We start from the raw sequence: 370,883 nt of genomic DNA on the forward strand, positions 1-370,883 counted from the left end.
GCTACGCGGGCGACGACGGCCGGCTCGTCGAGTTCTACCGCGGCCAGGGCTTCGAGCCCACGGAACGCTTCACCGTCGGCGACTGGCCGGGCCAGTTGCTCGCCCAACGGGTCTGACACCACCCGGGCGTCTCGCCCGGCGGGCGAGACGCCCCGTGCCGTCCGCGCGACCCGGCGCGAACGTCAGCCCGCGCCCCCTCGACGTGAGCGGGGACCACCACCCCCCACGGGAGTGGCCCGCCGCGGGAGTGGGTCACGCCGTGGCGGTCAGTTCCTCAGGGTCGCGGGCGTCGCGAGGGACCAGCATCACGCCTCGGTGGCCGGCGCGCAGGCTGATCCGCACCCGCAGGCCGGCGATCCGGGCCAGCACCAGGGCCACCGCGACGGCCACGAGGACGCAGATGGCGCCGCCGGTCAGCATGCCGGTCCGGGGCCCGAACGTGTCGGTGACCCAGCCCAGCAGCGGGCTCCCGATGGGCGTGCCGCCCACGAAGACCATCATGTAGATGCTGATCACCCGCCCCCGCATCGCCGGCTCGCTGGCCATCTGCAGTCCGCTGTTGGCGGTGACCACGAAGGTCATGCCGGCGATCCCGATCGGCGCCATCAGCAGGGCGAACACCAGGAAGTTCGGGGCCAGCGCGGCGGCGAACAGCAGCACGCCGAAGAGCGCGCCGGTCAGCACCGTGAACCGCATCCGCCGCCCGCCGCGCCGCGCGGCGAGCAGCGCGCCGGCCACCGAGCCCGCGGCCATCAGGGTGTTCAGCAGGCCGTAGGTGTCGGCGTCGGCGTGGAAGACGTGGTCGGTGAACGCGATCACGAACACCGGGAAGTTGAAGCCGAAGGTGCCCACGAAGCCGAGCAGCACGATCGGCCACAGCAGGTCGGGCCGGCCGCCGACGTACCGCAGGCCCTCCATCAGCTGGCCCTTGCGACGCGGCGCCCGCTCGGCCGGCACCAGCTCGGCGGGGCGCATCAGCAGCAGCCCGATGATGGGCGCGATGAACGAGAGGCCGTTGCAGAGGAACGCCCAGCCGCTGCCGACCGTGGTGATGACGAAGCCGGCCACGGCCGGGCCGATCAGCCGGGCCGACTGGAAGTTCGCCGAGTTCAGGGAGACCGCGTTGCGCAGCAGGCGGGGACCGACGATGTCGGTGACGAAGACCTGCCGGGTGGGGTTGTCCACGACGGTGATCAGGCCGAGAACGAGCGCGAGCGCGTAGACGTGGTAGACGTTGACCTGGCCGCTGAGGGTCAGGGCGGCGAGTGCCAGGCCGGTGATGCCCATGGCCGCCTGGGTGCCGAGGAGCAGTCTGCGCTTGTTGACCCGGTCGGCGAGCACCCCGCCGTAGAGGCCGAAGAGGAGCATCGGCAGGAACTGCAGGGCCATCGTGATGCCGACGGCCGCGGCGGAGCCGGTGAGCGTGTGCACCAGCCAGTCCTGGGCGATGCGCTGCATCCAGGTCCCGATGTTGGATATCGAGGAGCCCAGGAAGTAGATCCGGTAGTTGCGGATCCGCAGGGAGCTGAAGGTGGTGATCAAGGTCGAGTCGTCGCTGGGTTTTCCGGTCGGGGCGGGGGCGGAGTCTCCTCCGTGTCCCGAGCTCAAGTGGAACACTCCTTCTCGAAGGACGCGCTGGGTGGTTCGGATCGGCTCGGTGGGGGCGATGGCGGCGAACGTCAGAGGTGCGCGAGCTTGTGCAGGACGGGGGCGGCGTCACGCAGCCGGGCCCACTCGTCCTCGTCCAGCTGGGCGGCCAACTGGCTGAGCCACTCGTTCCGCTGGGACCGGCTCGCCTGGAGGATGGCCTGGGCCTGGTCGGTGGCGGCGACCAACTTCTGCCGGCGGTCCTGCGGATGCGGTTCGAGGCGGACCAGCCCGCGGTCCTGGAGCACCGCGATGATGCGGGTCATCGAGGGCGGCTGGACGTGCTCCTTGCGGGCCAGCTCACCCAGCGGCATGGCGCCGCAGCGGACCAGCGTGCCGATCGCCGACATCTCGGCGAGGCTCATCGTCTGGTCCACGCGCAGGTGGCGAAGTCGACGGGAGAGTCGCAGCACACCCATCCGGAGAGCGTTGACCGCGGCGAGATCCTCCGCGCTGTCCAACGTGGCGTTCGGCATGGCAGTCAGACTATCTCATTAGCTTGGCTAACGAAATATGTGCGGCACCGCACCTCGTCGCCGGCCCCGGGAGGCCGCCTCGGTAAACTCCGGGTCAGGCGGTCAGTGCCTGATCAGGAGGGGCGTCCGGATGCGCGTGAGTGAGTGGACGAGCGGACAGCGCGAGTCCCCGGAGCCCTACGAGGGCAACGTGGTGGCCACGATCCTGGTCGGCACGGTGATCTGGGGCGTGCTCTTCGTCGCGCAGCTGCCGTTCTACGGTTGGTACCGCGACCATGACCACGACTGGTGGATCTGGTGCTGCCTCGCCGCCACCGGCGGCGGCCTGCTGGCGCTCTGGTACGTCAGCCGCCGCGAGGCCGCCATCCGGGCGGCGCGCGCTGCGCGCGACGCGCGCGAGAAGCCCGCCGCGGGCGGGGGTCCGTCGTCGAGTGCGGACCGCGAAGCGTCAGGACCGTGACGGCCGAGGACGACCCGGGGCCACGCCGGCGGGACGCCGGCGAGCGGACGTCGCGGCACGACCGCGACGAGGGGACCGAACCGGCAACGGCGGAGGCGGCCGCGTCGGACCCGCCTGGCCCTGGGGCCGGCCCCGGCGCCGGAGCGAAGCCCGTCACCGAGGCGCCGTCCGGGGCGGGGGCGGAACCCCCGAAGGAGGGTGGCGGGCGGGGGCTCACCTCCGCCGAGGTGGGCGAACGGGTGGCGCGGGGGGAGGTGAACGACGTTCCCGTGCGGTCGTCGCGGTCCGCCCGCGAGATCGTCAGGTCCAACGTCCTCACCCTGTTCAACGGCATCATGGGCACGCTGTTCGCCATCATCCTGGTGGTCGCGCCGATCCAGGACGGCCTCTTCGGCTTCGTCGTGGTCGGCAACTCGCTGATCGGCATCGTCCAGGAGCTGCGCGCCAAGCGCACCCTGGACAACCTCGCGGTGGTCGGCGAGGCCCGGCCGGTCGTCCGGCGGGACGGCGAGACCCGGCAGGTGGCCACGGCCGAGATCGTGCTCGACGACGTCATCGAGCTCGGCCCGGGCGACAAGATCGTGGTCGACGGCGCGGTGGTCGAGGCGGACGGCCTGGAGGTCGACGAGTCGCTGCTCACCGGCGAGGCGGAGCCGGTCGTCAAACAGCCGGGAGACCAGGTGATGTCCGGCAGCTTCGTCGTCTCGGGCGGCGGCGCGTTCACCGCGACCAGGGTCGGCCGGGAGGCGTACGCGGCGCGGCTCGCCGAGGAGGCGTCCCGGTTCACCCTGGTCAACTCCGAGCTGCGGAACGGCATCGGGCGGATCCTGAGGATCTGCATCGCGCTGATGGTGCCGGCCGCCGTCGGGCTGGTGCTCAGCCAGCTGCTGGTCGAGCACTCCGACACCTTCGAGGCCGTCCGGCGGATGGTCGCCGGCATCGTCGTCATGGTGCCCGAGGGCCTGGTGCTGATCACCTCGGTCGCCTTCGCCATCGGCGTGATCCGGCTCGGCGGCCAGCAGTGCCTGGTGCAGGAACTGCCCGCGATCGAGGGACTGGCCCGGGTGGACGTGGTCTGCCTGGACAAGACGGGCACGCTCACCGAGGGCGGCATGGACGTCTCCGAGCTCCGCCTGCTGGACCCGGCGGGCGGAGGCGGCGACGAGGACGGGGACGAGGAGCGGGCGCAGCAGGTGCTGGGCGCCCTCGGCGCGGCCGACCCGCGGCCCAACGCGAGCCTGCGGGCGGTGGTCCAGGCCTACCCGGAGCCGGCCGGCTGGCGCGCCACCGACACCCTGCCGTTCTCCTCGGCCCGCAAGTACGGCGGCGCGGCGCTCGCCGAACCGGACGGGACGGAGAGCGTCTGGCTGCTGGGCGCGCCCGACGTGCTGCTGCCGGAGGGCGACCCGCGGCTGTCCGCCGTGGACGAGCTCAACGCGCGAGGGCTCCGGGTGCTGCTGCTGGCCCGTTCGGAGCGGGACCTGGCGCACGTGGCGGTGGCGGACGCGGCGGCGATGGCGCCCACCGCCCTGGTGGTGCTGGAGCAGCGGCTGCGGCCCGAGGCGCCCGACACCCTGCGGTACTTCGCCGAGCAGTCGGTGGACGCGAAGGTCATCTCGGGAGACAACGCGGTGTCCGTCGGCGCGGTGGCGGCCAAGCTGGGCCTGCCGGGCGCCCAGGCGCCGGTGGACGCCCGCCGGCTGCCCCCGGAGCCCGACCCGATGGGCGAGGCGGTGGAGCGCGGCGCGGTGTTCGGCCGGGTGTCGCCGCGGCAGAAGCGGGAGATGGTCGGCGCGTTGCAGAGCCGCGGGCACACCGTGGCGATGACCGGCGACGGCGTCAACGACGTGCTGGCCCTGAAGGACGCGGACATCGGCGTGTCCATGGGCTCGGGCTCCGAGGCCACCCGGGCGGTCGCCCAGATCGTGCTGCTGAACAACAGCTTCGCCACCCTGCCGTCCGTGGTGGCGGAGGGCCGCCGGGTCATCGGCAACATCGAGCGGGTCGCGAACCTCTTCCTCACCAAGACGGTCTACTCGGTCGTCATGGCCTTCGCCGTCATCGTCACCACCGTGCCGTACCCGTTCCTGCCGCGGCATCTGACGCTGCTGTCCACGCTGACCATCGGCACCCCGGCGTTCTTCCTCGCGCTCGCGCCGAACCGGGAGCGGGCCAGGACGCACTTCGTGCGCCGGGTGCTGCGGCTCGCGGTGCCGTTCGGGCTGATCGCGGGCGCCGCCACGTTCGCCGTCTACCTGCTGGCGCGGGCGCACTACGGCGGCACGAGCGCGACCCGGGAGGCGGAGACCTCGGCGGCGACGCTGACGCTCTTCCTGATCGCGCTGTGGGTGCTGGCCATCGTGGCCCGGCCGCTGAGCTGGTGGCGGGTGCTGCTGATCGGCACCATGGCCGCCGGCTTCGCGCTGGCCATCACCGTGCCGGTCGCCCAGCGGTTCTTCGAGCTGGAGCTGACCGGGCGGCAGATGCCGTTGACCGCGGTGCTGGTCGCGGCCGCGGCCGGGGTGCTGCTGGAGGTCGCCTTCCGGCTGGCCCCACGCCGGGTCCCCGATCTGCCGGACCGGCCGCCCGGCGGGCGCCCCGCCGCCTGACGGGGCGCACGTCGGGTCGGGCGACGCGCGGAAACGCGAACGACCCCCACCGCCGTGAGGGTCGTTCGTCGGGTGTTTCGCACCGCCGGCCCGGAGGCCGCCGAGACCGGCGGTGCGCCAACCGCGCCGTCATGGCCGTGCGGCCACGCGACGTGCTTCGCACTGGCGGTCCGGAGGCCGCCGAGACCGCCAGTGCGAGCCTGGGGTGGCGGGACGGATCAGTCCTCGTGGACGTCGTCCGCGCCGGGGCCGCCGGACAGCTGGTCCGTCGCCGGGCCGCCGTGCAGCAGGTCGTCGCCGCTGTTGCCGTAGAGGACGTCGGCGTCGGGCCCGCCGTAGAGGTCGTCGTGGCCCTTGCCGCCGAGGATCAGGTCCTCGCCGCTGTTGCCGAAGATCGTGTCGGCGCCGCCGTTGCCGTGGATCTCGTCGTTCCCGCGGCCGCCGTAGAACGACGAGCTCCGGTCGTTGCCCCAGATGTAGTCGTCGCCGTCGTCGCCGTGGGCGCTGCTGGCGTTGTTGAGGCCGTCGTCGCCGGGCCCGCCGTACTGCATGCCGCCGGTGAGCCAGTCGTCGCCCTCCTCGCCCCAGATCATCGTCCCGCCGGTGGCGCGGATGTTGTCGCTCCCCGCCCCGCCGTGCACGGCGTTCTCGTCGCCGGCGTCGATCACCAGCGAGTCGTGGCCGTCGCCCAGGTCGACGATCACCCGGGTCCAGAAGTCCCCGAACTCGGTGAGCGTGCAGAGCACCCGGGTGGTGTCGGCCGCGTCCGGGTGGACGCAGCCGTCGCCCGCGGCGATCGGCACCACGTCGTCGATGACGAACTCCGTGCCCGGGTTGGGGCCCTCGGTGATGGTCGCGCTGCTGTGCACGTCGCCCGAGGTGTAGTAGACGGCGTGGCCGCCGTCGTCGGTGTAGGCCGTGCTCGTCGTGTCCGCGGCGGCCGTGCCCGCCGTCAGCCCCGCCCCCGTCAGAGCGACGGCGCCGAGCACCACCAGCGGTCGGCGGACGCGCGTCGCCGCTGATGCTCCTGTCGTACGCATGATTCCCTCCCCGTGACCCGCCCCTGCGGGTGTTGATGTGGGGTTAGACCCGCGACAGGGGGGACTGGTTGTGCGACGTCAGTCATCAAGCTGGGTGGCGAAGCCGGTGCGCCAGCTCGGCCGCTCCGGCGCCCAACCGCGGCCGCGGGCCAGGGCGTTGCTGGCGCCGCGCGGCCAGTCGGGCCCGTCGGTGGGCCGGGGCGCCCGGACCGGCTCGGGCGCGGGCACGTCCAGGGCCCGGGCCAGCGCCGGCAGCCAGTCGGCGGCCGCGGCCGGCTCGTCGTCCACCACGTTGACGGGTCCCGGGGGCCACGCCAGGGCGGCGACCGCGGCCCGCGCGGCGTCGTCCACGTGCACGAACGAGCTCACCGCCGAGTCGGGCCTGAGGCTGCCGAGGAAACGCGCCTCGGGATCGCCGGCCAGCGCCCTGGCGATCGCGCCTCCCGGCGCGTACCAGGTGCCGGGACCGTAGAAGAGGCCGTAGCGCAGGACCACGGCCTCGGGCAGCTCCGCCGCCGTCTCCTCCAGCGCGCGCACCGCGTCCACCATGCCGGCGCGCGGCTGCTGGCTGGTCGGGTCGAGCGGCACCGTCTCGTCGGCCGGCCCGTCGCCCGGCCGGTACGCCCAGGAGATCGACTGCGCCACGATCCGGCGGACGCCGGCCGCCCGCGCCGCGTCCACCAGATGGCGCGTGCCCACCCGGCGCAGCGTGCCGTTCGCCGCGCCGTCCGCGGCGCCGAGGTCGGTCATCTGGTGGATCACCACGTCGGGGGACGCCTCGACGACCACCCGGCGCAGATCGTCCGGGTCCAGGGCGTCGGCCCGCACGGCCGCCGCGCCCTGCTCCCGGATCCGGTCCAGCCCGGCCGGGGAGCGGGAGGCCCCGGTCACCTCGTGCCCGGCCGCCAGGAGCCTGCCCACGAGCGGCCGACCGATGGCGCCGGTGGCGCCGGTGACGAAAACGCGCATGTGGCCAGGCTAGTCCGCGGCCGAACGCCGCGGCGGAACCGCCCCGAGGGCCCGCCGCGGCTGCGACGGGCCCTCGGGTGGGGGGATTCTCTCGATGGTCAGATCAGCTCAGGTCACGTCACATTCGGTCAGGTCAGGACGCCACCAGGGTGAGGTTGAGGGTGCGGGCCTGGGAGACGTTGCCCGCCTGGTCCCACGCCCGGTAGCGGATCACGTGGTCGCCGAGGTCGTGGATCATGAACGGGTCGGCGTACCGGGTCCAGCCGCTGCCGTCCAGGTTGTACTGGATCCGGTCGACGCCGGAGCCGCCCTCGTCCGTCGCCGCGAACGACACCGTCGCCATGCCGACGTAGGCGCCGTCCGCGTTCCGCTCACCCTCGACCGTCGGGGTCACCCTCGGGGCCGTGGTGTCGTCCTCCGGCGGCGCGACCACCGTGACGGCGGTCGATCCCTCCTCCGAGACGTTGCCGGCCACGTCGGTGGCCCGGTAGGTCACCGTGTGCTCGCCCGGCGTGTCGAGCGGGACGGGGTCCGAGTACGCGGCGAACTCGCCGCCGTCCACGGCGTACTCGATGCTGTCGACGCCGGAGCCGCCCTCGTCCGTCGCCTCCAGCGAGACCGTGGCCGAGCCCACGTAGGCGCCGTCGGCGTTCTGCTCGCCGGCGACGCTGGCGGTCACCTCGGGCGGGGTGGTGTCGTCGCCACCACCGCCCTCCGTGACCACGAGCTCGCCCTCCATGTTGATGTGGCCCGGGATCGCGCAGAAGTAGCGGTAGGTGCCCGGGGTCAGCGTGACCGTGGTCTCCCACCGCCCGCCGTTGGCGTCGTTCGGGCCGGCCAGCAGGTTGACCGACACGTCGTTGTTGTAGTCCGAGTTGGAGACGTCGAACGTCAACGTGTGCGTCATGCCGGAGGTGTTGCCGGTGGCAGCGCTGTTCTCGAACACCAGCGTCGCCTCGCCCGCGACCGCCGTGGCCGGCGCGGTCTCGTAGCTGTTCAGGTCGTTGTCGGCGGTCCAGGTGAGCACCTGCTCGGCCGAGGCCGCGGGAGCGGTCTCGGTCCCGCCGTCCCGCTCTCCGGCCTGGGCGTTGGGTAGCGCCGCCAGGGCGAGTGCGGTGAGGGTTCCCACCACCCCGGCCACCAGGCGAGTGCCGTGCTTCATCAGTTGTGCCCCTTCTTCTGTGCGTGCTGCGGAGAAGTCACGAACGGGCCAGGTCGGCCGGTGCCGGGGTGGCCGGGCCGCCCTCGTAGGTGACCTGCCAGAGCGCGGACTCGTCGTCGAGGTTGAAGAAGCCGCGGCCGTAGTCCAGCACGTAGAGCGTGCCGTCGGGCGCAAACTTCCAGTCCATGAGGTTGCGGATGCCGCCCTCGCCGACCGGGATGATCTCCTTCAGGCTCTCGGCGTGCACCGGGAGCCCGCCGTTGCCGGCGGTCTCGGGGTCCATCACCACGGCGTGCCGCGGCTGCGTCTGGTCGTAGAAATCGCCGACGAACCACTTGCCGTCCCAGTACTCGGGCCAGGCGTTCTCGCCCGCGGTGTCCTCCTGGTAGCGGTAGAGCGGGCCGTTCATCGTGGCCTGGCCGCCGCCGGTGAGCCAGGGCAGCAGCAGGGACTGCTCCTCCAGCACGTAGCTGGGCAGGCCGTTCTCGTCGCGCGGATAGTCGGGCGCGCCGCCCTGCGGCGAGTACCAGATGTTGTTCGGGGTGACCGGCGGGAGCTCCACGAGGCCCGTGTTGTTCGGGGACTCGTTCCTGGGGTTCGCGCAGTCGTACCAGCCCTGCGGCTGGTCCGGATCGGGCAGGGCCCGGTCGCGGTACGGCTGGTTGTTGCCCATGCAGTACGGCCAACCCCGGTTGCCCGCCTCGGTGATGACGGCGAAGGTGTCGTACTTGGCCGGGCCCCAGGTGGTGCTGGGCTCGGGCGCGTCGGGTCCGACCCAGCCGGCGTACAGCCAGTCGGTTTCCGGATCGATCGCGATACGCGCCGGGTTGCGCACGCCCATCACGTAGATCTCGGGCCGCGCCTGGTCGCCGTTGCCCTCGTCACCCGTGAAGAGGTTGCCCTCGGGGATGGTGAACGTGCCGTCGGCCTCGGGGTGGATCCGGAGGATCTTGCCGTTGAGGTCGTTGGTGTTGCCCGCGGTGCGGCGGGCGTCGGCGAAGGACACGCCCTGGAAGTTGGGCTCCGGGTTGTTCCCCGAGTAACCGTCGCTGAAGCCGGAGGAGTTGCTGTCCCCGGTGGCGATGTAGAGGTTGCCCTGGGAGTCGAAGTCCATGCCGCCGCCGGCGTGGCAGCAGCTGTGGATCTGCACCGGCCAGTTCAGCAGCACCTGTTCGGAGGCCAGGTCGAGCTGGCCGCTCGCCGCGTCGTAGGTGAAGCGGGAGACCCGGCGCTCGCCCATGTGGGTCTCGCGGTTGATCTCGGAGTGCGGCGTCCAGTAGAGGTAGATCCACCCGTTCTCGGCGAAGTTCGGGTCGAGCGCGATGCCGAGCAGGCCCTCCTCGCTCTTGATCAGCTCGCCGCCCGCGCCCCTGTTGCCGAACACCTCCAGGGTCGCGGCGAGGGTGACGTCGCCGGTGGCCGGGTCGTAGACGTGCACGGTGCCCGCGCCGAGGCCCATGTTCGGGTCGGCCCAGTCGGTGACCACCGGGGCGCCGGACCACTGGCCGCCGCGGCCGATGTAGAACACCGTGCCGTCGTCGGCGATGTCCAGGCCGTGCGGTTCGCCGATCTGGTCGAGCTGCTCCGGCTGGTTGGGCACGGTCAGCCGTTCCGCCGCGTAGTTGGCGGTGATGGTGGCCTGGCAGTCGGCGCGCGCCAGCCGGCTGGTCCACAGCAGCGCGCCGCGCAGGTGGTCGCGGAACTGCGCCTCGGTGAAGCTCGCCTGGGTGCCGCCCATGCCGGTGTAGAACGAACGCCCGCCGTCGTAGTCGCGGCACCAGGAGATCGGGTGGTCCCAGCCCTCGGCGCCGGTGCCCGGCTGGTAGCTGCTCTCCCGCACCCGGGCGACGGTGTGCACGTCACCGCTGGGGTTGGTGTCCCAGTTGTACCAGACGTCCGAACGGTTCCATTCCAGCGGCAGGTCGGCGGTGGCGGGGTTGGTCCGGTCGCCGACCTCGACGACCGCCTCCTGGGCCTCGGTCGGGCCGCCCGACTCGGGGCGGGTGCCGATCAGGCCCGTGAACCACTCCGACTCGGGCTGCGCCAGCGCGGCGTCGTGCACCCCGAGGAACCCGCCGCCGGCCCGCACGTACTCCTGGAGCGCGGTCTCCTGGTTGGCGTTGAGCACCGCGCCGTCGGCGGACAGGAAGACCACGGCGTTGTAGGCGGCGAGTTCCGCCGGCTGGAACACGGTGGGGTCGCTGGACGCCACGACGTCGAACTGCTCCTCGACGGGTCCGGCCGCGCCGATCTCCTCGATGGCCGTGATCCCGGCCTGGGTTCTGCCCTCGGGGGCGTCGGAGGCGTGGAACACCAGCACCTGGACGTCCGCGCTGCCCGGCAACTCCGCGTAGGGCTGGCTGGAATCGTTGGGGTCGTCGTTACCTGTGGCGGCCGGGGCTGCGCCCAGCAACGCCAGTGTCATCACACCTGCGAGTGTCAGCACCTGTGGCTTGCGGCTCATGGCTCGCCCGCTTCTCCTTGGGGGGACTGCGACTTACTCCATTGAGGACTCCGACGCCCTAGGAAGCTAGACCACTTTCGCCGAGCCGCCAATGGCTTTGAACGGAGAACACCGGACTTTGTCCTGAGACTGGCTAAAGTCTTGTCGTGCTCATACCATATGGCGCCATCGAAGTCGTTGATGTACCCGCGAGGAAGGCGCACCACATGCGGCGACCAGGCTTCTCCCGGCGGTCCTTCGCCACCGGCGCGGCCGTGACCGCACTGACCCCGGCGGCCCTCACCGCGGCCGCGCCCCAAGCGTCGGCGGAACGCTCCGCGGACCGGGCCAGGGTCGCGCAGGTCCACCAGATCACCCTCTACGCCGAGAAGTTCCCCGACGGCCGGATGGGCTACGGCCTGGAACCCGGCAGCCCGCAGATCCCAGGGCCGCTCCTGGAGATGTACGAGGGCGACAGCTACGAGATCGAGCTCGTCAACAACATGGACGTCGAGGTGAGCCTGCACGTCCACGGCGTCGACTACACCATCGACAACGACGGCACCCCCATGACGAACAGCACCGTGGCCCCGGGAGCCAGTCGCGTCTACACCTGGACCAGCCACGCGCCGGGGGTACGCGACGACGGCACCCGGATCGCGGGCAGCGCCGGCTACTGGCACTACCACGACCACGTCGTCGGCACCGATCACGGCACCGGCGGGCTACAGAAGGGGCTGTACGGCGGGCTCGTGGTGCGCCGCGAGGGCGATCCGCTGCCGGACAAGCAGTTCACCATCGTCTTCAACGACATGACCATCAACAACCGGGCCGCCAACAACCCGTACGACTTCTCCGCGGTGCTCGGCGAGCGCGTCGAGATGATCGTGATCACGCACGGCGAGTTCTACCACACGTTCCACGTGCACGGTCACCGCTGGGCCGACAACCGCACCGGGATCCTCGCCGACGCCAACGACCCGAGCCAGATCGTCGACAACAAGCTCTGCGGCCCCGGCGACTCGTTCGGCTTCCAGGTGATCGCGGGCGAGAACGTCGGGCCCGGGATGTGGATGTACCACTGTCACGTGCAGAGCCATGCCGACATGGGCATGGTCGGCCACTTCACGGTCACCGACGCCGAGGGCAACGTTCCGGCCACCACGGGACGCGCCTCCGGCGCTACCGGACACGACCACGGCTGACGCCGTCCGCCCCACGGCGTCCCGCCGCTGAGCGTGTCCCCGGCCGCCCGGAGGGTTCCCCACGCCCCCTCCGGGCGGCCGCTCCGGCTACCGGGGAGATCCGCACGTGCCGAGGGAACGGCTCAGTCGAACCAGCGCGCCGTCTCCAGCTCCTCCTCGCGCGACGGGTCCTCCAGCAGCGCCGCGAGCTCGAAGCGGCGCGGCCACTGGCCCGTGGACCAGGCCAGGCCCGCCGCCAGGCCCTCAACCGTGGCCGCGTGCAGCGTGCCGTCGGCGGTGAGCCGCCAGTCCAGCTCGACCCCGTCGATCACCAGTTCCTCGTGCTCCACGTAGCCGGCCGGGGTGTCCTCGCCGAGCAGCAGCCGCGCCTCCGCGGGCACGTCCCGGGCCGTGCCGCCGTCCGGCGGAGCCGCCGGGAGCGCGGCGGACAGCGGGCGCGCCTCCAGAACGGCGGCCAGCGCCGGCGCCCGCTCCGGCGGCACCGGCAGCAGTGCCCGCCCGGCGGCCAGCGGCAGCAGGTCGGGCGCGTCGGCGACCAGCGCCTCCGCGGCGGGAACGACCCGCGACTCCCCGTCCACCACCGCCCGCAGCTCGTCCGGCAGCGTCACCTCCGCCGGGTCCAGATCGGCCAGCAGCCCGTAGAGCCCGTGCAGCTGAGCGCCCGTCACGTCACGCTCCGGGTCGGCCAGCCGCCCGAGCAGCTCGGCGGCGCCCCCCGGCTCGGCCAGCAGTGCGCGCGCGGTGGTGCGCACGCCCAAGGCGCGCAGCACCTCCTCGTCCGCGTCCGCCGTGTCCGCGTCGTCGTACAGGCCGGCCAGCAGCGGGTCGCCGTGCGCGGCGCGCAGCCCGGCCGGTCGGCGGCCGTCGAGCACCGGCGCGCCGCGCAGCCACCAGGCGGTGTACGACCGGGCGGTCCGCACCGAACCGTCGGGCATCCGCACCCGGACCTCGGTGGTCAGCGCCTCCCGGAACGGCGGCCGGGAGAGCAGCGACAACACCTCGGGCCACCGGTCGTCGTCGACCAGCTCCAGATCGCGCACGGCCACCAGCTCCGCGGCGACCGGCGGCAGCGGACTGTCCGGCAGCGCGTCCAGGGTGTCCTCGCACCACACGTCCACCGCGTCCAGCAGCCCCACGTCGTCCGGCTGGGCGAACCAGCCGGCGGTCCCCGGATCGCGCGGCTCCAGCTCGTCCGGGTCCAGCACCACGTCGCTGGCCCGTATCAGCGCGAGGTCGGCCTGCACGCCCACGGCGGTCAGCGGCTGCTCGCCCCAGCGCTCGGCCAGCTCCGGATCGCAGGCCGCCAGCTCGCCCTCCCGGATCACCCGCTGGAACGGGCTGTCCGGATAGACCAGGTCGCCGGCCGGGGTCAGCTCGCCGTCCTCGTCCGGCAGCGCCAGGGCGGACAGCCACGGCTCCTCGCCCGGCTCCAGGCCGGCGTCCCTGACCAGGGCCAGCACCGTCTCGGCCAGTTCGGCGGCGGGCATCGCGTCCTCGTCCCACACCTCCGCCTCGGCGACGTCCGCGGAGGCCGCGACCGCCGCCCGCACCTGCGGGGTGGCCAGCACGGCGCGCGGGGTCGCCGGATTGGCGCCGAGCTTCTCCAGGAGCGGGTGCGCCGCCTCCGGATGCGCGACCTTCAGGCCGAGCCGGCTCAGCTCGGCCGGCTCGGTCCCCGGCACGGGCAGCAGCACCCGGCGGGGCCCGATCGTGGTGCGCACCGGACGCGCCGCCTCCGGGGCCGCGCCGGCGTCCGGCTCGCCCGTCGGCTCCCCCGCCGCCTCCGCCGTTCTGGTCCTGGGCTCGGGCCGCCGGTCCCCGTCGTCGGCCAGTGGCACCGGCAGCCCGGTCAGCAGCTCGGGGTCCACCCCGGCCAGCGAGTCGTACAGCCGCCACCACCAGTGCGGCGGGCGCTCGACGCCGGCCAGCCGGTCGATGATCTCGCCCAGCGAGACCCGCGCGACCTCCAGCACCCGGAGCTCCGCGCGGCGTTCCAGGCCGGCGGGGAGCAGCGTCGGGAACAGCTCGGCGAGCACCGCGACCGTCTCCGCCCCGGCCCGCTCCAGCAACTCGGCGTCGACCGGGCGCAGCGCCACCGGCACCGCCGGCTCGTCGCCGTCCGCCTCCGTCCCCGCCCCCGCGGCCGACGAGGGAGACTGGGCGGCCGCCGCGGTCGGCAGGAACGCGGTGTGCGGCAGCCGGTCCAGCAGCCGGCCGCGGAGCGCGCCGTCCAGCTCGCCCCGGCCCAGCGGGCCGGGCACCAGGCCGAGGATGTCGCCGGTCACCGGCCGCCAGTCGGCCAGCAGGGAGGTGTAGGCGTCGGCGGCCCGGTCCAGCAGGTAGTCGGTCAACGGTCCTGGCGCGACGTGCCGGCGGGTGGGCTCCAGCGGGAACGAGGCGATCAGCAGCGCCGGGAGGCCCAGCGCGTCGTCGGTGGGGGTCGGCGCGTGCACCACGGCCGGGCTGGCCGGGGTGGCCGGCGCGCCCTCCGCGTCCACCGGCACGGCCCAGGTCACCGACCAGTGCCGGCGCTCCCGCTCCTCCAGCGGCCGGTCCGCCAGCAGCTCGGGCTCGGCCTCGCCGCCGAGGGTGGCCACCCGCCACCGGGTGGAGCGCACGGCGCTGCCCGCCGGTCCTGGCTCCTCGGTGATCTGCGTGTACGGGCCGAACTGGCGGCGGGCCAGGGTGCGCGTCCCGCCGCCCGGCGTCTCGACCGTGACCTCGACCAGTCCGGGCAGCGTGAGCAGCAGCGTGTCGTCCACGGCGTCGAGCAGCCGCGTCGCCAGATCCTCGGCGGCGGCGTCCCGCAACGGCAGCACCACCGCGGTGTCGTAACCCTCGGGAACGCCGTCGGGAACGCGGCCCGCACCGGCGCCGAGGTCGGCGTCCCGCGCGTCGGCCGGGCCCGGTTCGCCCGGCGAGGGCGAGGGCAGGGGCAGGGGCAGGCGGAGCAGCGGCACCGCGTGGCGCTGGCCGGCCCTGCGGTCCAGTTCGGTGAGCAGTCCCGGCGACTCCTCGCCCGCCGCGCGGGCCAGCTCCGTCGCCTCGGTCAGCGACCAGCGCACCCCGCCGGCCGCGCCCAGCACCCGCGGCTCGTCGCTGACCGTCAGCACCGCGGCGAAGCCCACCCCGAAGCGACCGACGCTCTCGCCCTCCGGATCGCGTTTGGCGGAGGCGCGGAGCGTGGAGAGCGACTCGACGCCCGCCGCGTCCAGCGGGGCACCGGTGTTCGCGACGACCAGCACGCCGTCCCGCAGCCCCAGCCGCAGCCGGCCCGGCTGGCCGGCACGGGCCGCGGCGTCGGCGGCGTTCTGTGCCAGCTCGACCACCAGCCGGTCCCGGTAGCCGCCGCGGGCCAGGTCCTCCTCGGCGTTCGCGTCCTCACGGAACCGGGCCGGGGACGCGCGCCAGGCGGCGAGCACGCCACTCCGGAGCCGCTCGGTGCCGAACGGGTCGGCGGCGCCGGGCGCGTCCGAGGCGGCGGCTTCGGCTTCTTCGGGCGCCGTCTCGGTGCTGTCGTCCTGGGGCTCGTCGGTGGTCACGACCTGACAGTACCGGGTCGCCCGTGGCGGGTGGCCGGCCCAGGGGTGCCTAGCCCTGTCTGACAAATCCCGCCTGGCCCGCGACGCCTGGTACGGCACCTCGCTGCGTTGTCGGGTGCACCCAAGTAGTCCACTACGAGGGCGACCCTCCGCCTTGCGATGCACCGCACCAGACGCCGCGGGCCTGACCGGCGCTATTTGTCAGACAGGGCCTTGGCGGGCGGCGCGTGGCCTGGTGCTAGCCTCGACCGCCGATGCCCGATATATCGCTCCTGCTCGTCGCCGGTCCCGCCGTTCTGCTGGGCTCGGTGGTGCAGAGCAGCGTGGGCCTGGGGCTCTCGCTGGTGGCCGCGCCGGCGTTGGTCATCGTGGATCCGGGAATGATGCCGGGCGCCCTGCTGATCGCGACCATGACGCTGCCGCTGCTGACCATGTTCGGCGACTGGAACGCCATCCACTGGCGCGGCCTGGTCTGGAGCCTGCCGGCCCGGGTGCCGGGCGCGCTGGCCGGCGCCTGGCTGGTGGGGGCGCTCACCCCCGAGGCGCTGGGCGCGGTGGTGGGCGTGATGGTGCTGCTCGCCGTCGCCGCCACGCTGTGGGCGGTGCGGATCCGCATCGGCCCCGCCTCGTTGCTGACGGCGGGGGCACTCGGCGGGGTCACCGGCACCGCGACCGCCATCGGCGGGCCGCCGCTGGCGCTGCTCTACCAGCACGAGTCCGCGCCCCGGGTGCGCGGCACGCTGGGCTGCTACTTCTCCCTCGGCGCGGTCATCTCGATGGGCGCGCTGCAGCTCAACGGCGAACTGGTGGCCAACCAGCTCGCCATGGGCCTGGCGCTGGTGCCGTTCGTGCTGGCCGGGTTCCTCGCCGGCCGCCCGCTGCGCGCCCGGCTCGGCACCGGGCCGGTCCGGACGGCGCTGCTGGTCGTGGTCTCCGTCTCCGGCGTCACCCTCGTCGCCCGCGCGCTCCTGGGCTAGGCCCTGTCCGGCGGACAGGACCTGGGCCCTGTCCGGCGGGCTCAGAGCGGGTCGGCGCCCAGATGGTCGATGACCGGCGGGGCCGGCGGCTCGGGCTTCGGGCTCTCGGCGGCCTCGGAATGCGCACCGCAGCCGTAGGCCAGCGAGACCACGCGCCCGTCGGCCGGCGAGAACTCGTTGGCGCACACGCCGAACGCCTGCCGCAGCGAACCGGCCATCGGCACCAGGAAGCCGCAGCTGACGCAGGACGCCGGGGCGGCCTGGGCCATCGGGGTCTGCGGCCCGTAGTGCTCGTCCCAGCGGTCGGCGGCGTCCTGCAGCCCGTACCAGGAGAGCACCCGGCGCCGGCCGAGCCCGAGCTGCCTGGCCACGTCGGCGATCGCGCCCCGGTCCGGCGGCGGCGTGACGGTGCGGCCGGCCGGTTCCTCGGCCTCGGGCTCCACGCCCTCGGCCGGCTCACCCGGCTCGCCCGGTGACGCCCACTGTCCCGTCGCGGCGGCCCATCCGGCCGGCGCGCCCGCCTCCGCGGCCTCCTCGGCCGTGGCCGCCGTCACCGTCGGCTCGGGCGGCTCGGCCGGGCCGCCCGGCTCCGTCGTTCCGGTCGGCTCCGTCGTTCCGGTCGGCTCCGTCGGCTCGGGGGCGCCCGCCCACACGGCCGGGTCGGCCGGTCCCGGTGTCTCCTCGGCGGGCGGCACCTCGCCGGCCGCCGGCAGATAACCCGGCTCCAGCCGGGCGTCGTCGAACTCCGCCGGCAGCAGATCGCCGGGACGCAGGTCGCCCGGGCGCAGCCGCTCGCTCCACGGCACCCACTCCGGCGCCAGCAGCGCGTCCGGACCCGGCGTCAGCGCCACCTCGTCCACGGTGACCTGCTTCGACCGGGACGCGCGGGTCAGCGTGACGCCCCAGCGCCACCCCGGATACCCGGGGTCCTCGCTGGCGAAGAAGTGGGTGACCAGCCGGTCGCCCTCGGCCTCGACACCCAGATACGCGCCGAGCCGCTGGGGACGGGCCGCCTGTTCCGCGACCTCTCTGGCCAGCGCCACCGCGTCGGCGCAGAGCCGGTCGGGGGTGCGGCTCCGGCCGCGGGCCGGCCCTGCCCCGCCACGGCCGCCGTCCTGGCTCGCGCCGTTGACCTCAGCGCTGGTGGCAGCACTCACAGGACACATACGAATCGCTCTCCTACGCCGTTGTCCGGTGCGGGCCCCTGCGGACGAACGGAGCCGACGGAGCGGCTGCCCAGACGGGGTCGGGGGCCGCTGCGACGTCGTGCTGTACGAAGGTGAGGCGCACCAGCCGACCACGCTACCGCACCCGCGCCGGACGTCCGCGACCAGAGAACGCGGGCGGCTCGTGGCGGGGTCCGCTCGGGGGTTGACGCGGGAGGCCCCGGGGTAACCGAAAGACGCTGAACGAACCCGAAAGGGATACGCAAGAACCCGTAAGAAGGGACGACGAATCCGGACCGATCCGGCAATTCGTCTCCACCGACCGCTTAGGCTGGCAGCCGTGGCAGCTGACAGTTCGTCCAGTACGTCTGGTACTGAGGGCCCGGGAGCCGACTCCCCGGCCCTCAGAGCCGTCCTGGCGACCGGCAGGGCACTGCACGCCGCCCCGCTCGCGGTCGGCCGCCGCATCCGCCGGGTGACGCACGCGCACGGCGCCGGCGAGACCGGACTCAGCAAGCTCATCGAGCTGCACGCGGTGCACTCCGCCGGTGACATGTTGATCACGATGGCGCTGGCCTCCACCATCTTCTTCTCCGTGCCCACCGACGAGGCCCGCGGCCGGGTGGCGCTCTACCTGGCCATCACCATGGCGCCGTTCGTGCTGCTCGCGCCCGTCATCGGCCCGCTGCTCGACCGGCTGCCGCACGGCCGGCGGGCGGCCATGTCCGCGGCGCTGCTGGCCCGCGGCCTGCTGGCGCTGGTGATCGCCGGCGCGGTGGCCAGCGGCGGCCTCTCGCTGTATCCGGCGGCGCTGGGCGTGCTGGTCTGCTCCAAGGCGTACAACATCGTGCGGGCCGCGGTGGTGCCACGACTGCTGCCGCCGCAGATCTCCCTGGTGAAGGCGAACGCGCGGATCACCCTGACCGGGCTCATCGCGGCCGGCGCGGCGGCGCCCATCGGCCTCGGGCTCAACGCGCTCGGCGAGCACTGGCCGCTGTACGCGGCGTGCGCGATCACCGTGATCGGCGCACTGCTCTGCTTCCGGCTGCCGGGCCAGGTGGACCTGGCGCGCGGCGAGAGCAAGCTGCACCTGGCCGAGCTGGCCGAGAGCCGGGCGGTGGCCAGGGATCACACCGGACGCCGGCGCGGCGCGGGGACGCTGCGCGGGGCCGGCTCGACGGCGGTCTTCAAGGCGCTGCTGGGGAACTCGGCGCTGCGCGCGCTCTCCGGTTTCCTCCTCTTCTTCCTGGCCTTCCTGCTGCGGAACGACCCGCTGCCGGGGCTGACCGCCGAGTTCTCGCTGGCGCTGGCGGGGGTCGCGGCCGGCACGGGGAACGCGCTCGGTAACGCCCTGGGGAACTGGCTGCGCGAGCGCGCGCCCGAGCTGCTGCTGCTCACCGTGCTGCTGATCGCGCTCGGGGCGGCCAGCGCGGCGGCGCTGGCGTACGGCACGGTGACGGTGGCCGCGATCTGCGCGGCCGCGGGCATCTGCCAGGCGCTGGGGAAGCTGTCGCTGGACGCGGTGATCCAGCGGGACGTGCCGGACGTGGTCCGCACGTCCGCCTTCGCCCGCTCCGAGACGACGCTCCAGCTGTCCTGGGTGGTCGGCGGCGCGATAGGGATCTCGCTGCCGCTGAACGGGACGGTCGGCATGGTCGTCGGCGTGACGATGGTCCTGATCGGCACGGTGCTGACGTTCCGCAGCCTGCTCGCGGCGGCCCGCCGCGGCACGAGCCGGTCGCTTCCGCGCGTGCGTTGACGCTTGCCGCTGCCGTCCCGAACACGACGGCCCGCGCCCACCCGTGTAACCGATGGCGCCAACCGGCACGGCGCTGACGCTCCGCAGCCTCCTCACCGCGGCCCGCCACGGCACGAGCCGCTCCCTCCCTCGGCGTCCACGGACGCTCGCCGCAGCCACCTGGCCACGCCGACCCGGGCCGGCCCGGGTAGCCTGCGCACGTGAACCCGACGCCCGCGCCGCCCCGCACCGGGTCCTCCCCCACCCGCCGGCCCCGGCCCGCCGCCGGGCGCCACATCGCCGGCACGGCTCCGGCCGCGACGCGCCTGCCGACCCCGGCTCGGCCGCCCCGCAGCGGCCGACCGCTTCCGCCGCCCCGACCGCCGGCGCCGGCACGCGACACCGTCTGCCCGCCGCTGGTTGACACGCGCGCGTCACGGCCGCCGAGGTCGGCGGGTGGACCGGTCGCGGGTCCAGCCCGACGACGATGCCGGCCGGCCGCCTCGCCGTCGGCCGCGGCCGACGCGACGAGCGCATCGGCGACGGGACTCCGTGCGAGGTCCGCTCGGCCGTGCCCTCAGGGGCAGGCTGCGGTCGGCACTGCATCCGGCCGCGTCGCCGGCTGGACGGCTGGGCGCGGACCGCGCGACGGAACGCGGACCGACGGCGGCGCGGCACGCCCGTGGCAGCTGCGGGTCGGCACCACACGCTCCACCAACCGGGCCTCGTCCTCCCGCCGATCCGGCGAGCGCGCGGCACGGCGTTCCGGAAGCGGGGCGAGCTGATCGTGCTGCGGGTTCTGGTGGTGACCGCCGTCGCGGCGGAGCGGGACGCCGTCGTCGCGGCGTTCGCGGACCCGGCGGACCCGGCGGTCGCGGTGACGCCGTTGGCCGGTACCTGGGAGTTGCATCACGTCGGGGCGCTGGCCGTGCTCGCCGCCGGCGTCGGCCCGGCGGCCGCGGCGGCCGGCACGGCGACGGCGCTGGCACTCGCCCCCGCCGCACCCCGCTTCGGCGCCCCCTTTCCGCCAGACCCCGGCGGCAAGCCGCCCGTGCCCGGCCTCCGTGGCGAGCTCGCCGAGCCCGGAGCCGCCACCCCCCACGACGCCGGAGAGCCAAGCCCCGGCGGCAGGCCGCCCGGTGCCATGCCCGGGCTGCGGGGCGAGGCCGCGGGACCGGAGCCTGGCGTCCCGCCGGCCTACGACCTGGTGGTGTCGGCCGGGATCGGCGGCGGGTTCGCCGGGGTGGCGGCGCTCGAAGGGCTCGTCGTCGCCTCGTCGATCGTCGCGGCCGACCTGGGGGTGCGCACCGCCGACGGGTTCACGGACGTGGCGGAGCTGGGCTTCGGGCGGGTGGCGCACGAGCCGCCCGCCGCGCTGGCCCGGGCCGCCGCCGACGCGGCCGGCGCCGCGCTGGGCCCGGTGCTGACCGTGGCCACCGTCACCGGCACCGCCGAACGCGCCGCCGAACTCGCCGCCCGACACCCGGGCGCCGCCGCCGAGGGCATGGAGGGCTTCGGCGTCGCCGAGGCCGCGGCCGCGCACGGCGTTCCGGTGCTGGAGGTGCGGGCGATCTCCAACCCCGTCGGCCCGCGCGACCGCGCGGCCTGGCGGATCCCCGCCGCGCTGCGCGCCCTCACCGGGGCGTTCGTCCGCATCGAGCCCGTCCTGCGAACCGTGTCCGGAGGAACCGACCATGGCACCGACCGCCGCTGAGTCACGTCCGCTGAGCGTCTCCTACTCCCCCTGCCCCAACGACACCTTCGTCTTCCACGCCTGGGCCCACGGGCAGGTGCCGGGCGCGCCGCCGATCGACGTCACCTTCGCGGACATCGACATCACCAACGACCTGGCCGAGCGCGGCGCGGGCGACGTGCTGAAGATCTCCTACGCCGCCCTGCCGTGGGTGCTCGACGAGTACGCGTTGCTGCCCTGCGGCGGCGCGCTGGGCCGCGGCTGCGGCCCGCTGGTGCTCACCCGGGAGCCCGCGGCCGCGGCGGACCTGGCCGGGCGGACCGTCGCCGTGCCGAGCGAGCGCTCCACCGCGTACCTGCTGTTCCGGCTGTGGGCGGCGGCCAACGTGCCGGACGGCGGGGTCGGCGAGGTGCGGGTGATGCCGTTCCACGCGATCATGCCGGCGGTCCGGGACGGGCAGGTGGACGCGGGCCTGGTGATCCACGAGGCGCGGTTCACGTTCCGCGACTATGGGCTGCACCAGCTCGCCGACATGGGCGAGCACTGGGAGAGCACCACCGGGCACCCGATCCCGCTGGGCGCGATCGTGGCCCGCCGCTCCCTCGGCGCGGAGCGCCTCGCGGCGGTCACCGACGCGATCCGCGCCTCCGTCCGCGCCGCCTGGGCCGACCCGTCGGCGAGCGAGGGGTACGTCATGGCGCACGCGCAGGAGCTGGACCCGGAGGTCGCGAAGTCCCATATCGCGCTGTACGTCAACGAGTTCACCGAGGACCTCGGCCCGGCCGGCCACGCGGCCGTGCACGACCTGCTCGGCCGAGCGGCGGCCGAGTCCCTGCTCCCCCCGATCCCCACCGACCGCCTGCGCGCCCCCTGAGTCGCGCCGGGACGCAGCGAGCTGACGAACCGTCAGACGTCGAGTTGGTCCGCGACGGCGCGGAGCATGCCGGCGATCTTGCGGCCGGACTGGCGGTCGGGGTAGCGGCCGCGCTCGAGTTGCTGGGAGACGCCGTCCAGCAGGGTGGTGAGGTCCTGGACGATGGAGGCCAGCTCGTCGGGCTTCCGGCGCTGGGCCGCGGCCACCGAGGGCATCGGGTCAAGGAGGGTGACCGACAGGGCCTGGTCTCCGCGCTGACCGGCGACGACACCGAACTCCACCCGCTGTCCCGGTCGCAACGCGTCCACTCCGTTGGGCAGTGCCGAGGAGTGCACGAACACATCGCCGCCGTCGTCGCGGGAGAGAAAGCCGAAGCCCTTCTCGCTGTTGAACCACTTGACCTTGCCGGTAGGCACGTGTCCTCGTCCTCGCACTCGTCCCTGGCCAGCCACCGGCCAGTGCCATTGCCATGAGCAACTCGGCGGGCCCCTCGGACCCGCCTGCTCCCAGGCTAACCGCCTCGGGCCCGGTGACAAGATGGCGCCGGGCGGTTTCGGAGGGAGACTGCCCCACGCTGATCGCAAGTATGCTCCCGCCCGCAACGATCAAGCCGAACCGCCGCGTGGACAAACGAAATCAGCCACGATCACCCGTCGATCAGGGACGAACGGCCAGGTGGTCGGCGAGCCACGCCGGGAAGTGCGTGAGGTCGGGCAGCACCACGTCCGCGCCGGCCGCCCTGAGCTCGTCCGCGTCGCACGGTCCGGTCGGCACCGCCACCGAGACCGCGCCGGCGGCCACCGCGCCGCGTACGTCGCCCACGTGGTCGCCGACGTAGACGCTCGCCTCGTGCGCCCGCAGCGCGCCCGCCTTGGCCTCGGCCCACAGCGAGCCGATGACGGCGTCCGGTTCCAGGCCCAGATGCGCCATGTGCAGCTTCGCGTTGGGCTGGTGCTTGGCCGTCACCACGATGGCCCGGCCGCCCTGCGCGTGCACCGCCGCGATGGACTGCCGGGCGCCGGGCATGGCCGGGGTCCGCTCGATGGCGTGCGCCACGTAGATCTCGCGGTAGCGGTCACCGACGACGCCCAGCGACTCCGCGGGGAACCAGTGTGCGAGCTCCACCTCCAGCGGCGGCCCGAGCCGGCTGATGGCCAGCTCCGCGTCGATGTGGGTGTCCGTCTCGGCCGCGAGGGCCTCGTAGGCCGCCTTGATGCCGGGACGCGAGTCGATCAGGGTCATGTCGAGGTCGAAGCCGACGGTCAGCGGAGGCGAGGAGACAGGCATGCGAACCATTGTGCCCATTGTGGCAGGCGGCAGACCGTACACTTAGGCTCGCCTTACCTAACCTGCCGCGATCGTTCGCCGCCGCACCGCCCGTCCGTGAGGAACGCATGCACCTCGTCAAGCCCCGTGCCGGGGAACGTGCCCCCGGGCCCGCGGGCCCCGGGCGGCACTCCCGTCGGCGGCGGCTCGGCTGGCTGGCCGCCGGCGTGGCGGCGGTGTGCCTGGCGGCGCTGCTGAGCCTCGCCTACGGCAGCCGCTCGCTGGGCCTGGGCGAGGTGGGCGACGCGCTGCTGCACGGCGGCGACGACCCGGCGGCCCGGGTGGTGCGCGAGCTGCGGCTGCCGCGCACGCTGGTCGGGCTGATGGTCGGCGCCGCGCTGGGCATGGCCGGCGCGGTGATGCAGGGCCTGACCCGCAACCCGATCGCCGAACCCGGCATCCTCGGCGTCAGCCAGGGCGCCTCGGTCGGGGTGGTGCTGGCCATCGCCTACGCCGGCGTGCACACGCTGACCGGATACGTGTGGTTCGCCTTCGCCGGGGCGGGGATCGCGGCCGTCGTGGTGTACGGCATCGCCGCGCGGGGCCGGGGCGGCGCGACCCCGGTGAAGCTCGCCCTCGCCGGCGCCGCGATCAACGCGCTGCTGGCGTCCGTGACCGCCGCCGTCCTGACCACCCAGGCCGCCACGCTGGACGAGTTCCGGTTCTGGCAGATCGGCTCGCTGTCCGGCAGGGAGGCCGAGATCGCCGCCCGCATCTGGCCGTTCCTGCTGGTCGGCGCCCTGCTGACGCTGGCCGTGGCGCGCGGCCTGGACGCCCTGGCGCTGGGCGAGGACGTGGCCAGGGGCCTCGGGCAGAACGTCGCCGCCGTCCGGATCACCGGCGGCCTCGGGGCGGCGGTGCTGACCGGTGCCGGCGTGGCCGCGGCCGGCCCGATCGCGTTCGTCGGCCTGGCCGTGCCGCACGTGGCGCGGGCCCTGGTGGGCGGCGGGTACCGCTGGTTGCTGCCGATGTGCGCGCTGCTCGGCCCGGTGCTGCTGCTGGTCGCGGACACCGTGGGACGGCTCGTGTTCCCGCCGTCCGAGGTGCCGGCCGGCGTGATGACGGCCCTGGTCGGCGTGCCGTTCCTGGTGGTCCTGGTCCGCCGCACGGGGGCGGTGTCATGAGGCGGCCCTCCCCCGCGCCGCCCGCCGCTCTCCCCCGGGCCCGCGCGAGCCGGGGCGGCGCCCGCGCCGGGGGTGCCGCCGCCCGGACCGGTCCGCCGACCGCCTCCACCGCGCGCCGGCGCGGTAGAGGCCGGGAGGTGGCCTCGTGACGACCGCACCGACCGCCGAACCGCCCGCGCGACCGCCCGTCAAGACCCGGCCGGAGGCCGGCCGCGGTGGCGCGGTTCCCGCCGGGTACGCCGTGCTGCGCAGGCACCCGCGCGCCTCGTTCCTGCTGCACCGCCGCGCGACCGTGGTCGCCGCCGTGTTGGCTGTCGCGCTCGCCGCGGCCTGTCTGGCCAGCCTCTGCCTGGGCGAGTCGACCGTGGCCCCGGGCGACGCGGTGCGCTCCGTCTTCGGGGCCGAGTCCGACGCGGACTTCGTGGTCGGCGTGCTGCGGCTGCCGCGACTCACCGTCGGCCTCCTGGTGGGCGCCGCGCTCGGCGTGGCCGGCGCGCTGATCCAGACCGTCGCCCGCAACCCGCTCGCCAGCCCGGACGTCATCGGCGTCACCCACGGGGCCGCCGCGGTGACCGTCTGGGCCCTGATGTACGGCGTGGGCTCGGCCGCCCTGCTGCCGTACCTGTCCGTGGCCGGCGGCCTGGCCGCCGCCGCCCTGGTCTACCTCTTCGCCTGGCGCGGCGGCCTGCACGCGGCCCGTTTCGTGCTCATCGGCATCGGGTGCGCCATCGCGCTGCGCTCGGTCACCCAGCTGTTCCTCACCAAGGGCGACTACCAGGAGGCGCAGCAGGCCCTGGTGTGGATGACCGGCTCGTTCAACGGCCGCGGCTACGACCAGGCGACGCCGCTCGCCTGGGTGCTGCTGGCCCTGCTGCCGGGACTGCTGTGGGCCGCCAGGGCGCAGCGCACCGTGGTGCTCGACGACGACACCGCCACCGCGCTCGGAACCCGCCTCGGCCGCACCCGGCTGGGCCTGGCCACCCTCGGGGTGCTGCTCGCCGCGGTGGCCACGGGCGCGGGCGGCCCGGTGGACTTCGTGGCGCTGCTGGCCCCGCAGATCGCCCGCCGGCTGACCAGGACCGCGCAGATCCCGCTGCTGTGCTCGGCGCTGGCCGGCGCGTTCCTCACGGTGTCCGCCGACGTGCTGGCCCGGCTGCTGTTCTCCCCCACCGAACTGCCGGTCGGCGTGGTGACGGCGGCGGTCGGCGCCCCGTACCTGCTCTGGCTGATCGTCAACAACCGCGCGGACGCCCGCGCCGGCAACCACCTCAGGGGCCCACGCATGAAAGGACGGGCATGAGCAACCGGCTGAGCGCCCGCGACCTGACCCTCGGCTACGACGAGGGCGCCGCCGTGGTGGAGGGGCTCGACCTGGACATCCCGGACGGCCGGGTCACGGTCGTCGTCGGGCCCAACGCCTGCGGCAAGTCCACGACGCTGCGCGCCCTCGGCCGGCTGCTGCGGCCACGGCGCGGGGCGGTGCTGCTGGACGGCGAGCAGCTGGCCCGGATCCCGACGCGGCGGATCGCGCAGGCCATCGGGCTGCTGCCGCAGTCCCCGGTGGCGCCCGAGGCGATCACCGTGGCCGATCTGGTGTCCCGGGGCCGGCAGCCGCACCAGCGCTGGTGGCAGCAGTGGTCGGGGGCCGACGAGCGGGCGGTGACCGAGGCGATGGCCCGCACCGACGTCGCGGGACTGGCCGACCGGCCGGTGGACGCGCTGTCCGGCGGGCAGCGGCAACGGGTCTGGCTGGCCATGGCACTGGCCCAGGAGACCGACCTGCTGCTGCTCGACGAGCCGACCACGTTCCTGGACATCGCGCACCAGGTGGAGGTGCTCAACCTGGTGCGGCAGCTGGTCACCGGGCCCGAGCCGCGCACCGTCGTGGTGGTGCTGCACGACCTGAACCAGGCCGCGCGCTACGCCGACCACCTGGTGGCGATGAAGGAGGGGCGGATCGTCGCGCAGGGGCCGCCGGGCGAGATCGTCACGGCCGAACTGGTGCAGGAGGTCTTCGGGCTGGCGGCCGTCGTCGTGCCCGACCCGGTCACCGGCTCGCCGCTCGTGGTCCCCGGCGTGCCCTTGCCCTTCGTTCCGAGTCAGAAGGAGACACCAGTCACATGAACCGCCTCGCCCGTCCCCGGGCCCTCCCCGCCGCGCGCCGGCTGCCGTTCGTGCTCGCCGCGCTGGCCGCCGCCTGTTCGTTGGCCGCGTGCGGCTCCGACGACTCCGCGGACGACGCCGGCGGCGACGCCACGCACACCGTCGAGACGGTCAACGGTCCGGTGGAGGTGCCGGACGATCCCGAGCGGGTCGTGGTCCTCGACACCGGCGAACTGGACACCGCGCTGACCCTCGGCATCACCCCGGTCGGCTCGGTGCACGCGCTGGAGGAGAACGACTTCCTCAGCTACCTGCCGGCCGAGGACCAGGAGGGCATCGAGGACGTCGGCGCCATCGCCGCGCCGAACCTGGAGCGGATCAACGAGCTGGACCCGGACGTCATCATCGGCAACATGTCGCGCGACGCCGAGCGTTACGACGAGCTGTCGCAGATCGCGCCGACCGTGATGGCCGAGACGACGGGCGTCACCTGGCGGGAGAACTTCCTGCTGCACGCCGACGCGCTGGGCCTGGCGGACGAGGGCGAGCGGATCGTCGCGGACTACGAGCAGCACGTGGCCGACGTGACCGCGGCGCTGGGCGGCGCGCAGGCGGCGGCCGATCTGGAGGTGAGCATCCTGCGCTTCGTGGACGGCGCCGACACCCGGCTCTACGGGCCTGACAGCTTCATCGGCACCATCCTGGCCGAGGTGGGCGTCGGCCGCCCGGCCATCCTGGACGAGGCGGAGGACGGCTTCGCCGTCGAGATCAGTTCGGAGCAGGTGGACCTCGCCGACGGCGACGCCGTCTTCTACTCCTCCTACGGCTCCACGGAGGGCTCGGGCGAGGACGCGGCGGTCGGCGGGCCGCTGTGGGACACGCTGCGGGCGGTCCAGGACGACCGCGCCTTCCGCGTCGACGACGACCTGTGGTTCCTGGGCATCGGATACTCCGCCGCCGACCAGATCCTGACCGAACTCCAGGAGAACCTGACCGCCTGACGATCGGGGCGGCGGCGCGCGGGTCAGGGTGGCTCCCGGTCCGGCGGTGCCGGGGACGCCTCCCAGGCCGCCTCGGCCCCCTCGGGGGCGGGCAGCCGGATGGTGAACTCCGAACCGCGGCCCGGGGTGCTGCGCGCCTCGACGCGCCCGTCGTGCGCCTCGACGAGGTGCCGGGTGATGGCCAGGCCGAGCCCGCTGCCGCCGGTGGCGCGGCTGCGCGACGGGTCGGCGCGGTAGAAGCGGTCGAAGACGTGCGGCAGGTGTTCCGGGGCGATGCCGCGCCCGGTGTCGCTCACCGTCAGCAGCACCGTGTCGCCGGAGCGGCGCACCGCCACCTCGACCCGGCCGCCGGCCGGGGTGTGGGTGACGGCGTTGGACACCAGGTTGCCCAGGGCCTGGCGCAGCCGGGCCGGGTCGGCCCACACCGGAACGGGGTCCGCCGGCGCGTCCACCCGCAGCGCCACGCCCGACGATTCGGCCCTGGCCCGGTGCGCGGCCGCCGCCTGGCCGGCCAGGTCGGCGGCGTCCCGCTCCTCGGGGTGGATGCGCAGCATGCCCGCGTCGGCCAGCGCGAGGTCCTGCAGGTCGCACACCAGCCGCTCCAGCAGCGCGGCCTCCTCCCGGAGCGAGCCGATGAGCTCGGCGTCCAGCGGCAGCACGCCGTCCTCGGCGGCCTCCAGATGGCTGCGGACGTTGGCCAGCGGGGTGCGCAGCTCGTGCGCCACGTCGCTGACCAGGGCCTTGCGCTCCCGGTCGTGGCTCTCGATGGAGGCGGCCATGGTGTTGAACGCCTGTGCGAGCCGGGTCACCTCGTCGTCGCCGCGCGGCGGCACCGGCACCCGCGCCGTGTGGTCGCCCGAGCCCATCCGCTGGGCGGCGCCGGTCAGCGCGCGGATCGGGCGCACCAGGCGGCTGCCGGCCAGCACGGTGACCACGGCGGCCGCCAGCAGCACGGCCGCCACGGTGGCGGCGGTGCGCCACCAGCCCTCCGGGGAGAACGGTGCGAACCGGTCGCTGGTGCCGAGGTAGAGGTCGGCGGGCGGCGCGACATGCGGCCGCAGCGCGGCGATCTGGGCGTCCTCCTCGCAGGCCCGCCAGGCGGCCGAACGGGGCGCCTGCCGGCCGTCGACCACCGGCGGCCGCACCTTCCGCAGGCCGTTGGCGTCCGTGCCCAGCTCGTAGACCAGGCCCCGGCCGTCGAGGCAGTCGGTGGCCAACTCGACGGCCCGCTCGTTGATCGCGCGGGCCGCCGCGCTCGGCGTGTAGAGGCCCTCGGGCAGGCAGGAGCCGAGCCGCTCCCTGGACAGCGGGATCGCGGACCCGTCGCCGTCGGACGCGGCGAAGAACTGGGCGTCGCCCAGCAGCAGGTCGGTCGGGAACGCGCCCCGCCGCCCCGCCTCGTCGTCCGGCACGATGTCGGCGTCCACGCCCTCCGCGGCCAGGCAGTCCGTGGCGCTGTCCGCCAGCTCCCGCCGCTGCCGCGCCTCCTGTTCGGTCAGCCGCCAGGCCGAGTAGGCGAGGACCATCTGCAGCGGCAGGTCGTCGCCCCGATCCCCCCGCCACCCGGCGTCGGGCGCGGTGGTGACGATCGGCTCCGGCGGGTCGGCGGCGTCCACCCGGGCGGCGGGCGTGGACGGCCGCTCGGCCGGGCCCTGGCCGAGCAGTTCCGCGGAGTCGGCGATGGTCTCGCCGTCGGGCGTGGTGAGCGCGATCCGGCGCCCGGTGCGCTCGGCCAACTCCCGCACCAGGGGCGCGACGCCGGCCCAGTCGCGGTGCTCGCGGGCGTGGTCGAGGAGCGCGTCGCGGATGGAGCTGTCGGTGTCCAGCTGCGAGGCGTCGCTCTCCAGCTGTTCGCGGAGCTGGGTGCCGGTGCCGTAGGTGGCGAGCAGCGCGGTGGCGACCACGGCCAGCGAGGCGACGGCCAGCGACACGCACAGCAGCCGGACCCGCAGGCTACGACGCATGCCGGGGCTCCGGGACGGCCGCGCGCGCCGCGTCGCCCTCGCCCAGGTCCTCGGGCGCCGCCTCGTCCCTGGGCTCCGCCAGCTTGTAGCCGATGCCGTAGACCGTGAGCAGATAGCGCGGGCGGGTCGGAACGGGCTCGACCTTCCGGCGCAGGTTCATCACGTGCACGTCGATGGTGCGGGCGGTGGCGTCGCGGCCGAAGCCCGAGACGTGTTCCAGCAGCAGCTGCCGGGTGAACGCCCGTCCTGGCGAGGCCGCCAGGCAGGCCAGGATGGTGAACTCGGCCCGCGTGGTCTCCACCGCCGCGCCGTCGGCCCACACCTCGTGCCGGGCCGTGTCGATGACCAGCCCGCCGACCTGGTACCGCTCGGGCGCCGCGGTGGCGGCGCGCGCCGTGCGCCGGAGCACGCTGCGGACCCGGGCCACCAGTTCGCGCGGGCTGTACGGCTTGGTGAGGTAGTCGTCGGCGCCCAGCGCCAGGCCGAGCAGCAGGTCGTCCTCGCCGGCCCGGGCGGTGAGCATGATGATCGGGACGTCGCCACCGGCCGGCGGTCCGGTGCGGAGCACCCGGCACACGTCGAGGCCGTCCATCCGCGGCAGCATCAGGTCCAGCACCAGCAGGTCGGGCCGGCAGCGCCGGGTCTCGTCCAGGGCCGCCCGTCCGTCGTGAACGATCGCCGTGACGTGGCCCTCGCGTTCCAGGAAACGGCGGACCAGATCCGCGTTCTTGCGGTCGTCCTCGGCTATCAGAATGCGTGCTGGCATGCGGGAAGTCTCATCCCGAAAACATAAGAGCCGCCTAAAAAACGTCGGTCTGACGGAGATCTAACAACTTCCTGACCGGTGGTCGGCACCCTCGGCCGCAGTCGTTGACCTTCGCTGGTTGAGGAGATGAGTTCCGTGCGAAAGATCCGTCTGGTCGTGCCCGTCGCGCTGCTGGTGGTGAGCCTGACCGCCTGCGGCGGTGACGGGGGTGAGGACTCCGCCGCCGGCACCGGCGCCGAGGGCGGCGGCGACTCGCAGATATCCGTCGAGGACACGCTGCCCTGGTACGACTGCATGCGGGAGAACGGCGTCGACGTGCCCGACCCCGACCCGGACATGCCCGGCATCCGGCTGCCCGAGGGCGGGGAGGACGACCCCGAGGTACAGGCCGCGGTGGAGGCCTGCCAGGAGCACATGCCCGGCGGCGGCCCCGGCGCCCAGGAGGTGGACGCCGAGGGCCTGGAGTCGCTGCGCGCCTTCACCGCGTGCATGCGGGAGAACGGCGTCGACATGGCCGACCCCGACTCCACGGGCGCGTTGAGCATGCCGGAGGGCGTCGATCCCAACGGGCCCGAGTTCCAGGACGCGATCGGCGAGTGCCAGGAGCTGCTGGCCGGCACGCCGGTGATGTTCGGCGGGGGCGGCCGGTGAGCACGGTGCCGCACTCCGGCGCGCCGCACGAGCACGGCGGCCGGGAACGCGAGGCGGAGCCGGCCGCCGACCCCTACGCGGACTTCGACGCCGGGCTCGACGCCGGCCTCGACCCGGACCCGGACCACGAGCCGGAGGGCGGCCGCCGGGGGCGCCGCCGGGCCCGGCGGGGCGGGCTGGCGCTCGGCCTTCTGGTGCTGGTAGCCGCCGGCACCGGGACCGGCTACTGGCTGACCGGCCAGGACGCCACCGCGGACGAGACGGAGGAGGCGGCCGGGCCCGCCGCCACCGCCGAGGTCACCAGGCAGACCCTCGCGGCCACCGAGAGCTTCGGGGGCACGCTCGGCCACGGGGAGCCGCACACGGTGTCCACCGCCGGACAGGGGACCATCACCGGGCTGCCCGAGGCGGACTCCGCGATCGGGCGCGGCGACGAGCTGTTCCGGCTCGACGAGGAGCCGGTCACGGCCCTGTTCGGCTCCGTCCCGATGTACCGCGACCTGGCCGTCGGCGACACCGGCGTGGACGTCCGGCAGTTGGAGAACAACCTGGTCGAGCTCGGCTACACCGGCTTCACCGCCGACGACGAGTTCACCGCCGAGACCGAGGACGCGGTGCGGGCGTGGCAGGAGGACGTCGGCGCGGCCGGGACCGGCACGGTACCCGGCTCGTCCGTCGTCTTCGTGCCCCGCGGCGCCCGGGTCGACGCGCTGCACGCCGAGGTCGGCGGCGCGGTGGCCCCGGGCACGCCGGTGCTGGACTTCACGGGCTCCGACCAGATCGTCAGCCTGGAGGTCGACATGGACGACCGGGACGTGCTGCCCATCGACGGCCCGGTCACCGTGGAACTGCCGGACGGTCAGGAGGTCGCGGGCGTGGTGGCCGCCGTCGACGTGGCCCCGGCCGAGGCCGACCCGGCCGCCGGCGGCGCGGCGGAGGCGGGCGCGGCGGACGCGGTCGCCGAGGTCGAGGTCCGGCTGGACCAGCCGGTCGACGAGTCGCTGCTCGGCGGCCCGGTGGACGTGGTGGCCGAGGTCGACGAGCGCGCGGACGTGCTGGTCGTTCCGGTGAGCGCGCTGCTGGCCAGGTCCGGCGGCGGCTACGGCGTCGAGGCGGTGGCCGCCGACGGCACCACCGAGGTGGTGCCGGTGGACACCGGACTCTTCGCGAACGGCTACGTCGAGATCGAGGGCGAGGGCGTCGACGTGGGCACCGTGGTGGGGGTGGCTGGCCGGTGAGCGCGGCCACGGACACCCGCGCACGCCCGGGCGTCGGCGGGCCGGCGGACGACGCCGCGGGCGACCGGCCCGTCGTGCACCTCCGGCGGGTCCGCCGGGTCTATCCGGGCAGCCCGCCGGTGCGCGCGCTGGACGGCGTGGACCTGCGCATCGAGGCCGGCGAGATGGTCGGCATCGTCGGCCCGTCGGGCTCCGGCAAGTCCACGATGCTCAACGTGCTCGGCACCCTGGACCGCGCCGACTCCGGCGAGGTGCGCATCGACGGCCACGACGTGCACCGGCTGTCCGACCGGCAGCTGTCCGCCCTGCGGGCCCGCCGCATCGGCTTCGTCTTCCAGCAGTTCTTCCTCTCCCCCGGGGTGACCGCGCTGGACAACGTGGCCGACGGCCTCCTCTACACCGGGATGTCGCTGGCCCGCCGCCGGCGGATGGCCCGGCGGACGCTGCACCGGGTCGGGCTCGCGGACCGGACCCGCCACCGGCCGCACGAACTGTCCGGCGGGCAGCGACAGCGGGTCGCGGTGGCCCGCGCGCTGGTCGGCAGGCCGTCGCTGCTGCTGGCCGACGAGCCGACCGGCGCGCTGGACTCGGCGTCCGGCGCGGCGGTGCTGCGGCTGCTGCACGAACTGCACGCGGTCGGCACGACGATCGTGGTCATCACCCACGACCACGACGTGGCCGCCGCGCTGCCCCGGCAGGTGCACATCAGGGACGGCCGCATCGAGTCCGACGAGCGTTCGGCCGACGCGGGGAGGGTGCGGCGATGAGCGCCACCGTCCCCGAACCGTCCCGGCTGCGGCCCCGGGACACCGTCCGGGTGGCCGCCTCGGGACTCCGGGCCCGGCCGCTGCGGGTGGTGCTCTCCGCCCTCGGCATCGCGGTCGGCATCGCCGCCATGGTGTCCGTGGTCGGCATCTCCGCCAGCAGCCGGGAGGAGGTCAACGAGCGGCTGCGCGAGTTCGGCACCAACCTGCTGACGGTCACCCCGGGGCAGTCCTTCGCCGGCGACCGGGCGGAACTGCCGGCCGAGAGCGTGGAGATGGTGCGACGCCTCGACGGGGTCCAGACCGTCAGCGCGGTCGGGACGCTGAGCGACGCGGCGGTCTACCGCAACGACGCGATCGACGAGGCCGAGACCAACGCGCTCGCCGTCAGCGCGGCCCGCGTCGACCTGCTGGACACCGTGGGCGGCAGCGTCGCCGCCGGGCGCTGGCTGGACGCCGCGCTGGCCGCGTACCCGACGGTGGTGCTCGGCGACACGGCGGCCGAACTGCTCGGCATCTCGCCCGAACAGGCCGACGGCGGCGTCAACGTGTGGCTCGGCGGCGAGTGGTTCACGGTGGTCGGGGTCCTCGACCCGGTGCCGCTCGCGCCCGAGTTGGACAGCGCGGCGCTGATCGGCTGGGAGGCGGCCAACGAGCTGGCCGGCGAGGAGGTGCCACCCTCCACCCTGTACGAGCGGTCGGACGAGTCCGCCGTCGAGGCGGTGGCGGAGCTGCTGCCGGCCACCGTCAACCCGGAGGTGCCGTCCGAGGTGTCGGTGTCCCGGCCGTCCGACGCGCTGGCCGCACAGGAGGCGGCCGACGAGACGCTGACCACCCTGCTGCTCGCGCTCGGCGGCGTCTCGTTGCTGGTGGGCGGCATCGGGGTGGCCAACACCATGGTCATCGCGGTGCTGGAACGGCGCTCCGAGATCGGCCTGCGCCGCGCCCTGGGCGCCACCCGGGCCCACGTCCGCCGGCAGTTCCTCGGCGAGTCGGTGCTGCTCGCCGGCCTCGGCGGGGTCGGCGGGGCGCTGCTCGGCGGCGCGGTGACGGCGGCGTTCGCGGCCAGCCGGGACTGGCCGTTCGCGCTGCCGACCTGGGTGTTGGGTGGTGCGGCCGGCGCAACCGTGCTGGTGGGCGCGCTCGCGGGTGCGTATCCCGCAACGCGCGCCGCCCGGATGCCTCCGACCGCCGCGCTGTCCACCGCCTAGCGCGGGACCGCCCCGTCGGGGCCCGCGGCGTGCGGGGGACGCCGTGACCGAGGACCCCTGCCGCCCCCTCGTGAACTCCGCGGCAGGGGTCCTCGACCGTGCCGACCCTCGGTCAGCTGACCTCCAGCCAGAGGGCGGCCGAGCCGAAGAGGACGGCGAGCGCGCTCAGCACCGTCATGGCGACGTGCAGCCACGCGTCTGCGGGATAATGCGCGGTCGGCCAGGGACCGGTCCCCGTTTCGGGGCCCTGACCGGTGCTTTCCTCCCCGGAGCCGAGGTCGTGCCCGGGCTCCGGCGGCAGGTCGATGACGGCCCCGGGAAAGCCGAGCGGGACCGGGTCGGGCAGCTCCGGCGACTCCGCGCCCGCCGGGCGGGGGTCGCGACGGTCGGTGGACGGGACGGGCGGAGACGGCGGGGCCGGCGGCTGCGGCACCCGCGGCGGAAGTGCGCGGGTGGCACGGATAAGCATCGACATCTGACGCTCCTTGGCAAGCGTTCCGAGCCTTCCCCACCATGGTTGGCCCCGCCGATGCTCACGCGGGAGTTGACCAGCGTTGACTACTCTGGGAAAGAAGGTCAACACCACGGGGGAACAGACGGGGGAACGTCATGACCGACCTGTCACGCATCCATGTGTCACGCCCTGCCCGCCCGCAGCCCATCAACCGACAGTTCACCGACCCGCAGCCCATCGATCCGCACGGCACCGACCCGCACGGCACCGCCGCGTTCGCGACGCTGGCCCGCCGCGCGCTGCACGAGGGCGGCTACTCCATGCGCGCCGCCGCCCGCGCCATCAACTACGACCCCGCCTACCTGTCCCGGGTGCTGAACGGCAAGCAGCCGCCCTCGCCCAAGCTCGCCGCCTCCCTCGACCGGCTGCTGGACACCGGCGGGGTGCTCGGCGAGGCCCTCCGCCGCGGCCGGCCGGAGGAAGCTCCCGTCGTCGCGGAGGACATCCGCGGACGGCTGGTCCGGATCTGCCTCCGCCTGATGCACGACCCCCGCACCCCGGCCGGGCTCGCCGAACTGGCGCACCAGACCGCGCGCACGGTCTGCCGGGAGTTCCGCCCCGACGCCCAGGCCGACGGCCAGGCCACCGAACCGGTCGCCGAGCCGCGGCGGTTGGGCGAGGGCGGCTGGAGCGCTGGCTGAACCCGTACCGCCCGGAATTCCTCCCCGATCGGGGAACGGTTGGGCGGCACCGATGAGTTTCCCCCGCGACCGCGGTCTACCGGTCATCTCACCTCGCACCAGCGGGGGGAACCATCGAACGGAGCAGATCATGAGCCAGCACTCCTACACCCTGACCCGCGAGCTGAACGCCTCGGCCGCCGACATATTCACCGCCTGGACCGACCCCGCCCAGTACGAGGCGTGGAGCGGCGCGGCGCCCGGCTCCGTGGAGCAGGACGTCACCCCCGGCGGAAAGTGGCAGGCCGTCATGGTCACCCCGGACGGCCAGAGTTTCCCGCTGAGCGGCAGCTATCCGGAGGTGGAGCAGGACCGGCGGCTGGTCATCGCGATGGACGTGCCGCACAAGCCCGACCCCGAGCTGATGACCATGACCCTGGACGAGGGCACCGCCCCCGGCACCACCCGGATCACGATCACCCAGGCCTGCGACACCGAGGCCGAGCGCGACATGTCCGAGCAGGGCACCGGCATGCTGCTCGACTGGCTGACCACCTTCCTGGACAAGCGCTGACGGCCCGGAGGACGCCGACTTCAGGTGCCGCCGGGGGCGGCGCCTGGGTGCCCGGCGACGGGCGAGGGGTGCGCGGATCGCCCGACCGGGCGCGCCTCCCCGGTCCCGAGGGACCGGGGGAGGCTGGTCCGGGCGCCCCTGCCGCGGGTCGCCGGGGGAGCGCGGCCGGCCGCGTCAGCTCAGCGACGCGGTGACCGTGGCCACCTGGTGGGCCAGCGCCGCCCGGGCGGCGTCCGAGACCCGCCCCGGCCAGGGCCGTTCCACGATGCCGGCGAAGCGTTCGAGCGCCGCCACGGCCCGGTCGGTCCGGCCCCGGTCCAGGTGGCGTTCGGCCTCCTCGGCGGCGGCGGTCAGCCGCAGCGCGGCCAGCCTGTCCACCTCGCCGTTCTCGTGGTGCTCCGCCACCGAGTCGGCGAGCGCGGCGACGGCGCCCGGCGCGTGGAAGTCGGGCACCGGAACCTGCGACCAGTCGGTGTCGGAGGCGAGGTAGAAGCTCGGATACGACGGCTGGTTGTAGGTGGTCTGCTGGCGCGCCACCTCAGCCCGGTACTGCGGGTCGTGCATCAGCGTGTACATCTTGTGGTCGGTGACCTCGGTGCTGACGTAGACCCGCATCGCGTCCTGGTCGAGGGTGGGCAGGAACAACTCCTCCCGCCAGTCGCCGAACACGTCGGCGACCAGCGAGGGGTTGCCCTTCCACCAGTTGTTGGTGGTGGTGCCCTCGGCGGTCAGCAGGGTGCCGCGGGTCCAGTCGTCGATGGTCGGCGTCGTGTACGTCTCGGTCGTCGCGCCGTTGATCTGCTGGGTCGTCAGGTCGGCGGCCCAGCGGATGCTCTGGTTGCGGCCCGGGATGGTGTCCCCGAGCCGCTCGCCGGTCGCGCTCCACCTGCCGACGACACCGTCCGTGCCGTCCTCGGGCCCCGCGGCCCAGGTCTCGTAGCCCGGCAGCGTGGGGTCGATGTCGCCGATCATGCTGCGCGCGGTGTCCACGCCGGTGTAGCCGCCGAACAGCACCTCGCCGGTGGCGGCGTCGCGCATGCTGTAGCCGTAGGGCGCGTACGTGCCGCCCTCGTGGGAGGCGAAGATCTCCAGGCCCTCGCGGTTCGGGTCGATGTCGGTGACGTGCATGGAGTCGCCGTGTCCGAGCCGGACCGTCGCGCCCGGGTCCGCGCTGCCCTCGGGCAGTTCGTCGAACGAGCTGTAGAGCAGGTCGCCGTCGTCGTCCAGCGTGGCGGAGCCGTAGACGATCTCCTGCCGGCCGTCGCCGTCCACGTCCGCGGCGCTGAGCGAGTGAAAGCCCTGCGTCGTCAGCGTGGCGTACTCGGGGTTGGTGCCGTCGACGCCGTGCGGGCTGTCGTTGAACGGGTTGCCCATCGGGGTCCAGCCGCTGTCCGCGTACCACTCCTCGCGCAGGTGGTGGCCGTCCCAGCGGTAGGCGATGACGGTGGAGCGGGTGTAGTAGCCGCGGGCGAAGATCGCCGAGGGGTGCTCGCCGTCCAGGTAGGCCACCCCGGAGAGGAAGCGGTCCACCCGGTTGCCCGGCTCGATGCGGCTCATGGCGTAGTCGCCCCACATCAGCCCGTCGTCGTGACTGGCCGGCTTGTAGCGGATGGTCTCCAGCTCCGCGCCGGTGGCGCCGTCGAACACGGTCAGGTACTCGGGGCTCTCCAGCACGAAGCCCTCGAACGCGCGGAGTTGGTTGCGGCTGCTCCGGCTGGGCGCGTACACGTCCACGAAGTAGTCCACGAGCGACTCGGCGTCGGCGCGGGAGAGCGGGTAGTCGTAGGGCTCCCGGTCGGTGATGCCGAGGGCCTCCTCGATGGTGGCCGGCCAGTTGCCCGCGACCACCTCGGGGTGCTCGTCCCAGCCCTGGAAGACCTCGACCAGATGGTCGTAGTAGCCCTCGGCGCTGAGCCGGTAGTCGTCCTGGTGGGTGTAGCCCGCGCGGACGTCGGCCCGGGGCATGGTGACGTACTCCTCCGACGCGACGTCGCCGTCCGCGTCGTACCGGGTGATGCTGGTGCCCGGCGCGGTCTTCATCATCAGCTCGGCCCGGCCGTCGCCGTCGAAGTCGTAGACGGGGAACTGCGTGTAGTGCGCGCCGGAGCGGATGTTGACGCCGAGGTCGATCCGGTACAGCAGCGTGCCGTCGAGCTCGTAGGCGTCGATGTAGGTGTTGCCGGTGTAGCCGACCTGGGAGACGTCCTTGGAGTTCGACGGGTACCACTTCACGAGGTACTCGTAGGCGCCGTCGCCGTCCACGTCGCCGACGCTCATGTCGTTGGCGGTGTAGGTGTAGTCCTCGCCGGCGGGGGTGACGCCGTCCGCGGGGCGGGTCAGCGGTATCTCGTAGTAGCCGTCCGACCAGGCCGAGACGGGGTCGCTGAGGTCCACCTCGACGCCGTCCACGACCGCGGCCACCCGGTACTCGCCGCCGGAAGTGGCGTCGGCGTCCAGGTAGTTGGTGCTGTCGGTGACGGTGGCGACGCGCTCGCCGTCCCGGTAGACGTGGAAGTCGGCGCCGGCCATGCCCGTTTCGGTCGCGCCCGTCACCTCGCTGCCCAGCAGCCGCCAGCTCAGGAACACCCCCTCGCCGGTCTCCACGGCCACCAGCCCCCGGTCGAGTCGCTCCAGCTGGACGGCGTCGGACCCGCCGCCGTTCCCGTTCCCGCCGTCGGACCCGGCGGCCCCGGCCGCCGGTGCCCCGCCGGTCGCCGCCAGGCTCCCCGCGAGCAGCGGCGCCAGCAGCGCGGCCCTCCAGCCTCCGTGTCTGGCTCCCCGGTGTGTTCGTACGTGGTGCACGTCCTCGCCCTCCGAGCGTGAGTCGGCGCCTCGTCATTCATTGAGTCGTTTCAATAACGCCGACAGCGCGGGACGCTACGTACTCACCCACCGGCCGTCAATACATCGCGCGCCGAACGGCGTCAGCCCACGGGGAGGGCGCGGAGCGGGGCGTCGAGTTCGCTGGCGCAGACGTCGAGGAAGCCGTCCGGGTCGGGGCCCGCGTTCTGCGGCACCAGGCGGTCGAAGCCGGCCTCGGCGAACGCCTCGGCCGCCGCCACGGTACGGGCCGGGCCGGGGCCGCAGGCGAACTGCCGGAGCACGTCCTCCTCGCGGACCGTCGTGGTGGCGGCGGCGATCCGCGCCGCGCGCGGCCCGCCGGCCGCCACGGCGATCGCCGGCGGCTCCTTCGGCAGGTCGAACAGCCGCGCGTCCTCGAGCCGCAGGGGCCCGCGCCCGACGACGTGGCCGGGCAGCGCCCGGCGCGTTTCCGGGACCGTGCGCGGGGCGTCCCGTTCACCGGGACGGAACGCGCACGATGTCACTTGGCGGGCCGGATCAGCGAGTGCCCGAGCCTAGGCCCTGTCCGGCGGATCTTCGCGGGCGCGCGCCGGGGCGGACGGGTCGGCGTGCAGCTGGATCGCCTGGTTCAGCACCAGGTAACCAGGTAAAGGGCCATCGGCTCGAACATCGCCTGCTCCGGATCGGCGTCCGCCGGCAGTTCGCCCGCCGCGACGGCGAGCCGGAGGTCCTGGACCGGGCGCCGGCGCCAGAGCAGCAGCCGGGCCGCCGCGCGCGTCGAACTCCACCGACACCGTGGTGAACAGGCAGCCGCCGGGGAACGCCTGGCCGCCGGCGTCGTCGCCCTCCCCCAGGCCCTCGGGGGCCTGGGAGGTGCCCCCATGGCGAACCTGCGGATCATCGAGTCCGTGGTGCGCCAGCTCGACCTGGCGCCGGACGCGGTCGTCGCCCGGGACGTCGTGGACTCGGGCAACACCTCCGCCGCGTGCGTTCCGCTCGCCCTGTCCAAGCTCGTCGAGCGCCGCGAACTCCCCGTCGGCGCGCTCGTGCTGCTGCTCAGCTTCGGCGGCGGCCTGTCCTGGGCCGGCCAGGTCGTCGCCTGCCCCTGACCGCCTTCCGCGCCGGGAGTAATCGCCGTGCGCGGACGAGCACGCCCCGACTACCGTCGGCCGGATGACGGACGACGCGACCGAGCTGACCCTGCAGGACGCCCCGCACCGCCGCGTCGTCCGGATCGGCGACACCGTGCGCCGGCCGTCCAGCCCTGGACGCCGGCGGTGCACGCCCTGCTCCGGCACCTGGAGTCGGTCGGCTTCCCGTACGCGCCGCGCGTCCTCGGCCTCGACGCCGAGGGCCGGGAGATCCTCAGCCACATCGACGGCGACGCGGGACCGCTGGGCTGGGCCCCGATCGTGCCCGACGACGGCCTGGCCGCGTTCGCCCGCCTGCTGCGCGACTACCACGACGCCGCCGCCGGCTTCACGCCGCCGGACGACGTCGCCTGGGCCGTCGGCACCGGCGGCGCCGGCGACGGCCAGGTGATCTGCCACGGCGACTTCGGCCCGTGGAACGTCGTCTGGCGCGACCACCGCCCGGTCGGCCTCATCGACTGGGACTTCGCCCACCCGGCGGCACCGCTGCACGACGTGGCGTACGCGCTGGAGTACGCGGCCCCGTTCCGGGACGACGCCGAAGCGTTGCGCTGGCTGCGCTACCCGGAGCCACCGAACCGCCGCCTGGGGGTACCTCCCAGGCCCCCAGGGCCTGGGGGAGGGTCGAACTCTTCTGCGCCGCCTACGGGCTGACCTCCACCGACGGCATCGTCGACGCGGTCGCCGATGCCCAGCGCGCCACCCGTGCCATCGCGGCCGACCTGGCGGCCCGAGGCCACGAACCCCAGGCCACCTGGGCCGCCAACGGCCACCTCGACGAACTCCGGACCCGCATCGACTGGACCCTGTCCCACCGCCACCTGGTCGAGTGACGGCGCGCTACCCACTTTTTTGTGGGTACTTGGCGGCGCGGGCCAGCGGGGAGACCCTGGTGGGGGCGGTCGAGGGGCCGGCCGGGAGACGGCGGAAGGGCAGGGTGACGGCGAGGTGACGCGTCAGGAGGCGGGCTCGGCCTCGGTGAGCATCTCCAGGCGGCGGTGGCCCCAGTCGGAGAGGGGGGCGAGCGCCTCGGAGAGGTCTCGACCGAACCCGGTCAGGGAGTAGACGGTCTTCAGCGGCAGCACGTCGTGCACCTCCCGGTGCACGAGCCCGTCGGTCTCCATCTCGCGGAGCGCCTGAGTCAGCACCTTCTCGCTGAGTCCCGGCAGCCGCCGGCGCAGTTCGCCGGGACGCTGCGGGCCCGATTCCAGCAGCCAGAGCAGCGCCGTCTTCCACTTGCCGTCGATCACGGCGATCGCGGCGGTCACTCCACAGACGTTCGGATCACGGGCACGTCCGCGCGTCATATGCGCCCCTTTTGTTGCTGTTCATACCGATTACCAAGGAGAGGGATCATGTCCTCGCACACCGAACACACCGACCAGTCTGCCGTCACCGTGCTCGGCCTCGGTCCGATGGGTCGGGCCCTGGCGGGCGCGTTCCTGGAGGCCGGCCTGCGCGTCGCGGTCTGGAACCGGACGCCGGGCCGGGACCGGGAGCTGGTCGAGCGCGGGGCGGTCGGCGCGGGATCGCCCGAGGAGGCGGTCGCCGCGAGCCCGCTGACCGTGGTCTGCGTGGTGAACTACGACGCCGCCGACGCCGTGCTGCGGCGCGCGGCGGTCGCCGACGCGCTGAAGGGCCGCACGGTGGTGAACCTCACCGCCGACACCCCCGACCGGGCCCGGGACGCCGCGACGTGGGCCGCCGCGCACGGCGTTCGTTACCTGGACGGCGCGATCATGACCCCGACCACCACCATCGGCACGCCGGCCGCGGTGTTCCTGCACAGCGGCCCGCGGGACCTCTACGCCGAGCACCGGCCGGTGTTGGACGCGCTGGGCGGCAGCCACACCCACCTCGGCGAGGAGATCGGCCGGGCGGCGGCGTACGACATCGCGCTGCTCGACATCTTCTGGACCGCGATGGCCGGCTACGCGCACGCCCTGGCCGTGGCGCGGGCGGAGGGCGTCACCGCGACGGAACTGGCGCCGTTCGCCAGGGGCATCGGCGAGATCATCCCGCCGTTCATCGAGGAGCTCGCCGAGGGCGTGGACCGGGGCGACTACTCCGGCGACGTCAACCCGATCACCTCGGCGGCCTCCTCCATGGCCCACATCGTGCACGCCTCCGAGGCGCACGGCATCGACGCGAGCGTGATGCGCGCCGCCGAGGGCCTGGCCCGCCGCGTCATCGGCCTCGGCCACGGCACGGACGGCTTCATCCGCGTCACGGAGCTCCTCAGCCGCCGCTAGGTCACGACCCAGCCTCGCTACCCCAGGCGGGCCGCGAGGATCGAGACGCGCACATCCTCCACGTACGGCGCGGGTGGCAGCGCCTCGCGGAGGCGGGTGGCGAAGGCCGGGCGGTCGGCGGCGGTCGGGAGTGCGTCGACGGGCATCGCGGAGTACACGCCGCCGACGAGATCGTCGAAGGTCAGCTCGTCGCGGTAGTCCACCGCGATCTCCCGCACCCCCTCGAAACCCGCGGCTTCCAGGGCGCCGGCGTACCGCTCGCGGTCCGCCGGGCCCGTCCCGCAGGTGGCCGTGAGCCGCTGGCCGAGGTGGTCCTCCAGGAACGATCGCAACGCGCGCGACCAGTCGGTGCCGTGCAGCCAGGCGGGTTCGCCGTTCGCGACCACGGCGACGCCGCCGCCGATCCGCGTCAACGACGCGAGCACGCGGAAGAGTTCGTCGTGGTCCATCCAGTGCAACGCCTGCCCGATGACCGTCGCGCCCAGCCCGCGCCGGTTGAGCAGCACACCGGCGGCGGGCACGTCGGTGTCGGCGCCCAGCACCCAGGTGATGTTCCGCACGCCCCGCGCGGCGGCCGTCTCCCGGGCCAGCCGGAGCATGTCCGCCTCGGGGTCCATCCCCACCACCGATCCGACCCGTTCGGCGAGCGGCACCGCGAGCTGCCCCGTGCCGCACCCGAGGTCCAGCACGACATCGTCACCGTCGAGCGCGAACGCGTCCTGGATCGCGTCGAGAACGGCCGGCGGATACCCCCGCCGAAACCGCGCGTAGTACTCGGCGACCTCGCCGCCAAATCCCAGAGCCATGCCCACCACCCTGGCAGGAGGGACGCCGATCAGCCCAGCCGTCCCGCGCGTTACTCGCTGACAGCAGATCCCGCTGGTGCCTCCTTGTGCCGGACTCCGGCAGACCGCCGCTATCCCAGACGTTCCTCGGCGAGGAAGTTGAGGAAAGGGGACCAGGCGGAGTCCCGGATGAGGAGGATCGACCCGGCGCGGTCCTTGGAGTCCCGCACCGGCACGAGGCCGGGAACCCCGTCCGCGACCTCGACGCAGTTCCCGCCGTTGCCGTTGCTGTGGCTGGATGTGCGCCAGGCTGCGGTGCCCACTTCGTTCTTCGTCATGGTTCGTCGTAGCCTCTCGCCACCGATTCGATCAGCTCAAGGGACGCCGCCGGCGGCAGCGCGGCGGACCTGAGCAGATCGTCGACGGGTTGACCGCTGTGCTCGACCTCGAAACACGCCACAGACGGCGCATGGGCCGACCGCCTTGAGGAGGTCAGAACTCGACGAGGCCGTGCAGGTCGATCTCGATCGGGAACGGCACGTCCGTCTTGAGGGTGCGCCTGTGCGTTGCGCGATCCGGAGCCGGGGCGAAGGTGCCAACCTCGTGGTGGCGCCAGAACTCGTGCACCACGGGGAAATGGTCGTCGCCGCGCTCGACGCGCCAGTAGTGCGGGACGCCGGCCTCGGCCAGGATGCCGGGCTTCTGGAAGCGGTCCTCCTGACGTGAACCGGGCGAAACCACCTCGATGACGAGCCGCACGTTCTCGACCGGGACGCACTCCAAGGTGAAGATGTCCAGACCGGTACTGTCGAACACGACGACGTCCGGCTTGAGAACCGTGTCCTCGGCGATCATGACGCAGTGCTCGGCCTCGACGGCCAGCGGGGTACGCCGTGCGTTGAACAGATGGCCGTAGAGCCGGTTACGCACCCGGTCGTGCCACAGCTTGGTCATTCCTCGAGGCCTGATCTTTCCCCACACCAGCTCCCAGTCGAACGGCAGGTCCAGGTCCTTGACCTGGTCGTATGTCCAGCCCTCTTCGGGAGGCAGCATCCAGTTCTCCGGAGTGGCCTGCACTGGACGCCGCTCTGTCATCAGCGCTCCCATGACGGTCAGGGTGGTCGAGCCATGCGGATCATGTCCTCGGTCTGACCGTATCCCCACCGGAAGTGATGAGCGAGCGGATCGCCGTTGACGCCGGGGGCGGGTCAGGTGAACGAGACGGCGGGGCCCGTGAACGCCGCGGTGGTGTCCGCCGCCCGCCGGGGCTCAGCCGTCGCGGCGGGGGCGGCGGGCGCGCCAGAGGAGGAAGGCCGCGCTGGTCAGGGCGGCCATGCGGAGCAGCATGCCCCAGTGGTCGGCGAGGGCGTCGCCGGCCGCGCCCTCCACGAGGGGCTCGCCCCAGTAGCCGTTGGCCCGGCCGAACAGCCACAGCCCGTACCCGCCGGCGACCAGTCCCGGCCCGCCGAACGTGGCCCACTGGGCCTCGCGCCGGCTGAGCCGCGGGGACCAGTAGGCGAGGGCCCAGCCGAGGCCGAGGGGGTAGATGGAGCCGGCGACCGCGCCGGCCACCAGCAGCACGACGCCGAGCAGCTCGAACGGGCCGCCGACCCGGCCGGTGGCGAACGCCTGCCGGGCGATGCGGCGCAACGGGCGAGGGCGGGGGCGGGTGGGGGCCGCCGCGGGCTCCGCCTCGCGGGGCGCCTCGTCGAAGTCGTCGTACTCGTACTCGTCGTAGTCGCCGTCGTCGTAGCGCTCGTCCCGGCCCCGGCCCCGGCCATCGTCCCGGTCCGAGTCCTTGTCCAGCGGAACGCGTCGCCGCGGCCGGCGCGCCGCCCGTTCGTCCTCGTCCGGCTCCTCGGACTCGGGGCGCAGCAGCTCGGGGATCACGCCGCCGAAGAAGCGGCCGACCTGGCCGTCCCGCCAGGTGTCCACCCGGGGCGCCTCCACCCGGCCCGGCGGCAGGTCGAGCGGCTGGTCGAGTGGCTGGTCGAGCTGGTCGAAGGGCTCCTCCGCCGACCCGCCGCGGTCGGCCGTACGGCGGTCCTCCTCCCGCGACCGCCCGGCCCGGTCCGACCGCTCCGACCTGGGCGCGGGCACCGGCCTCGGCGGCGTGGCGGGCGCGGATGCGGGGCCCCGCGAGGGCGCGGTGGGCGAGTCCGCCGCCGCGGCGACCACGTCCTCGGGCCGGCCGATCCGGCCGAGGATGCGCCGCACCTCCCGGTTGCTCTCCGCGCCGCCCGCCGCCGCCCGGCGCTGGCCGATCTCGTCGCGCAACCGGTTCACCAGGGCGGCGCGTTCGGCGGCGGACATGCTGGTGCCGTGCGCCAGGTCGCCGACCCGGCTCAGATAGTCGTAGACCAGCTTCTCGTCCTCGACGCCCATCCGACTCCCACGCTCCGCGCCCGGGTTCGCGGTCCGTCCCGCGCACCACCGCCACGATGCTAGCCAGTACCGACCGGCGCCCGCAGGCCCAGCGCGGGACCGAGGGAAAACCTGCGGGAACGCCGTTGTTCATCGGGGGTTCACCGATAGCCGTGCAACGCGCTACCCAGGGCTCGTTTGATGTGAACGTCCCTGCCGGACACCCCACACATGCCCCCAGGGAGTCGGACCATGGCGAGTGGCCCTTCGACATCCAGCACGGCCGTCGCGGCCCAGCGCCACGGCCTGGAAGCACGGGGAGCGCTGGGAGCGGGACGGCTGGCGGGACTCGAGGACGGTATGGACGACGCGATGGGCCCGGCCGCCGCCCGGATACCGCTCGGTTCGAACCCCGTGGTGCTGCTCGCCGACGCGGACGAGCGGATCAGGCAGGGACTCACCGCCCAACTCGCCAAGTACCAGGTGTCGGTGGTGCACTGCGCGGACGGCGCGGTGACGCTGCTGGAGGCCGGGCTGCGCAAGCCGGACGTGCTGCTGGTGTCGGCCGAGCTGCCGGTGGTGGACGGCACGACCGTGCTGCGGCTGGTGCGGCGGCGACTGTCGATCCCGGTGGTGCTGGGCGTGGGGCCCGAGGACACCGCCCAGGTCGGGCCGGCGCTGGCGGCGGGGGCGAGCGCCTGCGTGGCCCGCCCGTACCGGCCGCGCGAGGTGGCGCAGCTGCTGAGTCTGGCGGACCGGGGGAACCGGGGCTGGGACCAGCCGCTGGTGTGCGGGCCGCTGACGCTGGACCCGAGCACGTACGAGGTGCGGATGCACGGCGTGTCCACGGCGCGGCTGCCGTTGCGGGAGTTCCAGCTGCTGCACCTGCTGATGCTGCACGCGGAGAAGGTGATCACGCGTGACCGGATCCGTGCGGAGCTGTGGGGTGACGGGGCGCGGCGCTCGAACACCATCACCGTTCACATTCGCCGCCTCAGGGAACGGCTCGGCGACGACCCGCACCACCCGGAGATCATCCAGACGGTGCGCGGTGTGGGCTACCGGCTGGTGCCGCCGGGCAGCTGACCGGCGGGCCTCCGCCCTGGTCTCAGTCGGGTGACACCTTCCTTAACGATTCTGATTCTTTTTGTGAAACTACAGGTTCCGTTGAACCTATCTTTCTGTTCACCTTCTGGCCCTCACCGCTTCGCTGGCCGCTCCTACGTTGCCCAGGACGCTTCAAGTCATCCAACGCGTTCCAGCCGGCTGGCTGGCGTTCAGAAGGAGCAATGGCCATGCGCAAGTGGCGCGCCAAGTCCGCCGTGATCGTAGCGGTGTCCGCCCTGGCCCTGGCGGCCTGCAGCAGCGACAACGAGGAAGCAAACGGCGACGGCGGCACGGACGGCGGGTCCTCGGGCCTGTCCGGCACCCTCGACGGCGTGGGCGCCAGCTCGCAGCAGGCCGCGCAGGAGGCCTGGGTGGTCGGGTTCAACGGGACCAACCCCGACGTCCAGATCAACTACAGCCCCGACGGCTCCGGTGCCGGCCGCGAGCAGTTCGCCGCCGGCGGCAGCGACTTCGGTGCCACCGACTCGTACCTCACGGACGACGAGGGCGAGCTGTCCGCCGCGACCGAGCGCTGCACCGACGTGGTCGAGGTCCCGCTGTACGTCTCGCCGATCGCCGTGGTCTTCAACCTGGAGAACGTCGACTCGCTGAACCTCCAGCCGGCCACCATCGCGCAGATCTTCAACCAGGAGATCACCAACTGGAACGACCCGGCCATCGCCGAGGACAACCCGGACGTCGACCTGCCCGACCAGGCGATCACCCCGGTGAACCGCTCCGACGAGTCGGGCACCACCGAGAACTTCGTCGAGTACCTGTCGATCACCGCCCCCGACGACTGGACGCACGAGGTCAGCGGCGACTGGCCGGTGTCCGGCGGCGAGTCCGCGCAGGGCACGTCCGGTGTGGTGAGCGCCGTCGAGGGCGCCCAGGGCACCATCGGCTACGTGGACGCCAGCCAGGCCGGCGACCTGGGCACCGCCGCCATCGGCGTCGGTGAGGAGTTCGTCGAGTACTCGCCGGAGGCCGCGGCCGCCGTGCTGGAGGTCTCGGAGCGGGTCGAGGGCCGCGGCGAGCACGACTTCGCGTACGACCTGGCCCGGGACACCACCGAGGCCGGCGTCTACCCGATCGTCCTGGTCTCCTACGGCCTGGCCTGCACCACCTACGACGACGCGGACACCGGCGAGCTGGTGCGCGAGTACTTCTCGTACATCATCAGCGAGGAGGGCCAGGCGACGAGCGCGGACCGCGCCGGCTCCGCCCCCATCTCCGACGAGCTGCGGCAGCAGATCCAGCCCGCCGTGGACGCGATCGGCACCGGCTCCGGCTCCTGACCGTCGCGACGCCTCCCCAGGTCCGGGCGGTCCCCTTCGGGGCGACCGCCCGGACAGCGGCCGTCCAGACCTGAAATCCCCGCCCCACACACCACGATGCCCGCCCCACACACCACGATGAAAGGGAGCACGGTGGCGTCCACCAAGAACGGATACGCGCGCAGCCGGGGAGCGCCGCAGCGCGTGGGGGACCGGATATTCTCCGGGACCGCGACCGGAGCCGGCGTCCTCATCCTCGTCATCCTCGCCGGCGTCGCCGCGTTCCTGGTCACCGAGGCGTGGCCGGCGCTGTGGGCGCCCGCCGAGGACATCGGCGACGACGGCGACGGCATCATCCTCTATATGTGGCCGCTGCTGTTCGGCACGCTGCTGGCCGCGTTCCTGGCCCTGCTGATCGCCGCGCCGCTGGCCGTGGCGATCGCGCTGTTCATCACGCACTTCGCGCCCCGCCGGCTGGCCACCGGCCTCGGCTACCTCGTCGACCTGCTGGCCGCCGTGCCCAGCATCATCTTCGGCCTGTGGGGCAGCGCCGAACTGGCGCCGATGACGGTCGGGCCGACCGAGTGGCTGTCGGAGAACCTCGGGTTCATTCCGCTCTTCGACGGCCCGGCCTCGCAGACCGGCCGCACCATGCTGGTCGCGGCCATCGTGCTCGCCGTCATGATCCTGCCGATCGCCACCGCCATCATCCGCGAGGCGTTCCTGCAGACGCCGGCGCTGCACAAGGAGGCCTCGCTGGCGCTCGGCGCGACGCGCTGGGAGATGATCCGGATGTCGGTGCTGCCGTTCGGCCGCTCGGCGATCGTCGGCGGCCTGATGCTCGGGCTCGGCCGCGCGCTCGGCGAGACCATGGCCGTCGCGATCGTGCTGTCGGCGTCCGCGGGCGTCGTCACCTTCGACCTGATCAGCAACGGCAACCCGTCGACGATCGCGGCCAACATCGCGCTCGACTTCCCCGAGTCCTCCGGCATCGACATCAACACGCTGATCGCCTCCGGACTCGTCCTCTTCGTCGTCACGCTCGCCGTCAACATGGCGGCGCGCGCGGTGATCAACCGGCGTCGCGAATTCTCGGGGGCCAACTGATGTCCACCTCCCTGCAGAAGCACGAGCACGACGACGAGGCTGCCGACCTGCTGCTGGCGTCGGCCGTCCCGCTCACCCACGGCTCGCTGCCCCGCCGGGCCGCGCCCGCCACGCTGCTGGTCGTCGTGGCGCTCGCCGTCGCCGGCTTCCTGGCCGGCCTGGCGCCCGCGCTCTGCGCGGTCTTCGCCGCGGTCGGCTACACGGTGGTCGTCTACGCCTGGTCGCGGCGCGTCGAGGGCCCTCGTAAGGCCACCGACCGGCTGGTGACGGCGGTGGTCACCTCGGCGTTCCTGCTGGCGCTGCTGCCGCTGGTGTCGGTCGTCCTCACCGTGCTGGAGCGTGGCCTGGCGCGGCTCGACTCCGACTTCCTCAACAACTCGATGCTCGGCATCGTCGGCGAGGGCGGCGGCGCGCACCACGCCATCATGGGCACGCTGATCATCACCGGCATCGCCGCGGCGATCTCGGTGCCGGTGGGCCTGATGACCGCGATCTACCTGATCGAGTACGGGCGGGGGCGGCTGGCCAGGTCCATCACCTTCTTCGTCGACGTGATGACCGGCATCCCCTCCATCGTGGCCGGCCTGTTCGCGTACGCGCTGTTCGAGCTGTTCCTCGGCCCGGGCACCAAGATGGGCATCATCGGCTCGGTCGCGCTGAGCGTGCTGATGATCCCGGTGGTGGTGCGCTCCACCGAGGAGATGCTGAAGCTGGTGCCGAACGAGCTGCGCGAGGCGTCGTACGCGCTGGCGGTGCCGAAGTGGCGGACGATCACCAAGGTCGTGCTGCCCACCGCGATCGCGGGCATCGCGACCGGCGTCACCCTGGCCATCGCCCGGGTGATCGGCGAGACCGCGCCGCTGCTGATCACGGTCGGCAACCCGACGGGCGACAACTTCAACCCCTTCGACGGCCAGATGCAGACGCTGTCGGTGTTCGCCTACAACAGCTACGCGCACCCGGGCCTCGAGAAGGAGGCGTACCTCGACCGCGCGTGGGCGGCGGCCCTGCTGCTGATCATCATCGTCATGGCGCTGAACCTCGTCGCCCGCCTCATCTCCCGCTTCTTCGCCCCCAAGACCCGCGGCTAGCTAAGGACTCACTGTGGCCAAGCGCATCGAGGTCCAGGGCCTCGACATCTACTACGACAAGTTCCTCGCCGTGCAGGGCGTGACCATGACCATCGAGCCGCGGGCGGTGACCGCCCTGATCGGCCCGTCGGGCTGCGGCAAGTCCACGTTCCTGCGCACCCTGAACCGGATGCACGAGCTGGTGCCGAACGCCCGGGTCGAGGGCAAGGTGCTGATGGACAACGAGGACCTCTACGGGTCGAACGTCGACCCGGTGAACGTCCGCCGGCACATCGGCATGGTCTTCCAGCGGCCCAACCCGTTCCCCACGATGTCGATCTACGACAACGTGGCGGCCGGCCTGAAGCTGAACAGCAAGCGGATGAAGAAGTCCGCGCTGGACGACCTGGTGGAGAAGTCGCTGCGGTCCGCCAACCTCTGGGAGGAGGTCAAGGACCGGCTGGGCAAGCCGGGCTCCGGCCTGTCCGGCGGCCAGCAGCAGCGGCTGTGCATCGCCAGGGCCGTCGCCGTGGCGCCCGACGTGCTGCTGATGGACGAGCCCTGCTCGGCGCTCGACCCGATCTCCACCCAGGCCATCGAGGACCTGATCCTGGAGCTCAAGGCCGAGTACACGATCGTCATCGTCACGCACAACATGCAGCAGGCCGCCCGGGTCAGCGACACCACCGGCTTCTTCAACCTGCGCGCCATCGGCGAGCCGGGCGGCCTGGTGGAGGTCGACGACACCACGAAGATCTTCTCCAAGCCCAGCAACCGGGCCACCGAGGACTACATATCGGGCCGCTTCGGCTGAGCCAGGCACCACGCACGCCCCGCGGACCTCAAGCGCGTAAGGACGGAACGGGTCCATGCAGACGCGGCTCGTCAGGGCGGCATCCCGTGGCGGGATGGCCGCCCTGGCCCTCGGCACACTCGTCTCCCTGCTGTCCCTGACCACGCTGACCGGCTGCCGGCCCGGCGGCGACGGCGGCGACGGCGCCCTGACCCGGGGCTCCCTCTCCGGGCAGCTGTCCGGCTCGGGGGCGACGTTCCCCGACCCGGTGTTCCAGGAGTGGCTGGACCACTACACCGGCAGCGTCGAGACCGGCGTCGCGATCGACTACCGGGCGGTCGGCTCCGGCGGCGGGATCGAGCAGTTCCTCGCCCAGAGCGTGGACTTCGGCTCGTCCGAGCGCTACCTCCAGGCCAGCGAGCTGGCCGTCGCCCGGGACGTGCGCGGCTGCCCGGCGGTGCAGTTCCCCGTGCTCTTCGGCTCGGTGGTCATCGCGCTCAACGATCCGGCGCTGGACGACATGGTGCTCACCGCCGACGTGCTGGCTCGCATCTACGACCGGCAGATCACCCGCTACGACGATCCGGCGCTGGTCGCCCTCAACCCGGACCTCGACCTGCCGGACGAGGAGATCAGGCCCGTGCACCGCTCCGACGGCTCGGGCACCACCTACGTGCTCAGCCACTACCTGACCGAGGAGGTCCCGTTCTGGGCCGACGAGTACGCCGAGGGCACGGACATCGGCTGGCACGCCGGCACGCTGGAGGGCGAGGGCAACGAGGGCGTCGCGGGCACCGTGCTGGACAGCGCGGGCGGCCTCGGGTACGTCAACCAGTCCTACGCGCTGGAGCACGACCTGGCCACCGCGCGGGTGGTGAACGCCGACGGGCACGCGATCGAGCCGACCCTGGAGGCCACCACCATCGCCTCGGAGGAGGCGGAGGCGGACATCCCGGACAACTTCCAGTTCAACGTGGACGGCGTCGGCGGCCAGGGCTACCCGATCGTCGGCGCCACCTGGATCCTCGCCTACAGCTGCGGCTACGCCGAGGAGGTGGGCACGCTGCTCCGGGACTTCTGGGACTGGGCGGTCAACGACACGCGGGCCGCCGCGGTCGCGGAGGACCTCGGCTACGCCCGGATGGGCCCGGAACTGCGGGACCGGGTCACCGAGGAGATCCGGCGCGTCAACGCGGACTAGGCCCGGCGGGGCGCGGCCGGTCCAGCCGCCCGCCGCGGATCGCGGCGAGGAGCGCGGCCAGCCGCACCGCCGTGGTGCGCAGCATCGCCGTGGGAGGGGCGTCGCTCTCCCGCAGCAGCAGCCCTCGGCCGTCGCGCGCCAACTCCACGCAGCTCTCGCCGCCGCCACCGGAGTACGAGGAGCGCTGCCACTCCCACCGTCCGGCTCCGCTCGTGGCCCCGCCGTTCCTGGCCCCGCCGTTCCTGGCTCCGCCGCTCATGGCATCCCCGCTCCTGGCCCGCCGCTCATGGCGTCGGGCTCACAGTTCTCTGGCGATGTGGTGGATCAGCTGCCGGGACTCCTCGGGCCCCAGCGACACGTCGTCGGTCCGGCCCAGGAACGCCCGGTACCCGGCGAGCTGGGCATCCGCGTCGAGGTAACGGCCGCCCAGCGGGCCGTCGATCTGCACCGTGTCGAGCTGCGGCACCACGCCCGTCGCGTAGACGACCGGCTGCGTCATCTCGAAGAACTCCTCGTTCGTGAAGGGGACCACCCGGACCGTGACGTGCGCCAGCTGCGCCATCCGCATCAGGTGGTCCAGCTGCCCGCGCGCCACCCGCCGGCCGCCGAACCGCATGCGGAGCGCCGCCTCGTGGATCACCGCCTCCAGCCGGGGCGGGTCCTCCCGCTCCAGGATCGCCTGGCGCCGCATCCGGTGCTCGGTGCGCGCCTCGACCTCGTCCTCGGGCAGCTCGGGGCTGCCCCGGAACAGCGCGAGCGCGTACTCCCGGGTCTGCAGCAGGCCCGGCATGGAGACCGTCTGCACGGTCCGCAGCGAGAGCGAATGGTGCTCCAGCTCCGCGATGTCCAGGAAGCGAGGAGCAAGGATGTTCCGATACTCGTCCCACCAGTACTGCCCCCGCCGCTCCCGGGCGATGGCGCACAACGCGTCGAGCAGGGCCTGGTCGGCGCATTCGTAGAACGTCGCGAGCCGCAGAATGCGCTCCTCGCTGACGCCGATCCGTCCCGACTCTATGTGACTGATCTTCCCCTGGTCGGTGCCGAGCATCTCGGCGGCCTCCCGCGCTGTCCTGCCGGCACGCTCCCGCAGTTTCCGCAACTCCGCGCCGAGTCGGGTCTGTCGTACGGTGGGTTTCTCCCTCGGCGGCATCGTGCATCCGGTCCTTCCCTTGACTGGTCCCGAGTCTGCCGCCCCATCACCCCTTGCGTCCACTCACCTACATCGCCGTACATATGCCTCACTGCGCCCGAACCGCACCGGCGGGAACGAGCCACACACGTGAGCGGCGCGGATGGCCGGAAGTGATCAGGAGTAACTATGCCCCCTCGACGGCGGGTGCGCGGGGGACCGGCGGGCCGGGACGAGGCCGGCCGCCGCTCCATGCCGGATGTCCGCGGTTGCCGGTACCGTTGGGCGGATGACCCCAGGGACCGGCCGGACCGGGGACCGCCCCCACCCCCGCACCCTCGCCGACGAGCTCCGCGCCCGCACCGACGAGGAGTTGACCTGGCTGCTGCGGGCCAGGCCCGACCTGCTGTCGCCGCTGCCCGCGGACCTCTCCCAGCTGGCCACCAGGGCCGGCACCCGGGCGTCCGTGCTGCGCGCCCTGGAGCGCCTCGACACCTTCACCCTGCAGACCGCGGAGGCGCTCGGCGTCGCGCCGCAGCCCTGTCCGTACCCGGACGCGCTGGCCGCCCTGCTCCCCGGGCCCGAATGCGCGGCGCGGCTGCCGCACGCGATGGACACGCTGCGCCGGCACGCCCTGGTGTGGGGGCCGCGGGAGGCTCCCCGGCTGGTGCGCACCGCGCGGGAGCTGCTCGCCCCGACCCCGGAGCGGCCCAGCGCCACGGGCCTGGGCCCGACCCTCGGCGAGGCCGCCGGCCGGCTGTCCCCGAGCCGGATGCAGGCGCTGCTGGCCGCGGCCGGGCTGCCCTCGACCCACGACCCGGTCAGCGCGGTGGCCGCGCTGACCGAGCTGTTCGGCGACCGGAAGCGGATGACCGCGCTGCTCGACCAGGCGCCCGAGCGGTCCCTCGCGGTGCTGCACCGGCTGGTCTGGGGCCCGCCCTACGGCGCCGTTCCGGCCCGTCCCGGACCGCCCCTGCAGTGGCTGCTCGACCGCGGACTGCTGCTGCCGCACGCCCCCGGCACGGTGGTGCTGCCCCGGGAGGTGGCGCTGCACCTGCGCGGCCTGACCGGCGGCGGCGCGCACCGCGAGCCGCTCCCCCTCCCGCCCGAGCTGACGACACGCGTCCGGCCGGCCGGCGCGGGCTCCGACCTGGCCCTCGCCACCGACGTGGCGGCGGGCACCACCGCCTACACGGCGCTGACCGTCGTCGACACCCTGCTGACCGCCTGGGAGACCGACGGGCCGCCGGTGCTGCGCGCCGGCGGGCTCGGCGTCCGGGAGCTGAAGCGCACCGCCGTCGCGCTGGACGTGGCCGAGCCGGAGGCGACGTTCTGGATCGAGCTCGCCTACGGCGCCGGGCTGCTGGCCTCCGACGGCGAGGCGGACGAGCGGTACGCGCCCACCCCGCGGTACGACGAGTGGCTGGCCGAGCCGCCGCAGCGACGCTGGGTGCGGCTCGCCTCCTCGTGGCTCGCCGCCACCCGGGTGCCGGGGCTGGTCGGGAGCAGGGACGCCAAGGGACGGCTGCACGCCACGCTCGGCCCGGGACTCGACCGGGGCCCGACGGTGGAGCTGCGGCACCGGGTGCTGGCGCTGCTGGCCGAGCTCCCGCCGGGCGAGGCCCCCGAGCCCGGCGCGATCGCCGCGCGCATCGCGTGGGAGCTCCCCCGCCGGATGCCCGAGGACCTGCGCGACCAGCTGACCGCCGCGACGCTCGCCGAGGCCGAACAGCTCGGCGTCACCGGACACGGCGCGCTCGCCTCCTTCGCCCGCGCGCTCCTCCCGCCGGCCACCTCGGACACCGACGCCGAGGCCGACGCGGACCGCCGCACCGACCACCCGACGAAGGCGCCGGCCCTGCCCGACGGCGACGATCCGTTCCCGGACCACCGCCGCACCGGGCCCCCGGCAGGAGGACGGGGCCGGGCCGACGGAGGACTCGGCGCCGGGGACGTCGTTCCTGGCGATCCCGAGCGCCAGCCGGGCTCCGGCGCCACCACCGAGGCGTCCGGCGCTGCGGGCCCGGCAGGGGCACCGGGCCGCGCCGACGAAGCCACCCGCCAGGACAGCGTCCCGGGCGATCCAGAGGTCCCTCCGGGTTCCGACCCCACCGAGGCGTCCGGCGCAGGGACACGGAGCAGAGCCGACGAAGCCACCGGCCAGGAAAGCGTTCCGGGACATCCCGTGGGCCGCCCGGACCCCGCGGCCGCCGAGGCCCTCGACGCCCCGGGCCAGGCCGGTGGCGCGGCCGGCGGTTCCGCGGGAAGCGGACCGGCGGGGCCCGGGGCCGCCCAGGCCCCGGCGGGTGCGGGCCGGCCCGCATCCGCACCCGGACGGGACACCCCGGAATCGCGGGAAGCGGAATGCGCGCGGCTGCTCGCCGAGCGGCTGCCCGCCCTGCTCGACCACTTCCTCCTCCAGGCGGACCTCACCGCCGTCGCACCGGGACCGCTGGAGCGGGAGCTGGCCCAGGCCATGGCCGTGGTCGCGGAGGTGGAGTCGACCGGCGGTGCCACCGTCTTCCGGTTCACGCCGTTCTCCGTCCGCCGCGCCCTGGACGCCGGCTGGTCCCCCGCCGAGCTGCACGCGTTCCTCGCGAAGCGCTCCCGCACCCCTGTGCCGCAGCCCCTGACGTACCTCGTCGACGACGTGGCCAGGAAGCACGGCCGGATGCGGGTCGGCGCCGCCGCCAGCTACCTGCGGTGCGACGACGAGGCCACGCTCACCCAGCTGCTGGCGGACCGCCGCGCGGAGGCGTTGCGGCTGCGCCGGCTGGCCCCGACCGTGCTGGTCTCCGACGTCTCGCCCGACACCCTCCTGGACCGGCTGCGGGAGATGGGCCTCGCGCCGGCCGCCGAGACGGCCGAGGGCGCGGTGCTCACCCTCAGCCTCGCGTCGCACCGCACCCCGCCGCGCAGCGCCCCGCACCCGGCGCCCGAACTTTCCGGGGACGACGCGGACGACGCGCTGCTCTCCGCCGCGGTCCGCGCGCTGCGGGCCGGGGACCACGCGGCACCGGGACCGGACGGCGCGGCGGGCGCCGCCACGCCCCGGCTGCCGGAGCCCGAGGGCGGGGCGCCGCCGCGCACCTCCACGGCGGAGACCCTCGCCGTCCTCCAGGACGCGGTCCGGTCCGGCGATCCGGTCTGGATCGGCTACGTGGGCGCGGACGGCATCGCCGGACAGCGGGTGCTGTCCCCGGTCCGGGTGGAGGGCGGCTTCGTCACCGGTTTCGACCACACCGCCGAGGAGGTCCGCACCTACCCCCTGCACCGGATCACCGGCACCCACCAGCTCGCCCGTTGACCGCCTCGCCCGGTGACCGCGGCGGACCGGAGGCGGGGAAAACCGGAGGCCGCCGCATGACCCCGGCCCGTAGGGTGATCCGATGATCGTCGTTCCCGAGGCGCTGGCGGAGGCGCACGCCAAGTACGAGGGCGAGGCCGGCCGCGCCTGGATCGCGGCGCTGCCGGGGCTGGCCGCCACCATGCTGGAGCGCTGGGACCTGACGCCCACCGGGCCCGGCCGGCACGGCGTGGCCGCGCTGGTGCTCCCGGTCACCAGGGCCTCTGGCCCCGGGGCGGGCACCCGCGCCGCGTTGAAGCTGCAGCCCGCCACCGGGGAGAGCGTCGGGGAGCCGTCGGCGCTCCGCGCCTGGCGCGGCGACGGCGCGGTGCGGCTGCTGGAGCACGACCCCGCGTCCGGCACGATGCTGCTGGAGGCCCTGGACCCGAGCCGCTCGCTGGACGACGTGCCCGACGTCATGGAGGCGCTCGCCGTGCTCGCCGGGCTGATGGCCCGGCTCGTCGCCGCCCCACCCCCACCAGGGCTGCGGCGCCTGGGCGACATGACGGCCGGAATGCTGGACCGCGTCCGCGCCGCCGCCCCGCGGCTCGCCGACCCGGCGCACCGCCGGCTGCTCACCGACTGGGCGGCGGCCGTCCGCGAGGTCGCGGACGAGCCCGGCGGCGCGCTGCTGCACTGGGACCTGCACTACCAGAACGTGCTGGCCCCGCTGCCCGGGGCCCGCGCCGCCGGCCGCGAGCCGTGGCTCGCCATCGACCCCAAACCGCTGCTCGGCGACCCCTGCTTCGAGCTGCTGCCGGCGCTCTGGAACCGCTTCGTCCCCGACGCCGCCGACGTGCTGCGCCGCTTCGACCTGATGACCGAAACCGTCGCCCTGGACCGCCAACGCGCCGTCCGCTGGACGCTGGGCCGGATCCTGCAGAACAGCCTGTGGCTCGTCGAGGGCGGCGAGACCACCCTCCCCGCCGACCACACCTTCATCGCCGACTCCCTCCTCGCCCGCCGCTGACCCGGGCGGCGACGCGCGCCCAGCCCCAGGTGCGACACTGGACGCTTGGCCACGACCGACCAGCCGGCATCCGAGGAGGGGCGCATGGACAGCGGGCCGCTGATCGTGCAGAGCGACAAGACGCTGCTGCTTGAGGTGGACCACGAGCGGGCCGAGGCGTGCCGTCGGGCCATCGCGCCGTTCGCCGAGTTGGAGCGGGCGCCCGAGCACATCCACACCTACCGGGTCACCCCGCTCGGGCTGTGGAACGCCCGCGCCGCCGGGCACGACGCCGAGCAGGTCGTGGACGCGCTGGTGACGTACTCGCGCTATCCGGTGCCGCAGTCGCTGCTGGTGGACGTCGCCGAGACCATGGCGCGGTACGGGCGGCTCACCCTCACCAAGCACCCGACGCACGGCCTGGTGCTGGTCACCACCGACCGTCCGGTGCTGGAGGAGGTGCTGCGCACCAAGCGGATCAAGCCGCTGGTCGGCGCCCGCATCGACGCCGACACCGTGGTCGTGCACCCGTCGGAGCGCGGCCAGATCAAGCAGGCGCTGCTGAAGCTGGGCTGGCCGGCCGAGGACCTGGCCGGGTACGTGGACGGCGAGGCGCATCCGATCGAGCTGCGCGAGGACGGCTGGGCGCTGCGCCCGTACCAGCGGCACGCCGTGGAGGGCTTCTGGCACGGCGGCTCGGGCGTCGTGGTGCTGCCCTGCGGCGCCGGCAAGACGCTGGTCGGCGCGGGCGCGATGGCGCGGTCCAGCTCCACCACGCTGATCCTGGTGACGAACACGGTCGCGGCCCGGCAGTGGAAGGCCGAGCTGGTGCGCCGCACCTCGCTGACCGAGGACGAGATCGGCGAGTACAGCGGGGCGCGCAAGGAGATCCGGCCGGTCACCATCGCCACGTACCAGGTGCTGACGACCCGCAGGAAGGGCGTCTACCCGCACCTGGAGCTTTTCGACTCCCGGGACTGGGGCCTGATCCTCTACGACGAGGTGCACCTGCTGCCCGCGCCGGTGTTCAAGTTCACCGCCGACCTCCAGGCCAGGCGCCGGCTCGGGCTGACCGCGACGCTGGTGCGCGAGGACGGGCGGGAGTCCGACGTTTTCTCGCTGATCGGCCCGAAGCGGTACGACGCGCCGTGGAAGGAGATCGAGGCGCAGGGGTACATCGCGCCCGCCGACTGCGTGGAGGTCAGGGTGGACCTCACCGACGCCGAGCGGCTGGCGTACGCCACCGCCGAGCCCGAGGAGCGGTACCGCTTCTGCGCCACCACCGACGCGAAGCGCCGGATCACCGAGGCCCTGGTGCGCCGGCACGCGCGGCAGCAGACGCTGGTGATCGGTCAGTACATCGACCAGCTGGACGACCTGGGCGCGCGGCTCGGCGCCCCGGTGATCAAGGGCGAGACGACCAACGCGCAGCGGGAGAAGCTTTTCAACGCCTTCCGCTCGGGCGACATCGGCGTCCTGGTGGTGTCCAAGGTCGCCAACTTCTCCATCGACCTGCCGGAGGCGACGGTCGCCATCCAGGTGTCCGGCACCTTCGGCTCCCGGCAGGAGGAGGCGCAGCGGCTCGGCCGGGTGCTGCGGCCCAAGGCGGACGGGCACGAGGCCCGTTTCTACTCGGTCGTCGCCCGGGACACCATCGACCAGGACTTCGCGGCGCACCGCCAGCGGTTCCTGGCGGAACAGGGCTACGCCTACCGCATCGTCGACGCCAGCGAGCTGACCGCCGCGCCGGCCGCGGACGAGGAGGGCGAGGGCGAGACGACGCTGGACGGCGTCTAGGGTGCGCCTCCCGGGGCGGCGGCAACCTCCGGGCCGGGTGGTGGCGACTGCAGGGGTGAGTGAGCGTCCCCCCACACGCCCCGCCCCCGAAGGAGCACCACGTGAGCACCACCGTCACGAGGAGAGGCCGACGGCTTTCGTCGCCCACCCGCCGACCGAGGAACGCGCTGGTCACGGGCCTGGCCGGGCTGCTGTCCGGCGCCGCGGCGCTGCTGCTGTGGCCCGCCGGCGCGCAGGCCGAGCCGTTGCCCGTCACCGGTGACACCGGCATCCACGACCCGTCGATGGTGCGGACCGACGAGGGCTACGCGCTCTACGGCTCGAACAACCTGCTCGACGCGCGCACCTCGCCCGACCGGAGCGCCTGGAGCTCCGCCGGCTCCGCCTTCGCGGCGCCGGCGGACTGGTGGTCGGAGTACTCGCCCGAGCAGAGCCCGTGGGCGCCCGACGTGTCGGTCCACGACGGCACGTACTACATGTACTACGCGGTCTCCAGCTTCGGCTCCAACACCTCGGCCATCGGCCTGGCCACCAGCGACACCGGCCTGCCGGGCAGCTTCACCGACCGCGGCGAGGTCTACAGCACCAGCTCGGGATCCGACCACAACGCCATCGACCCGAACCTCTTCGTCGACGACGACGGCACGTGGTGGATGGCGTTCGGCTCGTGGTGGACCGGCATCAAGATGTTCGAGCTCGACCCGGCCACCGGCATGCGGTCCACGGAGAACGACGAGCTCCACAGCCTGGCCTCGGCCGACGGCGGCATCGAGGGCCCCGCCCTGGTGAAGGAGGGCGACTACTACTACCTCTTCGCCTCGTACGGCGTGTGCTGCCAGGGCACCGACAGCACGTACAGCATCCGGGTGGGCCGTTCGGAGAGCCCGACCGGTCCCTTCGTCGACCAGAACGGGACGGACCTGATGAGCGGCGGGGGCACCACCGTCCTCGCGTCCGAGGGCCGCTTCGTCGGCCCGGGTGGCCAGTCCGTGCTCAGCGACGACGACGGCGACGTGCTCGTCTACCACTACTACGACGGTGAGGACAACGGCGCCCCGAAGCTCGGCCTCAACGTCATCGACTGGGGCAGCGGATGGCCCGTGGTGGGCTGACCAGCGGGTGGTCAGGCCGCTGATCAGCCCGCCACGAACGAGCGGTAACCGGGCGGCTCGGGCCCGGTTACCGCTCCCCCTCGTGGGGAGCCGTGCCGGGCCGGGCGAGCCGCACCCCGGCACGCTGCTCGTCGACCCTCCCCAGGATCACGACCTCGAAGGCGGCGCCGGCGACGACGCGAACGGCGCGCAGCGCGTTGCCCAGCAGATGCCGGGAGTGGTCGCGCGCCTCACCAGCGGCCGTGGCCCCGGCGACGGCTGTGGTCGGTGTGACTGACAGTGCGCTCATGTCCTTCAGGGTGCTCCTGAGCACCCCGGAGCCACATCGACCCCAGGTCTGATTGTCGGATTCACCCGAGTCACCCGGATGGCCTAGTACCCCTGAGGCGGACCCCGGGTCCCGACCCGGAGAGCGCTCAGGGTGCGCCTCGGTGACAGGCGGTGGCCGGGGGCGGCTCGGGTGGTGTTCCGGCGCCACGGAGAAAACGGTTTGCGCTCGCCGCCGACCGCGGCCTAGGCTCCCGTGCTCTGCCTCCCGGGCCATCGCGCGCCCAGGGAGCCGACCGCACGGCAACCGGTCGGCAGCCGTCCGAATCCGCGCACCACCTCACCGGAGGCTTCCGCCGTGCCCGCCCGTCCTTCCGCACCCTCCCCAGCCACGCCCTCGCCCACCCCGCCCTCCTCCGACCAGGGCCCCCTCGACGCCGAACGCGCCCATCTGGCCGCGTCCCGGTCCGCGCTGCGCGCGATGCGGGCCGACGTCGAGTCGCTCGACATCCGGGACGTCGCCGCGAACTGGGTCAACGCCGAGGTACTGGCCTCGGAGATCGAGGTGCGGGTCAAGGCGCTCGCCGACCTCGCCGACACCCCGCTCTTCTTCGGCCGCCTCGACTACGAGCACGCCCTGCACGAGGACGCCTCGGGCGAGCAGGCTCACCGCTTCTACATCGGCCGCCGCCACGTGCACGACGCCGCCGGCGATCCGATGGTCATCGACTGGCGCGCCCCGGTCTCGCAGCCGTTCTACCGCGCCTCCAAACGCGACCCGCAGGACGTCGCGCTGCGCCGCCGCTTCGGCTACGACGGCGGCGAGCTCACCGCGTACGAGGACGAGCACCTCACCGACCGCACCGAGGCGGAACGATCCTCCGCGCTGCTCCAGCGCGAGATCGAACGCCCGCGCGTCGGCCCGATGCGGGACATCGTGGCCACCATCCAGCCCGAACAGGACGAGATCGTGCGCGCCGAGCTGTCCGGCACGGTCTGCGTACAGGGCGCGCCCGGCACCGGCAAGACGGCCGTCGGCCTGCACCGGGTGGCGTACCTGCTCTACGCGCACCGGGAGCGGCTGGCCCGCAGCGGCACGCTGGTCATCGGCCCGAACCGGTCCTTCCTGCGCTACATCGAGCAGGTGCTGCCGGCGCTGGGCGAGCTGGAGGTCCGGCAGTCGACCGTGGACGAGCTGGTGGCCAGGAGCGCGGGCGTCGAGGTGCGCGGCGCGGATCCCGCGAGCGCGGCGCTGGTCAAGGGCGATGAGCGGATGGCGGCGGTGCTGCGCCGGGCGGTGCGCGCCGGCGTGCGGATGCCGAGCGAGGGCGTGGTCGTGGTGCGCGGATCGCGTCACTGGCGCGTTCCGGTGTACGAGGTGGAGGAGCTGGTGCGGCAGCTGCTGGCGCGCGACATGCGCTACGGCGCCGCCCGCGACGCGCTGCCGCAGCGAATCGCGCACCACGTGCTGGTGCGGATGGAGGCGGCCGGCGAGGCGCCGGACGACCGGGTGCAGAACGCCGTGGCCCGCACGCCCGCGGTCAAGGCCGTGGTGCGGGACTGCTGGCCGCTGGTGGACCCGGCGAAGCTGGTGCTGCGGCTGCTGTCGGATCCGGAGTTCCTGGCCGAGCAGGCGGAGGGGATCCTGACCCCGGAGGAGCAGCGCGCGATCCTGTGGGAGAAGCCGCCCCGCGGCGTGAAGTCGGCCCGCTGGTCGGCGGCGGACGCGGTGCTGATCGACGAGGCGCGGGACCTGGTGGAGCGCACGCCGTCGCTCGGGCACGTGGTGCTGGACGAGGCGCAGGACCTCTCGCCGATGCAGTACCGGGCGGTGGGCCGCCGGTGCAGCACCGGTTCGGCCACGGTGCTCGGCGACATCGCGCAGGGCACGACGCCGTGGGCGACGCCCGACTGGGCGGCGGCGCTCGGCCACCTCGGGAAGCCGGAGGCGGCGGTCGAGGAGCTGACGCAGGGCTTCCGGGTGCCGCGCGAGGTGATCGCCTACGCCTCGCGGCTGCTACCCGCGATCGCGCCCGGGCTGGCCGAGGCGACCTCGATCCGCGAGTCGGCGGGCTCGCTGGCGGTCCGGCGGGTGGCCGCGGAGGACCTGACCCCGTCGGTGGTGGCCGCCTGCCGCGACGCGCTCGGCCACGAGGGTTCCATCGGCCTGATCGCCGCCGACCCGCGGGTCCCGGAGCTGGGCGCCGCGCTGGACGCGGCGGGGCTGCCGTTCCTGGCGCCCGGCGAGGAGACCTCGCGCACGTCCCGGCTGACGCTGGTCCCGGCGTCGCTGGCCAAGGGCCTGGAGTACGACCACGTGGTGCTGGACGAGCCGGCGGCGGTGGTGGCCGCGGAGCCCGACGAGCGCACCGGCCTGCGCCGCCTGTACGTGGCGCTGACCCGGGCGGTCTCCGGCCTCGCCGTGGTGCACGCGAAGCCGATGCCGGAATGGCTGGTCGCGGCGCCGGGCGGCCGCGCGGGATCCGACTGAGCCACCGGGCCGGTCGGGCCGCTCCCGCCCGCCGCGCGGCGGGCGCCCGTCGGGGGGACACTCGGATGATGACCGCCATGTCTGACGACGACGTCGAGAAGCGGCTGCTGGACCGGTTCACCGTGCTGGTCGGCCCCGAGGGGCGCCCGCTCGGCGCGGAGTTGCTGGCCCGATGGGCCGAACCGCAGCGGCGCTACCACACCACGACCCACCTGCGGGCCGTGCTGGACCGGCTGGGCACCCCGGAGTTGGCCGGGCACCCGACGGACCCGCTGGCGGTCGAGCTGGCCGCCTGGTTCCACGACGCGGTCTACGACCCGCGGGTGCCGGACGACGAGAACGTGGAGCGCAGCGCCCGGCTCGCCGAGCACCGGATGCCGCCGTCCGCCCGCCGCGCGGAGGTGGCCCGGCTGGTCCGGCTGACCGCGGGACACGACCCGGCGGAGGACGACGCCAACGGCGCCGCGCTGTGCGACGCCGACCTGGCGGTGCTGGCCGGCTCGCCCGAGGAGTACGCGGCGTACGCCGCGGAGATCCGGCAGGAGTTCGCGTTCGTCCCCGACGGCACGTTCCGCGAGGGCCGCGCCGCGGTGCTGCGCCGCCTCCTCGCGCTCCCCCGGCTTTTCCACACCCCGCACGCCGTCGCCCACTGGGAGCCCACGGCCCGCTTCAACCTCCAGGGCGAGCTTTCGCTCTTGACCGGCTGACCGCCGACTGACCGCCGACTGACCGAAGTGCCGCCGCCCGCGCGGAAAGTGTCAACCAAGGTGCAGGGCGGGTGACCCGACGACCGATGCCCGGGCACCCTCCGGCCCGGCGAGACTGCCCAGCGATCGTCGTCAGATCCGATCGAGGAGGCAGTCCGCATGAGGTCCACGGCGTCACGGCTCAGTCTGGTGGGGGTGGCCGCGGTCACCGCCGGGCTCCTGGCGGCCCTCGCCACCCCACTCACCGCGGCGCCGCGCGAGGGTCCCGAGCAGCTGTACGTCGCGCCCTGGGGCGACGACTCCTGGCCGGGCACGGCGGACCGCCCGTTCGCCACCCCGGAGGCCGCCCAGCGCGCGGTCCGCGAACGGACGGCGGACATGGACGCCGACGTCGTGGTCAACCTGCGCGGCGGCACGTACTCCCTGACCGAGCCCCTGGACTTCTCGGCCGCCGCGGGCGACGGCGGCACGGGCGGCCACGACGTCGTCTACCAGGCGTACGGCTACGGCACCCCGCAACAGGAGTCCGTCACCCTCAGCGGCGGCCGGGAGGTGACCGGCTGGCAACCCGCCACCGAGGTGGCGGGCGCCTGGCGGGCGGACGTCGGCGACCTGGAGACGCGCCAGCTGTTCGTCGACGGGCGGCGCGCGCCGCGTACCGCGCTCGGCGGCGGCCTGCCCGGCGAGGCGATCCGGATGCCGGAGGGCTACGCCGTCCAGAACACGGCGCCGCAGTCCTGGGAGCGGCCCGAGGACATGGAGCTGGTCTTCAACGGCGCGGCGGAGGGGCTGCCGTACTCGGAGGCCAGGTGCGGCGTCGCCGGCATCGCGGGAGACGCCGAATGGACCCTGATCACCGTGGACGAGCCGTGCTTCGGGGACCTGAAGGAGGCCTACGACAACGACGTCCCTGGCGCGGTGCCCGGCGCCCCGACGGACGTGGAGAACAGCCTCAGCCTGCTGACCGAGCCCGGCACCTGGTACCTGGACCGCTCGGAACCGGGGCAGCACGTGCTGTACTACCTGCCCCGCCGGGGCGAGGACCCGCGCCGGGTCCCGGTCGTCGCGCCGGTGCTGGAGACGCTGCTGACCGGCGCGGGAACGGCCGACGAGCCGCTCGGCGGCCTGGCCTTCCGCGGCCTGACGTTCGCGCACGCGACCTGGCTGGCGCCGGACGAGCCGACCGGCTTCCCGCAGATCATCGGGAGCTGGTACTGGACCGAGGGCGCGCTCGCCCGGATGCCGGGCCACGTCGCGTTCCGGGCCGCCGAGGGGATCACCCTGGAGGGCAACCGCTTCACCGCGCTGGGCGGGCAGGCGCTGACCCTGTCCGAGGTGGGCGCGGGCAACACGGTGCGCGGCAACGTCTTCGACGACCTCTCCGGCGGCGGCGTCGAGCTGCACGGCCCCGGCGGCGGCAACCGCGTCACCGACAACCGGGTGACGGACGTCGGCGTCGACTACCGCAGCTCCATCGGCATCGTGCTGGAGGGCGCGCCGGACTCGACGATCGCGCACAACCAGGTCAACGACGTGCCCTACTCGGGCATCTGGGGCGAGGCGCCGACCGGCCTGCGGGTCGAGAACAACCTGGTGTACGACGCGACGCGGGAGGTCCCCGACGGCGGCGGCATCTACCTGCCGTTCGCCCAGGGCACGTCGTTCGCGGACGGCGCCGTGGTGCGCGGCAACGTGGTGCACGACGCCGGCGGCGTCGGTCTCTACCCGGACGTCGGCGCCGACTGGGTCACCCTGGAGGGCAACGTGCTCTACGGCAGCGAGTACGCCGTGAGCGGCGTCGAGCCGGCCCGGATCCGGATCGCGGACAACTACTGGGACAACGACGTGCCCTACTGGTGGCCCGAGGACACGCCCACGGACGGCGTCACGCTCTCCGGCAACACGCTGCTGCCGCCCGAGGACCCGGCGGCGGCCTGCCGCGCCGACGCCGGCTGCGCGGACGTCCTGACCAACGCCGGCCCACGCCCGGGCCGCTGGGACACCGGCCGCTGACCGCCCGGACCCGCGAGGCCCGGGCGGCACCCCCCGGTCCACGCCGGCGCGCGGAGGCGTCGAACGCCGCCGGCCGCACGCCGGTCGGCACGTGCGACGGCCCTGGCCGGCCGGCGAGGCGGGAGGTGCCCGCGGGCCCGCAGGGCCCGGGGGGTCAGCGCCCCTCGCGGTCGTGGGTGACGGGCGCGGGAAGCGCCTCCTCGGCGGCACGGACCACCCGGGAACGGCTGGCGCCGCGGGCCTGGAGGGCGGTGGTGACGATGGCGCCGGCGACCAGCACGGCGCCGGCCCAGGCGGTCCACACGTAGCCGAGCCCGGTGTCGATCACCACGCCGCCGATCCACGGCCCGAGCGCGTTGCCGGTGTTGAACGCGGAGGTGACGGTGGCACCGGCCAGGGTGGGCGCGGTGCCGCCGGCGAGGTTGAACATCCGGGCGTTGAGGCCGGGCGAGGCGACGAACGCCGCCATGCCGAGCAGCGCCGAGCCCACGACGACCGCGGTCGGCGTGTGCACGGTCAGCGCGATCAGCACCAGGACCCCGGTGCCGGCGGTGAAGCCCGCGTACAGCGTGCCGAACAGGTGCGCGTCGGCCAGCCGCCCGCCGGTGATGGTGCCGACCAGCGCGCCGACCCCGTAGAGCACGAGCACCACCGGCACCCAGCGTTCGCCGAGCCCGGAGACGTCGGTGAGCAGCGGGGCGAGGTAGGAGAAGAAGCACATCGTGCCGGCGGCGAAGAGCGCGATGGTGACGATCGCCAGCCACACCTGCCGGTCCGTGAGGATCCGCGCCTCGGCGCGCAGCCGCGGCGGGCGCACGCTGGGTGTGTCGGTGGCGCGCGGCACGAGGAACACCACCCCGAGGAAGCCGACTGCGGTCAGCAGCGCGACCGCCCAGAACGCGGAGCGCCAGCCGAGGTGCTGGCCGAGCAGCGCGCCGCCGGGCACGCCCGCGATGTTGGCGATGCTGAGCCCGCCGAGCATCACGGCCATGGCCCGCGCCCTGGCGCCGCTCGGCACGAGCGAGATCGCGACGGCCGCGCCGACCGCCCAGAAGCCGGCGCACGCCAGGGCGCTCACCACCCGGCAGGCGAAGAGCACGCCGTAGCCGGGGGCGATCGCCCCCACCACGTGCCCGACGCCGAAGACGGCGAGCAGCCAGAGCAGCGTCTGCCGGCGCGGCAGCCGCTGGGTGGCGGCGGCCAGCAGCGGGGCGCCGATGATCATGCCGATGGCGAACGCCGAGATCAGCAGGCCCGCGGTGGGGATCGACACGTCCAGATCGTCGGAGACCTCGGGCAGCAGCCCGGCCAGCATGAACTCCGAGGTGCCGAGCGCGAAGACGGCGGCGCCGAGCACGTACACGGCGAGCGGCAGCCGCCGCCGCGCCGCGGGGGTCGGGCGGGTCACGCCGCACCACCCCCCTTCCGGGAGTCCGCCGAACCCGCCGAGTCCGCCGGCCGCGCCCCGCGTCCGCCGGCCCTCCGCCGCAGCCCGGCGGTGACCAGGCGGTGCACGAGTTCCTTGCTGCCGACCTCGATCGCGCCCAGCCGCACCGCGTCCGCGTAGCGCTCGGCGGGCAGGTCGTAGTGGTCACGGGAGAACGCGCGGCGCGGGGTGCCGAGCCGGGCGGCGAACGCGTGCAGTTCGGCGAACGAGTCGTCGCTGACCAGATGTGACCACATCCGGCCGTGCCCGGGCCAGGTGGGCGGGTCTATGTACACGGTCATCAGGCGTCGGCCAGTCCGCCCAACGGGGCCACGGTGCGCCCAGTGGCGCCGCACACCCAGCGCGGGTCCTCGCCCAACTCCGGCTGCATGTCCAGGGAGTGCGGCTCGCCGCCGGGCTCCGGGGCGCACAGCGGGCAGACCGGCCAGCGCCCGACCTGCTCCAGCATCGCGTCCTGGACGTCCTGGGCGAGCAGTCCCGGCACGAAGCCGGCGCCGGCCGGCCACTGGTCGGTCCACCAACGACGGTGCGCGACGGCCTGTTCCAGCAGGGAGACCTCCCGCGGTCCGGCCACCCCCTCGGCCGCCAGATCGGCCAGTACCAGGGCCCGACCCCGGTGTATGGCGGCTTCCGAAGGATTCGCCGAAGATCCCTGCTCCATGACCACCATTGGACCAGACTTGTACGAATTACTCCCCTGGGGGTTGACGAAGCAACGGACCGAAAATACGTTTCACCCGTGAGGAACGCGATGAAGGAAAATTTCGTGCGGCGAGGGGCCCGCGCCCGACCCGTGCCCGTGGCGCCCCGGCCCACGCCTCCCGAGCCCGGTGCGCTGGCCGCCAAGGTCCGCACCATGGCGCCCTCCATGACCCGTTCCATGCAGCGCGTGGCGGAGACCGTCGCCGGTGACCCGGCCGGCTGCGCCGCGCTCACCGTCACCGGCCTCGCCGAGCGCACCGGCACCAGCGAGGCCACCGTCGTCCGCACCGCCCGGCTGCTCGGCTACCCCGGCTACCGGGACCTCCGGCTCGCGCTGGCGGGGCTGGCGGCGCAGCAGGCGTCCGGCGCCGCACCCGCGGTGACCGCCGACATATCCGTGGACGATCCGCTGCGGGACGTCGTGGCCAAGCTGGCGCAGGACGAGCGCCAGACCCTGGCGGACACGGCGGGGGCCCTGGACCTGGCCCAGCTGGAGGCGGCGGTCAGCGCGCTGGCCAGCGCCCGGCGGGTGGACGTGTACGGCATCGGCGCCTCCTCCCTGGTGGCCCAGGACCTGGCCCAGAAGCTGCTGCGGATCGGCCTGATCGCGCACGCGCACTCCGACCCGCACCTGGCCGTGACGAACGCGGTGCAGCTGCGCGCGGGGGACGTCGCCATCGCCATCACCCACTCGGGACGCACGGTGGACGTCATCGAACCGCTCCAGGTCGCCTTCGACCACGGCGCCACCACCGTGGCCCTCACCGGCCGCCCGGACGGCGAGGTGACGCAGTACGCGGACCACGTGCTGACCACCTCCACCGCGCGGGAGAGCGAGCTGCGGCCGGCGGCGATGTCCAGCCGCACCAGCCAGCTGCTGGTGGTGGACTGCCTGTTCATCGGCGTGGCGCAGCGGACCTACGAGTCGGCGGCGCCCGCCCTGCACGCCAGCTACGAGGCCCTGGCGCACCGCCACACGCCCCGGGGGCGCTGACCCGCCCTCGGCGCGCCGGCGCCGCACGCTCCACCCACCTCATTCGAGTCACCCGAGCACTCGAGTGGCCCGAGCACCTGAGCCACCCCCGACACCGCCGTCCCCCACGGAGAGCCGCGCCACGATGTCCACCAGCCCTTACGGTGAGTTGCAGACCGAGCTCGACGCGCTGACCACCGAGGCGTACCGACCCGAGCTGGCCGAGATCGACCAGCGCTCCACGCTCGACATCGCGCGGGCGATGAACGAGGAGGACTCCGGGGTGCCGGCGGCCGTGACCCGGCAGCTGCCCCGGATCGCCGCCGCCATCGACGCGGCGGCGGAGCGGATGGCCCGCGGCGGACGGCTCCTCTACCTGGGCGCGGGCACCGCCGGGCGGCTCGGGGTGCTGGACGCCAGCGAGTGCCCGCCGACGTTCAACACCGATCCCAAGGAGGTCGTCGGGCTGATCGCCGGGGGTCCCGACGCCATGGTGACGGCCGTGGAGGGCGCCGAGGACAGCCGCGAGCTGGCCGCGGCCGACCTGGATCGGCAGGGCGTCGGCCCGGACGACGTGGTGGTCGGCATCTCGGCCTCGGGGCGCACGCCGTACGCGGTCGGCGCGGTGGAGCACGCGCGCGCCAGGGGCGCGTTGACGATCGGGCTGTCCTGCAACGCCGACTCGCCGCTGGCCGCCGCGGCGGAGCACGGCATCGAGATCGTGGTGGGGCCCGAGCTGATCACCGGCTCGACCCGACTGAAGGCCGGCACCGCGCAGAAGCTGGTGCTCAACATGATCTCCACCATCAGCATGATCAGGCTCGGCAAGACCTACGGGAACCTGATGGTGGACGTGCGCGCGTCGAACGAGAAGCTCCGCGCCCGGTCCCGCCGCATCGTGCAGCTCGCCACGGGCGCGTCCGACGACGCCATCGAGGGGGCGCTGGCCGCGACCGGCGGCGAGGTGAAGAACGCCATCCTCATCATCCTCGGCGACGTGAACGCGGCCACCGCCGACCGCCTGCTCGCGGAGTCCGGCGGCCACCTGCGCGCCGCGCTGACCGCGGCGCGCACCGCGTCCGCGAGCGGCTGACCGCCCTACCCGACCGGGTGAAACCGCTGCCCAGTTGCGGTTGAATTTTCCGATTTTATGCTTATTGCCGGCGCGGGAGGGTGAATCCTCCGGGTGTCTCGCACCCACGGTGCATCCACAGTGAAAGGAGACACTCATGCGCAAGGCACGCAGGATCGGGGCCCTGGCCGCCCTCGTCGGCGTGCGTACGGTCGTACGGTCGGCCGTGTGGCGTGGACTCAGAAGTCCATGCCACCGCCCATGCCGCCCGCCGCGTCGCCGGCACCGGCCGCGGCCTTCTCCGGCTTGTCGGCGATGACCGCCTCGGTGGTGAGGAACAGGGCCGCGATGGAGGCCGCGTTCTGCAGCGCGGAGCGGGTCACCTTGGCCGGGTCGATGATGCCTGAAGCCAGCATGTCCACGTACTCCCCGGTCGCGGCGTTCAGGCCCTGACCGGCCGGCAGGTTGCGCACCTTCTCCGCCACGACGCCGCCCTCGAGACCGGCGTTGACCGCGATCTGCTTCAGCGGGGCCTCGAGCGCCAGCTTGACGGCGGCGGCGCCGGTGGCCTCGTCGCCCTCCAGGTCCAGCTTCTCGAAGACGGTGGAGGCCTGCAGCAGGGCCACGCCACCACCGGCGACGATGCCCTCCTCGACGGCCGCCTTGGCGTTGCGCACGGCGTCCTCGATGCGGTGCTTGCGCTCCTTCAGCTCCACCTCGGTGGCGGCGCCGGCCTTGATGACGGCCACGCCGCCGGCCAGCTTGGCGAGCCGCTCCTGGAGCTTCTCCCGGTCGTAGTCCGAGTCGGAGTTCTCGATCTCGGCGCGGATCTGGTTGACCCGGCCCTGCACCTGCTCGCTGGAGCCGGCACCGTCGACGATGGTGGTCTCGTCCTTGGTGATGACCACCTTGCGGGCGCGGCCCAGCAGGTCGAGGGTGGCGTTCTCCAGCTTCAGGCCGACCTCCTCGGAGATGACCTGACCGCCGGTGAGGATGGCGATGTCGCCCAGCATGGCCTTGCGACGGTCACCGAAGCCCGGGGCCTTGACGGCGACGGACTTGAAGGTGCCGCGGATCTTGTTGACCACCAGGGTGGACAGGGCCTCGCCCTCGACGTCCTCGGCGATGATCAGCAGCGGCTTGCCGGACTGCATGACCTTCTCCAGCAGCGGCAGCAGGTCCTTCACCGCGCCGATCTTGGAGTTGACGATGAGGATGTAGGGGTCCTCGAGCTCCGCCTCCATGCGCTCCATGTCGGTGGCGAAGTAGGCCGAGATGTAGCCCTTGTCGAAGCGCATGCCCTCGGTGAGCTCAAGCTCCAGGCCGAAGGTCTGCGACTCCTCGACCGTGATGACGCCTTCCTTGCCGACCTTGTCCATGGCCTCGGCGATCAGCTCGCCGATCTGGGTGTCGCCCGCGGAGATGGAGGCGGTGGAGGCGATCTGCTCCTTGGTCTCGACCTCCTTGGCCTGCTGCAGCAGGGCCTCGGAGACGTGCTCCACGGCCGCCTCGATGCCGCGCTTCAGCGCCATCGGGTTGGCGCCGGCGGCGACGTTCCGCAGGCCCTCGCGGACCAGCGCCTGCGCCAGCACGGTCGCGGTGGTGGTGCCGTCACCCGCGACGTCGTCGGTCTTCTTCGCGACCTCCTTGACCAGCTCCGCGCCGATCTTCTCGTAGGAGTCCTCGAGCTCGATCTCCTTGGCGATGGACACGCCGTCGTTGGTGATCGTGGGGGCGCCCCACTTCTTCTCCAGCACGACGTTCCGGCCCTTGGGGCCCAGCGTGACCTTGACGGCGTCGGCGAGCTGGTTCATCCCGCGCTCAAGGCCCCGCCGCGCCTCCTCGTCGAACGCGATGATCTTGGCCATGTGAAGTGGTCCTCCCATATACGGGGGTGGATTGCTCCGGACCGCGATGGCGCCCGCGACGGACGGCCCACGCCCCGGCGGTACCCTGCACCGCCCGGCCACGGACCTCACCGAACCGGTCCTTGCTGTCACTCTCACCCTCAGAGTGCTAACGCCCATGATTAGCACTCGACCCCCATGAGTGCAAGCCCACCCGAAGGGTGGCCGATGAGGGGCGGTGGTCGGGGACGCGGAGGGCGCAAGCCCACCCGAAGGGTGGCCGATGAGGGGCGGTGGTCAGTTGGGGGCACCCCCAGGCGCAGCCGAGGGGGAGCGGAGGGCCCTACCGGCGGACTGGCACTGAGGGGTGGTCAGGGCGTGGTCAGGGCAGGGGGCGTCGCGGCGGACCTGCCCGGAGGGCGAAGCGCGCATGAGGCCCCGCGCCCGGTGGTGGGCCGGGTGCGGGGCCTGTGAAGGTTGCGGTGCGGTCGGCGTTAGGCGGTGACGCGGACCATGTCGGCCTGTGGACCCTTCTGTCCCTGCGAGATCTCGAACTCCACCCGCTGTCCCTCTTCCAGGGTGCGGTAGCCGTCCATCTGGATCGCGCTGTAGTGGACGAACACGTCCGCACCACCGTCGACCGCGATGAAGCCGTATCCCTTCTCCGCGTTGAACCACTTGACGGTGCCCTGAGCCATTTCCTAACTCCCCTATTGCCGGCCCTTTCACGAGACCGCACTTCGCGGACCCGGGTCACACTTCGCAGACCTCACCCCCGGGCGATTGGGGGTGTGCGCCGGAACGCTCGACCGCCGCTGAATGTATCTGGACGTACGCCCAGTGCAACAGGTCATACGGAGGAGAAATTGAGACGAGCCAGAACGGGCAAACGCCGCATAGTAGCTGAAAGTTGAACGTTTTTCCACGGCCCAACCGCGCCAATCAGACAATTGGTGCGACGATTTTCAGCCGCTTTCCAGCCCGATGTGTCGTGAATTCATATGCGAGTGGCGGCCATTGTCCGTGGGATCACTGTATCTCCCCGGGAACGTGGCTCCGCCCCGAGGTCGCGCCTCGGGGCGGAGCGGGCCAGGTGGAGGGGGCGGAGGTCAGCCGCCGGCGACCGCGGGGATGATCGACACGCCGACGCCGTCCGGCGTGGGGGTGTCCAGGCCCTGCTCGAACCGGACGTCGTCGTCGTTCACGTAGACGTTCACGAAACGGCGCAGCCGACCCTGGTCGTCCAGCACCCGGGCGCCGATGCCCTGGTGCTGCTTCTCGAGGTCGGCGAGCACCTCGCCGACCGTGCCGCCGGCGGCGGTCACCTCCGCCTGTCCGCCGGTGTAGCTGCGCAGGATGGTCGGGATACGGACGGTAACGCTCATGCGATCTTCACTCTCCGTGAGTCACTTGCCGTGAGCCACTTGCCGGGACGCGGTCAGGGGCGGGGTCAGCCGAGGCCCGCGGCGCGGAACGCGTCGAGGCTGGGCGGAATGGTGGCGGTCGGCCCGGCGACGGGGGCCACGGCGTCCAGGGTCTTCAGGCCGTCGCCGGTGTTCAGCACGACCGTGGTGAGGCTCGGGTCCAGCGTGCCCGCCTCGATGAGCTCCCTGGTGACGCCGAGCGTCACGCCGCCGGCGGTCTCGGCGAAGATGCCCTCGGTGCGGGCCAGCAGCGTGATGGCGTCCACGATCTGCTCGTCCGAGACGTCCTCCACGGCGCCCCCGGTGCGCCGCGCGATGTCCAGCACGTAGGGGCCGTCCGCCGGGTTCCCGATGGCCAGCGACTTGGCGATGGTGTCGGGACGGACCGGACGCACCACGTCGTAACCGGCGCGGAACGCCTGGGCGACCGGCGAGCAGCCGGTGGCCTGCGCGCCGAAGATCCGGTAGGGACGGTCCTCGACCAGTCCGACCGCGACCAGCTCCCTGAGTCCCTTGTCGATCTTCGTCAGCTGCGAGCCCGAGGCGATCGGGATGACCAGCTGGTCGGGCAGCCGCCAGCCGAGCTTCTCGCAGATCTCGAAGGCCAGGGTCTTGGAGCCCTCCGAGTAGTACGGGCGGAGGTTCACGTTCACGAAGCCCCAGCCCTCGCCCGCCGGGTCGCCGATCAGCTCGCTGCAGAAGCGGTTGACGTCGTCGTACGTGCCGTCGATCGCCACCACCTCGCCGCCGTAGACCGCGGCCATCACGACCTTGCCCTGCTCCAGGCCCTCCGGGATGAAGACGCAGGAGCGCAGTCCCGCGCGGGCGGCGGCGGCGCCCACCGCGCCGGCCAGGTTTCCGGTGGAGGAGCAGGACAGCGTGGTGAAGCCGAAGGCGCGGGCCGCCTCGACGGCGCAGGCCACGACGCGGTCCTTGAAGGAGTGGGTGGGGTTGGCCGAGTCGTCCTTGACGTACAGCTCGCCGGTCACGCCGAGCTCGGCCGCGAGCCGGTCGGCCCGCACCAGCGGGGTGCAGCCCGGGTTCAGGTTCGGTCGCTCGGCGACCGTGGCGGGCACGGGCAGCAGCGGGGCGTAACGCCAGATGCTCTGCGGCCCCGCCTCGATCCGGGCGCGCAGCGCCTCGGGGTCGCCGTCGGGGAGCTCGTAGGCGATCACCAGCGGCCCGAAACAGGACCGGCAGGCGAACTCGGGGCTGAGCGGAAAGCGCTCTCCACACTCTCGGCAGGAGAGCGCGACGGCGGGACCGAGGTCGACGGCCGTGGCCTGGGAGGCGGTGGTCTGGGTGTGCGTCGAAAGCACAGACATGGGTAGCGAGGCCCTTCTCCTCATCTTCCCTGTGACGGCTCTCGCCACAGGACGGAATTGGCACCTTCCCCACCGGGAGCCTCGCGGAGGTGTCACGAGAACCGGCGGAAGGGTTGCCGGGGCTTCAACGGGCCGTTCCCTCTGCCCCTCTGGATGAGCGGTATGCGGTTGTCGGCAGGGCCTGATATGCGGAGGACACCTGCACTGTCCGAGACTGTAACGGACGGCCCGCACAATGGCCCGGGCCGTCCGATCCGCGAGACGCGGCGGGGCTCTGGGGCGGGATCCGGGAAAAAAATGGAGCCGACGGGTTCGGACTCCGCCAGGAAGGGGCAGATACGGCCATACGGGTTAAAACATGGCCGAACGCGAACAGGAGCGACATTCGTGCTGGAAGAGGCTGAGGAGTGGCTACGTCGCCGGTCCTGGGACGCCGCTGACCGCTCACTGCCGCAGTTGCTGGCCGCGAAGCGGGCGGCGGGTTCGGCGGGCAGTGTCAGCGTGATCCTCCCCGCGCTGAACGAGGAGGCGACCGTCGGCGCCATCGTGGAAACGCTCCGGCGCGACCTGATGGAGCACGTGCCACTGATCGACGAACTGATGGTGGTGGACTCCGGCTCCACCGACCGCACCTCCGAGGTGGCCGCCGCGGCGGGCGCCAAGGTGGTCCACCGCGACGAGATCCTGCCACGGGTCCCCACGGTCCCCGGCAAGGGCGAGGTGCTCTGGCGCTCGCTGCTCGCCGCCAGCGGGGAGATCATCTGCTTCGTGGACGCGGACCTGAGGGAGTTCGACGCCCGGTTCGTCTCGGGCATCCTCGGGCCGCTGCTCACGGATCCGGACGTCCAGCTGGTCAAGGCGATGTACGACCGGCCGCTGGGCGACCAGCCGTCGGGCGCCGGGCAGGGCGGCCGGGTCACCGAGCTGGTCGCCCGCCCGCTGCTGAACCTGCACTGGCCACGGCTGGCCGGGGTGGTGCAGCCGCTGGGCGGCGAGTACGCGGCCCGGCGCACACTGCTGGAGCGGCTGCCGTTCCCCGTCGGGTACGGCGTGGAGCTCGGTCTGCTGATCGACACGCTGCACGTGGCGGGGCTGGAGGCACTGGCCCAGGTCGACGTGGGGGTGCGGAAGCACCGGCACCAGGACGGTCAGGCCCTGGGCCGGATGGCCGCCGCCATCATGCGGACCGCGCAGAGCCGGCTGCCGGGCGGCTCGATGCCCACCCGGCAGGGGATCACCCAGTTCGAGCGCACCGAGGCCGGCGGCTTCGCACCGCAGACCCACGAGATCGACACCGAGGAACGCCCGCCGATGGCCAGCGTGCCCGAGTACGCCGCCCGCCGGTTCGGATGACGGGCGGGTGTGTCGGCTGATGCTGGTGTGACGGGGCACACGTTTGGGCGCGCGCGGCCCTGGCTAGTCTCCGCGCGTGCCCAGTCCTTCACGGAAGGTCCCGCACGGAAGGTTGAGCCCTCACCATGAGCGCTGAAGTCCTCGTCGCCTCCAACCGCGGCCCGGTGAGCTACGCGGTGGCGGACGACGGCTCCCTCGTCGCGAAGCGCGGCGGCGGCGGGCTCGTCTCCGGCCTCAGCGCGCTCGGGCCCGACGCCGGGCTGTGGGTGTGCGCGGCGCTCGGTGACGGCGACCGCGAGGCGGCCCGCCGCGCCGGGGCCCGGCTGGACCCGGAGGGGACGGGCGGGCAGGCGGTGCGGATGCTGGACATCCCGCCCGAGACCTACGACGCGGCGTACAACGGCGTCGCCAACTCCGTGCTGTGGTTCGTGCACCACCTGCTGTACCAGACCCATCTCGAACCGGTGTTCGACGAGACGTTCGAGGCGCACTGGGCCGGCTTCGAGGCGTACAACGCGGCCTTCGCCGACGCGCTCGCCGAGGAGGCCGGCGACGGGACCGTCGCGCTGGTGCAGGACTACCACCTCTCGCTGGTGCCGGGGATGCTCAGGGAGCGCCGGCCCGGGCTGCGCGTCGGGCACTTCTCGCACACGCCGTGGGCGCCGCCCGAGCTGTTCCGGGTGCTGCCCGACCGGGTGGCCCGGCAGGTGCTGCTCGGCATCCTGGGCGCCGACCGCGCGGCGTTCCTCACCCGGCGCTGGGCCGACGCGTTCGCCGCCTGCTGCGCCGACGTGCTGGGCGCGGACGTCTCGGCGGACGGCACGGCGGTGACGTTCGAGGGACGCACCACCCGGCTCGGGGTGCACGGCCTCGGCGCGGACGCGGACTTCCTGCGGGAGCGGGCGCACCGAGCGGACGTGGACGAGCGGCTGGCCGAGCTGCGCGCGCAGGTCGGCGAGCGGCGCACGATCGTCCGGGTGGACCGCACCGAGCTGTCCAAGAACATCGTGCGCGGGCTGCTGGCCTACCGCCGGCTGCTCGCCGACCGCCCGGAGTGGCACGACCGCGTCGTGCACCTCGCCTTCGCCTACCCGTCCCGGCAGGACCTCGCGGTGTACCGCGACTACACGGCGGAGGTCTCCCGAATCGCCGAGGAGATCAACGCCGAGTTCGGCCGGGACGGCTGGACGCCCGTGCTGCTGCACGTGAAGGACGACTTCGCGCGGTCGCTGGCCGCCTACCGGATGGCGGACGTGGCGCTGGTCAACCCCATCAGGGACGGCATGAACCTGGTGGCCAAGGAGGTCCCGCTGGTCGCCGAGGGCGGCTGCGCGCTGGTGCTCTCCCGGGAGGCCGGGGCCAGCGCGGAGCTGGGCGAGGCCGCGCTGCTGGTCAACCCCTACGACCTCGCGGGCACGGCCGAGGCGCTGCACCGCGGCCTGACCATGCCGGCCGAGGAGCGCGCGCGGCGCACCAAGCAGTTGGCCGCGGGCGCCACCGCGCTGCCGCCGCGCGACTGGTTCCTGGCCCAACTCGCCGCGCTGCGCGACTAGGTCGCCCGCCGCCGCGGAAACCTCGGGCCCTTGCCCGCGCGTCCTTCAGGGCGGACAGTGGAGGGAATCCTGGTCGAGCGCGGGGAGGGCTGGGGATGTCTCTGGAGGGGTGGCGGCCGTACGGTCCGCCGCAGCCGTACGGGCCGCAACAGTCATGGGGGCAGCAGTCGATGATGCGCGCCTCGGACGCGGACCGGGACCGGGCGTGCGACGTGCTGAAGGCGGGCTTCGCCGAGGGTCGGCTGCGGCAGGAGGAGTTCGAGGCGCGGCTGGACCGGGTCCAGCGGGCCAGCACGTACGGGGAGTTGCACTCGCTGGTCGCCGACCTGCCGCAGGGCCCGGTGCAGGCCCAGCCCGCGCCGATGCCCGCGCCGATGCCGATGCCGCAGGCGCAGCCGCACTGGCCGCAGGCGCACTGGCCGCAGGCGCGGTACCTGCCGATGCCACCGCCCACCAACGGCAACGCCCTCGGGGCGCTGATCTGCGGACTGCTGAGCCCGGTCACCTGGGGCCTGACCTCGATCCCCTCGGTGGTGCTCGGCCACAAGGCCCGCGCCGAGTTGCGCCACACCCACGAGCGCGGCGACGGCTACGCCCTCACCGGCCTGATCCTCGGCTACCTCGGCATCGCCTTCTGGATCCTGCTCATCGTGATCCTGGTCATCCTCACGAACTGAACGCCCCGCTTCCCCGCTTCCCGCGGCGCCGGGGCGACGACACCGCCCCGCCGCCTCGGAAGCCCGTCGGAAAGGCCAACGCCGACGGCGCGGCCGGGACTCCGCCGGATCACGGCCCCGCGGCGCCGCCCGCACGTCGCGCCGCCCCGGCCCCACCCGCCGGATCACCCACCTCGGAACCCGTCGGGAAGGCCGAGGCCGACGGCCCGTCGGAGCTCCCGCCGGCCCACGGCACGGCCCGCACGCCGGGCTGCCACCGGCCCGCCCGCCGGCTCACGGCCGCCCGACCCCGTCCGGCACGGCGGGACGCGCCCGCGAGGCCGGGCCGGCCGGCAGGTGCCGGCGTGTCGTAACCCCCGCGGAGGCTGAGGCCGACGGCCCGCCAGGGAGGCACGACGCCGCCGACACCGTCCCGGGCCCACGACGGCCGGCGGGTGCCGGCGCCTCGTGCGGCCCGAGGGCCACGAGCGGCGCGCGGAGATCCCGCTGCGGGCCGGGCGGCCAGCTACCCGTGCGGCAGGCACTCCGCCAGGGTGGTGAGGAAGGCGGCGACGCCCGCGGGGCCGTCGACGGTGAGGTCGGTGGCGGCGGTGAGCTCGGCGACCTCCTCGCTGCCGCTGCACAGCCGCAGTCCGGGGATGCCGGACCCGCGCAGCGCGGCGACCGCCTCGAACGCGGCCAGGTCGCCGAGGTCGTCGCCGGCGTAGAGCACGGACCGGGCCCCGGTCTCGCGGACCAGGGCGGTCAGTGCCTCGCCCTTGTCCATGCCGGGCGGCCGCAGCTCCAGCACCATCCGTCCCGGCTCCAGGGCCAGGTCGAGGCGCGCGGCCAGCCCGGCCAGCGGCTCGCGCAGCTCCGCGAAGGCGCCCGCCGGGTCGGGGGCGCGCCGGGTGTGCACCGCCAGCGCGCCGCCCTTGTCCTCGACGCTCGCCCCGGTCCGCCCCAGGATCCCGGGCAGCTCCGCCCGGGCGGTGGCGATACCGGGGTGCGGTGGCGGCTTGTGCAGCTCCCCGGTGGCCGCGTCCCAGCGCTCCGCGCCGTAGGCGCCGAGCACGGTGAGCCCGGCGAGCTCCGGGTGGCCGTCGAGGCCGCCGAGCCGCACCACGACGTCCGCGGGTCGTCCGGTGACGACCGCCACCGTGCCCACCCGGCCGGCGAGCCGGCCGAGCGCGGGCACCGCGTCGGGATGGGCGCGGGCCTGTGCGGGGTCGGGCACGATCGGCGCCAGGGTGCCGTCGAAGTCGGCGGCCACCAGGGCGCGTTCCGGATCGGCGAGCAGCGCGGCCAGGCCCTCACGGCCGGCGGAGGTGCGCGGCACGGGAAGCTCGGCGGGGAGCGCGGCGGACGGGGGTGCGGGCGGTTCGGAGGGAGAGCCCATGCGGCGACTCTAACGTCCGTCGCACCGTCGCCGCGCCCCCACACATCCGGCGCGGCGGCAGCGCCGTCGGGCCGATCAGTGGTCGCCGCGGCGGCGGGCGTCCCGGCGGCGGCGGAGCCGGTTGACGGTGACCGGATCGTGCGCCAGCGCCGCCGGATCGTCGAGCAGCGCGTTGAGCAGCTGGTAGTAGCGGGTGGGGGAGATGCCGAGGCGCTCCCTGATGGCCCGCTCCTTGGCGCCCGCGCCCGGCCAGGAGCGGTGCTCGAAGTCGAGCACGGCCCGGTCGCGTTCGGACAGCCCGCGCTCGCCGGGGCCGGCCTCGGGCCGCCCCGGCGGTTCGGGTCGCTCGGGTCGCTCCGGCTGCCCGCCCGGCGGCCGCTCCTGCTCGTTCACTCCGGCAGTGTAGGCACGCCTCGCGGCGGCGCGGGAGGCGCCGCCGGCGGCGGTCAGCTGGTGCGCTCGTCGGCTGCCTGGGCCTCCTGCTGCAGCCTGCCGAGGATCTCCCCGACGTCGCTGTCGGGGCGCGTGGTCTCGCCGATGCCCCGGGAGAACGCGACCGCGACCTCGGCCCAGGACACCTTGCCCACCGGGTAGAACGTCGCGGCGGGCAACTCGTCGAGGAAGGGCACCAGGCGCTGCCGGTCCGGGGCGTCGCTCTCGTTCATCGCGTCGACCTCGGACGTGGTGACGGGCAGGAACTCGTAGCGCTCGGGGAAGCTCGCCACGGCCTTCGTGCTGAAGACGAAGTCGAGGAAGGTGCCGATCTCCTCGCGCCGCTGCGAGTCGTTGAACGCCACGACCCACGACGCCTGGCCGAGCGCGGTGGGCGTCGGCCCGTCGATGCCCGGCATCGACGCGGTGCCGTAGGACACGCCGCCGACGTCGGCCTGCCGCATCAGCAGGGTGTCGGCGATCGCCATGCCGACCTCGCCGGCAGCGAAGTCGGCGTACACGCTCTCGCGGGTGGTGCGGTCCGGGCTGCCCGGTCCGGTCAGCCCCTCGGCCACCCACTCGTCGCGCAGCCAGGTGAAGGTCTCGACGTTCGCGGGGAGGTCGATGGTGTAGCTGCCGAAGTCGTCGGTGAGTCCCCCACCGCCGCTGAGCATCCAGGTGACCGCCTCCACGTGGGCGTTGTCGTCGGCGAACGGCAGTCCGAACGGGGTGCCGACGCCGGCCGTGCGCAACGCGACGGCGGCCTCCCGCAGCTCGTCCCAGTCCCGCGGCGGGGTCTCCGGGTCCAGCCCCGCGGACGCGAACAGGTCCTTGTTGTAGTAGAAGCGGGTGATGCTGGCGGCGAACGGCATCGCGTACTGCACGCGGAGGCGCTCGCCCGCCTCGGCGATGCTGGGGACGAAGTCGGCCATCACGGGGAGCGAGAGCAGCTCGTCGGCCGGGTGGAGCCTGTCGTTCTCGGCGAAGTCGGCGAACGCCGAGATCTGCGCGATGTCGGGCGGGTCGCCGGCCTCGACCATCCTGGTGACCTCGGCGTTGGCGTCGTCGTACCTGATCACGGAGACGTCCACCAGGATCTGCGGGTGCCTGGTGCGGAACTCGGCCACCACCTCGTTCCAGTACCGTTCCGTGCTGCCGCTGTCCGACGCGTCGCCGTACTCGGCGGCCACCAGCCTGAGCACCACCTGGTCGTCTCCCGCGTCGCTGCCGCAGGCGGTGGTGGTGGCCGACAGACCGAGGGCACCGGCCAGACCGGCGCCCATCCCCATGAACCGCCGACGTCGCACGTTAGAACCCCTTTGTCGTAGACATCCCCTCATCGGCCCCTGAGGGCGACCCGAGTCTGCCGCGACCCGCGCCGATCATCACCGCCCGCGTGCATATCGCTTTCACAACAGCCATTCGACGGAGGTGGTTTGACCCCTTATCGCGCTGGGCAACCTGTTGATCTTTCCCTCATCGTCGCCACGCCACTCACAGAATGGACTAGACCTCTTTGCGGGATGTGGGTGAGACTGGGGACGCCCCTCGGGGCTCACCTGCCACTTTGCGGAGGTTCCAGCCATGACTCCCCCCAACGCGTCCGCGTCCGCCGGCTCCGCCGGACCCTCGGCCGCCGCGCCCCACCGAACCGTGCTGGCGGGCGCGCGGGTGGTGCGGCCGGCCGGGGTGGTCGAGGACGACCGGGTCGCCGTGGCGGGCGGCGTCTTCCTGGCCGGAGCCGAGCGGCCGGCGCCGCCCGGCGAGAGGTCCGAGGTCTTCGACCTCACCGGGCACTGGGTCGTCCCCGGTTTCGTCGACCTGCATGTGCACGGCGGCGGCGGGGCCTCGTTCTCCGCCGGGACCGCCGAGGAGGCGCTGACCGTCGTCGACACCCACCGCCGGCACGGCACCACCACGATGCTGGCGTCCACGGTCACCGGCGACCTCGCGGCGCTGGCCGCGCAGGCGGGGGCGCTGTCCGAGCTGGTCGAGCAGGGGGAGCTGGCCGGCATCCACTTCGAGGGCCCGTTCATCGCGGCCAACCGCTGCGGCGCCCACGACCCGGCGCTGCTGCGCGAGCCCGACCCGGCCGAGGTGGGCAAGCTGGTCGAGGCGGCGCGCGGCACGGCGCGGATGCTGACGCTGGCGCCGGAGCTTCCCGGCGGCATCGAGTCGGTGCGGCTGCTGCGGGACCGCGGCGTGATCGCCGCGGTCGGGCACACGGACGCCAGCTACGAGATCACCCGGCAGGCCATCGAGGCGGGCGCGGGCGTGGCCACCCACCTGTTCAACGCGATGCCGCCGCTGGCCCACCGGTCTCCGGGGCCGATCGCCGCGCTGCTGGAGGACGAGCGGGTCGCCATCGAGCTGGTCAACGACGGCACGCACCTGCACCCGTCGGTGCTCGGGCTGGCCTTCCGCACGGCGGGCGCGGCGCGGGTGGCGCTGATCACGGACGCCATGGGCGCGGCGGGGATGGGGGACGGCGTGTACCCGTTGGGGCCGCTGAAGGTGACCGTCGCGAACGGGGTGGCCCGGCTGGCCGAGGGCGAGGAGGGTGCCGGCGCGATCGCGGGTTCGACGCTGACCCTGGACCTGGCCTTCCGGCGGGCGGTGACGGTGGACGGCCTGTCGGTCCCCGAGGTGGTCCGGGCGATCTCGGCGACGCCGGCCCGGCTGCTGGGCATCGACGACCGGGTCGGCTCGATCGAGGCGGGCAAGGACGCGGACCTGGTGGTGCTGGACGAGGGCTACCGCGTGGCCGGGGTGATGCGCAGGGGCGCCTGGCTGGTCCGGCCCGCGGTCGCGCCCGAGGTCACGACGGAGCCGGGGCCTACAGCTCCTGGGCGTTGAGCTCCTCGTCGCTGAGCTCGTGGTCGCTGAGGTAGAGCTGGTCGACCAGCACGTCGCAGGAGCCGCCGCAGGTCAGCTGGATGGTGTTCTGCCCCTGCGTGACGTCGACCAGGTTCCACGTGCTGAACCAGCTCTCCTCCCACGCGTCGCTCGCGGGGTTGTAGTCCTGGGCGTCGATCGAGTCGTCGCGCTGCTCGCCGTTCACCGAGAAGCCGATCGACTGGCCGTCGGAGATCGTCGAGTAACCGGTGTAGAAGTAGTACTGGCCGGGCTCGCCCTGGAAGTCGAAGGACCAGGTGACCGAGGCGCCGGACGCGTTGAGCCCCGCCAGGTACGAGCCGTCGGACGACCTCGCGCCGGTGACCGTGGACTCCGCGTAGGGGCCGCCGGACAGTGTGAGCGACGCGACGTCGGCCGCGGGCAGCGCGTCGGGGTCCGCGGGGGTCGACTCCTCGCCGCTCGGGTCGGGGTCGTCGCCGTTGTCCCCGCCGCTCTCGCCGCCCGAAGTGTCGGTGGTGGCGCCCGGGTCGTCGCCCGCCGTGTCCTCCGTGTCACCGCCGCTGAAGAGTATGGCCGCGCCGACGCCGACCACCACGGCGAGCACCACCGCGATGGCGCCGATCAGCAGCCCGTTGCGCCGCGGCTCCACCGAGTGGCGACGCCGGTCCGCGGGACCGCCGTGCGGCGGCGCCCCGCCCGGCTGGGTCTCCGGCGCCGCGTAGTACGCGTCCGGCTGCGGCTGGCGCGCCTGGGTGCTGCCCACCGCGGGGCTGCGGTTCTGGCCGCCGTAGGTGCGCTCGCCGACCGGGCGAACCTGGTGGTAGGAGGACGGCGGGCGCGGCGGCGGCGTCGACTGGCCGCCGGCCGCCTGGCCGCCCTCCGGCCGGTAGAGATAGGCGAACGGGTCGTCGTCGTGGTCCGGCGGCATACCTCCGCCGTTGCTCCCCGCACTCATCGACTCGCTCCTTTGACAGCCTTACCGCGTGTGTCTCGCCCCGCCCTGCGTCTACGGCCGCGAGCCTACCGGGTCCCACGGACACACCCGACCCTCCGAGCGATGCCCGGCCACCCCGGCGCGTCAGCCCGCCCGGCGCTTGCCGTGCGAGCGGGACCGCTTGTCGACGTACATCCGCTGGTCGGCGGATTCCAGGATCTCCTCGGTGGTCATTCCGCAGGCCGCCCAGCTGATGCCGAAACTCGCCCCGACACGCACGGAGCGACCCTCCACCCGGATCGGCGGGATGATGCCGCTGCGTAGTCGGACGGCGAGGTCCGAGGCGTCGGCCGTGCCCAGTCCGTCGGCGAGCACCACGAACTCGTCGCCGCCGAGCCGGGCCACCGTGTCGTTGTCCCGGACGCCCTGCTCCAGCCGGCGGGCCACCTCGACCAGCACCGCGTCGCCGCAGACGTGGCCGAAGCGGTCGTTGATCGACTTGAAGCCGTCGAGGTCGCAGAAGAGCACCGCGAGCCCCTTGCCGTCGGAGCCCGGCGCGTCCGGCGGGCGGATGTGCTCGTGGTGGTCGTACGCCCTGGGCGGCGGGGTGCCCAGGCCCTGGAAGGCGTCGGGGGCGCCGGGCCCGGGGGCCCCGGGGGAGGCGTCGGCGGTCCGCCCGAGCTGGTCCAGCGGCACCTCGCACAGCCGGTTGCCCAGCCGGGCGCGCAGCTCCGCGCTGTTCGGCAGGCCGGTCAGCGAGTCGTGGCTGGCGCGGTGCGCCAGGGCCAGCTCGTGCCGCTTGCGCTCCTCGATGTCCTCGACGTGGGTGAGCAGCACCTGCGGGCCGTCCGTGGCGTCGGCCACCACGGAGTTCCGCAGGCTGACCCAGACGTAGGAGCCGTCCCGGCGCAGCAGCCGCAGCTCGGCCCGGCCGCCCTCGGCCGAGGTGCGCAGCAGCACGGCGGTGTCCTCGGGGTGCACCAGATCGGCGAAGCTGTAGCGGCGCAGCAGCGCGGCCGAGCGGCCCAGCAGCCGGCACAGGGCGTCGTTGACCCGGATCAGGTGGCCGTGGTTGTCGCCCCCGACCTCGGCGATGGCCATGCCGCTGGGCGCGTACTCGAACGCCTGCCGGAAGCTCTCCTCGCTGGCCCGCAGCGCCTGCTGCTCCTGCTCCAGCCGCACCAGGGCGCGCTGCATGTTGCCGCGCAGCCGGGCGTTGGAGATCGCTATCGCGGCCTGCGAGGCGTAGAGCTGGAGCGCCTCGCAGCCCCAGGGCCCCGGGCGCTTGCCGTTGCGCGGCTTGTCCACCTCCAGCACGGCCAGCAGCTCGCCGTCGGCGGCGTACATGGGCGCGTAGAGCCGGTCCATCGGATGCCACTCGTCCGGGGTGCGCGGCGCGGGCCCGGTGATGTGCCACTGCGGCACGTCGTCGTGCTCCAGCACCCAGCCCTCGGTGTAGGGGATGAAGCGCAGCTCCCCCCAGCGCTCCCCCATGGAGAGCCGGCGGTCCCAGGAGTCGCGGGAACCGGTGCGGCCGGCCATCGCCGCCTCGGCGCGCTCGTTGCCGGCGACGGCCGCGACCAGCAGGTCCCCGTCCGCTCTGACGAGGTTGACGGCGGCCAGTTCGAAGCCGAGGGCGGCGACGGCTCCGTCGGCGATGGTCTGCAGGGTGTCTGCCATGCTGCGGGCGGTGTTCAACCGACCCACGACCTGGTGTAGCTCGCGCAGCGAGGCGAGGCGCACGTAAGGCTCTGTATCCGTTTCCACCACTCCCCCGGCCGGATGCACGTGCAGATACCAAGGCCACTGAATCACAGGGAGCTGCCTGCTAGGTACACAGGGTCAGTAATTAATTGCCTACTGTGAGCTATGTCACACTGCGAAAGGGCTCGGTAGCGGGACGTAGGACGAATCCGCCGGACCGGGGGCCGAAGAGCCGGACCGAGACCGAAGCGGGGAGGGTCCTGGTCCCCTGGTCCGATGCGGAGTGCCGCCGTGCGCCGTTAGCTTACCCAGGTGTCGCTCTCCTCCCGGCAGACCGCCCGACCGTCCCCGACCCCCCGGCGCGACGGCCGCTCCGCCGTCCCCCAATCCCCGGAGACGGGGGAGATGGGGGAGCCTGAGGAGGTGAGCGAGGAGGAGTTCCGCGGCGCGATGGCCCGGCTGGCGGCGGGCGTGGTGCTGGTCACCGCGCACGACGACGAGGACGGCCCGCGCGGCGCCCCGGCCGGGATGACGGCCACGGCGTTCCTGTCCGTGTCCCTCGACCCGCCGCTGGTGATGGTCAGCGTGCGCACCGGGTCCCGGATGGACGAGCTGCTGGAGCGCCAGCCCTGCTGGGCGGCCTCGCTGCTGGCCGAGGGGCAGCGCACCATCGCCGGCCGGTTCGCGATGAAGGGGCGGCTCAGCGACCGACTGCTGTTCCAGGAGGTGCCGCACGAGCTCGGCGCGATCAGCGGGGCGCCGCTGATCACCGGATCGCTGGCGACCCTGGAGTGCCACACCGAACAGCGCGTCCCGGCCGGCGACCACACCCTGGTGGTGGCCCGGGTGCTCGCCGCCTCCCTGCCGCACGCCGACGCCGGCCCGCTCACGTACTACCGCGGGGCCTACCGCCGCCTGGGCTGAGGCGGACCCGACGGGCGGCACCCGGTCGGGGCGCCGCCGACGCCGGTGCCGGCTACCAGCCGTCGGCGGAGCCGCGGCCGGTCGAACGACCCCGCTTGAGGTCGGCGCGGTGCTTCTTGTCCCGCAGCCGCCGCTCCTTCGCCCCACGCGAGGTGCGGCGCGGCTTGCGCGGCGGGGGCGGCGGCGCGGTCGCCTCGGCCAGCAGCGCGGCCATCCGGGTGAGGGCCGCCTGGCGGTTGCGCCACTGCGACCGGTGCTCGGCGGCCCGGACCACGAGCACACCGTCGCTGAGCCTCCCCTCCAGCCGTTCCAGCGCCCGGCGCCGCCAGGCCTCGGGCAGCGCCCGGGTGGCGTCCAGGTCGAAGAGCAGCTCGACCTGGGTGTCGGTGGTGTTGACGTGCTGGCCGCCGGGTCCGGAGGAGCGGGAGAATCGCCAGCGCAGCTCGGATTCGGGCAGCCGGACGGAACCGCGGATCACGGGGGCGCGGTCGGCCCGTCGGGCGTCGCTGGGGTCTGGTCCGGACATGCGTTCCAGGATCCCCGGCCGATCGACGGAGCGCATCCAGGTTTTCCCCGGAGCTCCCCCGGAACCGGGCCACCCCCTGACATCGTTGGGGCGGGTAAGAGTAACGTCATCGCAAAGCGATCCTGAGCGAACCTGAGCAACGAAACAAGGGGATCTTCAATGGGTGTGAGCCTGAGCAAGGGCGGCAACGTCTCGCTGAGCAAGGAGGCGCCGGGTCTTACCGCCGTGACCGTCGGCCTCGGGTGGGACGTCCGCACCACCACGGGTGCCGACTTCGACCTGGACGCCAGCGCTCTGGGGGTGAACGCCACCGGAAAGATCGTCTCGGACCAGCACTTCATCTTCTACAACAACCTCAAGTCGCCGGACGGGACCATCGAGCACACCGGTGACAACCTCACGGGTGAGGGCGAGGGCGACGACGAGCAGATCAAGATCAACCTGGCCGGCCTGACGGCCGACGTGGACAAGATCGTCTTCCCGGTGTCCATCCACGACGCCGACGCCCGCAGCCAGAACTTCGGCCAGGTGCGGAACGCGTTCATCCGCGTGGTGAACCAGAACGGCGACACCGAGATCGCCCGTTACGACCTGACCGAGGACGCGTCCACCGAGACCGCGATGGTCTTCGGCGAGATCTACCGGTCCGGCGCGGAATGGAAGTTCCGCGCGGTCGGCCAGGGGTACGCCTCCGGCCTGGCCGGCATCGCCCAGGACTTCGGCGTCAACGTCTGAACGATCCGGCGTGTGGCCGTGGTGTGCCACGCGCGCGGACCCGTGGGCCGGCCGCGCCAGCGCGGCCGGCCCACACGCGCGTCGGGGCTCCCGCCGAGGCCGGCAGCCGGCCCCGCACCACCGGCTGCACCGCGCGGACGCATCCACGAGCGCGTCGTTGCTGGCCGCCTCCCCCGCCGCGGCCCGCGGGACACGGGTGACCACCCGGTCGACGGCCGCGCCACGGACCCGGCACCGGCAGCCGCCATCGCACCGGATCCGACCGCCCGCCGTGGCCCCACAACGCCGACGCCGTCAGGCGACCCCGCACCCCGGCCGCTCGCGCCGCCAGACGCGCCTGCGCTGGGCGGCCACGGGCCCGACGACTCCACCGCCACCGCCGGAGGCACCCGCGCCCGCACGCGGACACCTCAGCCACGCTCGGACCGCAGGCTCGACGATTCCGCCGCCTCCCGGCCTGCTTACGCCGTCAGGCGTGTCTGCGTTGGCGGGTCGTTTCGTAGAGGGCGATGGTCGCGGCGCTGGCCGCGTTGAGTGAGCTGGCCGTGCCGGTCATCGGGATGTGTGCGACGTGGTGGCACAGCTCGCGCCAGCCGGCGCTCAGGCCGCCCGTCTCGTTGCCCACCGCGAACAGCACGGGTCCGCTCAGGTCGAGGTCGGCGAGCTCCCGCTCGCCGTCCTCGTCGGTGCCGATCACCGTCACCGGTCGCTCGGCCGCGGCCAGCCAGTCCGCCACCTCCCGGTGGCCGGCGGCCCGCACCACCGGCAGCGCGAAGAGCGAGCCGGTGCTGGCCCGCACCGCCTTCGGGTCGTAGACGTCGGCCGCGTGTCCGGTCACCACCACGCCGTGCGCGCCGAAGGCGTCGGCCGACCGGATCAGCGTCCCGACGTTCCCGGGACTGACCGGCCGGTCGAAGGCCACGCCGAGGAAGTCGGGGCCCACCGGGATGCGGGTCAGGTCGTCCGGCGGCATCGCCACGACCGCCACCAGCTCCGCGGGGTCCTCCTTCTCGCCGAGCTCGGCGAGCAGGTCGGGCGCCATCGCGAAGGTCTCGTCCTGGTGGGTCCGGAGCAGCTCCTCGGCCCACCGCGACGGGGGGCGCTCGCCGTCGTGCAGCAGCGCGCGGACCGTCCAGCCGCACCGGACGGCCAGCGTGATCGGCCGCACCCCCTGGACCAGGAACTCCCCGAGACGCTGCCGCTTCGCCCGGTTGACCTGCAGCGCCTGCCACTGCTGGAACCGCGCGTTGCGCGTCGTCACCCTCCGAACCTTCACGTCGGCGAGCGTAGTTGACCACCGGGACGTTTGCCGTCCGGCTCCGCGACAAGATGTACCCCATGCACGAGGCCAGGTACACCGAGGACCGCGGGTGGTACGTCGTCGATCCCTGGGGCCACATGGTCCATGTCCATCAGAACGGGGAATTGCGCGCGGCGTTCTTCGGGGAGGAACGAGAGGCCGCCGAGGCGTTGGCAGCACGCCTCGACGAACAATCTCTCGAATAACTCCCCGGAAGGTGGCGAGGCCTAATACGCCTTCCACCGGTGATTGCAGTCCATGCAGTTCCAGTAGCCGTCACCTGCGCCGCTGGGCGTGACGTTGGTGCTTCCGCATGACGGACATTCCATGACGGCGCCCTCTTCCATCCGATTCCAGTGACGGACTCATTCTGCGCCGCGCGCCGCTCCGATAAACGGCGAAGAATTCCGGAGGACAATCCTTTGCCGTCCGACCCGGCGCGGTCGGTCCGGCGAGGTCAGTCCGGCTCCGCCAGGCGGATGCCGAGCTGGGCCGCCAGCTGCGGGGCCAGGTCGAGCAGCTGGGCGGCGGTGACCACCGCGCCCGCCAGACGGTCCACGCCCCTCGCTATCTCCAGCCGGGCCGCCGCGCGGAGGTCCACCTCGCGCAGCGTCGCCTGGGTGAGGTCCGCCCCGCGCAGCTCGCAGTCGTCGAAGGACACCCGCTCCAGGCTCGCGCCGGCGAAGTCCGGCTCGACCAGCACGCAGCCCTCGAAGGACACGTCGACCAGCCGCGACTGCCGCAGGTTCAGATAGTCGATCTTGCCGCCGCGCACCAGCACCCGGCGCAGCGTGGCGCCGCTCAGCTGGGTGCCGCCGAGCCGGGCGTCGCGCACCTCCACGTCCCGCAGCTCCGCCTCGGCCAGCGTCGTGCCCACCCCGCGCGGCTGGTCGACCAGGCAGTCCACGAACCGGGCGCGCTTCAGCCCCGTCTCGTCCAGCGCGCACCGCCGCAGCGCGCAGTCCAGGAAGTGCGCCCCCTGCGCCTCGCTGCCCGCCAGATCGAGGTCGGCGAACTCGATCCCGTCGTAGTCCCCCTCGATCTCCAACCCCGGCTCGTCGAACGCCCGCAGCTCCGGCAGGTCGTACTCCGGCAGCCGGGGCCGCCGCACCGGCTTCTGGCGATCCTTCGGCCGCTCCGCTCGTTCCACCATGTCGGCCATCCTGCCCGAGGCCTCTGACAACGGCCCCGCACCGAACCACCCCACCCGGGCTTGACCTCAAGCTCTCTTGAGGTTGCAGGCTGGCGGCGACGCGGAAAGCGAGGAACGCCACCATGCACGCCATCCGACTGCACGCCTTCGGCCCGCCCGAGAACCTCCGCCACGAGGAGCTCCCAGACCCCGAACCGGGCCCCGGACAGGTCCGGGTGGCCGTCGCCGCCGCCGGGGTCCACCTGATCGACACCGCGCTGCGCACCGGCCGCCACCCCGGGCCCATCCCGGCGCCCGAACTGCCCACCATCCCGGGCCGCGAGGTCGCCGGCACCGTGGAGGCGCTCGGCGAGGGCGTGGACGCCGGCTGGCTCGGCCGCCGGGTCGTCGCCCACCTCGGCATGGTGCCCGGCGGCTACGCCGAGCTCGCCGTGGTCGGCACCGAACGGCTGCACCCGCTCCCCGACGGGCTCCGCGAGGACCACGCGGTCGCCCTGGTCGGCACCGGCCGGATGACCATGGGCATCCTCCGCTTCGCCGACCTCTCCCCCCGCGACACGGTGCTGGTGCTGGCCGCCGCCGGCGGCATCGGCGCGCTGCTGACCCAGTACGCCAAGCACCGCGGCTCGGTCGTGATCGGCGCGGCCGGCGGCGCCGCCAAGACCGCCGCCGTCCGCGATCTGGGCGCCGACCTCGCCGTGGACTACGACCGGCCGGGGTGGGACGAGACCGTGCGCGAGGCGTTCGGCGACCGCCCGGCGACGTACCTCTTCGAAGGGGTGGCCGGCGAGCACGCCCGGCGGGCGCTCCGGCTCCTCGCGCCCGGCGGTCAGCACCTGAACTACGGCTACGCCTCGGCCGGCTTCGACGAGACGGCGTCGGCGCTCCCCTCCGCCGCCGAGACGGCGGAGCTCGGCGTCACCTCGCGTTCCGTGCTCGGCCAGGCGCTCTTCGACCGGATCGGCGGGCCGGAGAAGATGCGGGTCCTGGAGGACGAGGCGATGGCCCACGGCGCCGCCGGCACGTTGGTCCCGCTGGTCCACCACTTCCCGCTCGCCGAGGCCGCCCAGGCCCACCAGGCGTTGGAGTCCCGGGCGACCATCGGCAAGGTCGTGCTCATTCCGTGAGTCGTCTCGCGAGTCGGTCCGCGAGTCGGTCCGCGAGTCAGTCCGTGACGCGGACCGCCTCCAGCAGCACCAGCCGCTCCGGGTACTGGATCGGGGCGCGCACCCCGACCGTGCCCAGCGTCCGGCCCGACAGCGTCACCCCGCCGTCGAACCACACGGGCCCGCCGCGCGAGCCGCCGCGCGTCTGGTCACCCGGCGGGAGCGGCGCGATCCGGTACGCGGCCTCCGGGTCGAGCCCGGGCAGCCGCACCCGTCCGGGCGGGGAGACGACGCTGGTGGCCATCTGCACCAGTGCGTAGACGGCGCGCGAGCCGTCCTCGGCGACCACCCCGTGCACCCACAGCGCCGGGTCGGGGTGGTCGCCGCGGACCACGGCCCCGGTGTGCAGCAGCGGGCGCAGCTCCTTGTGCAGCACGATCCACTCGGCGAGCGCCGCCCGGTCCTTCTCGCTGGCGCGGGTCAGGTCCCATTCGATGCCGAAGTGGCCGAACAGCGCGGTGCCGGCCCGGAAGGCGAGCGGGTGGGTGCGGCCGGTGGTGTGCGCACGGTGCGCCCCGACGTGCGAGCCGAGCAGTTCGGGCGACAGCAGCAGCCCGGTGTAGCGCTGGATCTGCTGCCGCTCCAGCGCGTCGATGCAGTCGGACGTCCACACCCGGTCGGTGCGCTCCAGGATGCCGAGGTCCACCCGGCCGCCGCCGGAGGAGCAGGACTCGATCTCCAGATCGGGGAAGCGGGCCCGCAGCTCGTCGAGCAGCCGGTAGACGGCGGTGGTCTGGGCGTGCACCCCGGCCCGCCCGGTGGGGCTGTGTCCGGCCTCCACCAGGTCGCGGTTGTGGTCCCACTTCAGGTAGGTCAGCCGGTACTCCGCGACCAGCGCGCCGAGCCGTTCCAGCAGGTAGTCGTACGCCTCCGGGTGACCGAGGTCGAGGACCTGCTGGTGCCGCGACTCCGGCGGCAGCCGGTCGCCGGTCGCCATGATCCACTCGGGGTGGGCGCGGGCCAGGTCGGAGTTGGGGTTGACCATCTCCGGCTCCACCCACAGCCCGAACTCCAGGCCGAGCCCGCGCACGTGCTCGGCCAGCGGGTGCAGTCCTGATGGCCACACGTCCTCGTCCACGTACCAGTCGCCGAGGCCCGCGTGGTCGTCCCTGCGCCCCCGGAACCAGCCGTCGTCCAGCACGAAGCGCTCCGCGCCCACCTCGGCGGCGAGGTCGGCGAGCTCCTTGAGCTTGGCGAGGTCGTGATCGAAGTAGACGGCCTCCCAGACGTTCAGGGTCACCGGGCGGGGCGTGCGCGGGTGCCGTTCGCGGCCGCGCAGGTAGCCGTGGAAGCGCCCGGCGAGCTCGTCCAGGCCGTGCCGCCCGTAGCTGCCGTAGACCCACGGCGTCGTGTACGACTCGTCGGAGTCGAGCGTCACCTCGCCGGCCAGCAGCAGTTCGCCGCCGCCGAGCAGCGAGACGGCGCCGACGGTGCGCTCGGCCAGCGAGCGCTGGTTGCCGCTCCAGGCCACGTGCAGGCCCCAGACCTCGCCGCGGCGGAAGCCGAAGCCGGGCTCGCCCGCCACGTGCACGGTCACCGCGTCGGTTCCGGTGCGGCCCCTGCGGTTCTCCCGCAGGTGGCTGCCGATCGTGAACGCGTGCCGCTGCGGGGTGCGCTCGCGCAGGTGCCGCCCGGTCATGTCGAGAATCTCGGCCGCCTGTTCGGGCACCGGCAGGGTCAGCAGGACGCCGGACAGCGTGAACGGGGCGGTCGTGGGCTCGGCGAGGCTGGTGACCGTGGCGCGCTGGCGCACCAGGCCCGAGGCGGTCAGCTCCAGCTCGATCCGCAGTTCGAGCCCCGCGCGCACGTCCTCGGCGGTCACCTCCAGGGAGCGTTCGCCGGGCTCCAGGGCGGTGACGGCGAAGGAGGTGGAGAAGTCGGCGCCGGCCCGGTGGCCGGTCAGGCCCGGGGTGCCGAGCCAGCCCGCGGAATGCTCGGGCAGCAGGCTGACCGGCACCACGGTGTCGACCGTGTTGGAGGCGACCTGCGGCGTCTCCGCCCGGACGAGCGCGGCCAGCTCCGCCTCTGACAGTTCGCCCAGGTCCTCGCCCCAGTGCAGCACGCGGGGTAGCCGAGGTCCCGTGCAGTCCAGCACCAGGCTGGTCCCCGCGGAACGGAGGTGGAGGAGGGTCCCGTCACGCATGTGAGTCCTCTGATCGATCCTGTGCAGACTTGTGCGATCTTTCTATGTTCGTCCGTCCGGCCTCGTCAACAGCGCGACCGCACAAACGAGCGCCAGCCGCGCCTCGGCCACTCCCCCACGGCGAGCAACCCCACCGGGCTCTTCGCGCTCGCGCCGGCCGACGATACCCGACCGAACCGGGCGTGACCCGGCTCCCGCCGGGCGGACAGCCCGAGGTCGTGCAACGGCCCGTCGCCCCACTGGCCGCAGGTCCGCTTCGTCCTCCCGTGAACATCCGCCCGTGAACATCCGCCCAACGGCTCGGGTGCCATCCGCCGTGCTCGGTTCGGCGGAGAGGATGGATCCATGCCGTCGTTCGATCGGATCCGCTCCCGGCTGCCTCGTGGCGCCCGCGCCGACGCCGCGCTGGCCGCCGGGGTGTTCGTGGTGGTGGCGCTCGTCGGCGAGGGGCAGCGTCTCAGCCACGGTGGGGATTCGTTGCCCTCCCTGGTCCTGTCCTGGCTGTTGATCATGGCGGTGTGCGGGGCGCTGCTGTTCCGGCGGCGGTACCCGGTGGTGGTGGGTTGGTTCACGGTGGCGGGCACCGGCGTCTACTACCTGCTGAGCGACATCGATGGTCCGTTGGTCATCGTTCGGGCTCGGCCTCGCCGTGGCGATCCTGATGGACGCGTTGGTCATCCGCTGCCTGATCGTGCGGGCCGTCATGCAGTTGCTCGGCACGTGGGCCTGGTGGATGCCCGCCCCACTCGCCCGGCGACTCCCGAAGGTGACGCTCGAAGGGCCGGCGCCGGCCTCGTCGACGAGGACCGCCTCCGCCGGGTCCTCCGCCGCGACGGACGCTGGTCCGGACGCTGGTGCGACGCGTTCGACGTGGGCCTCCTCGCCGACGAACTCCGTTGACTCGCCGGACCGTTCCGGCGGGAACGTCGGAGATGACGAGCGCTCTCCCGTTGTGTGATGGGGCGATGACAACGCCGCTGGGCGGCGCGGCGCGCTGGTTCCGTGGGGCGCATGCAGACCGAACCGAGCCCGCGGGGCTCCCTCCTCCCCCGCCGCCGTCCCGCCGCCCTCGCCGGCCTCACGGTGGCCGCCGTCGCCGCCGTGAGCGTCGGCGTTCTCCTGACCGGCTGCGGCAGCGGTAGCGGCGACGCCGCCGAGCCGGACGCCGGGACGAGCCCGTCCTCGTCCTCGCCCGAACGGGAGGACGCCCGGATCCTGTGGCTGGGCGACTCCATCGCGGGCGTCGAGGGCGCCGCGCTGGAGGCGGCGTTGACGGCGAGCGGCGTGGAGTTCCTGGACGCCTCCTCCGACGGCGGCGGCACCGTCGTGGAGGGCGACGAGATGAGCCGCCAGATCGCGGAGTCGACCTGGTCGGACCTGACGGAGCACATCGCCTCCTTCCGGCCGACCGTGATCGCGTACCAGATCACCACCTACGACTGGGGCACTCCCCAGCGGCAACGCGCCTCGTACGAGCGGCTCGCCGAGACGGCGGGGGACGCCGACGCGGACCTCGTCATCGTCTCCGCCCCGCCCTTCCGGATCGACGACTTCTACCGGCCGCACGAGAGCGCGATCGACAGCGCGCCCGAGATGGCCGAGGAGGTCGCCGAAAGCGACGGCGACCAGGTGCACTTCCTCGACGCCGCGGCACTGTGGGGCACCGAGAGCGGCGCCGAGCAGGCGCAGCGCGCCCCCGACGGCATCCACTCGTGCCAGCAGGGCTCGGCCGCCTTCGCCGCCTGGTTCGGCGAGGAGTTGGGGGCACGCTACGGCTTCGCCCCGGCCGCGCCCGAGGAGTGGGCCACCGGCGCCTGGACCGGGGACGAACGGTTCGCCCAACTCGGCTGCGCCTGACGGGCACCGCGATGCCCGTCAGGTTCGCGATGTCCGCCTCCGTCGCCCGTCTCGTCGGCCGGTCCCGCCCCAACCCCCGCCACCCGGCCGCCGAGCGGTCCGCGGGACGCGGCCGGGGTCATCTCGCCGCGCTCGACGGCCTTCGCGGCTGCGCCGTCGTGGCCGTGCTGCTGTTCCACGCCGGGCATCTGGACGGCGGCTTCCTCGGCGTCGACCTGTTCTTCGTCCTGTCCGGCTTCCTGATCACGGGACTGCTGCTGCGGGAGGCGGCCGACCGGGGCCGGATCGACCTGGCCGCGTTCTGGGGCCGCCGGGCGCGACGGCTGCTGCCGGCGCTGGCCGTCATGGGCGTCGGAACGCTACTGCTGGCCTGGGCGTTCGGCCCGCCCGCACTGCTCCGCCTCGCGCTCGACGACGCGCCCTGGGTGGCCGCCCAGGGCGTCAACTGGCACTACGTCGCCGAGCGGGTCGGCTACTGGGACTCCTCCGACACCCGGCTGTTCGCCCATCTGTGGAGCATCGCCGTCGAGTGGCAGTTCTACGTGGTGTGGCCGCTGGTGGTCGTGGCCGCCGCCCGCGGCCGGGCAGGTGAGTGGCGCGTCGCCGTCCTCGCCGCCGCCGGCGCGCTCGGTTCCCTGCTGCTGATGGTGGATCTGGCGGATCTGACGGACGGGGTGGACACCACGCGGGCGTACGAGGGCACCGACACTCGGGCGTTCTCGCTGCTGCTCGGCGCGCTGGTCGCCACCGCGCCGGTGCGGCGGCTGTTCGGACGGGTGCCCCGGCCGGCCGCCGACCTGGCCGGCGCGCTGCTGGGGTGCGGGCTCGTCGGGTCCTGGCTGCTGACCGAGGGGCAGAACGCCCCCGGCCTGTTCCGGGGCGGGATGTTCGCGCATTCGCTGGCGTCGGCCGTGCTGATCGGACTGCTGGCCGGGGCACCGGACGGCCGCACCGGGCGGCTGCTGGGCGGCGCCGTTCCGCGCCGACTGGGCGAGCTGTCGTACAGCCTGTACCTGTGGCACTGGCCGGTGTATCTGCTGCTGCCCGAGGCGATCGGGATCGGCGGGGTCGCGATCGGCGGCTGGGGCCGTACCGCCGTGGCGATCGGCCTGTCGCTCGGGGCGGCCGTACTGTCGAGGATCTGGGTGGAGGATCCGGTACGGTTCCGTGCCCGGTGGGCGATCGGGTGGCGCGGGCTGGTGGCGCTGGCCACCGCGACCGCCGTGGCCGCCGTCGTGTGGGCCGCGATACCGCGGCCGCATCCCGGCGCCGGGACGGTGGACGTCGATCGACTGCTGGCACCGGGCGCAGCCGTCGCCGGAATCGGGACCGGGACCGGGATCGGGATCGGGATCGGGGAGGACTGAGGCACATGCGGGAGTGGCACACCACGGGACGAACGGCGCGGTCCTGGTCCGGGCGCTCGGCCCGTGCGTGCGCGGGGCTCGCCGCCGCGCTCGCCGCCGCCCCGGCGCTGGCCGGCTGCGGGATATCCGACACCGGGCCGGTGGCCGCGGGGCCTCCGGCCTCGGGCGGGCTGACCCTCGACGGATCGGAGGCGCTGCGGGTCTACTTCGTCACGGCGCAGGGCACCTGGCCCGCCACGCGGCCCGCGCCGCCCGACGCCGGACCGCAGCACGCGCTGAACGTCCTGTTGGACGGCCCCAACTCCACCGAGCGGGCGCGCGGCCTGGACACCGCGCTGCCGGCGGGATCGCACGAGGTCCGCGCGCGGCCGGCGGCGGGCACGGTCGACCTGTACCTGCCGTGGGCGGTGGCGGAGTTGGACAGCGTGGCGGTGAGCCAGCTGGTGTGCACGGCCGCCGCGGCGCCCGGCATCCCCGGCGGCAGGGACCCGGTGGACGTGGTGGTGCGGGTGCACGAGTCGGGCTTCGCGGGTGACCCCTGGGAGGTCACGTGCGACGAGACCGGCGCGGCCACCCCCCGGGGCCGCGCGCACTGACGAACCGAACGACCCGAACGACCCGAACGAAGTGAACCAACCGAACGAGGGACAGGAGGTCGTCGCCATGGCGCGGGTCCTGCTGATCGAGGACGATCCCGCCGTGCGGCGCGGCGTCGCGCTGGCGCTGCGCCGCCGCGGCCACGAGACCGAGGCGGTCGGCAGCGGCGAGGACGGCCTGGCGGCGCTGGCCGACACCGCCCCGGAGATCGTGCTGCTCGACCTGATGCTCCCCGGCATCAGCGGCCTGGAGGTGTGCCGGCGGATCCGCGAGACCAGCCAGGTGCCCCTCGTCATCCTCTCCGCCCGCGGTGACGACGTCGACGTCGTGGTGGGCTTGGAGGCCGGCGCCGACGACTACGTCGTCAAACCCGCCAGCGGCGAGGTCATCGAGGCCCGCATACGGGCGGTGCTGCGCCGCGTCGCGCCCGCGCAGCCCGACGCCGCCTCCCCCGCCGAGCACACCACCCACGGCGACCTGGAGATCGACCGGGCCGCGCTGCGCGTCGCCAAACGCGGCGAGGTTCTCGCGTTGGCCCCCTCGGAGCTCAAGCTGCTGCTGTTCCTCTCGGCCTCCCCCGAGCGGACCTTCAGCCGCCAGCAGCTGCTGGAACAGGTGTGGGAGCACAGCTACTACGGCGACGCCCGCCTGGTGGACGCGTGCGTGCTGCGGCTGCGCACGAAGACCGAGGACGACCCCCGCCGCCCCCGCTACGTGCAGACCGTGCGCGGCTTCGGCTACCGGTTCGGCCCGTTGTGAGGCCGCGCCCCCGCCTACGCCCGCCCCCGCACGTGCCTCGGCGCGTGTCCCTGCGCGGCCTGGGCACCCGGCTCGTCGCCGGCTTCCTGCTGGTCTCCGCCCTCAGCGCCTTCACCACCGCCGCCCTCACCTACCGTGAGGCGCGTTCGGCCATCCTGGACCGGGCGCGGGACGGCGCCGTGCACGAACTGCGCACCCGGGTCGGCTCGCTCGCACCCGACCTGCCCGCCCGCCCCACCGAGGCGGACCTGCGCGCCCTCACCCTGCAGCTGGACCGTTCGGCGGGAGCACGGGGCTGGCGCACCGCCGCCGCCTACCGCGACGGCCGGCTGGTCACCGCCGACGCCCCGACCACCCCGCCCGCCCTGCCCGACGGCCTGCCGGCCGCCGCCGCCTCGGCCACGACCGCCCTGACCCAACGCTTCCACCACGAAGGCCAGCCCTGGCTCGCCATCGCCCTGCCCGTCACCTCCGGCGACCGGCCCGCCGAGCCGTCAGGACTGGTGGTCTACGCCTCGTTCTCCCTCGCGTCCGAGGACCAGGACGTCGCCTCCCTCGTCGCCGCCGCCCGCGCCGGCGCCCTGCCCGTGGTGCTCGCCGCCGCCGTGCCCGCCCTGCTGGTCGCCCGCCGCGTGCTGCGCCCCGTACGCCACCTGCGCTCGGCCGCCGAGGACATGGCCGGCGGCGCCCTGGACACCCGCATCCGCGTCACCGGGGACGACGAACTCGCCGATCTCGGCCGCACCTTCAACACGATGGCCGCGACACTGCAGGCGGACGCCCGGGCGCGGCGGGAGATGGAGTCCAAGGCCCGCCGGTTCGCCGCGGACGTCTCCCACGAACTCCGCACCCCGCTCGCGGCGATGACCGCCGTGACCGGCGTCCTCGACGAGGACGCCGCCGGGGGCCGGCTGCCCGCGGAAACGTCGGAGGCGCTGACCCTGGTCGCCGACGAGACCCGCAAGCTGGCCCATCTGGTCGACGACCTGATGGAGATCTCCCGTTTCGACGCCGGCGCCGTCCGCCTGGACCCCGACGACATCGACGTCGACGAACTCCTCCGCAAGACCCTCGCCCTGCGCCACTGGCAGGACCGGGTCGTCACCGACGTGCCAGAACGAGGGCTGCGCGCCCGCCTCGATCCCCGCCGCGTCGACGTCACCCTCGCCAACCTCGTCGGCAACGCCCTGCACCACGGCGGGCCCGCGGTCCGGGTGCGCGTCCACGCCCGCGCCGACGCCGACGCGCTCACCATCACCGTCTCCGACGACGGCCCCGGCATCCCGCACCAGGTGCTGCCGCACGTCTTCGACCGTTTCACCAAGGGCGACGCGGCCCGCGCCCGCAGCGAGGGCAGCGGCCTGGGCCTGGCCATCGCCGCCGAGAACACCCGCCTGCACGGCGGCACCCTCACCGCCGCCAACGCACCGGAGGGCGGCGCGGTCTTCACCCTCACCCTGCCGCGCGATCCCGCCTGACCCACCCCGGCCCGGCGTCTCCGAACGGGTCCGCGGCGCGGTGAGGCCGACGTGACCTGATGGTTTCCACCGTGTCACGGGAAGGAAATCTCGTCTGCACACGCTCAACCGGATCACCCGGATCGAGGCTGGCCGCTCGTCTCACTCGTGCCCGTCCGGCGGTTCTCTGCGAAAGAGCGATACATGTCCTATGTGAACCCACCCGAGTTCGCCGCGAAGATGATCGACGCCGGCGAGTCGAAGATCTTCATGTCCACGCGCGACACGCTGATCCGCGCGTTCATGGCCGGTGCGATCCTCGCGCTGTCGGCGGCCTTCGCGGTGACGGTGGCCGTCGAGACGGGTCAACCGCTCGTCGGCGCCCTGCTGTTCCCGGTCGGGTTCTGCATGCTGTACCTGCTGGGCTTCGACCTGCTGACCGGCGTCTTCACCCTGGTCCCGCTCGCGCTGATCGACCGGCGCCCCGGCGTCACACCCCGTCTGGTGCTGCGCAACTGGGGCCTGGTCTTCGTCGGCAACTTCGCCGGAGCGCTCATGGTCGCGCTGATGATGGCGGTGATCGCCACCTACGCCTTCTCCGTCGACCCCAACGAGGTCGGCCAACGCCTCGGCACGATAGGCGAGAGCCGCACCGTGGGCTACGCCGACCACGGCGCCGCCGGCATGCTCACGCTCTTCATCCGCGGCGTGCTGTGCAACTGGATGGTCTCCACCGGCGTAGTCGGCGCGATGATGTCCTCATCCGTGTCAGGCAAGGTGATCGCCATGTGGATGCCGATCCTGGTCTTCTTCTACATGGGCTTCGAGCACTCCGTCGTCAACATGTTCCTCTTCCCCTCCGGCCTGATGCTCGGCGGCGACTTCTCGGTCGGGGACTACCTGGTGTGGAACGAGATCCCCACCGTCCTGGGCAACCTGGTCGGCGGCCTGACCTTCGTGGGGCTCGCGCTGTATGCAACCCACGCGCGCACCGCCGCGGTCCGCGCCCGCCCGACCGACCCGAAGGCGGAGCCGGAGGCTTCGGAGCTGAGGGAGGTCTGAGGCCGGTCGTCTCTCGGCCCGGCGCGCATACCGGAAGGACGTCCGCCCGACAGGGCCGACCGACAGGCCGACCGGCTGGCTCACCGGACGGCTCACTGGACGGCGGATGTCGGGGGCGCACCGCACGACGAGGCGGCGCGCCCGCCCGGTTTGCGCGAAGGGACCATCGGGCGCACGGTGGGCAGAGGGTGAACCGAATACCGGGGAGAAGAGTCCCACGCGGAGTTTCCGAGCGCGGACACCGCGTGAAGGCCGATGGGAGGAATCCCCCGAGCCAGGGAGCAGCGCGGTGATCTCTTTCCCACCATGTGTCGAGGAGCCGCGGCGGGCGCTCATCGCGAAGGTCTCCGGATTCGCCAAGGATGCGGAGACCGCCCGCGGGTTCGCCCTGGCCGCCCGCACCGGGACCGGCGCCCCGCTCCGTGACCCCCATCCCTACTGTCCCCACTGAGAAGTGAAGGAGAGACCGCCATGGCCGACGTCGAGTCGTTCCCCGGGAGGGAGCTCTTCCGCAAGGGCAGCCACAGTCCGATCATCACCGCGATGGGAAGGCGCCTCGTCGCCGCCGGCTGCGGAAAGTACGAGAACCGCCCGGGGCCCGAGTGGACCGACACCCACCGCCGGTCCTACGCCGCCTGGCAGCGCAAGCTCGGCTTCTCGGGCAGCGACGCCGACGGCATCCCGGGCAAGTCCTCCTGGGACCGGCTCCACGTCCCCGAGGTGGGCAAGAGCATCCCCTCCCCCGTGCCCGGATTCAAGGTGACGACCCGCTACCGCAAGAAAGGCCCGCACTGGAGCCTCGGCTACCACACCGGCGCGGACTACGCGGCTCCGACCGGCGCGAACTGCATCGCCGTGGACGGCGGCAAGGTCCGCGCCGGCGAGGACCCCAGCTTCGGCAAGTACCTGGTGCTGCGCTCCGGCGGATTCGACTACTGGTACGCCCACCTCTCCCGACGCTCCCTCACCAGCGGCACCGTCCGGGCCGGCCAGAAGATCGCCGAGGTCGGCGACACCGGCAACACCACGGGCCCCCACCTCCACTTCGAGAAGCGCCCGGCCGGCGGCGGCTTCGGCAACGACAGACGCCCCGACTGGTGACCCCGATCGGGCTGCTCACCGAGTGACAGCCCCGCACCCCGGCTCGCCGCCCCGCGGCGAGCCGGCTTCCCCGGCGTCATCCGGGCGACGCCCGCGGGACACCGGCCGCCCGCACGATGACGGGCATGACCGGTATCGACCGCAGACGATTCGCCGGCGCGCTGACCGGGCTCTCCGGGCTCGCCGCGCTGGCCCAGGTACCGCTGGCGCGCGGCGCGCTCGCCGACACGCCCCGCCGGGCGCACGCCGGCGGCGACCCGTTCTCCCTCGGCGTGGCCTCCGGCGACCCCTCCCCCGACGGGTTCGTGCTCTGGACTCGGCTGGCGCCGGACCCGCTGGCGCCGGGCGGCGGTGGCGGGATGCCGTCGCGGCCGGTGCCCGTCGAGTGGCGGGTGGCCACCGACGAGCGGATGCGGCACGTCGTCCGGCGCGGCACCGTCGCGGCGTTGCCGGAACTGGCGCACGCCGTGCACGTCGAGCCGTCCGGGCTGCGTCCCGACCGCACGTACTGGTACCAGTTCCGCCACGCCGGCGAGCTGTCGCCGGTCGGCCGCACCCGCACCACGCCCGCCCGCGGCGCCCGGCCGGGCCGGCTGTCGTTCGCCTTCGCCTCCTGCCAGGACTGGGCCAGCGGCTACTACTCGGCGTACCGCAACCTCGCCGAGGAGGACCTCGACCTCGTCGTCCACCTCGGCGACTACGTCTACGAGGGCGGCATCCCCGCCGACGGCGGCTACCGCGCGACCCCGGTGCCGGAGCAGCTGCGCGACGCGCCCCGCGACCTGGGCCGCTGGCGGCTCCAGTACGCGCTCTACCGCTCCGACCCGGACCTGCGGCGGGCGCACGCGCGTTTCCCGTGGGTGGTCACCTGGGACGACCACGAGGTGCAGAACGACTACGCCGCCGACGCCTCCCAGTACGAGGACGACATCCGCGCGCTGCGCCTCGCCGCGTACCAGGCGTACTACGAGCACCAGCCGCTGCGCCGCGCCGCCATTCCGCGCGGCGACGGCGAGATGCGGCTGTACCGGCGGCTGTCCTACGGCGACCTGGCCGAGTTCAACGTGCTCGACGGCCGCCAGTACCGCAGCGCCCCGCCCTGCGGCTGGGGCGAGGCGCCGGCGTGCGACGCGGCGTACGACCCGTCCGTCACGATGCTCGGCGACCGCCAGGAGCGGTGGCTGCTCGACGGCCTGGCCGGCTCCCGCGCCCGGTGGAACGTCCTGGCCAACAACGTCATGATGGGCCGCCTCGACCACGACGGCCCCTCGGGCGACGTGCTGTGGCACGACGCCTGGGACGGCTTCCCGGCGGCCCGCACCCGCGTCACCGACCACCTGGCGGTGGCGCGCGTGCGCAACCCGGTCGTCATCACCGGCGACTGGCACTCCACCTTCGTCAACGACATCAGGCGCGACTTCGACGACCCGGCGTCGCCCGTGGTGGCGACCGAGTTCGTCGGCACGTCGATCTCCAGCAACGGCGACGGCGAGGTCTACGGCCCGTACTACGGCCCGATGATCAGGCACAACCCGCACATCCGCTTCTTCGACGGCGACCGCCGCGGCTACGTGCGGTGCACGGTGGACCGTGCGGAGTGGCGGACCGACCTGCGGATGGTGCCGACGGTCAGCCGCCCCGACGTGGCGGCGTACACCTTCGCCTCCTTCGTCGTCGAGGACGGCCTGCCGGGCGCCCGACAGGCGTAGCGCGCCCGCGGCCCGGATCCGTGACCCGGATCCGCGCCGCGGATTTGCGGCCCGGCGCTCGGCGCCGGACGCTGGAGGAGTACGGGGTGTACGCAACCTGGCGGGAGGAGGCCGACCGCCGTGGCCAGCATCGCCCAGCGCATCGCCAATCTCTTCCGGGTCAGGGCGAACAAGGCCCTGGACCGCGCCGAGGACCCGCGCGAGGTGCTCGACTACTCCTACACCCAGCAGCAGGAGATGCTCCAGAAGGTGCGGCGCGGCGTCGCCGACGTGGCGACCAGCCGCAAGCGCGTCGAAACGCAGCTCGGCCAGCTCGGCCAGTCCAGCGAGCGCCTCAACACGCAGGCCCAGCAGGCACTCGGCACCGGCCGCGAGGACCTCGCCCGCGAGGCCCTGACCCGACGCGCGGCGGTGGCCTCGCAGATCGGCGATCTGGAGGGCCAGCGGGACACGCTGGTCGCCGAGGAGGAGAAGCTCACCCTCGCCGTGCAACGCCTCGAGGCGCGGGTGGAGACCTTCCGCACGCAGAAGGAGACGATCAAGGCCCGCTACACCGCCGCCGAGGCCCAGACCCGAGTCGGCGAGGCCGTCAGCGGGATCGGCGAGGAGATGGGCGACGTGGGCATGGCGATGCAGCGCGCCCAGGACAAGACCGACGAACTACAGGCGCGCGCCGGCGCGATCGACGAACTCCTCGCCTCCGGCGCCCTGGAGGACGCGGCCCTCCCCTCCGGCCGCGACGACATCCAGACCGAACTGGACGCCTCCGCCACCCGCGCCGACGTGGACCATCAGCTGGAGCAGCTGAAGGCCCAGCTCCCACCGGGCAGGCCGGCAGGCGAAAAACCGATCGACGAGCCCGGACCCGACGGACCATGATGCGTCTCCGTGATCAGGACCGCCGCCCGCGACAACGCCGAATGGTGCGCGACGATGTGCCGCTGCCACGGCGTGGCGAGCGAGTTCGGGCCGCAGGCCTGGACCGCGCCGACTCGTACCCCGCCGTTCTACCCCGACGCCGTGACCCTGGTGCCGGGCGCCGACCCTCTCGCGCTGACGGACCGCATCGACACCACCACGCCCGGCGCCTCGGTCAAGGACAGCTTCGCCGATCTCGACCTCACGAGCGCTGGTTTCCGGGTCCTCTTCGAGGCCGAGTGGATCCGCCGCCCGCCGGGTGCGCCCGCCACCGCCCCGGATCTCGCCTGGTCCGTGGCGGACGACGCGGACGCGCTGCGCGCCTGGGCCCTCGCCTGGGACGACGGCGACGGCAACGCGCGCCTCTTCCGTCCCGAACTGCTGGCCTCCCCTGACACGTTCGTGATCGCCGGACGGTCCCCCGACGGCCGCGTGGTCGCCGGCGCGGTCGCGACCCGCGGCGCCCACGCGATCGGCATCTCCAACGCCTTCACCCGCACCGGCGGCCCCGCGACCCCCTGGCCACTCGTCCTGGGCGCCGCCCACTCCCTCTTCCCCGCCACACCCCTGGTCGGCTACGAACACGGCGAGGCCCTGACCGCCGCCCGCCACCACGGCTTCGCCCCGATCGGCCCCCTGCGCGTCTGGATCCGCCCCTAGTGTCGAACGGGACCAACGGAGATCGCGGCGCGGGTCGTCGAGGCCTACCGGGCCCTCGGCGGACTCGCGATTGGGTACGGCCAGGGCTCGGTGCTCGCGGGATTCACCGCCGAATCCGACCTGGACACCGTCCTGGTCTGGGATCTTGAGAGGCCCCCGCCCCGGGCCGAGCGCCCCGCGCGGGCGCTGTGCGACGAAGGGCACTCGTTGACACAGCACGACCTCCCCGGCCTCGCCCTCGACAACCTCCGCGTCTCCGGATGTGGTGCCGGCAGGTGCGCAACGGCGAAGGCTGGCAGAAACAGGAATGGCCCCTGCCACCACGAGATCGCCGCCGCCGCCCGTGCCGACCTGGCGGTGTTCCCCGCCGCGCTCGCCACGTCCGCCCGCGCCGGACTCACCGACGCCCGCGACGCCTACGCCCCCGACCTGCGAGCCGCCGCCCGCGCGGACAACGGCTGGCTTTTCCACAGCCTGTTGACACCACTCCCGCGCACCGCCTACATCGCCTGGTTCGCCGCCGAGGGCCGGTACTGCCCGTTCCCGAAACACCTGCCGGCATGGGCCGAACGCCACACCCTCGCCCACGCCCTGGTCGACCGGATCCTCGCCCTGCCCACGGCCTGGTAACGCCGGGGAAACGGCGGTGGCTGTTGCATCGTCCTGCGAGGGCCGGCACCGCGTCGGCCTCGGACGAGAGGAAGCGGACATGAAGCGACACAGGAAGCTGATCGTGGCCGGTGTGCTCGCGGCGGCGCTGGCTGGCGGCGCCGGCGTGGCGATGGCCTCGGACGGCGGCGGCCAGGGTGGGACTGGTGACGCCAAGGAGACCGAGTCCTACAGCGTGCCGCACGAGCCGGGCAACGGGCCGGAGGAGAAGGGCCTGACCGAGTCCACGACGGACAACGGCGAGCCGGGCCACACCCAGGCCGGCACCGCGCCCGACCACGCCGGAGAGCCGGACACGCACTCCTACTCCACCCGCTGACCATCGCACCCGACACGGCCCCGGGACGCCCACGCGTGGCACGCCCCGGGGCCGTCGTCATCACGACAAGCGCGGCGACAAGGGCAGCGGCGATGTCAGGGGTCAGTGGCAGGTGCCGCAGCAACTGGCCGCCGGCTGCTCGTCCGCGGAGGTCGGAACCAGGTCGTATCCGGCCTCCGTGACGGCGTCGGCCACCGCGGACTCGTCCAGCGGCGCCTGGCTGGCGACCGTCACCGTGCCAGCCCGCAGATCGACGTCGACGTTGGCGACGCCGGGGATCCTGCCGACCTCGGCCGTGACGGAAGCGACGCAGTGGGCGCAGGTCATTCCGGTGACCGTGTAGGTCGACACGGTCTGCTCGCCAGCCCGGGGGGTGGTCGTGGTCATATCGAGTTCTCCTTGCCAGCGGCTAATCGGGTTCTGTGGCGGGCCGCTCGCGGCGGCTCCACCACAGAGACTATATACCCCCTAGGGGTATGATCAAGCAGCTCCTCCCTTTCCGCGACGGTTGCTGGACCGCGCTCGCGTTCATAGCCGTGGCACAGTTCATGGCGATCACGGACACGTCGATCACTGGCGTGGCCCTGCCCGAGATGCGGGAGGATCTCGGATTCACGCGGGGCAACCTGTCCTGGGTCTTCAACGCATACGTCGTCGCCTTCGGCGGTCTCCTGCTGCTCGGCGGCCGGCTCTCCGATCTCTTCCGGCGCCAGGCGGATGTTCGGCGTCGGCTGGGCGTGCTGGCCGGCGGCTCCCTGATGGCCGGACTGGCGAGGTCTGGGTCGAACTGGCCGGCCGAGCCGTGCAGGGCACGGGCTCCGCGCTGATCGCACCATCCGCGTTGACCCTGCTGATGACGCTCTTCGGGAACGACCCGAAGGAGCTGACCAAGGCGTTCGCCTTCTACGGTGCCGCCGCCCCGGCCGGCGGCACCGCGCGACGTACCGTCCATCAGGCTGCCGACCCGAGCCCTCCCCAGCGGCGCGGGCCGGCAGCCGCTCTGGGCACCCTGGTCGCCAGGTACCCCCCTGGGGAATCCCGTCCGGCGCCGCCTACGATGGTCACCATGCCGCGGCGGCGCACTCCGGTCACCGCCTTCTCCGTCGAGCGCCGAGACGCCTGGGGGAGAGGGTGGCTGTTGTTGGTGCTGCTGGGTGTGCTCGCTGGCCTGGTGGCCATGCACGGGTTGACCCCGGGTACCGCCGCCAGCGCGCCGCTCCCCCTCACGGGCGAGGCACATGAGGCGGCGCCCGAGGCGGCGGACGCCGAGCGCGACTGCGACTGCGATCACGCGCATTCCAACGGCGGCGCTCACGCCGAGCACGCCGACGCCACCTGCGCGGCCGGTGGTGTGAACAGCGGTCCGAACTCACCCCTGCCGCCCACCGCCGGTTCGGGTTCCGGTCCAGGAGATCCGGACGCCGCCGCTCATGACGGGACCCACGCCGCCCGGAGCGGGCGGGCTCCGCCCTCCCTGAGCGAACTGCAACTCCTCCGCATCTAGACGGGCCCACGCGGCGCCGGCCGTCACCAGCGCCGGTCGCCGTGTTCGCGCACGCCTGTCCAGTTCTTTCGCGCAGAGAGTTGCAAGATCATGACCACCCAAGGTTCTTTTCGCCCTGCCCGGCATCGGGCGGCCGTCGTGGCCGGTGCGGCGGTCGCCGCGCTGGTGTTGGCCGCCTGCGGGAGTGACCACGACGAACACAGCTCCACGTCCGAGGACACCGCCCCCTCCGCGTCCGCTGATCAGCGCAATGCCGCGGACGTCGACTTCGCCCAGCAGATGATTCCTCACCACGAGCAGGCCGTGGAGATGGCCGCGCTGGCCGCGGATCGCGCCGGTTCCCAGGAGGTGCGGACGCTCGCGGGGCAGATCCAGGAGGCGCAGGGCCCGGAGATCGAGACCCTCACCGGTTGGCTTGAGGACTGGGGCGAGGAGGTCCCGGGCGCGGGCATGGACCACTCGGGTCACGCCAGTGGTGGCATGGAGGCTGGTTCGGAAGGCGACGGGATGATGTCCCAGGAGCAGATGGAGGAGTTGGAGAACGCCTCCGGTGCCGCCTTCGACGTCGCTTTTCTCGAGATGATGATCGAGCATCATCAGGGCGCGATCGCGATGGCCGAGGTCGAGCGGGCCGAGGGCTCCTATCAGCCCGCCCTTGACATGGCGCAGGACATCGTCGCTTCCCAGGGCGCCGAGATCGATGAGATGAACGCCCTGCTCGAAGACGGCTGAGACCCACCCGGGGTGGGGCGACCCGCGTCGCCCCACCCTCCCCTCGTGGCGCGGACGGCCACTCAGGACGTTCGCGACAGCACCGGGCGGCGGGGGCGGCCCCGCCTCCCGGGTGATCGACGCGCGGAGCCGGGCGGCCGCGCCTGACGGGAGGCGGCATGCTCGCCGGGGTGCGCGCCATCCTGGCGCCTGGTCAGGGCCGGGAGCCAGGTTCCTGGCGCCCACGTGGCAGGATCAGCACCGCGGCGAGCCCTCCGGCGACCACGACCACACCACCGGCCAGCAGGGCGTTGACCATGCCGGACCCGAACGCCTCGCGGGCGGCGTGCGCGAGTTCGGCGCCGGGGCGCCCACCGATGTCCTCGGCGGCGCCGAGCGCGGCGGCGAGCGAGTCGCGTGGGCCGTCGGTCCGGGTGGCGTCGGCTATCTCGGCGCGGTACGTGGCGTTGAAGACGCTGCCGAGGACCGCGATGCCGAGCACGCCGCCGAGCTCACGGGTCACGTCGTTGAGGGCGGAGGCGATGCCCTGCTTGGCCTGAGGGAGCGCCGCGACGATGGCGTCGGTGGCCGGGGTCGCGGCGAAGGCGATGCCCGCGCCCAGCAGCGCCGTGCTCGTCAACACGGGCCAGTAGGCCGCACCGTCCGCGAAAACGGACATCAGAGCCAGGCCGCTGGCGATCACCGCCATGCCCGTGCCCATCACGGCGCGCATGCCGAACCGGTGGGCGAGCGGCGGTGCGGCGGGCGAGACGACGATGGCGGCCACCGCCATGGGAATCAGGGCCAACCCGGCGCGGAAGGGCGAGTAGCCCATGACCTGCTGCAGGTGCTGGAGAAGGAGGAAGAAGAGGCCGAACATGGCCAGGGTCTCGGCCGTGAGGACCAGGGCGCCCGCGGAGACGCCGCGCAGCCGGAACACCCGCGGGTCCAGCATGGGGCGCTGACGCTTGAGCTCCCACCAGACGAACGCGGCAAGTCCTGTCGCGCCCATGGCGAAGCCCGTCAGCACGGTGCCGTCATCCCAGCCACGCTCAGGGCCCTCGACGATTCCGTAGACCAGGGCTCCGAGCCCGACAACCGACAGCAACGAGCCGACCGGGTCCAGCGGCGCGGCGTCCGGATCCTTCGAGGCGGGTGTGATCGCCGCTGCCGCCACGAGGGCGAACGCGGCGATGGCGGCGTTGGCGACGAAGACCGAACGCCAGGAGAAGGCCTCCAGCAGGGAGCCCGCGAGCAGCACACCGAGCAACGCCGCGCCGAAGCTGATCCCCGACCACACCCCGACCGCGCGACCCCGCTCGGCTGGCGGGAAGACGTGCGTGATGACCGCCAGCGTCATCGGCATCACCAACGCGGCGCCCACGCCGGCAACCGCTCGTAGCGCGATGACCACCGCCACGTCGTCCACGGCGACGACCGCCGCCGAGGCCAGCCCGAACAGGGCCAGTCCGGCGAGCAGCACGTTCCTGCGGCCGTACCGGTCGCCCAGCGCGCCACCGGTCAGCAGCAGGCCGGCGAACGCGACGCCGTAGGCGTTCATGATCCACTGCAGCTCGGCCTCGCTGGCACCCAGGTCACCGGCCATGTCCGGAACGGCCACGAGTAGCGAGGCCAGCATGCCCACCACCACCGCGAGCGCGAGGCACATCACCGCCAGCACCGCGCCGCGCCGCCGTGCGCTGGTCAGCGGCTGGCCGGATGAGGGCTCGCTCTCCGTCGTGTGCACCACGACCACTCCTTCAATCAAACGATTGATTCAAACGATCGTTTCATAGAAGCAGGCAGCCTTGCTCGAATCAAGCGTTCGTTTTAATCTGCCGTCGATGCCCAGGTCAGCCCAGACGCCCGGAGCCGCCGACACCAAGACGCGCATCCTCGATGCCGCGGAGGAACTGTTCGGCGAGCATGGCTACGCAGCCACCTCGTTGCGGCACGTGACCCACGCCGCCGGAGTCAACGTCGCCGCGGTCAACTACCACTTCGGCTCCAAGGAAGGGCTGCTGCGCGCGGTGGTCCGGCGGGCCATGGCCTCGGTGAACGCCGATCGCGCCCGGCTTCTGGATGACCTCGAAGCCGCGGCGGCCCCTCCCGCGGCCGATGAGCTGATCCGCGCCTTCGTCGCCGCCGGAGCCGACATCGTGCGGCGGCACGGCGACCGCGGTCCGCATGTCGCCCGTCTCCTCGGCCGCGTGATCTGCGAGCCGGGCCCTGGGATTCGTCGCATCTTCGCCACGGAGGTCGCCCCCGTGGAAGGCCGCTATCTCGACGCGCTCACCGTGGCGCTCCCCGAGTTCCCCCCGTCCGAGGTCGCCTTCCGCTACCGCGCCATGATCGGACTGCTCGCCCTGTACCAGGCCGGCACGCTCGCGGACCTCCACCCCGGGGAAGAGACCACGGTGGCCCACGACCGGCGGGAGGACCCGGAGGCGCTCGTCGCCATGCTCACCGCCGCCTTCCACGCGCCGCCCGGCACGGCCAGCCCAACGAGGTCGGCCTGACCCACCCGCGCACCTCCTCGCCGGCCCCGCTGACCGGCTCCGACCGCTCGACGCCCCGCGAGGCAGCGCCAGCCGTGGACGAGCGGCCGCTCGGGCACCGGCCATACCGGCCATCGATAACCTGACCGAGTGATGACCGACCTGACCCTCCTGTCGCGCGTGGCCTACCGCGGCCGGGAGATCACCGCGCCGCGACTGCGCGGGCTGGTCGCGCTGCTCGCGGGCGAGCTGCGCTCCGGCTGCAGCACCGCGCGGCTGGTGGACGGGCTGTGGCAGGACGAGCCGCCGGCCAACCCGGCCAACGCGCTGCGGATCCTGGTCTCCCGGGCCCGCTCCCAGCTCGGGGCCGACGTCATCGTCAGCACCCCGACCGGCTACCGGCTGGCGCTGGATGAGGAGCAGGTCGACAGTTCGGCGGTGGTGCGGTGCGCCGAGGCGAGCGCCCGGCACGCCAGGGCCGGGGATCACGCCGCCGCCCTGGCGAGCGCGGAACAGGGCCTCGCCTGCTGGGACGCGGTCCCGGACGCCGACCCCGCGCCGGGCGACCCCGTGGCGGAGCTGCGGGCCGAGCGGGCACCGCTTCACGCGACGCTCGTGCGTTCCCGGGCGCTGGCGCTGGCCCGGCTGGGGCGACGGGCCGAGGCCCTGGCGCCGCTGACCGAGGTCTTCACCGGGGCCCCGCGCGACGAGGAGGTCCTGGCCGAGTTGCTGCGCGCCGAGGCGGCCACGGTCGGGCCGTCGGCGGGGCTCGCCCGCTACGACGCGTACCGGCGCGAGCTCCGCGACGACCTCGGCACCGACCCGGGAGCCGGGCTCAGGGCCGTGCACCAGGAACTGCTGCGGGTCGACTCGCCCGTGGTCCGGTACGGGGTGCCGCACGACCCGAATCCCCTGCTGGGGCGGGACGCGGATCTCGACGCGGTGGCCGGGCTGCTGCGCACCACGCGGCTGGCCTCCATCGTCGGCCCCGGCGGTCTGGGCAAGACGCGGCTCGCGCACGCCGTCAGCCGCCAGGCGGAGCAGCGGGTGGTGCACTTCGTCTCGCTGGCCGGAATCAGTACCGACGAGGACGTGGCCGGCGAGGTGGCCTCCGCCCTCGGCGGCGGGGAGGCGGCACACGGTGGCGTCGGGGCGTACGGCGGCGGGGCGGACGTGCCCGCCGGCATCGTCGCCGCTCTTGGCGCCGGCCCCGCGCTGCTGGTGCTGGACAACTGCGAGCAGGTCGTCCGGGGCGCCGCCGACCTGGTGCGGGAGCTGGTGGCGCGGTCCAGGGACCTGCGGGTGCTGGTCACCAGCAGGGCGCCGCTGGGGCTGAGCTCGGAGGCGGTGTACCAGCTGCCGCAGCTGAGCCTGACAACCTCGATCGCGCTCTTCGAGCAGCGGGCCCGGGCCGCGCGCCCCGGCGTCGAGCTGCCGCCCGACACGGTGGCGGAGCTGTGCCGTCATCTGGACGGGCTGCCGCTCGCCGTGGAGCTGGCGGCGGCGCGGGTGCGGGCGCTGTCCGTGCCCGAGATCGCCCGCCGCCTCGGTGACCGGTTCGCGCTGCTGCGCGGCGGGGCCCGGGACGCACCCGAGCGGCACCGCACCCTGCACGCGGTCGTGGAGTGGAGCTGGAACCTGCTGGAGGAGGACGCGCGGGCGGCGCTGCGGGCGTTGTCCGTCTTCCCCGGCGGCTTCACCGAGGAGGCGGCGGAGCACCTGCTGGGGGACGGCGGCGACGCGCTGTTCCTGCTGGAGCGGCTGGTGGACCAGTCGCTGCTGAGGGCCGCCGACACCGCGGCCGGAATCCGCTTCCACATGCTGGAGACCGTGCGGGAGTTCAGCGCCGACCGGCGGGCCGCGGCCGGGGAGGAGCAGGCGGTCACGGACCGGTTCCTGGGCTGGGCACGAGACTTCGGACTGGCCAACCACGAGCTGTTGTCCGGCCCCGAGCCACTGCGGCACTGGGCGCGGGTGCGCGCCGAGCAGGACAACCTCGTGCTCGCCCTGCGGTTCTCCCTGGCCCGCGGGGATCACCCCACCACCGCGGCGGCCGGCGCGGTGCTCGCCGGAGTCTGGGTCACCGACGCGACGAGCTTCCACCGGGTCTTCACCCTGGCCGACGACACCGCGGCGCCGCTGTCGCACTACCGCCCCGACGCCCGGCACACCGAGGTCACCCGCACCCTCAGCGTCCTCTGCACCGCCGCCCCGTTCATCGCGTACGATCCGCTCCGGCCGCGCCATCTCGTCACCCTGCGCCGACTGCCGCCCGCGGAGCCGGACACGCTGCCGCGGGCACTCTCCATCGTGCTGTGCGCTGTTCCGGACATGCGCCCACCCGGCTACGAGCCACTGCAGGAGCTCTGTGCGAGTGACGCGCCCCTGCTGGCGGGCGTCGCCGAATGCCTGGCCAGCTATCTCTGGGAGCGCGAGCACGAACCGGAGCGTGCGCTCGCCTCGGCCCGCCGGCTGCTCGCCGCGGTCGACGCCGCGCCCAACCCGTCGCTCATGCTGCTCGGCCGCTCCCGCTGCAGCGAGCTGTGCCTGGACGCCGGTCTCGGCGAGGAGGCGTACCGGCATCTGCTGGCGGCGCTGGACGCCTTGTCGCATCTGAGCGACCAGTCGCCCATGACGGGCCTGTTCCGGGGACTGGTGGCGGCCTGCCTGCAACGCGGCGAGACGGACGAGGCGGAGGAGTGGCTGCGGCGGCTGGAGCGGAACCAGTCGGGGGAGCGGGCCTCGGCCTTCGCGGCCGACCTGGCTGCCTGGGCGGAGATCGCGCTGGCCCGCGGGCTCACCGAGCTGGGTCTCAAGCGGTGGCGAATGGTCGTGGACCGACTGAGCACGAGGGGCACGCCGCCCGCCGACCCCACCGCGGCCGCGTGGGCCCCGTACCTGGAGGTCACCGCGGTGGCGGCGCACGCGTACGCCGGGCGGCTGGCGCCGGTCGCCGGCCTGGTGGTCGAGCTGGAGCGCCGGCTGCGGACGCGGCTCGCGGACGACTCCCTCCCGGACGGGGAGATCCTGGCGCACGGCACCGAGGTGCTGGCCCTCGGCCTGGCCCGGCTCGCCGAGGGCGACGACGCGTCGGGGGTGCGGCTGCTGGCGCTGGCGGAACGGCTCCGCGTGCCGCAGGCGTTTCAGCTCACGTTGTCCGCCGCCCGCGCCCGCCGGGCCGCCCAGGACGCCGACGGGGCGGCGTACGCCGACGCGGTGTCGGAGTACGCCGCCCTGGGGCGGGACGAGCTGCGGGACGCGGCCCGCGCGCTCATGTCGGCTACGCCGGATCGCGGTTGAACAACGCCCTCGACCACACGTAGCCGAGGACGGTCAGCCCCAGGCACCAGGCGATCGCCAGCCACCCGTGGTGGCCGATCCCGGTGCCGAGCAGCAGGCCGCGCAGGGTCTCGATGGCCGGGGTGAACGGCTGGTAGTCCGCGATCGGCTGGAACCAGCCCGGCATCGTGTCGGACGGGATGAAGGCGCTGGAGATCAGCGGCAGCAGGATCAGCGGCATGGCCATGTTGCTGGCCGCCTCGGGATTCGGGCTGGCCAGACCCATCCCGACCGCGATCCAGGTCAGCGCGAGGGCGAACAGCGCGAGCAGCCCGAAGGCCGCGAGCCATTCCAGAGGCGTGGCGTCCGTGGAACGGAAGCCGATGGCCACGGCGATGGCGCCGACGAGCACCAGGCTGCCGAGCACCTGCAGCACGCTGCCGACGACGTGCCCGACGAGCACCGACCCACGGTAGACCGCCATCGTGCGGAAGCGGGCCATGATGCCCGCGGTCATGTCCATGGAGACGGAGATCGCCGCGCCGATCACGGTGCTGCCGATGGTCATCAGCATCAGGCCCGGCACGAGGTAGGCGACGTACTCGGAGCGATCCGCGCCGCCGCCGCCGATGCCCGCGCTCATCACGTCGCCGAAGATGTAGACGAAGAGCAGCAACAGCATGATCGGCGTGAGCAGCAGGTTCAGGGTCATGGACGGGTAGCGCCGGGCGTGCAGCAGATTCCGCCGCAGCATCGTGTGCGAGTCACGGACGGCGAGGGACAGGGAACTCATCGGGCGGTCTCCTTCAGCTGGTTGGGCTGGTTGGGCTGGTGGGACTGGCGGGGAACGGTGCTGTCGGTGAGCGCGAAGAAGACGTCGTCGAGGTCGGGGGTGTGCACGGTCAGCTCGTCGGCCTCGATGCCGGTGGAGTCCAGCCAGTCGAGGATGGCGCGCAGTTCGCGTTGGCTGCCGTCGCTGGGGATCTGCAGGGTCAGTGCCTCGTCGTCCCGGGACGCCTCGCGCAACTCGGTGGCGGCGGACCGGTACGCGGCCGGGTCGGTGAAGCGCAGTCGGACGTGACCGCCGGGGATGAGCCGCTTGAGCTCCTCGGCGGTGCCCTCGGCGACGATCTTCCCGTTGTCCAGCACGGCGATGCGGTCGGCGAGCTCGTCGGCCTCGTCCAGGTACTGGGTGGTCAGGAAGACGGTGACGCCGTCGGCGACGAGCTCGCGGATGATGCCCCACATGGTGTGGCGGCTGCGCGGGTCCAGGCCGGTGGTCGGCTCGTCGAGGAAGATGATCCGCGGGTTGCCGACCAGGGTCATGGCGATGTCCAGGCGGCGCCGCATGCCGCCGGAGTAGGTGGCGGCGGGCTTCTTCGCGGCCTCGGTGAGGTCGAAGCGCTCCAGCAGTTCGGCGGTCACCCGCCGGCCCTCGTTCCGCGGCAGGTGGTGCAGGTCCGCCATGAGGAGCATGTTCTCCTCGCCGGTGATCAGCCCGTCCACCGCGGAGAACTGCCCGGTGACGCCGATCGCGGCGCGCACCGCCTGGGGGTCCGTGGCCAGGTCGTGGCCGCCGACGCGCAGGTCGCCGGCGTCGGCGCCGATCAGGGTGGAGAGGATCTTCACGACGGTCGTCTTGCCCGCGCCGTTCGGGCCCAGCAGGGAGAAGACCGTGCCCGCGGGCACGTGCAGGTCGATGCCGTCGAGGACCAGCTTGTCCCCGAAGGACTTGCGCAGCCCCGTGGCCGCGATGGCGGACGCCTGAGTCGTTGTCATCATGTCCCGGAGTGTGCGAGGCGCCGCGTTCAGCGACATGTCAGCGCCGTTTCATCGGCCACCGCCAACCGGTGCCCCGGTGAAACGGGCCGGTCAGTGCGTCGTCGGCGTCCGGCGGCCGGGGCACGCTCCGCCACCGGCGGTGCCACGGCCTCGGCGAAACCGCGGGCCCCGGCGAAACCGCGGCCGGACCTCATGCCGCCGCGTCGTACGCGGTCCACGACCGGACACCGCTGCCGCCGGCCCGCGGCCGCGGGGCACGCTCCGCGAACACCGCCAGACGCAGCACGAGATAACGGCCGATCCCCACGAGCGCCGTGGCCGACAGGTACACCGTCTGCTGCAGGACGAGCCCGGCATCGGGGCGCAGCACGGCCAACGCGCCGACCGCGGCGGACGTGACCAGCCAGCCGACGGCGATGGTGGCCGCGCTCTTCAGGTGAGCGGCCAGGCCGGGCCGGCCGTGGCCGAACGAGACCCGGGCATGCAACTCGGTGGCGGCCACGGTGGACGCGACGGTGGTCAGCACGTTCGCCGCCAGCCACGGGATCCACTGCGAGAACAGGACCAGGGCCGCCGAGGCCACCAGGGTGACCCCGCCGCCCAGCCCGGCGAAGCGCACGAAGACCGCCGCGTGACGCCGGACCACTCCCAGGCCGCGCATGGTGATCCCCTCTCGAGCCACTGCCGCTCGCGGCGTCGTCGTCTTCATGCCGCAGAGCGTGGCCGAGCCCCGACTCAGCGCCGTTTCAGAGCTCTTTCAGGGGATGCCGGCGGAGCTGAAACCGGCTCGGCGACACGCGGCCCGCTGCGCCCGGGCCCCAGCGGACCGACCACGTCCTCGACTTCGTCGCCGAGGACCGCCTCCACCTCCACCTCCACCGGCGACTGATCGCGGACCGCGCAGCCCTTGACCATCTGGTGCGAAGCCGCGGCTGCGACCTGGGGCGAAGACACCTGGAGGGCCGAAAAAACCGGTTGATCTGGGCCCTGGCGCGTGAATACTGGCTGTCGTCTCAGTTGCTGTCGTCTCAGTTGATCCGAGCTCCCGGCGTTTCGGACTGGACTAGTGGAAGGTCCTGCGAAGATGGCCATGCACGACGACCAGGTGGTCGTGACCACCGAAATCGTCGCGGCCTTGGTTGAAGAACAGTTCCCTCAGTGGGGTGGCAAGGCGATCCAACTCCTGTCGTCGACCGGGACGGTCAACGCCATCTTCCGCATCGGGAAAGACCTCTCCGCGCGATTCCCACTACGCCTGGCCGATGCTGCCGAGGCGCTGGCGGTTCTGGAACAGGAAGCCCAGGCGAGTGCGGAGTTGGCACAGGTGTCGCGATTCCCCGCCCCGGAACCCGTCGCCTTGGGAAAGCCTGGACCCGGCTACCCCATGCCGTGGTCGGTCCAGACATGGCTGCCGGGAACGGTCGCCTCCGATGCCGACCCGAGCGGGTCGGACGCGTTTGCCGAGGACCTTGCGGCCTTCATCGCATCCCTGCGGGGCGCCGAGACGCGGGGGCGGCTTTTCAGCGGCGAGAATCGTGGCGGCGTTCTCGCTCATCACGACGTTTGGATGGCGAAGTGCCTCAAGGAGAGTGAGGGGCTGCTCGACGTGCCCCGGCTGCGCCAGGTGTGGAGCCGCTTTCGGGAGTTGCCACGCACGAGTGCCGACGTGATGAGCCATGGCGACCTGATTCCCGGCAATGTACTGGTCGCGGGAGACCGGCTCAGCGGCGTACTCGACACCGGCGGCTTCGGCCCGGCCGACCCCGCGCTGGATCTGGTCAGCGCCTGGCACCTGTTGCGGCCGGGCCCGCGGGAGGTGCTCCGCCGGAAACTGGTCTGCGACGATCTGGAGTGGGAACGCGGCAAGGCATGGGCGTTCGAACAGGCGATGGGCGTTGTCTGGTACTACGTCGAGAGCAATCCGACGATGAGCAGAATGGGACGCCGGACGCTCGACCGCATTCTGGAGTCGATGGAGTGACGTCGCCCCGTCGCTTGCCGCCCTCCCGGACAATGATCTGGTCCGGTGTTGCGGCTGACGTGCGACGGCGACCAGTTCAGCTGCCCAAATGAGGGCAAGGCTCCTGCGCGCGCAGGTCACGTCGGCACGCGGCAACGATGGTGCGACCCCGACAACGCGCCGCTCGGCCGTTCTCCCTGCTCGGGCGAGCTTCTCCAGCCGCCGGAGGCCCTGGCGCGGAACCGGGTGGGCCCGGACAAGGTCATCGCACACTGGCCGGACATGCTGCGGGTGGCGGGTTCCCTGGCCCCCGGGCAGGTGCGGGCGCATGACCTGCCGCGGAGGTTGGGCCGCGAAGGGCGGCCAACACCGCTGAGGCAGGCGTTCGCCGAGTACGGGCGCATCGGCAAGTCCCCGCACCTGCTGCGGGCCGTCGACCTAGTCGACGACCCCCACCGCCGGCAGATGATCCGGCAGCTCACCGTGCGGGAGTCGCGGCACAAGCTCGCCCACGACCTCTGCCACGGCAAGCGCGGGCAGATCATGCGGGCGTACCGGGAGGGCCGGGAGGACCGGCTCGGCGCGCTCGGCGCGTCGCGGCGATCTGGCACAACTGGGCCACCGACGCACCAGTCGAACGATCCCTCATCGCCCACGACCGCTGGGGCCCAGGAATCGATCATCTAGGGTGACCGCATGTCGCTGATGGGAAGGAATGTCGAGCAAGCGCGGATTGAACGCCTGCTGACGAACGCGCGCGACGCGCGTAGCGGCATGCTGGCGCTCCGGGGCGCGGCGGGCATCGGGAAATCGGTCCTTCTCGACCACGCCGTGTCGATCGCCGAAGCCGAGGGCAGCATGCGCGTGGTCCGCGCGGCAGGGGTCGAGTCCGACTCCGAGCTGGCGTACGGCGGTCTGCACCAACTCCTGTTTCCACACCTGGATCGGTTGGACGCCCTGCCCACTCCCCAGGCCACGGCACTGCGGTGCGCTTTCGGCCTGGCCGAGGGAGACGAAGCCAATCGGTTCCTGATCTCCGCCGGCACCCTGTCGTTGCTCGCCGATCTGGCCGAGGACGTCCCTCTGCTGTGCGTGGTCGATGACCTGCAATGGCTCGACCAGGGTTCCGTGGAGGCGCTGTTGTTCGCGGCCCGCCGCTTCGTGGCCGACCCGATCGCGATGCTGTTCGCGGTGCGCGAGACGTCGGTGCCGTTCGACATCGCAGGCGTCGAGGTCGTGGATCTGTCCGGCCTCGCCGCGCCCGATGCCGCCCGGCTGCTGGACGACCACGCACCGGAACTCGTCGAACCGGTGCGGGCCCGGGTCCTCGCGGAGTCCGGCGGCAATCCCCTGGCGATCATCGAGCTTGGGTCGTCGCGGCTCGCGGCACGCGATGTCGACGAGGCCGACCCGGCCGAACAGGTCGGCCCGCTGCCGGTGACCCGCCGCGTGCAGGAGGCGTTCCGCCGCCAGATCGTCGAGCTTCCCGAACCCACCCAACGCGCGCTCCTGGCGGCGGCGGCTGACACGGCGGCGCCGCTTGCGACGATCCTGCACGTGATCGAAGCCCTCGGTGGCGCCCCCGGCGATCTGGCGCCCGCCGAACGCGACCGGCTGCTCCGGATCGACAGCCGGATCACGTTCCGCCACCCGCTGGTTCGGGCGGCCGCCTACCAGGACGCGCCGCTGCACCGGCGGATCGAGGTACATCGCGCGTACGCCGACGCGCTGGGTGCGGAGGCCGATGCGGACCGCCGGGCGTGGCACCTCGCCGCTGCCACCACCACCCCCGACGAGGCGGTGGCCGCCGAACTCGAAGGTGCGGCGGAGCGGGCCTGGCACCGAGGCGGCGCGATGGCGGTGTGCGCCGCCTACGACCGCGCCGGTCGACTCAGCGCCGATCGGGAACTGAAGGCCCGGCGTATCGCCCGGGCCAGCCAGGCCGCGTTCGATGCCGGCAAGACCGACCGCGCCGCCCGGCTGGCGGCCGAAGCGCTCTCCCTCACCACCGACCCCGGTATCCGGGCCGACGCCATCTATACGCGCGGCGCCGTGGAGTACGAACGAACCTCCCCGCGGGCCGATGCGGAGCTGACGATCGAGGCCGCCGCGTTGGTGCGCGACACCGATCCGGAGCGCGCCGCGCTCACGTTCTTCGAGACCGCGCACGCCGCCCGGCACGGAGCGGCGCACGACCTGCTGCGGCGCGCGACGGATCTGATGCGCGGGTTCACCCCGCCGGAGCACTGGGCACCGGTTGTCGCCGCCCTTCTCGGGTGGGCGGAGCTCTTCGCCGGACGCCCGGAGCTGGCCGTCGGCCCGATGCGCGATCTCTACACCGCCACCCGCAGCGGCGGGAACGACCTGATGCATCGCATCACGGCCGCGTTCGGCGGGCTCATGATCGCGGACGACGACGGCGTCGTCGCCGGGACCGAGGACATGCTGGCCGAGGTGCGGGCTACCGGGGCGTTGGGGTGGGTCCCGTACACCCTGAACGTGCTCGCCGTGGCGCGGCTGTTCCGCGGTGAGTTCGCGGACGCCCGCGCGTGTGTGGCGGAAGGCGCGTCCGTGAGCGCCGAACTCGGGAACACGACCGAGCGCCTGGCACACCGGTCGGTGGAGGTGTGGCTGCACGCCGTGTCGGGTGACGAGTCACGCTGCCGAGCCCTGGCCGAGGAGGTGCTCCCGCGAGCCCGAGCCCGGCACCAGGTCAATGCCGAGATCGCGGACTGGGGTCTCGGCATGCTCGACCTTTCCGCCCGGCGGTTCGGGGAGGCATGCGACCGGCTCGAGAGAGTGTCCCGGGGACCCGCGAGCCGCGACCTCCTGGTCCGGGCGGTGCCGGATCTGGTGGAGGCTGCCGTGCGCGGCGGCCAGCCGGATCGCGCCCACGGACCACTGGCAGCGTTCCGGCACTGGGCCGAGCACGTCGACCGCCCGGTCGCCACCGGCCTCGTACTGCGCTGCCGGGCCCTGCTGGCCGATGACGCCGACGCCGACGCGCTGTACGCCGAGGCGCTGCGGCTCCAGGAGCGGCACGGCGGCCCCTACGAGCGTGCCCGCACCCAGCTGGTCTACGGCGAGTGGCTGCGCCGCCAGCGCCGCCGTACCGAGGCCCGCGCCCATCTCGCGACGGCGGTGTCCGCGTTCGAGGGCCTCGGGGCGGAGCTCTGGGCCGAGCGTGCGCGCGGCGAGCTGGCCGCCTTCGGCGAGCGGGGCGACGAGCCTCGGCGCAGCGGCCCGCTCACCCTGCTGACCCCGCAGGAGCTGCAGGTCGTTCGGCTGGCCGCCACCGGTCACACGAACAAGGAGATCGCCGCGCAGCTCTTCCTCAGCCCGCGGACCGTCGGCCACCACCTCTACAAGGCGTATCCGAAACTCCGCGTCACCGGTCGCGCCGAGCTGGCTGACCTCGTCTGACGGCCGCCGCCAGTCATCGGTGCCCGGACACCAGTCACGATGACCGATCCGTCACTGGGGAGCCCTCGCCTAGCGTTTCGGGCATACGGACAGGCGGCCGTCGGCCGTACGACGAGGAGATGACCATGACGAAGTACTTCCTGAGCCTCCCGCACGACTCCGCCGAGGAGCCGACCATGGAGGACATGGACCCCGCGGAGCTGCAGGAGGTCATAGCCGCGGTCGGTGCGTTCAACACCGCCCTTGAGGAGGCGGGCTCGTTCGTGACGGCTGGAGGCCTGCAGCCACCGTCGAGCGCGACCACGGTGGACTACTCCGGTGACAGCCCCGTCCTCACCCCGGGCCCGTTCGTCGAGGCCAAGGAGTACCTCGGCGGCTTCTGGATCATCGAGGCCGAGAACGACGACGTCGCGATCGAATGGACCAAGCAGGCCTCGCGTGCGCTGCGCAGCAGGGTCGAGGTCCGTGCCCTCCAGGAGGAACCCGCTGCCTGACCGTCCGCCCGGCCGGGTTAGGCCCTGAAGCCAAGGAATACTGGGCGGCTTCTGGGGTGACGAGGCGATCGAGAGTGGACCAGGCGAGCATCAAAGGCGCTCGGTGGTCGTGTCGAGGTCCGCGCACCGCAGGAAGCACCGCAGGGTTGAATGGCAAGTCTTCGAGCCTTATGTGTTGGCGCGGATCGGTATAGGCCCCGCGCCAACACATCGGCTTTCCGTCGGCGACCGCGGAGCGACCCAGCTCCCCGCCCCCGCGGGCGCTGGGCGCCGGGGATCGACCGCTCGGCTTCACCGGTACCGGTGAGCGCGCGGACGCCGCCGTCAGCATCGAGCGCGGCTCAGCCCTTACCGACACCGCGGCCACCGGCCCTCGTAACTGGTGAGCCTGCGCCGGGGCGCGTCCTCTCCGACTCACCGGCGGCGGGCGCCTCCGGCATGGATGAAGGCGAGTATGTATGACCACGACACCTCACCCACGACCGCAGACCGCCGCCGGCAAGGTGCTCTGGCACTTCGCGATGTCGCTCGACGGCTTCATCGCCGGGCCGAACCACTCGTTCGACTGGCTGTCCGGGGTCTCCGGGCGACCGGGCCTGGAGGAGGAATACGGTACGACCTGCGGCGCCGTACTCAGCGGCCGGGACAGCTATGACGTGCTTCCCGACGCCCGCCCCTACAGCGACTCCTGGCAGGGCCGAGTCTTCATCCTCACCCACCACCCCGAGGACGCCGCGCCGGCCGACGACATCACCTTCCTGTCCTGCGACGTCGCCGAGGCCGTACGGATCGCGCTGGACGCCGCGGACGGAAAGAACGTCGAGGTGCAGTCGGCCAAGATCGGGGCACAGCTGCTCGCACGCGGCCTGATCGACGAGATCGACCTGCACATCGCGCTGGTCCTGCTCGGCGACGGCATCCGCCTGTTCGACAACCCCGGCGGCGCGCCGGTGCGCCTCACCCGCGAACACGACGGCGACCCGAACGCGGTACTCAGCGTGCGCTTCCACCCCGTGCGCTGAAGCAGGTCGCACCGGCCTGTGAACTGGGCGTTTGGCGCCCTCCCCAGGCAGCCGGCAGCCCTTCGGCCTGGGCACGGACGACGGGCCGGTCGATCAACCGCTGTTCCACCCCGGCCGTCGGCTGAGCCTCAGCGGCCTCGGCGGCGGGGCCGGTCTCGTTGGCGTTCTCACTGGTCACAGGCGCATCCTCCATGGTCGGGATACACCGCTCGCTCTACAGCACCGCAGGGGCGGAGAGTAGCTGCCGGACGCCGTCGTCAGGGCCGGTTCGGGTCGGAGTGCATCACCATGAAGAGCGACCAGGCGGGCGCGGCTGGGTCGTCCGGGCGGGCGGCGAACTCGTCCAACAGGTCCTTGAGTCGGGTGCGGAACTCCTCCATCTGCGGCGGTGGCAGGCGCAGCGCCATCCTGATGCCCTCGGCCTCGGCCGCGGGGACGAGGGCGAGTTCCTCCAGGAACGCGTCGAGCATCGACCGGTCCAGCGCGGGCGTTTCGACGTGCCAGCTCTTGCGCGTCGCCAGATACGGGATCTCTCGTGCGCCGCGCGCGCCGCGCCGTTCCTCCTGTGCCTCCAGGAACCCGGTGCGGACCAGCGTTCTGGTGTGGTGCAGCACGCTGGCCGGGTCTCGGCCGAGAGTCGCCGCGATCTCCTTGTTCGTGCGCGGCTCCCGCAGGCAGATGCGCAGGATGCGCAGGCGGAGGGCGGAGGCGAGCGCCTTCGCCTCCGCGTCGGTCGCTGGCCGGCGTTCGGTCATGACCGGCAGCCTACTGAAGAGCGGCCAGCCCGTTGAAGGGCCGAACCGCGAGTGATTGACAAAACTCAATCACTCGTCCAGGGTACCGCTGTGCCCCTTAGAGCCAGGGGATCCGTGGATCTCCCGCCACGCCCACCGTGGCCCGAACGAACGAGGTCGACCATGCCGAAGCGTCCAGGAACGACCGGCGGGACCGCCGCTCCCGAGAGCCCCGCAGAACAGGCGGAAGTTCCACCGAACCGGCAGATGGCGTCCTGGGTCAGTCCCGTCGAGGCTCCTCCAGGGCCCGGGGAGAGGGTGAACGACTACGACAGTTTCGCCGAGGCGTACGCGGCCGGGAACGAGACCAGCCTCCTCAACGCCTACTATGCGCGCCCCGCGATAGTGGACCTGGCCGGCGACGTGGCGGGCCGCCGCATCCTCGACGCCGGCTGCGGCGCCGGCCCCGTGGCCGCAGACCTGCGCGAGCGGGGCGCCGTCGTCGCCGGCTTCGACTCCAGCGCCGGGATGCTGGAGCTGGCCAGGCGGCGGCTCGGCGACGGCGTGGTGCTGGAACGCGCCGAACTGGGCGGCCCGCTGCCCTTCGCCGACGCCGGGTTCGACGACGTCGTCGCCTCCCTGGTCCTGCACTACCTGGAGGACTGGACGACGGCCCTGGCCGAACTGCGGCGCGTGCTGAAGCCCGGCGGCCGCCTCATCGGGTCCGTCCACCACCCCTTCGTCCAGCATATGACCGCACCGCCCGGAACCGACTACTTCGCGACCCGCTCCACCTCCCAGTGGTGGGAACTCGGCGGCACCAAGCACCTGATGACCTTCTGGGACCGGCCGCTGCACGCGATCACCGACGCGTTCACCGCGGCCGGCTTCCGGATCGACGTCATCAGCGAACCGGCCCCGGGACCCGGCGCCCGCGAACGGTTCCCCGAGGTCTTCGAGCGGAAGGAGTCGGGCAAGTTCCTGTGCTTCCTGTTCTTCGTCCTCACGAAGGCATGACCTCCACCCGCAGGCGCGGGCCGGTGTCGCCGGTGTCGCCGGTGTCGCCGGTGTCGAGGACCGTGACGCCGTCGATCTTCTCGATGCGGCCCTTTCCGAGGCGGACCCACAACGGGTAGGCACCGGCGTCCCGGGCGAAGGGGAGTTGCTGCGCGGAGTCCGGTGCGGGGTGGAGTCAATCATCCACCACCATGCCCGGACCGCCGGGCAGCCAGATCACCACGTCAAGCCGCCCGCAGCGGCCCTTGCCGTCCGGGACCACGGGCACCCGCCGCTCGCGGTAGGGGCGCAGGTGGCGAACACCTCATGGCCGGTCATGGACAGCACTGCCCGGGTGAGGCTTCGGGTGATCGCGGTCGTCGTGGGCCGGATGGCCGTTCGCCCGGTTCGCGGCCACGGCCTCAGCGGCCCTTTGCGAACAGTCGGCGATGACTTCCCCCAGCCGGAAGAGTTCGTCGGCCGCCGCTGGCTGCGGGCGGCGTCCGGTCAGCTGCTGGAGCCAGCCCGCGGCCCAGTGCGCCTGGTCGACCAGCACAGCCCGCCACCCGCCACCGCGGCACGGCCGGCCACTTCCTTCGTCGGCACCAGCGTCGCGGCGGCGGCCAGCTTGCCCCAGGTGCTGGCAACGGCGTCGTCAGCGGGCAGGACCGGCATGCCGGAGAGCCAGTCGGCAAGCTCCTGGCGGCGGCGCCCGCCCCACGCGCGGAGCTCGGTCCATTGAGTGAGCCCACCGAAGGTGACGAACGTGATCAGCGGCCTTCGCCCGACAAGGCGAGCGGCCAGCGAACCAGGAAGCTTTCCCTTGTGGATGAGCGAGGCGACGTCGGTGTCGAGAACGACGGGCTGCATGGAAGACGGTCCGACGGATCAGGCGACGTCGCGTCGGCGCTCGGCGCGGAGGAAGGCAAGGAACTCATCCAGTTCCTCGTCCGACTCGAAGGTGTCGGCCCTCAGGTCCTCCAGAGAGCGGATGGGCTGAATGTCCTTGGCGGCCAACAGCTCCTCTACGGAGAACCGAGGCCAGAGAGGATTGAACCGTTCCGGGTTGGGCGGAGTCGAACGCACGGGTCCCGCTGCCGAGTGCTTCGATGTCGATAACCGCGGCCACTCGTCCGGAACGAAGCAGGACGTTGTCCAGTCGGAAGTCGCCGTGAACGAGGTCGTCGCTCGGCAGCTCAGCCTGCCCGAACGATGCGACGAGCGCGTCGATGGCCTCGACGAATCGGCGTTCCCTCGCCCCCTGAACCGGCCACGGCCTGTCGCGCGTGGTCCCATTCGCCAGCCAACCGGTTGCGTGCGTACCGCGACCAGCAGTGCTCGGGATCGATGTCGAGGCCACGCTGGCGCTCCAGCACGGGCAGGAGCCGTTCGGCGACCTCGAGGTGAGCCGCCGAGCCGAAGACCCGCGAACGTGTTCCTGGATGTAGTAGGGGAACCGGACTCCGCGACTCCGACGGCGAGCCAGGCCGGAGTGGGGTAGCCAGCTGCTCTGGCGCGCTCGACAGCCCGCGCCGCGCGCAGGAACTGCGGCGCGGAAGCGCGGTTGGGATACCACTTGAAGACGGCGAGTTCGTTCTCGTTTCCGGTGTCACGAACGAGCCAGGTGCCCGCTTGGCAGCCTGCGCTCATCGGCTCCCCCAGGTGGTAGGAGGTGCCATGCGCGTTGTTGGCGTCGGCCAAGACCGAGCGTGCGATCCCCGGATCTGTGCGTTCGGGGATACGGGACAGCTCAGGGACGTCGTTGGAAGACATCAAAGGTGATCTCCAGGCGTGCGAAATCTTCGCCATCGACAATGGCGCTGATTTCTACGTTGCGGGCGCCATGCGCCTGGGGATCAAGGCACACGCGGATACCACCAAGGCGGCGGTCACACCAACTATCGTGCAAGCTCTGACCTGCGCCAATGCAGTTACTTAGCTTGTTCTTTAAGGCCTAACCGCTCCGCATCGTGCTTCCCCCGCCCGGGCCCATCCCGCTGAAGAACAAGCCCTGAGCAGATATTCGGTTGCTCGCCGGTGAGGGTGGTGGATGCAATGTCCGGCATGGTGACTGAGATCCGCCCGCCGCGACGAGACGAGATGGCTGCGTACTACCGTGCACTGCCGTTCGCGAACGGGTTGCCGATGTGGGAGCCCGCGGACGCCGCGTGGCATGGTGGCCCCGAGCCGTGGCCTCCACAGCGCACGCCCGCGAGCGCGGAGCAGCTCGAGAAGTGGGCGGCAGCCGACATCGAGGACGAGTCCTTCCACCCGATCGCGACGTTCGTCGACGGCAGGTGTGTCGGCGCATCGGCGACCATCTCCTTCGAGGTGACGGTCCCCGGTGGGGGAACGGGGAGGATGGCCGGCGTCACCGCTACCGGGGTGATCGCGACGCATCGCCGGCGCGGTTACCTGCGGCGGATGATGCAGGTCATGTTCGAGGCGGCCCTGGAGCGAGGCGAGCCGTTGGCGATGCTCAGCGCGAGCGAGGGCAGCATCTACGGACGGTTCGGCTACTCGCCCGCGACCTACCGCACCCGGTGGGAGCTGGCCCGGCACGAAGCGGCCCTCCTTCCGGCAGAGCCCGATCCCGGGTCGCTGGAACTGGTCGACGCCGCGCGGGCGAAGCAGGTCTGGCCCCGGGTGCATGCGGACGTGCGTGCACACCGCGTCGGGGAGCTCAGCCCTCGCCCCGGGCGCTGGGACGGGCTGTCCGACGAAGCAGACGGCACGAACGGACCACTGCGTTATCTCGCCCACCGCGACCAGCACGGCGATGTGGACGGCATCGCCAACTTCCGACTGCCGTGGTCCCCGACCACGGACCGTGCGGGAACGCTCGTGGTGGAAGCCCTGGAGGCGACGAACGAGGTGGCCTACCGCGCGTTGTGGGGACTGCTGATCGACTTCGACCTCACCAGGACCGTCGTGGCGCCCGGTCGTCCGCGCGACGAACCCCTGCGGTGGATGCTCACGAACCCGCGGGCGATGCGCGTCACTCGCCAGACGGACAACCTCTGGGCGCGCCTTCTCGACGTCCCCCGAGCCCTGACGCAACGCTCGTACCTCACGCCCGGAGAACTGAGGTTCACCATCGACGACGACCAGATGTGCCCGGCGAACAACAGGACATGGCAGCTGAGAGCGGACGACCCCGTGGTGACGTGTGTTCCGACCGACGAGACGGCAGACCTGACCATCACACTCTCAGCGCTCAGCTCGCTCTACTTCGGTGGCATGTCGGCGCACCACCTGGCGTACGCGGGCCACATCACTCCGCACACCGACGGCGCGATCGGACAGGTCGGCCGAATGTTCCGGACCGACCCGGAACCGCACAACTCGTTTGCCTTCTGACAAGGCGGAGCGCGACAGCAGGTGAGGCCGACAGCCTCAGGTGATTCTTTCGATCTTTGCACTGTTGTAGGGCGATAAGGATCTTCTCGCGTCGGACGTTCTGCCCATGTCAGAGCGGGGACTGGTCGAACTATGCGTGGGTCGTGCGGTTTGCACGCCCCATCACCCGATTCATAACACCAGTCCATGGTCGCGATGTTGGGCAGCTGGCGCCAGCCCTGCGTCGCTGACACTGGGCATGCCTCGCCATCGGGGGCCCACCGTGTGGCATCGGGGCGACGAGGACGGACCAAGCCGAGATCGAGCTGCCGCCTCGGAGCACACGTTTCCCGCTGTCCCGGCAAGTCCTCTAACGGGACAGCCCACAGAACCCGAACGGTGTTCCCCGGGAGTTGGTCGACCGGTCTGTTCTGCCAGCCGCTTGGCAGAGGCTTGGCCGTTTGCCGGATGGTTCTTAGGGCCTTTGGCGTAATGGAGGGCTTGGAGCCGTCTCCAGATGGCGGAACGAGCGCTACTGGCCCTTCACATGAGGTGGCGGGCAGGGCACCTTCCGTATCCACTCAGTGGGCCTGGTCGTACGCTTCCCGAACGTTGGCCGGCACCCGGCCGCGGTCATTGACTTCGAAGCCGTTCTCCTTCGCCCACGACCGGATGGCGGCGGTGTCAACATCCGAGGCCGGTGCTGGCCGCCGAGCTCCTCCAGACTTCTTCCGCCCCATCTTCCGGCCACTCTCCATGAAGGGCCTCAGCGCGTCCATCAGCTTGTCGAAACTGTCCGGAATCAGGTCGATCTCGTAGAAAACTCCATCGACGCAGAACGTGTGAGTCCCCACCTCGCTCGATTCTTCGCCGGTAAGGTCATCGGTATAGATGGTGACAACTTTCTGAGCCATGACGGGAGTATATGGGCTCCTCAGTGAGCCATTCCCAATCGCACCGGGTGCGCAGGGCAGTTGGGGGGACTCGGGCGCGGCAGAGGATGAAGCTCCTGTGCGTTGGCGATGGCCTCAACCAGTCTGCTGTGGTCGGCAGTTGCAGGAGAGACGGCGGCGCGGACGGTGGTGCGGCGTGCGGGTCGTCGACCGTGGCCTGGTCGCTCGCCTGGAGGGTCTTCAGGGCGAGCTTGCCGAGCTGTCTGCGCGGCTGAGGAAGCTCGGGAGAGATTGGAGCGGTTGCGGATCGCACGAGAGAAGGCGGCCGAGGTTCTGGCCGGCCACCGCCCTCCGCCGAACCGGCCGACACCACCAACGGCCCCGGCCCTCGGACTCGCCTGACGAACCCGGACACAAGATCACTTCTCAAAAGCCCTGGGTCGGACCCTGTCGGGAAGCCGTTCATCAACATCCTCACTGTCAGGCGGCGCCGATGATGTCCACGACGAACACCAGGGTCGAGTCGCCGGGGATGCCCTCGACGCCCTCCTCGCCGTAGGCCATGTCGGGCGGCACCACCAACAGCACCCGGTCACCGACGTGCCTGCCGACCAGGCCCTCGTCCCAGCCCTCCACCACCGATCCGGTGCCGATCTGGAAGGCGGAGGCGGTGTCCCGATCCCAGGAGGAGTCGAACCTCTCCCCGTCGGCCCAAGTGACGCCGGTGTACTGCACGGCCAGCGCCTGCCCGGCCGAGACCTCGGCACCGTCGCCCTCGATCAGAACCTGCTGCTTCAGCTCCTCCGGCGGATCCTGGTCCTCGGGGATGGTGATCGTGGCGGGCTCCTGGTCGCCGGCCTCGACCTCTGGCATGCCCTCCTCGACGGCGGCCTGCTCGCCCTCGGCCTCGGCCTCGGCGTCCACGCTGATGGCGCCGACGACGTCGATGACCCAGACCACGCCCTCGTCCCCGGCCATCTGGTACTGCTGGGCGGCGGACTCGCCGAAGAAATCGACAGCCCGGCCCTCGATCTGGACGCGGCTGCCGACGGCCTGACCGATCAGCGGCTCGGTGACCGAGGCCGGCAGGTACGACTCGACACCGGCCTGACTGACGATCTGCTGCCGAAGGCCTTCCCCCATGTCGTCGTCCTGTGAGGGGTCCCAGGTGTTGAGCAGTTCAGCCGCGTCCTGGGTGAACCGGGCCAGGATGTCCAAGCGCAGGAAGTCACCCTCAGCCACCCGAGTGCCGTAGCCCGCCTCCAGGACCTCGGAGGCCCTCTCCTCGCCGACATTAGCGTCCGCATCGATGTTGATCTCCGGCTTCTCGCCGGGCTCCCCCGAGACGGAGGCCACCACGGGCCCCGAGGAGGCGGAGTCGGAGGACCCGTCGTCGTCTTCGGCGCCGCCGGTGCTGGCACCGGACGTGACACCACCAGCAGCGTCGCCCTGAAGGCTGTTGAAAAGGAGGAGAGCAGCGAGGATGGCCACGGCGACCATTGCGCCGACAACGCTGAGGACAAGGCGTCGTCCTCCTATGACACGGGACACCCTAGGATTCCGCCGGTCAGCGGGATCCCGCGGCGGTCGGCGCTCGTCAGCCGCTCCCTCGTGGTAGTTGTCCTCCCCCGGCGGCTCCTGTTCGGGTGCTCCGGGCACGGGCACGGGCACGGCAGCGTTGCGAGCCAGTGCTAGACGTCCTGGCGAGTTGAAGACACGCCGGTGCGGCTGCGGATGGGACGCGGCGCGCAATTCCACGTCAAGGTGGCGGAAGATGGTGTCCAGGTCCAAGATGTCCGGGCCACCGTGGATGCCCTGACGCAGCACCCGCACGAGTGCGCCGGTGAAGACGGTGTGCCCGTGTCCGTCGTGCGAGAGGGCGAGCTGGTTGGGCCCGGCCGACGCGATGAGGTAGGTGCCCTCGATGACGGCCTGGTCGGCCAGGCTCGTCCCGGGGTCTGTCATGGCAGGAAAGGCACTGGCGGCGAAGCAGCAGTCAAGGAGAACGATCCGCCGCCGGGCGTTGGCATGGCGCAGCTCGGTGCGCAGCCAGTCGTAGTAAACCGCCGTGTAACCAGCGCCCGACCAGGAATCGACCAGCGCCAGGCACAGTTCGCCTCTATCGGGATCGCGGAAGCCGTGTCCTGCGAAGTAGACGAGGAGCGTATCGGACGCCTGGCGGGCGGCTTCAGCGACAGGTCCGACCACCTCTGCGTTGAGCCGCGGATTGGAGACGACTACGCAGTGTTCCTCCGGCAGCCCCCAGGACATGGGAGAGGTCAACACGCCGGAGAGAGATTCCAGGTTGTTGCGTACGGCAGGCAGATCGTTGAGGCGCGAATGGTCGCTGACACCGATGAGGACGGCCCGCGACCGGTCGGCGGCGGGGAACAACACGCGGCTACTCCTGAGTGAGCGCACGCGTGATGCGGGCGACGGTCTCGACATCGGCGTCGTGCACAGACAGCTCGACGCCGTTGTGTTCGATCCGCACCGTGGGGGCTAGGCGGCGAGTGCGACGCCACGCCTGGTAGGCCAACGCGAAACGGCCTCCCGGCGCCCGCCAAGCCGCGTACTTCGGCCTCAACACGGCCTTGAGGCAGGCGCGGAGCGGAGGGCCTGAGACCCGCGCTGCTCTTCGAGCCCGGCCGCGTTCCAGGTGCCTCCGGCGGTGGTGCGGATGGCCACGGCGCGGGCGCCGCCGGCAGGCCCCGCGAAGCGGGGTGCGCGCCACCTGTACCCGACACCCCCGGTCGGCCCCCACGGGCGGCGCAGTCCCCGCGCCCGGCTGGCAGGACGCCAACCACCCCACGGCCGGCCGATGGCCACGCCTCCCCCACCCGCCGGCCTCCCCTCGCAGCCAGCCCTCGCGGTGACTTACACGGACTCGCAGGGCGAGGGAGACGGGTGCGGGCGGTCACCTCGACCTCGCCACGGGCCGCGCGTAGCGGCCGCCACCCCGCCACCGTTCAGGTTGCATCCCCCCGACGCCGTTTTGTTCGGTTCCGACAACGGCGTCCGTGCCCTCCCACCACGCCACTGGCCGCCTCCCTGCACGCCTCATGCACGCTTGGACACTGGTTGGCCACTGACGACCGTCTCGTCACGTCGCTGCCGGCCGACAATCGGGATGCGGCACCCCGCCGGAATGGCGAAGGCCCAGGTCAGCGGGGTGTTGGCCTGGGCCTGGGCGGAGCCGCCTGTCGGATTCGAACCGACGACCTACGCATTACAAGTTCACCGTGGCCCACGCCAGCGGCTATCAGTCAGTGCCGTCTAGTGCTGTATTTCCTGGTCAGCCAAGGCGCTGCATCCGGAACGGTCTCGCCCCTCGCCGCACCGTCCAAAGGCGTCCGTCCACCGGCTGTCCAACGCTGTCCACCGATTGGCACGTCGCGGCGGCTTCGGGCCGTTGTGCCGAGCCGACAACGCGATGGCGTCGACGCACCTCCCTCGGGGCTGAAGCAAGGCCACTTCCGCCGGGTGGCGGGAGGGGACACAATCTACGATCACCGGCGTAACCGCACCGCGAGCAGCCCCAAGCAACGTGGGCGCCTCCTGGCACAGATAAATCTGCTGACCAGGCGCAGAGCGGCTGCGCCTTCGACCTGGTCCGGGAGGACGTGGCCGCTCTACCGAAGCCGGAGGGCGTGTGGGGAGTCACGGTCGACTCCGAGAACACCACCATCGTGATCAACGTGCACGCCTCGGAGAACGCCGCCAGGATGGACGCGTTCTGGCGCGCCCTGCACGCGGTCGGCATGGCCTACCACAGCGACTACCACGACGACAGAGAGGGCCTGTATCTGCTGCAGGTCCGGCAGGAGCCCCGGACTGGGGAGGAGATCGGGCAGGAGGAGGGGGCCACTGGCGCACCGCTCAGGCTCTCTATTACGACCGGCCATGATCGGCCGGATTGCCAGGCCCACCGCCGGCGCGGAGCTCACACCCGCCGCCCACGGCGCACGCCCGAACGTGCACGATCGGCATCGTGATCACGGCTGCTGGAGCATCGCTTCGACCTCTGCAATCCGGCTCTGGATCGATGGGTCCTCCGCGAACTCAGCAGGGAGAATCGTGTCCTGCGTGATATAGGCCGTGACCAACTGGTCAAGCTCTACCCTCGCATCGGTCAGGTCCGCATTCGTCAGTACGGCGTCGGTCAGGTCGGCGCGGGCCAGCACGGCACCGGTCAGGTCCGCACCAATCAGCCACGCGCCCGTCAGATCCGCACCGTCCAGTACGGCGCCGGTCAGGTCCGCACCATCCAGCATGGCACCGGTCAGGTCTGCGCTGTTAAGCGTGGCACGGACCAGGTCGGCGTCCGGCATCCAGACGTCGGTCAGGTCTGCACCGTCCAGCGACGCGTCAGTCAGGTCCGCGCCTTCGAGGGAGGCGCTCAGCTTCGCGCCTTCCAGCATGGCACCGGTCAGGTCAGCATCATCCAGCCAGACGTCAGTCAGATCCGTATGGTGCATCGAGGCACGAGTCAGGTCCGCACCCTGGAACGTGATGCCAGTCAAATTCTTGTGGTCCAGCTGGACACCGGACAAATACGTGTCGGAGAGATTGAGTGCGAAACCTCCGTCACGGTCGTGTTGGCGGTCTCGATTGTGCAGGGCAGTGAGCGCGGCCTGCACATCTTCGCCGATCGGCGCCTCTCCACTCGGATGGGGTGCGGTGCGAACGTAGGCGGCAAGGATGTCGGTGATGATGGGCTGGTTCTGGGGTGCGTCCTGCATGAGGAGTTGCAGGGCATAAACGCCACCCAGGCGAACGCTGATGGACTCGTCACCGAGGTTGGTCACGGCGGCGGTGTACCGATCAGTGATTAACCCTTCCTGGGCGGTGACCTGTCCTTCTTGGGCCGTGCGTAGTTGTTCGCGGTTGAGGGCGAGCTCTTCGCGGATCTGGTTGTTTGAGTACCACAGGCCGACGACAGCGGCCAGGGACGCCAGGAGAACCGAGCCCAGTTCCACGCGGCGGGCCCAGCCCAGGCCCGAACTCGGCTGGTCTCCACTGGCCGGCGCACCGTCGGGCGGGCTGGGCGTGGTGCGCTGGTTGCCGGCGGACCTTCTCGTCAGGGCTGCGCGGGGCCGGGGAAGACGAGCGGGTCGGGAACGTAACGGCAGTCGACGGTGAGCACTCATACGGACATTCCAGCGTCGCCTGCTCCAGCAGCGTCGCCGTTCTCTGAATCCGTTACCGAAACCGTATCGTTGATCGACCGGTCCGAGGCGCCAGCATGCGCCGAGCACCTTCTCTTCCTGCTCGGCCACGTTGGTGGGATCGGCTGCTCGGGATCGTCCAGCCTCGAAACCCTCGGCCACTCCGGCACTTCGAAACTCCTCCACGTGCGACGGTGGCAGGCGCAGCACCATCCTGGTGCCCTCGGCCTCGGCCGCGGAGGCGAGGTCGAGTTCCTCCAGGAACGCGTCGAGCATCGACCGGTCCAGCGCGGGCGTTCGATGTGCCAACTCTTGCGCGTCGCCAGATACGAGATCTCTCGGGCGCCGCGCGCCGCGCCGTTTTTCCTGCACCTTCAGGAACCCGGTGAGAACCAGCGTTCTGGTGTGGTGCAGTCCAGCGTCGATTACGCTAGAAGCTGTCAGGCCGTGCCGTCTTATACCGTTTCCGCTGGTCAGCACAGATTCGGCATCTCGCTCTGTGATGCCCCTTCCCGCACGTCCGAAGGTGTCCGTCCATTGGATGTCCACCGCCGTCCACCGACAAGCACCTCCAGGGAGCTTCGAGCGGCTTGTGCCAAGCCGACTACCCATCAACAGATGCGGCTTGACCCTGAGGTGTCCCTGTCGACGGGCTCCAGACACGTGCAGACTCGGCGAGGCCGCGCTGGCTGCCGACGCCACCACGCCTGTACGGCCGCGCATCGCGTTGATGCCAGCGTCCATTCCGCGTGGCGCTCTGCGAGGCTCACGTGCACCAGCACGGCAACCCGGTGGCCGCGCTCCCACACGACTGCCCCCTCCCTCGGCACCAAGTCACACGCGGCCTGTACCCGCGGCTACGCAATTCAGTCATCACCCCCCTCCAGTCCCTCGTGTGGGTATGATTGAACTACGAGCAGGCAACATCGACCGCGTGAGGATTTTGAATATCCGCAGCATGAGGACGCCGGTGCACTGATGAGCGTCGTCCGGGCGGCGCGTACGAGGTTATCGGAACGCTCCGTTGACAATGCACGCTGCCCGGGGTTGGCAATGGAAAGGGTTGCGCCCCGTATGCCGTCGGCTTCGATCAACTTGCTATTCGACTCACCGGCTAGTCTCATGGAGAAGGCTGCTTGGGATCACGACGTTCGGCGGGCGCGGATCGGCAAGGTCACCAGATGATGATCAGTACTCAGGGGATATGACTTCGGATCACTTCACCGCCCTGATCGGCCTCCTCGGTGTCGGTATCGGCGCTGGCGGAGCTCTCATCGCTGCGCACATGCAGGCTAGCGCGACAAAGTCGACGGCTGAGGCCGCGGCCGAGGCGGCACTTGACGGCATCAGAGTGCAAGTAGAGGCGACTCAACAGGCCCAGTTCCAAGCCGCCCGTCGGGCCGCGTACGCATCATGCCTAAGCGCTGCGCACGAATTGGCGCAGCTGCTCACTCAGGAAAGTCCTGACGCCGCAGCTGCGCGACTTGCCCGTGACAAAGTCGAGGTGGCCTGTGGTCTCGTGAATCTGGAAGGCCCCGATGAGGTCATCGAAGCTGCTTGGGACGTGTGGAACGTTGCGGGCGATGCTCTTCACGACTACGAGCGGACAGAGCCTCTTCGCATGGTCTGGCAGCGTCTCCTTTCCACTGAAGGCGGCCAAAATCTAGTAAGATCTTTGCAGCGCGTCCGGCGCTCCTTAAGCATGGTGGAACCTCGATGGCGCGCTACCACAAACCGGTGGGCATTTCGGGTACTTATTGGACCAGGGGACGAAGCCATTCTTCCTGACTTCCCCACGCATTCCGCATGGCGCCCGCACGACGGCAGTGTCCAACCATGGAATCAAGAAGAAGTCCTTGCTCATGGCAGAGCCTGGACAATGGCAACTCTGGGTTCTCCATCGGCAGTGGGTCGCCCCTCCACTCGAATCATCGAACAGATTCGCTCCGATATCGGAGCATATAGATTAGCCGCCGCTCTCCTGGTTGAAGATTTAAGTCATGTCATCGATGGAGGACAGGAAAGGGCCAGGGTCACAGCCGACGAGGCGAACGAGATTTTTGTCTATGCTGCCACTTCTGGCGCGGTCACTCCAATGCAGAATTACCACAGCATATCCGAGGATGCCGCCCAAAAGGTCCTGGACCTCGGCGCCGCCGCGCGCAATATTCTCTATCCCCACGGCGACGAATCCTAACCCTTCTACCCTGGCGTGTCGCGAGGTTCTTTTCCTCTGCCATCGCCGACACTTTCGTGCTATCAGTTGAGATATTGAGCTTTTTCCAACCTCGCGGTGACTAGGATAGCGTGTCACAAAAACTGCCACCGTCGTTTAGACGGCCGATACCTGCCCAACCGGCCGGTGTTACTCTGCGCCTGCTCGTCACTGCGAAGGCTGTTACTGATGATCCTGGTCTGGGGCGCGTTGGCGGACCAAGCTTAGGACATCGGGATCGAGTTCGGTGGCGTACTTCAGGCAAGTGAATGCCAGCCGGTGCAATTGTTCGCGGTGGGATTCCTCGTGGTCGCCTCGGTTCACGATGGTCCTCAGCAACTCGGCACGTTCGCGGGGCCGAGCATGACCGATGGCCATTCTGATCACGTTCTCCCAATAGTCCTGGGTAGCCATGGCACCGAGCAGTCCGAAGTCTGCAGCCTCCACCGCGGCTCGGGCGCCCAGGTAGTCCTGGAAGGGGCGGTGGATGAACTCCAACCGGTCGACAGCAGGTTCCCGCAGAAGTCCGCTCCGGATGAGCAAGTGCTGCAGGACCTGTCGAGAATCACTGCGGCCGGAGAGGGCCGGCATGGCCACCAGAACGGGCTGCAGGAGCCGCGCAGCAGTGGCGGCGCTGGTCTCGTTGCGGTTGTTGCGAAGCATCCAGTACGCCAGCGTTTGGAGTAACTGCACGCTCTCCTGCTGGGCGATCCGGATCCCCTCCACGGCGTGGATATGGCGCTCGGTATCCCGCCGCACGAGCAGCATGGACAGGGCTGCCTCGTACAGGCTCATCACCTCGTGCGGCAGCACGCCACGGCGGTCTCGGTTCACGGCACAGATCATGGAGCAGAGCAGGGGCGTGGTGGCCAGAGCTGCCAGGTTCTGGTCATGCCTCACTGCGTCGAGAACGGACTTCTCCAGACTGACCAGGGCCTGACGCTCGTGCTCGTCCGCCTCCGAGCGGGCGGCAGCATGCCACAAGGCGATGGAGCTCGTGGCGTCCTGCGCGCTCATCGGCCGCAGCACAAGGTGGCGGAAACCGACGCTATCCAGCCAGTCCAATGGGACGGCGGACCTGCGTGTGGTCACCACGTAGCTGCTGCGGGGATGGGCCGCCAGCGTCTCCTCCAGCCACCGCCGCGTCAGGGTGCGTTGCTCGGGGGCAATCTCGTCGACGCCGTCCACCAACACCAGCGCACGTCCATGCTTGAACACCCGAAGAGCCCATCCCTCGGGCTGCGCACCGGCCAGGGGACAGTCGACTGCGGCGAGCAGGTCCTCCGGGCGGGGAAAGGAGCTGTGGGACGCCAGGTGGCGCAGCGGCAAGACGAACGGCACGTTGCCGTTCAGGTGCTCAAGCAGGCTTGGCAGCGATCGCCGCGCGGTGTTGATCGCCAACCACTGCAGAAGTGTGGTCTTGCCGGAGCCCGCGTCTCCCATCACCACCGTGCGCTGCCGCCCGGCGAGGGCCTGTTCCACCCGTTCCGCCGGTCCTTTCGCGGCGCCGGTCACTTCCAGGCTGAGGTAGCTCAGGTCTAGGGACCAACGGGCGTGGCGACGGTCTCCGAAGTCCATACCGAAAATCGTCAGCTCCCCGTGGCGCTGGGTCAGGTACGCGCGGTAGCGGTCCTCGAACTTGGCTTCTTCGCTGGTCAGAGGGTTGTGCGGGGTTGTACGGGACAACGCCGTGCCGGGGATGACATTCCCGGGGTTTGGTGGCAGATCGGCGCTGGCTTCCGCGATGCGTTCCTCGGCCGCCTGGAGGGCATGGCTGCCGGTGTCCAACACGGCCTGGGCCTTGTGCAAAGCTTCGGCGTAGTCGTGCATGAACATCTCGTCCGGGTCGGGTGCGGCCGGGATGCCGGTGGTGTCGAGCCCGTCCGGCTCCTCGCTGGCCACGGCCGACGTGCCATTGGGTCCGTTGCGCCCGGCTCGCACCCGGTCGAGCTCGTCCTGGAGCCGGCGGGCCACACGGCGGGCCTCATCCGCCACGCGCAGCGCCTCGTCCCGCTCGTGTTCCGCACGGCGCAGGGCCTCCTGGGTAGAGGCGCGGTGCCCCTTGGCTTCCCGCAGCCGGTCTTCGACAGCGGTGAGCGCAGCGGCATCCGGGCCGAGTTCGGCGAGGAGCCGGTTCCGGTCCCGAGTGAGGTCACCAATCTTCGTGAAGAGCTGTCCCAGCATGCTCAGCAGCAGCGTCACGAGGTGCTCGGCCCGTACCCGGGCTTGATCGCTATCCGCCTGTGCCTGCCGCAGGCGATCGATCTGCTGATACGCCGCGATGACCCGGTCCTTGGCCTCAAGCAGTTCTCGGCCGGCTCCACCCGCCTCCTGTCCCACGGGGGTCGGGTTTACACGGGCGGCCTCCCACAGGGGCCTGACCTGCTCTAACTTCTGCCGTTGGGCGGGGGCGTCGTCCGGGGTGCAGACATCGGCTACGGCCTCGATGAACGCCCAGGTGAGATCTTTGCCCCCGCAGAAGTCGTACAGCTTGCGCTGGGCAGGGACGGCACTGTCCGGAAAATGGTCGGGGGTCAGCCGACCGTGCAGTACCGCAACGGTGATTCCGGCTTCGTCCAGCCAGGCGCGGAGCGCCGTGGCGATCTCGTTCAGCTCTTGACTGGCACCGCGCAGTGCAGCCCATGGCCGACCCGCACGACGCGGCTCCGGCAACTCACCCACTCGGCCCGCCTTCTGGTTAGTCCCGGAACAACCCGGTGTTGTCCGCGCGACAACATCCAACCTGTTCCGGGTGCGGAGCCGCAGCGAGATGGTCGAACTGCGCTCCCCTCAGGAGCAGTTCCTACACCTTCAGGAGGCCCGTCATGTCCGACCGCGAGACTCGCCGTCTCACCGTGCTCCGCGCCGCCGTCGCCGGGTTTCTCTCCGGCATCACCCGTGCGGTCAGCGCCTGGGTGATCTCCCATTTCCTCGGCCACTAGGCTGGTTCTGTCAGCCGTGATCCTAATCGAAGCTGGTGGTGCCGATTCGCGAGTTGGACAGTCCTGCGCAACGAGGAAGCTCCTGATAGCCGGGGTTCTCGACCAAGATTACCCCGTGCCCGGCAGGAGCTTCGCGTGCTTGGCTACCCGGACCCGATTGATCTGTCCAGCCGCAACTTGCGGTTCCTGACCGGGCAACTGACAACCAGGCGCCAGGAAATTGGGGACGCGGTGGCGGCGCCTCTACGCCGCACGCCAGGCCCTGCTCGCACTGGCCCGCCTGGGCGCGGTGACACCTGCGCCCAGCCCGCCGCCGGATTCGGCATCGGGATCGCGACTGTCTACCGCTACATACGTGAAGCCGCCCAGGCCCTGTCCGCCCTCTCTCCGTCTCTAGAGGGGGCGATGAGGACGATCTGCACGAAGGTGTTCGTCATCCTTGACGAACCCTGCTGCCAACCGAACGCGTCGCCGCCGACACCTCGTGTTACTCCCGGAACCACAAACGCCACGGCATGAACGTCCAGGTCCGCACCGACCCGTTCGGACGATAGCCCTGGGCCTCTCCAGCCCTGCCCGGCTCGACTCACGACCTGATCGCCGCGCGACAGCACGGCATCATCGACGCCCTGGGTGATTCGGGGATCAACTGCTAGGCGGACAAGGCGTATCAAGGCGCCGGCGAACCCGGCCGCCGCCTCAAGAGATGGAAGCGCCGCCACAACGCCACCGACGCCGAGGTCCGCTGCCTCGGCGAGCGGCCCGTGGCGACCCCCAAGGCTGGTGCCTACCGCGGAAGCTCCGCTGACCAACCGAATCACCGTCGTGATGAAGGCTGTCCTCGTCCTTCACCACGCGTCACCATGAGGTGGAAAACTCTTATTAATCAATCTCCCCGCCCTTTACTGATCCGGATTCGACTTTTTCCGACCAGCAGAGCCAGCAAAGCGGGGTTTGGTGCGGCCGGAAGTGCGGTCTACAGTCCCGCAGTGTCTCCGAGACAGGAAGCCGTCTCGGCTCATCGACCTCCACAGCGCATCCAAGTAAGAGGAGATGTTTTATGTATTTCCTGAGAATACGAATGCGGCTGACTGCCGCCCAGTAGCCCGAACCGGTGGCCGGCACGTGTGGGCCGATCTGACGTTAGAGCGACTCGGAGGTCAACATTTGCCCCGGCGGTGCTAGTGACTCGTGTGGAGCACCGGCACCGCGTCTCTCTCCCCCCACGGATGGAGCCACTGCGATGCAGAGTGCCACGCCGCCACCCGCTGGATGGTCGACCGTTCATGAGGGGCTGGCATGAAGAGGACCGTCGGAGCAGGCCTCGGTATTGCCGCGTTCGGTCTCTTGTTGAGTCCGTTGCTCTTCCTGGTGGTCGCCGGGAGTGCCGTGGCTTCCTGCGTCACCGGCGGCCCACAGCCTGTGGATGACGCGACGGTGGCCGAGGTAGCCGCGCGAGTGGAGCGGGCCCTGGGCAGTGCCGCCGAAGGGCTGGACGAACCGGCCGAGCAGGTACCCAACGCACAGGTCATCCAGGCGACCGGCGTCGCGATGGGCGTGCATGTCCGGGGCCAGGTCGTGGCGTTGGTGGCGGCCCTGCAGGAGAGTCGTCTGCGCAACCTGGGCTACGGCGACCGCGATTCGCTTGGTCTGTTCCAGCAGCGTCCGTCGCAGGGCTGGGGGACCGCTGAGGAGATCATGCAGCCGGCGTACGCCTCGACGAAGTTCTACGAGGCCCTGCGGGAGGTCCCTGGCTGGGAGTCGCTGACGATCGCCCAGGCGGCCCAAGCGGTGCAAAAGTCGGCCTTCCCCGACGCCTACGACGTGTGGGAGCCACTGGCCACAGCCCTCCAGGAGGCGATCGAGCCGCTGATAGCGGGTGCTGGAGAGGCGTCGTTCGCAGCCGCTGGTGTGGACGGGTGCGCGACCGTCCGCACGGCAGGTGCCGACGTGGGAGAGGGCATTCCAGCAGGGGTTCTGCCTGCTGGGTACCGGGTCCCGCAGGACGCGCCTCCCCAGGTGCAAACCGCGATTCGCTGGGCGCTCGGCCAGCTCGGTACGCCGTACCAGTGGGGCGGCACGTGCACCGACCCGCATGGGCCCGACCCGATGGGGCGTTGTGACTGCTCCTCGTTGATACAGCAGGCGTATAACGCCGCCGGGATCGACCTGCCCCGGACGACCTACACCCAGGTCACGGCGGGCGAACCCGTCTCGATCGACGACCTCCGTCCGGGAGACCTGTTGTTCACCGAGGGCAGCGCGGACGCGCCCAACCACGTCGGGATGCACATCGGCCAGGGCCTGGTCGTCCACGCGCCCGAGAGCGGCGATGTGGTCCGCGTCGCGTCCCTCGATTCCTGGCAGCCGCAGATCGTCGCCGCCCGCCGGGTCGTCTGACCGACCCGGGGCCCGCCATCCACTCCCCCGTCCGGGTGCGGCTCCGCACCCTCGCATCGAACCGGAAGAACTCGTGATGCCTCTCCCCGACCCAATTTTCCGACTCGCCTACGACCCAGGCATCCAACCCAACGAGGGCGGCCTGCCGGGCCTCTCGGTCCTCAAGCAGGTGGTCGGCTCCATGAATCTCTTCGCCATCGTCGCGGTCGTCGGTGCGCTGGCGATTAGCTCGTGCGTATGGGCCTGGGGCCACCACAGCGGCGGCCACCAGGCGGAGGCCAACGGCAAGAAGGGCGTGCTCGTCAGCCTCGGCTCGGCCCTCCTGCTGGGCGCGGCGAACGGCATGGTCGCCTTCTTCTCGACGCTGGGAAGCCAGGTCCACTGATGTTCAATCGTTCTGCATACCGCCGGGCACTCGTCGCGGCCGTCGTTCTGGTCACGCTCGTCTGCCTGGCCGGCCTGATCTCCTTCCTTGCCCGCGACGATGCGCCGCCCGCCGACTCTGAGACTCCAGCGGCACGTTCGGAGCAGCCGGCCGAGTCCTCCGCCTCGCCATCCAGCGCGCCCTCATCACCGGACGCCGCACGCCACGACGTGCTGCCGACTCCCCCGTCCACCCGCGACCCGCTCACGTTCGGGAAGGCCGCGGCGGAGGGGTTGTGGTCGTACGACACCCGCACGTACTCCCAGGAGGAGTTGCGGGACGCCCTGCTCGCGTGGCTGACCAGCGAGACGCAGTACGCCGACGTCGACTCAGTCGAGTCGTACATCCCGTCGCCGACGCTGTGGCGGCAGCTGTCCGACAACGGCCAGTACGCCACCGCCACCGCTGACGAGGCGCGCTTCCCGGTCTCCTTCACCGAGGCCCTCCAGGCCGACCCGGAAGCGCTCACCGAGGCGTACGTCTACGCCGTCACCGTCTCGGGCAGGCAGGAGATCGCATGGAACGGCTCCCCTCGCGGCGGTGCCGAGAACCGCTCCGTAACCCTCGCCGTCCAGTGCCGGCCCGAACAGCCGTGCGCGCTCAGCGGCGTCCTGCCCCATGTCGCGCCCTGATCCGCCAACAGCCCAAGCACCACCGCTAACGAACGAAGAAGGGAGGTAGGACGGTGGACGCATGCGAACTGCCCCTGGTGTCCGCCGTGTGCGACGCCGGCGGCGGCTTCATGGCGGATGCCAGCCGGATGGTCACCGACGGCATCGGCGAGTGGATCGCCGAGTCCGCGGGCGACCTGGCAGCCAGCGCGGCCGATCTGGCCGCACGGGCCGTTGACCAGACAACTGTCATCGACCTGAACGCGCCCTGGTTCCGGGACAACTACGAGTTGCTTGTGCCCATCGGCCTGATCCTGACCGTGGCCACCTTCTGCATGCAGCTCGTCCTCGCCGCGTGGCGCAGGGACGAACGCGCACTGGCTCAGGCGGCGTTCGGCACGATGACGGGCGTCCTGTTCGGCTTCTGCGCGCTCTCCTTCACGGCCGTCGCGATCACGGTGGTGGACGCGTTGTCCGGTGGCCTGTTCCAGGCGGCGAACATGAGCGTGGACGACGCGGTGCGGCGCCTGGTCATGGTGTCGCAGCTGGAGTCGATGAACACGCTCGGCTGGGCCGTGCCCGCCCTCGTCGCGCTCGGCTTCGCGATCGGCTCGTTCATGTACTGGGGCGTCATGGTGGCCCGCAAGGTCGGCATCCTCGTCCTGGTCTCCCTGGCGGTCTTCGCTGGCGCCGGGGGCGGCTGGGAGGTGGCGAAGCGGTGGCGCCGCGGCTGGATCGAGGCCACCGCCACCCTGGTCGTATCGAAGCTCCTGATGACCGTGGTGTTCCTCATCGGCGTCAGCGCCATGGGCAAGGCGGACGCGGACGACGGACTCACCGCGCTGTCGGACGCCCTGGCCGGCATCGTGATCCTGGCCATGGTCCTGCTCTGCCCGTACGCCACGTACAAGTTCGTCCACTGGGCATCGGACGGCGGCGGCCAGGACGACGCGCACCGCGCTGGCACGGCCGGGTTCGCTGCGATCGCGGGCACCGCCAAGACGGCCGCCACCCTCGCCGTGCAGATGCACACGGGCAGCCCTGCCCCACAGGGGCCGGCCAAGATCCCGGGCGCGGGAGAGGGCGGTGTCGTCTCGGGCATCGACCCGAGCGGCGGCACCAGGAACGAGGGCACCGACGTGGGAACGCCGAAGCCGCGGTCAACGTCCCACCACGGCGAGAACTCGGACGCCTCCAGCGACAAGAGCGGCGTCCTGACCCAGCCTCCTGGCGTGCCCGCCTTGGCCGTCAGGTCCCCGGATGTGGAGTCGGACGGCAACGACACGGGCGGCGGCCCGGAGTCGAGCGGAAGTACTGCCGCACGGCTCGCCGGCACCGTGGACCCCGCCGACGCCGTCGCGCATCCGGCGTCGGCCCCCTCCACGGACCCATCCGCCAGTCCGCCGCCCAGCACCGGCTCCACGGGAACGCCCCACTCGGACCCACCGCCCACAGGAGCCTGACGGCCTGCATCACCGAAACGGCGGCGACCCATCCCTGGAAGGCATCGCCCCATGCCCGGCAGAGCTCCGCACCTCCCGTCTCCCCCGCCCACCCCCGATGACCAGGAACCACCATGCCCCACCCCCCTGAGGCCCCCATGACGCCCACCGTGACCTTCCCGCACCGCCCCCGGCGCGGCATCCTGCTCGGCCTGACCGTTCCGCAGCTGATCGCCTCCGCCTTCACCAGCCTCCTCCTGATCGCCGTGCTCATCACCGGCGGAGTGGTTGGTGCGCTCCAGCTCACGCCGTTGTGGGGCGCCGCCGCGTTGCTCACCTTCGGGCGTCACCGTGGGCGTTCCCTCGCCGACTGGACGCCGATCCTCACCCGCTACGGCCTTCGCCGCCTCGGCGGGCAGCTCATCTGGCTCGCCTACCCGTCGCAGCGACCCGCTCGGGAAGGTCTGCTGCACCTGCCCGGCGTCAGCGCCAGTCTGCGCGTCGTCACCGCCCCCGACCGCCGGCACGGCGCCGTCCACGACCCCCACTCCGGCACGCTGACCGCCGTGGTGCGGGTGAACAGCCGCGCCTACGCCCTGCTCGACTCCGCCACCCAGGCCGCGAACGTCGCGGGCTGGGGCCGGACGCTCGCCGCGTTGGCCCGCACCGGCCACGTCGCCCGCATCCAGGTCGTCGAGCGCACCGTGCCCGACTCGGGCGACGCGCTGCGCCGGTACTGGGAACGGCACGGCCGGCCCCAGGCACCCCTCGCCGGCCCGCTGTACGGCGAGTTGCTCAAGAGCGCCGGGCCCACCGCCGCCCCGCACGAGGCGTACGTCGCGGTCTCGCTCGACTGCCGGGCCGCCCGGCGCCTGATCAACCAGGCGGGCGGCGGCCTGAGCGGGGCCTTCAGCGTCCTTGGCCAGGTGACCTCGACCTTCGAACGGGCTGCCCGCACCGCAGGGCTGAACCCGACCGGGTGGCTGAACGCCCGGGAGATCGCGGCCCTGGTGCGCACGGCCTACGATCCGGCCGCCCTCACGGCGCTCACCCGCTGGTCCCCCTCCGGGCGCCCGCAGGCGGACCCGGCCGCCGCCGGCCCGGTGGTGGTGGTCGAACATCCCGACCACATCGCCACCGACTCCGCCGTACACGCCACCTACTGGGTCGTTAACTGGCCCAGGACGGAGACCAGCCCGGGGTTCCTGCACCAGCTCGTCTTCGCCGCCGGCATCCGCCGCACGCTCTCGCTGTTCTACGAGCCGAAGCCGTTGGACGGGGCATTGCGCGACGTCCAGCGCAGGAAGTCGTCCGTGATCGCAGACGCGGCCGAACGCGCCCGACGCGGCCAGGTCGACAGCGAGTCGGACTCGATCGAGTACCAGGACATCAAGCAGCGCGAACGGCAGCTGATCGCCGGCCACGCCGATGTCGCGGTGACCGGCCTGCTGACCGTGAGCGCCGACTCCGAAGAAGAGCTGCGCTCCGCGTGCGCCGTCGTGGAGACCGCAGCCGTCGCCGCCCAGCTCGATCTGCGGTTGCTCACCTGGCAGCAGGCCCAGAGCTTCGCCGCCGCCAGCGTGCCCCTCGCCCTCGCTGTCTGACGTGGGCCCGTCTCCCACCACGCCTTCTCCCCGATGGAGCATCGCCATGCCGGGCGCCACGCCCCCGTCCACACTGGGCTTTCTGCCCTTCGCGACCGCCGCGCTCGACTTCCACCGCTCGCTCGACCTTCCCGGCGACGCGCTCGTCGTCTCCCGGACCGAGTTGGACACCGTGCACGCCCACCTGGTCGCGCTGCACGGCCTCCTGGATGCCCACGCCGTTCGCGCCGGCTCCCCGATGCCGAACGGGCGCAACCGGCTGCGCGCCGCCAGCATCCGCGTCTGGCAGGCGGCGGATCACCTCCATGCCACGTACCACGCGGCGCCCCGAACGGCAGGCAACGAAGGAAACGGGCTGCCCGAGGGCGCCCCGGAGCTGACCATCTGCCAGCGCCACCAGGCAGCCACCCGCCTGGTGCGCCGCCGCACCACCCCAGCCGACCTCCGCCTCTGACCCTCTGCTCGCCAGCGACAGGAGACCCCGCCATGCCCAGGATCCGAGCCAGCGCAACGCCGCTCTTCGTGCCGCGCCGCTCATCCCGCGCCGAACGGGAAGCACTCCGCGTCGACTGGGTCGAGGCCCGCCGTCAAGCTCGCCTCGCCCACGCACCGCCGAGGCGCGGCAAACGAGAAACCGTCGATCCCGAACTCCGCGCGAGCTACCCGCCGTCCGGGCGCCCCGGCCCCGCATCGGCCCGCGGGGGAAGGCTGCGCCTGCCCACCCAACGGATGACCACCGCGACCGTCAGCGGCGCCTACCCCTTCCTCGCGGAGGGCGGGCTCGGCGCGGAGGGCATCTTCATCGGGCGGGACGTGCACGCGGAGGCGGCGTTCTGCTACGACCCGTTCTCCCTCTACGCCTCCGGTCGGATCGAAGGATTCACCAACCCGAACGCGGTGCTCGCCGGCATCATCGGCATGGGCAAGTCGGCGTTGGCCAAATCCCTCGCCGTCAGGGCCATCGCCCACGACTACCGGGTCTACGTGCCGTGCGACCCGAAGGGCGAATGGACGGCCGTCGCCCGCGCACTCGGCGGGAGCATCGTCGCCCTCGGCCCTGGCCTCCCGGGCCGGGTGAACCCGCTCGACGCTCCGCCCCGACCCGCCTCGGTGCGCGAGCGGGACTGGGTGACCGAGATCCGCAAACGCCGCCTCCTGCTGGTCGCCGGCCTGGCGCGAACGGTGCTGGGGCGCGACCTCCTGCCGAGGGAACACACCGCGCTGGACCTCGCCCTGGACCTGGTCGTCGACGAGGCCGAGGCCCGCGGCACGGTGCCGCTCCTCGGCGAGATCGCGCACGCCCTCGGTTCACCCGACCGGCTCACCCAGGCCATGGGCGAGCGGGGGGTTGGAGGCTTCCGCGGGACCGGGGGCATGGGAGCCGCGGCCGAGGACCTGGGCCATGCCATGCGACGCCTGGTCCACGGAGACCTGTCCGGCATGTTCGACGCGGCGAGCACCGTCGCCTTCGACCCCACGACGCCGATGCAGTCGATCGACCTCTCCCGCCTGGGCGGCGTCGGCGACGACACCGCGATGGTGCTTGCGATGACGTGCGCGAGTGCCTGGATGGAGTCCGCTCTGGCCGACCCGGACGGCGGCAGGCGTTGGGTGATCTACGACGAGGCGTGGCGCGTCATGCGACATGTCGGCCTGCTGGAACGCATGCAGAGCCAGTGGAAGCTGTCCCGTGGGCTCGGCATCGCCAACCTCATGGTGATCCACCGGCTCTCCGACCTGTTGGCGGCCGGCGACTCCGGCTCACGCAGCCGCGTTCTCGCCGAGGGCCTGCTCGCCGACTGCAGCACCCGCATCATCTACCGTCAGGAAACCGACCAGTTGACGGCCGCCGCCTCACTTCTCGGCCTGACCGGCATCGAGACGCAGGCCGTCTCCGCCCTCACCAAGGGGCGCGGACTGTGGAAGGTCGCCGGCCGAAGCTTCATCACTCAGCACCTCCTCCACCCGACGGAACGCCGCCTGTTCGACACCGACGCCCGGATGCTCGACAAGCCCGCACCGCTCCAGCGGACGTCGTAACCGAACCAACCACGGCCGACCCCCGAGAACCCCTTCTTCTACCTCCAAGCCATCGGAGCCCTCATGCCTCGCACCAGAACGCAGCGCGCCCTACCCCCGTTGCCCCACCCGCCACCATGCCCTGGACAATGCCATGCCCGCACCGCGTGCCCGAACTCCCTCGATCACCACCGGCATCGACGCGCTCTTCTATATCTCCCTGTGCACCATCGGCGTCGCCATCGCCTTCGGCTCCGTCACCTGGGCCACCGGCACCCTCACCGCCGCCCTGACAGGCGCCGGCACCCGCGCACCGTTCGCGATCACGGACGCTCTCCTGCGTCCCGGCTCGCTGTGGCCGCGCCTGAGCCCGACCGCCCTGCTGATCGGCACACGGATCGCCCCCGCCCTGCTGACCCTCGGACTCGCCCTCACCGGGCTGACCTCGTACCGCCGGCTGGGCCTCGGCGGCACGCGGAAGGGCCTCGCCTGGAAGTCAGACCTGGCCCCGCTGCTCGACAGGGAGATCACCGCCAAGGCCAAGAGCCTGCGCCCGAGCCTCTCCCCCCTCGCGCCCAAGGCCATCGCCCCGGAGGACCGGGGCATCCTCCTCGGCACCCTCTCCCCCGGCCGAACCGCCATCCGCGCGTCCTGGGAAGACGTCCTCGTGGCGATCATGGCCCCGCGCAGCGGCAAGACCACCGGGCTGGCCGTTCCCGCCATGCTCGCCGCGCCCGGCGCGGTGATGCTCACCTCGAACAAGGCAGCCAACGACGCCTTCACGGCGACTATCGATGCCCGCACCGAGGTCGGCAGGGTCTGGACGCTCGACCCGCAGCAGATCGCGCACCACCCGCGGGAGATGTGGTGGGACATCCTCGCCGACGCCCGCGACCTCGCCGGCTCCAAGCGCCTCGCCCAGCACTTCGTTGCGGCGTCGGTCGACGAGTCCCACGGCGGTGACTTCTGGTCGACGGCAGCCTCGAACACCCTGGGTGCGCTCTTTCTCGCCGCCGCCTCCGCGCACCGCCCGATCACCGACGCACTCGCCTGGCTGGCCTCCCCGGCCGACCGGACCCCGGTGGACCTGCTCACCGACGCCGGCCACCACGCGGTCGCCGCCCAGCTCCAAGGCACGGTGAGCGGCGCGACCGAGACCCGCGACGGCATCTACGAGACGGCGCGGCAGTACGCGAGCTGCCTGCTCGACCCCGAGGTCGCCGCCTGGGTCACTCCAACCCCCAACGTTCCGCAGTTCAAGCCCACCGACTTCACCACGTCCCGCGACACGTTGTACCTGCTCAGCAAGGACGGCGGCGGCAGTGCGTCGGCGATCATCGCGGCGGCGGCCGACGCGGTGATGCGCGCGGCCGTCACCGTTGCCGAACGCTCCGGTGGCCGGCTCGACCCGCCGTGCCTGTGCGTCCTCGACGAGGCCGCCAACGTCTGCCGCATCTCCGATCTACCGGAGCTGTACAGCCACCTGGGCAGCCGGGGCGTCATCCCCATGACCATCCTGCAGAGCTACCGCCAGGGCCAGAAGTGCTGGGGCGAGGCCGGCATGGACGCCCTGTGGAGCGCCGCGACCATCAAGATCATCGGCAGCGGCATCGACGACAGCGACTTCGCCGACCGCCTCTCCCGACTCATCGGCGACCACGACGTGCAGACCACGTCCGTCACCGCCAGCGACGGCGGCAAGTCCACCTCCGTGTCGATGCGCACCGAGCGCATCCTCCCGCCGGACGCCCTCCGCGCGCTCCCGAAGGGAAAGGCGTTGCTCCTCGCGACCGGCATCCGGGCAGCGACGCTCACCCTCAAGCCCTGGTACAAGGAGCCCGCCGCCAAGGTCCTCGGCCCGGCCTCAGCCCGCGCCACGCAGGCGATCACCCAGCGCGCCATCGCCAAAACCGGCAAGCACGACGCCCTGGAGCTCGCACCATGAGCAACCCGACCCTGCGCGTGCTGTCGCTCGGCGCCGGAGTGCAGTCGACCACCCTCCTCCTCATGGCAGCCGACGGCCGCCTGCCCGGCCTGGACGCCGCGGTCTTCGCCGACACCGGCTGGGAGCCCCGCGCCGTCTACGAGCACCTCGACCGGATCGAACGAGAGATCGCCCAACCCGCCAGCATCCCGATCATGCGGGTCTCCTCCGGCAACATCCGCTCCGACGCCCTGAACCCGTCCAAGCGGTTCGCGTCGATGCCGCTCCACATCCTCAACCCGGACGGCCGACCCGGCATGGCCCGGCGCCAATGCACCGGTCAGTACAAGATCCGGCCGATCAAGGAGAAGGTCCGCGAGTTGCTCGGCTACCCCCATCCCCAGCGCGTCCCCGCCGGAGTCTTCGTCGAGCAGTGGATCGGCATCAGCGTCGACGAGTTCGACCGTGCGAAGGACGCCGACGTCGCCTACATGCGGAACCGCTTCCCCCTGATCGAGCACGGTCTCTCCCGCGCGGACTGCCTGCGTCTACTCCGCTCACGCGGCTTCGGCGGGACACCGAAGAGCGCGTGCCTGGGCTGCCCGTACCACGGCAACGCCCAGTGGCGGGCACTACGCGACGGCTCGCCGGAGGAGTGGCGGGACGTCGTGGAGTTCGACGCCGCGATCCGTACGGGCAACGCCCGAGCGACCGCCACGGGCACACCCCTGCTCGGCCGAGCTTTCCTCCACCGCAGCCGCCGTCCCCTGGACGAGGCACCCATCGACCGAGTCACCGCGCACGAGTGGTCCAGCCGCCAGGGCGACCTCTTCGACGCCGCCACGGACGCCGAACTCGAAGCCGGCGACCCACAGGGCTGCTCCCCTTGGTCCTGCCGTTCGGGTTCACCCGCCCAGAACGGCCTCGACCTCGCGGTCTGACCACACCCGGCAACCGCCGATCGGCATGCTGATAGTCGTCTCTGATCACGGCCAGCCTTGCTGTCCGCCTCACTCATTTCGACCTTCAGCGGCGTAGGAAGTTCGGTATTCGGATCCGAGCTCGTACCCCGTGGGGGCCAAGCAGGCGGCACATGGGCAGATCTCATCGTCGTACTTCTGCGGTCCGCCTTGTTCAGGAGGTTGAGTCGGTGCTGAGTCCCGGCCACGACCACGCCTGGGCTACTGAGCCGTTCGCCTCCAACCCGAACCGCAGCAGATGCTCCTTCCCCACGTCGTCGAGCATCTTCGCCAATTCCTGGAGGGCGTAGGGGTCTCCGGCGTCAGCAGCTGCTCGGGCGAGACGCTCAGCCCCCTCCCAATCCCCAGCCTCCCCCCGCATCTCCGCCAGCCGTCCCAGAGCGTAGGGAGCTCCGGCGTCGGCCGCTTCGCGGGCGAGACCCTCAGCCCCCTCCCAATCCCCAGCCTCCCCCCACATCTCCGCCAGCCGTCCCAGAGCTCGAGGGTCTCCAGCGTCAGCAGCTGCTCGGCCGAGACCCTCAGCCCCCTCCCAATCCCCAGCCTCCCCCCGCATCACCGCCAGCTCGCGCAGGGCGTAGGGAGCTCCGGCGTCGGCCGCTTCGCGGGCGAGACCCTCAGCCCTCTCCCAATCCCCAGCCCTCTCCCGCATCTCCGCCAGCCGTCCCAGAGCTCGAGGGTCTCCAGCGTCAGCAGCTTCGCGGGCGAGACCCTCAGCCCCCTCCCAATCCCCAGCCTCCCCCCGCATCTCCGCCAATGCCCTGAGGACGGAGGTGTTTCCGGTTTCGGTGGCCGCTCGGGCGAAACGTTCGGCCTCCTCCCAATCGCCAGCGTCCTCCTGCATCATCGCTAAGTCTCGTAGGGCGGATGTATTTCCGGCGCCGGCAGCTGCTCGGTAAAACCGCTCGGCTTCCTCTCGATTCCCGGCCGTCGCCGCCAACTGATACAGGGCATTGGAATTCCCGGTGTCGGCGGCGGCTCGGGCGAAACGTTCGGCCTCCTCCCAATCGCCAGCCTCCTTCTGCATCATCGCTAACTGGTATAGGGCAGAGGCGTTTCCCGCGTGGACGGCTGCGTAGTACAACCGCTCGGCCTCCTTCCGATCGCCGGCCTTCTCCCGCATTGCCCCCAATTGAAATAGGGCGTGGGAATTTCCGGTTTGGGAGGCTGCTTGGGCAAGGCGTTCGGCCCCCTCCCGATCCCCAGCCTCCTCGCGCACTGCCGCTAACTGATGTAGGGCGTGGGAATTTCCGGTTTGGGAGGCTGCTTGGGCAAGACGTTCGGCCCCCTCCCGATCCCCAGCCTCCTCGCACATCATCGCAAGGTCTCGTAGGGCGGATGTATTTCCGGCGCCGGCAGCTGCTCGGGCAAGACGTTCGGCCCCCTCCCAATCGCCAGCCTTCGCCCACATAATCGCTAGCTCGCTCAAGGCGTAAGGGTGTTTGGCCTCGGCGGCCGCACGGTGCAGCTCTGCGGCGTGGCGGTACCGGTGATGGCGCTTGGCGGCTTGGCTGAGAGCGTGAAGTTGGTCTGGGTTGGCTAGGTGGCTGGTGGCGGCGTCAAAGAAGGTGGCAGGCGGGCAGCGGCGTCGGCGGGTGGTGCGGCCATACTGCTGGAGGTAGTCCGCCAGGCGGGCGACGCCGGGCAGTGCGCCCATGCCCGAAGGCCGGGGGACGTCTTGTAGGGGTGCGGTGACCTGTTTGATGTCGGTGCGAGCGTAGGCGAGAGCGTGGGTGAACCAGATCTCAGGGTCAGCGGCGGCGCGCTGCTGTTCGGTGAGGTAGCCCGGGGCGGCAGCTTTGAGAAAGTCCAACGGGAGCCCGCCCGTGGCGCCGAGGCGGTGGGCGTCCATCGCCGCGGTGATCACGGCCCGGCCCGTCGCGCCGTGCTCGCCGACCGGGTTCTCGTAGTGGTCGACGAGATCGAAGGCGGCGGCGAGGGTCTGGGTGAGCGCCACACCGCCGGTGGTGACGGCAGCGTGCAGTGATGGGTCGTTTCTGGCGCTGGCGCGGGCGGCTGCCAGGTCCTCGGTGAAGTCATCGGGCACCTGGACGCGGTGAGCTTGAGCGAGCAACGTCCGCGCGTACCGGTGCGGATCATCGACAGGTGAAGTGGCAGGCCGGGTCAGGGCGTCGTCGTACTCGGGCCACAGCGTGGCCATCACGATCAGGGGCCCGTCGCCGTCCAGGCGGCGCAGCAGTGCGGCTGCGGCGGCTTCCCCAGACGGGCCGTGAAGAAAGTCTTGGGCCTCGTTGAGCCACAGCACGGTACGCGCGCCCAGAGCCTCCGCAGCCAAAGTGGCCAGCAGTGCGTCCGGGCCCAGCGGGGCGAGAAGGTTCCATTGCGGCACGGCGGCACGGATGGCCTCATACGCGCTGCGGGTCTTGCCCGTGCAGGACGTCCCGCGCACCATCACCAACACCGGCTGCGCGCCGCTGTCGGCAGCTGCCGTCAGGCGGGCACGCAGTCGTTCGTCGTGGCCGCGTGGCACGTACACCGGTAGCACATACGCGGGGTCATCCCCCGGGGCGCGGCGGCCGGCGATGGCGGGGTGGACCCCCAGCCGCTTCGGCGTCCAGCAGGCCACGGGGCGGGGACGGTCAGGCAACGCCGCCCACCGCACACGCCGCTCCTCCTCCGCCCGCGCGTTGTGGGCTTGCTGGCGCTGTGCGACTGCGCGGTCGGCCCGCGTGCGACGGTTCCGCTCGACGTCGAAAGAGGTACGCCAGCGCTCCTCATCCAGCAACTCCGCGACCGTCTCACCCGCAGCACCATCGACCGTCGTGTCAAGGATCCCGCGGGCAGCCGCCTCGGCACGGATCGACCCCAGCACAACCAACAGCGCGTCGATCGTTTGCGGAAACCGCTCGCCACGCAGCCACGCCCCCGGAGTACCCGGTGCCACTCCCGCCATCCTCGCCAGCGACCGGTCCGCCGGCTCGCCCGCCAGCCGAACCCGCTTCAACACCCCGACCCGGCGTAAGTCCTCAAAGACGTCCGGCGCTTGTCCCACCCGCACGCTCCCCGCAGCCAGCCTGTCTCGTGTGTCCGGGACGGACATCACCGGACACCCCGAGCGTAGGCCCGCCGCCAGCCACCCCGGGACACGTCGTGTCCAATCCGTATCAGAAGGTAGCCGGACACCGCACTCGACAGCCACCGTCCACCTCCATCAGCCCTCACACCGAGGAGGCTGCGAACACTCATCTGGGGAACGTGATGACTACCACTCAGATCCTGGCGCTGCTGCTCGCGCTGTCGGCCGCCACGCACATCGGCTGCGCCGCCACCCTCACCGCTCGGCGCTCAGGAACCGACTCTGCTGGCGCCCTGTTGATCGGCGCCAGCGCTACCGCAAGCGCGCTCGCGCTCTACCTCACCGCCCTCGCCGCCTACCGCTGAACATCACCCAGGTGGCACCACCCACCCCGTCGACCACACAACACCAGTCAGTTCGACCCGATCCGGTTTTCTACAGTCAGCGCCTCACCGATGGCGAACCGGTCCACGCGGGTCTGTCCCAGCTACGAGTGCCTGGGGTTCCCTACATCCCTTTTCCGGCCGGGCCAAATCAGTGATTCTACGGATTATTTTGCCTACGCCATTTCCGCGAAGTATGAGAGCGACCGCATGTCCGACGCTGCCCAGAGCTCCCGTGAACCCTGCCGCGTACCCGATGACGATCTCGACGACCTCGCATGCACGCTCGCGAAGGTCACCAACCAGGTCCAGCAGCACGGTGCCATCCTCGACCGGCTCACAGCCGAGACCACCGCAACGCCCGCCCATCAGGGGGGCAACGATGCCGCCAAGGGACGGGGCGACGAGTCGACGCCCGTGTCCATCCTGGCCATGGACAACGAGGACTACACCGCGGAGTTGGCCGCGCTCAGCGCCTGGGTCCAGCATCTCCTCCTTCCCGTGTATGGGAAGGAGATCAGCACCACGCGCCCCTGGTGTGACCGGTGGCAGGAGCACCCCGAGGCCGTCTCGCGCCTGCACGCGCTCTGGCTCGCGTGGCAGCAACTGACGGACGCCGAGGCTGGCCTGTCAGGACCGTCCGTGTGGCACCGCGACCACCTCGACCACGCTCTCGCGCAGCTGCGCGCCCCGGACGGCCCGTTCGCCGCCTGCACCACCAGTGCCTCTCGGCCTCAGCACCGTCTCCTGCCCACCCCCAGTGCCCAGCCCAAAAACCCCTCATCCACACGCCGTTGACCGCGACGGAAGGAACCAACGTGACCACCGTGACCTACACGCGCCGCCTGGTCGAGCACCGATACGGCCGCAGCCTGGACGAACTGCGACGCGACGTCTCGCGCAGCGCCAGCCGGGGCGACGACCCGGTCCTGCCGATCGTCCTCCGCCGGCTCAACCGTCTCGCTGACGCAGGAGAACGAGTTCGCTCCACCCGCCGCAAGCTGGACGTTGCCCGGCTGCGTTCCCTCGCCGGAGAGCAGTGCGACGACCTCGTCCTGCTGCACGCGACCGAGGTCGTGCAGTTGGAACGGCAGCAGCGCGCGGAGATGGAAGCCGTGTGGGACCTGCTGGACGTACGACTCCTCTTGGACGGGCCCTGCATGACGTCCACCTCCGCCGCGCCAGAGCAGGTCGCCGCGGACATCGAGACCCTGATGCCCGCCGCACGCCAGATCGCCGCCGAGCTGCCACGGCTCACTCGGGACGCACTTCGTTCCGGCCTGCTCGACCGTGGCATCCACGCCAGCAACCACCGCCTCGGCACCGTGCTCCGTCGCCTTCGCGCCGAGGCCATCGCCTCCGCCCCCGACAGGAGCTCCCGAACGTCCGGCACCTCGCGATGTCACGTGTCACGTCACCGCCCGCCGGTTGGGCCGCAGCCCTACCCACCCGAGCACGCTCGCCGTACAGGAGCCAGCGCGTGACCATCAGCACCTCGGCGCTCGGCGATCTCCCCCCGGACACAGCCATGCTGGTCGAGCCCGTCTACCTCGCCGGTCGAGGTGACAGCGTCGCCGTCCACGACGGCCTGTGCGACCGCGGCTGGGGCAAGGCGGTCACGTCCAACGGGGCGCTGTTCGCGAACCCACGCCACGACGTACTCGTCTCGCACCTCTCCGAGGAGGCAGGGCGACGTAACGGCTGGAAGATCACCCAGCATCGGGAACCCCTCGGGATGCCTCTCTGGTCCGCCAGCTTCTCCGACAACACCCCGGCCGAGATCGTCACTGCAGTCTGCGGAGTCCTCGAACAGGCCACGACCCGAGGGCACCGCGACTCCCGGCACGCCGACCTCACCATCGAGGACTCCAACCCGGTGCGCCCACTCACGGAACGCGGATGGGAAGCCGCTAACGCCGCCCTTTACCACTACCACCGATCCCCAGACGGGCACGCCTACTTCCGCGAGCGCACTTGGGATCTCGACGACTACGAGGAACTGGACGGCCGAGGCCCGGCCCACTGGTCGATGCACAGCTGCGTCGACAGGGTCAACGGCGAACGCTGGTACGCCGACTTCACCAGCGCCACGCCGCGGGACCTGGTCAGCGCCGCCACACGTGCAACGAGCAGCGCCGACCCCGTGGAACGGCCACTGCACGCCATCCCTGAGCGCAACCTCCCGTACGTCACCCTCCGGCCCGCCGACGCCCAACGCTCCCCACTCCGATCGGCGGCCGTGAGCCGCAGCTCGCCACACCGTCAACAGACCGACGCTCCCTCGCCCTCTGCCTCGTCTGCCCCTGACCCACCGCCGACGCCCGGCCCGTCGCACCGCCGTTCATGACCCGCTAGGAAACCCCATGCCGCATCATTCGGACGACAACGAGGCCATGCGCGCGTACCGCGTCACCCCGCGCTACCTGGCCGGACCGACCTTCGACGGTGACGTCCCCTTCCAGCCCTTCCTCGACCTGGACTGGCGCCCCACCCACGACGAAGCGGGCAATCTCTCCATCGCCTCGCCAGACCAGACCATCCGGCTCCGTTACCTACCCGAGGGCGAGGACTCGCCCCTGTGGAAGATCACAGCTCACTCCGGCTCCTCCGCCCCGCCTCGCTGGCTGGTCACCTTCGACAACCGCGTCCCCGCCGAGATCGTCCGAGACTTCGCCACGTCGCTCGCCACCGCCTCCGTGGAGGGCCATCACAGCTACCTCAGCTGCCACGACTCGACACGGGCAAGGCTTGAGGCCGGAGTCCCGCTCACGGCAGCGGGCTGGAGCCAACACCACAGCCAGTCCGAGGTCACGTTCCGTTCTCCCGAAGCCCTCGCCGAAGTACGTCTCCGCCGCCTACACCTCGACCATCACGACGAACTACAGCACGTTCGCGAACGGTGGCTGATGACGGCCGGGGCGATCGGTACCCAATGGTGCGCTACCGCTTCGTCCCTCACACCGGAACACCTCGTCGCCGCCATGAACGCTGCCATCACCAACCCCGAGCCGGTCATCCGCCACGGCAGCGACCTCCACCGGCTCCCTCCACAGGCCACCGTGACCCCCGCCAAGCCCGACGCGTCGCCCTCCCTGAACGCTCAACGCACACAGGCGGCAAGGGCCCGCTTGACGACCACGCCTTCTCACTCGCCTCAGGGACCTGTTATCCCAGCCCAGCGTTCCTCGCCTCCCCCGGAAATCCCCGGCCCCCGACGCGGCCGCTGATCGACACCCACAACTCCGCATGGCTGTGGGTGACACCACTGGATGGGCTTCACGCGGGCCCAAGGATTTGTCAAAACCGAGCAATCAGTACAGACCGTTCTGCCAATAGCCGAGTGCCGGCAGCTTTACAGTCTCCCAGCTAAACGCCCCTGACCTGCGACTTTCTTCTCCCCACACCCTCTGGCGCACAAATGCCCCACAAAGCGTGTGGAGACCAGCGTCGACGACTGCGGCCAGGAACACGCGGTGAAACTCGACGTCTGGCTGGCAACCAGAGAGCGAGGTGCGCGAGTCTGACACCGAAGCGAGCCGAAGCTCTCAACGCCCTCGACACCCGGTGGGTGCAACCGGCTTGGCAGGCGCAGACCCGGACGGCGGAAAATGGGGCCTCATCTCCGGGACCTTCGGGACGCCCATCTCAGCAGTGAGCACCCCGAATCGCCGGAGAGGTGACTACGGCGACTGTCGCCTGAGGCGGGCGTCGGTGAAGAAGTATGGTGCGTTGCGTTGCTGCCAGCCTTCTTTCTCGGCCAGGGTCGCGACTACCTGGACGGCCTGTGTCACATCATCCAGGTTCTGGCCGGGAAAGAGCCTATCGCGGACCTTGCCGTCATCCAGGATTCGACGCAGCACCGGTTCGGCCCTGCGGGGATAAAGGCCGCTGAAACTGGGATAGAAGTCATGGTCCTTGCCGGAGGCAGCGAAGGAGACGACGCAGGCGGCCGCGTCGAACTGGCAGATGCTGTCTAGCAATGGGCCGTCCCCGCGCTCGGGCTCGCCGGTGCCGAAGGCGGTGTCGTCCGGGAAGTCCATGCGCAGCGCCGTGAGGCGGTGGATGACAGCCCGGGCGGCGTGTACGAGAACTCCCGGTCGCAGTGTGTCGCGGACACTGCCGTGCATCTCGGGGATGCGTTCGCGGGCAGCCTCGGTGAGGGCGTGCCGCAGCCAGCTCACGTAGTAGTACGAGGCAACACGGTGGTCGTCCGGGCGTTGGAGAACCAGTTGACGCACTTGCTCCCAGTTGCCGCCGCGTATGGCGGCGGCGCCGATGGCCTCCACGCGGGTGATGATGCTCCACCACAGGCGCACGCCTCCCGTGCCAAGTTCGGAACGCAACTCGCCCTGCGGGGTGAGTGTGAGTCGGTAGATGGCCAGGAGAGCGTGGACGCTGCGGTCGAACAGCGCGCCAGCCTCCACAAGGAGGGCAATGCCGGCGATCTGAGCCACGCGGTCCAGCAGCAGTTCGAGATCTTCTCCCGGCCCCGCCTCGCTGAAGTGTCCGCGTGCCTCTCCCGGAACACGGCGAAAGAACAAGTTCAGCGGAAGATCGTCCCCGCCGCGGATGAGTTCGATGACGCTGGATTCGAAGGTGGCGTCGTCCACGCGCCAGGAGAAGGACAGCGCAGGGCCGGACGCAAGTTGGCGTCCGGCCCGGGCCTGCTCCATCGCTGCCGCGTGGCGGGCGAACTCCTCACGGGCTTCCTCACGAATGCGGGCATCACGACGTTTCAGGGTGGCTGGGACATCAGAGGGGTGCCATCGTTCGCTGGAGGTGCCCCGGCGTATGAAGACATCACCCCGACGCATCACCACGCACTTCCTATGACGGTCGTCTTCGTACTCGGCGTCCTTGTTGACGACGACGAAGCCGTCCGGGTGCGGATGGATATAGACCAAGACCACCAGGTAGCCGTCGACCTCATGCACGGCCGAGGTAAGGCGCAACGGTTCGGGGAGGTATCTGAGCATTTTGGGCCGTAGCGTGGCCTCGTCGAAGAGCCTCGCCAGCGGCTGGGTCATCTCACCGGTGGGCCTCCCCCGCCCATCGACGCCTATCACTAGATGCCCACCGAAAGCCTGGAAGGCCGCAACATCCTTGGCAAGCTCGACCTGGGTGCGAAGCTCCCCCAGATCCTCGACCCTCTTGTAGTCAACCGACGCAGTCTCCGCTCCTTGCTGCAGCAGCAGATGCAACGTCTCCTCGGACACATCCGGCGAAGCCACAGCGCCCCCTCTTCCGCTCCGGTCAAGAACGCAGCATGCCCTACGGCCCCCATAGAGACGGCGTGTCCGCCACATTGGCCCCCTACCGTCCGCCCACTAACGAGTCGGTGGGTCTATCAAGCGAACGGCTCTGCCGCACTCCACCTGACCTGCCCGACGCGGCGCAGGTCACGGACCGCTGGCACCTCTGACACAGCCTGGGTGAGCCGGCCAGGGCACACTGGACGCTCATCTCGACCAGGGCTGCCGCGCCCACTTACCGGTCGTCGGCGGTGTGCGCGGCGTGCGGCCCAGCGGTGTAGTAGCGCTAGACCGCCGAGTGCTAGCCCAGGTCGAAGGCGATCCATCCGGCCAGTTGTTCAGGCCTTAGGGCTCGTGGCGAGGACAGGATCAACGCGGCGACCCGCCCGACAGGACAGCACAACCATCTTTCCTTTGTTCTCGTCTCACTACGATTAGGGACAGAACATGAAGAACACGGGGAGGTTCCATGGCCAGGGGCGATCGATTCAAGATCAACAGGGCGAGGTTCCGGCAGGGGGCTCGATGACCACACCCACGCCGCCCGGGCTACACGGCCAGCCGGCGCCGGTCGGGGGGCGCACACTCACCGCGCAGGACATCGAGGAAGACCACTCATACAGGTCCCAATACCTTCGACACCTGACCGGCAAGCTATCCAGGCCCACAACAGCAGTACCGGCCGCCCCCATTCCCCGCGTGCTCGTCCAGTTCTGGGACGACTCCGCCCACATCCCCACTGACGTCCAGGAATGTATGACGAGCTGGACGGCGCTGGAAGACCAGGGCTTTCGACGAGAGATCTACGACGACGGCTCGGCGCGCAAGCTCATCCACTTCCTGTTCGGTGAGGCACATATAGCAGCCTTCGACGCTTGTTCTCACCCGGCGATGCGCAGCGACTACTTCCGGCTGTGCTACCTCGCCCGAAATGGCGGCTTCTACGTCGACGCGGACGACGTTTATCAGGGCACCGACTGGACCCTTCTGTTCCGCGACTCGCGGCTGCGACTGCAGGCGCTGTGCTACGACACCGCCACCGACACCATGGTGGACCCGCGGCAGGCCATGATGGCCGACGGCTACTGCAGCACGTTCGTCCACTACGTCAACAACAACCCGATCATCGCGCCTGCCGAGCACCCCGTCGTCGTTGCGGCACTTCAGTCAGCCACGGACGCGCTCCTCGCTCACACTGGCGGCCCCTTGGACGTCCAGTCCTTGACAGGGCCGGGCAACCTCACTGTCGCACTCGCCCGACATGCACTACACCGGGAGCGGTTCGGACAATCGGTCGACGTCGAAGTTCTCCTTGCCTGGGACATCATAGCCGTGAGCCGGTGGCCACTCAGTTACCGCAATGACCAGCGCAATTGGCGCCTATGGCGCCAGCAGCAGTGACCACTGAACCAGACACTCGGCTCAGCAATAGACCATTCGAACAACAGAGGCAGTGTCTCTCCACCCATGAACATCAGTTCCCTGTATGGCCTGTCTTTTTCCCTGCGAGCCCAGACCCGCTATCGCACCAGACGCCTTTCCATCCGCCGGCGGAGTACCGCCTTCTCGTACCAGCATGCGGCCACCGCGATCGAGCGCATTTACGTGATCAATCTCGACCGCGCCAACGAACGCTGGACCATGGTCAACCGTGAACTCACTCGGCTCCGTGACGTGGCAGGACAGCCACTTCATACCCTTGCCAGGCGCTTCCCGGCGGTCGACGCCCGCTATCTACAGGGTCCGCCTCCGCCAAATCTCCTTGAGCCCACCTACACACTGGCCGAGCAACTTGTGGTCGACCCGCACCCTCGCCTCGACATCGATGACGCCGCACGCGCCACACATATCGACATGACGCCGCAAGAGATCGCGGTAGCCCTCTCACACATCCATGTCTGGCAGCTCATCGCCGCCAGCGACGTTCCCTACACCCTGGTACTCGAAGACGACGCATACATCACACGGACATGCATGTCCGTGCTCGAGCACTCCTGGAGCGCAATACAGGAAAGCTCCGACGCTGGCCGCCCCATCGATCTTCTCTACCTCTCCTACCAAGAGACCGGCGAGGCGGCAGAACCACGACGCCGCTCGAGGCCTCTACTGCGGCGCCCCACCAGGGGGGTGTGGCAGCTTTCCGGCTACGTGCTCTCCCAAGCCGGAGCATGCAAGCTCCTTGACCAGCTGCCGGCCCACGGCCCCATCGACTTGTGGATCAACCAGCAGTTCGGCCACCTCAACGTACAGATGACGCGCCACCCCGTTATCGAGCAGCGACCGGGCATCGCCTCAAGCAACTCCTACTCAGTCATGCCAGCCCTGGCGAAAGTGGGCGCCATCCGACGCGAAGCGCCCCAAGCCATCCAGCACCGCCCGACACGAGAGCCAATCTTGGTGGTCGGCGAGTTCGGAACCGGTCTGTCCACTCTTGCCAAAGCACTCTCCGTCCTCGGATTCCGCTGTGTCAGCGATCTGGCCACTTTACCTGCCCACGAAAATCAAGCACTCGTCCGCGGTAGCCGGCGCCGCGTATTCGACGCTTATGTCAATATCGGCTCCCTGACTCCGCGTGAGGTCGCACGTATCGTCTCCGCAAATCGGGTGCGCCTCATCATCACGACCATGTCCACTACGGGGACGAATCCACCGTCCCCATTCCAGGAAGCATGGAATCAACAACGATCCCAACGACGGCTCATGCTCCCGGCCGACGACCCCGACCCCTGGCAGACACTCGCCCGGTTCCTCGCATGCGACTACCCCACCCATCCCTGGCCAAGGCAGCCCGAGCAGGGCCAACGGCATGTCGCAGCCCTCTCGCATAGCGACGCGAGGACTTCCGGACATCCACTGGCCTGGGACACCAGCCCTTGGATCGTTCAACGCGCGGGGTGGCCGGGCATCATGACCGAAATCTCAGCCCCACAGGGCAATGCTCCTCGGGCTAGCCGGAATGCAATCATATGGCATGAAGGCACCGGGCTTGCGGACAGCCACTGGTATCTCCGGGAGGACACCTTCCCCAGCAACAGAGCCCTCTTCCGGCCCGGCAACGCGACCCTGCCACCGCGCGGACCCGCCACGCTGACGCTCCGAGAAGAGGTGACCAAAGTCCGCGACCTCACCGGAGCCGCCATAGCCAGCCGTCCATCGGTCACTTACGGCACCTTCAGCGCTCGGCTGCGCGTCCCCGCCGGGTCGGGCCTGGTGACGGGACTATTTCTCCACCGCAACGGCCCCCGCCAAGAGATCGACATCGAGATTCTCGGCCAAGACACGACCCGCATGCTCGTCAATGTCTTCTACAACCCGGGCGTCCTCGGCACGAAGCTGGAATACGGCTACCGAGGAACTCCTGTGATCATCGACCTCGGCTTCGATGCATCGAAGGAGTTCCACCACTACGAGATCGATTGGCAGCCCGACTGGATCCGGTGGCGGGTGGATGGGACCACTGTGTACGAGCGAGCATTGTGGGACCCGACACCGGTCCCCGACCAGCCTCTGGAGTTCAACGTGAACCTGTGGAGCAGTGAGTCCACCGAGTTCGCCGGCCCTCTTGACTATGAGGCCCTCCCAGCTGTGCTGGAGATCAGTTCGCTCGAGGCCCGCAGCCTGACCCGGGTATGACAGAGACGAACGTACTCCCGCAGATATGCAGGTTGCCGTACGCGAACACGGCTCGGGTCGAGAGCGAGAATACGATGCCGTCCGCTCCGCCCCCGCCGAGGTCACCTGGGTCCTGGGGATGTAGGGAAGTCGATGGCGCTGGCCGCCGGCGCGTCCTACCGTCCTGCTCGGTGGCGGACGTCGCCACCCTGAGCGCGGCCGAGGCGGAACGGTGTTACCGCCTGGCGAGGACGAACGAAACGCTGCCACCTCCCTTGCGGTTGCCCGAGACTCGGTGTGTCTGCTATTTCCTAGCCTCTCAGCTCCGGCGAGACGTTGCCCTCGGGTGGGCGCTCAACGGGTCGCTCAGTGAGCCGAAGTCTTCTATTGCTGGTCCTCTGCTCCTCCGGATCGCCGGCCACCGGCATACTCAGCTTGAGGTCGCGGAGGCCCGCGGCACGGGCACGAGTCGCCTGCCCGGTGTCGTAGGTGAGTATCGTCACCTCGCGCCCCGACAACGACTGAACGGCGAGCGCCCTGTCTACGATCTCGTCGTCATTGATTGGAAGTCGCACATGACCAGGCGGGTCAAATAAGAGTTGCGCGGTCACTTCGCCGCAACGAACCTCCGTGTTGCGTTGCACTTCCCGGTCCGCTTCTCGAAGCACGGCTTGCTCGGTGCCCTGCTGAAACGTACGGTCGAATACAGCCAACGTGTACCGCGCCCGCCACCGCGCCTGTGGCGTCTTGCTCTCCTTGAGATGGTCGAGCTCATCTACGACCACCATCGGAACCATTAGGTGAATAGAGTTCTCCGTGACACCCAAAAGCTCGCTGAAGTCGGTCTCTGCTAACTTGGTGGAGTGGTGGACGTAGAAGCTGCTGTCAGCCACCACCGGTACGCCGCGTAGCTGCCACCGCCGCAGCTCTTGGGCGAGCGTTTCAATGACAGTAGAAAAAGCCGCCGTTCGCTGTCGAAGTTCACCAGATTGTGGGCAAGTCGCCAGGTCGATTCGGGAATGAAGTTGTCCAGGCCGGCAAGCAGCTGGTCGTACCGCTTCGTAAGGACGAGCCGGTCAAGATCAGCGCTGCTGATGAGCGTGCCCAGCCGATCAACAGCGTCGCTCGCCCAATCGAGGTACGCCAGGAGCCGTTCGTAGTGATCATCTGGCCCACCGGTGTAGAGGTTCGAGGCCTCCTGGCACACCTCGCCGAGTGTCTGGTGCAGGTGCTTCCGGTCGACGCCGGGCAGTGGGCTCACGAGCATCCTCATACTGTGGCACCTTGCCGACACTGGCCGCGTGGAGATTCCGCCGACCGTTGGGCCGGACCCTGCGGCCGGTTCAGTCGTTCGGATCGGGTGAGGGCCTGGGGATGAGTTCGACTCCAGTCTCAGCTTGCTATCGCCGCTGGTCAAGGCCGGGTTTTGGTGCGTACTCGGCATGATGGGCTATCGGTGAGGGCAGGTTCGTGACGTCCGATGCGGCGGCGATCGGAGACGCCCTCTCTCGGTCCACCGGCCGGCACGGGTGCTCTGCGAGAAGCAGAGCCGAGCCCGGGGCTCGATCGGACGGCTGGCATGGGAATGCGGAGGCGTCCGACCTAACAGATCCCGCCTCTCAGTCCAGATTCCGCGATGCAATCAGCCGGTTGGTTAGCTCCACCGTGGCCAGGTACCACCAGAAGATCCAGTCGAGGAATGCTTCGTCGTAGTTGCCGCGCTGGTCGGTCCGGCGGTGTCGCAGGTCGTAGCGGTTGGCAATCTCAAACAGTGCTCCTTCGTCAGGCCTGCCGACTTTCTCCTTGATCAAAGAACGGCGCTCTTCCAGGATCCCCGCGAGGGTCACAATCGCAGACCTCTTGCTTTCGGCGGACGTGTCGCGTCCACGAAAGAGCGCGATAGCGTGGCGAATGCGCCCGGTGATATCCGGTGCGCTGTCGCTGAGTGCGCGATGCATCAGCTGGGAGCGGGCGACGTCAGTAACGCCGACCAAGCGCCCGAGGTCCTCACCCTCGACGGCAAGTTCATATCCGATGCCAGCTTCGCGCAGGAGATTGTTGACCCTCCAGCGGTACAAGGCACGTGCAGGGCCGTTGTGGAACTCAGAATGATGCCACCCGCAGGCGTTGTAGCTGTGGAAGCGCCGCATTCGGGGACGGCTAACCAAGTCATGGAAAACTTCGACCAAGCCGTAGAAAGTATCCTGGTCCCAGCTTTCCGGGGCAAGGGGCCATAGATCAGGAATCCCGAGGCGCTGGTCGATCACTTCGGAAGCGTCAGGCAATTCGTCAGGATCGTCAACACATTCTTCGCCGAACGCTTCAACCAGGTAGCCGTTGTCGGCGAACTCGCGGATGATCCGGGTGAAGTCCCGTCGGGAGTCCCGCGGCGTGCTGCCGTCGTGGGAGAGACCGCTATCGTGTCTTTGCGGCCAGTACGGCCGTGGCGCGGCAGCGTGTCTGATCTCCGGAGCGCGCTGGATAAGCTCTGTGAACCAGTCGCGCTTGTCCATTCCGGCCCGCGGGGCGCCCCATCCGCTGACGGCGGGTGGCCAGGGGTCATCCGAGGCTGCCTTCTGGCTGCGCACCTCCTCGAAGTCCGCAACCGCAGTCGTGCCGGCCAGGGACTCCGTCATCAGCCACTTGGCCTTGGTTTCCCAGGACGGGCTCGCGGATCGGAGAATGCGCTCCCCCTCGGACACCAACAGCTCTGTGGGCCACACGAGTTCGTAGTTGCTCAGGTCGAGACTCACCACGCCATCATCGCCCACGAGTAACCCATCCAAATCCCAGCGGCAGACCACCGCCCCGCACGTGCGCGTCTACCTCCTCAGGCCACAGCTCACGTCGATGCGGAAATCGGTGAGTGAGATCACCGGCTGGGGAGCCAGACGACCCGTCTGCACCAACCGGGGAGATGCCGAGAGGTGGTGACATGTGTATCGAGGGCCATCTCCGAGGTCCTAGTCCGACTCCGACGGGAGCCCGATCGCCGCCCACTTGCTCGCAACTGCCACTACGCCCACCGCCTATATCGACGTGGTGCATCGTTTCGCTGGGCGGGATGGGTGGTGGTGCACCTCGGAGATTGGTCGTCGGCGTCGGCTGGACCGGCTGGCAGGTGAGCGAGGCGGCGTAGGCGCCAGACGAGGACGTCGTTGAGGTTTTCCGCCGTGTCCAGTTCGCGCATGGCGATGGCCTTGCGCAGGAGGGCTTCTGGTTCGTGACCCGCCCGTTCGGCGTGCGCGAGGGTGGCGAGCAGCGCTTCCCGGCCATGGCGGGCGGCGTCGGCTCGGGAGTGGTGGTGCTCGGGCAGGACAGTGCGGATGGCGGCTTCGTACCTGCGGCGCTCGGCCTTCGGGAGGGAGAGGCCCACGCGCTGGAGCTCTCGCATGGGGACGGCGGCGGCCTGGTGGTAGGCGGCGCGGAGGTGGTCCGCGGCTTGGCGGCAGGCGGCGGCCTGTTGGGCGTGGCCTCGGGCGGCGTGCCAGGATGCGGCGGCCGTTGCGACGAGGACGAGGGTGGACACGAGCATGGCCGTGGTCGCGCCGTCCTCTCCTCGGCCGAGTGCGGCGCCGGCCCGGATGATGCCCCGGGCGGCCGTGCGGGTGGCCCGTACTCCGCCGCTCGCGGCGCGGACGTGGCTGCGGGTGGCGCGCTCGAAGGCTCGTGCCGCGGCGTGCAGCTCCTGACGAGTGGTGGCGGACGAGGTGTGGGCGACGGCATCGAGGAGCTCGCCGACACTGACGAGTTCGGCGGCGGCTTTCTCGTCGTTCTCGTCTCCGTGCAGGGTGGTCGCGATGTGTTCGCCGACGCGGGTGGCGTTGCGGCGTGCTCGCGCGGCCGACGATCGGTCACCGTCGTGCGGGGTGGTCCCGACGGCCAGGCGGCGGCGGATCTTCGGCAGGGACAGGTCGGGGGCCAGGGCTGAACCGCTGTACCAGATGGGCGTGCCGTCACGGTTACGGTCGCCGGGTAGCGCGACGGAGTAGCCCAGGGTGTCGCCGGAGGGCGCGTGCCGCAGCTTGACACGTACCCCGGCCTGGCGGAGACGGGTGAGGAACTCGTGTTCCGTCGCCGCTCCGGCCACGGCCTGGCGGACAGCGTCGCGCAGGGTCTCGCGCGCGGTCTCAGGGCGGCCGGTGCGCTCCGCCTTGAAGCGTTCCGCGCTGGTGGGCCTCTTGGCCGCGGTGCCGTCGCCGGGGTTGAGCTGACGGAGCCCCATTTCGCGTTCGAGGACGCGGCATTCCGCCTGGGCCTTTTTGTAGTCGTAGTTCAGCCGGGGTCGGCGTAGGTCGCCGCGGACCATGGTGGCCACGATGTGGATGTGGTCGTCGGCGTGCCGCACCGCGACCCAGCGGCAACCGTCGGGGTCGCCATCAGGTGCGAGGCCGACGGCTCGCACCAAACGGTGCGCGACGGTGCCCCACTCGTCGTCGGTCAGCAGGCGATCTCCGGGAGCCGCGCGAACGGAACAGTGCCAGACGTGTTGGGCCGGAGCCGCGGCCCCGGCCTGCTTGACCCGCAGGTCCAGGGCAGCGGCGAGCCGGGCGAGGGTGGCCTGAGGGTCACGTCCGGGATCCGGGGCGAAGCCGTCCCAACTTCCGACGAGGTGGGGGTCGGTATGCTCGTCGCGCCTGCCGGGGCCGTAGAGGTAGGCGAGCAGGCCGTGGGTACGCGAGCCGCGTCGGATCTTGGGGATCACCGACGTCGCCTGGTGGCCAGGGCGTCGGCCGCGTCGTCGACGTGGGCCAGGGTGCGCGTCAGAGCCGCGATGGCGTGGTCGAGCACGACGGGTCGCACCTGTCCGCCGCAGTTGTAGACGTACGCGATCTGGTTGATGTTGTTGCCGACGCGGGAGACCTGGACGCGCAGGGCGACCAGTTCGTCGATGGCCGCGTCGAGTCGTTCGTCGACGTAAACGGTGAGCCCGCGGCGGGAGGCGGCGAGGGCCGCGTCGGCGATGAAACGGGCGAGGGTGACGGCCCTCTTCCCGGCGGCGTCGGTGATCTCCGTCCTCTCGGCGTCGGAGAACCGGGTGGTGAGTTTGTGGGGGCGTTGGGTGGGGTTGCGGGCGCGGCGGCGCGGCTTGCGGTTGGCGAATGGGGCATCGCTGGGCGTCGGTGGCTGGTGGGGGGTGGCTTCGTCGGCTCGGTTCCGCTCCCCCAGTGTCTGGCTCCCGTGCGCCCTCGGGCGGGAGCCGGCCGAATCGCCCCCGCTCCCCTGGGCGGGCGCCTGCGACGGGCCGTAGGACCGTCGCAGGCGACAACTTGCTCCGCCGGAGGCCCGACCGGGGTCAGGTGCCGGTCGTTGGGTGGAACGCTCCGGACGCTCGGCGGTCACCGGCTCGTCTCCGCACCGCGCCGCTGGATGTCGCGGAGGAGTTCCTCGATCCAGTCCATGGCGAGCACCGGGTGGTGCAGTGTCCGCGGGTTGGTGTCCTGGCGGCGCCGCACCGTCCAGGTGCCGTCGGGGTCGGGCTCGACGCGGTCAACGTGTCCGCGTCGATGGAGGACGACGAGCCAGGCGTCCACCTCTGCCCAGGTTGCTGAAGTGCTTCGCATGGTGGTGCTCTCCGGTCCGTGGAGGAGATCGTGGGGGTGTCCCGGCGAGGTGACCGGCGGCCTCCGGTCAGTTCGGGACGGAGGTGACCGGCCGGCCGCGCTGCTCGCGGAGATGAACCATCAGGACGGTCAGCCTGTCGTTGGACAGGGGGATCCGCTGACCGCGGATGGCCTCGGCCACCACCTTCCGGGTCAGCTTGTTCTCGGTCCTGACCGCCGCCCAGGCGATCTGGAGCAGTTCCTCGGTGTCCGGGACAACTCTCCGGCCGCCGGCCGATCGGGTCGCCGGGCGAGTGGCCGGGGACGGGGCGTTGTCCGGCTGTCCGCCCAGGTCACCGCCCTCGGACACTGACCCGTGCCGACCGGGCGGGACAGCAGCGTCCGCCCCGGCGCCGTCCGCCGGGACACCGCTGAGGGCTGCCCTCCGGGCATCTTTCGGACGCCTCTTGTCCGGGGATGGCCGGGAGCCGCTCGTCTCCTCGGTGTCCTGGCGGGGACGGCCCTCCCGTCCTGGGCGGTCCATCCCGGTGTCTAGGGAGTGTCCGGGCTGACCCCAGCGTCCGCGTTGTCCGCGGTCAGTTTGGCCGGCTCGGTCACCGTGCTCGACCGGCCGTCGGGCGATGAGGATGTAGAGGTGGACAGCTCCGGCCAGCGCCAGCGGGGCCAGCGTGGACAACGTGGCGACCACCGTGTCTCCGAGCCGTAGCCCTGCGGGAGGCGTGAGGGACTGCTGGTTGAGACGGAGGGCGTGGAGCGCGTTGGCCCAGATGCTGGCGCCGGTGGCCACTCCGAAGAGCGACCAGGTGTAGAGACGGGCCCTCAGCGGGGCGTCGCGCAGGACGACCAGGGCTCGCACCCCGTAGGCGATGAAGCCGTCGATCACCAGGGGGAAGAGGTAGGTCAGGACGCCCCGGACGTGGATGGCCACGGCCATCTGCTGGAGTGCGTCGTACGACAGAGCGCAGCCGGCGGCACCGAGCGCGATGACGGCTGCCCGGTCCCATGCCGTGATGCGCGGCAGAGAATGGGGCACCGATGTGGTCATCACGCCGCGGTCCCGAAGTCACGGCGCCCATGGCGGTCGGCGGCGCTCGACTCGGCCAGCGGGGCGGTGGCGGACGCCCGCCGCAGCTCCCCGTTGCGGAGGGCTCGGCGCGTCTCGCGGTACAGCTTCTGTGCGTGCTCCTCGGTGATCTTCAAGAGCCAGGCGAGGCGCTCCTCGCTGATGCCCCTGCGGTACGCCTCCAGGACGACCGCTCGTCGTTCGGGCTTGGTGAGATGGATGTCGCGTCCGGCGATGGCGTCGTCAACCCTGCTGCGGTCGAGTCGGTCCGCGAGTTCGTCGTGTAGCGGGCGCCGCTCCTCCTCGGTCATCCCGCCTCGGATGCCGTACACGTCGTTGCCCTCCAGGGCGACGTCGAGGCAGGTCTGGCGGACCGGGCACTGGTCGCACAGGGCCTTGGCGGCGGCGATCTTGTCGACCTCGTCGGGGTCGGGGAAGAAGATCTCGGGGTCGACGGGGTTGTGCTCGGTGGACTGGCAGGCTGCTCGGTTCTGCCAGGAGTGGTCGCCGAGGGCGCGGTGGCGAACGGGGTTGCTGGCGGGGGTGGGGGTGTTCACGTGCGTGCTCCCATCACTCTCGGCCCACTGGGTGGTGCGGAGAGGCGTGCTGGTTCAGGGGGTGTCGGGCGCCTTGCGGACGACGCCGGGGAGGATCCGCCGCTGTTCAGGCGGTGCGGACGCGTCTGCGGTCGGTCGGCTCGAACTCGACGCGCGTGGTCATCTGGGCGAGGCGCGAACTCACGCGGTCGCCGAGGTAGGCGCGCAGATCCCTGATCGCCAGGTTGGTGGTGACCAGGGTGGGGAGCAGGTGGTTGTACCGGTGGTTGATGATCCGGTAGGTCACTTCCTCGACCCACTCACTCGGCTTGGCCGCGCCGAGGTCGTCGATGATGAGCAGGGGGCAGCGGCTGACTGCCGCGAGTGCGCGCTCGCTGTCCGCTCCGGGGCGGGGGCGCAGGTCGGCGTACAGGTCGGCGGCCGAGGTGGCGCGCCAGCGCACGGTGATGCCGTCCCGCACCAGCGCGCGCACCGCGCCGTAGGCCTGGTGCGTCTTGCCGGCGCCGACCACCCCGGCCATCAACAGGCTTGGGCCGGTGGTGATCTGCCGTCGGGCGCCGGGGTTCGGGGCGGCGGCCTGCCGGGCGACCTCGCGGACCCAGGCGAGGACCTGCGGGTGATCCGCAACGGCGTCTCGATAGCGCGGCGGCACCCTGGTGAGCAGGGTGGCGCGGAGCGCCTGGTCCGGCTCGTCGTCCGGCGCGGTGAAGGTGGCGGGGTCGATGTTGCGCCTCGCCAGGATGCGGGTCATCCGGTCCAGGGCTCCCTGGCCGAGGGGCCGCGGTTCGCGTGAGCTCATCACAGCTCCTCGGCGTAGGCGGCGGTGTCGGTCGGGTTGGTCCATCCCCGGTGACTGGGCAGGTGCGGGCCGGTGTTCGGCTGCGGTGAACGGGTGGGCCAGGTGTTCATGGAGTCGTTGACCAGACTCGGCAGGCGGCTGGGGTGGCCCTGGATCTCGGCGTACCGCTTGAGCCCGGCGCGGATGTGCGTGACCGCGATGTCTTCCGCCAGGAGCCTCTTGATGAGGCGGCCGAGATGTCCGAGCACGTCGGCGGGTGGGCGTTCGGCGCAGGCGGCGACGTACTCGCCGACGAGGTCGTTGGCCGTGACGGTGGCGGCGGGCGTCGCACGCCCCGTAGGGGAAGGAGATCCCTGATCCAGGATCCTTGATCCAGGCGCCGAGCCTTCGTCGAACTCTCGGGGAGCCCTCGGCGACGGTTCGCAAAGGGGTCCCTGGACCGGAGATGCCTGGACAGGCCTGTCGCGGGCGCCGGCGGGCGTCACCGGGGCGGCCCGCTGTGCGGTCGAAGCGTCGCCGTGGGGGTCGGGAGGTGTCGGCGCCTGCCGGGCAGGCTGACCAAGGTGGCGTCGAGCGTTCGGCGAGTCCTCGGCGGCCCCTCCCGTCGGTGTCGGCGATTCCCTGGCCTCCGCGGCGATCGTGGTGCAGACGCCCTTGCACGGGCCGCATCGGTCCGCGGGTCGATGCTCGGCGCAGGTCGGGTACCGGGACTGGCTGGGCTTGTCGATCTTCTGGTGCTCGAACCAGCCCACGATGTGCAGGTACCGCTTGCCGTCGCACCCGGTGTACCGGCAGATGAGCCCTGCGTTCGTGAGCTGCTGGAGGTCTTCCTCGACGTGGACCGGTGTGTGATCGGAGCGCAGGGGCCAGAGGACTCCGGCGATGATCGCCGCGTTGTCCCGGTGGCGGCCCTGGTCGTCGGCCTGGGTGAACAGCCCGATGAAGGTCAGCACCGCCGAGACGGAGCACTCGGCGCAGCGCTCGTTGGTGAACAACTCGGGTTTGACCGTGCGGATGCGCGCCATGTCAACGGTCCTCGGGCTCGGCGGAGGCGACGGGGGCGAGCGTGGCCGTGGCGAGGTGGAGAACCTGGGACCGGGTCCAGTCCGCGTCTGGCCAGGCGCGCCTGACCCAGCGGGCGACGATCCTGGCTGTGGTCCGGCTCATCGCGACCGGCTCTCCGGCCGCGTCCGAGGCACTTGCGTACGGGCTGGTCTGTGGCGCGGCCGGGTCGAAGGCGCCGACGCGGATGGTGGACGTGTCGGGGAGCATGTCGGCCAACTGGGTGGCGAGACGATGTTGGCGGTGATTCGGCTCAGGGTGTGCCGGAATCCCGCTCGGCGAGGCGAGCATGCGATACTCCGTTCCTGGTAACTGCGCGGCGCGGCGGTCTCCTGCAAAAGCTCCGCCGCCCGCGAGATGTGAATGGCCCCTTCGGGGTGCCGGTCCGGCGTCCGAGAGTTGGTAGCTCTTGGGCGCCGGCGTCGTTCGGGCGTAGCGCGTCAGCGCGTCAATGTCCTCGTCGCCGGTCCCTCCTTTTCTGTCTGCTTGGCGGCCCCGCGCCTCCGTTGCAAGTACAGGGGGGTCCGGGTCCTCATCGCCTCACGCTCAGCGTGTTGCAATGCGTCTCACCGCGTCTCATCAGGTACGCGACACCGTAGTGGATGATCTACGACGTCAGCGTACACTCCAGTTGCGCCAATGTGTAGCAACCACGGTGTTGCGCCTCACCCCGACAGAGCGACCCTTCACCACTGGAGTGGGTAGGATCTCTCTCACGGCGAAGGAGGTGGACATGGCCGAGGAACGCGCGCGTACCTTCGCGGAACGCCTGGATCATTTGTTCAGGGAGGTACACCCCAGCAACCGCGGCTCGTACACCTACGCAGAGGTCGCGCAGGGCATCCGCGAGATGTCCGGCGATGAGATCGCCATCTCCGCCAGCGCCATCCAGCAGTTGAGAACCGGCGTGAAGTCGAATCCGAAGATGCAGACGATCAGGGCGCTCGCCGACTTCTTCGGGGTCCCCGCTGGCTACTTCTTCGACGACGAGGTAGCCGAACGCACCGAGGCCGAGATCCGCGTCCTCGCCGCCATGCGCGACCAGGACGTGCGCAAGGTCGCCCTCCGCGCGAACGGACTCAGCACCTCAAGCCTCCAGATGCTCAGCGCTGTGATCGAACAAGCACGGCGCCTCGAAGGTCTCCCGCAGGACGGGGACGACTCAAGTCCCGCCTCGCGCAGCTACTGAACTTGATTGGGTGATGTCGGGGCGTTCGCCCGACGTGCGGGGTTGTTGCCCTGTAGATCCTTGAGCGTGAGGTATGAGCAGGGCAGCGGATTGACCGACGCCGGGAGGGCTGTGCGGGAGGGGGTTCGGCTGGAGGCCGTGGCCCGTTTCGAGGCGGGAGAGACGACCAGTTGAATCGCTGCCGCGTCGCGGGTGAGTGAGCGGTCGGTGAAGGGCGCGCCCGCGTGCGCCGTCGCCGCTTTGTGGGGAGCTGCCGTGGACCCTTTGGAGTGAATCTCGGCGTGTGGAATGCTCCACCTCCTTGCGCCAAGTAGCTTCGGCATGGGTTCAGTTGACCGGCCCAGACGCAGCAGGAGTGAAAGATGGCCGACACGGCAGAGAGCGATCCGCAGGTGCGCCGGTACCGGTACACGTCGCCGGGGTGCAGCGTCATCGTGACGGTAGTCGTCCTCGGCCTGTCGGGATTGGCCGTTCGCCTGGCGACCGATGAGTCCTGGGTCCTCCCCCTGGCCGTGATCGCCCCGGTCGCCGTTCCCGTCCTCTACCTGTTCCTCGAAATGGTCTGGAGCACGACCAACGTCGGCGATGACCACCTCACCGTACGGCGACTGCTCCGGACCCGGCGGACGGCCTGGCGCGACATCGTCGCCATCGAGATCGAGGTGATCTCGGCGGACCCGAACGCGGCGCGCAGGGGGGCCCAACCAACCGGGGTCGCTCTGGTCTACGATCGCGCCGGCCGCCGGTTCCTACCTCCCGGTTTCGAGTCCAGCCCGGTGGCGTCACTGGAGGAGAAGCTGCGCCCCATTCGGGAGACGTGGGAGAGCCGGCGCGGCAAGGAGTGGACGCCACTGCCGGAAGCCGTCGAGGGCGCGAAGGCGGACGCACGGGAGGGGAGGACCGTCGAGACCTCGGTCGTGACGGCGGTGGGGCGTGGCTGGTATGCGATGCGGGGGGCGTTCGGCGTACTGATGCTGGTCCTCGCGATCGCGGCGGTGAACGGCTGGCTCGGCGCCATGCCCTCCGTCTGGGCCATCGCGGGCGTCGTCGCGGGGGTGTTCGTGGGCGTCTTCCTTGGCTCCCTCGCCTTCGACCGTCGTCGGGGCCAAGTTCAGTAGCGCCTCGTGCGTGATGGCAGCACTCCCAGCCTGACCCGCGAGTACGTCGACAGGCGGGCGATCGCCGTTGTCCGGCAGCCAGACATCTCATAGCCCAAGCAACACCGGCCGCTCCGGAATCCCACCGGTGATCAGCTCGGTCAACGGAGTAGCCAGATCACGCGGGCCGAACAAGTCCGGACCGCGGTACTCCGCGATCTCGCGCAGTCGCCACCACCGAAACCCGGCGATGTGCTCGGCGGCGAGCTCGCCGTCCGTCAACGCACCCCTGGGATGGAACGCACGCGCGCGGACGAGGAAGTAGTCGTTGATCACTCCGTCATAGCCACGAGCATGCCCGGCGGCGACGATCTCCTGGTGCCACACATGCGGCGGTTCCACATCGACAGCCAACCCGACCTCCTCAAGCAACTCGCGGTGCAATGCGGCAAGCGGAGTCTCACCCTCCTCGATGCCGCCGCCTGGAGTCGCCCACACGACACGCTGCGGGAGGACGAACCGGCAGAGCAGAATGCGGTCCTCCTCATCGAGCGCGATCGCGCGAACCGCATGGCGAAGCTTCAACGAGGACACCGCGGCACCCTAAGCGCCGACGGAACAGTGCGTCGAGGACTACCGCGGCTTGGCCCTCAAGTCGACGCCAAGCTTCAACACCGCAGCATCAAGTCGCGGAGGTGACGCCGTCACGAGGACTCCCGACCAGGCTCCGGATGAGGCCAGGACGTCAGGAGATCGAACAATCCAGCCGGAAGCTGAAGGACTCAACGGTGGAAAGATGAAACACTGCTGCGCGGAAGCATCAAGTTTCTCCTCATGCTTGGCATCCTGTCGGCGTCGAATAGCCAACAGCCGCAGATGCGCGATCTCGCAGAGGAGGATTCAGTGCCTCGGCTCGCTCCCCAGGACGATCAGCTTCGCAACCGCTGCGAAGATCAGATTGACCGCCTAAGCCTTCCGCATCGCTTCAGCACCGAGCAATTGCGGGATGCCGTTGCGCTCCTCAGGGGTAAGCCGATCATCCTGAAGCCACTCAGCACGCTCGGTGCCACGGATGCTCCATGCGGCATCCGTCTTGAGATGCCCGAGGTCGACCTTCTCTTCTACGAAGAGAGCACATCGTTGCTTCACCAACGGCATATTCTCACGCATGAGCTGTGCCACGTTCTGTGCGATCATCCAGGAAGCCTGCAACTGGACGCCGAGGCGACACACCCACTCAACTTCAATCCGACCCTCGTCCTACGCATGTCCGGACGAACGAGCTACGCCACCGAGGATGAACGCGAAGCCGAGATGATGGCCACCCTGATTCAGCAGCGCATCTATCGTGAACGCGAACTCCCTGCCAGGCGACCTGCAACGGGCGCCCAGAGCTGGGAGGCAGTGTTCTCCGGTCCTGGCAAGAAGGGTTGAACCGCCCTCGATGAATACGCTGTTTCTGGGAGTCGCCGCTGTCATGGCCCTCGCCGCGGGCTACTGGGCTCGTGGAGGTGGAGTCCAACGCCCTACGGGCACGTGGGCCATGGTCGCCATGTTCGCCGCATTCGCCGGCTCCTTCGCCTCGTACGCGCCGCTGGTGTCGGATGCCATCGAATCGGTCGTGCCGCACGCCGCGCGTCTGCTCAGCAACTCCTTCACCATGGCCGGCGCGACGGCGATTCTGATCTTCACCTTCCAGCTGAACGTGGAAGCCGAGGAGGCGCGCCCCCGAATTCGTGTGCGACTGATGCTCCTAGCCGGCGTGGTCCTCACGATGACTCTTCTGTTCGGTGTGGAACGACTGACGGGCGACTCCGCATACGTCTACGCTCTGTACGTCCTTGTCTACATCTCCTCCCTCCTCCTCAGCTTGGTGGACTTCCTTGGACAGACGTGGAGCCAATCGAGATCCGCGCAACGCCAAAGCCTGCGCATTGGACTGCGCGTGGCGTCCGTCGGATGCCTCCTCGCCCTGATCTACGTGGCGTACAAGGTGGCTGTTCCCGTCTCCATCGGCCTCGGCGTGCCGATCACTTCGGATCAGCATCGCGAACCGTGCTCGTCGGTGCTGGTCTGGCCGTGCGGGTTCAGCGTCGCCACTCCGGCGCTCGCCGTGCTCCTGATCACCGTGGGTCTCACCCTGCCGAGGATCACCTCGCCCATCAGCCAGGCACTGCACCGACGATGGGAGGCTCGTTCCTACGCGAAGCTCGGACCGTTGTGGGAAGACCTCTCCTCCGCGGTACCGGAGATCATCCTCTGGCCCGAAGACCCGGTTGGGAACACCTCCCGGAAGGACGTCGGTCTCCTCCTGCATCGACGCGTCATCGAGATCTACGACGCCGTACTCACTCTTCGCCCGTACCGCTCGAAGGCCGTGTACGACATCGCGCACCACGCCCTCGCCACGAGTGGTGCGGCGGCAACCGCTCACGGCCAGGCCAAGGTGGAGGCAAGCGTCCTGAGAGCCGCCGTCCGGGCCAAGCGATCCGGTTGCGATCCCCACCCCGAAGTCGCTCCCCCAGCTCTCGGCATGCCCTCAGGGGACGGCGACCTACGCGCCGAGACCCAGTGGCTGTTGGCACTCGCCGGCGCCTACTCAAGCGAGGAGGTCATCCGCCTCGCCTCGACCGAATCGTCCCTGACAGCAGGAGTCTCAACATCGTGACTGACCCGACCCTGGACCCCGGGTTCTTCCAGGACCCCTACACCGTCTACTCCCGGCTGCGCTCCACACACCCCGTGCAGCCGATGCCCAGCGGCAACGGCGGGCGCGTCAGCTACGTCATCACCGGGCACACCGAGGCCCGCGAAGCCCTCGGCGACCCCCGGCTGTCCAAGGACACCGCCGCGTTCTTCGCCAGCCGGCCTTCGCGACGCAACCTCCATCCCGCGGTGGCCGAGAACATGCTGGCAACCGACCCGCCCGACCACACGCGACTGCGCGCGCTGGTCACCAAGGCGTTCACCACCGGGGCTGTTGACCGGCTGCGCCCGTACATCGACCAGGTGACCCACAGCCTTCTCGACCGGTTGCCCGTCGGCGCCAAGGCCGACCTGGTGGCCAGCCTCGCCGTCCCCCTGCCGGTGACCGTCATCAGCGAGCTGCTCGGCGTACCCGAAGAGGACCGGCCAGACATCCGACGCTGGTCCACCGACCTGTTCGCGGCCGGGCAGCCCGAACGCATCGACACTGCGTCCCACGCCATCGCCGGCTACATGACCGACCTCATCGCCGCCAAGCGACGTCAGCCAGGCAACGCGCTCCTGGACGCGCTCATCGCGGCCCGGGACGGCGACGACCGCCTCAGCGAGGAGGAACTCGTCTCGCTCGCCGTCCTCCTAGTCGTCGCAGGCCACGAGACAACCACCAACTTCATCGGCAACGCCGTCCTGGCCCTCCTCCAACACCCCTCCGCGCTCGCCCAGCTGCGTGACAACCCCGGCAAGATCGCGGGCTGCCTCGACGAACTGCTCCGCTACGACTCACCGCTGAGCATGGCCACCTTCCGCCACTCCACCGAAGCGCTCACGCTCGGCGGCGCCCAGATTCCGGCGGGCGTCCCCGTCCTGGTCTCCCCCGGCGCCGCCAACCGCGATCCCCAACGCTTCCCCTCACCCGACCAACTCGACCTCGCCCGAGACGCCACCGGCCACCTGGCCTTCGGCCACGGCATCCACCGCTGCCTCGGCGCCCCCCTCGCCAAAGCCGAGACCGAGATCGCCCTCCGAGCGCTCGTGACCCGCTTCCCCGACCTCCGCCTCGCCGTTCCATTCGACGACCTTCGTTGGCGCCATACTCGGCTCATGCGAGGGCTGGTCGCCCTGCCAGTACTGACCTGACCGGCGGTCCAGCGATCGGGTGCTACCGGCCCTGGGCAAGAGTCTGGTCCAGCATGGCTACTGAACTTGATTGGGTGATGTCGGGAGTGATCGAGGCGGGTTGTCCAGGGTAGGCCGGCCTGGAGGAGGCGGGCGTCGACGAGCCGACGGCGAGGCGGATGAGCAGCCCCCGAGCCATATCCCGGCAGCTCCAGTCCGGTGGCGTGGGCGAGGAAGACGATGGGCGTGCCGACGAGCCAGTATCCGATCAGGGTGATCGGCAGGTCGTTTGGAGCCGGCGGCCTCAGGTGTCGGAGGTCTCGCTCTGTGCCGCGGGCAACCATTGCGGGAGGGAGGGCACCGATCCCTGGGTTCCCAGTATCGCGTGCGTCCCCGGGCCGCGGACAGCGTGCTCCGGTATGCCGTCTCCGTCATCCCGCTCTGGAACGGTGTCGCCGTTACGGCGGCGCTGTGGATCCGATGGTGGCGCCCGAGGTCGCGGGGCCGACCACGCTCCGGCTGGTGCCCGGCTGACGGTTCACCCGGCTGCCCGCTTCTGGTGGCTCGGCTGTCGGGGCGGCCGAAGACTGGTTTGGACCGAGACAGCCACTGATGCGGGCGCGTCGCGCTCCGCGTGGCATGCGCCCGGGACGGGTGATGACCATGGCGACCTCGCCCTTCGGGTCAGGTGACCCGTTCTCCGATCTGTTCAATCGCTTCTTCGGCACGAGTCCGTCGGCCTCTCCGCCCGCCGTGCAGCGCGTGCCCATCGGCCGGCTGCTCAGTGACTCCTCGAACGAGGTGCTGGCCGAGGCGGGCCGCCGGGCGGCACACGACGGAGCCGATCTCGACAGCCCGCACCTGCTCTGGGCCGCGACGCAGGTGCCCGCGGCGCGGCACGTACTGGAGCAGGCCGGGGCCGACCCCGACGCGCTGGCCGAGGACGTGGAGTCGGCGCTGCCCACCGGCACCGGGGACGGGGAGCCGGCGCTCACCCCCGCCGCCAAACGGTCGCTGCTCAACGCCCACACCCTCTCCCGCCGGGCCGGGGCCTCCTACATCGGCCCCGAGCACATCCTCGCCGCGCTGCTGGAGGACCCCCGGTCGGGCGTCGGCCAGGCGCTGCGCTCGGAGGGCGCCTCGTCCGCCGCGTTCCCCGACGGCGCCAGGGGCCGGGGCGGGGGCGCGGGCGGGCGCGCCGACACCTCCACCCTCAACGAGTTCGGCCGCGACCTGACCGACGAGGCCAGGAACGGGCGGCTCGATCCGGTGGTGGGCCGCGCCGAGGAGATCGAGCAGACCGTGGAGGTGCTCTCCCGCAGGTCGAAGAACAACCCGGTGCTCATCGGCGATCCCGGGGTGGGGAAGACCGCCATCGTCGAGGGCCTGGCGCAGCGGATCGTCGCCGACGACGTGCCGAAGGCGCTGCGCGACCGGCGGGTCGTCGAACTGGACATGGCCGGGCTGGTCGCCGGCTCCCGCTACCGCGGCGACTTCGAGGAGCGGCTGAAGAAGGTTATCGACGAGGTCACCGCGGCCGAGAAGGGCATCATCCTCTTCGTGGACGAGGTGCACACGGTGGTGGGCGCCGGGTCCGCGGGCGAGGGCGCCATGGACGCCGGGAACATCATCAAGCCCGCCCTGGCCCGCGGCGACCTCAGCCTGGTCGGCGCGACGACCATCGACGAGTACCGCAGGAACATCGAGAAGGACGCCGCGCTCGAACGCCGCTTCCAGCCCGTAATGGTGCCCGAGCCCACCGTGGAGGAGACCGTCGAGATCCTGCGAGGGCTGCGCGACTCCTATGAGGCGCACCACCAGGTGCGGATCACCGACGAGGCCATCGACACGGCGGCCACCCTGTCCGACCGCTTCATCACCGACCGCTTCCTGCCCGACAAGGCGATCGATCTGATCGACCAGACCAGCGCCAGGGTGGCGTTGCGCGGTGGAGAGGGCGACACCGAGAACACCGACCTGCAGGAGCGGCTCACCCGGCTCAACCGGGAGAAGGACGAGGCGGTCAGCAGCGAGGACTTCGAGCGCGCGGCGGAGTATAAGCGGCGCATCGACGAGACCGAGCGCCAGCTCGCCGACCTCGGCGAGAGGCCCGCGGGGGTCGCCGACGTGACGGCCGAGGACATCGCGGAGGTGCTCTCGCGCCGCACCGGCATCCCCGTCTCCCAGCTCACCCGGACCGAGCGCGAACGGCTGCTGCAGCTGGAGGAGGCCCTCCACAAACGTGTCATCGGGCAGGACGAGGCGGTCACCGCCGTCTCCCAGGCGGTGCGCCGGGGCCGGGCCGGCATGGGCGATCCCGACCGCCCCACCGGCAGCTTCCTCTTCCTCGGCCCCACCGGCGTCGGCAAGACCGAGCTCGCCAAGGCGCTCGCTGAGCTCCTCTTCGGCGACGAGGACCGGATGGTGCGCCTCGACATGAGCGAGTTCCAGGAGCGCCACACCGTCTCCCGACTCGTCGGCTCGCCGCCCGGATACGTCGGCTACGAGGAGGCCGGGCAGCTCACCGAGGCGGTGCGCCGCACGCCGTACAGCGTCCTACTCTTCGACGAGGTGGAGAAGGCCCACCCGGACGTCTTCAACCTGCTGCTCCAGGTTTTGGACGACGGGCGGCTGACGGACGCCCAGGGCCGCACAGTCGACTTCCGCAACACCGTCGTCATCATGACCAGCAACCTCGCCTCGCACCGCATCCTGGAGCATCACGGGGCGGTGGACGAGATCAGGGACGAGCTGATGGCGGAGCTGCGGTCGCACTTCCGCCCGGAGTTCCTCAACAGGATTGACGAGATCGTCGTCTTCCACGCGCTGGCCAGGGACGACATGAGGCGCATCGTCGACCTGCCGCTGGAACGCAGCCGCCGCAGGCTACGCGCCCAGCAGGTCGACCTGGAGGTCACGCCCCAGGCCAGGGAGTGGCTGGCCAACCACGGCTACGAGCCCGAGTTCGGCGCACGGCCGCTGCGCCGCACGATCCAGTCCGAGCTGGACAACCGACTGTCCACCATGCTGCTGGAGGGCACCGTCACCCCGGGCGACACGGCCGTCTGCGACGTCCACGACGGCGAGTTGGAGTGCTTCGTCAAGGACGGGACCGAACCAGGAGAAGTCGCCGGCACCGAGTCCCGCCCGCCCGCGGAGGGTCGAGCCGGCTACTGAGGTCGGCCTCCCACCGAAGCCCGCCCTGGCCACTCGGCGGCGGTGGACCTGGCTGGCACCTGTTTGGTCCGGGGGTATGTCTGCAGGCGGCGTTGGAGCAGCGGGCTTTCCGGGAAGTCCTGGTCCAGGAGGTGGTGGGGCGTGGCTTATCGCGGGTTGGTCCTGGATTTCGCCGGGGTGCTGGCGACCGGCATCAGGGAGGCGACCAGGGAGTGGTGCACCGCGCAGGGGTTGTCGGCGGGAGCGTGGCGTCACGCCTTGGATGTGGACCCAGCGGGCCGTGAGCTGTACCGGGCATTGGAGGCCGGGCGGATCTCGCAGGCCGAGTGGAACCGACGAACCGCGACGCTCCTCGGCCTGACCGAAGCGGACAACCTCATGGGGCGAGCCTGGGCCGGCGTGCGACGGGCCGGGGAGATCATCGCCCTGGCACAGGCTGCCCGAGAGGCCGGAATGACGGTGGCCATGCTGTCCAACAGTTTCGGCCTGGACCCCTACGACCCGTACGCACACATCGGAGTGTGGAACCTGTTCGACGTGGCGGTTATCTCCGAACGTGAGGGGATCGCCAAGCCGGACCCCGCGATCTACCAGCTCGTTCTGGACCGGATGGCCTTGCCGGGCGCGGAGTGCTTGTTCGTCGACGACCAGGCGATCAACCTCCCGCCCGCGGCCGCGCTGGGCATCACCACCGTGCAGGCCAGCCCTGACACCACCTACGTCCAGCAGCTCACCCAGATGCTCGGCCTGCCACCAGCAGGCACAATCTGATCTTCGAGCGCGCTCTCACGCAGCCTGAAGGCTGGGATCTGTGGCCAGGGCGGCGGTGCGGTCGTGGAGGGTGCGGATGGCGGGGTGGGTGGCGTAGTGGTTGGTGGCGGCCGTCAGGGTTAGCACGCGGGAGCGGATGAGGGTGCTGTCGAGGCGTTCGGCGAGGTCCAGGGCGTCGCTGGCGACCGCACCCGCGCGTTCGGGTTCGTCCTCGTCCAGGTACGCGGCGGCCATGCCGATCATGTCCATCGCTCGCACCCGGTCGTACCCTTCGTCGCGCAGCTCGATGGCCCGCGCGAAGTGGGTGCTGGCCGGGCCGATCGACCGGCCGTGCAGGAGGAGCAGGTCGCGGTGCGCGACGGCGGTGGCGCCGGCGAGTTCGGCTGGGGTGAAGTACGCGATCCACTCCGCCACGGGTTCGCCGGTCGTCTCGGCCTCGTGGAGGTGGTCGGCGGCGCGGCCGAGCATCGTGCGGGACTCCTGGTGGTCGCCGAGGGCGGCGAGCATCCGGCCGCGTTGTGCGGTCAGCATGCCGAGCAGGCGCTGGTTGTGGGCCGGGCCGGCGATGGTCAGCGCCCGGTCGAGCAGGGCGAGGGCGTGGTCGGGGTGGCCGATGTAGACCATCTGGTGTGCCATGCGTGAGACGACCTCGGCGCCCCGCCCGGGGTCGTCGGCCTCGCGGGCCAGGGCCACCGCGTAGGCCCAGTAACGCTGGGCGATGCCGTACAGCCCGGCGTCATGGGAGGTCCAGCCCGCGAGCTGTGCCAGGTCCGTCGCCGCCTGGTAGAGGCGGCGGGCGACGGCCGGGGACTGCTGGTCACGCAGCAGACCGATGACGGTGTTGAGTTGGGCGACGATGGTCTGGCGCCACAGCTCCCCACCGTGGGAGGCGTCCAGGGCCCGTAGGTGACGAACGAGCGCCTCGACGCCTTCGACTTCGTTCGTTCCGATCTTGCCCACGGCGGGCTGAGCCGGTCCGTGAGGGACAGCACGCCACAGGCGGTCGGCGGCGGCCAGCAGCGGGGCTCCGAGCGCGAGTTGGGTCAGGTCCCGGCGGGTCAGCGTCATCAGGTCACCCCCGGCGAAGCGGTGCAGGGACTCCAGCGTCTCCCGCATGGTGTCTGGGCCCCAGGCGGGGTCCAGGGGGTCGGCGCTCGGACGAGCCAGTCCGATGTCAGCCAGCGTAAGCCGTTCGCCGAGGTGTTCACGCAGGACGGCGAGGAGGAGGTCGGGGACGGGTTCGCGAGGGCGTTCGCCTCCGAGCCAGCGCCCGACCCGGGCGGTGTCCACCGCCACGTTCAGTCCGGTTGCCTGGGCCAGGGCGTTGATGCGGCGAGCGGTCTGTCGGTTGGAGAGTCCTGCCAGGCGCAGGGTCTGGGCCAGGCGGTCGTTCGGCGTGCGCGCCATTCCCGCAGCATCACCGATGCGCAACCCCTCCGCAACCCCCTGTAACCCTGGTCCGCTGACCTCGGAGGCGTCACGGTGATGAGGCGTCATCAACGTCTCGGGGCCCGTCCTCAAGAGTCGAGCGTTCTGATCAAACCGAATCGAGCGCTCCTCGGGCCCGCATCACGGAGGTACCTCCCATGCGGCATACCGCCACTACGCCTGACACGTCTGCCGGAAGCTCCGCGTCCTCGACCCGGCCGTGTGTGACCTACTTCGATGTCGTCCGCGACGGTCGGGCTGAGGCGGTGCAGATACTGCTGGACTGCTACGCGGCCGCGCACGGCATGGAGGTCGTGGCCCGGTTCCAGGACCGCATGGGCTGCGTCGACCCCAGCGAGAAGCCGGAGCTGGGCAAGGCGCTGGACCTCGTCCGAGCCGGTGGGGCGCAGGTCCTGCTGGTGATGAGCCAGAGCATGATCTCCGTCCTGGCCGAGGAACGCGCCTGGGTGTCCGCGGAGATCGCGGCTGCGGGCGGCGCGGTGGTGGTCATGGGGTGGCCCCGACGAGAGGCGGCGCTGCTGCCGGACGGGGTGGTGGCACATGGCTGAGTGGTTCCCGCCCCGCGTGGGTGGCCGCGCGGTTCGGTTGTCGGTGGCCGGGACGACGGTGACGGTCAGGTCCCCGCTCCCGGCGGTGGTCGAGAAGGTTGCCCGCTACGTCGCCCCGTGGTGGGACGGCGCGCCTGGTCAGGGAACGACGGGGCCTGTGGTCACCGCCCGGCTCGGTGGGATCGAGGACCTGGAGCGGGAGCTGGCCGGCGGTGCCTGGCGCGAGGTGCCCTACCCGCGGGCGGCGACCCGTTACGCCCGCCTCCGCTCCGGCACCAGCGTGGTGGCCGTGACTCCGACCGAGCGCGTCGCCTTCCGCTACACCCCGTCCACCGGGCGGATGGAGGTGCACGGCCACGAGCCGGAGGCGTTGGTCCGGGCTGGCGTCCGGGCGGCGCGCGAGTTGGCGCGTGCGCAACTGATCAGAGCCGGATGGGTCGTTCTGCACGCCTCCGCCGTGGTGGCTGCGGACGGTCGGGCCGTGCTCGTTCTGGGCGGGCGAGGTGCGGGGAAGTCCACGGCCGCGCTCACTCTGGCCTCGCGAGGCGCGCGCCTGCTCGGCAACGACCGGGTGTTCGCCCGTGCCCGCGACGACGGTGCCGTGGAGCTGGCGCCGTGGCCGTCCGGCGCGGCTGTGGGCCTGGGGTTGTTGGGTGCGTTGGGGTGGACGCGGGTCGTGCGCACACGTCTCCTCGGCGGAGCCGAGCCGCATCCGTCGCAGGACGCGAAGGTGACGGCGGCGATCGGCGCCGGGTGCACCGGGCGGCTCGGCGCCGACGGGCGGGAGTTGAAGGCGCACCTGCGGCCGCACGAGTTCGCCGAGTGGTTCGACGTCGCCTGCGCGTCCTCGGGCCGGGTGGCGGCGGTGTTCTTCCCGGCCGTCCGCGAGGGCGCTGTGCCCGGGATCGATGTTGGACGCCGGGTCGCGGTGTCGGAGTCGGACTTCATGATGGGCGACCAGGAGGACTCCTACCCCGACATCTTCGGGCTGATGGACGGCCAGGTCGGCGGGACCGCGCACGCCCGGGCGGCCGTGGCCGCCGCGCTGGGACGCCTGCCCACGCACGCCGTTGTGCTCGGTCATGAGTCGGGCGGGAACGCCGCGTTCCTGACCTCGCTGCTGGCCAAGCCCGCCGCCGCGGCCACGAGGGCCGTCCGGTGAGCGCCACGGGCAGCCGGCCGGTCGCCGTGCTCAGCGCGGGCCGGCTGCTGGTGGTCGAGGCACCGCTGACGCTGCCGACGTGGTGGCCGCAGATCGCGCCGCATCTGCCCGGCACCGCCGCCGACGTCGTACCCTCCCGGCTCCCGGCCGCACTGACCGGCGTGGTCCGGGTGCCGGGCGGGCTCGGTCCGCAGGATGTGCGGCGGTGGTTGGGCGCACATCTGCATCGGATGCACCTGGAGTACGGAACGTTGTGCGTCCACGCCGTCAGCCTGTGCTCGCCCGACGGCGGCGGGGCGGTGTTGTTGCTGGGCGGCCACGGAGCGGGTAAGACCCTGGTCGCGCTCGCCCTGGCGGGTTCGGGGTGGCGGGTGCTGGCCGGCGACGTCACCCTGCTGGACTGCACGGGCCCGGTTCCGGCGGTGCTCGGCGGCACCACGGCGATGCTCGCCCGACGCGCGCCGACCCGCCGGTGGTTCCCCGACCTCGACCTGGATTCGGTCGGTCCGCCGATCGTGGACCTGGGCGGGCGCGCCGAGCTGGCCGTCGCCGCCCCGGGGCGGCCGGTGCCGGTGTCGGCCGTGGTGGTGGCGGACGTTGATGGCGACCCAGCCGCCAGCGACGGTGCCGTCGAGCTGCTCGACGAGCACGTCGTGGCCACGGTGTGGCTGCGAGCCAGCGGGCACCTGCTGGACCGGCTCCTCGCACACGAGCGGGACACGATGCCGCTGCGCTCGCTGGAGGACGCGCCGGCCGCGCGCCATCGGCTCGGCCTGATCCGGGCCCTGACGAAGGCGCTACCGGTGCACGCGTTGTGGGGCTCGCCGCACGCCATCGCCGCACGGGCGGCGCGCCTCGCCGTCGATCACGCCGAGGAGAGCCATGACGCCCTCCGCTAACACCGGTACCGGCACCGGCCACCACCGTTACGTCGGCGCCCGGGTGCGGCTGGTGGCCGGCCGGGCCCGGCTACAACCACCCGTCCCGACGCCGGCGAGCATGGTGGCGGGTCGTTTCAGCGTGCTCAGCCCCGGCACCGAACGCCGCCACCTCGCCGGTGGCGCCTCCCGCGACGCCGGCTACATGACCCTCGGCCGAGGCAGCGACGCCGAGGGCTGGACGCTTGCACCGGTGCCGCACGGCGCCGCGTTCGACCCGACCCTCCCGGGCGCGGTCACCGCCCCGCCCGGGGTGCCCGCGACGGTGGCGGCGGTGGCCCGCTTCCAACAGCTCGCCGTCATCGGACTCGCACGCGTGCCGCCGTACACGACGCTGCACGGCACCGTCATCGTAGGCTCCGGCCCTGTCGCGCTGGGCTGCGCGCTGGAACTGCTCCGCCGCGGGGCGATCGGCATGCGCGTGATCACCACCCGCCGGCACCCAGCGATCGCCTCGGTGCCAGGCGTGCGGTGCGCGCCCTGGCTCCACGGCACGCACCCTGGGGACTCGGGCCTGGTCATCGACGCCGCCGGGACGCCCGAGCGTGCCGCCGCGCTGCTCGGGCCCGGCGGAACGCTCGGCCTGCTCGGCACTCCCCCGCGGACCGCTGCCGTGACGGCGTTGGGCGCGCACCGGGGCGGATGGACCGTCATCGGGATGCACGAACTCGCGCCCGCCCCGCCCGGGTACTACCAGGACGCCTACACCACGGCCGCCACCTGGCTCGCCGAACGCTTCACCCCCGGACAGCTCTCCGCCTGGTGCCGGATCGTCCCCGGCGCCGAGGCGCCCGAGATCTACCGGCTGCTGGGCTCTCCCGGGCGACCGGCCGAACCGGTCATCCTCTTCGACTGGGAGGCCCGATGAACGCCTCCGGGCCGGTCGGCCTGTACAGCATCTCGGTGCGCGGTCTCGACGTCCCCGACCTCCTTGCCTGGGCGGGCGGGCACGGGATCCCGTTCCTGCATCTGCGCGGCGGCCCACGCGGGTTCGATCTCGCCCGACGCGACAAGGCCACCCTCCGGCGATGGCGGTGCTGCGCCGCGCAGGCCGGGGTGCCGATCACCGGCGTCACCGCCGACGTGGACCTGGCCGAGGTGCTCGCCGGCTCCGCCACCCTGCGGGCCGCGGCGCGCGAGGAACTGCTTCGCCTCGCCGACGCCGCGGCCATGGTTGGGGCGGGTTGGGTGCGGCTGCTGGCGCGTACCGAGCCGCGCGGCCGCTACCTCGCGGCGTTACGCACTGGCGAGGTCCCGGACGCGGCGCTGCCGTTGCTGGTGGAGTTGCACCACCCGCGGTGGCTGGCCCCGGCCGCTCACGTCGCGTTGGAGTTACTGCTGGACCGCACGCCTCGCCTACGGCTGCTGGCCGACATCGCCCAGCTCACCGCCGCACTCCCCGAAGCCGGCAAGGCAGCGGGCGCGGTGCTCGGGGCCGTTCTCGCCCGCGCGGAGGTGCTGCACCTGTCGGACGACGGCACCGGCCTGCACGCGGGCGGTCATGACCGGGTGACCCAGTTCGTGGCCCAGCGGGTCGTCGCGGGAGTACCTGTCGAGGTCGCCGTCGAGTGGACCGGCACACCGCGCACGGCGACCGAGTGCCTGGCCCGCTACCGGGCCGCGTCCGCGTGGTGGCACGGCATGGTCGAGCGGGCCGTAATCGGTGCGCGGCCCCAGCCCTCGGCGCCCCTTAGGGTAGTTGATCGCTCACCAAAAGTGACGTCGAGCGAGAAGCCGCCAGAGACGGAGCAACGGACCATGCCACACTCCACGGCCACCTCACCCTCCACCACCCGGATCTCCGAGATCCTCGCCGAGTCCTACGGGCTGACCGGCGCCTGGCTGCGCCGGCTGGACGGGCAGGTCAGCGTCAACTACCGGGCCCAGACGTCCGACGGCCGGGTGGTGTTCGTCAAGCACTACGTCGACGACGCCGACCTGGCCGCCGCGCCCGGGGCGATCGCCCAGACGCGGTTGGTTGGCCAGCACGGCGTGCCGGTCGCCGCCGTAATGCCCTCCTCCGGCGGGGAGCCGATCACTCGACAGGGCGACACCGCGGTGTCGGTGTGGGAGTGGATGCCCGGACACACAGTCGAGGACGGGCTCAACCCGACCCAGCAGGCCGCGGCCGGCCGCACGCTCGGCCGCATCCACGCCGCCTTCGCCGACCACCCGGCCAGCCCCGGCCCGTCCCCGAAGGCCGAACGGTGGCTGCACCCCGACCTGACCAAGCGGCACGCCACCATCGACCAACTCCTCACTCTGGTCAACGAGCGCACCGACCCCGACGCCTTCGACCAGCAGGCCGCCGCCACTCTGGAGGAGCGCCGGGCCCAGCTTCGCCGCCTCCCCGCGCTGCTCGCCGATCTGCCGCCCCTGCACACCCAGGTCCTGCACGGCGACTACAGCCCCAAGAACCTGCACTTCGACGGGGACACCCTCACCGCGGTGGTCGACTTCGGACCGCCGGAGCCGTTCCTGGCCGCCTATGAACTGGGGCGGATCGCGTTCGACCCCCGCTCGGTGGTCCACAACCCCGACTGGATCACCGCCGGCATCACCCTGGTGACCGCCTACCTCGACGCCAACCCTCATCTCCCCGCCGCGGACGTCCGCTCCTGCGCCCGCGTGGCGCTGCTCCAACTCGCCACCAGCCTGTACGGCGTCAAGGAGCACTACCTCAAACCAGGACTCCACCAGGACGACCTCGACCGGTTCTGGGTCCTACGCCACCAGGCCACCACCCGGCTCCTGGACCACCTCGACGAGGTCGAGACCACACTCGCCACGGCGGCCCGCAGCAGCCGACCGCTCCCGTAACAACAGAAAGGGCGACGATGACCACTGCACTCTCCAAGCCGAGCCGTCCCACCTGGACCATCCTGCGCGGACCCATCGACGAGGAACAGATCCGAACCATCACCCAGGACATCGCCGCCACCCACGGCCTGACCACCGCACCCGCCCGTGACGGCGTCGTGGAGCTGACCGACGCGTCCCGCCCAGGCCGGGAGGTGACGCTGCGCTGGAAGTCCTTGGCCCCGCAGCCGCCCCGGACGCTCGGCCACCAGTTACCGCCACCGGCCAGCGTCGAGATCCTCATCGACCCCGGTCCCGACGTCGAAGCCGACATCGTCCAGGAACTGCACGAGCGGCTGACCGCAGTGACCGCTGCCTACACGCCGCACGAACTCGACGGCATTCGCGGCTCAATGCCCCTCCTACGCCGCCACGCCGCCCCCGACCCGGCCTTCGACGGCTGGGCCCTGATCTTCCGCGACCACTTCCTCGAACACAGCGTCGGCTTCGTCCTGGCCATGGAGCATGCCGGTATCCCGCCGGAGTGGATCTACGCCCTGGACAAGGGCGACCAGACCGCCGGCCGCGACCGGGTCCGCGCCACGTTCCGCGCCCGCGGCTACCGCACTGGCGTGCTCGACAACACCGTCATCAACCAGCCCGCCGACCACGCCACCGAACTGGCACGCGCGAGCGCCGACATCGACGCGTTCATCGACGCCGCCCACGCCGCCGGCCGCAGGGTCCTCGTGGTCGACGACGGCGGCATCCTCGCCCGCGGCTACGGCGCCGCCGACGCCCCACGCCGCGTCGACGCCGCGCTGGAACTGACCGTCTGCGGCATCAAACGCATCGCCGCCGCCGGACCGCTCGGTATCCCCGTGCTGAACATGGCCCGCTCCCAGATCAAGACCCAACTGGGCTACCCCGAGATCGCCGACTCCTGCCTTCGCCGGCTGCGCACGATCCTCCCCGACCGCAAGTTCATCGGCCGCACCGTGCTGCTCATCGGCTACGGCACCCTCGGCTCCCGCCTCGCCCCGGCGCTGCGCGCCCTGGGCTGCCGACTCGCCGTCGTCGACACCAACCTGCCCACCCTCATCACCGCAGCCGAGGCCGGCTACACCACCTTCCGCACCGCGGCCCAAGCCCTGCGCGCCACCAAGCCGTTCTGCGTCATCGGCACCACCGGCGAGACCGCCCTGACCGAAAACGACCTGCCGCTCCTGCCCGACGGCGTGTTCCTCGCGCCGTTCGCCACCCGCGACTTCTCACTGCTCGCCCAGCGGGAGGCCGACGAGATCCCCGGCATCGGCCTCCACTACCAGCTCGGCGACGGCCGCGCCCTGACCATCCTGGGCGACGGACGCAGCCTCAACCTCTTCGAGGCCGACTCCATCCCCAACCAGGGCTACGACGCCTACCGCGCCGCCACCCTCATCGCCGCCGCCCGCCTGTGCGCCGACCCCAACCGGCTACCGCCCGGCCTCCACACCGAGCCGGCCGACACCGCCATCGCCCAGGCCGGCCTCTTCGAGTCCTACTACGACCTCTACCTCAACCCGCCCACTCCAACGACGGTCCGCGAGCAGCCGCCCCTGAAGCACGCCTGCGTCGTCGGCTACGGCGTCGCCGGCCGCCTCCACACCCAGATCCTCGAACGCCTCGGCGCCGACCTGACCATCATCGACCCCAAGCACCAGGACCTGCCCACCACGCACCGCGCCTTCACCCACCAGGTCAGCGAGCTACCCGCGAGCGTCGCGGCCGGCATCGACCTGTGGTCGATCTGCTGCCCCACCACCGACCACCTCCCCGTTCTCCGCGCCGTCCTGGCCCACGACCCGGCCGCCCGCGTCCTGCTGGAGAAGCCCGCCTGCCGCCCCACCGAGATCGACGCGTTCACCACCCTGCTGGCCCGGCACCCGAACGCCCGCGTCCTCGTCAACGACCAGTACCGCCACTCCCGAGCCCTCACCGCCCTGACCGACCTCGTTCAGCGCCTGGAGCCCGACGCCCCGCCGCACCAGATCAGCATCACCTTCACCAAGGACCGCACCGGCGACATCGCCGCCGGCCGCTTCATCGACCGCGACTACGGAGTCCTGGGCTACGAGTGGCTCCACATGCTCGCCGTCCTCGCCCGCATCCTCCCCGCCCCGCTCCTCGACGCCCACCTCACCGCCGACCCCACCACCAGCCAGCTCTGGGCGACCTACGACCCCGCCCTCTTCGTCTCCGCCCTGACCGAACGCACCACCCTCACCCGCGACGACGGCGGCCCACTCCACCTCGAACTGGCCTCCTCCATCCTCGGCCCCCGCATCCTCCTCGGCCCCTCCCCCACCCCGGGCTCACCCTGGCGCCAGAACATCCGCCCCACCGACGACCGTCACCGCCACGTCACCCTCCACGCCGGCACCACCCACTTCGCCCTCCACCTCGAACCCGTAACCACCCCCAACGGCTGGCAACTCGACCGCAACCACCACCGCCTCACCGCCACCCACAACGGCCAACCCCTCCACGACGAGATCCTCCACGACTCCCCCCTGGAAACCTCCCTCCACCACGCCATCACCCACCTCACCGCCACCAGCCCCGCGGCTCCCCCCGACCTGACCCCCCTCCACCGCATCGCCACCCTCGCCAACCACCTCCATCGCACGGCCCCGCATACCAAAGCCGCACTGGCTGTGTCCGGCTGACCTGGTAAAGCCACCCCACGGAGCACAACCTGACACCCGATGTCCACCGTCGTCGATGTCGACCGGGGATGTCAGCGACGGCGCTTGAGCTCGCCGCTTGCGACGCTTGGCAGCCTCGGGGGACGACCAGACTTCCTGATGCATCTTGCAGCAAGTGGCCCTCTTCCGACGGCTACGCGCCGCTGCCGATTTGTCAAGATGAGGCTCGGCGGAGCCACATCTTCGCCCGTATGAAGGGCTGGAAGATCCCGCGCGACTGCCGTCTCAAAGGTGACGGCGTGCACCACGCCATGCTCGGCATCGCCCGCCTGCACAACCTCGTCCTCACCGGGTGACGGAAACAAGAGCAGGTCAGTCACCAAGCCGCAGATCATTTACGGGACAATCCTTAGGCAGCGTAGTCACCCTGAGCCCGTCAGCGTGGTGATCATCGGTCGAGGTGATCTCTTTGCCTCGGTGCCTGTCGTGACCGAGAAGACGAGTGGTGATCTTGGTGGCGACTCCGGTATGAGCGGCCACTCGAGTGCCAACACCCATACAACCCGGACAGGCCGGCCGCCATGACCGCCAGTTCCTCTGGTCTCGCTCCGGCCCAGATGAGTATGGTTCCAGACAGCAAGACAGATAGGAATGCGATCAAGTCCAGACCGCGCTTGTCAGTATCCATGCTGTCCAGACTCACGAGACGCCATGGTGCTGCGGGAGGGGCAACACCACGTTGCCACGGACTTGGCAACACCTCACTCGGAACGGAGACACATGGGAGAGCTGCAGCCGACCGCGCCTGACAAGCCTGCAGAAGTCACTGAACTCGCTCGCGCTCTGCGAGACCTCGCGGCGGGCTTGGACGTCTCTATCCGCCGGTACGCTGCCCGACGCAGCTATGATCCATCAACGGTCTCTCGTTACCTGACTGGCAGACGGGTCCCTCGGTGGGACTTCGTACTCAACCTGCTGAACGATGTAGGCGAGCTTCGGGGCACGCTGCCGACAGCGGAAGCCGTGGAGGTATTGCGACGCATACATCGTGCAGCCGTGGCTGCGAGCAAAAGTCCGAGCAGTCGAGTGCAACTGCTTGAGGAACAACTGGCTGACGCTGACCGGTCAGCCCGCCAGGCCGCGGCCCGTGAGAGGTGGTTGGAAGAGACCCTCATGGACCGGGAGCAGCAGATTCGTCAGCTACAACTGGATTTGGGCGAGGCGCGAGCGGATTCTGCGGTGATCTCCGTGATGCCGGAGCGTCTGAGCACGGGTGATCGAGCACGCTTGGAGCAAGAGATCCACGACCTGCGGCAGGAGTTGCTGCAGGTTCGTGAACGTCATCGTTCAGCCGAGGAGCGGTGCGCGTTGTTGGAACGGCAACTCAATCAGGCTGAATTCTGGAAGGCGCAGGATGCGGTCTCGGAGTCCAATGACCTGCAGAGTCAAGAACTGATGCTCGAACGGCTCACGGTGATGGTTGGTGGCGGTGATAATCCCCGTCCTCGCGGCAATGGCCTCCTGCTAACGCCGAAACTCGCGGTGACGATGAGCTACGTGGTCCAGAAGAGCGACGCGGATGTGTGGGTCCGCCGCGGCCCTCATAAGGTGAACGCGGAGTTGATCGAGACATTCCCGTCGGCTACTCCGACGATCGGCGATGAGAGCCCGTACCCCAGTGTGTCGTTGCTAAAAGTCGGAGTGCCTATGACTGACACGAGGGGAGGATTGGAACTGGATCGAAGGCCAGATTTGGGCAGTCGGTTATTACTCATGGCATATACCGACATCGAGGGGACCGGCAGAGTGGGGCCATCCTCCTGCATGCTGACGGTCGCTGGCAGGTACGGAGAATGGATCCGAGTAGAGGGAAGCCTTGAGCAAGGAGTGGGTGGTGCGCCCGCCATGGACATCGCGAGCCATCGCATCGTTGGCTTAGTAGCTAAGACTCGCACGGACCGCACGGGCGGGCTCCTGGTGCCCCTCACGGCACTAGGCGCGTTGAGGTACACTCTGTTCGACTAGACGAGCTGTCCGTAACCAGAGGCTCACCTTGGGAGCCGGCGCGAGCGGAAGCGTGACCGGAATGCGTCGTCACCTCGGGGCAGCAGGATCGGACTCTTCAAAGGCGAGGGGGCCGGTCAGCCGCAGGGCATGTCGTCCAGCACGCGCTTGGTCAGCTGCTGCAGCAACCCGCCCTCGCCCGTGAGCTGCAGGCCCCCACCCCGGGCCCGGTCCACGAGCATCGCGATCAACTGCTCATCCGGCGCCGCACTCGACGGCGTCTCCACCGGCAGCTCAGCCGGCTCGTGCTTAGCAGGGACTCGGTCATCTGGCGTCTCCTTGATCATCAGATCCGCCGTTGATAGGCACTCCCATCAAGCTATACGTAGCCTGATGCACCGCTAAAGGCCGGGGATGATCATGTTCATGAAGCGATCCATCAGCTGCTGGGAGCGCTCACCAAACAGCAGCAGTACCGCAAGTGCGCCGCAAGCGGTCGCGAAGTGCAGCGCGATGTCCTCCAGACCGCCGAGGTAGGTGATCACACCCGTGGCGATGGAGGTTAGGACGGCGACCGCGAGCTTGATCGTGTCGTAGTCCTTCACCGGCTCAAGTCCGGCTAAGGATTGTCCCGTAAATGATCTGCGGCTTGGTGACTGACCTGCTCTTGTTTCCGTCACCCGGTGAGGACGAGGTTGTGCAGGCGGGCGATGCCGAGCATGGCGTGGTGCACGCCGTCACCTTTGAGACGGCAGTCGCGCAGGATCTTCCAGCCCTTTATACGGGCGAAGACGTGCTCGACTCGGGCGCGGACGCTCTTGTGCGAGCGGTTGTGTTCCTCCTTCCACGCGGGCAGTTCCTCGTCCTTGCGCTTCCGGCGGTGCGGGATGACCAGACCGGTGCCGGAACACCGCCGGGCCCCCTGCCTGTACGGGGACTTCACCGTAGCCGCTTCGAAGTGGATCGGCCGCGCCGCGCTGCCGGTCTTCCGAGGGGCGGTAGGCGGCCGGCTCGTGCTGGCCGTGAACGTCTCGCCGTGGCTGCGGCCGGAGCCACTGTTGAGAGTGATTCCGGGTGGGGCGGCTCAGCGATGCTGCCGACGTGTGGTGTCTGGAGGACACGCCGGTCCCCTGTCAATGCGACGGAGGCCCGTCGGTGGGACAGTGTCGGTCTGCGGCTGCGGTGCTGGTGGCGTCGTTGATGCGGGCAGTGTGGAACGGAGGGTGGCCGCGAGGCGGATCGAGTGGCGTTGGGCGTGTTCCGCGACCGTTCGCAGGGCGGAGATGTTCTGGGCGGGGAACCGGCCCGCCCCGGCGGCCGCGCCCGCGGCGTCGCCGGCTGTGCGGGCGACCTCGTGATAGATGGCGGCCGTTTGCCGCTCGGCGGAGGGCTCGTCGGGCATCAGGGCCCGCCAGGCTTCGCGGAGGGCGCGGGTCGCCGTGGTCGGTGATTCCCTGGTCCGCGCCCCCATGTCGGTTCGTGTCCAGGCTGTGTATGCGCGAGCCACCTCCCGGGCGGCTTTGCGCTCCTGTGCGGCTGAGGCGTAGGGCGCGTCGAGGGGTGGGCTGCCGGGCGGGATGGAGATGCGGTGGAGGGCGGCGTCGAGGCGGGCGCGGGGAAGCGTTGTGCCTGCGATCTCGGCGGTGGCCAGCGTGGCGGCGACGGCCTGGTGCTCGGCGTCGGCTGCCGGCGGGTAGGCATTCGCCAGGGCGTCGAGGTGGCGGGCGGGAACGGGGTACCACCGCAGCTGACGGGGCAGGCCCAGGGGGCGGCCCTCGATCCGGACGGTCACCAAAGCGGGGCGGGCGGCGTGGAGGATGTGCGGTCCGGCCTGGGCGAGTTGCTCGCCGGTCGCGGGCAGCCGGTAGACCCCGGCGAGCAGCGGTCCGAGTCCGCCAGCGTCCCTCAGCACCTGCTTGGCCGGTCGCGGCTCGGCCCGGGCTCCGGCGGTCGGCGACCACCCGGGGCCGTACAGCAGCTGACCCCAGCGAACCGCGAGGGCGTGCGCGTCCAGGGTCGCCGGGTGCGGGGTGGTACGCGGTAGTGGGACCGCTCCACCGTTCCTGACGATGTCGTAGGAGAACCGCGGCAGGCGGGGATGCTCGCGTGGGTCGCGTAGATCCACGATGTGCTCCCACGCCGCGGCGGTCTCCTGCCAGGCCATGGCCGCCCCTCGCAACTGGCCCGCGGTCTGCCTCAGTCCACCAGCGAGCTCGGAGTGCTGCTCGTCGGCCAGGTGCAGCAGCACCCGCCCGGCGAGCAGGTGCCCCAGCGCCAGAGAGCGCGCCATCTGCCGCAGGTCCGAGCCGCTCAACGGCCGCTCGCCGCCGCCGAGGGAGGCTTCGTGCACCGCCCGGCCAATCCCGTCGCAGGCGTCCTCCACCCGCCGCACAGTCCCCCGCAGATCAGGAGCCTCAAGCCGATCCGGCAGGAACACGGGCGCGACCGGCAGGGCCTCGATCTCCGCGGCCGTCCCCTCTGCTGCGGCCACCCGCCCCAACACCGAGGCGCGCACCGCCTCCTCCCGGGCCATCAGCAGCGCCGCCCGCACAGCAGGCTCGTCGTGCCGATCCGCCAGGCCGGCCAGCACCCGGCTGGTCTCCCACATCAGCCCGGCCAGCCGGGCAGTGACGTGCCGCTGCACCGCCGCCTGGGCGAACAGTCGCAGGTACGGCGTTGCCGGACGCCCGTTGGGGAGACGGTGACTGCCCAGCAGGTCCCGACTCGCGGCCACCTGTTCGCCAGCCGTCCTCAACGGGCCTACGGTGCCATCGGCTGAGGCGCCGGGCCGTGTCGCCCTTGCCGCCGCCTCGCGCACTCCTTCCAGCGCTCCTTCTACCGCCCGGCCGAACTCCGTGCCGCGCGCGGACGGCACGCCACGCGCATCGGGGCGGGACAGCACGGCGGGGTAGGACCCGATCCGTTCCACCAGGACCCGCAGCTGCTCCAGCGGTCGCACCGTGGCCGCCGCCGGCAGCTCGGCAGCTGCCGCCCGCACGTGGCCGACCGCCACGTCCATGTACTCACCCCAGGGCGCCGCCATGCCTAGCTCCGGACGGCGCTCAGCGCCCGACCCGCGCCCGCCGCGTGGCCCGCCACCTCCCGCAGCAGTGGCGCGGCCGCCGGCTCCCGCTGGGCCACGGCGATCAGCCGGCGCGCCGTCAGCTCCAGCAGTTCCACGCACGGCGCCACAGCGGCAACGGGATCGCTGGGCACCTCCACGGGCTGACCATCACCCGGCGGAAGCAAACCGGCCATCCCGGTGGCACAGGCCTCGGCCGCCGCCATCGCGTGCACCTCGTCGAAGCCCTCCGCCCACGTGACCGCGTCCGCCACCCGCTGGGCCAGGTCCAGCACGTCCCAGGACGCCGCGAGCACCGCCTCCACCCGCTCGCCGGCCAACGCCGCCGCGAGACCCTCTATCGTCGTCATCGGTCTCCACCTCCAGATTCGACAGCCCATGGGCACTTCTCGCCGGTGCCCTCCTCGGGCTCCTGTCGTTCGAGTGCCAGAAGCCTGAGTAGCTCCGCCGTGACCACGCGGTAGGCGTTGCCGAGCCGGAGGAGCCTGACCGGGTAGGCGCCGCGCTTGGCGAGGTCGTAGCCGGTGGAGCGGCCGATCATGAGGGCGCGATTGGCGGTGTCGAGATCGACGACCGCCGGCAGCGCCAGCAGCTCGTCCCTCGTCAGTGCTCGCGCCGCACGAGAAGAAGCAGAGGACATGACGACACCCTCCGGGGTGGTTTCCGGGGCGGCTTACGCCCCAAAGAGGTACCACAACATCACGGCCGCACCTTTTGGCCGCATAACGTGCCGCCATGAACCCCGATCAGTGGCCAGCAGCCTTCACCGCAGGCGTAGCCCGTCGGATGCGGGAGGCCCGCCGGAGTGCCGGTCTGACCATGGCCGATGTTGCCCAAGGCGCGATGGAGCGCGGCATGGCAGAGATCACCGAGCAGACCATCAAGAACCTGGAGTCCGGCCGCAGGGCGAGCATGGCCATCACGGACTTCCTCGTCCTCGCCGACGTGCTGCAGACCCCCGCGGTCTCCCTTCTGTTCCCCCTCGGCACAGCCGCCACGACGGAACTCCTTCCGGGGAAGACGGTCTCCACCTGGGACGCCCTCGCCTGGTTCACGGGCGAGACACCCATCGCCCAACCACCCCCGGAAGGAAGCCCGCGCGAGGTGCTCGACGCCTTCCGCACCCACGGCGACCTCGTGGCCGCCGCGCTGTCATCCAGCGCCCTCGCCAGGGAACGGCGACGAGCGGCGACCACCACGTCGGCCCCCCTCCGCCGAACCGCCCTGCTGGAACGCGCCGCCGCCTACGAGCAGCACGCCGCCGAGGACCGGCGGGAACTTCGCGCCTACCGCGACCGAATGCGCGAGCGCGCCCTCGTGCCGCCGGCCCTGCCCGAGGAGCTGACCCTCGTCGATGAGGTCGAGCCCCAGGAAGTCCAGGAGGTCTACGAGTGAAGAACGGATCGATCTCCCGACGCTGCCGGTGCACGGATCCCGCCACGGGGAAGGACTACGGGGCTGCCTGTCCGAAGTTGAAGAGTTCCCGCCGACATGGCACCTGGACCGTTTTCCAGGAACTGGAGCCGGGACAGGACGGTCGCCGTCGTCGCTTCCGTCGCGGTGGCTTCGACACTGCCGCCAGGGCTCAGGAGGAGCTGGACAAGGTCCGCGCGCTCCTAGCGCTGCCCGAGGAGGACGACGCCTGGGGCAGGACCCAGATCAGTGACCTCATCGAGAACTGTCTCAACACCAAGGCCCGGTTGCCGGGCTACGACGAGACTCGCCGCCGCTTCCAGGCCGGGCAACCGCTCGGCTCCAAGACGACCCTCGCCGAATGGCTCGACACCTGGCTGGCCGGACGCAAGCGTCTCCGCCGTAGCGGAGCCGCACGCTACGAATGCGACATCCGCATCCACCTCAAGCCCCACCTGGGCCACCTACGGCTGGACAAGTTGCGCGTCCACCACCTCGACGCGATGTTCGACGCCATCAACGAGCACAACATCGAGATCCAGGAGCAGAACGCCCAACGGCGCGCGGTGCGCGACGAGCTGGCCGCCACTCCGTTCAAGGGAGCCGAGAACCGCGCACGACGGAAGTGGCTCACCGCCCAGCTCGACGCCATGCCACCGTTCCGGCGCATCACCGGCCCGAACACGCAGAAGCACATCCGCGACACCCTGCGCGCCGCACTTAACGTCGCCATCGCCCAGCAGGTGATGCCGAACTTCAACCCAGCGGCACATGCGGAACTGCTGCCGGGCACCAAGCCCAAGGCCCTCGTCTGGACCGACGAGCGGATCGAACACTGGCAGCAGACCGGCCAGCGGCCCTCGCCGGTCATGGTCTGGACTCCCCAGCAGACCGGCCACTTCCTCGACTTCGTCGCCGAGGATCGCCTTCACCTCCTTTGGCGGCTGATCGCGTTCCGCGGGCTGCGTCGCGGTGAAGCCTGCGGCCTGCGCTGGGTCGATCACTCCGTCGCCGCGCAGTCCCTGACCATCGCCACCCAGCTCGTGCAGGACGGCTGGGAGATCTACGAGGGCGCCCCCAAGACCGACCACGGCGTGCGCATCGTCGCCCTCGACGACGAAACGGCCCAGCTCCTCCTCGGCCTCAAGGCACGGCACGCACGCGAGCGACTCATCTGGGGCGACGGCTGGCAGCACACCGGCCGCATCTTCACCCAGGAAGACGGCTCCCTGCTCCACCCAGGCAAGGTCTCCGACCTCTTCGAACGCCGGGTGGCAGCCGCCGGCCTACCACCGATCCGCCTCCACGACCTACGCCACGTCGCCGCCACCCTCATGCTCTCCGCCGACATCGACATCAAGGTCGTCTCCGAAACCCTCGGCCACTCCGACACCCGCATCACCCGCGACATCTACCAAGCCGTCCTAGACGACCTCGCCCGCGACGCCGCCGAAAAGGTCGTCCAACTCGTCCCCCGAGCCCGCAGGCACCCCACACGAGCCAACGACTCCGCAACACCCACCCTCCCCCGCCAGCCGAGCCGCCTGTCTTCACCCCGCCAGGGCCCTGAAACAGACGCGGAGCGCTCGGCCTGAAGGGCTGGGAGTCGTCCGGCGGTGGCGCGGATGGTCACGGCGCGGGCGCCGCCCGCAGGCCCCGCGAAGCGGGGTGCGCGCCACCTGTACCCGGCACCGCCGGTCGGCCCCTACCGCGGCGCAGTCCCTGCGCCCGGCTGGCAGGACGCCACCCACCCGGCGGCCGGCCGGTGGCCGCCTCTCCCCCACCCGCCTGCCTGTCCGCCGTAGCCAGCACTCACGGTCATTCGCATGGCGGGAGAGTCGGGTGACGGGCGATCACGTAGGCCGCCCACCACCGCCGCACTGCGCAGACGTGGCTCAGCTCCGTTGTAGCCGTGGCCGTGGCCCGGGATAGTGGCCGCGCGGGTTACATCACGCGTGACGCCACCCAGCGCTACGCAGGCGCCGTCTTCAGTTCGGCGCGGCTCGGAGAAGACAGAACAAGCTCGTCTTCCCAGCCGACGGCTGGCAGGCATTCGTCACCTCGGTCAAGGAAAACGACCACGTCTGAGACACGACGACGTCCCCCCGTATCGGTATCCGGCACGGGGTGTACAGGGTCCCGTGGCCCCGGGCCCGAGTCGTCTGATGCCGGCCTCCACCAGTCATCAGTTGCCGCTGCCCCACGACGACGCTTTGTCCGGTTTCCACAATGCAGCAGCTTGCCGCACATCGCGCCGCTGGCCACCCCCGTGCACGCCCGATGCACGTTTGTCCACCGGTTGTCCACCGGCGGCCTTCAGGAGCGGCTCAGGGCGGAGCCCGAATAGCCGGCGAACCGCCGGTGTCTTGAGAAAAGCCCAGGTCAGCGGGATGTTGGCCTGGGCCTGGCGGAGCCGCCTGTCGGATTCGAACCGACGACCTACGCATTACAAGTGCGTTGCTCTGGCCAACTGAGCTAAGGCGGCAGCACTGGCAGCCGAAGGGCTGCTGAGGCGGGTCCAGCGTACACGGGGGCTTACCAGGGGAGGGGGCCGTCCGTGGCGAAGTAGCCGCCGGTGGGGCCGTCGGGGGGGAGTTGGGCCATGCGGACGATGATCTCCGCGCCCTGTTCGACGGTCTGGACGCCGGTGTTGCCGTTCAGGTCGGTCCGGGTGAAGCCGGGCTCCACCGCGTTGATGCGCATGGTCGGGAACGCCTTCGCGTACTGCACGGTGATCATGTTGACCGCGGTCTTCGACGCCGGGTAGGCGATGCCCGGGTAGCCGTGCGTCGGGTCGGTCGGGTCCGTGATCCGGGTGAGGGAGGCGAGGCCGCTGCTGAGGTTGACCACGACCGGGGCGGCGGAGCGGCGGAGCAGCGGCAGGAAGGCGTGGGTGACGCGCACCGTGCCGAAGACGTTGGTCTCGAAGAGGTGACGCATCTGGTCGGCGGTTTCGTCCGCGGCGCCGATGATGCTGTTGTCGGGGCGGCGGCCCTCGATGCCGGCGTTGTTGATGAGGACGTCCAGGCCGCCGTCGGCCTCGATGGTCGCCGCGGCGGCCGCCACGGAGGCGTCGGAGGTGACGTCGAGCTGGACCGTCCTGGCGCCCAACCGTTCGGCCGCCTGGCGCCCGCGCTCCGCGTCCCGGCTGCCGACGTACACGGTGTGGCCGGCGGCGACGAGGCGGCGGGCGGTCTCGAAGCCGAGGCCCTTGTTCGCCCCGGTGATCAGTGTCGCTGTCATGTCTCCACCGTGCGGCCGGGCGGCGCGGCCTGCCAGCCGTCCCTCCTTCCTGGTACCGCCGGTACCAGGAAGGAGTGAGGCCGGCGGGTGCACACTGGGCGGGATGACCACGGCGGGGTTCGGCACGGAGTTCGGCAGGGCGGTACGGCGCTGGCGTGACCGGGTCGCGCCCGGGAGCGCGGGGCTGCGGGTCGGCGATCACCGCCGCGCGGCCGGGCTGCGGCGCGAGGAGCTGGCGCTGCTGGCGGGCATCTCCGTCGACTACGTCACCCGCCTCGAACAGGGCCGGGCGACCAACCCGTCGGCCCAGGTCGTCGAGGCGCTGGCCGGCGCGCTGCGGCTGTCCACGGACGAGCGCGGGTACCTGTTCCGGCTGGCCGGGCTCGACCCGCCGGGTCCGGGCACGGTGCCCGACCGCGTCACGCCGGGCGTGCGGCGGATGCTGGACCGGCTGGCCGGCACCCCGGTGGGGGTGTACGACGCGGCCTGGACGCTGCTGCTCGCCAACCCGATGTACGCGGCGCTGATGGGCGACCCGTCCGGCTGGCGCGGCCACGAGCGCAACGGCGTGTGGCGCACGTTCCTCGGCCCGGGCACCCGGGTCCGGCACACCCCCGAGTCCAGGCGGGCGCTGGAGGCGGCGCAGGTCGCCGACCTGCGCGCCACCGTGGGCCGGTACCCGGCCGATCCGCGGCTGCGGGACCTGGTCGCGGAGCTGCGGGCGGGCAGCGACCGGTTCGCGGAGCTGTGGGACGCGGGCGCGGTCGGCCGGCACGAGGCCGCGCGCAAGACCGTCGACCACCCGGCGGTGGGTCCGGTGACGCTGGACTGCGACGTGCTCAGCGTGGCGGGCGGCGACCTGCGCCTCATGGTCTACACGGCCGAGCCGGGCACTCCCGACGCGGAGCGGCTGGAGCGGCTGGAACGCCTGGCGCGGTTCGCCTCGACCGGATAAACACGCAGCGTGGTCGATCGTGGGTGCATTCGAGTACCCACCGTGCGTGTTCGTTGGCTCAGGCTCGTGACAAACGTTATCTCCACGAGTTAGGTTCCACCCAGCTCACCTGTGTGGGCACTGCAACCTTCCTACTCGGATCGTCCGGCACGTTCCTGCCGGTAGAAGGAGACAAGAGGACATGGCAACGGTCACCTATGACAAGGCGACCCGGATCTACCCGGGTTCCGAGGTCCCCGCCGTCGACCAGCTCGACATCGCGATCGAGGACGGCGAGTTCCTCGTACTGGTCGGCCCCTCCGGCTGTGGCAAGTCCACCTCCCTGCGGATGCTCGCGGGCCTGGAGGACGTCAACGGAGGCTCGATCCACATCGGTGACCGTGACGTCACCCACCTGCCGCCGAAGGACCGGGACATCGCGATGGTGTTCCAGAACTACGCGCTGTACCCGCACATGACCGTCGCGCAGAACATGGGCTTCGCGCTCAAGATCGCCGGCGTGAACAAGGCGGACATCCGGGCCAAGGTCGAGGAGGCCGCCAAGATCCTCGACCTCACCGAGTACCTGGACCGCAAGCCGAAGGCGCTCTCCGGTGGTCAGCGGCAGCGTGTCGCGATGGGCCGCGCGATCGTCCGTGAGCCCCAGGTGTTCCTCATGGACGAGCCGCTGTCCAACCTGGACGCCAAGCTCCGCGTCCAGACCCGTACCCAGATCGCCGGCCTGCAGCGCCGGCTGGGCGTCACCACCGTCTACGTCACGCACGACCAGGTCGAGGCCATGACCATGGGCGACCGGGTGGCGGTGCTCAAGGACGGCCTGCTCCAGCAGGTGGACACCCCGCGCGCCATGTACGACCGCCCGAACAACCTCTTCGTCGCGGGCTTCATCGGCTCCCCGGCGATGAACCTGATCGAGGTGCCGATCACCGACGGCGGCGTGAAGTTCGGCAACAGCGTGGTCCCGGTGGAGCGCACCGCGCTCACCGAGGCCCAGAGCAAGGGCGACACCGCCGTGGTGGTGGGCTGCCGGCCCGAGCACTTCAACGTGGTCAACGGCAACGGCGGCGAGGCCGACTCGCTGGCCAAGGCGGACGCGGGCCAGTCGGCCGGCCTCGCGGTCACGGTCAACGTGGTCGAGGAGCTCGGCGCGGACGCGTACGTCTACGGCACCGCCGAGGTCGGCGGCGAGGTCAAGGACCTGGTCATCCGCGTCGGCGGCCGGGACATCCCGGAGAAGGGCGCCACGCTCAACGTGATCCCGCACCCGGGCGAGACCCACGTGTTCTCCACCAGCACGGGCGAGCGCCTCAGCGACTGACCCGGGCGGTCCACGACACGTCGCTCAGCGATCGTGAGGGCCGGTCCTCCGCACATGTGGCGGAGGACCGGCCCTCTGCGCGTCAACACCGAATTCGAAAATCACGACCTATTCTCACCCGCACGAGTGGCTTGATGTCACCACGTCGCTACTCCTCGCTACGATCAACGTGCCCCCAGGCTGAGTGAACTGAGCCAACCGCCAGTTCTCAACCGTCACGCGAGGAAGATTTCCAGTGATTCAGACCATCCGCCGCATCGGCAGAACGCTCGCCATCGTCCTCCCGGTTCTCGTGGTGCTGTCGGGGACGCTGGCCGTCGCCCGGGTGCCATGGGCCGGCCTCCCGGCTGAGGATCCGGTGCTGGCCTCCGCCGCGCAGCAGAAGCCGCAGACGCCGCAGGAGGCGCTCACCGAGCGGCTCCTCACCACCCTGCGGCAGCAGGACCCGACCGCCGCCCTGACCCAGCTCCAGGAGGCCATGCGGGACGAGCCCTCGATGGCGCCACACTGCGACGAGATCGCGCGAACTCTGGGCGAGGCCGCCGTGGAGAAGTACGGCAGCGCCGTGCGCGCCCAGCAGCACGCCCGCCCCGTGTGCGACACGTCGTTCGCCGCGGGCGTCGCCGCGGCGCACTGACGGGCGCCGGTCGCGGGCGCCTCGGGCCGCGGCCCGGGCGACGGGTTCGGACGTCTGGCCGAACGCGGCCTCGGAAGGCTCTAGGCTGCGGGCATGAGTGACGTTCCGCGATACGCGCCGCAGCCCGCGCAGCCCTCGCAGGCCGTGATTCTGGCCGGGGGCCAGGGCTCCCGGCTGCGGCCGTACACCGACGACCGGCCCAAGCCGATGGTGGAGATCCCCGGCACCGGGACGCCCATCGTCGGCCACCAGCTGAACTGGTTGGCCGCCGAGGGCGTCACCGACGTGGTGATCTCCTGCGGACACCTCGCCGAGGTGCTGCAGAAGTGGCTGGCCGGCGCCGACCTGCCGTTGCGGGTCAGCACCGTGGTGGAGAGCCAGCCGCTGGGCCGCGGCGGCGGCCTGAAGTACGCCGCCGCCGCGCTGCCGCGTCCCGACGAGCCGTGGTACGCCACGAACGGGGACATCTGGACCCGGTTCTCGCTGCGCGAGATGGCCGCTTTCCACGCCGAACGGGACGCCGCCGCCACGCTCGCCCTGGCCCGCCCGAGCATCCCCTGGGGCGCGGTCGAGACCGACCGCTTCGGGCACGTCCTCGACTTCATCGAGGCGCCGCCGTCGCCGTACCTCATCAACGCCGGCGTCTACGTCTTCGCCGCCGGGTTCGCCGGGCTGCTGCCGGACCAGGGCGACCACGAGCGGGCCACCTTCCCCCGGCTGGCCAGGGAGCGCCGGCTGGCCGGCTTCCCCATCCCGCAGGGCGCGTACTGGCGGGCCATCGACACGGCCAAGGACCTCACCGAGGCGGCCAGGGAGCTCGCCGCCTCGGTGGGCTCCGAACCCCCGTCCTAGGGCCGCTCCCGCAGCTCGTCGACGATCGCGACCCGGACGAAGCCGAAGTAGCGGATGGTCGTGCCAGGGCTGGTGCGCGGCGAACCGTCCTCCACCATCACGACCCGTTCGGCGAGATACGCGAAGCTCTCCTCGTCGAAGATCAACTCGATGCGCAGGTTGTCCTCGGCTCGGGCCACCGCGAAGGCCGGCTCCCCGGCGGCGTCGGTCACGTCCTCGTCGAGGAACACACCCGGGATCCGCTCCGCCGCCCGGAACAGCGCGGCTGCCAGTTCGGGCGGCACCAGGTGCTCGCGCAGCAGGCGGCCGATCGTGTCGAACGCCCGCTGGTCCGGGCCGATGCCCTCCCCCCAGCCGTCCTCGTAGATCAGGTCGAGCAGCGCGTCGGGGTCGGTGGGCAGGGAGGCGAGGAAGTCGTACGAGGGGTTGATCAGGCCGGGTGTCCCGCCGCCGATCTCGGCCTCCTGGTCGTTCGCCGGCTCGGGGTACTGCTCGATGAGCCAACCCTCCTGCCCGTCCGGCGACAGCCACGTCTCCAGGCGGTGCAGTTCGTCCGCCGGGGCCAGCCCACCGTCCGGGCCGCCTTCGGACTGGCGGCCGATCCGGCTCTCGAGATACACGAACTCGTCGGGCCCCGGGACCGGCAGCTGCTGCTCGAGGGCCGTCAGGGCGATGCGGTCGATGGCCTGGGCCAGGGTCAGTGGCCCGGCGGCCGGCGCGGTCGCGGTCCCGCCGTCGCCCTCCGAGGACTGGACGACCACGCCCACACCGGCGGCCACTGCGACCGCCAGCGGCGCCGCGACGAGGGCCAGGCGGCGGTTGCGGCGCCGGGGCGGGGCGGCAGCGGGGAGTGCGGACTCCTGCCGGGTGTCCTGTTCCAGCGTCAGTTCGCGCATGAGGTGCTCCTCGATGTGCAGGCGACGGTCGGGAGGGAGCACCGGTTCGTCCGGGGCGGGCAGCAGGGCCGCGAGTTCCTCGCGGCCGGCCGGCGAGCGCCGTACCTGCCAGAGGTTGCGGATCATCGGAGTCCCTCCTGGTTCGACCGGATCGCCGAGAGCCGGCGACCACCCCCCACTTGTCCGCGCCCGCCGGGCGGTTCCGGCCGGGCGAGCTCCTCCTCCGTGAGCGTGCGGAGCCGGTCCCGCGTGCGGGACAGCCGGGAGCGCACCGTGCCCACCCGGACGCCCAGCACCGCGGCGGCCTCCGCGTAGCCGAGGCCGGACCAGACGCAGAGCATGAACACCTCGCGGTGCGCCGGCCTGAGCCTGCCCAGCGCCCGCCGCGCCGCCGCGAGGCGCTCCGCGTCGGCCGCCCGGTCGACCACCTCGTCGGCGAGGTCGGGCACCGGCGGCCGAGGAGGCAGCCGGGCCATCGCCCGCGCGTACCGGCGCCTGGCGCGGCTGGTGTTGCGCAGCACGTTGACCGCGATGCCCATCAGCCAGGGGCGCGGGCTGTCCCAGGCGTCGTTGAGCCGCTCGCGCAGCCGCCAGGCCTCCAGGAAGGTCAGCGAGACGACGTCCTCGGCCAGCGCGAGATCGCCGGTGGCGCGGGCCGCGTATCCGTAGACCAGCTGCGCGTGGGCGGCGAACAGCTCCCGGAACGCCTCCGGGTCACCGGCCCGGAGGCGGGCGTGCGTCGATGGTGATTCCACGGTGAGCCTTGTCCGGCGCCGGGGAGAGGTTCCCATGACGCCGGTCACATCGTGTCAGCCGTGCCAGCCCGCCGCGGGCGGTCAGTCGAGCAGGCCTCCGATGGTGCCGAGGCTGCCGCCGTCGTCGCCCTCGTCCGTCGGGGCGCTCTCCTCGGGTGCGGACTCGCCGGTGCCCAGGTCGGCGGGCGGTGCCGTCTCCTCCTGCGGGGTGTACTCCTCGGCCTCGGGCGCGGACTGCCGCGGCGCCGGCACGGTCTGCTCGGTGGTGGGCGTCTGCTGGTAGGACTCGTCGCCCGAACCGCCGGTCCCGCCGACGACGGGCACGCCCTCGTCGGTCACGGCCGTGTCCGACTCCGGCCGCGAGGTCTCCTCGCCGGCGGTCGCCCCGCCCTCCTTCGCCCGTTGCTCGGCGTCCTGGGCGGGGTCGGCGCTGGGCGATCCGGTGGACTCGTCGCGCGCCTCGTCCTCGGGCAGTTGCTCGCCCGGCAGGTGGTTGACCGGCGGCTCGCCCGGCTCGGGCAGCTGCGGCAGCTGCGAGGAGCGCACGGCGCTGCCCAGCATCGAGCCGATGAGCAGCGCCGAGCCCAGCAGCAGCGCGGACAGCGCGGAGCCGCGGCGCAGCACCCGGCGGCGCAGCTCGGACAGCGGGGCGCGCGGCCCGAGGGTGCGCCAGGCCTCGCCGGCGAGCCGGGCGTCCAGCGAGTAGACCGGGGCGCCGGCGATGAGCAGCGGGCTCCACGCGGCGAGCAGGATGACGTCCGGCGTGTCGTACGCCGGACCGTGCTGCCAGCTGACGGTGACCAGCAGCGCCAGGGAGAGCGCGGCGCCGAGCGCGGCGGCCAGCCGCTGCCACAGGCCGAAGACGGTCAGCACGCCGACGACGAGCTGGGTGAACGCGACGGACAGGCCGGCGCCCACCGGGTGGGCCAGCGCCCAGTCGTGCAGCGGGGCGGCGGCCGACCACGGCTCCAGGCCGTGCAACCAGGAGGAGAGCGAGCCGCGTTCGCCGCCGTCGAAGTACACCGGGTCGGTGAGCTTGCCCATGCCGGCGTAGAGCGAGATGAAGCCGAGCAGGACGCGCAGCGGCAACAGCACCACGCCGAGGCTCATCCGGCGGCCCGGATAGAACGCCTGCCGGCCCCCCTGACCACGCCCCCGGGCGTGGCCCCGACGCCCCGACCGCGCCCCTCCCGGGCGGTCGGAATCCGTCGGCTCCCCGACCATGACCGGGGGCTCGGTGCTCTCCTCGGGGGCCGGGGAGCGGGGGCCGATGACGGCCGCCCCGAGGTCGTGGTACCCGCCGTGCGGGTCGGGCTCCGCCGGGCGGACCCGAGGCAGCACCTGCGTGGCGGTGATGCCGGAGTCGGCCAGCCGGTCGGCCACCCCCGCGGTGCGCACCGCCTGCAGCAGGGTGCTGGCCCCCGGATCGCCCGGCGTGCTGCGCCCGGACCACACCAGCGGCCGGCGGCGGCGCGCCGCCGCCGGGATCCGGGGCAGCAGCGACGCCAGCGCGTCGGCGCCGCGCCCGGTGTCCCCCAGGACCTGCGGGCCCGGCCGGTGCCCCCAGGCATGGGGCGAACTGGGGGGCAGCACTACCCGGAAGCTCGCGTGGTTCACGACCACCTGGGCGGGGTCGCACGGCACCTTGACCATGTTCAGCACCGGCTCGTTCAACGAGGGGCCATGGGGTGTTCTGGTGTCCACACTCATCTAACCGAGTGACAGTGGTTTAAGACACTGCCTTGACCCCGGCAAAGTCTGTCCGCGGTCCGTCAAGCCGGCGCGGGCGGGCCGGGGTCGGCCCGGGCCCGGCTCAGCCGCGCCGGCGGGACGCCGCCTCGTGCAGCACGATGCCGGCGGCCACACCCGCGTTGAGCGACTCCGCGGCGCCCGGCATCCGGATCCTGGCCCGGATGTCGCAGACCTCTCCGACCAGCCGGGACAGCCCCTTGCCCTCGCTGCCGACGACGATCACGACGGGGTCGGCGAGCACGTCGAGCTCGGTCAGCTCGGCGTCGCCGTCCGCGGCCAGGCCGACGACCATCAGGCCGGCCTTCTGGTACGCCTGGAGCGCGCGCGTGAGATTGGTGGCGCGCGCCACCGGCGTGCGCGCCGCCGTGCCTGCCGACGCCTTCCACGCCCCCGCGGTCATCCCGGCGGCCCGCCGCTCCGGCACCACCACGCCGTGTCCGCCGAACGCCGCGGTCGAGCGCACCACGGCACCCAGGTTGCGCGGGTCGGTGACCCCGTCGAGCGCCACGATCAACGGCTGCTGGCCGGCGTCGTACGCGGCCGCCGTCAGGTCGTCCGGGTGGGCGTACTCGTAGGGCGGGATCTGCAGCGCCAGGCCCTGGTGGTTGAGGCCGCCGGTGATCCGGTCGAGCTCCATCCGGGGCGCCTCCAGGAGATGCACCCCGCCGCGTTCCATGGCGAGCCGCACCGCCTCGGTGACCCGGTCGTCGCTCTCCAGGAACTGCTGCACGTACAGCGTGGTGGCGGGGACGTCGCCGCGCAGCGCCTCGACGACCGGATTGCGGCCGACGACGAGTTCGGAGGCCGTGCGACGGGCCCCGGTGGCGCCCCCCGGGCGACCGCTCTGCCGGCGGGCCCTGACCTGGGCGGCCCGCTGCTTGGCGTGGCCCGTGCGCTGCTCGGCGGCGGGCGTGGGGCCCTTGCCCTCGAGCCCCTTGCGGCGCTGTCCGCCGCTGCCCTTGAGGGCGCCCTTCTTCTGCGATTTGCGCCGGTTCGGGCGCGGGCTGTTGCCTGGCATGGGGTGGTGAATCCTTAGGTCTCGGTGTCGGCCGGGCGGGGAAGCCGGGCCGGTGCTCGTGTGCCGGTGCTCGGTGGGCCGGTCGGTCGGACCGCGGACGGTCGGCGGCTAACCGAGCTCCCAGCGGGGGCCGTTGGGGGTGTCCTCGATGACCAGGCCGGCCGCCTGCAGCTCGTCGCGGATGGCGTCCGCCGTGCCGTAGTCCTTGCGCTGCCTGGCCGCCTGGCGCTGGTCGAGGACGAGGCCGACCAGGGCGTCGACCACGTCGGTCAGGTCGCGGCGGCCCCGGGCGCCGCTGGCCGTCGCGCCGGACCAGTGCGGGTCCAGCGGGTCCATGCCGAGCACCTGGAGCATGCCCCGGACCTGGGCGGCCAGCGCGGCGGCGGACTCCTTGTCGCCCTCGGCCAGCGCGGCGTTGCCCTGGCGCACGGTGGTGTGCACGGTGGCCAGGGCGTGCGGCACGCCGAGGTCCTCGTCCAGCGCGGCGGCGAACTCCTCCGGCACCGCGGCGGCGGGCTCGACGGCCCCCGCCTGCTCGACGGCGCGGTGCAGGAAGCCCTCGATCCGGTTGAACCCGGCCTCCGCCTCCAGCACCGCCTCCTCGCTGTACTCGATGGTGGAGCGGTAGTGCGGGGTGCCGAGGTAGTACCGCAGCACCAGCGGACGCCAGCGCTTCACCATCTCCGAGACCAGCACGGAGTTGCCCAGGGACTTGCTCATCTTCTCGCCGGACATGGTGACCCAGGCGTTGTGCATCCAGTAGGCCGCGAAGTCGTCGCCGAACGCGCGTGACTGGGCGATCTCGTTCTCGTGGTGCGGGAAGACGAGGTCGATACCGCCGCCGTGGATGTCGAACGCCCTGCCGAGGTACTTGTGGGCCATGGCCGAGCACTCCAGGTGCCAGCCGGGGCGGCCGCGGCCCCACGGCGACTCCCAGTCGGGCTCGCCGCGCCTGGCCGCCTTCCAGAGGGCGAAGTCGCGCGGGTCGCGTTTTCCGGTCTCGCCCTCGCCCGCGGGCTGCAGGAGATGGTCCAGGTCCTGGTTGGACAGGGACAGGTAGTCCGCGTAACTGCGCACGTCGAAGTAGACGTTGCCGTCGGCCGGGTACGCGTGGCCGCGGGCGATCAGGGTGCGCATCATCTCGACCATCTCCGGCACGTGACCGGTGGCGCGCGGCTCGTAGCTCGGCGGCAGGCAGCCGAGGGTGGCGTACGCCTCGCCGAACGCCCGCTCGTTCTCGTAGCCGATGGCCCACCAGGGGCGCTGTTGTTCGCCGCTCTTGGCGATGATCTTGTCCTCGATGTCCGTGACGTTCCTGATGAACGTCACGTCGAAGCCGCGATAGCTCAACCAGCGGCGGAGGATGTCGAAGTTGAGGCCCGAGCGGATGTGGCCGATGTGCGGCGGCGCCTGGACGGTCGCGCCACACAGGTAGATCGAGACGCGACCCGGCTGGAGCGGGTGGAAGTCACGGATCTGCCGGGCGCTGGTGTCGTACAGGCGTAGGGTCACGCGTCAAGAGTAGTGGGCGTGAGCGGCCCCGCGCCCTCCCCTGGGCGCGGGGCCGCTCAGTTGGGTTTCGGGGGCCGCTCGCACCGTGGGCCGCCGGTCAGCGCGGCAGCACGAGCGCCGTGGCGATCGCCGCGAGTCCCTCTCCCCTGCCGGTGAGGCCGAGGCCGTCGGTGGTGGTGCCGGAAACCGACACGGGGGCGCGCACCGCCTCGGACAACACCCGCTGCGCTTCGACGCGCCGGGTGCCGATCTTCGGACGAACGCCGATCACCTGGATGGCCACGTTGCCGATCTCGAAGCCCGCCTCGCGGACGATCCGGGCCGCCTCGGTGAGCAGCGCGACGCCGGACGCGCCGGACCATTCGGGACGGTCGGTGCCGAAGTGCGCGCCGAGATCGCCGACGGCGGCGGCGGAGAACAGCGCGTCGCAGGCGGCGTGCGCGGCGACGTCGCCGTCGGAGTGGCCGGCCAGGCCCTGCTCGGCCGCGGGCCAGTGCAGGCCCGCGCACCACAGCGGCCGGCCGGGGGCGAAGGCGTGCACGTCGGTGCCGACGCCGATCCGGGGTGCCGCGACACGGGATCCGCCGGGCTCGGCCGGTTCGGCGGGCTCGGGCGGACCCGCGGGCGGCGGGCTAGAAGCCATCGGTCTTCCGCCGGCGGGCGAGCACCGCCTCGGCGAGCACCAGGTCGAGCGGGCGGGTCACCTTGAACGCCTCCTCGTGCCCGGGCACCAGAAGCACCTGGACGCCGAGCCGCTCCACCATGCCGGCGTCGTCGGTGGCGCCCTCGTCGCCCGCGTTCTCGGCCGGGACCGGCTTCCCGCTGCCGGCCTCCGCCGCGGCCTGGTCGGCGGCCAGCCTGCGGTGCGCGGCCAGCAGCGTCGCGCGGTCGAAGCCCTGCGGGGTCTGCACCGCGCGCAGCAGGGACCGGTCGGGGGTGGCGAGCACCGCCTCGGGCTCGCCCTCCCGGCTCGGCGCGGCGATCTGCTTGACCGTGTCGGCCAGCGGCAGCGCGGGGACCACGGCGGGCGCCCCGGCCAGCACGGCCGCGGCCACCGCGTCGACGGTCTCCACCGGGACCAGCGGGCGGGCCGCGTCGTGCACCAGCACCACGGCCACGTCCTCGGGAAGCGCCTCCAGGCCGGCGCGCACGGACTCCTGGCGGCTCCGGCCGCCGGGCACCACGAGCAGGTCGATGGTGACGGCGGCGGAGAGCGGCGGGTACTCGTCGAGCAGCAGCCGGACGCTCGCCACCTCGGCGGGCGGCGCCACGACGACGACCAGGGACACCTCCCGGGCCTGCGCCATGGCACGCACCGCGTGCACCAGGATCGGGGTGCCGTTCAGCTGGCGGAGCGCCTTCGGCGCTCCGGGGCCGAGCCGCACCCCGCGGCCGGCCGCCGGAATGACCGCCGCGGTGCGCGGCCGGCCACGGGGGTGTGTGGTGTCTGACATCTGTGAGGAGTACAGGTTTGTTTCCAGGGCGGTATTGGGTATGGCCTCAGCGTGCCGGGTACGACACCGATCGGTCCCTTCCGTGACAAGCCGGTCGCGGCCTCATTGCGGGCGTACACGGGCCCGGCACGCTTCAGAGAACGATAGGTACCATTCGCAGCGCCAACTGGCAGCAGCACACCAAGGACAGACAGGTGAACGCCCTCGGGCGCTGCGGCAGGTTGTGCACGAGGTCACATGGTGGTGATGCTCGTCATCGGATAGCGCCGGAGGCACACGTTCGCAGTGTGACCGCCGCGTTGGCGCTTCTGCCACACCACGGCCGAGACGGATAACGGCGAGACGGATAACGGTGAGTGTGGACGGGTCGCCATGGCACGGTTGCTCGACGGGTGACCATCCGGGAGGTGACGGCTCCGCGCCACTTGTGTGATCACCGACCGCATGATCGCCGAGAGAATGATCGGAGTGCGGCCGGTCAGGATGCGAGAACCTCGTCGAGCAGCGACTCGGCCTTGTCCTCGTTCGTGCTCTCCGCGAGGGCCAGCTCGCTCACCAGAATCTGCCGAGCCTTGGCCAGCATGCGCTTCTCGCCTGCCGACAGGCCACGCTCGCGCTCCCGGCGCCACAGATCGCGGACCACCTCGGCGACCTTGATGACATCGCCGGAGGCCAGCTTCTCGAGGTTCGCCTTGTACCTGCGGGACCAGTTGGTCGGCTCCTCCGCGTAGGGTGCGCGCAGCACCTCGAAGACGCGGTCAAGACCGTCCTGCCCGACTACATCGCGCACGCCAACGAGTTCGGCGTTTTCTGCCGGCACGCGCACTTCCAAGTCGCCTTGCGCGACCTTCAGTACCAAGTAGGTCTTGTCCACGCCTTTAATCTGTCGAGTTTCGATGGCCTCGATCAGCGCGGCCCCATGATGGGGATAGACCACGGTGTCGCCAACCTTGAACGTCATGTGACAGGTACCCCTTCCGTGGCTTTCCAGGGTAACACGGAGGCACGGCCCTTTGAATGGCGTTTTCGCAGGTCAGACCGCCTCTTGGGGGTTGACAAGGGCGCCCTTCCCGTGCTTCGCGAACGCTCGAGGGGTGGGTATCCGCAGGTGGGAGCGGGGATTGCGGAACCCGGAACTCCATTGATCAACACGAAGGCGAACGCCGAGAAGTTCGACACGACGAGAGCATCCGTCCGTTTTGTCATGTTTGTCGGAATGGCCCGCGCGGCGAGCGTCCCCCGGTGGGGTGGGTGAGGGCGTTCGGGGGGCGCTGGGTACGCTGTGCCCGCTGAGATCTTCCCGCCGGGCCGACGGGTACCAGTCGGCCCGCCCTGCTGTCTGAGGAGATGCCGCCGCCGTGAGCAGCAGCCTTCGACGCGGTGTCCTCGCCGCGGCCGTGATCGCCTTCCCCATCACCGCGCTGGCGGCCTGCGGCGCCGGCCACAACGCCGCGACCGACGAGGTCCGACCCGACAACGCCTGGGCCGAGGTCGAGGACATCAAGGTCCAGAACGTCATCGTGATCATGCCCGAGGACGGCGACGGCATTGCCGGGATCACCGCCCGGCTGTTCAACAACGGCGCCGACGACCAGACCCTGGAGGCCATCCGGCTGCCGGGCACCGGCGAGACGGTGGAGCTGGCGCCGGCCGAGGGCGAGACCGGGGTCGTGATCCCGGCGGGCGGTGAGCTCGCGCTCGGCGGCGAGGGCAACGCCTCCGCGTTGATCCAGGACGCGGCCGCCGGTGGCGTCGCGCTCGGCAACGCGCAGCACCTGGTCTTCGACCTGAGCGAGACCGGCGGCATCACCCTCTACGCCCGGGTGGTGGGCGACTCGGACGGCTTCGACCACTACGCCGAATGGGGTCCGACCCCGACGGCCGAGCCGACGCCGACGGACACCTCGGACGCCGACGCCACGGACGGGTCGACGGACGAGGCGACGGGTGAGGCGACGGACGGGGCCACCGACGAGGAGGCCACGGACGGCGCGACCGACGAGGCGACCGACGGCAGCACGGACGGGACCACCGACGGCGCGACCGGCGAGGCCACGGACGAGGCCACCGAGTAGGCGTCTGACGAGCAGGCGTTCCGCGCCGGCCCGGGCATGGCGGTGGGGCACCCCCGAGGGGATGCCCCACGCACGCTCCGCCGCCCGCGGGTCGCGGGTTACGGCTCGAACTTGTAGCCGAGACCGCGCACGGTGACCAGGTACCGCGGGGCACCCGGATCCGGCTCGATCTTGGCGCGCAGCCGTTTGACGTGCACGTCGAGCGTCTTGGTGTCGCCGACGTAGTCCGCGCCCCAGACCCGGTCGATCAGCTGCATCCGGGTCAGCACCCGTCCGGCGTTGCGCAGCAGCATCGCCAGCAGGTCGAACTCCTTCAACGGCAGGTCCACCTTGCGGCCGGAGACGGTGACCACGTGCCGGTCCACGTCCATCCGGACCGGACCCGCCTCCAGGGCGGCCGGGCTCTCCTCCTCCGACTCCCCGCGTCGGCGCAGCACCGCGCGGATGCGCGCCACCAGCTCCCGCGAGGAGAACGGCTTGGTCACGTAGTCGTCGGCTCCTATCTCGAGGCCGACCACCTTGTCGATCTCACTGTCCTTGGCGGTCACCATGATGACCGGCACATTCGAGCGGCCCCGCAGCTGGCGGCACACCTCGGTGCCCGGCAGGCCGGGCAGCATCAGGTCGAGCAACACCAGGTCGGCGCCGTTGCGCTCGAACTCGTCCAGCCCCTCGGGGCCGGTGGCCGCTATGGCGACCTCGAAGCCCTCCTTGCGGAGCATGTACGACAGAGCGTCGCTGAACGACTCCTCGTCCTCGACGACGAGCACTCGGGTCACGGGAGGACCTCCCGGGCAGGATCGTTGGTGCGGGTGGTGTTGGGGGCAGGGGTGTCGGCGATGTCCGCGGCTTCGGGGACGTCGGTGGGACGGGGGACGTCGGGGATGCGGCCGGCGGCACGGGCGTGCGCCGCCTCGGGGCGCCGGATCGACCGGGGCACCCGGCGGGAGGTGCCGGGGTCAGGATCGGCGTCCTCCTCGCCGGGGTCGGGAAGCTCGGGGAACTCCGCCGGTTCGTGGAGCGTGCCGCCGAGCCCGTCGCGCTTGCGGCGGGCCGCCTGCTGACGCTCCAGCGCGCTGCCGGGCTCCGGCAGCCGCAGCGTAAAGGTAGACCCCTGGCCCTCGGCGCTCCAGACCTGCACCTCGCCGCCGTGTGACGCGGCCACGTGCTTGACGATGGCGAGGCCGAGGCCGGTGCCGCCGGTGGCGCGGGACCGCGCCGGATCGACCCGGTAGAAGCGCTCGAAGATGCGCTCCCGGTCGTTCTCCGGGATCCCGACGCCCTGGTCGGTCACGGATATCTCCACCATCTCGCCGCTCGGGGCCGAGACCCGGGCCGCGGCGATGGCCACCCGGGTGTGCGAGGGGCTGTAGTTCACGGCGTTCTCGACCAGGTTGCCGAGGGCGGCGGCGAGCTGGCCGCGGTTCCCCCAGACCTCGACGCCGCTGGTGCCGCCGGAGGCCATGGTGATCTGCTTGCTGCTCGCCTGCTGCCGGCAGCGGTCCATGGCCTCGGTGACCAGCTCGTCCACGGTGACCAGCTCGGCGTGGTTGAGCATGTCGTCGTTGTCCTGGACCCGGGAGAGGTCGATCAGCTCCTGCACGAGATTGGTCAGGCGGGTGGCCTCGTTCTGCATCCGGCCGGCGAAGCGGGTGACCGCCTCGGGGTCGTCGGCGGCGTCCAGCACCGCCTCGGAGAGCAGCGACAGGGCGCCCGCCGGGGTCTTCAGCTCGTGGCTGACGTTGGCCACGAAGTCGCGCCGGATCGCCTCGATGCGGCGGGCCTCGGTGAGGTCCTCGACCAGCAGCAGCACCAGCCGGGAGCCCAGCGGCGCGGAGCGGGCGGAGACGGCGAGCACGTCGCCCCGGCCCTGCGGGCGCTTGCCGCGTCGGGGCAGGTCCAGCTCGATCTGCCGTATCTCGCCGTCCCTGCGGGTGTCGCGGGCCATGGTCAGCATGGGCTCGACCGCCAGCCGGCCGCCGCGCACCAGGCCCAGCGCGTACGCGGCCGAGCTGGCCTTCACCACGCCGTCGCTCTCGTCGAGCACCACGGCGGAGGAGCGCAGCACGGACAGCACGGTGTCGACGCCGGGCGGCAGGGCGACGTCCATGGTGAGGGGGGTGCGCAGGGGACGCGTGCGTTCGCGCTCGCTGACCCGGAAGGCCAGCATGGCGATGACACCGGTACACACCCCGGCGATCGCGGCCACCGCGGCGACCGCCGCGTTCACGTCCATATCCTCAGGTTAGGCGGGGCTCGCCCGTGGGCCACAGAGGTGACTGGAGATGCTCGTCCGGCCGCCCGCGAGAGTTCACCTTGGCGACTACGACCATTCACTTGACCGGGCGGATGCGGCTGCTTTCTGCGCGAAGCTTGATAGACCTTGATAGATACGGCCGCCGAAACGGCCGAGTGGGCTATCTGGGCGAGGCGCGAGAAGGGAAAGTCATGCGCGACGTGTATCACGAGGAGCTTGACGCGATCAGCGACAGCCTGGTCGAGATGGCGCGGTTCGTCGGATCCGCGATAGGCCGGGCCACGACGGCCATGCTGGACGCGGACCTGAAGCTGGCGGAGAGCGTGATCGAGGGGGACGCGCGGGTCGACGACATGCAGCGGGACCTGGAGAACAGCGCGATCGCGCTGCTCGCCCGCCAGCAGCCGGTGGCCACCGACCTGCGGATCGTGGTCACCAGCCTGCGGATGAGCGCCGACCTGGAGCGCTGCGGCGACCTGGCGCAGCACGTGGGCAAGGTGGCCAGGCTGCGGTTCCCGGACTCGGCGGTGCCGCGGGACCTGCAGGCGACGATCCTGGAGATGGGGCAGCTCGCGCAGCGGCTGATGGCCAAGGCCACCGAGGTGCTGATCACCAAGGACATCGAGCTGGCGATGCAGCTGGAGCACGACGACGACGAGATGGACTCGCTGCACCGGACCCTGTTCCGGCACCTGATGGACGACCGGTGGAACCACGGCGTCGAGACCGCGGTGGACGTGACGCTGCTGGGCCGCTACTACGAGCGCTTCGCCGACCACGCGGTGTCGATCGCCCGTCGCGTGGTGTTCCTGGTGACCGGCGAGCACGCGGACGAGTTCGAGCCCGAGCCGGAGCCGGAGGCCACCTCGTAGACGGCGCACGCCGGCGACAGCGGCGGCGGGCGGTCGGGGCCCGCCGCGGCCGTCGTGCTCCCGCGCGCCCCGCCGCACGCCGTTGACAGTGTCGCGAGCCCCGGGCATCGATGGGGGTGGACGCATCGACACCCGTCGCCCAGGAGGTCCCGTGGCTGCCGCACCCGAATCCCGCACCCCGATATCCGCCCCCGCCCCGCAGGCTCCGGCCGAGCGCCGTCCGCTCTCCCTTCCGCTGCTCGGCAGCTGTGGCTGCGGACAGGGCTGCGGCTGCGGCTGCCAGTCCGGCGGCGCCTGCCAGTGCGGCGGCAACTGCGGCTGACGTCGAACGGGCGGCGGCGCCCAGGACGGGGCCTGGTCACCACGGCAGGCGTGCGTGGAGCTCGAAGGCGCCGCCGTCGGCTCCGTGGCGCAGCGTGCCGCCGTCCAGCACGGCGCGCTCCTCCAGGCCGGCCAGCCCCGCGCCGGCGCCGGGGATCTCGGCCGGCGTGGTGCCGTCCGGCAGGGCGTTGCGGACCAGCACGGTGAGCCCGTCCCCGGGCCGTCCCTCCAGGGTGACGGCCACCGCCTCGCCCGGCGCGTGCTTGCGCGCGTTGGTCAGGCCCTCCTGGACCACCCGGTACACGGTGCGCTGCACCTGGCCGCGCAGGGCGTCGGCCAGGGCGGCGTCGTACCGCCGCACCAGGGTGACCCGCTGGCCGGCCTCCTCGGCCTCGGCCACCAGCCCGGTGATGTCCGCGATCCGCGGCAGGCCGGCCTCGGTCGGATGGCGGCCGGCCTCCCCCGCGGTGGTCGCCGGCGTCCCGCCGCGCAGCACGGTCAGCACCGCGCGCAGCTCCTCCAGGGCCTGGTGGGCGGTGTCCCTGATGAGCTGCGCGCTGTCGCTGATCTCGGGGCTCGACAGCGGGGCGGCGACGCCGGCCGGCCCGGTCCGGTACGCCAGTGCGCCGGCGTGCACCGACAGCAGCGAGATCCGGTGGGCGAGCACGTCGTGCATCTCCCGGGCGATGGCCTCGCGCTCGGTGCGGCGGGCGTCGGTCAGCCGCCTGGCGTGCTCCACGCGCTGCCGTTCGGCGTCCTCGTGCAGCCGCGCCACCAGCTGCCGCCTGGCCCGCATGCCGGCGCCCCAGGCGAAGAAGAACAGGTAGTAGGCCAGCACGAAGGCGCAGGCGAGCCAGCCGCCCTCGTTCGGCACGCTGAAGATCACCACGTACGGCAGGGTCGCCGCGATGTTCAGGCCGAGCGCCAGCAGGGCCGGGCGCCAGGGGACGCGGATGCCGAGGTTGAGGATGGCCACGGTGAGCGCACCCATGAAGGTGGCGCTGAGCGCCCCGATCGGCGCCATGGCGAGCGCCAGCAGCATCGGGAAGCGGCGGCGCCACCACAGCGCGAGGCAGCTGAGGGCGCCCAGCGGCCAGTCGACGGCCCGGATCCACTCGGGGATGTAGTCGCGTTGGTCGGCGGTGGCGGTCATCACCGCCCACAGGCCCGCGGCGAAGAGGAAGAGCAGAACGTCGACGACCCAGTCGCGTCCGCTGCGGTCGATCGGATGGCGGCGGCCGGCGAGCAGTTCCCCGGGCAGCAGCCAGCGGTGCTCCCACCCCGCCCGGCCGTCGGGCTGGCCGCCCGGGGCCACCGTCTCGCTCATGCGTCCGAGCGTACGGGCACCCGGGCGGCGTCACATACGGTTATTTTGTGGACGTGGGCGACTACTTCTTGCCCTGGTTCTTGACGGCCTCGATCGCGGCCTTCGCGGCGTCCGGGTCCAGGTAGCGGCCGCCGGGCGTGAGCGGGTGGTAGTCGGCGTCCAGCTCGTAGAGCAGCGGGATGCCGGTGGGGATGTTCAGGCCCACGATGTCCGCGTCCGAGACGCCGTCCAGGTGCTTGACCACGGCGCGCAGGCTGTTGCCGTGGGCGGCGACCAGCACGGTGCGGCCGGCCGTCAGGTCCGGCACGACCGCGTCGTACCAGTACGGCAGGGCGCGTTCCAGCACGTCCTTCAGGCATTCGGTGCGGGGACGGAGCTCGCTCGGGATGAGGCCGTAGCGCGGGTCGTCGCTCTGCGACCACTCGGCGCCGTCCGCGAGTTCGGGCGGCGGGGTGTCGTAGGAGCGGCGCCACTTCATGAACTGCTCCTCGCCGAACTCGGCCAGCGTGGCGGCCTTGTCCTTGCCCTGGAGCGCGCCGTAGTGCCGCTCGTTCAGCCGCCAGTGGCGGTGCACCGGGATCCACCCGCGGTCCGCGGCGTCGAGCGCGAGGTTCGCGGTGCGGATGGCGCGCTTGAGCACGGAGGTGTGCAGCACGTCGGGGAGCAGGCCGGCGTCCTTGAGCAGCTCGCCGCCGCGGACCGCCTCCTTCTCGCCCTTCTCCGTGAGGTTCACGTCCACCCAGCCGGTGAACAGGTTCTTCGCGTTCCATTCGCTCTCGCCGTGGCGGAGCAGGATCAGCTTGTACGGTGCGTCGGCCATGTCCCGAGACTAGACGAGCGCCCAGGGCGGTCACCGGTTGAGGGCCGAGAAGCGGCCGACGGCCAGCGGCACGAAGACGGCGAGCAGCAGCGCCGGCCAGGCCAGGGCGAGCGCGACGGCGTTCTCGGTGGGCCAGGAGCCCTCGCCCCAGCCGGGGTTGCCGAACAGGTCGCGGGCCGCGGCGGCGGTGGCGGACATCGGGTTCCACTCGGCGATCGCGCCCATCCACCCCGGCATCGTGTCCGGCGAGGTGAAGGCGTTGGAGAGGAACGCGACCGGCCACACCAGGATCTGGACGCTCTGCACCAGCTCCGGGCGGCCGGCCAGCAGGCCCAGGTAGATGCCGGCCCAGAGCAGGGCGAACCGCAGCCACAGCAGCAGTCCGACGGCGGCCAGCGCCTCGACGGGGCCGTCGTGCCAGCGCCAGCCGATGGCCCAGCCCGCGAAGAGCAGCACCACCATGCTGGCCGTCGACTCCAGCATGTCGAGCAGACTGCGCCCGACGAGGACGGAGGAGGGCGCGATGGGCATGGAGCGGAAGCGGTCGAGCACGCCCCGGTTCACGTCCTGGGCCAGCGCCACCATCGTGCCCTCCAGGCCGAACGCCACGGTGAGCGCGAGTATGCCGGGGACCAGGTACTCCTTGTAGTCGCCGCCGCCCTCGACGGCCATGCCGCCGCCGAGGAAGTAGGCGAACATCACCAGCATCATCACGGGGAACGCCAGCCCGACGGCGAGCCCGACGCGCTGGCGCCGCCAGTGGGCCAGGCCGCGGCGGGTCATGGTGAGCGAGTCGACCAGGACCCGACGGGCCCGGGACGGCGGAACGGGTGCGGGGGCGGATGCGGGGGCGGGGACGCCGGGTCCCGCTGTGGTGCTCGTCATGCGCGAGTCGCCTTTCACGGTGGAAAACGGACGGTCGGTGGTCGTTGGCCAGGCCACGGGTTCGGCGGGCCCGCGAGGGCGGGCGGAACGGGAACGCCGGAGCTGTCCGGGGTCGGGGCGCGCGGGCGGACGGAGCCGGGCGGCGATCGTTGGCGGAGCCATCGATTCCGGGTCAGGGCCGGCGGCGTTCGGCCGGCCACGATCAGGGGGCGTCACCGGTGGCCGCGCCCGCGGCGGTCCGGTCGGCCGTCTCGCGGGCCACGCCCTCCCGGCCCGCGCCGGAGCCGGTGAGGTGCAGGAAGACCTCGTCGAGGGTGGGGCGGCGCAGGGCGATGTCCTCCGCGTCGATCCCCGCCTCGGACAGCGCCCGCACCGTGCCGGTGAGCGCGGCCATCCGGTCGTTGACCGTGGCGCTGACCAGCCGCTGGTCCGGGTCGGTCGTGGTCTCGCGCGGACCGTCGGGGCCGCCGGCGGCCCGGCCGACCAGGTCCGCGGCGCGGGCGAGCGCCGCGGCGTCGCGCACCACCACGTCGATGCGGTCGGCGCCGAGCCTGGCCTTCAGCTCGTCGGGGGTGCCCTCGGCGATCCCCCGGCCGGCGTCGACCACCGAGATCCGGTCGGCGAGTTGGTCGGCCTCCTCCAGGTACTGGGTGGTCAGCAGCACGGTGGTGCCGCCGCCGGCCAGCGAGCGGATCGCCTGCCACACCTCGACGCGGCCGCGCGGGTCGAGCCCGGTGGTGGGCTCGTCCAGGAACAGCACCTCGGGCAGGGTGATGAGGCTGGCCGCGAGGTCGAGCCGGCGCCGCATGCCGCCGCTGTACCGCTTGACCGGCAGGTCGCCGGTGTCGGCCAGGTCGAAGCGCTCCAGCAGTTCGGTGGCCCGCCGGGCGGCCCCGGCGCCGCCGAGATGGTAGAGCCGGCCGAACAGGTCGAGGTTCTGTCGCCCGCTGAGCTCCTCGTCCAGGGCGGCGTGCTGGCCGAGCAGCCCGATCCGGTACCGCACCCGGTCGGCGTCGCGGGTCACGTCGAGACCGGCCACCTCGGCGCGGCCGGAGGTGGGCCGCAGCAGGGTGGTGAGGATGCGGACGGCGGTGGTCTTGCCCGCGCCGTTCGGACCGAGCAGGCCGTGCACGCTGCCGCGCGGCACGGTCAGGTCCAGGCCCGCGAGCGCCTGCTTCGTCCCGTAGCTCCTGGTCAGCGACGCGGTGACGATGGCGTCCGGCATCGGCCCCACTCCCTTCGACCGGCGACCGTGGGTGGCACCCTTGATCGCCGGAGAGATTATTCAAATTTGATTAGTCCGGAGGGTAACCTCGGCGGCGATAGTAGTCAAACTTGATTACTCTGGTCCGTGAGGCGCCGCGCGGTGCGGTGAGAGACTGCCCGGGGCAACGGAGTCCCGCGAACCAGGAGGAAGGGCGACGGATGTCGGTGATGCGGCTGCTGGTGCTGGGCGCGGTGCGCCAGCACGGCCGGGCGCACGGCTACCAGGTGCGCAATGACCTGGAGTTCTGGGGCGCGCACGAATGGTCGACGGCCAAGCCCGGGTCGATCTACCACGCACTGAAGCAGATGGCCAAGCAGGGACTGCTGCTGGCGCACGAGACGGCGCCGAGCACGGCCGGCGGCCCGCCGCGCACCGAGTACGAGCTGACCGCGGCGGGCGAGGAGACGTACCTGGAGCTGCTGCGCGAGTCGCTGCGCGCCCACGACCAGCGCGTCGACGTGCTGACCAGCGCCGTCGGGTTCATCGTCGACCTGCCGCGGGAGGAGGCCATCGCGCTGCTCCGCGAGCGGGTCGCCACGCTGGAGGAGTGGCGCGAGGAGGTGGACAGGCACTGGACGCCGCAGGCGACGCCGGCGGAGTGGGGTCACATCGGCGAGGTGATGCGGCTGTGGGTGCACTCGGCGGTGAGCAGCGCGGAGTGGACGCGCGGGCTCATCGAGCGGCTCGAGGGCGGGGCGTACGTGATGGCCGGCGAGGGGCGGCGCAGCGTGGAGGTGCTGCCCGAGGGGATGGACAACCCCTTCGGCTAGGTCCTGTCCGGCCCAGGCGCGCCGGTGCGCGGCTTCCTCAGAGCGCCTGGCGGAGGCCGTTGAGCAGCTGCCGGGTCTCGGCCGGGTCGAGCGCGGCCCCGGCCAGGCCGTCGAGCACCCGCTGGTAGGAGGCCACCTCGTCGAGCTTGTCCAGGTAGAGGGCGCCGGTGAGCTGCTCCAGGTAGACCAGATCGGACAGCTCGTCCTCGGCGAAGCGCAGCAGCGTGAACGCGCCGGACTCGGCCACGTGGCCGCCGTGCGAGAACGGCGCGACCTGGAGCGTGACCCGCGGGAACTCGGAGAACTCCAGCAGCGCCCGCAGCTGTTCGTCCATCACCTGCCGGCCGCCGTAGGGGCGGCGCAGCGCGGCCTCGTCGAGCACGCAGTGCAGGTGCGGCGCGCGCTCCGAGAAGAGCAACTTCTGGCGCTCCAGGCGCAACGCGATGCGCCGGTCCACCTCGGGGCGCGCCAGCCGGCCGCGGTGCCCGCTGACGACGACGGCGTGCGCGTACGCCTCGGTCTGCAGCAGGCCGTGCACGAACTGGACCTCGTAGGTGCAGATACGTTCCGCCGCAGCCTCGAGACCGACGTAGGTCTGGAACCAGCCGGGCAGCACGTCGTTGTAGCTGTGCCACCAGCCGGCCTGCCCCGAGGACTTGGCGAGGTCGATCAGCGGCGCGCGCTCGGCGTCGTCGATGACGCCGTAGAGGGTGAGCAGGTCGGCCACGTCGCGCTGCTTGAAGCTGACCCGGCCGAGCTCCATGCGGCTGATCTTCGACTCGGAGGCGCGGATGGCGTACCCGGCGTCCTCGCGCGTCACGCCGCGCGCCTCGCGCAGCCGGCGTAGCTGGGAGCCCAGGAGGATGCGCCGCACCATGGACCCGCTCTTCGTGTCCGGCGCACTGTCCAGGCTGGTGATGTTCGCGGCTCCGGCCGCGTGCTCCGCTGTCCTGTGCGTACTCATGGCTCACAGCCCTCCAGGTCTGCCGGTGCGAAGTCTGCCATGGCGACGCTCCGAACGGTGCCCGTTCGATTACGGTCAATCAAATTTTTTCGTGCACGTGCAGCTGCTCTTGCATTTGCCGTGAGCGTTGGGAAGCATGAGTCCCGCGCGTTGGGCAACCAGGGCGTCGACCACATCCCTGCCGCGTCACCGGCCAGGCGGGGTACGGGAGGGCTACCCCGTGGATCCGGCCCTCACGTTGCATCAGTGCCGCCGCGATCGCCAGGAGTGCCGTGCCATGGGGACCAAAGGACCGCCCATGCTCGACCATTTAGGGCAACCGTCCCCCTCCGTCGAAACGCGGACACCGTCCTCGACAGCAACGCTCGGCCTACCGGCGCAGGCCGATTCGGTCTGTCGGGCCCGCGACTTCACGCGCTCCACGCTCCAGGGCTGGCGCCTGTCCGAGCAGTTCGACGCCGTGGCCCTCGTGGTCTCCGAGCTCGTCACCAACGCGCTCCGGCACGGTGTGGGCGTCGCGCTCCAGGCCACGCAGCGCGGCCGGGCCGGGCAGCCCACGGGCGGTTCGGCCGTGGAGCTCGAACTGATGCGGTACGCACGGCGGCTGATATGCGCGGTCCGGGACGGCAGTGAGGCCGTGCCGCGGATGAGCGCGGACGGCGTCGCCGACCTGGCGGCGGAGTCCGGCCGCGGTCTGCACCTGGTCGACTGTTTCAGCGACGGCTGGGGTTGGCGCCCGCTGACCGGCGACCGCCGCGGCAAGGTGGTCTGGGCCGTCTTCAAGCTGTGACACCCCGTCACGTCATGTGAGCAAGCGACCCGTCACGTCGTCACGTCGTGTCCCGCACGCCGCGCGGTCACCCGGCGGCGGCACCGGCGCGAGGACCCCCGTCAACGGAGTCGCCGCGCCGGATCCTCGTCAGACGATCAGGTGGTCGAGCTCCCCGTCCTTGATGGCGCGCAGCAGCGCCCTGACCTCGGCCTGGGTGTAGACGAGCGCCGGGCCTTCGGGGAAGCGGGAGTTGCGCATCGCCACCTCGCCACTGGGCAGCCTGGCGAACTCCGCGCAGGTGCCCTGCGAGTTGCTGTGGCTGCTCTTCAGCCAGGTCACGCCCCGGATCTCATGGGCGGCCATGCCGTTGTAAGTGTCGGGCACTGTGTCTCCCGGGTCGTGCGGTGGTGCTCGGCGGTCGGTGCCCCACGGATTCCACGCAGAGTCATGGGATCCCAGCACCGCCGATCATAACCGCGGCTCCTGTGCATATGCACGGGATAATGCACGTGCACAACACCTCGTCGTCGCCTCGTCACGGCCGGTCCCGGACCGCTGATCGCGGCGGGCGCCGCGGGGTGTCAACGATGAAGACGGATGCCGCAGCTACCGGGTTCCCCGAACCGGGGCAACTAAGCCCCGGGCACAGCAAGTTCGCCGCACGGGGAGGCCCCGGCGCGGCACGCGGCACGCGCGCCGGGGCCTCCCGGGCCTCCCGGATCTGTTGATCGCGGGTGGCGGTCACTCTCCGGAGGGACCCTCCAGTTCCTCGCCCGGCGCGACGGGGGTGCCGAACTCCGGCGTCCCGTCCGCGTTCCACTCCACCGGCTGGGCGCGGGTGGTGCGGTTGCTGCCGCAGCCGTCCGACGCCGAGGGGTTGGCGTGGTAGACCATCCAGGTCTCGCTGCCGTCCGGCGAGGTGAAGAACTGGTTGTGCCCGGGGCCGTAGACGCCGGCGGCGTCGTCGCGCTCGAAGACCGGGTCGGGGAACTTCGTCCACGCGCCCGGATCCATCGGGTCCCCGGTCAGCTCCATCAGCCCCAGCTTGTAGTCGGGGGTGTCGCAGTGCGAGGCGGAGAACGTCATGAAGGTGCGGCCGTCGTGCTGCAGGATGGCCGGGCCCTCGTTGACCGGCGAGCCCGACTGCTCCCAGGAGGCGGTCGGCGTGGCGATGCGCACGCCCGTCCCCGACGGGGTCCAGGGGTTCTCCATCGGCGCGATGTAGATGTTCTGCGAGCCGCCCTCCCAGAAGGAGTGCAGCAGATACAGCTCGCCGTCCTGGGTGAGGTACGTGCTGTCGATCATCCAGCGGTCGTCACCGTACGGGTCGACCTGCCCCTTGTAGGTGTACGGGCCCATGGGGTCGGTGCCCGCGCTCTCCAGCACGTGCACGTTCTGGTGGTCGATGTTCTCGGCCACCCCCGCGCTGTAGGTGAGGTACCAGCGCTGCCCGTTCGGGCCGTCGAGCAGGTGGAGCTCCGGCGCCCAGAAGTTGCAGCACCGACTGGGCTCGGACTCCGTGTAGACGGTCTGCGGGGTGGCGCTGGTCAGGCCGCCGAGGGTCTCGGCGCTGCGGATCTCCCAGTGCGAGCCCCAGGTGGTGGCGACGTGGTAGTACCGGCCGTCGTGGTAGACGACCGACGGGTCGGCGCCGTTGGGTCCCGGGACGATCGGGTTGGTGAACGCGGCGGTCGGCGTGGGGTCCGAACCCGCCGCGCTGGTCGCCGCGCCGGTGGGGTCGGCGGTGGCGACCGGTCCGCCCGGCCCGAGCAGCGCGACCGCGCAGCCGACGACGGCGGCCAGCAGCGCGGCGAGCCGGCGGCGCCGGCGGCGTTGCCCGAGGGGCGTGGGGGGTGTGGGGGATGTGGGGGTCATAGCGGCTCCTCATGTGCCCGATATCTCGAACGCATTTCGGAATTACGGACACGCTGAAGCTAGAAGCCGCCCCTCCGCCCGGTCAACCCCGCCTCGCTTCCGCCTTCTTCATGGCCGGTTCCCGGCATTGTCACGACCCTGGCACGGTCGTCACCCGCGTCCTCCCGCCTATACATCACCACGCGCTAGGGTGACCGACGTGAAGAGCACCTTGACTGGAATGCGACGGATTCAGACCGGACTTGTCGCCGGCCTGGCCCTGTTGGCGTTGACGGGGACGGTCTCCGGCTGCTCCTCCGACGACGGGGACGAGCCAATCGAGGGCGCCGAGACGGGGCCGGGCTCGTCCGAGGAGAGCGAGAACGACGACGAGAGCGCGGCGGAGGCCGAGGTCGCCGATCTGTACCTGGCCTACTGGGACGCGGTCATCGAACTCGAGAACGGGGATGAGCTCGACCGGTCACTGTTCGACGGCCTCGCCACCACCGGCGTGGTGGAGTCCGAGGTCGGCCGGGTGAGCGCCTTCAAGGACAACGGCGTGCATCGCGAGGGCGAGCCGACCATCGAGAACGTCACGGTCACCATCGATGGCGACACCGCCCGCATCGAGGCGTGCAAGAACGAGGCCGACTGGAGGGTCGTCGACGGGAACGGGGAGGTCCCCGACGCCGTTCCCGAGAATCTTCAGCGGCCGCACCCCAACGTGGTCACCGCCGAGCGCACCGATGGCGAGTGGCTGATCACCGCAACCCTTCCGACCGAGGGAGCGACCATCACATGCTGACGATCTCCGGCAGAGGCACGCTCGCCATACGACTGCTCACCGTGACCGCGCTCGCCGCCTCCGTGGTCGTCCTGCTCGGGCTGCGCACCACCGCCACGGCCGACCCGAACTGCAGCTACCAGGAGAACGCCCAGGGCCAGCTGGTGTACGTCTGCGAGGACACCACCCCCGGGGAGGACGGCGACAACGGGGACAACGGCAGCGGCAGCGGGGAGCCGACCTGCGACCTGAGCCTGGTCGAGGGCATCGGCAAGCCCGACGCCTCCCGCTGGTGCCAGGGCTCGATCGCCTGCTGGGCGAACATCCCCGCGGTGCTGCCCGAGGAGGAGTGGCCCGACAACCCGCCGAGCGAGGACCACGAGTACATCTACAAGTCCTGCGTGGACGCCAGCGGCAACGTCGTCGAGGAGGGTTGGGAGTGGTACAACCCCGACGAGCCCTCCATCGAGGAGCTGGTCCAGCAGGCGTACGGCAACCTCCAGGCGCCCGAGTTCACCCTGGCCTTCAGCCCGCCGACCGAGTCGGTCATCTACATCGACACGTGGTGGTGGGCCGAGGGCGCGACGAACGAGGAGATCATCGGCACGGCCGCACTGGGCGTGCGGGCGGTCGCCGAACCCGACCACATGGAGGTCGACCCGGGCGACGGCAGCGGCACCATCACGTGCGACTTCTCCGTCTCCGAGAGCGACGAGTGCAGCTACGTCTACGAACGAGCCTCCGACGGCTATCCGGCCCGGGCCCGGCTCGTCTACGACGTGCGCTTCGAGCAGAACGGCAACCCGCTCGAGGTGGCGGGCATGCCGGAGACCTTCGAGAGCAACTGGTACGAGGCCACCGTCCCGGTGACCGAGGTGCAGGCGAACGTCGTGCGCTGACGCAACGGCATCGCACCACGAGGAACGGCCCTGCCACGCCCGGCAGGGCCGTTCCCGTTCCGTACGAAACCCGTCACGACCCGGCCACGATGCCTTCCCTCCGTGTCGGTCGCACGCGTTAAGGTGACGCCCGTGACTACCAGGCTGAGTGACGCAGGACGCATCCGGGGCGGCTTAGCGGCTGGCGCGATCCTGTTGGCGATGACGGGGATGATCACCGGCTGCTCGTCGGACGACGGCGGTGAGGAGCCGATCGAGGGCGCCGAGACCGAGTCCTCCGGTTCGGACGAGGAACAGAACGGGGCCGACGAGGGTCAGGAGGCGGACGTCGCCGCGCTGACGGACCTCTACGAGACGTACTGGGATGCCCTGGTCCAGCTGGACAACAGCACCGACCCCGACCCCGCCCTCCTGGAGGGCCTCGCGACCCAGTCGGCGACCGAGACCGAGATCAGCCGCATGCAGGCCTACCACGCCCAGGGCATTCGCCGTCAGGGGGAGCCGACCTTCGGGGACATCACCGTGACCGTTGACGGGGACACGGCGATCATCGAGGCGTGCAAGTCCGAATCGGACTGGCAGTTCGTGGACGAGAACGGCGAGGAGGTCGAGGTGGAAGGCGACCTGACCGTTCGTGAGCCGAACGTCGTCGCTGCCGAGCGCTCCTCCGACGGTTGGTTGATCGGCGACACCCTCGCGATGGAAGAGGCGACCATCTCATGCTGACCGCGATCCGAAACAGAACCAGCTTATTCGCCAGACTGGTGGCCATGGCCGTCCTGGCGACCGCCCTGGTCACCGTTGGCGGCGTGGAGACCGCGTCAGCGGAGCCCTGTCCCCTGGTCAAGACCGAGACCGGCAAGTGGGTCTACCACTGCCAGGACGGATCCGACGGAACCAACGGCGGCGACGGAGACGGTGACGGCTCCGGTGGCGAGCCCGCGTGCGACATGAGCACGGTGGCTGGCTACAGCCCCGCCTGGTGCGAGGGCGAGAACGCCTGCTGGGCCAATGTTCCCTCGGCCGTGTACCCCACCCCCGACACCTGGCCCTCCGAGCCCCCCACCCCCGACTCGGTCTACATCTACAAGAAGTGCTACGGGCCGGACGGCAGCGCCACCTACGACGACTGGGGCTGGTACACCCCTCAGGAGCCGTCCATCGAGGAACTCTCCTGGGACGCCTACGGAGCGCTCGTCGCACCGGAGTTCACCCTGGCCTTCAGCCCGCCCACTGAGTCGGTCGTCTTCGTGGACACCTGGTGGTGGGCGGACGGCGCTCCGGCCGGGGAAGTCATCGGTACCGCGGCCCTCGGCGTGCGGGCGGTCGCCGAGCCCGACCACATGGAGGTCGACCCGGGCGACGGCAGCGGCACCATCACATGCGACTTCGTCGTCTCCGAGAGTGACGAGTGCACCCACGTCTACGACCGGGCCTCCGACGGTTACCCGGCCCGCGCCCGACTCGTCTACAACGTCCACTTCGAACAGGATGGCAACGTCATCGAGCCCGAGGGACTCCCCGCGACCTTCGAGAGTCCCTGGTACGAGACCACCGTCCCGGTGACCGAGGTGCAGGCGAACGTCGTGCGGTGAGCTGCCTGACCGACGAAGGGCCGGGGTCGCCGCGTGCGGCCCCGGCCCTTCGCGTGGCCGGCTGGGTCCATACGTGGCATGTCCACGTAGCATGGCGCGTGCTCTTCGCGGGCTCGGAGCCCGCGCGTTCGATCTAGGAGGGGCGCATGACCACCCCGGGACACCAGCCCGAGTACGTCTTCGATCAGGTGCAGATAGGGCGGGGGATGCGTCCCCTGGCCCAGCACGGGTTCATCACCGTCGATCGGGGCGTGCTGTCCCTGCTCGGAAGCGATCAACGGCTGATCGCCAGCGCGCCGATCCCGGAGATCACCTGGAAGCGGACCGCCCTCACCCGCGGCAAGAACCTGTCACTGGTGATCAACGGCACCAAGTACTTCGTCTCCCCGGGCTGGGGCAACCACGTCGGCGACGTCGTCATGCCGGGGCAGACGAAGGACGTGCAGGCCGCCGTCCACGCGTTGCGGGTGGTACTCGCCCAGCACGGTGGCATCGCCGCGTAGCGCGGCCGCCCGCCCCGTGGTGCACTGGTCGGGAGGGGTGATGGCGATGAGCGGGACAGCACGCGCACGGTTCGCGGTGGCGACGGCGCTGGTGGCGGTGCTCGGCCTGTTGGCCGGCTGTGACTCCCAGCAGAACGGCGACGGGGGCGGCGGCCAGGACGGCGGCGACCCGACCGAGGAGGCCAGCAGTACCTCGCCGTTCACCGGCGAGGAGCTCGACGACGGCCCCTCGCCCGTGCTCGCCGTGAAGATCGACAACGTCGAGGCCGCCCGGCCGCAGACCGGCCTCGGGGACGCCGAGATCGTCTACGTGGAGCAGGTCGAGGGCGGGCTCAGCCGCTTCCTCGCGGTGTACTCCGAGGACCTGCCGGACCGGGTGGGCCCGGTCCGCAGCGGCCGGGAGTCCGATCTGGAGCTGCTGGAGCAGTTCGGCGAACCGGCCTTCGCCTACTCCGGGATCCAGGGTGCCCTGGAGCCGCTCTTCGAGGACGCCTCGCTGTTCCCGGTGCCGCCCGACGTCGCGCCCGAGGGGTACTCACGCGGCAGCGACCGCCCCGCCCCGTACAACCTCTACGGCGATCCGGCCGCCCTGCTCGACGCGGCGCTCGACGCCAGCGAGGCGTCGGACATCGGCTTCCGCTTCGGGGAGCCCCCGGCGCGCGGCGGCGAGGCCACCCGGAAGTACGACGTGTCGCTGCCAGCGGCGGGCTTCACCTTCACCTGGTCGGCGGACGACGAACGGTGGCAGGTGGCGCTGGACGGCCAGGCCACCGACGCCGCCCCGGCGACGGTCGTCGTGCAGGACGTGAGCATCCGCGAGTCCGAGTACCACGACGTCACGGGGGCGTACACGCCGTACACCGAGACCACCGGGTCCGGCACCGCGACCGTGCTCCGCGACGGCCGCGCCTACGATGCGGAGTGGTCCCGCCCGTCGGCCGAGGACGGCACCGAGTTCACCACTCCGGACGGCGACCCGATGCGCTTCGCGACGGGCCCGGTGTGGGTGGTCTACCAGCAGAAGTGACCTCCGGAACCGGCGCGCCGCTCGTCGTCCTTGACTTCAAGTTATGTTGAGGTTCTAGGCTCTGCCTCCATGAGTATGGAGATCGCGGCCTGGAACGCGATGTACAACGCGCGGCACGCCAAGGACGACCAGCGGCCGTTCTCGAAGGAGACGCTCCGGCGGATCGCCCGCTTCGCCCGCCCGCACCGCAGGGAGCTGGCGCTGTTCCTGGTGCTCAGCGTCGGCACGGCGCTGCTCGCCGTCGCGACGCCGGTGCTCGCCGGCAGGGTGGTGAACGTGATCAGCGACGGCGGGGCCGAGGGCACCGTGGTCCGGCTGGCGCTGCTGATCGCGGCGATCGCCGTCGCCGAGGCCGGGATCGGGCTGCTGGCCAGGTGGCTGTCGGCGCGGATCGGCGAGGGGCTGATCCTCGACCTGCGCACCGCCGTCTTCGACCACGTGCAGCGGATGCCGATCGCGTTCTTCACCAGGACCCGCACCGGCGCCCTGGTCAGCCGCCTCAACTCCGACGTGATCGGCGCGCAGCGCGCGTTCAGCGACACGCTCTCCGGCGTGCTGAGCAACCTCGTGATGCTGCTGCTCGCCGTCGGCGTGATGCTCTCGATCTCCTGGCAGATCACCGTCCTCGCGCTGCTGCTGCTCCCCGGCTTCGTGCTGCCGGCCCGGCGCGTGGGCACCCGGCTGGCCCAGCTGTCCCGGGAGGCGAGCAACCACAACGCGGTGATGAGCAGCCAGATGACCGAGCGCTTCTCCGCGCCCGGCGCCACCCTGGTGAAGCTCTACGGGCGTCCCGAGGAGGAGTCCGCCGAGTTCCTGGTGCGCGCCCGCCGGGTCCGCGACATCGGGATCCGCACCGCCATGCTGCAGATGGTCTTCGTCACCGCGCTCACGCTGGTGTCCGCGCTCGCACTGGCCCTGGTCTACGGCGTCGGCGGCTTCCACGCGCTGCGCGGCGGCCTCGACTCGGGCGCCGTGGTCTCCCTGGCCATGCTGCTGACCCGGCTCTACGCCCCGCTCACCGCGCTGGCCAACGCCCGGGTGGAGGTGATGACCGCGCTCGTCAGCTTCCAGCGGGTGTTCGAGGTGCTGGACCTCCGGCCGCTGATCGAGGAGCGCCCCGACGCCCGACCCGTTCCCGAAGGGCCGGTGTCCGTGGAGTTCGCGTCGGTCGACTTCGCCTACCCGTCCGCCGACCGGGTCTCGTTGGCCTCCCTGGAGGAGGTCGCCACGCTCGACACCCGGGGCGGCGAGCAGGTGCTGCACGGGGTGTCGTTCCGCGCCGAGCCCGGCCGGATGGTGGCGCTCGTCGGCTCCTCGGGCGCCGGCAAGTCCACCATCGCGCAGCTCACGCCGCGGCTCTACGACGTGGACGCGGGGACCGTGCGGGTGGGCGGCGTGGACGTCAGGGAGCTGACCACGGCCTCGCTGCGCGAGACGGTCGGCATGGTCACCCAGGACGGCCATCTCTTTCACGACACCATCGGCGCCAACCTGCGGCTGGCGCTCCCCCGGGCCCATGGGGGCCCGGGAGGTGCCCCCATCGACGCGGACGACGACGCGCTGTGGGACGCGCTGCGGCGGGCCCGGCTGGCGGAGCTGATCGCGGCGCTGCCCGACGGCCTGGACACGGTGGTGGGCGAACGCGGCTACCGGCTCTCCGGCGGCGAACGGCAGCGGCTGACCATCGCCCGGCTGCTGCTGGCCCAGCCCCGGGTGGTGATCCTGGACGAGGCCACCGCGCATCTGGACGCCAGTTCGGAGGCGGCGGTGCAGGAGGCGCTGGCCGAGGCGCTCGCCGGGCGCACCTCCGTGGTGATCGCGCACCGGCTGTCCACGGTGCGGGCGGCCGACCAGATCCTGGTGGTGGAGCGGGGCCGGATCGTGGAACGGGGCACGCACGAGGAGCTGCTCGCGGCCGGCGGCAGGTACACGGAGCTGTACCGGACCCAGTTCGACCAGGGTCCCGCCGCGGAACCGGACGCTCCGCCACGGGCCGAGGTCAACGCCTGACGGACCGTGGTTCGGCGCTCGCTCTCCGCTCCCCCGGTCGGCGCACCAGGACGGGCGGCGACGGGAGCGGGCGCCGAGCATGGCCAGTATGACGACCCTCAGACTTGATCATCTCCGCCGTTGCACGATCGCCGCCGATCTCGGCGCGGCCCGCACCCGCGTGTACCTCAAGAACACGGGGCTGATCGTCGACGAGCCGTCCGTCGTCGCCGTGAACACCCGCAACGGGGCGCTGATCGCGGTCGGCGCGCCCGCCGAGCGGATGGCCGGGCGCACGCCCGCGAACATCCGGGTGGTCCGGCCGATCAACGGCGGGACCGTCGTGGACATCGAGATGGCCCAGCGCATGGTCCGCGCCATGGTCGGCAGCAAGCTGCGGCGCGCCTGGCGGCGCAGACCGCTGCTGCGCGCCGCGGCGTGCATCCCGCACGACGCCGATCCGCTGGCCAGGCGCGCCGCGCTGGAGACGCTGATCGGGCTCGGCGCCCGCCGCGTGGAGCTGGTGGACAGCCTGATCACGGCGGCCATCGGCTGCGGGCTGCCGGTGCAGCATCCGGAGGCCACGATGATCATCCAGTGTGGTGCGGCGACCACGCAGGTGGCGGTGCTGTCGTTGGGGTCGATCGTGGCGGCCGAGAAGGTGCAGATGGGCGGCGAGACGATCGACCGCGCGCTGATCGCGCACCTGCGCAACCAGCACGAGCTGCTGCTGCCCAACCAGGCGGTGCGCCCGCTGCACACGGCGCTGAACTCCTCGGCCGACCAGGTCGCCGAGGTGCACGGGCGCGACGTGGTCACCGGACTGGCCCGGATGGTCCGGGTGGATCCGGAGTGCCTGCGGAACGCGGTGATGCCGCCGCTGGTCGCGCTGCTGGACGCGATCCGGGCGGTGCTGCACCGTTGCCCGCCCGATCTGGTGGCCGACCTGGTGGACCGGGGAGTGGTGCTGACCGGCGGCGCCGCGGTGCTGCCCGGATTGGACAGCACGATCCGGGAGAGCACGGGGATGCCGGTGAGCGTGGCCTCCGATCCGAGCCTGTGCGCGGTGCGCGGCCTCGGCGCGCTGGTGGAGATGGGCCTGCGGCCGGCGACCGCGCCGGACGAGCCGGCGAAGGCCGGTAGGTCCGCGAAGTCCGCGCGGCGCGCGGACAGGTCGGCCCGACGCGCCCGCGCCGGGGCGGCCGAGACGGCCGCCGAGCGGGAAGCCACCGGTGCCGGGTCCGGGTCCGGGTCCGGGTCGAAGGTCCCGGTGAACGGCGGCGCGAAGGAGTGGGCGAAGGACGGTGGGAAGGGACGCTCCGACGACGGCGTGCCGGCCGCCGTCGCGGGCGCCATGTCGGATCCCGGAGGGAAGACCGCCGAACCCGCCGAGGCGCGCGGACGGCGGCGGAACCGGAAGCGGGCCAAGGCGGAGCCCGCGCCCGCGCGGCGAGCCGCGGCACGCGCCGAGCCACGCACGGAGGACCGGCCCGCGGCCGCGTCCGGAGCCGGACCGGAGGCACCGGCCGCGAAGCGGTCGGTGATCCCGTCCGAAGCCTCGTCCGAGGCGAAGCCCTCGACACGGGCCGACTCCCCGGCGGAGGCGGTGCGTACGGGGACCGGGGCGCCTGCCGCACCGAAAGCCACCGCGGAGCCCGGGACCCGGTCGGCGGCCCAGCCCACGGCCGGATCCGACGGCGAGGCGGAGCCGCGGGCCGAGGCGGAGGCCGCCCCGGGGGAGGCGTCCGCCGCGCCGCCGAGCGGCTCCCGCCGCACCGGGCGTGCCGGCAGCACGGACGGCACCGAGCCGACGACCGAACCCGAGGCCGAGGCCGAGCCGTCCGCGGCCTGACGTAGCATCGCGGGCCATGGACGAGCCCGCGTCGCGCCGCCATACGCCGGCCGCCTGGCGCGGTCAGGGACCCGTGGTGGCCGCAATCGCCTGCGGCGGCGGCCTGGGCTCGGCGGCCCGGTACGGCGCCGGCCGGCTGTGGCCGACCCCCGAGGGCGGCCTGCCCTGGACGGTGCTGTGGGTCAACGTCACGGGCTGCGCCCTGATCGGCGTGCTGATGGTGCTCACCTTCGAGGTGTGGCCAGGGCCCTACCGGTTGCTGCGGCCGTTCCTGGGCACGGGCGTGCTGGGCGGCTACACCACCTTCTCCACCTACAGCCAGGGCGCGGCGGACCTGTTGGACGCCGAACGGGCGCGGGCCGCGCTCGGGTACCTGGCGCTGACCGTGGTCGCGGCGCTGGCCGCCACCTGGCTGACGATGGCGGCGACCCGGGCCGTCGCCCGGACGGCCCGGCGCCGGGGACGGCGCGAACGATGAGCTGGCTGCTGGTCGTCGTCGGCGGCATGGTCGGCGCCCCGCTCCGCTACCTGACCGACCGCACGCTGCGGCTGCGGCTGCGCACCGCCTCCGACTTCCCGTGGGGCATCCTCTGCGTCAACGTGGCGGGCTGCCTGATCCTCGGCGTGCTGACCGGGGCGGTCGCCGCCGGTGCGGCCTCCACAGAGTGGCGGCTGCTGCTCGGCACCGGCCTGTGCGGCGCGTTGACCACGTACTCCACGTTCTCCTACGAGACCGTCCGCCTCGCCGAACGCGGCGCCGGCTGGCTGGCCGCCGCCAACGTCGCCCTCAGCGTCCTCGCCGGCCTCGGCGCCACCGTCACGGGCCTGACCCTCGCCGAGGCCGTGTGGGGGTAGGCCGGCCGTCGCTATGCTGGAACGAGCCTGGCCAGGAGGTAGCAGTGGCAGTCACCCAGGACTGGATGTCATACGCCCAGGACGAGGTCCAGCTGCCCAAGGGTCTTCGGCTCCGGCTCACCACGAACGGACTGACGTTGGTACCGATCACCCGTGCGCACCGAACCACGCAGCGGCGCATCGAGAACCAGATCGAGGCCGGGCTTCCGGGCTGGACCGCGGTCGGCGAGTTCCGGATCGTGCCGGCACGGGATGGCTACCGGCCCGAGCCGGATGCCGGGGCGGTGCCCAGCGACCAGTCAGAACCAGGTGATGTTGAGTACGACGAGAGCCTGCTCCCGTTCGTCGTGGAGGTCGTCTCCCCGGAGAGCGCGAACCGCGACTACCACACCAAGGCGGCTCACTACGCACTACGCGGCATCCCCGCCTACCTCGTGGTCAACCTCCTCACCGGTCGGTGGACGCTTTTCACCCGTCCGGCCGACGGGGAGTACCAGCACACGGTGATCGGCGCGTTCGGGGAGAAGATCGAGATCCCGGTCGCGGAGCGGACACTGGTGCTGGACTCCTCCGAGTTCCTGCGGGTCTGAGCGGAGCGGCCCGTCGGGCTGCCGAGGGGTCAGCGGCCGCCGCCGGTGGGTACCCGTTGGCGTTCCGTCGGGGTCGGCGGTCCGGCGGCCCGGCGGGTGGCCGGCTCGCGGACCAGCAACGCCACCAGCGCCGCCGCGAACACCGCGGCCAGCCCGGCCGTCAGGTAGATGCGGTCCAGCGCGTCCGCGAAGTCGGCCAGGGTGCGCGGCGGGCCGCCCGCCGTGAAGAGCGTGCCGAGCACCGCGACGCCGAGCGCGAAGCCGAGCTGGCGGAAGGTGTTGAGCGCACCGCTGGCCATACCGGAGCGCTCCTGCGGGGCCGCCGCCAGGGCCGCGGAGACCAGCACCGGGACCGCGACGCCGACGCCGACGCCGGTCACCGTCAGCCCGGGCAGCAGCACGGTCCAGGCCGAGTCGGGTGACACCGCCGTCTGGAGCAGCAGCCCCACCCCGATCAGCAGCACCCCGACCGAGATCGGGAGGCGCGGCGGCAGCCGGTCCAGCAGCCGCCCGCCGGCGGCCGCGACCACGAAGACCGTCGCCGCCATCGGCAGCACCGCCAACCCCGCCCGGACCGGGCTCAGGCCCAGCGCGTACTGGAGCCACAGCATCGTGTACGTGTAGTGCGCGAACGCGGCCCCGGTGAGCAGCGCCGCCGCCGTCATCAGCGCGGCGAACGACGGCCGCCGCAGCAGCCCCAGGTCCAGCACCGGAAGGCCGCGCCCGCGCCGCACCACCGCTCGTTCGATCGCCACGAAGGCCGCCAGGGCGAGCCCCGCGGACACCAGCGACGCCACCGACAGGGCGTCCGACCAGCCGTACTCGCCGCCCCGGATCAGCCCGTAGACCAGCGCGGCCGCCGAGCCGGTGAACGCGGCCGTGCCCCACCAGTCGATCCGGCCGCCCGCCGGGTTCCGCGACTCGCCGACGGTGCGCCAGGTCAGCCAGATCGCGAACGCCGAGATCGGCAGGTTGACCAGGAAGATGTACCGCCAGTCCAGGTACTGGGTGAGCACCCCGCCGAGCAACACGCCCAGCGCGCTCGCCGCGCCGTTCACCGCGCCCCACACCCCGAACGCCACCCCGCGGTCGCGCCCCCCGTAGGTGGCGGCCAGCAGCGGGGCGTTGCTCGCGAACATCGCCGCGCCCGCGACGCCCTGCACCGCGCGCGCCGCGACCAGCAGTTCGGGTCCCGGCGCCAGGCCGCAGACCAGCGAGGAGATCGCGAAGCCGGTGAGCCCGACCAGGTACACGCGGCGCCGGCCGTACCGGTCGCCGGCCGCGCCCAGCGCCAGCAGCAGCGCGGCCAGGGCCAGCGCGTACGCGTCGAGCACCCACTGCTGGGCGGTCAGCCCCGCGTCCAGTTCGCGGGCGATGTCCGGCAGCGCCGTGACCACGATCGTCACGTCGATGAGCAGCATGAGGTTTCCGAGGCAGACCGCCGCCAGCGGCCACCACTTCCCGTTTCTGTGCATGCCACAAGGCTTACCGGCCGACGGGGGCGAACCCAGCCATCCGGCCGTTCCCGGCGAAATCCGACATCCCCTACCCTCCCTGGGGTGAACTCCGACCCCGAGCGCGGCACCGCGCCGGAATTCGACGAACTCGACCGGCGCGTCGTCCACGCGCTGCAACTCGACGCCCGCGCGTCGTTCACCCGGATCGCCGGGGTGCTCGGCGTCTCCGACCAGACCGTGGCCCGCCGCTACACCCGGCTGCGGTCCGCCGGCCGGCTGCGGGTGGTCGCGTTGCCCAGCGTGCGGGCGCTGGGCGAGTCCTGGTGGACCGTACGCCTGGAATGCGTGCCGGGCGCGGCCGAGGACCTGGCCAGGGCGCTGGCGCACCGCGCGGACACCCTGTGGGTCAGCCTGGTGTCCGCCGGCACCGAGATCGCCTTCGCGGTGCGCGGCGGCGAGGGCGGAACGCCGCTGCTCGACCGGCTGCCGCGGACCCGCCAGGTGGTGCGGATGACCGCGCACTGCCACCTGCACACGTTCTTCGGGGGGCCGCTGAGTCTCGTCAACAAGCTGGGCGCGCTCACCGAGGCGGAGGTCGCGGAGCTGCGCTGGCCGGTGCCCGACGGGCCGGAGTCCGATCCGGTCCCGGCGTCCACGCTCACCGAGGAGGACCGCCGGCTGGTCGCGCCGCTGACCCGCGACGGGCGGGCGTCGGTCACCGAACTGGCGGCGGCCACCGGCTGGTCGCAGACCAGCGTCCGGCGGCGCCTCGCGGAACTACGGGCCGGCGACGCGCTCTTCTTCGACATCGAGTACGACTGGCGGGTCTTCGGCCTCGCGGCGCGCGCCGCGCTGTGGCTCTCGGTGGCGCCGGCCCGGCTGGCGGAGACCGGCGAGGCGCTGGCCGGGCACCCGGAGGTCGCGTTCTGCGCGGCCACCACCGGGACGAGCAACCTCTTCGCCGTGGCCGTCTGCGCGGACATCCGGGCGCTGTACACGTACCTGACCACGCGGATCGCCGCGCTGCCCGCCGTGCGGCACATGGAGACCGCACCGCTCACCCGCGTCGCCAAGGGCGTCGCCCCGCCGGACGGCAGCGCCGGCGCGCGCCCTAGATCCGCCGGCGCGGGCGGGGCAGTGCGTGCCGGGGGCAGTGCGCCAGGGAGATCTGGCGGACCAGTTGGTGGAAGGCGATGAGGGCGGAGACCGGCGGAAGGCCGGCGACCGCCATGTCGGTGACCTCGCGGGGGGCGCCGATCACGCACAGGCCGACCGCGAGGCCGGAGAAGAGGATCATCACCACCCACGAGTGCACCACCCGCCGCTGGTGCAGCGCGGCCCGCAGGATCGACAGCGAGGCGACCAGCCAGGGCCCGTAGATCAGCAGCGGCCACCAGGCCGCCAGCGCCCCCGAGACGCCCGTCGCGGCGGCGCCGCGCAGCGGCTCGTAGGAGATGACGCCGCCGAGGACGCTGAGCATCGAGACGATGCTGACGGCCGCGGCGGCGAGCAGCAGGTTGGCCAGCCGCAGCCACCACGGCGGGCCCGAGCGGGGGGCCTTCTTGTCCTTGGTGCGCCGGCGCCAGCGGAGCTCGTGGCGCCCCTTGCGGTGCCGGCGCGCGGCGGTCGCGACCTCGGGCTCGACGTACGGCGCCGCCGCTCCCCCGTGGCCGCCCATGGCGCCGGTGGCGGCGGCTCCCGTCGCGGCCGTGGCCGCCGCGGCTTCGGACGCCGCCGCGGCGGCCGCGGCGTCCGAGGCGGCGGCGCTCTGCAGCAGCCGGGCCAGCTCGCCCTCGAGTCCGTGCATCTCCTGGGACACCTCCGTCATCGGAGGCATCCCCGCCATTCCCGCCATCGGCGGCATCGGCGTCACGGGAGGCATCGATGCCGCGGAGCCCACCGACGACATCGGGGTCATCGGGGACATGGGGTCCACGTGCCCCAGGGGATCCGTGGGGACCTGCGGAGGGACCTGCGGGGTGCCCTGGAGGGTGAGCAGCATCGTCGCGTCGAACGCCGCCGCGGCGGGGTTGTCCGGGGTCATGCCTGAACCAACGAGCACACGTTTGGCCCAGATGTGGGACATCTGGGTGAATCCGGGCCGAACGCACGTCGGGCGTGCTCTCCCGGATCTGGCCGCAGGCCCCGGATCGGGGCGTGGTGTCATGGAGGAGGCAGGGGACAGGGACCACTGCCAGTCCACCGCGAGAGATGAGGCGTGAGGTTCATGACCACGCACTACGACGTCGTCGTCCTGGGTGCCGGGCCCGGGGGGTACACCGCGGCGGTCCGCGCCACCCAGCTGGGGCTGCGGACCGCGGTCGTCGAGGAGAAGTACTGGGGCGGTGTGTGCCTGAACGTCGGGTGCATTCCATCCAAGGCGCTGCTGCGCAACGCCGAACTGGCGCACCTGTTCACCCACGAGGCGAAGACGTTCGGCATCCGCGTCGAGGGCGAGGGCCGGGTCAGCTTCGACTACGGGGAGGCGTACCGGCGCAGCCGCAAGGTGGCCGAGGGCCGGGTGGCCGGCATCCACTACCTGATGAAGAAGAACTCCATCACGGAGTACGACGGCCGGGGCACCTTCACCGACCCGCACACGCTCAGCGTGGCGCTGTCCGCCGGCGGCAGCGAGACCGTCACCTTCGACCACTGCGTCATCGCCACCGGCGCCACCACCCGGCTGCTGCCCGGCACCTCGCTCAGCGAGCGGGTCGTGACGTACGAGGAGCAGATCCTCTCCGAGGCGCTGCCGGAGTCCATCGTCATCGCGGGCGCGGGCGCGATCGGCGTCGAGTTCGCGTACGTGCTGCACAACTACGGCGTCAAGGTGACGATCGTCGAGTTCCTCGACCGGATGGTCCCGCTGGAGGACGCCGAGGTCTCCAAGGAACTGGCCCGGCAGTACAAGAAGCTCGGCATCCAGGTGTTGACCTCCACCCGCGTGGACGCCATCGACGACTCGGACGCCTCGTCCCCGGTCCGCGTCACGGTGACGAACGGCAAGGGCGAGCAGGAGGTGCTGGAGGCGGACAAGGTCCTCCAGGCCATCGGCTTCGCGCCGCGCGTCGAGGGCTACGGCCTGGACGCCACCGGCGTCGCGCTCACCGAGCGGAAGGCGATCGCGGTGGACGGCCGGGGCCGCACGAACGTCCCGCACATCTACGCCATCGGCGACGTGACCGCGAAGCTGATGCTGGCGCACGCGGCGGAGGCCATGGGCGTGATCGCGGCCGAGACGATCGGCGGCGTGGAGACCATGGAGCTGGACTTCCGGATGATCCCGCGCGCCACCTACTGCCAGCCGCAGATCGCCAGCTTCGGGCTGACCGAGGCGCAGGCGAAGGAGGAGGGGTTCCAGGTCAAGACGGTGAAGTTCCCCTTCACCGCGAACGGCAAGGCGCACGGCCTGGGCCAGCCCACCGGCTTCGTGAAGCTGATCAGCGACGAGCGCTACGGCGAACTGCTCGGCGGCCACCTGATCGGGCCCGAGGTGACGGAGCTGCTGCCGGAGCTGACGCTGGCCCAGCAGTGGGACCTCACGGTCCACGAGATGGCCCGCAACGTGCACGCCCACCCCACCCTCGGCGAGGCCGTCAAGGAGGCCATCCACGGCCTGGCGGGGCACATGATCAACATGTGAGGAGGTCACCCCCTCTGACCTGGCCAGGGGCACAGACAGGGCACTCGGCTTGGCGATCACGAACGTGATGGCCGGGCCGAGCGCGCGTTCCGCTCCCGGCGGCCGAGTCATTGCCATGATCCTGACAACACGCGTAGAGTTACGCGGGCCGAGGGATTGTCAGGAAGGGCCGTGGCTCTTGATGCCGCGGGCGTGCCGAGGAGGATCGGGTGGGGACACGATCAGGTCGAAACAGCCACCGAGCCGCCCTGCGGCGACGCGCCGGGCTCGCCTTCGCCGTCGCCGTCGCGGTGATCGGCTCGCTGGTGACCGGTGGCGCCGCGCCGGCGGCCGAGACCGCGCCGACGCCGGCGGCCGATGACGGCGTCAGCACCCCGAAGCACGCCTCGACGTTCCAACTGGCCGACCCCGACACCGTCCACACGGGGACCGGCAGCTTCGTCACCTACGGCACCACCGTTCCCGCCGGCCGCGGGGCGCGGTGCGCCGGCGCGCCGACCGGACGGCTCTACGTCCCGATGCTGAAGCACGGCTCGGGCAACACCGTCGGCTTCACCAACTGCGCCTCCGGCGACGCGTTTCCCGGCGGTCCCGGCAGTTGGGCGGAGCCGGGCGGCGCCATCTGGGCACCGGGCGTCACCCGCCTCGGCGACCGCTACTTCATGTTCTACACCGCGTCCCGCGCTGGCTCCGGGCAGAAGTGCATCGGCCGGGCGATCTCGTCGTCCGCCGACGGCCCGTTCCGTGACGCCGGCGAGTGGGCCTGCCCGCCCGGCGGCCGGTGGGCCCTCGACGCCAACCCCTTCATCAGCGGCGGGAACCTGTACGTCACCTACCGGGACGACGCCATCGCGAGCGGCGCCGAGACCGGCATCTCGACCGTTCGCACCGACGGCGACGGCCGGGCCATCTGGGACACCCGCCGGGACGTCCTGCTGAGCACCGACATCACCTGGGACACCCGGGGGACCAGCGGCGGCACCCACGTCGTCGAGAACCCGTCGATGTGGCGGCGCGCCAACGGCACCTGGTACCTGATGTTCTCCGGCAACAACTGGGACAGCGCCAGGTACGCCACGGGCATCGCGGAATGCGGCAGCTCGCCGCTCCCCTCGTCCCGCTGCCGGCCCCTCCGCGGCAGCGACCGCCCGTACTTCGGCTACACCGGCTCCGGCGGCCTCGGCCCGTACCGGGGACTGCCGGGCAACCACCAGGGGCCGGGCGGCATGGACGTCTTCGCCGTCCCCGACGGCTCCCTTCGGGTGGTCTGGCATTGGTGGGACAACGGCCCCCGCTACCCGATGAACGGCGCGCTGCTTCTCAACGCGGACGGCTACTACGTCCAGTAGACGTCCTCGTCCCCGGGCTTCTCCAGACGCGGAAGTACACGTCGGCGATCTTCGAAGGCAGCGGCACCTGCGCGCCCACGGACCTCATCGATCGTTCTCGGAACGCTGGGACGACGCCGATGAGTCTGAGCCCGGCCGGGGTCGGACGCCTCCGGCTCCGTGGCTCCGGAGGCGTCGTCTCCGTGTGGCGGTCAGTGCGCGGCGAGTGGCTGGTAGCGGATGATCTCGTCCTCGCTGGGGACCTGGTTGATGCCGCGGGAGGTGCCGATCCACAGCGAGCCGTCCGGGGCGAGCCGGGCGAACCGCAGCCGGCCGTGCACGCCCTTGAGCTCCGACACCGGCTCGCCGGCCTCGCCGTCGTACACCGGGATGACCCAGAGTTGCTGGCTGCGCAGCGCGGCTCCGTAGAGCACGTCGTCGACGATGGTGATCCCGCTGACCACGCCGTCGGCCGGCGGCCAGTAGACGATCGGGTCGATGTACTCCGGCTCGCCGCCGGGGCCCTCGACCAGTGGCCAGCCGTAGTTGCGGCCGGGCACCGCGACGTTCAGCTCGTCCCAGGTGTTCTGGCCGATCTCGCTGAAGTACAGGGTGCCCGTCGAGTCCCAGGCGAGTCCCTGGACGTGGCGGTTGCCGTACGTGTAGACGTACGAGCCGGGGAACGGGTTGTCCGCGGGCACCTCGCCGTCCGGGGTGAGGCGGAGGATCTTGCCCGCGAGGGTGTCCAGGTCCTGGGCCAGTGCGGGTTGGCCGGTCTCGCCGGTCGAGGCGTAGAGCATGCCGTCGGGTCCGAAGGCCAACTGACCTCCGTTGTGGGTCCAGTTGGAGGGGATCCCGGTGAGGATGGGCTCCAGGGTGAGATCGTCCAGAGTGAACCGGACGATGCGGTTGTCCTCCTCGGTGGTGAAGTAGGCGTAGATGTAGCCGTCCTGGTCGTAGGTGGGCGAGGTGACCAGGCCCAGCGCGCCGGACTCGCCCTCCGCGTAGGAGGGCAGCGTCATGATCTCGACCGGGGGCGAGCCGGGGTCGATCCGGAGCAGGCGGCCGGTGTTCCGCTCCGTGACGAGGGCGCTGCCGTCGGGCAGGAAGGCCACGCCCCAGGGCTGGTCGACCTGGGCGATCTGCTCCGGCGTGGTGAAGTCGAAGCCGGCCAGCGGCCGCGGATCGTCCTCAGAGCCGGCGGCCGGCGCGGTGCCGCCGATCGTGACCGCGATCGCGATCGCGGCGAGCATGGCACCGGCGGCGAGAAGCCTGCGATGCATGAGAACTCCCTTCGTATGGCAGGGCATCGTAGGAAGCTCAGAAATGGCGTGTCCATGGCATATCGCTTCTCGCGCGACGGCCGGACTGACCGGTTTCCGCCCCGCCGACACCACCGGGCGAGCAGTTCCCCGTCACATCACACGAATCGTCGAAGTCCACGGCGAACTCCGTTCCGCAGCTCACTCCGGACGAGCCTGTCCACGTGGTCGCACCCATCGGCGGAAGGCCTGCGGGATTCCGCGGAATCCGCGGAATCCGCGGTGAGAAACGGGCCACGAAGCCGACCCATGACATTTGCGTGAACGCGTATGAACCCCGAGGGCTACCGCGGGAGGAAGTGGCGGTAGCTCAGGTGGGAGTCGGCCCAGGCGACATCGGGGTCGACGCGCCGGGTGAGCGTGTAGCGGGCGGGGACCAGGCCGTGGCCGCGCCAGAACGCGTCGCTGACCAGGTTCGCCGACGTCCACTCGGCCCCCCAGGCGCGGAACCCGCGCGCCGCGGCCCAGTCCACCACCCCGGACAGCAGGGCGGTGCCGACGCAGGCATACGGTTGCACACGTGGGCCACTGATTGAAGAGCTCGCCGCCATGGCCGGAGCCACTGGGCGCGGCTGGTGGACGGAGTACAAGCAGACGCTGAGTCCGCAACTCCTCGACCTCGCCGAGGTCGAGCAGGCGGCGACGGGACACCGTTCCTTCGAGTGGCTCTACGTGCCCGGGCTTCTCCAGACAGCCGACTACATGCGGGCTCTCTTCCGGAGCAGCAACACCGGGGCGTCCGCCGATCTCCTGGAGCGCTACGCGGAGTTCCGGTCGCGACGCCAGCAGATCCTGACGCGCGAACCGAATCCGACGGTGCACGTGGTGATCCACGAGGCCGCGTTCCACATGGGTTTCGTCAGTAGTGAGATCAGGGCTGCTCAGCTTGAGCACCTGATCGAGGCCTCGCTCGCACCAAACGTGACGATTCAACTGTTGCCGTTCAGCACACCTTCGAACCCTGCCGCGCTCGGTGCCTTCACCATCCTCGACGCGGTGGTTCCCGAGTTGCGGACGGTCAACGTGGAGCAGCCGACCAGTTCTCTCTTCCTGGCCGAGCCGTCCGAGATCGAGCAGTTCACCGCGCACTTCGACCGTCTGAGTCGCGTCGCCTTGGCACCGCTCGACCCAACCAGCCCTTATGGTGAAGATACGTTCGGCCTCGTGCAGTACCTGTTGTATGCCTTGAAGGAGGACAAACATGTCCGGCCTTGAGTGGCAGAAATCCAGCTTCAGCGGTGAGCCCCACCAGAACTGCCTCGAACTCGCGACCGCGCCCGACGGTCGCGTGTACGTGCGCGAGAGCGACGACCCCGCCACCGTGCTGACCGTCAGCCCCGCCGCCGCCCGGGCGTTGTTCGCCTGCCTCAGGGGCGGGCGGTTCCAGGCGCTGGGGCACCAGTGACTTCGTGCGCGTCGCGTCCCGTTCTCCGGGACTCCTCGCGCACGATCGCCGACGTTCCGACGCGGCTTGCAGCAGGCGAAGGGAGGCAGCGGTGACCGTCACGGAGGTGGAGCGGCTGCATCGTGCGCTCAGCCGTTGCGCGGACCAGTTCGAGGGCTACAAGATCGAGATCATCGAGGGCGCCATGACGATGGCCCCGGTCCGGCCGCACCACGGTGAGACCATCCGCCGGCTGGGGAACGCGCTGGAAGCTCAGCTTCCAGCGGAGTGGCACTCGGTCGTCGATGTCGCCTTCGGCTTCGCCGACGACACCGAGCTCTGCCCGGACCTCGCGGTCATCCCGCGCGCGGAAGCCGACAGAAACCTCAGCGCGTACCCTCCATCGCCCCGTCGTCTGCGCCGCACGCCACAGATGACGTGGCAAGCGTGAGTACCACTGCCACGACGTGACTCCGCCCTCGCATGCGGGCTAATCGCCCGTCGAGTACTCGGACGCCGGGTTGTCTCCTGGTGTACACAAGGACTGCTCGAGGGCCGCCCGCATGAACGGCTGGATCAACTCCGACAGGGCCCGCACCGACTCCTCGTCATCCTCGGGGTACTCGGCCGTGATCCCGACCGTGAAGGAATTGATGGGTACTCCCTCCCCCGGCTCGCATGCCGCCCCGGCGAGTACGAACCCCGGCCACACCATGGCGTCGAACTCGCCCTCCACCGGTTCGCCGTCCGCGACGTCGTACTCCTCCTCAAGGTCGTCGTGGCCGGGACTCCTGAGGAAATCCTCAAAGCTACCAGCCGCGAAGGTCTCGGCCAGGATGGCCTGCTCGTCGTCCAAGCTGATCCTGCAACGATCGACAGAGGCCAGATTGGGCATAGCCGCCGTGAAGTCCTCCTCGACACTCAGATCCCCCGTTCCAGGCGGGAAGATCGGCGCATAGAGATTCCTGGACACGTCCAGACCACAGAAGGTCTCTGGGATCGGGTACTCGGCCTCGGTAGGGCCATCGTCGCCGCATCCGACGGTGGACAGGCCGATGAGCAAGGCCACGGCTCCGGCTTTGATCAGGCGGCCGTCATTGTGTCCCATCGCCTTACCTCTCTCACTCCTCGGCGTCCCAGTGCAAATTGGCTCCTTCGTTGTATTTGGTGAAGATTGTGCTGTCCACGCCGTTCTGGAAGCCGATGATCGACTCATCCGACCACCGCCCCTCCCCCGCCGCGACCTCGATGGAATGCTCAGCCGATGCGATCGTGGCGTTGCGGCCGCTCTGCCACTGTTCGTCCCCCTCTTCGTACGCTTGCTGGGAACTATCGCGCTCGAACTGATCCGTGATACTGCCCGTGAGCTTGTTGGCCCCCCACCCCACGGCTCCTCCGAGGACGGGAATTCGGCCCGTCGTCTCCTCGATCACCAGGCCGGCGACTTCCTCGGCGAGTCCGAGCCTGCTGTTGAACGCCTCGTCTGACTCGACGATTCCGTCACGAATAGAATCGGCCCGCGCGCTGCTCATGATGCCCGCGACCGTGGCGCCGGGTGTGACTGCGAGGTTGATTCGGTCCGCCGTGGACGGGTCCTCGATGTCTATGTGGTTCATCGCCACGTCGACGGCGATGGTGGTGTAAGCCTGCTGTGCTCCGGTGATAGCGGCGTAGGCATCCGGGTCCCGACCCACCTGGAACAGGAAGTAGTCGACGTCCACGTCGTTCAGGAGCGTGGGTGGATTTCCGTCGTAATGAAGGTCGATGCCCGTGAGGCTGTGCTGGATGTCCGGCATGAACGCCGCGCTCATCGTGCCCAGTTGCGACCGGAGGTCAACGTACGGGCCGTCGTCGGTGATGAGGGCGCCCTCGTCGTCGGAGAAGCGCTCCATTACCTCGCGCATGATCTGGTCGCCCTCCGCCGTGCGGGCGAACGGGGCGTCGCTGCCGGCTGGGCGGCCCGTGGTGGCGGCCTCCATGGCGTCGCCGAAGCCGCTGTAATCGAAGCCGGGGAGGCCGTGCTCGCCCTCGGGGACGAGGGGGTGCGACCAGTCGCGGGCGATCAGCCAGTCGAGGTTCTCCTCGTTGCTGAGGTACTCGGTGGCCGCGTCCGGGTGTTGGCCCATGATGCCGAGCACGCCCTCCATGGGGTCCATGGCGATGCGCGATTCCGGCGTGCCGACGTCGAAGAAGGTGCGGTCCATCGGGCCGTAGTGGTCCCAGAAGTACTCGTCCTCGGTCTCGGCGGCCTGGACGTCCTCGGCGACGTCGACGAGGAAGCCGGTGGAGTAGCCGTTGCCCTCCTCCATCATGTTCAACAGCATCTGGTAGCCGCGCGTGTTGACCATGCCGTGCGCACGGTCCTCGGTGAACGTCACCTCGTACGTGCCCCGACCGACCTCGTAGAAGTCGGCCATGAAGTCGTTGTACCACTGGGCCTGCGAGGTGTTCTCCCAGTGCACGTACGTCGGGTCGCCCGAGGGCGGCTTACCGACGTCGGTGGCGGAGGCGAGGGAGTTGGCGACGTTCGTCTGAAGGTCCGTGAAGCCGCTGCGGAGTGCCTCGTCGGCGGTGCCAGCCAGCTCGGGCAGCCTCTCAGCCAACTGGACCAAGCCCTCCGGGCTGATCTCGGACATCAGGGCGCGGTTGAAATCGCCGCTCAGCGGGACATTGTTCACGTGCGTGAGAAACTCGTTGAGCGCATCGAGCTCCAACAGGGCGATGTCTTCGTCGTTGACGACGTCGTCGATGACGTCGTTGACCAGATCACCGGCCTCCGCCGCGTTCTCGCCACTCAGAGACTGGAAGGCGGCGAGCCTCTCCTGGTGCGCCGTGTACTGAGGGCTGGTGGACCACTCCTCCCATCCCTCGTCGCCCTCCTTGATGTTGCCTGGCAACCAGAACGCGCCGGTCAGAATGGTGGCCATGTCCGCACGCAGGCGGTTGGCGTCGTGCGGGTCCTCCATCTCGCCGGCGCGGTCCTGAATCTGTTGGGACAGCTCCAGGAAGTTGTCCATGCCCATCTGGTCGACGAGCGCGGCGGCGAAGTCCGGGTTGTCGGCGTAGGCGCCCAGCAGCGATGCCATCTGCGCGATGTCCGCGTCCGTGAGCTCGCCGTCCCGGGCCAGTTCCAGGAACGCGTCGATGTTGTCCTGGCCGAGCACCTCGAACGCGGCGTACGGGTCCGTCTCGACGTCCGCCGTGCCGTCGCCGTACATGATGTCGGTGTAGTCCACCGCCGGCATGTCCCCACGGAGCAGGTCCGCCTTGTCGCGTAACTGGCCCGCCGTGTCCATCAGCCAGCTCAGTAACGGGGCGAGCGAGGACATCTGCGCCGAGGCGTCCAGGTTCCTGGCGCGGTCGAAGGCGTTCGCGAGCGCACCGTACGTCGCACCGTCTCCGGCCGGGCACAGCTTGTCGGCCAGTTGATCTAAGTGCTCCGGGTTCGCGCTGTTCGTTTCCCCCATGACAAAATCTCCCTCCCCGCGGCCCGAGCCTCCCCTTCATGCGTCGTGTGAAACGCACGATGTCCCGTGCCGGTAACGCTTGAGGGAACCGTGCGGAGCGGCCGGTGTAAAGCCACTGTGGCCGAAACGGTCACAGGTGCGATCGGTCGCGACGCCCGGGCGCCTACTCCCGGCGGAGTACCCGGGCCCGCCGGGGGCGCCGTACGGTGAGGGTGTGATCAGGACGGCGTTGCTGGTGGTGGGGGTCGGTTGTCTGACGGCCGCCGATCTGGTGGCGAACGTGCGGGGGACCCGGGAGGACGACTGGTTCAGCTGGCTGGTTCTCGGCGGCTCGCTGGCCGGGCTGTTGGTGTACCGGCTCCGTCCCGTCCTCGCGGCGGTGGTGACCGGGGCCGGCGTGGCGGTCTGGACGCTGTACGGGCACATCGGCGAACTGCTGAACCTGCCGGTGATGATCGCCCTGTACTCGGTGGCGGAGCGGGGCGGCCGGCGGCGCACCGTGCGCACCGCCGTGGTGGCCTCGGTGGCCTCGGGCATCGTGGCGGTGGTGTCGGGCCAGGAGGAGGGGCGGCCGTTTCCGTCGCCGGTGATGGAGATGATCTGGCCGCTGGTGCCGCTGCTGCTCGGCGAGGTGGTGCGTGGCCGGCGCGAGCTCACCGCGTACTACGCGGAGCGCGCGCGGCGTGCGGAGCGGGAGCGCGAGCTGGAGGCGGCGCGCCGGGTGCGCGCGGAGCGGGTGCGGATCGCCCGCGAGGTGCACGACATCGTGGCGCACACCGTCTCGGCGATGACCGTGCAGGCGGGGGTCGCGCTGGACGCGTTGGACCGGCGGCCCGAGCTGGCCAGGTCGGCGCTGCGCCAGGTGCGGGCGTCGGGCCGGGAGGCGGTGCGGGAGCTGCGGGCGACGGTGACGGTGCTGCGGGACGACGATTCCCGGGAAGGCGCGGAGGCGAGTGCCGCGGAGCCGGCGCCCGGCCTTGACCAGCTGGAGGAGTTGGTCGACCGGATGGCGGCCGGGCGGCTTCGGGTGACGCTGGACGCGGAGACCGGCGACCGGGCGCTGCCCCCGGTGGTGGAGCTCGCGGCGTACCGGATCGTGCAGGAGGCGCTCACCAACGTGCTGCGGCACGCGAACGCCCGGCAGGCGACGGTGGCGGTGCGCCAGCCAGGACCAGGACCCGGGCGCGGGTCCCTGCTCGTCGAGGTGGTGGACGACGGACGCGGCACCGGCGCCCGCGATGGTGCGGGCGGCGGCTTCGGGCTGGTGGGGATGCGGGAGCGGGCCGCGGCGGTGGGCGGCACGCTGGAATGCGGTCCGGCGCCGGGCGGCGGCTTCCGGGTCAGGGCGGAGCTTCCGGTGCTTCCGGTCGGGGAGGGCGCGTGACGGTCCGGGTGGTGCTCGCCGACGACCAGACGGTCGTCCGCGCCGGCTTCCGCGCGCTGCTGGAGCTCAGCGACGATCTGGTCGTGGTCGCCGAGGCCGAGGATGGCGGGCGGGCGGTCGAGGCGGTGCGCCTGACCCGGCCCGACGTGGTGCTGATGGACATCCGGATGCCGCGCGTGGACGGGCTGGAGGCCACCCGCCGGATCGCCGCGGACCCGGCGCTGGACGCGGTGCGGGTGCTGGTGCTGACCACCTTCGAGGCCGACGAGTACGTCTTCGAGTCGCTACGGGCGGGTGCCGCGGGCTTCCTGCTGAAGGACGTGGAACCGGACGGGTTGCGCGCGGCGATCCGCACCGTGGCCGCCGGGCAGAGCCTGCTGGACCCCGCGGTCACCCGGCGCGTCGTCGAGGAGTTCGCCCGGCTGCGCGCGCCGCTCGCCGAGGGCGCGCGCCGGCTGGCGCCGTTGACCGGCCGGGAGCGGGAGGTGATGGCGCTGGTGGCCGCCGGCCTGTCGAACGAGGAGATCGGCGGCCGACTGCTGATGTCGCCGCTGACCGCAAAGACGCACGTCAGCCGGGCGATGACCAAACTGGGCGCGCGCGACCGCGCCCAGCTCGTGGTGCTGGCCTACGAGACGGGTCTGGTGCGCGCCGGTGGGACCGGACCGCTCCCCTGACCCGAGGGTCTAGGGGACGGCGGGGCCGAGTGGTTGGAGGCGGACGGTGGCGGGGTCGGCGTCGGTCTCGGCGGTGATGTCGGCGATCTCCCAGAGCTGGTCGGCGATCTCGACGGTGGCGCCGATCGGGGTGTCGTCGTAGCTGGCGAGGTTCGCGCCCTCGGCGTTGAGCTGGATGCTGGCGGTGGCCGGGTCCTCGTCGATGCTGGTCACCGCGACGCTGAGTGGCGGGTCTGGGCGGTCGTCGGTGATGCCGGTGTGGAGTTCCCAGAATCCGCCCTGGGTGATCGGCCACTCGGGGTCGGTCTCGACGGCGTCGGGGTCCTGGGCGAGGGCCTGGTCGGCGGGGGTGAGGATGACGCGGTAGGTGCAGATCTGGCTGACGGTCCAGTCGTTGCCCTGGACGGTGAGCTGGTCGTCCAGCGACAGCGTCGTGGTGTCGCCGCCCTGGGTGAGGTCGGCCTGTCGGTCGGTGCCGTCGCTGCTGGCCGCGGCGTAGCTGAGGGTGCCGCCGCCGGGCAGTTCCGTTTCGCCGCCGAAGAGGGCGCGGGTGCCGGTGGGGTCGGCCTCGCCGACGCATTCCGGGCCCGGGTCGGCCTGGCCGGTGTTCTCCCCGTCCTCGCCGCCCTGCTCGCCACCCGAGCCGCCGGAGCCGCCCGGGTCCTCGGACTCGGAGTCGCCGCAGCCGGCGAGAAGCAGCAGCAGAGCCGCGGCGACGGTGGCGGTGGCGGTGGCGGTCGCGGTCCTGGTGCGGGTCATCACGCGACCTCCTTCCCGCCCGTCGCGTCGCTCGCGGCCGGGCCGAGCAGCTTCAGCCGCACCGAGCCCGCCTCGAACCCCCGGTCCTTCCAGCTCACGTCCATCCGCCCGGTGTCGATCTCCGCGATCTCCCAGCGCTTGTCCGCGATCTCCACGACGTCGCCGACCCGCGCGTCCTGGTACTTGGCCGCCACCTGACCCTCGGACCTGACCAGGATGGTGGTGCGCGGCGGATCGTTCCTGATCTTCAGCACCACGACGCTGTACCGGGCGCCCTTGCGGTCGCGTGGAATGTGCCAGTGCAGCGTCCAGTACCCGTCCCGGGTCACCGGCCAGTCCGGCAGGGCGCCCCTGCCGGCGTCCTCGTTGATCTCCTCAGCCATCACCGTTCTCCTGTTCCCGCTCGGGTCGCCGCCATTCCGGATCGTCACGGGACATTCATAGCCGTCGGGTCGTCGAAGGCCTCTTCGAACTCCTCGGGCGTGGCCTCGATCGGCGGGAAGTCGTCGCGTCCCCACGGGTTGCCGATGAGGATGTTCCCGTCGTCGGTGAAGCCGACCACGTAGTAGGCGTGGCTGTCCGTGTACCCCTGGTCCTCCCAGCTGTCGGGGGCGTCCCCGGTGGAGGAGACCATCACGGACTTGCCGCCCTCGAACGCCTGCTTGACGTTGTCGAAGTTGCTGCCGCCCCAGTCCCAGAACCCGGAGGAGATGTCCTCCGCCTCGCCACCAGTGAGGTACGGCACCGCGTTCTCCGCCCAGTCACCCTCGATGGCGCCGTACGATCCCGGCGGGTCCTCGTCGTAGACCTGCGCGAACGCCTTCTCGTAGTAGGCCGGCCACAGCGGGCCGCCGCCGTCGCTGGCGGAGACCGGGTCGCCGTTGTCGTTGAGCGGCAGCTCGGCGCTGACGGTGACCCACTGCATGTTGCCCTCGGCGTCCCACAGCCGGACGCTGACCGTGCCGTTGTCGTTCTCGCGTATGCCCTCCCGGACAAACTCCGGATTGGCCTCGGTCAGCGCGGCCAGCGAGGCCAGGAACCAGCAGTCACCGAAACTGCCCTGGTCGATGTCGTGGACGTCGACCTCGTCGTTGTTGAACATCGGCTGGTCGCTCGGCGGCATGCCGTAGTCCTCGGAGCCGTCGAGGTACTTGCCGTTCATCATGTTGGGCTCGACGTCGAAGGCGGCCATGAACGCGTCGAGGTTGCCGCTGTTGACGTTCGCGAAAAGGTCGCTGAGGTGGGCGTTGCGCTCCTCGCGCGACACCCCCATGAAGTTGCCGAGACGCGTCTGGTTGAGCAGCTCGTTCCACTCCTCCAGCTGTCCCTCGGGCACCTTGGACAGGACGATGTTCAGCTCGGCGGCGCTGAGACCCTCCAGCTCCGCCATCGCCGCCTGCATGTCCTCGGTGTTGGTGGGTGCGCTGAGGCCGTCGTCGTCGTTGAGGTTGTCGAAGAACCGCACCGCCTCGTCGATGTCCTCCTTGCTGGGCGGCTCCTCGTCGAGGAAGATGTCGTCGTCGGTGACCGGGTAGTCGGTGCCGTCCAGCTCCATGACGGCGTCCAGCTGGTCGCAGCGCCGCCCCATCTCCGCGGACATGCCGTTGAGGTCGTCGTTGAGCGCCAGCGGGAGCGTGCCGGATCCGCCGAACGGCAGGCCGTCGAGGACCACGTCCGTGACACCGGAGGTGCGCACCTTCTCCAGGTCGCCGTCGTACGTCGCCGGGCCTGTCGCCATCGCCGTGTGCGCCTTGTTCAGCACGGTGGCGATGTCCAGGTGCAACGTCGGCGCCTCGTCCCCCAACGTGGACAGATCACCCGCGAGCGATCTGATCTCCCCGACGTCGAAGCCTCGGTAGCTCATCAGTTACCCCCCTCGTCGTCCTCGCGGCTGCCCGCCTCGTCGTCCATCTGACCGGCCTCGTTCTCCCACCGCGTGGCGTCCGCGAGCAGACTGCTCGCCATGGCGCGCAACGTCGTCTGCTGCCCCCGCAGATGCCCGGACGCCTCCTCCGCGTACGGCCCGGTCCAGATCGACGGGTCGTCCCCGGTCGCCTTCGTCACCGCGGAGTCCAGATACTCCCCCAGCGAACCGGCCAACTCCCGCGCCCGGGTGGCGGCCTCCCGCAGCTTCTCGGCCCGGTCACCGAGTTGCTCCGGCGTCAAGTCATCCATGCCGCACACACCTCGTAATTCGTCCCCGTCTATGCGGCGTTGACGCTAGCAAAGGGTACGACCGCCCGGCAGGAGCCGTGGAACAGGCGTTACGAAATCCGGACGGAGGACCGACAGTTCGCTCGCAACGCCGGCCGGAACGCGTTCATCCGGTCACAACGCGTGTCCGCCGGCGACCTGGAGCACCTGCCCGGTGATCCACCTCGCCTGGTGGGAGGCCAGGAAGACGACGGCGTCGGCGATGTCCGCTGGTTCGCCGACGCGACCCATCGGGACGAGGGTCCGAGCGTGGTCGAGGACCTCCTCGGTCATCCACCCGGTCTGCACCGGCCCCGGGGCGACGGCGTTGACCCGGATGCCGGCGGCGGCCAGGTCGAGCGCGGCGCCCCGGGTGAACGCCTCCAGCGCCGCCTTGGACGTGCCGTAGCCGATCTGACGCGGGAAGGCGCGGGCGGCGTCGGTGGAGACGTTGACCACGCAGCCGGGCTCGGCGGCGCCCCGGCGGTCGGGGACACGCCGGGCCAACTCGGCGGTGAGCAGCGCCGGGGCGATGGCGTTGACCCGGTAGTGGCGGCCGAGGCTGTCGGCGGTCAACTCGTCGATGGTGTCCGGGGCCTCGCAGTGCGCCGCGTTGTTCACCAGCACGGCGACCCGGCCCAGGCGCGCCTCGACGGCGTCGAAGAGCGCGGGCGCGGCGTCCGGCACGGCCAGGTCCGCGCCCACGGCGACGACGCCCGCCTCGGCCCCGCCCAGCCCGGCAACCAGGTCCTCGGCGGCGCGCGCCCCCGGCGTGACGTGCTCCCACCGCACGCCGGCCGGCGGCTCGGCGCCGTCCGGGCCCGGCGCGTCGAGGTAGTGCGCCGCGACCCGCGCGCCCTGGGCCGCGAACGCCCGCACGATGGCCGCCCCGATGCCGCCGTTGCCGCCGGTGACCAGCACCACCCGGCCGGCGAGTCCCGTATCGATCACCGCGGCATCATCGCCGCGGCGGGCGCCGGGTTCAACCGGATTAGTGCCTGGTCGGTGCCCGTGTCGGCGCCCGTGTCGGCGCCGGCTGGGCGCCGGGGCGCTCTCGGCCTCACCTCCCGGTCAGCGCCCGGCCAGCGCCGGGTCGGCGCCGGCGCGGCCTCGTCGCCGTAGGGTGCGACGCATGGACATCAGTGTGGTAGCAGCGTCACGGGAGGACGACCGGCCGCCGTTGGAGGCGGTGCGGGTCGGGCTGCTCGCGGACCGGCTCGGCTATCCGGAGGTCTGGCTGGGCGAGGGCCCCACCTGGGACGCGTTCGCCCTCGCCACCGCCATCGGGGTGCGCGCGGAGCGGATCGCGCTGACCGCGGGCCCGGTGCCCGTCTCGGTGCGCGACCCGGCGACCATCGCCCGGGGCGCGGCGGGCGCCGCCGCGCTCACCGGCCTGCCGGTCGGGGTGGCGCTCGGCGCCTCCAGCGTCCGCGTGGTCGAGGAGGTGCACGGCCGTTCGCGGGCCGGCGTCGCCGGCGTGCTGGAGGAGAGCGCGGCGGCGGTGCGCACCCTGCTGGGCGGCCAGGTCGCGGAGTGGGGCGCCGGTTTCCGGCGCCGGCTGGCCCCGCCCGGCGGGGCGTTGACCGTCGCGGCCTTCGGCCCCCGGGCCATCGCCACGGCGGCGCGGCACGCGGACCGGATGGTGCTCGACCTGGTCTCGCCCGAGCAGGTGCGCGAGCTGCGGGCCAAGCTGGACGCGGCGGCGGAACAGGCGGGACGGCCGGCGCCGCCCCGGCTCGCGGCGTGGCTGCCGGCGGCCGTCGATCCGGTGCCCGAGTCGTACTCGCACATCCTCGGCGGCATCGCCGGCTATCTCACGGTGCGCGGCTACGCCGAGATGTTCGTCGCCGCGGGCTACCAGGAGGCCGTCGAACTGGCCCGCGCCGGGGCGCCGTTCGAGGAACGGCTGGCCGCGCTGCCGCGGGCCGCGGCGAGCCTGCTGGGGCTGGTCGGGGACCTCCCGACCGTGCGGGCCCGGCTGGCCGAGTACGCCGCGGCGGGCCTCGACGAGGTCGCGATCGCCCCGGCCACCAAGGGCGATCCGGACGGGCGCCGCACCCTGACCGCGCTGGCCCCCGGCTCGGCCTGACGACCGCGGCGGCCGGGAGGTTAGGCTGCGCGGATGCCTGACGCCGGTGCCGCGACCGACCGTTCCGCCGCGGTGGCGGCCCTGCTGACCGGGCGTCGGGGCACGCCCGTTGCCGTCGAGGAGTGGCGGCGGCTGGAGCCCTGGGCCGTCGCCCGGGCGCGGCTCGACGGCCCGGGCGGTCCGGAGACCGTCGTGGTGAAGTGGGTGCGCCGGTTCCACAGCCAGACGGCGCCCGACGAGTGGCGGCTGCGCAGCGAACTGGCCGCGCTGGGCTTCCTCGCCGAGGACCGCGGCGTCGCGCTCGCGCCGCGGGTGCTCGCCGCCGACCTCGACGCCGGCCTGCTGATCCTGGAGGACCTCGCGCCGCGCACCGCGCTCGATCTGCTGCTGCGCCGCGACGGGGCCGCCGCGCACGCCGACCGGCTGGCCGCGTTCGCCCGCGCCTGCGGCGAGTTGGGCGCCGCGACCGCCGGCCAGGCCGGCGCCTACTACGCCCGCCGAGCCGCGCTCGGCCCGGTGGATCCGGCGGCCGACCGGATGGGACCGTTCGCCCGGCTGCGGGAGGAGGCGCGACGGCGGGCCGCGGCGCTCGGCGCCCCGCTCGCCGACCGGGCCGCGGCGGAACTGGCCGCCGCGCACGCCGAACTCGCGGAGCCCGGCCCGTTCCTGGCGCTGAGCAACAACGACGCGCAGCCCAACAACGTCCTGCTGCACGCGGCGGGCCCGCCCGAGGCCCGGCTCATCGACTTCGAGTTCGCCGGCTTCACCCACGCCCTCCGGGACGCGGTGTGGCTGCACGTGCCGGGACCGGCGTGGATGTCGGTGGGCGATCCCCAGGGCACCGGCCTCGCCGACGACTACCGCCGCGCGTTGGCCGAGGGCGTGCCGGAGGCGGCGGACGACCTGCGGTACGGCCCGGGCCTCGCGGCGGCATGCCTGGACTGGGCGATCATCCGGCTGCAGCGCCTCGCGACGCTGGACGACAGGCCGGCCGGCCACCCGAGCCGGCCGCAGCTCGTCGCGACCCTGGAGGCCGCGGCGCACACCGCGGAGGCGTTCCGGGCGCTGCCGCGGCTGGCGGGCTGGGCGCGGCGGGTGGCGGCGCTGCTGCGGCGACGCTGGCCGGACGCGGACCTCGACCTCGCCGATCCGGCGGCGTTTCCCGCGTTCGCGCCGCGCCGGTGACCGGGGGAGGCCGGCGGGTACGCCGGTGGGAGTAGCCGCCGACTCCCGGTGGCGGATGGCGGGCGCGGCGCCGGTGCCTAGCGTCGGAGGGGTGATCGAGGCACGCGAACTCACCAAGAGATACGGGGACGGCACGGCCGTCGACCGGTTGTCCTTCAGCGTCAGGCCGGGCCGGGTGACGGGCTTCCTGGGCCCGAACGGCGCCGGCAAGTCCACCACCATGCGGCTGGTCCTGGGGCTCGACGCGCCGACGTCGGGACGGGTCACCGTGGCCGGCCGGCCGTATCGGGAGCTGGCCACCCCGCTGCGGGTGGTCGGCTCGCTGCTGGACGCCGGCGGCGTGCACGGCGGGCGTTCCGCCTACCAGCACCTGGCCGGGCTGGCCGCCAGCAACGGCATCCCGCGCCGCCGGGTCGACGCGGTGCTCGACCTGGTCGGCCTCGACCCGGGCACGGCGCGCCGCCGGGTGCGCGGCTTCTCGCTGGGCATGGGCCAGCGGCTCGGCATCGCGGGCGCGCTGCTCGGCGATCCGGAGGTGCTGATCCTGGACGAGCCGGTCAACGGCCTGGACACGGAGGGCATCCGGTGGATCAGGGACCTGATGCGCTCGCTGGCCGCGGAGGGGCGGACCGTCTTCCTCTCCAGTCACCTGATGAGCGAGATGGAGCTGACCGCGGACCATCTGGTGGTGATCGGTCGCGGCCGACTGCTGGCGGACGCGCCGATGCGGGAGTTCCTGGAGTCGCACGCCGGGGCGCGCACGCTGGTGCGCGCCCCGGAGGCGGAGCGGCTGCGTGAGCTTCTGGAGGGCGCGGGCGCCGTGGTGCGGCCCGGGCCCGACGCCCGGGGCGGCTGGCTGGTGGAGGGGCGGGACGCGGCGGCCGTGGGCGAGTTGGCGCGGGCGAACGGGCTGGCGCTGCACGAGCTGACCCCGCGTCGGTCCTCGCTGGAGGAGGTCTACACGGCGATGGCCGCGGACGCCGCCGAGTACCGGGCCGCGCCGGGGGCGCGGCGGGGAGAGGGAGTCGTCCGATGACGGGAGAGCGTCCGATGACGGCGGAGCGGACCGGGCGGGACGAACGCGACGGGGCGACCGCGGGGTCGGGGCCGGGTGCGTTCGGTCGGGCGTTGGCGTACGAGTGGATCAAGTTCCGCAGCGTGCGGTCCACCGTGTGGACCGCGTGGACGATGGCGCTGCTGCCGGTGCCGGGCGCGGTGTTCGTGGCGGCCACCGAGAGCCTCCAGCCCGACGACACGGTGCTCGGCGGCAGCCTGACGATCGCGGTGCCGGCGCTGGCGCTGGCCGCGGTGGTGGGCGCGCTGGTGGTCTGCGGCGAGTACGGCAGCGGCACGATCCGCACGACGTTCGCGGCGGTGCCGCGCCGGGGCGTGGTGCTGTCCGCGAAGGCGGTGCTGGTGGGCGGGCTGCTGTTCGCCCTCGCGCTGCCCTCGTGCGCCGGCGCGTACCTGGTGGGCGACGCGCTGCTGGGCGAGGAGTACGCCCAGGGGGAGCCGATGCCCGCGCTGCTCGGGGTCGCTGCGGCGTTCGCCGTCGCGGGACTGCTCGGACTGGCCGTGGGCACGTTGGTGCGGCACGCGGCGGGCGCGATCACGGCGGTGGTCGGGGTGTTGCTCTTGCCGTCGATGCTGGGGCCGCTGTTCGGCGACGCCGAGCGGTGGGTGGCGGGCGTCTCCCCGACCGCGGCGCTGGAGAAGCTCACGCAGACCTCGGACGCCTCGGCCGAGGCGGTCGGCAGCCTCACGGCGTGGCCGTCGTTGCTGCTGGTCACCGGCTACACGGCGGCGGCGCTGCTCGGCGCGGTGATCGTCCTGCGCCGGCGCGATGTCTGACAGCACAGGTAATGTCACTCTCAGTAATCGAAATGGTTTGAGGAACACGCCGGTTCCCGGGGTCCGGGAATGGGGGAAGGGGAGGACGTCATGACTCGCATCGGAGGTCACACGGGACGCCAGGAGGAGCGTCCCGGGGCGCGCCGCGACGAGTTGGGCCGACGCGGTTTCGTGCGGGGGGCGGCCGGGGCGGTGGCGACCGGCGCGCTGCTGGCCGGGGCCGGCGCGGCTCCGGCCGTCGGGGTACCGGCCGAGGGACGCCGGATCCGGGTGGTGGCGGAGGAGCGGGTGGACGAGCGGCTGCTGCGGCTGACCGTCGACTCGCCCGCCCTGGGCGGCACCGAGGCGGTGGAGTTGCTCGTGCCGACCGACTGGGACCGGCGCGGGCCCGACGCCGGCTGGCCGACGCTCTACCTGCTGCCCGGCGGGGACGGCGAGCCCACCATCTGGACCGAGCAGCATCGGGTCCAGGACCTCGACGAGTTCCGTCAGGTGCTGGTGGTGATGACGGCCATGCCCCTGTTCGGCTTCCACACCGACTGGTGGAACGGCGGCGCGGGCGGGCCCCCCGCCGTGGAGACCTTCCACGTCCACGAGTTGATCCCGCTGCTGGAGCGGGCGTACGGCGCGGGCCGGCGGCGGGCGGTTGGCGGTGATTCGCAGGGCGGGTACGGCGCGCTGGGCTATGCCGCCCGTCACCCCGGGCTGTTCCGCGCGGTCGCCTCGTACAGCGGCCCGCTGCATCCGCTCGCGCATCCGGAGGTGTGGCTCGGCGGCGCGCGGCTCTTCGGCATCGACGGGACCGCGATCTGGGGTGATCCGGTGGCCCAGCGCGCCAACTGGCGGGCGCACGACCCGTACTTCCTGGCGGACCGGCTCGGCGGGACTCCGGTGTACATCTCGGCGGGCGACGGCACCATGGGGATGCTCGACGACCCCGACCGGGAGGACGACCCCGTCATCCCGGGCACGGAGGAGGTGGCGGAGTCGTTCCCCGACAACGTGGTCTCGCTGACCGAGGGGGTGATCGGCCGGGAGTCGCGGGCCACGGCCGAGCGGCTGATCGCCGCCGGCACGCCGGTCACCGCGCACTTCTATCCCGGCACGCACACCGGAACGTACGGATGGCGGGAGCTGCGCCTGTCAATGCCGCTGCTGCTGGGTGCCCTGCTGGGGTAGCCCTGGTCGGGCGGGGTCAGGGCCGGACCAGGAGCAGGGTCTTGCCGAGCACCTCCCGCGACTCGATCGCGGCGTGCGCCGCCGCGGCCTGGTCCAGCGGGAAGGTCCGGCCGATGACCGGCCGGATCTCGCCCGCGGCGGCCAGGGCCAGGGCCCGGCCGGCCCGCGGGACCGCCGCCCGGGGCGTCACCTGGAGATCCGCGATCCCGCGCAGCGTGATCCCGCGGCGCTCCGCCTCCGCCGGGTCTGTGGCGGTGAAGCCGCCGCCGGGTGCGCCGTGCGCGGACACCCGGGCCCCGTCGGCGGCGAGTCCGAACGCGGCGCGGCCGATCTCGCCGCCCGCGCCGTCCCACAGCACGTCGACGCCCCGGCCGTCGGTCGCGGACCGCACCGCGTCGTCCCAGCCGGGCTCGGTGTAGTCGACGGCGAGTTCGGCGCCCAGGTCCCGGAGCAGCCGTAGCTTGCGCTCGCCCCTGGCGGCGCCGATGACCCGGGCTCCGGCGGCCCGCGCGAGCTGCACCAGCAGCACGCCCATGCCGCCGGCCGCGGCGGTGATCAGCACGAACTCGCCGGCGCGGGGCGCGGACGGTTCGGCCACGCCGAGGGCCGTGAGGCCGTCGTGCACCAGCGCCGCCGCCTCGCGCACGCCGAGGCCGTCGGGCACCGGGATCAGCGCCTCGGCGTCCGCGGTCACCCGTTCGGCGTAGGAGCCGTTGGCCACGCCGATGGTGACGACGTCCCGGCCGACCCATCCGGGATCCACGCCGTCGCCCACGGCCGCCACGCGTCCGGCGGCCCCGCCGCCCGGCACGTACGGCGGCCGGGTCGGGAACCACTCGGTGGCCGGGCCCCGCCGGATCATGGTCTCGATGTGGAGGGTGTCCACCGCGGCCACCTCGATCACCGCCTGGCCGGCGCCGGGCACCGGTTCCGGCGCCTCCCTGGCCTCCAGCACCTCGGGACCGCCGAACCGCACGGCCTGGATCTCTCGCATCAGCGCTGCTCTCCTCGGAGTCGGGCGCCGCCGCGATCGGCGGCACGAGAGCAGTCTGAAACCTCAATCAACCTTGAAGTCAACCGCCGCCGCCGTCGCCGTCGCCGGCCGCGCCGCCGCTGGACGCGCCGCCGCTGGACGCGCCGATATCGCCCTCGATCTCGTCGTGCAGCCGGGCGCAGATCCGCGCCAGCAGCCGGGACACGTGCATCTGGGAGATGCCGAGCTGCTCGGCGATCTTGCTCTGCGTCATCTCCTCAAAGAAGCGCAGATAGAGAATCGTCTGTTCGCGTTCGGGAAGATCGCGCAACTTGGGCTTGATCGCCTCGCGGTAGACGACCTGGTCGAACCCCGGGTCGGGCAGGCCCAGCGTGTCGTTGAGCGTGTAGCCCTCACCGGTGCCCGGCACCTCGGCGTCCAGCGACAACGGACTGTAACTGTCGAGGGCTTCCAGGCCGATGCCGACCTCCTCGGGCGACAGCCCGGTGCACTCGGCGATCTCCGCCACGCTCGGCCGGCGGTCGTCGAGCCGGCAGTCCAGCTCGCGGCTGGCGGCCCGCACCCGGTTGCGCAGTTCCTGGGTGCGGCGTGGCACGTGCACGCCCCACAGATGGTCGCGGAAGTGCCGCTTGACCTCGCCGACGATCGTCGGCACGGCGTAGCTCTCGAAGGCGCAGCCGCGCCGCGGGTCGTACCGGTTCACGGCCTTGACCAGGCCGAGCGCCGCCACCTGCTCCAGGTCCTCCAGCGACTCGCCGCGGTCGCGGAAGGTGCGGGCGAGGCGCCCGGCCATCGGCATCCACGCCCGTATCACCTCCTGGCACAGCTCCTCGCGCTCCGGCCCTTCGGGAAGCGACGCGATGCGCTGGAACTGCCCCGAGGTGTCCGGGGCGTCATCGTGTGGATGCCGGCCCTGCCGGGTGGGCCTCTGCCGGTCTCCGGTGCGCACAGACGTTGTGGTCATGGCAGCTCTCCCACGGCGAGGAGGCCGGCGCCCTGGTCACTCTCGGCGCTCGCGCCGGCAGGCTCTCCAGCCCGCCGCAACGCGCCTCTCGCCCGAATCGCTCGGAAGCTCGAAGACTCCACGCCCGACCGCGCTGGGCAGGAACGACGTCTTCGGCATCGGTCTCCCAAGCAGTATCAGGTGCGTTGGGAGATGACGCGACAGCAAACAACGCCGCCCGAGCCCCGCCACGCTCGGACAGGCGTTCGTCACCGTTCGTGGCGCCGTCGAGGGTGCGGGACGCCCCGGACGGGAGTACCGTGACGAAGAGGTCCGATGTTCAACTATCCCGGCGTCGCCCCGCTCTCTCGCTGGAGGCCCCCATGGACATCCTCGTACTCATCGGCCGGATCCTCTTCGGCGCGCTCTTCCTCAACTCGGCCATCGGCCACCTGACGCAGAGCAAGGCCATGGCGGGTTACGCGGCCTCCAAGAAGATCCCCGCCGCACAGGCCACGGTCCTCGCCTCCGGCGTGCTGCTCCTGCTGGGCAGCGTGAGCGTGCTGTTCGGCCTCTGGGCGGACCTCGGCGCGCTGCTGCTGCTCGCGTTCCTGGTGCCGACCGCCCTGTTCATGCACAACTTCTGGACGGTGTCCGACCCCGAGGCCCGGCAGGCGGACATGATCCAGTTCCTCAAGGACATGGCGCTCGCGGGCGCGTCGCTGATGCTGCTCGCCTTCTTCGCCTTCGCCGGAGACGACCTCGGACTCACCTTCACCGGCCCGCTCTTCAACATCGACTGACGACCCGCCGGCACCTGATAGCTTCCCTCAGGACGGCCCGGACCCCACCCGCGACGTCACCCGCGCGACCGGGAACCGCCGTCGGGGCCGGACCGTTCGATTTACGACGAACGGGACGAAGCGCTGGGGCGGGAAGGGTGAGACGCGGGTGAACCTGCTCGACGTGGTGCTGCTCCTCGCGGTGGTCGGCTTCGGCTTCTCCGGGTACCACCGCGGGCTGGTCGCCGGCCTCGTCTCGCTGGCCGGCTTCGTCGGCGGCGCCGCGCTCGGCGTCTGGCTGCTCCCGTACCTCATCGACCCCATGCAGCCGGAGACCATGGGCTCGACCCTCGCCGCCCTGGTCGTCGTGCTGCTGCCCGCCGCGGCCGGGCAGGCGCTGGCCTGGCCGCTGGCCGAGCGGCTGCGCTCCTCCCTCACCTGGGCGCCCGTGCGCTGGGTCGACGGCGTCGGCGGCTCGTTGCTCAACGGCGTGGCCGTGCTGATCGTCGCCTGGATCGCGGCCAGCAGCCTCTCCCCCACCCCCTCCCCCGGGCTGAACCGGGCGATCCAGGAGTCCAGCGTGCTGGGCGGGGTGCAGGACCGGATGCCGGAGCAGGCGCCGACCTGGTTCAGCCGCGCCTCCGACGCGTTGAACGACGCCGGCTTCCCCCACGTCTACAACCCGTTCGAGAACATGCCGACCGCCGAGGTGCCCGCCCCCTCAGGGGACAACGTCACCGCGGCCGCGGTGAACGCGGCGCGGGAGAGCACGGTCAAGGTGCACGCCAGCTCCGGCTTCTCCGGACAGGCCGGCAGCGGCTTCGTCTACGCCGACGACCTGGTGCTGACCAACGCCCACGTGGTGGACGACGCCGGATCCGTCTCCGTGCAGGTCGGCGGCGTCGGCGAGCGATACGCGGCGGAGATCGTGGAGTTCAACGCGAACGCCGACGTCGCGCTCCTGGAGGTGCCGGGCCTCGACGCGCCCCCGCTGCCGCTCACCGCCGACGACGCGGACGCCGAGCGCGGCGACCCCGCCGTGGTCGCCGGGTATCCGGAGGACGGCGGCCTCGACCTCCAGGCCGCGACCGTCGCGGGCCGTTCCGCCGCCCAGGGCCAGGACATCCACGGCGAGAACGTCGTCACCCGCGACATCTACACCGTCCGCTCCACCGTCCGCCCGGGGAACTCCGGCGGTCCCCTGCTCACCACGGACGGCCAGGTCGCCGGCATGGTCTTCGCCCGCTCCGTCACCGACGACGAGACCGGCTACGTCCTGACCGCCGACCAGATACGCGCCGCCCTCTGACGCCTCGGCGTCCCGGACCCGGCCGTCTCCGTGCCGTCCCTCCCCGACGTGTCCTCCGTGCCCGCCGGGCCCTCGCTCAGCCCGCGGAGCACCTCGCGCACCGCCTGCGGCGTCCACATCTCGCGGGCGCCGGGCCGGGTCGCCAGGTACTCCGCCGCCCGGGCCGTGTCCCAGCCGTGCCCGGCCACCAGCCCCGCCCCCAACTGCCGGAGATACGCGGCGGACGGCGCGTTCAGCGGGAGATGCCCGGAGTCCCAGCCGCGCGGCGCGGTGAACGTCAGCACCGGGAACCCGGCCTGCTCGCCCACCCGCACCAGCGTCTCGTACCGCCCGGGTCCGAACCGCGCACGCCCGGTCCGCAGCGCCCCCGACAGGTCCAGGTCCACCCCCGGCGGACGCCCCATCTCCTGCGCCGCGATGTCGGAGAACTGCCCGACGGTCAGCAGGTACGCCCGCGCCGCCGTCTCCTCGCCCGCCGCGCCCGGATCGTAGAACGCCCGCCCGCCGCCCCACACCAGCGACTCGGTCGCGAAGTACAGCACCCCCGGCAGCAGCAGCGACAGCGTCCGCCCCGGCGGCCGCGGGTCCCGGCACCCCGGATGCGACCGCCGCCCGCCGACGGGCGTGCCCCCGCGCAGATAACAGGCCAGCCGGTCGGGGTGCATGTTGGACCCGTAGGCCGCGTACCAGACGCGCACCGGCCGACGAACCACGGATGGCCGCTCAGAAAACTCTCGCCCCGCATCCACCACTTGAGCCTTCCTCCCGGGATACTCACTGCGGTCCACGACCCGTACTTCCACCCACCTCGCAGCATCCCCAGGAGGACTCGTGGCAACTCCCACCCGCCGGCACGCCCTCGCCACCCTGGCCGGCCTCACCACCGCCGCCACCGCCGCCGCGTTCGCCTCGTCCACCGTGGCCGCCGCCCGCCCCCGCCCGCACGGCCCGGCCCCGCTGCCCCAGGCCCACGCGCACAACGACTACGAGCACGACCGCCCGCTGTTCGACGCCCTCGCCCACGGCTTCACCAGCGTCGAGGCGGACATCTGGCTGGTGGACGGCGAACTCCTCGTCGCCCACGACGCGGTGGACCTGGACCCGGCGCGCACCCTCCGCTCCCTCTACCTGGACCCGCTCGCCGCGCTCGTCCGCGCCAACGGCGGCTCCGTTTACCGCGGTTCCGACCTCCCGCTGCAGCTCCTCATCGACATCAAGAACACCGGCGAGGCCACCTACCGCGAACTCTCCCGCCAGCTGCGCCGCTACGCGCCCATGCTGAGCGTCGCCGTCGGCGGCGTGTACGGGGCGGTGCGCGAGGGCGCGGTCACCGCCGTCATATCCGGCGAGCGCGACGCCCGCATCCCGATGGAGCAGGAGTACATCCGCCGTGCCTTCTACGACGGCCGGCTCGACGACCTCGCCACCGACGGCCCGAACCCCTCCGCGTTCATCCCGCTGATCAGCACCAACTGGACCCAGAGCTTCAGCTGGCTCGGCGAGGGCCCCTTCCCGGACGCCGAACGCGAACTCCTGCACTCCATCGCGACCACCGCCCACTCCCGCGACCAGCGCCTCCGCTTCTGGGCCACCCCCGACACCCCGGGCCCGGCCCGCGAGGCCGTCTGGCGCGAACTCCTCGCCGCCGGCGTCGACCACCTCAACACCGACGACCTCGCCGGACTCGAGGCGTTCCTGCGCGCCCAGCCCGGCCGCGACTGACCCGTCACCAGCCGGGATCGCGCCTCGGCCGGGCCCTGCGACGGGCCCAGGCCAGGGCGCTCGCCCCGGTGCCCAGCACCCAGAGGACGCCGAGCCCCGGCCACGGGGCGTCCGGCGCGCGAAGGTGCGCCACGGCCAGCGAGGCGAGGATCACCAGCGGGCCCCGCACCTGCCACAGCACCGCCTGGATCGGTCCGGTGTTGCCCATCGGCGTCTCGTGGCCCAGCAGCAGCGCCGCCGGCATGATTCCGCGGTAGGCGCTGACCAGCGCCGCGCCCACCAGCGCGGGAACGCCGGCGAGCAGCAACACCGGCGCGCCGCCGCCCGCCAGGGCGACCGGCGGCGCGCCGGTCACCAGCAGCAGGGCCGCCGGCAGCAGGCCGTGCCGCAGCGCGAGCCGTTCCGCCGGCCAGGGCAACGGACCGGCGCGCCGCCCGTCGTCCGCCTCCACCCGGGCCGGTTCGGCGAGTTGCCCGGCGGCGAGGTAGCCGGCCAGCAGCGCCGCCAGCGTGACGGGGGCGCCGTGCCGGTCCGCCAGCGGGGCGCAGACCAGCGCGACGGCCCACCACACCGCGGCCCACACCAGGCGGCCCGGCTCGCGCAGCAGTCCGGTCGCGTCCCGCCACGGGACCAGCAGGGCCCGGCGGCGCGGCAGCGGCGGCCGGCGGCCCGGCCGGGGCCGCCGGCCACTGGCCCGGCGCACGGTGGCGCGGCCCTGCCGCAGGTCGAACGCGTACAGCGCGGCGGTCAGCCGCACCGCCACCGTCGCCTGCTCCCGCAGCATCCGCGCGGGCAGCCGGGGCACCGCCCGGCGCGCGGCGACGACGGCGGCCCCGGTCCCGGCGGCCACCAGCAGGGCGGCGCCGGCGCCCACGAGGCGGGGCACCCGCCCGACGGCGGCCAGCAACGGCACCGCCGCCAGGACGGCCAACGGCACCGGACCGGCCAGCGCCGGCCACACCGCCCCGGCTCGTTGCACCGCCACCCCGGCCGTCACCCCGAGACAGGCCGCGGCGCCGCCGGCGCCCGCCCCGGCGAGCACCGCCTGCCACCAGCCGCCGCCCCCGAGCGCGTGCACCAGGAGCCCGGCCATGCCGCCGCCGACCACGCCGAGGACCGCCGCCCGAACCAGCGCACCGTGGTACCGCGGCAGCAACAGGGGCGTCCGGTCCACCGGATGGGGCAGCACCCACGCCACGGTCGGGGCGTCCAGCAGCACCGGACCGCGCCAACGGGCCCGCAGCGCCGCCGACAGCGGCACCAGGGCCAGCACGGCGGGCGCGACCAGCGGCAGCGCGTCGAGCATCCGGCCGGCCGTCGCGCCGTGCCAGTCGCCGTCCCCGGCGGCGTCGACGACCGACACCAGGTACGGGACGCCCCACACCGCGCTCAACAACGCGACGCAGTAGAGGGCGTACGCGCGGCGCCGCCGCTCCGCCCGGCGCTGGCCGCGGCGCAACTGCCACAGGTACCCCAGGGCGTCGACGGACCCCGCCGCCGCGCGCGACCCGTTGGGCTCGCCAGCCTCGTCGGGCTCGCCTGGCTCGGCGGCCTCGTCGGGCTCAGCGGTCGACGTGGGCACGCAGCCGCCCGTCGTCCAGCGTGAACGCCCGGTCCCCGACCGCCTCGGCCAGCCGCTCGTCGTGTGTGGCGACCAGCACCGCCGCCCCGCCGCGCTTGGCGTCGTTCACCCGCCGCGCCAACTCCTCCCGGGCCCGGGTGTCCAGATGCTGTTCCGGCTCGTCGAGCACCAGCAGCGCGTACGGCCGCACCCACGCCGCCGCGAGCGCCAGCAACTGCGCCTGGCCCGAGGACAGTCCGGACGGCAGCGCGTCCCCGTGGCCCGCCAACCGGTGCTCCGCCAACGCCCGGGCCACGACCGCGCCGGCCTCGGCCCCCGCCCCGTGGGCCAACGCCACGAACATCAGGTGTTCCCGCACGGTCAGGTCCGGATAGCAGGCCCCGACCTCCAGCACGGCCGCCACCCCGGCCCGGAACCCGGCCGCGTTCTCGTCCGCCGCCTCGCCGCGGAACGCCGCCGTCCCCTCCGCCGGCCGCTCGCGCCCCGCCGCGATCCGCAACAAGGTCGACTTCCCCGCCCCGTTGCCCCCCACCACCACGACGCACTCCCCGGCGGCGACCCCCAGCGTCACCCCGACGAGGACGTCCCGCTCTCCGTAGCCGTGCACCACCCCCGCCAGCCCCAGAACGTCCATGCCCCCCATGGAATCAGCCACCCCGCGGTCCCCTTCTGGCGGGTTGCGGACGCTGGGTGGTGGCAATACAGACCGCTCGCGCGATTTCGGCCCCGGAGGCGTGATTCAGGCGTACTGTCGGCTCACCCCCCACAACGGCCCTCGCCGTGGCGGCCCCTCCCCTCAGCGGCGAGGGCCACCCCGCGCCGGCCTTTTGTCAAGGAATCATTGACACGCAGAGCCCTGTCAAGGAATTCTTGACAGATGGATGCCGAATCGAGCCCGCCGACCCGCCCCGCCGTTCGTCCGGCCGCCGGCCTCGCCTGGCTCTCTACGCTGCTGGGGCTGACCGGCGCGCTGCTCGCGCTCCACGCCGCGACGGAGAGCACCCTGCTGCTGATCCTCTTCGCCCTCGTCGCGCTGACGACGTTCGTCGCGGGCGTGGTGCTGGCGGCCCGCTGGACGCAGGCGCAGGGGCGAGCCCAGGGACAGACGCAGGGACAGACGGAGGCCGACGCGGCGCGATTGGACGAGTTGGAGCCCCTCCCGCCCGACGCGCCCGAACCTCCGGCCGCGCATCCCGAGGACCGGCCGTGAGCGGTGCCGACCCGCTGACCGAGGGCGAGGCGGGCGCCCTGCGCGAGGCCGTCGCCGAGGCGGTGCTGGCCGTTCGCCCGCAGGGCCGCGAGGACCTCGACAGCGATCCCGCCGCCCATCTGGTCATGGTCGCCGCGTCCCGGGTCGCCGCCGAGGAGACCAGCCGGCTGCTGCGCCAGTCCATCAACGGGGCCCGCGCCGCCGGACACAGCTGGGAGACGGTCGGGCGGCTGCTGGGCATCAGCCGGCAGGCCGCGCAGCAGCGCTTCGGGGCGGCGGCTCACCCCCAGCCCTCGGACGGCGCGACCGCCGGGCCCGAGGCGGCCGCCGGCCCGGAGGCCGCCGCCCCGCACCGCCGCGTCCTCTCCCCGCTCAACGCCTTCAACGAGATGGAGGCTCTGGCGCGGGCCGGCCGCCGCGGCTGGCACGTCGTCGACTACGGCTACCTGCACCACCTCGTGGAGTCGTCACCCCGGCAGTGGGAGCACCAGCGGCTGTGGTGGCCGACGGGACGCCGGCGGCGCCGGATGGACGAGCAGGGCTGGGAGCTGATCGTGCCGACGGACTTCGACTCGCCCTGGGCCTACTACAAGCGAGGCCTGGACCTCCCGGCCGAACCCGGCCTCGAATGACGCCGTCCCTCCCCGGCCACCGGCCGGGGACGGGGCGTCAGGTGGGGGCGGGGACGTCGTCGATCCAGGTGTAGCGCGTGCCGCCGCCCTCCGTGGAGCGGAGCTCGTAGAGGCCGATGTCCCGGTCGGCCTCGCGGGCGGCGAGCATCAGGGGCAGGACCGCCTGGCCGGTGATGATGAGATCGACCGTCCGGCCGTGGCGCGGACCGCCGTCGTAGCGGACGCGGATCACGTGAGGCGAAGCGGGAGACGCGCTGGACTCAGTCACGCATTCAGACTATCGGGGCACTCTGACATCAACCGGAGCCCGGCATACCCCCAATCACCGCCATTTCGGACAGCGCTCTCAACACCGCCACCCGAATGAGTGAGGGCCCTGGCCAGCGGTGCGGACCCAGCGCTCAGGGTGCCGGTCGCAGCACCGAACGCTGCCGGCCGAGCCCGCTGATCTCCAGCTCCACCACGTCGTCCGGCGCCAGATAGGGGAAACGACCGGAGAGGGCGACGCCCTGCGGGGTGCCCGTGTTGACGATGTCGCCCGGCTCCAGCACCAGGAACTGCGAGAGGTGGTGCACCAACTCGGCGACGCCGAAGATCATGTCGGCCGTCGTGGAGTCCTGCCGCGCCTCGCCGTTGACCCAGGAGCGCAGCCGCAACGCCTGCGGGTCCGGCACCTCGTCGGCGGTGACCAGCACCGGGCCGAGCGGGTTGAACGTCTCGCAGCTCTTGCCCTTGGACCACTGCCCGCCCGACTCCTCCAGCTGGTACGCGCGTTCCGAGACGTCGTCGCTGACCGCGTACCCGGCGACGTGTGCCAGCGCCTCCTCGGGCGAGGCCACGTACCGCGCCCGGCGGCCGATGACCACGGCGAGCTCGACCTCCCAGTCGGTCTTCTTCGAGCCGCGCGGGATCAGCACGTCGTCGTTCGGGCCGACGACCGTGTTGGGCGACTTGTAGAAGAGGATGGGGCGCTCGGGCGGCTCGGCGCCGGACTCGGCGGCGTGCGCGGCGTAGTTCTGGCCGATGCAGAGCACGGCCGAGGGGCGGGCGACGGGCGCGCCGACGCGTTCCCCCTCGATGCTGGTCTCGGGCAGGCTCGCCGGGTCGGGGACGAGGCCCGGGTCCTCGGCGAGCGCGGCGAGGAAGGGTCCGTCGATGTCGCCGGTGACCGGGCGCAGGTCGCGGTGCTTGCCGTCGGCCGCGGCGAGCACGGGACGTTCCTGGCCGGGCTGGCCGATCCGCATCAGACGCATGGTGGAGTGACTCCTCGTTCGGGTGCTGGGGGACGGAAGACGGGTGGGCGGGGAACCAGTGTCCCTCACCCGCCGGGAGCGCCCCCAGGTCGGGGGGTTCCCGCCCCCGGCCCAGGGCTCCCCGCCCCAGGGCTCAGGGGGCCGCCCTGACCTCGGGGTCGGCCGGCGTCGGTTCCGCGCCACGGGCGTCGCGCGCCGGCGCCCGCTCCTCCGTCACACCGCGCCCGAACGGCCGCCACGCCACCACCGTCAGCGCCGCCATCACCACCGCCGACGCCCAGAACGGGCCGGTGATCCCAAGCCAGCGGGCGATCGGGCCGCCGATCAACGCGCCCAGCGCCGCGCCGCCCATCCCGAACGTCATGAAGACGCTCTCCACCCGCCCGCGCAGCCGGTCGGGGACGGCACGCTGGCGCAGCGTCCGCTCCACCGACCACCACACCGAACCGTGCACGCCGAAGACGATGTAGACGGCCCCGGCCACCCACGCGCTACCGGCGAGGGCGAACCCGACGTGGGTGAGGGTCTCGATCACCAGACCGGCGCGCAGCAGCACCGACGGGCTGAACCACGCCTGGAGGCGCGGCGCGATCAGGGAGCCGACCAGGCCGCCGACGGCCACCGCGGTGAGGAAGACGCCGTAGCCGACCTCGCCGAGCCCGAGCCGCTCGCCCGCGTAGAGCACGAGAACCGACATGCCGGACATCAGCGTGATGTTCATCAGGCAGAGCGCGACGGTGACCATGCGGATGCCGGGGTGCCGCCACAGCCACCGCACACCCTCGGCGATGTCCGTGCGCACCGACCGCCGCGGCGGGGTGGCGTCCTCGACCTCGGGCGGTGACGCGCCCAGCGTTGGCGGCGCCTCGGGTCGGGGCGCCGGGACGGCGGCGTCCCGGCCGACTCCGCGGAGCGTGGAGATCAGCACGGCGGCGAGCACGAACGTCATCGCGTTGATGCCGAACGGCAGCGCCACGGCCGTCACGAAGAGCGTCGCGCCCAGCGGGGGCGCGGCGAAGCGGTTGAGCACGAAGAAGACGGCCTGCATCCGGGAGTTGGCGCGCGGCAGGTCCTCGGAGGCGACGACGGCCGGGATCAGCGAGGCCGCGGCCGTGTCGGCGAGGGTCTCGCACACGCCGAGCAGGAACCCGGCGGCGTAGACCGCCGGCAGCACCGTGGCCGGATCCTCGGGGCGCAGGGCCACGGCGAGCGCCAGTCCGCCGACCACCGCGGCGCGTACGGCGTTGACGACCACGATCAGCCGCCGCCGGTCGAGCCGGTCCACGAACACGCCGCTGACGAGCGAGAACAGCAGCCAGGGCAGCTGCTGCGCGAACATCGCGAGGGAGACGAGCACCGGGTCGTCGGTGACGGAGGCGACCAGCAGCGGTGCCGCGGCGGCGGCTATGCCGTCGCCGATGTTGGAGACCGCGGCGGCGCCCCACAGCCGGTTGAAGTCCCGGCCGAGACCGCGCTTCCGGTCCCGCCGCCCGCGTCGTCCCGTCAGCCGCCCCACGCGCGCAGGCTACGCGCCCGCCGGGTCGGGGGCGCGGCATTTTCCCGCGCCCCCGACCGCCCCCCGCGGGGTGCCCTCAGCCCTCGACCTTCGGCATCTCGCCCACCGTCCGAGACGGGTCGAGGATCGAGAACGTCGCCCCCTGCGGGTCCTTGACCACCGCGTACCTGCCGTACGGGCTGTCCTCCGGCCCGGCGGTCACCTGGCCGCCCATCTTGGTGGCCCGGGCCGCCGCGTCGTCGCAGTCCTCGACGGCGAAGATCACCTCGACGTGCGCGGGCACGTCCGCCGGTATGTCCGCGCCCATCGGGAAGCGGCCCAGCATCATGGTGCCGCCCACCTCGAAGACCTTGTAGTCCATCTCGGAGGCCTCGCCCATCCGCTTGGCGGTGATCGGGAACACCGCGGGATAGAAGGCGTCCACGGCGTCCACGTCACGGGTGGCGATCTCCGCCCAGCAGAACGACCCCGGCTCGCCCTGCTTGGCGAAGCCCTGGTGCTCGCCGGGCTGCCAGACCGCGAACGCCGCCCCGCTCGGGTCCCTGGCCATCAGCATCGTGCCGAACGGGCCCACCTGCATGGGGTCCATCAGCACCTCGCCTCCATGCTCGCGGATCCGCCGCGCCGTCGCCCCGATGTCGGACGACGCGAAGTACAGCGTCCAGGCGGCCGGCGCGCCCTCCTGCCCGGGCGCGACGGGCGCGAGCGCGGCGACCGCCTTGCCGTCGGAGCGCGCCTGCGTGTAGTGGCCGTACTCGGCGGAGCCTCCCTCGAAGGTCCAGCCGAACAGCTCACCGTAGAACTGCATCCCGGCCTCCAGGTCGGGCAGCGTGACGTCGGCCCAACAGGGCGCGCCCTCGGGAAGTTCAGGCATGGCTCTGGCCTCCAGGTGTGGTGTCCGGGTGCGGGTCCGGTGCGGGCTGGGACGTGTCCGCTTCACGTCTTTCGCCCGACTGATTTCGCACATCTGTGCGCTTGAAAATCACGCTAGTGGCGATCCGGCCCCGGCGCAGCGCTAAAAATCGAACACCTGGTCAATTATTCGCCCCTCGGTCGCACGTCCGCCGTCGCGCGCCCCCCACAAACGCGGCACGCATCGCACCCGCCCGACGCTGCGGGCGCGCACACCGCCCACCGCCGCATCGCACCGCCAAACGGGTGAGCCGCCCCCGGCCACCGGCCGGTTGCGGCCGCCGCGGCGGATCCGGTACCGCGTGCGCGCGCCGGCGGGCGCCGCAGACGGGGCGACCCGGGTCGGCGAACGCCTCGGCGCGCATCTGGACGCCCTCCCCCACGCAGCGCTGCGCCCTGTCTCCGTGGGCATAGACCTGCGCATGATCGACTGGGCCAAGCCGCCTCGCTCGGCCGACGTCGGTCACCGGCTCGCCGCGCGGAACGGCGGCACCACGCGCCACGCACCACTCCGCACCGACCGAGGAAGCGACCGCCGTGCCCGAAGAGCCTCCGCCCCACCACCGTCCCCCAGGCCCGCCGCCGGATTCCCCGTCGGGCCCGCCGCACGCCCGGCTCCCCCGCCGGCCCGGCGCGCCCCGTCCGGCCTTCGGCCGGGGCGACACCGCCTTCGCCGCCGCCCCCCATGCCGCGTTGGCCCGGCTGCGCGGCGCGGCGCCCGTGCACCACATCGTCCTGCCGGACGGCTCCGCCGCCTGGCTGGTCACCCGGGACGCCGACGTCCGCCGCTGGCTCTCGGACCCGAGACTGTCGCACAACAAGCGGCACTCACGCGCCGGTTACCGCGGCTTCTCGCTGCCGCCCGCGCTGGACGCCAACCTGCTCAACAGCGATCCCGAGGACCATATCCGGCTGCGCCGCCTGGTCGGCAAGGGCTTCACCCCGCGGCACGTCGCCGCGTTGGCGCCCACCGTCGAGGCCACCGCCCGCCGTTGCGCCGACGCGCTCCGGCACGAGATCGAGGCCGCCGCCGAACCCGCCACCGAGCCCGAAACGGCCGATCTGGTCACCGGCTTCGCGGCGCCGCTCCCGCTGGCCGTGATCGGCGACCTCTTCGCCCTGCCGGAGCCGGACCGACGGCCGTTCGCCGGCTGGGTCTCCACCATGATCTCGCCGCAACGCCCCGAGGACGTCTCGGAGTCGGTGGCCGCCATCCACCAGTACCTCACCGATCTGGTCGCCGCCCGCCGCGCCACCCCGGGCCCCGCCGACGACCTGCTCAGCTCCCTCGTCGCCGCCCGCGACGGCAGCGACCAGCTCAGCGAGGACGAGCTCGTCTCGCTCGCCTTCCTGATCCTCGGCGCCGGCATCGAGAACGTCCAACACACGCTCTCCGCAGGAATGTTGGCCCTGCTGCGCGAGCCGGACCAGCTCGCCGCGCTGCGCGCCGAGCGGGACGCCCTGCTGCCCGGCGCCGTCGAGGAGCTGCTGCGCCACGCCCACCCCAACCTGATGGCGATACGCCGCTTCACCACGGAGGCCGTCGAGATCGCCGGCAGCCACGTGCCGCGCGGCGAGACCGTGCTGCTGTGCCTCGCCTCGGCCAACCGGGACCCCGAGCGCTATGCCGAGCCCGACCGTTTCGACATCCGCCGCACCGACCACGGCCACCATCTCGCGCTGGGGCACGGCATGCACTACTGCCTGGGCGCCCCGCTCGCCCGCCTGCAGCTGCGCCTCGCCCTGACCGCCCTGCTGGACGGGCTCCCCTCCCTCGCCCTCGCCGCGGAGGAGCCGCGCTGGTCGACCTCGTTCCGCTCCCACGCCCTGACCCGACTCGCCGTCACCTCGGCCCCCAGCCCCGGGGCGCGTCCTTGACCGCCCCCGATCCCGGACCCCGCGCGCGGCCGGCGTCCGCGCCCCGCGCGGGGCGCGGACGCCCCGGGGCGGGCCCCGGCGGAGGGCGCGGGCGGCGCCTCAGCGGAAGATCCGGCTGTCTGATGAGCTTAACGGAATCAACGCGCGCAAAGTTCGCAAATTCGCTTGGCGGGCGCACGGGGCCGCCGCTCGGGGTCACGGTCCGGTCGGCTCCCGCGAGAGTGTGTGACTCGAAGTATCGTGGTGATCACCTTGTGGTGATGCATGGGTCCTGCGCCTGTCCGCCGTTCGCCAGAGGCGAGAGCGGCCGACCGGGACCGCGCTCGCCACGTTGGACACAAGGAGTGCGATGAGTTCGACCCACGAGCGAGTTGACCTGCTGCTCACCGAGGAACTCGGCGTGCCACGCGGCGCGCTCGCCCCCGACGTATCGCTGGAGACCCTCAGGTTGGACTCGCTGGCCCTGGAGGAGCTGCGCTTCCTGGCGGAGGAACGTTTCGACATCGACCTGGCCGACGCGGCGATGACCCCGCGCAGCACCGTCAGTGAGCTGGTCAGCCTCATCGAGAGGCAGGTGAGCGCGGCGTGAGCGGGCGCGGCCCTGATCCCTTCGACGCCGCCGTGACCGGCCTCGGCATGGTCACCGCGGCGGGCAAGGACGTGCCGACGACCTGGCGCCGAGTCCTCGACGGGACCCCCGGAACGGTCGGTCAGATCCCCCAACTGGCTGGTCTTCCATGTGACTTCGCTTACACCATCGACGACGGCGAGGACCGTCTTGACGTGGACGCGCTGCTCGGTCGTTCGCTCGCGCGCACGATGGAACGTTTTGCCCAACTTGCCGTGATTGCCACCCGGGAGGCTCTCAACGACGCCGGTCTGGACTCCGCCGACTGGGACGCCACCCGCGTCGCCGTCGTCATCGGCAGCTCGCACGGCGGCCTCGACGTCTACGACGAGGGCACCCGGATGATGGCGGCCAAGGGCGACCGCCGCATCTCCCCGATGGTCACCCCACTGAGCCTGCTCAACCACGCCGCCGCCAGCGTCTGCCTGGACACCGGCGCCCGCGGGCCGAGCATGGGCATGGCGGCCGCGTGCGCGTCCGGCACCTCCGCCATCGGCACCGCCCGCCTGCTGCTGCGGGCCGGGCTGTGCGACATCGCACTCGCCGGCGGCGCCGAGTCCATGCATTCGCGCACCGTCATCGGCTCGGCCTGCCGGGCCGGCGTGCTCTCCACCCGGCGCCACGACCCGGCCACCGCGTGCCGCCCGTTCGGCGCCGACCGGGACGGCATGGTCACCGGCGAGGGCGCCGGCGTGCTCGTGCTCGAACATCCGGAGCACGCCCGCGCGCGAGGGGCCCGCGTGCTCGCCCACGTCAGCGGCTACGGCGCGTCCAACGACGCGCACAGTCCCGCCGTCCCGCACCCCGACGGCACCGGGCTCGAACAGGCCCTGCGCGCCGCGCTGGACGACGCGGGACTCGTGCCGGCCGACATCGACCACGTCAACGCGCACGGCACCGCCACCATCGCCAACGACGCGATCGAGGGCGCCACCCTGCACCGCGTCCTCGGCGACCGCCCCCTGGTGACCTCGACCAAGGCGGCCACCGGCCACACCCTCGGCGCCTCCGGCGCCATCGAGACGGCCCTCACCGTCCTCTCGCTCCGCGACCAGACGGTCCCCCCGACCACCAACCTCGACATCCCGGACCCGACCATCGAGATCCCCATCCAGTCCGAACGCCCCCACTCCACCACCCTCCACGCCGCCGCCAAGACCTCCCTCGGCTTCGGCGGCCACAACGCGGCCCTGATCCTGACCGCGTCGTGACGCGGTCGCCCGCCGACGCGGGGGAGTCGGCGAGGAACCGACGAGGCGGGGCGCGGGCAGCTCGCCTTGCCCGAAAAAATTGAAAATGTCAGAGTCGGCGCATGCCAACGCCTTTCAGGGGTGCGACTCCCTACTGCTACGCGAATTCGCTCGCGATGATTCTGGGCGCGGATTCGCCCCCGCCGTCGGCGATCGAGGTGCTGACCGGATCGCCTTTCGGTGTTCAGTTCGTCGAGAGTGGCCTGCCCTGTTTCGACCCGCTCGGCTGGGACCCCGACCTCGGACTCGACCAGGCCATCGAACTGCTCGGCCTGACGTGTCGGCGCACCGGCGGAGGCGAGGACGGCGAGGACGGCGAGGCGCTGCGCCGGTTGCGGCGGGCCAGCGCACGGGATCCGGTGCTGGTGGGGCCCGTCGATACGGGTCTGCTCACGCATCAGCCGTGGTCGGCCGGGGCGGCCACCGGCATGGACCACTGGGTCGTGGTGCTGAACGTCGACGACCAGCGGGTGCTTTTCCACGACCCCGACGGTTTTCCCTTCGCCACGCTCCCCGTTGCCGATTTTCTCGCGGCGTGGCGTGCGGAACAGGTCGAATGCGCCGCCCCGTTCACCATGCGCAGCGAATTCCGCCGGGTGCGGCCGGTCGAGGTGGAGACGGCGCTGCGGGCCGCACTGCCCCTGGCGCGGGAATGGCTCACCGGTCGGAAGGCCGACGGCGCGCGGGGCGGGGCGGCCGCCCTGGAGCGGCTCGCCGACCGCGTGCGGGCTGGACTGGACGACCGGACGCGCGCCCATCTGGTGAACTTCGCCGTCCGGGTGGGCGTCCGGCGCCTCGCCGACGCGTCGGTCTGGCTGGACACGATCGGCGAGGCCCGGGCCGCCGCGGCGGCCGACGAGCAGGCGCGGCTGCTCGGCAGCGTGCAGTACGACCTGGTCGCGGGTGACACCGGCGCGGCGGCGGCAACGCTGCGGCGGATGGCGGTCACCCACGACCGGCTCCGCTCCGCCCTCGCCCCCGTCAGACCCGGGCGGTGAACTTGATCTCGACCAGCAGTTCGGGGAAGGCCAGCCGACGGATGCCGATCAGCGTGCTGGTCACCTGCGGGTCCGGCCGCCCGTAGGCCTCCTTCCGCACCGTCCCCGAGGCGGCGTACACCGCGTCGGGGTCGAGCGTGTAGATGACCTCCTCCACGACGTCGTCCAGGGACGCCCCGAAACGCCGCAGCAGTTCGGCCGCGTTGGCATAGCACTGACGCATCTGGTCGGCCATCCGGGAGAAGTCGGTGACCTGTCCGGCGTCGTTGATCGGAGCGGGCGCGACGAGCTCCGGTCCGTCGTGGGCGACCTGGCCGGAGAGGTGGATGGTGTCGCCGCGCCTGACCGCCTGCACGTATCCGTAGGCCTCTTCCCAGGGAACGCCGAAGCTTTCCGCCCGGTCCATGGTTTCCATAAAGCAACGCTCCGATCATCGGACGTGAGTTCCTTCGGGACTGCACCACGACGCTAATCACGCAGGTCGGGGCGGGCCAGACCGGGTTGTGCCAGCCACGGCAAGGATTGTGCCAGGTCAGGGCGCGTAAACTGGACGCCAGACGCGGAGCGGAGGAGCGGAATTGCGATCCACAGCGGGCGGGATAGTCGTCGCGATCCTCGCGGTGCCGCGGGTTTATCCATTGGACGTCAGCATTCCGGCGCATGTGTTCGGCCAGCATCCGGGTTACCGAGTCCTCGTGTGTGGAGATCATGACCGCGCATCGGAGATCCGGCCGACGCATTCGCTCTCCGACGTGGCGGGCGCCGATATCGTCGTGGTGCCGGGTTACGAGGATCCGAATCTCCCGGTGCCCGAGGACTACCTGAGGGCACTCCGAACCGCCGTCGAACGAGGCGCCCGGGTCGTCGCCGTCTGCACGGGTGTCTTCGCGCTCGCGGCCAGCGGCGTGCTGAACGGGAGGACCGCGACGACGCACTGGCGCCATACCGAGCGACTTCGGCTGAGGTATCCGACGGTCGACGTCGTGGAGAACCGGCTGTTCGTCGAGGACGGGGCGATCCTCACGTCGGCGGGTGCGGGCGCCGGCATCGACGCGTGTCTCTACGTGGTCGGGGCCGACTTCGGGACGGCCGTGGCGGACGGCGTGGCGAAGGACGTCGTCTTCGCCACCGCCCGCGACGCGAACGAGCCGCAGTACCGGGACGCGCTCGCCCCGACCCGCGACAGCCTGCACGCGACGCGGGAATGGGCGATCGAGAACCTCGGCTCCGCCCTCACCGTGCAGCGGATGGCGGACCACAGCCTGCTGTCACGGAGGACCTTCATCCGGCGCTTCGTGCGTGAGACCGGTATGCCTCCCATGCAGTGGGTCACCCTGCAACGCATCATCAGCGCACGCCGACTGCTCGAGACCTCCGACTGGACGGTCGAGCGCATCGCCGGGACGACGGGCTTCGGCACGGCCGCGAACTTCCGGACGCTCTTCCGCAGAGAACTCGGCGTGACCCCCACCGCCTACCGGAGGTCCCACGCCCCCGGCGGCCTGGCCGTTCGCCAGGGCGCCTGAGTCTTCACTCCGTGTCGCTGTCCCGAGTACACCCTCGGCTCCGCCGAGGACGTGGCCGGCATCGTCCAGGGCGGTGCTGGGTCGCAGGGCGTCGTGGCCGTCATCGGCGCCGCCCTGCTGTTCATCCTGCCGGTCAACTGGTCGCGTCAGGAGACCACGATGACCTGGCGCGACGCGAGCCGGATCGACTGGGGCACCATCCTGCTGTTCGGCACCGGGATCATCTTCGGCGCCATGCTGTCCGCCACGGGCCTGGCGGAGACCATCGGCGACAACGCGTCGGACACGCTGGGCATCGACAGTTCCTTCACCATCACCGCGTTCGCGGTCGTGTTGGCGATCCTCATCTCCGAGACCACCAGCAACACCGCGTCCGCCGCGGTGGTGGTGCCGATCATCATCCCCCTCGCGGTGGCGTCCGGGGTCGACCCGTTCGTGCCGGCTCTGGCCGCCACGTTCGGCGCGTCCTTCGGCTTCATGCTCCCGTCTCAACGCGCAGGAAGGTCTCCAGCGTCACCAAGAGCAACGCCCAGCAGTACGGCATGGTCCTGTGGGACGACGTCTTCCGTCGTGTCGCGGCGGACTACCCCGACGTGGAGACCGAGAGCGTCCTGGTCGACGCGATGTCCGCGAAGTTCGTACTCCAGCCCCAGGATCTCTCCGTCGTCGTCGCCTCGAACCTCAACGCCGACATCCTGTCCGACCTCGGCAGCGCCCTGGCCGGCAGCCTCGGCCTCGCGTCCAGCGCGAACCTCAACCCCGAGCGGCGCTTCCCCAGCATGTTCGAACCCGTCCACGGTTCCGCGCCCGACATCGCGGGCCAGGGGGTGTGCAACCCCGTGGGCGCCATCGGCAGCGCCGCCATGATGCTGGACCACCTCGGCCTGCACGACGAGGCCAAGCGGGTCCAGACCGCCATCGAGGCCGCCACCGCTCGGGGAGTCCGCACCCGCGACGTCGGCGGCACCGCCGACACCGCCACCCTCACCCGGGCGATCATCGCCCACCTCGCCGACTGAACGCAGGCCGCGATCCCCTCGGGGACGGGTCGCCCGAGCCGGTCTCCTCGGTGTGTCGCCGTGACCCGTCAACTCGCCGACGCCTTCGCGGCCGGCACCGTGGCCCCTCGGGCCCGGCCGACGGCCGCCTCGACGCGCTGACCGCCCGCGGGACCGAGGTGTTGCGGGCGCTGGCCCGAGGGCTGAGCGACTCCGAGATCGCCCGCGTCCTGGGCATCGGACGGTCCACGGTGAAGACCCACGTGCACGCGATCCTCGACAGGCCGCGACCTGCGCGACCGGGCCCAGGCGATCGTCCTCGCGTACGAGACCGGGCTGGCTGGCGCCGAACAGACCCACCGCCGCGCCCCGCGCCACCTGCCATCGCGGCTCGCCGGAACTCGATACCCGAACTGACGTGGCGAACTAGGGTGTTCGCATGTCCGACCAGCTCTCCCTCCGCATCGGCGACCGCACCCTCTCCTACGTCGACTCCGGCGGCGACGGCCTGCCGCTGCTCGCGCTGCACGGGTCCTTCGGCCGCGGAACGATCTTCGCCCGGCTGGCCGCCGACCTCGCGGACCAGGCCCGCGTCGTCGCGCCCGACCAGCGCGGTCACGGGCTGAGCGACCGCGCGGACGACTACGGGCGCGCCGGTTTCGTGGACGACGCGGCCTTCCTGCTACGGGAGTTGGGGATGGCGCCGGCCGTCGTGCTCGGGCACTCGTTGGGCGGCATCACCGCCTACCAGCTGGCGGCCCGGCACCCGGAGCTGGTCTCCGCGCTGATCATCGAGGACGCCGGGCCGGTGATGCGGCAGCCCGAGATCGCCCACCCGGTGCTCGACGTGCGCGGCTGGCCGGCCACGGCGCCGACCCGGCACGAGCTGGCCCGCCGCATCGAGGCGGCGGGCGTCCCCGACGCGGCCTACTTCATGCAGAGCGCCGTGGACCGCGGGGACCACTGGGGACTGCTCTTCGACTGGGACGAGATGATGGCGGTCCAGAAGGGCGGCGTCGGCGACTGGTGGGCCGACTGGCTGGGCTCCACGTGTCCGGCCGTCGTCCTGCACGGCGGGCAGAGCCCGCTGCTGCCGTCCGATCTGGCACGCACGATGGTCGCCCGCCGGCCGGGCACCAGCTTCGTCACCTTCCCCAAGGCCGGCCACTGGATCCACGACGACGCCCCGGCCGGACTCGCCGCCGCCGTCGCCGACTTCCTCCACCGCCTGGTCTGACGCGTACGAACGGGGCGTGGCCGGAGCGACACGTGACGGGACGTCAGCGACCGCCGGCGACGCGGAGGATGGCGCCGGTGGTGTAGGACGACTCGGCGGAGAGGAGCCAGGCGACGGCGTTGGCGACCTCGTCGGGCGTGCCCGGTCGGCGCATCGGGACGGCCTCGCTCATCCGCCAGGCGCGTTCCGGATCGCCCATGGTGGCGTGCATGTCGGTGGTGATGGCGCCGGGCTGGACGGAGTTGACGCGGATCCCGTCAGGGCCCAGCTCCTTGGCGAGGCCCAGCGTCAGGGCGTCGACCGCCGCCTTGCTCGCCGCGTAGTGCACGAACTCGTTCGGGCTGCCGATGGTCGCCGCGCCGGAGGAGACGTTGACGATGGCGCCGCCGCTCCCGCCGTGCCGGGGCGACATCTCCCGCACCGCGCGCCGGGCGCAGAGCAGGGCGCCCATCACGTTCACGTCCACCACCCGCCGCATCACGTCCGGCGGCGTGTCGTCGAAGCGGCCCAACGGGCCGGTGATCGCGGCGTTGTTCACCAGTCCGGTGATCCGGCCGAGACGCTGCCCGGCCGCGTCGAACAGCCGGTCCACGTCGGCCTCGACGCTCACGTCCACCCGCACGGCCACGGCCTCGGCGCCGGCCTCCCGCACCGACGCGGCCACGGACTCGGCGGCGTCATCGTCCCGTACGTACCCGATGGCGACGCGATGCCCGGCCCGGGCCAACCGCTGCGCGACCGCCGCGCCGATGCCCCGGCTCCCGCCCGTGACGACCGTGACCTGCTGCTCCATGTGGGTGAGCCTAACCCGAGGCGGTCCCCGGCCCGCGCATCCGGGGACCCTACCGTCGGGTCCTCACCCCAGGCCGTGGCGGCGGTGGGCGCGGAGGGCGAGTCGGCCGGGGATCGCCGTGGCGGCCAGCGCCAGGGTGACGGCGACGCCCGCGATGCCGGCGCAGGCCACCGCGTCGACCGAGACGCCCGCGCCGCCCGCCATGCCGGCGCTGAACGCGGTGAGCGTCGCGAGGCAGATCGCCGTGCCGAGGGCCAGGGCGGTCGCCGCCACCGCGAGCGCCTCCAGCCGCAGCATGGCCAGGACCTGCCGGCGGGTGGCGCCGACGAGGCGCAGCAGCCCGAACTCCCCCGCCCGGTCCGCCGTCGACATCGCCAGGGTGTTCACGGCGGCGATGGTGGTGAAGGCCAGCACCAGGCCCATGGCGACGAACGCCACCTCGGCGCTGGCCTCCCGCTGCTCCGCCAGCGCGTCGGCGAGGTGACTCGCGGGGGCGACGGCGACGGCCGGGTAGTCGGCGGCGAGGGCTTCGCCGAGCCGGGCGGCGAGCTCGGCCGGGTCGCCGTCGCCGGCGACCAGCACGGAGTCCGCGAGCGGGTTGTCGATGTGCGCCGCGACGAGCAAGTGGGCCAGGGTCAGGTCGCCGAAGCCGAGGCCGCGTTCGTAGACGGCCGCGACGGTGAGCGTGACGGGCGTGCCGTCGCCCAGCACCAGGGGCATGGTGTCGCCGGGGTGCAGTCCCTTGCTGTCGGCGACCAGTTCGCTGATCGCGACGCCGTCCTCGTCGAGCGCGGCGAGATCGGCCGGCGAACCCTCGGTGACGCCGAGGCGCAGCGTCGCGTCCAGTCCTTCGGGGGTGACGCCCTGCACGGTGTACTGGTCCAGCCCCGGCGAGCGGACCGTGGTGTGCACCACCTCGGTGACGGCGGTGACGCCGTCCAGGGCGCGCAGCCGGTCGGCGGCCGGGCCCGGCACCCCGGGCGCGCCGGGGGCGGCGGCGAGCACCGCGTCGGCCACCACGCCGTCGCGCACCTGCCGGTCGGCCGCGCCGGCCAGGGTCGTCTGGGTGAAGAGGACGGTCCCGGCCATGGCCACCAGCAGGGTGAGCGGGGTGATGACGGAGGCCAAGCGCCGGGCGTTGGCGCGGGTCTGGTGGGCGGCGAGGTGGCCGGCGGGGGTGGTCAGGCCGCGCGGCAGCAGCGCGAAGGCGGCGCGGGCGACGAACGGGCCGAGGAGCGCGACGGCGACGGAGAGCAGCAGCACCGTCAGGTAGGTGACGGGCATGGCGGCCGGTTCGGTGCGCAGCACGGACAGCACGAACAGCAGCACCACGCCGCCGGCCAGGACGAGCAGCCCGGCGAGCAGCCGGCCGAGGCCGGTGCGGCGTTCCACGGCCGCCTCGGTGAGCGCCTCGGCCGGGCGGATCCGGGCCACCCGGCGGGCGGAGACCCGCGCGGCGAACCAGGCGACGAGGAGCGTGGCGAACAGGGCGATCAGCGCGGGGAACGCGCTCCGCACCATGGACAGCGTCTCCGGGATCACGCCCAGGTCGACGAACTGGTCGTACAGCAGGCGGGCCAGCGGCTGTCCGGCGGCGACGCCGAGCAGGCCGGCGACGAACGCGACGGCCAGCGCCTCGCGGCCGATCAGGCCGCGGATCTGCCGGGGGGTGGCGGCGATGGCGCGGAGCAGGGCGAGTTCGCGCTGGCGCTGCTGGAGGGTGAGGGCGAAGGTGCCGACGACGACGAGGACGGCGACGAGCAGGCTGGTGCCGCCGATCGCGCCGCCCATGCTGATCAGCTCGACGCGGGCCTTGCTGGCGTCGAGGAACTCGGCCGGGCCGCGCCCGCCGCCGGTGTGCACCTCGGCGGCCGGGGCGCTGGTGCCGGCCAGCGCGGCCTCGACCGCGTCGGCCAGCGCGGCCACGTCGGTACCGGATGCGGCGCCGGAGTCGGCGCCCGAGTCGGCGCCCGAGCCCGGGTCGGGGAAGACGCCGACGGCGGAGACCTGCCCCTCGTGGCCGGCGAGGCGGCGGGCCTCGGCGTCAGTGAAGAAGACCGCGGACTGCTGGCCGGCCGCCTCGGCGGTGACGCCGGCGACGGTGTACGTGGCCGGGGCGCCGGTGGCCTGGACGGTGACGGGGTCGCCGGGCGCCAGACCGGCACGGGCGGCCAGGTCGCGGTCGAGGACGATCTCGTCGTCGGCGCGCGGCGGGTGGCCCCGTTCCACGTGGAACGGGGTGAGGACGGCGGAGGTCCAGGCGTGGCCGAGGGACTCGCCCGCCGCACCGGGGACGGCGCCGCCGTCGCCGGCCAGCAGCGTGGCGGGGAAGGTCAGTTCGGGGACGGCGACGCGGACCCCGGGGACGTCCTCGATCCGTTGGACCGTCTCGGCGGGGAGCCAGGCCCGCTCGTACACCGGCTTGGCCTTGTGCTTGGTCTTGTCGCCCTTCCGCTGCTCGTGGTGCACGTCCTGGTCGGCGGTGACGACGATGGGCGTGCCGGCGTAGCGCTCGGTGGCGATCTCGCCGCGCAGGCCGGTCTCGAGCAGCGTGCCGCAGGCCGTGACCAGGGCGGCGGCGCAGCACAGGGCGAGGAACGCGCCGACGAAGCCGGCCTTCCGGGCGGCGATGGTGTGCAGTGCGTAGCGCAGCATCAGGCCCACGCCCCCAGGTGCGTCATGCGCTCCGCCACGCGTTCGGCGGTGGGCGCGGTCATCTCGTCGACGATCCGGCCGTCGGCGAGGAAGAGGACGGTGTCGGCGTGCCCGGCGGCGACCGGGTCGTGGGTGACCATGACGACGGTCTGGCCCGTCTCGTCCACGCAGGAGCGGAGCAGGGTGAGTATCTCCCGGGCGGTGACGGTGTCCAGGGCGCCGGTGGGCTCGTCGCCGAAGATGACGTCGGGGCGGGTGATCAGCGCGCGGGCGATGGCCACCCGCTGTTGCTGGCCGCCGGAGAGTTCGGCGGGGCGGGCGTGCGCCTTGCCGGCCAGGCCGACGCGGTCGAGGATCTCGGCCAGCCAACGCCGGTTGACGCGTTCGTGGTTCAGGCGCAGCGGCAGGGCGATGTTGTGCCGGACGGTCAGGGCGGGGACCAGGTTGAACGCCTGGAAGACGAAGCCGACGCGGCGGCGGCGCAGGTGGGTGAGTCGGGTCTCGTTGAGGGAGCCGAGCTCGGTGTCGCCGATCCAGGCGGCGCCCGAGGTGACCCGGTCGAGTCCGGCGGCGCAGTGCAGGAACGTGCTCTTGCCGGAGCCCGAGGGGCCCATCACGGCGGTGAACGTGCCGGGCGGGATGGCGACGGAGACGCCGTCGAGCGCGCGGACCGCGGCCCGGCCCCGGGTGCCGTCGTAGGTCTTGGTCACCGCGTCGAGGCGGAGCGCGGCGGTGCCGGCCGCGCTCCCGGGGCCACCCCCGGGGGTGGCCCCGGAGTCGGGTCTGGTGGAGACGCTGGTCATGTCAGTCTTCCTTCTTGCTCCGCCGGTCGGGGCCGGCGCTCGGATCGGAGTCGGAGTCGGGGTTCGCGTCGGGCCGGGTGTCCGGGTCGGCGCCCAGGTCGGTGTCCGGGTCCGGCGCGGGGAACGCCAGGAAGCGGGTGAGGACGGTGCGGGCGTCCGCCGGGGTCTGCTCCGGGGGGCGCTTGTAGCGGTTGAGGAGCGCGATGTAGTCCTCGAAGAGGTCGCGGAGCTCGTCGAGGGTCAGCCGGATGGTGCCGCGCGAGTACGGGAACGCGTCCAGCCAGGCGCCCGCCTCCTCGCCCTGCGCGCCCTGGAGCCACGCGAAGAGCCGCAGGTCGGAGGCGTAGGCCAGGCGGTTCATCTCGTCCACGACCCGCCGGGTCTCCGGATCCTGCTGGCTGCGCGGCGGCAGCCGCAGGTCCTGGGACACCGCGCGCCACCAGCGTTCGCGGCCGTGGGCGCCCTCGCCTCCCCCGGTCTCCTCGACGAAACCGAAACGGGCCAGGGCGCGGAGGTGGTAGCTGGTCGCCCCGGTGTTGAGGTCGAGCGCGCGGGCGAGGGTCGCGGACGTCGCGGGCCCGTACATGGCCAGCCGCTCCATGATCTGCAGTCGCCGCGGGTGCGCCAGCGCCTTCAGGCCGTCGAGTGAGGGGGTGTAGGGCATGTACACAGTCTTCTGTGCACAACCACCTGTGCACGATCGGGCGGGCACCCCGACCGTGGTGGGGTTAACCCCCGCCGCCGGCACCGGATCCGGCCCGACACGCGCGGAAAAACGGTTGCGTTCGCCATCGCCGGCGGGCACCGTGCGGCGGATGGACGCGACAGAAGGAGCCGCCATGTCCGGTGCCGGCAACCCGGAGGTCCGGGTGTTTCCCGTGGCGGAGGAGGGATCCGGGCCCTACGCGCTGGCGGCCGGGCCCGACGGTGCGCTGTGGGTGACGCTCGCGCACGCCGGGCGGATCGCGCGGGTCACCGCGGACGGCGAGACGGTGGCCACGTACGCGCTGGACTCGGCGGACTGTCAGCCCACGATCATCACCGCCGGGCCCGACGGCGCGCTGTGGTTCACCCGGACCCGGGATCACCGCATCGGCCGGATCACGACGGACGGCGAGATCACCGCCTTCCCGGTGCCGACGGCGGACGGCGGTCCCTTCGGCATCGCGGCCGGGCCGGACGGCGCCCTGTGGTTCACGGAGATGAACGCCGACCGCGTCGGCCGGATCACCACCGACGGGGAGGTGACGGACTTTCCGCTGCCCGTGTCGGGGGCGTTCCCCTCGGCGATCTGCGCCGGCCCCGACGGCGCTCTGTGGTGCACGCTCAACCAGGGCAACGCCATCGCCCGGGTCGGCGTCGACGGCGAGGCCGACGTGTACCCGCTGCCGACCGCGGGCGCCGGACCCGTCGGCATCGCGAGCGACGGCGAGGCGCTGTGGTTCGTGGAACTGCTCGCCGGCCAGCTCGGCCGGATCTCGGTGACTGGCGCGGTCGAGGAGTTCCCGCTTCCCGACCGCGCCGCCAGGCCGCACGCCGTGGTGGCCACGGCGCCGGGCGACTGCTGGTTCACCGAATGGGGCGGCAACCGCGTGGTCCACCGCACCCCGGACGGCGCGTTCCACGGGTACGAGCTGCCCGAGCCGTCGTCCGAACCGCACGGGATCGCCGTGGGCCCATGGGGGTCCCCCCGGCCGAAGGCTGGGGGAGGCGCGCTGTGGGTGGCGCTGGAGACGGGCGCGCTGGCCCGGGTCGGCCCTCCGGACAGGACCTAGCTGTCTAGGCCGCCGCGCCGGTCAGCACGGACTCGATCTCGGCCAGTTCCTCGTCGGTGAAGTCGAGATTGGCCGCCGCGCCCACGCTGTCCTCCAGCTGCCGGACGCTGCTGGCGCCGATCAGCGCCGAGGTGACGCGGCCGCCGCGGAGCACCCAGGCGATGGCCGTCTGGGCGAGGGTCTGGCCGCGGCGCTTCGCTATCTCGTTGAGCGCCCGCGCGGTGGCCACCGTCTCGTTGACCCTCGTCTCGTTGAGGAACGGGCTCGCGCCGCCGGCCCGCGAGTCCTCGGGGATGCCGCCGAGGTAGCGGTCGGTGAGCAGGCCCTGGGCGAGCGGGGAGAACGCGATGGAGCCGGCCCCGATCTCGTCCAGCGCGTCCAGCAGCCCGTCCTCCACCCAGCGGTTGACCATCGAGTAGGAGGGCTGGTGGATCAGCAGCGGCGTGCCCAGCTCGCCCAGGATGCGGGCGGCCTCCCGGGTCTGCTCGGGCGAGTAGTTGGAGATGCCGACGTAGAGCGCCTTGCCCTGCCGGACCGCGGAGTCCAGCGCGCCCATCGTCTCCTCGAGCGGAGTGTCGGGGTCGGGGCGGTGCGAGTAGAAGATGTCCACGTAGTCCAGGCCCATCCGGCCCAGGCTCTGGTCCAGGCTGGCGAGCAGGTACTTCCGCGAACCCCACTCGCCGTACGGCCCGGGCCACATGTCGTAGCCCGCCTTGGTGGAGATGATCATCTGGTCGCGGTAGGGGCGGAAGTCGCTGGCCATGATCCGGCCGAAGTTCTCCTCGGCGGCGCCGGGCCTGGGCCCGTAGTTGTTGGCCAGGTCGAAGTGCGTGACGCCGAGGTCGAACGCGCGCCGCAGGATGGCTCGTTGGCCGCCGAGGGGGTTGGCGTCGCCGAAGTTGTGCCAGAGGCCGAGCGAGACGGCGGGCAGCTTCAGGCCGGAACGGCCCGAGCGACGGTAGCTCATCGTGGTGTCGTAACGGGTGGACGCGGCGAGGTAGGTCACGGTTCTCCCTGCTCAGAACGTCTGTGTGGCACCGGCCGCCCGATCCTGTCACGCGGGTGCGCCCACAACCAGTGACTTACGACCCGGTCGAGGCCGCCGCGACCAGGCGCCGCACGGACCCGACCACGCCCTCCCAGGCGGTCTCGGTGTCCGCGGTCCGCCGGTGCGGGCGCCGGAACTCGTCGAGGTAGCCGGTGAGATCGTCGAGATCCCAGCGGATCCGGTACAGCAGCAGCGTCTCCCCGTCGGCGCCGCGCCGCAGGTCGTCGGCGTCGGCATCGGCATCGGCATCGGCATCGGCGGCCAGCCACCACAGGTCCCGCTCCGGCGGCGCGAGCCCCACCGTGTCCCAGTCCACCAGCCGGAGTCGGTCCCCGGCGCGGACGACGTTCCCCGGATGCGGTTCGCCGTGGGTGATCACGTACGGGCGGCCGGCGGCGGCCACCCGGGCGGTCAGCGCGTCGAACCGTCCCAGCACCGCGCGCAGCGCGTCCGCCCCGTGCCGGGCGAGCAGGCGTCGGGTGGGCTCCGCGAAAGGCCCGCCCGTCCACGGCCGGTCCAGCTCCGCCAGCGCGACCTCCAGCGCGGCGCGCCCCGGCAGGTCGCCGGGGTCCCGCACGGGCAGCCGCAGGCCCGCGCCGAGCGCCCCGGCCGTCGCCGCGTGCAGCGTCCCCATCATCCGCCCCACCGCGTCGCGTTCCGCCGCCGTCCGCCAGGGTCCGAACGCACCCGCGCCGCCGTCCACCCACGGGAACACCGCGACGGCGAACTCGCGCCCCAGAGCCCGGACGCTCTCCCCGCGCCGGCTCGGCACCGGGCCGACCACGAAGTCCAGGCCGCCCGCGCCGGCGAGCCAGGCCGCGCCCTCCATCGCCCGGCGCAGCTCGTCGAACGCGCCCTCCCCCGCCAGCTCCGTCACGGTGACGAACCACCGGGTCCCGGCGGCGTCCTCGGCGGCCCAGTGGTGGTCGCCGAACCCCACCGGCAGGTACCGCGGTTCTCCTCCCGGCGCGATGTCGATCCCCCAGCCCTCGCGGAGCGCCCGGGCCAGCGCCGCGTCGTCCAGTCCCGTCGGTCTCGTCCTCACGCCCCCACTCTGGCCAACGAGCACCGCGCGCGTCGACGCATTAAGTCAGCGCATCAGCCGTGTTGAGCGGCGGGTCCCGGCCGCGGCTCGTCAGTCCGACTCGCGCCCCGGCAGGGGCTGGTAGCGGCTGGGGCCCGGCGTCTCGCCCTCCGGTGGGTAGTCGCAGTCGAGGCTGGTGATCTCGTAGTCGTCGCCCTCGTTCTGCTCCTGGTCGACGACCACCGCGGCCGTGCAGGCGCGGCCGTGCTCGTCGGTGAACGTGACGATCTCGCTGTAGTCCGTCGGGGTGGTGCTGCAGCCCGCGAGCAGCAGGGCCGCGGCCCCGGCCGTCAGTACCGCGCCGAGCCGCCACAGCCGTCTCATCCTCGCCCCACCCCGTTCGTCCTCGCCCCGCTGACCCGGTCGTCGCGCACACCGTAGCCCGCGCCGGTGTGGTGCGCCATGTCCCGCTACGGCAGCGGACGTTGCGAGTAGTTGAACAGTCGGAGCGCCCGATGTGATTGACGGAGTGAGTACTCACTCCGTACTGTGGACGGCATGGTGGAGACCCCCTCCCGGCGCCGGGCGCCGGCCATGGAACCCGAACAGCGCCGCGCCATGATCGTCGCCGCGGCCCTGCCCCTCGTCGTCGAGTACGGCGCCGCCGTGACCACCGCGAAGATCGCCCGCGCCGCCGGCATCGGCGAGGGCACGATCTTCCGTGTGTTCGAGGACAAGGACGCCCTGCTCAGGGCCTGCATGGCGGAGGCCGTGCGACCCGACACCACCGTCGCCCACCTCGCGTCCGTCGCCCTCGACCAGCCGCTCGCGGCCCGGCTCACCGAGGCGGCCGAGGTGATGCGCGGTTTCATGGAGCGGATGGGCGCCGTCGCCGGGGCCCTCGCCGCCGCCGGCAAACTGGAGCGACCCGCGCCGCCCCGGCCCGGCAGGGAGGGCCGGCTCCCGGACCGCGAGGCCGGCCTGGCCGCGCCACGCGCCGCCCTGGCCGCGCTGTTCGAGCCCGACCGGGACATCCTGCGCCTGAGCCCGGAGCGCAGCGCGGACGCCTTCCAGCTGATGCTGATGTCGGCCGGCCGCCTCCACGCCCCCGAGCCGCTGAGCACCGAGGAACTGCTCGACCTCTTCCTGCACGGCGCGGTCACCGATCCGGGGAGGGCCCACGGCGAGGCGCCGGAAGAGCCCTCCGGCGAGGGCCCTGGGGAGCCGCGGTGACCGCACCCGACGCGTACGAGACGCTGTCGCCGCGCCGCCTGCGGCTCGTCACCCTCGCTCTCCTGGGCTGCGCCTTCCTGGCCATGCTGGACGGCACCGTCGTCGCCACCGCGCTGCCCCGGATCGCCGAGCAGCTGGGCGGCGCCGACTCCTGGTACCTCTGGCTCGTCACCGCCTACCTGCTCACCTCCTCGGTCAGCGTGCCGGTCTACGGCCGGTCCTCCGACCTGTACCGCCGCCGTGGGCTGCTGCTGTCCGGGCTCGCCCTCTTCCTGCTCGGCTCGCTCGCCTGCGCTCTGGCCGGCTCCATGCCGGCGCTGATCGCCGCCCGCGCTGTGCAGGGCCTCGGCGCCGGCGCCCTGCTCACCCTCGGCATGGCGCTGATCCGCGACCTCCATCCCTCCTCCCGGACCGACGGCCTGATCCGCATGCAGACGGCGCTGGCCACGATGATGGTCCTCGGCCTGGTCGGTGGGCCGATCCTCGGCGGCCTGCTGGCCGACCACGCCGGCTGGCGCTGGGCGTTCTGGATCAACCTCCCGCTCGGGCTGGTCGCGGCGGCCGTACTCGCCCGCGCGCTGCCCGACCGCCGGCCCGCCGCACCCGCGCCGGGACGCCTCGCGCGCGCCGGCGCGACTTGACCTCAAGAGGACTTGAACTCCTAGCGTGACCGGCATGAAGGAGTACTCGGAGGAACAACTCGCCGCCCAGCCCGTCGGTTACTGGAGCGGCGCCGCCTACCGCGCGGTCGTCGGGCGCATCCGGGCCGCGCTGGCCGTGGAGGAGCTGACGCAGCCGCACTGGTGGACGCTCAACCACGTCGCGGGCGCGCCCGCGACCTGGAGCCGGGCCGGGCTGACCGAACGGCTGGCGCCGTTCGACGACCAGGACATCGACTTCGACGGCGTCTACGACGATCTGGTCGCCCGCGGCTGGATGACGCAGGACGGCGGCACGCTGACGCTGACCGACGCCGGGGAGGCCGGGCGGCTCCGGGCACGGGAGCGCAACGCCAAGGTGCACCGGCAGACCCACGAGGGCATCGGGACCGGCGAGTACGTGGCCGCACTCAACGTGCTGCGCCGGATGATCGACAACCTCGGCGGCGACAGCGACCTCCCCTGAGGCTCCGGGCGGAACGGGATCAGAGCCGCTGCACGTACGCGGCGCGCCAGTCCGGGGAGGGGTCGGTGCCCGGCTGCGTCCAGTACTCCCGGGCGCGGGCTATTCGCCCGTCCCGGACCGTCCAGAACGACGCGACCCGGTGGAGCCCCGCCGTCTCGTGCGGGACCTCCACCTCCGAGACCACCTCGTCGCCGTCCGCCACGATCCGCAGGACCCGGATCTCCCACCCCTCGGGATACTCCGCGTTGACCCGGACGTAGTGCTCCCGGCCGACGATGCGCTCGGCGCTGACGGGCCACTCCACCACGACGTCGTCGGCCAGCAGCGCGCCGAGGGCGTCCCAGTCGCGGGCCGCCATCCGGTCCCAGAGCTCTCGTACCACCGCGGAAGGTTCCATGCCTCGCATCCTCGCAGGCACCACTGACAATAATCCGGTCAGCCGGCCAAGGGCCCGGTCAGGTCGCGCTGCAGCAGCACGGTGTCCAGCCAGCGGCCGTGCTTGTGCCCGACGCCGGTGAGGCGGCCCGCCTCGGCGAACCCGAAGGCGCGGTGCAGCGCGGACGAGGCGCCGTCACCGGGCTCCGCGATGACCGCGATCAGCTGCCGGACCCCGGCCCGCGCGCAGGAGTCGACCAGGGCGGACAGCAGGGTCCGGCCGATGCCCCTCCCGGTCCAGCCGGGCGCGAGATAGATGGAGTCCTCGGCGGTGTGCCGGTACGCGGGCTTGGGTCGCCAGGGCCCGGCGTACGCGAAGCCGACCACCCCGCCGGCGTCCGACCCGCCGCCCGGTTCGGCGACGGTCGCCTCGGCGACCAGGAAGGGCAGGCCGCGTTCGGTGAGGTCGTCGAGCTTCTGCCGCCAGGTGGCGACGCCGGGCGGCGACTCCTCGAAGGTGGACACGGAGCCGACGACGTAGCCGAGGAAGATGTCGGCCACCGCCGGCAGGTCGTCGGCCGTCGCCGGGCGAACGGAGATCGCGTGGGACATCGGGAGGCACCTGTTTTTCACTATAGAGAAAACAGAACATATTATAGAGGAATGATCGACCTCCCCGCACTGGGCCGGCGCGTTCAGGCCGCCCGGCATGAACGCGGCCAGACCCTCCAGGAGTTGGCCGCCGCCGCCACGGTCAGCGTGAGCATGCTCTCGGCGGTGGAACGCGGCCAGAAGGCGCCCACGGTCGTGGTGCTGGCCCGCATCGCCGACGGGCTGCGGCTGCCGCTGACCCGGCTGATCGAGGAACCGGGAGAACCGCGCCTGGTGGTGCGCCGCGCCGCCGAGCAGGACATCAGCGTGCACGAGCCGGGCGGCTGGCGCCGGGTGATCCTCTCCCCCGTGATCCCGGGCGTGAACTTCGAGTGGATCCGCTCGACGCTCCCCCCGGGCTGCGACGCGGGGCGTTTCCCGGCCTACGCGCCGGGGTCGCACGAGTTCGTCGCGGTGGACTCCGGCACGCTCCGGCTTACCCTCGGCGAGGGCGCGGGCGAGGGCGACGCCAGCGGGGACGGCGGCGCGGGAGCCACGACGCTGCACGCCGGCGACTCGGCCTACTTCGCCGCCGACGTCGGGCACGGCTACGCCAACCCCGGCCGCACGCCCTGCACCTACCATGTCGCGGCGCTGATCATGCGCCCGCGCACGCCCTCAGGCACGGCATGAGTCCGCCCCCGGCCGGATGGCGCGGGGGACGGACATGGCGTGCCGAAGGGCGTGCGGGTGCTCAGACGCCGGCCGCCACGGGCGGCTCCGCGTCGGCGCGCTCCCGGCCCCGGTCGGCCTCGGACCCGGCCTCGGCGCCGGAGCCGGCACCGGACTCGGCACCGGACTCCGGGCCCGGCTCCGGCGCCCCGTGCGCCGCCTCGCGGGCCCGGCGCGGCAGCAGGAACCCGAGGGCGAAGGCGCCCACGGTCAGCGCCAGGGCGATCAGCGTGACGTGCCGCGACGCGTCCAGGAAGTCGCCCACCACCGGCCGGTCGCCGACCGCCGAGAAGAAGACCGTGCCCAACGCCGCCACGCCCAGGCTCGCGCCCAGCTGCTGGAACGACTCCAGCAGCCCGGCGGCCGAACCGACCTCGTGGTCGCGGATCTCGCCCATGATGATGTCGAAGAGCGGCACGAAGATCATGCCCATGCCGAACCCGTAGACCAGCAGCGGCAGCGCCAGGTCCCAGCCGCCGAGGCCGGCGTCCGCCCCGTCGAGCACCACGTACACCCAGACCAGACCCGCGGTCATCAGGCCCAGGCCCAGGTGCAGGATGTGCCGTCCCATCCGCCCCATCATCGTGGCGCCGAACCCGGAGCCGAAGAACGCGCCGACCGCCCACGGCGCCATGGTCAGGCTGGCCTCGACGGGCGTGTCGCCCAGCCCCAGCTGCAGCAGCAGCCCGGTGGTCAGCGAGAAGCCGACGATGGAGCCGAAGAAGACGACGGTGAAGGCGATGCCCGAGGTGTAGGACCGCTTGCGCAGCACGCTCAGCTCCACCAGCGGGGTGTCCCCGGCGCGGGAACGCCGCGCCTGCCTGACCCCGAAGGCGACCAGCGCGGCCACCGAGCCCGCGGCCACCGCCAGCAGCCAGGCCGGCCAGCCCAGCTCACGGCCCTGCACCAGCGGGAAGACCAGCAGGAACATGCCCACGCCGCCCAGCAGCGCGCCCGTTCCGTCCAGCCGCATGCCGCGCGACCGGGTGGACCTCGGCAGCGCCGCGCGGCCCGCGAGCAGGGCGAACACTGCCAGCGGCAGGTTGATGAAGAACACCATCCGCCAGCCGGTGCCGAAGATGTCCGCGTCCGTCAGCACCCCGGCGACGACCGGGCCGGCGATCGTGGACAGGCCGATGACCGGGCCCAGCGCGCCGAACGCCTTGCCGATCTCGGCCGGCGGGAACAGGTCCCGGATCAGCCCGAACGCCTGCGGGATCATGACCGCGCCGAACAGCCCCTGCGCCACCCGGGCGCTCACCAGCACCCCGGGCGACCAGGCCAGCGCGCACGCGACGGAGGCCACGAGGAAGCCGGCCACGCCGAGCAGCATCAGTCGCCGGCGCCCGTACATGTCGCCCAGCCGGCCGCCGGTCAGCAGCCCGACCGCCAGCGCGAGGGTGTACGAGGCGGCGATCCACTGGAGGCTGGCCTCCGAACCGCCGAGGTCCGCCTGGATCGACGGCGCGGCCACGTTGACCACCGTCGCGTCCAGCAGGTTCATGATCATCGCGGCGAGGACGGCGAAGAGCCCGAGCCAGCGCCGGTCGCGCGTTACGTCTGTACCAGTCGTGTTCTCCATGCCCAGGAGCCTCCCAGCGCTATAGGAACACTACGTTCCTAATCGTCCGGCAGACTTGGTCTCATGTTGGAAACATCGGCCCGCCTCCTCCGCCTGCTCTCGCTGCTGCAGATGCCGCGCGAGTGGAGCGGCACGGACCTGGCGGCACGCCTGGACGTCACCACCCGGACCGTACGCAACGACGTCGAGCGGCTGCGCCGGCTCGGCTACCCGGTACACGCCACCCGCGGCGCGGTCGGCGGCTACCGGCTCGGCGCGGGCAGCACGTTGCCCCCGCTGCTGCTGGACGACGAGGAGGCGGTCGCCGTCGCCGTCGGCATGCGCACCGCGACCGGCGGCTCGGTCGCCGGCATCGAGGAGTCGGCGCTGCGCGTGCTGGCCAAACTGGAGCAGGTGCTGCCGCCCCGCCTGCGCCGCCGAATGAACGCCCTGCAGACCTACACGGTGACCGTGCCCGCGCGGCGCGCCGCGGAACAGGTGGCGCCGGACCTGCTCACCACCATCACGGCCGCCGCCCGGGACCACGAACGGCTGCGCTTCGACTACGTGACCCGCGCCGCGGCCAGCGCGCTGCGCGACGTGGAGCCGTACTCGCTGGTCAACTGGGGCCGCCGCTGGTACCTGGTGGCCTGGGACACCCTGCGCTCCGACTGGCGCATCTTCCGGGTGGACCGGATGAGCGAACCGCGCACGCCCACCGGCCCGCGCTTCGCGCCCCGCCCGCTGCCCGAGGAGGACCTGGCGGGGTACGTGTCGCGCAGCGTGGCCGCCGCCGCGTGGCGCTACACCGCCCGGGTCACCGTGCACGCCCCGGCCGAGACCGTCGCCGAACGCCTCCCGCCGTGGGTGGGCCCGGTCGAGGCGGTGGACGAGCGCAGCTGCGTCGTCTCCTCCGGCTCCGACAACGTCGAGATGCTCGCCGTCTGGCTCGGCATGCTCGGCGCCGACTTCACCATCGACCCCGCCGCGGCCCCCGAACTCGCCGCCCAACTCCGCGCCCTCGCGACCCGCTACGAACGCGCGGCGGCGGGCTGAGCGGGCTCCCAACCCGTTGTCAGTGGGGCGTGTGAGGATGAACCGTGACCAACGCACCACCCACGATCATCCCTCCCACATCCGTCGCGGTCCGCGAGGGCCACCGGCTGGCCGTCCGCCGCGGCGGTCCCGCCACCGGCGTGCCGCTGCTCCTGCTGCACGGCTTCCCCTGCACGAGCCTGATCTGGTCCCACGCGCTGGGGCCGCTCGCCGAGGCGGGCTTCGACGTCGCCGCCCCCGACCTGCGGGGGTACGGCGGCTCGGACTTCGCCCCCGACGGCTTCTACGACTTCGCGGCGTTCAACGCGGACCTGGTCGGCCTGCTGGACGCCCTCGGCTGGGAGCGCGCCGTGGTCGCGGGCCACGACCTCGGCGCGATGGTCGCCATCGACCTGGCCAACCGCCATCCGGAGCGGGTGGACCGGCTCGTGGTGCTCGACGACTCCATGCCGGACCTCCCGGACGCGTTCGCGGCGGCCGGCATCCCGCCGGGACGGCCCAAGCCCGCCGTCTACGACTACCAGCGCCGGCAGGGGCGGCACGCCGACGAGCTGCTCGCCGAGCTGGACACCCCGGAGCGCCGCCGGCGGTACGTCGCCGAGTTCTACGGGCACCGGATGTGGTGCCCGCCGGACGCGTTCGACGACGCCGACCTCGCGCTGCTGACCGAGCCCTACGCCGACGCCGACCGGCTGCGCGCCTCGTTCGCCGACTACGAGGTGGTGATGGGCACCCGCCCCATGTCCGCGCCCGAGCTCATCGACCGCCCGGTCCGGCAGCGCACGCTGGTGCTGATCGGCGCCGACCAGGTCACCCTCGGCGACCACATCCCCGAGCGCTGCGCGATCGCCTTCCCCGAGGCCGTCGGCCCGTTCTGGGTCCCCGACTGCGGCCATTTCATGCCCTGGGAGAAGCCCACCGTCGTCCACCGCGCGATCACCTCGTTCTGCGGCGACCTGCTGGCCGGCGCGGCCAGCGGGGCCAGCGGGGCCTGACCGGCCGCGGGGCCCGGCCGGATGCGGCCGGGCCCCGCGGGGCGGAAGGTGCGAAGGGTGCGGATCAGCATTCGGGGACGCCGGGGAGTTTGGCGTCGGGATGGTCGATGTAGATGTTGGTGATGTAGCCGCCGTAGTCGGCCAGATGGGCCCACCAGTCGTTGGTGTAGCCCTCCGCCGTGACGGGGTCGCCCTGCTTCTGGCAGTCGACGTGGACCAGCGTGGGGCCGGTCAGGGTGGTGACGACCGGGGCGTCCAGCCGGGCGTCGGCCCGGACGCGGACGCCCGAGCCCCAGGTCATGAAGTTGCCCTCGCCGCAGCCGTTGTCGCTCGTCAGGTGGGCGGAGCCGTAGCTGCTCGGGTACGACAGGGCGCCTCCGTTGATGACGATGTTCTGGCCCACGCCGTTGAGGAGTTGCTCGTAGTGGATGTGGGCGCCGGTGGAGTTGCCCGTGCTGCCCGTGGTGCCGATCTGCTGTCCCTGGGCGACCTGCGCGCCGTTGGCCACGGAGTACGCGTCGAGGTGGAAGTAGTACGTCTGCCAGCCGCCGCCGTGGTCGATGACGATGTAGTTGCCCGCGCCGCTGGGCTGGCTGTGGCGGGTGGCCGTACCGGCGGCGGAGGCCAGGACCGGTGACCCGGCGGTGGTGCCGCCGTCCGAGCGGATGAAGTCCAGCGCGCGGCGCACCTCGGCGGAGTGGTGGCTGTAGGTCCACTGCTGTCCGCAGGGGAAGGGCGCCTTGAAGGTGGGGGCGGCCAGGGCGGACGAGGATTCCGTCTGGGACGCCTGGCTGGTGGCGGCGACGAGGCCGGCGAGCAAGGCGGCCAGCGCGGTGGCGGCGGCGAGGAGCCGTCGCACAGGTCGGCTCCGGTGCGCTCTTCGGTGGGCTGGGCGTGCGAACAGTCGCGATGGCATGGCGTGTGGCTCCTCGGGCGTGCGAGAAGTGGGGGAAGCCCGGCGGCAGCCGGATCGCGCCGCGGCTGTCGGGGCGTGGCGACCGTAGCCGCATGGGCGTGATCACGACAAGAACGGCGCGGACCCTTTCGACCCAGCCGGAATGCCTTGCCACCGTCCCGGGGTACGGGCAGAGCATGGCCTCGCCCAGGCGTCGCGCTGAGGAGCCAGCACAGCATGGATGACCGTCCCCGCACCGCCACCCCCGCGACGCGGACCGGCCCGCGCCGCCGGCACCGCAGGATCGTCGTCGCCCTCGTCCGGCTCGGCATCGTCGGCGCCGTCCTCGCCTCCCTGACGGCCGTGGTCCAGCCGGAACGGACCGCGGCGACGCAGTCGCCCGACGGCGACCGCGCCGGAACGGCGGGCGCCTCGGGCGCCGCCACCACCACGAGCGTCGCCGTGTTCGACCGGCAGACCGGCGAGTTCACGGAGCAGCGGGACGTGGACCGGCCCTTCCGCGCCGCCTCGGTGGTCAAGCTGCTGATCGCGCTGGACTTCCTGTGGGACCTGGGCCCGACGTACGACGTGCCGGCCGCCGACCGCGAGCGCCTGACCGCCATGCTCCGCAGCAGCGACGACGGCGCGGCCAGCCACTACTGGGCGGAGCGGGGAGGCGGAGCGATCGTCGAGCGGATGGTCGACCGGCTCGCCCTCACCGGCACCGTCCCGCCCCCCGCCACCCACCCCACCTTCTGGGGCTACGCCGCCACCACCGCGGCGGACACCGTGCGGGTCTACCGCCACCTGCTGGACGTCGCCCCCGCGCCCGTGCGCGACCTCGTGCTGGGCAGCCTGCGGGAGGCCACGCGGTGCGCCGCCGACGGCTTCGACCAGTACTTCGGCATCGCCTCGGCGTTCCAGCACCCCTGGGCCGTCAAGCAGGGCTGGTCCGGGTTCACCTCCGGCGGCTGCACGGGCGCGTCCCGTGGCGCCACCGCTGCCGACGACCCGGACCTGGACCTGGTGAGCGAGGCGCTGCACACCACGGGCACCGTCGGCGAAGGCGACCGGTCCATCGTCGCCGTCTTCACGCTGCACCCCGACGGCACGCCGTACGGCACGGCGTACCGCGAGATCACCGACCTGGTGCGCTCCCTCAACGTGCCCGGCGCCGAACTCGCGGAGGAGGGTGCCGTGTTCCCCACGTGGGGCTCGGGTGTGCGGGTGCGCTCCGCCCCGCTGCTCGACGCGCCCGTGGTGGCGACCGTCCCCACCGGCGCCGCCGTCCGCGTCACCTGCCAGCGGCAGGGCGACGTCGTCACGGCGGAGGGCGTCACCAACGACTGGTGGGCCTATCTGCCCGACTACGGCGGCTACATCACCAACATCTACATCGACGTCCCGGAGAGCCAGCTGCCCGGCGTCCCCGGGTGCCCGTGACTCACGGCGCGGACCCGTCCAACAACGCCGTGCCCAGCCGGGTGCGCGAGTGCAGCACCCGCATCCCGTCGCGTTCCGAGGCGACGAGCCCGGCCTCGCGCAGCACCGCCACGTGGTGGCTCACCGTCGAGGGCGCCAGGCCCGTCCGGGCCGCGAGCCCGGTCGTGGTCACCGGCGCGGACAACGCCCGCAGCACCCGCGAGCGGGTGGTTCCGATGAGCTGCCCGACCGGCGGCGTGGCCTCGTCGCGGCGCAGCCGGGTCAGCCATCCGGCGGCCGGCGTGAGGGGATAGACCAGCACCGGCGGGAGTCGGTCGTCGGCCAGCGTCAGCGGTGTGCGGACGCAGAAGAAGCCGGGCACCAGCGTCAACGGCCGGCCGCGCAACGGCAGCTCACGGCGAAGCGGATACGGGGCCCGCAGCTCCTCCCCGTGGTACCGCCACCCCTCGTGCCCGGCGTAGCTCGCCAGCAGCGCCTCCGCGCCGCCGGCCAGGGCCGCCTCGCTCCGCCGGGCGCGGTCCGCGGCCGACCAGGCCCGGATCGCCGCCAGGTACGGCGCCACGGCCACCTCGTGGTAGCGGCGCAACGCGTCGCCCAGCCACCGCAGGGCCTCCACCTCTCCCCCGGCCACCCACCGCACGCTCCACGGCCAGGGCTCGCGGGCGTAGACCCGGCCCAGCTCCGCGGCGAGCCGCCGCCGCGGCGTGGCCAGCACCCGGTCGAGGCCCTCCTCGATGCTGGACTCGCCGCGACCGGGGGTCAGGAAGTCGGGAAAGTACGTCGCGGCCGGGCACAACCGCACCAACTCCCGGACCGTGTCCACCAACCCGTGCCGCCGCAGCGCGCCCCGCACCTCGCGCCGCCACGGCGCGAAGGCCACCTCGGCCTGCCGGTTCTGCAGCAGGTGCAGGCTCAGCACCGTCTCCCACAGCGGATCGGCCCGCTCCGCCACCCGCAGCCGGGACAACTCCGCACCGTCGAACCGCACGAGCAACACGGGCCGCCCGGACCTCAGCGGGCTCCCCACGGCCGGTGCCGGCACCCCGCCCACTCGCAGCGCCCGTCGGCCGGATGAGCCTTGTAGATGTAGGTCGAGAAGTCCTCCTCGGCCATGAAGCTGGTGCCGTCCAGGTCCGCCTGGGCCGGGTAGCCGGGGTCGGCGTCCATGAAGGCCCAGAGCGGCCCGCCGCCCGGAGCACCCGGCATCGGGCCGATCCGCGTGATCACCCACGGCACATGATTCGCGGCCCAGACCCGGTCCCCCACCCCCACCCGATGCCCGTCGCCGGTCAGAAAGCGCTTGGCCATGACCCTCCCCGTCACGAGATACGACTACCCGACATCCTCACCCGTCGTTCCCCGGCGCAACCCCCTGCGCGACAGCACGAAGCCGACCATCCGTGCTCGCCGAGAACGTCCTCCAGCAGCAACCGCGCCCGCCCGGGCACCGGCTCGTCCGGGAACACGTCCGCGCAGACGGCGAGGATCTCGTCGACGGTCCCGAGGTTCAGGGACTTCACGAGGAACGCGATGTCCTCGGCATCAGGCGGCCGGGAGGCCAGGACTTTCATCGCCAGCAGGTGACGGGGCGACGCAGCCGACAGGCGGAGCCCCGGATGGTCGAAGATCCGGGGCGCGTCGGGATCGCCGCCGGGGGCGACGAAGGCGCTGCCCTGCTCGTCCAGCCACCAGGGAGGCAGACCGAGTTGCTCGCCCACGGCTCGGGCTTCTTCGAGCACGACACCGTGTGGCACGAACACCGCGTCGATATCACGCGTCGCTCGGCGTGCGTCGTAGGCCAACGCCATCGCTACACCGCCGAAAACGTAGATCCCGGCGATGACACCACGCCGGACAAGGCGATCGCCCAGCCGGCGGAGCGCTCGTTCGATCTCCCTTCTCCCGAGCACCGGGCTGCCGGTCATGCCACGTCCAGTGCTCGGTCGGCGATGAACACACCGCGCCGGACGGTAGGGGGGCGGTTGCTCTTCGTGCATGGCTCCAAGGTAAATCCGGCTCGGTCAGCGGCGGGCCTTGAGACGGGCGAGGAGCGCATGGACGGCGGCCGGGATGGTCGGCGCCGCGGCGTCGTTGACGGCTGAGCACGGACGCGGGCTGTTCATACTGCAACGGCTGGCGAGCCGGTGGAGCTGGGAGGCGGGGGCGTTCGGCAAGAGCCTGTGGTTCGAGTTGGCCGGTCAGGTGTAGCTGAGGCCGATGCCGAGGGTGCTCTGGGTGGGGAGGATGCCGGCGCCGACGATGTCGATGACCGGGGGCATCAACAGCTCGGCCAGGCGCGCGGTGTCGGCGGGGCCGAGGGCCCGCCAGGGGGCGGCGGCGAGGTCGTCGGTGAGGAGTTCGACGGCGGTGCGGGACGCGCGGCCTTGGTCGGTGAGGGCGCCGGAGGGGTCGAACCAGCCGCGGGCGGTGAGGCGTTCGCGGGCCGCCGACCAGTCCGCGTCGGACCAGTCGCGGCTGCCGAAGACCTCCTCGGGCGCCGCGCCCATCGCGGCATGGGAGACCAGGGCCTCCACGCCGTCGAGGCCGTGGGCGAGCAGGGCCGCGACGTGGCCGTCGCCCCGGTGTTCGCGGAGGATGGTGGCGGCGTGCCAGAGCACCAGATGCGGCTGGTCGTCGTCCGGCCAGGGCAGCGCCGCGTTGGCGGCGGCGAGTGGCCGGCCTGACGTGTCCGCCGCCTCGGCGGCGCGGCGGGCCAGCGTCGCCGCCTCGCGCTGTTCCGCAGAGTGCAGCCGGTCGCCGAGCAGCGCGCGCAGGGCGCGGTCCATGGCGGTCATCCGGGCCCGCAGGACGGCGTCCGGCGACGCGATCTCCCAGGCGTCGGCCACGTACCGGCGGACCATCGCCGGGTTGAAGCTGTAGAACGTCGCCGCCACCAGCTCCGGCGAGGCCGCGCCGAGCGGGGCGGCGCGCCAGGCGAAGTAGCTCGGCCAGCGCTCGTCCGTCCCGTACCCCAGGGCGCGGGCCTCGGCGAACGCCTCGGGCGCGTAGTACAGCGTGGCGTGCACGGGCTCCAACAGCTGCCACAGCTGCCGGGCCCCGGGTGGGTTCTGCTGGGTCATCTCGGACTCCTATCTAGTCATTGCCTAGATTACAGTGATCGCACATCTTGTCAATGGCTAGATTCCGGCTAGAGTGATCCCCGTGCCCGAAGAACGCTCCTACCACCACGGCGACCTGCGCCGCGCCGTCCTCGACGCCGCGCTGGACGTGATCGCGACGCAGGGCGTCGCGGCCGTCAGCCTCCGCGACCTCGCCCGCCGCGCCGGCGTCTCGCACGCCGCGCCCGCCCACCACTTCGGCGACCGGACGGGTCTGCTCACCGCGATCGCCACCGAGGGCCACGGGCTGCTCGCGGACGCCCTGGCCGGCGCCGACCTGCGGGAGATGGGCGTGCGCTACGTCCGCTTCGCGCTCGACCACCCCGCGCATTTCGAGGTGATGTCCCGGACCGACCTACAGCACCGCGACGACCCCGACCTGGTCGCCGCCCGCGACCGCGCCGCCGCCCGGCTGCGCGCCGGGCTCGACGACCTGCCCGCCGTCCGGCACGGCGACGCCGATCCGGAGCTGGCGGCCCTGGCGGCCTGGTCCCTGGCCCACGGCTTCGCCGCCCTGCACCTTGCCGGACGCGTTCCGGAACGCCCCGACCACGACCCCGAGGAGATCTTCCGCGCCCTGACCGGCTTCCTGTTCAGATGACGGCCGGCGGCGGCCCGAAGCCCTCGGCCTCCCAGCGTTCGCGCAGGGCGTCGATGGACATGATGGCGCGGAACGCGAGGGCCCGCCGGCCGGCCAGCGTCTCCCGGTCTCCCGGCGGCACCGGGCCGGTGAAGCCGCACGCCGCCGCCTCGTTGCTGACCACCTGCCAGAGTCGGTCGCGACCGGGTCCGGGGTCGCCGAAGAGCTTCGCCGCCAGCCGGTCGGCGCCCACCACCACGCCGAGCTCCACCGCGTCGGGGTCCGGCTCGTCGACGAAATGCGCGGCGAGGTCCAGCAGTGTGAACCGTCCCTCGTCGATCGCCTGGACGACCTCCTCCCCGCGGAGACCCCGCACATCGCCATCGAAGAGCGCATGGCTCAGCACGTCGGCGACGGGCAGTCGCCTCAGCGTCTCGAAGGGCACCCGCCCGAGCTCCCCCACCAGGCGCCTCCCCAGGGCTCCCCAGAGACTCGCCCGCCACCCCAGGTGGCCCGGAGTCTCCGGAATCAGCTCGTGCAGCAGCTCCACGCCGCGCACGAACCGGTCGCCCATGACGAGCCGGACGGCCTCGTCGGCCGGAGCATCGTCGATCCGCCCGAGCAACTCGGCGGCCAACCACCCGGGGTAGGAGGGCCATCGCGTCACCCGTCGGAGCAGGTCGAGCGCCTGCGCCCGGTCCAACGCCCGACTCAGCCCGATCAGCACGTTCTCGAATCCCGGCGGCCGGGGATCGGTGTCCACCATCCGCCGGAGCGCGACCGCGCCGTCGGGGCCGAGAACGGTCCTCGCGAGGTGGGCGCGCAACTCGTCGAGCCACGCCGCGTCGGCGCCCTCCCGCCGCTGATCGAGGAACCAGGCGAGGCGGCGCAGCTCGGCCGCGTTCGGTTCGCCGCCCAGGAGTTCCCCCACCACCGTGGCCGCCGAGGGCCCGCCACGGCACTGGACCAGCAGGTTCCTGAGCCAGCGGCGGACGGGGAGGCTGTTCCAGCTGCCGGCCTGAGCGGCCGGAACGGGACGCTGCCGCAGGTGGCGCAGCAGGGTGTACGCGTCGTCGCCGGCGAGATCCTCGCCCAGCAGGTGCAGTCTGTCCTGGAGCGGTCCGCCGATGGCCCTGTCGACCGCCTCGGCCGCCGCACCCGCCTCGGCCCCGCCGCCCGCGCAGAGTGCGCGCAGACCCTGCCGCAGCACCTCGTCGGGAAGGTCGCCCTCGGTGACGCCGAGGTCGAAATAGCGGGGAAAGTAGTCCCAGACGACGGCGCGGCGCTCCCGGTACGCCTGCCTGACCGCCGCGTCTCGCGGCTCGGGCAGTGCGAAGATCTCCCGGAGCACCTCCCGCCGCCCGTCCGGGGCCTGTTCCTCCTCCAGCGCGCCAAGATCGGTGACCGGCAGGGTGAGCTGCTCCAGCCCCTCCTCCGCCGTGCCCGGCCGGAGCCGGCAGGTGAACCGCTCCCGGTCGGTCGCCACGAACGCGTACGTCTCGGGCACGTGCTGCTGCAGGAACGTCAGCAGCACGAAGTCCGCGACGTCGATCTCCCGCTGGTCGACGAGCGGCAGATACGTGGCCAGCCGGGCGAGGAACCGGTGCACCGCCCTCGGCTGGGACAGGGCGCGGGACATGAGGGCGTCCCAGGCGGCCCGGATCCGCCCCTGCTGGGCGGAGGTCAGCGGAACACCGAGGTCGCCCAGCAGTCGGTCGAGGCCGTCGGTGAACATCCGCTCCAGGTGGACCGGCAGGATCGGCGGCAGGTCGAGCGGGTACTGGACGATCTTCTCCAGATAGGCGCGGGCCCGCGCCTCGTCGCCGCCCGTCACGGCCGCCTGGCCGAGCAGATCGAGCACGGTCCGCTCGTCGTAGGAGAGCAGGTAGTAGAGCATCGGCAGCCGGCCGAGGAGCCGCACCGCCCGGAACACCTCGGTCAACTCGTCGGGGTGCAGCCGGTCCACGTCGTCGATGACCACCAGGATCGGCGCGCCCACCTCGCGGAGCCGGTCGGCGACCTCCCCGGCGCGCGCCTCGATGGTGTTGTCGCCCAACGCGCGGTCCGCCGTCTCGGCGAGCGCCGGGCCCGCGACCGGGAGGGCGCCCAGCAGCGGCGAGACCTTCTGGGCGTAGCGGCGTAACGCGTCGCCGGCGCCCCTGACGCCCTGGCGGCTCGGCAGCGCGGAGCCGATGGTCTCGAAGAACTCGCCGAGCAGCGACGCCGCGTCCGCCGTCGCCCAGGGGTTGAAACCGACAACCCGCCACGGCTCCGGCATCGCACGGCCCACCAACCTCAGCAGCGACGTCTTGCCGCTCCCCCATGGGCCGACCAGGGACATCACCGCGGACTCACTGCCGGCCCGCACGTCGTCCAGCACGGCCGCGACCCGCCGCGCGAAACGGGCGCGGTCGAGCAGGTCGTGGCCCTCCTCGGCGATCGGATCGTCCGTGTACCCCCGCCATCGCTCGCCCATCGCCCCAGTCTCCCCCGGCGCGGTCGGACGGTCACCCGCTGGTGGCCAACGCCTCCCCCAAGCCGGTGCGCGACGCCGTCCGGCGGAGGCCGAAGGTGACGAGCAGCGAGGCCGACGCCAGCGCCACGCCGAACCAGACGGCGCTGGTGACGCCCAGATGGTCGGCGAACAGTCCACCGAAGAGCGCGCCGAGCGCGATGGACGTGTTGTATCCCAGGGTGTTGATCGCCATGGCGGCCTCGAAGGTGTCGGGCGCCGCGGCGAGCGTGATGTTGACCTGGCACAGGTTCGCCGCGCCGAAGGAGACTCCCCAGAGGGCCAGGGCGACGATCGCGCCGACCTGCGAGTGGCCGATCGTGAGCAGCACCAGCAGGGACGCGACGAGACCCGCCCGGGCGACGACGAAGCTGAGCCGCGGATTCCTGGTCACGGTGTATCCGGCGATGAAGTTCCCGGCCGCGCCGCCGACTCCGTAGACGATCAGCAGCGTGGCGACGAAGCCGGACGAGACGGACGAGCCGTCCTCCAGGAAGGGCCGCACGAAGGTGTACGCCGCGAAATGGCCGAGCACGTAGAGGATGACGGCGAACATCACCAGACGCAGCGGCACGTTCCTGAAGGGGAGCCCGAACACCTCCCGGGCCGGAACCGCGTTCTCCGACGGCAGCGACGGGATGACGGCGGCGACCGCGAGGAACACCAGCGCGCTGAGGGCGCTCCAGATGAGGAACGTGGTCCGCCAACTGGTGGCGCTCTCCAGGAACGTGCCCAGCGGTATCCCCACGACCGTGGCGATCGAGATGCCGGACAGCGCGACCGCGGCGGCCCTGCTCGCGTGGCGTTCCGGGACGAGGCGCATCGCCATGCCGACGCCGATGGCCCAGAAGACGCCGTTGGCGAATCCCATGACCAGCCGCGCCGTCAGAACCAGCGGATAGCTCGGCGCGACGGCGGTGACCAGGTTTCCCACGGCCAGGATCGCCAGCAGCGCGGACAGCAGGACGCGGCGGTTGACGCGCCTGGTCCAGGCCACGATGAACGGCACGCCCAGCCCGGCCGAGACGCCGTACAGCGTGACCATCAACCCGGCGACGCCCACCGATATGTCCAGGCTCGCGCCTATGGGGGTCAGCAGGCCGACGGGCATCAGCTCAGTGGTGACGAAGATGAACAGACTCGCCGTGATGACGGAAACGCCCAGCCATGACCTCGCGGTCGAACGCGGGCGCGCAGCCCGGCGCCCGACCAAGATAGTTTCCATGGAAGACAGATTAGTTTCCGTGGAAGGTATAGTCAAGGCATGCCCGAGGACGCCGACGGGGTCGACCGGATCGTCAGCCAGTGGCGCCGGGAGCGGCCCGATCTCGATCCGAGCCCGATGCACGTGGTCGGCCGCATCACCCGGCTGCACTGGACACTGGACGAACTGCTGTACCGGGTCTTCGACCGCTACGGCCTGAGCCGGGGCGAGTTCGACATGCTCGCCACCCTGCGCCGCTCGGGACCGCCCTTCGAGCTGACCGCCGGGGAGCTCAGCGCGCGCACGATGGTCACCTCCGGGGCGGTGACCAAGCGGGCCGACCGGATGGAACGCGCCGGGTTGGTCAGTCGCCGGGCGGCCGAGGCGGACGCGCGGGGCCGGCTGGTCCGGCTCACCGACGAGGGCCGGGAGCTCATCGACCAGGCGGTCGGGGAGCATGTGGAGAACGAGACGCGGCTCCTCGCCGGGCTGACCGCCGACGAGCGGAGCGCCCTGACCGATCTGCTGCGCAAGCTGGGCCAGACGCTGCCCGACGACTAGCGACGACCAGCGACGACCAGCCTCGTCGGCTCTCCGTGCGACTCGGACGACGCGGCGCTCAGGCGCCGGCGAGCCGCCGCCGCATCTCGTCCGCCTGGGGCAGGTCGAGCGCCTCGTAGCCGTCGAGCGCCTGGCGCCAGTGGTCCCGCGCCGCCTCGTGCTCGCCGAGCTCGGCGTGGACGGCGGCGGCGTTCGCGTGCGAGTCGGCCAGCGCCTTGCGGTGGCCGGCCTCGGTCGCCACGGTCAGGGCCTCGTCGTAGAGGGCCAGGGCGCGGGTGGGGTCTCCGGCCGCCGCGTGGGTGGCCGCGAGTTCGTTCAGGCACTCGGCGAGCAGTTCCGTCTCCCCCAGGGCTCGGGCCAGCTCCAGCGCCTCGTCCTGGTGGCGGACCGCCTGCTCGTGATCGCCCTGGGCGAGGCACGCGGCGCCGAGGAGGCGCAGGGCGTCCGACTCGGCACCGCGAAACCCCGTCTCGCGGGCGAGCGTCAGAGCACGGTGCGCGTGGTCGCGTGCCTCGTCGTGCTTGTCCAGGAGCCGGCACAGTTCGGCGATGCCGTTGTGTGTGTTGGACTCGTTGACCCTGTCGCCGTTGTCCGCGCAGAGTCGGAGGGCGCCCTCCAGATGGTGCAGCGCCTCCTCGTACCGGCCCAGTCCCCGGAGGCACTTCCCGAGATTGAGAAGCCCCGCGCGGCGGCTCGGCCACGGTCCGTCCGGTCCGTTCAGCTCCAGGGCCAACTCGAACTGCCGTGCGGCCTCCGCCAGCTCACCGTTCCTTCCGTGGAGGATCCCGAGGTTGTTGCGGACGGCGACCTGCAACGTCGGGTCCCCGGCCCGCTCGTAGGCGTCCAGGGCGCGACGGAGATGGTCGATGGACGCCTTGTCGTCCATGACCCGGCTCATGGCCGTGCCCAGGTGGAGGCGTGCGTGGGCCTCCGCGAGCGGGTCGCCGAGGGTCTCGGCCGCTCGCAGCTCCTGGGTGCACAGGGCGACCATCTCCAGGGAGTGGCCGCTGATGTCGAGATAGCGCCAGATGGTCTGCGCCACGGCGATGGTGTACGCCTCGTCGCCGTGCTGGGTGGCCTCCAGCAGGTTGGCCCGTTCGGCGTCCAGCCAGCGCATGGCATGGTCGTGGGTCGTGAGCAGGGGCGCCCTGCCCTCCGCCAGGGCTGCCGTCTTGGGTCGTCGGTAGGCCTCCTGCGGCACGACGACGTCCATGGCGGCGGAGGCGGTGGCCAGGTAGTACTCCAGCAGCCGGCCCAGGGCCGCCTCCCGCTCCACGGGTCCGTCGGTGTCGGCGGCGAGTTCGGCGGCGTAGGCGCGCAGCAGGTCGTGGGGTTGGTAGCGGCTGCCGCCGATCTGGTCGACGAGATGAGCGCGGAGGAGGGCGTCCAGGGCGCGGCGGGTCTCACGCGGCCCGGCGCCGGCCATGGCCGCGACGGCGTGGGCGTCCACGTCGTGCCCCGGATGCACGCCCAGCAGCCGAAACGCCCGGGCCACGGCCGGGTCGAGGCGTTGGTAGGACCAGGAGAACACCGCCCGCACGGCCGTGTAGGGGTCCCCGTCCGCATCCAGCAGGTCCAGGGTGCCTTGCTGGTCGGCGAGCTCCTCGACCAGGTCGGGGAGGGTGCGGGCGGGCTGGGATCGGGCCAGCTCGGCGGTGATCCGCAGGGCCAACGGCAGCCGGGCGCAGCGTTCGATCAGCGCGTCCGTCGCCGCCGGGTCGACCGCCGCGCGTTCCCCGAGCGCCTCGTGGAGCAGGGCACGGGCGTCGGGCAACGGCAGGCGGTCGAGGTTGAGTCGGTGGGCGCCGTCGCGGGCGACCAGCCCGGCCAGCGCGTCGCGGCTGGTGACCAGCGCGAAGCAGGTCGGGCTGCCCGGCAGCAGGGGCCGTACCTGCGTGACGCTGTGGGCGTTGTCCAGGACGACGAGCATCCGTCGGCCGTCCAGCAGGGTGCGGAACCGGGCGGCCCGTTCCGCCTCGTCCTGCGGGATCGCCGCGCCCTCCAGACCCAACGCGCGCAGGAATCCCGCCAACGCATCCAGCGGCGTGACGGGCTGGTCAGGGCCGTAACCACGCAGGTCGACGTACAACTGCCCGTCGGGGAACCGCTCCCGCACCCGATGCGCCCACCGCAACGCCAAAGCGGTCTTTCCCACCCCCGCCGTCCCCGCCACCGCCGAGATCACCACACCCGAGGTGTCCTCACGCGCCAGCAGCCCGTCGAGCTCGGCCAGCTCGGCGTCCCGACCCACGAACCCGGTGACGTCTCCCGGCAACTGCGCGGGAGCCGGCTCCCGGGCCTGTCCCTCGCCGCCGACCTCCACCGGCTCGCCCGCCAGCATCCGGGCCTCCAGCTCCCGCAGCTCCGGACCCGGCTCCAACCCCAGCTCGGCCACCAGCGTCTCCCGCGCCGCCCGGTACGCCGCCAACGCCGCACCCGGCTGCCCCGACCGGTACAACGCGATCATCAACAACCCGTGCAACCGCTCCCGCAACGGATGCTCCCGCACCAAGGTGGCCAACTCCCCGGCCACCGCGGCGCTCCGCCCACACGCCACCTCCGCCCCGAACAACGCCTCACACGCGACCAGCCGACGCTCAGCCAACTCGTGAGCCCAGTCCGTCAGCAGCGGGATGTCCAGATCCGCGAACGGCACATCCCGCCACAGCCCCAACGCCTCCCGCAACACATCGACCGCCCGCCGCGGATCCCCACCCGCGACCTCCAACCCCTCAGCCACCAACGACTCGAAACGCTCCGCGTCCAACTCCCCCGGCACCACCCGCAGCCGATACCCCTCAGGACCATGCGAAAGCCGCTCCGGATCGCCCAACACCGCCCGCAACCGATGCACATGAAGATGCAACCGCTGCCGAGCCCGCTCCTCAGGACGCTCCCCCCACAACACATCCACCAGCACATCCGCCGGCACCGACTGGTTCGCCCGCGCCAACAACACACCCAGCAGGATCCGCCGCAACCGCCCCGGGACCGTGTCACGCCGCGCGTCCCACCGGACCTCCAGAGGGCCCAGCACCAGAAAATCCATGGCCTCTTCGCTCCCCTCCACCGGACCCCAGTCTGGCGGATGCGGACAGCGCGCGGCCCGGTCGACCACGAGGGCCGCCACCGCGACTCGCGGTGGCGGCCCGCCGCGTCGGGCGCGTCGGCCGTCAGCGTTGCCGGGCCGGGCGGACGACGATCTCGTTGACGTCGACGTCCGCCGGCTGTCCGAGGGCGTAGGAGACGGCGTCGGCGATGGCGGTGGCCGGGATGGCCGCCGCCCGGTAGTCGCGGACGAACGCCTGCGTGCCGGGGTCGGTGATGGTGTCCGCGAGTTCCGACTCGACGACGCCCGGGGAGACGGTGGTGACCCGGATGCTCGGGTCGGACTCCTGCCGCAGCCCTTCGGTGATCGCCCAGGCGGCGTACTTGGTCGCGCAGTAGACCGCGCCGGTGGGCACCACCTCGTGGGCGCCGATGGACGCGACGGTCACGAAGTGCCCGCCACCCTGCCGCCGGAAATGCGGCAGGGCGGCGGCGATCCCGTACAGCAGGCCGCGGACGTTGACGTCGATCATCAGGTCCCACTGCTCGACCAGCAGCGCGTCCAGCGGGGACAGCGGCATCACGCCGGCGTTGTTCACGAGCACGTCGACACGCCCGTGGTCGCGCGCCGCGGCGTCGACGAAGGCGGCGACGTCGGCGCGGTCGGTGACGTCGAGGCGCCGGGTGTCGACGCTGCCGCCGGCCTCGCGGATCGTGGCGGCGACCTCGGCGAGGCGCTCCTCGCGGCGGGCGCCGATGACCACGTGGTGGCCCTCGGCGGCGAGTCTCTGGGCGGTGGCCTGGCCGATGCCGCTGCTGGCCCCGGTGATCAGAACGGTCTTGGGCTCAGACGTGGACGTGGGTGTGCTCATGCTGGGGTCTCCGGTTCCTGGGGCGGTTCCTGGGGGTGGTCGGCGCCGAGGGTGACGTCGCGCCAGGTGTCGAACGTGGCGCCGAGGGCGTCGAGTCGGGAGGTGGCGATGTCGTAGGCGGACCGGCCGAGCAGCAGGCGCAGCGGCGGGTCCTCCGCGCGGACCGCTTCGATGATCGCGGCGGCGGCGCGGTCCGGGTCGCCCGGTTGGTTGCCGTGGCTGGCGAGGGTGGTCTCGCGCCGCTTCCCGGCGGTGTCGGCGTAGTCGTCGATGTGGATGGCCGACTGCTTCATGGACGGGCCCGACCAGTTGGTGCGGAACCCGCCCGGTTCGACGAGGGTGACCCGGATGCCGAGCGGGGCGACTTCCGTCGCCAGCGATTCGGAGATGCCCTCCACCGCGAACTTGGTGCCGTGGTAGTAGCCGGTGGCCCCGAAGGCGGCCAGGCCGCCGATGGAGGAGATGTTCACGACGTGGCCGCGGCGGCGGGCGCGCATGCCCGGCAGTACGGCCCGGGTGACGTCGAACAGGCCGAAGACGTTGGTGTCGAACAGGGCCCGGATCTCGCGGTCCTCGCCCTCCTCGACGGCGGCCAGGTAGCCGTAGCCGGCGTTGTTGACCAGAACGTCGATGTGGCCGAAGGTGTTCGTCGCCGAGCCGACGGCGTCGGCGATCTGGGTCGCGTCGGTGACGTCGAGCGGGAGGGCGAGGGCGCGGTCCTCGTGGCCGGCGACGATGTCGGCGACCCGGCCGGGGTCGCGGGCGGTGACCACCGCGCACCAGCCGCGGTCGAGCACCGCGCGGGCGAGGGACCGGCCGAAGCCCGTGGAACAGCCGGTGATGAACCACACCGGTGGGATGTTTTCTGTTGACATTTCGGGCATGGCGATACCTGGGAGTGTCCTTTCGGGCAGCACGGAGCTGGGGGTGTCGATACGGAAGGTCGATGCGGAAGGTCGATGCGGAAGGGAGGGAAAAGGGAAAGGGCCGGCGGCGGAGGGCGCCTCAGCGGGTGGCGATGCCGGCCGCGCCCTGGGGCGAGCGGGATATCTCGGCGGCGAGGCCCAGCAGCGCCAGCGTCTGTTCCGAAGGGCTGCCGGGATCCGCCTGGTAGAGGACGAGTTGCTGGCCGGGGGCGCCGTTGACGGCGAACGACTCGTAGTGCAGCGTCAGCTCCCCGACCTGGGGGTGGCGGAGGCGTTTGGCGTCGTGGGTCTTCTGCCGGATGTCGTGCCGGGCCCACAGCCGGCGGAACGGCTCGCTGCCCCGCGACAGCTCGTCCACGAGCCGGGCCAACCGGGGGTCGTCGGGGTCGGCGCCGGCGGCCGAACGCAGGCCGCCGACGGTGTTGACCGCCACGCGTTCCCAGTCCGGGTAGAACGTCCGGGCGTCCGGGTCGAGGAACACCAGCCGCACCAGGTCACCGCTGTGCGTGTGGCCGTCGAACAGGGCCCGGCCCAGGGCGTTGTGCGCCAGCACGGTCAGGTAGCGCCCGAGCACGACGGCCGGCGTCCGGGACCACGATTCCATCATCCGCAGCAGCCGCGGACTCACCGTCTCCCGGTCGCCCGGCACCGGCTCGCCGCGGCGGCGGGCCGGTGCCGGGCGGGCGAGCAGGTGCAGGTGGCCGGTCGCGTCCTCGTCCAGCCCCAGCGCGCCGGCCAGGGCCTCGACCACCTGCGCCGAGGGGGTGCGTTCCCGGCCCTGCTCCAGCCGGACGTAGTAGTCGGTGCTGACCCCGGCCAGCGCCGCGACTTCCGGGCGGCGCAGCCCCGGCACCCGGCGGCGCGGGCCGGCCGGAATGCCACGGTCCTCGGGCCGCGCGCGTTCGCGGCGGGCCCGCAGGAACTCTCCGAGGTGGTTGTCACCGGTCATGCCTTCGAGGCTAGACGGGAAGCACCCCCGACGAGGCCCCGGAAGGTGGCCGTGTTACTCCCACCCTGCCCCGCCCGGTGTCACCGGGGTCCAGACGGTGCCGCGGGCCTCGTACTCCAGCATGGTCTCGACGCCGAGGGCCGCGTCGGCGCCGAACTCGCGGCGGGTCAGCCAGAGGCCGAGTTCCAGCCCCGCGGTGATGCCGCCGGCCGTGACCAGGTCGCCGTCGTCCACGACGCGGCCCGGGGTGAGCACGCCGCCGCGGGCGGCGAGTTCGTCCCGGGCGCCGTGGTGGGTGGTGCACGGCCGCCCGTCCGCGAGTCCGGCCGCGGCCAGCACGATCGCGCCCGTGCAGACCGAGGCGATCGTCAGGCCGCGCCGGGGCGCGTCGGCCAGGGCGGCGGGCAGCTCGCCCCGGTCGATCTCGGCCCAGATGCCGGGTCCGTCGCGGCGGGTGTAGCCGCCGCCCGGCACCACCACGAGGTCCGCCCGCTCCGCGTCCCAGCCGTGGTCCACGCGCACCTCGGTGCCGTACGCCGCCGTGACCGTGCCGGGTCCGCCGGTCGCGACGTACCGCAGGTCCACGCCGGCCGGGCTGTGCATGCCGGCCGCGCCGAACACCTCGTACGGCGCAATGAAGTCGAACTCCTCGACACCGTCGAACATCACGACGTGCACCCGGTACGGGCGGTCGCGCCCCGCCGGGGCCGCCGCCGGGGCCGTGCCGAGCGAGCCCGCGGCGGTGGCGCCGGCCACGCCCGTGCCGACCAGGAAGTTCCTGCGTCCGATGGTTCCGTTGCGTGTCATGCGCACAGCGTGGCAAGGCGGTTGTTCGCGCGACAGCGACGGCAGCGACGTCGTCCGCTAGGTTCCTGCCATGCACCGGGTCGCCGTTCTGGCGCCGCGCGGCGCGGTCGGATTCGACGTCGCGGCGGCCTGTCAGGCGTTCTCCCTCGTCCGGCTGGCCGACGGCTCGGCGCCGTACGAGGTGTGGGTGTGCGGCGACGCGCCGGTCACGGTGACCGCGGCCGGTGCCGACTGCTTCGGGCTGGCGCCGTCCCACTCGTTGAGCGCCGCGCTGGACGCCGGCACCGTCGTCGTCCCGGGCGTCGCCGGGCACGATCCGGCCCCGCATCCCGAGGTGCTGGCGCTGCTGCGCGCCGCCGCCGAACGCGGGGCGCGCGTCGCCTCCATCTGCACCGGCGCGTTCCTGCTGGCGGGCGCCGGCCTGCTGGACGGCCGCACCGCGACCACGCACTGGCTGGCGGCGGACCGGCTGGCCCGCGACTTCCCCGGGGTGACCGTCGATCCCGGCGTGCTGTTCGTGGACCACGGACGGGTGCTGACCTCGGCCGGGGTGGCCGCCGGGCTCGACCTGTGCCTGCACCTGATCGCCCGCGACCACGGCGCCGCCGTCGCCGCCCGGGCGGCGCGCGCCCTGGTGGTGCCGCACCGCAGGGACGGCGCGATGGCACAGGTGGTGCGCCATCCGGACGCCGGCGTCAGCGCGGGCAGCGGCCTCACCCCGACGCTCGACTGGCTCTACCGCAACCTGCACCGCCCGCTGGCCCTCGCCGACATCGCCCGGCACGCCGGACTGAGCACGCGGCAGCTGCACCGCCGCTTCCGGGCCGAGACCGGCGCGACGCCGCTGCGCTGGCTGCTGTGGGCCCGCACCGAACGCACCAGGGAGCTGCTGGAGACCACCGACCTGCCGATCGAACACATCGCGCACGTCACCGGCTTCGGCTCGGCGGCATCGCTGCGCGCCCACTTCCGCGACCGGCTCGGCAGCAGCCCGTCCGCGTACCGCCGGGCGTTCCGGGCACGCGCCTGACCGTCACGCCGCGGCGATGTCACGTTTAGCGTGGCCCGCCGTGTCCTGTGGCGTGCGCGTCAGCCCTGTTCGCCGCGCTCGACGCAGAACTCGTTGCCCTCCGGATCGGCCATGGTGATCCAGCCCCTGCCATCGGGGAGCGTGTGGTCGGCGAGCTGCCGGGCGCCCAGCGCCAGGGCCCGTTCGACTTCCTGGGCGCGGGTGCGGCCGGTCGGTTGCAGGTCGAGGTGCAGGCGGTTCTTGACCGTCTTGCCCTCCGGCACGCGCACGAACAGCAGCCCGGGGCCGTCGGCCGGGTCCTCGACCAGTACCTCGGAGTCGCCCGGCTCGTCCTCGTCGGACACCGGGCGCCCGAGCAGCGCGCTCCAGAACCGGGCCAGTTCGTACGGCTCGCCGGCGCAGTCGACGGTGATGTGGCGGATGGTGGCGTTCACGAGGTTCCTCCCCGGTTGAGCAGCGCCGCGCACCAGCGGAAGTGGCCGTCCGAGCCGTCCGAGGCGAACAGGTCGTAGGTGGTCAGGGCGTACGCCGCCTGGTAGAGGGCCAGCCGCTCCGGCGGGTGGTGCAGGCGGTCGGCGAACAGTCGGGTGAGCGCGGCGACGTGCTCCTCGGCGTGCGGCCCGTACATGTCCCAGACGGCGGCGGCGACGGCCGCCTCGAAGGCGGGGTCGCCGGCGGTCGTGAAGAAGCCGAAGTCGAGGACGGCGACGGGCCGGCCGGCGGCGTCGACGTGCACGTTGGGCGGCACGAGGTCGCCGTGCACGACGGTGACCGGGGTGTCGGGAAGCGCGCGCAGCGCCCCGACCACCCGACGCACGGTGTCGGCCAGGCCCGGCACGTGGGCGGCGAGCAGGTCGGCGTGCCGGGCGGCGGCGCGTTCGACGAGGGCGGCGAGGGCGTCGGGGAACCGGGAGTGCCCCTGCCACAGCGGGCGGTCGTCGCCCTGCACGCCGAGGCGCCGCATGGCGTCGGTGCCGGGGACGGTGGCCAGGCCGCGCAGCACCGTCAGCAGCGCGTCCGTCTCCTCCGGCGGCAGGCGGCGGGGCGGCGCCTCGACCGCCGAGTCGCGGCGGAGCGGCGAGCCGCCCAGCGCCCGCTCGTAGCTGACGACGACGCCCTCGTGCTCCTCGACGTCGAGGATCTCCGGCGTCGCGAACGGCAGCGGACGGGCGGCGAGGTCCGCGTAGACCCGGCGGGTGAGGTCGAGGTCGGCCGGCGGTCGCCCGCTCCACACCTTGGCCACCAGGTCCTCGTCCAGCCGGTACACCACGCCCTCGACGCCGGCGGCCAGCGGCCGCGCCGCGGGGTGTCCCCGGCGCGCGAAGTGCTCGATCCAGGCGGCGCTGCGCTGCCGGTGCTCCTGGCGGTGGTCGACCATGCGTCCAGTCCTAGCCGGTTTCGCGGGCCGGCGCACCCGGTTATCCGGCCGGCGGCGACCAGATACGGGTCCTCGGTGATGGTGTCGCGTAAGTCCTTTGATGACGAGGCAAGTTGACGGTGCCAGTGGGTCGGAGTTTTGCTCGTGCGGGTTACCCTGACCGGCACGGACACCGCGTACCCGGACTGGTCGGAGGCGCGGCGGCGGCACAGCGGATGGAGGAGCTTCGCGATGGTGGGCGAGCACGACGGATCAACGGGCGAGGCGACTCCGGAGATCGACCTGAGCAGGCCGAGCATCGCGAGGGTGTACGACGCCGTGCTGGGCGGCAAGGACAACTACGAGATCGACCGCATGGTCGCCGATCAGGTGCGGGTGAACATGCCGCACATCAGCGACGTCGGCTGGTTCAACCGGGCCCTGTTGGGCCGGGCGGTGCGGTACCTCACGGCCGATGTCGGCATCCGGCAGTTCATCGACCTCGGCGCGGGCCTCCCCACGCTGGAGAACACGCACCAGGTGGCCCAGCGGCACAACCCCGAGGCGCGCGTGGTCTACGTCGACAACGACCCCATCGTCCTCGCCCACGGCCGGGCGCTACTGGAGGAGAACGACCAGAGCGCCGTCGTCACCGCCGACCTGCGCGAGCCGGAGAAGGTCCTCGCGCACCCCGACGTGCGACGGCTGATCGACCTCTCGGAACCGGTCGGCGTCCTGCTCATCGGCATGCTTCACCACCTGCACGACGACGAGGACCCGCAGGGCATCGTCGACGCCTACGTGGACGCGGTGCCCTCCGGCAGCCACCTCGTGATCACCGCCTTCTGCGACACCGGCCCGGAAGCCAGGGCGGTCGAGGAGACGATGCTGGAGTTCCTCGGGACCGGTCGGTTTCGGACCACCGAGGAACTGACGGCCTACTTCGGAGGCGTCGAGCTTCTCGAACCCGGAGTGGTCTCCCTGCCGCTCTGGCGTCCCGACGAGCCCGTCGAGGAGGAACTGACCGTCGCCCAACGGCTGATGGCCGGCGGTGTCGGCCGCAAGGTCTGAGCCCCGCTCGCACCGGCACGCCCCCGGCCTGGAGGAACCCAGGTCCGGGGGCGTTCACGTGGTGGCGCGCACCGGACAGCTGAACGGGACGGCCCGGCTCAGGGGTGGGAGGACGCCGGTTCGGCCGGGTGGGGGGCGGGCTGGACGGCGAGGAGGTGGACGTCGACGCTCTCGCCCTCGCCGACGGCGCGCCAGCTGTGCGGGGTGCCACCGGGGTAGCTGATGCTGTCGCCCGGGCCGAGCAGGTGCAGGTCCCGGCCGCCCTGGGTGCCGAGGTCGACCTCGATCTCGCCCTCCAGAACGTAGACGAACTCGTCTCCCGGATGGCTGTAGTAGTCGCCGTGCACGGTGCGCAACCCCCGGTACTCGACGGGGTGGACGCGGAGGTGCGGGGTGCCGAGCACCCGGGCGGTGCCGACGCCGTTGGGCACCGAGGGGCCCTCGCTCGCCCGCACCACGCGCACCGCCGCGTTGGGGCCGGCGCCGTCCGGTTCGGGCACCGAGGTGGCCAACAGGCTCTGCTGGGTGGTTCCCAAGGCGATCGCGATGCGGTAGAGGGATCGCATGCTCGGGTGGGTCAGGCCGCGTTCGAGCTGGCTGAGAAAGGGGTGGGAGAGCTGCGACGCCTTGGCGAGCTGCACCAACGTGAGCCCGTGCTCCTTGCGCAACCTGCGGATGGTGGCGCCGAGTTCGGCGCGCTGGGCACCGTCCGTCTCACTGCGGGGGGCGGGCATGTGTGGATCCTATGTGTCAGGGGTGGGGTGGTGGCGAACCATGGCACGTTTCACGCCGAGGATTTTCCCGCTCCGGGTACCCACCGCTCCTGCGATGTTGATAGCATCAACATCGTACCCAGCCCAGGGAGTCCGCATGCGATCCGCCGTAACCGACACGGTGTCAGACGCGGCATATCGCAATGCTATGGCGGCACTTGCCGGCGGGGTATGCGTGGTGACCACCGCCGATCGCGGCGGGCGGCCGGCGGGGTTCACCAGCACCGCGGTGATGAGTCTGAGTCGTTCGCCGCAACTGATCGCCGTGGGCGTCGACCAGCACAGCCGGACCCTGCCGGTCCTGCTGGACAACCGCCGCTTCGCGTTGAACGTGCTGCACGCGGACGGCGAGAGCGTCTCGCGCCGCTTCGCCGAACGGTCGGCGGACCGGTTCGCCGATCTGGAGGGCGTGATCTGGAGCACCGAGCGTCCGGCCGGACACGCGACGGACGGGGCCCCTGGCGGGCAGCCCCTGCCGTTGCTGTTCGGGCACAGCTCGTACGTGCTGACCTGCCGCGTCACCCAGGACGTGCCGGCCGGCGACCACCGGCTGATCATCGGCGCGGTGGAGCGCATCCTGCCCGGCGAGGCCGACTCCGGCTCGCTGGTCTACCTGCGCCGCGGCTACCACGCGCTGAGGGCCGCATGAGCGGCGCGGAGGCGGCCAGACGCCGCCCCCCGACGTCCGCGGCCTTAGTCATCGGATCTCCATCGGAGCCCGGAGTACACACGTTCGTCGCACAGGGGTCTATCGTGCGGGGGCAGAGCGAGCAGAGGCGGAAGGAGTGCCCGCGTGCTGCTGCGTAACGCCCGCCTGCCCGACGGGACCGTGCGCGACGTGCTGCTCGACGGTGACCGGGTGCGCCGGACGGCGCCGCCCGGCGAGCTGCCGGCCGGCGACGACGCGCTGGACCTGTCCGGGTACCTGCTGCTGCCGGCGCCCGCCGAGCCGCACGCGCATCTGGACAAGTCGCTGACCTGGGACGTGGTCGGCGCCCCACCCGGCGATCTGCCGGCGGCGATCGACGCCTGGCGGGCCCACGCGGTGGGGGTCACCGAGGAGGACGTGTCGGGACGGGCGCGCCGGGCCCTGGACGAACTGGTGCTGAACGGCGTCACCGCGGTGCGCACGCACGTCGATCTGCTGCCGGGGGACGACCCGTTGCGGGGCCTGCGGGCCCTCCTGCGGCTGCGCGACGAGCCGGCGGTGCGGCGCAGGGTCGAGGTGCAGATCGGGGTGCTGCACGCCGAGGCGCCCGAACCGCTGCTGCGCGAGGCGCTGCGGATGGGCGCCGACGTGCTCGGCGGCTGCCCGCATCTGGCCACCGACCCGGCCGCGGCCGTCGAGCAGGGGCTGCGGCTGGCCGACGAGTTCGGCGTCCGGCTCGACCTGCACGCCGACGAGAACCTCGATCCGGCCTCCCGGGATCTGTCGCTGCTCAGCGCCGCACTCCGAAGTGACGCGCGTAACCAGCCGAAGGCAGCGGCCGGCCCCGGGCTCCGCGGGCCGGTGGTGGCCAGCCACTGCGTGAGCCTCGGCGCGCTGCCGGAGGCGGCGGCGAAACGGCTGGCCAAGGAGGTCGCGGCGGCCGGCGTCTGCGTCGTCACGCTGCCGCTGACCAACCTCTATCTGCAGGGTCGGCAGCCCGCTCCCCCGGGCAGTGGGGACCCGGGGAGCGCCCAGCGGGGTGTGCCGCGCGGCCTCACCGCGCTGCGCGCCCTGCTGGACGCGGGAGTGACGGTCGCCGCGGGCGGCGACAACGTCCGCGACCCGTTCAACCCGGTGGGCCGGTTCGACCCGCTGGAGACCGCGTCGTTGCTGGTCACGGCCGGGCATCTGACCCCGGACGAGGCGCTGCGCGCGGTCACCACGGGGGCCAGGGAGGCGCTCGGACTGCCACCCGCCGGCCCCTCGGAGGGAGCGCTCGCCGACCTGCTCGCCGTGCGCGCCGACTCGCTCTCGGAGGCGCTGGGCGCCGCCTGTCCGGAAAGAGTGGTGTTCCGTGCCGGACGGCTGGTGGCCCGCACCCGGGTCGCGCGAGAGTTGCGGTGACGCGTGGGCCTGAGGTCAGCGGCGGTGCCTGCCGCGACGGCGGTGACGGCGGTGACGGCGGTGAGGAGTGGGAGGCCGGTGAAGGAACGCCAGAGGGCGTGCACGGGAGCTGTAAATGAAAACCGCTCCGATACCGACGGGAAGCAATTAATGTCCATGATATCAACATCCCTAGCCTTGCCGGCGCTTGGCTGAGTGAGAGGAGGCGTCCGGAAGATGTCTGTCACTGTCGAGACGGCGCTGCGCTTCGACGGCGTCCACAAGACCTTTCCCAACGGCACGACGGCCCTCGCGGACGTGAACCTGTCCGTGGCGGCGGGCGAGTTCGTCGCCGTGGTGGGCCCCTCGGGCTGCGGCAAGTCCACGCTGCTGCGGCTGGCGTCCAACCTGGACCCCGTGACGTCGGGCACCGTGCAGACCCCGCACGGCGACTCGTTGGGCTACGTCTTCCAGGACCCGACCCTGCTGCCCTGGCGCAGGGTGCTGGGCAACGTCGAACTGCCCGCGGAGCTGGCGGGCGTTCCCAAGCCCGAGCGCCGGGCGCGCGCCCGGGAGGCGCTGCGCCTGGTCGGCCTGGAGGGCGCGGAGAAGCAGCTGCCGCGCCAGCTGTCCGGCGGTATGCGGATGCGCGTCTCGCTCGCCCGGGCGCTGACGATGCGACCGGCGCTGTTCCTGTTCGACGAGCCGTTCGGCGCGCTCGACGAGATCACCCGGCTGCGGATGCAGGAGGAACTGCAGCGCATCCTCACCGAGCAGCGGTTCGCCGGGCTGTTCATCACCCACTCCGTCACGGAGGCGTGCTTCCTCGCCAGCCGGGTGGTCGTGATGTCCGCCCGGCCAGGACGGATCATCGCCACCTTCGACGTTCCCTTCCCGCACCCGCGCCCCGCGGAGCTGCGGTACGACCCGGACTTCGCGAAGATCGCCGGAGAGGTCTCGGCGGCGTTGCGAGGAGGAAACCAATGACAGTGCAGGCCGTCGGCTCTGCGACCAAGGACCCCGGCTCAGGGCCCGACACCCTCGCCCTCACCAACCCGCCGCCGCTGCGGCCGGGTCGGGCGCACGCGAAGAGCGGCGGCGGCAGGAACCGGGAGCGGCTGACCGCGGTCGTCGCGCCGCTGTGCTCCGCGGTGGTCGCCATCGGCGTCTGGTACCTGATCAGCTACGTCTTCCTGGAGCCGGACCGCCAGTGGCTGGTGCCGCCGCCGCACGACGTGCTGAACCAGGGGCTCCTGGAGTGGGAGCAGCTGGAACCGAAGCTCGACGCGCTGATGCTGACCGCCCGGGTGGCGCTCACCGGTCTGCTGATCGCCGTGGCGATCGGGGTCAGCGTGGCCGTGCTGATGAGCCGGGCCCGGTGGCTGGAGCGGTCGCTGTACCCGTACGCGGTGATCCTGCAGACCGTGCCGATCCTGGCGATCGTGCCCCTGATCGGCATGTGGTTCGGCTTCAGCCTGCCGAGCCGCACCGTGGTGTGCGTGATCATCGCGCTCTTCCCGATGATCGCCAACACGCTGTTCGGCATCCAGTCCGTGAACCGGGAGCACCACGACCTGTTCACCCTGCAGCGCGCCACCAGGTGGAACCGGCTGATCAAGCTCGAACTGCCGGCGGCGCTGCCCTCCATCTTCACCGGGCTGCGGACCTCGGCGGGCCTCTCGGTGATCGGCGCCGTCGTCGGCGACATGTTCTTCCGGCAGGGCGAGCCCGGCATCGGCACGCTGCTGGACGTCTACCGGCAGCGACTCCAGTCCGAGGACGTGTTCGCCTCGATCATCCTGGCCTCGCTGTTCGGCGTCGTGGTGTTCTTCGTCTTCTCCGCCATCAATCGTCTGGCGGTGGGCTCCTGGCACGGTTCGGGCACGGACCGATAATGTGCTCACGCCTCAGGTGTCGAACAACGTCTGGGGATTAGCACTCCTGCACGTACAGCACGTGTGCACGTTCTGCACCATCCATGCACGTTCTGCACGTCCTGCCCCGGGGCAACACGCCCCCACCACCGTCCAGGAAGCCCGCCATGTCCTTCAGTAAGCGCTATCGACGCATCTCCGCGACGCTCATCACCTCAGCCCTCGTCCTCACCGCCGCCACGGCGTGCGGTGACGACGAGGGAGACGCGGAGTCGGCCGAGACCCTCCAGTCCGCGCCACCGGAGCAGCAGCTCGCCGACGTCTGCCCGGAGACCGTCGTGGTCCAGACCGACTGGGAGCCGGAGATCGAACACGGCACCCTGTACAACCTCATCGGTCCGGGCTACACGATCGACACCGACCAGAAGCGCATCAGCGGCCCGCTGGTGATCGACGGTGCGGACACCGGTGTGGAGATCGAGGTGCGCGCCGGCGGTGGGGCCATCGGCTACCAGAACATCCCCTCCCAGATGTACCTGGACGACAACATCATGCTCGGCATGGTCTCCACCGACGGCGCCATGAACGCCGCCAGCGACCGGCCGGTCACCGCGGTGTACTCGTTGATGCGCAAGAGCCCGCAGATGCTGATGTGGGACCCGGAGACGAACCCGGACTGGGAGGGCATCGAGGACATCGGCGAGAGCGACGCGAAGGTCGTCTACGTCTCCGGCAGCTCCTACGCCCCGATGCTGGTCTCCGAGGGCCTCGTCAAGGAGAACCAGCTCGACGCCAGCTACGACGGCTCGCCGTCCCGGTTCGTCGCCGACCCGAGCATCGCGCAGCAGGGCTACGCCACCGCGGAGCCCTACATCTACGAGAACGAGGTCGACGCCTGGGGCAAGCCGGTGGCGTACCAGCTGCTCGCCGACGTCGGCTACAACATCTACCCGCAGTCCCTCACCGTCCGCTCCGGTGAGCTGCAGGACAACGCCGCCTGCCTGGAGAAGCTCGTGCCGATCCTGCAGGAGTCGGCCGTGAACTTCGCCGCCGAGCCGCAGCCGGTGGTGGAGCTGATCGCCGAGGTCGTCGCGGAGTACAACACCGGTTGGGTGTACACCGAGGAGACCGGCGCGTACGGCGCCGAGGCCATGGTGGACCTCGGCATCCTGGCCAACGAGGAAGACGGCACCATCGGCAGCTTCGACATGGAGCGGGTCGACGACGCCCGGGAGAAGTTCACCCCGATCGTCACCGAGTCCGGCGCCGAACTGCCGGAGGACCTGAGCGCCGAGGACCTCGCCACCAACGAGTTCATCGATCCCTCGATCGGAATGCAGTGATCACCACATGACGCAAGAGCCCAGACCCGCGACGCTGTCCGCCAGCGAGATCCGCCGACTCACCGAGCTCGTCGCCGACGAGCGCTTCACCCGGGCCGCCGCCCCAGGCGGCGCCGGGTCGGGGACCGGCGGGGCCCGTCCCCGCACTCCCGGCATCGAGGAGTTCAGCGCCGAGGCCGCCGAACTTCTCGGCGCCGAGGCGGTGTTGCGGGACGAGTCAGCGTTGGACAAGGCGTCGCGGGACTGGGCTCACATGTCGCCGATCCTCGCGGCCAAGGCCGCGGCGCTGCCCGCCGGGCGCGCCGAGGTGGTGCTGCGACCCACGTCGCACGAGCAGGTGCCGGGCATCCTCGCGTTGGCGCACCGGCACCGGGTGCCGGTGACGCCGCGCGGCAAGGGCACCGGCAACTACGGCCAGGCCATTCCGCTGGCCGGCGGCGCGGTGCTCGACCTCACCGCGTGCACCCGGATCCTGGACTCCGGCGACGGCTGGATCAGGGCCGAGGTGGGCGCGAAGATGTCCGAGCTGGAGGCGCACGCCAGGGTGCGGGGGCAGGAGCTGTGGATGTTCCCCTCCACCTTCGGCACCAGCCTCGGCGGCTTCCTCTCCGGCGGCAGCGGCGGCACCGGCTCGCTGGTGCACGGCTCCAACGCGGACGGCTTCGTACAGGAGCTGACCGTGGTGCCGTGCACCGCGTCGGCCGAGCCGTTCACGGTGCGCGGCCCGGACGCGTTGCCGTACATCCACGCCTACGGCACCACGGGGATTCTCACCACGGCCACCGTGAGCCTGCAGGCGGCGCGGGCCTGGACCGGCCTGTTCGCCACCTTCGACGGCGACGGCTGGGGGGCGGCGACCACCACCCTCAGCGCGCTGGTGGCGCTCGACCCCGCGCCGCGGCTGGTGTCCCTCGACGAGCCGGGCCTGGTGCAGACCTACGCCCCCGACCCGGCGCTCGACCCGGCGGGCCCCAGCCTGCGGGCCATCATCGAGGAGGAGGCGGCGCCGGCGGCCAGGGAACTGGTCGAACGGCACGGCGGCCGGGTGCTGGAGATCCGGCCGGCGCCCGAGGGCCCGGCGCTGGTCAGCTCCCTGTCGTTCAACCACCCCACGTACCACCTGATGAAGGCCAGGGAGGGCTACTTCCACCTGGAGGTGGGCGGCGACGTGCTGCTGGGCGACCTCACCGAGGTGCGGTCCGTCTTCCCCGGCACCGTGCTGCACCTGGAGGGCATGCGCACCGGCACCGTGGGGATGCTGATGGCGCACTACGAGGACGAGCAGACCGTCTACCAGGGCATCGAGGCCCTGGAGGCGCTCGGCGTCCGGGTGCACGACGTGCACAACTGGTACGTGGACCGGCGGCTCGACCTGGTGCGGGAGACCGCGCGCAGCACCGACCCGCTGGGCCTGCTGAACCCCGGCAAGCTGCTCGTTCCCTGAAGGACGGGCGCACCCTCATGGCACTCACCCGATTCATCGAGCTGACCGGCCCGGACATCGCCGCGCTGTCCCCCGACACCGTCGCCGTCCTGCCGGTCGGCTCCGTCGAACAGCACGGACCGCACCTGCCGGTCGCGACCGACCACCTCATCGCGGAGGCGGTCGCCGAGGGCGCGGCCCGGGCCGCCGCCGAGCACTGCGACGTGACGCTGCTGCCCGGACTGGTCTACACGAAGTCCGACGAGCACGCCTGGTCGCCCGGCACGCTGTGGCTGAGCGCCAGCACGCTGCTGGCGGTGCTCGACGACATCGGCCGCTCGCTGGCCGCGGGACCGGTGCGGCGACTCGCCTTCGTCAACGCGCACGGCGGCAACAGCGCGCTGCTCGGCGTCGCCCTCCGCGAGCTGCGCACCCGGCACGGCCTCCGCACCTTCCTGCTGCACGCCTCGCTGCCCGCCGACCAGGGCGGCGCCTCGCCCTCCCCCGAGCTGGGCATGGGCGTGCACGGCGGCCTGAACGAGACCGCCGCCATGCTGCACCTGCGTCCCGACCTGGTGGACATGGCCCGGGCCGAACGCAGCGTTCCCGAACATCTGGCCGAATACCAGCACATCGGCTTCGGCAGGCCGGTCGCGTTCGGCTGGACCAGCGACGACTTCGCGGCGGGCGACGGGCCGGGGTCGGGCGTGGTCGGCGATCCCACGGGCGCCACGGCGGAACGCGGCCGCGTACTCGTCGAGGCCGCGGTCGGCCGCGCCGCCGCCGCGCTCCGCGAATGCGCCTACTTCCGTCCCGACGCGCCGCCGCCTCGCCGCCCGCAGGGCGAGCCCGACCGGCCCTGACGGCGCCCCGGCGGGTCGCCGCGGCCCGTCGCGAGGGCCCGTCGCCGGGGCCCGGCCACTGTCAGTGGTCGCTGCCATCATCGTCGGCATGCATGACACCGACGCCGGCACCGACGCCGACACGCACACCGCCATCACGACGTACTGGGACAACGTCGCCCCGGTCTTCGACGAGGAGCCGGACCACGGACTGCGCGCGCCGGAGACGCGCGCCGCCTGGGCTCGGCTGCTGCGCTCCTGGTTGCCGCCCGAGCCGGCCGACGTGCTGGACGTCGGCTGCGGGACCGGCTCGCTCGCCCTGCTGCTGGCCGAGTTCGGGCACCGGGTGACGGGTGTGGACCTGGCGCCGCGGATGGTGGCGGCGGCCCGGGCCAAGCTGGCGGCGGCCGGCCTGGCCGCCCGTTTCCTGGTCGGCGACGCCGCCGCGCCCGCCACCGGAGACCTGCGGTTCGACGCCGTGCTCTGCCGCCACCTGCTCTGGACGCTGCCGGACCCCGACGCGGCGCTCCGCGCCTGGACGAGCCTGCTCAGGCCCGGCGGCACCCTGGTGCTGGTGGAGGGCCGCTGGTGCCGGGGCGGCCAGCCCGACTCGTTGTACGGCGCGGGCGCCGAGCCGCTGCCCTGGGCCGGCGGCATACCCGCCGCCGGCCTCGAAGCCGCCGTGCGCCCGCTGGTCAGCGACCTGCGCGTGACGCACCTCAGCGCCGCCTCCGCCCTCTGGGGACGCCCGGTGACCGACGAGCGGTACGCCCTCGTCGCGACCGTGTGATCCGGCCCCTGACCGCCCACCCCTGACCGCCCGCCCCGGGGTCGCCGGGACGGGCGGGCGGTGGGACGGCCGCGCCTACGGCAGCGCGTCCACGTGCGGCCCGACCACGTCGGACCAGGCGTTGCCGGAGGCCGCGTCCCAGTTGACCGACCAGGTCATCGCCCCGCGCAGGTCGGGATACGTCTGGTCGGGCACGAACGAACCGCAGCCGGTGCCGCGGGTCAGGCAGTCCAGGGCGTCCGTCACCACGCCGGGGTCCACGTAGCCGGAACCAGCCGCGCTCGGCGAGGCCGGCACCCCTAGGCCGACCTGGCTGGGCGCCAGGCCGTTCTCCAGCTGGATGCAGGCCAGCGCGGTGAGGAAGTCCACGCTGCCAGCGGAGTAGACCTGTCCGTCGCAGCCCAGCATGGAACCGCTGTTGTAGTACTGCATGTTGACGACGGTGAGGAACTCCCGTGTGTTGAGAGCGAGTTGGAAGTACTCGGTGCTGGTGCTCTGCATGTCGAGCGTCTGCGGCGCCATCGTGTAGACGAGATCGTCGCCCGCCGAGGCGTGGATCGCCTCCATCGCCTGGGTCAGGTACTGGGCGTTGATACCGGCCTCCAGGTCGATGTCGACGCCGTCGAAGCCGTACTCGTCCATCAACGCCAGCGTGCTGCTGGCGAACGCCTGCGCCGAGGCGGAGTCGTTGATCGCCACATGCCCGTTGGCCCCGCCGACCGAGATGATCACCGACGCCCCCGCGGCCTGCTTGGCGGCGATGTCGTCCTTGAACTCCTGCTCCGAGGCGTAGCCGACGGCCGGGTCGAGGGTGAAGTCGATCTCCCCCGGCGTGCCCGTGGCCTCGGCGAACGAGACCGCGATGATGTCGTACGCCGGGGCCACGTCGCCCAACTTCTGCACGACGGACCCGTTGTCGAAGTTGTGCCAGTAGCCGGTGAGCGCGTGTCGCGGCACGGCCGTCGTCCCCGGGTCCGCGCCCGCGGTCCCGGCCGTCCCGACGACCGTCGCCGCGGCGACCACCGCCCCGACCGCGGCGGCCACCCCGGCCACTCGCCATCGTCGGGCACGCGTCGTTGAGGTGCTGTCCACTTCGCCTCCGAGGTGTGTGGGGGATGGAGGAAACGGTGGCCACCGTCGAGCTAAGAATGTGGTCCAGACCATTGCCCGCTGTCAATGCCCGGGAGGCAAACGACCCCAGACGGGTCGTCAACGCGTGGACGCGGAGGCGTCTGCACGGGTGGTGCCCGGAGCGGACACCGGACACTTTCCGTCTCGGTTTCCGGTCCGGTCTCCGGTCCGGTCTCCGGCCTGGCTTCCGCTCCGGCAGCCGGTTCGGCTCCGGTCCGGTTCTGGTTCGCCGCCCCGGTTCTTCGGATCCGAAGCGTCGATCGACCAGCGGCGGGCTGCTGCCCCGACTCCGCTCCGCGAACTGTCGTCGCACACGGTGACGTGACGCGTCGGCCGCGCCCCCCGGGGCGCTGTGGAGATCCGGTCGTGGAATACCGCGCGGCAGCTGCGGGCGCTGACTAACGTGATAACAAGACGGGGGTCCACACCGAGGAGGTCCACTCAGTGATCGTCTCCCACGCCCACGGGGACGCCGGGCGGGAGCAGGAGACGCCGGCGCCGCCGGAGCCTCCGGAGCCTCCGGAGCCTCCGAGAAGGCTGCTCGACGGACTCCCCGAGCTGCCCGACCTCGGTGTGTACCTGGTCGACCACCAGGGCCGCATCGTCGAGGTGAACCCGCAGGCCGAGGAGCTGCTGGGCCGTCCCGCCGCCGATCTCCTCGGCCAGGACGCCCACGACCTGCTGCACCGGGACCAGCACGGCAACACCATCCCCCGCGCCGAGTGCCTGATGATGCGCGGGCTGCTCGGGGAGCGCACGGCGCGGAACGACCAGGGCTGGTTCGCGCGCGGCGACGGCACCCCGCTGCCCATGTCCTGGCTGGTCGCCCCCTGCCGGTTCCCCGACGGCGAGGACGGGGCCCTGGTGGTCTTCCACCGGTCCTCCCCCGACGACGAGCCCGCCGAGTGGGTGGAGCGCGACCCGTCGACCCCGCTGACGGAGCTCGAGCGCCTGACGCTGCTGGCCGAGACGACCACGCTGCTCACCTCGACCCTGGTCATAGAGGAGGCGCTGCGCCGCCTCGTGCAGCTGCTGGTGCCCCGGCTCGGCGACTGGGCGGTGGTGGACCTCATCGACGAGGGCGGCGAGGTGTGGCGTACCACGGTGGTGGGTCACGAGGAGGGCGCCCTGGCGCGTCACGCGGACATGGAGGGGCCGATGCCCCCGGTCCCCCCGGAGTCACCGATGCCGCTGTCCCGGGCGCTGCGCGGCGCCTCCGCGACGCTGGTCGGACCCGAGACGTACCAGGGCCCGCCGGACTCCGGCATCACGGTGATCCAGCAGGAGCTCTTCCGGGCGACCGGCATGCACTCCGCCGTCATCACGCCCATACACGGCCTGCGGGAGGTGCTCGGCGCCCTGACCCTGGGTCGCTCCCAGCGCGCCGGCGCGTTCGGCACCACGGAGCTGTCGCTGCTCAACGACATCGCCCGCCGGGCCGGGCTCGCCCTGGACAACGCCCGCCTGTACCAGCGGCAGCGGCGGGTCGCCGAGACCATGCAGCGCCATCTGCTGCCGCAGCTGCCCCGGGTGCCCGGGGTGCGGATGACCGCCCGCTACCTGCCGGCGCCCCAGTCCTCCCAGGTCGGCGGGGACTGGTACGACGCGTTCGTGCTGCCCAACGGCCCCACCGCCCTGGCCATCGGCGACGTGGTCGGCCACGATCTGGACGCCGCGGCCGGCATGGCGCAGATCCGCAACATGCTCCGCGCCTACGCCTGGTCCCACGAGACGGACTCGCCGAGCCGCGCGGTCGAACGCCTGGACCAGGCGATGGTGCAGATCGTCGAGGCGTCGATGGCCACCATGGTCTTCGGCTGGATCGAGCGGGTCGACGGCTGGTGGCGGCTGCAGTGGACCAACGCCGGGCATCCGCCGCCGATGCTGGTGGGCCACGACGGGCAGACCCAGTTCCTGGACGCCGGCCACAACGTCCTCCTCGGCACGGGCATCACCTCCCCCCGCAGCGACGCCGTGATAACGCTGCCGCCGCTGGCCACGCTGGTGCTCTACACCGACGGCCTGATCGAGTCGCCGGGACACTCGCTCGACGAGGGCCTGGCCCGGCTCCGCCGGCACGGAGCCGCGCTGGCGCACCGCCCGTTGGACGTCTTCTGCGACCTGCTGCTCGACCGCGTCCGCCCCACGGACAACGAGGACGATGTGGCCATGCTCGCCGTCCGCATGCCCGCGACGCCCTGACCCGCCCGACGCCCCGCACCACTCCGGCCCGCACCACTCCGGCCGGAAACGGGACGTGTCCGACGGCGCGGACGCGGTACCCGACCGTGGTGCGTTCATCGGACAGCGGCCATCGCCGCCCGGCACCCGCCGGGCGGCCCCCGGCCGCTGCCCGTGACGACCTGTCGGCTACCGTCCCTCCCCCGGGCCCCGGGGGCCCGGGAGATGCCCCCGTTCGCGAGGTATCCGCCGTGAGCATGCATACCGGCCGTTTCGTGGCCCGCCAGAAGTCAACGAGCCCCGCCGAACTCCTCGGCTGGCTGAGCCTCGACAACACCGCGACCTCCATCCCGTTGGCGCGCAGGTTCGTCAGGATCGCGCTGACCGCGCGGGGTTTCGACGACCACGCGACCACGCTGGAGCTGATCGTCTCGGAGCTCGTGACCAACGCCGTCGTCCACACCCGGCCCGGGATCAACCAGCCGATCTGGATCCGCCTGTCGGCCAGGCCGACGTCGCTGCGCCTGGAGGTCCACGACACCGACGTCCGGCTGCCGGCCGCCCGCCCGCTGGAGAACGAGAGCGAGTCCGGCCGCGGCCTGCACATCGTCCGCGCGCTGACGGACCACTCGGGCAGCTATCTCAGCCCGCGCGACACCGGGAAGATCGTCTGGTGCGAGCTGGCCAACGCGGAGCACGCGAAGGCCCCGGCGGCCTGACCCGGTCCGACGATCCGGTCGTCAGGTGACCACCCACAGCCCGAGGGCGATGAGAAACGCGGCCAGACCCAGCGTCGTCTCCATCACGGTCCAGGTCTTCAGCGTCGTCTTCTCGTCCATCCCGAAGAAGCGGCTGACCAACCAGAACCCCGAGTCGTTGACGTGCGACAGCACCGTGGCCCCGGCCGCGATGGCGACGACCAGCAGGGCGATCTGGAAGTCGCCGAGGCCGGCCTCCGCGACCGAACCCGCGAGCAGCCCGGACGCCGTGGTCAGGGCCACCGTCGCCGAGCCCTGGGCCACGCGCAGCAGGGCCGAGATGACGAACGCCTGGACGATCAACGACATCCCGAGGTCCGACAGGGAGGTGCTCAGCTCCTCCCCGATGCCGCTGAGCTCCAGCACACCGCCGAACATGCCGCCCGCCCCGGTGATCAGGATGATCGAGCAGATCGGCCCCAGCGCGCTGTCCAGGACGTCGCTGACCTGGGACATCGACGTCGTCCGCGGGCGGCCGATGAGGACCACCGCGACGATCACCGAGATCAGCAGCGCCACGGTGGTGTTCCCGAGCAGGCCGAGGAACACGGCCCAGCCCGCCCCCTCGTCGACCACGCCGGCGCTCACCAGCGTGTCGATGACCGTGTCGAACGAGATCAGCACCAGCGGCACGAGCAGCAGGAACAGCACGACGCCGAACGCCGGCGGCCGGCGCCCCGCGTCCCCGGCCTCGCCCGACTCACGGCCGGCTTCCCGCTCCTCGCCCTTCGCGGGGCGCCCCCGGTCGTCCCTGACCTCGCCGAACAACGCCTCCGGCACGTCCACGTGGAACCGGGCGGCCATCGCCCGGGACACCGGCATCACGCCGACGTACCACGCGGCCACGCCGATCGGGACGCCGACGAGCATGACGATCCCGATGTTGCCGCCGAGCGCCTCGGCCGCGGCGACCGGCCCGGGGTGCGGCGGGGCCATGGCGTGCATGGCGGCGAAGGCCCCGGCCGCCGGCAACGCGTAGAGCAGCAGCGAGCCCCCGAAGCGGCGCGCCACGGTGAGGATGATCGGCAGGAAGACGACGAGCCCGGCGTCGAAGAAGATCGGGAAGCCGAACAGCAGCGCCGCCACGCCGAGCGCGAACGGCGCCCGGCGTTCCCCGAACCGGCCGATCAGCGTGTCGGCCAGCACCTGGGCGCCCCCGGTGATCTCCAGCAGGCGGCCCAGCATCACCCCGAAGGCCACGAGCAACGCGACCGACCCGAGGGTGTCCGCGAAGCCGAACATCAACACGTCGGGGATGTCGGCGAGCGGGAACCCCACGGCGATCGCCGTCATCACGCTCACCAGCACCAGCGACACGAAGGCGTGCAGCTTCACCTTCATGATCAGGAACAACAGCAGGGCGACGGCCCCCGCCGCGATCGTCAACAACGTGGCGGTGCCGTACGCCGGCTCCATCGCCTCCATGGGCGCTCCCTCCTACCTTCGAACGCCCGAACCCTCGAACGTCTGACCTCTCCGGAGCGCCTGCCCGACTCATGCACGGCCATGACGTGGGGATTGTCACGACGGCCAACCGGCGGTCTGCCCCGCGCCGGGCTCGTCGAGCTAGGCTCGTCGGATGCTGGAGACGGAGCGACTGCGACTGCGGCCGCTCGGCGTCGCGGACGCCGACCTCTGGTTCGCGCTGCACTCCGACCCGCGGGTCAACCGGTTCGTGGGCCCGTACTCCCGGGAGCACACGGTGGAGCGGCTGCGGCGGGTCGAGCGCCAGTGGGAGGAGCGGGGCCACGGCCTGTGCGCCGTGTACCAGCGGTCCGACGGCGCGTTCGTCGGACGCACCGGACTGAACTACTGGGCGGACTTCGACGAGACCGAGATCGGCTGGACCCTCGCCGCGGCGTACTGGGGCCACGGCTACGCGACCGAGGCGGCCAGGGCCTGCCTGGACTGGGGCTTCGCCACGCTGGACCTGGACTACGTCACCGCCATGATCCACCCGGACAACGCCGCCTCGTTCCGCGTCGCCGAACGGCTCGGGTTCACCCGGCTCCGCGATGACGTGCTGCTCGGCTCCCCGGTCGTCGTCCTCGCCCTGCACCGCCCCGAGACGCCCTGAGCGGCCGGCCGCCCGTTCGCCCCCGCCCCGGTCAGCCGGCGGCCAGCACCGCCCGGGTCTCCAGGGCCACCTGCCGGGTCTCGCCGGTGGGCACCACCACGACCGGGACCGCAGCGTCCGGCGGGCTGACCACCTCGGTGTCCGGCACCGCGCCCTCGATCACCCGCAGCCCGCCCCGCACCCCGAGGGCGCCGAGCCCGGCGCAGACCTCCTCCCGCACCTCCGGCTGGTCCTCGCCGATCTCGCCGGTGAAGACCACCGCGTCCAACCGGTCGAGGGACGCGGCCATCGCCGCGACGCCCCGGCGGACGCCGTGCGTGAAGACGTCGAGCGCCAGCGTCGCGCGCCGGTCCCCCGCCGCGCGGTCCCTGACCAGGTCGCGGGTGTCGTCGGAGGACCCGGACAGCGCCAGCAGCCCGGAGCGGTGGTTCAACGCCTCCGCGATCTCCTCGGCGCCCCGCCCGCGCCGGGTCTGCAACCACAGCAACGCGCCCGGATCGACGCTGCCGCTGCGGTGGCTCATCACCAGCCCCTCCAGGGGCGTGAAGCCCATCGTGGTGTCCACGCTGCGCCCCTCGCGCACCGCACAGGCCGAGCAGCCGCCGCCCAGATGGGCGAGCACGACCCGGAGCTCCCCGGGCCGCCGGCCGAGCGCCGCCGCGGCCCGGTCCAGCGCCCAGGCGTAGGACAGGCCGTGGAAGCCGTAGCGCCGCAGGCCGTCGTCGCGCCGCCACTCCTCGGGCACCGCGTACTCCCGGGCCGCCGCCGGCAGCCCGGCGTGGAACACGGTGTCGAAGCAGGCCACGTGCGGCACGTCGGGCAGCAGTTCGCGGGCCGCGTCGAGCACGGCCAGCGCCGGCGGCACGTGCAGCGGCGCCAGTTCCCCCACCTCACCCAGCCGCTTCCGCACCCGGCGGTCCACCCGCGCGTGGTGCCGCAGCTCTGGCCCGCCGTGCACCACCCGGTGCCCCACCGCGACCGGCGGGCCCACGTCCGCCAGCAGCCGGCGCAGCTGGTCGGGCGCGTCGTCGCCGGGCGGCGAGGTGCTGTCCCGTTCCGCCACGACCGAGCCGTCGGCGGCGAAGACGGTCAGGTGGAGGCTCGACGAGCCCGCGTCGGCGACCAGGACGGGACCCCGTTCGACTCCCCGCTCGATTCCCCGTTCGACCTCTGGCATCCGGGCTCCTCCGGCCGTGTGCGCGGCGGCATCCGGGGTACCCCGGGGGAACTCCACGGAAACGGAGACCGCGCATGGCACAGGAAGTCCGGGAACGCCGGGAGACAGGCCCGGGAGGCCAGAGCCAGCACCACGGGAGCTCGGCGTACCGCCGGGCGGCCGACTACGTGGCCGCCGCGCTGATCTTCCTCCAGGACAACGTGCTGCTGCGGGAGCCGCTGCGCCCCGAGCACACCAAGCCGCGGCTGCTGGGCCACTGGGGCTCGTGCCCCGGCATCACCATGGTCTACGAGGCGCTCGACGCGCTGGTCCAGGACCGGGACGCCGACGTGCTGCTGGTGACCGGCACCGGACACGGCGCGCCGGCCAACCACGCCAACCTGTGGCTGGAGGGCACCCACGAGGAGTACGACCCGGCGCTCGCCAGGACCGAGGCCGGGCTCACCCAGCTCGCCCGCCGCTACTGCGCGCCCACCGGGGCACCTCCCGGGCCCTCCGGGCCCGGGAGAGGGTTCCCCAGTCACCTGTCCCCGGCGCTGCCCGGCACGATCCACGAGGGCGGCGAGCTCGGCTACGCGCTGGCCACCGCCTTCGGCGCGGCCTTCGACGCGCCGGACCGCCTGGTGGCCTGCATCGTCGGCGACGGCGAGGCCGAGACCGGGCCGACGGCCACGGCGTGGCACTCCCCGAAGTTCCTCGACCCGGTGACCTCCGGCGCCGTCCTGCCGGTGCTGCACCTCAACGGCTACAAGATCGCCTCGCCCACCCTGTTCGGCACCATGTCCGACGCCGAACTGACCGCGTTCTTCCGCGGCCACGGCTGGGACCCGCGGATCGTGGACATGCGACCGGGCCGGCAGGGCCCGGGAGACGCCTCCCTCATCGACGCGGTGCGGGAGGCGCACGACGCCATCCGCGAGATCCAGGCGGCGGCCCGGGGCGGCGCCCGCCCGGTCCGGCCGGCCTGGCCGGTGATCGTGCTGCGCAGCCTCAAGGGCCAGGGCGCCCCCGCCGAGATCGAGGGCACGCCGCTCGAGGGCACCTTCAACGCCCACCAGATCCCGCTGCCACACGTCCGCGACGATCCGGAGCAACTGGCCGCCCTGGAGACGTGGCTGCGGTCCTACCGCCCCGAGGAGCTGTTCGCCGACGACGGCCGCCCGAGCCCCGACGTGCTGGCCCGCTGCCCGCGGGGCGGGCGGCGGCTCGGCATGCAGCCGGCGGGCAACGGCGGCCGGCTGCGGGTGCCGCTGGACCTGCCGGTCCTGGAGCCCTACGCGGTCGACATCGGCGAGGGCCCGGGCGCCGTCTCGGTGAGCCCCAACGAGACGCTGGCCGGCTGGTTGACCGAGGTCATGCGCCGGACCGAGAAGGACCGCACCTTCCGGATCGTCTCCCCCGACGAGCTGGCGTCCAACCGGCTGGACGCGGTGCTGGACGCCACCGGACGGGCCTACACCTGGCCGGTCGAGGGCTACTCCGAGGCGCTGGCGCCGGACGGCCGGGTCATGGAGGTGCTCTCCGAGCACGACTGCCAGGGCTGGCTCCAGGGCTACCTGCAGACCGGGCGACACGGGCTCTTCCCCACCTACGAGGCGTTCGCCGCGATCGTCGACAGCATGCTCAACCAGTACGGCAAATGGCTGAAGATGTCGCACGAGGTGCCCTGGCGCGCCCCCGTCAGCAGCCTCACCTACCTGCTGACCAGCGAGGGCTGGCGGCAGGAGCACAACGGCTACAGCCACCAGGGCCCCGGCTTCATCAACAACGTCCTCAACCGGAAGAGCACCGTCACCGGCGTCTACCTGCCCCCCGACGCCAACACCCTGCTGGTCACCATGGAGCGGGTGCTGGCCGACACCGGCCGCGTCAACGTCGTCGTCGCCGGCAAGCAGCCGGCCCCCCAGTGGCTCGACCTGGACGCCGCCCGCCGGCACTGCGCGGCCGGCGCCTCGACATGGCGCTGGGCCTCGACGTACGACGGCGAGGACCCGGACCTCGTCCTGGCCTGCGCGGGCGGCATCCCCACCGTCGAGACGCTGGCCGCCGCCGACCTGCTGCGCCGGGACCTGCCCGGCGTGCGGCTCCGCGTCGTCAACATCGTCGACCTCTGCGCGCTGGCCACGCCGCGGCGCCATCCGCACGGCATGCACGAGGCGGACTTCCTCGGCCTCTTCGGCGCCCACACCCCCGTCGTCCTGGACTTCCACGGCTACCCGTCCGCCGTGCACGAGCTGCTGCACGGCCGCCCCGACGCCGAGCGGTTCCACGTGCGCGGCTACGTCGAGGAGGGCACCACCACCACGCCGTACGACCTGCTCATCGACAACGGCGTCTCCCGGCACGACCTGGCCATCACCGCGCTCGACCACCTGCGCGGCCGGCCGGCCGACACCGGCGACCTGGCGACGCACTACGCCCACCGCCGCGACGCGATCCGGGAGGAGCTCCGCCGCACGGGCGTCGACCCGCCCGAGGTCACGCATGGGGGCACCTCCCAGACCCCCAGGGCGAGCACGCCCTGCAGTGCGGCTTCTGCACCCCCGGCTTCCTGATGCTCGCCGCCGCCGCGCTCGACGAGGACCCGTCCCCGGTCGACGATCCGGAGCGGCTGCGCGAGCTGCTGACCTCCAACCTCTGCCGGTGCACCGGCTACGAGCCCATCCGCCGCGCGGTCCTGCGGGCCGCGGCGGAACGACGACAGCGATAGGGACAAGCGACGGAGACAGCGACGAGACAGAGGAGGAACCGTGCAGCACGACGAACTGATCGGCAAGGTCCAGGCGGTCGCCCAGCTCCCTGACCGCGGCTCCGCGGAACAGGCCGCCCGGGCCGTGCTCAGGACGCTCGCCGAGCGGATCCCGCCCGGAACGGCCGCCCATCTGGCGGCACAGCTCCCGACCGGCCTGGACGCCTCCGTCAGGGGGAGCACCGCCGCCGAGGAGCGCGCCGGCCTGCCGCCCGCCCAGGCCGAGCGCTTCGACCTCGTCGCGTTCGCCGGCCGGGTCGCCGGGCGCCTCGGCACCACGGAGGACGCGGCGGTGCAGCGCTCCACCGCCGTCCTGGAGGTGCTCGACGCCGCCGTCGCCCCCGAGCTGATGACGAAGGTCGCCCACGAGCTGCCCCCGGACATCCGCGAGCTGTTCCCCACCCGCCGGGCCAACGGTCTGGGCCGGTAGACCGACCGAAAAGTCGGACTTCGCGCCGTTTCGACGCCCTCCGGGTGGTAACCCGCCGAGCAGACCAGACCTGCTTCCCAGGCAGCCCGGAGGGACATCGTGCGCATCGGAATCATCGGCGCGGGCCACATCGGCGGCACGCTCGCCCGGCACTTCGCCCGCATCGGGCACGAGGTGGCGATCGCGAACTCCCGGGGACCCGAGACTCTCCAGGACCTGGTGGCGGAGATCGGCGGTCCGGTGCACGCCGCCACCGCTCGCGAGGCGGCGGCGTTCGGCGACCTGATCGTGGTGTCCATCCCCTTCGGCCGCTACCGCGAGCTGCCCGTCGACGAGCTGCGCGGCAAGGTCGTCGTCGACACCTGCAACTACTACCCCAGCCGGGACGGCCACTTCGCCGACCTCGACGACGACGCCACCACGTCCAGCGAGAAGCTCCAGCAGTTCACGGGCGCGGACGTGGTCAAGGCGTTCAACGCCATCTACTCGGAGAACCTGCGCGACCGCGCCCGTCCCCCCGACCAGCCGGGCCAGCCGGAACGCCTGGCCATCCCGATCTCGGGCGACGACGACGGGGCGAAGGGCGTCGTCGCGAACCTGGTCCGGGACATCGGCTTCGACCCGGTGGACGCCGGCACCCTCGCCCAGGGCGGCCGCAAGCACCAGCCGGGCAGCAGCGTCTACACGGCCGAGGTGTCCGCCGACGAGGCCGTCACCCTGCTGCGCGCCGCCTGACCCCCGCCTGGCCCCTGCCCGACCACTCGCCAGAGACCCCCGCGAGGCCGGAGAGTCCGAGAGGAGACCCACCGTGAAGGCCGTCGTATGGCACGCCGTCGGCGACATCCGCCTGGACGACGTTCCCGAACCGAAGATCCAGGACACCCACGACGCGCTGGTCCGGATCACCACGTCCGCGATCTGCGGCACCGACCTGCACTTCGTGCGCGGCACCATGCCGGGCATGCGCACCGGCCGGGTGCTGGGCCACGAGGCCGTCGGCGTGGTCGAGGAGGTCGGCACCGGGGTGCGGAACCTGCGCCCGGGCGACCGCGTCGTGGTGCCCTCCACCGTGGCCTGCGGCGTCTGCAGCTACTGCCGCGCCGGCTACTACGCGCAGTGCGACAACGCCAATCCGGGCGGGCGGCTGGCCGGCACCACGTTCTTCGGCGGCCCGGAGGCGGCGGGCGGCCTCGACGGCCTGCAGGCCGAGTACGCGCGCGTCCCGTTCGCGCACGTCGGGCTCGTGCCGCTGCCCGACACCGTGGACGACGGCCAGGCGATCCTGCTGTCCGACATCTATCCGACCGCCTGGTTCGGCGCGCGGCTCGCGGAGATCAGCGCCGGCGACACCGTCGCGATCCTCGGCGGCGGCCCGGTCGGCCAGGCCGCCGTCGCCTGCGCCCGGTTGCAGGGCGCCGGGCGGATCCTGCTGGTGGACGGCGTCCCCGACCGCCTGGACCTGGCCCGCCGGCAGCACGCCGAGCCGGTCGACTTCAACGCCGAGGACCCGGTGCAGTCCGTCCGCGAGCTGACCGGCGGCATCGGCGTGGACCGGGTGATCGACGCGGTCGGCGTGGACGCCCAGCACCCCGACCGCGGCCCGGCGGCCACCGACGCGGACGGGCGCGCCGAGTTCGCGCACGAACTCGACGAGGCCGCGCCGGAGCAGAACCCGCACGCCGGCACCTGGGTGCCGGGCGACGCGCCCAGCCAGGCCACCCGCTGGGCCGTCGAGATGGTGGCCAAGGCCGGCACCATCGGGACGGTCGGCGTCTACCCGCCGCAGGTGGAGCACTATCCGTTCGGCGCGGCGTTCATGAAGAACCTCACGCTCCGGATGGGCAACTGCAACCACCGCCGCTACGTGCCGGAGCTGGTGTCCCTGGTCGCCAACGGCACCCTGGACCCGACCCCGTTGATCACCCGCTGGTCCCCCACCGAGGACGCGATCGAGGCGTACCAGTCGTTCGACCGGCGGGAGACGGGCTGGACCAAGGTCGCCCTCGGCCTCGGCGGCCCCGGCGCCGTTCCCCCGGGCAGCGGCCACGCCTCCGGCACCGGCGCCACCACCACGGCGGGCACGGCGGCCGGCTGACCCCCTCTGGCCCCGTCTGGCCCCGTCTGGCCCCGTCTGGCCCCGTCTGGCCCCGTCGGCTGCCGGCGGGCGGCTACCAGCAGACGAACCCGCCGTCCACCAGCAGGTCGGTGCCGGTGACGAAGCTCGCGGCGTCGCTGAGCAGGAACACCGTGGGCCCCACCATCTCGTCCACGGTCGCCATCCGCCCCAGCGGCGTGTCCGCCTCGAACTGCCGCACCCGGTCGGCGACCTCGGGGCGCCGGTTCATGGGTGTGGCGGTGTAGCCGGGGCTCACGGCGTTGACCCGGACGCCGCGGTCGCACCATTCGGTGGCCAGGCTCCTGGTCAGGTGGGTCACCGCGGCCTTGGAGGCGTTGTAGTGGGCCTGGGTCAGGCCGCGGTTGGCGATGACGCCGGACATCGAGGCGATGTTGACGATCGCCCCGCCGCCGTTCCGCAGCAGCGCGCGGCCCTCGGCCTGGCAGGACAGGAAGACGCCGGTGAGGTTGACGTCGATGACGGCGCTCCACTGCTCCGGCGGCATCTCCTCGGCCGGGGCGGCGTTGGCGATCCCGGCGGCGTTGACGGCGAGCCGGAGCGGGCCGAGCGTCCGCTCCGTCTCGGCCACGGCGTCGGCGAGTTCCGCCGGCCGGGTCACGTCGGCGGCCAGCGGCACGGCGCGCCGCCCGGTGTTCTCGACGGACCCGAGGGTGCCGGTCAGGTCGGTCCCGGGCAGGTCGAGGCAGCCGACGTCGGCGCCCATCTCGGCCAGCCCGATCGCCAGCCGCTGGCCGATGCCGCTGCCGGCCCCGGTGACGAGGGCGACGCGGTCGTCGAGTCGGAACGAGGGTGCGGACATCGGTGCCTCCTGTGGGACTCTCAGGTGCTCAGGTGCTCGGTGCTCAGGTAGGTGGCGGGCTCAGGGACCCGGCGGGTCCTGGTGCCGGCCGGGCCGGCCGACGAGGCGGCCGGCGACGCCGAGGTCGGTGATGAGGACGTCGACCCAGTCGCCGAGCAGCGCCGCCCGGATCGCCGCGAACTTCCGGTCGCCGCCCGCCACTCCGATGCGGCGCGGGATGGCGCGGTACACGTCGGGGGAGATGCCGATGACCCGGTCGTTGAGCGCCGTGTCCAGCAGGGCGCCGTCCTCGTCGAAGAAGTGCAGGCAGACGTCGCCGACACCGCCGAGGGCGCGCAGCTCCGCCTGGTCGTCGAGGGGGAAGATGTTGCCGCTCTGCCGCAGCAGCGGCGAGGGTTCGAGGCTGCCGATGCCGACGATGGCGAGGGTGAGCCGCTGCCACGCCTCGGCGACGCTGGCCACCTTGGGGTCGGCCACGATGGCGTCCCGCGCGGTGGCGCTGGCGACCAGTCCGGGCGCCGACATGAAGACCGGCTCGGCCCCCGTGATGTCGCTGAGCCGCCCCATCAGCCTGGTGGCCTGCACCTGGACGCGCGGATCGCCGACGCCGCCGACCAGTTGCACCGCCTCCTGGAGGAAACGGCCGCCGGGGCGGGACCGCATCGCCTCCACCGACGCCAGCAGCGTGGCGCTCCAGGAGGAGATGCCGAGCCGGTCGCCCTCCATCAGCGTCGTCTCCAGGTAGACCGCGGTCGCCGCGCCGAGCGCCGGTATGACGGCGTCGGCCTCGCCCTCGACGTCCACCACGACCACGTCGCGCAGCCCGAACCGGGCCGCGATCTCCTCCTCCAGATCGGCGAACACCCCGTCGGGGGGCACCACGATGGTGCGCACGATGCCCAGCTTGGCGGCCTGGTTGAGCAGCCGGGAGACGCGCGGCTGCGAGATGTGCAGTTCCTCGGCTATCCGGGGCTGCCGCATCCCCTGCTCGTGGTAGAGGCGGGCGACCCGCGTCATCAGCCGCACCTGCTCGTCGGTGGTCGCCATCCGGGTGGTCCGGCGGCCCACCGCCTCTCGGGGTCTGTCGGGCGGAGTCATGAGGTTCCTTCGGGCGTTCGGGCATCGGGTGGCACGTCGGCCGGCCGCCGGGTCCGGTCCACCGGACCGGACCCGGGAGCATGCCAGCGCCCCATCATGCCGTCGCCAGCCGCATCACCGCCGGGCCGGTGGCCTCCTCCGCCGTGAGGATGCCGCGTTGCCGGCCCCGGCTGAGCACCAGCACCCGGTGGGACAGGCCCAGCACCTCGTCGAGGTCGGAGCTGACCACGACCACCGCCATGCCCGAACGCGCCATCTCCGCGATCACCTCGTAGATGGCGGCGCGCGCGCCGACGTCGATGCCGCGGGTCGGCTCGTCGAGGATGACCACCCTGGGCCGGCGTTCCAGCCATTTGGCGATGACGACCTTCTGCTGGTTGCCGCCGGACAGCGTGCGCACCGGCTGACCGGCCCGGCCCCGGACCGTCATCCGCGCGATGGCGTCGTCGGCCACGTCCGCCACCTGGCGCGGGGTGAGCCAGCCGCGCGGCGCGATGCGGTCGAGGTTGGCCAGCGCCACGTTGTCGCCGATGGACAGGTCGAGCACGGCGCCCTGGTCCTTGCGGTTCTCCGGGACCAGCACCAGCCCGGCCGCGATCGCGTCGCGCGGCCCGCGCAGCCGCAGCACCCGGCCCTCGACGGACACCGTGCCGTCGGTCACCGGGTCGACGCCCGCCACCGCCCGCACCAGTTCGGTGCGGCCGGCGCCGACGATGCCGGCGATGCCGAGCACCTCGCCCTCGCGCACGCCGAACGTCACGTCCGTGAACGAGGGGCTGGTCAGGCCGCTCACCCGCAGCACCTCGCGGGGTCGGGGGGTGCCGGTGTCGGGGAAGAGCCGCTCGATGGAGCGGCCCACCATCTCCTCGACGAGCTGGGTGACCGGCACCTGCGCGGTGGGGTGCGAGGCGACGGACCGGCCGTCGCGCAGCACCTCGATCCGGTCGCAGATCCGGGCGATCTCCTCCAGCCGGTGGCTGACGTAGACGAACGACACGCCCTCCCGGCGGAGCCCGTCGATCCGCTCGAAGAGGGCCTCCGTCTCGTCGCCGCCGAGTGCCGCCGTCGGCTCGTCGAGGATCAGCAGGCGGGCGTCCAGCGTCAGCGCCTTGGCGATCTCCACCTGTTGCTGTGCCGCGACGCTCAGCGCGCGCACCGGACGGGTGGGCGAGATCCTCAGGCCGAGCCGCCGCAGCTGCTCCTCGGCCCGCCGGTTCATCGCGCTCCGGTCGATGCGGCCGCGGCGGTAGGGCAGGCGGCCGAGGAAGACGTTCTCGGCCACCGACAGGTCGGGCAGCAGCCGCGTCTCCTGGTGGATGAGCCCGATGCCCTGGGCGATGGCGTCGCCCGACCACCTCGGGGCGTACGGCTGCCCGCGCCAGGTCATCCGGCCGGTGTCGGACGGGAAGGTGCCGGCGATGATGTTGGAGACGGTGGACTTGCCGGCCCCGTTCTCGCCGAGCAGCGCCACCACCTCCCCGGGCCGCACCTCGAGGTCCGTGGGGTGCAGCGCCTGGGTGGCGCCGAAGCGCTTGGACACCCCCCGGACGACGAGGCCCTCGTGGGGCCCCGCCGCCGGGGTCTGGCTGCTGGAGGTCATGCCCTGCTCGCCTTCCGTGCGGTGGTCATGCCGTCAGGGGTGCTCGGCGAGGTACTCGTCGGCCTTGGCCTGGTCCTGCGAGGTGAGCAGGAAGGCGGGCAGCAGCTGCTCGGCCGGCACGTCCTTGCCGTCGATGATGTCCATGGCGGTCTGCACGGCCATCCGGCCCATGCGCTGGGTCTGCTGGACCATGGTGGCGTCGATCCGGCCGTCGCGGACGGCCTCGATCCCCGCCACGTCGCCGTCGAACCCGACGATCAGCCGGTCCCCGCCGCCCTCCGACCTGGCGGCCTGGGCCGCGCCGAGGGCCATCGCGTCGGCCTGTCCCCAGAAGATGTCGATGTCCGGGTTGGCCTGGAGCATGTCCTGGGCGACCGTGAACGCCTTGTCCTGCGCCCAGTCGGCCGGCTGCTGGGTCACGACGTTGATGCCGGGGGCGCCGGCGAGCGCCTCCTCGAAGCCGGTCTGCCGGTCCACCTGGGGGGTGGTGCCGATCTGGCCCTGCAGGATGGCGAGGTTGCCCTGCCCGCCGGACTCGTCGATCACCCACTCGCCGAGCTCCTTCGCCGCGGCGACGGAGTCGGAGGCGATGAACGACTGCCCCGGCGCGTCGGGCGGGTTGCGGTCCACCGTCACGACGGGGATGTCGGCCCGCTCGGCCGCCTCCACCGGCACGCCGGCGGCCGTGGCGCCCGCCGGGATATAGACGATGGCGTCGACCTGGCGGCTGACGAAGTCCTCGATCTGGTTGACCTGGGTCGCCGCGTCGCCGCGGGCGTCGGAGACGACGACGTCCACGCCCTCCTTCTCCGCCTCGGCCTCCACCGACTGCTTGATCTGGTTGAAGAAGTCGGCCTGCAGGTTGGCCACGGCCAGGCCGATGGTGACCTCGTCGCCGCCGCCGCGCCCGCAGGCGGTCAGGCCGCCGGCGGCCAGCACGGCCGCGATACCAATACTGAAGAGCTTGCGTTTCACGTGAACCACTCCCGTGTGGTGCTTGGTTACTGGGCCGCTCGGCCGGCTCACCGGGACTCCCGCCGGCGAAGCACGTCGAGCATCACGGCCAGCGCGATCACCACACCGATGACGATCTGCTGGACGAAGGGGGAAACCCCCAGCAGGTTGAGGCCGTTGCGCAGCACCCCGATGATCAGGACGCCGAACACGGTTCCGGTGACGGAACCGACGCCTCCGCTGAGGCTGGCGCCGCCGATGACGACGGCGGCGATGGTGTCGAGCTCGTAGCCCGTTCCGACGCTGGGCTGCGAGGAGTCGAGCCGCATCGTCAGGAAGACGCCCGCCAGGCCGGCGAGCAGGCCGGTCACGGCGTACGCCGCGACGGTGGTGCGCCGGACGTTGATCCCGGCCAGCCGCGCCACCTCGGCGCTGCCGCCGATGGCGTACAGGGCGCGCCCGCCCGCCCGGTAGCGCAGGTAGGCCCAGCCGGCCAGGTACAGCACGATGAGCACCAGCGTCGTGACGGTGAAGACGCCGAGGTAGCGGGTGACCGACAGGTTGTCGAACCAGTCGGGGAACCCGACGATCTGCTGTCCGTCGGTGATGACGTTGGCCAGGCCCCGGGCTATCGACATCATCGCCAGGGTGGCGATGAACGGCGGCAGTTTGGTGAACGTGATGCCCAGGCCGTTCGCCAGCCCGCACGCGCCGCCGACGGCCACCGCGGCGAGGGCGCTGGCCCACACCGGCCAGCCCGCCTCGTGGGAGAGCCAGCCGAGCGTCATGGACGCCAGCGCCAGCACCGCGCCGACCGACAGGTCGATGCCGCCCATGACGATCACGGCGGTCATGCCGAGCGCGAGCAGCCCGAGCACGACGGCCTGGTCCAGGATGTTGAGCAGGTTGTTCTGCGTCAGGAAGTGCGGCGTCGCGATGAAGAAGACGACGCACAGCGCGAGGAGGCCGAGCGCGGGACCGCGCGATCCCGTGAGGACGCCCATCCCCCAGGACGGTGCCCGGGAGCGGCGCGCGCCCGGCGTGATGTCGGGTACAGCCGTCTTGTCCGTGGTACTCATCGGATCCTTCTCCAGTGGCTCAGCGCCGAGGCGCTAGTTCATGAACATTCCGCCGTCGACGTTGATCGCCTGGCCGGTGATGTACTCGGCCTCGTCCGAGGCCAGGAAGAGCAGCAGGTTCGCGATGTCGTCGCCGGTCCCGGCGCGCCCGAGCGGGATTCCGGCGACCCATTCGGCCATCAGCTCGCCGGGCGCGTAGTCGCCCAGCAGCCGCCCCCACTCGCGGTCGTTGTAGTCCCACATGTCGCTGCCGACGATTCCGGGGCAGTAGGCGTTGACGGTGATCCGGTCGGCCGCGAGCTCCTTGGCCAGGCTCTGGGTGAGCCCCACGACGCCGAACTTGCTGGCCGCGTAGTGCGGCGTGTAGACGAAGCCCTGGCGGGCCTGTCCGGAGGCGGCGTTGAGGATCCGCCCGCCGGCGCCCTCGCGCCGCATCAGGGTCGCCGCGGCCTGGGCGCACAGGAACGCGCCCGTGGTGTTGACCGCGAGGACCCGCTGCCAGTCGTCGAGCGCGAGGTCCTCCAGCCTGCTGATGGTGATGACGCCCGCGTTGTTGACCAGGACGTCCAGCCGGCCCCACGTCTCGTCGGCCAGCGCGAACGCCCGGTCCACGTCCTCGGGGGCGGTGACGTCCGTGCGGACGCCGAGAACGGCGGCCCGGCTGTCGGCGCCCAGCCGCCGCGCCGCGTCGACGACGCCCGGGTCGGCGTCGGCCATCAGCACGCCGGCGCCCTCGGCCGCGAACCGCTCGGCGATCCGCAGCCCGATGCCCCGGGCCGCGCCGGTGACCACGACGGACCTTCCCGCGAACCGTCCGGCTCGTCCGGCGGGTCCTTCGGTCCCTGCGGGGGAGTTCATGAGGCGTCTCCTGTGGGGGTGAGTTCGGGTGCCGGTCGGGGTGCGGATTCGGATGCCGGTTCGGGTTCCGGTTCGGGTGCTGGTTCGGATGCCGGCAGGCGGGAGCGGCGCAGCGCGGCGCGCCAGTGCGCGACCCGCCGGGCGACGGCGGCGCGGTCCTCCGCCGGGCGGTGGATCTCGCGGGGCCGGTCGAGCAGCTCCAGCTCCTCCCGGCTCCACAGGCCGGCGCCGAGGCCGGCGAGGTGGGCGGCGCCCAGCGCCGACAGGTCCCGGGCCAGGGCGCGTTCGACGGTCCGGCCGCTGGTGTCGGCCTGCAGCCGCATCAGCAGCGCGTTACCCGTCGGGCCGCCGTCGGCCAGCACCCGGGCGACGCGGCCGGTGTCGCGCTCGACCGCCGCCACCACGTCCTCGACCTGGAACGCGACCGACTCCAGCGCCGCCCGCGCCAGCTGCGCGGGTCCGGTGCCGAAGGACAGCCCGCTGATCAGCCCGACCGCGTCCTCGTCCCACCACGGCGCGCCGAGCCCGCCGAAGGCCGGGACGATGACGACGCCCTCGCTGCTGTCGGCGGCCAGCTCCGTCAGGTCTCCGGGGGAGACGCCGAGGACGCCGGCCAGCCAGGTCAGGGTGGCGCCGGTGGCGCGGATGTTGCCCTCCACGCCCCAGACGGGCCGGTCCACCTCCCAGGCGACGGTCAGGCACAGCCCGGGCGAGATGCCGGCGCCCTCGGCGGCCCGGGTGGTGGCCATCACCGACGAGCCGGTGCCGTACGTCGCCTTGACCGTGCCGGGCCGCCAGCCGGCGTGCGCGAAGAGCGCCGCGTGCGAGTCGCCCAGCACGGCGGTGACCGGAACGCCGTCGGGCAGCGGCGCCAGGCCGCGGGCCGCGGGGAACGGGCCGCACGAGGACACGACGCGCGGCAGCACCTCGGGCGGCACGTCGAAGAGCGCGGTCAGCCGTTCGTCCCAGACCCGGCGGCGGACGTCGAGCAGCTGGGTGCGCGAGGCGTTGCCGACCTCGACGAGATGGTCGCCGCCCAGCCGGAACAGCAGCCAGGAGTCCACGGTGCCCAGACACAGCTCGCCCGAGCGGGCCCGCCGGCGGTCGGCGTCGTGGCGGTCCAGCAGCCAGGCGGCCTTCGGCGCCGAGAACATCGGGTCCAGGGGCAGCCCGCTGATCTCCCGGACGAGGTCGGCCTGGCCGGCGGCCCGCAGCAGCGCGGGGTCGCCGGCGGTGCGCCGGTCCAGCCAGCTGACCAGCGGGCTCAGCGGCCGGCCGGTGGCGCGGTCCCACAGCAGCAGTGACTCGCGCTGGGTGCTGAGCCCGACCGCGGCCACCCGGGAGACGTCCCGGCCGGCCAGGCAGGCCGCGACCGCGCGCTGGCAGCTGGTCCAGATCTCCTCGGGCGACTGCTCGGCCCATCCGGGGCGCGGGGTGGCCAGCGTCACCGGGGCGGAGGCGCGGGCGACGATGGCGCCGGTTCCGTCCACCAGGACGGCCTTGGTCGCGCTGGTGCCCTGGTCGACGGCCAGGACCAGCGGTCCGGCCGCGCCGCCGTTCGTGCTGCCGGCCGTGGTCATCGCTGTCCTCGCACGCCGGCGCCGTGGCGGCCCGACATCAGCTCCCGGACGGCGGCGGCGACGCCGTCGGCGGTCAGGCCGAAGTGCTCCAGCAGGAACGCGGCGCTGCCGGTGGGCGCGAACTCGCGGTGCACGCCGAGGATCCGCATCGGCACCGGGTGGTGCTGCGCGGTGAGCGAGGCCACGGCCGCGCCGAGCCCGCCCGTGGTGGTCGCCTCCTCGGCGGTGACGATGCCGCGGGTCTCCCGGGCGGCCCGCAGCACGGCCTCGGTGTCCAGCGGCTCGACGAAGGTCATGTTCAGCACCCGGACGCCGACGCCCTCGCGGCGCAGCACGCGGGCCGCGTCCAGCGCGCGGGAGACCAGGGTGCCGACGGCCAGCACCGTCACGTCGTCGCCGTCGGTCAGCTGGACGGCGCGGCCCGGCTCGAACGGTGCGCCGTCGGGCGTGACGTCCGGGACCTTGAAACGGGGGATGCGCAGGTAGGAGGGGCCGTCGTGGCCGGCGGCCCAGCGCACCGCGGCGCGGGTCTGCGCCGGATCGGCGGGCACCACCACGGCCAGGTCGGCGATGGCCCGCATCCACGACAGGTCCTCGATGGAGTGGTGGGTGGGCCCCAGCTCGCCGTAGGCCATGCCGGGGCTCTGGCCGCACAGCACCACCCGCAGGCCGTTGTACGCGGCGTCGGTCTTGATCTGCTCCGTGGCCCGACCGGTCAGGAAGGGACCGGCGGCGCTCACGAACGGCACCAGCCCGCCGTTGGCCAGTCCGGCGCCGACGCCGACGAGGTCCTGTTCTGCGATGCCGACGTTGACCAGCCGGTCGGGGTAGAGCTCCTTGAAGCGCACGAGGTTGCTGGAGCCGACCGAGTCGTTGCAGACGGCGACGACCCGTTCGTCCTCGGCGGCGAGGGATATGAGTTCGTCCGCGAACGCCTGCCGGCAGTCGTGGACCGGCGCGGATTCGACGAGGTCGGCGGTCATCGGCTCAGCTCCTCCAGCGCGGCGCGCACCTGGTCGGCGTCGGGGATCTTGTGATGCCACTCCACGCGGTCCTCGATGAACGACACGCCCCTGCCCTTGACGGTGCGGGCGATCACGACGACCGGACGGTCCGTGGTGGCGGGCCGCAGCGCGTGGAGCAGCTGCTCGTGGTCGTGGCCGTCCACGTTCCGCACGTCCCAGCCGAAGCTGGTCCACTTCTCGGTCAGCGGCTCCAGCCGCTTGGTGTCCTCGGTGCGGGCGCCCTGCTGCAGGCGGTTCCGGTCCACGACCGCGGTGAGCGAGCCCAGGCGGTAGTGCGCGGCGGTCATCGCGGCCTCCCAGTTGCTGCCCTCCTGCAGCTCGCCGTCGCCGAGGACGACGAACGTCCGGTAGGAACGGCCCGACAGCCGGGCGGCCAGCGCGCAGCCGACGGCGACCGGGAACCCGTGGCCCAGCGGCCCGGTGTTCGTCTCCACGCCGGGCACCTTGCGGCGGTTGGGGTGGCCGTTGAGCGGCGAGAGCGGGGCGACGAACGTGGCCAGCTCGGCGGGCGGGAAGAAGCCGCAGCGGGCGAGCGTCGCGTACAGGGACGCAGCGCAGTGCCCCTTGCTGAGGATGAACCGGTCGCGGTCGGGGTGGTCGGGGCGGGCCGGATCGATGTCGAGCACGCCGCCGAAGAGCGTGGCGAGGATGTCGGTGACGGACAGGTCGCCGCCGATGTGGCCGAGTTGGGCCCTGTCGATCATGTGCACGACGTCGCGGCGCACCTCGGCGGCCATCCGCCGGAGCTCGCCGACGCGGCCGGCCGGGTCACCACCGCCGGCACGCCGCCGCGCCTGGAAGCGCTCGGCGCCGTCGGGATCTGTGCTGAGCATCTCGGATTCCTCTCGGATTCCTTTTGGGTCCGGCCCCGCTCCGCGGCGCCCAAGGGCCCGCATCGGGTGGCGAGTCGAGACCGATGTGGAGAATAGATATTCACTAGTGAATGAAAGATGCCTCACCGTAGGTCTGTTTTCGGACAGGTGTCAACAGCCTGACGACCGGATCTGGTGCGCGTTCGCTCGGTCACGGTGTGCGACCGCGTGCGGGCACGCCCTTCAGGCGACGGACCGTCGGTCCGTCGCCTGGGACTGCGTTGGGTGGGGCGGCTCGCTACCTAGCGGAGGGTCGCGAAGAGGGCTCGGGGTTGGGTGGCGGTGGGGGGCTGCCAGGGGGCGGTGACCTGGGCGAGGGGGCGGGTGGCGGCCGTCGCGGGGGTGAGGACGCGGTGCACGCGGAGGGTCAGCGGCCCGGGGCCGAGGTCGATGTCCGTGGCCTCGGCGCCGTCGGTGACCGCGCCGACCGTCAGACCCGCGGTCGAGAGGCCAGGATCGGCGCGGTCGACCGTCACGGTCGGGTCGGGGGTGTCGCTGACGCTCTGCGCCTGGGCCTCCGTCTCGCCGGCCAGCAGCGCCACCAACTGCCGTACCAGCAGCGGGTCGTGCGTGCCGTCGTAGATCCAGCGGGTGCCCAGCACGCCGTGCTCGGACGTGCCGACGAGCGTGTGCTCGGCGCCCGCCAACGGCGCACCGCGGTAGGTGAGCGGCACGTGGTACGCGGTCGCGCCGTCGCTCACCACCATGAACTCCATGCCCACCTCGCCGGCCGGGTCGTCGAGTCGGAAGCCGCCCGTCCTGGCCAGTTCGGGCGCGGATCCGGCACCGCGGTACCAGGGACGCCCGGGCAGCCAGGTGGTGAGCAACTCCAGCTTGGTGGGCGTCATCGTGGTGTGGTGGATGATGGCCATGGCGTGGCTCTCCTTCCCCGGTGCGCTGACCGGTTCTCGCACGGCGGCAGGCGATCAGCCTCTCACCCACCCCATCGGAGGCTCAGCAGCAGGTCTGATCGGGGGCGGCCGCGGGGGTCGCCGCCTCGGCGTCGGCGAGCCGCCCGCGCAGCATCAGGTCCATCACCCGCAGGAACCGCTCGGTCCGTGGCCGGCCGAGCACGAACGGGTTCGGCCCGGTGGGATCGTTCCGCAGCTGCTCGGCGCGTTCGAGGCCGTGGTCGTTGGGGTGGTTGGACAGCTCCACGTCCACGTTCGCCTTCCGGGCCCGGGCCCGGAAGGTGCGGATGGAGGCCAGGTAGGTGCGCAGTTCGGCGGGGGTGGCCGGGGGGTTCATGCCGCCCCACAGCATCGCCGTGTGGCGCTCGTGGCCCGTCCGCACCGGGATGATCGGGGAGACGGTGCCCGGCGTGTGGCCCGGGGTGTGGTGCAGCCGGATCGTCGTGTCGCCGAGCGTGAGTCGTTGCCCGTCGTGGATGTCCAGGTCCCGGTCGGGCGCCTCGGCCGTGCCGGTGGAGGCGACGAGGTCCCAGTCGGCCGGTGTCATCAGCACGCGCGCCCCGTAGCGCTCGGCGAGGTACCGCGCGCCGCCGTAGTGGTCGTCGTGGCCGTGGGTGACCACGACGTACCTGATCGTCTCGGGGTCGGCGCCCAGCGCGCTCAGGCCCGGGACGAGGACGGTCTCGGCCTCCTCGGCGGAGGTGAGGGCGTCGATCAGCACGATCCCGTCGTCGGTCCGCACGGCCATGGCGGAGACCCAACCCACGCTCAGCATGGCCAGGTTGTCGAAGAGCCACAGCGGCTCGGGCGCCGGCGGGCGGGGCACGCTGGAGCCGGGGGTCAGCGCGCGCACCAGGGCGAGCGACACCGGGTCCGTGCCGGCCAGCCGGCGGGCACGGTCGTAGTAGTCCTGGGCATCGGCCGCGGTGGCCGCGGCTGGCGAGCCGAGCGGGAGCGTGCCGGCGGCGCCGGCGGCGAGCCCGAGGGCGGCGAGCCGGCCGAAGCCGCGCCGGGAGAGCGGCGAAGACGTCATGGTGGTTCTCCGGTGCTGGTGGTGGCGGGTACGGGGACGGGGACGGGGACGGGGACGGGCGGGGCTAGTGGCCCAGGCCGTCCGCGACCACGGCGGCGGCCTCGGCGATCAGCGCGTCGTCGGGCTCGGCGTCCGGTTCGTCGCGGCTGGACATGACCGCCAGGACGAACGGGTCGCCGCCGTCGTCGGGCCACACGACGGCGATGTCGTTGCGCCCGCCGTACCCGCCCGCGCCGCTCTTGTCGGCGACGGTCCAGTCGTCCGGGAGGCCGGCGTTGACGAGCGTCTCGCCGGTGGTGTTCGTCACCATCCACATCCGGAGCAGCTCGCGCTCGTCCGGCTCCAGGACGTCGCCGAGCAGGAACTCCCGCAGGTTCCCGGCGAAGGCGCGGGGCGTGCTGGTGTCGCGGATGTCGCCCGGCGTCGCCTCGTTCAGCTCCGTCTCGTACCGGTCCATCTCGGTGACGTCGTCGCCGAGTTCCTCCTCCAGCACGGCCTCCAGGCCGTTCGGCCCGCCCACCGCGTCGAGGAGCAGGTTGGCCGCCGTGTTGTCGCTGTACCAGAGGGTGGCGGCGCACAGCTCGCGCAGGCTCATCCCGGTCTCCACGAAGTTCTCGGTCACGGGCGAGACGTCCACCAGATCGTCGGCCGAGTACGTGATCACCTCGTCCATCCCGTCCAGGCCGTACTCCAGGAGCACGGCGCCCGCCACGAGCGCCTTGAACGTGGAGGCGTACGCGAACCGTTCGTCCGCGCGGTGGGCAACCTCGCGACCCGTGCCGGTGTCCACGGCGTACACGCCGAGCCGCGCGTCGAACTCCCGCTCCAGCTCCCGGAACGCCCGGGCGGTGTCCGCCGCGGAGGGCACGGACTCCCCCGCCGCGGACGCCCCGGACGCGGGGGGCGCCGCGGCCGCGGACGGATCGTTCGCGCCGCACGCCGGGAGCGAGAGCAGCACGAGCGCGCCGGCCACCCAGGCGGCGCCCCGGCGGGTACGGAACCTGTGCGTCATGAGACGGACCTCCAAGCCTTCTCGACATCTCGGAACTCGCGCTCAGCTTCCGGCCGTTGGCTGCCGCTCGTCCAAGACGCGAACGCGCGGTTCCATGCCGAAGCGGCATCGGAGCCGCCCGGGGCAGAAGCCAAAGTCACGCGTTTCAGGCGCCGTTGTCGAAAGCAAATTCGATAACTAGCCTTGCGCCGACCTGAGTCCAGGGGCCGTAGCCAGAGGAGAAGGTGCATGAAGGGAACTGCACTGAGCAGGCGCGTCGTCGGGGCTCTGCTGGCCGTCGGGGCCGTCGTCGCCGGGCTGTTCGCCGGCGCGGGCCCCGCCGCCGTGGCCGCGCCCTCCGGTTCCGGGCCGTCCGCCGTCGCGGCCGCCGCGCCCGGGGAGCCGGGCGATCCGAACATCCACTACACCGGGCGCTGGGACACCTCCGACCCGGGGGCGTACACGCCGTACTGGGCGGGCGCGTACCTCGACGTGGGCTTCACGGGCACCACCGTGCAGCTGCGGCAGCGGGACACCATCGACCTCTGGGTCAGCATCGACGGCGGCCCGCTGGTCGGCCACACCAACGTCAGCGGCCTGGTGAACCTCACCCCCGAGCCGCTGGCCGCCGGCGAGCACACGCTGCGCGTCACCTACCGGGTCGTCGCCGGCTCCTACACCGGCGACGCCGTCTTCCAGGGCCTGACCCTGGACGCCGGCGCCAGCACGTACCCGCTGCCCGAGCCCGAGCACCTCATCGAGTTCGTCGGCGACTCGATCACGGTCGGCACCACGACCTCGTTGAACCACCTCACCGCCTATCCCTGGCTGATCGGGGAGCGGTTGGGCGCCGCCCACACGGCGATCGCGCAGGGCGGTGCCTGCCTGGTCGCGGCCGACTGCGTCGGCCTGGAGGACCAGTTCACCAAGCTCAACCCCAACGCCCCGACCCCCGACTGGGACTTCTCCCGCTACCAGGCCGACGCCGTGGTGATCAACCTGGGCACCAACGACATCGGACACGACGTCAGCGCCGAGGAGTTCGGGGCGGCGTACCTCAACCTCCTGCACACCGTCCGCGCGATGTACCCGGACGCCTGGATCTTCGCGCTGGAGACCTTCCGCGAGCGCTACGTCCCCGAGACGCAGGCGGCGGTGCGGACCGTGGCCGACGAGGGCGACGCGCGCGTCTCATTCGTGGACACCACGGGCTGGCTCGGCAGCGGCGACCTCAGCGACGCCGTGCACCCCAACGACCAGGGCCACCGCACCATCACCGAACACCTGGCGCCCGTCATCGCCGAGCGCCTGTAGGCATCGCTGACGCCGGAGTCCGGCCCCCCGCCCGCACCGCCCCCTACCTGAACGCCCCGATCAACAGCACCATGCCGCCGGGAAGCCAGATGTACGGCCTCTGCTGGGGCATCGGCGACTGGGTGTCCGGCTGCGGCGTCGCGCACGACCACTGGGTCAGGGTGGAGAACGGCACGACGAACGACCTGTGGGTCTGGGGCGATGACCTGGTCGGCAACGAGAACGGCAACGTCCCCAACCCGTGCTGACGCGCTGACGTGCCGCCACCGCCCGCCGGTCGTCCCGGCGGGCGGTGGCGCGTGCACGTGGTCAGGCTCCGCGGAAGGCGATGGCCCGGGCGGTCTCGAAGGCGCCCTGCCGCAGGGTGGCGGTGAGCCCGAGCAGGTCGGCGCCCGACTGGTCCCGGCCACGGTCGAGGGAACGGCGCAGGTCGGCCATGTGCCGGCGGCGCAGCTCCGTGTTCACGTTGAACTTGGCGACGCCCAGCTCCCGCGCCCGCCGCACCTGTTCGGCCGGCAGGCCCGACGTGCCGTGCAGGGCGACGGCGACCGGCACCCGCTCGACGATCTCCGCCAGGCGGTCCCAGTCCAGCCGCGGTTCCCGCCGGTAGGAGCCGTGCACGTTGCCGACCGCGACGGCCAGGCAGTCGACGCCGGTGCGTTCGACGAAGCGCACGGCCTCCGTCGGATCGGTGAGCGCCCCGGCCGCCGCCGCGACGTCGAGGTCCTCGTCGCCCTCGATGCGGCCGAGTTCGGCCTCGACGGCGGCGCCGGTCCGCTCGGCGGCCGCGACCGCGGCCCGCACGAACCGCGCGTTGGCGTCGTCGTCGAGCCGTGACCCGTCCGCCATGACGCCGTCGGCGCCGAGGTCGAGCGCCTGCCGGATGCGTTCCAGATCGGTGCCGTGGTCCAGTTGCACCCGCACCGGCACCCGGGCCTGGCCGGCGACCGCCACCAGCGCGGCGAGCAGGCGCGGCCCCGTGGGCTGTCGCATCGAGGCGTCGGAGATCATCAGGGCCGTCGGCGCCGCCGCGGACTCGGCGGCCTCGATCACGCCCAGTGCGGTCTCCAGCGTGTAGCAGGTGAACGCCGCGAGCGGCGCGCGGGCCGTCCGTGCCTGGGCCAGCAGGGCCTTCACGATCCCCCGCCTCCGTTTCCGTTTCCGTTCCCGTTCTCGCGTCCGCGTCCGCGTCCGCGGAGCGATTCGACGATGTCGAGCAGTACCCGGTCGTCGCCGACGTTCCCCGGCACGACCACCTGGTGGTGCGCGCCCGGGCCGCGCCGGTCGAGCCGCCACAGGGGCACGCCGGTCACCACCTGTCCCAGCACCCGCGCCGCGGCCGAACCCAGCGCCCGGGTGGCGATGTCGGCGCCGGTGATGCCGCCCTTGGAGACCACGCAGTCCGCGGCCGGCGCCGCCGCGGCCACCACCCGCACCAGCGCGTCCATGACCACCGCGCCGTGGTGCAGGTCGCCGTGGGCGGCGCTGCGGCGCCGCGGGGTGGCCACCACGGCGAGGCCGCGGGTGGCCAGGTCCGCCCGCAGCCGCCCGGCGAGCGCGTCGAGTTCGGCGGCCGTCCGGTGGCCGTCGTCCGGCCCCGCGCCCAGCAGCCGTTCGGCGTCCGGGAGCAGCCGGGCCGGCACGGGGAGCCGGGCGAGTTGGCGGCTGGCGCCCTCGGTGTGCGAACCGCAGGCGACGAGGACGGCGCGGGCGGCGGGCGGCGCGACGATCCGCGGCGAGGTCCCGGCCAGCGCGGCGGCGAGCGGCGCGGCGGCCCGGACCACCACCCGGCGGCCGGCCCGGCGGGCGGCGCCGATGCCGGCGGCGATGGTCGCGATGTCGTCGTCCGACACGGCGTCCGGCAGCACCACGGACCCGGGCGGGGCGTGGAGCAGCGCCGAGGCGACGGCGGAGGCCCCCGCGCCCCCACCGGCACCGGCACCGGTGGCCCGGATCTCGTCCAGTCCCAGCGTGACCGGCCGGCCGCCGAGCCCGACCTCGCGCGCCCAGTCGTCGAGCCGGCTGTGCGTGTAGCCGAAGACCGGATCGCGGGCGTACTCGGTCTCGGCGACGGGAACCTCGCCGGCGGCGGTCCGCACCAGGTGCACGCCGCCCCGGGTGACGCGGCCGCCGGCCGGGAAGGCGGGCACCACGATGCCGACGCCGTCGGCCAGCCCGAGCAGGTTCATCTCCAACGCCACGTGGCCCCGCAGCGTCGAGTCGCCGCGCAGCACGACGAGCGCCCGGTCGCCGATCCTGGTCCGCACGGACCGGCGGAGCTCGCCGACCAGGCGGGCGGTCTCGTCGGGGGTGCTGGCGCGGGTGTTGGTGAGGACGTAGACGGCGCGGCGGTCGTCGGCGGCGAAGGCGGCCAGCCCGGCGTCGACGGTGTCGATCTCTCCGAACAGGATGTCGACGTCGTGCGCGGACTGGGTGCCGGTGGGGTCGTCGTCGAGGACGACGACCTTTTCCGGCTTCTCCGGCTTCTCCGGTTTCCCGGGCTGCTCCGGCTTCTCCCGTGCGCCGCTCATGCCGGCCGCTCCACGAGCTCGATCGCGCAGCCGGGCGGCTGTCGCCTCAGGAACGCGCAGGGGTACCCGTAGCCGCCGGTGAAGACCTGGTCCGCGGACTCGGCGAGGTCGTCGAGCGACCGCGCGAGGTCGGGGACCGCGAAGCAGACGTGGTGCAGGCCCTCGCCGTGCTCGTCGAGGTGTCTCGCGACGGGTCCCTCGCGCAACGGCTGCACGATCTGCGTCGCCGCAGCCGGCCCGCCGGCGTTCCGACCGGCCGGGTACAGCCACACGAGGCGCACGCCCGCGTCCTCCACGACCTCCTCGCGGGCGCGGCGCAGCCCGAGCGTCCGCTCGAACCAGGATGCCGTCCGGTCGGCGTCGCGGCTCGCCACCGCCACGTGGTCGAGAAGGGAGGCCACCGTGCCACCGGCGCGCGGTTCCGCCACGTCGGGCGCGTCCGGGTCGGCGGTCACCGGGCGGCCCCGGTCGTGCCGTCCCCCAACGCGGCCAGGATCGCCTCGCCCATCGCCGAGCAGCTCGCCGAACCGCCGAGGTCGGCGGTCACGGTCTCGCCGCGTTCCAGCACCCGCAGCGCGGCCGCGTCGATCATCGCGGCGGCGTCGAGGGCCGCCTGGTCGTCGTGGCGCCGGCCGAGCCAGTCGAGCATCATCGCGGTCGAGAGCACCATCGCGGTCGGGTTGGCGACGTCCCGGCCGGCGATGTCGGGCGCGGACCCGTGGGCCGGCTGGAACATGCCGTGCCGGTAGCCGACGTCCGCCGAGGCGGCGAGGCCGAGACCGCCGACGGTGGCGGCGGCGAGGTCGGAGATGATGTCGCCGAACATGTTCTCCGCGACCACGACGTCGAACGTCTCGGGCCGCTGGACCTGGAAGGCCGTCATCGCGTCGACGTAGACGTGGTCCCGTCCGATGTCGTCGTGGGCGTCGGCGACCTCGTCGAAGACGGACCGGAAGAAGGCGTACGAGCTCAGCACGTTGGCCTTGTCGACGCAGGTCACCACCCGGCGCCCGTCCTGCGGCCGGCCGGTCCGCCGGGCGGCCAGGTCGAACGCGATCTCGCAGACCTTCCTGGTGCCGTTCGCGGTGATCACGATGGTGTCGGTGGCGACCTCGCCGCGGACGTTGGTGCCGCCGGTGCGGGAGGCGTAGAGGCCCTCCACGTTCTCCCTGACCACGACGTAGTCGATCCGCGGCGCGCCGGCCAGCGTGTCGGGGACCCCGGGCAGGCTGCGCACCGGGCGGATGCCGGCGAACAGGTCGAGCGCGAAGCGCAGCCGGAAGATCACGTCGCCGTTGACCTCGCGCCCGTCCGGGTGCCGGGCGTCGGGCAGGCCGATGGCGCCCATCAGGATGGCGTCGGCCCGCTGACAGGCCTCGAACGTCTCCTCCGGCATCGCCGTCCCGGTGCGCCGCCAGCGCTCGGCCCCGGCGTCGTGCGACGCCACCGAGACGGTGAGGTCCGGCAGGGCCGCGGTGACCCGGTCCAGCACCCGCAGCGCGACGTCGGTGATCTCCGGGCCGATCCCGTCACCGGGAAGCGCCACGATCGAGTAGTTGCCCACTGGGACCCCTTTGGTATTACCGCTTTGGTTCGCGGAGCCTTCCTATCGCGCACGACCCACCCCTGGCAACCTTGCTCAAATCGATCCATACACTGCCAAGACTGCATGGAAGACCCCGCAAGATCGCTTGTCAGTTTCCTTGACAACGGAAATCGGTCATACCAATACTGCTCCGATCCATCCGCGCGCAGGGCGCGGGAAGCACGGGAAGCGCGGGACACCATGACCGATTCCGTTGACCGACCGGCCTCGACCGGGACCGGAACCGACGAGAAGGCCGGACTGGAGCAGTTCAAGGCCTACCGCGGGCTCGACGCGTCGCGGCTCAGCAAGGCGGAGGCGCGGTTCGAACGACGCCGGCAGACCGCGGGGTTCGTCGCGGGCCCCGCGGTGGCGCTGCTGCTGCTCTGCCTGCCGCTCGACCTGCCGTGGAACCAGCAGGCGCTGGCCGCGGTCTTCGCGTTCACCGTCATCTTCTGGCTGACCGAGGCCATACCGATCCCGGCGACGGCCCTGCTCAGCGTCGCGCTGATGGTGGTGCTCAACGTCGGGTCCGCGGACGAGGTGCTCGGTTCGTTCGGTGACACGATCGTGCTGCTGTACCTGGGCGCGTTCTTCATCTCCCAGGCGCTGCTGAAGCACGGGCTGGCCGAACGCGCCGCCTACACGATGCTCGCCTCCCGCTGGGTCGGCGACTCCGTCGTCCGCGTCATCTTCGCCGTCGGCTTCGTCACCTGTCTCTTCTCGGCGTTCGTCAGCAACACGGTGACCGTGGCGATGTTGCTGCCGACCACGCTCGGGGTCATCGTGGCCATCAGCCGCCAGCTGGGGCTGGCCGACCCGACCCGACTGCGGATCGGCACCTGTCTGCTGCTGATGCTGGCCTTCAGCGCGAGCATCGGCGGCGCGTTGACCCCGGTCGGCGCCCCGCACCAGCTCATCGGGCGCGACCTGCTGGAGTCGGCGACCGACCAGCGGGTCAGCTTCTTCGACTGGACGGCCATCGCGTTCGTCTTCGCGATCCCGCTGCTGGCCGCGCTGCTGTTGCTGCTGGTCCGGCTCAACCGACCCGAGGCGACCAGCATCGACGGGCTGGCCGCCACCATGGCCAGCAAGCGGGACGCCTGCGGGCCGTTCTCGCGGGGCGAGCTGAACACGCTCATCGTGTTCGGGCTGGTGGTCGTCGGCTGGCTGCTGCCGGGCATCGCCGGGGTGGTCCTCGGCTCGGACTCGGAGATCTACACGACGCTGGCCGACAACCTCGACGAGGGCATCGTGGCCATTCTCGGCGCCTCGTTGCTCTTCCTGCTGCCCACCGACCGGCGCGAGCGCACCTTCACCATCGAGTGGCAGGACGCGGTGAAGACCGACTGGGGCACGCTGCTGTTCATCATCTGTGGCGCGGCGCTCGGCGCCCAGCTCACCGACACCGGGCTCGCCGAGCGGATCGGCGGCGACCTGGGCTCGACGTTCGGCAGCGCCAACGTGGTGCTGCTGACCTTCCTGGCGGTGCTGCTGGCGATCCTGATCTCCGAGATCGGCAGCAACCTCGCCGCGGTCGGCATCGTCGTCCCGATCGTCATCCCGATCGCGGCGGCCGCCGGCGTCGACCCGATGCTGCCGGGCCTGGCCGCGACCTTCGGCTCGTCGTTCGGCTTCATGATGCCGATCTCCACCCCCCAGAACGCGCTCGTCTACGCCACCGGCGCGGTGCCGATCACCAAGATGGTGCGCAGCGGCATCGTCTTCGACGTGCTCGCGGCCGTGTTCGTGACCGCCAGCGTGCTGGTCATGGGCACCGCCCTGGGGCTGGCCTGACCAGCGGAACCGGCCCGTTCCCCGGCGCTAGACTCGGACCGGCCGACGGACCGGAGAACGGACCGGAGAACGGACCGGAAAACGGACGACACCACGGACGCGACGAGGAGGCAGAGCTGTCCGCACCACCCAGCAGCCCGCACCGCGGCCCCGACGCCCGTCGTTCGGACGACGTGGTCCAGCACCTGCTGCGGCGCATCAGGGAGGGCACGCTCAAGGCCGGTGACCGGCTGCCCAACGAGCGCGACCTGGCCGTCGAGTTCGGCGTGTCCCGCCCGGTGATCCGCGAGGCCATCAGCCATCTGGCCGGGCGCGGCGTCGTCTCGCCGCGCGGCGGCAGCGGCTCCACGGTGACCGCCGTCGCCCCGGAGCGCGCGCAGGAGGCGCTGATCCTCTACCTGCGCGACAACCGGCTGGACTACCGCTCGATCCACGAGGTGCGCGAGCTGATCGAGGTCCACGCGGCCGGCGTCGCGGCGACCCGGGCGGCCCCGGCCGACATCGAGGCCCTGCGGCAGGCCATGCTGGCCCTCCGGAACTCGACCGACAGCCTCGCGGCGGCCGCGGACGCCGACCTCGCCTTCCACACGGCCATCACCCGGGTCACCGACAACCAGGTGATCGAGCTCCTCCTGTCGTCGCTGCACACCGGCCTCATCGGCGTCCGCCAGCACAACCTCGCGCTGCCCTCCGCGTACAAGGAGGCGGTGCGCTCTCACCAGGCCATCCTGGACGCCATCGTCGAGGGCGACGAGACCGGGGCTCGGGTCGCGATGAGCGCCCACCTGAGCGCGGTGTACCGCTACTGGCAGGAGTCCGACCAACCCCGCCCGCCGGCCCCCCGCCACTCCGACTGACCCCGCCCTCCCACCTGCCGGCGGGCAGGCGGGAGGGCGGGGAGAGCGGGCTGCCCGGCGGTCCTCCGCCGGGACCGGGGTCAGAGCCTGACGGTCACGGTGTCCAGGGGATAGCCGTCGCGGTGCAGCGGCGTGATCTGGAGCTTGGTGGCGCCCCGGGGTGGGGTGACGCTGGCGATCGTCTCGAAACCGGTCGCCGGGACGGTGGCCAGGTACTCCCCGCCGGCCCTGATGCGCCAGGCGCCCACGTCCGTCGCGCCGTTCCAGCTCATGGCGACCTCGCGGCTCCCGTCCCGCTCGCGTTCGCCGACGACGGCGTCCGGGGCTGCGTCCGGGACGGCGTGCCACTGGGCGCGTTCGGTGCGGTAGGTGACCCATTCGCCCTCGAACTCGCCGGTGAGGACGGGCCGGGCGCCGTCGAACTCGATCAACTGGCCGGTGGCGCCGTAGGAGACGAACTGGTTGCCGTTCGGGGCGGCCCGGTTGGAGCCGGCGAACGGCGAGTAGACGGGCTCCTCCGGCTGCAGGTCCCGGATCAGGTCGGCGGTCATGTCGCCGGTGTCGAGGGCGTACGTGGCGCCCCGGGAGTGCTGCGGCGCGCGGGTGTTGCCGTTGTCGAAGAGGGTCAGCGTGCCGTCGGGCAGCAGCCGGGCGTCGTGCTGGTAGCTGGGCGCGTCGGCGGCGTCCTCGAAGGCGAAGTCGCTGTTCTCGCCGCCGAAGCGCCACACGATGTCGCCGGTTTCGCGGTCGAGCTTGTAGACGGTGCTGGTGTTACGGGCGCTGACCAGCAGGGTGCCGTCCACGTCGTACTGCAGGGAATTGACGTGATACGGGTCGAACTCGCCGGTGAGCCCCGGCTCGGCCAGTGATTCCTCGGTCTCCGCGAGCGGAACGGACTCCAGCGCGCTCCACTCGAACGTGACCTCGCCCGTTCTGATTTTCTGCTCCTGCACGATCGTGTCGATCACGACGGCGTCCGCCGGACCGCCGTAATCGCTGAGATCGCGGGTGACGGGCTGGTAGCTCAGCAGCAGCACGCGCTCTCCGTCGGGGCTGAACTCCACCTCGTGCGTGTCGGTGGGATAACCCTGCATGCCGAACCGGGCGATCTCGTTGTACGAGATGTCGAAGAGCACGCAATCGCCGGGAAGCGGTTGTCCGTACTCGTCGAGGCCCGGGAACTCGAACGTCGCGATGGCGGGCCTGCCGCGATAGATGACGAACTCGGCGTTGAAGTAGCCACGGCCGTCCTCGGGTTCCAGCCACCAGACCAGCTCGCCGCTGTTGTCGTACAGCGCCACGCCGCTGGCACCGGTGAGCAGGCTCGCGGGCGTGGTGAGCAGCAGCCCGTTCATGGCTCCGCCATGGACCTCGGTGGCCAGGTCAGGGGCGGTGATGTCCGGCCGGGAGACGTAGTCGCCGGCCGCCGCCGGGGCCACGGCCGGGGCGGCCCTCGCCTCGCCCTGGCCCGGGACCAGGGCGGCCAGCGAGGCCAGCGCGACGGCTCCGGCCAGGGCGGCGGTGCCGCGGAGGCGGGGTGACGCGGGACGGTGCACGTATCGCACGGGATCTCCTCACGATCGCGTTGTCGATGCCTCTCCCGCCCCGGGCCCGCCGCACCCGGTCCGCCGTTGTTCAACGCACCGGAGAGCGACGTTTCCGGTCGCCCGTGGGGGGAGATGCGTCCAAACCAAATAGTGCGGGACAGCTCAGGCAACGCCGCCCCCAGAAGGGCGGTGCGGCCTCGAAACAGACATCCCCACGGATCATCGTGGATGAATGCCTCCCCGAATCCACCAACAATTGACCGGCCATTCTCCGGCGCGCAAGACCCGCGAACAGAATCAGCCAACTGCGGATTCCCGGGCGGACCGAGATCCACCGGACCGAATCCTTCGGAAGGCTCTCGACAAATCCCCGCGCTGACATAGTGTCGTGTCCGTGGAGAGCGCGTATCCGACTCCCGATCCCGATCCGACGCGTGATCCGACGCGTGATCCAACTGATCCGACTTCCGACCGCGAGGAGTGAACATGCTCGAACCTCCCAACCCCCCGGCGCCGCCCCCCGTCCCCGAGCCCGCCGCCCCCGCACCGCCGACGCCGCCGGCACCCCCGGCGCCGCCCAGCCCCGAGCGGCTGACGGAACGGCCCTCGGCGTTCTGGGATTTCACCGGCGCCTACGACCCGCGGCTGCAGCCGCCGGACCTGCGCACCGCCCTGCTGATCCTGCTGAGCGACCACCCGGTGTCCCGGGACCGGCTCCCGGAGGACCTGGCGAACCGCGGCGGGAGCGGCTGGCGGCCCGGCGCCGACGCGGTGCTCGCCGAACTCGACGCCGTAGCAGCCGAAGGGCTCGTGTCGGTGCGCGAGACGCCGGAGGGCGCGCTGTGCGAGCTCACGGAGCGGGGCACCGACCAGCTCGTGGACCTGCGGGCGAACCTGGTGGACGTCACCAGGGGCCTGCCGGGGCGCGCGGCCTGACGGCTCCCCGGCGGCCCCGCGCGCCGGGTGCACCGGACGCGCAGGACGCACCCGACGCACCGGACGGGACGGGCACGACGCGGGGCGGGAACGGACTCCGTTCCCGCCCCGCGCAGCGGCCCGCCGCACCGGCGCCCGGTTCAACGGGCCGCACACCGGTCGCAGCCCGCCGCGGGCGACCGCAGCACCTCCAGCGCCCTGGCCTCCTCCGGCGTCCCGCATCCGGCCAGGCCGAGCGCGTCCCGGAACTCCACGGCGAGCAGGTCCAGCACCTCACGGACGCCTCCGGCCCCGCCAACGGCCAGTCCCCACATGGCGGGACGGCCCACCAGGACGCCGGTCGCGCCACACGCCAGGGCCTTGAGCACGTCCGTTCCGCTCCGCACCCCGCCGTCCAGCAGCACCTCACACGCCCCCGCGACCGCCTGACCGACGCCGGCCAGCGCGTCGATGCTGGGCACCGCCCCGTCGAGCTGGCGCCCACCGTGGTTCGAGACCACGACCGCGTCGACGCCCAACTCGGCGGCGCGCCGCGCGTCCTCGGGCGCGAGGATGCCCTTCAGCACCAGCGGCAGACGCGTTCGGGCCCGCAGCGCCCGCACGTCCTCCCAGCCCAACGTGCGGGAGAAGGCCTGTTCGGAGTGGGCGGCGAGCGCCGAGGAGCCCACGGCCGGGGGCTGGCCGGCCAGGCCCCGCTGGCCGTCCGCCACGAGGTTGACGGCCCGCACCTCCGCCGGCAGGGAGAACCCGTTGCGCAGGTCCCGCGGCCGACGGCCCATCCAGGGCATGTCCACCGTCACCATCACGGCCTCGCAGCCGGCGTCCTCGGCCCGGCGGACCATGTCGAACGTGCGCGCCCGGTCCCGCAGCCAGTACACCTGGAACCACACGGACCCGCCGGCCGCCACGACCTCCTCGACGGTGACGCTGCTCATCGTCGATACGACGAACGGCACGCCGTGCTCCTTGGCCGCCTGCGCCGTGGCCCGCTCCCCGTCCTCGTGGAACAGCCGCTGGAAGGCCACCGGCGCCACGGCCACCGGCATGGCCGCCGGCCGGCCGAGCAGCGTCGTCGCGGTGCCGCACCCCGACACGTCCCTGAGCACCCGCGGCGTCAGGTACGTACGGCGCAGCGCCTCGCGGTTGGCGGCCAGCGTCAGCTCGGCGCCGCTGCCGCCGGCCAGGAAGTCCCAGACCTGCCGCGGCAGCAGGGCCTCGGCCCGCTCCGCGTAGTCCTCGACGGTGCACGGCGCCTGCCCGGGCGGCGTCACCGCGTCGCGCCGTCGCCCTGGGCCCGTTCCAGCTCCACCGCCTCGTACAGGGCCTTGATGTTCGAAGAGCCGAACGTCTCGGCGCCCTGGCGCTCGATGATCTCGAAGAAGAGGGTGCGGCGCGGGTGCGTGGAGCTGGTGAACACCTGGAAGAGCTGCCCCCCGTGGTCCTCGTCGGCCAACAGGTTCGTCGAACTCAGCTCCTCCAGGGAGTGGTTCTTCAGCGACATCCGCTCCCCCAGCAGCCCGTAGTAGGCCGCCGGCGCCTGCAGGAAGCCGACGCCGCGGGAGCTCAACTCCCCGACGGCGTGGACCGCGTCGTCCGTGGAGAACGCCAGGTGCTGCACCCCGGCCCCGCCGTGGCGCTCCAGGAACGCGTCGATCTGTCCGGGGTCCTTGCCCTCGAAGGGTTCGATCAGGGTGAGCGTCACGGTGCCGGACGCGCTCTGCACCACCTTCGAGCGCATCGCCTGGGTGCCCACGAAGATGTCCTCGGCGAAGATCTCCCGGAACGACAGGGCTTCGACGTAGTAGGCCACCGTGGCGTCCAGCGTGCCCGTCTCCAGGCAGACCGCGATGTGGTCCACCTCGATCAGGCCGATGTCGTCCTCCGCGTCGCCGCCGCCCGCGCCGTCGACGGGCACCATGCCCGGCGGCAGCCCGAGCCCGCCCCCCGCGCGGCGCTGCACCAGGCTGTGCACGACGTCCCCGAACGCGCCGACGGCCGCGGTCGCCCGCGGCCCGTCCCCCTCGTGCCGGACCAGCTCGCCGTGCGGCGTGGCTCCCCCGGCGAGCGCCGCGCCCAGCGCGGTCATCACGTCCGGCACCCGGATCGCGATGTCGGCCACCCCGTCGCCGTGCCTCGCCACGTAGCGCGTGGCGGGGTGTTCCGGCGCGATGCCCTGCGTCAGCACCAGCGTGATCGAGCCGTGCCGTAACGCCACGCTCCGGAAGCCCACCTCCGGCGCGCCACCCGTTCCCACGACGCGGAACCCGTAGCCGTCGACCCACGCGCGGGTCTCGGCCTCCAGATCGCCCACGTAGATCTCCACGTAGTCGATCGCCTCGCGGTCATCAAACTCTGCTGCCATGATCTCTCCCGAGTCGGTGAAGGGTCACTTGCTTCCGTCCGCGTGCGTACGGGGGCGGGGGCGGGGGGCGGCGTTCTGGCGGTCGTTCAGGTGGGCATCAGGCGCCGCCGGCCGTCGTCGGCCTCGCCCCGATCCGGCGCCCCGGCCGCAGTCCAGGCGCCGGCGGCGGCGAGCGCCTGCTGCGGATTGAGCCGCGGGTCGCACAGCGTGGTGTAGCGCTCGCCGATCCCGGGCAGCTCCGCCTCGTTCGTCAGGCACTCCGTCACCGGGTCAGGCGTCGCCTCCAGATGCAGGCCACCGGCCACTCCGCCCGCTCCGGGCACGATCCGCTGGAACTCCTCGATCTCCCGCACCACCACGTCGAGGTACCTGGTCTTCCGGCCGCACGGCGTCCGCACCGTGTTGGCGTGCATGGGGTCACACAGCCAGATGACGGGATGACCGGCCTCTCGGACGGCGGCCACGAGCGGCGGCAGCCGGTCGGCGATCGCGGCGCCCATCCGCGCGATGAGCGTCAGGCGGCCAGGCTCCCGCAGGGGATCCAGACGCCGGCAGAGCGCCAGCACATCGCCCTCGGTCGCGTCAGGACCCACCTTCGAGGCGACGGGATTGCTGATCGCCGCGAGCAGCGCGGCATGCGCCCCTCCGGGATCCCGGGTCCGCTCCCCCATCCACGGCCAGTGCGTGGACGTCAGCAGCAGCCCACCGTCCTCCGTGCGCCGCAGCTGCGGCAGCTCGTAGTCCAGCACCAGCGCCTCGTGGCTGGTCCACAGCGCGGGAGCCAGACTCTCCTCGTGCTGGGCCCCGTTGAGATACCGCGTCATCTCGGCGGCCGCCTGGTGGCATTCCAGGAGCAGCCGTGGGTCGGGGCGTCGGGCTGCGGGCTCCGGCTCCGGCCGGTTGACCAGGGGACCACGGTAGGCGGCGACCTCGCGACCGGCGACCAGCTCGACCGGCCGCGAACGTGGCTTGGCGAACTGCCCCGCGATCCGACCGACCCGCACCACCGGCCGGCCGGTGTTCACGCGCACCACCCCGGCAAGGGCCTCCACCAGGCCGATCTTGCGGCTGAGATGACCCGGGGTGCGCTCCGCCGGGTCCTCGGCGCAGTCACCGGCCTGGACGACCTGCATCCGCCCGGCGGCGACATCGGCGAGGAGGGCCCGGAACGTGTCCATGTGGCCCGGCTCGACGAGGCTGGGCCGCCGCGCGAGCGTGAGACGTATCTCCGCCAGGTCCGGATCCTCGTCCCAGCCCGGCTGTTGCGCGGCGGGCAGCTCGTGGATCTCCCGCCGGACTTCCCACATCGGCGGTGCGAGCGCCGCCTTCGAATGTATCGCCACGGCCATCCTTCACAGAATATGGCTCGATAAGAGAATGCCGCTCGCCGTATGTCGCAACAGGGAAACCGAAACTCAAAGGGAGAAATACGACGCGTTGCAGCAGGGGAATTGCCCTCACCCTACGAGATGATCTTCGCTTGCTCAAGAGTCGGATGGCGCACCACGCCATCCCCAACCGGCCCTGTATACCGTCTGACCACACATTTCCTCGGGTTCGTGGCGCCGCCCGACCACGGCGTCCGCCGACCGGAAACAACGCCACACCACAACACCCAGCGAAGTCGCACCCGACACGGCGAACCGTCCCGCCGGCGGGACAGCCATGACACGTGATACGCCGTCACACACCTCAGGACGAACCCGATCTTGCCGCAGCCCCAAACTTTTTTCACACCTTCTGACCTGCATACATCACAGGGTGTAATAGACAATCCATTGCCGTTTCCCGCCGATCTGGAAAGGATGAAAGGTTCGCCCGGAGATCAAAATCGTTGACACCGCCGAAGCGTCACACCTAGGTTCGACAGAACCCAGCGAGCCTTCCTCGCCTTTCGGACGCCTTTTCACCCGCGGAGCCACAGCGCACCATCGTCACCGAGCTGTCCATGTACCGCGGGAATCGATCTCTGCTGACGATTATCTTTGTGAGGCTTACTGATGCTCGACCGAACGGACGACCGCACGGAACGGCAGCAGCGCGGGCCCACAACCGAGCCAACGAGGCGACGCCGGGACGAAACACCCCTCTCCTTCGCCCAGCAGCGGATGTGGTTCGTCAGCCGATTCGAGCGGGGCGGAGCGGCCTACGCCATGCACTCCGTGGTGAGGCTGCGCGGCCCACTCGACCGCAAGTCCCTGGAACTCGCCGTCAGAGACGTGGCCGATCGCCACGAATCGCTGCGCACCACATTCCCCGAAACCGAGGGCGTCCCGCACCCCCACGTCCTCCCCACCGACGCCCCGGAGGCGTACCCCCGCCTCACCGTCCGCCCGCTCGACGACGCCGGGGACCTCCCGGAGACGATGGCCACGGCGCTGGGCCGGGACTTCGCCATCGGCCGCGAGGTCCCGTGGCGCCTGACCCTGTTGGTGCTGCCGTCCGAGGACGAACACGTCCTCGCGGTGTCCGTCCACCACATCGCGACGGACGGCTGGTCCATGAGAGTCCTCGTACGGGACCTCTCGACCGCATACACCGCACGCGTTCGCGGAACCGCCCCCGACTGGCAGCCGCTCCGCATCCAGTACGCGGACTACGCGCTCTGGCAGCGGGACCTCCTCGGCAGCCGCGAGGACCCGGACAGCCCGCTCGGCCGTCAGGCGACCCACTGGCAGCAGACCCTGGCCGGGCTCCCCGAACAGCTCCCCCTCCCCTCGGACCGCCCCCGGCCACCGGAGGCCAGCCACCAGGGCGGCACGGTGCCCGTCCGGATCGAGCCCGGCACCCACCGGGCCCTCACGAGGATCGCCCACGACCGCGACACGACACTGTTCACCGTCGTCCAGGCGGCCCTCGCGCTCCTGCTGTCCCGCCTGGGCGCCGGCCACGACATCCCTCTCGGATCGCCCGTCCCCGGCCGCCCCCACGAGACCCTCGACGACCTCGTCGGCATCCTCGCCAACACCCTCGTGCTGCGCACCGACACCAGCGGCAACCCACGCTTCGGCGAGCTCGTCACCAGGACCGACCAGACCGACACGGCCGCGTACGCCCACCAGGACCTGCCCTTCGACCACCTCGTCGAGGCCCTCAACCCGGCAAGGTCATCCGCCCACCACCCCCTGTTCCAGACCCTGCTGGTCCTGGAGGACACGCCCGACGACCAGTGGCGGCTACCCGGACTGCACGCCACACCGGAGCACACCGGCCTCACCGCCCACACCGGCGAGCAGTCCTTCGGCCTCTTCGACCTGTACCTCAACCTCCACGAGACATCGGGTGACGACGGGACTCCAGGAGGGATCGAAGGAACGCTCTGGTACAGCGCGGACCTGTTCGACCGGTCCACGGCCGAGCGGCTGACCGAGCGCCTGACACGCGTGCTGCGGCAGGCGGCGGCGGATGACGGGCGGCGGGTCGAGGACTTCGACGTGCTGCTGGAGGGCGAACGCGACTGGCTACTCGACGAGATAGCCGTCGGCGACGCGCCCGCCGAGTCGGCCGGGACGGTGATGGAGGCGTTCGCCGCCCAGGTCGCCGCCCGTGCGGATGTCCCGGCGGTCATCGCGGGCGAAGACTCCTGGACCTACGCCGAACTCGACGCCCGCACCAACAGGCTCGCCCACCATCTGCTCAGACAGGGACTGGCTGCCGGTGGTCGAGTCGCCGTCGCACTCCCCCGCAGCCCCGAGCTCATCGAGGCGTTCCTGGCCGTCGCCAAGACCGGCGCCACCTTCGTCCCCATCGACACCAGCCACCCCACCAGCCGCATCAAGCACCTACTGACCGACAGCAACCCCACCCTGCTGATCACCACCGGCGAGCATCTCGCTCAACTCCCCGACGCCTCGATCCCTCACGTTCTGCTGGACGATCCCGGGACGGCGACGGAGATCGCGGGCCTGAAGGCCGCTGCTGTCGAGGACGAGGACCGAGGTGGGCTGCTGACGCCGGCCAGTGGCTTCTACCTGATGTACACCTCGGGCTCCACCGGCACCCCCAAGGGCGTCCTGACGCCCCACGGTGCCGTCACCGCCCTCGCCGCCGACACGACCTGGACACCGTTCGCGGCCGGCCGCACCCTCTTCCACGCCCCCCACACCTTCGACGCCTCCACCCTCGAAATCTGGATCCCGCTCCTCAACGGCGGCACCACCGTCATCGCCCCACCCCAGGCCATCGACACCACCACCCTCCCCCACCTCGTCGCGACCCACCGCCTGGACGCCGTTCACCTCACGGCGGGCCTCTTCCGCGTCATCGCCGAGGAGGAACCGACGGCCCTCGCCGGCCTCCCTCACCTGCTGACCGGCGGCGACACCGTCCCCACCCACGCCATCACGGCCACCCGGAACGCCTGCCCTCAGCTGACCATCCACCACCTCTACGGCCCCACCGAGACCACCCTCTGCGCCACCACCCACACCCTCACCCCCGACCACCCAGACGACATCCCCAACCCGCTGCCCCTCGGCCGGCCCCGCGACGGCATGCGCGTCTACGTCCTCGACCACCGCCTCCAACCCGTCCCACCCGGGGTGACCGGCGAGCTCTACCTCGCCGGCAACGGCCTCGCCCACGGCTACCTCGACCAACCCCACACCACCGCCGAACGCTTCACCCCCGACCCCCACGCCACCACGCCGGGGGCACGGATGTACCGCACCGGCGACCTCGCCCGCCTCAATCCTCACGGTCATCTGCAATTCCTGGGACGCAACGACCACCAAATCAAAATCCGCGGCCACCGCATCGAACCCGCAGAAATCGAGAACACCCTCACCAACCACCCCCACATCCAAAACGCCACCATCCAACCCCACCACCCCACACCCGACACCACCCAACTCATCGCCTACCTCTCCCCCACCCACCCCCAAAACCCACCCAGCCAGAACGACCTTGCGGTCCACCTAGCGGCACACCTGCCCGACTACATGCACCCCACCCACCTCATCACCCTCCCCCACCTCCCCCTCACCCCCAACGGCAAAATCGACACCACCCAACTCCCCCCACCCGAAAAGGAAACAACGAACCACGAATTCGCTCAGCCGCGGACGCCACACGAGGAGCTACTCCACCAGCTGTTCAGCGACATCCTCAACCAACCCAACATCAGCACCCACGACAGCTTCTTCACCCTCGGCGGAGACTCCCTCCAGGCCACCCGGCTGATCAGCCGCATCCACACCGCCACCGGCACCCACATCCCGATCCGGGACGTCTTCCAACACCCCACCATCCACGCCCTCGCCACCCACGCCACCTGGACCGACTCCGCCGCCCGACCAGCTCTCCTCCCCACGCCCCCACGCCCAAGCCGTCCACCGCTGTCCCACGGACAGCAACGCATGTGGTTCCTCCACCGCCTCGGGGGTGCGGGCGCCTCCAGCACCATCACGCACGGAGTCCGTATTCAGGGCGGTCTGAACACGCAGGCACTCCAGGCCGCCCTTCACGACGTCGCCCGGCGCCACGAAATACTCCGCACCCTCTACCGCGAGATCGACGAAACGCCGTACCAGCACGTCCTCGGCCCCGACGACCCACACGCTCTGCCGGGCCTGACGGTCCTGTCGACGACCGCGGCCACCCTGCAAACGGACCTCGCCGCCACCACGCGCGAGTCCTTCGACATCGAGAACGACCTTCCCTGGCGCGCAACGCTGCATCGCATCAGCCCGACGGACCACGTCCTGGCCCTCGTCGTCCACCACATCGCCGCCGACGGCTGGTCCATGGGCGTCCTCCTCCAGGACCTCTCCACCGCCTACACCGCACGCCACAACGGCAACACCCCCGACTGGGCTCCCCTCCCCCTCCAGTACG

The 370,883-nt window shown here is 72.3% G+C and carries 334 protein-coding genes, 1 tRNA gene, 15 pseudogenes and 1 riboswitch (1 of these 351 cut by a window edge); of the genes and pseudogenes, 188 read left to right on the plus strand and 162 right to left on the minus strand.

Translation table 11 applies throughout. From position 1 onward, the window contains the following. Positions 1-116, plus strand: partial view of a GNAT family N-acetyltransferase gene (locus tag ABGB06_RS08435; RefSeq protein WP_347586903.1) — the 3' end only. 385 nt of this gene lie to the left of the window's left edge; the window shows 116 of its 501 coding nt (coding positions 386-501); its start codon lies beyond the left edge, outside the window; the stop codon is at positions 114-116. Positions 117-252: 136 nt separating this feature from the next. On the opposite strand, the gene ABGB06_RS08440 is transcribed toward ABGB06_RS08435, so the two are convergent. Then, on the minus strand, positions 253-1,608 hold the full coding sequence (locus ABGB06_RS08440) for an MFS transporter (RefSeq protein ID WP_347586905.1): 1,356 nt from the start codon (positions 1,606-1,608) through the stop codon (positions 253-255). A gap of 71 nt (positions 1,609-1,679) precedes the next feature. Then, on the minus strand, positions 1,680-2,123 hold the full coding sequence (locus ABGB06_RS08445) for a MarR family transcriptional regulator (RefSeq protein WP_347586907.1): 444 nt from the start codon (positions 2,121-2,123) through the stop codon (positions 1,680-1,682). A 130-nt stretch (positions 2,124-2,253) separates the two neighbouring features. Here ABGB06_RS08445 and ABGB06_RS08450 point away from each other — a divergent pair, with 130 nt between their 5' ends. Further along, complete coding sequence (locus tag ABGB06_RS08450; protein WP_347586909.1) at positions 2,254-2,583, plus strand: DUF2530 domain-containing protein; 330 nt, start codon at positions 2,254-2,256, stop codon at positions 2,581-2,583. Beyond that, positions 2,580-5,192, plus strand: coding sequence for an HAD-IC family P-type ATPase (locus ABGB06_RS08455; RefSeq protein WP_347586911.1), 2,613 nt, complete (start codon positions 2,580-2,582; stop codon positions 5,190-5,192). The genes ABGB06_RS08450 and ABGB06_RS08455 overlap by 4 nt, the downstream gene beginning before the upstream one ends. Positions 5,193-5,410: 218 nt before the next feature. Here ABGB06_RS08455 and ABGB06_RS08460 read toward each other — a convergent pair whose 3' ends face one another. The 4 genes from ABGB06_RS08460 to ABGB06_RS08475 all read right to left on the minus strand — a co-directional run bounded on the left by ABGB06_RS08460 (position 5,411) and on the right by ABGB06_RS08475 (position 10,827). Further along, complete coding sequence (locus ABGB06_RS08460; RefSeq protein WP_347586913.1) at positions 5,411-6,232, minus strand: hypothetical protein; 822 nt, start codon at positions 6,230-6,232, stop codon at positions 5,411-5,413. Between the two features lie 78 nt (positions 6,233-6,310). Then, positions 6,311-7,201 carry an NAD(P)-dependent oxidoreductase gene (locus ABGB06_RS08465; protein WP_347586915.1) on the minus strand — a complete coding sequence of 297 codons (891 nt, stop codon included), beginning with the start codon at positions 7,199-7,201 and terminating at the stop codon, positions 6,311-6,313. 133 nt (positions 7,202-7,334) lie between these two features. Further along, positions 7,335-8,363: a plastocyanin/azurin family copper-binding protein gene (locus ABGB06_RS08470; protein WP_347586917.1), complete on the minus strand. Its 1,029-nt coding sequence runs from the start codon at positions 8,361-8,363 to the stop codon at positions 7,335-7,337. Between the two features lie 37 nt (positions 8,364-8,400). Then, positions 8,401-10,827 carry a ThuA domain-containing protein gene (locus ABGB06_RS08475; protein ID WP_347586919.1) on the minus strand — a complete coding sequence of 809 codons (2,427 nt, stop codon included), beginning with the start codon at positions 10,825-10,827 and terminating at the stop codon, positions 8,401-8,403. 206 nt (positions 10,828-11,033) lie between these two features. On the opposite strand from ABGB06_RS08475, the gene ABGB06_RS08480 reads away from it, so the two are divergent. Further along, entirely contained in the window at positions 11,034-12,011 is a 978-nt protein-coding gene (locus ABGB06_RS08480; protein WP_347586923.1) for a multicopper oxidase domain-containing protein, read from the plus strand. 122 nt (positions 12,012-12,133) lie between these two features. On the opposite strand, the gene ABGB06_RS08485 is transcribed toward ABGB06_RS08480, so the two are convergent. Further along, the gene (locus ABGB06_RS08485) at positions 12,134-15,553 is read right to left on the minus strand and encodes a molecular chaperone Hsp90 (RefSeq protein WP_347586925.1); all 3,420 of its coding nucleotides are present in this window, start codon (positions 15,551-15,553) and stop codon (positions 12,134-12,136) included. Between the two features lie 254 nt (positions 15,554-15,807). Between ABGB06_RS08485 and ABGB06_RS08490 the strand changes: the two genes are divergently transcribed. Next, a complete protein-coding gene (locus ABGB06_RS08490) occupies positions 15,808-16,530 on the plus strand; it encodes a sulfite exporter TauE/SafE family protein (RefSeq protein WP_347586927.1) in 723 nt (240 codons plus the stop codon). A 41-nt stretch (positions 16,531-16,571) separates the two neighbouring features. Here ABGB06_RS08490 and ABGB06_RS08495 read toward each other — a convergent pair whose 3' ends face one another. After that, positions 16,572-17,573, minus strand: coding sequence for a DUF3027 domain-containing protein (locus ABGB06_RS08495; RefSeq protein ID WP_347587519.1), 1,002 nt, complete (start codon positions 17,571-17,573; stop codon positions 16,572-16,574). Between the two features lie 538 nt (positions 17,574-18,111). Between ABGB06_RS08495 and ABGB06_RS08500 the strand changes: the two genes are divergently transcribed. From ABGB06_RS08500 to ABGB06_RS08510, 3 genes are all read left to right on the plus strand, one after another. Beyond that, positions 18,112-19,455 carry an MFS transporter gene (locus tag ABGB06_RS08500; RefSeq protein ID WP_347587521.1) on the plus strand — a complete coding sequence of 448 codons (1,344 nt, stop codon included), beginning with the start codon at positions 18,112-18,114 and terminating at the stop codon, positions 19,453-19,455. A gap of 769 nt (positions 19,456-20,224) precedes the next feature. Further along, complete coding sequence (locus tag ABGB06_RS08505) at positions 20,225-21,148, plus strand: futalosine hydrolase (RefSeq protein ID WP_347587523.1); 924 nt, start codon at positions 20,225-20,227, stop codon at positions 21,146-21,148. After that, positions 21,129-22,001, plus strand: coding sequence for a 1,4-dihydroxy-6-naphthoate synthase (locus ABGB06_RS08510; RefSeq protein ID WP_347586928.1), 873 nt, complete (start codon positions 21,129-21,131; stop codon positions 21,999-22,001). The genes ABGB06_RS08505 and ABGB06_RS08510 overlap by 20 nt, the downstream gene beginning before the upstream one ends. Positions 22,002-22,033: 32 nt before the next feature. On the opposite strand, the gene ABGB06_RS08515 is transcribed toward ABGB06_RS08510, so the two are convergent. Together ABGB06_RS08515 and ABGB06_RS08520 are read right to left on the minus strand one after the other, a co-directional pair. After that, positions 22,034-22,417 (minus strand): cold-shock protein, encoded by a 384-nt coding sequence (locus ABGB06_RS08515; protein ID WP_347586930.1) that lies wholly within the window; start codon positions 22,415-22,417, stop codon positions 22,034-22,036. Between the two features lie 241 nt (positions 22,418-22,658). Further along, a complete protein-coding gene (locus tag ABGB06_RS08520; RefSeq protein WP_347586932.1) occupies positions 22,659-23,297 on the minus strand; it encodes a haloacid dehalogenase-like hydrolase in 639 nt (212 codons plus the stop codon). 98 nt (positions 23,298-23,395) lie between these two features. Here ABGB06_RS08520 and ABGB06_RS08525 point away from each other — a divergent pair, with 98 nt between their 5' ends. From ABGB06_RS08525 to ABGB06_RS08540, 4 genes are all read left to right on the plus strand, one after another. Continuing rightward, the gene (locus ABGB06_RS08525; RefSeq protein ID WP_347586934.1) at positions 23,396-24,451 is read left to right on the plus strand and encodes an iron ABC transporter permease; all 1,056 of its coding nucleotides are present in this window, start codon (positions 23,396-23,398) and stop codon (positions 24,449-24,451) included. 241 nt (positions 24,452-24,692) lie between these two features. Further along, the gene (locus ABGB06_RS08530; protein WP_347587524.1) at positions 24,693-25,751 is read left to right on the plus strand and encodes an iron ABC transporter permease; all 1,059 of its coding nucleotides are present in this window, start codon (positions 24,693-24,695) and stop codon (positions 25,749-25,751) included. After that, positions 25,748-26,575, plus strand: coding sequence for an ABC transporter ATP-binding protein (locus ABGB06_RS08535; protein WP_347586936.1), 828 nt, complete (start codon positions 25,748-25,750; stop codon positions 26,573-26,575). The genes ABGB06_RS08530 and ABGB06_RS08535 overlap by 4 nt, the downstream gene beginning before the upstream one ends. Then, positions 26,572-27,555 (plus strand): iron-siderophore ABC transporter substrate-binding protein, encoded by a 984-nt coding sequence (locus ABGB06_RS08540; protein ID WP_347586938.1) that lies wholly within the window; start codon positions 26,572-26,574, stop codon positions 27,553-27,555. Before ABGB06_RS08535 ends, ABGB06_RS08540 begins: the two co-directional genes overlap by 4 nt. A gap of 23 nt (positions 27,556-27,578) precedes the next feature. Here ABGB06_RS08540 and ABGB06_RS08545 read toward each other — a convergent pair whose 3' ends face one another. Then, entirely contained in the window at positions 27,579-29,519 is a 1,941-nt protein-coding gene (locus ABGB06_RS08545) for an ATP-binding protein (RefSeq protein WP_347586940.1), read from the minus strand. Next, complete coding sequence (locus tag ABGB06_RS08550) at positions 29,509-30,285, minus strand: response regulator transcription factor (protein ID WP_347586942.1); 777 nt, start codon at positions 30,283-30,285, stop codon at positions 29,509-29,511. The genes ABGB06_RS08545 and ABGB06_RS08550 overlap by 11 nt, the downstream gene beginning before the upstream one ends. Positions 30,286-30,420: 135 nt before the next feature. Here ABGB06_RS08550 and ABGB06_RS08555 point away from each other — a divergent pair, with 135 nt between their 5' ends. From ABGB06_RS08555 to ABGB06_RS08570, 4 genes are all read left to right on the plus strand, one after another. Next, the gene (locus tag ABGB06_RS08555; RefSeq protein WP_347586944.1) at positions 30,421-30,936 is read left to right on the plus strand and encodes a hypothetical protein; all 516 of its coding nucleotides are present in this window, start codon (positions 30,421-30,423) and stop codon (positions 30,934-30,936) included. Continuing rightward, on the plus strand, positions 30,933-32,174 hold the full coding sequence (locus ABGB06_RS08560) for a peptidoglycan-binding domain-containing protein (RefSeq protein WP_347586946.1): 1,242 nt from the start codon (positions 30,933-30,935) through the stop codon (positions 32,172-32,174). Before ABGB06_RS08555 ends, ABGB06_RS08560 begins: the two co-directional genes overlap by 4 nt. A 119-nt stretch (positions 32,175-32,293) precedes the next feature. Next, positions 32,294-32,941 carry an ABC transporter ATP-binding protein gene (locus ABGB06_RS08565; RefSeq protein ID WP_347587526.1) on the plus strand — a complete coding sequence of 216 codons (648 nt, stop codon included), beginning with the start codon at positions 32,294-32,296 and terminating at the stop codon, positions 32,939-32,941. After that, positions 32,938-34,149, plus strand: coding sequence for an ABC transporter permease (locus ABGB06_RS08570; protein ID WP_347586948.1), 1,212 nt, complete (start codon positions 32,938-32,940; stop codon positions 34,147-34,149). Before ABGB06_RS08565 ends, ABGB06_RS08570 begins: the two co-directional genes overlap by 4 nt. A 112-nt stretch (positions 34,150-34,261) precedes the next feature. Here ABGB06_RS08570 and ABGB06_RS08575 read toward each other — a convergent pair whose 3' ends face one another. After that, a complete protein-coding gene (locus ABGB06_RS08575) occupies positions 34,262-34,624 on the minus strand; it encodes a hypothetical protein (protein ID WP_347586950.1) in 363 nt (120 codons plus the stop codon). 134 nt (positions 34,625-34,758) lie between these two features. Here ABGB06_RS08575 and ABGB06_RS08580 point away from each other — a divergent pair, with 134 nt between their 5' ends. Continuing rightward, complete coding sequence (locus tag ABGB06_RS08580; RefSeq protein ID WP_347586952.1) at positions 34,759-35,304, plus strand: helix-turn-helix transcriptional regulator; 546 nt, start codon at positions 34,759-34,761, stop codon at positions 35,302-35,304. Between the two features lie 130 nt (positions 35,305-35,434). Continuing rightward, complete coding sequence (locus tag ABGB06_RS08585) at positions 35,435-35,857, plus strand: SRPBCC domain-containing protein (RefSeq protein ID WP_347586954.1); 423 nt, start codon at positions 35,435-35,437, stop codon at positions 35,855-35,857. Between the two features lie 174 nt (positions 35,858-36,031). Here ABGB06_RS08585 and ABGB06_RS08590 read toward each other — a convergent pair whose 3' ends face one another. Together ABGB06_RS08590 and ABGB06_RS08595 are read right to left on the minus strand one after the other, a co-directional pair. Beyond that, on the minus strand, positions 36,032-38,659 hold the full coding sequence (locus ABGB06_RS08590; RefSeq protein ID WP_347586956.1) for a rhamnogalacturonan lyase: 2,628 nt from the start codon (positions 38,657-38,659) through the stop codon (positions 36,032-36,034). Positions 38,660-38,781: 122 nt separating this feature from the next. Beyond that, a pseudogene (locus tag ABGB06_RS08595) lies at positions 38,782-39,084 on the minus strand (hypothetical protein); the annotation flags it as partial. Positions 39,085-39,543: 459 nt separating this feature from the next. On the opposite strand from ABGB06_RS08595, the pseudogene ABGB06_RS08600 reads away from it, so the two are divergent. Next, positions 39,544-39,768: pseudogene (locus ABGB06_RS08600) on the plus strand (3-oxoacyl-[acyl-carrier-protein] synthase III C-terminal domain-containing protein); the annotation flags it as partial. A gap of 168 nt (positions 39,769-39,936) precedes the next feature. Further along, the gene (locus ABGB06_RS08605; RefSeq protein ID WP_347586958.1) at positions 39,937-40,464 is read left to right on the plus strand and encodes an aminoglycoside phosphotransferase family protein; all 528 of its coding nucleotides are present in this window, start codon (positions 39,937-39,939) and stop codon (positions 40,462-40,464) included. A gap of 302 nt (positions 40,465-40,766) precedes the next feature. On the opposite strand, the gene ABGB06_RS08610 is transcribed toward ABGB06_RS08605, so the two are convergent. Next, the gene (locus ABGB06_RS08610) at positions 40,767-41,117 is read right to left on the minus strand and encodes a helix-turn-helix domain-containing protein (protein WP_347586960.1); all 351 of its coding nucleotides are present in this window, start codon (positions 41,115-41,117) and stop codon (positions 40,767-40,769) included. A gap of 48 nt (positions 41,118-41,165) precedes the next feature. Here ABGB06_RS08610 and ABGB06_RS08615 point away from each other — a divergent pair, with 48 nt between their 5' ends. Beyond that, on the plus strand, positions 41,166-42,062 hold the full coding sequence (locus tag ABGB06_RS08615) for an NAD(P)-binding domain-containing protein (protein WP_347586962.1): 897 nt from the start codon (positions 41,166-41,168) through the stop codon (positions 42,060-42,062). Between the two features lie 17 nt (positions 42,063-42,079). On the opposite strand, the gene ABGB06_RS08620 is transcribed toward ABGB06_RS08615, so the two are convergent. From ABGB06_RS08620 to ABGB06_RS08635, 4 genes are all read right to left on the minus strand, one after another. Next, positions 42,080-42,868, minus strand: coding sequence for a methyltransferase domain-containing protein (locus tag ABGB06_RS08620; protein ID WP_347586964.1), 789 nt, complete (start codon positions 42,866-42,868; stop codon positions 42,080-42,082). Between the two features lie 110 nt (positions 42,869-42,978). Continuing rightward, positions 42,979-43,185, minus strand: a complete 207-nt coding sequence (locus ABGB06_RS08625) for a DUF397 domain-containing protein (RefSeq protein WP_347586966.1) — start codon at positions 43,183-43,185, stop codon at positions 42,979-42,981. 154 nt (positions 43,186-43,339) lie between these two features. Beyond that, on the minus strand, positions 43,340-43,954 hold the full coding sequence (locus ABGB06_RS08630) for a Uma2 family endonuclease (protein WP_347586968.1): 615 nt from the start codon (positions 43,952-43,954) through the stop codon (positions 43,340-43,342). Between the two features lie 162 nt (positions 43,955-44,116). After that, complete coding sequence (locus ABGB06_RS08635; protein ID WP_347586970.1) at positions 44,117-45,232, minus strand: hypothetical protein; 1,116 nt, start codon at positions 45,230-45,232, stop codon at positions 44,117-44,119. Positions 45,233-45,463: 231 nt separating this feature from the next. Here ABGB06_RS08635 and ABGB06_RS08640 point away from each other — a divergent pair, with 231 nt between their 5' ends. The 6 genes from ABGB06_RS08640 (at position 45,464) to pstS (ABGB06_RS08665) (ending at position 51,766) form a co-directional block, all read left to right on the plus strand. Further along, the gene (locus tag ABGB06_RS08640) at positions 45,464-46,297 is read left to right on the plus strand and encodes a response regulator transcription factor (RefSeq protein WP_347586972.1); all 834 of its coding nucleotides are present in this window, start codon (positions 45,464-45,466) and stop codon (positions 46,295-46,297) included. A 209-nt stretch (positions 46,298-46,506) separates the two neighbouring features. Beyond that, on the plus strand, positions 46,507-47,616 hold the full coding sequence (gene pstS, locus ABGB06_RS08645) for a phosphate ABC transporter substrate-binding protein PstS (RefSeq protein WP_347586974.1): 1,110 nt from the start codon (positions 46,507-46,509) through the stop codon (positions 47,614-47,616). Between the two features lie 132 nt (positions 47,617-47,748). Beyond that, positions 47,749-48,702, plus strand: coding sequence for a phosphate ABC transporter permease subunit PstC (pstC, locus tag ABGB06_RS08650; RefSeq protein WP_347586976.1), 954 nt, complete (start codon positions 47,749-47,751; stop codon positions 48,700-48,702). After that, positions 48,702-49,793 carry a phosphate ABC transporter permease PstA gene (pstA, locus tag ABGB06_RS08655; RefSeq protein ID WP_347586978.1) on the plus strand — a complete coding sequence of 364 codons (1,092 nt, stop codon included), beginning with the start codon at positions 48,702-48,704 and terminating at the stop codon, positions 49,791-49,793. The genes pstC and pstA overlap by 1 nt, the downstream gene beginning before the upstream one ends. Before the next feature lie 13 nt (positions 49,794-49,806). Then, complete coding sequence (pstB, locus tag ABGB06_RS08660; protein ID WP_347586980.1) at positions 49,807-50,586, plus strand: phosphate ABC transporter ATP-binding protein PstB; 780 nt, start codon at positions 49,807-49,809, stop codon at positions 50,584-50,586. Between the two features lie 55 nt (positions 50,587-50,641). Continuing rightward, positions 50,642-51,766, plus strand: coding sequence for a phosphate ABC transporter substrate-binding protein PstS (gene pstS / locus ABGB06_RS08665; RefSeq protein ID WP_347586982.1), 1,125 nt, complete (start codon positions 50,642-50,644; stop codon positions 51,764-51,766). Here the strand turns inward: pstS (ABGB06_RS08665) and ABGB06_RS08670 are convergent. Further along, positions 51,753-52,025, minus strand: coding sequence for a DUF397 domain-containing protein (locus tag ABGB06_RS08670; protein WP_347586984.1), 273 nt, complete (start codon positions 52,023-52,025; stop codon positions 51,753-51,755). The two genes, pstS (ABGB06_RS08665) and ABGB06_RS08670, sit on opposite strands and share 14 nt — an antisense overlap. 39 nt (positions 52,026-52,064) lie before the next feature. Next, positions 52,065-52,916, minus strand: a complete 852-nt coding sequence (locus ABGB06_RS08675; RefSeq protein WP_347586986.1) for a helix-turn-helix transcriptional regulator — start codon at positions 52,914-52,916, stop codon at positions 52,065-52,067. A 268-nt stretch (positions 52,917-53,184) separates the two neighbouring features. On the opposite strand from ABGB06_RS08675, the gene ABGB06_RS08680 reads away from it, so the two are divergent. From ABGB06_RS08680 to ABGB06_RS08695, 4 genes are all read left to right on the plus strand, one after another. Then, positions 53,185-56,202 carry a helicase-associated domain-containing protein gene (locus ABGB06_RS08680; protein ID WP_347586988.1) on the plus strand — a complete coding sequence of 1,006 codons (3,018 nt, stop codon included), beginning with the start codon at positions 53,185-53,187 and terminating at the stop codon, positions 56,200-56,202. A gap of 82 nt (positions 56,203-56,284) precedes the next feature. Next, on the plus strand, positions 56,285-57,211 hold the full coding sequence (locus tag ABGB06_RS08685) for an aminoglycoside phosphotransferase family protein (RefSeq protein ID WP_347586990.1): 927 nt from the start codon (positions 56,285-56,287) through the stop codon (positions 57,209-57,211). 84 nt (positions 57,212-57,295) lie between these two features. Next, positions 57,296-58,987, plus strand: coding sequence for a DNA repair helicase XPB (locus ABGB06_RS08690; protein ID WP_347587528.1), 1,692 nt, complete (start codon positions 57,296-57,298; stop codon positions 58,985-58,987). 101 nt (positions 58,988-59,088) lie between these two features. Then, entirely contained in the window at positions 59,089-60,099 is a 1,011-nt protein-coding gene (locus ABGB06_RS08695) for an arabinan endo-1,5-alpha-L-arabinosidase (RefSeq protein ID WP_347586992.1), read from the plus strand. 67 nt (positions 60,100-60,166) lie between these two features. On the opposite strand, the gene ABGB06_RS08700 is transcribed toward ABGB06_RS08695, so the two are convergent. Then, positions 60,167-60,388 carry a hypothetical protein gene (locus tag ABGB06_RS08700; protein ID WP_347586993.1) on the minus strand — a complete coding sequence of 74 codons (222 nt, stop codon included), beginning with the start codon at positions 60,386-60,388 and terminating at the stop codon, positions 60,167-60,169. Between the two features lie 429 nt (positions 60,389-60,817). Between ABGB06_RS08700 and ABGB06_RS08705 the strand changes: the two genes are divergently transcribed. The 3 genes from ABGB06_RS08705 (at position 60,818) to ABGB06_RS08715 (ending at position 65,577) form a co-directional block, all read left to right on the plus strand. Beyond that, positions 60,818-62,857, plus strand: coding sequence for an ATP-binding domain-containing protein (locus tag ABGB06_RS08705; protein WP_347587530.1), 2,040 nt, complete (start codon positions 60,818-60,820; stop codon positions 62,855-62,857). A 77-nt stretch (positions 62,858-62,934) separates the two neighbouring features. Then, on the plus strand, positions 62,935-63,564 hold the full coding sequence (locus ABGB06_RS08710) for a metal-dependent phosphohydrolase (protein WP_347586995.1): 630 nt from the start codon (positions 62,935-62,937) through the stop codon (positions 63,562-63,564). Between the two features lie 159 nt (positions 63,565-63,723). Next, entirely contained in the window at positions 63,724-65,577 is a 1,854-nt protein-coding gene (locus ABGB06_RS08715; RefSeq protein WP_347586997.1) for a right-handed parallel beta-helix repeat-containing protein, read from the plus strand. Between the two features lie 154 nt (positions 65,578-65,731). Here ABGB06_RS08715 and ABGB06_RS08720 read toward each other — a convergent pair whose 3' ends face one another. The 3 genes from ABGB06_RS08720 to ABGB06_RS08730 are packed head-to-tail and all read right to left on the minus strand — an operon-like array spanning position 65,732 to position 67,685. Then, entirely contained in the window at positions 65,732-66,952 is a 1,221-nt protein-coding gene (locus tag ABGB06_RS08720) for a Cmx/CmrA family chloramphenicol efflux MFS transporter (protein ID WP_347587532.1), read from the minus strand. Between the two features lie 29 nt (positions 66,953-66,981). Beyond that, the gene (locus ABGB06_RS08725; protein ID WP_347586999.1) at positions 66,982-67,305 is read right to left on the minus strand and encodes a DUF4031 domain-containing protein; all 324 of its coding nucleotides are present in this window, start codon (positions 67,303-67,305) and stop codon (positions 66,982-66,984) included. After that, positions 67,305-67,685 carry a hypothetical protein gene (locus ABGB06_RS08730; protein ID WP_347587001.1) on the minus strand — a complete coding sequence of 127 codons (381 nt, stop codon included), beginning with the start codon at positions 67,683-67,685 and terminating at the stop codon, positions 67,305-67,307. Before ABGB06_RS08730 ends, ABGB06_RS08725 begins: the two co-directional genes overlap by 1 nt. Before the next feature lie 90 nt (positions 67,686-67,775). On the opposite strand from ABGB06_RS08730, the gene ABGB06_RS08735 reads away from it, so the two are divergent. Next, complete coding sequence (locus ABGB06_RS08735) at positions 67,776-68,720, plus strand: MurR/RpiR family transcriptional regulator (RefSeq protein WP_347587003.1); 945 nt, start codon at positions 67,776-67,778, stop codon at positions 68,718-68,720. A 124-nt stretch (positions 68,721-68,844) separates the two neighbouring features. Beyond that, a complete protein-coding gene (gene murQ, locus ABGB06_RS08740) occupies positions 68,845-69,792 on the plus strand; it encodes an N-acetylmuramic acid 6-phosphate etherase (protein WP_347587004.1) in 948 nt (315 codons plus the stop codon). Between the two features lie 218 nt (positions 69,793-70,010). Here murQ and groL read toward each other — a convergent pair whose 3' ends face one another. The 4 genes from groL to thrC form a co-directional block, all read right to left on the minus strand. Further along, positions 70,011-71,639, minus strand: coding sequence for a chaperonin GroEL (groL, locus tag ABGB06_RS08745; RefSeq protein WP_347587006.1), 1,629 nt, complete (start codon positions 71,637-71,639; stop codon positions 70,011-70,013). A 473-nt stretch (positions 71,640-72,112) separates the two neighbouring features. Further along, entirely contained in the window at positions 72,113-72,316 is a 204-nt protein-coding gene (locus tag ABGB06_RS08750; RefSeq protein WP_004986573.1) for a cold-shock protein, read from the minus strand. Positions 72,317-72,727: 411 nt separating this feature from the next. Further along, positions 72,728-73,003 carry a MoaD/ThiS family protein gene (locus tag ABGB06_RS08755; RefSeq protein ID WP_347587011.1) on the minus strand — a complete coding sequence of 92 codons (276 nt, stop codon included), beginning with the start codon at positions 73,001-73,003 and terminating at the stop codon, positions 72,728-72,730. 65 nt (positions 73,004-73,068) lie between these two features. Further along, positions 73,069-74,367, minus strand: coding sequence for a threonine synthase (gene thrC, locus ABGB06_RS08760; protein WP_347587013.1), 1,299 nt, complete (start codon positions 74,365-74,367; stop codon positions 73,069-73,071). 17 nt (positions 74,368-74,384) lie between these two features. Then, positions 74,385-74,527: riboswitch (SAM riboswitch) on the minus strand. Positions 74,528-74,754: 227 nt separating this feature from the next. Here thrC and ABGB06_RS08765 point away from each other — a divergent pair. From ABGB06_RS08765 to ABGB06_RS08775, 3 genes are all read left to right on the plus strand, one after another. Beyond that, on the plus strand, positions 74,755-75,720 hold the full coding sequence (locus tag ABGB06_RS08765; RefSeq protein WP_347587015.1) for a glucosyl-3-phosphoglycerate synthase: 966 nt from the start codon (positions 74,755-74,757) through the stop codon (positions 75,718-75,720). Positions 75,721-75,845: 125 nt separating this feature from the next. Beyond that, positions 75,846-77,273, plus strand: a complete 1,428-nt coding sequence (locus ABGB06_RS08770; RefSeq protein WP_347587017.1) for a trehalose-6-phosphate synthase — start codon at positions 75,846-75,848, stop codon at positions 77,271-77,273. Positions 77,274-77,446: 173 nt separating this feature from the next. Continuing rightward, positions 77,447-77,950, plus strand: coding sequence for a DUF1707 and DUF4190 domain-containing protein (locus ABGB06_RS08775; protein WP_347587534.1), 504 nt, complete (start codon positions 77,447-77,449; stop codon positions 77,948-77,950). A gap of 505 nt (positions 77,951-78,455) precedes the next feature. Here the strand turns inward: ABGB06_RS08775 and otsB are convergent. The 3 genes from otsB to ABGB06_RS08790 form a co-directional block, all read right to left on the minus strand. After that, on the minus strand, positions 78,456-79,328 hold the full coding sequence (otsB, locus tag ABGB06_RS08780) for a trehalose-phosphatase (protein WP_347587018.1): 873 nt from the start codon (positions 79,326-79,328) through the stop codon (positions 78,456-78,458). A 75-nt stretch (positions 79,329-79,403) separates the two neighbouring features. Next, positions 79,404-79,625 carry a DUF3263 domain-containing protein gene (locus tag ABGB06_RS08785; RefSeq protein WP_347587535.1) on the minus strand — a complete coding sequence of 74 codons (222 nt, stop codon included), beginning with the start codon at positions 79,623-79,625 and terminating at the stop codon, positions 79,404-79,406. A 149-nt stretch (positions 79,626-79,774) separates the two neighbouring features. Then, the gene (locus ABGB06_RS08790) at positions 79,775-81,067 is read right to left on the minus strand and encodes an extracellular solute-binding protein (protein ID WP_347587020.1); all 1,293 of its coding nucleotides are present in this window, start codon (positions 81,065-81,067) and stop codon (positions 79,775-79,777) included. Between the two features lie 277 nt (positions 81,068-81,344). Between ABGB06_RS08790 and nagA the strand changes: the two genes are divergently transcribed. Then, entirely contained in the window at positions 81,345-82,616 is a 1,272-nt protein-coding gene (gene nagA, locus ABGB06_RS08795; protein WP_347587022.1) for an N-acetylglucosamine-6-phosphate deacetylase, read from the plus strand. Here nagA and ABGB06_RS08800 read toward each other — a convergent pair. Next, entirely contained in the window at positions 82,597-83,571 is a 975-nt protein-coding gene (locus ABGB06_RS08800; protein ID WP_347587024.1) for a carbohydrate-binding protein, read from the minus strand. The two genes, nagA and ABGB06_RS08800, sit on opposite strands and share 20 nt — an antisense overlap. A 123-nt stretch (positions 83,572-83,694) precedes the next feature. Beyond that, a complete protein-coding gene (cdgB, locus tag ABGB06_RS08805) occupies positions 83,695-85,317 on the minus strand; it encodes a diguanylate cyclase CdgB (RefSeq protein WP_347587026.1) in 1,623 nt (540 codons plus the stop codon). A 342-nt stretch (positions 85,318-85,659) separates the two neighbouring features. Here cdgB and ABGB06_RS08810 point away from each other — a divergent pair, with 342 nt between their 5' ends. Beyond that, positions 85,660-86,178, plus strand: a complete 519-nt coding sequence (locus ABGB06_RS08810; protein WP_347587028.1) for a flavin reductase family protein — start codon at positions 85,660-85,662, stop codon at positions 86,176-86,178. 52 nt (positions 86,179-86,230) lie between these two features. On the opposite strand, the gene arfB is transcribed toward ABGB06_RS08810, so the two are convergent. Next, the gene (gene arfB / locus ABGB06_RS08815; protein ID WP_347587030.1) at positions 86,231-86,704 is read right to left on the minus strand and encodes an alternative ribosome rescue aminoacyl-tRNA hydrolase ArfB; all 474 of its coding nucleotides are present in this window, start codon (positions 86,702-86,704) and stop codon (positions 86,231-86,233) included. 159 nt (positions 86,705-86,863) lie between these two features. Here arfB and ABGB06_RS08820 point away from each other — a divergent pair, with 159 nt between their 5' ends. After that, positions 86,864-87,439, plus strand: a complete 576-nt coding sequence (locus ABGB06_RS08820; protein WP_347587032.1) for a TerD family protein — start codon at positions 86,864-86,866, stop codon at positions 87,437-87,439. A 469-nt stretch (positions 87,440-87,908) separates the two neighbouring features. Here ABGB06_RS08820 and ABGB06_RS08825 read toward each other — a convergent pair whose 3' ends face one another. After that, positions 87,909-88,715, minus strand: coding sequence for a TrmH family RNA methyltransferase (locus ABGB06_RS08825; RefSeq protein ID WP_347587033.1), 807 nt, complete (start codon positions 88,713-88,715; stop codon positions 87,909-87,911). A 62-nt stretch (positions 88,716-88,777) separates the two neighbouring features. Between ABGB06_RS08825 and ABGB06_RS08830 the strand changes: the two genes are divergently transcribed. Further along, positions 88,778-88,945, plus strand: a complete 168-nt coding sequence (locus ABGB06_RS08830) for a hypothetical protein (RefSeq protein WP_347587035.1) — start codon at positions 88,778-88,780, stop codon at positions 88,943-88,945. Between the two features lie 251 nt (positions 88,946-89,196). Here the strand turns inward: ABGB06_RS08830 and ABGB06_RS08835 are convergent, their stop codons facing one another. Continuing rightward, positions 89,197-89,892, minus strand: a complete 696-nt coding sequence (locus ABGB06_RS08835; protein WP_347587037.1) for a pentapeptide repeat-containing protein — start codon at positions 89,890-89,892, stop codon at positions 89,197-89,199. Positions 89,893-90,014: 122 nt separating this feature from the next. Between ABGB06_RS08835 and ABGB06_RS08840 the strand changes: the two genes are divergently transcribed. Continuing rightward, positions 90,015-91,019: a zinc-binding dehydrogenase gene (locus tag ABGB06_RS08840; protein ID WP_347587039.1), complete on the plus strand. Its 1,005-nt coding sequence runs from the start codon at positions 90,015-90,017 to the stop codon at positions 91,017-91,019. 37 nt (positions 91,020-91,056) lie between these two features. On the opposite strand, the gene ABGB06_RS08845 is transcribed toward ABGB06_RS08840, so the two are convergent. Then, positions 91,057-93,201: an alpha-galactosidase gene (locus tag ABGB06_RS08845; RefSeq protein ID WP_347587041.1), complete on the minus strand. Its 2,145-nt coding sequence runs from the start codon at positions 93,199-93,201 to the stop codon at positions 91,057-91,059. Positions 93,202-93,832: 631 nt separating this feature from the next. Between ABGB06_RS08845 and ABGB06_RS08850 the strand changes: the two are divergent. From ABGB06_RS08850 to ABGB06_RS08915, 14 genes and pseudogenes are all read left to right on the plus strand, one after another. After that, positions 93,833-94,159 (plus strand): annotated as a pseudogene (locus ABGB06_RS08850) (hypothetical protein); the annotation flags it as partial. 53 nt (positions 94,160-94,212) lie between these two features. Continuing rightward, positions 94,213-95,058, plus strand: coding sequence for an SGNH/GDSL hydrolase family protein (locus tag ABGB06_RS08855; RefSeq protein WP_347587043.1), 846 nt, complete (start codon positions 94,213-94,215; stop codon positions 95,056-95,058). Between the two features lie 11 nt (positions 95,059-95,069). Continuing rightward, positions 95,070-96,425: an acyltransferase gene (locus tag ABGB06_RS08860; protein WP_347587045.1), complete on the plus strand. Its 1,356-nt coding sequence runs from the start codon at positions 95,070-95,072 to the stop codon at positions 96,423-96,425. Positions 96,426-96,430: 5 nt separating this feature from the next. Further along, a complete protein-coding gene (locus tag ABGB06_RS08865; protein WP_347587047.1) occupies positions 96,431-97,021 on the plus strand; it encodes a GerMN domain-containing protein in 591 nt (196 codons plus the stop codon). Between the two features lie 67 nt (positions 97,022-97,088). Beyond that, complete coding sequence (locus tag ABGB06_RS08870) at positions 97,089-97,781, plus strand: response regulator transcription factor (RefSeq protein WP_347587537.1); 693 nt, start codon at positions 97,089-97,091, stop codon at positions 97,779-97,781. 32 nt (positions 97,782-97,813) lie between these two features. Beyond that, positions 97,814-99,259: a HAMP domain-containing sensor histidine kinase gene (locus ABGB06_RS08875; RefSeq protein WP_347587049.1), complete on the plus strand. Its 1,446-nt coding sequence runs from the start codon at positions 97,814-97,816 to the stop codon at positions 99,257-99,259. A gap of 183 nt (positions 99,260-99,442) precedes the next feature. After that, the gene (locus ABGB06_RS08880; protein ID WP_347587051.1) at positions 99,443-100,300 is read left to right on the plus strand and encodes a formate/nitrite transporter family protein; all 858 of its coding nucleotides are present in this window, start codon (positions 99,443-99,445) and stop codon (positions 100,298-100,300) included. Positions 100,301-100,825: 525 nt separating this feature from the next. After that, positions 100,826-101,023 (plus strand): annotated as a pseudogene (locus ABGB06_RS08885) (peptidoglycan-binding protein); the annotation flags it as partial. Positions 101,024-101,116: 93 nt separating this feature from the next. Then, positions 101,117-101,401, plus strand: a pseudogene (locus ABGB06_RS08890) (M23 family metallopeptidase); the annotation flags it as partial. A gap of 125 nt (positions 101,402-101,526) precedes the next feature. Further along, positions 101,527-103,110: an alkaline phosphatase D family protein gene (locus ABGB06_RS08895; RefSeq protein WP_347587053.1), complete on the plus strand. Its 1,584-nt coding sequence runs from the start codon at positions 101,527-101,529 to the stop codon at positions 103,108-103,110. 120 nt (positions 103,111-103,230) lie between these two features. Further along, positions 103,231-103,989, plus strand: coding sequence for a PspA/IM30 family protein (locus tag ABGB06_RS08900; protein ID WP_347587055.1), 759 nt, complete (start codon positions 103,231-103,233; stop codon positions 103,987-103,989). Between the two features lie 54 nt (positions 103,990-104,043). Further along, positions 104,044-104,688: a hypothetical protein gene (locus ABGB06_RS08905; RefSeq protein WP_347587538.1), complete on the plus strand. Its 645-nt coding sequence runs from the start codon at positions 104,044-104,046 to the stop codon at positions 104,686-104,688. A 90-nt stretch (positions 104,689-104,778) separates the two neighbouring features. Beyond that, positions 104,779-105,318, plus strand: a complete 540-nt coding sequence (locus tag ABGB06_RS08910) for a hypothetical protein (RefSeq protein WP_347587057.1) — start codon at positions 104,779-104,781, stop codon at positions 105,316-105,318. 79 nt (positions 105,319-105,397) lie between these two features. Next, complete coding sequence (locus ABGB06_RS08915) at positions 105,398-105,676, plus strand: hypothetical protein (protein ID WP_347587059.1); 279 nt, start codon at positions 105,398-105,400, stop codon at positions 105,674-105,676. Between the two features lie 102 nt (positions 105,677-105,778). On the opposite strand, the gene ABGB06_RS08920 is transcribed toward ABGB06_RS08915, so the two are convergent. Beyond that, positions 105,779-106,063, minus strand: coding sequence for a heavy-metal-associated domain-containing protein (locus tag ABGB06_RS08920; RefSeq protein WP_347587061.1), 285 nt, complete (start codon positions 106,061-106,063; stop codon positions 105,779-105,781). A 161-nt stretch (positions 106,064-106,224) separates the two neighbouring features. Between ABGB06_RS08920 and ABGB06_RS08925 the strand changes: the two are divergent. From ABGB06_RS08925 to ABGB06_RS08935, 3 genes and pseudogenes are all read left to right on the plus strand, one after another. Beyond that, a pseudogene (locus ABGB06_RS08925) lies at positions 106,225-106,613 on the plus strand (MFS transporter); the annotation flags it as partial. Positions 106,614-106,742: 129 nt separating this feature from the next. Further along, the gene (locus tag ABGB06_RS08930) at positions 106,743-107,180 is read left to right on the plus strand and encodes a DUF6153 family protein (protein ID WP_347587540.1); all 438 of its coding nucleotides are present in this window, start codon (positions 106,743-106,745) and stop codon (positions 107,178-107,180) included. Positions 107,181-107,270: 90 nt separating this feature from the next. Then, positions 107,271-107,912, plus strand: coding sequence for a DUF305 domain-containing protein (locus ABGB06_RS08935; protein ID WP_347587063.1), 642 nt, complete (start codon positions 107,271-107,273; stop codon positions 107,910-107,912). A gap of 193 nt (positions 107,913-108,105) precedes the next feature. On the opposite strand, the gene ABGB06_RS08940 is transcribed toward ABGB06_RS08935, so the two are convergent. Next, on the minus strand, positions 108,106-109,641 hold the full coding sequence (locus ABGB06_RS08940) for a DHA2 family efflux MFS transporter permease subunit (protein WP_347587065.1): 1,536 nt from the start codon (positions 109,639-109,641) through the stop codon (positions 108,106-108,108). A 94-nt stretch (positions 109,642-109,735) separates the two neighbouring features. Here ABGB06_RS08940 and ABGB06_RS08945 point away from each other — a divergent pair, with 94 nt between their 5' ends. Further along, on the plus strand, positions 109,736-110,410 hold the full coding sequence (locus ABGB06_RS08945; RefSeq protein WP_347587067.1) for a TetR family transcriptional regulator: 675 nt from the start codon (positions 109,736-109,738) through the stop codon (positions 110,408-110,410). 132 nt (positions 110,411-110,542) lie between these two features. Beyond that, on the plus strand, positions 110,543-113,689 hold the full coding sequence (locus ABGB06_RS08950; protein WP_347587069.1) for a BTAD domain-containing putative transcriptional regulator: 3,147 nt from the start codon (positions 110,543-110,545) through the stop codon (positions 113,687-113,689). Here the strand turns inward: ABGB06_RS08950 and ABGB06_RS08955 are convergent. From ABGB06_RS08955 to ABGB06_RS08965, 3 genes are all read right to left on the minus strand, one after another. Beyond that, positions 113,670-114,461: an ABC transporter permease gene (locus ABGB06_RS08955; protein ID WP_347587071.1), complete on the minus strand. Its 792-nt coding sequence runs from the start codon at positions 114,459-114,461 to the stop codon at positions 113,670-113,672. The genes ABGB06_RS08950 and ABGB06_RS08955 overlap by 20 nt on opposite strands. After that, on the minus strand, positions 114,458-115,450 hold the full coding sequence (locus ABGB06_RS08960; RefSeq protein WP_347587073.1) for an ATP-binding cassette domain-containing protein: 993 nt from the start codon (positions 115,448-115,450) through the stop codon (positions 114,458-114,460). Before ABGB06_RS08960 ends, ABGB06_RS08955 begins: the two co-directional genes overlap by 4 nt. A 190-nt stretch (positions 115,451-115,640) precedes the next feature. After that, positions 115,641-116,111, minus strand: a complete 471-nt coding sequence (locus ABGB06_RS08965; protein ID WP_347587075.1) for a hypothetical protein — start codon at positions 116,109-116,111, stop codon at positions 115,641-115,643. A 423-nt stretch (positions 116,112-116,534) separates the two neighbouring features. On the opposite strand from ABGB06_RS08965, the gene ABGB06_RS08970 reads away from it, so the two are divergent. The 5 genes and pseudogenes from ABGB06_RS08970 (at position 116,535) to ABGB06_RS08990 (ending at position 122,349) form a co-directional block, all read left to right on the plus strand. Further along, entirely contained in the window at positions 116,535-117,431 is an 897-nt protein-coding gene (locus tag ABGB06_RS08970; protein WP_347587077.1) for an aminoglycoside phosphotransferase family protein, read from the plus strand. A gap of 204 nt (positions 117,432-117,635) precedes the next feature. Continuing rightward, positions 117,636-118,001, plus strand: a pseudogene (locus tag ABGB06_RS08975) (Tn3 family transposase); the annotation flags it as partial. A gap of 105 nt (positions 118,002-118,106) precedes the next feature. After that, positions 118,107-120,833 (plus strand): LuxR C-terminal-related transcriptional regulator, encoded by a 2,727-nt coding sequence (locus ABGB06_RS08980; RefSeq protein WP_347587079.1) that lies wholly within the window; start codon positions 118,107-118,109, stop codon positions 120,831-120,833. Positions 120,834-120,958: 125 nt separating this feature from the next. After that, positions 120,959-121,327, plus strand: a complete 369-nt coding sequence (locus ABGB06_RS08985; RefSeq protein ID WP_347587081.1) for a YciI family protein — start codon at positions 120,959-120,961, stop codon at positions 121,325-121,327. Between the two features lie 458 nt (positions 121,328-121,785). Beyond that, positions 121,786-122,349 carry a dihydrofolate reductase family protein gene (locus ABGB06_RS08990; RefSeq protein ID WP_347587083.1) on the plus strand — a complete coding sequence of 188 codons (564 nt, stop codon included), beginning with the start codon at positions 121,786-121,788 and terminating at the stop codon, positions 122,347-122,349. A gap of 257 nt (positions 122,350-122,606) precedes the next feature. Here ABGB06_RS08990 and ABGB06_RS08995 read toward each other — a convergent pair whose 3' ends face one another. Next, a complete protein-coding gene (locus ABGB06_RS08995) occupies positions 122,607-123,104 on the minus strand; it encodes a winged helix-turn-helix domain-containing protein (protein ID WP_347587085.1) in 498 nt (165 codons plus the stop codon). 246 nt (positions 123,105-123,350) lie between these two features. Here ABGB06_RS08995 and ABGB06_RS09000 point away from each other — a divergent pair, with 246 nt between their 5' ends. Beyond that, a complete protein-coding gene (locus tag ABGB06_RS09000; RefSeq protein WP_347587087.1) occupies positions 123,351-124,100 on the plus strand; it encodes a class I SAM-dependent methyltransferase in 750 nt (249 codons plus the stop codon). On the opposite strand, the gene ABGB06_RS09005 is transcribed toward ABGB06_RS09000, so the two are convergent. The 4 genes and pseudogenes from ABGB06_RS09005 to ABGB06_RS09020 form a co-directional block, all read right to left on the minus strand. Then, the gene (locus ABGB06_RS09005) at positions 124,087-124,212 is read right to left on the minus strand and encodes a hypothetical protein (protein ID WP_347587089.1); all 126 of its coding nucleotides are present in this window, start codon (positions 124,210-124,212) and stop codon (positions 124,087-124,089) included. The two genes, ABGB06_RS09000 and ABGB06_RS09005, sit on opposite strands and share 14 nt — an antisense overlap. Positions 124,213-124,586: 374 nt before the next feature. Then, entirely contained in the window at positions 124,587-124,949 is a 363-nt protein-coding gene (locus ABGB06_RS09010; protein ID WP_347587091.1) for a hypothetical protein, read from the minus strand. Between the two features lie 18 nt (positions 124,950-124,967). After that, positions 124,968-125,096 (minus strand): hypothetical protein, encoded by a 129-nt coding sequence (locus ABGB06_RS09015; protein ID WP_347587562.1) that lies wholly within the window; start codon positions 125,094-125,096, stop codon positions 124,968-124,970. A gap of 70 nt (positions 125,097-125,166) precedes the next feature. After that, positions 125,167-125,655 (minus strand): annotated as a pseudogene (locus ABGB06_RS09020) (phosphotransferase); the annotation flags it as partial. Between the two features lie 186 nt (positions 125,656-125,841). On the opposite strand from ABGB06_RS09020, the gene ABGB06_RS09025 reads away from it, so the two are divergent. Together ABGB06_RS09025 and ABGB06_RS09030 are read left to right on the plus strand one after the other, a co-directional pair. After that, entirely contained in the window at positions 125,842-126,018 is a 177-nt protein-coding gene (locus tag ABGB06_RS09025) for a hypothetical protein (RefSeq protein WP_347587092.1), read from the plus strand. Between the two features lie 125 nt (positions 126,019-126,143). Beyond that, a complete protein-coding gene (locus ABGB06_RS09030; protein ID WP_347587094.1) occupies positions 126,144-127,439 on the plus strand; it encodes a GNAT family N-acetyltransferase in 1,296 nt (431 codons plus the stop codon). A gap of 560 nt (positions 127,440-127,999) precedes the next feature. Here ABGB06_RS09030 and ABGB06_RS09035 read toward each other — a convergent pair. After that, entirely contained in the window at positions 128,000-128,332 is a 333-nt protein-coding gene (locus ABGB06_RS09035; protein ID WP_347587096.1) for an Lsr2 family protein, read from the minus strand. 459 nt (positions 128,333-128,791) lie between these two features. After that, complete coding sequence (locus ABGB06_RS09040; protein ID WP_347587098.1) at positions 128,792-130,705, minus strand: FKBP-type peptidyl-prolyl cis-trans isomerase; 1,914 nt, start codon at positions 130,703-130,705, stop codon at positions 128,792-128,794. A 1,229-nt stretch (positions 130,706-131,934) separates the two neighbouring features. On the opposite strand from ABGB06_RS09040, the gene ABGB06_RS09045 reads away from it, so the two are divergent. Beyond that, a complete protein-coding gene (locus ABGB06_RS09045) occupies positions 131,935-132,306 on the plus strand; it encodes a hypothetical protein (RefSeq protein ID WP_347587100.1) in 372 nt (123 codons plus the stop codon). Here ABGB06_RS09045 and ABGB06_RS09050 read toward each other — a convergent pair whose 3' ends face one another. Continuing rightward, positions 132,307-133,959, minus strand: a complete 1,653-nt coding sequence (locus tag ABGB06_RS09050; protein WP_347587102.1) for a pentapeptide repeat-containing protein — start codon at positions 133,957-133,959, stop codon at positions 132,307-132,309. Between the two features lie 724 nt (positions 133,960-134,683). On the opposite strand from ABGB06_RS09050, the gene ABGB06_RS09055 reads away from it, so the two are divergent. Next, entirely contained in the window at positions 134,684-135,676 is a 993-nt protein-coding gene (locus ABGB06_RS09055) for a hypothetical protein (protein WP_347587104.1), read from the plus strand. 201 nt (positions 135,677-135,877) lie between these two features. Here ABGB06_RS09055 and ABGB06_RS09060 read toward each other — a convergent pair whose 3' ends face one another. Continuing rightward, positions 135,878-138,376 carry an NACHT domain-containing protein gene (locus ABGB06_RS09060; RefSeq protein WP_347587106.1) on the minus strand — a complete coding sequence of 833 codons (2,499 nt, stop codon included), beginning with the start codon at positions 138,374-138,376 and terminating at the stop codon, positions 135,878-135,880. Positions 138,377-138,771: 395 nt separating this feature from the next. Between ABGB06_RS09060 and ABGB06_RS09065 the strand changes: the two are divergent. The 10 genes and pseudogenes from ABGB06_RS09065 to ABGB06_RS09110 all read left to right on the plus strand — a co-directional run bounded on the left by ABGB06_RS09065 (position 138,772) and on the right by ABGB06_RS09110 (position 150,001). Next, a pseudogene (locus ABGB06_RS09065) lies at positions 138,772-139,503 on the plus strand (transposase family protein). A 432-nt stretch (positions 139,504-139,935) separates the two neighbouring features. Continuing rightward, complete coding sequence (locus ABGB06_RS09070; RefSeq protein WP_347587108.1) at positions 139,936-141,036, plus strand: C40 family peptidase; 1,101 nt, start codon at positions 139,936-139,938, stop codon at positions 141,034-141,036. Positions 141,037-141,112: 76 nt separating this feature from the next. After that, positions 141,113-141,421 (plus strand): DUF6112 family protein, encoded by a 309-nt coding sequence (locus ABGB06_RS09075; RefSeq protein WP_347587110.1) that lies wholly within the window; start codon positions 141,113-141,115, stop codon positions 141,419-141,421. Further along, positions 141,421-142,092 carry a hypothetical protein gene (locus tag ABGB06_RS09080; RefSeq protein WP_347587112.1) on the plus strand — a complete coding sequence of 224 codons (672 nt, stop codon included), beginning with the start codon at positions 141,421-141,423 and terminating at the stop codon, positions 142,090-142,092. Before ABGB06_RS09075 ends, ABGB06_RS09080 begins: the two co-directional genes overlap by 1 nt. Positions 142,093-142,202: 110 nt before the next feature. After that, positions 142,203-143,534: an ATP-binding protein gene (locus ABGB06_RS09085; protein ID WP_347587542.1), complete on the plus strand. Its 1,332-nt coding sequence runs from the start codon at positions 142,203-142,205 to the stop codon at positions 143,532-143,534. A gap of 113 nt (positions 143,535-143,647) precedes the next feature. After that, positions 143,648-145,117 carry an SCO6880 family protein gene (locus ABGB06_RS09090; RefSeq protein ID WP_347587114.1) on the plus strand — a complete coding sequence of 490 codons (1,470 nt, stop codon included), beginning with the start codon at positions 143,648-143,650 and terminating at the stop codon, positions 145,115-145,117. A gap of 46 nt (positions 145,118-145,163) precedes the next feature. Continuing rightward, on the plus strand, positions 145,164-145,571 hold the full coding sequence (locus ABGB06_RS09095; protein WP_347587116.1) for a DUF6238 family protein: 408 nt from the start codon (positions 145,164-145,166) through the stop codon (positions 145,569-145,571). A 32-nt stretch (positions 145,572-145,603) separates the two neighbouring features. Continuing rightward, positions 145,604-147,157, plus strand: a complete 1,554-nt coding sequence (locus ABGB06_RS09100) for an ATP-binding protein (protein WP_347587118.1) — start codon at positions 145,604-145,606, stop codon at positions 147,155-147,157. A 133-nt stretch (positions 147,158-147,290) separates the two neighbouring features. Continuing rightward, positions 147,291-149,081 carry a TraM recognition domain-containing protein gene (locus ABGB06_RS09105; protein WP_347587120.1) on the plus strand — a complete coding sequence of 597 codons (1,791 nt, stop codon included), beginning with the start codon at positions 147,291-147,293 and terminating at the stop codon, positions 149,079-149,081. Further along, positions 149,078-150,001: a hypothetical protein gene (locus ABGB06_RS09110; RefSeq protein WP_347587122.1), complete on the plus strand. Its 924-nt coding sequence runs from the start codon at positions 149,078-149,080 to the stop codon at positions 149,999-150,001. Before ABGB06_RS09105 ends, ABGB06_RS09110 begins: the two co-directional genes overlap by 4 nt. A gap of 193 nt (positions 150,002-150,194) precedes the next feature. Here the strand turns inward: ABGB06_RS09110 and ABGB06_RS09115 are convergent, their stop codons facing one another. Next, on the minus strand, positions 150,195-153,098 hold the full coding sequence (locus tag ABGB06_RS09115) for a sel1 repeat family protein (RefSeq protein WP_347587124.1): 2,904 nt from the start codon (positions 153,096-153,098) through the stop codon (positions 150,195-150,197). 158 nt (positions 153,099-153,256) lie between these two features. On the opposite strand from ABGB06_RS09115, the gene ABGB06_RS09120 reads away from it, so the two are divergent. The 5 genes from ABGB06_RS09120 to ABGB06_RS09140 all read left to right on the plus strand — a co-directional run bounded on the left by ABGB06_RS09120 (position 153,257) and on the right by ABGB06_RS09140 (position 156,684). After that, positions 153,257-153,439, plus strand: a complete 183-nt coding sequence (locus ABGB06_RS09120) for a hypothetical protein (RefSeq protein ID WP_347587125.1) — start codon at positions 153,257-153,259, stop codon at positions 153,437-153,439. Between the two features lie 228 nt (positions 153,440-153,667). Then, positions 153,668-154,255 carry a DUF4913 domain-containing protein gene (locus ABGB06_RS09125; protein WP_347587127.1) on the plus strand — a complete coding sequence of 196 codons (588 nt, stop codon included), beginning with the start codon at positions 153,668-153,670 and terminating at the stop codon, positions 154,253-154,255. A 20-nt stretch (positions 154,256-154,275) separates the two neighbouring features. Further along, positions 154,276-154,941: a hypothetical protein gene (locus ABGB06_RS09130; protein ID WP_347587129.1), complete on the plus strand. Its 666-nt coding sequence runs from the start codon at positions 154,276-154,278 to the stop codon at positions 154,939-154,941. Continuing rightward, entirely contained in the window at positions 154,938-155,804 is an 867-nt protein-coding gene (locus ABGB06_RS09135) for a DUF317 domain-containing protein (RefSeq protein ID WP_347587131.1), read from the plus strand. The genes ABGB06_RS09130 and ABGB06_RS09135 overlap by 4 nt, the downstream gene beginning before the upstream one ends. Positions 155,805-155,820: 16 nt before the next feature. Further along, entirely contained in the window at positions 155,821-156,684 is an 864-nt protein-coding gene (locus ABGB06_RS09140; protein ID WP_347587133.1) for a DUF317 domain-containing protein, read from the plus strand. Positions 156,685-157,137: 453 nt separating this feature from the next. Here ABGB06_RS09140 and ABGB06_RS09145 read toward each other — a convergent pair whose 3' ends face one another. Continuing rightward, the gene (locus ABGB06_RS09145) at positions 157,138-158,658 is read right to left on the minus strand and encodes an ATP-binding protein (RefSeq protein WP_347587134.1); all 1,521 of its coding nucleotides are present in this window, start codon (positions 158,656-158,658) and stop codon (positions 157,138-157,140) included. Between the two features lie 498 nt (positions 158,659-159,156). Between ABGB06_RS09145 and ABGB06_RS09150 the strand changes: the two genes are divergently transcribed. Both ABGB06_RS09150 and ABGB06_RS09155 read left to right on the plus strand, forming a co-directional pair. Continuing rightward, positions 159,157-160,110 carry a glycosyltransferase gene (locus ABGB06_RS09150; RefSeq protein ID WP_347587136.1) on the plus strand — a complete coding sequence of 318 codons (954 nt, stop codon included), beginning with the start codon at positions 159,157-159,159 and terminating at the stop codon, positions 160,108-160,110. A gap of 66 nt (positions 160,111-160,176) precedes the next feature. Beyond that, entirely contained in the window at positions 160,177-162,342 is a 2,166-nt protein-coding gene (locus tag ABGB06_RS09155; protein WP_347587138.1) for a family 16 glycosylhydrolase, read from the plus strand. Positions 162,343-162,632: 290 nt separating this feature from the next. Here ABGB06_RS09155 and ABGB06_RS09160 read toward each other — a convergent pair whose 3' ends face one another. The 11 genes from ABGB06_RS09160 to ABGB06_RS09210 all read right to left on the minus strand — a co-directional run bounded on the left by ABGB06_RS09160 (position 162,633) and on the right by ABGB06_RS09210 (position 171,576). After that, positions 162,633-163,214: a PIN domain-containing protein gene (locus ABGB06_RS09160; protein WP_347587140.1), complete on the minus strand. Its 582-nt coding sequence runs from the start codon at positions 163,212-163,214 to the stop codon at positions 162,633-162,635. Further along, positions 163,172-163,594, minus strand: coding sequence for a hypothetical protein (locus ABGB06_RS09165; RefSeq protein ID WP_347587142.1), 423 nt, complete (start codon positions 163,592-163,594; stop codon positions 163,172-163,174). Before ABGB06_RS09165 ends, ABGB06_RS09160 begins: the two co-directional genes overlap by 43 nt. A gap of 346 nt (positions 163,595-163,940) precedes the next feature. Then, positions 163,941-165,074, minus strand: coding sequence for a hypothetical protein (locus ABGB06_RS09170; protein ID WP_347587144.1), 1,134 nt, complete (start codon positions 165,072-165,074; stop codon positions 163,941-163,943). Between the two features lie 263 nt (positions 165,075-165,337). Continuing rightward, positions 165,338-167,026, minus strand: coding sequence for a relaxase/mobilization nuclease domain-containing protein (locus ABGB06_RS09175; RefSeq protein ID WP_347587146.1), 1,689 nt, complete (start codon positions 167,024-167,026; stop codon positions 165,338-165,340). Beyond that, positions 167,023-167,664 (minus strand): plasmid mobilization relaxosome protein MobC, encoded by a 642-nt coding sequence (gene mobC, locus ABGB06_RS09180; protein ID WP_347587148.1) that lies wholly within the window; start codon positions 167,662-167,664, stop codon positions 167,023-167,025. Before mobC ends, ABGB06_RS09175 begins: the two co-directional genes overlap by 4 nt. Next, positions 167,661-167,885, minus strand: a complete 225-nt coding sequence (locus ABGB06_RS09185) for a hypothetical protein (protein WP_347587150.1) — start codon at positions 167,883-167,885, stop codon at positions 167,661-167,663. The genes mobC and ABGB06_RS09185 overlap by 4 nt, the downstream gene beginning before the upstream one ends. Before the next feature lie 67 nt (positions 167,886-167,952). After that, positions 167,953-168,930: a DUF2637 domain-containing protein gene (locus ABGB06_RS09190; protein WP_347587152.1), complete on the minus strand. Its 978-nt coding sequence runs from the start codon at positions 168,928-168,930 to the stop codon at positions 167,953-167,955. After that, on the minus strand, positions 168,930-169,505 hold the full coding sequence (locus ABGB06_RS09195; protein ID WP_347587154.1) for a WhiB family transcriptional regulator: 576 nt from the start codon (positions 169,503-169,505) through the stop codon (positions 168,930-168,932). Before ABGB06_RS09195 ends, ABGB06_RS09190 begins: the two co-directional genes overlap by 1 nt. Before the next feature lie 106 nt (positions 169,506-169,611). Further along, positions 169,612-170,304 (minus strand): ATP-binding protein, encoded by a 693-nt coding sequence (locus ABGB06_RS09200; protein ID WP_347587155.1) that lies wholly within the window; start codon positions 170,302-170,304, stop codon positions 169,612-169,614. Further along, positions 170,304-171,329 carry a hypothetical protein gene (locus tag ABGB06_RS09205; RefSeq protein WP_347587157.1) on the minus strand — a complete coding sequence of 342 codons (1,026 nt, stop codon included), beginning with the start codon at positions 171,327-171,329 and terminating at the stop codon, positions 170,304-170,306. The genes ABGB06_RS09200 and ABGB06_RS09205 overlap by 1 nt, the downstream gene beginning before the upstream one ends. A gap of 1 nt (position 171,330) precedes the next feature. Beyond that, positions 171,331-171,576 (minus strand): transcriptional regulator, encoded by a 246-nt coding sequence (locus ABGB06_RS09210; protein ID WP_347587159.1) that lies wholly within the window; start codon positions 171,574-171,576, stop codon positions 171,331-171,333. A 523-nt stretch (positions 171,577-172,099) separates the two neighbouring features. On the opposite strand from ABGB06_RS09210, the gene ABGB06_RS09215 reads away from it, so the two are divergent. Then, positions 172,100-172,555 carry a helix-turn-helix transcriptional regulator gene (locus tag ABGB06_RS09215; RefSeq protein WP_347587161.1) on the plus strand — a complete coding sequence of 152 codons (456 nt, stop codon included), beginning with the start codon at positions 172,100-172,102 and terminating at the stop codon, positions 172,553-172,555. A gap of 362 nt (positions 172,556-172,917) precedes the next feature. Further along, the gene (locus tag ABGB06_RS09220) at positions 172,918-173,673 is read left to right on the plus strand and encodes a hypothetical protein (protein WP_347587163.1); all 756 of its coding nucleotides are present in this window, start codon (positions 172,918-172,920) and stop codon (positions 173,671-173,673) included. A gap of 87 nt (positions 173,674-173,760) precedes the next feature. Here ABGB06_RS09220 and ABGB06_RS09225 read toward each other — a convergent pair whose 3' ends face one another. Continuing rightward, entirely contained in the window at positions 173,761-174,246 is a 486-nt protein-coding gene (locus ABGB06_RS09225) for an NUDIX domain-containing protein (RefSeq protein ID WP_347587165.1), read from the minus strand. Between the two features lie 240 nt (positions 174,247-174,486). Between ABGB06_RS09225 and ABGB06_RS09230 the strand changes: the two genes are divergently transcribed. The 5 genes from ABGB06_RS09230 to ABGB06_RS09250 all read left to right on the plus strand — a co-directional run bounded on the left by ABGB06_RS09230 (position 174,487) and on the right by ABGB06_RS09250 (position 181,422). Continuing rightward, positions 174,487-175,086 carry a regulator component gene (locus tag ABGB06_RS09230; protein WP_347587167.1) on the plus strand — a complete coding sequence of 200 codons (600 nt, stop codon included), beginning with the start codon at positions 174,487-174,489 and terminating at the stop codon, positions 175,084-175,086. A 43-nt stretch (positions 175,087-175,129) separates the two neighbouring features. Continuing rightward, positions 175,130-176,320: an MAB_1171c family putative transporter gene (locus tag ABGB06_RS09235; RefSeq protein ID WP_347587544.1), complete on the plus strand. Its 1,191-nt coding sequence runs from the start codon at positions 175,130-175,132 to the stop codon at positions 176,318-176,320. Next, positions 176,317-177,495, plus strand: coding sequence for a cytochrome P450 (locus tag ABGB06_RS09240; RefSeq protein ID WP_347587169.1), 1,179 nt, complete (start codon positions 176,317-176,319; stop codon positions 177,493-177,495). The genes ABGB06_RS09235 and ABGB06_RS09240 overlap by 4 nt, the downstream gene beginning before the upstream one ends. 642 nt (positions 177,496-178,137) lie before the next feature. After that, positions 178,138-180,651 (plus strand): ATP-dependent Clp protease ATP-binding subunit, encoded by a 2,514-nt coding sequence (locus tag ABGB06_RS09245; RefSeq protein WP_347587171.1) that lies wholly within the window; start codon positions 178,138-178,140, stop codon positions 180,649-180,651. Between the two features lie 141 nt (positions 180,652-180,792). Beyond that, positions 180,793-181,422, plus strand: a complete 630-nt coding sequence (locus ABGB06_RS09250) for an HAD-IA family hydrolase (RefSeq protein WP_347587173.1) — start codon at positions 180,793-180,795, stop codon at positions 181,420-181,422. Positions 181,423-181,437: 15 nt separating this feature from the next. Here the strand turns inward: ABGB06_RS09250 and ABGB06_RS09255 are convergent, their stop codons facing one another. Next, positions 181,438-182,829 carry a Tat pathway signal protein gene (locus ABGB06_RS09255; RefSeq protein ID WP_347587175.1) on the minus strand — a complete coding sequence of 464 codons (1,392 nt, stop codon included), beginning with the start codon at positions 182,827-182,829 and terminating at the stop codon, positions 181,438-181,440. 245 nt (positions 182,830-183,074) lie between these two features. Here ABGB06_RS09255 and ABGB06_RS09260 point away from each other — a divergent pair, with 245 nt between their 5' ends. The 8 genes and pseudogenes from ABGB06_RS09260 to ABGB06_RS09295 all read left to right on the plus strand — a co-directional run bounded on the left by ABGB06_RS09260 (position 183,075) and on the right by ABGB06_RS09295 (position 193,030). Continuing rightward, positions 183,075-183,419 (plus strand): hypothetical protein, encoded by a 345-nt coding sequence (locus tag ABGB06_RS09260; RefSeq protein ID WP_347587177.1) that lies wholly within the window; start codon positions 183,075-183,077, stop codon positions 183,417-183,419. Next, complete coding sequence (locus ABGB06_RS09265) at positions 183,412-184,581, plus strand: hypothetical protein (RefSeq protein WP_347587179.1); 1,170 nt, start codon at positions 183,412-183,414, stop codon at positions 184,579-184,581. Before ABGB06_RS09260 ends, ABGB06_RS09265 begins: the two co-directional genes overlap by 8 nt. Next, the gene (locus tag ABGB06_RS09270) at positions 184,578-185,480 is read left to right on the plus strand and encodes a hypothetical protein (protein WP_347587181.1); all 903 of its coding nucleotides are present in this window, start codon (positions 184,578-184,580) and stop codon (positions 185,478-185,480) included. Before ABGB06_RS09265 ends, ABGB06_RS09270 begins: the two co-directional genes overlap by 4 nt. After that, positions 185,464-186,387, plus strand: a complete 924-nt coding sequence (locus tag ABGB06_RS09275; RefSeq protein ID WP_347587183.1) for a hypothetical protein — start codon at positions 185,464-185,466, stop codon at positions 186,385-186,387. Before ABGB06_RS09270 ends, ABGB06_RS09275 begins: the two co-directional genes overlap by 17 nt. After that, positions 186,384-188,339 carry a phosphotransferase gene (locus ABGB06_RS09280; protein WP_347587185.1) on the plus strand — a complete coding sequence of 652 codons (1,956 nt, stop codon included), beginning with the start codon at positions 186,384-186,386 and terminating at the stop codon, positions 188,337-188,339. Before ABGB06_RS09275 ends, ABGB06_RS09280 begins: the two co-directional genes overlap by 4 nt. A 17-nt stretch (positions 188,340-188,356) precedes the next feature. Continuing rightward, positions 188,357-191,026, plus strand: coding sequence for a Gfo/Idh/MocA family oxidoreductase (locus ABGB06_RS09285; protein ID WP_347587187.1), 2,670 nt, complete (start codon positions 188,357-188,359; stop codon positions 191,024-191,026). 203 nt (positions 191,027-191,229) lie between these two features. Further along, a pseudogene (locus tag ABGB06_RS09290) lies at positions 191,230-191,361 on the plus strand (IS5/IS1182 family transposase); the annotation flags it as partial. A gap of 817 nt (positions 191,362-192,178) precedes the next feature. Then, positions 192,179-193,030: a hypothetical protein gene (locus tag ABGB06_RS09295; protein WP_347587189.1), complete on the plus strand. Its 852-nt coding sequence runs from the start codon at positions 192,179-192,181 to the stop codon at positions 193,028-193,030. Between the two features lie 134 nt (positions 193,031-193,164). Here ABGB06_RS09295 and ABGB06_RS09300 read toward each other — a convergent pair. From ABGB06_RS09300 to ABGB06_RS09325, 6 genes and pseudogenes are all read right to left on the minus strand, one after another. Continuing rightward, a pseudogene (locus ABGB06_RS09300) lies at positions 193,165-193,356 on the minus strand (hypothetical protein); the annotation flags it as partial. A 54-nt stretch (positions 193,357-193,410) separates the two neighbouring features. Further along, positions 193,411-193,614, minus strand: a complete 204-nt coding sequence (locus tag ABGB06_RS09305) for a hypothetical protein (RefSeq protein ID WP_347587191.1) — start codon at positions 193,612-193,614, stop codon at positions 193,411-193,413. Between the two features lie 71 nt (positions 193,615-193,685). Further along, positions 193,686-193,913: pseudogene (locus tag ABGB06_RS09310) on the minus strand (transposase); the annotation flags it as partial. 180 nt (positions 193,914-194,093) lie between these two features. Continuing rightward, a complete protein-coding gene (locus tag ABGB06_RS09315; protein ID WP_347587192.1) occupies positions 194,094-196,052 on the minus strand; it encodes a hypothetical protein in 1,959 nt (652 codons plus the stop codon). A gap of 2 nt (positions 196,053-196,054) precedes the next feature. Continuing rightward, entirely contained in the window at positions 196,055-196,441 is a 387-nt protein-coding gene (locus tag ABGB06_RS09320) for a hypothetical protein (protein WP_347587194.1), read from the minus strand. Next, positions 196,438-196,731: a hypothetical protein gene (locus ABGB06_RS09325; RefSeq protein WP_347587196.1), complete on the minus strand. Its 294-nt coding sequence runs from the start codon at positions 196,729-196,731 to the stop codon at positions 196,438-196,440. The genes ABGB06_RS09320 and ABGB06_RS09325 overlap by 4 nt, the downstream gene beginning before the upstream one ends. Before the next feature lie 95 nt (positions 196,732-196,826). On the opposite strand from ABGB06_RS09325, the gene ABGB06_RS09330 reads away from it, so the two are divergent. Continuing rightward, the gene (locus tag ABGB06_RS09330; protein ID WP_347587198.1) at positions 196,827-197,486 is read left to right on the plus strand and encodes a helix-turn-helix transcriptional regulator; all 660 of its coding nucleotides are present in this window, start codon (positions 196,827-196,829) and stop codon (positions 197,484-197,486) included. Further along, positions 197,483-199,099, plus strand: coding sequence for a tyrosine-type recombinase/integrase (locus ABGB06_RS09335; protein ID WP_347587200.1), 1,617 nt, complete (start codon positions 197,483-197,485; stop codon positions 199,097-199,099). The genes ABGB06_RS09330 and ABGB06_RS09335 overlap by 4 nt, the downstream gene beginning before the upstream one ends. An 816-nt stretch (positions 199,100-199,915) precedes the next feature. Here the strand turns inward: ABGB06_RS09335 and ABGB06_RS09340 are convergent. Then, a tRNA-Thr gene (locus ABGB06_RS09340) sits at positions 199,916-199,989 on the minus strand. A 50-nt stretch (positions 199,990-200,039) separates the two neighbouring features. Further along, on the minus strand, positions 200,040-200,747 hold the full coding sequence (locus tag ABGB06_RS09345; protein WP_347587202.1) for an SDR family NAD(P)-dependent oxidoreductase: 708 nt from the start codon (positions 200,745-200,747) through the stop codon (positions 200,040-200,042). 103 nt (positions 200,748-200,850) lie between these two features. Between ABGB06_RS09345 and ABGB06_RS09350 the strand changes: the two genes are divergently transcribed. The 4 genes from ABGB06_RS09350 (at position 200,851) to ABGB06_RS09365 (ending at position 204,509) form a co-directional block, all read left to right on the plus strand. Continuing rightward, entirely contained in the window at positions 200,851-201,702 is an 852-nt protein-coding gene (locus ABGB06_RS09350) for a helix-turn-helix domain-containing protein (protein WP_347587204.1), read from the plus strand. Positions 201,703-201,883: 181 nt separating this feature from the next. Further along, positions 201,884-203,020 (plus strand): sn-glycerol-3-phosphate ABC transporter ATP-binding protein UgpC, encoded by a 1,137-nt coding sequence (gene ugpC / locus ABGB06_RS09355; protein WP_347587205.1) that lies wholly within the window; start codon positions 201,884-201,886, stop codon positions 203,018-203,020. 235 nt (positions 203,021-203,255) lie between these two features. Beyond that, a complete protein-coding gene (locus ABGB06_RS09360) occupies positions 203,256-203,657 on the plus strand; it encodes a hypothetical protein (protein WP_347587207.1) in 402 nt (133 codons plus the stop codon). A gap of 93 nt (positions 203,658-203,750) precedes the next feature. Beyond that, positions 203,751-204,509 (plus strand): nucleotidyltransferase family protein, encoded by a 759-nt coding sequence (locus tag ABGB06_RS09365; RefSeq protein ID WP_347587209.1) that lies wholly within the window; start codon positions 203,751-203,753, stop codon positions 204,507-204,509. Here the strand turns inward: ABGB06_RS09365 and ABGB06_RS09370 are convergent. The 8 genes from ABGB06_RS09370 to ABGB06_RS09405 all read right to left on the minus strand — a co-directional run bounded on the left by ABGB06_RS09370 (position 204,506) and on the right by ABGB06_RS09405 (position 212,857). Beyond that, complete coding sequence (locus ABGB06_RS09370) at positions 204,506-205,531, minus strand: CU044_5270 family protein (protein WP_347587210.1); 1,026 nt, start codon at positions 205,529-205,531, stop codon at positions 204,506-204,508. The genes ABGB06_RS09365 and ABGB06_RS09370 overlap by 4 nt on opposite strands. Further along, positions 205,528-206,160, minus strand: a complete 633-nt coding sequence (locus tag ABGB06_RS09375; RefSeq protein WP_347587212.1) for an RNA polymerase sigma factor — start codon at positions 206,158-206,160, stop codon at positions 205,528-205,530. Before ABGB06_RS09375 ends, ABGB06_RS09370 begins: the two co-directional genes overlap by 4 nt. 81 nt (positions 206,161-206,241) lie before the next feature. Beyond that, on the minus strand, positions 206,242-207,870 hold the full coding sequence (locus tag ABGB06_RS09380) for a DoxX family membrane protein (RefSeq protein WP_347587214.1): 1,629 nt from the start codon (positions 207,868-207,870) through the stop codon (positions 206,242-206,244). Between the two features lie 103 nt (positions 207,871-207,973). Next, positions 207,974-208,930, minus strand: a complete 957-nt coding sequence (gene rlmB, locus ABGB06_RS09385; protein ID WP_347587216.1) for a 23S rRNA (guanosine(2251)-2'-O)-methyltransferase RlmB — start codon at positions 208,928-208,930, stop codon at positions 207,974-207,976. A gap of 108 nt (positions 208,931-209,038) precedes the next feature. Beyond that, the gene (gene cysS, locus ABGB06_RS09390) at positions 209,039-210,442 is read right to left on the minus strand and encodes a cysteine--tRNA ligase (protein WP_347587218.1); all 1,404 of its coding nucleotides are present in this window, start codon (positions 210,440-210,442) and stop codon (positions 209,039-209,041) included. A 97-nt stretch (positions 210,443-210,539) separates the two neighbouring features. Beyond that, positions 210,540-211,085, minus strand: a complete 546-nt coding sequence (ispF, locus tag ABGB06_RS09395; protein ID WP_347587219.1) for a 2-C-methyl-D-erythritol 2,4-cyclodiphosphate synthase — start codon at positions 211,083-211,085, stop codon at positions 210,540-210,542. After that, positions 211,075-211,896 (minus strand): 2-C-methyl-D-erythritol 4-phosphate cytidylyltransferase, encoded by an 822-nt coding sequence (locus ABGB06_RS09400; RefSeq protein WP_347587221.1) that lies wholly within the window; start codon positions 211,894-211,896, stop codon positions 211,075-211,077. Before ABGB06_RS09400 ends, ispF begins: the two co-directional genes overlap by 11 nt. Positions 211,897-212,374: 478 nt before the next feature. After that, on the minus strand, positions 212,375-212,857 hold the full coding sequence (locus tag ABGB06_RS09405) for a CarD family transcriptional regulator (RefSeq protein ID WP_097233172.1): 483 nt from the start codon (positions 212,855-212,857) through the stop codon (positions 212,375-212,377). Between the two features lie 397 nt (positions 212,858-213,254). Between ABGB06_RS09405 and ABGB06_RS09410 the strand changes: the two genes are divergently transcribed. Further along, positions 213,255-213,971: a DUF461 domain-containing protein gene (locus ABGB06_RS09410; RefSeq protein WP_347587223.1), complete on the plus strand. Its 717-nt coding sequence runs from the start codon at positions 213,255-213,257 to the stop codon at positions 213,969-213,971. Positions 213,972-214,069: 98 nt separating this feature from the next. On the opposite strand, the gene ABGB06_RS09415 is transcribed toward ABGB06_RS09410, so the two are convergent. Continuing rightward, positions 214,070-214,750, minus strand: coding sequence for a response regulator transcription factor (locus tag ABGB06_RS09415; protein ID WP_347587225.1), 681 nt, complete (start codon positions 214,748-214,750; stop codon positions 214,070-214,072). Continuing rightward, on the minus strand, positions 214,747-216,207 hold the full coding sequence (locus tag ABGB06_RS09420) for an ATP-binding protein (protein ID WP_347587227.1): 1,461 nt from the start codon (positions 216,205-216,207) through the stop codon (positions 214,747-214,749). The genes ABGB06_RS09415 and ABGB06_RS09420 overlap by 4 nt, the downstream gene beginning before the upstream one ends. A gap of 212 nt (positions 216,208-216,419) precedes the next feature. Here ABGB06_RS09420 and phoU point away from each other — a divergent pair, with 212 nt between their 5' ends. Next, entirely contained in the window at positions 216,420-217,100 is a 681-nt protein-coding gene (phoU, locus tag ABGB06_RS09425) for a phosphate signaling complex protein PhoU (RefSeq protein ID WP_347587229.1), read from the plus strand. Positions 217,101-217,251: 151 nt separating this feature from the next. Continuing rightward, positions 217,252-217,422 carry a hypothetical protein gene (locus ABGB06_RS09430; RefSeq protein ID WP_347587564.1) on the plus strand — a complete coding sequence of 57 codons (171 nt, stop codon included), beginning with the start codon at positions 217,252-217,254 and terminating at the stop codon, positions 217,420-217,422. 36 nt (positions 217,423-217,458) lie between these two features. Here the strand turns inward: ABGB06_RS09430 and ABGB06_RS09435 are convergent, their stop codons facing one another. The 4 genes from ABGB06_RS09435 to ABGB06_RS09450 all read right to left on the minus strand — a co-directional run bounded on the left by ABGB06_RS09435 (position 217,459) and on the right by ABGB06_RS09450 (position 221,678). Next, entirely contained in the window at positions 217,459-218,748 is a 1,290-nt protein-coding gene (locus ABGB06_RS09435) for a histidine kinase (protein ID WP_347587231.1), read from the minus strand. Between the two features lie 61 nt (positions 218,749-218,809). Further along, positions 218,810-219,568, minus strand: a complete 759-nt coding sequence (locus ABGB06_RS09440) for a phosphoglyceromutase (protein WP_347587233.1) — start codon at positions 219,566-219,568, stop codon at positions 218,810-218,812. Positions 219,569-219,598: 30 nt separating this feature from the next. Next, positions 219,599-220,453 carry an ABC transporter permease gene (locus tag ABGB06_RS09445; RefSeq protein WP_347587235.1) on the minus strand — a complete coding sequence of 285 codons (855 nt, stop codon included), beginning with the start codon at positions 220,451-220,453 and terminating at the stop codon, positions 219,599-219,601. Between the two features lie 202 nt (positions 220,454-220,655). Next, positions 220,656-221,678: an ATP-binding cassette domain-containing protein gene (locus tag ABGB06_RS09450; RefSeq protein WP_347587237.1), complete on the minus strand. Its 1,023-nt coding sequence runs from the start codon at positions 221,676-221,678 to the stop codon at positions 220,656-220,658. Between the two features lie 200 nt (positions 221,679-221,878). On the opposite strand from ABGB06_RS09450, the gene ABGB06_RS09455 reads away from it, so the two are divergent. Further along, a complete protein-coding gene (locus ABGB06_RS09455) occupies positions 221,879-222,490 on the plus strand; it encodes a PadR family transcriptional regulator (protein WP_347587239.1) in 612 nt (203 codons plus the stop codon). Between the two features lie 37 nt (positions 222,491-222,527). On the opposite strand, the gene ABGB06_RS09460 is transcribed toward ABGB06_RS09455, so the two are convergent. After that, complete coding sequence (locus tag ABGB06_RS09460) at positions 222,528-223,367, minus strand: helix-turn-helix transcriptional regulator (protein WP_347587546.1); 840 nt, start codon at positions 223,365-223,367, stop codon at positions 222,528-222,530. Between the two features lie 385 nt (positions 223,368-223,752). Between ABGB06_RS09460 and ABGB06_RS09465 the strand changes: the two genes are divergently transcribed. Beyond that, the gene (locus ABGB06_RS09465; RefSeq protein ID WP_347587241.1) at positions 223,753-224,244 is read left to right on the plus strand and encodes an ATP-binding protein; all 492 of its coding nucleotides are present in this window, start codon (positions 223,753-223,755) and stop codon (positions 224,242-224,244) included. Between the two features lie 129 nt (positions 224,245-224,373). Here ABGB06_RS09465 and ABGB06_RS09470 read toward each other — a convergent pair whose 3' ends face one another. Together ABGB06_RS09470 and ABGB06_RS09475 are read right to left on the minus strand one after the other, a co-directional pair. Then, positions 224,374-224,610 (minus strand): DUF397 domain-containing protein, encoded by a 237-nt coding sequence (locus tag ABGB06_RS09470; RefSeq protein WP_347587243.1) that lies wholly within the window; start codon positions 224,608-224,610, stop codon positions 224,374-224,376. Between the two features lie 357 nt (positions 224,611-224,967). Then, entirely contained in the window at positions 224,968-226,101 is a 1,134-nt protein-coding gene (locus ABGB06_RS09475; protein ID WP_347587245.1) for a glycoside hydrolase family 43 protein, read from the minus strand. A 220-nt stretch (positions 226,102-226,321) separates the two neighbouring features. Between ABGB06_RS09475 and ABGB06_RS09480 the strand changes: the two genes are divergently transcribed. From ABGB06_RS09480 to ABGB06_RS09530, 11 genes and pseudogenes are all read left to right on the plus strand, one after another. Beyond that, positions 226,322-226,885 carry a hypothetical protein gene (locus tag ABGB06_RS09480; protein ID WP_347587247.1) on the plus strand — a complete coding sequence of 188 codons (564 nt, stop codon included), beginning with the start codon at positions 226,322-226,324 and terminating at the stop codon, positions 226,883-226,885. Further along, a complete protein-coding gene (locus ABGB06_RS09485; RefSeq protein WP_347587249.1) occupies positions 226,879-227,763 on the plus strand; it encodes a hypothetical protein in 885 nt (294 codons plus the stop codon). The genes ABGB06_RS09480 and ABGB06_RS09485 overlap by 7 nt, the downstream gene beginning before the upstream one ends. A gap of 201 nt (positions 227,764-227,964) precedes the next feature. After that, a complete protein-coding gene (locus ABGB06_RS09490) occupies positions 227,965-228,489 on the plus strand; it encodes a hypothetical protein (RefSeq protein ID WP_347587250.1) in 525 nt (174 codons plus the stop codon). A gap of 44 nt (positions 228,490-228,533) precedes the next feature. Then, on the plus strand, positions 228,534-229,358 hold the full coding sequence (locus ABGB06_RS09495) for a hypothetical protein (RefSeq protein ID WP_347587252.1): 825 nt from the start codon (positions 228,534-228,536) through the stop codon (positions 229,356-229,358). A gap of 146 nt (positions 229,359-229,504) precedes the next feature. After that, positions 229,505-229,861, plus strand: coding sequence for a hypothetical protein (locus ABGB06_RS09500; protein ID WP_347587253.1), 357 nt, complete (start codon positions 229,505-229,507; stop codon positions 229,859-229,861). 46 nt (positions 229,862-229,907) lie between these two features. Then, a complete protein-coding gene (locus ABGB06_RS09505; protein WP_347587254.1) occupies positions 229,908-230,888 on the plus strand; it encodes a DUF3048 domain-containing protein in 981 nt (326 codons plus the stop codon). A gap of 69 nt (positions 230,889-230,957) precedes the next feature. Next, positions 230,958-232,898 (plus strand): ABC transporter ATP-binding protein, encoded by a 1,941-nt coding sequence (locus ABGB06_RS09510; RefSeq protein ID WP_347587256.1) that lies wholly within the window; start codon positions 230,958-230,960, stop codon positions 232,896-232,898. A gap of 88 nt (positions 232,899-232,986) precedes the next feature. Further along, positions 232,987-233,970 (plus strand): annotated as a pseudogene (locus ABGB06_RS09515) (rod shape-determining protein); the annotation flags it as partial. Positions 233,971-234,745: 775 nt separating this feature from the next. Beyond that, positions 234,746-235,207 (plus strand): CrcB family protein, encoded by a 462-nt coding sequence (locus ABGB06_RS09520; protein ID WP_347587258.1) that lies wholly within the window; start codon positions 234,746-234,748, stop codon positions 235,205-235,207. Next, entirely contained in the window at positions 235,204-235,584 is a 381-nt protein-coding gene (gene crcB / locus ABGB06_RS09525; protein ID WP_347587260.1) for a fluoride efflux transporter CrcB, read from the plus strand. The genes ABGB06_RS09520 and crcB overlap by 4 nt, the downstream gene beginning before the upstream one ends. 44 nt (positions 235,585-235,628) lie before the next feature. Further along, on the plus strand, positions 235,629-236,174 hold the full coding sequence (locus ABGB06_RS09530; protein ID WP_347587262.1) for a Uma2 family endonuclease: 546 nt from the start codon (positions 235,629-235,631) through the stop codon (positions 236,172-236,174). Between the two features lie 29 nt (positions 236,175-236,203). On the opposite strand, the gene ABGB06_RS09535 is transcribed toward ABGB06_RS09530, so the two are convergent. Continuing rightward, positions 236,204-237,649 carry an MFS transporter gene (locus tag ABGB06_RS09535; RefSeq protein WP_347587264.1) on the minus strand — a complete coding sequence of 482 codons (1,446 nt, stop codon included), beginning with the start codon at positions 237,647-237,649 and terminating at the stop codon, positions 236,204-236,206. Positions 237,650-237,733: 84 nt separating this feature from the next. On the opposite strand from ABGB06_RS09535, the gene ABGB06_RS09540 reads away from it, so the two are divergent. Continuing rightward, positions 237,734-238,828: an AsnC family transcriptional regulator gene (locus tag ABGB06_RS09540; protein WP_347587266.1), complete on the plus strand. Its 1,095-nt coding sequence runs from the start codon at positions 237,734-237,736 to the stop codon at positions 238,826-238,828. On the opposite strand, the gene ABGB06_RS09545 is transcribed toward ABGB06_RS09540, so the two are convergent. Further along, positions 238,743-239,675 (minus strand): DUF2637 domain-containing protein, encoded by a 933-nt coding sequence (locus ABGB06_RS09545; protein ID WP_347587268.1) that lies wholly within the window; start codon positions 239,673-239,675, stop codon positions 238,743-238,745. The two genes, ABGB06_RS09540 and ABGB06_RS09545, sit on opposite strands and share 86 nt — an antisense overlap. 183 nt (positions 239,676-239,858) lie before the next feature. On the opposite strand from ABGB06_RS09545, the gene lpdA reads away from it, so the two are divergent. Both lpdA and ABGB06_RS09555 read left to right on the plus strand, forming a co-directional pair. Further along, entirely contained in the window at positions 239,859-241,274 is a 1,416-nt protein-coding gene (lpdA, locus tag ABGB06_RS09550) for a dihydrolipoyl dehydrogenase (RefSeq protein WP_347587270.1), read from the plus strand. A gap of 209 nt (positions 241,275-241,483) precedes the next feature. Next, positions 241,484-242,623, plus strand: a complete 1,140-nt coding sequence (locus tag ABGB06_RS09555; RefSeq protein WP_347587272.1) for a family 43 glycosylhydrolase — start codon at positions 241,484-241,486, stop codon at positions 242,621-242,623. Positions 242,624-242,814: 191 nt separating this feature from the next. On the opposite strand, the gene ABGB06_RS09560 is transcribed toward ABGB06_RS09555, so the two are convergent. Beyond that, positions 242,815-243,885, minus strand: coding sequence for a PQQ-dependent sugar dehydrogenase (locus ABGB06_RS09560; RefSeq protein ID WP_347587274.1), 1,071 nt, complete (start codon positions 243,883-243,885; stop codon positions 242,815-242,817). Positions 243,886-244,208: 323 nt separating this feature from the next. Beyond that, positions 244,209-244,442 (minus strand): hypothetical protein, encoded by a 234-nt coding sequence (locus ABGB06_RS09565; protein WP_347587276.1) that lies wholly within the window; start codon positions 244,440-244,442, stop codon positions 244,209-244,211. A gap of 31 nt (positions 244,443-244,473) precedes the next feature. Between ABGB06_RS09565 and ABGB06_RS09570 the strand changes: the two genes are divergently transcribed. From ABGB06_RS09570 to ABGB06_RS09580, 3 genes are all read left to right on the plus strand, one after another. Further along, complete coding sequence (locus tag ABGB06_RS09570) at positions 244,474-245,139, plus strand: DUF5753 domain-containing protein (protein ID WP_347587278.1); 666 nt, start codon at positions 244,474-244,476, stop codon at positions 245,137-245,139. After that, complete coding sequence (locus ABGB06_RS09575) at positions 245,126-245,329, plus strand: DUF397 domain-containing protein (protein ID WP_347587280.1); 204 nt, start codon at positions 245,126-245,128, stop codon at positions 245,327-245,329. Before ABGB06_RS09570 ends, ABGB06_RS09575 begins: the two co-directional genes overlap by 14 nt. 91 nt (positions 245,330-245,420) lie before the next feature. Then, the gene (locus ABGB06_RS09580; RefSeq protein ID WP_347587282.1) at positions 245,421-245,759 is read left to right on the plus strand and encodes a Uma2 family endonuclease; all 339 of its coding nucleotides are present in this window, start codon (positions 245,421-245,423) and stop codon (positions 245,757-245,759) included. 39 nt (positions 245,760-245,798) lie between these two features. Here the strand turns inward: ABGB06_RS09580 and ABGB06_RS09585 are convergent, their stop codons facing one another. Next, positions 245,799-246,416, minus strand: coding sequence for a hypothetical protein (locus ABGB06_RS09585; protein WP_347587284.1), 618 nt, complete (start codon positions 246,414-246,416; stop codon positions 245,799-245,801). Between the two features lie 13 nt (positions 246,417-246,429). Then, on the minus strand, positions 246,430-248,775 hold the full coding sequence (locus ABGB06_RS09590; RefSeq protein WP_347587286.1) for a DUF6571 family protein: 2,346 nt from the start codon (positions 248,773-248,775) through the stop codon (positions 246,430-246,432). A gap of 214 nt (positions 248,776-248,989) precedes the next feature. On the opposite strand from ABGB06_RS09590, the gene ABGB06_RS09595 reads away from it, so the two are divergent. Then, positions 248,990-250,159 carry a histidine kinase gene (locus ABGB06_RS09595; RefSeq protein WP_347587288.1) on the plus strand — a complete coding sequence of 390 codons (1,170 nt, stop codon included), beginning with the start codon at positions 248,990-248,992 and terminating at the stop codon, positions 250,157-250,159. Next, positions 250,156-250,836 carry a response regulator transcription factor gene (locus tag ABGB06_RS09600; RefSeq protein WP_347587290.1) on the plus strand — a complete coding sequence of 227 codons (681 nt, stop codon included), beginning with the start codon at positions 250,156-250,158 and terminating at the stop codon, positions 250,834-250,836. The genes ABGB06_RS09595 and ABGB06_RS09600 overlap by 4 nt, the downstream gene beginning before the upstream one ends. Before the next feature lie 9 nt (positions 250,837-250,845). Here ABGB06_RS09600 and ABGB06_RS09605 read toward each other — a convergent pair whose 3' ends face one another. The 5 genes from ABGB06_RS09605 to ABGB06_RS09625 form a co-directional block, all read right to left on the minus strand. After that, on the minus strand, positions 250,846-251,595 hold the full coding sequence (locus tag ABGB06_RS09605) for a hypothetical protein (protein ID WP_347587292.1): 750 nt from the start codon (positions 251,593-251,595) through the stop codon (positions 250,846-250,848). Next, on the minus strand, positions 251,595-251,978 hold the full coding sequence (locus ABGB06_RS09610; protein WP_347587294.1) for a hypothetical protein: 384 nt from the start codon (positions 251,976-251,978) through the stop codon (positions 251,595-251,597). The genes ABGB06_RS09605 and ABGB06_RS09610 overlap by 1 nt, the downstream gene beginning before the upstream one ends. Before the next feature lie 44 nt (positions 251,979-252,022). Then, complete coding sequence (locus ABGB06_RS09615; protein ID WP_347587296.1) at positions 252,023-253,459, minus strand: C2 family cysteine protease; 1,437 nt, start codon at positions 253,457-253,459, stop codon at positions 252,023-252,025. Beyond that, positions 253,459-253,770: a hypothetical protein gene (locus ABGB06_RS09620; protein WP_347587298.1), complete on the minus strand. Its 312-nt coding sequence runs from the start codon at positions 253,768-253,770 to the stop codon at positions 253,459-253,461. Before ABGB06_RS09620 ends, ABGB06_RS09615 begins: the two co-directional genes overlap by 1 nt. A 153-nt stretch (positions 253,771-253,923) precedes the next feature. Further along, positions 253,924-254,739 (minus strand): SDR family oxidoreductase, encoded by an 816-nt coding sequence (locus tag ABGB06_RS09625; RefSeq protein ID WP_347587300.1) that lies wholly within the window; start codon positions 254,737-254,739, stop codon positions 253,924-253,926. A 181-nt stretch (positions 254,740-254,920) separates the two neighbouring features. On the opposite strand from ABGB06_RS09625, the gene ABGB06_RS09630 reads away from it, so the two are divergent. The 5 genes from ABGB06_RS09630 to ABGB06_RS09650 all read left to right on the plus strand — a co-directional run bounded on the left by ABGB06_RS09630 (position 254,921) and on the right by ABGB06_RS09650 (position 260,092). Beyond that, the gene (locus ABGB06_RS09630; protein WP_347587302.1) at positions 254,921-255,877 is read left to right on the plus strand and encodes an LLM class F420-dependent oxidoreductase; all 957 of its coding nucleotides are present in this window, start codon (positions 254,921-254,923) and stop codon (positions 255,875-255,877) included. A gap of 33 nt (positions 255,878-255,910) precedes the next feature. Beyond that, complete coding sequence (locus tag ABGB06_RS09635; protein WP_347587304.1) at positions 255,911-257,062, plus strand: hypothetical protein; 1,152 nt, start codon at positions 255,911-255,913, stop codon at positions 257,060-257,062. Between the two features lie 91 nt (positions 257,063-257,153). After that, positions 257,154-258,098, plus strand: a complete 945-nt coding sequence (locus ABGB06_RS09640; protein WP_347587306.1) for an ATP-binding cassette domain-containing protein — start codon at positions 257,154-257,156, stop codon at positions 258,096-258,098. Beyond that, positions 258,095-258,913, plus strand: coding sequence for an ABC transporter permease (locus ABGB06_RS09645; protein WP_347587308.1), 819 nt, complete (start codon positions 258,095-258,097; stop codon positions 258,911-258,913). Before ABGB06_RS09640 ends, ABGB06_RS09645 begins: the two co-directional genes overlap by 4 nt. A gap of 90 nt (positions 258,914-259,003) precedes the next feature. After that, positions 259,004-260,092 (plus strand): alpha/beta hydrolase-fold protein, encoded by a 1,089-nt coding sequence (locus ABGB06_RS09650; RefSeq protein WP_347587310.1) that lies wholly within the window; start codon positions 259,004-259,006, stop codon positions 260,090-260,092. A 16-nt stretch (positions 260,093-260,108) separates the two neighbouring features. On the opposite strand, the gene ABGB06_RS09655 is transcribed toward ABGB06_RS09650, so the two are convergent. Continuing rightward, complete coding sequence (locus tag ABGB06_RS09655) at positions 260,109-261,086, minus strand: zinc-binding dehydrogenase (RefSeq protein WP_347587312.1); 978 nt, start codon at positions 261,084-261,086, stop codon at positions 260,109-260,111. Positions 261,087-261,165: 79 nt separating this feature from the next. Then, positions 261,166-262,050 carry a SigB/SigF/SigG family RNA polymerase sigma factor gene (locus ABGB06_RS09660; RefSeq protein WP_347587314.1) on the minus strand — a complete coding sequence of 295 codons (885 nt, stop codon included), beginning with the start codon at positions 262,048-262,050 and terminating at the stop codon, positions 261,166-261,168. Positions 262,051-262,412: 362 nt separating this feature from the next. Between ABGB06_RS09660 and ABGB06_RS09665 the strand changes: the two genes are divergently transcribed. Together ABGB06_RS09665 and ABGB06_RS09670 are read left to right on the plus strand one after the other, a co-directional pair. Next, positions 262,413-262,832: a DoxX family membrane protein gene (locus ABGB06_RS09665; protein ID WP_347587316.1), complete on the plus strand. Its 420-nt coding sequence runs from the start codon at positions 262,413-262,415 to the stop codon at positions 262,830-262,832. 148 nt (positions 262,833-262,980) lie between these two features. After that, complete coding sequence (locus tag ABGB06_RS09670) at positions 262,981-264,120, plus strand: MarP family serine protease (RefSeq protein WP_347587318.1); 1,140 nt, start codon at positions 262,981-262,983, stop codon at positions 264,118-264,120. Here the strand turns inward: ABGB06_RS09670 and ABGB06_RS09675 are convergent. Next, positions 264,081-264,785, minus strand: a complete 705-nt coding sequence (locus tag ABGB06_RS09675) for a histone deacetylase (protein WP_347587548.1) — start codon at positions 264,783-264,785, stop codon at positions 264,081-264,083. The two genes, ABGB06_RS09670 and ABGB06_RS09675, sit on opposite strands and share 40 nt — an antisense overlap. Positions 264,786-264,951: 166 nt before the next feature. On the opposite strand from ABGB06_RS09675, the gene ABGB06_RS09680 reads away from it, so the two are divergent. Then, complete coding sequence (locus ABGB06_RS09680; RefSeq protein WP_347587320.1) at positions 264,952-265,842, plus strand: phosphatidylinositol-specific phospholipase C/glycerophosphodiester phosphodiesterase family protein; 891 nt, start codon at positions 264,952-264,954, stop codon at positions 265,840-265,842. 4 nt (positions 265,843-265,846) lie between these two features. On the opposite strand, the gene ABGB06_RS09685 is transcribed toward ABGB06_RS09680, so the two are convergent. Both ABGB06_RS09685 and ABGB06_RS09690 read right to left on the minus strand, forming a co-directional pair. After that, complete coding sequence (locus ABGB06_RS09685; protein WP_347587322.1) at positions 265,847-267,424, minus strand: DUF6297 family protein; 1,578 nt, start codon at positions 267,422-267,424, stop codon at positions 265,847-265,849. Next, the gene (locus ABGB06_RS09690) at positions 267,405-268,058 is read right to left on the minus strand and encodes an ATP-binding cassette domain-containing protein (protein ID WP_347587324.1); all 654 of its coding nucleotides are present in this window, start codon (positions 268,056-268,058) and stop codon (positions 267,405-267,407) included. The genes ABGB06_RS09685 and ABGB06_RS09690 overlap by 20 nt, the downstream gene beginning before the upstream one ends. A gap of 243 nt (positions 268,059-268,301) precedes the next feature. On the opposite strand from ABGB06_RS09690, the gene ABGB06_RS09695 reads away from it, so the two are divergent. Further along, entirely contained in the window at positions 268,302-268,634 is a 333-nt protein-coding gene (locus ABGB06_RS09695) for a hypothetical protein (RefSeq protein ID WP_347587326.1), read from the plus strand. Beyond that, positions 268,631-269,266: a hypothetical protein gene (locus ABGB06_RS09700; protein WP_347587328.1), complete on the plus strand. Its 636-nt coding sequence runs from the start codon at positions 268,631-268,633 to the stop codon at positions 269,264-269,266. The genes ABGB06_RS09695 and ABGB06_RS09700 overlap by 4 nt, the downstream gene beginning before the upstream one ends. A 37-nt stretch (positions 269,267-269,303) precedes the next feature. On the opposite strand, the gene ABGB06_RS09705 is transcribed toward ABGB06_RS09700, so the two are convergent. The 4 genes from ABGB06_RS09705 to ABGB06_RS09720 form a co-directional block, all read right to left on the minus strand. Then, complete coding sequence (locus ABGB06_RS09705; protein ID WP_347587329.1) at positions 269,304-269,534, minus strand: hypothetical protein; 231 nt, start codon at positions 269,532-269,534, stop codon at positions 269,304-269,306. 133 nt (positions 269,535-269,667) lie between these two features. Continuing rightward, positions 269,668-270,519, minus strand: coding sequence for a fumarylacetoacetate hydrolase family protein (locus ABGB06_RS09710; protein WP_347587331.1), 852 nt, complete (start codon positions 270,517-270,519; stop codon positions 269,668-269,670). A 133-nt stretch (positions 270,520-270,652) separates the two neighbouring features. Next, positions 270,653-272,035 carry an MFS transporter gene (locus ABGB06_RS09715; RefSeq protein ID WP_347587333.1) on the minus strand — a complete coding sequence of 461 codons (1,383 nt, stop codon included), beginning with the start codon at positions 272,033-272,035 and terminating at the stop codon, positions 270,653-270,655. A 76-nt stretch (positions 272,036-272,111) separates the two neighbouring features. After that, positions 272,112-272,909 (minus strand): VOC family protein, encoded by a 798-nt coding sequence (locus ABGB06_RS09720; RefSeq protein WP_347587335.1) that lies wholly within the window; start codon positions 272,907-272,909, stop codon positions 272,112-272,114. Between the two features lie 575 nt (positions 272,910-273,484). Between ABGB06_RS09720 and ABGB06_RS09725 the strand changes: the two genes are divergently transcribed. The 4 genes from ABGB06_RS09725 (at position 273,485) to ABGB06_RS09740 (ending at position 277,701) form a co-directional block, all read left to right on the plus strand. Then, positions 273,485-274,825, plus strand: coding sequence for a cytochrome P450 (locus ABGB06_RS09725; RefSeq protein WP_347587337.1), 1,341 nt, complete (start codon positions 273,485-273,487; stop codon positions 274,823-274,825). A gap of 349 nt (positions 274,826-275,174) precedes the next feature. Then, positions 275,175-275,414, plus strand: a complete 240-nt coding sequence (locus ABGB06_RS09730; RefSeq protein WP_347587339.1) for a phosphopantetheine-binding protein — start codon at positions 275,175-275,177, stop codon at positions 275,412-275,414. After that, on the plus strand, positions 275,411-276,664 hold the full coding sequence (locus ABGB06_RS09735; RefSeq protein ID WP_347587340.1) for a beta-ketoacyl-[acyl-carrier-protein] synthase family protein: 1,254 nt from the start codon (positions 275,411-275,413) through the stop codon (positions 276,662-276,664). The genes ABGB06_RS09730 and ABGB06_RS09735 overlap by 4 nt, the downstream gene beginning before the upstream one ends. 101 nt (positions 276,665-276,765) lie before the next feature. After that, the gene (locus ABGB06_RS09740; protein ID WP_347587341.1) at positions 276,766-277,701 is read left to right on the plus strand and encodes a hypothetical protein; all 936 of its coding nucleotides are present in this window, start codon (positions 276,766-276,768) and stop codon (positions 277,699-277,701) included. Here ABGB06_RS09740 and ABGB06_RS09745 read toward each other — a convergent pair. After that, the gene (locus ABGB06_RS09745) at positions 277,685-278,116 is read right to left on the minus strand and encodes a Rid family hydrolase (RefSeq protein ID WP_347587342.1); all 432 of its coding nucleotides are present in this window, start codon (positions 278,114-278,116) and stop codon (positions 277,685-277,687) included. The two genes, ABGB06_RS09740 and ABGB06_RS09745, sit on opposite strands and share 17 nt — an antisense overlap. A 247-nt stretch (positions 278,117-278,363) precedes the next feature. On the opposite strand from ABGB06_RS09745, the gene ABGB06_RS09750 reads away from it, so the two are divergent. From ABGB06_RS09750 to ABGB06_RS09770, 5 genes and pseudogenes are all read left to right on the plus strand, one after another. Next, positions 278,364-279,227: a helix-turn-helix domain-containing protein gene (locus ABGB06_RS09750; RefSeq protein ID WP_347587550.1), complete on the plus strand. Its 864-nt coding sequence runs from the start codon at positions 278,364-278,366 to the stop codon at positions 279,225-279,227. Between the two features lie 93 nt (positions 279,228-279,320). Next, positions 279,321-279,656 (plus strand): annotated as a pseudogene (locus tag ABGB06_RS09755) (SLC13 family permease); the annotation flags it as partial. Positions 279,657-279,739: 83 nt separating this feature from the next. Continuing rightward, positions 279,740-280,246 (plus strand): annotated as a pseudogene (locus tag ABGB06_RS09760) (isocitrate/isopropylmalate family dehydrogenase); the annotation flags it as partial. A 158-nt stretch (positions 280,247-280,404) separates the two neighbouring features. Continuing rightward, complete coding sequence (locus ABGB06_RS09765) at positions 280,405-280,851, plus strand: helix-turn-helix domain-containing protein (protein ID WP_347587343.1); 447 nt, start codon at positions 280,405-280,407, stop codon at positions 280,849-280,851. After that, the gene (locus tag ABGB06_RS09770; protein WP_347587552.1) at positions 280,749-281,462 is read left to right on the plus strand and encodes an alpha/beta hydrolase; all 714 of its coding nucleotides are present in this window, start codon (positions 280,749-280,751) and stop codon (positions 281,460-281,462) included. The genes ABGB06_RS09765 and ABGB06_RS09770 overlap by 103 nt, the downstream gene beginning before the upstream one ends. 43 nt (positions 281,463-281,505) lie before the next feature. On the opposite strand, the gene ABGB06_RS09775 is transcribed toward ABGB06_RS09770, so the two are convergent. The 4 genes from ABGB06_RS09775 to ABGB06_RS09790 all read right to left on the minus strand — a co-directional run bounded on the left by ABGB06_RS09775 (position 281,506) and on the right by ABGB06_RS09790 (position 286,377). Then, positions 281,506-282,255, minus strand: coding sequence for a glucose 1-dehydrogenase (locus ABGB06_RS09775; protein ID WP_347587344.1), 750 nt, complete (start codon positions 282,253-282,255; stop codon positions 281,506-281,508). A 63-nt stretch (positions 282,256-282,318) separates the two neighbouring features. Beyond that, entirely contained in the window at positions 282,319-284,910 is a 2,592-nt protein-coding gene (locus ABGB06_RS09780; RefSeq protein WP_347587346.1) for an FtsX-like permease family protein, read from the minus strand. After that, the gene (locus ABGB06_RS09785) at positions 284,910-285,713 is read right to left on the minus strand and encodes an ABC transporter ATP-binding protein (RefSeq protein WP_347587348.1); all 804 of its coding nucleotides are present in this window, start codon (positions 285,711-285,713) and stop codon (positions 284,910-284,912) included. The genes ABGB06_RS09780 and ABGB06_RS09785 overlap by 1 nt, the downstream gene beginning before the upstream one ends. A gap of 1 nt (position 285,714) precedes the next feature. Then, positions 285,715-286,377: a helix-turn-helix domain-containing protein gene (locus tag ABGB06_RS09790; RefSeq protein WP_347587350.1), complete on the minus strand. Its 663-nt coding sequence runs from the start codon at positions 286,375-286,377 to the stop codon at positions 285,715-285,717. A 175-nt stretch (positions 286,378-286,552) separates the two neighbouring features. On the opposite strand from ABGB06_RS09790, the gene ABGB06_RS09795 reads away from it, so the two are divergent. Next, complete coding sequence (locus ABGB06_RS09795; RefSeq protein ID WP_347587352.1) at positions 286,553-287,488, plus strand: virginiamycin B lyase; 936 nt, start codon at positions 286,553-286,555, stop codon at positions 287,486-287,488. Between the two features lie 4 nt (positions 287,489-287,492). Here ABGB06_RS09795 and mgrA read toward each other — a convergent pair whose 3' ends face one another. The 3 genes from mgrA to ABGB06_RS09810 form a co-directional block, all read right to left on the minus strand. Further along, complete coding sequence (mgrA, locus tag ABGB06_RS09800; protein WP_347587354.1) at positions 287,493-288,494, minus strand: L-glyceraldehyde 3-phosphate reductase; 1,002 nt, start codon at positions 288,492-288,494, stop codon at positions 287,493-287,495. A 76-nt stretch (positions 288,495-288,570) separates the two neighbouring features. Beyond that, positions 288,571-289,581, minus strand: coding sequence for a phosphotransferase (locus tag ABGB06_RS09805; RefSeq protein ID WP_347587356.1), 1,011 nt, complete (start codon positions 289,579-289,581; stop codon positions 288,571-288,573). Positions 289,582-289,671: 90 nt separating this feature from the next. Next, a complete protein-coding gene (locus ABGB06_RS09810) occupies positions 289,672-289,944 on the minus strand; it encodes a hypothetical protein (protein WP_347587358.1) in 273 nt (90 codons plus the stop codon). A gap of 174 nt (positions 289,945-290,118) precedes the next feature. Here ABGB06_RS09810 and ABGB06_RS09815 point away from each other — a divergent pair, with 174 nt between their 5' ends. From ABGB06_RS09815 to ABGB06_RS09825, 3 genes are read left to right on the plus strand one after another with little or no spacing between them, the layout of a single operon-like run. Then, the gene (locus ABGB06_RS09815) at positions 290,119-290,793 is read left to right on the plus strand and encodes a helix-turn-helix domain-containing protein (RefSeq protein WP_347587360.1); all 675 of its coding nucleotides are present in this window, start codon (positions 290,119-290,121) and stop codon (positions 290,791-290,793) included. Beyond that, positions 290,790-291,434 carry an MFS transporter gene (locus ABGB06_RS09820; RefSeq protein WP_347587362.1) on the plus strand — a complete coding sequence of 215 codons (645 nt, stop codon included), beginning with the start codon at positions 290,790-290,792 and terminating at the stop codon, positions 291,432-291,434. Before ABGB06_RS09815 ends, ABGB06_RS09820 begins: the two co-directional genes overlap by 4 nt. A 34-nt stretch (positions 291,435-291,468) precedes the next feature. Then, positions 291,469-291,918: a MarR family transcriptional regulator gene (locus tag ABGB06_RS09825; RefSeq protein ID WP_347587364.1), complete on the plus strand. Its 450-nt coding sequence runs from the start codon at positions 291,469-291,471 to the stop codon at positions 291,916-291,918. A gap of 19 nt (positions 291,919-291,937) precedes the next feature. Here the strand turns inward: ABGB06_RS09825 and ABGB06_RS09830 are convergent, their stop codons facing one another. Beyond that, positions 291,938-292,315, minus strand: coding sequence for a nuclear transport factor 2 family protein (locus tag ABGB06_RS09830; RefSeq protein WP_347587366.1), 378 nt, complete (start codon positions 292,313-292,315; stop codon positions 291,938-291,940). Positions 292,316-292,353: 38 nt separating this feature from the next. Next, positions 292,354-292,905 carry an N-acetyltransferase family protein gene (locus tag ABGB06_RS09835; RefSeq protein ID WP_347587368.1) on the minus strand — a complete coding sequence of 184 codons (552 nt, stop codon included), beginning with the start codon at positions 292,903-292,905 and terminating at the stop codon, positions 292,354-292,356. 51 nt (positions 292,906-292,956) lie between these two features. Here ABGB06_RS09835 and ABGB06_RS09840 point away from each other — a divergent pair, with 51 nt between their 5' ends. Beyond that, positions 292,957-293,577 carry a helix-turn-helix domain-containing protein gene (locus ABGB06_RS09840; RefSeq protein WP_347587370.1) on the plus strand — a complete coding sequence of 207 codons (621 nt, stop codon included), beginning with the start codon at positions 292,957-292,959 and terminating at the stop codon, positions 293,575-293,577. Between the two features lie 61 nt (positions 293,578-293,638). Here ABGB06_RS09840 and ABGB06_RS09845 read toward each other — a convergent pair whose 3' ends face one another. Then, on the minus strand, positions 293,639-295,198 hold the full coding sequence (locus ABGB06_RS09845; protein ID WP_347587372.1) for an MFS transporter: 1,560 nt from the start codon (positions 295,196-295,198) through the stop codon (positions 293,639-293,641). Between the two features lie 63 nt (positions 295,199-295,261). On the opposite strand from ABGB06_RS09845, the gene ABGB06_RS09850 reads away from it, so the two are divergent. Next, entirely contained in the window at positions 295,262-296,233 is a 972-nt protein-coding gene (locus tag ABGB06_RS09850; protein WP_347587374.1) for a WYL domain-containing protein, read from the plus strand. Positions 296,234-296,277: 44 nt separating this feature from the next. Further along, positions 296,278-297,228, plus strand: coding sequence for an alpha/beta hydrolase (locus ABGB06_RS09855; RefSeq protein WP_347587376.1), 951 nt, complete (start codon positions 296,278-296,280; stop codon positions 297,226-297,228). A gap of 64 nt (positions 297,229-297,292) precedes the next feature. On the opposite strand, the gene ABGB06_RS09860 is transcribed toward ABGB06_RS09855, so the two are convergent. Continuing rightward, complete coding sequence (locus ABGB06_RS09860) at positions 297,293-298,144, minus strand: peptidoglycan DD-metalloendopeptidase family protein (RefSeq protein ID WP_347587378.1); 852 nt, start codon at positions 298,142-298,144, stop codon at positions 297,293-297,295. A 216-nt stretch (positions 298,145-298,360) separates the two neighbouring features. Between ABGB06_RS09860 and ABGB06_RS09865 the strand changes: the two genes are divergently transcribed. Further along, complete coding sequence (locus tag ABGB06_RS09865) at positions 298,361-299,566, plus strand: hypothetical protein (RefSeq protein WP_347587380.1); 1,206 nt, start codon at positions 298,361-298,363, stop codon at positions 299,564-299,566. 1 nt (position 299,567) lies between these two features. Here the strand turns inward: ABGB06_RS09865 and ABGB06_RS09870 are convergent, their stop codons facing one another. The 4 genes from ABGB06_RS09870 to ABGB06_RS09885 form a co-directional block, all read right to left on the minus strand. Continuing rightward, positions 299,568-300,563 carry a helix-turn-helix domain-containing protein gene (locus ABGB06_RS09870; RefSeq protein ID WP_347587382.1) on the minus strand — a complete coding sequence of 332 codons (996 nt, stop codon included), beginning with the start codon at positions 300,561-300,563 and terminating at the stop codon, positions 299,568-299,570. A 14-nt stretch (positions 300,564-300,577) separates the two neighbouring features. After that, the gene (locus ABGB06_RS09875) at positions 300,578-300,874 is read right to left on the minus strand and encodes a hypothetical protein (protein WP_347587384.1); all 297 of its coding nucleotides are present in this window, start codon (positions 300,872-300,874) and stop codon (positions 300,578-300,580) included. An 11-nt stretch (positions 300,875-300,885) separates the two neighbouring features. Then, positions 300,886-301,491, minus strand: coding sequence for a hypothetical protein (locus ABGB06_RS09880; protein WP_347587386.1), 606 nt, complete (start codon positions 301,489-301,491; stop codon positions 300,886-300,888). Positions 301,492-301,764: 273 nt separating this feature from the next. Then, on the minus strand, positions 301,765-302,646 hold the full coding sequence (locus tag ABGB06_RS09885; protein WP_347587388.1) for a hypothetical protein: 882 nt from the start codon (positions 302,644-302,646) through the stop codon (positions 301,765-301,767). An 82-nt stretch (positions 302,647-302,728) separates the two neighbouring features. Here ABGB06_RS09885 and ABGB06_RS09890 point away from each other — a divergent pair, with 82 nt between their 5' ends. After that, entirely contained in the window at positions 302,729-303,286 is a 558-nt protein-coding gene (locus tag ABGB06_RS09890; RefSeq protein WP_347587389.1) for a TetR/AcrR family transcriptional regulator, read from the plus strand. Here the strand turns inward: ABGB06_RS09890 and ABGB06_RS09895 are convergent. Next, a complete protein-coding gene (locus ABGB06_RS09895) occupies positions 303,279-305,741 on the minus strand; it encodes a P-loop NTPase fold protein (protein ID WP_347587391.1) in 2,463 nt (820 codons plus the stop codon). The genes ABGB06_RS09890 and ABGB06_RS09895 overlap by 8 nt on opposite strands. 31 nt (positions 305,742-305,772) lie before the next feature. Then, positions 305,773-307,002, minus strand: a complete 1,230-nt coding sequence (locus ABGB06_RS09900; RefSeq protein WP_347587393.1) for an MFS transporter — start codon at positions 307,000-307,002, stop codon at positions 305,773-305,775. A 39-nt stretch (positions 307,003-307,041) separates the two neighbouring features. On the opposite strand from ABGB06_RS09900, the gene ABGB06_RS09905 reads away from it, so the two are divergent. Beyond that, the gene (locus ABGB06_RS09905; RefSeq protein ID WP_347587395.1) at positions 307,042-307,542 is read left to right on the plus strand and encodes a MarR family transcriptional regulator; all 501 of its coding nucleotides are present in this window, start codon (positions 307,042-307,044) and stop codon (positions 307,540-307,542) included. A 58-nt stretch (positions 307,543-307,600) separates the two neighbouring features. Here the strand turns inward: ABGB06_RS09905 and ABGB06_RS09910 are convergent, their stop codons facing one another. The 5 genes from ABGB06_RS09910 to ABGB06_RS09930 form a co-directional block, all read right to left on the minus strand. Continuing rightward, positions 307,601-310,591: a tetratricopeptide repeat protein gene (locus ABGB06_RS09910; RefSeq protein ID WP_347587396.1), complete on the minus strand. Its 2,991-nt coding sequence runs from the start codon at positions 310,589-310,591 to the stop codon at positions 307,601-307,603. Positions 310,592-310,715: 124 nt separating this feature from the next. Continuing rightward, entirely contained in the window at positions 310,716-311,462 is a 747-nt protein-coding gene (locus tag ABGB06_RS09915; RefSeq protein ID WP_347587398.1) for an SDR family oxidoreductase, read from the minus strand. Beyond that, the gene (locus ABGB06_RS09920; RefSeq protein ID WP_347587400.1) at positions 311,459-312,337 is read right to left on the minus strand and encodes an oxidoreductase; all 879 of its coding nucleotides are present in this window, start codon (positions 312,335-312,337) and stop codon (positions 311,459-311,461) included. Before ABGB06_RS09920 ends, ABGB06_RS09915 begins: the two co-directional genes overlap by 4 nt. Positions 312,338-312,467: 130 nt before the next feature. Further along, positions 312,468-313,337, minus strand: a complete 870-nt coding sequence (locus ABGB06_RS09925) for a helix-turn-helix transcriptional regulator (protein ID WP_347587402.1) — start codon at positions 313,335-313,337, stop codon at positions 312,468-312,470. A 54-nt stretch (positions 313,338-313,391) separates the two neighbouring features. After that, positions 313,392-314,144 (minus strand): DJ-1/PfpI family protein, encoded by a 753-nt coding sequence (locus ABGB06_RS09930; protein WP_347587404.1) that lies wholly within the window; start codon positions 314,142-314,144, stop codon positions 313,392-313,394. A 70-nt stretch (positions 314,145-314,214) separates the two neighbouring features. Here ABGB06_RS09930 and ABGB06_RS09935 point away from each other — a divergent pair, with 70 nt between their 5' ends. Beyond that, a complete protein-coding gene (locus ABGB06_RS09935) occupies positions 314,215-315,174 on the plus strand; it encodes a helix-turn-helix domain-containing protein (protein ID WP_347587405.1) in 960 nt (319 codons plus the stop codon). A 59-nt stretch (positions 315,175-315,233) separates the two neighbouring features. Here ABGB06_RS09935 and ABGB06_RS09940 read toward each other — a convergent pair whose 3' ends face one another. Both ABGB06_RS09940 and ABGB06_RS09945 read right to left on the minus strand, forming a co-directional pair. Next, on the minus strand, positions 315,234-315,608 hold the full coding sequence (locus ABGB06_RS09940) for a VOC family protein (RefSeq protein WP_347587407.1): 375 nt from the start codon (positions 315,606-315,608) through the stop codon (positions 315,234-315,236). Continuing rightward, positions 315,605-316,552: an aminoglycoside phosphotransferase family protein gene (locus ABGB06_RS09945; RefSeq protein ID WP_347587409.1), complete on the minus strand. Its 948-nt coding sequence runs from the start codon at positions 316,550-316,552 to the stop codon at positions 315,605-315,607. The genes ABGB06_RS09940 and ABGB06_RS09945 overlap by 4 nt, the downstream gene beginning before the upstream one ends. Before the next feature lie 231 nt (positions 316,553-316,783). On the opposite strand from ABGB06_RS09945, the gene ABGB06_RS09950 reads away from it, so the two are divergent. Further along, complete coding sequence (locus ABGB06_RS09950) at positions 316,784-317,602, plus strand: SAM-dependent methyltransferase (RefSeq protein ID WP_347587554.1); 819 nt, start codon at positions 316,784-316,786, stop codon at positions 317,600-317,602. Between the two features lie 98 nt (positions 317,603-317,700). Here ABGB06_RS09950 and ABGB06_RS09955 read toward each other — a convergent pair whose 3' ends face one another. Further along, a complete protein-coding gene (locus ABGB06_RS09955; RefSeq protein WP_347587411.1) occupies positions 317,701-318,336 on the minus strand; it encodes an XRE family transcriptional regulator in 636 nt (211 codons plus the stop codon). A 187-nt stretch (positions 318,337-318,523) separates the two neighbouring features. Here ABGB06_RS09955 and ABGB06_RS09960 point away from each other — a divergent pair, with 187 nt between their 5' ends. The 8 genes from ABGB06_RS09960 (at position 318,524) to ABGB06_RS09995 (ending at position 326,679) form a co-directional block, all read left to right on the plus strand. Next, on the plus strand, positions 318,524-319,024 hold the full coding sequence (locus tag ABGB06_RS09960) for a flavin reductase family protein (RefSeq protein WP_347587413.1): 501 nt from the start codon (positions 318,524-318,526) through the stop codon (positions 319,022-319,024). 144 nt (positions 319,025-319,168) lie between these two features. Further along, a complete protein-coding gene (locus ABGB06_RS09965; protein ID WP_347587415.1) occupies positions 319,169-320,428 on the plus strand; it encodes an amidohydrolase family protein in 1,260 nt (419 codons plus the stop codon). 216 nt (positions 320,429-320,644) lie between these two features. Beyond that, on the plus strand, positions 320,645-321,394 hold the full coding sequence (locus tag ABGB06_RS09970; RefSeq protein WP_347587417.1) for an ABC transporter ATP-binding protein: 750 nt from the start codon (positions 320,645-320,647) through the stop codon (positions 321,392-321,394). After that, positions 321,391-322,302, plus strand: coding sequence for an ABC transporter permease (locus tag ABGB06_RS09975; protein ID WP_347587419.1), 912 nt, complete (start codon positions 321,391-321,393; stop codon positions 322,300-322,302). The genes ABGB06_RS09970 and ABGB06_RS09975 overlap by 4 nt, the downstream gene beginning before the upstream one ends. Positions 322,303-322,448: 146 nt before the next feature. Further along, on the plus strand, positions 322,449-323,624 hold the full coding sequence (locus ABGB06_RS09980; protein ID WP_347587421.1) for a hypothetical protein: 1,176 nt from the start codon (positions 322,449-322,451) through the stop codon (positions 323,622-323,624). 7 nt (positions 323,625-323,631) lie between these two features. After that, positions 323,632-325,068, plus strand: a complete 1,437-nt coding sequence (locus ABGB06_RS09985; protein ID WP_347587423.1) for an FAD-binding oxidoreductase — start codon at positions 323,632-323,634, stop codon at positions 325,066-325,068. A gap of 17 nt (positions 325,069-325,085) precedes the next feature. Beyond that, positions 325,086-325,910, plus strand: coding sequence for a creatininase family protein (locus tag ABGB06_RS09990; RefSeq protein ID WP_347587425.1), 825 nt, complete (start codon positions 325,086-325,088; stop codon positions 325,908-325,910). Between the two features lie 88 nt (positions 325,911-325,998). Further along, entirely contained in the window at positions 325,999-326,679 is a 681-nt protein-coding gene (locus tag ABGB06_RS09995; RefSeq protein WP_347587427.1) for a class I SAM-dependent methyltransferase, read from the plus strand. Positions 326,680-326,754: 75 nt separating this feature from the next. On the opposite strand, the gene ABGB06_RS10000 is transcribed toward ABGB06_RS09995, so the two are convergent. Further along, complete coding sequence (locus tag ABGB06_RS10000) at positions 326,755-327,771, minus strand: chitinase (protein ID WP_347587429.1); 1,017 nt, start codon at positions 327,769-327,771, stop codon at positions 326,755-326,757. 576 nt (positions 327,772-328,347) lie between these two features. On the opposite strand from ABGB06_RS10000, the gene ABGB06_RS10005 reads away from it, so the two are divergent. Then, positions 328,348-330,012 carry a SpoIIE family protein phosphatase gene (locus tag ABGB06_RS10005; RefSeq protein ID WP_347587556.1) on the plus strand — a complete coding sequence of 555 codons (1,665 nt, stop codon included), beginning with the start codon at positions 328,348-328,350 and terminating at the stop codon, positions 330,010-330,012. Positions 330,013-330,248: 236 nt separating this feature from the next. Next, a complete protein-coding gene (locus tag ABGB06_RS10010; RefSeq protein ID WP_347587558.1) occupies positions 330,249-330,710 on the plus strand; it encodes an ATP-binding protein in 462 nt (153 codons plus the stop codon). Between the two features lie 21 nt (positions 330,711-330,731). Here ABGB06_RS10010 and ABGB06_RS10015 read toward each other — a convergent pair whose 3' ends face one another. After that, positions 330,732-332,174, minus strand: coding sequence for a GntP family permease (locus ABGB06_RS10015; protein ID WP_347587431.1), 1,443 nt, complete (start codon positions 332,172-332,174; stop codon positions 330,732-330,734). Positions 332,175-332,328: 154 nt separating this feature from the next. Here ABGB06_RS10015 and ABGB06_RS10020 point away from each other — a divergent pair, with 154 nt between their 5' ends. Next, entirely contained in the window at positions 332,329-332,826 is a 498-nt protein-coding gene (locus ABGB06_RS10020) for a GNAT family N-acetyltransferase (RefSeq protein WP_347587433.1), read from the plus strand. A gap of 31 nt (positions 332,827-332,857) precedes the next feature. Here the strand turns inward: ABGB06_RS10020 and ABGB06_RS10025 are convergent, their stop codons facing one another. Next, entirely contained in the window at positions 332,858-334,003 is a 1,146-nt protein-coding gene (locus ABGB06_RS10025) for an acetate/propionate family kinase (RefSeq protein ID WP_347587435.1), read from the minus strand. A 74-nt stretch (positions 334,004-334,077) separates the two neighbouring features. Here ABGB06_RS10025 and ABGB06_RS10030 point away from each other — a divergent pair, with 74 nt between their 5' ends. The 5 genes from ABGB06_RS10030 (at position 334,078) to ABGB06_RS10050 (ending at position 339,277) form a co-directional block, all read left to right on the plus strand. Next, positions 334,078-336,558 (plus strand): phosphoketolase family protein, encoded by a 2,481-nt coding sequence (locus tag ABGB06_RS10030; protein ID WP_347587437.1) that lies wholly within the window; start codon positions 334,078-334,080, stop codon positions 336,556-336,558. Beyond that, on the plus strand, positions 336,558-336,713 hold the full coding sequence (locus tag ABGB06_RS10035) for a 2Fe-2S iron-sulfur cluster-binding protein (protein WP_347587439.1): 156 nt from the start codon (positions 336,558-336,560) through the stop codon (positions 336,711-336,713). Before ABGB06_RS10030 ends, ABGB06_RS10035 begins: the two co-directional genes overlap by 1 nt. A gap of 40 nt (positions 336,714-336,753) precedes the next feature. Further along, on the plus strand, positions 336,754-337,182 hold the full coding sequence (locus ABGB06_RS10040) for a DUF2267 domain-containing protein (RefSeq protein WP_347587441.1): 429 nt from the start codon (positions 336,754-336,756) through the stop codon (positions 337,180-337,182). 99 nt (positions 337,183-337,281) lie between these two features. Then, complete coding sequence (locus ABGB06_RS10045; protein ID WP_347587443.1) at positions 337,282-337,917, plus strand: NAD(P)-binding domain-containing protein; 636 nt, start codon at positions 337,282-337,284, stop codon at positions 337,915-337,917. A gap of 73 nt (positions 337,918-337,990) precedes the next feature. After that, positions 337,991-339,277, plus strand: a complete 1,287-nt coding sequence (locus ABGB06_RS10050) for a zinc-dependent alcohol dehydrogenase (RefSeq protein WP_347587445.1) — start codon at positions 337,991-337,993, stop codon at positions 339,275-339,277. 73 nt (positions 339,278-339,350) lie between these two features. Here the strand turns inward: ABGB06_RS10050 and ABGB06_RS10055 are convergent, their stop codons facing one another. From ABGB06_RS10055 to bla, 12 genes are all read right to left on the minus strand, one after another. Beyond that, positions 339,351-340,118 (minus strand): SDR family oxidoreductase, encoded by a 768-nt coding sequence (locus ABGB06_RS10055; RefSeq protein ID WP_347587447.1) that lies wholly within the window; start codon positions 340,116-340,118, stop codon positions 339,351-339,353. Between the two features lie 60 nt (positions 340,119-340,178). Next, a complete protein-coding gene (locus ABGB06_RS10060; protein WP_347587449.1) occupies positions 340,179-341,216 on the minus strand; it encodes a sugar-binding transcriptional regulator in 1,038 nt (345 codons plus the stop codon). A gap of 94 nt (positions 341,217-341,310) precedes the next feature. Then, entirely contained in the window at positions 341,311-342,816 is a 1,506-nt protein-coding gene (locus ABGB06_RS10065) for a sugar ABC transporter ATP-binding protein (protein ID WP_347587451.1), read from the minus strand. Positions 342,817-342,849: 33 nt separating this feature from the next. After that, positions 342,850-343,791 carry a substrate-binding domain-containing protein gene (locus ABGB06_RS10070; protein WP_347587453.1) on the minus strand — a complete coding sequence of 314 codons (942 nt, stop codon included), beginning with the start codon at positions 343,789-343,791 and terminating at the stop codon, positions 342,850-342,852. A gap of 47 nt (positions 343,792-343,838) precedes the next feature. Further along, positions 343,839-344,849: an ABC transporter permease gene (locus ABGB06_RS10075; RefSeq protein WP_347587455.1), complete on the minus strand. Its 1,011-nt coding sequence runs from the start codon at positions 344,847-344,849 to the stop codon at positions 343,839-343,841. A gap of 33 nt (positions 344,850-344,882) precedes the next feature. Further along, entirely contained in the window at positions 344,883-345,707 is an 825-nt protein-coding gene (locus ABGB06_RS10080) for an SDR family oxidoreductase (RefSeq protein WP_347587457.1), read from the minus strand. Beyond that, positions 345,704-347,287 (minus strand): FGGY family carbohydrate kinase, encoded by a 1,584-nt coding sequence (locus ABGB06_RS10085; RefSeq protein ID WP_347587459.1) that lies wholly within the window; start codon positions 347,285-347,287, stop codon positions 345,704-345,706. Before ABGB06_RS10085 ends, ABGB06_RS10080 begins: the two co-directional genes overlap by 4 nt. Next, positions 347,284-348,270, minus strand: a complete 987-nt coding sequence (locus ABGB06_RS10090) for a transketolase C-terminal domain-containing protein (RefSeq protein ID WP_347587461.1) — start codon at positions 348,268-348,270, stop codon at positions 347,284-347,286. Before ABGB06_RS10090 ends, ABGB06_RS10085 begins: the two co-directional genes overlap by 4 nt. Then, positions 348,267-349,145 carry a transketolase gene (locus ABGB06_RS10095; protein ID WP_347587463.1) on the minus strand — a complete coding sequence of 293 codons (879 nt, stop codon included), beginning with the start codon at positions 349,143-349,145 and terminating at the stop codon, positions 348,267-348,269. The genes ABGB06_RS10090 and ABGB06_RS10095 overlap by 4 nt, the downstream gene beginning before the upstream one ends. A 281-nt stretch (positions 349,146-349,426) precedes the next feature. After that, positions 349,427-350,056, minus strand: a complete 630-nt coding sequence (locus ABGB06_RS10100; protein ID WP_347587465.1) for a 1,4-alpha-glucan branching protein — start codon at positions 350,054-350,056, stop codon at positions 349,427-349,429. An 82-nt stretch (positions 350,057-350,138) separates the two neighbouring features. Further along, complete coding sequence (locus tag ABGB06_RS10105; RefSeq protein ID WP_347587467.1) at positions 350,139-351,128, minus strand: MBL fold metallo-hydrolase; 990 nt, start codon at positions 351,126-351,128, stop codon at positions 350,139-350,141. Between the two features lie 64 nt (positions 351,129-351,192). Next, positions 351,193-352,140, minus strand: a complete 948-nt coding sequence (gene bla / locus ABGB06_RS10110) for a class A beta-lactamase (RefSeq protein ID WP_347587469.1) — start codon at positions 352,138-352,140, stop codon at positions 351,193-351,195. Between the two features lie 228 nt (positions 352,141-352,368). On the opposite strand from bla, the gene ABGB06_RS10115 reads away from it, so the two are divergent. Beyond that, entirely contained in the window at positions 352,369-353,433 is a 1,065-nt protein-coding gene (locus tag ABGB06_RS10115) for a GDSL-type esterase/lipase family protein (protein WP_347587471.1), read from the plus strand. A 71-nt stretch (positions 353,434-353,504) separates the two neighbouring features. Continuing rightward, positions 353,505-353,681, plus strand: coding sequence for a hypothetical protein (locus ABGB06_RS10120; protein ID WP_347587473.1), 177 nt, complete (start codon positions 353,505-353,507; stop codon positions 353,679-353,681). Positions 353,682-353,742: 61 nt separating this feature from the next. Here ABGB06_RS10120 and ABGB06_RS10125 read toward each other — a convergent pair whose 3' ends face one another. From ABGB06_RS10125 to ABGB06_RS10140, 4 genes are read right to left on the minus strand one after another with little or no spacing between them, the layout of a single operon-like run. After that, a complete protein-coding gene (locus ABGB06_RS10125) occupies positions 353,743-354,570 on the minus strand; it encodes a class II fructose-bisphosphate aldolase (protein ID WP_347587475.1) in 828 nt (275 codons plus the stop codon). Continuing rightward, on the minus strand, positions 354,567-355,964 hold the full coding sequence (locus tag ABGB06_RS10130) for a four-carbon acid sugar kinase family protein (RefSeq protein ID WP_347587477.1): 1,398 nt from the start codon (positions 355,962-355,964) through the stop codon (positions 354,567-354,569). Before ABGB06_RS10130 ends, ABGB06_RS10125 begins: the two co-directional genes overlap by 4 nt. Next, positions 355,961-356,419 carry a VOC family protein gene (locus ABGB06_RS10135; RefSeq protein ID WP_347587479.1) on the minus strand — a complete coding sequence of 153 codons (459 nt, stop codon included), beginning with the start codon at positions 356,417-356,419 and terminating at the stop codon, positions 355,961-355,963. Before ABGB06_RS10135 ends, ABGB06_RS10130 begins: the two co-directional genes overlap by 4 nt. Further along, on the minus strand, positions 356,416-357,528 hold the full coding sequence (locus tag ABGB06_RS10140; protein WP_347587481.1) for an isocitrate/isopropylmalate dehydrogenase family protein: 1,113 nt from the start codon (positions 357,526-357,528) through the stop codon (positions 356,416-356,418). The genes ABGB06_RS10135 and ABGB06_RS10140 overlap by 4 nt, the downstream gene beginning before the upstream one ends. 222 nt (positions 357,529-357,750) lie before the next feature. Here ABGB06_RS10140 and ABGB06_RS10145 point away from each other — a divergent pair, with 222 nt between their 5' ends. Together ABGB06_RS10145 and ABGB06_RS10150 are read left to right on the plus strand one after the other, a co-directional pair. Continuing rightward, positions 357,751-359,346, plus strand: a complete 1,596-nt coding sequence (locus tag ABGB06_RS10145) for a DASS family sodium-coupled anion symporter (protein WP_347587483.1) — start codon at positions 357,751-357,753, stop codon at positions 359,344-359,346. 173 nt (positions 359,347-359,519) lie between these two features. Beyond that, complete coding sequence (locus tag ABGB06_RS10150; RefSeq protein WP_347587485.1) at positions 359,520-360,203, plus strand: FadR/GntR family transcriptional regulator; 684 nt, start codon at positions 359,520-359,522, stop codon at positions 360,201-360,203. Between the two features lie 80 nt (positions 360,204-360,283). On the opposite strand, the gene ABGB06_RS10155 is transcribed toward ABGB06_RS10150, so the two are convergent. Next, positions 360,284-361,768 (minus strand): arylsulfotransferase family protein, encoded by a 1,485-nt coding sequence (locus tag ABGB06_RS10155; RefSeq protein ID WP_347587487.1) that lies wholly within the window; start codon positions 361,766-361,768, stop codon positions 360,284-360,286. Between the two features lie 468 nt (positions 361,769-362,236). On the opposite strand from ABGB06_RS10155, the gene ABGB06_RS10160 reads away from it, so the two are divergent. Beyond that, positions 362,237-362,686 carry a hypothetical protein gene (locus ABGB06_RS10160; protein ID WP_347587489.1) on the plus strand — a complete coding sequence of 150 codons (450 nt, stop codon included), beginning with the start codon at positions 362,237-362,239 and terminating at the stop codon, positions 362,684-362,686. Positions 362,687-362,826: 140 nt separating this feature from the next. On the opposite strand, the gene ABGB06_RS10165 is transcribed toward ABGB06_RS10160, so the two are convergent. The 3 genes from ABGB06_RS10165 to ABGB06_RS10175 all read right to left on the minus strand — a co-directional run bounded on the left by ABGB06_RS10165 (position 362,827) and on the right by ABGB06_RS10175 (position 366,391). Then, entirely contained in the window at positions 362,827-363,957 is a 1,131-nt protein-coding gene (locus tag ABGB06_RS10165) for an alpha-hydroxy acid oxidase (RefSeq protein ID WP_347587491.1), read from the minus strand. After that, positions 363,954-365,048, minus strand: a complete 1,095-nt coding sequence (gene hppD, locus ABGB06_RS10170; RefSeq protein ID WP_347587493.1) for a 4-hydroxyphenylpyruvate dioxygenase — start codon at positions 365,046-365,048, stop codon at positions 363,954-363,956. Before hppD ends, ABGB06_RS10165 begins: the two co-directional genes overlap by 4 nt. A gap of 86 nt (positions 365,049-365,134) precedes the next feature. Beyond that, a complete protein-coding gene (locus tag ABGB06_RS10175; protein WP_347587495.1) occupies positions 365,135-366,391 on the minus strand; it encodes a 3-deoxy-7-phosphoheptulonate synthase in 1,257 nt (418 codons plus the stop codon). 657 nt (positions 366,392-367,048) lie between these two features. Between ABGB06_RS10175 and ABGB06_RS10180 the strand changes: the two genes are divergently transcribed. After that, positions 367,049-370,883: amino acid adenylation domain-containing protein (locus ABGB06_RS10180; protein WP_347587497.1), on the plus strand; the 3,835-nt coding region annotated here is incomplete at its 3' end.

This window comes from Streptomyces sp. B6B3 (assembly GCF_039871525.1).
Taxonomy (GTDB): Bacteria; Actinomycetota; Actinomycetes; order Streptomycetales; family Streptomycetaceae; genus Streptomyces.

Excerpts from the sequence above, each read along its gene's own strand:
- ABGB06_RS08445 (WP_347586907.1), bottom strand. The coding sequence starts at position 2,123 with ATGCCGAACGCCACGTTGGACAGCGCGGAGGATCTCGCCGCGGTCAAC.
- ABGB06_RS08450 (WP_347586909.1), top strand. The coding sequence starts at position 2,254 with ATGCGCGTGAGTGAGTGGACGAGCGGACAGCGCGAGTCCCCGGAGCCC.
- ABGB06_RS08460 (WP_347586913.1), bottom strand. The coding sequence starts at position 6,232 with ATGCGTACGACAGGAGCATCAGCGGCGACGCGCGTCCGCCGACCGCTG.
- ABGB06_RS08465 (WP_347586915.1), bottom strand. The coding sequence starts at position 7,201 with ATGCGCGTTTTCGTCACCGGCGCCACCGGCGCCATCGGTCGGCCGCTC.
- ABGB06_RS08470 (WP_347586917.1), bottom strand. The coding sequence starts at position 8,363 with ATGAAGCACGGCACTCGCCTGGTGGCCGGGGTGGTGGGAACCCTCACC.
- ABGB06_RS08475 (WP_347586919.1), bottom strand. The coding sequence starts at position 10,827 with ATGAGCCGCAAGCCACAGGTGCTGACACTCGCAGGTGTGATGACACTG.
- ABGB06_RS08480 (WP_347586923.1), top strand. The coding sequence starts at position 11,034 with ATGCGGCGACCAGGCTTCTCCCGGCGGTCCTTCGCCACCGGCGCGGCC.
- ABGB06_RS08490 (WP_347586927.1), top strand. The coding sequence starts at position 15,808 with ATGCCCGATATATCGCTCCTGCTCGTCGCCGGTCCCGCCGTTCTGCTG.
- ABGB06_RS08510 (WP_347586928.1), top strand. The coding sequence starts at position 21,129 with ATGGCACCGACCGCCGCTGAGTCACGTCCGCTGAGCGTCTCCTACTCC.
- ABGB06_RS08520 (WP_347586932.1), bottom strand. The coding sequence starts at position 23,297 with ATGGTTCGCATGCCTGTCTCCTCGCCTCCGCTGACCGTCGGCTTCGAC.
- ABGB06_RS08525 (WP_347586934.1), top strand. The coding sequence starts at position 23,396 with ATGCACCTCGTCAAGCCCCGTGCCGGGGAACGTGCCCCCGGGCCCGCG.
- ABGB06_RS08535 (WP_347586936.1), top strand. The coding sequence starts at position 25,748 with ATGAGCAACCGGCTGAGCGCCCGCGACCTGACCCTCGGCTACGACGAG.
- ABGB06_RS08540 (WP_347586938.1), top strand. The coding sequence starts at position 26,572 with ATGAACCGCCTCGCCCGTCCCCGGGCCCTCCCCGCCGCGCGCCGGCTG.
- ABGB06_RS08545 (WP_347586940.1), bottom strand. The coding sequence starts at position 29,519 with ATGCGTCGTAGCCTGCGGGTCCGGCTGCTGTGCGTGTCGCTGGCCGTC.
- ABGB06_RS08550 (WP_347586942.1), bottom strand. The coding sequence starts at position 30,285 with ATGCCAGCACGCATTCTGATAGCCGAGGACGACCGCAAGAACGCGGAT.
- ABGB06_RS08570 (WP_347586948.1), top strand. The coding sequence starts at position 32,938 with ATGAGCGCCACCGTCCCCGAACCGTCCCGGCTGCGGCCCCGGGACACC.
- ABGB06_RS08575 (WP_347586950.1), bottom strand. The coding sequence starts at position 34,624 with ATGTCGATGCTTATCCGTGCCACCCGCGCACTTCCGCCGCGGGTGCCG.
- ABGB06_RS08580 (WP_347586952.1), top strand. The coding sequence starts at position 34,759 with ATGACCGACCTGTCACGCATCCATGTGTCACGCCCTGCCCGCCCGCAG.
- ABGB06_RS08585 (WP_347586954.1), top strand. The coding sequence starts at position 35,435 with ATGAGCCAGCACTCCTACACCCTGACCCGCGAGCTGAACGCCTCGGCC.
- ABGB06_RS08610 (WP_347586960.1), bottom strand. The coding sequence starts at position 41,117 with ATGACGCGCGGACGTGCCCGTGATCCGAACGTCTGTGGAGTGACCGCC.
- ABGB06_RS08615 (WP_347586962.1), top strand. The coding sequence starts at position 41,166 with ATGTCCTCGCACACCGAACACACCGACCAGTCTGCCGTCACCGTGCTC.
- ABGB06_RS08620 (WP_347586964.1), bottom strand. The coding sequence starts at position 42,868 with ATGGCTCTGGGATTTGGCGGCGAGGTCGCCGAGTACTACGCGCGGTTT.
- ABGB06_RS08625 (WP_347586966.1), bottom strand. The coding sequence starts at position 43,185 with ATGACGAAGAACGAAGTGGGCACCGCAGCCTGGCGCACATCCAGCCAC.
- ABGB06_RS08630 (WP_347586968.1), bottom strand. The coding sequence starts at position 43,954 with ATGGGAGCGCTGATGACAGAGCGGCGTCCAGTGCAGGCCACTCCGGAG.
- ABGB06_RS08635 (WP_347586970.1), bottom strand. The coding sequence starts at position 45,232 with ATGGGCGTCGAGGACGAGAAGCTGGTCTACGACTATCTGAGCCGGGTC.
- ABGB06_RS08640 (WP_347586972.1), top strand. The coding sequence starts at position 45,464 with ATGGCGAGTGGCCCTTCGACATCCAGCACGGCCGTCGCGGCCCAGCGC.
- pstS (WP_347586974.1), top strand. The coding sequence starts at position 46,507 with ATGCGCAAGTGGCGCGCCAAGTCCGCCGTGATCGTAGCGGTGTCCGCC.
- pstA (WP_347586978.1), top strand. The coding sequence starts at position 48,702 with ATGTCCACCTCCCTGCAGAAGCACGAGCACGACGACGAGGCTGCCGAC.
- pstS (WP_347586982.1), top strand. The coding sequence starts at position 50,642 with ATGCAGACGCGGCTCGTCAGGGCGGCATCCCGTGGCGGGATGGCCGCC.
- ABGB06_RS08670 (WP_347586984.1), bottom strand. The coding sequence starts at position 52,025 with ATGAGCGGCGGAGCCAGGAACGGCGGGGCCAGGAACGGCGGGGCCACG.
- ABGB06_RS08675 (WP_347586986.1), bottom strand. The coding sequence starts at position 52,916 with ATGCCGCCGAGGGAGAAACCCACCGTACGACAGACCCGACTCGGCGCG.
- ABGB06_RS08680 (WP_347586988.1), top strand. The coding sequence starts at position 53,185 with ATGACCCCAGGGACCGGCCGGACCGGGGACCGCCCCCACCCCCGCACC.
- ABGB06_RS08685 (WP_347586990.1), top strand. The coding sequence starts at position 56,285 with ATGATCGTCGTTCCCGAGGCGCTGGCGGAGGCGCACGCCAAGTACGAG.
- ABGB06_RS08690 (WP_347587528.1), top strand. The coding sequence starts at position 57,296 with ATGGACAGCGGGCCGCTGATCGTGCAGAGCGACAAGACGCTGCTGCTT.
- ABGB06_RS08700 (WP_347586993.1), bottom strand. The coding sequence starts at position 60,388 with ATGAGCGCACTGTCAGTCACACCGACCACAGCCGTCGCCGGGGCCACG.
- ABGB06_RS08710 (WP_347586995.1), top strand. The coding sequence starts at position 62,935 with ATGTCTGACGACGACGTCGAGAAGCGGCTGCTGGACCGGTTCACCGTG.
- ABGB06_RS08715 (WP_347586997.1), top strand. The coding sequence starts at position 63,724 with ATGAGGTCCACGGCGTCACGGCTCAGTCTGGTGGGGGTGGCCGCGGTC.
- ABGB06_RS08725 (WP_347586999.1), bottom strand. The coding sequence starts at position 67,305 with ATGACCGTGTACATAGACCCGCCCACCTGGCCCGGGCACGGCCGGATG.
- ABGB06_RS08730 (WP_347587001.1), bottom strand. The coding sequence starts at position 67,685 with ATGGAGCAGGGATCTTCGGCGAATCCTTCGGAAGCCGCCATACACCGG.
- ABGB06_RS08735 (WP_347587003.1), top strand. The coding sequence starts at position 67,776 with ATGAAGGAAAATTTCGTGCGGCGAGGGGCCCGCGCCCGACCCGTGCCC.
- murQ (WP_347587004.1), top strand. The coding sequence starts at position 68,845 with ATGTCCACCAGCCCTTACGGTGAGTTGCAGACCGAGCTCGACGCGCTG.
- groL (WP_347587006.1), bottom strand. The coding sequence starts at position 71,639 with ATGGCCAAGATCATCGCGTTCGACGAGGAGGCGCGGCGGGGCCTTGAG.
- ABGB06_RS08750 (WP_004986573.1), bottom strand. The coding sequence starts at position 72,316 with ATGGCTCAGGGCACCGTCAAGTGGTTCAACGCGGAGAAGGGATACGGC.
- ABGB06_RS08755 (WP_347587011.1), bottom strand. The coding sequence starts at position 73,003 with ATGAGCGTTACCGTCCGTATCCCGACCATCCTGCGCAGCTACACCGGC.
- thrC (WP_347587013.1), bottom strand. The coding sequence starts at position 74,367 with ATGTCTGTGCTTTCGACGCACACCCAGACCACCGCCTCCCAGGCCACG.
- ABGB06_RS08770 (WP_347587017.1), top strand. The coding sequence starts at position 75,846 with ATGAGCGCTGAAGTCCTCGTCGCCTCCAACCGCGGCCCGGTGAGCTAC.
- ABGB06_RS08775 (WP_347587534.1), top strand. The coding sequence starts at position 77,447 with ATGCGCGCCTCGGACGCGGACCGGGACCGGGCGTGCGACGTGCTGAAG.
- otsB (WP_347587018.1), bottom strand. The coding sequence starts at position 79,328 with ATGGGCTCTCCCTCCGAACCGCCCGCACCCCCGTCCGCCGCGCTCCCC.
- nagA (WP_347587022.1), top strand. The coding sequence starts at position 81,345 with ATGACTCCCCCCAACGCGTCCGCGTCCGCCGGCTCCGCCGGACCCTCG.
- ABGB06_RS08800 (WP_347587024.1), bottom strand. The coding sequence starts at position 83,571 with ATGAGTGCGGGGAGCAACGGCGGAGGTATGCCGCCGGACCACGACGAC.
- ABGB06_RS08810 (WP_347587028.1), top strand. The coding sequence starts at position 85,660 with ATGGGGGAGCCTGAGGAGGTGAGCGAGGAGGAGTTCCGCGGCGCGATG.
- arfB (WP_347587030.1), bottom strand. The coding sequence starts at position 86,704 with ATGTCCGGACCAGACCCCAGCGACGCCCGACGGGCCGACCGCGCCCCC.
- ABGB06_RS08820 (WP_347587032.1), top strand. The coding sequence starts at position 86,864 with ATGGGTGTGAGCCTGAGCAAGGGCGGCAACGTCTCGCTGAGCAAGGAG.
- ABGB06_RS08830 (WP_347587035.1), top strand. The coding sequence starts at position 88,778 with ATGCACGAGGCCAGGTACACCGAGGACCGCGGGTGGTACGTCGTCGAT.
- ABGB06_RS08835 (WP_347587037.1), bottom strand. The coding sequence starts at position 89,892 with ATGGTGGAACGAGCGGAGCGGCCGAAGGATCGCCAGAAGCCGGTGCGG.
- ABGB06_RS08840 (WP_347587039.1), top strand. The coding sequence starts at position 90,015 with ATGCACGCCATCCGACTGCACGCCTTCGGCCCGCCCGAGAACCTCCGC.
- ABGB06_RS08845 (WP_347587041.1), bottom strand. The coding sequence starts at position 93,201 with ATGCGTGACGGGACCCTCCTCCACCTCCGTTCCGCGGGGACCAGCCTG.
- ABGB06_RS08855 (WP_347587043.1), top strand. The coding sequence starts at position 94,213 with ATGCAGACCGAACCGAGCCCGCGGGGCTCCCTCCTCCCCCGCCGCCGT.
- ABGB06_RS08860 (WP_347587045.1), top strand. The coding sequence starts at position 95,070 with ATGCCCGTCAGGTTCGCGATGTCCGCCTCCGTCGCCCGTCTCGTCGGC.
- ABGB06_RS08865 (WP_347587047.1), top strand. The coding sequence starts at position 96,431 with ATGCGGGAGTGGCACACCACGGGACGAACGGCGCGGTCCTGGTCCGGG.
- ABGB06_RS08870 (WP_347587537.1), top strand. The coding sequence starts at position 97,089 with ATGGCGCGGGTCCTGCTGATCGAGGACGATCCCGCCGTGCGGCGCGGC.
- ABGB06_RS08880 (WP_347587051.1), top strand. The coding sequence starts at position 99,443 with ATGTCCTATGTGAACCCACCCGAGTTCGCCGCGAAGATGATCGACGCC.
- ABGB06_RS08895 (WP_347587053.1), top strand. The coding sequence starts at position 101,527 with ATGACCGGTATCGACCGCAGACGATTCGCCGGCGCGCTGACCGGGCTC.
- ABGB06_RS08905 (WP_347587538.1), top strand. The coding sequence starts at position 104,044 with ATGTGCCGCTGCCACGGCGTGGCGAGCGAGTTCGGGCCGCAGGCCTGG.
- ABGB06_RS08915 (WP_347587059.1), top strand. The coding sequence starts at position 105,398 with ATGAAGCGACACAGGAAGCTGATCGTGGCCGGTGTGCTCGCGGCGGCG.
- ABGB06_RS08920 (WP_347587061.1), bottom strand. The coding sequence starts at position 106,063 with ATGACCACGACCACCCCCCGGGCTGGCGAGCAGACCGTGTCGACCTAC.
- ABGB06_RS08930 (WP_347587540.1), top strand. The coding sequence starts at position 106,743 with ATGCCGCGGCGGCGCACTCCGGTCACCGCCTTCTCCGTCGAGCGCCGA.
- ABGB06_RS08935 (WP_347587063.1), top strand. The coding sequence starts at position 107,271 with ATGACCACCCAAGGTTCTTTTCGCCCTGCCCGGCATCGGGCGGCCGTC.
- ABGB06_RS08945 (WP_347587067.1), top strand. The coding sequence starts at position 109,736 with ATGCCCAGGTCAGCCCAGACGCCCGGAGCCGCCGACACCAAGACGCGC.
- ABGB06_RS08950 (WP_347587069.1), top strand. The coding sequence starts at position 110,543 with ATGACCGACCTGACCCTCCTGTCGCGCGTGGCCTACCGCGGCCGGGAG.
- ABGB06_RS08955 (WP_347587071.1), bottom strand. The coding sequence starts at position 114,461 with ATGAGTTCCCTGTCCCTCGCCGTCCGTGACTCGCACACGATGCTGCGG.
- ABGB06_RS08960 (WP_347587073.1), bottom strand. The coding sequence starts at position 115,450 with ATGATGACAACGACTCAGGCGTCCGCCATCGCGGCCACGGGGCTGCGC.
- ABGB06_RS08965 (WP_347587075.1), bottom strand. The coding sequence starts at position 116,111 with ATGCGCGGCCTGGGAGTGGTCCGGCGTCACGCGGCGGTCTTCGTGCGC.
- ABGB06_RS08970 (WP_347587077.1), top strand. The coding sequence starts at position 116,535 with ATGGCCATGCACGACGACCAGGTGGTCGTGACCACCGAAATCGTCGCG.
- ABGB06_RS08980 (WP_347587079.1), top strand. The coding sequence starts at position 118,107 with ATGTCGCTGATGGGAAGGAATGTCGAGCAAGCGCGGATTGAACGCCTG.
- ABGB06_RS08985 (WP_347587081.1), top strand. The coding sequence starts at position 120,959 with ATGACGAAGTACTTCCTGAGCCTCCCGCACGACTCCGCCGAGGAGCCG.
- ABGB06_RS08990 (WP_347587083.1), top strand. The coding sequence starts at position 121,786 with ATGACCACGACACCTCACCCACGACCGCAGACCGCCGCCGGCAAGGTG.
- ABGB06_RS08995 (WP_347587085.1), bottom strand. The coding sequence starts at position 123,104 with ATGACCGAACGCCGGCCAGCGACCGACGCGGAGGCGAAGGCGCTCGCC.
- ABGB06_RS09000 (WP_347587087.1), top strand. The coding sequence starts at position 123,351 with ATGGCGTCCTGGGTCAGTCCCGTCGAGGCTCCTCCAGGGCCCGGGGAG.
- ABGB06_RS09010 (WP_347587091.1), bottom strand. The coding sequence starts at position 124,949 with ATGCAGCCCGTCGTTCTCGACACCGACGTCGCCTCGCTCATCCACAAG.
- ABGB06_RS09030 (WP_347587094.1), top strand. The coding sequence starts at position 126,144 with ATGGTGACTGAGATCCGCCCGCCGCGACGAGACGAGATGGCTGCGTAC.
- ABGB06_RS09035 (WP_347587096.1), bottom strand. The coding sequence starts at position 128,332 with ATGGCTCAGAAAGTTGTCACCATCTATACCGATGACCTTACCGGCGAA.
- ABGB06_RS09055 (WP_347587104.1), top strand. The coding sequence starts at position 134,684 with ATGACTTCGGATCACTTCACCGCCCTGATCGGCCTCCTCGGTGTCGGT.
- ABGB06_RS09070 (WP_347587108.1), top strand. The coding sequence starts at position 139,936 with ATGAAGAGGACCGTCGGAGCAGGCCTCGGTATTGCCGCGTTCGGTCTC.
- ABGB06_RS09075 (WP_347587110.1), top strand. The coding sequence starts at position 141,113 with ATGCCTCTCCCCGACCCAATTTTCCGACTCGCCTACGACCCAGGCATC.
- ABGB06_RS09080 (WP_347587112.1), top strand. The coding sequence starts at position 141,421 with ATGTTCAATCGTTCTGCATACCGCCGGGCACTCGTCGCGGCCGTCGTT.
- ABGB06_RS09085 (WP_347587542.1), top strand. The coding sequence starts at position 142,203 with ATGGCGGATGCCAGCCGGATGGTCACCGACGGCATCGGCGAGTGGATC.
- ABGB06_RS09090 (WP_347587114.1), top strand. The coding sequence starts at position 143,648 with ATGCCCCACCCCCCTGAGGCCCCCATGACGCCCACCGTGACCTTCCCG.
- ABGB06_RS09095 (WP_347587116.1), top strand. The coding sequence starts at position 145,164 with ATGCCGGGCGCCACGCCCCCGTCCACACTGGGCTTTCTGCCCTTCGCG.
- ABGB06_RS09100 (WP_347587118.1), top strand. The coding sequence starts at position 145,604 with ATGCCCAGGATCCGAGCCAGCGCAACGCCGCTCTTCGTGCCGCGCCGC.
- ABGB06_RS09105 (WP_347587120.1), top strand. The coding sequence starts at position 147,291 with ATGCCCGCACCGCGTGCCCGAACTCCCTCGATCACCACCGGCATCGAC.
- ABGB06_RS09110 (WP_347587122.1), top strand. The coding sequence starts at position 149,078 with ATGAGCAACCCGACCCTGCGCGTGCTGTCGCTCGGCGCCGGAGTGCAG.
- ABGB06_RS09115 (WP_347587124.1), bottom strand. The coding sequence starts at position 153,098 with ATGTCCGTCCCGGACACACGAGACAGGCTGGCTGCGGGGAGCGTGCGG.
- ABGB06_RS09120 (WP_347587125.1), top strand. The coding sequence starts at position 153,257 with ATGACTACCACTCAGATCCTGGCGCTGCTGCTCGCGCTGTCGGCCGCC.
- ABGB06_RS09125 (WP_347587127.1), top strand. The coding sequence starts at position 153,668 with ATGTCCGACGCTGCCCAGAGCTCCCGTGAACCCTGCCGCGTACCCGAT.
- ABGB06_RS09140 (WP_347587133.1), top strand. The coding sequence starts at position 155,821 with ATGCCGCATCATTCGGACGACAACGAGGCCATGCGCGCGTACCGCGTC.
- ABGB06_RS09150 (WP_347587136.1), top strand. The coding sequence starts at position 159,157 with ATGAAGAACACGGGGAGGTTCCATGGCCAGGGGCGATCGATTCAAGAT.
- ABGB06_RS09155 (WP_347587138.1), top strand. The coding sequence starts at position 160,177 with ATGAACATCAGTTCCCTGTATGGCCTGTCTTTTTCCCTGCGAGCCCAG.
- ABGB06_RS09165 (WP_347587142.1), bottom strand. The coding sequence starts at position 163,594 with ATGAGGATGCTCGTGAGCCCACTGCCCGGCGTCGACCGGAAGCACCTG.
- ABGB06_RS09185 (WP_347587150.1), bottom strand. The coding sequence starts at position 167,885 with ATGCGAAGCACTTCAGCAACCTGGGCAGAGGTGGACGCCTGGCTCGTC.
- ABGB06_RS09190 (WP_347587152.1), bottom strand. The coding sequence starts at position 168,930 with ATGACCACATCGGTGCCCCATTCTCTGCCGCGCATCACGGCATGGGAC.
- ABGB06_RS09200 (WP_347587155.1), bottom strand. The coding sequence starts at position 170,304 with ATGAGCTCACGCGAACCGCGGCCCCTCGGCCAGGGAGCCCTGGACCGG.
- ABGB06_RS09205 (WP_347587157.1), bottom strand. The coding sequence starts at position 171,329 with ATGGCGCGCATCCGCACGGTCAAACCCGAGTTGTTCACCAACGAGCGC.
- ABGB06_RS09210 (WP_347587159.1), bottom strand. The coding sequence starts at position 171,576 with ATGCTCCCCGACACGTCCACCATCCGCGTCGGCGCCTTCGACCCGGCC.
- ABGB06_RS09215 (WP_347587161.1), top strand. The coding sequence starts at position 172,100 with ATGGCCGAGGAACGCGCGCGTACCTTCGCGGAACGCCTGGATCATTTG.
- ABGB06_RS09220 (WP_347587163.1), top strand. The coding sequence starts at position 172,918 with ATGGCCGACACGGCAGAGAGCGATCCGCAGGTGCGCCGGTACCGGTAC.
- ABGB06_RS09230 (WP_347587167.1), top strand. The coding sequence starts at position 174,487 with ATGCTTGGCATCCTGTCGGCGTCGAATAGCCAACAGCCGCAGATGCGC.
- ABGB06_RS09235 (WP_347587544.1), top strand. The coding sequence starts at position 175,130 with ATGGCCCTCGCCGCGGGCTACTGGGCTCGTGGAGGTGGAGTCCAACGC.
- ABGB06_RS09245 (WP_347587171.1), top strand. The coding sequence starts at position 178,138 with ATGGCGACCTCGCCCTTCGGGTCAGGTGACCCGTTCTCCGATCTGTTC.
- ABGB06_RS09255 (WP_347587175.1), bottom strand. The coding sequence starts at position 182,829 with ATGGCGCGCACGCCGAACGACCGCCTGGCCCAGACCCTGCGCCTGGCA.
- ABGB06_RS09265 (WP_347587179.1), top strand. The coding sequence starts at position 183,412 with ATGGCTGAGTGGTTCCCGCCCCGCGTGGGTGGCCGCGCGGTTCGGTTG.
- ABGB06_RS09275 (WP_347587183.1), top strand. The coding sequence starts at position 185,464 with ATGACGCCCTCCGCTAACACCGGTACCGGCACCGGCCACCACCGTTAC.
- ABGB06_RS09280 (WP_347587185.1), top strand. The coding sequence starts at position 186,384 with ATGAACGCCTCCGGGCCGGTCGGCCTGTACAGCATCTCGGTGCGCGGT.
- ABGB06_RS09285 (WP_347587187.1), top strand. The coding sequence starts at position 188,357 with ATGACCACTGCACTCTCCAAGCCGAGCCGTCCCACCTGGACCATCCTG.
- ABGB06_RS09295 (WP_347587189.1), top strand. The coding sequence starts at position 192,179 with ATGGACCGGGAGCAGCAGATTCGTCAGCTACAACTGGATTTGGGCGAG.
- ABGB06_RS09315 (WP_347587192.1), bottom strand. The coding sequence starts at position 196,052 with ATGGCGGCGCCCTGGGGTGAGTACATGGACGTGGCGGTCGGCCACGTG.
- ABGB06_RS09320 (WP_347587194.1), bottom strand. The coding sequence starts at position 196,441 with ATGACGACGATAGAGGGTCTCGCGGCGGCGTTGGCCGGCGAGCGGGTG.
- ABGB06_RS09325 (WP_347587196.1), bottom strand. The coding sequence starts at position 196,731 with ATGTCCTCTGCTTCTTCTCGTGCGGCGCGAGCACTGACGAGGGACGAG.
- ABGB06_RS09330 (WP_347587198.1), top strand. The coding sequence starts at position 196,827 with ATGAACCCCGATCAGTGGCCAGCAGCCTTCACCGCAGGCGTAGCCCGT.
- ABGB06_RS09345 (WP_347587202.1), bottom strand. The coding sequence starts at position 200,747 with ATGACAGCGACACTGATCACCGGGGCGAACAAGGGCCTCGGCTTCGAG.
- ABGB06_RS09350 (WP_347587204.1), top strand. The coding sequence starts at position 200,851 with ATGACCACGGCGGGGTTCGGCACGGAGTTCGGCAGGGCGGTACGGCGC.
- ugpC (WP_347587205.1), top strand. The coding sequence starts at position 201,884 with ATGGCAACGGTCACCTATGACAAGGCGACCCGGATCTACCCGGGTTCC.
- ABGB06_RS09365 (WP_347587209.1), top strand. The coding sequence starts at position 203,751 with ATGAGTGACGTTCCGCGATACGCGCCGCAGCCCGCGCAGCCCTCGCAG.
- ABGB06_RS09370 (WP_347587210.1), bottom strand. The coding sequence starts at position 205,531 with ATGATCCGCAACCTCTGGCAGGTACGGCGCTCGCCGGCCGGCCGCGAG.
- ABGB06_RS09380 (WP_347587214.1), bottom strand. The coding sequence starts at position 207,870 with ATGAGTGTGGACACCAGAACACCCCATGGCCCCTCGTTGAACGAGCCG.
- rlmB (WP_347587216.1), bottom strand. The coding sequence starts at position 208,930 with ATGCCAGGCAACAGCCCGCGCCCGAACCGGCGCAAATCGCAGAAGAAG.
- ispF (WP_347587219.1), bottom strand. The coding sequence starts at position 211,085 with ATGGCTTCTAGCCCGCCGCCCGCGGGTCCGCCCGAGCCCGCCGAACCG.
- ABGB06_RS09400 (WP_347587221.1), bottom strand. The coding sequence starts at position 211,896 with ATGTCAGACACCACACACCCCCGTGGCCGGCCGCGCACCGCGGCGGTC.
- ABGB06_RS09405 (WP_097233172.1), bottom strand. The coding sequence starts at position 212,857 with ATGACGTTCAAGGTTGGCGACACCGTGGTCTATCCCCATCATGGGGCC.
- ABGB06_RS09420 (WP_347587227.1), bottom strand. The coding sequence starts at position 216,207 with ATGGACGTGAACGCGGCGGTCGCCGCGGTGGCCGCGATCGCCGGGGTG.
- phoU (WP_347587229.1), top strand. The coding sequence starts at position 216,420 with ATGCGCGACGTGTATCACGAGGAGCTTGACGCGATCAGCGACAGCCTG.
- ABGB06_RS09435 (WP_347587231.1), bottom strand. The coding sequence starts at position 218,748 with ATGAGCGAGACGGTGGCCCCGGGCGGCCAGCCCGACGGCCGGGCGGGG.
- ABGB06_RS09440 (WP_347587233.1), bottom strand. The coding sequence starts at position 219,568 with ATGGCCGACGCACCGTACAAGCTGATCCTGCTCCGCCACGGCGAGAGC.
- ABGB06_RS09445 (WP_347587235.1), bottom strand. The coding sequence starts at position 220,453 with ATGACGAGCACCACAGCGGGACCCGGCGTCCCCGCCCCCGCATCCGCC.
- ABGB06_RS09450 (WP_347587237.1), bottom strand. The coding sequence starts at position 221,678 with ATGCCGGACGCCATCGTCACCGCGTCGCTGACCAGGAGCTACGGGACG.
- ABGB06_RS09455 (WP_347587239.1), top strand. The coding sequence starts at position 221,879 with ATGTCGGTGATGCGGCTGCTGGTGCTGGGCGCGGTGCGCCAGCACGGC.
- ABGB06_RS09460 (WP_347587546.1), bottom strand. The coding sequence starts at position 223,367 with ATGGTGCGGCGCATCCTCCTGGGCTCCCAGCTACGCCGGCTGCGCGAG.
- ABGB06_RS09465 (WP_347587241.1), top strand. The coding sequence starts at position 223,753 with ATGCTCGACCATTTAGGGCAACCGTCCCCCTCCGTCGAAACGCGGACA.
- ABGB06_RS09475 (WP_347587245.1), bottom strand. The coding sequence starts at position 226,101 with ATGACCCCCACATCCCCCACACCCCCCACGCCCCTCGGGCAACGCCGC.
- ABGB06_RS09480 (WP_347587247.1), top strand. The coding sequence starts at position 226,322 with ATGCGACGGATTCAGACCGGACTTGTCGCCGGCCTGGCCCTGTTGGCG.
- ABGB06_RS09485 (WP_347587249.1), top strand. The coding sequence starts at position 226,879 with ATGCTGACGATCTCCGGCAGAGGCACGCTCGCCATACGACTGCTCACC.
- ABGB06_RS09490 (WP_347587250.1), top strand. The coding sequence starts at position 227,965 with ATGACGGGGATGATCACCGGCTGCTCGTCGGACGACGGCGGTGAGGAG.
- ABGB06_RS09495 (WP_347587252.1), top strand. The coding sequence starts at position 228,534 with ATGGCCGTCCTGGCGACCGCCCTGGTCACCGTTGGCGGCGTGGAGACC.
- ABGB06_RS09500 (WP_347587253.1), top strand. The coding sequence starts at position 229,505 with ATGACCACCCCGGGACACCAGCCCGAGTACGTCTTCGATCAGGTGCAG.
- ABGB06_RS09505 (WP_347587254.1), top strand. The coding sequence starts at position 229,908 with ATGAGCGGGACAGCACGCGCACGGTTCGCGGTGGCGACGGCGCTGGTG.
- ABGB06_RS09510 (WP_347587256.1), top strand. The coding sequence starts at position 230,958 with ATGAGTATGGAGATCGCGGCCTGGAACGCGATGTACAACGCGCGGCAC.
- ABGB06_RS09520 (WP_347587258.1), top strand. The coding sequence starts at position 234,746 with ATGGACGAGCCCGCGTCGCGCCGCCATACGCCGGCCGCCTGGCGCGGT.
- crcB (WP_347587260.1), top strand. The coding sequence starts at position 235,204 with ATGAGCTGGCTGCTGGTCGTCGTCGGCGGCATGGTCGGCGCCCCGCTC.
- ABGB06_RS09535 (WP_347587264.1), bottom strand. The coding sequence starts at position 237,649 with ATGCACAGAAACGGGAAGTGGTGGCCGCTGGCGGCGGTCTGCCTCGGA.
- ABGB06_RS09545 (WP_347587268.1), bottom strand. The coding sequence starts at position 239,675 with ATGACCCCGGACAACCCCGCCGCGGCGGCGTTCGACGCGACGATGCTG.
- lpdA (WP_347587270.1), top strand. The coding sequence starts at position 239,859 with ATGACCACGCACTACGACGTCGTCGTCCTGGGTGCCGGGCCCGGGGGG.
- ABGB06_RS09560 (WP_347587274.1), bottom strand. The coding sequence starts at position 243,885 with ATGCATCGCAGGCTTCTCGCCGCCGGTGCCATGCTCGCCGCGATCGCG.
- ABGB06_RS09570 (WP_347587278.1), top strand. The coding sequence starts at position 244,474 with ATGGCCGGAGCCACTGGGCGCGGCTGGTGGACGGAGTACAAGCAGACG.
- ABGB06_RS09575 (WP_347587280.1), top strand. The coding sequence starts at position 245,126 with ATGTCCGGCCTTGAGTGGCAGAAATCCAGCTTCAGCGGTGAGCCCCAC.
- ABGB06_RS09585 (WP_347587284.1), bottom strand. The coding sequence starts at position 246,416 with ATGGGACACAATGACGGCCGCCTGATCAAAGCCGGAGCCGTGGCCTTG.
- ABGB06_RS09590 (WP_347587286.1), bottom strand. The coding sequence starts at position 248,775 with ATGGGGGAAACGAACAGCGCGAACCCGGAGCACTTAGATCAACTGGCC.
- ABGB06_RS09605 (WP_347587292.1), bottom strand. The coding sequence starts at position 251,595 with ATGACCCGCACCAGGACCGCGACCGCCACCGCCACCGCCACCGTCGCC.
- ABGB06_RS09610 (WP_347587294.1), bottom strand. The coding sequence starts at position 251,978 with ATGGCTGAGGAGATCAACGAGGACGCCGGCAGGGGCGCCCTGCCGGAC.
- ABGB06_RS09615 (WP_347587296.1), bottom strand. The coding sequence starts at position 253,459 with ATGAGCTACCGAGGCTTCGACGTCGGGGAGATCAGATCGCTCGCGGGT.
- ABGB06_RS09620 (WP_347587298.1), bottom strand. The coding sequence starts at position 253,770 with ATGGATGACTTGACGCCGGAGCAACTCGGTGACCGGGCCGAGAAGCTG.
- ABGB06_RS09630 (WP_347587302.1), top strand. The coding sequence starts at position 254,921 with ATGGACATCAGTGTGGTAGCAGCGTCACGGGAGGACGACCGGCCGCCG.
- ABGB06_RS09635 (WP_347587304.1), top strand. The coding sequence starts at position 255,911 with ATGCCTGACGCCGGTGCCGCGACCGACCGTTCCGCCGCGGTGGCGGCC.
- ABGB06_RS09645 (WP_347587308.1), top strand. The coding sequence starts at position 258,095 with ATGACGGGAGAGCGTCCGATGACGGCGGAGCGGACCGGGCGGGACGAA.
- ABGB06_RS09650 (WP_347587310.1), top strand. The coding sequence starts at position 259,004 with ATGACTCGCATCGGAGGTCACACGGGACGCCAGGAGGAGCGTCCCGGG.
- ABGB06_RS09655 (WP_347587312.1), bottom strand. The coding sequence starts at position 261,086 with ATGCGAGAGATCCAGGCCGTGCGGTTCGGCGGTCCCGAGGTGCTGGAG.
- ABGB06_RS09660 (WP_347587314.1), bottom strand. The coding sequence starts at position 262,050 with ATGACCACAACGTCTGTGCGCACCGGAGACCGGCAGAGGCCCACCCGG.
- ABGB06_RS09665 (WP_347587316.1), top strand. The coding sequence starts at position 262,413 with ATGGACATCCTCGTACTCATCGGCCGGATCCTCTTCGGCGCGCTCTTC.
- ABGB06_RS09675 (WP_347587548.1), bottom strand. The coding sequence starts at position 264,785 with ATGCACCCCGACCGGCTGGCCTGTTATCTGCGCGGGGGCACGCCCGTC.
- ABGB06_RS09690 (WP_347587324.1), bottom strand. The coding sequence starts at position 268,058 with ATGGACGTTCTGGGGCTGGCGGGGGTGGTGCACGGCTACGGAGAGCGG.
- ABGB06_RS09695 (WP_347587326.1), top strand. The coding sequence starts at position 268,302 with ATGGATGCCGAATCGAGCCCGCCGACCCGCCCCGCCGTTCGTCCGGCC.
- ABGB06_RS09710 (WP_347587331.1), bottom strand. The coding sequence starts at position 270,519 with ATGCGTCTGATGCGGATCGGCCAGCCCGGCCAGGAACGTCCCGTGCTC.
- ABGB06_RS09720 (WP_347587335.1), bottom strand. The coding sequence starts at position 272,909 with ATGCCTGAACTTCCCGAGGGCGCGCCCTGTTGGGCCGACGTCACGCTG.
- ABGB06_RS09730 (WP_347587339.1), top strand. The coding sequence starts at position 275,175 with ATGAGTTCGACCCACGAGCGAGTTGACCTGCTGCTCACCGAGGAACTC.
- ABGB06_RS09740 (WP_347587341.1), top strand. The coding sequence starts at position 276,766 with ATGCCAACGCCTTTCAGGGGTGCGACTCCCTACTGCTACGCGAATTCG.
- ABGB06_RS09745 (WP_347587342.1), bottom strand. The coding sequence starts at position 278,116 with ATGGAAACCATGGACCGGGCGGAAAGCTTCGGCGTTCCCTGGGAAGAG.
- ABGB06_RS09775 (WP_347587344.1), bottom strand. The coding sequence starts at position 282,255 with ATGGAGCAGCAGGTCACGGTCGTCACGGGCGGGAGCCGGGGCATCGGC.
- ABGB06_RS09780 (WP_347587346.1), bottom strand. The coding sequence starts at position 284,910 with ATGCTGCGCTACGCACTGCACACCATCGCCGCCCGGAAGGCCGGCTTC.
- ABGB06_RS09785 (WP_347587348.1), bottom strand. The coding sequence starts at position 285,713 with ATGACCAGCGTCTCCACCAGACCCGACTCCGGGGCCACCCCCGGGGGT.
- ABGB06_RS09790 (WP_347587350.1), bottom strand. The coding sequence starts at position 286,377 with ATGCCCTACACCCCCTCACTCGACGGCCTGAAGGCGCTGGCGCACCCG.
- ABGB06_RS09795 (WP_347587352.1), top strand. The coding sequence starts at position 286,553 with ATGTCCGGTGCCGGCAACCCGGAGGTCCGGGTGTTTCCCGTGGCGGAG.
- ABGB06_RS09810 (WP_347587358.1), bottom strand. The coding sequence starts at position 289,944 with ATGAGACGGCTGTGGCGGCTCGGCGCGGTACTGACGGCCGGGGCCGCG.
- ABGB06_RS09815 (WP_347587360.1), top strand. The coding sequence starts at position 290,119 with ATGGTGGAGACCCCCTCCCGGCGCCGGGCGCCGGCCATGGAACCCGAA.
- ABGB06_RS09825 (WP_347587364.1), top strand. The coding sequence starts at position 291,469 with ATGAAGGAGTACTCGGAGGAACAACTCGCCGCCCAGCCCGTCGGTTAC.
- ABGB06_RS09830 (WP_347587366.1), bottom strand. The coding sequence starts at position 292,315 with ATGGAACCTTCCGCGGTGGTACGAGAGCTCTGGGACCGGATGGCGGCC.
- ABGB06_RS09835 (WP_347587368.1), bottom strand. The coding sequence starts at position 292,905 with ATGTCCCACGCGATCTCCGTTCGCCCGGCGACGGCCGACGACCTGCCG.
- ABGB06_RS09840 (WP_347587370.1), top strand. The coding sequence starts at position 292,957 with ATGATCGACCTCCCCGCACTGGGCCGGCGCGTTCAGGCCGCCCGGCAT.
- ABGB06_RS09845 (WP_347587372.1), bottom strand. The coding sequence starts at position 295,198 with ATGGAGAACACGACTGGTACAGACGTAACGCGCGACCGGCGCTGGCTC.
- ABGB06_RS09850 (WP_347587374.1), top strand. The coding sequence starts at position 295,262 with ATGTTGGAAACATCGGCCCGCCTCCTCCGCCTGCTCTCGCTGCTGCAG.
- ABGB06_RS09860 (WP_347587378.1), bottom strand. The coding sequence starts at position 298,144 with ATGCCATCGCGACTGTTCGCACGCCCAGCCCACCGAAGAGCGCACCGG.
- ABGB06_RS09865 (WP_347587380.1), top strand. The coding sequence starts at position 298,361 with ATGGATGACCGTCCCCGCACCGCCACCCCCGCGACGCGGACCGGCCCG.
- ABGB06_RS09875 (WP_347587384.1), bottom strand. The coding sequence starts at position 300,874 with ATGGCCAAGCGCTTTCTGACCGGCGACGGGCATCGGGTGGGGGTGGGG.
- ABGB06_RS09880 (WP_347587386.1), bottom strand. The coding sequence starts at position 301,491 with ATGACCGGCAGCCCGGTGCTCGGGAGAAGGGAGATCGAACGAGCGCTC.
- ABGB06_RS09885 (WP_347587388.1), bottom strand. The coding sequence starts at position 302,646 with ATGACCCAGCAGAACCCACCCGGGGCCCGGCAGCTGTGGCAGCTGTTG.
- ABGB06_RS09895 (WP_347587391.1), bottom strand. The coding sequence starts at position 305,741 with ATGGGCGAGCGATGGCGGGGGTACACGGACGATCCGATCGCCGAGGAG.
- ABGB06_RS09900 (WP_347587393.1), bottom strand. The coding sequence starts at position 307,002 with ATGGAAACTATCTTGGTCGGGCGCCGGGCTGCGCGCCCGCGTTCGACC.
- ABGB06_RS09905 (WP_347587395.1), top strand. The coding sequence starts at position 307,042 with ATGCCCGAGGACGCCGACGGGGTCGACCGGATCGTCAGCCAGTGGCGC.
- ABGB06_RS09910 (WP_347587396.1), bottom strand. The coding sequence starts at position 310,591 with ATGGATTTTCTGGTGCTGGGCCCTCTGGAGGTCCGGTGGGACGCGCGG.
- ABGB06_RS09915 (WP_347587398.1), bottom strand. The coding sequence starts at position 311,462 with ATGAGCACACCCACGTCCACGTCTGAGCCCAAGACCGTTCTGATCACC.
- ABGB06_RS09920 (WP_347587400.1), bottom strand. The coding sequence starts at position 312,337 with ATGTCAACAGAAAACATCCCACCGGTGTGGTTCATCACCGGCTGTTCC.
- ABGB06_RS09925 (WP_347587402.1), bottom strand. The coding sequence starts at position 313,337 with ATGACCGGTGACAACCACCTCGGAGAGTTCCTGCGGGCCCGCCGCGAA.
- ABGB06_RS09930 (WP_347587404.1), bottom strand. The coding sequence starts at position 314,144 with ATGACACGCAACGGAACCATCGGACGCAGGAACTTCCTGGTCGGCACG.
- ABGB06_RS09935 (WP_347587405.1), top strand. The coding sequence starts at position 314,215 with ATGCACCGGGTCGCCGTTCTGGCGCCGCGCGGCGCGGTCGGATTCGAC.
- ABGB06_RS09945 (WP_347587409.1), bottom strand. The coding sequence starts at position 316,552 with ATGGTCGACCACCGCCAGGAGCACCGGCAGCGCAGCGCCGCCTGGATC.
- ABGB06_RS09950 (WP_347587554.1), top strand. The coding sequence starts at position 316,784 with ATGGTGGGCGAGCACGACGGATCAACGGGCGAGGCGACTCCGGAGATC.
- ABGB06_RS09955 (WP_347587411.1), bottom strand. The coding sequence starts at position 318,336 with ATGCCCGCCCCCCGCAGTGAGACGGACGGTGCCCAGCGCGCCGAACTC.
- ABGB06_RS09960 (WP_347587413.1), top strand. The coding sequence starts at position 318,524 with ATGGCGGCACTTGCCGGCGGGGTATGCGTGGTGACCACCGCCGATCGC.
- ABGB06_RS09970 (WP_347587417.1), top strand. The coding sequence starts at position 320,645 with ATGTCTGTCACTGTCGAGACGGCGCTGCGCTTCGACGGCGTCCACAAG.
- ABGB06_RS09975 (WP_347587419.1), top strand. The coding sequence starts at position 321,391 with ATGACAGTGCAGGCCGTCGGCTCTGCGACCAAGGACCCCGGCTCAGGG.
- ABGB06_RS09980 (WP_347587421.1), top strand. The coding sequence starts at position 322,449 with ATGTCCTTCAGTAAGCGCTATCGACGCATCTCCGCGACGCTCATCACC.
- ABGB06_RS09985 (WP_347587423.1), top strand. The coding sequence starts at position 323,632 with ATGACGCAAGAGCCCAGACCCGCGACGCTGTCCGCCAGCGAGATCCGC.
- ABGB06_RS09990 (WP_347587425.1), top strand. The coding sequence starts at position 325,086 with ATGGCACTCACCCGATTCATCGAGCTGACCGGCCCGGACATCGCCGCG.
- ABGB06_RS09995 (WP_347587427.1), top strand. The coding sequence starts at position 325,999 with ATGCATGACACCGACGCCGGCACCGACGCCGACACGCACACCGCCATC.
- ABGB06_RS10010 (WP_347587558.1), top strand. The coding sequence starts at position 330,249 with ATGCATACCGGCCGTTTCGTGGCCCGCCAGAAGTCAACGAGCCCCGCC.
- ABGB06_RS10015 (WP_347587431.1), bottom strand. The coding sequence starts at position 332,174 with ATGGAGGCGATGGAGCCGGCGTACGGCACCGCCACGTTGTTGACGATC.
- ABGB06_RS10020 (WP_347587433.1), top strand. The coding sequence starts at position 332,329 with ATGCTGGAGACGGAGCGACTGCGACTGCGGCCGCTCGGCGTCGCGGAC.
- ABGB06_RS10025 (WP_347587435.1), bottom strand. The coding sequence starts at position 334,003 with ATGCCAGAGGTCGAACGGGGAATCGAGCGGGGAGTCGAACGGGGTCCC.
- ABGB06_RS10030 (WP_347587437.1), top strand. The coding sequence starts at position 334,078 with ATGGCACAGGAAGTCCGGGAACGCCGGGAGACAGGCCCGGGAGGCCAG.
- ABGB06_RS10035 (WP_347587439.1), top strand. The coding sequence starts at position 336,558 with ATGCTCGCCGCCGCCGCGCTCGACGAGGACCCGTCCCCGGTCGACGAT.
- ABGB06_RS10055 (WP_347587447.1), bottom strand. The coding sequence starts at position 340,118 with ATGTCCGCACCCTCGTTCCGACTCGACGACCGCGTCGCCCTCGTCACC.
- ABGB06_RS10060 (WP_347587449.1), bottom strand. The coding sequence starts at position 341,216 with ATGACTCCGCCCGACAGACCCCGAGAGGCGGTGGGCCGCCGGACCACC.
- ABGB06_RS10065 (WP_347587451.1), bottom strand. The coding sequence starts at position 342,816 with ATGACCTCCAGCAGCCAGACCCCGGCGGCGGGGCCCCACGAGGGCCTC.
- ABGB06_RS10075 (WP_347587455.1), bottom strand. The coding sequence starts at position 344,849 with ATGAGTACCACGGACAAGACGGCTGTACCCGACATCACGCCGGGCGCG.
- ABGB06_RS10080 (WP_347587457.1), bottom strand. The coding sequence starts at position 345,707 with ATGAACTCCCCCGCAGGGACCGAAGGACCCGCCGGACGAGCCGGACGG.
- ABGB06_RS10085 (WP_347587459.1), bottom strand. The coding sequence starts at position 347,287 with ATGACCACGGCCGGCAGCACGAACGGCGGCGCGGCCGGACCGCTGGTC.
- ABGB06_RS10090 (WP_347587461.1), bottom strand. The coding sequence starts at position 348,270 with ATGACCGCCGACCTCGTCGAATCCGCGCCGGTCCACGACTGCCGGCAG.
- ABGB06_RS10095 (WP_347587463.1), bottom strand. The coding sequence starts at position 349,145 with ATGCTCAGCACAGATCCCGACGGCGCCGAGCGCTTCCAGGCGCGGCGG.
- ABGB06_RS10100 (WP_347587465.1), bottom strand. The coding sequence starts at position 350,056 with ATGGCCATCATCCACCACACCACGATGACGCCCACCAAGCTGGAGTTG.
- ABGB06_RS10105 (WP_347587467.1), bottom strand. The coding sequence starts at position 351,128 with ATGACGTCTTCGCCGCTCTCCCGGCGCGGCTTCGGCCGGCTCGCCGCC.
- bla (WP_347587469.1), bottom strand. The coding sequence starts at position 352,140 with ATGACGCACAGGTTCCGTACCCGCCGGGGCGCCGCCTGGGTGGCCGGC.
- ABGB06_RS10115 (WP_347587471.1), top strand. The coding sequence starts at position 352,369 with ATGAAGGGAACTGCACTGAGCAGGCGCGTCGTCGGGGCTCTGCTGGCC.
- ABGB06_RS10120 (WP_347587473.1), top strand. The coding sequence starts at position 353,505 with ATGCCGCCGGGAAGCCAGATGTACGGCCTCTGCTGGGGCATCGGCGAC.
- ABGB06_RS10130 (WP_347587477.1), bottom strand. The coding sequence starts at position 355,964 with ATGAGCGGCGCACGGGAGAAGCCGGAGCAGCCCGGGAAACCGGAGAAG.
- ABGB06_RS10145 (WP_347587483.1), top strand. The coding sequence starts at position 357,751 with ATGACCGATTCCGTTGACCGACCGGCCTCGACCGGGACCGGAACCGAC.
- ABGB06_RS10160 (WP_347587489.1), top strand. The coding sequence starts at position 362,237 with ATGCTCGAACCTCCCAACCCCCCGGCGCCGCCCCCCGTCCCCGAGCCC.
- hppD (WP_347587493.1), bottom strand. The coding sequence starts at position 365,048 with ATGGCAGCAGAGTTTGATGACCGCGAGGCGATCGACTACGTGGAGATC.